Genomic DNA, 458,075 nt, shown 5'->3' on the forward strand with positions numbered 1-458,075 from the left:
CGGCGCCATGGCCAAGGCGCGCTTGGCCTCGATAAAGGTCTTGCTCCAGTAACTGTCATTCAAACTGTCGACGCGAACGCCACCGCTACGACGGCTGCTGGAATGGATGAACTGCGCGTCACCCAGATAAATCGCGGCATGGCTGACCCGGCCGCGGCCTGCGGTGCTGAAGAATAGCAGGTCACCCGGCTTAAGGTTATTGCGCGACACCAGAGGAGCTTTAACGTTGATCATTTCGCGGGTCGAACGCGGCAAGGTCATGCCGGCTTCCTCACGGAACAGATAACCGATAAAGCCGCTACAGTCGAAACCCGAACGCTCGCTGGAACCACCAAAGCGGTAACGGGTGCCGATCAGGGCTTTACCACGTTCCAAAATACTGTCAGCCAAAACCGGCAGGACGTAGGGCTGGCCATTGAACTCATTGAGTTCCTGTTCAGCGGTCATCTGTTCGTCTTCGAATACCAAGGATGCTTTCGAAGGGGACTGATGGGGCTGAATCACAACTGGATTCGAGACCTGCTGCTGGGACACCGGCGATTGCGCGGCGCAACCGACCAACAGGGTCAGGAAAGCGAGTGGCACGAGGGGTGCTAGGCGATTGAGCATGGGCACGACCGTGGAGAAAAGGTTTGAGTGGTGGCAACCTTGCCTTAAATTGCCATCATTTGCAAATTCAATCGAACGAATTGTGACTTATTGGTTCTGATCGCACATCTAACGCGCCCGGATAAATCAGGGCGCATTACAACAAACTAAAAAATCATCTATCTGATTGATTTATCTAGTAAAAAAATCAGCTATAGCGGTATTCGCGATGAGTCGTTGGAACCTGGCGCCACTGCAGTGACTGACGTCCAGGAGCCGCTGGGTGCTGGCCTCGGACGCCGATAGAACTGCTGAATCGCAACCCGCTGTCTGTGGCGCCAAACACCCCAGATACAGCGCGCTGACCCAGCAATACCGGGCTAGCGGGAAAGGAGAATGCAATACTTCGGCCAGCTTTTCCATAGGAAAAGCTCATCATTGACAATAAAACGGCGTCAATTCTCTGAAAAAGTTCTGCAGAGGCTCTATTTGCTGGGTTACAGCCCTAGGCCGTTCGTCGAGTTCTGCCTCAACAGGGCCTGAGTAAGCCTGGGTCAGGGGTGCTTAAAAGCTGGATTGCGAACGTTCTGGGTGCACAGGTGCACCCATTCGGCCCAACTACCAGCCGAGGGTTTCTTTCAGGAAGGGGATGGTCAACTTGCGTTGCGCCTGCAACGAAGCTTGGTCGAGGCGCTCGAGCAACTCGAAGAGCGCGCTCATGCTGCGGGTACCGCGGGTGAGGATAAAGTGCCCTACTTCGTCAGTTAGGTGCAGGCCGCGGCGCGAAGCGCGTAGCTGCAAAGCGCGCAACTTGTCTTCGTCAGACAACGCACGCATTTGAAAAATCAGGGCCAGGGTGAGCCGCGACTTGAGGTCCGCCAGTTTCACAGGCAACTCTCGCGGTGAGTGAGAGGCGGCGATCAATAAGCGCCTGCCGCTATCGCGCAGGCGATTGAACAAGTGGAACAGGGCTTCTTCCCAGTCCGCCCGGCCTGCGACCACTTGCAGATCGTCCAGGCAGACCAGCTCGTATTGCTCAAGGTCATCCAGCAAGCCGACACCACGCTCCATGAGCTCAGCCATGGGCAAGTACACCGCACGCTCGCCCAACTGCTCGAAGCGCAGGCAAGCCGCCTGCAGCAAGTGGGTGCGCCCTACCCCTTGCTTGCCCCATAGGTAAATAAGGCTTTCAGTCCAGCCGGCGTCGGCTTCGCAAAGCCGCTCGACGTAGCCGAGGGCGGCGGCGTTGGCGCCGGGATAATAATTGACAAAGGTGGCGTCATCACGCAAACGCACACCTAAGGGCAGCTGAATCGGTTTCATGCTGGCTGGGCGGTCCATGGAACCGCAGGGGCCTCTGGGTGAAGTGCGCAAAGTCTATACCTGCCACGCCAGGCGCACAATGCGCGGGACTGGAGGGCAAATCAACAGCTTGCAGCGGCCAACCTTTTGCGCAGTTAAAACCGGCTATAGCTCGGGGTCGCCTTTACCGCTGTAAATCTCTGAGTCTTTATACAAGTCTTGCATGTGCCGCACCAACACCATGATTACCGCTGCCAATGGCAGTGCCAGCAGTACCCCGGTGAAGCCGAACAGCTCGCCACCAGCCAGAATGGCAAAAATCACCGCCACCGGATGCAGGCCGATGCGGTCACCGACCAGCAGCGGGGTAAGGACCATGCCTTCCAACGCCTGCCCAATCATGAACACCCCAGCGATCAGAATAAGGTGCATGGGGTCGAGGCCGAACTGGAATAAACCTGCAACCAGCGCGGCACCGATGCCGATGATGAACCCCATATAAGGCACGATCGCTGCCAGGCCCGCCATTACCCCGATCAGTAGGCCAAGCTCCAGCCCCACCAGCATCAAGCCCGCCGCATAGATCACGCCAAGCGCCAGCATCACCAACAGTTGGCCGCGAACGAATGCACCTAACACCTCATGGCACTCACCGGCCAACTTGACGATCTGCTCCTCACGTTGGCGTGGTAGCAGGCTGCGTATCTTCGCCATCATCAGGTCCCAATCCCGCAGCAGATAGAAACCCACGACAGGGATCAGCACCAGATTCGCCAACCAGCCAATCAGCGCCAAGCCCGAAGCTGTTGCCTGGGTCAGCACCATACCGACGATATCGGTGGTTTGCCCCATGTGTTCGGACACCGCTGCTTTGATCTTGTCGAACTTCCAAAAACCTTCGGCCAGGCCCAAGTGCGACTGCACCCATGGCAGCGCCGAGTGTTGTAACCAATCGAGCATCTGCGGTGCCAACTCGTACAGGCGCACAAGCTGTTTAGCCAGCATGGGGATCAACACTAGCAGCATCAGCATGAGGATCAGGGTGAAGATTGCAAACACCAGAACCACGGCGAGCGTGCGTGACAGTTTTAGCTTTTCCAGGCGATCCACCAGCGGATCCGCCAGATACGCCAGCATGACGCCGATCAGAAACGGCGAAAGGATCGGATGCAGCCAATAAACGAAGGCGGCCAGTAACAACACCGCGCTTAGCCAAAACCAACGACGCATATCAGTCATCAAGCGCATCCACTTCAATCATTCGTAAGGTTACTTATGTGCGGGCGGTCGGCCGGATGCGCTCGATGGCGCAACCGGCCGACCCTCTCACCAGGCGAAACGCAGATCGACTGCGGCTTGCGCGGGCGCCTCGGGCGCGGTGGGCGTACCAGGCGTCGCTACGGGGGCAGTGGCCGGGGCCACAGGGGCAGGCGGTAACTCGCGTAACTTGCCCAGGGCCAATTGGGCCCGTAGCTGCTCGGCATTGCCGGTCACGCGATAGATAATTTTGTCCCCATCGACCTGGCTCAGGCGCGGGCCATAGGGTTCAAGCAGGCGGCCCAGTTGCGCATAACGGTCGAGGTCCATGCCCTCGACCTGCAGTGATAATTCAGCACTGGCCCCTGGCTTGACCAGAAAGCGGGAGGCTAGCCGCTGGCTGACCGCCAACATCACGGCATCGGCCAAGGCCGCCTGGTCGATACCTTCGGCGGTGCCTTGCTCGCGTTTGTCGCCAAGCCACAAGCGCCATTTACCCTGCCACTTACCGCCGTCTTCACGGGCATGCACCGCCAGGAGCGCATCGGCGCCATAGCGCTCGGAGGCCTCGCGTAACGGGCCAGCATCGGTGCCTTCAAGGTTTTTCGCGGTGCCGACGATCTGCTCCTGCAGGTCGGCCAATGGCAAGCGCAGTGGCAAGCCACGGTGCTGGGCGGCGCGACGCAGGGGTTCAGCGCTGCTTTGGCCATCCCCCACCAGGCTGGCCCCTTCGACGGCCTCATTCAGCCACCAGGCCAGAATCGACGGCCGATTACTGCCCCAAGTCGCCAGACCCGCCTGGCGCAGCGCGTTGTCGGTACTGCGGGGGTCGAACTCCACCTGCAGCGACTCCGGCGGGCCGGCCTCGTAGCCATACTGGCTGATGATCTGCTGCGGGTCTTTACGAATCGCCGCCAGGCCCCCGCTGTCGACTGCTTTGGGATCGCCAGTAAGGCGCGTCACCAGGGTGCGCAGGGCCTGCTGGGTGGCCTGGGTACGCTCCTCGGCGCTCTGCCCGGCGACCGGCTCGCGCACCTGATACAGGTTGGCAACGGTTTCGGCATGGCTGGCCAGGCTGAACGAAGCGAGGCAGGCGAAGAACAGGTATTTATACAGACGCATGGAGAATTCCCGAAGGCAGTAGGCGGACCGAGCTTACGACAGCGTACATCGACAAAAGCTCAAACAGCCAATCTACTTCAAAACTGGCCGTTACCGTGACGCCGAAGTGGCGGTGCCAGGCACATCCATATTGATATTGCGCCATGCCGCCTCGGCGAAGCTATAGACCGAGAAAGCGATAAGGCCCAAGGCAACCACGCCCATCAATAGCCCGCCCATGGGTAATCGCTCCAGGCCATTGAGCGCATCCTTTATACCGGGGGGGTGCATGGCTTGATAACTGGAGCCGCTGACCACCAACAGCACGGCGATTTCAATGAACGCCACGCCCCGGGCAATCAAACCAAACTGCGATACAGGCCGCACATAATGCATCACTTCGGCGTCGGCCTCGAAGTACTGTTCAAAGCTGGCTTTCCAGCCTTTGATGATGTGGGTAACCCCCACGCCCAACGGCACCAGGGCCGCCAGGTACACCAGCAAGTTGGAGTGGTCCCAGGCCAGAACGCTGGCCAGCAGATCCTGGGCCTGCCCGCCCCCACCGCCACCGGACTGCTGCAAGCCGGACACCAACAACCCCAATGCGAAGAACGCCAAAGCCCCATAGGTCACGCCGCCCACGAATAGACCAGCGCGAATCACCAGGCCCTTGAAGCTATTGCCATGGTCATCCACGTCGCGCAGAGCCTGCAGCACACGCCAAGCGGCAAACGCCGCCAGCCCGACAATCACAATAGCCACGAGAAAATGCCCGAAGGGTTGGCTTAGCAAGCTCTCCAGGCTGCTATGGCTATCGGCGGGTTGGCCACTGCCCAAAGCAGCTAATAAGGCGAAGATACCAATGATCAGATAGACAACGCCGCGAGCGGCGTAGCCACCCCGTGCGAGCAGGACTAAGCCATGGTTGGGCGACATAACAGGCATTCCTTTGAAATAAACAGACACAGCTACTGACACACACCGACCTAGAGCGTTCGCTTGAGCTTGGCGGCGGCAATGTAACGGCTGGCCAATGCACCGTTTATTTCGTCAATATGCCCCTACCCGTCGGCGCAAGGATGGCCGCTGACCGGCAAGCCTGATAAAATCGCGCGCCTTCGCAGACCGACCCTGTCGGTCGATTCCCTGAATCCCTCCCCCAAAGGCCTGGATCATGAGCAAGCAACCCTCCCTGAGCTACAAGGACGCCGGTGTAGACATCGACGCCGGCGAAGCATTGGTCGAACGCATCAAAGGCGTCGCCAAGCGTACCGCGCGCCCCGAAGTCATGGGCGGCCTGGGCGGTTTCGGCGCCCTCTGCGAGATCCCGGCCGGTTACAAGCAGCCTGTACTGGTCTCGGGCACCGACGGCGTCGGCACCAAACTGCGCCTGGCCTTGAACTTGAACCGCCACGACAGCATCGGCATCGACCTGGTGGCCATGTGCGTGAACGACTTGGTGGTATGCGGCGCAGAACCGCTGTTTTTCCTCGACTACTACGCGACCGGCAAACTCAACGTCGACACCGCGGCGGATGTGGTCACGGGCATCGGTGCTGGCTGTGAGCTAGCTGGCTGTTCGCTGGTCGGCGGGGAAACCGCTGAAATGCCCGGCATGTACGAAGGCGAGGACTACGACTTGGCTGGTTTCTGCGTAGGCGTCGTGGAAAAGGCCGAGATCATCGACGGTTCCAAAGTTGCCACGGGTGATGCACTGATCGCCCTGCCATCGTCCGGCCCGCATTCCAACGGTTACTCGCTGATCCGCAAAATCATCGACGTGGCCGGCGCCGACATCGAAACCGTGCAACTCGACGGCAAACCCTTGACCGACCTGCTGATGGCGCCTACGCGCATTTACGTCAAACCGTTGCTCAAGCTGATCAAAGACACCGGCGCCGTCAAAGCCATGGCCCACATCACCGGTGGCGGCCTGCTCGACAATATCCCTCGGGTATTGCCTAAAGGCGCCCAGGCTAAAGTCGACGTCGCCAGCTGGCAGCGCCCGGCCGTGTTCGATTGGTTGCAGCAGCAGGGCAATGTCGACGAACACGAAATGCACCGCGTGCTGAACTGCGGGGTCGGCATGGTAATTTGCGTGGCCCAGGCCGACGTGGAAAAAACCCTGGAAAACTTGCGTGCCAGCGGCGAACAGCCTTGGGTAATCGGGCAAATCGGGGTCGCCGCCGAAGGCGCCGCCCAGGTTGAGCTGCAAAACCTCAAGGCACACTGATGCCTGCGACTTGCAACGTGGTGGTGCTGCTATCCGGCACCGGTAGCAACCTGCAGGCCTTGATCGACAGTACCCGCGCCGGTGACAGCCCGGTGCGTATCCGCGCGGTGATTTCCAACCGCGCAGATGCCCTGGGCCTGCAAAAGGCCCAGGATGCGGGGATCGACACGGCGGTACTCGACCATCGTCAGTTCGACGGCCGCGAAGCGTTCGATCGCGCACTCATGGCGCTGATCGACGACTTCGAGCCGCAGTTGCTGGTGCTGGCCGGGTTCATGCGAATCCTCAGCGCCACGTTCGTGCGCCATTACCATGGCCGTCTGCTGAATATTCACCCATCCCTGTTGCCCAAATACAAAGGCCTGCACACCCATCAGCGGGCGTTGGAGGCTGGCGATAGCGAACACGGCTGCAGCGTGCACTTCGTCACCGAGGAACTCGACGGTGGCCCTCTAGTCGTACAGGCTGTGATTCCGGTACAGTCTGGGGACACCCCGCAAACCCTGGCCCACCGGGTTCATGCTCAAGAACACCAGATTTACCCGCTGGCCGTACGCTGGTTCGCCGAGGGCCGCTTGCGCCTTGGGCAACAAGGTGTTGTTTTCGACGGTCAGCCTCTGGCTGTCGGCGGCCATTCGATTCGATCCTAGGAGACTCTATGCGTCGCGCCCTGCTCTTCGCTTTCGCTTTGCTCGCCCTACCCGCCGCTCATGCGGCAGACCTTTCGCCGTTTTCGGCCAGCTACACCGCAGACTGGAAACAGCTGCCCATGAGCGGCTCCGCCGAGCGCAGCCTGGAGAAAAACGCCAACGGCCAGTGGACCTTGAGCTTCAAGGCATCGATGATGATCGCCAGCTTGACCGAAACCAGCACCCTGACCGTAGACAAAGAAGCGCTTATCCCGCAGAGCTACCATTTCGAACGGGGTGGGCTGGGCAAGGCGCGCACGGTCGATCTGGACTTTGACTGGGACAAAAAGAAAGTCACCGGCAAGGACCGGGGCGACGCGATCAACCTGCCGCTCAACCGAGGCGTGCTGGACAAGTCGACCTACCAACTGGCGCTGCAGCACGACGTGGCCGCTGGCAAAAAAAGCATGAGTTATCAGGTAGTCGATGGTGATGAGATCGAAACTTACGATTTCCGCGTATTGACCACTGAAAAAGTCGACACCAAAGCCGGTCAGGTCGAAGCCACCAAAGTCGAACGCGTCCGCGACCCGACCCAAAGCAAGCGCACCACTGTGCTGTGGTTCGCTAAAGACTGGGACTACCTGCTGGTCAAGCTGCAACAGGTAGAAACCGACGGCAAGGAATACAACATCATGCTGCAAGAAGGCACGGTGAACGGCAAAGCCGTTAAAGGTAGCTAACCATTAAAAGGGCAAGCGCCACCCCGCTTGCCCTTGATTTCCAGTGCAACGCCCCTCGATGAATTTTCTTTCATCAACCGCTCTAGCCTGCGACATTACGCCGCACCCCGCGTCGTTCCAGCCTCTCAGCATTCAGCCAGCTCTGGTAAAACACTCTTGCAAAAAGCGTCGGTTTACTTAGGGAGCTAACAAACCCTATAACAGAAGCCTGCACACGCCTCTTGTGGCTTATCGCAGAATCTTCAGAGATGGGAGCTTTCAGAATGACTGTAAAAGTAACCGAACGCGACGACGCCCATATGTCCCACGAAGGCCTGGCTGCCGGGGTGCGTATCTGGGATGTGTACCAACAAGGTCTACTGGTGGGCATGTTCCACACCGAGCAAGATGCGCAGAACTACCGCGCTGAGCTGGAGGTTTCTGAACGGCAGCGCGATCAGCAGCGTCAGACGCAGATGAGCCACTCCTGATGCAAAAAACCCCGCTTCGGCGGGGTTTCGGTTTACCACATCAGGTCGTCGGGAATCTTGTACGCCGCGTATGGGTCTTCGGCGGATTCCACTTCCTCGGTGACCACATTCAGAACAACAATGCGTTGAGGCGCGCGCTCTTGCACTTTGAGCGCCGCTTCGCGAGGAATCACTTCATAGCCCCCGCCATGTTGGACGATCGCCAGTGAGCCGTTGCTCAACTTGCTGCGCATCAGGTTATTGACCGACAAGCGCTTGACCTTCTTGTCGTCGACAAAATTGTAATAGTCTTCGGTGGTCAGCTTGGGCAAGCGAGTGGCCTCGATCAATTGCTTGACCTGAGCGGCCTTGGCCTTCTGCTCGACCTTTTCCTGCTGCTGTCGGTTGAGCTCCTGGTCGCGCTTGAGCTTCTGGGCAGCGGCCTCTTGCGCCAAGCGTTTCTGGCTGTCATCCACCTCGACCTGGCCTTTGTTCTCCAGGCGCTTCTGCTTTTGCTGCTCTTTGCTGACTTGCTTGACTTGCTTCTGGTTGACCAGCCCGGCTTTCAGCAGCTGGTCACGAAGGGAAAGGCTCATGGTGCTTTGCTCACTTATGCAACGGCTCAGCCACAGCTGGGCAGATTCTTTTCCTGGCGTTTGGCTTCGCCCCACAGGGCGTCCAATTCTTCTAGGGTGCAATCTTCAATCGGACGGTGGGTCTGACGCAATGCCTGTTCGATAAATCGGAAGCGTCTTTCAAACTTCTGGTTGGCCCCGCGCAGTGCGTTTTCGGCGTCGACCTCTAAGTGACGGGCCAGATTGACCACGCTAAACAGCAGGTCGCCCAGCTCGGCCTTGATCGCCTGTAGATCGGCGCTGGCCATGGCTTGGAGGACTTCGTCGAGTTCTTCACGTACTTTATCCACCACCGGCAGCGCCGCAGGCCAGTCGAAGCCCACCTGGGCTGCGCGCTTTTGCAGCTTGCCCGCCCGAGACAGCGCTGGCAATGCGCCTGGAACGTCATCGAGCAACGACAACTGTTCGGGCGCCGTAGCCCGCTCAGCCCGCTCCTCGGCCTTGATGGCTTCCCAGCGAAGCTTCACGGCGGCTTCACTGAGTTTGGGCGTATCGAGCGGGGCGTGCAGGTCGCCGGTGGGAAATACATGGGGATGGCGGCGAATCAACTTGCGGGTAATACCGTCGACCACGTCGTCGAATTCAAAACGGCCTTCTTCGCGACCCAATTGGCTGTAATACACCACCTGGAACAACAGATCGCCCAACTCGCCGGGCAGCTGGGCGAAGTCCCCCTGCTCGATCGCATCGGCGACCTCGTAGGCTTCTTCCAGGGTGTGCGGGACAATGCTTCGGTAGTCTTGCTGCAAGTCCCACGGGCAGCCGTATTGCGGATCGCGCAAACGGGCCATGAGGTGAAGTAAGTCTTGAAGGTTATACATGCCTGGGTTCCGGGGGGCATTGGCGGGACAAACCGGGCTAAGGCGCCCGGTTACGTCGAGTTTCAATGATGTTGGGCAACTGCGAGAGCCGCCCGAGCAAACGCCCCAGAGCGTCCAGACCCGGGATCTCGATGGTCAGGGACATCAAGGCGGTGTTGTCCTCCTTGTTGGAACGCGTATTGACGGCCAGCACGTTGATCCGCTCGTTCAATAGCACTTGGGAAACGTCTCGCAGCAAACCGGAACGGTCGTACGCCCGGATGATAATGTCCACCGGGTAGGTGAGCACCGGGATCGGCCCCCAACTGACCTGAATGATGCGCTCCGGCTCGCGCCCGCCCAACTGCAACACGGAAGCGCAGTCTTGCCGGTGAATGCTCACGCCCCGGCCCTGGGTGATGTAACCGACGATGGCATCGCCCGGCAGCGGCTGGCAGCAGCCAGCCATTTGCGTCATCAGGTTGCCGACGCCTTGAATCTGGATGTCGCCGCGTTTGCCGGGTTTATAGCCGGTGGCCTTACGCGGGATCAGCTCCAGCTGTTCGTTGCCACGCTCGGGCTCGACCAACTGTTGCGCGCCGTTGACCAGCTGCGCCAGGCGCAGATCGCCCGCGCCGAGGGCGGCGAACATGTCTTCGGCGGTCTTGTGGTTGGCTTTTTCAGCCAAATGCTCGAAGTCGACCTGGGGCAAGCCCAAGCGGCTCAATTCGCGCTCCAACAGGGTTTTGCCCGCGGCGACGTTCTGGTCGCGCGCCTGCAACTTGAACCAGTGCACGATCTTCGCCCGCGCCCGTGAGGTGGTCACGTAGCCCAGGTTGGAGTTCAACCAGTCACGGCTTGGAGTGCCGTGCTTGCTGGTGATGATCTCGACTTGCTCGCCGGTATTGAGGCTGTAGTTCAACGGCACGATGCGCCCGTTGATCTTCGCGCCCCGGCAGTTATGGCCAATTTCGGTGTGCACGCGATAGGCGAAGTCCAGCGGTGTCGCGCCCTTGGGCAGGTCGATGGCATGGCCATCGGGGGTGAACACGTAGACCCGATCGGGTTCGATGTCCACCCGCAGCTGTTCGGCCAAGCCGCCGATATCGCCTAGCTCCTCATGCCATTCGAGCACTTGGCGCAGCCAGGAGATTTTTTCTTCGTAGTGGTTGGAGCCGGACTTAACGTCGGTCCCTTTGTAGCGCCAGTGGGCGCAGACCCCCAATTCGGCCTCTTCGTGCATGGCGTGGGTGCGGATCTGTACCTCCAGCACCTTGCCCTCGGGCCCGATCACCGCCGTATGCAATGAGCGATAGCCGTTTTCCTTGGGGTTGGCGATGTAATCGTCGAACTCCTTGGGAATATGCCGCCACAAGGTGTGAACGATGCCCAGCGCGGTATAGCAGTCGCGCATTTCCGGGACCAACACGCGCACAGCGCGAACGTCGTAGATCTGGCTGAATTCCAGACCTTTACGCTGCATTTTGCGCCAGATCGAATAGATATGTTTAGCCCGGCCACTGATATCGGCCTTAACGCCGGTATCCAATAGTTCGTTGTTGAGTTGGCTCATCACATCGCTGATGAACCGCTCGCGGTCCAGGCGCCGCTCGTGCAGCAACTTGGCGATTTGTTTGTACTGTTCAGGCTCCAGATAGCGAAACGAGAGGTCTTCGAGCTCCCACTTGATGTGGCCGATGCCTAGGCGGTGGGCCAGAGGGGCATAAATATCGAATACTTCGCGCGCCACGCGATTGCGTTTTTCGTCGTCGGCGCCTTTAACCGCGCGAATCGCGCAGGTCCGTTCGGCCAGTTTGATCAAGGCCACCCGTACGTCGTCAACCATGGCGACGAGCATCTTACGCAGGTTCTCGACCTGCGCCTGGGAGCCCAGCACCAGGGACTGACGGGGGCTAAGGCTGGCACTGATGGCGGCCATGCGCAACACGCCGTCGATGAGTTTGGAGACCACCGAACCGAAGCGCTGGTCGACGTCCACTAGGCTCACTTTGCCTTCGCGCACGGCTCGGTAAAGGATCGCGGCGGCCAGTGAGTCCTGGTCTAGCTTGAGGTCGGCGAGTATTTCCGCCATCTCCAGGCCTGCCTGAAAACTCGACGTGCCGTCGGCCCACGAATGCTTGGCCGGGTTACCCTGCAACTCGGCCTGTTGTGCATACTCGCACGCCGCCTTGAGGGCGACGCGGTCAACCGCCAGATCGACGCTGACGACATGATCCAGCCATGCATCGAGATTGATACTGCCGTCGGTGTTGACCGGCTGGTGTGCTCTCACCTGTACCATCTTGTTTACCTTCCCTACCGACGCATCCAGGATGCATCAAAAGTCGCTGGCTTAACCCCTGCTGGGCCGGCAGGTGCCGTGCTATCGCACGCCAGTCGGAATTAAACGAGCGTCCTGGCTCGTTCGAATAACGCCATGGCCTCGACATGTGCCGTCTGTGGAAACATATCGAGGATCCCGGCACGTTTTAATCGGTAACCCTGCCGAAGCAACTCGACCGTATCGCGGGCCAAAGTTGCCGGGTTACATGACACGTACAACAAGCGCTCGGCGCCTAATTCACTCACTTTGCGCACTACCTCGAAAGCGCCGTCACGCGGCGGGTCCAAGAGTACCGCAGAAAACCCCTGCGCCGCCCAACCCGAGACGCTCAGGGGTTGGGACAGGTCGCTCTGGAACACGGCAACGTTGTTCAAACCATTGCTAGCGGCATTGGCCGCCGCACGCTCGACCATGCTTGCCACGCCCTCTACCGCTACGACTTCCCGGGCCTGACGTGCCAATGGCAAGGCAAAGTTGCCCAGGCCACAAAAGAGGTCCAGGACACGCTCGTTGGCGGTAGGCGCCAACCATTCGAGCGCTTGCGCGATCATTGCCGTGTTCACTGTTTCATTGACTTGGGCAAAATCGCCCGGCCGGTAGACCAACTCGACGTTCCACGGTTCCAGCCCGAAGCTCAACACCTGCCCGGGCAGATCCGCCGTGGGCAACCCCTCGCCCTGCAACCAAAGCTGGGCCTCGTGCTGTTGGCAAAAGGCCCGTAACGCCGCCAGGTCGGGCTCTGCCAGCGGCGCGGTATGGCGCAGCAACACCGCGGTGGCGGTGCCGCTGAAGAGTTCGACGTGGCCCAGCACCTGCGGTTTGGCAAAGGCCTGCAACAATTGCGGCAGGCCCGTCATGATTGGCTGCAAGGCTTGTACCAAGACGGGGCATTCATGGATGGCGACGATGTCTTGACTGGCCTCGGCGCGAAACCCAACATCCAGGCGCCGAGCCTTGGCATCCCAGCGCAGCGCCACCCGCGCGCGGCGCCGGTAAGCGAACTCAGGGCCGACCAAGGGCAGCGCCCATTGCACAGGTTCAACCCCCGCCACCCGCGCCAACTGCTCGGCCAAATGGCGCTGTTTAAGCGCCAATTGTTCACTATGGGGCAGGTGCTGCACGCTGCATCCGCCACACCGGGCGAAATGCTGGCATGGGGCCGCACGACGGACCGGGTTGGCCTGCAGTACCCGCTCCACGCGGGCCTCGACCACCTTGCCATGGGCGTTGAGCACCCGCGCTTCAACCTCTTCCCCGGCCAAAGCGGCGGAAACGAACCAGGTGCGCCCTTCGAAAAAAGCGATACCCCGGCCGTCACTACTCAGGCGCTCGATGGTCAGGCGCTGCTTCTTGCCCGTTGGCACCTGCACCGCCCGCTGCCCGCCTGTGGGCTGAAAGCGCAGACCCGGGCGGGTTTTAGACATTGTAAATGCCGCTGGACAGGTAACGGTCGCCGCGGTCGCAGATAATCGCCACGATGACCGCGTTCTCCAGCTCTTGGGACAAGCGCAACATCGCTGCCACAGCGCCGCCGGAGGAAACGCCGGCGAAAATGCCTTCTTCACGGGCTAGCCGGCGGGTGACGTCTTCGGCTTCGCGCTGGTCCATGTCGACGATACGGTCGACGCGCTCAGCCTGGTAGATTTTTGGCAGGTACGCCTCGGGCCAACGGCGGATGCCCGGAATGGCTGCGCCTTCCATAGGCTGCAGGCCGACGATCTGGATCGCCGGGTTTTGCTCCTTGAGGTAGCGCGAGGTGCCCATGATGGTACCGGTGGTGCCCATGGAGCTGACGAAGTGGGTGATGCTGCCGCCCGTTTGTTGCCACAGTTCGGGGCCGGTGCTGCGGTAGTGCGCCTCGGGGTTGTCGCCGTTGGCGAATTGATCGAGCACTTTGCCGTGGCCTTCGGATTGCATCCGCTCGGCAAGGTCGCGAGCACCTTCCATGCCCTGCTCGCGGCTGACCAGGATCAGTTGCGCGCCATAGGCGGTCATCGCCGCCTTGCGCTCAGCGGTGGAGTTGTCGGGCATGATCAGGATCATCCGATAACCCTTGATCGCCGCGGCCATGGCCAAGGCGATACCGGTATTGCCAGAAGTCGCCTCGATCAGCGTGTCACCGGGCTGGATCTGCCCACGGCTCTCGGCGCGGGTGATCATCGACAGCGCGGGGCGGTCTTTTACAGAGCCGGCGGGGTTATTGCCTTCGAGCTTGAGCAAAAGGGTATTACTGGTGACCCCGCCTAGGCGCTGCAAGCGCACCAGCGGGGTGTTGCCGACGCAATCGGCGATAGTGGGGTACTGCACGGTCATGATGATTTCGCAATCCGGACTGCGGAGGGTGGCCTATCATACCGACAAACACTGCCGCCCCATATCACGCAAAGTATGCGCGTTATGGCATAAAGGAATAACACCCGCCCCATTGGGCCAGGAATGTACGGCAATGGCCGCTAGCAAGCTTGCTACAATTCGCCCGACAGGGACCTGCACCGGGCCGCTAGCCCTGCCACCCCCATCGATCAGGAGATCCGCGGTGTGCTGAAGAAACTCGGAATCAAAAGCCGCGTGCTGCTGTTGGCACTGGCACCGGCGGGGCTGATGGCGGTATTGCTGGGCGGCTACTTTATCTGGGTACAGCAGAACGAGCTGCAAAGCCAACTGCTGGAGCGCGGCGAACTGCTTTCCGAACAATTGGCGCCGCTGGTGGCCCCTGCCCTGGTACGTGGTGACGAACCACTGCTGGAACGCATCGCTGCTCAAGCACTGGAGCAGAGCGATGTCCGCGCGGTCACGTTTCTCAGCCCGGAACGCGCAATGCTGGCCCATGCCGGGCCGAGCATGCTCAATTCCGTGCCGATCGGTAACAGTTCGCACCTGTTACAACGCACCGGCAGCGACGCCACCCGCTATCTGCTGCCGGTACTGGGCCATCACCGCGACCTAGCCGGTATCAATATTCCGGCCGAGTCCCAGCGCCTGCTGGGCTGGGTCGAGCTGGAGCTGTCGCACAACGAAACTCTGCTGCGCGGCTACCGCAGCTTGTTCGCGAGCCTGATGCTCATTCTGGCAGGCTTGATTATCACCGCATTGTTGGCCGTACGCATGAGCCAGACCATCAGTGTGCCGATTCGTAAAATCAAGCAGACGGTCATCGAACTCAAGGACGGCAATCTGGAAAGCCGCCTGCCCGCACTCGGCAGCCATGAGCTGGACGCTTTGGCCGCCGGCATCAACCGCATGGCCGAAACGCTGCAAGAGTCTCAAGAAGAACTGCAACACAGCATCGACCAGGCCACCGAGGACGTGCGGCAAAACCTGGAAACCATCGAAATCCAAAACATCGAGCTGGACCTGGCGCGCAAAGAAGCCCTGGAGGCGAGCCGAATCAAATCCGAATTTCTGGCCAACATGAGCCACGAAATTCGTACCCCGCTCAACGGCATCCTCGGCTTCACTCACTTACTGCAGAAGAGCGAGCTAACCCCGCGCCAACTCGACTACCTCAACACCATCGAAAAGTCCGCCGACAGCCTGCTGGGCATCATTAACGAGATTCTTGACTTCTCCAAGATCGAGGCCGGCAAACTGGTGCTCGACAGCATCCCCTTCAACCTGCGCGATTTGCTCCAGGACACCCTGACCATCCTCGCTCCAGCAGCCCATGCCAAACAACTCGAGCTGGTCAGCTTGGTCTACCGCGACACGCCGCTGTCGTTGATCGGCGACCCCTTGCGGCTCAAGCAGATCCTCACCAATTTGGTGAGCAACGCGATCAAGTTCACCCGCGAAGGCACCATCGTGGCTCGGGCCATGTTGGAAGAGGAAACCGAGGACAGCGTACAACTGCGCATCAGCGTGCAAGACACCGGGATCGGCCTGTCGACCCAAGACGTGCGAGCGCTGTTCCAAGCCTTCAGCCAGGCCGACAATTCGTTGTCTCGACAACCCGGCGGCACCGGCCTGGGCCTGGTGATTTCCAAGCGGCTGGTGGAACAGATGGGCGGCGAGATTGGGGTCGACAGTACCCCGGGCGAAGGTTCGGACTTCTGGATCAGCCTGAGTTTGCCCAAGACTCGCGATGACGCCGAAGACCTGCCCTCGGCGCCGTTGTTGGGGCGCCGTATCGCGATCGTCGACCGCCATGAAATGGCCTGCCAGGCCCTGCGCCATCAGTTGGAAGACTGTGGTTTGGAAGTCACTGCGTTCAAAGACCTGGACAAACTCACGGCCGGGATCGCGGCAGCCCGCCAGGCTGGTGCCTTCATCGACCTTGCGGTGCTGGGGGTGACCCTGCATGAAGTTGCCGCCGACCGCCTCGGCCAGCAGATTCGTGAGATCGAAGCGCTGGGCTGCCGGGTGCTGGTACTGTGCCCGACCACCGAACTGGCGCTGTTCCACCCCGTGGTGCCGAACGCCCACAGCCAGTTGCAGGCCAAACCCTCCTGCACGCGTAAACTGCGCCGGGGCCTGGCGGACTTGATCAGCCCGCGCCATCAATACCAGCCGTTCAATGATCAAGTGCGTGACCGCGCGCCCAAGGTGCTCTGCGTCGACGACAACCCAGCCAACCTGCTTCTGGTGCAAACCCTGCTCGAAGACCTCGGCGCCGAGGTATGGGCGGCAGACAGCGGCGTGGCGGCGATCAACGCGGTGCAGAGCGAGCATTTCGACCTGTGCTTGATGGACGTGCAGATGCCCGGCATGGACGGCCGCGAAACCACCGAAAAAATCCGCCTCTGGGAGAGTGGCCAGCCGGGCGCGGCCCTGCCGATCGTGGCATTGACTGCCCACGCCATGGCTAACGAAAAACGCGCGCTGTTGCACAGCGGCATGGACGATTACTTGACCAAGCCGATCAGTGACCGCCAATTAGCCCAAGTGGTGCTGAAATGGACCGGCCTGATGCTCCACGCCCAGTCCGGCCAGCGGCCAGACGAATGGCCGGTCGAGGCCGGCAGTGCCAAAGTGCTCGATCTCGACGAAGGGCTGCGCTTGGCGGCTGGCAAGGCCGACCTGGCGGCAGACATGCTGGCCATGCTCCTGGCTTCGCTTGAGGCCGACCGCGAAGCGATCCGTAATGCCCGCCAACAACGCGACTCCACGGCCATGATCGAACGCGTGCACCGCCTGCACGGCGCCACCCGTTACTGCGGCGTGCCGCAACTGCGGGCGGCCTGCCAACGCAGCGAGACCCTGCTCAAACAGGGCGACCCCTCAGCGATGCAGGCGCTGGACGAACTGGATGAGGCCATCACGCGGCTGGCGGCGCAGGCACGGGTAAGCGCCTGAACACGGCCGACATAGCCCCCATGAGCGCGGCTCAGGCTGATCTTGTAAAATCCTTGGCCCGCCAGCCGTGCTAGCATGACGCGCAGATTTGGAGGACCCATGGTCGAACACGATTTTCGCTTTAGCCTGCTCAACCCTCAACATACCCTGATCGAGTGCCGCGCCTTGGCGCCTGGCCGCTATCAGGTCACGGGCAACGGTGGCTCGATCCACAACGATGACGCCCTGCTGGTTACCCTCAAAGGCAGCAAGGACTTATCCATGCGCCTGCAGGTGGAAAAGGTCAGGCACTTGATCAACCCGCCCGGGCAATGGGTCGCGGTGGCCAGTGGGCCGGTGTTTGGTGAACTGGTCATTCATCAATGGCAGGTCAAGTGCGATGCCTGTGCCAAGGTGCTAGACCTCGAGTTCGCCGTCGACAGCAAACTCGGCAGCAAGGCCCAGAAGCCTGCCGCCACGGCGCGCCTGGCCGAACTGGGTTGGGCCAGCGAAGGCGGTAAACACTTGTGCAGGACGTGCAAGGAGGCTGCGTGAACAAGCTCTTTGCCGCAAGCCTGATCGGCGCTACGTTGGCGGGCTGCGCCAGCGAAGCCCCGGTGTTACAGCACGACCGCAGCTACGTGGTGGAATGGATCGGCGAACGGCCGCTAATCGACAACAGCCACCTGACCCTAACCCTGGCCAACGACGGCCGGGCCTATGGTAACGCGGGCTGCAACCACTGGTTCGCCCCCTACACTCTGCAAGGGCAAAGCCTTGCCTTCGGCAAGCCGGGTAACACCCGCAAGCTGTGCGCCCCGGCCGTGATGGAGCAGGAACAGCGCTTTCTCAAGGCACTGGAGACGGTGCAGCGCTGGGACATCTCCGGCACCGAGCAAGTGCGTTTCTGGCCCGCCGAAGGCAAGCCGATCCGGTTGTGGCTAGAGGACCTGTAACGGGCCTTTCAGGGTAGCGCTTGCAATGCCACTAGTTTGGCTTTGATCCCAGCGGCAGTTTGCTCACCCAAAAGCCGCTCGCGGACCTTGCCCTTGCCGTCGATGATAAAAGTGGCAGGCAACGCCTCGCTGCGCTCGAGCGCGAAACGAGCCGCCGGATCGTCGGCCAGCACGGTGAAGGTGATGCCCAGGTCGCTGCTGGCTTTCTTCAGGTCGTCACCGCGCAAGCCATCGTAATTCACCCCGAGCACCCGTACCCCCTGCCCCTTGATGCCTTTCGAGTCGTTGGCGAGCGCATTCAGTTCCGGGATTTCCGTGCGGCACGGCCCGCACCATTCAGCCCAGTAATTAACCACTAACCAGTGGGAGTCCAATTCCCGCGCGGCGACTGTTCGACCGTTTTGGTCTGGGCCGTAATCGGCCGCTCGGCAACCGCCCAATAGGGCAGCGACGAACATCAACGAGGCAATGGCGTAACGTACTGGCATGGTTGGGTCCTGGGTCACGGGCGACGGCAAAAGATCGCGCTCGGGGTTAGAATAGCCGCCCCACCCGGCTGGACGCGAATGCTGATGACTGATCTGACCCTCTATCACAACCCACGCTGCTCGAAATCCCGTGCGGCGCTGGAACTGCTCCAAGCGCGCGGGCTCACACCCACGGTGGTGCGCTACCTGGAAAGCCCACTGGATCACGCCACCCTCAAGGGCCTACTCGCCAAACTGGGCATTGACGCACGGCAACTGTTACGCCGGGGTGAAGACGAGTACCAGGCGTTGAACCTGGCCGACACGACACTGGACGAGAACCAGTTGATCGCCGCCATGGTCGAACACCCGAAGTTGATCGAACGGCCCATCCTGGTCGTCGGCGACAAGGCCGCCATTGGCCGGCCTACGGACAAAATCCTGGAGATCCTGCCGTGACCACCTCTTATATTCTGGTGCTGTACTACAGCCGCCATGGCGCCACTCGCGAAATGGCCCGGCAAGTCGCCCGTGGCGTCGAGTTGGGCGGCCTGGAAGCACGTGTGCGTACCGTACCGGCGGTGTCCAGTGAATGCGAAGCGGTGGCGCCCGCGATTCCCGAAGCCGGTGCCCTATATGCCAGCCTCGACGACCTCAAGGGCTGTGCCGGGCTGGCCTTGGGCAGCCCGACCCGCTTCGGCAACATGGCCGCGCCCCTCAAGTATTTTATCGACGGTACCAGCAGCCTCTGGCTGGGCGGCGAGCTGGTGGGCAAACCGGCTGGGGTGTTCACCTCGACCGCCAGCCTGCACGGCGGCCAGGAAACCACCCTGCTGTCGATGCTGCTGCCCCTGCTGCACCACGGCATGCTGGTGACCGGCCTGCCCTACAGCGAGTCGGCGCTATTGGAAACCCGCGGTGGCGGCACCCCTTACGGCGCCAGCCACCACGCCGGTGCCGATGGCAAGCGCGCGTTGGACGAGCACGAAATCGCCCTGTGCCGCGCCCTCGGCCAGCGCTTGGCAACTACGGCCGCGAAACTGGACATCGCCTGATGCAGGATTACAAATGGCTCCATGAGTACTGCTTGAACCGTTTTGGCTCAGCCAAGGCGCTCGAAGCCCACCTGCCCCACGCCAAGACACCGGCCCAACTGCGCAAGATCAGTGCCGACCGTTATTTATCGACCCTAGCCCTGCGGGTCTTCCGTGCAGGCCTGAAACACAGCCTGGTGGACGCTAAATGGCCGGCCTTCGAACAGGTTTTTTTCGGATTCGACCCGGAGAAAGTCGTGCTCATGGGTGCCGAACACCTGGAACGGCTGATGCAGGACACCCGTATCATCCGTCATCTGGGTAAGCTCAAAAGCGTCCCGCGCAATGCCCAGATGATCCTCGATGTGGCCCATGAACACGGCAGTTTCGGCGAATTCATCGCCGACTGGCCAGTGACTGATATCACCGGGTTGTGGCAGTACCTGAGCAAGCAAGGTAACCAGATGGGCGGGCTATCGGCGCCGCGCTTCCTGCGCATGGTGGGCAAGGACACCTTCATCCCCACCTGGGACGTGGTTGCCGCGCTCAATGCGCAGCAGATCGTCGATAAGGTGCCTAGCAGCAAACGCGACCAGGCCGCCGTTCAGGCTGCCTTCAACCAGTGGCACAGCGAGAGTGGCAGGCCGATGTGCCAGCTCTCGGCGATGCTGGCCTTCACCGTCAACCACTGAACGGATGCCAGCCTAAAGGTTGATCACATTGGGCACCCGCATTGGGGCGCTTTCATCGATCTTCAGGCTGGCAAAATCGAACAGACCGCGGTCGGCCAGTTGCGACGGCACCACATTCTGCAAACTACGGAAAATGCTATCGGTACGCCCTGGGCTTTTGCGTTCCCACTCCACCAGCATCTCCTTGACCACTTGGCGCTGTAGGTTCTCCTGGGAGCCACACAGGTTGCAGGGGATGATCGGAAACTGCTTCATGTCCGCATAAGCCTGAATGTCTTGTTCGGCGCAGTAGGCCAGCGGGCGGATCACCACGTTGCGACCGTCGTCGGCGCGTAGCTTGGGCGGCATGGCCTTGAGCGAGCCGTTGAAAAACATATTGAGGAAAAACGTCTCGACGATATCGTCGCGATGGTGCCCCAGGGCCATTTTTGTGGCCCCGATTTCATCGGCGAAGTTATACAAGGTGCCCCGGCGCAGGCGCGAGCACAGCGAGCAGGTGGTCTTGCCTTCGGGTATCAGCTCTTTGACCACCGAGTAGGTGTCTTTCTCAACGATGTGGTACGCCACACCCAATGCCTCCAGGTAGGCTGGCAAGACATGCTCTGGAAAGCCGGGTTGTTTCTGGTCCATGTTGACCGCGACGATTTCGAACTCGATCGGCGCGACCTTTTGCAGGTGCAGCAGCACATCGAGCAGCGTGTAGCTGTCTTTGCCGCCGGACAAACAGACCATCACCTTGTCGCCGTGCTCGATCATGTTGTAGTCGGCGATCGCTTCACCGGCCTGGCGACGCAGGCGTTTCTGCAGCTTGTTCTGATTGACTGTGAGGGTGCCCATAGCGCTCGAGATCCGCGAGAGGTTGTCAAAAGGCGGCTATTTTACGCACTACCGCCATTACTGTCCTGCCCCCACGGGGCGTTTCTTTATGACGAGTGGTTCAGCATAGCGCCAGGCTTGCGGCATAATTGCCGCCTCTGGAGTGTGTGTAAGAATGCCCGAGCAACTCAATACCCGCGTCGAAAGCTGTTTCCAGCAGGCTGAAAGCTTTTTCAAGCGGCCGTTCAAGCGCCCGCTGGTCAGCTTCAAGCTGCGCGGCCAGAAAGCTGGAGTGGCGCATTTGCAAGAGAACCTCTTGCGCTTCAATCTGCAGCTTTACCGCGACAACAGCGAAGATTTTCTCAAGCAGACCGTGGCCCATGAAGTGGCCCACTTGGTCGCGCACCAGCTGTTCGGCCCGCTTATTCAGCCCCATGGCGAGGAATGGCAACTGATCATGCGTGGGGTCTATGAACTACCGCCCCACCGCTGCCATAGCTACGACGTGCCAAGGCGGCAAGTGCTGCGTTATATCTACAAGTGCCCGTGCGGCACTCACTTTCCATTCACGGCCCAACGCCATCGCCTAGTCCGCCAAGGCCGCCGGTACCTGTGCAAGGGCTGTCGGCAAGGCTTGGTTTTCAGTGGTGAAACCCGAGTCGAGTAAATCCCAGGCAAAAAAAATCGGGGCCCGGCGGTAACCCGCCCTGGCCCCGATTTTCTGTTTTCTTACACCTGTGGCGTGGTTGGCGCAGGACCTTCAGCGACACCCAAGTCATCATCAGGACGACCGTCGACGATGGCACGGCCACCGGAAGCCAGCTCGGCATCCATCTGATTGGTATCCAGCTCACCGACCCACTTGGCAACAACCAAGGTAGCCACGGCGTTACCCACCAGGTTGGTCAGTGCGCGCGCTTCCGACATGAAGCGGTCGATGCCCAGGATCAGCGCCAAGCCGGCGACAGGCAGTTGGCCTACAGCCGACAGCGTGGCAGCCAACACGATAAAACCACTACCGGTCACACCAGCAGCGCCCTTGGAGGACAGCAGCAACACTGCCAGCAAAGTGATCTGGTGAGTGATGTCCATGGTGGTATCGGTCGCTTGGGCGATGAACACTGCAGCCATGGTCAGGTAGATCGACGTGCCATCCAGGTTGAACGAGTAGCCAGTAGGGATCACCAGACCCACTACTGATTTCTTCGCGCCCAGACGCTCCATCTTGATCAGCATACGCGGCAGGGCCGATTCCGAGGAGGAAGTACCCAGCACGATCAACAGTTCCTCACGGATGTAGCGGATCAGCTTGAGGATGCTGAACCCGTGGGCGCGGCCGATGGCGCCCAGCACGATCAGCACGAAGGCAACGCATGTCACGTAGAAGCAGATCATCAACTGACCCAGCTGCACCAGCGACCCTACACCATAGGCACCGATGGTGAACGCCATGGCCCCGAACGCACCGATGGGCGCCAGTTTCATGATCATGTTGATGATGTTGAACATCGCGTGGGCGAAGCGATCGATGATGTCCAACAACGGCTTGCCGTAGGAACCCAGGCGATGCAGGGCAAAACCGAAGATCACCGAGAACATCAGCACTTGCAGGATATCGCCCGTGGCGAACGCACCAACGATAGTGTTAGGAATTACGTTAAGCAGAAAACCGATGATGCTTTGATCCGCACCTTGGCTCACATAGCCGGCGATCTTCGACGCATCCAGGGTGGAGACATCGATGTGCATGCCAGCGCCGGGCTTGACTACGTTGACGACGACCAGGCCGATCACCAACGCCAGGGTAGAAACGATTTCGAAATACAGCAGCGCGTAGCCACCGGTCTTGCCTACCGATTTCATGCTCTGCATGCCAGCGATGCCGCTGACGACCGTACAGAAAATGATAGGGGCGATGACCATTTTGATCAGTTTGATAAACCCATCGCCTAATGGCTTGAGTTTAACCGCCGCTTGCGGATAGAAGTGGCCGATCAGAATACCGATGATGATCGCGACGATCACCTGGAAATACAGCGATTTGTACAGTGGCTGACGAGTCGTCATTGCAAGTTCCTCAATGTATCGCTCGCACCCGTTCCTGGGTACTTGCAACACTTTAAGCACGACCCTCCTAGTGATGGAGGGATTTGTTTTGGGCGAACTGCGCGATGGCAGCTCTGCAGGATGCATTGCAAGGCCCGCGCCAAAATCGAGGAAGTGTCTGTATCCGGGGGGTGTAGCGGTAGGTGCCATCAATATGGCCATCATCGCAGCAGAAATTCTGGCGGGTTTCCGCCCTTATTTCAGCTGGATCCCATGGAGATGGCGGTAATCCGCCGCCCACATTTGTCCTGGTATCGGTTTCAGGTATTTTTAAAACGGATGCGGAAGGCTGCGCCGCCCAGAGAGGATTGTTCGAGGGTAAGTTGCGCGTCGTAACTTTCGATAATGTCTTTGACCACGGCCAGCCCGATGCCTTGGCCAGGGTTTTGCCGGTCAAGGCGTTCTCCCCGTTGCAGAATACGCGCCCGCTGGTCGGCAGGTACGCCTGGGCCGTCGTCTTCCACGCATAACTCCAGGCCATCTTCCGACCAGGCCAGGCTGACGTGCACTTGGCTCAGGCATAAGCGGTAGGCGTTTTCCAACAGATTGCCTAACATCTCCAACAGAGCACCCTGCTCGATCGGCACATAGCTTTGCGCAGGTATGGTGAAGCTCACCGCCACCTGCTTGTCGCGGTAAACCTTGTCCAATGTGCTGCACAAGCTGTCGAGCAAGGGCTGCAACTCGACCCGGTGACGTACCAGGCCACTCTTGCGCAGGCTGGCACGTTGCAATTGGTAGCCAATCTGCTGGCTCATGCGCTCGATTTGGGTTTGCAGGATCCGGGCTTGTTCGATGTCTTGCGGGCGTAAGGCGATGGTCTCGCTGACACTCTGCAACACGGCCAGCGGGGTTTTCAGGCTGTGGGCCAAGTCGTCCAAGGAATGACGATAACGTTCGCGCTGATGACGCTCGTGCCGCAACAGGCGGTTCAACGAGTTGGTCAAGCGCAACAGCTCCCGCGGGTGCTCCTCACTCAAGCCGTCGCGGTTGCCCGCCTCGACTTCGTCCAGCTCGCGGCTGAGCTGGCGTAAGGCGCGCAGCCCCCAGGTCATGCCGATCCAGAGCAAAAACAGCAACGCAATCAGCGCCGCTCCGAATCCCAAGAACAGGTCTTTGCGCAACACACTGATGATTTTCTGATATTCGCGCACCGGCTGCAGGGCGACGATGCTGTAGGCCGCGCTACGCCCACCGAGCAACTTCACCTCCACATCGTAAACGAAGAACTCCTCGCCATCGGCCTGGCGAATATGCGCGAATTCGGTGCCTCGGCCGTCGTAGCGTGGTTGATAGTTGATGTTTTCCTCGGCCGTCGCCCGCGAGCGCCAGACCAGAGCACCGTTGCGGTCATAGATATAGCCGAGCAGGCCGCCATCGGGCAGGTTGAACTGCTCATCCGGCAACACACTGGGCATTTGCAGACGACCATTTTCGATGCGCGCAGCGGAAATCAGCGTGGTCACATCGGAGGCCAGGCGCTGCTCGATGGACTCCTGCAAGGCCAGGCTGAAGGCCTTCTGCAACGCAGGTAGAAGGCCCAACATGAACAACACTGCCAGCAACGCGCCGGCCAACATCAGACGCAGCCGCAGCGAACGGATCACCGGCAGCGCTCGGTGAACAGGTAGCCCATCCCCCGCACCGTATCGATAGGTCGAAACCCGTGCGGGCCCTCGATCTTGCGCCGCAAGCGGCCTACCAGTACTTCGATCACATTGGGATCGCGCTCGTCGTCGTCTGGATATAACTGTTCCATCAGGCGCTCCTTGGGCACCACCTGCTGGTGGTGGCGCATGAGGTATTCGAGGATGCGGTATTCAAAAGCGGTGAGCGCCACTGGCTGCTCGCCGAGGGTCGCCTGCTTGCGGTTGAGGTCGAGGGCCAAGGGCCCTGCGCTGATGGTTGACTGGATGAAGCCACTGCTGCGCCGCAACAAAGCGTTCATCCGCGCTTCCAACTCTTCGAACTGGAAAGGCTTGACCACATAATCGTCGGCCCCCGCCGCCAGGCCTTCTACTTTATCTTGCCAATTACCCCGTGCGGTGAGGATAAGGATGGGAAACACCTGGCCCTGGCTGCGCAACTGCCGGATGAGATCCAGCCCCCCCATGCCCGGCAGACCCAGGTCGATCACTGCCAAATCGTGGTTGAACTGTTCAGCCTGGTATAGCGCCTCTTCGGCGTTCGCCACCGCCTCCACCACGTGGCCACTTTCGCCGAGGCGGGTACGCAAATGATGACGTAACAAGGCTTCGTCTTCGACCACCAGCAGTTTCATAAATGCTTGTCCTCCCTCTGTGACAGCGCTGCTCGCACCTAGCCTGCACACACGAAAACGCCGGGCCCACGATGATCGCGATGGCCCGGCGGTTTGCGTTTAACCTAAAACGCGTAGTTAGCGGATACGTACATTTGGCCAGTACTGCTCAGGTCCATAGAGCCAGCTTTGCGAGCGCCATGGGGGACCATTTCTACGCTAGCGTTGGTACGCAGGTAACGATACCCCAGTTCCATCGACATATTGTCGCTGACTTGTTGCAAAAGACCCGCCTGTACGCCGAAGGCATAACCGTAATTGGTGTCACGGCTATAGCCCTTGGACTCCTGGCTAAGCTTGGTAGTGCCTGCGCTGCCCCCTAGGAAAAGTTTAGTCCCAGTGGCGGCGGGGAAAAACAGATCGTAGCTGCCCAGCAGATTCTCTTGGCGCAAACGGACGCCATTGTGGCTACCGGATACGTTGTCGTAGGTGACATAGTAGCGGCCGACGTCATTCTGCTGGCCGAGGCGCAGACCCCAGGTGCCCTCACTGCCGATCACGCCATTGACGTTGGGGTTATCCAGATTTTTGTCGAGCTGGCTGGACTTGGTGATTTTGTTATCGGTCTTGCCGTAGGTCAGGCCGATGAATGTATCGTCGGCAGCCTGGGCCAGAACACTGCTGCTAGCCAGTGCAGCGGCAGCCATCAATTTTTTGAAGTGGTTCATGGTGTCTCCTTCGCGACAAGGCGCTTTGGTTTGGTGTGGCGCCAGAATAGGGAAGCTTCGCTGAACATCGGCTGAACCCTCTCTGAACCACGCCTGAACCAATTTCAGGCAATGCCTCCCACCTGCCGCGCGCACTCGGTCCGCCAGGGCCTCTCGCTAGCGGCCGGATAATCCGGCAAAATGCGCCCCCATGAATATTGCCCTTCCCCGCTGTTGCAGCCCGCTGCAATTGCATTGGCCATTGCCCACCGCCCTGCCCGGCGCGGTGCTGGCCAGTTTGCATTTCGACCCTACGCAAATGGCACCCGACGATTTCATCAGCGCCGGGATTGCACCGCCGCCGTCCGTGCAACGCTCGGTACCCAAGCGCCAAGCGGAATTTCTCAGCGGCAGGGTGTGTGCCCGGCATGCTCTGCGCCAACTCGATGGTCTGGGTTATACCCCACAAATTGGCGAAGACCGCGCGCCCGTCTGGTCTGCCCAGCACTGTGGTTCGATCACCCATGGCCAGGGTTGGGCCGCTGCAGTGGTCGCCAAGCAAATTGACTATCGCGGCCTCGGGCTGGACGCCGAGCCCCTACTGCCGGTGGAGCGTGCCGAACGCTTGATGGGCGAGATTTTGACCCCCTCCGAGTTGCAGCGCCTGGCGCCCAGCCAGCTGGCAATGAGCGTGACCTTGACGTTTTCACTCAAGGAAAGCCTGTTCAAAGCGCTCTACCCCATTGTCCAGAAGCGGTTTTATTTCGAGCATGCCGAGCTGCTGGAATGGGACGAGCAAGGCCACGCCAGGCTGCGTTTATTGACCGACCTGTCGGCCGAATGGCGCAGCGGGGTGGAACTGGACGGCCAGTTCTGCCTGCACGAAGGGCACTTGCTGAGTTTGGTCAGCGTGGCCGCGTGAGCCTGGCTGCGCATTTACCCTGAGGCGCCCAACGTGCCAATTCGCGGGGGCCATAGAGGCTTCAGGTGGCAACCGGCGCGATAGGCACGTGTTGTGCTAGCCGAACTCAAGCGGTAAAGCGCGAAAGTGAACCCTGACCAACGGTGTATTCGACCCTCAGCCAAGCCAGATGCGGCCTACACGGATGCAAGACCTTTCGCGCACAAAATACTCACACGTTATCCACAGCCGACAATCTTGCAATAGGCCTCAGACCGCTTTATCTTGTATCCCGCGCTTGGGAAAACACTACATGTTGGGTTTTACGCTAAAAACCAAGCACAACTCAAACGCCAAACTCAAGCCCTCATGGCCATGTTTTTATGAGTTTGCCCAAAGAATTTCACGCCATGCCCAATGAACGGCAGGCAACGGGTGCCCTCTTCTTGGAGAGCGGCACATGTATGTACAGAACCTCGGCGGCCGGGCTCAACCTGGCCGCCATCGCTTCGGCCAGGGATCGGCGGCGTACCGCGCTTTCCCCACTGTCCCGAGGCATTCAATGCCGACGGCCCCACCTCGAACCGGTGTGGGCTGACGGAGTTTCATTGTTTCAGGGCAGAACGGCAGGCACCCGAACGGGGCCTCATCCAACATAAAGAACGTGGAGACACCCATGCAGACCGATACAACTCGCGAGAACCCGCAGGCCAAGGCGCCGCAGGCATCGGATTCGAACCAGGATCTAGCCGCCACCGCCCCAGGCCAGCTGCGTGTGATCAAGCGTAACGGCACCGTCGTGCCCTACACCGATGACAAGATCACCGTCGCCATCACCAAAGCGTTTCTCGCAGTTGAAGGCGGTACCGCCGCCGCCTCGTCGCGCATCCACGATACCGTCGCGCGCCTGACCGAACAGGTCTCGGCGACCTTCAAGCGGCGCATGCCCTCTGGCGGCACCATCCACATCGAAGAAATCCAGGACCAGGTCGAACTGGCCCTGATGCGTGCAGGCGAGCAGAAAGTTGCCCGCGACTACGTCATCTACCGCGACGCCCGCTCCAAAGAGCGCGCCACCCGCAGCAACAACGACGGTCCGGCGCAACCGCACCCGAGCATTCGCATCACCCGCGCAGATGGCAACCTCGAGCCCCTCGACATGGGCCGTCTGAACACCATCATCACCGAGGCCTGCGAAGGCCTGGAAGAAGTCGATGGCGAGCTGATCCAGAAAGAAACCCTGAAGAACCTCTACGACGGCGTAGCGTTGACCGACGTCAATACGGCGCTGGTCATGACCGCTCGTACCCTGGTCGAGCGCGAGCCAAACTATTCGTTCGTCACCGCCCGCCTGCTGATGGACACCCTGCGCGCCGAAGGCCTGAGCTTCCTCGAAGTGGCCGATAGCGCCACTCACCACGAGATGGTCGACCTGTACGCCAAGGCCTTGCCTGCGTACATCGCCAAAGGCATCCAGTACGAGCTGCTGAACCCGGTACTGGCCACTTTCGACCTGGAAAAACTGGGCAAGGCGATCAACCACGAGCGCGACCAGCAGTTTACCTACCTGGGCCTACAGACCCTGTATGACCGTTACTTTATCCACAAGGACGGCGTACGTTTCGAACTGCCGCAGATCTTCTTCATGCGCGTGGCCATGGGCCTGGCCATCGAAGAAAAGCACAAAGAAGACCGTGCGATCGAGTTCTACAACCTGCTGTCGTCGTTCGACTACATGGCGTCCACGCCCACTCTGTTCAACGCCGGCACCCTGCGCCCGCAGTTGTCCAGCTGCTATTTGACCACCGTGCCGGACGACCTTTCAGGCATCTACCACGCGATCCACGACAACGCCATGTTGTCCAAATTCGCCGGGGGCCTGGGCAACGACTGGACCCCTGTGCGCGCGCTGGGCTCTTATATCAAGGGCACCAACGGCAAATCCCAGGGTGTCGTGCCGTTCCTCAAAGTGGTCAACGACACGGCCGTGGCCGTCAACCAGGGTGGCAAGCGCAAAGGCGCGGTGTGTGCCTACCTGGAAACCTGGCACATGGACATTGAAGAGTTCATCGAGCTGCGCAAAAACACCGGTGACGATCGCCGCCGTACCCACGACATGAACACCGCGAACTGGATTCCCGACCTGTTCATGAAGCGCGTGTTCGACGATGGCAAATGGACGCTGTTCTCGCCTTCCGAAGTGCCTGACCTGCACGACCTGACCGGCAAAGCCTTCGAAGAGCGCTACGAGTACTACGAAGCACTGACCGAGTACCCAGGCAAGGTCAAGCTGTTCAAGACCATCCAGGCTAAAGACCTGTGGCGTAAAATGCTCTCCATGCTGTTCGAAACCGGCCACCCTTGGTTGACTTTCAAAGACCCGTGCAACCTGCGCAGCCCGCAGCAGCACGTGGGTGTCGTGCACAGCTCGAACCTGTGCACCGAGATCACCTTGAACACCAACAAGGACGAAATCGCCGTTTGCAACTTGGGCTCGATCAATCTGCCTAACCACATCGTGGCCGGCAAGCTCGACACCGCCAAGCTGCAGCGCACGATCAACACCGCCGTGCGCATGCTCGACAACGTGATCGACATCAACTACTACTCGGTGCCCCAGGCCAAGAACTCTAACTTCAAGCACCGCCCAGTGGGCTTGGGCATCATGGGCTTCCAGGACGCGCTGTATTTGCAGCACATCCCCTACGGCTCGGACGCTGCAGTAGAGTTTGCTGACAAGTCCATGGAGGCTGTCAGCTATTACGCGATTCAGGCTTCCTGCGACCTGGCCGACGAGCGTGGCGCTTACGAGACGTTCCAGGGTTCGCTGTGGTCAAAAGGCATCCTGCCGCTGGACTCGCAACAGATTCTGATCGAATCCCGTGGCCAGAAATACATTGATGTCGACCTGAACGAAAGCCTTGACTGGGCGCCGGTCCGTGCCCGCGTACAAAAAGGCATTCGTAACTCCAACATCATGGCCATCGCACCGACTGCCACCATCGCCAACATCACCGGCGTATCGCAGTCGATCGAACCGACCTACCAGAACCTCTATGTGAAATCGAACCTGTCGGGCGAATTCACCGTGATCAACCCGTACCTGGTGCGCGACCTCAAAGCTCGCGGGCTGTGGGACTCGGTCATGATCAACGACCTGAAGTACTACGACGGTTCGGTGCAGCAGATCGAGCGTATTCCGCAAGAACTCAAAGCGCTCTACGCGACCGCGTTCGAAGTGGACACCAAGTGGATCGTTGACGCCGCCAGCCGCCGCCAGAAGTGGATCGATCAGGCCCAGTCGTTGAACCTCTACATTGCCGGTGCTTCGGGCAAGAAGCTCGACGTGACCTACCGCATGGCTTGGTACCGTGGCCTGAAAACCACTTACTACCTCCGTGCCCTGGCCGCGACCAGCACCGAGAAGTCGACCATCAGCACCGGCAAACTTAACGCGGTGTCCAGCGGCGGCGACAGTGCCCCAGTCCAGGCCGCCGGCCCAGCCCCCGTGCCGAAGGCCTGCGCCATCGACGAGCCGGATTGCGAAGCCTGCCAGTAAGCTGAACCTGGGAAGGGCTCGGGGGCAAGACCCCCTCCTACAATTAGCGACCTATTTATATATGAATATGTCGCGAACCGTAGGAGGGGGTCTTGCCCCCGAGCCCTTCCACATCACCGGAACCTTCCACCGCCCCTCAGCGTCAACCCAATACCCCCACCCAACCAGGCCAGCCTTATGAAAACCCTAACCGCCGCCCTGCTCGTGACCTGCCTTAGCGCCCCCGCCTTCGCTGCCGAAATGTCGCCCATGCAGCATGAGTACATGACCTCCATGGACACCATGCAGAAATCCATGCACGACGGCCAAATGGAGAAGGACCCCGACGTCGCGTTCGCCAAAGGCATGCTCGCCCATCACCGAGCGGCCCTGGACATGGCCAAGATCGAGCTGAAATATGGAAAAGACGCCGAAATGCGCAAGCTGGCCGAAGACATCATCAAAGCCCAGCAGGCCGAAATCGACCAGATGGAAACGTGGGTGAAGAATCACAAGAAGTAATGGTCCAACTCCCACGCCAGGGATGCGACTCAGCGCTCTGGCACCTTTTCGGCTATAATTTTCGACTTGGCATTCAGGACAGTCACCCTCATGGCCCCTACCGAACTTCAAGTTAAAAAAGCCTATTGCGAGAAAACCCGCCGATCCAACTACGCGGCGAGCCTGCGCCTGGAAGGTTTCGACACGACCCCGCGCGATGCTGAACGTCCACTGCCTACGCTCGAATCAGTGCTACGCACTTACCGCCAAAAGCATGACTGATGCTGGACAAATACGGTGCTGGGCAAGACCCCTATTGCTACCCAGGCAGCGGAACGCTTCGTAACCGCCTGGGAATCAAGAATGAAAAGGTGCTGGCCGAAGCAGAAACGGAACTGACCCATATTGCTGCAGCAGAGATCGAATTCTCACCACCGCCCTACGATCTTGAGTACTTAAAAAAGATTCACTCGGCGCTTTTTGCCCATCTGTATGAATGGGCAGGAGAAATCCGTCACGTCGATATTTCCAAGGACACCACCCATTTCTGCACGGCCGTGCGCATCGAACCAGAAGCAAAAAAACTATTTGCAAGCTTCGCGCAAGCCAATTGGTTCATCGGCTTGGAGCGCATCCAGCTGTTGAACAAAGTCGCGCAATTGTTCGGCGATTTGAATGTGGTCCATCCTTTTCGGGAAGGCAACGGCAGAGCTCAACGCATTATGTTCGAACACATTATCGTCAACCTAGGCTATGAAATCAGCTGGTGGGCGATAGATCCGGGCGAGTGGACGCAGGCGAACATCGACGCTGTGGTCTGTGATTATCGAGGGTTGATGCAGATTTTTGATCGTTGCATTGGTCCACCTATCGCCGGCTGACTATGAAGATAACGGGCCAATATGCATGAATAGCAGGCTTTCTAACTTCTGTCTGAATGAGTGTCTATCAGCCTGGTTGTGATCGGGGCGATCGCAGCACTCGAAGGCCTTCACACCAACGGAAAAAACCTATATCTTGTGTCCTCGCTAGAAAAAAACACCATATGCGCGATTCAGAGCCAGTGCTATGAGCTTTACGCCCATCTCCGCATTTGCCGTTCCAAACGAGTGAGGCAGAGGTAGAGATTTCTCTCGTAGCAAACACTCAGGCGGGAAACTCAGTATAATTGCCGCATTTCGGGAGGGGCTTGACGCATGACTATCAGCACTCCCAAGTCCGGTGCCGTCAACCTGGTTGCTAGCCTGGTCGATACATCGTCCTGCTTGAGATATGCAGTCTCTACGGCACGTAGCCGTATCCCGAGTTGAACCCAAATTCAAAAAATCGGCGGGCCTAGCCTTCCCGCAAAAGCAATTGCCTGAAGCGTGCACGACACCGCAGGTCGACCACTACTAAATCCAAGCGGCCACACCAAACGTGGCCCTCAAGCAGGAGCATCCTCACCATGCTGAGCTGGGACGAATTCGACAAAGAAGACGGCGAAGTTGCCGTACGCGGCACCAACGCCGGCCACGCCAACGAAGCCGCGATGGACAAGCTCGACAGCGCCGGCGGTGCCGCCGCCCAAGAAGCGCGCGCCGTGACTGCGAGCGACTCCGCCGCCATTGCCAAAGCCAAAGCCGCCCTCGACAAACTTGACGTCGCTGAGGGCCTGGCTGAACTCGAAGGCTCCGCAGCTCGTGTTGCGGTCGACGAAAAGCGCATGATCAACTGCCGCGCCGACCTTAACCAACTGGTGCCATTCAAGTACGACTGGGCCTGGCAGAAGTACCTGGACGGCTGCGCCAACCACTGGATGCCGCAAGAGGTCAACATGACCGCCGACATCGCCGTATGGCGCGACCCGGAAGGCCTGACCGACGACGAGCGTCGTATCGTCATGCGTAACCTGGGCTTCTTCTCCACCGCCGACTCCCTGGTTGCCAACAACCTGGTATTGGCCGTTTACCGCCTGATCACCAACCCGGAGTGCCGCCAGTACATCCTGCGCCAGGCCTTCGAAGAAGCGATCCACACCCACGCCTACCAATACTGCATCGAATCGTTGGGCATGGATGAAGGCGAGATCTTCAACATGTACCACGAGATCCCTTCAGTGGCGAAAAAAGCCGCCTGGGGCCTCAAGTACACCCGCTCTATCTCGGACCCGAAGTTCGAAACCGGCACCGTCGAAACCGACAAAGAGCTACTGCGTAACCTGATCGCCTACTACTGCGTACTGGAAGGTGTGTTCTTCTATTGTGGCTTCACTCAGATCCTTTCCATGGGCCGCCGCAATAAAATGACCGGCGTCGCCGAGCAGTTCCAATACATCCTGCGCGACGAATCCATGCACCTGAACTTCGGTATCGACGTGATCAACCAGATCAAGATCGAAAACCCGCACTTGTGGGATGCCGAGATGAAAGAAGAAGCCACGCAGATGATCCTGCAAGGCACTCAGCTGGAAATCGAATACGCCCGCGACACCATGCCCCGCGGCGTGCTGGGCATGAACGCGGCCATGATGGAAGACTACCTGCGGTTCATCGCCAACCGTCGCTTGTCGCAGATTGGCCTGAAAGAAGAATACCCAGGCACCACCAACCCATTCCCATGGATGAGCGAGATCATGGACTTGAAGAAAGAGAAAAACTTCTTCGAGACCCGCGTGATCGAGTATCAAACTGGCGGGGCTTTGAGCTGGGATTGAGGGTTTGATTCGAGTGAAATATTAAAAGAGGTCGCCGTGAGGCGGCCTTTTTTATTGGGCGTGTTGCGGGTAGAGCTCGGGGGCGAGCCCCCTCCTACGGTTGGCGGCATATTGGAGATCACGTAGGAGGGGGCTCGCCCCCGATCTTTACCCTGGATCAATCATCGCTAACCGTAATACTCGGCATGGCGGTCGTCGTCGCCTCCTGCAATACGATCCGTGCCCCAACATGCCGAGCCAGCTCTTGATACACCATAGCGATCTGGCTTTCCGGCTCTGCCGCGGCGGTGGGCTTGCCGCCGTCTGCCTGTTCGCGAACCAGCATCGACAGGGGCAGCGAAGCGAGCAACTCCACGCCGTATTGCGCCGCCAGTTTCTCCCCACCGCCTTCGCCGAACAGATGCTCGGCATGGCCGCACTGCGAGCAGATGTGCACGGCCATGTTTTCCACGACGCCGAGCACCGGGATATGCACCTTACGGAACATTTCCACGCCTTTTTTCGCGTCGAGCAAGGCCAAGTCTTGGGGGGTGGTCACGATCACGGCGCCAGCCACCGGGACTTTCTGGGCCAGGGTCAGTTGGATGTCACCGGTGCCCGGCGGCATATCAATGACCAGGTAATCCAGGTCATTCCAGGCGGTCTGGGTGATCAGTTGCAAAAGTGCGCCGGACACCATAGGGCCGCGCCAAACCATTGGGGTGTTGTCGTCGGTCAGAAAAGCCATGGACATCACTTCAACGCCATGGGCCTCAATGGGCAAGAACCATTTCTGGTCCTTGACCTTGGGCCGGGTGCCCTCGGCAATCCCGAACATGACGCCCTGGCTGGGGCCATAGATATCGGCATCGAGAATACCCACCTTGGCGCCCTCTCGGGCCAGGGCCAGGGCCAAGTTGGCGGCGGTGGTGGATTTGCCCACCCCGCCTTTGCCGGACGCCACGGCGACGATGTTCTTCACATTGCCCATGGCCGGAATCTGCGCCTGGGATTTATGCGCCGCGATCACGCACTGGATGTCCACCTGAGCTGACGTGACGCCTTCCAGCCCTTCGATGGCCAACTGCAAAACCTGCGCCCAGCCCTTCTTGAACAAACCGGCGGCATAGCCCAGCTCGAGCAGCACACGTACGCGGCTGCCATCGATGTCGATGGCACGCAGGCAGCCTGCGCTGACAGGGTCCTGATTCAGGTATGGGTCGGTGTATTGGCGAAGCACGGCTTCTACCGCTGCGCGATTGACGGCGCTCATGAAGACTCCCGATTAAGACTGAATGAAACAGGCCGCTATCCTACCCCGTCGAGACTTCACTGACACAAAATCTCAGGCTTGACCGCCTCGCCAAGCAAACCCGGGATGAAAAAAAACCGCCAGGCCTTTATAGTGTTCGGTCTTCGTTTGACTTCAAGTAGCCGAGCCCCATGTCCGAGCCACGCCAGATCCTCGTCACCAGCGCCCTGCCCTATGCCAATGGCTCCATTCACCTTGGCCATATGCTCGAGTACATCCAGACCGACATGTGGGTGCGCTTTCAAAAGCACCGCGGCAACCAGTGTATCTATGTCTGTGCAGACGACGCCCATGGCTCGGCCATCATGTTGCGGGCAGAAAAAGAAGGCATCACCCCAGAGCAGTTAATCGCCAATGTGCAGGCTGAACACAGCGCCGACTTCGCCGATTTCCTGGTCGACTTCGACAATTTTCACTCGACCCATGCCGAAGAAAACCGCACGCTGTCCTCGCATATTTACCTCAAGTTACGTGACGCCGGGCACATCGCTACGCGCTCGATCACGCAATATTTCGACCCGGACAAACAAATGTTCCTGGCCGACCGCTTCATCAAGGGCACCTGCCCCAAATGCGCGGCTGAAGACCAGTACGGCGACAACTGCGAAAAATGCGGCGCTACCTACGCCCCTACCGAGCTGAAAGACCCTAAGTCAGCCATCTCTGGCGCCACGCCCGTGCTGAAAGACTCACAGCACTTTTTCTTCAAGCTCCCCGACTTCCAGAAAATGCTCGAAGGCTGGACCCGCAGCGGCAGCCTGCAGGAGGCGGTGGCCAACAAGATCGCCGAGTGGCTGGATGCCGGCCTGCAGGAGTGGGACATCTCCCGCGACGCGCCGTACTTCGGCTTCGAGATCCCTGGCGAGCCCGGCAAATATTTCTATGTCTGGCTGGATGCACCCATCGGTTACATGGCGAGCTTTCAGAACCTCTGCGCGCGCCGCCCGGAGCTCGATTTCGACGCGTTCTGGGGCAAGGACTCGACGGCCGAGCTGTACCATTTCATCGGCAAAGACATCGTCAACTTCCATGCGCTGTTCTGGCCTGCCATGCTCGAAGGCGCAGGCTACCGCAAACCCACAGCTCTGAATGTGCACGGCTACCTCACGGTCAATGGGCAGAAGATGTCCAAGTCGCGTGGCACCTTCATCAAAGCGCGCACCTACCTTGACCATTTGTCACCGGAATACCTGCGCTACTACTACGCATCGAAGCTCGGCCGTGGCGTCGACGACCTGGACCTGAACCTCGAAGATTTCGTGCAGAAGGTCAATTCCGACCTGGTGGGCAAAGTCGTCAACATCGCTAGCCGTTGCGCGGGCTTTATCCATAAAGGCAATGCCGGCGTAATGGCCAGCGAAGACGCGGCCCCGGAGCTGACCGAAGCATTCCTCGCGGCGGCCCCCAGCATCGCCGAGGCCTATGAAGCTCGCGACTTCGCCCGCGCCATGCGTGAAATCATGGCCTTGGCCGACCGCGCCAACGCCTGGATCGCCGACAAGGCCCCATGGGCGCTGGCCAAGCAGGAAGGCAAGCAAGCCGAGGTTCAGGCAATCTGCAGTGTCGGGATCAATCTATTCCGGCAACTGGTGATTTTCCTCAAACCGGTACTGCCGCTGCTGGCCGCCGACGCCGAGGCGTTTCTCAACGTCGCGCCGCTGACCTGGAACGACCATCGCACGCGGCTGGTGGGCCACCCGCTGAATGCCTTCAAAGCACTGATGACCCGCATTGACCCGGTGAAAATTCAGGCCATGAGCGACGCGTCCAAAGAGGATTTGACCGCCACCCAGCCAACCGCAGCGGCGGGCAATGGGGAATTGGCCAAGGACCCACTGTCGCCTGAAATCGATTTCGACGCCTTCGCCGCCATCGATTTGCGCGTGGCGCTGATCGTCAAGGCTGAAGCAGTGGAAGGGGCTGACAAGCTGCTGCGCCTGACCCTCGACATCGGCGACGAACAACGTAATGTGTTTTCGGGGATCAAGAGCGCCTATCCAGACCCGGCCGCGCTCGAAGGTCGCCTGACCATGATGATCGCCAACCTCAAACCGCGCAAAATGCGCTTCGGTGTATCAGAAGGCATGGTCATGGCCGCCGGCCCTGGCGGGACAGAAATCTACCTGCTGAGCCCGGACAGCGGCGCCAAGCCAGGCCAGCGCATCAAATAACCCGACACCGCGCCCGCCCACGAAACCTGCCCCGCGATCGATCGCGGCGGCGGGTTTCCTGCTCTCAGGCCTGCGATATGCCCGACCTGCTGCTCGTACATCGAATCGATGCCCTGCTACCACAGACCCAGTGCGGCAAATGCGGCCACCCTGGCTGCGAGCCCTATGCTCAGGGTATCGCCGCCGGCGAAGCAATCAACAAATGCCCGCCAGGCGGCCAGGAGACCGTACAAGCGCTGTCGGCGCTCCTGGGTAGGCCCACCATGGCTGTGGACACGACGCGCGGGCTGGCACCGCCGCAGACGGCGTTTATTCGGGAGGCTGAGTGCATCGGTTGCACCAAGTGCATCCAGGCCTGCCCAGTGGATGCAATTATGGGCGCGGCCAAACTCATGCACACCGTGATCACCGCCGAGTGCACAGGTTGTGACCTCTGCGTCGCGCCGTGTCCGGTCGACTGTATCGACATGCTGCCACTGCCCAGTGACGTCATGCCGCCCGTGGTAGCGGGCTTCGCCGACAATGATGCGGCCCTGGAGGCCCGCTCGGCCCGCCGTGCCCGGGCCCGTCGACGTTTTGAACAGCGTAACGCGCGGCTTGCCCAGGCCAAGCAAGCGCGGCGCCTGCCCCAAGCACCAGGCCCGGAACCCACGTCCGTCGCAGCGTTACCCACGCCCGAGGCGCGGCAGACCGCTGTGCAAAGGGTCAGAGCACAGAAGGCCGCAGCAGCTGAAAGCGAACTTAAAAAGGCCAGAAGCGCTGTTAGCATGAGCCGTGCCCAACTGTACAAATCGCTAAAGGCTTTCGGTTCGCCACCGACCGCCACCCAACATAGCCGCTTGAGCGCGCTGCAATTGGAACTCGACGCGGCCGAAGCCGCTCTGACACGCCTGATAGCGGGGGCCAACCCGCCAACCGATGAAAGAGGCCGTTGAATTGTGAATGCCGTAAAACGCCTGGAGATATTTCGCAGGTTGAAAGAGGACAACCCAGAGCCGAAAACCGAGCTGGCCTATTCGTCCCCTTTTGAACTACTGATCGCAGTCATTCTCTCGGCCCAATCGACCGACGTAGGGGTCAACAAGGCCACTTCCAAGCTGTTTCCGGTGGCCAATACACCGGCTGCTATCTACGCGCTGGGGGTGGAAGGCTTGTCGCAGTACATCAAGACCATTGGCTTGTACAACAGCAAAGCCAAGAACGTCATTGAAACGTGCCGGCGCTTGATGGAGCTGCATGGCGGCGAAGTACCCGCAGAGCGTGCGGCACTTGAAGCGCTGCCCGGGGTGGGCCGCAAAACCGCCAACGTAGTGCTCAACACCGCCTTCAGGCAACTGACCATGGCGGTCGACACCCATATTTTCCGCGTCAGCAACCGCACGGGCCTGGCCCCGGGCAAGAACGTGCTGGAGGTGGAGCGTAACCTGATGAAGTTCGTCCCCAAGGATTATCTTCTGGACTCTCACCATTGGCTGATCCTTCATGGGCGCTACGTATGCCAGGCACGTAAACCACGCTGTGGCAGTTGCCGAATAGAAGACCTGTGCGATTACAAGCTCAAGACCTCAGACGATTGAGGCGCTATTAACCAAACCGATCAACCGATTGAAAAAAACTTTTTTACCCCGCCGAATATTACCGATATAAGGTGCGCCAACAGCATTCCACTATGGGGAGTTGAACATGAGCGCGGCGACAGAAGAAGAGCTGGAAGCGGACGATGACTTCATCGCAATCGAGCCTGAGGCAGAAGAACCCGAGGCACCGGTTGAGGTGGCCAAGACCAACCTGAACAAGCGGCGAACCATCGACAACCTACTGGAAGAGCGCCGCCTGCAAAAACAACTGGCCGACTACGATTTCGATTTTTAAACCAGGCCGTGACGTTGCGCCAGCTCAATCAGGTCGACCAGCGACCGGGCATTGAGTTTGAGTAACAGGCGGGTTTTGTAGGTGCTCACGGTCTTGTTGCTGAGGAACATGCCGTCGGCTATTTCCTTGTTACTTTTCCCCCGTGCCAACTGCTGCAGGACCATCATTTCGCGCCCTGAAAGGCGCTCTACCATGTCTGTTTCAGTCACTTTGCCCAGGCTGGCTCGCACGGAGTGCAATGCCTGATTGGGAAAGTAACTGTAGCCAGACAATACCGCCTTGATCGCACTCAGCAGCTCGGTGAGGTCCTGCTGTTTGCACACATACCCCGCCGCGCCCGTCTGCATGCAGCGCATGGAAAAATGCCCAGGGGCCTGGGAGGTCAGAACCAGGACGCGGATAGGCTTGGCCGATGCGGTAAGGCGTGCAATGACCTCCAGGCCGTCGAGCTTGGGAATGCAGATGTCCAGAATGACAATGTCGGGCTCTTGCTCACGAGCCAGCTGCAATGCATCCACTCCGTTGTCCGTTTCTCCGATGACCTCGTAGCCGTGGCGTTCCATCAGGATACGCACCGCTAAACGAATGACAGGATGATCATCCACGATCAACACTTTATTCATGAGCAAGTCCAATTTTCGCTGTTCGTTTTTTTAGAGCCAGCACAATAGCCTAGTCCTTGGACGCTTTGCATTGCTGACTCACCGGACACTAAGAGCAGAGACCTGCCCTACATTAGAGAAGGATATTTCCTACAGAAATCCTCGCCAAACAACTAACCATCTAGCTCTTTTGAGCGCTGACACCGAGCTGCTATAACCAGGCAACTTCAGCATTGCATACCCACCGGCAGGCTTCAATTGAGTATTTTCTTACAACTCAGTCAACCTGTTACAACTGAAACATCCGGAACCATAGCTCGATGCTAGCTCTCCCATCGACTGGCGACTAAATGGAAAAAATACATATACAAATGCTACTGATTACGACACTCGCCTAATCTAATGTCCATCGGCCAGCCACCGGCCACCTTCACAGCGAGGACATCGCCATGAGCGAACCCAACCGGAATGTGGGCAGCCCCCTAGCCCTCATCGCTATTTTTGCCGCCATCACCGAAGCGTCGGCGCTGGCATCGCTACCGTTTCTGGACGCCAATAGCCAGGGCATATACACCTGGTTTCTAGTGGGGTTCCCACCGTTCCTGACGTTACTGTTTTTTATCACGTTGAATTTCAACTACAAGGCGCTTTACTCGCCGGCAGACTTTCGCGATGAAGACGGCTTTCTTCAGGCCATCGGCAGTCGCCAAAACCCTGCGCCATCCGCGGTATCTGCCCCGATCCAGGGCCCGGTACAGCCGCTCTGGGAAACCGAGAGCGGCATCAGCAGGGTGCATCTGGACGACCTTTGCGACCTGTTCGTGCTCGATGGCGCGGCGTTGGGCTCAGCACCCCAGGCGACCCAAGCAGTCGAAGCGCTGATCGACGATTGTCTGCATCGGCGCAGCTTCAAAGATATTAGCAAGCATGTCATCTTGTTATTGGTCGATGATCGCCACCCGGCTATCAAGTCGCACTTGGTTAAACTTTTTATGGACAGCACGGCAATGCCAAACACCAATTCATCCAATAACACGATGGCCATACTCGATGTCAACAAGGGAACCGTTAGTTCATTCTCCAACTAGACTAACCCGCGTAAGACCTATAAAAAAAACCCGGCAAAAGCCGGGTTTTTATAATGCTTCAACGGCCAATCAAAACAATTTTCGGCCTTTGTTAGCCGCAATGCGCATACGCAGTGCATTGAGTTTGATAAAACCTGCCGCATCGGCCTGGTTATAAGCGCCGCCGTCCTCCTCGAAGGTGGCAATATTGGCATCGAACAATGACTGGTCAGACTTACGACCGGTCACGATCACATTGCCTTTATACAGCTTCAAGCGCACGACACCGTTCACATGGGCCTGGGAGGCATCGATCATCTGCTGCAACATCACCCGCTCAGGGCTCCACCAGTAACCGGTGTAGATCAGGCTGGCGTACTTAGGCATCAGCTCATCTTTGAGGTGAGCGACTTCACGGTCCAGGGTGATCGACTCGATGGCGCGGTGGGCACGCAGCATGATGGTGCCGCCAGGGGTCTCGTAGCAGCCACGAGACTTCATGCCCACGTAACGGTTCTCGACGATATCCAGCCGGCCGATACCATGCTCGCCGCCGATACGGTTCAAGGTGGCCAGAACCGTCGCCGGGGACATGTCGACGCCGTCCAGGGCAACGATGTCGCCATTGCGGTAAGTCAGCTCCAGGTATTGCGGGGTGTCAGGTGCACGCTCCGGAGAGACGGTCCAGCGCCACATGTCTTCTTCGTGCTCGGTCCAGGTGTCTTCCAGCACACCTCCCTCGTAGGAAATGTGCAGCAGGTTGGCGTCCATCGAGTAAGGCGACTTCTTCTTGCCGTGACGCTCGATTGGGATGTCGTGTTTTTCGGCGTAGTCCATGAGTTTTTCCCGCGACAGCAGGTCCCACTCGCGCCAAGGCGCAATCACTTTAACGCCCGGTTTCAAGGCGTAGGCACCCAGTTCGAAGCGGACTTGATCGTTGCCTTTGCCGGTCGCGCCGTGGGAAATGGCGTCAGCACCGGTTTCGTTGGCGATCTCGATCAAGCGCTTGGCAATCAGCGGCCGCGCGATGGAGGTGCCCAGCAGGTATTCGCCTTCGTAGACCGTGTTGGCACGGAACATGGGGAACACGAAGTCGCGCACGAACTCTTCGCGCAGGTCATCGATGTAGATTTCTTTCACGCCCATGGCTTGCGCCTTGGCGCGTGCGGGCTCGACTTCTTCGCCCTGCCCCAGGTCAGCAGTGAAGGTCACCACTTCGCAGTTGTAAGTATCTTGCAGCCACTTGAGGATCACCGAAGTGTCCAGGCCGCCAGAATACGCCAGAACGACCTTGTTTACGTCCGCCATGCCATCACTCCACGGGGTTCTACTGAAAGCCGTCGATTCTACCGGTCATGGCTACAGATTTACAGCGGCGCGACAGCTTAGGACGTGCAAGCGACAGTTTTTCCCCTACAGACAACGCCTTGCGTCACTCAAGAAACTGCGGCAGGTTTGCTTGGGTCGACCTTACCGGTGGGCGCGGGTACGGCAGCGGGCGCTGCAGGCGTGGCGGCCGGAGCGGGGGCCGCCGTGGGCGCCACGCGGTCGAGTTCGATGTTTACGCGGCGGTTACGCGCGCGGTTGGCTGGGGTGGTATTGCTGGCCAGCGGGTAGCGCTCACCATGGAAACGCACGGTGATCTGCGACTCCGGTATGCCCTTGGCCATCAGGTAGTCTTGTACCGCCAGGGCGCGTCGGCGGGACAAATCGCGATTGGTCAGGCGGTTGCCGCTGTTGTCCGAATGGCCATTGAGCTCGATATGGTTAACCGTGGGGTCTGCCTGAATAAAAGCGATGATCGTATCCAGGCGCTTGCGCCCGGCCGCGTCCAGATCCACCCCGCCGCCGGGAAAACCGACCTGGGTTTCGCGCACCTGATCAAAATTCATTGGCAACAACTTGGCGGTGCACGCCTGGTAGTCGCTATAAGCCTTACCGAATTTCACCGGTAGAACTCTAACCTCCATAGGTCGGCCGACTTCCGAAGAATAATTGCGTACCACGGTGCTACGGCCTTCCAGCAGCCCGCTGAGCAGGCGCGAAGCCTGGCCCTGGGAGCTGTTGAGCAGCACTTCATTGCCGCCGACCCGCACCGACCCCAGGTTGACGTCGCCACGCCCGGGCTGCCAAGCCGGGCCAGCCGAGAGCAGGGTCGCTGAACCATTGCCCAGCACGTTGCTATTGGAGGTCAGGCGGAAAATCGCCTGCTCGCCGGCACGGCGGACGAATTCGCCCGCGCCGAAATCGGCGATCGGTTGGCTCAGCCGACATTCGAAGGCGTCGCCTTCGACCTTCCACTCCACATTCTCCAGACGCGTCTGGAAAGTCATGGCCATGGCAGGCAGGCTGGCAAACATACTGAGCAAGGCTAGATAACGCTGGCGCACGGTCGGCTCCACAGGTTGTTACGGCATACCTCCGGGCTATCGGTCGGCACCGGCGAAACTTGATAGCGGGTGCCTGAATCGGTCTTTTCCGGTAGCATTCCCCCCAGTTCGAACCGCCTGGAATCCCCAATGTCCGACCGCCTGACCCTTCTGCGTCCCGATGACTGGCATATCCACCTGCGTGACGGGGCCGTGCTGCCCCACACCGTGGCCGATGTCGCGCGCACCTTCGCCCGCGCCATCGTCATGCCCAACCTGGTTCCACCGGTGCGCAGCGCCGAAGACGCCGGCGCCTACCGCCAGCGGATCCTGGCCGCACGCCCTGCGGGCAGTGCTTTCGAACCACTGATGACGCTCTACCTGACCGACCGCACCCAGCCCGAAGACATCCGCGCGGCCAAAGCGTGTGGTTTTGTCCACGCCTGCAAAATGTACCCGGCCGGTGCGACGACCAATTCAGACTCTGGCGTGACCCACCTCGATAACATCTCGGCGGCCCTGGAAACCATGGCCGAGGTCGGCCTGCCCCTGCTGATCCACGGTGAAGTCACCCGTGCCGAAGTCGACGTGTTCGACCGCGAGAAACTTTTTATCGACGAACACCTGCGCCGCGTGATCGAACGCTTCCCGGCCCTGAAAGTGGTGTTCGAACACATCACCACCCGTGAGGCCGCGCAATTCGTCGCCGAGGCGGGGGCCAACGTCGCGGCCACCATTACCCCCCAACACCTGCTGTACAACCGCAACCACATGTTGGTGGGCGGGATCCGCCCGCACTTCTACTGCCTGCCGATCCTCAAGCGCAGCACCCATCAGGTTGCCTTGCTGGACGCCGCCACCAGCGGCAGCCCAAAGTTTTTCCTCGGCACCGACTCGGCTCCCCATGCACAACACGCCAAAGAGGCTGCCTGCGGGTGCGCTGGCTGCTACACCGCCTACGCCGGCATCGAGCTCTACGCTGAAGCGTTCGAGCAGCGCAATGCCCTGGACAAGCTCGAAGGTTTTGCCAGCCTGCATGGCCCGGCGTTCTATGGCCTGCCCCATAACACCGACACCATTACGTTGGTCCGCGAAGAGTGGACCGCACCGGCCAGCTTGCCCTTCGGCGAGCGGTCAGTCATTCCGTTGCGCGCGGGTGAAAAACTGCGCTGGCGCCTGCTGGAGAAACACGCGTGAGTGAAGACAACTACGACGACGAGCCCGAAGCCGGTAACGGCGGTGGCCCCAAGCACCCCATGGCCGCGCGCTTTCGCGGCTATCTGCCGGTGGTGGTCGACGTCGAAACCGGTGGCTTCAACTGCGCCACCGATGCCCTACTGGAAATCGCTGCCACCACCATCGCCATGGATGAGAAAGGCTTCGTATTCCCCGACCACACCTATTTCTTCCGTGTCGAGCCCTTCGTTGGGGCCAACATCGAGGCGGCGGCGTTGGAGTTCACCGGGATCAAGCTGGACCACCCGCTGCGCATGGCGGTCAGTGAAGAAAGCGCCCTGACCGATATCTTTCGCGGAGTTCGCAAGGCCCTGAAAGCCAACGGCTGCAAACGCGCCATTCTGGTCGGCCACAACAGCAGCTTCGACCTGGGTTTTCTCAATGCCGCGGTGACCCGCACCGACATGAAGCGCAACCCGTTTCACCCGTTCTCCAGCTTTGACACAGCCACGCTGGCCGGGCTGGCCTATGGGCAGACCGTACTGGCCAAAGCGTGCCAGGCCGCCGATATCGATTTCGACGGCCGTGAAGCCCATTCGGCGCGTTATGACACCGAGAAGACCGCCGAGCTGTTCTGCGGGATCGTCAACCGTTGGAAGGACATGGGCGGTTGGCAGGACTTCAACGACTGACGCTACAAATCCCATAAAAAAACCGGCACTCGTAAGAGCGCCGGTTTTTTTATGCGCCGCAGGCCGTTACAGCTTGCCGGCATTCTCGCTCAGGTAAGCCGCGACGCCCTCTGGCGAGGCGGTCATGCCTTTGTCGCCTTTCTTCCAGTTGGCCGGGCATACTTCGCCGTGCTCTTCGTGGAATTGCAGGGCATCGACCAGACGCAGCAACTCGTCCATGTTCCGGCCCAGGGGCAGGTCGTTGATGATCTGCGAACGTACCACCCCGTTAGTGTCGATCAGGAAGGCGCCACGGAAAGCCACACCGCCTTCGGATTCGACGTCATAGGCTTTGCAGATTTCGTGCTTGGTATCAGCCGCCAGGGTGTATTTCACCTGACCGATACCGCCTGAGTTGATTGGGGTGTTACGCCAGGCGTTGTGGGTGAAATGCGAGTCGATCGACACGCCAATCACTTCGACATTGCGTGCTGCGAAGTCAGGGATGCGGTTGTCCAGGGCGATCAGCTCGGACGGGCAAACGAAAGTGAAGTCCAGTGGGTAGAAAAAAACCAGACCGTATTTACCCTTGATGGCCGAAGACAGGGTGAAGCTGTCAACGATTTCGCCATTGCCCAATACAGCGGCGACGGTGAAGTCCGGGGCCTTCTTGCCGACGAGTACGCTCATTCGATATCTCCTGAAGTCTGTGGAATGAAGCGGCCTATCATACACGGTTGTCCGTGAAAGATCGGCGACAGCCCTGCCGTGCGCCCATGCCGCGCCTATAGCCAAAGCAGCAGTCGTCGAGAGTCAACACAGTTTCACCTTTGAATTGCATTTGGTTGAACAGCGGCGCGAACTTTTCCGGGGTTTGCAGCAAGTGAGTAGCGATGTTGTTCATGTGCTGAATGATCAACGTAAAAAAACGCTCGAACTCTTGTTCGTCCTTCCACACTGGCAAGCACTCCGGCGCGCCCCAAAGCAAGCCGTACCAGTCATCAAATTGCACAGCCTGTGGCCCGGAGACCAGGGCAGTGAAAAAACCGTCGAGTTCGGAAACACTCAATACCGAGGCTTCACTGCTGTATTTATCCAGTACCTCCTCAAGGTAGTTGATTTCGTCTTCGCTGAGCGGTTTGCTGCTGATGGGCTATGCATGACTGTAGGTCACTGAAAGGGCTGGCGATGAGGTATTCAAGCGCGAAGCCCAACCGAGCTCCAGCAAAAACCCTGTCCTAGCAGCCTGTATCCCATAGAGGCGAAGAGCTCGGGGGCAAGACCCCCTCCTACAGTCGGTCGCTGCCCCGTAGGAGGGGGCCTTGCCCCCGAGCTCTTGGTCACAGCCCAGCGCACATCGTCAACGGTAGACGCAGCCCCCGTTTGCTGCTCAAGCCTTGGCCAAGCCAGGCTGCAAAAGCCACTCGGCGCTGTCGTTCCAAACATCCATACGGGTAATTTTGCCGTGGCGTACCTCGAAACGGTCCAGGTAGCGGTTGCCGGAAAAGCTGCGGCCGTCGGGCCACTCCCCGTACAAGGTGCCCATCGAATACACCACCGTGTGGTCGCCACGGTCCATCCAATCGAAATCGCCCAAGGCCTTTTTCACCCAGGCATAGCGCCCGCCATTAAAGGCGGTGATGGTTTGAGGGTCGGGCATGGCCCGGCCGCCGGTAAAGGTGATCGCCACGTCGTCGCTCATAAAGGTCGCCGCAAGAACCGGGTCAGGCGCCATGGAAGCGGCGAGAAAATTGCTAACAATCTCTACAGCGGAATTATCGTATGACATCGGTATAGCTCCTGAAAAAACTTCCTATGGAAGGCGGCGGATGCTTCCGCGCGGTGCGTCATGCCTTAAATTAGCGCATGAAGGCGGGGGTTAACCTTTGAGAACCTAGAGCCATGGGTGCGCACAGCGCTGGCATTGTACTTGCTAGCAATATTTGTGCAAAAGCTAGCAATCAGGAGATTTGACCATGGCTCTTCAGCTTTCAAGGCTCTACCCTTCGCTGCGCCCGTTCATGGCCGCGATGACGCTCAACATCGCCCTGCTGAGCATGGCGCAGGCAGCCGAGCCACCGATCAAGGTCGGCTTGGTCGCCGCATTGTCCGGCCAGTCGGCTAAGTCTGGAGAGGCCCTCACCCGGGGCTTGACCATGGCCATCGATGAGGTCAATGCCAAAGGTGGCGTGCTGGGGCGCCCCTTGGCGCTGGTACGCCGTGACGATGAGAGCAACCCCTCCAAAGGCATGTTGGCGGCCCGCGAGCTGATCCAGCGCGAGAAGGTCGCGATGCTGTTTGGCGGCCTCGACACCCCCGTTTCGCTGGCCATCGTACCGCTGGCCAATCAGTTGAAAGTGCCGTTTATGGGGATATGGGCGGCGGGCACCAAAATCACCGAGAACGGCGCGGCGGACAACTACGTGTTTCGCGTCTCGGCGGTGGATGAGTTGGTCGATGAAGCGCTGGTGAAATATGGCGTGGAACAGGGCATGCAGAAACCCGGGATGATCCTGATCAACAACCCCTGGGGCGAATCCAACGAGGCTGGTTTCAAACGTGCGCTGGAACACCGAGGCCTGGCCAACGCGGGGGTTGAACGTATTCAGGACAGCGACTTGGACGTGGTGCCACAACTCACTCGCTTGAAAAACGCAGGCGCTGACACGCTGCTCCTGGTGGGCAACGTCGGGCCCTCGGCGCAGGTGGTCAAATCCCTCGACCGCATGGGCTGGGACGTGCCCGTGGTATCGCACTGGGGGCCGGCTGGCGGTCGCTTCGGCGAGCTTGCCGGGCCCAACGCGGGGCGGGTGCACTTTATCCAGACTTACGTGTTCACCGAGCATAACAACGCCAAAGGCGATGCCCTGCTAACGGCCCTGAAAAAGGCCTACCCGCAGATCCAGAGCCTGGCGGACGTCACCCCTGCCGTGGGCATTGCCAACGCCTACGACGCCCTGCACCTGAGCGCATTGGCGATGGCCAATGCCGGCAGCACCGAGGGCAAGGCGATCCGCGACGGTTTCTATGGCATCACCCAGTACGACGGCTTGATCAAGCAGTACCAGCAGCCCTTTACCGCGCAGAAACACGACGCTTTGGGTCCGGACGACTATGTCATGAGCCATTTCGTCGGTGACCGCATCGTACCGCTCAAGCCCTGAGGAGGACGCCCTGATGTTTACCGCCGCCATCGTCACCGGCCTCGGTTTGGGCAGTATGTATGCCCTGCTGGCCTTGGGTTTTCACCTGACCTACGTGGTCTCCCGTACGGTCAATTTTGCCCAGGGCAGCGCCATGATGGTGGGCGCGGTGCTGGGTTATAGCCTGTGCATCACCTGGGGCCTACCGCTGTGGCTAGGGGTGCCGTTGACCTTGCTGCTCTGCGCACTCTATGGCCTGGCCATCGAACGCTGGCTGGTGCGGCCGTTTCACAGCCGCGGTTCTCAGGCGTGGTTGATGGCAACGGTGGCGGGCGGCATGTTGGTGGACAACCTGGCGATGTTTACCTTTGGCAAGGAGCCTCGGCAATTCACCAGCGACCTGCTGACCATGCAGGTCGAGGTGCTGGGTAACGCCGTCGGCGCTTTGCAATTGCTGATTCCGCTGGCGGGCGTCGGCATTGCCCTGGGCTTGTGGCTGGTGCGGCGCTATACCCGCTTGGGCAAAGTCCTCGAAGCCTGCGTGCAGAACCCCAGGGCCGCGACACTGATGGGCATCAACGTCAACCGGGTGGTCGCCTCTGCCTTTGCGATTTCCAGCGTACTGGCCGCCGTGGCCGGTCTGCTCATTGCGCCGCTGTTCAGCGTGAGTGCCGAGATGGGCATGCTGTTCGGTTTAAAAGCCTTTGCCGTGGCCATTCTGGGCGGGATCGCCAGTGCCGGCGGAGTGTTCGCCGCAGGCCTATTGTTCGGCCTGACCGAAGCTTTGGTCACCTTATATTTCGGCTCGGCATTCACCCAGATTTTTACCTTCGCTCTAGTGATTCTGGCTTTGGCGATTCGCCCCGACGGTCTGTTTGGCAGCCGCGCATTGGTGAAAGTATGAGCAATTGGAAAAACCGCCTGGGCCCCCTGGCGATCACCGCCCTGGGGCTGGGCAGCTGCGCGGCCGTAGGGTTGCTAGACAGCTATTCACTGTTGGTGCTGACCCTATGTGCCCTGGCAGCGGTGGTCGGGGTGGGCCTGAACCTGCTGATCGGCCTCAGCGGGCAGATTTCCTTTGGCCACATTGCGTTTTATGCCATCGGTGCCTATGTGTCAGCGCTCCTGACACTCGCCGGGGTGCCCCTCTGGTTGGCAATGCCAGCGGCCGGCCTGGTGTCAGCTGTCATCGGCGCCCTGTTGGCGATCCCCGCTTTGCGCGTCAGTGGCCCGTATCTGGCGATGATCACCATTGCTTTTGCCTTTGTGGTGCACCACAGCTTGATCGAGTGGCGTGAGGTCACCGGGGGCTCCAATGGTCTGATGGGCATTCCCACGCCTGACTTCGGCCCTCTCGACCCCAGTCAAGGGCTGGCCCTGACGGCGGTGCTGTTGATGGTCGCGGCGCTGTCGTTCTATCAGCGCCTACGCGACAGCGGTTGGGGCAAGGCGATGCGCGCGGTCAAAGCCTCGGAAATCGCCGCCTGCTCGCTGGGGTTCAACCCGGTGCTGAGCAAAACCCTGGCCTTTATGCTGTCGGCGCTACTGACCGGCCTGGCCGGGGCACTGCTGGCGCCGCTGCTGATGTTTATCAACCCTGAGTCATTTCCGTTTTCCCAGTCGATTCTATTCGTGCTGGCGGTGATCGTTGGCGGCAGTGGGACTTTGTTCGGCCCGGTTCTGGGGGCCTTACTGATCGTGCTGGTGCCGGAACTGCTCTCGGACTTCGCCGAGTACCGCCTACTGATCTTCGCCGTGCTGCTGCTGGTGGTGCTCTGGGTGGCGCCCAATGGGCTGCTCGGGGCGCTGGCCAAGCGTTGGCTGAAGCCCACCGTGCTCTACCCGCCGGCACAGGCCGACACCGCGCTGCTGGCCGCTTACCTGGGCAGCACGCGGGCACCGGACGGCCTGCATATCCGCGACCTGGGCATCCGTTTCGGCGGCGTGCAAGCGGCGCAGCAGGTTAACCTGCACGCCCCCGCCGGCAGCATTACCAGCATCATCGGCCCCAATGGGGCAGGCAAGACCACCGTCCTCAATATGATCAGTGGTTTCTACACCCCCGACACCGGGCAGATCGAACTTGGCCAGCCCCTGGCCGGGCTCGCGGCATGGCGAAGCGCACGGGCTGGCATCGCACGTACTTACCAGACCACGCAACTGTTCGGCGAAATGTCCGTGCTGGAGAACCTGCTGGTGGCCCTGCAAAAAGGCCGCCTGGGCCTTCCGTTCACGCACTCCGGCGTGGCCCAGCACACCCTCGCGCTGAACCTGTTGGCGCTGGTGGGTTATCGCGGTGAGGTCAATATTGCCGCCCAAGCCCTGCCCCATGTGGACCGGCGTCTGGTGGAAATCGCCCGCGCGCTGGCCACCGCGCCCTCGGTGTTGTTGCTTGATGAGCCAGCGGCGGGCCTGAGCCGCAGCGACACTGACGCGCTGGTGCAGGTACTGCGCCAGCTGGCCGCTTTCGGTTTGAGCGTGATTCTGGTGGAGCACGACATGGCCCTGGTAATGGCCGTGTCCGAACGCCTGCTGGTGCTCGACGCTGGCAAACCCATCACCGTCGGGCCACCCGCCGCAGTGCGCCGCGATGAACGGGTCATCGCCGCCTATTTGGGCGGCACCGCTTATCAAGCCAGCGCACGGCCTGCACCTTGGCACGGCAGCCGCGATGCTCGCCTGTTCATCAAGGACCTGGTCATCGACTACGGCGCCGCCCCCGTGGTCAGCGCGGTCAACCTGGTGGTCAACCCTGGGGAACTGGTGGCGATCCTGGGCGCCAACGGGGCTGGCAAGTCGAGTATTTTGCAATGCCTGGCCGGGCTGCATCGGGCGACTGAAGGCAGTATTTTGCTGGACAACGAAGACATCAGCCACACCAGCGCCAGCCGCATCGCGGCACTCGGGCTAGCGCTGGTGCCAGAGGGCCGGCAACTGTTCGGCTACCTGAGCGTACGCGACAACCTGCTCCTGGGGGCCTACGCCCGGGCACCAGGCTTCGATGCCGCCGCCGAGGTGGAGGCCATCTTGTGCCGTTTTCCGCGTCTGCGCGAGCGCATCGACAGCCCCGCCGGGCTGCTCTCCGGCGGCGAACAGCAGATGGTTGCGGTGGGACGCGGGCTGATGGCCAAGCCGAAAATCCTCGTACTGGATGAACCCTCCCTGGGTCTTTCGCCGGCGATGATCGGGGAACTCTATGACGCACTCGCCGCCCTGCGCGACGAAGGCGTGACCCTATTGCTGGTGGACCAAATGGCTAACCTCGCCCTGCAAGTCGCCGACCGCGCTTATGTGCTGGAAAACGGCCGCGTCATCAAGGCCGGTAGCGCGGCGCAACTACGTGAAGACGTGGAATTGGCTGCGGCCTATCTAGGTGAAGGAACCCCAACATGAGCCCGTTGAAAATCATTAACGCGCGGCTGGACGCCCACCAGCCGCCGGCAACGCTGCACGTCGAAAACGGTTTTTTCGTCGAGCCGTTCGCCGCCAGTACACCTGCGCAAACCCTCGACCTGCAGGGCAAATTAGTTTTGCCAGGCCTGATCGAGACCCATATTCACCTGGATAAAGCCTGCATCATGGAGCGTTGTCAGCTGCACGCCGGCACCCTGGCCGAGGCCGTGCAGCAAACCCGCGCCGCCAAAGCCGGGTTCACCGAAGCGGACGTCTACCAACGCGGCAGCCAGGTGCTGGACAAAGCCATCCTGCAAGGCACGACGCACATGCGCACCCACGTCGAACTCGACCCACAAATCGGCCTGGTTGGCTTCAACGCCATCCGCCGCCTGCAAGCCGATTACGCCTGGGCTATAGGTGTGCAAATCTGCGTGTTTCCCCAGGAGGGCCTGCTTAACAACCCAGGCACCGAAGCCCTGCTGTGCGCAGCGTTGGAAGACGGCGCCAGCGTACTCGGCGGCTGCCCCTATATGGACAGCGACCCCCTGGGGCAGATCGAGCGGTTATTCCAACTGGCCGCCCATTACGATTGCGACCTGGATCTGCACCTGGACTTCGACTTGAACCCCGAGGGCATGACTGTCGAAGCGGTGGCGCGCTGCACCGAGCGCTATGGCTGGGGTGGGCGCGTGACCATTGGCCATGTCACCAAACTCTCGACATTACCCAGGGACGCCCTGATGGCCATCGGCAAGCGCTTGGCCGAGGTTGGCGTACAGGTGACCTGCCTGCCCAGCACCGATCTATTTCTGATGGGCCGTGAACAGTTCCACAACAAGCCTCGCGGCCTGGCGCCGCTGGCCCAACTGCACAGTTGTGGGGTGACGTGCTCGGTGTCGACCAACAACCTGGGCAACCCGTTCACCCCCTACGGCGATGCCTCACTGGTGCGCCAAGCCAACCTGTACGCCAACATCAGCCAGATGGGCACGCAAGCCGAGCTGCTGCAGTGCCTGGGATGGATCTCCAGTGAATCGGCGCGCCTGCTGCGTCTGCCCAACTATGGGCTGACCCCAGGCTGCCAGGCTGACTTCATTGTCTTCGATGCGCCTTCCCCAGCCGCCGTGATCGCCGAGATCAGCCCGCCGCTGATGGGTTTCAAACGCGGCCAGCCGACATTCACCCGGCCCCTGGGGCAGTTGTTGAAGCCGCACTGACTCAGTCGCTCAGCGCCTGACGCAAGTTGAATTCAGGCGGCGCCGCTGCATCCAGGGCCAACTGGCTTTCCAGCTCGTCCAAGTGTTCCAGCATCACGGCGACCGCCTTGGCACCATCGCCCTGCTCCAGCGCCTGGATGATTTGCTGGTGCTCATCAGAGGCACAGGACGGCACGTCGTTACGTTGGTACAGAGCGACGATCAGCGAGCTGCGCACCATCAGGTTGCCCAGCATGTCACTGAGCACGCTGTTGCCGCAGATGTCGCCGAGCATCAAGTGGAACTCGCTCAACTGGCGCACGATGGCCCGGCGGTCAGTGTCGCTGGTCGCCTTGCGCTCGCTGTCCATATGCGTGGCGATACGTTGGCGGTGCTTGCGCATGAGCGCCGGTGTGATCGCCTCGACAATACCGCGCTCGATCACCCGCCGCGCGCTGAAGATATCCCGGGCTTCCTTGGCCGTAGGTTGGGCAACCATGGCGCCGCGATTGGCTTCGATGGTCACGACTTTTTGCATCGCCAGGCGCTGCAGCGCGACTTGCACGTGGTTGCGGTTGGCGTGGAGGGTTTCGACGATCTGCGCCTCGATCAAGCGAGTGCCGGGCGGCAAGCGGTGCTGGGCAATGGCCTTGTACAGGGCGTCGACGATGCGCTGTACTTCAAGCTGTTTGGCGGTGACGGTGGTCGAACCCATCCTTTCCTCGTTGTTCATGGCAAACCCCTTGGGCCGGGCCTCTGGGCACGGCTGGCGGGCATTATCCGCCAGCCGCGCGGGGCACCGCAAACACTGGCTGGATTCACTCAACCAAGCCCAGGCCGAGCCCTTCACCCCGGGGGTCGTGCTGGGCACTGCGCAAGCCATGGGCATCGATATGAATGACCCCGGCGTGCCCGGTCATTGGACTGCGCGCGGGGATCAGCTCCACGACATGGCCCAGATTGGCCAGCCCGGCGGCGCTCGCGGGGTCGATATCGGCCTCCAGCTTGAGGTTATCCGTACTGTCGAAGAAGCTGCGACCCAGGAGAAAACGCGGGGTCTCCAGCGCACGGTCGATGGGTTGGCGGTAGTCGATCAGTTGGGTGGCCAGGACCATTTGCGTCTGCGGCTGACCATCGCCGCCCTGGGTCCCGAAAAACCACCGTTGACCGTCGTCGGCCAGGTAGCACGAAGGGTTGAGGGTGTGCGCCGGGCGCTTGCCGGGCGCCCATGCGTTGACATGCTGGGGGTCGCTGCTGAAGCCCGCCGCGCGGTTCTGCCAGAGCACGCCCGTATCACCCAAAATGCAACCGGAGCCAAAGTCATGGAACAGGCTCTGAATCAGGCAAGCGCTACGCCCTTGGCGGTCGGTCGCCGCTAGCCATACGGTGTCGGCGGGGCGCCCGGCTTCAGCCCAGGGGGCGGCGCGTTGTTCGTCGATGGCAGCGGCATAGGCGCAGGTAACGTCGGGGTGCAGGCTGGCGGCGAAGTCCCAGGGACGGGCGGCCGGGTCGCGCAGTTCATCGTTGCGCCGCAGTAAGCCCTGTTTGATGGCTTCCACCAGGCAGTGGTAATACAGGGCGCTGCCATTGGCGACCTCGGATAATTCGCGGTGCTGCAGGGTTGCCAGCGCCTGCAAGGTGTAGAGCCCCTGGCTAGGGGGTGCCACATTGAACAGCCGCCCCTGACGATAGCGAATGGATAACGGAGCCACTTCGGCGGCCCGGGTGGCGCGCAGGTCGGCGCCGCTCAGGCCACAGCCCAAGGCATTGAAGGCGGCGCCGAAGGCTTCAGCCAGTTCACCGTGGTAAAAGTCCTCGACGCCGTGCCGCATTAAATGCCGCAACGTATTGCCCAACTGAGGTTGGCGCAGGGTATCGCCTGTGGTCAGCCAACGGCCCTGGGCTTTACACAAGCGCTGCAGGTCAGGCAATTGTTCGATCAACGGCTGGCGCAAGGTCTGCCAGAACACTTGGGATTCAGACACCGCCACCCCGGTTTCGGCCATGAATGCGGCGTCCTCCAACACGTCCGCCCAGCCCAGCCGCGACCCCCACTGCTGGCGGCTGATATTCGCTGCGGTTTGCCAACTGGCCAGCGCACCGGCGGTGGTTGCCACCGCAGTGGGCCCGCGCAGGCCGATTTGGCCGCCGTCGGGCAAGCGCTGGCCGGCCTGGCCAATGCCCACAATGGTGCGCACCTCGCGGTCATGGAGCAACCACAGGGCGTCGCCGCCCAGGCCGGTCATATGCGGGAACACCGCCGCTAGGGTGGCACTGGCGGCAAGCATCGCGTCGATCGCAGTCCCGCCAGCGTCCAGGATGCGCAGCCCGGCGGCACTGGCGGCGGCATGCGGGGTGGTAATCACAGCGTGGCGAGAGGTGGCGTACATGGTCAAGGCCTCGGGTATTTTTGCTAGCTATCAATTTTATTATTGTTAGCAAAGCAAAAAATATGCCCCGTCTTACCTCAGTTACCCGCCATCACAACCGCGAAATCCCGCCGACCACAAACGCGCAAACATACTCCAGCACTTCCTCGGCGTCGTCAGGGCGACAAATACCCGGGGCCAACTGGTCTAGACGGTGGGTATCAGAGAACGCGAACATATAAGCGCCGAACATTAGGGTCATGCTCCAAAACGCAGCCGCTTCGGACATGTCTGGCTTGGCCCGGCGAAACGCCTGAACGCAGGCGCGGGTAGATTCATCGTTTATCTTCTGACGCAGGCCATAGGACAGCTCTGGCGGTTCGGTGTGGATGCGCGCCTGCAAGCGCATAAAGGCACGCCCGCGAGCGTCCCCCAGCAGGGCTACGGAAGGCTCCATAAATGCCCGCACCACCTCTTCCAGGCCGAAGTCACCCCGCGCGTCCAGAGCGTTTAACCGCAGCATGCGCTCGGCCGACAACGGGCCGCCCTTGCGCAAATAGACCTCTTCGAACAAGCCATACTTGGAGCCGAAATAGTAATTGATCAGCGCCTGGTTCACCGATGCAACCGCGGCGATCTCGCGCAGGCTGGTACCCGCATAGCCCTGGTTGGAAAACATCAACTCGGCGGCGTCGAGCAACTGGTCGCGGTTAAAGCCCGCTGCCCCTTCCGGGCGTCCGGGTTTTTTGCGTTCTTGGGCAACAGTGTGTGTACGGGCCACGACAGCGGGCACTCCTGATACAAATGAACGGCCTAGCCAGCCAACGGCGGCAGCAGACCATGGTACGCGCTGCCTTGCTGAAAATGATGGGCCAGGCGCAATAGACGGTATTCCTTACCCGCCGGCGCCAGCAACTGACAGCCCATGGGCAAGCCCAGTGGGTCCAGGCCCATGGGAAAGCTGATCGCAGGCAAGGCGGCCAGGCTGGGGATACAGGTATAACGCATGTTGCCGGTAAGGGTGCTTTGCAAATGGCCCGCGATCTCGACCTCGTCTTGGCCAACCAGCGGTGCAGTGAAGGGTACCGTCGGGCTGATGATCGCATCGACCCGCTGAAACGCCCGGTCCAATTGTTGGCGCAGGCGCGTACGCCAGCGCTGGGCTTGTAGATAATCCACAGCACTGAACGCCAGGCCTGCTTGCAGCAATACTCGTACGTCTGCGCCATAGCGCTCGGGTTGCTGCTCCAGCCAAGGTAGGTGAATGGCACTGGGCTCGGCTGCATCAACGATGACCTGGGCGTCTACGGCACTCTCCAGATCATCCAAACGCACTGCCTCCACGCTGATGCCCATGGCTTCGAAGGCTTGCACAGTGCCACGTAACGCCTGCTCAATAGCCGGTTGCAGACCCCTGAAGCTGTAGTCCTCCAGGTAGCCCAGGCGTAGCCGATCCACTGGGCGGGCCAGCTGCGCCAACGGATCGCCCGGGGTTTGACTCAGCGCAGCGAAGAGCAACGCACAGTCTTCACTGCTGGCGGCCATGGGGCCAACGGTGTCCATGCTCCAGGCCAGGGGAAACACCCCTTCAGTGCTGATCGCACCTACGGTTGGGCGTAAGCCGGTGATGCCATTCATCGCGGCCGGCAAGCGCACCGAACCGCCGGTGTCCGTACCCAGGGCGGCCAGGGCACTGCGCACCGCCACGGCCACCCCAGAACCACCGCTGGAGCCAGATGGCACCCGGTTGGGGTCCCAGGGGTTGCGGCAGGTGCCGTAATGGGGGTTGTCGCTGGTGCCACCCCAGGCAAACTCGTGCAGGTTGGTGCTGCCCAGAACGATCGCCCCAGCCCGGCGCAACCGCCGCACCACCTCGGCATCGCGAGTGGCACGGTGATCGGCGAGGATCTGGCTGCCGGCGGTCATAGGCTGGCCGAGTATGTCGATGTTGCCTTTGATCGCAATGGGGACGCCCTGCAGCGGGCCCAGGTCGCAGCCGCTGTCGAGCAGCGCTTGGTACGCATGCGCCTGGCGGATGGCCTGGTCGGCGAATACCTCCAGGTAGGCATTCAAGTGGCGGGTGCGCGCCTCTTGGTCCAGGCAGCCCTGGACCGCCTCGGCCATGCCCAGTGTTCCCGCTCGGTAGCGCTGGCCCAGCAACGATAGGCTCATGGCAACGCCTCGCTGCGCGCGCCTGCTGGTGTGATGTACACGGTAATTGGGGGTACCTCGGGTGTCAGTTGCAGTAGGCTGCTAGCGCTCAAGCGCCGCGCCCTTTCGCGCCAGGCCTCCCAGGTGGGTTGCAGCTCGGCCTGCTGCTGGGCGGTCAATGGTCGCTGCCCCGGCCAAATCAAAGTGTGCTCAGGCATGTTCATTCCCCTTGGGCATCGACCAGCGCCTTGGCTTTGCTGGCCAGCGCGGTGTTGACGTTACGTTGATAGCGGGTGGCATCAGAGGGATAGGCCTTGATGTTCTTGGCATACAAGGCGATTTTCATATTGTTGTCCCAAGCTTCCTGACTGACCAAGACGTTTTCCGGGTACCCCTTGGCATCGATCTCGCGCTGGATCGCATCCTTGACCACCTGGGCCGGCAAGTTCGGAAAATAGCGCTTGCCCACTTCCACGGTCTCGTCGAAGTGGGCGTAGATATAGCGCGAGGCTTTTTCAAAGGCGACCAGCACTTTTTGCGCCGTCTCAGGGTGGTCGGCCAGGTATTGGGGCGTGGTGGTCAGGCTGGAAAATGCATAGGGGTACCAGCTTTTATCCGCCGAAAACGAATACACCGAATGCAGGCCATTCTGGGCGATGCTCTGGGTCACCTGGGGTTCAACCGCCAGCGCATAGTCAGCGGCGCCGGCCATTACCGCCGGCAGCTCATTACCGATCCCCACGCTCACCAGCTTGACCTTCTCCAGTTGCTGCTGCTGAATCAGGTAGCTCATGAACGCCCAGGTGGTATCGGGCTGCGGGCTGGTGATGACTTTCTTACCGGACAAACCTTTGAGGTTGCCTTGCAGTGAAGTGGCATCCTTGCCGATGATGAACACCGTCGGGGCATTCTGGATACCCGCCACGACCACTCCGTCGCCACCGTTCTCGATGGTCTTGGGCACGAACACTGGATCCTGAATAGAGAAGTCGGCCGAGCCGCCGATCACCGCCGCCCACGACTGGGCACCCCCGCCCGCCGTGGCGATCTTCACCTCCAGCCCCTGTTCCTTGAAGAAACCGCGCTCTTGCGCCACATAGAGCGGCAGGTACAGCAGCGACTGGAACGCTTGATTGATACGCACCGTTTCGGCCTGCACCGCCCCTGTGTTCAGTATCGCCAGCAGCAGTGTTGAAGCCACGCACAGCCTTTTTGCAATCGCCATTAACGCTCTCCCCTTTCCCATGACAGTGCATAACGTTCCAGCAAGCCCACCAGCTTGACGAAGACCAGGGTCATTACCATCACCACGGCGATGCCCGCCAAGACAATGTTGATGCCGAAGTTAGAGCTGCCCAGCAAGATCATGTGGCCGACCCCGGCTTCGGAGGAGATGTACTCACCCACGATGGCCCCCACCAAGGCGAAACCGGCATTCAGGCGCAGCCCTGCGATCACCCACGCCATGGCCGAGGGCACCACCAATTTGAAAAAAATCGCCCGCCGTGGCGCATTGAATGAGCGCATCAGGTTGAGCAGGTCCGGGTCGGTACGCTGGGCCCCCTGGTAGGCCGTGGTAAGCGAGACCACGACGCACGAGAAGGCGACGATGACCACTTTGGATAGCATCTCGGTGCCGAACCAAATGATCGTGATCGGCGCGATGGCCAACACCGGAATGGAGCCGATGGCGGCAATGAACGGCGCGGTCAGTTCGGCGATGAAGCGTGAGTACCACAGCAACAGGCCAAGCACTGCCCCACCAAAGGCGCCGATGGCAAAGCCGATCAATGTCTCCAGGGTAGTCACGCGAACATCGTTGAGTAATTCCCCTGAACTCCAACGCTGCATCAGCACGTCCCAGACCATGCTGGGGCTGGCGAACAGGAAACGACTGATCAGCCCGGTATGGGCGGCCCACTCCCATAGCATCAAGAGCAGGACGACGATGCCCACTTGCAGGCTGACCAGCAGGTAACGGCGCTGGCGCTCACGCCTTAGCCGCCGGCCACGGGCCTGCTCACGCTGCTCGCGAAGGCTAGCCGAGTGCTCGGCGTGGGCCGGGGTGGTCGGGGATAATAGCGCGCTCATGCAACCTCCTCGGCAGCACTCACCGGGCTGGCGATGCTCTTCCAGATCAACTCGTAGTAGTCGTTGAAGTGCCGTGACATGCGCCGGGTCGGGATGTCACTGCTATCGGTGCCCAGGTCGACGCTAATTTCCCCAACGATCTCGCCCGGACGAGCCTTCATCACATAGACACGGTCGGATAAGGTCACCGCCTCCTCGATGTCATGGGTCACGAACACGATGGTCTTGCGCTCCTCACGGAGCATCTCCAGCAGCTCGCTCTCCAACGTGATCTTCAATGGGTAGTCGAGGGCCTTATAGGCTTCGTCCATCAGAATGACTTCGGGGTCAGTGATCATCGTGCGCATCAGCGCCACACGCTGGCGCATGCCACCGGAAATGCTGCCGGGGTATTTGTTGCCGTAGCCCTGCATGCGGTATTTCTTCAACAGGGCATGGGCCTTATCCAGCGCCTCGGCTTTGTTGCCGCCGCGTACTTCGAGGCCCAGTACGATGTTTTCTAATACCGTGCGCCAAGGGAACAAAAGGTCTTTTTGCAGCACGTAACCGACCTTCTCATTGGAGCGCCCGGTGCGGTCGTCACCGTCGACCAGGATCGAGCCCATGTCGGGTTCCAATAGCCCAGTGATGATGTTGAACAGGGTGGATTTACCACAGCCACTGGGGCCGACGAAGGAGACGAACTCGTCACGGTCAGCGTGGAAGCACAGGCCGTTGAGCACGGTCAGCACGCCATCGCGGGTGTCGTAGAATTTGCAGATATTGCGCGCTTCGAGGGTATGCATGGGCGGCACCTCTATTCGGCCGAAAGCTGGGCATGAAAAGCCGATGCGATGCCGGGCAGCGCCGGCACTTGCATGGGCTGGTAGTCCTTAAGGAAGTTGTAACCTATGTAATCGACACTACGCGCCTGGACGATGGCGCCCAGCACGTCGACGTCGGCATAGGCAATCGCGCAGGCATAGCCGGTGTCGGCGACGATCATGCCGTTGGGGTCAATGATGCGGCTATGACCGTGGTAGTGAAGCTTGCCGTGATGCCCATAGAGGTTGGCTTCGACCATCCAACACTGGTTTTCCAGAGCCCTTACCCGGCCGAACAGGGTGTAGGTGTCGAGCATGGCGTCGGCACTAATGTCCGCCGTCTCGCCGGCAAACGCCCAAGCCGTAGGCATGACCAGAATTTGCGCGCCCTTGAGGGCCAATTCGCGGGTGCTCTCGGGAAACACTTTGTCGTAGCAGATCAACATGCCGATGCGGCCTAACGCCGTATCGAACACCGGAAACCCATCACCCGGGTAATAAACATGTTTCTCATCGCCGGGCTGGTGCACTTTACGGTAGTGACCGATGTAACCGGCCGGGCCACCCAACACACAGGTGTTGAACAAGACGTCGGCACGGGTGCACTCGGTCATGCCAAAGATGACATGCACACCGAGGGCCTGCGCCTCGCTCAGCATACGGCGCACTGAAGGCCCCGACGGCACTGGCTCAGCCGCTGCGAATTGGTGAGCGACGTTGGCGAAATCCAGCTCCGTGGTATTGCTCAGGTAACCCTGCAGAACCTGCTCGGGAAAGACCACCAGGTCTGCACCCTCTGCAGCCGCGAGCTGCAGGTGGGCCAGCATCTTTTCTAGGTTGTACGCCTTGTCATAGGTCGCTTCCATCGCCACCGTCGCGATCTTGATTTTCGCCATGGCCGTGCCCTCCACAGGTTGCTGTTAGCAAGCATGGAGCAGCAAGCGTGCCAGATACGCCCGGCGCGCCTAATTAATTAATCAATTGATTAATTGTTTGTTTTACCAACGAAATTTGCCGGGGCTGACGAAACAACAAGGCTAGAGGATGCATTGCAATGGTGCCTGGACGCCCAAAGCGCACCGCCCCGGCACGCCCTTGGACGCAAAAGCTGGCGCAGGCATGGCCCGCCCGCGCCGAGCGGCGTTTGGGTTTAACGCAAGAAGTTCACCTTGGCCAAATTAACCAATTCCTTCGCCCGGCCATCGAGTACCGCGCGCATCATGAACAAGCCAAAGCCCTTGACGTTTTCGGCGGTGATTTCCGGCGGCATGATCAGCTCCTGGCGCTCACTGACCACATCCACCAGCACTGGCCCGTCGTGGGCAAACGCTTCGGCCAGGGCGGCTTCAAGGTCTTGCGGCTTCTCCACCCGAATGCCCTTGACGCCCATGGCTTGGGCCATGGCGGCGAAGTTGGGGTTTTTCAGGTCGCAACCCACGTCCACCAAGCCGGTGGCCTTCATTTCCATTTCCACAAAACCCAAGGTGCCATTGTTCAACACGATCACTTTGACCGGCAGGTTGGCCTGGCTGAGGGTCAGAAAGTCACCCATCATCATGCTGAAACCACCATCGCCCGACATCGACACCACCTGCCGACCCGGGTAAGCCGCCTGGGCACCGATGGCCTGCAGCATGGCGTTGGCCATCGAGCCATGGTTGAACGAGCCGACCAGGCGGCGCTTGCCGTTCATCTTCAAATACCGCGCGGCCCAGGCCGTGGGCGTGCCGACGTCGCACGTGAATACGGCATCCTCGGCGGCCATCTCGCTGACTAGGCGGCTAACGTATTGCGGGTGAATCAGCGCACTGTTCGGCCCACTTTCGGCCAGGCTGTCGAGGTTTTTGCGGGTTTTGTCGTAATCGGCCAGGGCCTCGTTGAGGTGCCCGGTGTCGCTGCGCTCATGCAGGCGCGGCAACAGTGCCTGCAAGGTGTGCTTCACATCCCCCAGTAGACCGATTTCCAATGGGCAGCGGTTGCCCAGGGCTTCCGGGCTGAGGTCGACCTGGGCGATGCGCGAATGCTCGGGGAAGAACTGCCGATAAGGGAAATTGGTCCCGAGCATCAGCAGCGTGTCGCAGTTTTTCATGGCATTGAAGCCTGAGGCAAAGCCAATCAAGCCGGTCATGCCGACATCGAAAGGGTTATCATACTCCAAATGCTCTTTGCCACGCAGGGCGTGCACGATGGGCGCCTTGAGCAGGTTGGCCAACGCCACGACCTCTGCGTGGGCTCCGGCACAACCGGCTCCGCAAAGCAGGGTGACGCGCTTGCCGGTGTCGAGAAAATCAGCCAACTGCTGAATTTCACTTTCAGCCGGCACCACCACCGGTGGTTTGGGCGCCAGCCAGGTGCTGACTTTGGCGTCCAGCGGCTGCAGGGCAACGTCGCCGGGGATCACCACCACCGCCACGCCCTTGCGCGCCACCGCCACGCGCATGGCGCGTTCGAGGATCTGCGGTAACTGGTCGGCACGGGACACCAGCTCAACGTAGTGGCTGCAGTCTTTGAACAGCGACTCCGGGTGGGTCGCCTGGAAATAGTCGATACCGATTTCGCTGCTGGGGATATGCGCGGCAATTGCCAGCACTGGTACGCCGCTGCGGTGGCAGTCGAACAGGCCATTGATCAAATGCAGATTGCCGGGCCCGCAGCTGCCGGCACACACCGCCAGCTCCCCGGTCAGGTGCGCCTCGGCACCGGCGGCAAAAGCCCCGGACTCTTCGTTGCGCACGTGCAGCCAGTCCAGCCCACCCAGGCGCCGCAGTGAATCGGTAAAACCATTGAGCGAATCGCCGACCACGCCGTAGACGCGTTTGACGCCGGCTTGCTTGAGGGTATTAACCATATAATCGGCGGCAGTACTGGCCATGGGAAAAGCTCCTTGAAGTGGAAAATTGCAATCAAGGAGTGAGAGTCGTGGGTGCTCGAGGGTGTTCCGCCGGATTTGATGAAGAATGCCGCCGGGGGCGGCAAGGCCCGCTTAGAAGACCAGCTTGGCGCCGATCAGCATCAACATCGCCGCCAGGCACGGGCGCAGCACGTTGTCGGACACGCGCCCGGTGAGCTGGCTGCCGATGTAAATGCCCGGCAACGAGCCGATCAGCAAGTAGCCCAGCACCGCCCAGTCCATGTTGCCCATACTGGCATGGCCGAAACCGGCGACCAAAGTGAGGGGCACGGCGTGGGCGATTTCCGTTCCGACCAGACGGCGGGTGGCCAATACCGGGTACAGAATGAACAGCGCTACGGTGCCTAGCGCGCCCGCACCGATGGACGTCAGGGCGACCATGGTGCCGAGAATCAGCCCGGTCACCACCGTCATCACCCGCAGGCTGGCGCCGCTTGGCCGATAATTGCCGCCGGCGCGGGCGTGGGCGAACGCCAGCAAGCGCTGTTTGAAGAATACCGCCAGGGCGGTAAGAATCAGGACCACCCCCAACGCCTGTTTGATCACCGCATTCATTGCATCGGGCGCGGTGTGCAGGGTGCTGAGGAACCATAGCGTCAGCATGACCGCCGGGACACTGCCCAGGGTGAGCCAACCAGTGATGGTCCAGTCGATGTTTTTGTTCTTGCTGTGCACCAACACGCCGCCAGACTTGGTAATGGCCGCGTAGAGCAGGTCAGTGCCCACCGCAGTGGCGGGGTTGATGCCGAACCAGAGCAAGATGGGCGTCATCAGCGAACCGCCCCCTACCCCGGTCATCCCCACGATAAAACCCACTGTCAGACCCGCTACGATAAAACCGAAAATACCGAAATCCATCTAGACGCCCTGAACCTGACCGCTGAAAAACAAGCGCGGCAGCATAGCGATTTTTCCAATCGCTGCTTATATCGTTACGGTCTATCGTTAGAACCTCACCAACTCATGGGCAGGGTTCAGCCCTGTGAATCACTCAGCGGCCAGTGCCTGGAAAGCTGCGGAGCCACGTGCGGGTGGCGGTCGATTCGCTCCAACAACTGCAAGAACGCCGGGCGCGCCACGCGCAGATGATCACGGGTGGCCGACCACTTGGTCACCACAGCAGCCAGAATATCCAGCGCGCCGGGGTTGTCGCCGGCTAAGAAAGGCGTGCCGCTGAACAGGTCGGCGAACAGCTCCCAGTGCCGGTACAGGCGCGCACAGGCCCCCTCGCGCAGGGCCTTTTCAATCAAAGGGTCAGGCAGCGTGAGCCAACGTTCGGGGTAATCCAATAAGCTGATGGCGCTGTAACAGTTGGCAGCGATAAACACCAACCCGCGAATCGCTTGGGCCTGCTGCGGCCCAGCCGCGGGGATCAGGCCAGTGTCCGGAAACGCCAGCCCTAGGTGGATAAGAATAGCCGCGCTTTCCGTCAGCAGGCTGCCATCGGGCAGGCGTAAGGTAGGGACCTGACGCAGCGGATTGCAGCGGGCCAATTCCTCGCTGCCCGGCCCGGGCGCCCAAGAGCAGGCGTCGACCACCTGAAAAGGCACCTGGCAGCGCGCCAATGCCACCTCGATGGCAGCCGAACCCGATTGCGACGTACCGAATAATATGTAGTCAGTCATACACCAGCCCTTCATATTTAAGGTGGCGGATCGATCGCCGCGGCGCCGGCCCGCCAACGTGCCTGTCACCAAAGGATTACAAATGGGCCAGCACAACGTTTGCTTTCCGCCCCCCTCACCGAGAGAATAGCCCTCACGGGCGCCAGCAGTCGGCGCCGTTTGACTTGATGCATAGGCATCGCTTTCAGGGAATCTAGAATGGCTTCAAGACACGTAATCAATGCTTCGGTTAGCCCCAAAGGCAGCCTGGAAACCCTCTCCCAGCGCGAAGTACAGCAACTGAGCGAGGCCGGCTCCGGCACCCTGTATCAATTGTTCCGCCAATGCGCCTTGGCCATCCTCAACACCGGCGCCCATGTCGACAACGCCAAGACCATTCTAGAAGCCTACAAAGACTTCGACGTACGCATTCATCAGCAAGACCGTGGCGTGCGCCTGGAACTGCTGAATGCCCCGGCGGATGCCTTTGTCGACGGTGAAATGATCGCCAGCACCCGGGAGATGCTCTTCAGTGCGCTGCGCGATATCGTCTACACCGAAAGCGAGCTGGCCAGCACGCGCATCGACCTGAGCAACTCTCAGGGCATTACCGACTACGTGTTTCACCTGCTGCGCAACGCGCGCACCCTGCGTTCGGGCGTAGAACCGAAGATGGTGGTGTGCTGGGGTGGCCACTCGATCAATTCTGACGAATACAAATACACCAAAAAAGTGGGCCACGCACTAGGCTTGCGCAAGCTCGATATTTGCACCGGTTGCGGCCCTGGCGTCATGAAAGGCCCTATGAAAGGCGCCACCATCGCCCACGCCAAGCAACGCACCACCGGTGGGCGCTACCTGGGCCTGACCGAGCCGGGCATCATTGCCGCCGAAGCGCCTAACCCGATCGTCAACGAGCTGGTGATCCTGCCAGACATCGAAAAGCGCCTGGAAGCGTTTGTGCGCGTGGGCCATGGCATCATTATCTTCCCAGGGGGCGCCGGCACCGCCGAAGAATTCCTCTACCTGCTGGGCATTCTGATGCACCCCGACAACCGCGGGCTGCCGTTCCCGGTCATCCTCACCGGGCCAAAAAGTGCCGAAGCCTACCTGCAGCAATTGCACGCGTTCGTCGGGGCGACCCTGGGCGAGGCCGCGCAAGACCATTACCAAATCATCATCGACGACCCTGAACAAGTCGCGCAACAGATGACCCAGGGCCTCAAAGAGGTCAAGCAGTTCCGCCGCGAGCGTAACGACGCTTTCCACTTCAACTGGCTGTTGAAAATAGAAGAGGGCTTCCAGCGCCCCTTCGACCCCACCCATGCCAACATGGCCAGCCTGCACCTGAGCCGCGCCCTGCCCCCCCACGAACTGGCCGCCAACCTGCGCCGGGCGTTCTCGGGAATCGTGGCAGGCAACGTCAAAGATAAAGGCATCCGCTTGATCGAAGAGCACGGCCCTTACCAGATTCATGGTGACGCCGAGGTCATGCAGCCCCTGGACCGCCTGCTCAAAGCGTTCGTGGAGCAGCACCGGATGAAACTGCCGGGCGGGGCCGATTACGTGCCCTGCTACCGCGTGGTGACCTGAGTCAGCTGCGTCAGTTAAACCACCCCACAGGGCCAGGCATCACTGGCCCTGCCGGCGGCGGTAGGCTGAGATCATGTCCTGATCGACGTCTGCGGCGTAGCACAAAGGCGCCTCCCCTCCCGGCCGGCTGTAAGCGCTGCGCTTACCGCAGCGGCTACCGTTACGCGTGGTGTTATAAGGGCACGGGCAATTGCCGGAATAGCTGGCAATGGAGGCGTCTATCAGGCGCTGGGTGATGGTTGCGTCCGTCAGGGCCGCCTCTTTCGCCGTGGCGCCGAAGCACCAAAGCAAGGCAAACGCGGCGACGCACTTTAAGGCGGTAGAAGTCATGGCTATTCCCTGGCTCATTGGACAAATCCTGAGACACTTCTAGCACGCTATCAAAAAGCCATCAATTGCTATCGAGGGTGAGCACGGCCCTTGTGCCAGCCGGCTCCAGCTTTCGCCAGACAACAAAAAACCCGCCGAAGCGGGTTTTCCATCTGGCCATTCCAACATCCTGTCAGCAGCGTCCTTGCAATGGCCGGTCTTCCGTGACCCTGAAGCAATTCCTTTGCTTCAGTTCGTAGGGCTAGATTACCGGGCCAGAGGGAAACGCCATAGAGGCGATTGCGGGTAGTGGGTGTAAGTGATTGGCTATACGGTCAATAAGAGCCAACCACGAACGCTTCGGATATCTCATCCGAAAGCGCATCGAAATCCTGATGAAATTGGATACGGCCTTTTAGTCGGCCAGGTTTTCGCTGTTCCAGTACTGGGGCGTAGGAAATAAGTTCGACGTATGGCCTACCCTCCCTCGTAATGACCACCTTCTCACCCTTGCGAACATGCTCCGCCAACTGGGGCAGATGTGATCCTGCTACTTGTATACTGACCTGCAAGACCTTCCTCATATACCCCCCCACCTAGCTAAGCCAGACCAAGCCCAAGCTGCAGGCATTTCTAACCCAGAGATGGTGCTTTAATCTCGGCAGTTAAACACAGGATCTACTCAGTCTTTTCTCGGGAGTGCGTAGGACCAATCTGAGCGCCTCAGCCTTAGGCAACCGCAAACTGACGCCCCTCAACGAAGCATCCTTGCCCGAATCCATGCATATCGAGGCTATACAACCTCAATTGGTCCACCCACCCCCGAACCAATCAGCCTCCCTGCCAGCGAACCATTGACCATTGGCCCGCCACCAGCGGCATTGCCCTTCTAACGCCGAGCTGCGCGCGAACCAATTGTAATTGGCATCACCCTTGCAAATTCACTTCCATCCAGCACGACGCATTACCCAGCGTCCTGCCCTTGGCGAGTGACCTTCATGCACAGGCTCGACCCCGACAGCGCCGTAGATCAATCGGCAAAACTGGCCCTCGACGGGCTGCGCCAAATCGTCAGCCAGCACGCTGCATTTCCCCAGCGGGCGCTGCCTACCGAGCGCATTCTGGCGGTGGATTTCGGCGTCAGTCGGCGCGCGGTACGCCGCGCCCTGGCGGTGCTGGAAGCTGAGGGGCAGGTTTGGCGGCGGCAAGGCAAAGGCACTTTTGTCGGGCCCACGCCCCCCAGCGCTACCTTAAGTTTCAGCCGGTTATCCAGCCGAACCAATTTCAGCGAGGTCATGGAAGCCCGGCTTTATCTAGAGCCGTCGCTAGCATCACTGGCGGCCGTGCGCGCCAGCGGCGAGCAGACTGCCATCCTGCGGCGCCTGGCCGAACGTTTGCAGCACGCCGATGAAAGCGACCCGCAAGGCATCGAACTATGGGACGGCGCGCTGCACCGGGGCATCGCCGAAGCCGCCGGCAACCGCCTGTTGCTCGACCTGTTCGAAATGCTCGACGCCATTCGCCTGGACCCGATGTGGCGCGGCCTGCGCCAACGCGCGCGCACTAGCGAGCGCCTACACACCTACCACCACGAACATGACGACATTGTCGCGGCCATAGAGCAGCGCGACCCGGCACGCGCTGCCAGCGCCATGCGCGGCCACTTGCGTGGTTTGCAGCAGGCGCTGGAACACGTCATCGACCAAGACCTAGAGGCCTGCCTATGAGCGCCGTATTAAGCGTCAGTGACCTGACCGTTCGCTTTGCCGGTGCGCCGGCTAATGTCGTCGACGGCGTGTCATTTACCGTGCAACCGGGGCGCACGCTGGCCATCGTCGGCGAATCGGGTTGCGGTAAGAGCGTCACATCCATGGCCTTGATGGGCTTGCTGCCCGACACCGCCCGGGTCAGCGCCAGTGCTTCCAGCCTGCAAGACGCGGCCTTACTGGGCAGCCCCGACGAGCGCTGGCTGCAGGTACGGGGTAACCGCATGGCGATGATCTTTCAAGAACCCATGACTTCGCTGAACCCAGTGTTCACCATCGGCGAACAAATTGCCGAAAGCGTCATGCGCCACCAAGGCCTGTCAGCAGCCGACGCGCGTCAGCGGGCCCTGCAGATGCTGGAAAAGGTTCGTGTGCCAGATGCCGCGCAGCGGCTCGACAGCTACCCCTTCGAGCTGTCTGGCGGCATGCGCCAGCGCGCCATGATCGCCATGGCCCTGGCCAATGACCCGGCCTTGATCATCGCCGATGAACCGACCACGGCGCTGGACGTGACCATTCAGGCGCAAATTTTGGCTCTGATCGGCAATCTGCAGGCCGACACCGGCACCTCGATGATCTTGATTACCCACGACCTGGGCGTGGTCGCCGAAGTCGCCGATGAAGTGTTGGTCATGTACGCCGGACGGGTGGTCGAAAGCGGCCCGGTCAAGGCCCTGTTCGACGACCCGCAGCACCCCTATACCATTGGCCTGATGGGCTCGATGCCCTCCATGGGCCCGCGCCAGGGCCGCCTGGCAACCATCGAAGGGCGCGTGCCAACCCCCGCGGAAATGCCGGAAGGCTGCCGCTTCGCAGGGCGCTGCCCGTTCGTCCTACCGGCCTGCCGCGATCAGCGCCCGGGCTTACAAGAACTGTCGCCCGGGCACTTCGCCGCCTGCCTGCGCGCGCCCCTGGAGTTGCACGTGGAGGCTCGCCCATGAACGCCCCGCAAGCGAAACCGGCCAACGCCGCCAAACCGATCCTGGAAGGCATTGCGCTGCGCAAACACTTTGCCGTGGAGACCGGCCTATTCCAACCCAAGAAGCCCCCGGTACAGGCAGTGAACGACGTTTCCCTGGCCGTACGCCATGGCGAAACCCTGGCCTTGGTGGGCGAATCCGGCTCCGGCAAATCGACCCTCGGGCGCCTGCTGCTGAATCTGTTGCCGGCAACGTCCGGCGACGTGATCTACGAGGGGCGCAACCTGGGCAACCTGGCCCCGGACAAGTTGCGCCAGGTGCGGCGAGAGTTGCAGATCATTTTTCAAGACCCGTTCGCCTCGTTGAACCCGCGCATGAGTGTGGAGGCCATCGTCGGCGAACCGATTTGGCTACATAGCAGCGCCAGCCGTAGCGAGCGCCAGGACCGTGTGGCCCAGCTATTGCGTACCGTAGGCCTGGCGCCGGAACACGGCCGGCGCCACCCGCACGAATTCTCCGGGGGCCAGCGCCAACGCATCGGCATCGCCAGGGCACTGGCGTCCGACCCGCGGCTGATCCTGGGCGACGAGCCGGTGTCGGCACTGGACGTATCGGTGCAGGCCCAGGTGGTGAACCTGCTCGAAGACCTCAAGCAACAGTACGGCCTGACCCTGCTGATCGTCGCCCATGGCCTGGCGGTGATCCGCCACATGAGCGACCGGGTGGCCGTGATGTACCTGGGGGAGATCGTCGAATTGGCCCCGGTCAACGCGTTGTTCGAAACCCCTTTTCACCCCTATACCCAAGCCCTGATGGCTGCCGTACCGGTGAGCCACCCCGACCAGCGCCAGCCCCGTCCGTTATTGGCCGGTGATATGCCGAGCCCCAGCAGACCGCCGGCGGGTTGCCGCTTCCATACCCGCTGCCCGCACGCCAAGGCGCTGTGCCGCGAGCATAAACCGCTGTTCGAAAGCGTCGCCCCGGAGCGTCAGGTGGCGTGCCATTTTTGGCGCGAAATCGCCAATGCCGGCAGCGGTGCCCTGATTATTCCGACACCCAGCGCGGCCTACCGCCAGCGCTTAGACCTGTTCAAACGCCATCAGGCCCTACCCCTGGAGAGCCAGCCATGAAGTTCGCCCACCTGCTAACCGCAACCCTGCTCCTGCTCGCCACCGAAGCGGCCCTGGCGGAGTCGACCCTGCGCATCGGTATCCAGGACGACCCGGACATGCTTGACCCCCACCGCTCGCGCACCTACTCAGGTCGGCTGGTGTACACCGCGCTGTGCGACAAGTTGGTGGACGTCACCCCGGAACTGACCTTCATCCCGCAATTGGCCACCGCCTGGAACTGGAGCGAAGACGGCAAGACGCTGACCATGACCCTGCGTGAAGGCGTGACCTTTCATAACGGCGAAGCCTTCGACGCTGCCGCGGTGAAGTTCAACCTGGACCGCGCCCGCACCCTGCCCGACTCTTTGCGCAAGAGCGAATTGGCCTCGGTGGAGAACGTCGCCGTAGTCGACTCCAAGACCGTCGCAATTACCCTCAAGCACCCCGACGCCACCCTGGTCTCGCAACTCTCCGACCGCGCCGGGATGATGCTCGCGCCCAAGGCTTCGCAAGGCGACGTAGCGGCCAAGCCCGTCTGCTCCGGCCCCTACCAGTTCGTCCAGCGGGTGCAGCAGGACCGCATCGTGCTGGAGCGCTTCAAACAACATTGGAATGCCCAGGCTTACCATTTCGACAAGCTGGTGTTCCTGCCCATCCCGGATACCTCGGTGCGCCTGGCCAACCTACGCTCGGGCGACCTGGACGTGATCGAGCGGGTCGCCCCCAGCGACGTCAAAACCGTCACCGGCGACCGCAAACTCAAGCTCTATAACACCCCAGGGCTGGGCTACATGCAGTTGATCTACAACGTGGGCAACGGTGAGCGCGCCAACAACCCAGTGGGTCAGGACAAACGCGTACGCAAAGCGTTCGAACTGGCCATCGACCGCGATGCGATCAATCAAGTGGTGTTCGAAGGGCTCTATGCCCCTAGCGCCCAGCCCTTCCCGGCGAGCAGCCCGTACTACGACAAAAGCCTGCCGATCCCAGCCCGCGATGTCGAGAAAAGCAAAGCCTTGCTGAGCGCGGCGGGGGTGAAAACACCGCTCACGGTGGAGCTGAAAGTGGCCAACAACCCGATTGCCCAGCAGGTCGGGCAGATCATTCAGGCCATGGCCGGCGAAGCGGGTTTCGACGTCAAACTGGTCGCCACTGAATACGCCACGATGCTCAGCGAACAGCAGACCGGCAACTTCCAGATTGGCATGAGCGCCTGGTCGGGGCGGCCTGATCCGGACGGCGATATCCATCAGTTCGTCACCTGCAAGGGTGGGCAAAACGATGGTCGCTTCTGCGACGCTAAGCTGGACGAACTGCTGAACAAAGCGCGTACCGTGAACCCTGTCGAGCAACGCCAAGCCCTCTACAACCAGGCCCTGCGCTTGCTGGCCGACGAGGTGCCCACCAGCTATCTGTATTTCGACCCACGCATCATCGCCGCCCGCGCCGACCTCAAAGGCTTCGTGCCGAACCCAGACGGCCTGATTCGCTTGAACGGCGTCAGCGTGCCTTGATGACGGCCCATTTCCCGTCCACCTGCGAGGGCTCAGCATGCTGATGTTCATTGTGCGCCGCCTGCTCAGCGCGATCCCCACGTTGATCCTGGTGTCGTTGTTTGTCTTCACCCTGCAAAAGCTCCTGCCTGGCGATCCAGTTCTGGCCATGGCCGGGGAAGAGCGCGACCCCGCAGTGATGGACTATCTGCGGGAAAAATACCGCCTCAACGACCCGCTGCCGCTGCAGTACCTGCACTGGGTCGGCAATGTGTTCCAAGGGGATTTCGGCACCTCGCTGCGCACCGAACAGCCGGTAACCACCCTGCTCGCCTCCAAGCTGCCAGTTACCCTGGAACTGGCGGTGCTGGCGCTGTTGATCGCGGTGCTGATCGGCATCCCGACGGGCATCATCTCGGCGGTGCGCAAAGGCACCCTGGTGGACTACAGCGCTAACGTGGTGGCCCTGTCAGGCATCTCGATCCCGCATTTTTGGTTGGGCATCCTGCTGATCATGGTGTTCGCGGTGAAACTGCAGTGGCTGCCGGCGTCCGGCTTCGTGCCGTTGGGCGAAGACCTCGGGCAAAACCTCAAGACCCTGCTCTTGCCCGCCTTTGTATTGGGCGCCGGGTTGTCCGGAATCCTTATGCGTCATACCCGCAGCGCGATGCTCGAAGTGCTGCGCGCCGATTATGTGCGCACGGCACGGGCCAAAGGTTTGCTGCCGCGTACGGTGATCCTCAAACATGCTCTGCGTAACGCGCTGATGCCCATCGTCACCCTGACCACGCTGCTGTTCGGCGAGCTACTGGGTGGGGCTGTGCTTACCGAGCAGGTGTTCAGCATCCCCGGCTTCGGCAAGATGATCGTCGACGCCGTGTTCAACCGTGACTATGCCGTGGTGCAAGGCGTGGTGCTGTGCGTGGCCATCGGTTTCGTGCTGCTTAACCTGCTGGCCGACGTGCTTTACCGCTTGATCAACCCGCGCCTGAGGAATGCCCCATGACCAGCCTGGCCTTGCCCACGCACACGCCTGCGCTCGCCCGCAGCCGCTCACCTTTTTGGCGTAAGTTTCTGGCCAACAAGGGCGCGGTGGTGGGTGCCGTGGTGTTATTGATATTTGTCCTGGCCGCTGCCCTGGCCCCATGGATCGCCCCCCATGACCCGCTTAAAGCCAATTTCCTCGCGGTGCGCAAAGCGCCTTCGCTGATCTATTGGCTGGGCACTGACGAACTGGGCCGCGACCTGTTCTCGCGGCTGTTGTGGGGCGCGCGCAGCTCATTGCTAGCCGGTGCGGTGTCGGTGGCTATCGCCATGTTGATCGGCGTGCCATTGGGCTTGCTCGGCGGTTACTTCGGCGGCAAGCTGGACCGGCTGATTTCGCAAGTCATGGAGGCCCTGCTGTCATGCCCATTTCTGGTTCTGGCGATTGCCCTGGGCGCGTTCCTGGGCCCCAGCCTGACCAACGCCATGATCGCCATTGGCTTATCGGCCATGCCGATCTTCGCCCGCCTGACCCGCGGTCAGGTCTTGGCCATCCGCCACGAGGACTACCTGGAAGGCGCACGCGCCATTGGCCTGCCCGACCGCTGGATCATCCTGCGCTATGTCTTGCCCAATGTGATGTCACCGCTGGTGGTGCAGGCCACGCTGACCGTGGCCGCAGCGATTCTGGCCGAAGCCAGCCTGTCGTTCCTGGGCCTGGGCCAACAACCGCCGTCACCGTCCTGGGGCTCCATGCTCAACACGGCGAAGAATTTCATGGAGCAGGCGCCGTGGATGTCGATCGCGCCAGGCGTGGCGATCTACCTCACGGTGCTGTGCTTCAACCTGCTGGGCGATGGCCTGCGCGACGCGCTTGACCCTAAAGGCTAACCCTATTTATTTCCGTAAGAGACCTTGCCTATGTTCGACGATCTGGACTACCGCCAACCCTACGCATCGGCCCGTTCGCCGGTGATGGGCAATAATATGGTGGCCTGCTCTCAGCCCCTGGCCGCCCAGGCTGGGCTGGACATGCTGCGCCGCGGCGGCAATGCGGTGGACGCCGCCATCGCTGCCGCCATGGTGCTGACGGTGGTCGAGCCGACCGGCTGCGGCATTGGCAGTGACGCCTTTGCGATTATTTGGGACGGGCAGCAGTTGCAGGGCCTGAATGCCTCAGGCCGGGCCCCCGAGGCCTGGGCCCCGGAACACTTTGCCGGGCAAACCAGCATGCCGCAGCGCGGCTGGGGCGCAGTGACGGTGCCCGGCGCGGTATCGGCCTGGGTGGCGTTGTCCGAGCGCTACGGCAAGCTGCCGTTCGCCACCCTTGCCGAGCCCGCCATCGGCTATGCCCGCGACGGTTACCAGGTGACGCCGATCATCGCGCAACTGTGGCAGCGCGGCGGCGAATTGCTCAAGGACCAGCCCGGCTTCGCCGAATGCTTTCTGCCCGCCGGCAAGGCGCCCGCCGCCGGAGAGAAGGTGTACCTCAAAGACCACGCGCGCACCCTGGAGCTGATCGCACAGAGCAAGGGCGAAGCGTTCTATCACGGCGAGCTGGCCGAGGCCATGATCGCCCACGGCCAGGCCAACGGCAGCGTCATGACCCGCGAGGACCTGGCCAACCACAGTGTGCAGTGGGTGGACACCCTGGCGGTGCCCTATGCAGGCGCCGTGGTGCATGAACTACCACCCAACGGCCAGGGCATCGCCACCCTCGCCGGGCTGACCCTGCTGGAAGCCCTGCACGTTGGGGAGCACCCGGTCGACAGCGTCGAAACCGTGCATCCGGTCCTTGAGGCCATGAAGCTGGCCCTGGCCGACCTGGATGAGCACGTGGCGGACAGCAGCCACATGCGCGTGCCCGCTGCGCAGTTGCTTGACCCCGCCTATCTGCAAGAACGTGCTGCGCTGGTCAATGAGCAAGCTGCCAACCCTGGGCATGGTACGCCCAAGGCCGGGGGCACCGTGTACCTGTCCGCCGCCGACAGCAGCGGCATGATGGTGTCCTTTATCCAGTCCAACTACATGGGCTTCGGCTCGGGCGTGGTCGTCCCTGGCACCGGCATCAGCTTGCAAAACCGTGGTGCGGGCTTTTCCCTGGACCCTGAACACGTCAACCATGTCGCGCCGGGTAAACGCCCTTTCCACACCATCATCCCGGGCTTCGTCATGAACGCCGACGGCACGCCGTTGATGTCCTTTGGTTTGATGGGCGGGCCGATGCAAGCCCAGGGGCATTTACAGATGATGCTGCGCATTCTGCGCTATCGACAAAACCCCCAAGCTGCCGCCGACGCTCCGCGCTGGCGGATCGAGAAAGGTTTGAAAGTGGCCGTGGAAGAGGCCTTCGACCCAAGCGTCATCGAGGCCCTGCGTGCCAAGGGCCATGACATCGTGGTCGAGGCGCCCAATGGGGTGTTCGCCTTCGGCGGCGCGCAGATCATTCAGCGTACCGCCCACGGCTACGTGGGCGGCACTGATCCGCGCAAGGACGGCTTAGTGGCGGCGTACTAAGAGCCTTCCTACAGACGGAACTTGGCGACCATTGTGTTGAAGGAAATCGCCAGGCGTGACAGCTCATTGCTGGACGCCGCCGTCTGTTGGGCGCCGGTGGCCGTTTGCGCTGATAGGCCTTGAATGTTAACCAAATTACGGTCGACTTCCCGGGCCACCTGCGCCTGCTGCTCCGAGGCACTGGCGATCACCAGGTTGCGCTCGCTGATCTGCGCCACACCATCGGTAATGCTCTCCAGGGCCGTACCCGCCGCCTGCGCCAGGTCCCGGGTACTGGCCGCCAACGTTTGGCTTTTGGCCATGGCCCCCACCACCTGCTCGGCGCTGCTCTGCGCGGCATTGATCATCCCTTCGATTTCGCCGGTAGACGCTTGAGTCCGGTGGGCCAGGGCCCGCACTTCATCTGCGACCACGGCAAAACCACGCCCTTGTTCACCCGCACGGGCCGCTTCGATGGCGGCGTTGAGGGCCAGTAGGTTGGTTTGGTCGGCGATTGCGCGGATCACATCGAGCACTTTACTGATGTCTTGGGTCTGGGCCGCCAGCCCTTTGACCAACTGGGTCGAGCCGTCGATTTCCGTCGCCATGGTTTCGATAGCGACCACCGCCTGGCGCACCTGATCGCGCCCGGCCGAGGCTTCGCTGTTGGTCCGCTGCGACACTTCGGAGGTAGACACCGCATTGCGCGCCACTTCGTCGACAGCAGCGGTCATTTGGTTCACGGCGGTGGCAGCCGACTGGATTTCCTGGTCCTGCTGCACCAGCCCACGGCTGCTTTCATCGGTCACCGCATTGAGTTCTTCGGCCGCCGACGCCAATTGGTCGGAGGCACTGGAGATGTTCTGCAAGGTACTGCGCAAGTTGCCCTGCATGGTCGCCAACGCACGCAGTAGCTGCCCGGTTTCGTCCTGGCCAGCAGGCTCGATGGTGCGGGTCAGATCGCCATCGGCTACACACTGTGCGGCTTGCACGGCGTTGGCGATGGGCCGAGTGATCAACCGAGTGATCACCAAGCCAAGGCCGATGGCCAGGATAAAGGCAACTAGAATCGCCACGCACATGGCGACAAACAGGCTGTCGATCAAGGCTTTGGCGTCACCGCCTGCCACATCGCCCTGCTCCACGTTGGAGGTGATGATGCCTTGCAGTTCGACTTCGACCTTGTGATAAGCCGGCAGGACTTCTTCCTGCAAGACACTGCGCGCCTTGGGGATATCGCCGCTGCTCAGGGTATCGGTAAATTTCTGACTCGCCGCCAGGTAGCTGGGCCAGTCCTTTTCGAATTGATCGCCCAAGGCGAGTTCGTCTGCGCGCAACGGTGTGCTGCGGTAGAGCTTGAATTCCCGATCGACCTTGCCTCGCAGCTCCGTCAGGGAACCCAGGGTTTTCTGCACCATAGCCTCGTCGCCACTGATGGTCTGCAGGTACAGCCGATAAAGGTTACGGTTGTGATAAAGCGCGTTGTATAGCACTTGGTTGGTCGCGCCCACTGAGACCAAGTTGTTCGACAACACCCCGGCCAGGGTCGTACCCAGCCGACTGTTGCCCTGCATGCCGATCACCCCAACCGCGAGGCTGATTAACGCACACAGGAAAAACGCCGAAGTCAGCTTGGCGCCCAACTTCAGATTTACGAACCAACTCATAGGGCAGCTCCAGATCGATAGAGAAAGCCCAAGATCGCAAATCGCGCCCCGAGCCATAAAGCTATCGCCGTAGATGCCGAAACATTGAGCCTCAAATGTAGGCTGGCCGGTGGCAATACGACCAGCGGATGCACCGGCGCCCACCAAGGCTTTCTGTAGGAGCGAGCTTGCTCGCGAAAAACCCCACAGCCACCGCGTTCCTTCAGGCCACACCCGTTATCGTTGACGCTTTTCGCGAGCAAGCTCGCGCCTACATAGGGTGGTGTACGTAGGGGGCGGCCGTTTGAGCACTGTCTAGTCCTGAAATAGGTTTACACCTGTTTCACGCTCAAAACGCCCGATGCACCGCATCGGGCGTTTTGTATTTCAGGGATAAGTGTGGCCGCTCCCTATTGTAGATCTGCACCGATTCATCCACCATTTTCACTGCATCTGCCAAGTCTTTAGGCCGATTGAGTAGAAACTCAGTCTTCAATATCCCGTTTACCCGCTCGGCCATAGCGTTCTGGTAGCAGTCATAGCCATCAGTCATCGAGCACCGGATTCCATACCTGGTATGCAGCCGCTGATAGAGGTCGGAACAGTACTGGGCGCCGCGATCTGAATGATGAATCAGTATCTGATCGGTTTTTCGCTCTCTTACCGCTTTTTCCAGTGCCTTTATCACCGACTGGGTATGCAGGCTTTCATGCACGTGATGGCCAACAATCTTGCGTGAGTACGCATCTGTCACAAGGCTCACGTAGGCCACGCTTTCCTGCGTAGGCAGGTAGGTTATGTCTGCAACCCAGACCTGTTCGGGCCCACTAGCCACAACTTGTTCCGGACCTGCTTTGAGCAGGTTGGAATGCCGGCGAAAGCGATGATGGCTATGAGTGGTCTTGTGATAAGCCCGTTTGCGCGGAACCAGCTCGCGCGCATCACGAAGGATGGTAAACAGACGGTCTCTACCCACGCACAACGACGCAGGAGCTTCGACGCTCATCAAGTAGTGCAGCTTGCGCGTTCCCAGCCTAGGCTGGCGACGCCGCTTTTCCAGGACGAAGTCCATCACCTCTTGGTCTTGGCGGACTCTCGCGTCAAAAGCGCGATTGCGCTTGTAATACGCTTGGCGCGAAATACCCATGAAGAGGCAAGCCCTGCTAATACTCAGGTCTTGGATTTGCCCTTGTGAGAGGACTTGCCGGGTCGCTTTTTTACGACGGAAACACCGTAGTCATTTTTCAAGACGTTCACGACAGCTTCAAAGAACTGGGCCTTCTGATTGCTCAGTGCCAGTTGCTCTTCAAGCTCTTTAATCCGCTGCTCGGGTGACGGCGGGAGGGTTGGCTCGGTCATGGACCTGATCCTCGGCTCTCGAATTGATGCGCCTTGGCTCCAATCCTGTCGACCGTGCTTTCGTAACCAGACCAGCACCGTCGACCGGCCTTGGATGCCATAGCGTCGCTGGGCTTCTTTATAACTCAACTCGCCTTTTTCAACCTGGTCTACGACCGATAATTTAAAGGCTAGCGTGTAATCGCGTTGGCTGCGCCTTTTACCCGAATCCATTAAGTCCTCCTGAGGAAAGGTCAGAAGGTGTAAACCTTATTCAGGACGGGACACACACATAAAAAAAGGCGACCCTTTCGGATCGCCCTTTTTGGCCCGCCCAGCAGAGGCGGAAATGTTTGGTAGGCACGATTGGACTCGAACCAACGACCCCCACCATGTCAAGGTGGTGCTCTAACCAACTGAGCTACGTGCCTGCTGTGGGGCGGCATTTTACGGAGTTGCGCGCGGCTGTCAATCGCCGTAGCTGCAAAGCCCGAAATTTTTCTGTGGCGCATCTGGGGCGGCTAACAACGCCAGTCAAACACCGCCAAAATAGCGCCAAACCCCCGCCCGGCAGGTGACGGCGGCGTCGACACCTGTTACAAAAGCCTCCCGCCACCAGGAGGTCGCCATGTTCTTGTCCCGTCGCCATATCGCTTTGCTTGCCATTCTCGCCGGTAGCCTCGCGGGCGTTCAGGCACATGCACAAACGCCAGCACCGGCCGCGAAGAAGAGCGCCGCGCAAGCGGCCACGCTAAAGGTGTCGACCCTCAAGGGTAAATTCGCCTTTACCCTGCCCGCTGGCTATACCGCCAACCCGTTGCCCGCCGGCAATGCGCAGAACGGCACAGCCGGTGCCAGCGGCGTGATGTACCTCAATGAGGCCCAGCGCCGAGTCGTCATCGCCACTGAAGTACCCGCCAATGGCGCTGCGGCGCCCAGCGACGACGACCGCGAGTTCCTCGACGGCGCTGTGGCGGGTTTTCTTAAGCAGCAGGCCGAGTCCGTACCCGACTTCAAGCAGATCGCCGAAAAACGCCTGAAGCAGAAAAACCTGGGCATCCGCCAGATAGAAAGCACCGCCACCCTGGGCGGCGGCAAAACCCTGTGCACCACGTTCATCGCCGGGTCGGGCGACACCCTTTCGCTGGTGCAGGTGATCTCCAGGGCGGATGACCCCAGCGGTCATGAAGCGATGGTGCGGTCGATTGCCGATAGACGCTAAGCAGCCCATTTTCGACCCTTCGAGCAGGCCTTCGTAATACCCCGCAACAGCACGGGCGCGCGTATCCAGACATACCTGGGGAACGCTGGCCCAGCATTAACTGTCCAGTACAAATAGCTCTGCGACAGGTTGCGCCCTATGCCCTCTGATGCCTCCCCAGCGGCCCGTCGACGCTGGTTGCCCATGTTACTGCTCGCGCTAGTGATCGGCGTGGGGCTGCCCTATGGCTGTTCGAAACTGGCCCAAAAGGAGCGCGAGCTGCTGTTCAACATCGAGCCGGGCACGGCCAGTTGGTTTTCCGGGTTGCCCAACGGGGTGGAAGAATTGAATATCCCGCTGAGCAAAGCCCTGAGCGCCGATCAATACCTGCACGCCTGGTGGTGGCCCGCCGAACAGGCGGGGGCGCCGACGGTTTTATATTTGCACGGGACCCGCTGGAACCTCACGGCCCAGGTGAGACGCATCAGCGAGCTGCGCAGCATGGGGTTCGCGGTGTTGGCCATCGACTACCGCGGCTTCGGCAAAAGCCCAGGCGACCTGCCCTCAGAACGCAGCGTGTATGAAGACGCCGACGCCGCTTGGCAACGCCTGGTGCAATGGCAACCCGATGCGAGCAAGCGCTACATCTACGGCCACTCTCTGGGTGGCGCGATCGCCGTCGACCTGGCCAGGCGCCTGGCCAAGGACGACGATGCGCCCAAGGCCGCCGGCCTGATCATCGAGTCCACCTTTACCGACCTCGGTGACGCCGCCGCAGCGGCTGCCAATACGTCGCTGCCGATTCGCTGGATTATGTCCGAGAAGTTCGACTCCATCGATAAGATCGCCGACGTGCAAGTGCCTTTGCTAATCGTCCATGGGCTGGATGACCGCTATGTGCCGTCGGTTTTCAGCCAGCGCTTGTACGACGCGGCGGCCGCGCCCAAGCGTTTATTGCTGGTGCCCGGCGGTACCCACAACAACAGCATGACGGTGGGTAACCGTGAATACGTAAAAGCCTTGCGCGAAACCTTTGGCTTACCCGCCACCTTGAGCAGGCGGTAACGCAACTTATCGGCATGGGCCATGGTCATTGCTCTGGGGCACCGATCTGACTCCCCATTAAGGACCGCCATGGACAACGCCGAAAAACCCCGAGACCCCGAAGACGAAGCCAAGACCCCCGGCCTATCGGCCGATGAGGAACAGGAAGTCGAGGAAAACCAGCCGCCCCGCGCGGCGGTGTTGCATGAAATCATTCGCACCCAAGGCGACCATGAATTGGAGCGCAGCGTGGCCGCGCTCTGGTGGTCGGCCCTGGCCGCCGGTTTAACCATGGGCCTTTCGTTGATGGCCATGGGGCTGTTCAATTCGCGACTACCCGACGTCGAAGCCAGTAAGGTCATTGCCAGCCTTGGCTACTCGGCAGGCTTTTTGGCCGTGATCCTGGCCCGCCAGCAGTTGTTCACTGAAAACACCCTGACCGCTGTTTTACCGGTGATGACCGCACCTACCCTGAATAACTTTGGCCGGTTGATGCGGTTATGGGGGGTGGTGTTGGTGGGTAATCTGGTAGGGACGGTGTTGGTCTCCTACGTCATGCTGCACTTGCCGATCTTCGACACCAAGACCGATGGCGCTTTCCTCGAAATCGGGCGCAAGATCATGGAAAACGACATCGGCAAGATGTTTTCCAAGGGCATCATCTCAGGTTGGATGATCGCCACCATGGTCTGGATGATCCCCTCCATGGAAAGCGCCAAGATGTGGATCATCATCGTGATCACCTACTTAATGGCCTTGGGCGACTTCACCCACATCGTGGTGGGTTCGGTGGAGGTGTCTTACTTGGTATGGGCCGGTGAAGCCACCTGGCATCAGTTCTGGCTACACTTCGCTGGGCCTACCCTGGCGGGCAATATCGTCGGTGGCAGTTTTATCTTCGCCTTGCTCAGCCATGCGCAAATCCGTAGCGAAACCGGCGGGCCGCCAAAGGACTTGCCGCCGCTGCCAGGGAAATCCAAGAAACGCGAAAAGCGTTAACGAACGGCCTGGGGCGACCACCAGGGTCGCCCCGGTTGCGGTTTCAATGGGTCTACCCGCTCGCCCATCATGGGCGTACTCAAGGGCACCCCGGCCGTGCCGGCCAAAGCGACGATACGTTCGAACGGCTCATGCCAGGCATGGATCGACAGGTCGAAGGTGCCATTGTGAATAGGCAGCATCCAGCGCCCACCGAGGTCGAGGTGGGCCTGTAAGCTTTCCTCTGGCTGCATGTGCACCGCGGGCCAGGCGACATTGTAGGCGCCAGTTTCGATCAGGGTCAGATCGAACGGCCCGAAGCGCTCGCCGATTTGCTTGAACCCGGCCCAATAGCCGCCATCGCCGCTGAAAAACAGCCGCCAATCGGGCTCCAGCATCACCCATGACGCCCATAGAGTGCTGTTGCTGTCGAACAAGCCGCGGCCGGAGAAATGCTGGGCCGGCGTCGCCACCCAGCGGGTGCCATCGACCTCGGTCTCCTGCCACCAGTCCAACTGCCGCACCTGCCGGGCAGGCACGCCCCAACCGATCAATAGGTCGCCTACCCCCAGTGGGGTAATGAACCACTGGGTCTTGCCGGCCAGTTGCAGGATCGCTGCCTGGTCGAGGTGATCGTAGTGGTCGTGGGACAGAATCACCGCTTTGATCGGCGGCAACTCGGCCAAGCTGATGGGCGCGGGATGAAAGCGCTGCGGGCCAGCCCATTGCACGGGCGAAGCGCGCTCGGAAAACACCGGGTCGGTGATAAAGAATGCCCCGCGGACTTTCAACAACACCGTTGAATGCCCTAAACGCCACAGGCTTGGGCTGGGGGCGTCGAGCAACTGCTGACGGGTCAGGCTTTGCAGGGGAATCGGCGCATCCGGCCGAGTGCCTGCGGGCTTGCTGAGCAACAGGTACTTGAAACCGATGCGCAGTTTTTTCAGGAAGCCGTCCTTGGGCCGTTCCACGACGTTCTGAAAACGCCCGTCCTGCTGTATTGAAGCTGCCGGTTCAACGCCGGATTGGCTGGCGCGGGCCGTGTTTGTCTGGGCTGTCATCAGCAAGAACACTCCGAGGATGAGTTGGAACTTCATGCGGCATCAACCCCAAACGCAAAAAAGCCTGCCATTGCTGGCAGGCTTCTCCGTGTACCGTCGTACATCCCTCGGCGAAAATGCAGTCTAGGGACCGCAGCTCCTAACCGAGTGGCTAGTGATTTGACTATATGGCTAAATGACGAGGTCGTCAACAGAGCACTCACCGTATGTCGCCAGATATTGCCAAACAGGCAGCGCTTTCATTTCCCAGGATGGGCACATATCTATCAATGAGTACCACCGAACCCTCACCTCTCTGTGCAGGGATCGCCCTTTACGCGTGGAATGCCCAAGTCGCCGCTGCATTTATGTATCCCCTACACTTTTGTGAGGTTCTTGTTCGCAACGCCGTGGCTGAGGTATTGACGACAACCTATGGGCCTCAGTGGCCTTGGGACAACGGCTTCTTCCTCAGCCTGCCAAATCCGAGTAGCCCCAGTGCGTTCAAGCCTCGCAATGCAGTACTTGCCGCGCGCAAAAAGGCTGAGGACTTCGCAGGTGTAGGTACACCGTCCACTGACAAAGCCATTGCAGAGATGAGCTTCGCATTCTGGCAGTCCATGTTTACGGCAAGATACGATCATGGTCTATGGACCAACCATCTGAAAACAGTATTTCCAAATTCGCCCAGGAATGTCGCAAACCACAAGATCAGAGCGAAAATTCATCAGTCACTGGAGTCAATTCGCAAGCTACGTAACCGGATTGCACACCACGAACCCATTTTTGCTCGACCTCTGGCCCACGACTACTCAAGCATCCTAAGGTTGATTGAGTTTCGCTGTAAACAAACATCCAGGTGGATGGATGAGACGCAAACAGTCACTCAGATCCTCTCGGTAAGGCCTTAAAACTGAATGGCGTGGCTGGATTTAGGCAGTTCGCTAACAAATAGTGAACAGGCTCCTGCCTTGACAGCTTTTTCCGGTCCTAATCAATCCCTGCATCGTCGACCTGCACCGTAACGCTCAGCCTCATCACCGTGCGGCCGTATAGCGATGCAGGCAGATGCCCCGTTATAGATAGCCTCGCCGTCGCCCAACGCGCAAGCCCCAGAGAATGAACTCAGATTGACCACACCTGCTCAAAAGGAACACCTACGTATAAAAAACTATTCATTTGCGCACTTAATGTTGCATTTCGTCCGATAGCACAATAATGAGGCACGCTTTAGCCCATGGGAGATCCATACTCCCCAGGCACGTCGCGACAGAAGGAGCCATGCAGGACAATGGCCCTTCCAGGACCGTCACGACGCCGTACTTCGCTTTAAAAGGATCAGCCTAAATGGATATTTCAGCCGATGCCTATGCTTCCCACCGCACGTTGCATACTCGTCATTTCGTCGTCGTCATCGGACTGCTGTTTGCCCTCGGTGCAATCATTGGCATCGCCACCCTGACCACCGTCGCACGGCAAATGAACAGTGAAGAAGTGGCCCGCAGTGAGTTCTTGGTCAAACGGGCATTGGCCAACCGCACCGAGACCTCCGCTCGCTACCTACGCTCGTTCTCGTCCTGGACCACAGGTTACCAGCACCTCAGCGGGCCGGTGGATGAGCAGTGGGCCTTCGATCAACAAAACCTGGGGGCCTCCCTATACGCGCGCGATGGTTACGAGGGTGTATTTGTCGTTGACCGCCAAGCCACCCGTTACGCGATGCTCAAAGGCGAGTTGAGTCAAGCGCCGGCCAGCGATTCTCTGGCCGCACCTTTGCTACCATTGTTCGATAAAATCCAGGCTCAGCCTGACCTAGCCAACCCCATCACCACCTATGCTTTATTTCGGGGCTGGCCGGCGCAGCTGCACGCCGCCGCGATAGTGCCCGATGGCAACCGCTCACACGTCATCGCCAAAGACACCTCCTTGTTGCTGTTCGTCGACCAGTTCAACCCACAAAAGCTCGTCACCATGGCCCGCAGCTATGGCTTCGAAGGCCTGAGCATGGTGAGTAATACCAGCGTGGCCGACGGCCAGCCCAGCATTATCCTGGGGCAAACAGGCTTCAGCCTGACCTGGCAGGCAGCTGCACCGGGTACCCGCCTACTGTGGTCGGTGCTGCCACCTTTGGCCTTGGCGGTTGGCGTGCTGGCCCTGCTGATGGTGTGGTTCTTCCGCCACGCCTTGCGCAATTCTCGGGCCATCGAGGCCAGCTACCAGAACCTTGAAGCCACCCATCAAGCCCTCGAAGCCAGCGAAGAACGCTTTCGCGCGGTCGCCGAAGCCGCGTCGGACTGGATCTGGGAAACCGACGACCAGGCCAAGCTGACTTACCTCTCGGCGCGCTTCAGCGCCGTGACCGGGTTCGACGACAATCATTGGCTGGGCCGTACCCTGGAGCAATTGCTCGAATGCGAAACCACCCCACTGCTGCCCTGGCTCAGCAGCCTCAATGAGGCTACGCCCCTGCCCAGCTTGCGCTGTGCCTACCGCGATCTGTCCGGCGAGGCCCGCTATTGCCGGGTATCGGCACGGCCTATTCTGCGCGGCGGGCAGATCACCGGGTACCGGGGCACTGCCAGCGATATCACTGACGAAGTGGCTGCCCACGCCCAAATCCAGCACCTTTCTCTGCACGATGCCCTGACCGGCTTGCCCAATCGCAAGTTGTTGCTGCGTTTTTTGGAGGAGAGTCTAGCCAGCCAGGCCCATAGCGCGCCTTTGGCGCTGCTGGTGCTGAACCTGGATGACTTCAAGCGTATCAATGACGACTCCGGCCACCCCGCAGGCGATGCCTTGCTGCAGGAGGTGGCCGCACGCCTGCGTGAGTACACCCGTGACGGCGACCTGGTGGCGCGCCTGGGCGGCGATGAGTTCGCCGTCGTGTTATGCGGCATGGAGCACCGCCACGAGATCGAGCGCTTCTGCACTCGTTTGATCGAAAGCCTGCACCGCCCGGTTCACTATGAGAACCAGCAATTGCACGTAGGCGCCAGTGTCGGCATCGTGCTTAGTCAACATCAGGGGCACCTGCCTGAAGAGTTGATCCGCTACGCCGACATCGCGCTGTATCAAGCCAAGGCTGACGGCAAAAACACCTGGTGCTACTTCGCGGCGCAGATGGGTGAGCAAATTCAGCAGCGGCGCCAAGTCGAAAACGAACTGCGTAGCGCGATAAAACATCAGCAATTGGTGCTGCACTTCCAGCCACGTTACCGCGTCGATGGTCGCGAAATCGTTTCGGTCGAAGCGTTGGTACGTTGGCAGCACCCCGTCGAAGGCCTACTGGGCCCTGATGCTTTCATTCCTCTGGCCGAGCAAAGCGATCTGATCGTGCTGCTCGGGCGCTGGGTCTTGCTGGAAGCCTGCCAGACCGCACGCCACTGGCCGGAACATATTCACGTGTCGGTCAACCTGTCCCCCGCGCAGTTTCTGCGCAGCGACGTGGTCAAGGATGTGCGCGATGCGCTGGTACAGTCGCGCTTCCCGGCGCGACGCCTGGAGCTGGAAATCACCGAAAATGTCATGCTCAACGACATCGACGGCGCCCTGGGCCATATGAATGCCCTGAAAGAACTCGGCGTGCGCCTGAACATGGACGACTTCGGCACCGGCTATTCGTCGCTTGGCTACCTGCGCACTTACCCCTTCGACGGCTTGAAAATCGATAAACGCTTTATCGCCTCTATGGACAACGGCAACAATGACCGCGCCGTGGTGCAGGCGATCATCAATCTGGGCAAGGCGATGAACCTGACCGTCACCGCCGAGGGCGTGGAGACCGAACAGCAGTTGGCCAACCTGGGCATCGACCAGTGCCATGAGGCACAGGGTTACTTCCTTAGCCGGCCCATCGACAAGCACGCTTTTGCCCGCCTGTTGAAGGCTCAAGGCATCAAGCCCCGGCCAACGCCCAATAACGTCACCCAATTCGGCGCTCGAGGCACTAAAAAGTAATTTGTAAAGCGCTACCCCTGGTGGTTAGACTTCGGCCGATGCTCGAGCAGGCGCTCGATTTCGTCGAAGTCTCCATGGGGTAAACATGGTCAAAAGCGTTGCAGCCGATCTCGCCACCATCGCACGTATCAAAGCGGTACCTGCCATTTTGCAGGTTATCTGCGAAATGACCGGAATGCGCTTTGCCGCCGTTGCCCGTGTTACTGAAGAAACCTGGACCGCCTGCGCCGTGCTAGACCGCCTGGGGTTTGGCCTGGATGTCGGTGGGCAGTTGGACATCAGCACCACCCTGTGCCACGAGATTCGCCAGCACCAGTCTACGGTGCTGATCGACCATGCCAGCCAGGACGACGAATACTGCAATCACCACACCCCAGCCCTGTACAAATTCGAAAGCTACATCTCGGTGCCGATTTTCCGCACCGATGGCAGCTTCTTCGGCACCATTTGCGCGCTTGACCCACTGCCGGCCAAGCTGCGCGGCAGCGCCATTGAACCGATGATCGAGTCATTTGCCCGGTTGCTCTCGATCCAGATGGAAAGTGAAGAAGACTACCAACGCACCGAAGAGGCGCTGCTGCAGGAGCGCGAGGTTGCCGAGCTGCGCGAACAATTCATCGCGGTGCTGGGCCACGATTTGCGCAACCCCTTATTCGCCATCACCGCAGGGGCTGAGCTGCTCAAACGCAAAGTCACCGATGAAAAGTGCCTGGGTATCATTAAGCACATACTGGCCAGCGGGGCCCGCGCTGCGCAGTTGGTAGAGGATGTGTTGGACTTCGCGCGGGGGCGTCTGGGGGCCGGTATCACGATCAACATCAAGCCATGCCCTGACCTGGCGGAGAACTTGATGCAAGTGGTCAATGAGATACAACGGGTGCATCCCGAGCGCGTGATCGGCTTGCACGTTGGCAATTTGCAGAGCATGCGCTGTGACCGCGAAAGGCTCGCGCAATTGTTGTCCAACCTGGTGTCCAACGCGATCAGCCATGGCGACCCCCACTCACCCGTGACGGTCAATGCGGAAATCGTCGATAACGTTTTCGAGATGAGCGTGCACAACCTGGGGCAGCCCATCGATGCGGCAGTGCACTCGCAACTGTTCCAGCCGTTCTCCCGGCCCAACTCCAGCTCGCCGCGCAGTGGCTTAGGCCTGGGGTTGTACATCGCCAGCCAGATCGCCAAGGCGCACGGGGGGCACATGGACGTGGTGTCCACCGCCGAAGCTGGCACGCTGTTTACTTTCAGATTGCCTTTGGCATGACCGGAAACCAGATTTCCACCGTTCCGGTTGCAGCCAACGCATCGTAGTCGCCGCTGTAGCGCTCTAGCACGGGGGCACGGGCGGCGGTATAGCCAGACTCGGCCAGCCATTGCTCACGCAGCGCCTCGACCGTTTGCGCCACCCCGGAAAGATGCCCCTGGTATTCGAACACCGCATAGGTGACCGGCGCCAGCTCGAACCAATGCAATTGCTCGTTCAGGCCTGCCTGGGTTTCCACTTCGACACCCGCAATATAGTCGAATGCGCCTTGGCTATCGGGCTCGCCCATCAAGCCGTAGCGGTCACCGCCAACCTGGCCAGGGACTTTACCGGCGAAGGGCGCGAACTCCTGCCATAAGGCAGCGGGGTTGCTGGCAGTGTCGGCGCTGTGGCGTTGGGCGAAACCGGCGATGATCATGGCCCTGCCCTCTTCCATACGGACAGGTTGCAGCGGCGCATCGGAAGCATCAGGCATAGGGCAGCACTCGCAATGAATGGGGCATGGGCAGGACGCGCTTCAATGCCCGAATACCCCAACTTGGGTTTTCTTGGCTTTTTTATCGGCGCGCTTTTCGACGGCGCTTTTCGCCGGTTTTTTCTTCGCGGCTTTCTTTGAGTCCATGCCTTTCATGTCAGTACTCCACCGTGCGTTTGGATAACTACAGGTATAACACCTATTACGCCGCAGCGAGGATGAATTCCCGGTAGCCGGAAGTAATGACATAAACCGCGAAATAGCAAAATATGGCGGCCGAGACCATATAGGAGTATTTCAGCAACCGTTCGCCCAGCCATTTCCCGCCCTGGCTCGCTGCCAGGCACAGACCTGCTGACCACACCACCCCGGCGCAAAGAAAGCCGGCCAAAAACAACCCGGTGGCCAGCGGCCCGTCTTGCCCGGCCCGGGAGATGAGCACCCCGCCCACAGCAGCAAACCAAAGAATCGCGCTGGGCGAAGACATCGCCAGAAAAATACCGCGGCGAAATTCTTTGGCGTTCGAACCGCTGTCGACTTGACCAGGAAGTTCCAACGCCAGGTCCCGGCGAAACGCGGCAAACAGCATCTTCACGGCGAAATACACCAGCAATAACGAGCCGCCGACCCACAGCAGCCAACGTACCCAGCTGTACTGCAACAGCACGGTCATCCCCGCCAGCGCCAGCAAGGCATAGCAGATGTCGCCAACACAGGTGCCTAGGCCCAGCCAGAAACCGCGAGCAAAACCGCGCTGCATGGCCAGGGTCAGCATGGCGATATTGGCGACGCCGATGTCCAGACACAGCGAGAGGCTGAGGAGAAAACCGTTGTAGAACTGCATCGTGGACCTTAGTAATCGGTGCGGGGCTTACACCCGGCCTTGCAGGTAAATCGGTAGCACGGGATCACGTGTCAGCGGTGCCAGGCTGCATAAACGCCTCAGTGCCGCGCTTGCGCACCAGCAAGGTCTGGCCACGGGGGTCGAGGAGCAGCGCCGCGGCAATATAGAGGGTATTTTTCATGGCGCGCAGGATCCCATTTCTCCCCTCGTCGTTCAAGCGCCGACGAACTGCCTTGCAACCGGCGCACCGCGCCCGCATAAAGCCTGAATGAACGCCCCTGCCCCGGCCCAAGCTGCCCTGAACGCCTTTCACCCCGCCGTGCGTGCCTGGTTCGCCGCGCGCTTTGCCAGCGTAACGGCCGCGCAAGCGCAAGCATGGCCGTTGATTAAGGCCCGGCAGTCGACCCTGATCGCCGCGCCCACTGGCTCGGGCAAAACGCTGACGGCGTTTCTCGCTGTACTCGACGACCTGGTGCGCAGCGGCCTGGCCGAGGGTGGGCTGCCAGCGTGCACCCGCGTGCTGTATGTCTCGCCGCTCAAGGCGTTGTCCAACGATATTCAACTCAACTTGCAGGCGCCCTTGGCCGGCATCAATGAACAATTGCTAAGCATGGGCCTGCCCAGCGTGGCCATTCGCACAGCGGTGCGCACCGGCGATACCGCGCAGAAAGAGCGGGCCGCCATGCGCCGGCAGGCGCCACACATTCTGGTCACCACCCCCGAATCGCTCTACGTGCTGCTGGGCTCGACGTCGGGGCGCGCCATGCTGGGGACGGTGCGCACGGTTATCGTCGATGAAATACACGCCGTCGCCGCCAGCAAGCGCGGCAGCCACTTGGCGCTCACCCTGGAACGCTTGCAGGCACTGTGCCCGGAGCCGCTGCAACGCATCGGCCTGTCGGCCACGCAAAAGCCCATCGAGGACGTCTCGCGGTTTCTGGCCGGGCAAGGGCGCCCCTGCGCGATTGTCGATATTGGCCACGCCCGGCCGCGCGACCTGGCTATTGAAGTGCCGCCGGTGCCCCTGGCGGCGGTGATGCCCAACGATGTCTGGGAACTGGTCTACGACCGCCTGGCCGCGCTGGCCCGCGAACACCGCACCACCCTGGTGTTCGTCAACACCCGGCGCATGGCCGAGCGCATGACGCGCCACCTGAGCGGGCGCTTGGGCGAAACGGCGGTGGCCGCGCACCACGGCAGCTTGTCCAAGGAGCAACGCCTGACGGCCGAGCAGCGGCTCAAGGCCGGCCAATTGCAAGTGCTGGTGGCCACCGCCTCGCTGGAGCTGGGGATCGATATTGGCGAGGTCGACCTGGTCTGCCAGATCGCTTCCCCGGGCTCGATTGCGGCGTTTTTACAACGAGTGGGCCGCTCTGGACACCAAGTGGTCGGCACTCCCAAGGGGCGCCTGTTCGCCATCTCTCGCGATGACTTGATCGAATGCGCGGCCCTGCTCGATTGTGTGCGCCAGGGTGAGCTGGAGACCCTGCACATTCCCTCGACCGCCCTGGACGTCTTGGCCCAGCAAATCGTCGCCGAGGTCAGCTGCCAGGAATGGGACGAGCAGGCGCTATTGGCCATGATTCGCGGGGCCATGCCTTATCAGGGGCTGGATGAGCGCCATTACCTGGCCTTGCTGCGCATGCTCGCGCAAGGCCATAGCGGCCGCCAGGGCGTGCGCGGCGCCTACCTGCACCGGGATGCCAGCACCGGGCGCGTACGCGGCCGCCGCGGTAGCCAACTGACCGCATTGACCTGCGGCGGGACCATCCCCGATAACGCCGACTACAGCGTGATGCTCGATCCTCAGGGGCTGAACATTGGCAGCGTCAATGAAGACTTTGCCGTAGAGAGCCTGGCCGGCGACGTCTTTCAACTGGGCAACAGTGCCTACCGTATCCTGCGTATCGAAAGTGGACGGGTGCGGGTCGAAGATGCCAAGGGGGTGCCGCCCAATATCCCCTTCTGGATGGGCGAAGCACCCGGGCGCAGCGCAGAACTGTCCTGGGCCGTGGCCCGCTTGCAGGCGCAGATCGATCAACGCCTGCACAGCAGCGAGCCGGCCGGCGTGGTCAGCTGGCTTGAGACAACGGTGGGCTTGGGCCACGACAGCGCCGAACAACTGGTCGATTACCTGGCCCGCACCCAACGGGCCCTGGGCGCCCTGCCCTCCCAGGACACCTTGATCATGGAGCGTTTTTTCGACGCTTCAGGCGGCACTCAGTTAATCATCCACAGCCCCTTCGGCAGCCGGGTCAACCGCGCCTGGGGCCTGGCACTGCGCAAGCGGTTCTGCCGCACGTTCAACTTTGAGCTACAGGCGGCGGCCAGCGAAGATGCCATCGTGCTGTCGCTTTCCAGCAGCCACAGTTTCGCCCTGGAAGAGGTGTGGCGCTACCTGCATTCCAGCAGCGCCGAGCACATCCTGATTCAGGCGCTGCTCGACTCGCCGCTGTTCGGCGTGCGCTGGCGCTGGAATGCCAGCACCGCCCTGGCCCTGCCGCGGTTCAGCGGCGGGCGCAAAGTGGCGCCGCAGTTACAACGCATGAAAAGTGAAGACCTGATCGCCACGGTGTTCCCAGACCAGATCGCCTGCCTGGAAAACCTCGCGGGCGAACGGGAAATACCCGACCACCCGCTGATCGAGCAAACCCTCGACGACTGCCTCCATGAAGCCATGGACAGCAACGCCTGGTTGGCCCTGCTGGGGCGAATGGAGCGCGGCGAGGTGCGCTTGATCTGCCGCGACCTGCCCGCCCCGTCGCCGCTGGCGGCCGCCATTCTCAACGCCCGCCCCTATGCGTTTCTGGATGACGCGCCCTTGGAAGAACGCCGGACCCAGGCGGTCCTCAACCGGCGCTGGAGCGAGCCAGGCCACGCCGACGAACTGGGCACGCTGGACCCAGACGCTATTGCGGCAGTAGCGGGCGAAGCCTGGCCGCAGCCGCGCAATAGTGACGAAATGCATGAAGCGTTGGTGCAGCTCGGTTGCATCAATGTGGACGAGGCCGAGCGCTTGGCACAGTGGCCGCAATGGTTGCACCAGTTGGCAGAAACCGGGCGAGCCACCTGCCTGAGTTTGGCCTGCGGGCAGCGCTTGTGGGTGGCCCTGGAGCGTTTAAGCCTGGCCCTGGCGATCTACCCAAACGCGTGCCTGTCGCCACCGCTGCAGGCGCTGCAAGGCGCGGAACACACCTGGGCAGCCGATGCTGCGCGGGTGGAGTGGCTGCGTGCGCGCCTGAGTGCCACGGTGGCCCTGACCCCAGCCGCGCTGGCCGAGCCGCTGGGTCTGCCCAGCGCGGCAGTCGCCCAGGCGCTGGCTCACCTTGAAAGCGAAGGTCAGGTGGTACGCGGTGAGTTCAGGCCAGGGTCAGCCACCGAGCAATGGTGCGAGCGCCACCTCTTGGCGCGCATTCATCGCTATACGGTCAAGCGCCTGCGCCGGGAAATCGAGCCCGTGTCGCTACAGGACTTTATGCGCTTTCTGTTCGACTGGCAGCACCTGAGCCCAGGCACGCAACTGCAAGGCCAACAGGCCCTGGACAAATTGCTGGAGCAGTTGGAGGGCTACCCAGCGGCGGCGGGAGCATGGGAAAGCGACCTGCTACCGGCGCGCCTGAAAGACTACCAGCCGCTCTGGCTGGACCACCTGAGCCGGACCGGCAAAACGGTCTGGGCGCGCCTGGGCGGCTCCAGCAAGGCCCTTACCGCGACACTGCGGGCCACGCCGATCGTACTCCTGGCGCGGGCGCATCTGCCCGTCTGGCGCAGCCTGAGCGAACCCTCGCCGCTGGAGTCGCTACCCCTTCGAGCGCAACGCGCCCATACAGCACTCAGCGAACAGGGCGCGTTGTTTTTTGACGAGCTCAGCCACCATGGGCACTTGCTGCGCAGCGAACTGGAGACCGCGCTACAAGAGCTGGTGGCTGCTGGCCGGGTCAACGCCGACAGCTTTGCGGGCCTGCGGGCGTTGATCACCCCGGCCAGCCGGCGCCAGCAGAACAGCAGTCGGCGCGGCCGGGGTGCCTTTATTGGCGGCATGGACGACGCCGGGCGCTGGGCGTTGTTGCAAGGTTCGACCGGCGCTGACGAGCGCGCCGTCGAGCACATCGCCCTGGCCTTGCTGCGGCGTTACGGCGTGCTGTGCTGGCGCCTGCTCGAACGCGAGGCGCAATGGTTGCCCAGTTGGCGCGAACTGCAACGCTGCCTGCAACGCCTCGAGGCACGCGGCGAGATCCGTGGCGGGCGCTTTATCGAGGGCCTGGCCGGCGAGCAATTTGCCTTGCCCGAGGCGATCCCGGTATTGCGCGAGGTGCGCCGGCGCGCACTGGATGGCAGCTTGATTGCGGTCAGTGGCTGCGACCCCTTGAACCTGGTCGGCACACTACTACCCGGTAATAAGGTCGCGGCCCTGCAAGGCAACCGAGTGGTTTACCGTGATGGCCTTCCCGTGGCCGCGATGGTGGCGGGCAAACCCCAATATTGGCAAGCCGAGGACGCGGCGTTGCGAGAACGCTTGATTCGCGGTTAACCGCGGCTGAGACATTCAGTAATAGCCAGGCTTTGCATTTTTCTCGAAAAAAAGACAACCTCCCCCGCCCTGGATCACCCCCCTGTGTGTAGGCGCGAGCTTGCTCGCGAAAAAAAAACCCACAGGCGTCGCGTTCGTTCAGGAAGCAAGCGTTTACGTTGACGTTTTTCGCGAGCAAGCTCGCTCCTACAACCTAATTCTTTCGCAAGGGCCACCGCTATGCTCAACGGACGCGATCACCGGATCGACTTCTATCGAGGGCTGGCGCTGGTCTTTATTTTTTGGGACCACATTCCGCAAAACCCTCTGGCCAAACTGACGGTGCGAAATTTCGGCTTCAGCGATGCCGCGGAGATCTTCGTTTTTCTGGCCGGTTATGCCGCCGTGCTGGCCTACGGCAAAATCGCCGCCCGTGACGGCTACCTGGTCGCTGGCGTGCGTATTCTGCGGCGCACGTGGGTGCTGTATGTAGTGCATATCTTCCTGCTGGCGCTGCTGATGGGGATCATTTTCGTCGCGAACAACCACGTCGAAACCCGCGACATGATCCAGGAGATGAACCTCACCTACTTCCTCGCCAATCCCCAGCAGGCCATGGTCGATGAACTGCTGCTGCGCTTCAAACCCAACCTGATGGACCCGTTACCCCTGTATATCGTGCTGCTGGGCAGTTTACCGTTGGTACTGCCACTGCTGATCAAACGTACCCACCTGGCGATCGGGCTTTCAGTGGCGCTGTACCTGATGACCCAAAGCTATGGCTGGAACATCCCCGCCCACGACAACGGCCTGTGGTACTTCAACCCGCTGGGTTGGCAGGTGCTATTTGTATTGGGCGGTGCGGCGGCGCTCTACAGCGGTCCCCAGCACGCCCGCCCAGCCAGGCCCTGGCAGCGGCAACCGGTGCTGCTGCTCGCCAGTGCCTACGTGGCCTGTTGCGCCTTGGTCGCCCTGGGCTGGCAATGGCCAGCGCTGCATGAGGCCCTGGTGCCGGGTTGGCTGGCTGAACGCCTGTACCCCATCGACAAAACCAACCTGGCACCGGTACGCCTGCTGCATTTTCTGGCGTTGGCCTACTGTGTGGCGCATTGGGTGCCACAAGGGCCGTGGGTCGAGCATTGGGCGGCGCGCAAGGTCGCGATGATGGGCCGCTACTCACTGGAGATCTTCTGCCTGGGGGTGCTGCTTGCGCCTCTGGCAGACATGGCCAACGCGCTGGCCGATGATACCCTGGCCATGCAACTGACCACCGCCCTGGCGGGCGTGGGCGTGATGTTGCTGCTGGGGCAATGGCTGGAGTGGAACCGCCAGCTGAACCGGCCCAACGCAGCCGTGCGAGCGGGGGACCGGCAGGGTTGATCAGGCGTTGCCCGCCACCTTCAACCGGGCAGCCTGGGTGAAATCGAGCATGCGCTTGAGCGGGCGGATGGCGCGAGGTATCACAGCGGGGTCGACGAATATTTCGTTGCTGCCCTCGCGCAGGCAGGCCAACGTGCGCTCCAGTGTGTTCATCGCCATCCACGGGCAATGAGCACAACTGCGGCAAGCCGCACCATTGCCGGCGGTCGGCGCTTCGATAAAGACCTTGTCCGGGCACAGCTGCTGCATTTTGTAAAAAATGCCCCGGTCGGTGGCGACGATAAAAGTCTTGTTCGGCAGGCGTTGCGCAGCGGCAATCAATTGGCTGGTCGAGCCTACGGCGTCGGCCAATGCGATCACCGCCTCCGGCGATTCCGGGTGGACCAGAATCGCCGCGTCGGGGTACAGCGCGCGCATGTCTTCCAATTGCCGCGACTTGAACTCTTCATGAACGATACAGGCACCGTCCCATAGCAGCATGTCGGCGCCGGTATGCTTCTGCACGTACCCGCCCAAGTGCTTGTCGGGCGCCCAGATGATCTGCTCGCCGTTGTCCATCAGGCTTTCGACGATCTCCAGCGCGCAACTGGACGTCACCACCCAGTCAGCCCGCGCCTTCACCGCCGCCGAGGTGTTGGCGTAGACCACCACGGTACGCTCGGGGTGCTGGTCGCAAAACGCCGAGAACTCTTCCACCGGGCAGCCCAGGTCGAGGGAGCAAGTGGCCTCTAGCGTTGGCATAAGGATGCGTTTTTCCGGGTTGAGGATTTTCGCCGTCTCGCCCATGAAGCGCACCCCAGCCACCAGCACGGTACTGGCCGCGTGCTGGTTGCCAAAGCGAGCCATTTCCAGGGAATCAGCAACGCAGCCGCCGCTCTCCTCGGCCAGGGCCTGAATGACCGGGTCACAATAATAGTGGGCGACCAGCACGGCATCGCGGGCCTTGAGCTCAGCGACGATGGCCTGACGATAGTCGGCCTCTTGCTGCGGGCTGAGGGGCACCGGTTGCTTGGCGTCGAGATGAGCCTGAACCAGAAGGCGTTCGGAAATTTGAGTCATAAGGGCAAGACCTACAGGCGCTGCTGCGCGAGCGCCGAGTATACCACTGGCTTTTTCTCAATGGTCTGGGTGACAGCCGCGAAAAAAAACCAAAAAAAAAGCTGGAAATCCGCATTTTCATGGGCCTTCCAGCTTTTAAATACATCGATATGGTGGGTCGTGTGGGATTCGAACCTACGACCAATTGGTTAAAAGCCAACTGCTCTACCAACTGAGCTAACGACCCGATGTGGCGCGTATAATACTGATTTCTAACAGGAATTCAACACCCAATTGGAAAAAAGTCAAAAATAGCGGGTTGGATCGCTGACGCCCGCCGCCGCGAAGCCCTCTGCACGCAGTCGGCAGCTGTCGCACTTGGCACACGCCCGGCCCTGATCGTCCGCCTGGTAGCAGGACACCGTAAGGCTGTAATCAACGCCTCGCGCGACACCCGCACGGACGATATCGGCCTTGCTCAGGCTCTGCAGCGGCGCCTGAATACGAAAGCCATCGCCCTCCACGCCCTCCACGCCCGCCTTGGTCGCCAGGTTAGCCATGCGCTCGAATGCCTCGACGAACTCGGGCCGGCAGTCGGGGTAGCCGGAATAGTCGACGGCATTGACGCCGATAAAAATGTCCCGCGCGCCCAACACTTCAGCCCAACCCAGGGCCAGCGACAGAAATACCGTATTGCGTGCTGGCACGTAGGTGACCGGAATACCTTCGGTAGGGCTTTCGGGCACATCGATGCTGCTGTCGGTCAACGCCGAACCGCCCATGCCGTTGAGGTTCAGGCCAATGACTTTATGCTCGACCACGCCCATCTCCTGGGCGATACGTGCGGCGGCGTTGAGTTCCGAGCGGTGGCGCTGGCCATAGTCGAAGCTCATGGTGTAACAGCGGTAACCCTCGGCCTGGGCCATGGCCACCACGGTTGCCGAATCCAGGCCACCGGACAGCAAGATCACTGCGCGTTTTTCAGTATTCATAGGCTCACCCTTGTCAGTGCCCTGGGGCATCGTTCCAGAGAAATTTATGCAACTGCATTTGCAGGCGCACCGGCAGGTTGTCGTCGATGATCCAATTGGCCAGGTCGGTGGCATTGAGCTGGTGATGACTGGGGGAAAACAGCACTTCGCTAGCGCGCTGGCCCAGGCCGTACTGAATGGTCTTGGAGACTGCCCAGTCGTAGTCCTCGCGGGAACACAGCACGAATTTGACCTGATCGTTGGGCGTCAGCCACTGAATGTTCTCGTAGCGGTTGCGCGCTACTTCACCCGAGCCTGGCGTTTTCAAATCGACCACGCGGCTGACCCGCTCGTCGACCTTGGAAATATCCAATGCACCGCTGGTTTCCAGGGACACCTCATACCCGGCGTCGCACAGCCGCTCCAGCAGCTTCAACGCATTGGGCTGGGCCAATGGCTCGCCGCCGGTCACGCAGATGTAGCGCGGCCGATAGCCAGCCACCTGCTCGAGAATGTCGTCCAGGGTCCGTACAGTCCCGCCCGTAAACGCATAGGCGCTGTCGCAGTACTGGCAACGCAAGGGGCAACCGGTCAGGCGAACGAAAACCGTCGGCAAGCCGGCGGTGCGGGTCTCACCCTGTAACGAGTAAAAGACCTCGGTAATACGTAATGTGTCTTGCATGGCATCCACGGGCGAGACAGCTAAACAGGCTGACCGCCTCCGTTGGGCACTTCGATCAGCCGTGACATCGCACGGCCCAAAGAAGCGTATTTCAATAAAAGGGCGCAAATTCTAACGAAAAAACCCGCGCAAGGCGCGGGTTATTCAAATGCCCCGGTGGGCGCTGCTACATACGTTGCAGATCCCGTTGCGCCAACTGCGCAGCCGAGGTGCCTGGGTATTGGGTCACCACCTGCTGGAGGATCCCCTTGACGCGGTCGGCGTGGCCGAGACGGCGTTCGACGTCGGCCAGTTTGTACAACGAGTCAGGTACTTTAGCGTGCTTGGGGTACTGCTGGCTAACCTTGGCGAATGCCTGGCCAGCGCCTTGCAGATCGCCCTTGGCCAGGTTGACTTCACCCAGCCAATATTGGGCGTTTCCCGCGTATTGACTATTGGGGTACTTGCGCAAAAAAGCTGCGAACGCCTGGCTGGCTTTGTCGAAGTCTTTGGCCTTGATCAGGTCGAAAGCGGCTTCGTAGTACAGCTTTTCTTTGGCCGGATCACCCGGCTCAGTGCCACCGGCGGCCTGACTAGCGGGCGCTGCGGGGGTACCAGCGGCATTGATGCTGCCGCCACTGGCTTGAGAATTATCAGGTTGGCTTGAAGGTGCAGGTGCAACCCCGGTGCCAATCCTACGATCGAGCTCTTGATAACGCTCCAGACCTTCTTGTTTCAGACGCTGGATGTCGTTCTGCTGAACTTCGACCATACCGCGCAACCGCGCGATTTCTTCCTGCATTTGCTGCAGTTGCATGAACAGCTCGCCCTGTGCCGAGACAGGCGCCGAAACGCCTCCCCCGGCATAGGCGCCGCTCGTACCGTAACCCGCCGGCGGATAACTGGTACTACTGCCGCTATTGTTATAGCCAGCATTAGCATTGTTGTCATCCACGACAGGAACCGCGCCCCACGCCACTAGGGGCAGGGCGAAAGCCAGAACAGTTACAGCACGACGGCACGTTCGCATGACGAATTACTTACGCAGTTCGACGCGACGGTTTTGAGCCCACGATTGCTCGTCGTTGCCGGTAGCAACAGGACGCTCTTCACCGTAGGAAACCAGCTCCAGCTGTGCAGGGGAAACGCCTTGCAGAACCAGGTAGCGTTGAACGGCCTTGGCACGACGCTCGCCGAGAGCCATGTTGTACTCACGAGTACCACGCTCGTCGGTGTTGCCTTCCAGAACGACGCGAGCGCCATTGCCTTTCAGGTCTTTGGCGTGAACGTCCAGAGCGCGCATGGCTTCTGGCTTCAGGTCCGAGCTGTCGTATTCGAAGTAGAAAGTGGTGATAGCGCGCAGGGCGGCTTCTTCACTCAGGCTACCGTCGACGGCACCGGTGTTTGCACCGTAACCAGCGTTAGGATCAACAGCTGCGCCTTGACCAGCGTCTTCGCCGCCTTTGGACGAGCAACCTACAGCTACAGCCATGGCCAGAGCCAGCGCAGCAAACTTACCAAACTTCAGCATTTCCATCGTAAAACTCCTAATGAACCCCAGTGTGTTAAGTACAACGTATAGCGCCGCGTCAGTTCAGGTAAGGGGACCAGGACGGTTCTCTGACTTCGCCTTGAGCGGTAGGAAGCGGGAGCCTCACGCGTCCGTTTAAGGACACGAGCATCAAGACTCCCCGGCCCTGCTGGCGGGTGGCGTAGATTACCATGGTGCCGTTGGGCGCAACAGTAGGTGACTCATCAAGAGTCGAGTCGGTGAGAATTTTTACACTCCCACGTTCCAGGTCTTGAGCCGCCACCTTGAAGTTGGTGAAGCCATCTTGACGATGAATCATCACCAGCGTTTTTTCATCCGCCGACAGTTTAGGGTTGGCGTTGTAGTTACCGACAAATGTCACACGTTCAGCGTTGCCGCCACTCGTGCTGGTTTTGTAGATCTGCGGCTTACCGCCACGGTCCGACGTGAAGTACAGCGTCGAGCCATCTTTGCCCCAGAAGGGTTCGGTGTCGATAGCCGGGCTATTGGTCACGCGGGTCAGCTGACGGCTGCCCAGGTTGATGATGTAGATCTCCGGGTTGCCATCTTTGGACAACACAAACGCCAGGCGGCTGCCATCCGGCGAGAACGCCGGCGCGCCATTGAGGCCTTCGAAATTGGTGATCTGCTCACGGCGACCGGTGTCGATATTCTGCACAAAAATACGCGGGCGCTTTTGCTCGAACGACACGTATGCGATGCGTTTACCGTCCGGTGCATAGCGTGGCGAGAGGATCGGTTCGCGCGACTGCAAGAGGGTCACCGCACGGGCGCCGTCGTAGTCTGAGCGCTGCAAAGTGTAGCGCGTGCTGTTGGTAGAAAAGCGCTCAGCGGTCACATAAAGCATACGAGTGGAGAACGCACCCTTGATGCCGGTGAGCTTTTCGAACGATTGGTCGGCGATATAGTGGGACATATCGCGCAATTGATCGGTGCTACCCGAGACGCTGCCGGTCAATACTTGCTGTTCAGTGGCGACATTGAACAACGCATATTGCACTTGCAGACGGCCACCTGCCGGCTGGATGTTACCGACCATGACGTATTGAGCGCCAAGGGCTTTCCAGTCGCGGAAGATCACTTCGCTACCCTGGGTAGGTTGGCTGATCATGTTTTGTTTCGGGATCGGCGCGTAGTAGCCAGAGTTACGCAGGTCATTGCCAACGATCTCCGCCATGTCTTCGGGCAGCACGCTACCGCCCTGCCAGCCGAACGGCACCACAGCGATAGGGGTCGCCCGGTCGCTGCCGCTGGTGACCATAATGTTCTTTTCTTCCGCAACGGCCATTCCCGCAGCGCAACAAAGAACGACAAGCATTCCTCGGAGAAGGTTAATCACAAGGCTAGATCCTCAGGTGTAAATGTCATCTTGAATGAGCGGTACGGGGCGAAATCACTGGGCTTGAGACCCTGCATTTCCGTCAAACGCCCAATATTTTTAACGGCTGCCACTGCAGAGGCGTCAAATGGGCCGTCGCCACTGGAGCGGGAAACGCTCACCGAGGTAACGGTGCCATCGGGCAGCATGTTGATCTGCAGTATCACGGTCATGTTCTTACGTGCCGACGGTGGGCGAGCCCAACCTTCCGCAGCCCTTGCCCGAATCAGGTCATCGAAGTTACCTGCGACTTCGTCACCCTGCTCGTCGGCCAAGGCCTGTTGCCGCTCAGGCTTATCGGACAGCAGGTCAGCCAATGCCTGAGCCTTTTTGTCCTCCGCCGACTTACGCGCGGCATCTTGCGCTTTTTTCTTCTCGGCAGCGTCAGCAGCGGCCTTTTTCTTCGCATCCTCTGCTGCTTTCTTCTTCGCATCATCGGCAGCGGCCGCCTTCTTGGCGTCCTCGGCAGCTTTTTTCTTCGCGTCTTCAGCAGCCTTTTTCTTGGCTTCGTCTGCCGCTTGTTTCTTCGCTTCCTCGGCCGCCTCTTTCTTGGCGTCCTCTTCGGCTTTTTTCTTGGCGATATCGGCCTGCTCGGCTTTTTTGGCTTCGGCGGCCTTTTGCGCGGCGTCAGCTTTTTTCGCTTCGTCGGCTTTTTTGGCCTCTTCGGCCTTGGCCGCAGCGTCTGCTTTTTTAGCTTCGTCGGCAGCCTTGGCGGCTTCTGCTTTTTGAGCAGCGTCGGCTTTCTTTTGTTCCGCCGCCTTCACGGCTTCTTGTTCGACCTTTTTCTGCTCCATCTGCTCGACTTCAGTCTGACGGGCGGCGGATTTCTTCGCCTCACCGGCAAGCTTCTGATTAGTCTGAGTAGTGGCTTGGCTCTTGGACTTGAGCTGATACAGCGTGGCCTGAACGATCGGCTTGGCCGGCGGCAGTTCCGGGGTCATGGCGAAACTGACGAACAGCATGGCGAAAATCAGCACGTGCAAAGCTATGGCCCACACGGTGGGCCAGAAGAAGTTTTCCGAGGCGGAGGGCTCTCGCTGTCGCATCAGGGCGCCTCGGTGATCAAGCCAACGTTACCGACACCCGCCTTCTGCAAGCCGCCCATGGCGCCCATGACGGAGCCGTAATCGACGGTCTTGTCACCGCGAATGAACACTTGGGTACGCTTGCCGTTCTGGTTGCCGTTGTTGATGATCTTGGTCACGGCGTCGGTCATCTGCGGCAGGGTCATGGCGCGGTCTTGTTGCTTCTCGGTGTCGACTTCGCTGCCAAGGTTCCAGTAGTAGGTCTTGTCAGCCTTGATCGATATGGTCAGGACCTGAGTGTTGTTGTCTTGCGGCAAGGCTTCGCTGGAAACCTTGGGCAAGTCGACTTTAACGCCCTGGTTGAGCATCGGTGCGGTGACCATGAAGATGACCAGCAGTACCAACATCACGTCGATGTAAGGCACTACGTTCATTTCGGCGACCGGCTTGCGTTTGGGGCGGCGACTCCGAATCATTGGGTTTTCCTGCTCACTCTTCGCTGGTGTGCACTTTACGGTGCAGGATGGCCTGGAACTCGTCTGCGAACGTGTAGTAGCGGTTGATCAGGGTTTCGCTGCGGGCAGCGAAGCGGTTGTAGGCGATAACAGCCGGGATGGCCGCGAACAAACCAATAGCCGTGGCGATCAGCGCTTCGGCAATACCGGGGGCTACGGTGGCCAGGGTCGCTTGCTGGGCAGAAGCCAAGCCGCGGAAGGAGTTCATGATCCCCCACACGGTACCGAACAGGCCGACATACGGGCTGGTGGAACCAACGGTGGCCAGGAACGGCAGGCTCTGCTCAAGTTTTTCTTCCTCGCGCGAGATCGCTACCCGCATGGCCCGGCCAACGCCTTCCATCACCGCATCTGGGTCGACCCCAGCCTGCTGGCGCAGGCGCGAGAACTCTTTGAAACCGGCGCGAAACACTTGCTCGACGCCGGAGTCGGGGTCTGGGTTGCTACCCGCCTGGCGATAGAGCTTGGACAGGTCGATGCCTGACCAAAAACGTTCCTCGAAGCTGTCCAGGGCACGACGACCGGCACGCAGCATGGCGCTGCGCTGAAAGATCATGATCCATGAGGTGACCGAAGCGGCCACCAGAATCAGCATTACCAACTGTACAACGATGCTGGCATTGCTGACCAAGCTCCACATGGAGGTATGGTCGACGACGTTAGCTTCCACGCTTAATCTCCTGCTCTAAGTAGGTACTCGGGCCGCCCGCGTCGGCAAAGGCCGTACGCAAGGCCGGGGGAATGGCCCGGGGTTTGAAAGTGTCGGCGGCCACACAGGCCACCAAAAATTGCCCTTCGCAGAGCAGCATGTCATCCGTAGCCCGCCTGACCTGCTGGTTGAAGCGCAGGCTGACACGGTTCAATTCAATCACTTCAGCGCTGACCTTCAGTTCGTCGTCCAGCCGCGCCGGCGCGTGATAGCGCGCCTGGGCCGAGTGCACCACGAATACAAGGTTACCTGCCATCAGTTCGGACTGGGCAAACCCCAGCACCCGCAGGCGCTCAGTTCTGGCCCGCTCCATAAACTTGAGGTAGTTGACGTAATACACGACGCCGCCCGCGTCGGTGTCTTCGTAATAAACGCGACAGTGATGGGCGAACGGCGGAACCTGGCTTTGCGCGCGCATACTCTAGTGCTTACTCCTCGGGTTGCCAATCCGCCCAGGCAACTGTTTTTGCATGAAAAACTCAACTTTCATCAATCCGTGCCTCTAGGACCACGCCAGCGCGGAATAAATCTTGGCCACTACGCCTTTTAATCGCCCAACGGGTCGTCGTAGGGGTCGGCCGCGGGTAACTCACCAAGGCGCCCGGGAATGTTCAAACCAAAATGCAGATAAGCGTGGCGGGTCACCACCCTGCCCCGCGGGGTACGCATGATATAGCCCTGCTGGATCAGATAAGGTTCGAGCACGTCTTCGATGGTGTGGCGCTCCTCGCTGATGGCGGCGGCCAGGCTGTCGACCCCCACCGGCCCGCCGTCGAACTTCTCGATCATGGTCAGCAGTAGACGTCGGTCCTGGTGGTCGAAGCCACGCTCATCGACGTCGAGCATGTTCAAGGCAAGGTCGGCGATCGGCTTGGTGATCTCACCCTTGCCCCGCACCTGGGCGAAGTCACGCACCCGGCGCAGCAGACGGTTGGCGATACGCGGCGTGCCGCGGGCGCGCCGGGCGATCTCGAAAGCACCGCCCTCTTCGATGTGCAGGCCGAGAATGCTGGCTGAACGGGTGACGATGGTGGCCAGGTCTGGGGTGCTGTAGAACTCCAGGCGCTGGACGATGCCGAAGCGGTCACGCAAAGGGTTGGTGAGCATGCCCGCTCGAGTGGTGGCGCCCACCAGAGTGAACGGTGGTAGGTCGAGTTTGATCGAGCGGGCTGCCGGGCCTTCGCCGATCATGATGTCGAGCTGGAAGTCTTCCATGGCCGGGTACAGCACTTCCTCGACGATCGGTGACAGCCGATGGATTTCATCGATGAACAGCACGTCGTGGGGCTCGAGGTTGGTCAGCAGCGCGGCGAGGTCGCCCGGCCGCTCCAGCACCGGCCCCGAGGTGCTCTTGATCGACACGCCCATTTCCTGCGCGATGATATTGGCCAGGGTGGTCTTGCCCAAGCCCGGCGGCCCGAAGATCAGGGTGTGGTCAAGGGACTCGTTACGCCCACGGGCAGCCTGGATGAACAGCTCCATTTGCTCGCAGACCGTTGGCTGGCCAATGTACTCGGCCAGGCTCAGCGGCCGGATGGCACGGTCCTGTACCTCTTCACGATCACGGCCCGTGGCGGTGATCAGGCGGTCGGCTTCGATCAATGGATCATTCCTTTCAGGGAGCGGCGGATCAGCTCTTCGCTGCTCAAGCCCTTCGCGTCAATGGCGGCGACGGCCTTGCTGGCTTCCTGGGGTTTATAGCCCAGGGAGATGAGCGCACTGACTGCATCGCTTTCGGCCGTATTGGCCGGGGCGTTAGGCCGGGTGCCATTAGGCCCGGTGGGCACCAGCTCGAACATGCTCGGGGTAGTTTCCCAGGCTTTGAAGCGGTCTTTGAGTTCGACCAACAAGCGCTCTGCGGTCTTTTTGCCAACCCCCGGTACCCGAACCAACGCCGAGGTGTCCTGGGCCTGCACGCAGCGCACCAGTTCATCGACATCCAAGCCGGACATCAAGGCCAGCGCCAACTTGGGCCCAACGCCATTTAGGCGGATGAGTTCGCGAAACAACTCGCGCTCGCGCTTTTCATAAAAGCCATACAGCAGGTGGGCGTCTTCGCGCACCACCAGGTGGGTATGCAGGGTGACCGTTTCGCCGACCGGCGGTAGCCGATAGAGCGTTGTCATAGGCACTTCCAGCTCATAGCCGAGGCCGTTGACATCGATGATCAAGTGCGGCGGCTGCTTCTCAGCCAAGGTACCGCGCAGGCGTCCAATCACATTCGCTTCCTTTAATTCGGGGGCTACAGCATGGGGCAGAGCCGCGCTGCGCAGCAAGCTTGCTCGCCATCTTTGCAGGCCTGGGCAGGCCCGCAAGCAAAAAAGTTTAAAACCATACTACAGGCTATAGACGTAGGCGCCCGCTGCGGCTGCGTGCTGTGCCTAAGCCGTGGGGCATTAGGCTGGAGCGCGTGTGGGCGTGGCACAAAGCGATGGCCAGGGCGTCGGATGCGTCAATCTGCGGCTTTTGGGTCAGTTTCAGCAAGTGCATCACCATCATCTGCACCTGCTCCTTATTGGCCCCACCCGTGCCGACAATGGCCTGCTTGACCTGGGTGGCGGAGTATTCGGCGATCTCCAGCCCTTCCTCGGCGGCCGCCACAATGGCCGCGCCGCGCGCTTGCCCCAGCTTTAGGGCCGAGTCCGCATTGCGGGCCATGAACACCCGCTCGATGCCCATGGTGACCGGCCCGTGAGTCTGAATGACCTCACGCACTCCACGAAAGACGATCTGCAAGCGCTCGTGCAACAAGCCGCTGCCGGTGCGAATGCAACCAGACGCCACATACTCGCAGCCGCGGCCGCTGTCGCGGACCACGCCATAGCCGGTAATGCGCGAGCCGGGGTCGATACCAAGGATTAAAGTCATAGCGCCTGCATTGAAAGGAATAAACAAGAGCCGGGCTCACCCTACCCCGCCGTAGCGAGGCTCAGCGAACCCGGCTCTTATAGACAGCTTGTACGGCTCAGCCCAGCTGTTCCATCACCGCGTCGGGGATCTGCGCATTGGAGTAGACGTTCTGCACGTCGTCCAGGTCTTCAAGCATGTCGATCAGCTTGAGTACCTTTTCGGCGCCTTCCAGATCCAGCTCGGCGCTGGTGGTGGGCAGCATCACGATTTCTGCGTCACCGGCCTTGAAGCCGGCTTCTTCCAACGCTGTGCGCACCGCGTAGAAACCGGCAAATGAGGTAAACACGTCGAACGAACCGTCTTCATTGCTGACCACGTCGTCGGCGTCAGCCTCCATGGCTGCTTCCATCAAGGCATCTTCGTCAACGCCTGCGGCAAAACTCAGCTGCCCTTTACGCTCGAACAAATAGGCCACCGAACCATCGGTACCCAAGTTGCCCCCGCACTTGCTGAACGCGTGGCGCACGGCGGCGGCGGTGCGGTTACGGTTGTCGGTCATGCACTCGACCATCACCGCGACGCCACCGGGGCCGTAACCCTCGTAGCTGAGCTCTTCGACGTCGTCACTGCCCGCCGCGCCTGTCCCGCGCGCCACTGCGCGGTCGATGATGTCACGGCTCATGTTGGCGCCCAAGGCTTTGTCCAGCGCCAGACGCAAACGCGGGTTGGAGCCCGGGTCGCCACCGCCGGCCCGTGCCGCGACCGTCAGCTCACGAATCCACTTGGTAAAGATCTTGCCTCTTTTGGCATCCTGACGCTCTTTGCGGTGCTTGATGTTCGCCCACTTGGAATGACCTGCCATAACGCAACTCCAGAACTGTTTGAAACCCTTACATTTGAACCCGTACAACGCAAAGGCGCATCCGAAGATGCGCCAAGGCGGAACGTATCAAGCCGTATTACTCAGCCTTGGGCTGTTCGCGCAGGCGAATGTGCAATTCGCGCAACGCCTTGGCGTCGACCAGGCCTGGGGCCTGGGTCATGACGCAAGCGGCACTCTGGGTTTTCGGGAAGGCGATCACTTCACGAATCGACTGAGCACCGGTCATCAGCATCACCAGGCGGTCCAGACCAAAAGCCAGGCCACCATGGGGCGGTGCGCCGTACTTCAAGGCGTCGAGCAAGAAGCCGAATTTCTCTTCCTGCTCCGCTTCTTCGATGCCCAGCAGGCGGAATACCGCTTGCTGCATTTCCTTGCGGTGGATACGGATCGAACCGCCACCGAGCTCCGTACCGTTCAACACCATGTCGTAAGCCCGCGACAGCGCGCCGGCCGGGTTGGCCGCGAGCTCTTCAGGGGAGCACTTGGGCGCGGTGAACGGGTGGTGCAGCGCGGTGAAGCTGCCGTCTTCGTTCTGCTCGAACATCGGGAAGTCGACGACCCACAAAGGTGCCCACTCGCTGGTGAGCAGGTTGAAATCGTTGCCGACCTTGATGCGCAGCGCGCCCAGGGCTTCGCTGACGATCTTGGCCTTGTCGGCGCCGAAGAACACGATGTCACCATCGACCGCACCGACGCGGTCGAGGATCACATTGAGGTTGGCTTCAGGAATATTCTTGACGATAGGCGACTGCAAGCCCTCGACACCTTTGGCCCGCTCGTTGACCTTGATATACGCCAGACCCTTGGCACCGTAGATGCCGACGAACTTGGTGTAGTCGTCGATCTTGCTGCGCGGCATGCTCGCCCCACCTGGGACGCGCAAAGCGGCCACACGGCTTTTCGGGTCGTTGGCCGGGCCGCTGAAGACCTTGAATTCGACCGCTTGCAACTGGTCGGCGACGTCCACCAGCTCCAGCGGGATACGCAGGTCGGGCTTGTCGGAGCCGTAGCGGCGCATGGCCTCGTCCCAGGTCATGTGCGGGAATTCGCCGAATTCCAGGCCTAGCACTTCCTTAAACAGGTTGCGGATCATGCCCTCGGTCAGGCCCATGATGTCCGCTTCGTCGAGGAAGCTGGTTTCAATGTCGATCTGGGTGAATTCAGGCTGGCGATCGGCGCGCAGGTCTTCGTCGCGGAAGCACTTGGCGATCTGGTAGTAGCGATCGAAGCCGGCGACCATCAACAGTTGCTTGAACAACTGCGGCGATTGCGGCAAGGCGAAGAAACTACCCGCGTGGGTACGGCTCGGCACCAGGTAGTCGCGGGCGCCTTCGGGGGTGGCGCGGGTGAGGATTGGCGTCTCGACGTCGAGGAAACCGTTGTCATCGAGGTAACGGCGGATGCTGGTGGTCATGCGCGAACGCAGGCGCAGCTTCTCGGCCATTTCAGGGCGACGCAGGTCGATGAAACGATAACGCAAGCGAGTTTCTTCGCCGACATCGGAATATTCATTGAGTGGGAACGGCGGCGTTTCCGCTTCGTTCAGCACTTCCAGTTCATAACCCAGCACTTCAATGGCCCCGGAGGCCATGTTCGGGTTGACTGCACCGGCCGGACGCGCGCGCACCTTGCCGGTCAGCTTGACCACATACTCGCTGCGCACGCGGTCAGCGGCGGCGAAGGTGCTCGCACGATCAGGGTCGAAGACCACTTGGGCCAAGCCTTCACGATCACGGATATCGAGGAAGATCACCCCGCCGTGGTCACGGCGACGGTGAACCCAGCCGCACAGGGTGATTTCCTGACCTTCCAGGGTCTCGTTCAGTTGGCCGCAATAATGGCTGCGCATCATGATGGTGGTTTCTTCTCGCAATTCGGTGTTCGATGGAGGCCTTGCCTAGCCCGGGGGGCTGATAGTGCAGGACCTTGCAGGGCGGTTCAACTCAGTCGGCTTTGTCGCCGCCCGCCAGGTTTTTCTTCGAGCCGGTCTTGAAATCGGTCTCGTACCAACCCGTGCCGCTGAGGCGAAAGCCGGGCATGGAGAGCATTTTCTTCAGCTCCGGCGCCTGGCAGGCGGGGCAGTCGGTCAGAGGCGCGGCGCTGATTTTCTGAATGGCTTCCATTTGGTGGCCACAGGACGCGCATTGATAGTCATACATCGGCATGGAAATGTCTCGGCATTCAGACGCCCCTGACAGCGAAGCGCCAGGCGGCAAAGCGCGAGATTATAGCCGGTTAATGAGGCCTGTGCAGCCTCGCACTTTATCCGGCTGGCGGGCAAGGGTCCAGCAGGTGGACCACGCAGATCACCCGCACCAAGCCACTGAAGTTCTTAACGCCGCCGTGCCGCAGGTGCACTTCGCGGTCTATGTAAGACAGCACAGCATTGACCGAGCAGTCATTGGCCGCGGCAATGCGCTCGAGTATTTTCCAATAGACCTCTTCCAGGCGCAGGCAGGTGGCGAAGCCATTGAGCCTGACGGAACGAGAGCGCGGCTGAGCCAGGCCCATATTAAAGCTGGCGACAAAGGGATCGACGGCAATTTTACCGCCGCGCTCTACACCATTTGCGTGCCTGGCTATTCCTTTAGCCATAACGTTCACCTTTCCCTGTCTGATGTGCGGCCTGACAGCCGTCCACGGGCGTGCCCGATGAACGCTATAAAACCCCATCGGCACGCTAGCCAGCCAGCGGAAAGCAAACTGATAGATGTAAGATAATTCGATGAAACCCTGGCGACACTGGCGCCAGATCGCCCGCCCTGAAAAACCGAAGGCCCGCTGCACAGACTGTGCAGCGGGCCTTGATCAATAACGCCAGCGCGTGCCGATTATTTGCCTTCGAGTAGTGCGCGAAGCATCCATGCGGTCTTTTCGTGAACCTGCATGCGCTGGGTCAACAGGTCGGCGGTCGGCTCATCGCTGACTTTGTCGAGCAGCGGGAAGATGCTGCGCGCGGTACGCGTCACGGCTTCCTGGCCTTCGACCAGTTGCTTGATCATTTCTTCGGCGGCCGGCACGCCCTCTTCTTCCTTGATGGAAGACAGGCGCGCATAAGTGGAGTAAGTGCCCGGCGCCGGGAAACCCAGCGCACGGATACGCTCGGCGATCAGGTCGACCGCAAGCGCCAGCTCGTTGTATTGCTCTTCGAACATCAAGTGCAGGGTGCGGAAAGCCGGGCCCGTGACGTTCCAATGGAAATTGTGGGTCTTGAGGTAAAGCACGTAGGTGTCCGAGAGCAAACGGGAGAGGCCGTCCACGATCGATTTACGATCCTCTTCGCTGATGCCGATATCAATTGCCATGGAAATTCCCTTGTGTGGATAGTGTCGTCACCTAAAGGTGTAAGTGAACTCTACCAAGAGTCGATCGGTAAAAGAACCGCACCGCGCAGGCCTCTTACACAACCACTGATCGTGCCCTAAGCACTTGATTTGAGAAGCCTAGCGCTTTGCTGTTAAATAGCAGAGGTGCCGCCAGGCCCATCTGTCAGGTACTGGCGCATAGGCAGGCCGCCCTACGTGATCACCGCTTCACTTCATAATTTGCAAGCGAACCGTGGGGCACCCGCTCTTCCTTGGTGTTCCGTCTAAACGTGAGTCAATAAAATGTTGAAAATAGTCCATCTGCTAACGGGCGCCGCCGCCCTGCTGCTGTCGTTCATACCTAGCCTGCGGGCCGAAGCCGCCCCTTACCTGCAACAACCCGATGCCATTTACCTGGCATTTTTCGGCTTGCTCAACCTGCTGCTGGCGCCGGTGATCCCGTATTGGAACAAGGGCCCCCGTCACCAGTTGCAAAACCTGGTCAGTGCGTTACTGGTATTGGCCGTTGTGTTGCAAACCCTCACCCTGTTGGCGCCTATGCCGGTGGTCGCCGACCAGCCGGCCGTGTTGCTGGGCTTGAGCTGCGCCCTGCTGGCGGTCGTAGTGCATTTGGCGATTGCCTTCATCAAACTGTCCCCGGCCCCGGCCAGCCAATCCTACGACATGACCAACCGCGATACCGGCACAGTAAAGTGGTTTAACACCTCGAAAGGTTTCGGCTTTATTTCCCGAGACTCGGGCGACGATATCTTCGTACACTTTCGTGCCATTCGGGGTGAAGGCCATCGGGTATTGGTCGAAGGCCAACGGGTTGAGTTTTCGGTGATGAACCGCGACAAAGGCCTGCAAGCCGAAGACGTGATCGCGGCATCCCCCCGCCGCTAAGCCACACGTCATAAAAAACCGCGAGCTGCCTGGCTCGCGGTTTTTTTTGGCCCTTAATAATGGGGCGGTGGGGCTTCTTCTTCGCTGCTTTCAAATTGCCCTAATAATTCCTCGTGGCGTTTGAGCATGGCCGCCATCTGCAATTGCAGGCGGTCTACTACCCGCTGCTGTTGCACCAGCACATCGTTCAAGGCTTGTAAGGTGTCATCCTGAAACGCCAAACGGCTTTCAAGTTCGTTTACGCGGCCTTCAAGCTCCATCACAGCCCCTCCACAAAGGTAAAGTCCGCGCCCAGCCTGCCTTGCAAGCGGGCCCGAATAGCCGCTACTTGCTCGGCAGCATAGGGCACTGCCGCCACTCGCCCCCACACCGGGGCGGGCCAGGCTACATCGGTACGGTGGCGCACGATGACATGCATATGCAGTTGGCTGACCACATTGCCCAGGGTGGCGACGTTCATTTTATCCGCGCTAAACACCTCGGCCAACGCCTGGGCCAGGCCGTGGGTTTCTTGCCAGAGTTGCGCCTGGTCGGCTTCGGCCAGCTGAAATAACTCGCTGATATCGGCGCGTCGCGGCACCAGAATAAACCAAGGGTAATTCGCGTCATTGCTAAGCAATAACCGGCTTAATGGAAAATCACCCATGACCAAGGTGTCGTTTTGAAGACGCGAATCGAGAGAAAACACCAGAGCCCTCCAGCCATGACTTAATGATGGTTTGGCCACACATTGGGCCCCTTGCCAAAGGATACGCCCATGCCAGCCTCGAGGCACCTGCCATGGCGTTGCCCTGACCTAAGCGAATGCACGATTTAGGCACACATTGCATTTTTTCTGCCCGAATTCGGGCAGCTGTGCACCCGGCCACACCCCAAATGCCCCTGAAACGATGTGTATGGCGGGCGTAATCAGACCCGTCGCGGCGAAAATCGCGCAAATTCAAGCGCTACTTTTCGCACCAAAACTGCCGCAAGTGATTGATATCAGTGCGCCACGTATGCAAAAACTACCCAACTTCAAGCTTCTACGGTAACGATTCAGCGGTCTCGGGAATTTTTTGTCGACTCCTCGGTCACCGGCCGCTGCGTGTTTTCAGGCGCTTTAGGCCTAAATTGCGGCGCTCGCGGCGAGCACTGGGTAAAAAGTGAAAATTTTGTGATGACTTGGCACACTTGTGGCATTGATACTCGCCACGCCAGACAGGTCAAGCGGGAGGCGAAACCTGTAGGCAACTAACTAATACGACGCTATCGAGTTCACCGCTTATGTTGCATGGGGTAAGTAAGCGCAGTGGCAGGATGCTCTAGGGATAGCCCGCATACCTTGCTCTTTAGGGCTTTGCCGTAAAGAGTTTGAAAGAAAAATAGCGTAAGTATCACCGTTCAAGGTTGACGTGCTATAAGTTGCGCCGAAACCAAAAAGAAAGAGCCGCCCAGATAAAAAAACCGGTGGGCCGGCAGCAATCTTCCTAAACCAAAGGAGCAAATCACGATGCGCGTGATGAAGTGGAGCATGATCGCACTGGCTGTTACAGCAGGCACCTCGCAACTGGCTATGGCTTCCGCCCAAGACGAATCCAAGGGCTTTATCGACGACAGCAGCCTGAGCCTGAAGCTGCGTGCGCTGTACATGAATCGTGATTTCAAGCATGGCGCTGACAACCCATCCGACGCCCGTAGCGGCTACCGCGAAGAATCCGGCCTCGGCGCGCAGATGTTCTACGAGTCGGGCTTCACCCAAGGCACCGTAGGCTTTGGTGTCGACGCGCTGGCACTGGGCAGCTACCGCTTTGACGGCGGCACCGGCCGCCGCGGCAACGGCCTGTTTGCCGCCGACTCCAATGGCAACCTTGAAACCTCCCAGGCCAAGGGCGGCGCTGCAGTTAAGATGCGCGTTTCCAACACCGTGCTGAAATACGGCAACCAGATCGTTGCCAGCCCGGTTTTCTCGACGGACGACGGTCGTCTCCTTCCAGAAGTTGCAACGGGCTTCTCGGTAGTCAGTAACGAAATTACCGACCTGACCCTGAACGCTGGCCACTTCACCGCGCTGAGTTCTCAGACCGGTATGGGTAACGACAGCATCGGTTATAACGGCAACCAAGGGCTAACCACTGCTGACATCGTCGGCGCAACCTACGCCTTCACGCCTAACCTCTCTGGTACCTTGGCGGCATCCGATATCGAAGACTACTGGAAGCGCCAGTACGCTAACCTGAACTACACGCTCCCGCTGAGCGATGAGCAGGCGCTGAACTTCGACTTCAATGCTTACAAAACCAAAGACCAGGGCAAGAACCTGGGCGGCGAGAACGACAACGTATTCTGGAGCACCGCTGTTGCCTATAGCATCGGCGCTCACAAGTTCACCGCTGGCTATCAGCGCGGCTCAGGTAAAACCGGCTATGGCTATGGCGTAGATGGTAACGCCACCATGTTCCTGAACAACTCCGTTCAGTTCTCCGACTTCGTCGGCGAAGACGAACAGTCGTGGCAGGCTCGCTACGACCTGAACATGAAAACCTATGGCATTCCAGGTCTTAGCTTCATGACCCGTTACGTTTACGGTTATGACATCACCACCACATCGGGCGAGGAAGGCAAAGAGCACGAGTGGGACTTCGAGACCAAATATGTGGTCCAGGAAGGCCCAATCAAAGACATGTCGTTCCGTCTGCGCAGCGCGGTGTGGCGCGCGAGCGGTGGTTATAACACTGACTACGGCTCAGACAACAACGACTTCCGCCTGATCGTAGAATACCCAGTCAGCATCCTCTAACCCGGAATCGCTGTACGGTAGCAAGCCTCGAAAAGCCCGGCCCCGCCGGGCTTTTCTTTACCCGCGCCGCAACCCTCCCGGCAAACCTGTACGTCACCGGAACACCGCCGTACAATGCCCAGCCTCGATAAAATTCAGCAACAGACAACGGTCAACCATGCGCACCAGTCAATATTTGCTCGCCACCCAGAAAGAAATCCCTAACGACGCCGTCGTCATCAGCCATCAACTGATGCTGCGCGCCGGCATGATCCGCAAGCTCGCCTCCGGCCTGTACACCTGGCTGCCGATGGGCCTGCGGGTGATGCGCAAGGTCGAAGCCATCGTGCGCGAGGAAATGGACGCCGCTGGCGCCCTGGAAGTGCTGATGCCGGGCATTCAACCGGCCGAGTTGTGGCAGGAGTCTGGCCGCTGGGAAAAATACGGCCCCGAGTTGTTGCGCCTCAAGGACCGCCACGACCGCGAATTCTGCGCCGGTCCGACCCACGAAGAGGTCATCACCGACCTGGCCCGCAACGAGCTCAACAGCTATAAACAGTTGCCGATCAACCTGTACCAGATTCAAACCAAATTTCGCGATGAAATTCGCCCGCGCTTCGGCTTGATGCGTGGCCGCGAGTTCATCATGAAGGACGCCTACTCCTTCCATGCGACCCAGGCTTCCCTGCAGGAAACCTACGACCGCATGCACCTGGCCTACTGCAATATCTTCACTCGCCTGGGCCTGAACTTTCGCCCGGTAGAAGCCGACAACGGCTCCATCGGTGGCGCCGGGTCCCACGAGTTCCACGTCTTGGCCGAGTCGGGCGAAGACGACATCGCCTTCAGCGATGTGTCCAACTACGCCGCCAATATCGAGAAGGCCGAGGCCATCGCCCGGGAAACCTCGCGCGCCCCAGCCACTGAAGAACTGCGCCTGGTCGACACCCCGAACGCTAAGACCATCGCGCAACTGGTGGAACAGTTCGGCCTGCCGATCGAGAAAACGGTCAAGACCCTCATCGTCCATGCTGCCGAAGCCGGCAAGCTGATTGCCCTGGTTATCCGCGGCGACCACGAACTGAACGAAATCAAGGCGGCCAACCAACCGGCCGTGGCCAACCCGTTGGTTATGGCCAGCGAAGCTGAACTGCGTGACGCCATCGGCGCCGGCGCCGGCTCCCTGGGCCCGCTGAACCTGCCACTGCCGTGCATCATCGACCGCTCCGTGGCGATGATGAGCGACTTCGGCGTAGGCGCCAACATCGACGACAAGCACTACTTCGGCGTGAACTGGGAGCGCGACCTGCCGCTGCCGCAAGTGGCCGACCTGCGTAACGTTGTCGACGGCGACCCAAGCCCCGACGGCCAGGGCACCCTGAGCATCAAGCGCGGCATTGAAGTGGGGCACATCTTCCAGTTGGGCACCCAGTACAGCGAAGCCATGAAGTGCCAGGTGCTGGGCGAAAACGGCAAGCCGGTCACCCTGACCATGGGCTGCTATGGCATTGGCGTGTCCCGCGTGGTGGCTGCGGCCATCGAGCAGAACAACGATGCCGGCGGCATCATCTGGAGCGATGCCCTGGCACCCTTCCAGGTCGCCCTGGTGCCGTTGCGCTATGAAACCGAGCAGGTGCGCGAAGCCACCGATAACCTCTACGCCCAGCTCACCGCCGCCGGTTTTGAAGTGCTGCTGGATGACCGCGACAAGAAAACCAGCCCGGGCATCAAGTTTGCCGACATGGAATTGATCGGCATCCCCCACCGCATCGTGGTCAGCGACCGCGGCCTGGCCGAGGGCAACCTGGAATACAAAGGCCGTACCGAAAGCGACGCTCAGGCGCTGCCGGTGGCTGACGTGCTGTCTTTCCTCCAGGCCCGTATTCGCCGCTGAAATAAAGGTTAGCCAGGGACGATCATGTCGAACCAACGTGTCAAAGGCTCGCGCGGCAAACCGCGCGGGCTTGCTTTAGGCAGCGCCGCCTTGTGCGGCAGCCTGCTGATCAGTGGTTGTGCCAACCACATGTCACAGCGCAGCGAGCATGAAGAGCGGGTAGAACGCAAACTGCTCGACCACAGCCTGCAGATCGATATCGGTGAGCCCAAAGTATTGGAGCTGCCGCAGCGGCGTGTGCGCATCAATGAACAGAAAAACTTCGAAGTGACCGAGTTCGAAGTGACTCGCCACTACGACCGTTACACGCCCTATCAGCCCTGGCGCGAAGTCTACGAGATCCCTCTGGGGCTGGTGGCCATCGTCGGCGGTGTCGGGGCCAATATCGTCAACGTGTTCGCCTTCGGTACCCTGCCCGACAGCGTCACCCGTGACTGGGTCGCGTACGGCTTTGCCGGGGTCAACCCGTTTATGAACGTGCAATCCAACGGCCGCGCTCAGCAAAACCTCGCCGGTATCGACGAGCAACAAAAGGACAAGCGCCTGGAGTACACCAGCTTGCCCTGGAGCGATCGCCCGGTGCAGGTCATGGCCGGGCGCCAGACCCATGAATTGTCCACCGACCGCAATGGCGTGCTGCGGCTTAACCTGCTCGACAGCCCGTTCGCCGAGCAGAACCTGCTCAATGTCGGCACGTTGAAGATCAAAGTCAGCGACGAAGACGCCAATGTCCATGCCGACGCCAGCCTAGCGGTCAGCCGCAGCCTGCGCGGCAAACTAGTGGAAGCCCACAGTTTGATCTTCGACGACCTGGAAGGCGACGAAGTTGGCCAGTGGGTGCATCGCGTCAAACGCCTGTCCGAACTGGGCCTGGAAGAAGAGGCCAGCGAACTGGAACAAAGCTTGATCGAACTCACCCGCAACGACCCCGAGCTGCAAAAGGAATTTCTCAAAGCCCTGGCCAAAGACGCCGGCCGCATCGCCGCCGACCCCTTGTAAAAGGGGCTGGCGCGTGCCACCCATCGGAACACCTGCAGCAATTCACCCGCAGAGCTGGCTAACCGCTACCATGCGTTAACATCACCTTACCGACCGGCTACCCCATGAATTCGTACGACCAGAAACACTTGGAATTGCTGCACGCGATCGAATCGGGCCAATGGCAAGGCATCCCTGAAAGCGACCTGCCCGAACTCAAAGTGTTGGTGGTGTGCCGTTACATCATCATCGGCACCGACGCCGCCGGCCAACCCCAGGTGACACTGCAGCCTGAGGGCGAACAGTACCTGCAACGCCTCTCACAAATCGCCGCCCTGCACCCCGCCTTCGCCCGCGCCAAACCGGCGGCTGCTTTAGCAGAATCTCAAACGTTCAGAAATAACGTAGCTTGAAAGAGATCGGGGGCAAGCCCCCTCCTACGTTCATTGTGATCACGTAGGAGGGGGCTCGCCCCCGAGCTCTATCACCAAAACCGCATTCAATACGTCTCCCCGCAAGGTCTCACCACCAATGTTGGTGCCCTTCCCACGGTCGACATCCAGCCTATTGCCAGCGTGCAGATAAGCCTGCCGATCCCATTGCCAGTGGCCCCTTCAAAGCCTTCCAACTCGCGGCGCGCCCCGCAACACCGCATCCACCAACGCCCTTGCCCCCTCGACCATTTGCAACACCGACCACACCAAACCTGACTACCCATGGCCATTTTCGGTGAGCTCATAGGCGACGTCATACGAACATTTCAGCAATAACGAAGCATGTACCAAAGCGTCTTCGGCATTGATACCGGCCGGGACGGTGAAAAGGGGTTGTTGATTGCTATCGCGCACGCCGAAAGGGATGGCGGCGGTGGTGTTGAGGAAGGGGGTGGTGGGAGGGTCTGGGATAAGTTTGTCCATGGGGTCCATCTCCTTGATTAATGGAGCCAGCACCTCCTGCTGTCAAACGGTAAGGTGGCAGCCATGCGCGGGTTGACAGACCAGGAATCAAGGAACCTGGCGCACCCGAAGATGCCCCGCGCAGAGCTGCCATAAAACGTTTCAAAACGGTCACCTCAGGTGATCGTTATGAAATAGGCAGAGCTAGCGCGCCTCGATGTGTTCGGTCTGTCAAAACCGGCCGCCTTGAGATGGCGACGTCGGCAAAGGTATTCATGGAGTGGCGGTTGCGCAAGAAGATCCTGAGCGCAGAAGACATTTTCAGAATTTTCCTACCGCTGGGTAAATAAATTAACGTTGATAATATAGATAGACAGATAAAGTTATAACTCTACGCTCAAAACAGAAATCAACTCCCTTACCGATAAAAAAGATCTTTTAAACAGCGGTCTCTAAAACCTGGAACTCTAGTCTGATTTTGAAACACCCTGATACTTATACCCCTCAGGAATATCCGGCCATTTCATCGAGTCATCTCCGATCAACTTTTCAAAATCCTCATAAAAATGGTAAAAGAAGTTATACAAATTCATAAACTCAATACGAATCATCATAAGACTCACAAGAACAGCCAACCTGTCACCGTTCTTTTTAGCTTGGATTGCACTTGACAAATGAGCAAAAAGATCAGTTATCATACAAGCATACTCCTCATCCCAATCATAGCTGTAATCGGCATACCAACTACCACCATCAAATTTTTCACCTGACTCCGAAACCATTTCGATTAATAATTTTTTTACTTCTTCAAGTTTATTCATTTAAGCGTACGCCCCTGACCCGATTTAGTTTTCTCTTGGTTTAAAGTGCCATCCAAGTTCAATACCTTTATAAATTTTCCTTGACTATCGAACACCTCCAAATGGTCCTTATGCGCACCATCCAAATAAAACTGATCTCCTTTCCTTAATATCTTACCTATTTTTTCCGTAGCTTGGTAAACGCTCTGACCATGATAGTTTTGAGAGGTTTTCCTCGATGCATCGTACATCTGCTGACCAAATTCCGATCCGCTAAAAAAAAATTTCCATATTTTTCACAGATTCGGAAAAAACAGCCCCAAGAGACGTATCCGCTGTATCCGATGGCGGTAACGTGGTGCTCCATCCACCGGATTCCGTGATCCCACTGCCACCCGTACTCACCGGAGTCAATGGCTGCGAACCCGCGCCAAACCCACCACTTGCCCCATTGACCTGGTCATTAGAGACAACGGGCGTCACCAGCGTCCCATATTTGGGGTCGAGCACGTGAATCGGGAACGTGGTACCAACCAATAAGGTCCACAACTCGGCAGAGAGGCTGCACCGAGTTTGTCGAATTACCGGCGGCTTCCATCAATGAGTTTGCAGCTTGGGAGACAGCCTCTGGGTTGTTACTGGTTGTACCTGCGAGCAGCGCAGCGCCGAGCGCCGAAATTGCAGCGCCGGCACGAACCCTCTGGTAGCCAATTCTGGGTTTTCTTTGCGAGCTGAACGATTTGAGCTTCCGGTGCCTGGCTTTCGACCGTCTCCTGGTGGTTGATCATTTTCCCTAATAGTTTATGTACCAAAGCTTCCCTGGCTTTGTCGTCTCTTTACCCTTCCAACCTGGCTTGGGTCCTGAGTGACCCCGCCGCCGGCCAAGCCCACGCTGCCGCCCACGTTCAGGTAATAACCATGCTCTTTATCTTTACCGACAATATCGCTGTAGCTGAGGGTGCCGGTATCGAGTTTGAGGTTGCCGCTGTCCGACGCAATCACGACGGCGTCAAGTTGGGTATGGTTTTTAGGTGCGGATGTCTAAACGGTCTTTCGCCAAACGACAATAACCTGGGGGAGCATGTTTAGCCTTGAACAGCTCGGGGGCTTGCCCCCGAGCTCTATCGCCAAAACCGCATTCAATACGTCTCCCCGCAAGGTCTCACCACCAATGTAGGTGCCCTTCCCACGGTCGACATCCAGCCTATTGCCAGCGTGCAGATAAGCCTGCCGATCCCATTGCCGGTGGCCCCTTCAAAGCCTTCCAACTCGCGGCGCGCCCCGCAACACCGCATCCACCAACCCCCTCGCCCCCTCGACCATTTGCAACACCGACCACACCAACCAAACCTGACTACCCATGGCCATTTTCGGTGAGCTCATAGGCGACGTCATACGAACATTTCAGCAATAACGAAGCATGCACCAAAGCGTCTTCGGCATTGATATCGGCCGGGACGGTGAAAAGGGGTTGTTGATTGCTATCGCGCACGCCGAAAGGGGTGGCGGCGGTGGTGTTGAGGAAAGGGGGGGGTGGGAGGGTCTGGGATGAGTTTGTCCATGGGGTCCATCTCCTTGATTAATGGAGCCAGCACCTCCTGCTGTCAAACAGTAAGGTGGCAGCCATGCGCGGGTTGACAGACCAGGAATCAAGGAACCTGGCGCACCCGAAGGTGCCCCGCGCAGGGCTGCCATAAAACGTTTCAAAACGGTCACCTCAGGTGATCGTTATGAAATAGGCAGAGCTAGCGCGCCTCGATGTGTTCGGTCTGTCAAAACCGGCCGCCTTGAGATGGCGACGTCGGCAAAGGTATTCATGGAGTGGCGGTTGCGCAAGAAGATCCTGAGCGCAGAAGACACTTTCAGAAATTTCCTACCGCGAACCAAACAAATAAAACGCCTTTGAAAAATACATTTCAAAGAATCAAGACCAGCAGTCTAGTCATATTTGTAATCCTCAGGAATTTCAGGCCACTTCATCGCCTCATCTAGGACTAATCGCTTAAAGTCATCATTCAGATCATAAAAAAAATCGTGCATATCCATAAAGCCAACACAACTTCTAGACAAAGCGACTAGCAACATTAATCGATCACCCCTTTCCTTAGCTTCCGCAGCTCGGGATAAGCTTTCCATCAAAGGTAAAAGTCGGGCAGTATATTCCTCATCCCAGTTTAGTTTGTAGTCAGCATGCCACTCGCCCCCCTTAAACTCCCTACCCGACTCTGAGAAAATCTCGACTAGTAATTTTTTCGCATCTTCTAAACCATTCATTTCAAAATCCTCCCTTCTCCTGCCGCAGTTTTCTTTTCATTAAACGAACCGTCCAAACTTAAAACCTTTACAAACTCCCCTCGCCTATTAAAAACCTCCAAGTGATCCATATGCTGACCATCCAGATAAAATTGATCCCCTTTTCTTAAGCCTGCCACTTTATTCAAAACTTTATAGACTCTCTGCCCTTGAATAATTTGCGACGTTTTCTGGGAAGCATCGTACACCTGTTGACCAAATCCTGGCTTGCCAAAAAACTTCTCCATATTTTCAGCAGATTCGGCGAAAACAGCTCCAAGAGACGTATCCGCTGTATCCGATGGCGTTAACGTGGTGCTCCATCCACCGGATTCCGTGATCCCACTTCCACCCGTACTCACCGGAGTCAATGGCTGCGAACCCGCGCCAAACCCACCACTTGCCCCATTGACCTGGTCATTAGAGACAACGGGCGTCACCAGCGTCCCATATTTGGGGTCGAGCACGTGAATCGGGAACGTGGTACCAACCAATAAAGTCCACAACTCGGCGGAGAGGCTGCACGGAGTTTGTCGATTTACCGGCGGCTTCCATCAACGAGTTTGCAGCTTGGGAGACAGCCTCTGGGTTGTTACTGGTTGTACCTGCGAGTAGCGCAGCGCCGAGCGCCGAAATTGCAGGGCCGGCACGAACCTTTGGGTAGCCAATTCTGGGTTTCCTTTGCGAGCTGAACGATTTGAGCTTCCGGTGCCTGGCTTTCGACCGTCTCCTGGCGGTTGATCATTTTCCCTAATAGTTTATGTACCAAAGCTTCCCTGGCTTTGTCGTCTCTTTACCCTTCCCAACCTGGCTTGGGTCCTGATTGGCCCCGCCACCGGCCAGGCCCACGCTGCCGCCCACGTTCAGGTAATAACCATGCTCTTTATCTTTACCGGCAATATCGCTGTAGCCGAGGGTGCCGGTATCGAGTTTGAGGTTGCCGCTGTCCGACGCAATTACGGCGCCGTCAAGTTGGGTATGGTTTTCGGTGCGGATGTCTAAGCGGTCGTTTCGCTAAACGACGATAACCTGGGGGAGTATGTTTAGCCTTGAACAGCTCGGGGGCAAGACCCCCTCCTACGGGCAGCGACATATCTGATATTTAATTTTGTCGCTGCCCGGAGGGGCCGCCGGGCGGCGCTCCGCTTCAGGCCCCGGTCTTCACAGCCGTCCTCGCCTCAATGCCCCCCAGGATTCCCCCGCAACCACCCCACCTGCCGCTCCAACCCCGGCCACGCCGGCTTATCCGCCGCAAAGCGGGCGCGTAGGTAGGCGGCCAGGTCGCTGATTTGGGTGTCAGACAAGCTGTCTTTGAACGCCGGCATATAGCCGAGGTCGGCCGTGGCCGGGCTGCCGATGCCTTGCAGGATGACCTTGATCAGGTTGTCGGGGCGGTCGCTGTGGACGTTGGTGTTGGTTGCCATCGAAGGGCTCACGCCGAATAGCTCTGGGCCGCCGTCCAGGGCGCTGTGGCAGCCCTGGCAGGCGCCTTCGAAGACGCGGCGGCCGTTGGCCAGGTTGGCTGTGCTGGGGGCTGGCGCTACGGTCGTGCGGGGTGGGGTGTCGCGGGGGGCTTGCAGGCTGCTGAGGTAGTGGGCGATGGCACGGCGATCCGCGTCCGGCAGTGTCGCCAGTTCGCTGACCACCGGGCCCATGGGGCCGGTGGCGACGCCGTGTTCGGCGGAGAAGCCGCGGGTCAGGTAGGTATAGAGCTGATCTTCGCTCCAGGGGTTCGGCCCGCTGGCCAGCCCGGTGAGGGCTGGGGCCTCCCAGCCGTCGACCATGGCGCCGGAGAGGAAGCGGGCACCGCCCTGTTCGGCCCCCAACAGGTTGCGTGGCGAATGGCAGGCGGCGCAGTGGCCGAGGCCGTTGACCAGGTAGCTGCCGCGGTTCCATTGGGCTGTCTGGGCGGGGTCGTCCTGGTACTCGCCCTGTTTGAGAAACAGGCTATTCCAGCCGGCCATCAGTGGGCGCACGTTGTAGGGGAAGTTCATCTGGTTGGCCGGGGGGGTGCTGCGAACCGCCGGTTGCGCCATCAGGTAGGCGTACAGTGCCTGCATGTCGGCGTCTTTGATGTTGCGAAACGCGGTGTAGGGAAAGGCCGGGTACAGGTGTTTGCCGTCGCGGCTGATGCCCTGGCGCATGGCGCGGTCGAACGCGGTGAATGACCAGTTGCCGATGCCGGTCTCGGCGTCGGGGGTGATGTTGGTGCTGTACAGCGTGCCGAACGGCGTTTGCATGGCCAGCCCACCGGCATTGGTGACGCCGTCGGCGGCGGTATGGCAGACCGCACAATCGCCAGCGGCTGCCAATTGGCGGCCACGTTCGAGGGTCGCTTCGCTCCAGGTGCCGGCGGGCGGCGCTGCCACGCGGGCGATCTCCAGGCGCCAGGGCATGGCGGTCAAGCCGATGCCCAGGGCTGCGCCAAACAGGCTGGCCAGGCCGCCGAGCCACCACTTGCGGCGCTTACGCTTGGGCGGTGCGGCGTAGGGCGGGCCGGTGGGGTCGAGGGCGGCCTGGGGTTTAAGGCCTTCGAGGGCAGCGAGAATCCGTTCAGCGGTGATGGGCAGTTCGCGAAAGCGGATGCCGGTGGCGTCGAACACCGCGTTGGCGATGGCCGCCGCACTGGGCACCGCGGCCGACTCGCCCGCGCCCAGCGGCGGCTCGCTTTGGCGCGGCATCAGCATGACGTCCACCTGGGGCACTTCGGGGAACGTGAGGATGGGGTAACCGCCCCACTCCTTGCTGGCCACCCGGGATTCCTCGAAGGTGACCTGCTCTTTGAGCACGCGACTGGTGGACTGCAATACGTTGCCGTGGATCTGGTGCTGCACCCCGGCCGGGTTGATCATCATGCCTGCGTCGTGGCCGACCACCACGCGGGTCACGGCCACCTCGCCGGTTTGCTTGTCGATGGCCACGTCGGCCACCCAGGCGGCCCACGCGGCGCCGAAGCCGGGAAACTTACTGTGGATGTAACGCGCGTAGGCGAAGCCGCGGCCGCGTAGCACGCCCTCCTCGGCGGGGGTCTGGCCGGGCTGCGTGTGGGGCGTCCACTGGGCGCGTTCGGCGGTGGCGCGGACTAATTCGGCGGCACGCTCGTCGGGCAGGTAACGCAAGCGGTACTCCACCGGATCGACGCCCGCGGCATGGGCCAACTCGTCGATATACGACTCATGGGCGAACACGTTGGGCAGCGCCGACACGCCGCGCAGCCAGGAGGCGCGCACGATCGGTGCCATGTCCTCGATGCTGACCCGCAGCTGCGGGTAACTGTAGTGCGGCACCGCCGTGCGGTCGCCCATCTCGAAGGCCACCGGCACCGGCTCGACTCGACCCGTGAGCAGCAAGGCCAGAGTTGGCGCGCCGTTGGACGGGTAACGGGTGCGAAAGTCGTACACGGCCAAATCACCGGCCGCGTCGATGCCGCCGTCGACCTCCATCAACTGCGCGGTGCCCTTGGGCTCCCAAGCGTGCTCCTGTTCGCGGGTCAACTGCACCCGCACCGGCTTGCCCACGGCTCGTGACAACAGCAGCGCATCGGCGCACACGTCATCGGCGCAGTTGCGCCCGTAGCAACCGGCCGCCTCCATGCGAATGATCTCGATAAGCTTCTCATCGCACTCCAGTAGCCAGCCTAAGTCTGCCTGCAGCGCGTGGGGGTTTTGCGTGCCGGACCAGACGCGGCTGCCTGCCGGGTGGTAATCGGCCACTGCGCAGGCCGGGCCGATGGACGCGTGCAGTTGATAGGGCCACAGGTAGCGCCGGGTTAGGCGCACCGGCACAGATACCAGGGCAGCGTCGACGCCGCCGGTGTCGTGCACCACTCGTTCGATGGATGGGTTGTCGCGCAGGGCTTGCTCAATGTCACTCAGGTCCGGCAGGTGCTGTTGCCAGGGCTTCCAGTGCACCACCAGTTCGCGGGCGGCCTTGATCGCCTGCTCTTCGCGCTCGGCCACCACGCCGATAAAATCGCCGAGCACCACCACTTCGACCACGCCGGGGATATGCGCGATGGAGTCGCGTTCTACGCTGATCAGGCTGCTGCCGACGAACGCGCCGGTGTCGTAGCCATCGTAGGGCGGGCGTACCACCCGGCCGTGGAGCATGTCGGGTACGCGCATGTCGTGGACAAAGGTCTGCTCGCCCGTGGCCTTGCCGGGGATGTCGACCCGCGCCGAGCTTTGCCCGACCAACTTGTAGTCGGCGACGTCCTTCAAGGGCGCGGCGCCGCTGATGGTCAGCTCGATGTGCTGGCCGGCGATCAGCTCGGCATAGCTCAATGAACGGCCGTCGCTGCAGCGGATGACCCCGGCCTGAATACTCAACGCCTCGCTGCCCAAGCGCTGCGCCGCTGCGGCCAGCAGCCAACGGCGCGCCTCGGCGGCGGCGTGGCGCAGGGGTACGGCGGAAATCTGCAGCGTGGCACTGGCGATGGTCGCCCCCTGGTTCGGCGCCCGCGCGGTGTCGCCCAACACCACCTGAAGCTGCTCCAGGTGCAGGTCCAGCTCTTCGGCAACGATTTGCCCCAGGGCGGTCTGGATACCGGTGCCTAGGTCGACGTGGCCGTTGAAGGCGTAGTATTCGCCGCTGTCGCACAGGGCGATGAACAGGCCGAGCTCTTTGGGTTTAAGCACCGGCGCTTTGCCCTTGGGCACCAGCCCTGGCGGCGGTTGTACGCTGTCCAGCACCAGCAGCACGCCGTTGCGCGCCAGCAGCTCGGCTTGGGTCGGCCGCGCCGGTGGGGTCGATGAATCATGCATCGCAGGGGCTCTCTCGGCAAAGCTCAACGGCGCGGCGCACCGCCGCGAGGATTTCCAGATGGGTCCCGCAGCGGCACAAATTGGCGGACAAGGCGCGGCGGATCTGCTCTTCGGTCGGGGTCGGGTTGCGGTCGAGCAAAGCCTTGGTGGTCATGATCATGCCGTTCAGGCAATAACCGCATTGGGCCGCCTGGGCCTCGATAAAAGCGCGTTGGACCGGGTGTAGATTGGCGCGACTGCCCAGCCCTTCAAGGGTGGTGATCCGCCGCCCGGCCATGCCACTGAGGGGTAAAACACAGGAGCGCGCGGCCTTGCCATCGACGATGACCGTACAGGCCCCGCATTCGCCCAGGCCGCAGCCGTACTTCGGGCTGTTGAGTTGCAGGTCGTTGCGCAACACCAGCAGCAGCGGGGTGTCTGGCATGGCGGTGCAGGTCACGGCCTGACCGTTGACCGTGCAGGAAATGCTTGCCGCGTCTGGGCTCGCCAGGGGTTTGATCATGTCTTGGCTCTTGAACTCAGGGTCATCGTTACCTGAACAGCAAGAGCGATGCCAGCTTTGTGCGAGGGGCCTATGGCTCAGGGTCGTCGAGCATTTTTCGCAACAGGAAGGTCATGGCCACGCGCTCGCCAGGGTTGAGGTTGCTGAGGGTCAACTCGCTGATCTGCTGGGCTTTGGGCAAGGTCTGCTCGGCGGCTGCACGGCCGCTGGGGGACAGGTGCACGATGACTTTGCGTTTGTCTTGCGGGTCATGCCCTAAGCTCACCAGCTCACGCGCTTTGAGGCGCTCGACGATGCCGCGGATGGTCGCCTGATCCACCGCCGTCACCGCGACCAACTGGGTCAGGGACGAAGGGCCATTGTCGCGCAAGGCGCAGAGGGTGATGAATTGCACCGCCGTCAGCTGCGCCTGGCCGACATTCTGCTGGAAAATTGCCAGGTGCCGTTGATAGGCCTTGCGCAGCAGATGGCCGATTTGATCAGAGAAAACGTAGGGCTCGGGGGGCAGGCTCATGGCGGGTTAGCGGCTCGAATAAGGGTGACGAAAGCTTTAAAGATACCCCAGGCGAGCCCTCGATCCTATGTGCAAGATCGAGGCTCAAGAGCGACGCGCCGGCACTTTACGTACCGCACCTAGCGCACGATCGACGCCTCGGGGGCGACCACATCCCCGGCCAGCACCACGGCCTGATCGTCCAGGTAGATATCGCAGTGACGCAAGGGGATGTCCATGTGGCAAGGGGTTTTGCGCTTACCGCCGACCTCGGTATTGGGGCCGGTGGAAAACAAAAAGTTGCCATAGAAGGCGCGGGCGTCCATGCACATGCCGTCGTTCTTGTCGTGCAGGCCCATGGCGGTCCATTGCGCCCGTGGCTGCAAGCCCCAACCAATGTGGGAGATGCCATACACCTCGGGGTCTTTGAAGTATTTCATGTAGTCGCGCAGGTACTCGGCCTCGAAGCCCCCGTGAATACCGGTGATAAAGCCTTTGTCGATTTCCAGGGTGATGCGCTCGCGGCAGTAGGTCTTGAACGGCAACAGAATATCGCCGACGTCCAGCACCAGCACGCCTTCGGCGGTTTCCTCATTCGGCCAGGTGAACAGAAAGCCGCTGGGCCAGTGATCCCAACGCCCCGGCTGATCGACAAAGCCGTACTCAGTCACCGCCGGATACTGGCCCAGAGCAGCGCGAAAATCGCTGCCGGCGGCTGAGCGGACGCTAAAGGTGCGGGCGCTCTTGAGCAGCGCTTCAGCTGCCATCACGCGCACTTTATCGGCCTCGGTGGGCAGCATGCGGGCCAGCACTTCGGGCGGCTCGACGGCCAACAGGATGCGCGTGCCGGTCTTGAGGATCTGCTCCTGCTCCGGGGAATGCAGCAGCATCATGGTGTCGATGACCAGGTCGGCGGCCTCCAACGCCCGCTGCGCGGCCAGGTTGCCGGTCAGTGCGGTGTCGCCACAGTAGGCGGTCATGTCGTTACCCATGGCCACCTGCGCATTGAACGAGGGTAGCTCCACGGCATACACCTGGGCGCCCAGGCGCTGCGCCGCTTCGGTGGCAGCCCGCACGGTGCGCGGGTTGGAATAATGGGACTTGAGCACTGCCACGCTTTGGCTGGCGTCGACCTTGGACAACTTGAGCACGTGCTCGAACATCTGGGTCAATTCGACATCGCTGACGGCCATGGTGTTTTCCTCTCTGAAGTCATCGGGGAACTGCACCATCAGGGCGCAACAGGCGCCTAAACGGTGCAACAAATAATACGTATACACTACAAAAACGCTAATTACCGAAACGCTAAGGTTGCGCCTGTGACCACCCTTGCAATGCCTAAGCCAACCATAATTACCGCTTCGGCGGCCAATTCAATCGGCTTATATAGGTGCAGACGCGATGTCCGGGCGAGTCATGCGCCGATTCAGGCACGCTCTTCGCATCAGTAATAAATAGCGTATACGCTTTATTATTGCCACGATTCTCGGCTTGCGAGATCGGCCAACCAGGAGAGACCCATGGGTGCAACACAACGAATTGCGGTCGTCGGCAGCGGCCTTGGGGGCGCAGCGGCGGCCACGTCACTGCAACAGGCCGGCTTTGACGTAACGGTCTATGAGCAGACCACACAGTTTTCCCGCCAGGGCGCCGGCATCCACATGGGCCCCAACGTGCTGAAGATCTTTCGCCGCCAGGGCATCGAGAAACAGCTAGAGGCCATGGGCTCGCACCCCGACTTCTGGTTCAGCCGCAATGCCGATGGCGAGTACCTGTCGCGTATTCCACTGGGCGAGTTCGCCCGCAAGGAATATGGCGCAGCCTACCTGACGGTACACCGCGGCGACCTGCATGCCTTGCAGATGTCCGCGCTTGAGCCGGGCACCGTGCAGATGGGCAAGCACCTGGTAAGCCTCGATGACAGCGGCGATGATGTATTGCTGACGTTTGCCGACGGCACTTCAGCCCGCGCCGACATCGTCATCGGTGCCGACGGCATCAATTCGCGAGTGCGCGAGCACCTGCTGGGCGTCGAAGCACCGACCTACAGCGGCTGGGTCGGCCACCGCGCACTGATACCGGCAGAGAAACTCGCCCGCTACGATTTCAATTTCGAAGACTGCGTGAAATGGTGGTCCGCCGACCGCCACCTGATGGTCTACTACACCACGGGCAAGCGCGACGAATACTACTTCGTCAGCGGCGTGCCCCAAGCGCAGTGGGAAGGCGGCGACGCCAGCTTTATCGGCTGCAGCCGCGAGGCCATGTACGAGGCGTTCGATGGCTACCACCCCACCGTGCAGGCACTGATCGCCAACGCCGACACCATCACCAAGTGGCCGCTGCTCAATCGCCAACCGCTACCGGTCTGGAGCACTGGGCGCATGGTGCTGCTGGGCGATGCCTGCCACCCGATGAAGCCGCATATGGCCCAGGGCGCGGCCATGGCCATCGAGGACGGCGCCATGCTCGCCCGTTGCCTGCAGGAAACCGGCCTGAGCGATTACGCCACCGCCTTTGCCCTATACGAAGCCAACCGCAAGGACCGCGCCTCGCGGGTACAGGCGGTGTCCAACGCCAACACCTGGCTGCGCACCCAGGAAGACCCGGCCTGGGTTTACGGTTACGAACTGTTCGAACACCCGCTTAAGTCGGGGGTGCCGGCATGAGCTGCTTCGTTCAGGGCGGCAACGTCCACGCCAATCAGATCCGGCAGCATTACCTGCGCTACGGCGGCAAGGGCCGGCCATTGCTACTGATCCCGGGGATCACCAGCCCGGCGATCACCTGGGGTTTCGTCGCCGAACGGCTCGGCCAGCACTTCGATGTGTACGTGCTCGATGCCCGCGGCCGCGGGCTGTCTTCTGCAGGCGCCGACCTGGACTACGGCACCGATACCTGCGCCGATGACATCATCGCCTTTGCCGAAGCCCTTAAACTGCAGAACTATGCACTGGTCGGCCACTCCATGGGCGCGCGCTTCGTTCTGCGCGCCGCCACCCGCCACCCCACGTCGAGCATCAGCCACTTGGTGCTGATCGACCCACCCGTCTCCGGGCCCGGCCGGCGCGAATACCCCGGCAAGCTGCCGTGGTACGTCGACTCGATTCGCCAGGCCGAGCGCGGCATGGACGCCGAGGCCATGCTCGCGTTCTGCCCCACCTGGACCGAGGCGCAACGCGCCCTGCGCGCCGAATGGCTGCACACCTGTTACGAGCCAGCCATCCTCAGGGCCCACCGCGACTTTCACGAAGTGGACATCCACCAGGACTTCCCAAAAAACCGCGTGCCGACCCTGTTGATGATCGCTGGCAAAGGCGGCGTGATCACGCCGCAAGACGAAGCGGAAATTCGCCAACTGCAGCCGTCGATTCAGACCGTCTGGGTGCCAGACGGCGGGCACATGATCCCCTGGGACGACCTTGAAGGCTTCTTCGGTGCTTTCGGCACCTTCCTCGGCCCGTCGATTGACTGACCTGCGCTGCCCTCTGACTTGAATGGGAGACCACCATGAACCCGCCCTACCGCATCGGCCAGATTGTGCCGAGCTCCAACACCACCATGGAGACCGAGATCCCGGCGATGCTCACCGCGCGCCAGTTGATCCGCCCCGAACGCTTCACTTACCACAGCGCGCGCATGCGCATGAAGCACGTGAAAAAAGAAGAGCTGGCCGCCATGGACGCGCAGTCCGATCGCTGCGCCCTGGAGCTGTCCGATGCGCGCGTGGACGTGCTGGGCTATGCCTGCCTGGTGGCGATCATGGCCATGGGGCGCGGCTACCACCGCGAGTCGCAGCAACGCTTGGGCCAGGTGGTGCGCGACAATGACAGCACGGCGGCGGTGATCACCAGTGCCGGCGCCCTGGTCGACGGGCTCAAGGTCTTGGGCGCGCGCCGTATCGCCTTGGTCGCGCCTTATATGAAGCCGCTGACGGAGCTGGTGGTCGACTACATCGAACACGAGGGCATCGAGGTCAAGGTCTGGCACGCTCTGGAGATCCCGGACAACCTGGCGGTGGCCCGGCACGATCCAAGCAACCTACCGGGCATCGTTGCCGGGCTCGACCTCGACGGCGTCGACGTCATCGTGCTGTCGGCGTGCGTGCAGATGCCCTCGCTGGGCGCGGTGGCCAAGGTCGAAGCACAGACCGGCAAGCCCGTGCTAACCGCCGCCATCGCCACCACCTACGCCATGCTCAAGGCCCTGGGCCTGGAACCCATCGTTCCGGGCGCCGGTGCCTTGCTCTCGGGCGCCTATTGAGGAGTGCACAGCCATGACCACCGCACAAGATAACTACGCAGGCGTATGGGGTAACCGCATCGGCTTTGGCCAGCGCCCTGCCCTGTTGATGATCGATTTCATGCAAGCCTACACCACCCCTGGCGCGCCACTGTATGCCCCCGGTGTAGTGAGTGCGGTCGAGCACAGCGTGGCGCTGCTGCAGGCGGCGCGCAAAGCCGGCATCCCAGTGATCCACAGCAATATCCGCTACCACCCTGGCCACTTTGCCGACGGCGGCCTGTGGGTTAAAAAAGCCCCGGTGATGAAAGACATGGTCGAAGGCAACCCGCTAGCGGCGTTCTGCCCAGAGGTCGAGCCATTGGCCAGTGAAGTGGTGCTAACCAAGCAGTACGCCAGCTCGTTCTTCGGCACCAGCCTGGCGCCCATGCTGGTTGCGCTGGGGGTCGACACCCTGATCATGGCAGGCTGCTCCACCAGCGGCTGCGTCCGCGCCACCGCCGTGGATGCCGTGCAATACGGCTATCGCGGCATCGTGGTACGCGAATGCGTGGGCGACCGCCACGAAGCGCCCCATGAGGCCAACCTGTTCGATATCGACAGCAAATATGGCGACGTGGTGTTGCGTGAGGCTGTGCTGACGTACCTGCGGGGTTGAACATAGAGCAAAAGATCGGGAGCCGTTATTAAGAGCTCGGGGGCAAGCGGAGCGCCGCCCGGACCCCCTCCTACGGTCAGCGGCCGTAGGAGGGGGTCCGGGCGGCGCTCCGCTTGCCCCCGAGCTTTCCACCACCACAACACCCTCACCGATTGACCGTCTTCGCCGGCAATGCCAACACCAACAGCGAACTAAGCAACAAACACCCCGCAAAAATCCACATCGCAATCTGCGGGCTATGAAAATGGTCCATCACCACCCCCATTAGCGAGTTACTCACCAGCCCGGCAATGTTCGCCACTGAACAGGCCAAGGCAAAGCCCGTGGCTGCGGCCGTGCCCTTGAGAAAGGTCGCCGGCAGGCTGAAAAACACCGGCACCGCACCGATGATGGTCAATGACGCCAGGGAAAACAGCAGCACCGTGGCGAACACGTTCTGGGTGAAGTAGGTACTGAGAAACATCGCCGCTGCGCCGACAATAAAGGGCACGACGATGTGCCAGCGGCGCTCGCGATGTCTGTCCGAGCTGGCGCCAATGGCCAACATGCCAAGCAGCCCGGCCAGGCTGGGAATGGCCACCAGCAAGCCGATCTGCTGAGGCGACGCCACCCCGGCATTACGGATAAAGGTGGGCAACCAAAAGCCCATCGCGTAAGCGCTGAGCAGAATAGAGAAATCGATACCACCGAGCATCCACACCTTGATGTTGAAGAACCCATCGCGAAACGAATGGCCGCCCTTGTTCTCGGCCTGATCCTCGGCCAGCACACCCTGCAATTTGGCCTTCTCACTGTCGCTCAGCCACTTAGCCTCGCTGATGCCATTGGGCAACACTGCGAAGCAGAGCACCCCAAGCACCACGGTGGGGATCGCCTCCAACAGAAATAGCCACTGCCAGTTGGCTAATCCTGATACGCCGTGAAAATTGCCCATGATCCACCCCGACAGCGGGCTGCCCACCAGGCTCGACAGCGGCAGGCCAATCATAAACAGGGCGATGATGCGGCTGCGGCGCCAGGACGGAAACCATTGGCTGAGGTAGTACAACACGCCTGGCAAAAAGCCCGCCTCGGCCACGCCCAGGGCAAAACGCAGCACATAGAATTGCCACTCGGTGGTGACAAACATGGTCAGGCCCGACAGCACTCCCCAACTGATCATGATGCGAGCGATCCACAGCCGCGCCCCAAACTTCTCCAGGGCCAGATTGCTCGGCACTTCGAACAGGATGTACCCGACGAAAAACAACCCTGCCCCAAGGCCGAAAGCGGTTTCGCTCATGTTCAAGCTGTCGAGCATTTGCAGCTTGGCAAAGCCCACATTGATGCGGTCCAGATAGGACGCCAAATAGCACAGACACAAAAACGGAATCAGCCGCCAAATCACTTTGCGGTAGATGGCGGTGGTGTCGAGCTCGCCAAGGTCAGCCGTAGCCACACTGCTAATGGACATGATGCATCTCCTGCCCAGCCGCCCTGGTGAGACGACCGGAAATGGTTGATAAGCGGCAGTCAGTTGAGCATCCAGTAAGGGAGGCGGCGCCCCTGTTTATCGAGGATACAGGGTAAGCAGTGCCTAGCGAGCGAGCCGACCCCGGTGAAGAATGGCGGTGAACGCCATTAACCCGCTACACGCTCAATATCTATTTAAAAGCAAACGCCGGGCCAGGCTAATAAATCAGTCCAACAGGAGATCTAAAACAAAAATATATTATTGATTTAGCTTAGATAAATTTGAAGATTGGGGTGTCTACAGGCATCCGATACGGCGAAAAACGCCGAACCTGATAAAAAGCGTATACATAGCTTATCCCAATGATGGTGCAGCCACCTCGAAGCGGGCACTGCCACGGCGCACACTGCAATAATCTGCAAAAACCACTTGCCTTAACGGCAAAATCGGGACTATAAATTGTACATGACTAGACAGGTTCGTTTTGACAAGAAAACTCAGGTGATCAATGAACTGGTGCGCCGTATCAAAAGCGGCCAGATGAGCTCCGGCGCCCTGTTGCCCGGGGAAAATCTCCTGGCCCAGGAATTCAACGTCAGCCGCGGCACGTTGCGCGAAGCGCTGTCCGAACTCAAGCGGCGCAATTTCATCGCCACCCAGACCGGCGTGGGCTCGATCGTCACCTACGACGGCTTTAGCTTGGACCAACGCACCGGCTGGGCCCAAGCCCTGGCCGACAGCGGCGCCAGCGTGCGCACGGAAATCCTGCGCCTGGTGGCGGTGCAGCGGCCCGATCTGGAAGTGCGTTTGGGCACCTCCAGCCTGGTGGCCTTGGACCGCCGGCGTATCGCCGCCGATGGCAGCATCGTGTCCCTGGAGCGTGCGCTGATCCCGGCCGTCGACGGCCTGGAAAACCTGCCGCACAACGGCCTGATTGAACAGTCACTGACCGTCACCATGGCCGCCCACGGCTTCATTGGCGACAAGGGCGACCAATGGATCGGCGCCGAGCCGCTCAACCGCGAAGACGCCGGCCTGTTGGCGCGCGACCCCGGCACGGTGTTTCTCAAGGCCGTGCGCACAACCTTTGACCGCCGTGAACGTTTTATGGAGCACGTAGAGAGCCTTTTGGACCCCGTGCACTTTCGCCTTCATCTTGCCTTCGGATCGTCTACATGAGCGCAGCATTTCTACAAGATCGGGGCCTGGGCGCCTTTTATGGCCTGGCCTTGGGCGACGCCTTGGGCATGCCGACGCAATCGCTGCCGCGCGAGTTGATCCTACAGCGCTATGGCCGTATCAGTACGCTGATCGCAGCCGATGCCGACCAACCGATCGCACCCAATATGCCGGCCGGCGCTATCACCGACGACACCGAGCAGGCCATTTTGGTGGCTCAGTTGTTGGTGGCCGGCAACGGCCGTATCGACCCCACGGCCCTCGCCCACAGCCTGATTGAGTGGGAGGCCGCGATGAAAGCCAAGGGCTCCCATGACCTGCTAGGGCCTTCGACCAAGCGCGCGATTGAAATGATCCTCAACGGCCACAGCCCGGAAGAGGCCGGCCGTTACGGCACCACCAATGGCGCAGCGATGCGCATCACCCCGGTGGGCATCGCCGCCGACGTGAGCAACCGCGAAGCCTTTATCGAGCGCGTGGTGCAGGCCTGCCAGGTGACCCACAACACCACCCTGGGCATTTCCAGCGCGGCGGCGGTCGCAGCCGTGGTATCCGCCGGGATCAATGGTGCGCCCCTGGCCGAGGCCCTGGAGATCGGCGCCGAAGTCGCCCTGAGTGCCGAACGCCATGGCCACTGGGTTGCCGGGGGGCGGATCGCCGCGCGCATTCACTGGGCCAAGGCACTGTGCGCCGACTGCACCGACGAACAGTTGGCCGACCGCGTGCACGATGTCATTGGTACTTCCGTCGCCTCGCAAGAATCGGTAGTCGCCGCCTTCACCCTCGCCCACCGCGTGGCGAGCAGCTCACTTAGCGCTTTCGACGCGGTGTGCATGGCGGCCAGCCTGGGCGGCGACACCGACACCATTGCCGCCATTCTCGGCGCCATGCTGGGCGCCTGTCACGGCATGCAAGCCTGGCCGGCGGCGTTGATCGAGCAAATCGATGCGGTCAACCCGCTCGACCTCGGCCCCTTGGTCGAACAGCTGCTGGTACTGCGCACTGGTTAATGGGCCCAGCTCCCCTGGCCCACTAAAACAAGATCACCCTTGCCCTCGGCCTACCGGGTGGCGAGCAGGCTACGCCGACTTCGGAAAAGCCTATCTGCACTGGATTGCACCTGCTGACGTACTGCCCACAACCAAAATAAAGGCAATAGGAGCAACGCAAATGAGTACATCGTCCCCTTCTCAAGGTGCGGGCCAGTTGGAAACCCGGGGCATCGAACCGGTCCCGGAAAACGAATGCAACGGCCATCCGCTGCAGTTGTTCTGGGTCTGGTTCGCCGCCAACATCAGCATCCTCGGCTTGCCGCTTGGAGCCACCCTGGTCGCGTTCCAGGGGCTGGCCATCTGGCAAGCAGTGATCGTCGCCATCCTCGGTGCCGCAGGCTCATTCGCCGTGGTGGGGGTGATCTCCATTGCTGGGCGCCGCGGCCGGGCGCCCAGCCTGACGCTGTCACGCGCCATCTTCGGGGTGCGCGGCAACATTGGGCCCACCCTGGTTTCGCTGATGTCGCGGCTGGGCTGGGAAACGGTCAACACCACCACCGCCGCGTTCGTCTTGCTGTCCCTGTTCGCGATCCTCTTCGGCACCCCCGTGGAGGCGAAAAACTCGCCCGGCTTGACCCTGCTGTTCATTGCCCTGTTCGTGCTGCTGACCTTGACCGTCTCGGGCCTGGGCCATGCCACCTTGCTGGTCATCCAGAAGTGGGCGACGTACCTGTTTGGCGCGCTGAACCTGGTGGTGGGTGGTTTTCTCCTCACCCACATCGACTGGAACCTGGTCTTCAACGCCCCGGCAGCGCCCCTGAGCGCCATGATCATTGGCGTCGGCACCATGGCCGCGGGCACCGGTATCGGCTGGGCCAACGCGGGCGCCGACATGTCGCGCTACCAGCACGCCAGCGTGAAAGCCACCCGGCTAGTGGCCTCTGCGGCGTTTGGCGCAGGGATCCCCTTGGTGCTGCTGATCACCCTCGGCGGCCTGCTGTCGGTGGGCAACGATCACCTGGCGTCGGCCACCGACCCGATCGTCGCTATTCGCGAAATGCTGCCCACTTGGATGGCGGTGCCCTACTTAATCACGGCATTCGGCGGCCTGCTGCTGTCCAACAACCTATCGGTGTACTCGGCCGGCCTTACCACCCTAACCTTGGGGCTGAAGGTCAAGCGGGTGCATGCGGTGATCGTCGACATCGTGGCGATCTTTATCGGCTCCATCTACTTTATGCTGATCGCCGATAGCTTCTACGGCCCCTTCATCACCTTTATTTCGATGCTGGCAGTGCCCATCACCGCATGGGTCGGCATCTTTGTGGTTGACCTGCTGCACCGCCACGTTTACTCCGCGCAAGACCTGCTGGACCAGACCCCACGCAGCGCCTACTGGTATCGCGGCGGCGTCGAGTGGCGCGCGCTGGGCTCGTGGGCCCTGGCCATCGTGCTCGGCTTCAGCTTCACCACCGTGGCCACCACCCCGGAGCATGTGCTGTTCAAAGGCCTGCTCGCCGATTCCTGGCTGGGCCATAACGGCCTGGGCTGGATCGTCACATTTATCGTTGCCGGTGGCCTGTATGCGCTACTCGGCGGGGCGCGCGACCGCCGCCCCAGCCTTCAGGAAACCGCCCATGCCCGCTAGATTGCTGTACACCGGCCAGGTCGTGATCGACCTGGTGATGCCCATCGAACGCTTGCCGCAGTCCGGCGCCGAAGTGCTGGCCCGCTCCGCCGACTTCGCGGTCGGCGGCGGCTTTAACGTGATGGCCGCTGCGGCCCGCAATGGCTTGCACACCGTCTACCTGGGGCGCCATGGCCAGGGCCGCTTCGGCGACCTGGCGCGCCAGGCCATGCAAGAAGAAGGAGTGGAAATCGCCACCGCCACCTGCGCCGGGCAAGACACCGGCCTGTCGGTGGCACTGGTGGAAGCCTCGGCCGAGCGCTCGTTCATCTCGTATGTGGGGGCCGAAGGTGGGCTGTCCACCGACGACCTGCGCTGCGTGCAGGTGAGCCCCGAGGATTATGTATTCGTCAGCGGTTACAGCCTGGCGCACCCCAATAAAGTGACCGCCCTACTCGCCTGGCTCGGCGCCCTGCCCAGCGCCACCACCGTGGCCTTCGACCCGGGCCCGCTGATCGACTCCCCCGACAGCGCGCCGATGCAAGCCATGTTGCCGTTGATTACCCTCTGGACCAGCAACCGCGAAGAAGCCCTGCGCTTTACCGGCTGCCAGACCCTCGAAGACGCCTTGCACAGCCTGATCGCCAGCCTGCGCGAAGACGCCTTGATTGTGGTCCGCGACGGCCCGGCAGGCTGCTGGGTTCACCATGCTGGGCAGACCCAACACATACCCGGCTTCGCCGTCAGCGCCGTGGACACCAATGGCGCGGGCGACGCCCATGCCGGGGTACTCCTGGCTAACCTGGCCAACGGCCACAGCGTGGCAAACGCGGCCCGCCGCGCCAACGCCGCCGCCGCGATTGCGGTCACGCGCTGGGGCCCGGCGACGGCGCCTGGGTCTGCAGAGGTGGATACATGGGTACAGCTTGTAAGCGAGCCGATTTAGCTCGCCTGCAAGCCCAAGGTATAGAACTGAAAGCATATGTTTCTAAACCAAACAGCCTCTGGCCTTAGCCCTACAACAATATCCCTATATTAAAGCCACCGAAGTTAGCGCTTCCTACAAGTGCGGTTTATCGATAAACGCACAACTAACGCCACTTGCTGAAAGTCCCTACTGCACCCGCCGATCCAGCGGTAAATCTGTCTAAGCTATGGGCGAGCCATTCGCCCACTTGCCTTCCATTGGGGACACACATGGACAGAAGCCACCCTCAACACAATCAACTTAGCCACAGCACTCACCGCGCACTCCGCCAACTCGACAGCTTCCGCGAAGAGTACATACAGAACTGGCAAATCAACGCCGACAGCCATGCTGAACAGGGCCATTACCACTGGATGGCAGACCAAGTGGAAGGCTACACCCATATCCTTGAAATAGGCTGCGGCGTGGGCCACTCCACGCTGGCGTTGCTCAATCGCAAACATACGTTAGTGTGTATTGAGGAAAACCCCCACTGCATAGCCGCTACCCAACAACTGGTCGCCGCCCATGGTTACTCGGTAGAAGTGGTCAAGCGAGCCACCCCGCACGCCGTCGACATCAATGCCTACCGGCTGGACTACGACGATTTGCAGGCTATCGCTGAAGCGGATTGCGTAATCATTGAAGGCGATGCACTGGACGACCCCGCCCTGGAAACCTGGCTGAAAGACAATTGCCAATTCGATGCCGTCACGTGCTGGCTGCTGGGCACCCACAACGCCCGCGGGCACAACGTAGCGGTCGACACCCGGCTAATGCCGACCGCCTATGAACATCGGATTTTCGTGCAAAACAACGTCTACGAACTGGCGGACGATGTATTACGCGGGGGCGGCATCCTGAATGTTATCGACCGCGGCCAAAACCCCGACAGCGACTTCTTGCGTAGCGCGGTTCTGGACGGTCATCGCGATCAGGCTAGCGTCACCTCGTTAGTAGTAGAGAGCCTTACCGCAGTCCCCTACACCGAAACCGAAGCGTCTGGGGCAATGCCCATGCAACTGACGCTGCCTGAAACAGGCGAATTGTCCGACGCGGCCGTAACGCTGGCCCTGATCTCTGTAACGTCTCGCAAGCCGCCAGCAGTGGCTACCGCCTAACGCGGTAGCCAAGTGAAAGGCCGCTTAGGCCTGTTCGTCCTGCTTGTCATCGTCCTGCTTAAGGGCCGGCTTCAAACCCGGCTGAGGCGCGTGCTCAGCATTGGGCGCGATCTCCTCGCCGTGGTTCTTCTTCTCTTGCTGAACTTTCTTGTCGTGGGCAACGTTGCGTGGGTCTGTCATGGGAATTCCTTGGTGGGCAGATGATTCGAAAACCCATCGACGCGATGCGCTGAATGTGAGCGCCGGGGTGAAGATTTGGAGTGAGGGCTGGGTGCAAGCGTTCCTTTTAAATATGGGCGCGCGTGCTGGGGCTGGGTGATTCCCGGCTCGGGAGTGGTGCGCGCTGACTGGATCAGCCTCATGATCGCCGCTGCCAGCTAGATAATGACACCGTCGTGCACAAGCACTTTTATGCGGTTGCTTCGACGGCCTGCAAAGAGGTAGGCGCAGCGAGCTTCGCCGCACACAACACCATGAGGATTCTGCCCAAAGACCCCAGTGTCGATACGCATGCCATGGCCTCGGTGGCAAGCCAAATCGCATAGACGTGAGTCCTTTGGGGTAGGTCAAGAATAAAACAAGCACTGCCGTACGGATCCGAGGCGGGCCATTTAAATCGGTGGCAGATTGTGGATTATGTGGGCTTTGACCAGACGCGACTGCTCAGGGAAAACAGCATACGGCAGATTTATTTACTGCTTTTTTGTGTTCGTTTTCCGGCTGTCAGATCGAGCACTACCACATCAATTTGCGAGCGTCGGATCTCGGGTATTCGTTCAGTTAACAGCACTTTCATCTCATTAGCGGAAACAGGCACCTTGACCCCGGCAGGTGGGGCTCTTAACCTTCTTCCCGAGCTCAATGGCACGTCACCGAACCAAAACACACAGTAGATTCCACGATCGCCCGATCGCCAGTCGATTAGGTATTTTTTATCCAGTTGTCGGGTTGCAGCATCCCAAACGTCCGGATGCCACTGCCCCTTAACTTCCATCGGCAATTGCATTGCGCCACATGCGAATGCTAGATCCACGCGTTTAGTGTTTGGCATGTCGGCTTCAGTTAACTGACGGACCTCATATCGCTCCAACTCAGGTTTGATTAGGGCAGCCAAACGGTCACGACAGCGATTCTCGTCAAAAGGTACCGCACCGGACTGCCAAAAATCACGAACCTGATCGAGTTCGTCACCAAGCAATATTTTCTGAGCAACTGCCAGCTCTTCCATCACTAGCGATTTGAGGTCTTCGGCATTGGAGGGAGGCCCTTCGGTTAGTAGTTCGCCAAGGCTTTGGGGGGCTAACGGGGCAAACTCTTTTTCGCTCTTTGCCTGACTCTGCTGGGCCGCCATGTACCGAATCAAATTGCTGTAACCGTCATTAGGGCCTGCGATCAGAGCATTAAGTGCTTCAATGGCCTGAGGGCTTGTGTCATTGGCAATTCGGTCGATGAGCAGACGTATAAGGCTGGTCGCTTCGTACGGGCTTTCAGTGCCCGTGTCCGCCCCCCGAAACTCCGCGAACGGCCAGCTCAACCGAAACTGCTCTATAATCCATTTCGCTTGCTCAACGCTCACCGGTATTATCGACCCACGACGCCTAAAACTGAAATGCGCTCTCAGCTGCCAAATAAACTCAGGGTGGTTTATGCCAACGTCCGAAAGTTGTGGTGTCACGGAGTCAAATCGAGTCAGTACATCGACTGCCAACCAGGTAAGGAGTTGATCTTGGTCACGGAACGGCTTTTTCTCTCGATGCTGCGCAATTGCCGCCAGAGCGGTCAGGTTGCCAGAGCACGCTAAACAATCAATCAAATCGCCCTCAATGGAGCTATGTATGCTTGTGAAATACATTAACCATTGCTGAGACAAGCTTATCCTGGAGGCACGCCAGCATTCCTCATTGAAAAAATGATGCATTCCATGAATGTGCTCGCTGCCTGCTAAGAGCGCCGGCTGAAGCCAAAGCTTTGCGAATACCTCGTAGCCCTGCTCATCAGAAATAATAGAACGCAGCAGTTTTTCGCGTAGCGATATGACCTCAATCCCGGTTATTAGGAGGCCTTCATCCAGACACAGAAGCAGCCCTATAGTACGTGTATCTATCGCCAAGTCATCGACTGGACGATTTGAGCGGTCCCGCTCTAGCAGCCCGGCCATAATTGCGTAGGAAAAGTTATAAAATTTTCTATCGATAAAGCTTTTCGCGACGTCGGACGGGCTGGGCAGGTCATCCCGATGGAGCACTGCTTCAAAGCCTGCGAGGGCATCGCTAGACAACTGATCTCCCAGCCAGTCCTTCAATGCACCAAGCCCGTTAAGCGGCTTGAGTGAAATACCTTCGAGACCGAGATATCTAATTGCCGGATCAACAATTTGACTGAGTTCTCCGGCCCGCAGAGAAAACCTCTCGCTGGTAAGGCGCAGGCGATCCTCCTGGTACGCTCGGAGCCTGTGCTCTTCTCGCAGCGCTACATCTCGCTCTTGTTCTAGTTGCCAACTGGGCTTTTGAGGGTTTTTAATCCTATCAATAAATGACTGAAGTTCTTCATCGTCACGTAAAAATCCTGAGCATGCTTCGCATAACGCTTCGCTCATTCCCATCCGATGAAATCCGAGCCTTATGAGATCGCACCAATTCTCACGGTTAGAGAAATCCTGGTTGTCCCACTGCCTCATTTCCTCCAGCCGCCACAAAATGTCTTCGCAAGTTAACCCTACCATGCGGTTATCCAGCGCCAAGGAGGTAGACCAAAGGGAGTTTTCTGGGCAGGCCACTAAAAGTGCATACAGCTGAATCGCACGTCGCAGCGGCTCATTTGCGGCAAAACGTTGTCTGAGTGCTTTGGCTTTATTGCTCTCGAAGCCACGAAGGTGGTGCACCGCTCCCAACCAGTTCCAAAGAGCCGGCAGACTGTCGATGTTGATTTTTTTTTCGTCAACTGTACGTATCACTAATTCGATGATGAGCTCAGCTAGATAGCTGGGGCCTCTGTTATCCAATCCTTCTATCGTGATAGCAAAATCGGACAGTAGATCGAGCAAGTTGTGAACACGAGCTATAGGCAAAGCCTTTCCAAAACGTGCGTAATGAAACAGTTCCAGCGTTGTACTAGGCATAGTTCTGGGCAAAGCGCATCGAGTCAGTCCCATACTCGTGAGCAAAATAGTGATAAGCATTTCATCTGTGACATCACACTCAATTTTTTGCATGACATCGCGCGCTAGACGAGCACTATCGTCAGTGCATTGGTCGATCAGAGTGGCGAGGGTGTCCCGCCACCAGAGTCTTTCCCGGTAAGGAATCAGGGCAGCTGCGGCTGCGACTCGCTCCTTGTAACTGTGATCGGTCGAATAGGTTATAGACTCAAGTGTGGATGCGAGTTCGCCTGCTAATTGCGTGCCTTTCAACCCTTCAAGCAACAGAAGGCGCAGGTGCGTGTTGCTGTTTGCGGACACAATCAATGTTTGAATTTTACTTGTCAGCGTTGGGTGCATAAGCCCATCGGCTACACGTTTTCCCCAATCCTGCGTACGAAAGTAAGGGTTATCGCTCGCCAGTTTGTTTAGCGCGTCCCACATGCACTCCACTTGTCCGGTCGTCATTTTGCTAGCATCGCCGTAGCGAAGCACAGCAAAGGGGTCTGCCGTGATGACCGCATTCGCCATCGATGCACTGTGGTATGCGATCCATGCATGCAGGCCGCGCAAGCTGGAGGGAACGTTGCCACTGCCGTTCAGTTGTCTCAATAAACGTCGGTGTGCCCGGCTGGTCTTCGCTTCCTGAGCTAACCAGCGAGCACCCAGAAATTCGGCTATCACCCGATGAATCGGTGCAGCTCGGTCAATATCGATCGTCTGGAACAATTTTGAAGACAAGATTGCCTTTCCTGCCGCTCCTCCCGGTAAAGCAATCAGGTCGACTAAGCGAACGTCGCCTGCGATAAGTTGCAAAGGGCCCGCAAGGCTTACAGCGTCGGCCCCAGCAAGCAGCATCCCCGCAGAAATGGCGCCTGCGGCCGAAAGCGCCTGTTCCTCAGTCATGGCCCCTAGCCCGCGCTCTTGTCTATCTGCGTCGTGCTCAGGCCATAGCAATCTACAGACCCTATCGAACAGCGCTGCGCGAGTCTGCGGCAACTCGTTTTGACCCGACTCTGCCACTCGACCAATCAGCCCAAGCGTCAGTGGGTTCCTGTAGAGATCACTGACACCGTGCGCGTCCAGATGACTAAGCACATTAGAGGCATCAATGCTGGAATGGCGATATTTCAGGAAGTCTTCTGCTTCCATGCGGGAGAGTGCTTCAAGGACCAGCACCTTGGGAGCTATGCTATAGACGTGAAGGATGTTGCTTTCGTGGCGCGATTGCCATTCCCTGGCTCGACAAGACAGTATGAAGTCGGGTGACCCTGCCTCCTCAAGCTTTGAGAGGATCAAATCTACCGCGTCTCCCTCTCGGCGAGCCATGGCCTCGTCCAGCCCGTCGATGAGCAAAGGCTCTCCAGCTCTGACCAATGCTTCTGGACTGGCATGATGCATGAAGCGAGTCGCAGTGATTGGCTTGATTTTTAGGCGACGTCCAATCTCTCGGATTAACTCGGTCTTGCCCATTCCGGGCTCGCCCAAGATGAGCCTTGGGCCTCGCATGTCAATTAACGTCTGCTCATCAATTTTGTGTGCCTGCTGCTCTTCGCTCATGTCACGAAGATGTCTAGGAAAGTAGCTCATGCTCTCCATGCCGCTAAACCTCCATCTAATGCGTGTACCAATTAAAAGCGCTTCCACTACTGGCGTCAAAACAAGCCAACCAAGCCGGTTTGAATCAAGCGCTTTGGACTCTGGTGCCAACCCTCTCGGAGCTCGGTTCTCGGAGCGAACAAGACTTTTTTGAGTTTTGCCTTCATCAGAGATTGGGGCAAGCTAGTTGTAGGTGGGGCATGAACTTAGCCATCTCCCACGAACGCGCTTTTAGTGAGGATCTTGCGTATGAATCGCAACGCAAAAAAAAACCCAGTCCTAAGACTGGGCTTTTTACAGGTGCCGTTGGGGGATCAAACTGAAATCCCATTTCCCGCACCCAAGGGCTTATTCACTATAAACCCTCGATTTGTATGGCGGAGAGATAGGGATTCGAACCCTAGGTACCGGTGAAGGTACAACGGATTTCGAATCCGTCCCATTCGGCCACTCTGGCATCTCTCCAACGGCGCGCATGATAACAGCGCCGAGGCGAAACGCGAAGCTTTTTAAGCAAAAAATGACATGCTTTCAGACGCTTGCGTCTCGCGGTGGGGGTTTAGAGCGGTACGCCCAGGCGTTTGGCTACTTCTTCGTAGGCTTCGATGACGTCACCGAGGCCTTGGCGGAAGCGGTCTTTGTCCATTTTTTTGCGGGTTTCTTTGTCCCACAAGCGGCAGCCGTCGGGGCTGAATTCGTCGCCCAAGACGATTTCGCCGTGGAAGACGCCGAATTCGAGTTTGAAGTCGACCAGCAGCAGGCCAGCGTCGTCGAACAGTTGGGTCAGCACTTCGTTGACCTTGAGCGACAGTTCTTTCATTTTCGCCAATTGCTCAGCGGTGCCCCAACCGAATGCCACGACGTGGGATTCGTTGATGAAGGGGTCGCCCTTGGCGTCGTCCTTGAGGAACAGTTCGAAGGTGTAAGGGTTGAGTTTCATCCCCTCTTCGACGCCCAGGCGCTTGACCAGGCTGCCGGCGGCGTAGTTACGCACGACGCATTCGACCGGGATCATGTCGAGTTTTTTCACCAGGCATTCGTTGTCGCCCAGCAACGCATCGAATTGGGTCGGAATGCCGGCCGCTTCGAGCTTTTGCATGATGAAGGCGTTGAACTTGTTGTTCACCATGCCCTTGCGGTCGAGCTGTTCGATGCGTTTGCCGTCGAATGCCGAGGTGTCGTTGCGAAACAACAGGATCAAGCGGTCAGCGTCGTCGGTCTTGTACACCGACTTGGCTTTGCCGCGGTAGAGTTCTTCACGTTTTTCCATGATGGGCTCCGCTTGCTAAAGGTGTGGGCTAGGCGATTTGGCGCCAGTCGAGCCCTGAATCTTGATCGGCCAGTTGCAGCCAGTCCGGGTCGCACCCCAAGGTGTCGACGAAACATTGCCGGGCCAGCTGCGGCAGGTTGTTCTTACTGCTCAGGTGGGCCAGCACCAGGTGTTGCAAGTGCTGCCAACCCAGGTCGGCCACCAACTCAGCCGCCTGATGGTTATTCAAATGGCCATGGTCGCCACCGACCCGCTGCTTGAGAAAGTACGGGTAATGGCCGCGGGCGAGCATGTCGCGGCAGTGGTTCGACTCGATCACCAGTGCATCCAGGCCTTCGTAGCGCTCGCGTATGCGATTGCAGTAAGACCCCAGGTCGGTGAGCACGCCCAACCGGCGGCGGCCGTCGCCAAACACGTACTGGGTCGGTTCCAGGGCATCGTGGGCCACCGAGGTGACATGGACGCTCAAGGCGCCGAGTTCCAGGACATCACCGCAGGCCACATGCCCTGCCGCTTCCACCGGCTTGCGCAAGCCACGCTGCGTGCCCTGGCTGAGGTACACCGGGACATTGTAGCGGCGTGACAGCAGGCCGACGCCATGCACGTGGTCGGCGTGTTCGTGGGTGACGAGTATGGCACTCAATTGCGCAGCGCTGATGCCCAGCCGTGCGAGCCGACGTTCGGTTTCCCGTAGGGAGAAACCACAGTCGACCAGCACGTAGGTATCAGCGCTGGCGATCAGCGTGCCATTCCCTTGGCTACCGCTTCCAAGAATGGCGAAGCGCACTTAACCCAGGTTGTCCTGAATGACGCTCAACACGCGCCGGGCCACATCGGCCGGGGCGACGGTGTTGATGTTCTTCTCGATGGTCACCTGGACGCTGTCACCCACCTGGCTGAGGCGTACCTGGTAGCGCTCGGCACGGGCCTCGACTTCTTCCTTGCTCGGCGCGCTGCCGAATACGCGGCTGAAGAAGCCCGGTTTGGCAGTCGGCTCGGCTTTTTCGGCGAGGTTGATGTAGTAAAGGCCCAGGCTGCGGTTGATGTCTTCGACGCGCCAGTCGCCGCGCTCCAAGGCACGGCCTACGCTCGACCAGGCGCGGTCGAGGTCGGCGCCCACGCTCAGCACCGGGTTGCCGCTGCCGTCTTCGTTCAGGGCGACGCGGGTTGGTGCGTCAAAGTCGCGAGCGGCCAGCAGCGAGACCGACCCGCCCTTCTCGGCATCGCGGCTCATGCCGGCAAGCATTTGGTCGACCAGCACGGAATCCAGGCCGGCATTGACCGAGCGCTCGGTAAATTCCGTGTTGGCGGTGCTACCGGCACTGCGTTCGGCGCTGACCACGTAGATTTCACTGGTATTGCGCTGTACGCCAGGCTCGATGCGCACGCGCACCCGCACTTCGCTGTCGCCGCTGCTGGAAGCGCCTTTGAGGCGTTCGCCGATGCCGCCGGAGAGTTCATCGAAACGCTGCCAGGTGGTGGTGAATTCGCCGGTTTGCGGGCGATCTTCAGCAATGCGGAAGTTGTTGTCCTCGAAGAACTGGTGGGCCACCGGCCACACTTCTGCAGGTGGGCGTTGGGCCAATACCCAACGGCTCACGCCGCTTTTTTGCAGGGTGAAGTCGCTGGCCTCGGCGGCCACTTGCAAAGGCAAGGGGCGCGGCACTTCGAAGTCGGCCCGGGCGTTGTCTTCAGCGACGTTACGCGGGATCGGCAACAGCGGGTCGAGGCGCTTGTCGGTCTTGACGTCGGGCGGCAGCTGCATGGGAGCAGTCTGCTGCGCTTCGAGGTAGTCGTTGCCGCGGTCGCGGAAGTAGCCTTCATCGCCCCACAGCCAACCACAACCGCTGGTGCTCGAAATGACTAATGCAAGGGCGGACAGGCCAGCCAATCGCTTCATGCGTGTTACTTCCTCAAATTAGACCAGGACGCCGGACTGGCGCAGGGCCTGCCGCAACGGTTCATGAAATTGCTCGCTCAGCCGCGTAAGGGGCAGGCGAATACCCTCGGGCATCATGCCCATCTGCTGCAGGGCCCATTTGACCGGGATCGGGTTGGCCTCAAGGAACAGGTTTTTGTGCAAAGGCATCAGTTTTTCGTTGATCGCACGTGCCAGTGCCGCGTCGCCACGCATGGCGGCGTTGCACAGGTCGCTCATCGCCCGCGGGGCGACGTTGGCGGTGACCGAGATATTACCCTTGCCACCGAGCAGGATCAGCTCGACGGCGGTGGGGTCATCGCCGGAATACAGGAGGAAGTCGTTGCCCACCAGCGCCAGGATGTCTTTAGCCCGTTGTAGGTCGCCTGTGGCTTCCTTGATGCCGATGATATTCGGCACCTTGGCCAGCCGCGCCACGGTCTCAGGCAGCATGTCGCACGCTGTACGGCCTGGCACATTGTAGAGGATCTGCGGGATGGCCACGGCTTCAGCGATGTGCTTGAAGTGCTGGTACAGGCCTTCCTGGGTCGGCTTGTTGTAATACGGTGTGACCAGCAGACAGGCATCGGCGCCCGCGTTCTTGGCGTTGGTGGTCAAGAGCACCGCTTCACGGGTGGAGTTGGCGCCCGTGCCGGCGATGACCGGGATACGCCCGTCAACTTGATCGACCACACGTCGGATGACCTCGATGTGTTCATCGTAGTCCAGAGTCGCCGACTCGCCGGTGGTGCCGACCGCCACGATGGCGTGGGTGCCTTCTTGCAGGTGGAAGTCCACCAGTTTGCCCAGGCTGTCCCAGTCGAGACGACCTTGTGCATCCATGGGTGTGACCAGTGCCACCATACTGCCCGCAATCATGCAACCGCTCCTGCCGGAAAAAGAGAGCGGTAATGGTACTGGCGCCATCAGGCTTGTACAAGCGAAGTACCACGCGCCGAGCATTCCCCTCGGCGACGCTTTTCGCTACCCTTCAGACTTTGATCGGTACGAGTCGGCTGGATCGCTCGGTTTCCCCAGGCCATTTCGTTGCCTGACACCCCCGCTCCTAAGCCCTGCAGCCCGCGCCGCGCCCCGTGCACGACGGCGCCGCACGTTGTAGGCATGGGACAGGCAGGCAGATAAAAGGCCCCCGGCAACCTGGCAATGGCTTCTGGCGCGTACCGACCGCTCATCGCTTTAGGAATGCTGCATGTCCACCCCCACAGTTCGCGAACAATTCCTCGTCATCAGTGCCTTGGGCCCCAATCCGATGGAGCTGACCAACGTGCTGTGCCGTGCCAGCCACGAAAGTCGCTGCTCGGTCGTCACTTCACGCCTCACCCGCCACGGTGAGTGCAGCGCCTTGGTGCTGCAGATTTCCGGCAGTTGGGACGCCCTGGCTCGGCTGGAAACCAGCCTGGCAGGCCTGGCCAAAAAACACGCCTTTACCGTGAACGTGGTACGCAGCGCTTCACTGGAAAACCGCCCCATGGCCCTGCCCTACGTGGCTTACGTGAGCGCGGCCTACCGCGGCGACATCGTCAATGAGCTGTGTCAGTTCTTCATCGACCACAACGTGGAGCTGGAGAACCTCACCTGCGACACCTACCTGGCGCCGCAAACTGGCGGCACCATGCTCAACGCCACGTTCACGGTTACGCTGCCGCCGGGCGTGCAGATCAGTTGGCTACGCGACCAGTTCCTGGACTTCGCCGATGCGCTGAACCTGGATGCACTGATCGAACCGTGGCGCCCACAAAACCCTGCCTAAGGAACCTTGCCAATGGCCGTAGAACTCAATAAGCCGGTTGCCGACTTCACGGCAGCGGCCACCAGCGGGCAAACCGTGACCTTATCGGCCCTGGCCGGTAAGAACGTGGTGCTGTACTTCTACCCCAAGGACAGCACGCCGGGCTGCACCACCCAGGGCGGCGACTTCCGTGATAACCACGAGGCGTTTCTGGCGGCCAACACGCTGGTGTTCGGCGTGTCGCGGGACGGCCTGAAGTCCCATGAGAACTTCAAGGCCAAGCAAGGCTTCCCGTTCGAGTTGATCAGCGACAAAGACGAAGCCGTCTGCCAACTGTTCGACGTGATCAAGCTCAAGAAGCTATATGGCAAAGAGTACCTGGGCGTGGACCGCAGCACTTTCCTGATCGACAGCCAGGGCGTGCTTAAGCGCGAATGGCGTGGGGTGAAAGTGCCGGGTCATGTGGCTGAGGTGTTGGAGGCGGCGCGCAGGATTTAATGTTTTCTGATCTGGTCTGCTATGGGTGAGATAGCCCGCGGCTTTGTTATTACCTTACCAGCGGCTACACGCCTGTGAAAATCATCCAAATTTAGATGCGTGGACTCTGTCGCGCCCTCGATTGGGAGTTTCGGCTTTAGCGTGCGATCAATAATGGGGGGCTTCAGTCCTCGATCAACAGGCGGGGGCGCTAATTCAATAGCGCCTTTAGGCGGCCTCAAAATCGGAACGTTAGCATTATCGACCGGCAGTGTTTGCGCTGCCTGGGCCGCTGCCGTAGTTACTCGCTCAGATCCTTTCACAGAAACAGGACTAACAACACTCCCGCTCGATAACGAATTCGCAGATCCACTGACGCTGACCACCGAGTTGGCCGATGTGCTACTTTTTAAACCCGTGTAACCACTTGCCTGCGCGACAAGGCGGCCTCGTCCCAATTTTTTAAGAATTGTCTTCGTGCCCGGAATCTTAAGTAGGAGTTCTAGTAGCCTCGGCACATTCCCACTAGGATCCACCCAATTAATCGGATCCCCCAGGCAATACGCATAAGCATTCAATCCGCCCTCGCCGAAAGGGCTTAAACTGTCGGGGCTGTAAAAGCGCCGCAACAGCGGACTATAGCCGCGATACCCGTTGCCGAGCATATAAAGCTCGCTTGCCGACTCGCGGTACTGCCCGTTGAACGCGGCGCGCCAAGGCAGGGGAGGCGACGCCCCATAAACCGTGTAGGCCACTGGTAAGCCTGGCGGCGGAGAACCGTGTAGCACGGAGTTGGCAGCATCCGTACTCAATAGCGAAACGTTCCGAGGCATAAGGTTTGACTCCTATAGGCTGACTCCATTCTAAATCAGTTCCGTTGAGCCAAACCCTGGTAGAACTGCCAGTTCTACACGTCAACTAACCCGCGCGAAAAATCAGGTAATCCTCCCAGTCGTCTTCCGCCACGCTCTTTTCGCTGAGCATGCGCCCGGCCTGGGAGATGCGCTGTTTATGCACTTGTTCACGGTCGCCACACACCAGGTGGTGCCACAAGGGCAGGTCCTGGCGTTCGCTGACCAGGCGGTAGCCGCAGGTCGGTGGCAACCATTTGAATTGGTCGGCCTGGCCGGGGGTGAGCTGGATGCAGTCCGGCACATGGGCGCGGCGGTTGGGGTAGTCGCTGCATTGGCAGGTTTGCATGTCCAGCAGCTTGCAGGCGATGCGTGTGTAATAGACGCTGTTGTCCTCTTCGTCTTCAAGCTTTTGCAGGCAGCACAGGCCACAGCCGTCACACAGCGACTCCCATTCGACCGGGTCGAGTTGTTCGAGGGTCTTGCGGATCCAGAAGGGTTCGACTTTTGCAGCCATGGGGCATGGTTCCTGTACGTAAACACCATTCAGCGCGGCAACCCGCGTGAAAAGGCCGCCAGTCTAGTGCCAGGCGCGGTTGCGGCCAAGCCTGGGCGACTGTCGGCACTGTTCACTTGTCAGGGTGGCACCATTCGCAGTAGGTTGCGTGCTGACTATTAGCTAGCTTGCCTTTAGGAGTGCACCATGAGCGAAAACACCCGCGTCGCCGACCATGCTATCGAAGAGCACTTCATTAACCGCTGGTCGCCCCGGGCGTTCACCGACGAGACCATCGATGAAGCGACCTTGCTGACGTTTTTCGAAGCTGCGCGCTGGGCGCCTTCGGCGTATAACTCGCAACCCTGGCGTTTTCTCTATGCGCGCCGTGGCACGCCGAATTGGGAGCGTTACCTGGGCCTGCTGGTGGAATTCAACCGTGGTTGGGCGCAGCATGCCTCGGCCATCGTGATCGTGGTATCGAAGACCACCTTTACTCCGCCTGGCGCCAGCGAAGAAAAACCGGCCTTGTGGCACACCTTTGACACCGGCGCCGCTTGGGCGTACCTGGCGCTGCAGGCCAGCATCAGCGGTTGGCACACCCACGGTATGGCCGGTTTCGATCAGGAGCTGACGCGCAAGGAGCTGAAGATTCCCGAAGGTTACGACATCCACGCGGCCGTGGCGATTGGCCGCGCGGGCGACAAGTCGAGCCTCCCGGATTACCTGCAGGCCCGCGAAGTGCCGAGCCCACGGCAGCCGGTCAGCGAGTTGGCGGCCGAGGGTGATTTTAGCCTGTAGGGCGTCGAGCAAAGATCGGGGCCAAGGCCCCTCCTACGTGCCGGTGTGTCAATACCCGCGGGCGAAATCGACTTCGCCTTGCAGGGCTTGACCCGCCTGCCAGGCGCGCAAGTTTTTCACGAACAGGCCCACCATCGCACTGGGCGAGGTAGGTGCCGAGCTGTGGCCTGTGAGCAACAGCCCCCAAGCCGTCCAGAATGGATGGCGCTGGGGCAATGGCTCCTGCCGGCAGACATCGATGACTGCGCCAGCCAAATGCCCTAGCTTGAGCGCTTCGACCAGGTCGGCATCGACCACGGCCACGCCGCGCCCGGCGTTGATCAGCAGGGCATCAGGGTTAAAACGGGCGAGCAACGCCGCGTCGTAGATATCTTGGGTCGCGGGCGTGTCGGGGAGCAGGTTTAGCACATAGTCCACCTGCCCCACCCATTCGCCCAGACGCTCCATCGGCGCCACTTCCAGAAACGGTGGCTGCACCCTTGCGCTGCTGGCGATGCCATATAACTTGACCCCAAATGGCAACAGGAACTCCGCCACCTGCTGGCCTATCACCCCGGTCCCCACGATCAACACACGACGCCCTGCCAAACCCTGGCTGGCGCGCTCGTCCCACTTGCGTTCGACCTGGCTGACCAGGCGTGCCAGCACCTGGCGCTCGTGGCCAAGCATGTAAGTGAGCATGTACTCGGCCATGACTTGGCCGAAAATGCCCACGGCACGGGTCAGCCGGTAGTCCCGTTGCAGGCCTGGGGCCAACAACGGTTTGATCCCTGCCCAGGTCGACTGCAGCCACTGCGGTGAATGGCCCTGGCGCAATAGCGTCGCCAGCAGGTCGGGTTGCCCCAGCCACACCGGGCATTGGGCGGCCAGCGCCGAGAGCTGGGCCGAGTCACCGCTGGTCAGTACTTCGAGATCCGGGGCCGCCTCGCGCAACAATTGGGCATAGAGGGCATAAGCCTGTTCGGCGATCAGAACGCGCATGCTTGAAAAACCTTAGGAAGTGCACTTGCGGCCACGCCGAGCATTACGCGGGCGCGGCATTGGCAGTCTTGATAATAACGAGTCTTGATAAAAACTAGAGCGGGTCGTTGCGGCGCAACAGCTCCTCGGGCAAATGCTCGATGTATTCGTCTTCAGCGGGCGGCATTTGCAGGTGGTAGCCCTGGGTTTCCAGGTGTTCCAGCACCTGGTGGATGTCTTCGCGGGCCAATGCACGTTCGGGCGACAACACCAGGTCGAAGGCATGCATCGGCTTGCCAAAGATGCCCAGCAGGTTTTCCGGAATCTTTTCCAGGCCGTCGCTTTTCAGCACGTACAAGTACATCTCGTTCTTGCGCGGGCTTTTATAAATTGAGCAGATACGTTTCATTGCGGCTCTCCAGGATTGGCCAGGCAGTCGAGCAGTGCCTGGCCCATCGACTCGCGACGCCAACCGCGTAACGAATCAGGCAATTGATAGGGGCCGTGGGGGTAGCCGGTCTTGAGCAGGGCTTCGAGGGTTTTCTTGCGCAGCATGATCTCCGGCGCGATCCCCAGGCGCTCGCCTTCAGCCTGGCCGATGGCACGCAGGCGTTTGAGCAGGGTGGCGGCGTCGATGGGCAGCGGCTCGGGCAAGGTCGCCGGCCATTGCTCCGACGGCAAGCTGGCGGCCTGCTTGATCAGGGCCAACAGATGCTCACCGTCCTGGCGCACCGTGCGCGGGTGCATGTCCTCGACCTTAGCCAGGGCCGCGAGGTTGTCAGGCTGGTAGCGCGCCAGCGGCCATAAAGCATGTTCACGCAAAATACGGTTGCGCGGCATGTCGCGGGCGCGGGCTTCGCGCTCGCGCCAGGCACACAGCTCGCGTAAGACCGCCAACTGCGCACCGGACAGCTTCCAGGCCAGTTTGGCATCGCGGTACAGCTCGTCCGGGTTCACTTCGCGGCGCAACTGGGCGACGAGCTCAGCGCCGTCTTCCAGCACCCAGGCGTACTTGTCGCCGAGCAGTTTCGGCGCCAACGCTTCATAAACTTCGGCCAAATGCAGGGCATCTTCGGCCGCGTAACTGACTTGGGTCTCGGACAGTGGCCGCTGTAGCCAGTCAGAGCGGGTTTCACCTTTAGGCAGCTCCAGGCCCAGCACTTCCTGGACCAGCCGCGAATAGCCCATGGAAAACCCCAGGTTGAGGTAAGCGGCCGCCAGTTGCGTGTCGAACAACGGCGCCGGCAAGCTGCCGGTCAGGCGCTGCAGCACTTCCAGGTCTTCGCTACAGGCGTGTAGCACTTTGATCACACTAGGATTTTGCAAAAGCTCGGCAAACGGTTGCCACTGCTCGATGGCCAGAGGGTCAATCAAAAAGGCACTGGCACCGTCACCTACCTGAACCAAGCCGGCGATCGGGTAGAACGTATCGACCCGCATGAACTCGGTATCCAGCGCAACGTAAGGCAGGGTCTGCCAATGCGCGCAATGCCGGGCCAAACTGTCGTCGTCGCGAATCCAGTGAATATCGATAGCCACAAGGCGCTCCCTCGAATAATGGCGCGCAGTATATATCGACCCTGCCTGTTACTGGGCATTGAGTGGCAGCAATCTGACTGGTTGCAGGCGATTAACCGCCATTAATGGCTTTGGCACGTGGCAAACAGATCCAAGCCAGGGTTATAGACGCTGGTCTGAACCTGCAGCAGGCCCAGCATGGAATGGAATAAGTTGTCCTGGCTCCAGGGTTGGCTGCGCACTTGGCGCAGGCACTGGGTATCCAGTTTGAATGCCTGCTGATAAGGCTCGGAAAACCACGCGAGCATCCCGATATGCTTTTGCTGGTCAGGGGCGATGGCATACGGAGTTCCATGCAGGAACAAGTTGTACTCGCCCAGGGATTCGCCATGGTCAGAAAGATAGATCATCGCCGTGTCGACCTTTTGCTGATTGGCGCGCAGGGTGTCGATCAACGATGACAAGACATGATCGGTGTACACCAGGGTGTTGTCATACCCATTGACGATGCTCTCGCGGCTGCATTCGTTCAACGCATTGCTTTGGCACACCGGGGTAAAGCGCTCGTAGGCTTTGGGGTAGCGCTTATAGTATTCCGGGCCATGGCTGCCCATCTGGTGCAGGACCAGCACGGTGTCTTGCTGCAAGTTGTCGATAAAGGCTTGCAGGCCCTGCAAGAGGATCTCATCGTGGCACTCGTGGTTGGCACACAGTGTTGGGTCTTGCAGGTTACTAACGTCCTGAAAGATGACGCGGTCGCAGGTGCCTTTACAGCCGGACTGATTGTCCCGCCAGACCACTTCCAACCCAGCGCGCTTGAGCACGTCGAGCAGCCCCTCTTGATTATGCGCTTTGCTAGCGACATAACCCTGGCGGGTCATATTGGAAAACATGCAGGGCACCGACACCGCCGTTTCGGTGCCACAGGAGTGCACGTCGGGAAAACCGATCACGCCTTGCTGCTGGCTGAGTTCAGGATTGGTGTTACGGGCATAACCCAGCAGGCTGAAGTTTTCCGCACGGGCGCTCTCCCCCACCACCAACACGGTCAAGGATTTATGCGCGTGAGTTTGGCCCGCCGCTGTACGCCGTGCGTCCTCGCCCAACTTGACGAACGGCTGCTTGGCCGAGGCTACCTGTTCGTTTACATAGCCGTACGCAGCGCCCATGTAGTTGCTAGGTACCACCAGCAAACGCAACTCATGGTGGTTACGCAGCAACGACGACAAGCCCTGATAATTGGCCAGCGCCAACGCCCCTAACAAGCAGACTGAAGCCAGGCTTACCAGCAGCATGCGCAACAGCGCATGCGGCCAGGGGCGATAACTGATCGGGGTTTTCCACAGCACGACCGAAGGTACGACACCCAGCAGCAACAGCATGCCGAACAGCTTCCACGACAATAGGTCGCGTACTTCCGTCACATTGGTTTCGGCCATGTTGCGCAACATGCCGGCATCGATGAGCACGCCGTATTCCAGCATGAAATAGCTGACCCCAGCACTGACCAATAACAGCGCGATAAGCGCAGGCTTCAATAGCGCCCGAAAAGCCAGCCAGGTCAGCATCAGGTTAAATAGCACGAAGACCATGGCACCGAAGGTCAAGCTGACCCATCGGCTTTTCCAGTCATCGCCTGTGATCCCCGCCAGGTGCCCCCACATCGTCCAGTTGAAAGCCAGCAACATAAAACCGCTCGCAATCAGGGTGATCTGCTCTGGAAGCAGCGCTTTGATTTTCCACATGGCTTTGTACTTCTTAGCGCGGTTGAGGGTACCCACACCGTGACAGTCGGTGCGGCAGGCGTGAAACTAATGCTGCGCCCCTCAATTTTTCGTGAAAAATTTCGCAACGAAAAGCTAGATAGTGGCTTTATGCCGGATGAATGGATTCGGTTCAGCCGGGGTTCAGCTCCGCCACAGGCTGAAAGCCCCAGTTTTTCCGATTTCCTACGTATATATGGGCAGTTTCTGACTGCGGGACCTCGGCCAGTATGCGCAAACTGAGCGACTTCCCATTGAGATCAATGCCCATGCCCTCACCAGCCCCCATTAGCGACTATGTCTACGAACCCTCACTCAAAGCCTGCGCAGTCGCCCGGCAACTCAACATGGCCCTGGCTGGCCGCGACCCTAACCTTTTCCTCCAGGCACTGAGCGAAGCGGCAAGGGACAAGGGCATCGCCAAACTGGCAATGGAAGCAGGCGTTGGCCGCGAAAGCCTGTACAAGACCCTCGCCGACGGCGCCAAGCCGCGCTATGACACGGTGCTGAATTTGCTCCACCATTTGGGGGTGAAGGTGGTGATCGAGGCGCGTTAAGCGCCCTTGGTCAGCAGTTGGCTGCTGAATCGGGTGAATTCATCAAGATGTCGAGTGATGATCGCCACAGTGATCGCCACCTGTAGCTGCTGATAGTCATGCACCGCGATGTTCCGAAACCCCACCATATTCTTCAAACTGGCGGCCAACTCATCGTCGACCCATTTGCCCCGAGCCAGCAGCTCGAAAACGTCCCGCGAGCTCTGTGGAACACCTAGACGTTCCCGACGTATGAGGTGTTGCCCCATGTCCAAAGCGGCCTCACAGGCGCGCTGAATGTTCAGAATGGCTGCATCCTGGCGGGTGAAGTCTGCCGTAAAGGTCGACGGGTCTTTGCCGTACTCCTCGCGCGCGCGTGCCACGCAACGTTCGATCGTCGCGGCTTTATTCACAAGTACATCATCGACCATACACATGCCCATCCTTTGCGATATCTGACAAAAGGCCAGCTCGCGCTTCATCCAAACGGGTTTTTTCGCCCAATATAAAAGCCTCAAATATGCCGACGCGCGCGTCCTTTGCCCACAGCCGCTGGCCGTGCGTAAGCACCTGATATTGCATGACGGTAGACGCCGCTCGTAGGTCCAGCAGGTCGACCTCGCGGCCGGCGAGGTCGGCCAACTCGCCCGCCACCGGCCACAGTTGTAGAGCCGTGGCTTGGCCGTCGAGCAATACGGCAAGGTCGAGATCGCTCTGCGGGCCTGCATGCCCTTGAGCGTGGCTGCCGAACAGATACACCGCCATTAGATTCGGGAAGGTCATGCGTAAATGTTCAACAAAGGGCTGGGTATTCATGAACGCATCCAATCACTTTTCGCTCGCAAAAGCATCCCACTGGCCGAAAAACCATCGAAAAAACCGCCTAGGACGAAAGATCGCTAAACAACTCCAACTGCTCATGGGCACCGCGCAAGTCCAGCAGGCGCACGCCGATGCCCAGCAGCCGCACCGGCTTGCCGCCGCGGGCGAAGGCCTGGCTGAGCAGGTGCTGGTAACTGGCCAAATCACGGGCGGCGCCCGCTTGTTCCAGAGTGGTTTGCGTGAAGTCGTGAAACTTGACCTTAACGAACGGCTTGCCCGGCCGGTAGCTGCTGTCGATGCGCGTCATGCGCTCGGCCAGGGTGTCCATGAGCTCGGGCAGCTTGGCCAGGCAGCTGGGCAAGTCGGGCAGGTCGGTTTCAAAGGTATTTTCCACGCTGATTGACTGCCGGCGGCTGTCATTCTGCACCGCGCGGTCATCGATACCCCGCGCCAGATTCCATAAGCGCTCGCCAAAGCTGCCGAACTCGCGCAATAACGCCAACTTGCTCCAGTCACGCAATTGCAGACAATTGTTGATGCCCATCCGCGTGAGTTTCTCTGTAGTGACCTTGCCCACGCCATGCAGCTTGCTCACAGGCAACGCGGCCACGAACCCTTCGACCTGATCGGGCGTGACCACAAACAAGCCGTTGGGCTTGCGCCAGTCGCTGGCGATCTTGGCGAGAAACTTGTTAGGCGCCACCCCGGCCGACACGGTGATGTGCAAACGTCGGGCAACTTTGCGCCGGATATCCTCGGCGATGCGGGTTGCGCTGCCGGAAAAATGCGGGCAATCGGAGACATCCAGGTAGGCCTCGTCCAGTGACAAGGGCTCGATCAAGTCGGTGTATTCGCGGAAGATGCTCTGGATTTCCCGTGAAGCTTCTTTATAGGCATCCATCCTGGGCTTGACGATGGTCAGGTCCGGGCACAGGGTCAGAGCGTGGCGTGAGGACATGGCCGAGCGCACGCCATAGGCGCGCGCCTCATAGTTGCAGGTCGCGATCACACCCCGGCGCTCGGCCGAGCCGCCCACGGCCAAGGGTTTGCTCGCCAGTTGCGGGTCGTCGCGCATCTCGATGGCGGCATAAAAGCAGTCGCAGTCGACATGAATGATCTTGCGTTGGGTCATGGTCCGCCATTCTTCAAACTGAAAGCCGCCGAGCCGTGGCGGTTTCAAGCATCGATTATCACATTCATGGCGCTTTCTAGCACATAGCCCCCCTACCCAGTGGTCGTATAGATTCATTCACTCAATCGAAACAACAGCCCTAATAGAGCTACAAGCCCCGTCACACTTGGCTTGCAGCCTGATGCACAAGCGCTAAGCGGTTGAACGAGAAGAGTTTTCCCGAATTTAGCGATTGACAGCCCAGCCCCCTACTGTAGAATTCACTCCACAGACGCGGGATGGAGCAGTCTGGTAGCTCGTCGGGCTCATAACCCGAAGGTCGTCGGTTCAAATCCGGCTCCCGCAACCAAACATCAAGAAAGGCTACTCGAAAGAGTGGCCTTTGTTGTGCGCGTCAGGTTTGTGCCTGCATCCGTTATTTTGCACATATTCGTGCAATTACCTTGACAACCAGAACGCTGACTGTAGAATGCGCCCCCACAGACGCGGGATGGAGCAGTCTGGTAGCTCGTCGGGCTCATAACCCGAAGGTCGTCGGTTCAAATCCGGCTCCCGCAACCAAACATCAAAAAAGGCTACTCGAAAGAGTGGCCTTTTTTGTGCGCGCTGCAAAAGTCTGCCCCTGTGCGCTTCATTATTCCCCACGCTGGCCGATGCCTTTAACGTTCAGGACATGAAAATTTCCCGAACGCGGGCCGCCGCCCCTTCCTGAAATGGGCATGGCGACTAAAATTACGTGAAACATTATTCAATAGGGATTGGTAACTTGGCTGGATACCCTCATCCTGTCGCGCACAATCCACGAGGTGATTGATGCGCCCCGACTCGCCCGAACTGCCAGACACCGTGACTGCCCCACTGCCCATTCCAGCCGCGCGCCTGCGCTGGCTCGACCAACTGAGTAAATACCGGCAACCCATCGGCCTGGCCGTTATGTTGCTGCTGTTCACGATTGCCTTGGTCGCTTGCCGTAAGCTGCTTAGTGAGCTGGACATTTACGCCTTGCATGACTCCGTCATGAGCACCCCCCTGCCTGCGCTGGGCGGGGCCGTGGTCGCGACCGTGGCCGGTTTTATCATTTTGCTCGGCTACGAGTTCTCCGCCAGCCGCTATGCCTCGGTCAAATTGGCCCCGCGCACGCTGGCACTCGGGGGCTTTACCTCGTTCGCCATTGGCAACGCCATCGGCCTGTCCCTGCTGTCCGGCGGCTCAGTGCGTTACCGCCTGTACGCCCGCCACGGTGTTGGCCCCATGGAAGTGGCGCGCATGACCTTGTTTGCCAGCCTTTCCCTGGGTTGCGCGCTACCTCCACTGGCCGCACTGGCAACCCTGAGCAACCTGCCCGCCGCCGCCCAGGCGCTGCGCCTGCCAGTTGGCCTGCTGGGCGTCATCGCCGGGGCCGTGTTGCTGTTGTCAGTGCTGCTGGTGCTGGGTATCTACCGTCGGCGCCTGCCGGAACAGCCGATCCCCGACAACCTGCTGGTTAAGGTCGGCCGTCGCACCCTGCGCCTGCCCGGCGCGCGCCTGACTTTCCTGCAGTTGGTGATCACCGCACTGGACGTCATGGCCGCCGCCACCGTGCTTTATCTACTGCTGCCAGAGGCACCACCGTTCGGCGCATTCGTGTTGGTCTACCTGCTGGCCCTGGCCGCCGGCGTGCTCAGCCATGTACCAGGTGGTGTGGGGGTGTTCGAGGCCATTTTGCTCGCCGCGTTCGCCAACCAGCTGGGCGCTGCGCCCCTGGCCGCGGCCTTGCTGTTGTATCGGCTGATCTACGTCATGCTGCCGATGCTGGTGGCCTGCGTGGTGTTGCTGGTGAACGAGGCACGCCGCTTTCTGTTTGCGCGCCAAGCCATTCGCGTGGCTTCCGGGCTGGCCGCGCCGATTCTGGCAGTGTTGGTGTTTCTCTCCGGAGTGGTGCTGTTGTTCTCTGGGGTAACACCGGAAATCGACACCCGCCTGGAGCACATGGGCTTTCTGCTACCCCATAGGCTAATCGACGCTTCGCACTTTATTGCCAGCCTGGTGGGCGTGCTGTGCCTGCTCCTGGCTCAGGGCTTGCGCCGACGTCTATCGGCCGCCTGGATGCTCACTACCATTCTGTTGCTGGTGGGGGCCCTGCTGTCGCTGCTCAAAGGCTTCGATTGGGAAGAAGCCAGCCTGCTGACCCTGACCGCCTGCCTGCTGGCGATCTTCCGGCGCTCGTTCTACCGGCCTAGCCGCTTGATGGAGCTGCCCTTCTCACCCTTCTATTTAATCGCCAGTACCTGCGTGGTCTGCGCAACCATATGGCTACTGCTGTTTGCCTACCAAGACGTGCCCTACAGCAACAAGCTGTGGTGGCAATTCACCCTGGATGCCGACGCCCCCCGTGGCCTGCGCTCGGCCCTGGGTGCTGCAGTGTTGCTGGTGGTGGTGGCGCTGACCTGGCTGCTGCGCACCGCACGCCCGGTGATCCATTTGCCCAACGCGGAAGAGTTGGACAAAGCCGCAAAAATTCTCATGGCTTCCAGCCAACCTGACGGCGGGCTCGCGCTAACTGGCGATAAGGCACTGCTGTTCCACCCCAACGGCGAAGCATTTCTGATGTACGCCCGCCGTGGCCGCAGCCTGGTCGCCCTGTATGACCCCATCGGCCCGGCGCAACAGCGCGCGGAAATGATCTGGCAATTCCGCGACCTGTGCGACTTCCACCATGCCCGGCCGGTGTTCTACCAGGTCCGTGCCGAGAACCTGCCCTTCTATATGGATATTGGCCTGACCGCCATCAAGCTAGGGGAAGAAGCCCGGGTCAACCTGCACAGCTTCGACCTGGACGCCAAGGGCAAAGAGATGAAGGACCTGCGCTATACCTGGAACCGCGGCACGCGCGATGGCCTGGCGCTGGAGATCCACGAGCCGGGTAGCGCCCCTCTGGAGGAGCTCAAGGTCATTTCAGACGCCTGGCTAACAGGCAAGAACGTGCGCGAGAAAGGCTTTTCCCTCGGCCGTTTCAGCGAGGAGTACCTCAAGCATTTCCGCATTGCCATCGTGCGCTTCGAAGGGCGCCCCGTGGCCTTCGCCAACCTGCTTGAGACCCACAGCCATGAACTGGCCAGCCTCGACTTGATGCGCGCCCACCCCGAGGCGCCCAAGTTAACCATGGAATTCCTGATGGTCGGGCTGATCCAACTGTACAAGCAGCACGGCTACGCGCGCTTCAGCTTGGGCATGGTGCCGCTATCGGGCTTACAACCTCGGCGCGGTGCGCCATTGACCCAACGCCTGGGCTCGATGGTGTTTCGCCGCGGCGAGCAGCTTTATAACTTCCAGGGGTTGCGACGCTTCAAAGACAAATTCCAGCCTGACTGGGAACCCCGCTACATGGCAGTGCCAGCCGGGCTCGACCCACTGGTGGCACTGGCCGATACCGCCGCTCTGATCGCAGGCGGCCTGACCGGATTGGTGAAACGCTGATGATTCGTCGCTACTGGCGCCAGACAATGGCCACCTCACTCGTATTGATCGCAGCGGCTGCGGGCAGCTATTGGTGGGTCAACCGCCCTGTCCCGCCCGCCACTGTACAGCCGCTTACCTTGACGGACGGCAGCAGCGCCAGCCAGGCGATGCCCAGCCGCGCCATCAAGGCTCGGGTGGCCCTGGCTGTACCCGCGGAGCAACGCTTGAGCGATGCGCAATTGCGCGACTTGAGCCAGGACGCCTCGGCGCAAATCGTGCAAGTCATCCTGCCCAAAGATGACTGCGTATTGCAAAGCCAAGCCCTGGAGGCTGGCCTCAAGCAGCTCGGCGGCCCAGCGACCCTAGTGGCCGGTATTGGCCCGGGTGCTGCCCAGGCCTGGAACTGGCTGGCCAAACAGACAGACGACAAAGCCCAGGCGGTTTCCGTGGACTTCAGCGTGGAGCCACTACCCGGCTGCAGCACGCCGCTGGCGGCAAAAGCCCCCCACGGCAAATGGATGGTGGCCTGGAACGACAACCCAGACGACCCCAGTGCCGCATTCGTGCGTGACCAGCCCAACGCCGAGACCAGCATCAGCGACTACGACGTAAACCTGCCGCAAGTGCTGAAAAATCAGCTGGCCCATTACTTGGTGGGCGGCGATGGCGCCGGTTTGAACATTCCGGTGGTCGAAGTCCCCGCCGGGCAAGCCAGCGACACCGTGACCCTGTTCCTCTCCGGCGACGGCGGCTGGCGCGACCTTGACCGCGACGTCGCGGGGGAAATGGCCAAACTGGGCGATCCGGTCGTTGGCATCGACACGCTGCGTTATTACTGGCAGCACAAAACCCCGGAGCAAAGCGCAGTCGATCTGGTCGAGCTGATGCACCATTACCGGCAGAAATGGGGCACCAAGCGCTTTATCCTCACGGGCTATTCGTTCGGCGCTGATGTGCTGCCCGCCATCTATAACCGCCTGCCCGCCGATGAGCAAAAACGCATCGACGGGATTGTGCTGCTGGCCTTCGCCCGCAGTGGCAGTTTCGAGATCAAAGTGGACGGCTGGCTAGGCAATGCTGGCACCGAAGCGCCAACGGGCCCGGAGATGGCCAAGCTGCCAGCGGACAAAGTGCTGTGCATCTATGGCGAAGAAGAGCTCGCCGAAAGTGGCTGCACGGCCGACAGCTCGGTGGGTGAACGCCTGCAACTGCCCGGCGGACACCATTTCGACGAGAACTACCCGGCACTGGCCAAGCGCTTGTCCGACTGGATCGACAAACGCCAGGGGCGCCTGGCCGAGAATTGACAGCCCTTTAAGCCGATCGGGGGCCACCGCAACGGCGCCCCCGGACGGGTATGAATTACATCTCTACCTGGGTACCCAACTCGATCACTCGGTTCACCGGCAGCTTGAAAAAGCGCAAGTTGCCGTTGGCGTTCTTCAACATGAAGGCGAATAGGCTTTCCCGCCACAGCGCCATACCGTCCAGTTTGGACGGGATCACCGTCTCACGGCTGAGGAAGTAGGTGGTGCGCATAGGGCTGAAGTCCAGCTCATCCAGATGGCACAACGTCAAGGCCTGGGGTACATCCGGCTCATCCATAAAGCCGTAGTGCAGAATCACCCGGTAGAACCCATCCCCAAATGACTCCACCTCGAACCGTTGGTGAGCGGGCACCCGTGGCGTGTCTTCGTTGAGTACCGTCAGCAGCACCACTTGCTCATGCAGCACTTGGTTGTGCAACAGATTGTGCAACAGCGCATGGGGCACGGCGTCTGGACGCGCAGTAAGGAACACCGCAGTGCCCTGCACACGGTGCGGGGGTTGCACGCGAATGCTGCTGATGAAAATCGGCAATGGCAGGCCGCCTTCATCGATACGCTCGACCAACAGTTGCTTGCCGCGCTTCCACGTGGTCATCAACACGAACAGGACGATGCCGGCCAGGATCGGGAACGCGCCACCCTGAACGATCTTGGGCACGTTGGCCGCGAAGAACAGCCCGTCGACCAGCAGGCAGACCACCAACAGCGGTACAGCAAACACCGGTGGCCATTTCCACAGCAGCAGCATGACCGCCGAGACCAGAATGGTGGTCATCAACATGGTGCCGGTCACGGCCACCCCATAGGCTGAGGCCAGGGCGCCCGAGGATTCGAAACCCAGCACCAGCAGGATCACACCAGCCATCAAGGCCCAGTTGACCGAGCCGATGTAAATTTGCCCACGCTCATTACTGGAGGTGTGCTGAATATGCATGCGCGGGATGTAGCCCAACTGGATTGCCTGCTGGGTCAAGGAAAAGGCCCCGGAAATCACCGCCTGGGAGGCAATAACCGTGGCCAGTGTCGCCAACGCCACCAAGGGGATCAGCGCCCAACTCGGCGCTAGCAGGTAAAAGGGGTTACGCGCCGCTTCCGGGTTCTCCAACAGCAAGCCGCCCTGGCCGAAGTAGTTCAGCACCAGCGCCGGCAGCACCAAACCAAACCAGGCGCGGGCAATGGGCTTGCGGCCGAAGTGGCCCATGTCGGCGTACAACGCCTCGGCCCCGGTAAGAGCCAGCACCACGGCCCCCAGAATGGCAACGCCCAGCCCAGGGTGAACGATAAAGAAATGCGCCGCCCAGTAGGGGTTTAGCGCCTTGATCACCTCCGGGTGCTGAACGATGCCATACACCCCAAGAGCACCCAAAACTAGAAACCAGGCCACCATCACCGGCCCGAACAGCTTACCAATGCGCGCCGTGCCATGCTTTTGCAAGACAAACAGCACTACCAGCACCACCAGCGCCACGGGTATCACCCAGTGCTCGATACCGTCGAACGCCAACTCCAGGCCCTCGACCGCCGACAACACTGAAATGGCCGGGGTGATCATGCTATCGCCGTAAAACAGCGCCGCACCGATCAAGCCGCAGACCACCAGCAGGGTGCGCAACCGCGGATAAGGCGCCGCCGCGCGCCGGGCCAGCGCCGTCAGCGCCATGATGCCGCCCTCGCCCTGGTTGTCGGCGCGCAGCACGAACAGCACATATTTGATGGACACGACCCAGATCAGCGACCAAAAGATCAGCGACAAAATACCCAACACGCTGTCATGGCCAACCTGCAAGCCGTACGCCCCCGAAAACACCTCTTTGAGGGTGTATAACGGGCTGGTGCCAATATCGCCATACACCACACCGATCGCCGCGATCAGCATACCGACCGGTTTGGCTGCCGTATGCTCGGCACCTGCTTGACTGTTTGCCTGACCCATCCACCACCCCTGCAACTAAGACTTTGTAACGCGATATGGCGTGACGCCGCGAAGCATAACGCAGCACTCGTCGTATTTCCCGCCATAACGCTTGTAAAGCCGGTGGGTGGGTTGCGATTTCTGAGCGGGGGCAAGCGGTCCCCGACCGGTCGACTTCCAAGGTCGGCTTGGTTTCGCTGGGCGGTCCGAACGATGATCATACAAAATCCCCCCACTTGCATTTTTTGGCATAAAAAAACCCGCCGATATGCGCGGGTTTATCCAAGCGTGTACGCTTCAGGCGAAGACGACTTCAACTCGCCCTAGTTTGCGGGAGCGAGGAGCTGGCTTTACGACGATTTGTATGTCGCGACCTAAACGCGAAAGACAGTCCATCATCTTGGCTTCGCTTATACCCCGGAATTTGCCACGTAGCATTTCTGAGACTTTCGGCTGAGGTAGCTCCAAGATTTCAGCCGCTTGGAGCTGAGTTAGATGTCGCGCCTTGATTAGGCTGCCGATTTTGGAAGCGAGCTTTGCTTTGACCAACATCTCCTTGGAATCAGCATGACCAAGATCTGAGTAGACGTTCCCACTGCTTACTTCTATATCATTCATTTTTTCTGCCTCTTGGCGTGGTCTTCTGCAGCTTTGAGTCGTGTTTTGATCAAGTCGATCTCATGCTTGGGTGTCTCGATGCCCTTGTTCGATTTCTTTTTGAAGGTATGCAGGGCATATATCACATCTCCAATTTTCACCGTATACATAGCGCGGTAGGTGTCACCGTCAAAATCCTCAACGACTTCGAGCACGCCTGCCGACGTCAAGCCCTTCATTAGCTTCGCTTGAGAATGTTTCCCGCCCTCCTGGGCTTGGTGAAGGGCATATCCAAATACCTGCTGAACCTCGAGCGGCATATCCATGAGGTCTTTTTTGCTGCTACCTACCCAAATCAGTTCCTTCACTAGGCGCTCGCTTTCCCTAAATCCACCAACACAAAATATACCTATTTAGGTATATTTTCAACGGACTTTTGGGGCAACCTTTTAGGCGTCTGATTGCCCTCGGCACAAGATCAGAGCAACAGCCCAGAAACGCAGGCTCCCAGCTCGTTATTACTAGCTCACCACCCATCAGCGCTATATAGCGAGATGTGAAGAAACCTGCATAACGCAGCACTCGTCGTATTTCCCGCCATAAAGCTGGCAAAGCCCGTGCGTGATCGCTAGAATTGCGCACTTTTTGATCAGAGGCGCATGCAGCGCCCGACCGGTCGGCCCATTGAGGCCCCATCGATACCGAGGTTCGTCATGTCCACCACCCCTACCCTATCGGCCCCCAAGGTCGGCTTCGTTTCCCTGGGCTGCCCTAAAGCCTTGGTTGACTCCGAGCGCATCCTGACCCAACTGCGCATGGAAGGTTATGAAGTTGTCGCGACCTACCAGGACGCTGACGTGGTGGTGGTCAACACCTGCGGCTTTATCGATACCGCCAAGGCTGAATCCCTGGAAGTCATCGGCGAAGCGTTGGCCGAAAACGGTAAGGTGATTGTCACCGGCTGCATGGGCGTCGAGGAAAGCGCCATTCGTAACGTGCACCCCAGCGTGCTCTCGGTGACCGGCCCGCAGCAATATGAGCAGGTGGTCAACGCAGTGCACGATGCTGCCCCGCCGCGCCTGGACCACAACCCACTGATCGACCTGGTGCCGCCACAGGGCGTCAAGCTGACCCCTCGGCATTACGCGTACCTGAAGATTTCTGAAGGCTGCAACCACAGCTGCAGCTTCTGCATTATTCCGTCGATGCGCGGCAAGCTGGTCAGCCGCCCGGTGGGTGATGTGCTGGATGAAGCCCAGCGCCTGGTAAAGGCCGGCGTTAAAGAGCTGCTGGTGATCTCCCAAGACACCAGCGCCTACGGCGTCGACACCAAATACCGCACCGGTTTCTGGAACGGCCAGCCGGTCAAGACGCGCATGACCGAACTGTGCCAGGCGCTCTCCAGCCTGGGCGTGTGGGTGCGTTTGCACTACGTCTACCCGTACCCGCACGTGGACGAGCTGATTCCGCTGATGGCCGCCGGGAAGATCCTGCCGTACCTGGACATCCCGTTCCAGCACGCCAGCCCGAAAGTGCTCAAGGCCATGAAGCGCCCCGCGTTCGAAGACAAAACCCTGGCGCGCATCAAGAACTGGCGCGAGCAGTGCCCTGACCTGGTGATTCGTTCGACCTTTATCGTCGGCTTTCCGGGCGAGACCGAAGAAGACTTCCAGTACCTGCTCGACTGGCTCACCGAAGCCCAGCTGGACCGCGTCGGCTGCTTCCAATACTCGCCAGTCGAGGGTGCACCCGCCAACCTGTTGGACGCTGCCATTGTGCCTGACGACGTCAAGCAGTCGCGCTGGGACCGCTTTATGGAGCACCAGCAAGCGATCAGTGCCGCGCGCCTGCAAATGAAGATTGGCCGTGACATCGAAGTACTGATCGATGAAGTGGACGACCAGGGCGCCGTGGGCCGTTGCTTCTTCGACGCGCCGGAAATCGACGGCAATGTCTTTATCGAAGGCGGCACTCACCTAAAGCCGGGCGAAAAAGTCTGGTGCCGGGTGACCGACGCCGACGAGTACGACCTTTGGGCCGAAACCCTCTAAGCCGCTACGCCGCGCAAACTGAGCGGGCTTAACCCGGCCCGCCCGGTTACACTAGCGCCCTTTCCTCTTAGCGGCGCCCTTGTCATGTCTGAACCCATTCGCCTCTCCAAACGCCTCATCGAACAGGTCGGGTGCTCCCGCCGTGAGGCCGAACTGTTTATCGAGGGGGGCTGGGTGAGCGTCGACGGCGTGGTCATCGACGAACCGCAGTTCAAGGTCACCACGCAACAGGTCACACTCGACCCGGACGCCAAAGCCAGCGCACCCGAGCCGATCACCCTGTTGCTGCACCATGACCCGCAGTTGAGCATTGAACAGGCACTGCAGAGCCTGGGCGCACAAACCCTGGCGCAGGAACACAGCTACGGCAAACGCGCCCTCAAGGGCCATTTTCTGCGCCTGAGCTGTGGCGCGCCGTTGGAAGCGGGTGCCAGTGGTTTGCAGGTCTTTACCCAAGACTGGAAAATTCTGCGCAAATTGACCGACGACATGGCCAAGATCGAGCAGGAATACGTGGTGGAAGTGAGCGGCGACATGACTGAGCACGGGCTCAATCGCCTGACCCACGGCGCGACTTATAAAGGCCGCCCGCTCCCGGCAGTCAAGGCCAGCTGGCAAAACGAAACACGCCTGCGCTTTGCCTTGAAAAACCCCACGCCCGGCTTGCTCGGCCAATTGTGCGCCAGTGTTGGGCTGAGTGTGGTGTCGGTACGGCGTATCCGCATTGGCGGTGTATCAATGGGTAAGCTGCCCATGGGCCAGTGGCGCTACATGACGGCCAAAGAAAAATTCTAAGCGACTCCCCCTCTTTCGGCGTGCGTTTCGACGCGCGCCCTTTTCTCAGGATTTCACCATGATTCATAACGATGTACTGCGCAGCGTGCGCTACATGCTCGACATCAGCGACGCCAAGGTCGTTGACATCATGAAATTGGGTGGCCACCACCCCAGCAAAGCCGACGTCGATAGCTGGCTGAAAAAAGAAGAGGAAGAAGGCTTCGTGCACCTGCCGGACGAGGCCATCGCGCATTTTCTCGATGGCTTGGTGATTTTCAAACGGGGCAAGGACGACAGCCGCCCCCCCCAACCCGCGGAGCTGCCGGTCACCAATAACATCATTCTGAAAAAGCTGCGGGTCGCTTTCGAGCTTAAAGAAGATGACATGCATGCCATTCTCAAAGCCGCGGAATTCCCAGTGTCCAAGCCCGAACTCAGCGCCCTGTTCCGCAAGTTTGGCCACACCAACTACCGCACCTGTGGCGACCAGTTGCTGCGCAACTTCCTCAAGGGCTTGACCTTGCGCCTGCGTGCCTGAATTATCCGTTTAACCGCCATAGCCAGGGGGAACCGCCGTGCCAAGCCGTCTTGTCGCCTTGCTGTTTTTGCTGGGCACGTTAGCCTCTGCTACCCAGGCCGCGCCCGCGCCCTGGTATAAATGGCAAAGCTTGACCAAGGCGGGCGTTTACCTGTGTGCCCAGACCTCCCCTGGTGAGGGCTGGGCGCGCCTGGCTGGGCCTTACGACAACGCCGGCTGCCGCGCGCGATGAGCTATACCGTCGAGCCCGTAGGCTACCTGCGCTCCTGCTTCAAAGAAAAGTTCGCCATTCCGCGCCAACCGCAACTGGCCCCCGCCGCGCGAGGGGTGCTTGAACTGGTCGCGCCGTTCGACCAAGGCGACGCGGTACAGGGGTTGGAACAGGTCAGCCATGTGTGGCTGCTGTTTGTGTTTCATCAAGCCCTGGAGGCCAAGCCGCGCTTGAAGGTACGCCCGCCGCGGCTTGGCGGCAATCGCAGCATGGGGGTGTTTGCCACTCGCGCTACCCACCGCCCCAATGGCATCGGCCAATCGGTGGTACGCCTGGACAAAGTCGAACCCGGGCGGCTGTGGCTATCGGGCATCGACCTGCTGGACGGTACGCCGATCCTCGACATCAAGCCCTACGTGCCATACGCCGACCAGGTGGCAAGCGCCAGCAATACCATGGCCAGCGCGGCCCCAGCCTTGATTCAGGTGCAATGGCACGCCGAGGCACTGCAGCAAGCCCACGGGCACGCCAGCCGCCTACAGGAGCCCCTGGTGGCCCTGATCGAACAGTGCCTGGCGCAAGACCCGCGGCCGGCCTACCAAACGCCAACCCCGGAGCGCCAATACGGTGTGCGATTCTGGGATGTGGATGTGCAATGGCACTATCCAGAGCCGGGGACGATCCAGGTGCTGGGGGTGCTGTTGGCGGATTGACGGGCAAAAAAAATCGGCGGTTACCCCCTCGCGACTGACTTAGCGCCGCGAGGGGGTAACCCCGATTTTATCTGCCCGCGCTTACTTCTCGACGAACGCACGCTCGATCAAGTAATCACCCGGCTCACGCATACGCGGCGACACGGTCAGGCCGAAGCTGTTCAGCACTTCGCTGGTTTCGTCGAGCATGCTCGGGCTGCCGCACAGCATCGCACGGTCGTCCTCGGGGTTGATGGGCGGCAGACCGATGTCGCTAAACAACTTGCCGCTGCGCATCAGGTCGGTCAAGCGGCCTTCGTTTTCGAAAGGCTCGCGAGTTACCGTGGGGTAGTAGATCAACTTGTCGCGCAGGGCTTCACCGAAGAACTCGTTCTGCGGCAGGTGCTCGGTGATGAATTCACGGTAGGCGACTTCGTTGACGTAGCGCACGCCGTGGCAAAGGATGACCTTTTCGAAGCGCTCATAGGTCTCTGGGTCTTGAATGACGCTCATAAACGGCGCCAGGCCAGTACCCGTGCTCAGCAGGTAAAGGTGTTTGCCCGGCTTGAGGTCGTCGAGTACTAAGGTGCCGGTAGGTTTCTTGCTGATGATGATCTCATCGCCTTCCTTCAAATGCTGCAACTGCGAGGTCAGCGGGCCGTCGGGCACTTTGATGCTGAAGAACTCCAGGTGCTCTTCCCAGTTTGGGCTGGCGATGGAATAGGCACGCATGAGCGGGCGACCATTGGGCTGCTGCAGGCCGATCATCACGAACTGCCCATTCTCGAAGCGCAGGCCCGGGTCACGGGTGCACTTGAAGCTGAACAGGGTGTCGTTCCAGTGATGCACACTGAGAACGCGTTCGTGGTTCATGTTGCTCATCGAGTGGGGCTCCTGAAGATGGCGAGCGCTGGCCGCAGAGGCGGTACGAGCGCGATTGCGCAATAGTCTAAAGCCAGCAACAATATCTGTTAACTGAATTATTAAGATATGGGTTATCGGTTATATCGATATGCGATTCACTCTACGCCAGCTTCAAGTCTTCGTCGCCGTGGCTCAACAAGAAAGCGTCTCGCGGGCGGCCCATTTGCTCGCCCTGTCGCAGTCGGCTGCCAGCACGTCCATCACCGAGCTGGAGCGCCAATCCAGCTGCCAGCTATTCGACCGGGCCGGGAAACGCCTGGCCCTTAATGCCCTGGGGCGGCAGCTACTCCCGCAGGCGGTGGCCTTGCTGGACCAGGCCAAGGAAATCGAAGACCTGCTCAATGGTAAGTCCGGCTTCGGTTCCCTGGCCGTCGGTGCCACGCTGACCATCGGCAATTACCTGGCGACCTTGCTGATCGGCCGCTTCATGCACCTGCACCCAGAGAGCCAGGTCAAATTGCATGTGCAGAACACGGCTAACATTGTGCAACAAGTGGCGCATTACGAGATCGACCTAGGCTTGATCGAGGGCGACTGCAGCCACCCAGACATCGAGGTGCAGCCCTGGGTGGAAGACGAGCTGGTGGTGTTCTGTGCGCCGAGCCACCCGCTGGCCACGCAGGCCAAGGCCAGTCTCGAAGCACTCACCCGCGAGGCCTGGATCCTGCGCGAGGAAGGCTCTGGCACCCGGCTGACCTTCGACCAAGCCATGCGTCATCACCGCGCCCACCTCAACGTGCGCCTGGAGCTGGAACACACCGAGGCCATCAAACGCGCGGTGGAGTCAGGCCTGGGCATAGGCTGTATATCGCGGCTGGCGCTGCGCGATGCGTTTCGCCGTGGCAGCCTGGTGGCAGTGGCAACACCGGAGCTGGACCTGGCCCGGCAGTTCTACTTCATTTGGCACAAGCAGAAGTACCAGACCTCGGCGATACGAGAGTTTCTCGACCTGTGCCGCGCGCTCACCGCTGGGGTCACGCGCAGTGATGAGATCGTGTTGCCGACGATCGCTTAAAGAAGGATCACCGCCCACACCAAAGCGATCATGGCCAACGCAACGAACTGAGCAGCGCTACCCATGTCTTTGGCATTTTTCGACAAGGGGTGCAGCTCTAGCGAAATGCGGTCGATGGCCGCCTCCACCGCCGAGTTGAGCAATTCGACGATCAGCGCCAACAGGCACACAGCGATAAGCAGCGCGCGCTCAACGCGGCTGACGTGCAACATGAAACTCAGGGGCACCAGAACGGCATTGAGCAGCACCAATTGGCGAAAAGCCGCTTCACCCAGGAAGGCTGCGCGCATCCCGGCCAGGGAGTAACCGGTAGCGTTAAGAATACGTTTTAGGCCAGTCTGGCCCTTGAAAGGCGACATAAAGTTCAAACACCGCAAAGTAGAGGCGGAACAATAGCCCGCCTTCGGTCAAAAAAGGGTGAATCAGTTAGGCGCAATCGACTCAAGTTGTTGCAGCAATAACGCCGCTTGAGTCCGCGTACGCACATTGAGCTTGCGGAAGATCGCCGTCACATGGGCCTTGACCGTCGCTTCGGAGACACTCAGCTCATAAGCGATCTGTTTATTGAGCAAGCCTTCGCAGACCATGGTCAGTACCCGGAACTGCTGGGGCGTCAGGCTGGCCAGGCCCTCGCTGGCGGCCTTGGCCTCGGCTGAGACGCTGACCGCCTCGAAGGCCTGGGGTGGCCAGCAGACGTCCCCTTCCAATACGCTGCGCACCGCTTGCTGGATCGCTTCCAAGGGGCTGGATTTGGGAATGAAGCCACTGGCACCGAACTCCCGCGAGCGCACCATGACCGATGCCTCTTCCTGGGCAGACACCATGACCACGGGGATCTGCGGATACTGCCCGCGCAACAACACCAGGCCCGAGAAACCATAGGCACCGGGCATGTTGAGGTCTAAGAGCACCAGGTCCCAATCGGACTTTTCGTCCAAACGACCTTCCAGCTCGGCGATACTGGCCACTTCGACCAGGCGCGCAGCTGGCCCCAGCCCCATGCTTAACGCTTGGTGCAGGGCACTGCGAAACAGCGGGTGGTCGTCGGCTATCAGGATGTCGTAGGTGGCCATTGATCAAGTGATCCCAGGAATAAACAGCGAAGGCGTCTTGCGCGCCCGAATCGGCGCCAAGCATGACCAGCCTTGCAGGGGTGGTCAAGGGCAACCCCGCAGGCCGCGCCCTGCCTCAAAGGTAGGGCTTGAGTTGAAGATGGGCCGGATCGTTTTCGTCGATTGGCATTTGATACTTGGCGGCCAGGTAATGGGTGCTGAACACGTCGAGGTAAGCATCCAGAGCCTGGGCGGCCAGCGCATCGCCCGCCAGCTCCAGGCACATCGCCGCTACCTCGGCCGTGCAAAAATGATCGTCGCGCTTGGAGCGCCGCAGGGTATAGCGCGACAGCTGCTCAGGGGCCAGGCTGAGCACCGGAAAACGCTCCAGGTAGGGGCTTTTGCGAAACATCTTGCGCGCTTCGGTCCAGGTTGCATCCAGCAGAATAAACAGCGGGCGCTTGCCCGGCGGCAACTCTACGCGCTCGGTGACTCTACTGGGTTCGACGAACTCTCCTGGGAAGACTACATAAGGTTGCCACTGCGGGTCGTCCAGCAAACTCAGCAGCGCAGGGTCTACCTCGACCCGCGACCACGCGAACGCACTGGTGCAAGCCACCACGTCAGCGATCAACCAGCCGGTATTGCTTGGTTTCATTGGCTCCACGTCATGCATCAGCAGGCACACGGCCGCCTGTGAAGGCACCCGCGGGCGCCATTGGCAGAGGCAGTGGCTGGGGATGACCCGGCACCCCTGGCAGCGCGGCGCGCGTGAACCGCGCGCGAGAAATGGCTTGAGACTGCGCGCCAGGCGCTCGGCGCGCAGACGGGAAACGGCATGGTTCATTGCGGGTCAGGGGCTCGATGAGGGGCGGCTACGCCAATACAGACAATGCGCGGCAGTCTATCAGAGCGGCGCGCCTGGCCCTATAATCGGGCCCTCGTGAACGCACAGTGCGGTGGCCGGTCCAACAGGCCAGTCACCGAAATAGGAGTTTTCCATGCTGCGCCTTATTGCCCCATCGCTCGCCCTGCTGCTGACATTGCCTTTTGCAGTGCAGGCCGAGTCACTGAAAGACTTCGACCTGGGCAAGACACTGCAGAAGGTTGCCAAGCAAAGCAGTGTCGGCACTCCGCGGGCGATCAATGAAGACATCCTCGACAACGGCTATACCGTGCAGGGCAAAGAGCTGGTCGACCATCTTAGCGTGCGCCCCAGCCACGCTGCGAAGATGCGCGCCAACCCTGACGTGGTCAGGGCGACCCTGAGCAACAGCGTCTGCGGCAATCCGGGCTACCGCCAACTCATGGCCCAAGGCGCCGTCTTGCGCTATGACTTCACTGAGCTTAAGACCAAAAAGCCGGTAGCCCGGGAGCGTTTTACCGCCTCCGACTGCCCGAGTAATGCCGCCAAGTGATCAATGCGGCGCTGCCGCCCGTACTTGTTCGGCGTCGGCGCGCAGTTCCGCGAGCAAGGCCTGTACATATTGAGAGCGGGCCTCTCGCGGGTCCAAGCGGCGTAAACACTCTTGCTCCACGCTTAAATTCCCGGCCTGCGCCGCTGTCTCCAACAGGCGGTAGAGCTGTGGATCGATTTCCAGGCTGACTCGATGCATGTTGCCTCCCTGAGCCCATACTCCGCACTAGGCGCGTAGCTCACCCTTCCCGAATGATCGCTCTAACTACTGAGTAAATCAGATACCTGAGCGAACTGTATTGAACCAGACCAACGGAAGCCGCCCTACACCGCAGTGCCGGCGGCCGCTTGCGCCATTAAGCGCGACACAGGGTCGCATTAGACCTTGAACTTGCCCACCATCTGATTCAGCTCGACGGCCAGGCGCGAAAGCTCGTGGCTGGCGGCGTTGGTTTGTTGAGCGCCGTCGGCCGATTGCAGAGATAAATCTCGAATGTTAACCAGGTTACGGTCCACTTCGCGGGACACCTGAGCCTGCTCCTCCGCGGCGCTGGCGATCACCAAGTTGCGGTCGGAAATCTCCGCCACGCTGCGGGTGATTTCCTCGAGGGCGCCGCCTGCGCTACGGGCCACGTCCAATGCACTTTGAGCACGGCTACTGCTGGTCTGCATGGACGCCACAGCCTTGCTGCTACCTTGCTGGATGCCGCTAACCATCACCTCAATTTCTTGCGTGGACTGCTGAGTCCGATGGGCCAGCGCCCGCACCTCATCCGCCACCACGGCAAAACCACGGCCGGCTTCCCCGGCGCGAGCCGCCTCAATGGCCGCGTTGAGCGCCAACAGGTTGGTCTGCTCGGCGATAGCGCGGATCACGTCCAGGACCTTACCGATGTCTTGGGTCTGATCGGCCAAGCTGCGGATCTGCTGCGAAGTGACTTCGACATCACTGGTCATTTGCTGGATGGCGTCGACCGTTTCCTGCACCCGCTCACGGCCTTGCAAGGCCGCAGCGCTGGACTGCTGAGAGGCCGTGGAGGTGTTGACGGCGTTGCTGGCCACTTCCTCGACAGCCGCGGTCATCTCGTTGACGGCGGTGGCGGCCTGTTCGATTTCGTTATTTTGCTGCTGCAGTGAGCGCGACCCCTCGTCGGTGACCGCATTGAGTTCTTCGGCCGCCGAAGCGACTTGGGTCGCCGAGCCGGAAATCCGCTGCAGGGTGTCGCGCAGGTTGATCTGCATGGTTTGCAGCGCCTGCTGCAGCCGCGTCACCTCATCATGGCCATTGACCTGAGCGGTGGTGGTCAGGTCGCCGCGCGCGACGTCTTCAGCGGCCTGCAGGGCTTGGCTGAGCGGGCGAACGATGCTACGGGTCAAGACCACGGCTAACAGCACCGTCAATACGGCGGTCAGGACCAGCACTGCAATGATGATCTGCCGCGCGCTTACGTATTCGCTTTCAGCATCCGCAACGGCGGCCTCGGCACCTTGGCGATTAAGCTCCAGCAGGCTGTCGACAAGAGGCGCCATTTGGTCTGAATATTTTTTCAGGTCACCTGTGATCAAACCTGGAATCTCAGCTTCACGCTTAGCCAGAGAAGCTTGGCGCAATTTGTCCTGCGCCACCAGATAGTTGCTCAACGCCTCTTTGAACTGCTGAAATTTGCCTGCTTCTTCCGGGCCCCGCACCAACGACGCGTAGGACGAGACAATGCTATTGGCTTTCTTGGTCAGGACTTCCAGGCGCGCCTCGGCCTTGTCAATGTCGGCCTGACTGCGGTTGATCATGACGAAATAAGACATGGTGCGAAAGCGCGTCGTGGTATCGGCCAACTCTCCCAGCAGCCGAGTGGACGTCAGCCAGCCTTTACCCAGATCGGTGGTGCTCGCATTGAGGCCCGACATTTTGTCGAGGCTCATGATCCCCAGAAACAGCACGAATAGCGCCATTAGAGAGAAACACAGCGTAGCGCGAAGGGCGATGCCAAGATTACGCAGTTTCATGTGGCCGAACCTGATGATTATTGTTAGCTGGTTGTCGGCCACAGGGCGGGGAAATGAAGCTGAACTTGCAGATTTCTCCAATACAGGGCCGCAGACGAAGGCGCACCACTGCCCAAGTGCCTGCGACAATGGTGCCCCCAGGCTCGATGCAGTACCTTTACGGCAGGCTTAGAACGCAGAAGGAGAACGCGCAATGCCCTATCTTCCCAATGACTCACTGGCCGCCCATTTCAACGGTAACGGGCTGAACCTTACTGAGAAAGTCGAGCAACAACTTCGCTTGGTCGCGCCCGATAGCCCGAACATCGCCCTCTATCGCGACATGATGTTGACGGTGTTGCGCATGGCCGAAGAGGACCGCAACCGCTGGAATGCCAAAATCACCCTCCAGGCCCTGCGCGAGCTGGAACAAAGCTTCAGGGTGCTGGAACGCTTCAAGGGTCGGCGCAAAGTGACCGTGTTCGGCTCGGCACGCACGCCCATCGAGCACCCGCTGTATGCACAGGCCCGCGAATTGGGCGCAGCGCTGGCGCGTGCGGACCTGATGGTTATCACGGGAGCGGGTGGCGGCATCATGGCGGCGGCCCATGAAGGTGCAGGCCTGGAGCACAGCCTGGGCTTCAACATTACCCTGCCTTTTGAACAGCACGCGAACGCCACCATGGACGGCACGGATAAGCTGCTGCCGTTCCACTTCTTCTTTATCCGCAAGCTGTTCTTCGTCAAGGAAGCCGACGCGCTGGTGCTCTGCCCTGGAGGCTTCGGCACCTTGGATGAGGCCCTCGAAGTATTGACGCTGATTCAAACCGGCAAAAGCCCATTGGTACCCGTGGTACTGCTCGACACCCCAGGCGGCAGTTTCTGGCAAGACGCGCTGGACTTTATCCGCAAGCAACTGGAAGCCAACCACTACATCTTACCCAACGACCTCAAACTGCTGCGGCTGGTCTACAACCCCGAAGACGCCGTGCAAGAGATCAACCAGTTTTACGCCAACTTTCATTCCAGTCGCTGGCTGCAACACCAGTTCGTCATCCGCATGCGCCACCCCTTGAGCGAGGAAGCACTGGCCCATGCAGCCGATAGCTTTGCCGACCTACGCTTGAATGGCGACTTTCACCAGCATGCCTATGCTGGCACCGAACACGATGGCCCGGAGTTCAGCGAGCTGACGCGCTTGGCTTTTGCGTTCAATGGCCGCAACCAAGGGCGGTTGCGTGAGTTGGTGGACTTTATCAACCGCCCCGAAAACTGGGCCCGCTAGGTTCAGAACGTACGACTTCAGTCGTCCAAACCCCGGCCGCTCAACAAGCGGCCGATCATCTCCAACGAATAGCCGCGATAGCAAAGAAAGCGGGTCTGCTGGGCCCGCTCACGCGGGTCGCTGGGCAACTTACCGGCGTACTTGCGCTGCCACACTTCGGCCAATTGGCTGGGCCAGTGGAAGCCACATTCACGCAAGGCTTGCTCTACGTCGGCGCGTGCCAAGCCGCGCTGGTTCAACTCTTCACGGATACGTGCCGGCCCATAGCCCGAGCGGGCACGGTAGTTGATAAAGCTTTCCAGGTAGCGGGCTTCAGACAACAAACCCTCTTGCGTTAAACGGTCGAGGGCTTCGTCGATCATTTCTGGGGGGGCACCGCGCTGACGCAACTTGCGCGTCAGCTCGACTCGACCATGCTCGCGGCGCGCAAGCAGGTCCATGGCAGACCGTCGCACAGCGACGGGTGTATCAAGGACAACAGGAGGCATGCGAACTACTTAGGCGTCAGCATCGACCAGATCATCTTCGGCCGTCAAAGCAGCCTTACCCTTGGCATCCAGTGCATCCTTGGCTTCAACACCGCCAGTGAGCAACTTGTCGCGGATTTGCTTCTCAAGGACCGCTTTGATTTCTGGGTTGTCCTGCAGGAACTTGGCCGAGTTGGCTTTACCTTGGCCGATTTTGCTGCCTTGGTAGCTGTACCAGGCCCCGGACTTCTCAAGCAGACCGTGGGTCACACCCAGGTCGACGATCTCGCCATTAAGGTAAATACCTTTGCCATAAAGAATCTGGAACTCTGCCTGGCGGAATGGCGGTGCAACTTTGTTCTTGACTACTTTGACACGGGTCTCGCTGCCCACCACCTCATCACCTTCTTTCACTGCACCGGTGCGGCGAATGTCGAGGCGAACCGACGCGTAGAACTTGAGGGCGTTACCACCAGTGGTGGTCTCCGGGCTACCGAACATAACGCCGATCTTCATACGGATCTGGTTAATGAAGATCACCAGGCAGTTGGCGTTTTTGATGTTACCGGTGATTTTGCGCAGTGCCTGAGACATCAAGCGAGCTTGCAGGCCCACGTGCATGTCACCCATTTCGCCTTCGATCTCAGCTTTGGGCACCAGTGCCGCCACGGAGTCGACGATAATGACGTCGACGGCGTTGGAGCGTACCAGCATGTCGGTAATTTCCAGGGCCTGCTCACCGGTATCAGGCTGCGACACCAGCAGGTCATCGACGTTGACGCCCAGCTTACCGGCATATTCCGGGTCCAAGGCGTGTTCGGCATCGACGAACGCACAGGTAGCGCCGGCTTTCTGAGCCTGGGCGATCACCGACAGGGTCAGCGTGGTCTTACCCGAAGACTCAGGGCCGTAGATTTCGACGATACGGCCTTTAGGCAGGCCACCAATGCCCAGCGCGATGTCCAGGCCCAGCGAACCGGTGGAGATGGCCGGGATCGCCTGACGCTCATGGTCACCCATGCGCATCACGGCACCCTTGCCGAATTGACGTTCGATCTGACCCAGGGCCGCAGCCAAGGCACGCTTCTTGTTGTCGTCCATTGAAGTCCTCACGTAATCAATAAGGCCTGTCGGCCTGAACACCTGTATAAGTAGCCAGTATTATTCCACAGGGATCGAGGCGCGCCTACCCCTCTAGGGGACTTTCTCCTGCTGCAACGTGTAACAGCCCCTCTAGGGCGGCCTTTACCGTCTGTCGGCGAACCTCATCACGGCTTCCCGCAAACTGCCGACGCGTGGCGAATACGTGGCTGCCAGCGGCCCAGGCCAGCCAAACGGTGCCGACCGGTTTTTCCGCCGAACCGCCATCTGGCCCCGCGACCCCACTGACTGCCACGGCAAACCTCGCACCGCTGCTAGCCTGCGCCCCGGCAGCCATCGCCTCGACCACCTCACGACTGACGGCGCCAACCTGCTCGAACAGTGCCATCGGCACACCTAGCTGGGCAGCCTTCTGCTTATTCGAATAAGTGATGTACCCTGCTTCGAACCAGGCCGAACTGCCCGGCACCCGGGTGATCGCCTCGGCAATACCGCCGCCCGTACAAGACTCTGCCGTGCTCACTTGTGCGTGCAAGGGTAGTAAACGCTCACCCAGTTGGCGGGCGAGTTCAGTAATCGAGTCCATCAGTTCCCCCACAATGTCTGGTAAGCCCTACCCTACGCCAGGCAGCCTGGCTTGCAAACGGCCGCTTGGGCCTCAGCGACCGCCCCCACCAAACCGCGAACGAATCATAGACAGCAGATCGGCGGCTTTGATTGCACGGATCACCGCAGCGATCAGCGAATCACCGAACGTCCCCAGCAGAAACCCGACACCTGCGACGCTACGCGGCTCGACGACCCCCAGGTAGCTGCTGACCATGCTGGTCAGGTAGTGCGCGCAGGCGGCTCCGGTGCACAGGTAGATCAACCAGGCTTTGCGGTTCTTGAGGTCGTCCTGGTGAAACCAACTGGCAGCGATCGCGCCCATCAGGCCGGCGAAAGCCCAATCGAGCTCGTCGAGCAGGCAGTTGAGGAACTCCATACTTAGCTCCAGGGCGGACACTGAAAACCGCCGTTAACAAAAGTAAGAATGGCAGGAACAATGCAGGCGATTCTCCATCCAACGTTCTTGAATAACGTCCCTTGATGGAGCCTTGGCACATGCCGACCAGTTTCATGATGAGTGACACCAACCTTTACGAAGCTCACTACGTGGTGGGCCACTCGAAAAAGGTGTTGTTGATTGAGAGGAAAAGCATGAACGAGCTGGATTCCTGGCTGTGTGTCATCCTTTACGCCTCGGGCGGCAACATTAATATCAGCACCATCACCGACCTTGATCACGCGAGGCAGGTGGCGATGACTTACGCCATCGAGAAAGTGCGTTGGAACAAGACCGACAGGATCGAAACCCAGAGCACGTCGATCTGTTTTTACGGTGACACCTGGCAGCAGAGTATCTTTACCCTGTCCAAGCCAGAGTCCGTCTAAGCGCCTCCCCTTTTTGACATTCCGCTACCTCAACGAAAGTCGGCTAGCTCACCTCTGTGGGCCGTCGTAGCGACCTGCTACAAAGACTATTACTGGACATATATACAGTCAATGCATCAGTGCATATATTTTCACTGCCTTGCGTTGTCTATATGTATCTCTTTGATTCGTATGTGTTATTAGGAAAAGGCCGGGCACAAAAAAACCCGCAGGCGGCGGGTTTTAGGAAAGAGAGCGATAGCTAACGCGCGTACATACCCCACCAGAATACGTGGCCTAAAATACTGATCTGCTCATCCTGCATCTGCTCAAAAGCGTAGTCCTCATCAGGGTGTTCTTCGCGGTTGAAACTACGTAGGCGTATGCCCGTCGGTAGGCGATACAGCTGTTTGACCCGCAGTTGCCCATTATGGTTGATCGCATAGAGGTCACCGTCGACGATATCAGCAACGGCACTTTTGCCCGCGTTTACCCCCACTGTCGCACCATCACGCAGCACTGGGAGCATGCTATTACCCCGCACTGTCACGCATTTGGCCTGATCGAACTGCACACCATTGTGGCGCAGGCTGCGTTTGCCAAAACGGAGGCTGGCTTTTTCGCTTTCTTCAATGACGAATCTGCCGGAGCCTGCGGAGAGCTCGACTTCTCTAAGAAATGCAATAGACACCTCGTCCTCATCGAGCGGGGTGTCGTCGTCCCATAGGCTGATGTCACTTAATTCGGCATCCACCGGTACGCGCCGCGCCAAGGCCACACGCCCGCGCAACTGGTCGGTGCTGACACGAAAATAGTCGGCGATCTTAGACACGTGCCGGTCGGAGGGGTCGACGATTTTACCCGCCAGAATACGCGAAACAGTAGACTGCGGGACGCCCGTACGCCGGTGCAACTCCGTCGCAGAGATGCCATCGCGTACCAGCAATTCTTTAAGGACCAGAGCAACATTGCGTTTATGCATAGTGCCCATAGTGCCGCGTTTTAAAGGGCCCGACAATGGCGCCAAGGGGCGCAGTGGCCGCAAGGGCCGGAAAATCCCTGTAGTATTAGCCGATTAACCTTCATCAAATAGACGCGCCGAGCTAAGTCCTTGAATGTCTGATCTTTCTAACCACACCCCGATGATGCAACAGTACTGGAAGCTGAAAAATCAGCACCCAGACCAGTTGATGTTCTACCGCATGGGCGACTTCTACGAAATCTTCTACGAAGATGCGAAGAAGGCGGCCAAATTGCTCGATATCACCCTGACCGCCCGCGGGCAGTCGGCGGGGCAGTCGATCCCCATGTGCGGTATTCCTTACCATGCCGCCGAGGGCTACCTGGCCAAATTGGTCAAGTTGGGCGAGTCGGTGGTGATCTGTGAGCAGATCGGCGACCCTGCCACCAGCAAGGGCCCCGTAGACCGCCAAGTGGTGCGTATCATCACCCCCGGGACGGTCAGCGATGAAGCGCTGCTCGATGAGCGCCGTGACAACCTGCTGGCGGCGGTGCTGGGTGATGAGCGGCTGTTCGGGCTGGCGGTGCTGGACATCACCAGCGGTAACTTTAGCGTGATGGAGCTCAAGGGTTGGGAAAGCCTGCTGGCAGAGCTCGAGCGTATCAACCCGGTCGAGCTGTTGATCCCGGACGACTGGCCCCAAGGCCTGCCTGCCGAGAAACGCCGTGGCGCCAGGCGCCGTGCGCCCTGGGACTTCGAGCGTGATAGCGCGCACAAAAGCCTGTGCCAACAGTTCGCCACGCAAGACCTCAAAGGCTTCGGTTGCGAGAAGCTGACCCTGGCGATCGGCGCGGCGGGCTGCCTGCTGGCGTACGCCAAGGAAACCCAGCGTACCGCCCTGCCGCACTTGCGCTCCTTGCGCCATGAACGGCTGGACGACACCGTGGTGTTGGACGGTGCCAGCCGGCGCAACCTCGAATTGGATGTCAACTTGGCCGGCGGCCGTGATAACACCCTGCAATCAGTGATCGACCGCTGCCAGACCGCCATGGGTAGCCGTTTGCTCACCCGTTGGCTGAACCGCCCTCTACGGGACCTGAAAGTATTGCAGGCGCGGCAGAGCTCGATCCGCTGCCTGTTGCAAGGCTATCGTTTCGAGGGCGTGCAGCCGCTGCTCAAGGCTATTGGCGATATCGAACGAATCCTTGCCCGCATCGGCCTGCGCAATGCCCGGCCGCGCGATCTGGCGCGCTTGCGCGATGCGCTGGCGGCGCTGCCCGAGCTGCAATCGGCAATGGCCGATCTGGAAGCGCCCCATCTGGCGCAGTTGGCAACCATCGCGGGTACCTACCCGGAGCTGTCCGAGCTGCTGCACAAAGCCATTATCGACAACCCGCCCGCAGTAATTCGCGATGGCGGCGTGCTTAAAACCGGCTACGACCAAGAGCTGGACGAACTGCTGGGCCTGAGTGAAAACGCCGGGCAGTTCCTGATCGACCTGGAAGCGCGGGAAAAAGCCCGCACCGGCTTGAGCCACTTGAAAGTGGGCTACAACCGGGTCCACGGTTACTTCATCGAATTGCCGAGCAAACAGGCCGAACAGGCGCCTGCCGACTATATCCGACGCCAGACCTTAAAAGGCGCCGAGCGCTTTATCACCCCCGAGCTCAAGACCTTCGAAGACAAGGCGCTGTCGGCCAAAAGCCGTGCCCTGGCAAGGGAAAAAATGCTCTATGAGGCGCTGCTGGAAAACCTCATAGGCCACCTGCCGCCGCTGCAGGACACCGCCGCCGCTTTGGCCGAGCTAGACGTCCTGAGCAACCTGGCTGAGCGCGCGCTGAACCTGGACCTGAACTGCCCAACGTTCGTCGAAGAACCGTGCATGCGCATCGTGCAGGGGCGCCACCCGGTGGTTGAGCAGGTATTGACCAGCCCCTTCGTGGCCAACGACCTTAGCCTGGACGACAACACCCGCATGCTGGTGATTACCGGCCCGAACATGGGCGGTAAGTCCACCTACATGCGCCAGACCGCGCTGATCGTGCTGCTGGCCCATATGGGCAGTTTTGTCCCGGCGGCGCAGTGTGAGCTGTCGCCGGTGGACCGTATCTTCACCCGTATCGGCTCCAGTGACGACCTGGCGGGTGGCCGCTCGACCTTTATGGTAGAGATGAGTGAAACCGCCAACATTCTGCACAATGCCACCGAGCGCAGCCTGGTGTTGATGGACGAAGTAGGCCGCGGCACCAGCACGTTCGATGGCCTGTCATTGGCCTGGGCAGCCGCGGAGCGCTTGGCACAACTGCGCGCCTACACGCTCTTCGCCACCCACTATTTCGAATTGACCGTGCTGCCGGAAAGCGAACCGTTGGTCGCCAATGTGCACCTCAATGCCACCGAGCATAATGAGCGCATCGTATTTTTACACCACGTGCTGCCCGGCCCTGCGAGCCAAAGCTATGGCCTGGCAGTGGCTCAGCTGGCTGGCGTACCAGGCCCGGTCATCAAGCGTGCGCGCGAGCACCTGGGCCGCCTCGAAACCACCAGCCTGCCCCATGCCGTGCCCACGGCCAAGCCGGGCAAGCCTGCCGTACCTCACCAGAGCGACCTGTTTGCCAGCTTGCCCCACCCTGTGCTCGACGAATTGGCCAAGACCGACATTGACGGCCTGACGCCACGCCAAGCATTGGAATTGCTCTATACATTGAAGACACGGGTCTAACGCCGGCGCGTTCAAGCTGTTAGAATCCCGCGCGGTTTGGGAATGCCATGAACTCTTAGCCTGGTTCGTGGCGACCTGCCCCAAACCGAGCGGCCCTGTGATGAGGGCTTGCCGCCGCCTGAGGAGAAAATTTGAAATGACCTTCGTCGTCACCGACAACTGCATCAAGTGCAAGTACACCGATTGCGTGGAAGTCTGTCCGGTGGACTGCTTCTACGAAGGCCCGAACTTTCTGGTGATCCACCCGGACGAATGCATCGACTGCGCCTTGTGCGAGCCGGAGTGCCCAGCGCAAGCGATCTTCTCCGAAGATGAAGTGCCCGAGGACATGCAAGAGTTCATTCAGTTGAATGTGGAGCTGGCGGAAGTGTGGCCGAACATCACTGAGAAAAAAGACGCCCTGCCGGACGCTGAAGAGTTCGATGGCGTGAAAGGCAAGATCAAGGACCTGGAGCGTTAAACGCCCGGTGACTTGCTGAAGGCCCCTTATCGGGCCTTTTTTTATGCCCGAATGGCACCATCACTTTTCTGCAGACGAAAAAAGGGGCGGTATGACCCGCCCACATTTTTTCCGTATATCCCTTTTATCCCTGACATCATCCTGATGAATCGCATCCTGCGATGTCCTTGGCTGCCATCCTGGCGGCCTGTGCTCTAGTCCGTGAGCACAGTTCAGATATTAAGGGTTTCCCCAGCGCAGACAACCCGCTTGAGCGCACAAAAAATGTCTCTTACATAATTATTCCTAAAATAAAAACCATAAAAATCAATGACTTATATTTTATCTACACCGCGAATGGCTAGGTTTTCACAGGTGGTAGTTACCATCTCCTACGCGACGTATAAGAGATCTCTTACGTAGTTTGTCAGCGCTGTAACTCATGCAAAACATCTGAAATTTACCGCACCAATAAAAACGCCTCGATCCAGTCGAGGCGTGCTTGGCGGTTCTATCGGTTACTGGAACAGGGACTCACTGGACAGGCCATTTTTCTCGAGAATCTCACGCAGGCGCTTCAGACCCTCCACCTGGATCTGCCGTACCCGCTCACGGGTCAGGCCGATTTCCAGGCCAACGTCTTCAAGGGTGCTGCTCTCATGCCCACGCAGGCCAAAACGCCGCACCACCACTTCGCGTTGTTTGTCAGTCAGCTCAGACAGCCATTGATCGATGCTTTGCGACAAGTCGTCGTCCTGCAGCAGTTCGCAGGGGTCGGTGGGGCGGTCGTCGGTCAGGGTGTCGAGCAGGGTCTTGTCAGAGTCCGGGCCCAGGGAGACGTCCACTGAAGAAACTCGTTCGTTGAGGCCGAGCATGCGCTTGACCTCACCTACCGGTTTTTCCAGCAGCTTGGCGATCTCCTCGGCAGACGGCTCATGGTCGAGCTTCTGGGTGAGCTCGCGGGCGGCCCGCAGGTACACGTTGAGCTCTTTGACCACATGAATAGGCAGCCGGATAGTCCGGGTCTGGTTCATGATGGCGCGCTCAATGGTCTGGCGGATCCACCAGGTGGCATAGGTGGAAAAGCGGAAGCCGCGCTCCGGGTCGAACTTCTCGACCGCGCGGATCAGGCCCAGATTGCCCTCCTCGATCAGGTCGAGCAGGGACAGGCCTCGGTTAACGTAACGCCGTGCGATCTTGACCACTAGGCGCAGATTACTCTCGATCATACGCTTGCGGCCGGCGGGGTCGCCTTTTTGCGAAAGCCGCGCGTAGTGGACTTCTTCTTCCGGGGAGAGCAAAGGGGAAAAGCCGATTTCATTGAGGTACAACTGCGTGGCGTCGAGGGCACGCGTGTAGTCAATGTACTTGTGTTGCTTGAGGGTGGTGGAGTTCCTTCCCTTGGCGCGAGCTGAAGAAGCTGGAGATTCTTCATCCGACGCCGAGTCCATGACGATGTCGGCTTCCATGAGGAGCACCTCATCGTCGATGTCAAACTCCGGCGCTTCTTTACTGAGAGCCATTGTTATAGTCCTTTGCTGAGTTCGACCTCAAGCTCAAGCATCGCCTTTATCCGTGGCAACGCTGGAGCCCATCCCCACTACGTGAAGGAACAGGCTGGCAGTAAAATCAACGACGTGGCAAGAATTGCAGCGGATCTACAGGTTTGCCCTGGCGGCGAATTTCAAAATGAAGCTTCACCCGGTCGGTACCCGTCGAACCCATTTCGGCAATTGTCTGTCCGACTTTGACCTGCTGCCCCTCCCGAACCAACAGCCTGCGGTTATGACCGTAGGCACTCACGTAGGTATCGCTGTGTTTGATGATCACTAGCTCGCCGTAGCCCCGCAAACCGCTGCCAGCGTAGACCACCGAGCCATCAGACGCGGCAAAAACAGGCTGTCCCAATTCTCCGGCGATATCAATGCCTTTATTCAAACTACCGTTTGAAGCGAATTTCGCGATCAGAACCCCGTTGGCGGGCCAAGCCCAGCCACCCGCCGAACGCTCCCCGGCTGGGACTGGCGTAGGCGTCGGAACGGTATTGGGAACACTCGCAGCGCTGCCGACGGACGGTGCCGTAGTGATAGGCGTGCGGGTAACGGTGGTCTTGCTGGAAGACGAAGGCGATGCAGTGGACTGCGTGGTGACCACCACCGGGCCTGAGCTCGAGCGCCCATCAAAGCGGATATCTTGCCCTACGCGAATGGTATACGGCGGTGGAATACCATTGCGGGCGGCGAGTGCTTTGTAGTCCCAGCCATAGCGGAAGGCGATGGAAAACAGCGTGTCACCGCGTTTCACCCGATACTGGCCAGTGGTAACCGTAGGCCGCTGGGGGGCTGAGCTGACATTGCCATTGCGGTCTACCACCCGCACCCCGCCCTTGGGTGCACTGGAACAGCCTGCTAGCAAGGTAAGGAGGGCAACGCCAATCACCAGAAGCTTGAAGCTCGACCTACTTTTACGCTGCTGAATGATCGTGGGACTCACCCGCCGCTCCCTTTGTGGTGACTAAATATGAACATTATAACCTTAGGCCACTGCCTGACGCGCGGGACCGGCAACAACCGGAGCATTCCTAGGTTCTGTACGTAAAGTCGCCGAGCGGCGATCAGGCAAGGCAAAAACAGGCGAGGAAGCGGAGTTGACTGGTTGTCAATGAGCATTCCGATCGGACTCGCGCCCGAGCCTGTTTTTAACGCAGCATGATCGACGCGCAGGCACTTTACGTACAGAACCTAACACCCCACCCGCCTCTATGACAGAGCCCAGCGGGCAGAATTCAGTCTCGGTACTGGCTTCCCTTTATGCCAGCGGCCCGTTAAGCAGGGGCACGAAACGCACCGACCCTAGCACATGCCGCGCAAAACCATGCTCTTCGCGCACGATCAGCACTAATTGCTGGACTTCGCCAGAACCCACCGGGATGACCAAGCGCCCGCCCGGTGCCAATTGGTCGAGCAGCGCCTGGGGAACATCGCTGGCCACGGCCGTTACGATGATGCCGTTGTAGGGGGCGAGCGCGGGCCAGCCCTCCCAACCGTCACCCCAGCGAAACACCATGTTGCGCAGGTTGAGCTCTTGCAGACGTTCCTTGGCCCGGTCTTGCAGCACCTTGATGCGCTCCACCGAAAACACCCGCTCCACCAGCTGCGCCAACACGGCGGTCTGGTACCCCGAGCCGGTGCCGATCTCCAGCACCTTGTCCAATGGGCCCGCTTCGAGCAGCAACTCACTCATGCGCGCGACCATGTAGGGTTGCGAAATGGTCTGGTTATTGCCAATCGGCAGGGCCGTGTCTTCATAGGCACGGTGGGCCAGGGCTTCATCGACGAACAGGTGCCGCGGCGTGCGGCGTATCACGTCCAGCACCTGGGTGCTGGTGATGCCCTCTTCATACAAGCGCTGGATCAAGCGCTCGCGGGTCCGCTGGGAAGTCATGCCCACCCCACGGCGCATCAGGTCGTCCTGCTCGCGCATCACGTGAGGCCCTCCAACCAGCGCTCCAGGTTGTGGAAAGCCTCGTTGAAAGTGCGGTCTAGCTGCAAAGGGGTGACCGAAACATAACCCTGCATCAGCGCATGGAAGTCGGTGCCTGGCCCGCCATCTTCGGCTTCACCGGCCACGGCGATCCAATAGCCAGGCTTGCCGCGCGGGTCGAGCACGTAGCTCGGTGCAGCCGCCCGCGCACGATGGCCCAGACGGGTCAAGGCGATGCCACGCACGCGGTCCAGCGGTAGATTGGGCACATTGACGTTGAGTACCGTGCGCGGCGGCAGATCGAGCTGATCACGCGCTTCGACCAGCTTGCGGGCATAGAAAGCGGCGGTCGCCAAGTGCTCCGGCTGGCGCGAAGCCAATGAAAAGGCCATGCACGTGCGCTTGATAAAGCGCCCTTCCAACGCCGCGGCCACCGTACCCGAGTAGAGCACATCGTCGCCCAGGTTCGCCCCCAGGTTGATACCTGAGACGACCATGTCCGGCTCGTGCGCCAGCAGCGCATTGAGGCCCAAATGGACGCAGTCGGTGGGGGTACCGTTGAGGCTGATAAACCCGTTCGGTAACGTGTGTGGGTGCAACGGCCGATCGATCGTGAGCGAGCTGCTGGAGCCGCTGCGGTCCTGGTCCGGGGCAATCACCGTGCACTCGGCATAGTCAGCCAGCGCGCCATGGAGCGCGGCGAGGCCGGGTGCGGTGACCCCATCGTCGTTTGAAATCAGAATGCGCATGAGCTGTCCGTCTGCCCTGCCGAAACCAGATCTACGAGTTCGCGCACCACGACGGTGGCGAAGCATCCGGCCGGCAGGACGAATTCTAATTGCAGAGTGTCAGGCTGGGGATAATGCCACGTCAGCCGCCCAATGGGCAGCCGCAGGATGCGTCGTTCGTGAGCCATGCCCGCTTTTACGAGCCAATCGCGCAGTGACGCTTCACGCAAACCGATGGCCTGCTCGAATGTATGGATGGCCGCCAGGCTCGGGGCGTCGCCTTCGCCCCACAGCGGGCCGGTGGGGTGCAGGTCGAGAATTGCCAGGCGTGGGTCGCTGCATTCGGCCTCCCCGGCCGGAAAAAAACTACGGCTGTCGGTAAACGCGAGCAGGTCGCCCACCTGCGCGGTGTTCCAGGTGCCGGCTGCCACGCGGGCGGCCAAGACCTGGTTGAACAGGTAACTGCGTGCGGTGGAGAGCAGCCTGGAGCGTGTGTTGCGCTGTTCAGGCAAGGCCTGGCGTTCAGCATACTGGCGGGCATCGAAAAGGTTACCGCCACCATGGCCGAAACGCTGGGTGCCGAAATAGTTCGGCACGCCGGCCTGGCGCAATTGCTCAAGGCGCGCCTGCAGCGCTTGGGGGTCGGCTTGCAGGGCGGTCAAGCGTAACGTAAAACCGTTGGCCGAATGGGCGCCGCGCTGCAATTTGCGTTTATGCCGTGTGCTTTTCAAGATACGCAGGGTGTCGTCTTGTGCGCTCGACAGGTCCGGGTCAGCCTTGCCAGGCAGCTGTATGCTGAACCATTGCCGGGTCAGCGCCTGGCGATCCTTAAGGCCGGCATAGCTGACCGTTCGCAATGGGACGCCAGCGGCGCGAGCCAGCCGGCGGGCGGCTTCCTCGGTATTGAGGTTGCGCTTCTCGACCCACAGCCACAGGTGTTCGCCATCGCCGCTGAGCGGGATGTCGAGCACTTCATCGACCTGGAAATCTTCAGCCGTGGCCTTGAGTACCGCTTGCCCCAGGGCCGGGCCGTAGGCGCGCGGGCCGAGCAATTCAAGCTCGGTCATGCGGCGAGCAACAAGGCAACGGCGTGCACGGCGATGCCCTCTTCACGCCCGGTGAAACCAAGCTTTTCAGTGGTGGTGGCTTTGACGTTGACCTGGCCGATGTCCACGCCAAGGTCGGCTGCAATAACGCTGCGCATAGCCTCGATATGGGGCGCCATCTTGGGCGCCTGAGCGACGATGGTGGCGTCGACATTAGCCACCTTCCAGCCTTTGGCCAGGACAATGGCGACCACATGGCGCAGCAACACACGGCTGTCCGCCCCTTTGAATTGAGGGTCAGTGTCTGGAAAATGCTTGCCAATATCGCCCAGCGCCGCCGCCCCGAGCAGGGCGTCACTCAACGCATGCAGGAGCACGTCGCCGTCGGAATGCGCCAGCAAACCGGAGGAATGAGCGATACGCACACCGCCCAGGGTAATGAAGTCGCCTTGCGCGAAACGGTGCACATCGTAGCCGTGGCCAATACGCATAAAAAAACGCCCTGATTGATTCAGGGCGTGATTCTACCTACTTTAGCCGGTCTTGGGCTGTTCAAAGCGATGGGTTCGCCTAAGCCAGCCCCAGCGCCTTGGCATGGTGGCGCAAATGGTCCTCAATGAAGCTGGCGATAAAATAGTAGCTGTGGTCGTAACCGGGCTGCAGGCGCAGGGTCAGCGGGTGATCGGCAGCCCTGGCCGCCTTCTCCAGAGCTTCGGGCTTGAGTTGCTCGGCGAGAAAGTCGTCGCGGTCACCTTGATCCACCAGCAGCGGCAGCTTTTCAGTGGCTTCGGCGATCAGGGCGCAGGTATCCCAGGCCTTCCAGCGTGCTCGCTCTTCGCCAAAAAAGCGCGTGAACGCCTTTTGCCCCCACGGGCAGGCCATGGGATTGCTGATGGGCGCCAGTGCCGATACCGAACGATAACGGCCTGGGTTGCGCAGCGCACAAACCAACGCGCCGTGGCCGCCCATGGAGTGACCACTGATACCGCGCTGTTCAGAGGCCGGGAAATGCGCCTCGACCAACGCCGGCAGCTCGTCGACCACATAGTCGTGCATGCGGTAGTGCTGGGCCCAGGGTTGCTGGGTGGCATTGACGTAAAAGCCGGCCCCCAGGCCAAAGTCCCAAGCGCCGTCCGGATCGCCGGGCACGTCGGGGCCACGGGGGCTGGTGTCAGGTGCGACGATGATCAACCCCAGCTCGGCAGCCAGGCGTTGCGCGCCGGCCTTCTGCATAAAGTTTTCATCGGTGCAGGTCAGCCCGGACAACCAATACAGCACCGGCAGCTTGCCGCCCTGCTCAGCCTGGGGCGGCAAAAAAACCCCAAACACCATGTCACAACCCAGCACGCGGGAACGGTGCCGGTAGCGCTTGTGCCAGCCGCCGAAGCTCTTCTGGCAAGAAATGTTTTCAAGTGTCATGGCGCACCTCAGAAATGGATGACAGTGCGGATGCTCTTGCCTTCATGCATCAGGTCGAACGCCTTGTTGATGTCGTCCAAGCCCATGGTGTGGGTTATGAACGTATCCAGCGGGATCTCGCCCTTCTGGGCCATGTCGACGTAGCTCGGCAGCTCGCTGCGGCCGCGTACGCCACCGAATGCCGAACCGCGCCAGACGCGCCCAGTGACCAGCTGGAATGGGCGGGTAGCGATCTCTTGGCCGGCACCGGCAACCCCGATGATCACCGACTCACCCCAACCTTTATGGCAGCTTTCCAGAGCGGCACGCATCAGTTGAACATTACCGATGCACTCGAAGGAAAAGTCCACGCCGCCGTCGGTCAAATCGACAATGACCTCCTGGATGGGGCGGTCATAGTCTTTCGGGTTGATGCAGTCGGTGGCACCCAGCTGGCGGGCGATCTCGAACTTGGACGGGTTGATATCAATGGCAATGATGCGGCTAGCCTTGGCCTTGACCGCGCCGATCAGCGCCGACAAGCCGATGCCGCCGAGGCCGAAGATCGCCACTGTGTCACCTGGCTTGACCTTAGCAGTGTTGATCACCGCACCAATCCCGGTGGTGACGCCACAACCGAGCAGGCAAACCTTTTCCAGAGGGGCTTCTTTCTGGATTTTCGCTACGGAAATCTCTGGCAACACGGTGTATTCGGAAAACGTCGAGGTGCCCATGTAGTGGTACAGGGGCTTACCTTCGTAGGAAAAACGCGTGGTGCCGTCTGGCATCAGGCCCTTGCCTTGGGTCAGACGGATCGCCTGGCACAGGTTGGTCTTGCCCGACAGGCAGAATTTGCACTTACCACACTCTGGGGTATAGAGCGGGATCACATGGTCACCCACGCCGACTGAGGTCACACCCTCGCCAACGGCTTCCACAATGGCACCGCCTTCATGGCCAAGAATCGATGGAAAGATGCCCTCTGGGTCGGCGCCCGACAAGGTGTAGGCATCGGTATGGCAAACACCTGAAGCGACCACCCGCAGTAAAACCTCGCCTGCTTTGGGCATGGCCACATCGACTTCGACGATTTGCAGGGGTTTGTTGGCTTCGAAAGCGACCGCGGCACGGGATTTCATCATCGTGGGTTCTCCATAAAGGATGTGGGAAATGGTTGCCAAGCAGTGTAATTCATAGCCGATTGATGAATAATCCCGCGACAGACAAAACATTAATGCCGTACAGGGATAATCCATGGGTGATGGACGTTGGGACGGTATCGACGAATTCGTCGCGGTAGCCGAGTGCAGCCAGTTCACCGCCGCAGCCGAACGCTTAGGGGTATCGTCCTCCCACATAAGCCGACAGATCGCACGATTGGAAGAGCGCCTGCAAACCCGCTTGCTTTACCGCAGTACCCGACGAGTGTCATTGACTGAGGCGGGGCAGACGTTTCTCCAGCACTGCCAGCGCTTGCAAGATGCCCGCGAAGAAGCCCTGCGTGCGGTCGGCGACCTGGCCAGTGAACCTAAAGGCCTGTTACGCATGACCTGTGCCGTGGCCTACGGCGAACGCTTTATTGTGCCGCTGGTGACCGACTTCATGGCGCAGTATCCGCAATTGCGGGTCGACATCGAATTGAGCAACCGGCCATTGGACCTGCTGCACGAAGGGCTCGACCTGGCCATCCGCCTGGGTCGCCTGCAGGAGTCCAGGCTCGTGGCCGCCAGGCTGGCGCCTCGGCGCATGTTTGTCTGCGCATCGCCAGCCTACCTGGCGCGCTATGGCCGCCCGCACAGCCTCTCTGAATTGGGCCGGCATAACTGCTTAATAGGCAATTCGGACATCTGGCAATTGAGCCACGGCGCCGGCGAATACGCCCAGCGGGTGCAAGGCAATTGGCGCTGTAACAGCGGGCAGGCGGTACTCGAAGCGGCGCTCAAGGGTGTGGGCCTGTGCCAACTGCCGGACTATTACGTGCTGGAACATCTGAACAGCGGTGCGCTGATCTCACTGCTAGAAGCCCATCAACCGCCGAATACGGCGGTGTGGGCCTTGTACCCGCAGCAACGGCATTTATCGCCGAAGGTACGCAAGCTGGTGGATCATCTACGCGAGGGTTTGGCCATACGAGCGGAATATGTGTCGCGATAAACACCCTGGAGGGGGCCGGGCGGGGGCTTCGCTTGCCCCCGATCTTTTGATCTTACATCCGCGGCGCCTTGATCTCAGAGCGGCGGCGTCCGTCACACCGGCCGCTGACGCGGCCTCTCGGGGCCAAGGCCCCTCCTACGTGGGCCAGCGTTGGCGTAGCCATTCCAGGTCTTCGGGGCGGGTGACCTTGATGTTGTCTGCGCGCCCTTCAACCAGGCGCGGGGCCAGGCCGGTCCATTCGATGGCCGAGGCCTCGTCGGTGATACCGACACCCGCTACCAGACTGTCGGCCAGGGCGCGGTGCAATGTTCCCAGGCGGAACATCTGCGGCGTGTAGGCCTGCCATATCTGGTGACGGTCCACCGTCTCGCTGACCCGGCCGCTGGCGTCGGCGCGCTTCAAGGTGTCACGGGCAGGCACGGCCAGCAGCCCGCCCACAGGGTCATCGGCGAGGCTAAACAACAAGCGGTCCAGGTCTTGGCGAGCCAGATTCGGCCGGGCCGCGTCGTGCACCAGCACCCAGTCGTCGTCGCTGGCACCTTGGGCATGTAGGTGCAACAGCGCGTTCAGCACCGAGTCGGCCCGCTCACGGCCGCCCACGGCGCGCTGGATACGCGGGTCGTGGGCACTGGCCAGGGTTGGCCAGAATGGGTCATCCGCTGCCAGGCTAACCACCAGCCCGAGCAACTGTGGGTGCCCGAGAAAACAGTCGAGGCTATGCTCCAGAATCGTGCGTTTGGCCAAGGACAAGTACTGCTTGGGCCGGTCTGCGGCCATACGCGCACCCACCCCCGCAGCGGGGATGACCGCCCAAAAATTTGGTAAGGAAATGGTCATTTTTGTGGCAACAGAAAAAGGGTCTCACCCTCTTTAAGCATGCCCAATTCATGCCGGGCCCGCTCTTCGACGGTTTCAGTGCCTTTTTTCAATTCGAGGACTTCTGCGTCGAGCACACGGTTGCGCTCAAGCAGACGGTCGTTCTCGGCATGCTGGTCGGCGATCTGTTGCTTGAGATCGGCGACTTGGGCCAGGCTGCCATTACCGACCCAGAGGCGGTACTGCAGGCCACCCAACATGAGCAGCAGAACAAGGAACAACCAATAAGGACTGCGCATCAAAATATCCAGAAAAAAAGACAGCCAGGCCTGTGGCTGATGGCAACCCGCCTGGCAATGGCCAGGCGGGAGGCAGTGTATCCATTACATCGGCCGCCCGCTGAATAGCCGCAGCGGCGCCAGGCGTCTTTTTACCATCTCTGGCTCAGCCGCGAAACTCCGCACGGCCATTGTAAAGGGCCTTGCCGCCCAACTGCTCTTCGATACGCAGCAGTTGGTTGTACTTGGAAACGCGATCGGAACGGCACAGAGAGCCGGTTTTGATCTGGCCCGCAGCCGTGCCCACGGCCAGGTCGGCGATGGTCGAGTCTTCGGTTTCACCGGAGCGGTGCGAGATAACTGCGGTGTAGCCCGCCGCCTTGGCCATCTGGATGGCTTCCAGGGTTTCGGTCAGAGTGCCGATCTGGTTGAACTTGATCAGGATCGAGTTGGCGATCTTTTTATCGATGCCTTCCTTGAGGATCTTGGTATTGGTCACGAACAGATCGTCGCCGACCAACTGCACTTTATCGCCGATCTTGTCGGTGAGGATCTTCCAGCCAGCCCAGTCGGATTCGTCCAGGCCGTCTTCGATGGAAATGATCGGGTAGCGGCTCGCCAGCCCGGCCAGGTAGTCAGCGAAACCGGCGGCGTCGAATTTATGCCCTTCGCCGGCCAGATCGTAGGTACCGTCCTTGTAGAATTCGCTCGCGGCGCAGTCCAGGGCCAGGGTTACATCGGTGCCCAACTTGTAGCCGGCTTTCTCGACCGCCTCGGCAATGGCGCCCAGGGCGTCTTCGTTGGAGGCCAGGTCAGGTGCGAAGCCGCCTTCGTCGCCCACGGCAGTGCTCAAGCCACGGGCTTTGAGGACCGCTTTGAGGTGGTGAAAAATCTCGGTGCCCATGCGCAGTGCTTCGCTGAAGCTCTTGGCGCCTACCGGCTGAACCATGAACTCCTGGATGTCGACGTTGTTATCGGCATGCTCGCCGCCATTGATGATGTTCATCATAGGCACCGGCATGGAGTAAACGCCGGGGGTGCCATTGAGGTTGGCGATGTGCGCGTACAGCGGCAGGTCCTGGTCCTGCGCAGCCGCCTTGGCAGCCGCCAGGGACACAGCGAGGATTGCGTTAGCGCCCAGCGAGGCTTTGTTCTCGGTGCCATCGAGGGCAATCATGGCGTGGTCGAGAGCTTTCTGGTCGACCGGGTCTTTGCCCAACAGCGCATCACGGATCGGCCCGTTAATGTTGGCCACGGCCTTGAGTACGCCCTTGCCCAAGTAACGGCTCTTGTCGCCATCACGCAGCTCCAGCGCCTCGCGCGAGCCCGTGGAAGCACCGGACGGCGCGCAAGCGCTGCCGATGATACCGTTATCGAGCAGTACGTCCGCTTCCACAGTAGGGTTGCCGCGGGAGTCGAGAACTTCACGACCTTTGATGTCGACGATTTTTGCCATTGTTATAAACACTCCAAGGTTGACTGGTACACCGCGCCAGGCTGTCGAGCAGGCTGGCGCGGAGGCAAGAGCAAGTGCTGGGCAGCCCGCAGGCCAGAGCGCTATTTGAGCGATACTTTACCGCAAAGATCCCGTTAGGCGGTTTCTATCGTCGGAAAACTTTTGACCAGATCGTCCAACGCTTTGAGCTGCGTCAGGAAAGGTTCGAGCTTATCCAAACGCAGTGCACAAGGGCCATCGCACTTGGCATTGTCCGGGTCTGGGTGGGCTTCCAGAAACAGCCCGGCCAAGCCCTGGCTGAGGCCCGCCTTGGCCAGGTCGGTGACCTGGGCGCGGCGACCACCGGCAGAGTCCGAACGGCCACCTGGCATTTGCAGGCTGTGGGTGACGTCGAAGAACACCGGGTATTCGAACGACTTCATGATGCCGAAGCCCAGCATGTCGACCACCAGGTTGTTATAACCAAAGCTGGAGCCGCGCTCGCACAGGATCAACCGGTCGTTACCCGCTTCTTCGCACTTGTTCAGGATGTGCTTCATTTCCTGAGGCGCGAGAAACTGGGCTTTCTTGATATTGATCACCGCGCCGGTCTTGGCCATGGCCACCACCAGGTCGGTCTGGCGCGAGAGAAACGCGGGCAACTGAATGATGTCACACACCTCGGCCACCGCCGCCGCTTGCGCGGGCTCGTGGACATCGGTGATCAGCGGCACATTGAACGCAGCTTTGACGTCTTCGAAGATGCGCAGGCCTTCTTCCAGACCAGGGCCACGGAAAGACGTCACCGAAGAACGGTTGGCCTTGTCGAAGCTGGCCTTGAAGACATAAGGGATGCCCAGCTTCTCGGTCACGCGAACATACTCTTCGCACACCTTCAGGGCCATGTCGCGCGATTCCAGCACGTTCATGCCACCAAACAGCACGAACGGTTTGTCGTTAGCGATATCGATGGAACCGACGCGAATAATCTTCTGTGCCATGGGGTCAGGCCTTTTTCTGATGTTGAGTCAAAGCGGCTTTGACGAACCCGCTGAACAACGGGTGGCCATCACGCGGCGTCGAGGTGAACTCAGGGTGGAACTGGCACGCCACGAACCATGGGTGATCCTTGGCCTCCACCACTTCGACCAACGCACCGTCGCCGGAGCGGCCGGACACCAGCATGCCTGCGGCCAGCAGCTGCGGCAGCAAGTTGTTGTTGACCTCGTAACGGTGGCGATGGCGCTCGACGATGACGTCTTTGGCGTAGCAGTCGTGAACCTTGGAGCCGCTGTCGATCTGGCACTCCTGGGCGCCCAGGCGCATGGTGCCGCCAAGGTCGGAGGCTTCGGTACGGACTTCCACGGCACCGGTGGCATCGGCCCATTCGGTGATCAGACCCACCACCGGGTGGCCGCTGCTGCGGTCGAACTCGGTGGAGTTGGCGTCTTTCCAGCCCATCACGTTACGGGCGAATTCGATGACGGCCACTTGCATGCCCAGGCAGATACCCAGGTACGGCACTTTGTTTTCGCGGGCATATTGCACAGCGGTGATCTTGCCTTCGACGCCACGCAGGCCAAAGCCACCGGGCACCAAGATGGCGTCAACACCGTCGAGCAGGCCGGTGCCTTGGTTTTCGATGTCTTCGGAGTCGATGTAACGCAGGTTGACCTTGGTGCGGTTCTGGATACCGGCATGGCTCATCGCTTCGATCAACGACTTATAGGCGTCCAGCAGCTCCATGTACTTACCGACCATGGCAATCGTGACTTCGTGCTGCGGGTTGAGCTTGGCGTCTACCACTTTGGCCCATTCGGACAAGTCGGCAACGCCGCATTCCAGGCCGAAACGCTCGACGACGAAATCATCCAGGCCTTGTTCATGCAGCACGGCGGGGATCTTGTAAATGGTGTCGACGTCTTCCAGGGAGATCACCGCACGCTCTTCAACGTTGGTGAACGAGGCGATCTTGCGGCGCGACGAAACATCCACGGGGTGATCGGAGCGGCAGATCAGCACGTCTGGCTGCAAGCCGATGGAGCGCAATTCTTTCACCGAATGCTGCGTCGGCTTGGTCTTGGTCTCGCCCGCGGTGGCAATGTACGGCACCAGGGTGAGGTGCATCAGCATGGCCCGCTTGGCGCCCACTTCGACCCGCAACTGGCGGATGGCTTCGAGGAACGGCTGGGATTCGATATCACCCACGGTACCGCCAATTTCGACCATGGCCACGTCGGCATCGCCAGCGCCCTTGACGATGCGGCGTTTGATTTCGTCGGTAATGTGCGGAATGACCTGGATGGTCGCACCCAGATAATCACCCCGGCGCTCTTTACGCAGCACGTGCTCGTAGACACGCCCGGTGGTGAAGTTGTTGTTCTGGGTCATGGTCGTGCGGATGAACCGCTCGTAGTGGCCCAGGTCCAGGTCGGTTTCGGCGCCGTCATGGGTGACGAACACTTCGCCGTGCTGGAACGGGCTCATGGTGCCCGGGTCGACGTTGATGTAAGGGTCCAACTTGAGCATGGTGACCTTAAGTCCCCGCGCCTCCAGGATGGCCGCCAATGAAGCCGAGGCAATGCCTTTCCCCAATGAAGAAACAACACCGCCCGTGACGAAGATGTAGCGCGTCATGAAAAACCCTAGAAGTCTGCGTTAAAGCGGTCAGAGCCGCCGGGGAAAGCGAAGGAAGGCCGAAGCCTCCGATGGCCAGAACTGCCTGGCAATCGGCAACTGCCGTGAATCCGAGGGGTTCACAGAAGCTCTATCAAGAAGGGAGCGTAGTCTACCGGAATTGCCCTTTCAGCTCAAACACTGCGCGTTGGTCGGCGGCATCCATTTCATTTGCCAGCCGCTTTGGCATAACGAAGGCAGGTTCGCCACCGCTTGCAAGCGCCCGTCGCAGAACAGTAACGGCAGACGCGAGCGGACAAAACTGGGTAAACCGCTTTCATTGAGCAAGCGCTTGAGGTCGCGTTGCCCGCGCCCCGGTACATCGATCGATTCGCCGCCCTGGCGGTAACGCACTTCAGCGGCTTGACTGCCTGGCGGCCCCTGCCACTCGACTTGGCCATTACCGGGCAATAGCCCCCCGCTGGGCGCGCCGGGCACCTGCAACCAGGGCCCGGCCAGCCACCAGATGCGCCCTGCCCCGGCCCGCAGCTCGCCGTCGGTGAGGCGCCACACAGCGTTCGCCGGGTCGGGCGCGTCCCGCAGGGCGTCCCAACCCGCCCAATGACGGCTGTCGGGCAATCGGGTGAAAGCCGCCAGCCAATGTTGCAGCGCATTGCGCTGGCGCGCCGGGGATAACGCGCGCAGCGGCGCCAGCGCCAGGGAAGGCAGCGGCAGCCAGGCAAAAGGCGCAGGCGAGCGAGCGGCCTGAAGGTCTTCCTCGGCCAGGCTGTCAAGCAGCTCCAGGGCTTCACCGAGGTGCCCGGCGCTGCGCGCCAGCGCCGCCGAAGCCTGCGGCCAACGCGCGTGCACGCTGGGCAGCACTGTGTGGCGCAAGTAGTTGCGTGACAGCCCGGTGTCGGCATTGCTGGGGTCTTCGACCCAGTCCAATTGCTGGGCCTGGGCATACTCAAGCAAGGCGCTGCGCGGGCAATCGAGCAGCGGCCGCACCAGCCAGCCGGCACCTAAACGCCGTTGCGCAGGCATGCCCGCCAAACCGCGCACCCCAGCGCCGCGCAGCAAGCGAAACAACAGCGTCTCGGCCTGGTCGTCGCGGTGCTGGGCGGTGAGCAGTAGCTCGTCGGGTTGCAGGCAACGGCTAAAGGCCCCATAGCGGGCGTTACGCGCCCCTTGCTCAAGGCTGGCGCCGGGCTCGACCGTGACCCTGAGAACCTGTAACGGCACGCCAAGGCCATGGCAGATTCGACTGCAATGGGCCGGCCAGGCGTCAGCAGGCATTTGCAGACCATGGTGCACATGCAAGGCGACGAGGCGCGGCAACGCCTGTTCGCGGGCCAGTGAGGCCAGCAAATGTAACAGCACAGTGGAATCGAGGCCGCCAGAGTAGGCGATATACCAGGTTGGTGCGTTGCGCAGGGGGGCAAGGTTGGCTAGCAATCGCGCGGCTAGGGGATGCATGGCGAGCGCCTTGGCAAGTTTAAAAGGCCGGGACCTGAGCCCCGGCCTTTCAGCGTTTTTAGAGGCCGTAGCTCATCAAACGGTCGTAACGGCGTTGCAGTAAGGCATCGTGGTCGAAGCCCTTGAGCATCTCCAACTGGTCGGTCAGCGCTTGGCGAATCGAAGCAGCGGCGCGCGCTGGGTCGCGATGGGCGCCACCCAGGGGCTCGTCGATCACCTGGTCAACGATGCCCAGGCCTTTCAGACGCTCTGCAGTGATGCCCATGGCTTCTGCGGCATCGGAGGCCTTTTCGGCGGTTTTCCACAGGATCGACGCACAACCTTCTGGCGAGATCACCGCGTAGGTAGAGTACTGCAGCATGTTCAACTGGTCGCAAACGCCGATGGCCAGCGCGCCGCCGGAACCACCCTCGCCAATCACCGTGGCGATGATCGGGGTCTTCAGGCGGGCCATGACCCGCAGGTTCCAGGCAATGGCTTCACTTTGGTTGCGCTCTTCAGCGTCAATCCCAGGGTAGGCGCCAGGGGTGTCGATGAAGGTCAGGATCGGCATCTTGAAACGCTCGGCCATTTCCATCAGACGGCACGCCTTGCGATAGCCCTCAGGGCGCGGCATGCCGAAGTTACGCCGAACTTTCTCGCGCACTTCGCGGCCTTTCTGATGGCCGATGATCATGACTGGCTGATCGTTCAGACGCGCGACGCCACCGACGATGGCGGCGTCATCGGAGAAGTGGCGGTCACCGTGCAGCTCATCGAACTCGGTAAAAATGTGCTGGATGTAGTCCAGGGTGTAGGGGCGGCGCGGATGGCGCGCCAGCCGCGCAATCTGCCAGCTGGTCAGATTACCGAAAATACTTTCGGTCAGCGTGCTGCTTTTTTCCTGCAGGCGTGAAATCTCGTCGCCGATGTTCAGCGAGTTATCGTTGCCCACCAGGCGCAACTCTTCGATCTTGGCTTGCAGGTCAGCGATCGGCTGTTCGAAATCAAGAAAATTCGGGTTCATAGGCATCCGTCTTCGGTCGACGGCCAAGGGGCCGGCCGGTTGATCCGTTTGGCGCCCACCTTAAAGGACGGGCGCATTCAGGTCGAGATTAATCATCGATGTTAGCGATATTGCAAAAAGACGTTCTCACGCCCGAACTGGTCACGCAGCGCTTGAATCAACCCGTCACCCGGGTCGATACGCCAGCGCTCGCCAAACTGCAGCATGGCCTTGGCGTCGCTGCCGGTATATTCCATGGTGATCGGGCAAGCGCCGCGGTGACGCTTGCACAGGTCGCCCAACCAACTCAGGCGGTCGCCCTTGAGGGCTTCGACGTTGACCTTCAAACGCAGGCTTTCGGCCAGGTTGGTGCGCGCATCTTCCATGGTCATCACGCGCTTGACCCGCAGGCGCAGGCCACCGGAGAAGTCATCGTTGCTGACTTCACCTTCCACCACCACCATGGCGTCGGTTTGCAGCAGGGCCTGGGCGGCCATGAACGCATCGGCGAACAGGGACGCTTCGATCCGCGCGGAACGGTCATCGAGGGTAATGAAGCCCATCTTGTCGCCTTTTTTGTTTTTCATCACCCGCAGGGCAATCACCATGCCCGCCACTGTCTGGGTTTCGCGCGAGGGTTTCAGGTCAATGATGCGCTGGCGCGCAAAGCGGCGAATCTCGCCTTCGTACTCGTCTATCGGGTGCCCGGTGAGGTACAGCCCCAGGGTGTCTTTTTCCCCGCGCAAACGCTCTTTGAGGGTTAATTCCTTGGCCTTGCGATGGCTGGCGTAGACATCGGCGTCGGCTTCCACGAACAGGCCGCCAAACAAGTCGGCGTGGCCGCTGTCCAGGGTACGGGCGGTTTGTTCGGCCGCGCGAATCGCTTCTTCCATGGCCGCCAACAGCACCGCACGGTTGCGGTCGATATGGGCGTGGTACGCCTTGGTTTCTTCATGAAAGTGCGGGCCCAGGCGGTCCAGGGCGCCACTGCGGATCAGCCCGTCCAGGGTGCGCTTGTTGATGCGCTTGAGGTCAACGCGCTCGCAGAAATCGAACAAGTCCTTGAAGGGGCCCTCGCGGCGCGCTTCGATGATCGCCTCCACCGGCCCCTCCCCGACCCCCTTGATCGCGCCCAGGCCATAGACGATACGGCCTTCGTCATTGACCGTGAACTTGAACTCGGAGTTGTTCACATCCGGCGCGTCCAGGCGCAGCTTCATGGTGCGCACTTCTTCGATCAAGGTCACGACCTTGTCGGTGTTGTGCATATCGGCCGACAGCACCGCAGCCATGAAGGGCGCTGGGTAGTGGGTCTTCAGCCAGGCGGTCTGGTACGAGACCAGGCCATAGGCCGCCGAGTGAGACTTGTTGAAACCGTAGCCGGCGAATTTTTCTACCAGGTCAAAGATGTTGCCCGCCAGGTCCGGGTCGATGTTGTTGGTGGCGCAGCCTTCAATGAAACCGCCGCGCTGCTTGGCCATTTCTTCGGGTTTCTTTTTACCCATGGCCCGGCGCAGCATGTCGGCGCCGCCCAGGGTGTAGCCGGCCATGACCTGGGCGATCTGCATCACCTGTTCCTGATACAGGATGATCCCGTACGTCGGCGCCAACACCGGTTTCAAGCCTTCGTACTGGTAGTCCGAATGCGGGTAGGCCAACTCGGCGCGCCCGTGCTTGCGGTTGATGAAGTCGTCCACCATGCCGGACTGCAGCGGCCCCGGACGAAACAGGGCGACCAGGGCGATCAAGTCTTCCAGGCAGTCGGGCTTGAGCTTTTTGATCAGCTCTTTCATGCCCCGCGACTCCAGCTGGAACACTGCGGTGGTCTCGGCCTTTTGCAGCAACTGGTAGGTCGGTTTGTCGTCCAGGGGGATGAAAGCGATGTCCAGCGGCGCCTCGTTGACCTTGGCGCGCTCGCGGTTGATGGTCTTCAGGGCCCAATCGATGATGGTCAGGGTGCGCAGGCCGAGGAAGTCGAACTTGACCAGGCCGGCGGCTTCCACGTCGTCCTTATCGAACTGGGTGACCAGGCCGTCGCCCTCTTCATCGCAGTAAATCGGCGCGAAGTCAGTGAGCTTGGTTGGCGCGATCACCACCCCGCCCGCGTGCTTGCCGACGTTGCGCACGACACCTTCGAGCTTACGCGCCATCTCCCAGATTTCGGCAGCCTCTTCATCGACCTTGATGAAGTCGCGCAGGATTTCTTCCTGCTCGTAGGCCTTTTCCAGGGTCATGCCGACTTCGAACGGGATCATCTTCGACAGGCGGTCCGCCAGCCCGTAAGACTTGCCCTGCACCCGCGCCACGTCGCGCACCACCGCCTTCGCTGCCATGGAACCGAAGGTGATGATCTGGCTGACCGCGTTGCGGCCGTATTTGTCGGCCACGTAATCGATCACCCGATCACGGCCGTCCATGCAGAAGTCGACGTCGAAGTCGGGCATGGACACCCGTTCGGGGTTGAGGAAACGTTCGAACAGCAGGTCGTATTCCAGCGGGTCGAGGTCAGTGATCTTCTGCACATAGGCCACCAGCGAGCCCGCACCTGACCCACGGCCGGGGCCGACCGGCACGCCGTTGTTTTTGGCCCACTGGATAAAGTCCATCACGATCAGGAAGTAACCGGGGAAGCCCATCTGGATAATGATGTCCAGCTCGAAATTGAGCCGGTCGACATACACCTGGCGCTTGCTCTCGTAGTCCTCGGTGGTGTCTTTGGGCAGCAGCACACTGAGGCGGTCTTCCAAGCCATCGAATGAGACCTTGCGGAAATACTCGTCGATGGTCATGCCATCGGGAATCGGGTAGTCCGGCAGAAAGTGCTTGCCCAGTTTGACTTCGATGTTGCAGCGCTTAGCGATTTCTACCGTGTTTTCCAGGGCCTCGGGCAAGTCGCTGAACAGCTCGGCCATTTCTTCCGGGCTCTTGAGGTATTGCTGGTCACTGTAATTCTTGGAGCGCCGTGGGTCGTCGAGGGCCCGGCCTTCGCCGATGCAAACGCGGGTTTCATGGGCTTCGAAGTCTTCCTGCTTGATGAAGCGCACGTCGTTGGTGGCCACCAGCGGCGCGCCCAGACGGTCGGCCAGGGCTACGGCGGCGTGCAGATATTCCTCGTCGTTGGTGCGGTTGGTACGTTGCACCTCAACGTAGAAACGGTCTGGAAATACCGTCATCCATTCGCGTAGCAGTGCATCCGCTTCACCAGGGTTACCGCCCAGCAAGGCCATGCCGATTTCGCCTTCACGGGCAGCCGACAGGGCGATCACCCCTTCGCTGGCCTCCGCCACCCAATGGCGCTCGATGACGACCTGGCCATTACGCTGGCCATCGATAAAGCCGCGAGAGATCAGCTCGGTAATATTGCGATAGCCCTTGGCGTTCATCGCCAGCAGGCTGATGCGGCTCAACGGCGCCTCGGCGTCGCGCCCGGCCAGCCACAGGTCGGCACCGCAAATAGGCTTGATGCCCGCGCCCATGGCGGCTTTGTAGAATTTGACCAACGAGCACATGTTGTTTTGGTCGGTCACCGCCACCGCCGGCATGTTCATGCTAGCCAGGGCCTTGGCCAAGGGTTTGATCCGCACCAGGCCATCGACCAGCGAGTATTCGGTATGCAGGCGAAGATGAACGAATGAAACCGGCATAGTGATCCTATTAATGCATATAACGACAAAGCCCGGATTGTACCGGGCCTTGGCGCAAACATCAGCCCACCTGTGTGGGTTACTGCTGGGCGAGGCGCTCGACGGCGGCATAAGCCGCGCGCACTGGGCCGAACGAGCGCCGGTGAATCGGCGTCGGGCCCAGGCGCGCCAAGGCTTGCAGATGCACTGGGGTGGGGTAACCCTTGTGGGCGCCAAGGCCATAACCGGGGTAGACCCGTTCGAGGGCAGCCATTTCCCGATCGCGGCTGACCTTGGCCAGAATCGAGGCTGCGGCGATGGCCGGCACCTTGGCGTCACCCTGGATCACCGGCGCGCAGGGTACCGACAGTGCCGGGCAGCGATTGCCGTCGATCAGCGCCATGGACGGGGTAATGTGCAAGCCTTCCACGGCGCGCTGCATGGCGAGCATGGTGGCGTGCAGAATGTTTAGCCGGTCGATCTCTTCGACCTCGGCCCGAGCGATGCACCAGCTCAAGGCTTTTTCGCAGATCTCAGCGTAAAGGGCTTCACGGCGAGCTTCGGTCAGTTTCTTCGAGTCATTGAGGCCACGGATCGGCCGCGAAGGATCAAGGATCACAGCGGCCGTGACCACCGCACCACAAAGTGGCCCACGGCCAACCTCATCGACACCGGCAACGAGTGCTTCGACCAAATCGAAGTCCAGCCCCAGGGGTAATTGGCGCACCGTCATTGTAATGTTCCGTCGACCAAGGCCAGCACCGCTTCGGCCGCCTGATTGGATGCATCTCGGCGCAAGGTGTGGTGGATCTGGGCAAACCCACTGGTTTGCGCTTCGCCCTCTTGCAACAAGGGTAACAGTGCCTGGGCCAGCGCCTCTGGCGTGGCCGCGTCCTGCAGCAACTCAGGCACCAGCATGCGCTGGGCCAACAGGTTGGGCAGGGAAACATAAGGGCTGGAAACCATACGCTTGAGGATCCAGAACGTCAGCCCGGACAACCGGTAAGCAACGACCATTGGCCGCTTGTACAACAAGGCCTCAAGGGTAGCGGTGCCCGAGGCGATCAGGACCGCATCGCACGCGGCCAGGGCCAAGTGTGAGCGGCCATCGAGCAGGGTGACCGGCAGTGGTTGAGGCAGCGCCGCTAGCATGGCTTCGAGCTGCACCCGGCGCTCGGCATTGGCGCAAGGCAGCACGAAGCGCAGTTCAGGGCGCTGCGCCAACAGGCGCTGGGCGGTTTCGAAGAATAAAGCGCCCAAGCGCCCTACTTCACCACCGCGGCTGCCAGGCATCAAGGCGACCACCGCATCACTGGCGGCCAACCCCAACTCGGCACGGGCGCCCTGGCGGTCGGACTGCAACGCGATGGTGTCGGCCAAAGGATGGCCAACGAAACGCACTGGCACGCCCTGTTCTTGGTAAAAGCGCGCTTCAAAGGGGAACAGAGTGAGCATCAGGTCGCAACCCTGGCGAATCTTCAGCACGCGCTTCTGGCGCCAGGCCCACACCGATGGGCTGACGTAGTGCACCGTACGAATGCCTGCCTGGCGCAGTTTGAGCTCAATGTTCAGGGTGAAGTCCGGCGCATCGATCCCGATGAACACATCGGGCCGCTCGGCGATCAGGGTAGCGATGAGGGCTTTGCGCTTGCCCAATAATTCGCGCAGGCGACCCAGCACCTCCACCAGCCCCATGACCGCCAAGCGCTCCATGGGGAAGTAAGACACCATGCCCTCGGCTTCCATCAGCGGGCCACCCACGCCAATGAACTGGATGTCGGGGTGACGGTGCTTCAGTGCCCGCATTAAACCCGAGCCCAGGATATCGCCACTGGCCTCGCCCGCCACCAACGCCACTTTCAGCGGAGCTGCGCGTGACATCAGCGGGTGATACCGCGGGTGGAGCTCTGGATCGAGTGCAGGAACACCGCAACCTCGGGGTGCTGGGCGGCAGGGCCGGCCAAATCGGCCACCGCCTGGTCGATAGTCAGACCTTGGCGATAAACGGTTTTATAAGCGCGGCGCAGGGCTTGAATGGCTTCGTCGCTGAAACCACGGCGGCGCATACCCTCGAAGTTCATGCTGCGGGCTTCGGCTGGGTTGCCGAACACCGTTACGAACGCAGGGACGTCCTTACCAATGGCAGTGCCCATACCGGAAAAACTGTGGGCACCGATACGGCAGAACTGGTGCACCAGGGTAAAGCCGGACAGGATCGCCCAGTCGTCTACATGCACGTGCCCCGCCAGGGCGGTATTGTTGACCAAGATACAGTGGTTGCCGATGACGCTGTCATGGCCGATGTGCGCGTAGGCCATGACCAGGTTGTGGTCGCCCAGGGTGGTTTCGGAGCGGTCTTGCACGGTGCCCCGATGGATTGTCACACCTTCGCGAATCACATTGTGGTCGCCGATCACCAGGCGAGTGTCTTCGCCCTTGTATTTCAAATCGGGGGTGTCTTCACCCACCGAGGCGAATTGGTAGATACGGTTAAATTTGCCGATACGGGTAGGACCCTTGAGGATCACATGTGGCCCGACGACAGTCCCCTCGCCTAATTCAACACCGGCGCCGACGATCGACCAAGGGCCGACCTCGACTCCATCCGCCAATACGGCAGAAGGATCGATGATTGCACGAGGGTCAATCAAACTCATAGCGCGCGTTCCGCACAGACGATTTCCGCTGAGCATACCGCTTTACCATCGACCAGCGCACGGCAGGCGAAACGCCAGATCTGGCCTTTCTTACGCAAGAACTGAGCCTCGAGGATCAATTGGTCGCCGGGCAACACTGGCTGGCGAAAGCGCAATTTGTCGGTACCGACGAAGTAGTAGAGCGTACCGTCCGCAGGCTTGGTGTTGAGTATCTTGAAGCCGAGAATACCCGCAGCCTGGGCCATGGCCTCAATGATCAAAACACCGGGCATAATGGGATGCGCCGGGAAATGACCATTGAAAAATGGTTCATTGATGCTCACGTTCTTGTAAGCACGAATAGTCTGGGCTTCGGTATCCAGCTCGACCACGCGATCAACCAGCAAGAAGGGATAGCGGTGCGGCAGGTATTCGCGAATCTCGTTGATGTCCATCATTTCGTGGGGCAAGCCTGTATTAAAGATAGGGAGCGCACGACCGACGCAGCGCGCTCCTATTGCAAATCAAGGGGCAGTCTAGCGGCTGTTCACGCTTGATATGGAATTGGTATCAGCCATCAGATGAAGCTTTACCGCCTGGGGTCACGCCCTCGACGCGCTTTTCGACCTGCTGCAAGCGTTTGTACATGTCATCGAGCTGGCGGATGCGTGCCGCGCTCTTGCGCCACTCGGCCGCTGGTTGCATAGCCGTGCCAGACGAGTAGCTGCCCGGTTCGGTGATGGAACGCGTCACCATGGTCATCCCGGTGATGAAGACACCGTCGCACACATCGATGTGGCCGACCAGGCCAACGCCACCGGCCAGCATGCAATGCTTACCGATGCGGGTACTGCCGGAAATCCCGACGCACGCGGCCATAGCGGTGTGATCTCCCACCTGAACGTTGTGGGCGATCTGGATCTGGTTGTCGAGCTTAACGCCATTGCCGATACGCGTGTCGGCCAAGGCACCACGGTCGATGGCCGTGTTGACACCGATTTCTACGTCGTCGCCGATACTGACACCACCGACCTGGGCGATCTTTTGCCAGACACCTTTTTCGTTGGCAAAACCAAAGCCTTCCCCCCCTAACACGGCGCCAGACTGAATGACTACGCGCTGCCCGATCCGGACATCGTGATAAAGCGTCACGCGCGGCGCCAACCAACCGCCCTCACCGATTTCACAGCGCGCCCCAATGAAGCAATGCGCGCCAATAGTGACGCCTGCCGCAATGCGTGCGCCGCTTTCGATCACGGCAAATGGGCCGACGCAGGCCGTAGGGTCTACCACGGCATCGGGGGCAACTACCGCACTGGCGTGGATGCCGGCGCTTGCCTTGGGTTTGGGGTCGAACAGGTGCGAAATGCGTGCGTAGGCCAGGTAAGGGTCGGCAACGATCAAGGCGTTCCCAACATAGCCTTGCGCGTCGGCGGCCTTGAGCAGCACCGCCGCAGCCCGGCATTCGCCGAGGAACTTGCGGTACTGGGGGTTGGCGAGAAAGCTCAACTGACCCGGGCCGGCCTCCTGCAAGGTGGCCAGCCCGGTGATGTCAGTTTCCGCGGAGCCACACAGAGTAGCGCCGAGGAAGTCGGCCAGTTGGCCGAGCTTCATAGTGGCCGTCATGATCAACGCAGCTGGTTCATGCGCTCAATGACCTGGCGGGTGATGTCGTACTGAGGCTTGACATCGATTACCGCGCCACGCTCGAAGACCAGGTCGAACCCGCCCTTCTTGATGACTTCTTCCACCGCGCCGTCGAGCTTAGGCTTGAGCTGCTTGAGCATCTCACGGTCGGCTACGGCTTTGGCTTCGTTCAGCTCCTTGGACTGGAACTGGAAATCCCGGGCCTTTTGCTTGAACTCCAGCTCCAGGCGCTCGCGCTCAGGCTGGGCCATTTTGTCGCCACCGCTGACCAAACGGTCTTGGATGCCTTTGGCGCTGCTTTCAAGGGTTTTCAGTTTGGTCAGCTGCGGGCCGAATTTCTTCTCGGCATCCACTGCATATTTTTTCGCCGCGTCGGATTCCAACAGGGCCATTTGATAGTTCAACACGGCGATTTTCATATCGGCGAATGCCGGCGTCGCGCCCAGGGAAGCGGCGAGGGTGGCGGCCAGAACTACCATTTGAGTCAACTTGCGCACGGTACACTCCTACAAAATTCGTTGCTATTAGCTAAAGTCAGACGCTTAGAAAGTCTGGCCCAGAGAGAATTGGAACACCTGCGTTTCGGCGTTGGTCGGTTCCTTGATCGGCATGGCCAGGCTGAAGCTCAGCGGGCCCAATGCAGTGATCCAGGTCACACCCAAACCAGCCGATACCGCCATGTTACCCAACTCGATCTTGGTGCAATCGGCCGAGCCGCTTGGGCAGCTGGTGTCGAACACGTTACCGACGTCCATGAACAGCGACGTACGCAGCGAGCGCTGGTCCTTCACGAAAGGCAGCGGGAACAGCACTTCAGCACCACCGGTGATCTGCACGTTACCACCGAAGGCCAGCGGGTCTTGGTCTGGGTCGCGAGCAGTGCCTGGGCGGTTACCGGTACTCGGGGTACTGCGCGGCCCAAGGGTGCTGTCTTTGAAACCACGGACCGAGTTGAAACCACCGGCGTAGTAGTTCTCATAAAACGGCAAGCCATCGGTGGAACCGTAGCCGTCGCCATAACCCAACTCGCTGTGGAAGCGCAGGGTGTAGTTTTCGTTGATAGGGGTAAACAGTTGGCCACGGTAGTCGATCTTGTAGAACGACAGGTCGCTGCCCGGTACGGTGATTTCACCGGTCAAGCTTTGCGAAGCACCACGGGTTGGCAACACGCCCTTGTTCAAGGTCGACGAAGACCAGCCGGCCGACGCCTTGAAGTTAAGGAACTTGGTACCTTCTTTGTCGATGAAGTCGAAGATCTCGTCAACGGTGTAGGTGCCGGTCTTGATCTCGTCCTGCTGGGCGGTGAGGCCGAAGGTCAGGCGCGAGGTTTCGCTGATCGGGTAACCGAAGTTGATACCGGCGCCCAGGCTGTCTACTGCGTAGCTCGCCACGTCGACGTCGAGGTCGTCGTAGTTGGTGGTGCGGTAGAAAGCGTTGTAGCCCAGGCTCACGCCGTCTGGCGTGTAATACGGATCGACATAGCTGAAGTTGTAGCGGCTCTGGTATTCGCTGCGGGTCAGGCCGACGGACACACGGTTACCGGTACCCAGGAAGTTGTTCTGGGTAATCGAACCACCGAGGATCAGACCTGCGCTCTGGGCGAAGCCAACGCTGGCGGTAATGGAACCGGACGCTTGTTCTTCCACGCTGTAGTTGACGTCGACCTGGTCATCGGTGCCTGGCACCGCTGGGGTTTCGACGCTCACTTCCTTGAAGAAGCCCAGACGCTCGAGGCGAGTCTTGGACTGGTCGATCAGGTACGTCGATGCCCAGCCACCTTCCATCTGGCGCATCTCGCGGCGCAGCACTTCGTCTTCGGACTTGGTGTTGCCGCGGTAGTTGATGCGGTTCACGTAAGCGCGCTTGCCAGGGTCGACGACGAAGGTCACGTCTACGGTACGGTCGGCTTCGTGGGGCTGGGGCACACCGTTGACGTTGGCAAAGGTGTAACCATCGTTACCCAGACGGCGGGTGATCAGTTCGGACGTGGTGGTCATCAGCTTCCGCGAGAACACCTGGCCTTTCTGCACCAGCAGCAACTGCTTGACCTGGTCTTCCGGGACTTTCAGGTCACCGTTGAGCTTAACCTCGCCGACCGTGTATTTCTCACCTTCGTTGACGTTAACGGTGATGTACACGTGCTTCTTGTCAGGGGTCATGGACACCTGGGTCGAGGCGATGTCCATATTGATGTAGCCACGGTCCAAGTAGTAGGAACGCAGGCGTTCGAGGTCACCGGAGAGTTTTTCGCGAGCGTACTTGTCATCGTTGCGGAAGAACGACAGCCAGTTGGTGGTCTTGAGTTCGAACAAGTCGGTGAGGTCTTCTTCGGGGAAGACCGAGTTGCCCACCACGTTGATGTGCTGGATAGCAGCGACGGTGCCCTCGTTGATGTTGATCTTCAACGAAACACGGTTGCGCGGCTGGGGCACCACCTCGGCGTCGACGGTAGCCGAATAACGACCCTGCGCCACATATTGGCGTTGCAGTTCGTTACGCACCCCTTCGAGGGTCGCGCGCTGGAAGATTTCACCTTCAGCGAGCCCGGACTGTTTCAAGCCCTTGAGCAGGTCCTCGGTGGAAATCGCTTTGTTGCCTTCGATCTCGATGGCGGACACCGAAGGCCGCTCGACCACCGTGATGACCAGGACGTTAGCGTCTCGACCCAATTGGATATCTTGGAAAAAGCCGGTTTTGAACAGGGCTCGAGTGGATTCCACCAGGCGACTGTCGTCAGCCTGGTCACCTACGTTCAACGGCAACGCGCCAAAGACGCTGCCAGCGGATACCCGCTGGAGGCCATTGACACGAATATCGGAGATGGTGAAGGACTCGGCGTGAACTTCAGCGATCATCAGTACGGCGAGAACCGCAGTTAGCAGCAGACGTTTCATGAAGTCCTTTCTTATTCCAACTGGCAATAAACAAACTGCCGCAGGTGCGGCAGGTTCGCAATTGAGCGAAGCGTTACAGTCGACCCAAATCGTTGATCAGGGCCAGTAACATCACCCCGACTACCAAACTGATACCGATTTGGATTCCCCAACCTTGAACCCGATCGGAGACCGGGCGACCACGCACCCACTCGATCAGGTAAAACAGCAAATGCCCCCCATCCAATACTGGAATGGGCAGCAGATTAAGAACTCCTAGGCTAATGCTCAGGTAAGCGAGGAAGTTCAAGAAATCCCCCACGCCGGACTGGGCCGAAGCGCCCGCCACTTTAGCAATGGTTATCGGTCCACTCAAGTTTTTTACCGAGAGCTCGCCGAACAACATTTTCTTCAGTGATTCGAGGGTCAGCACACTCATGGTCCAGGTACGATTCGCCGCCTCGGCAATCGCCTCTACCGGGCCATAGCTGACCTCGCGCAGCATCGTTGCTGGCCATTCGACAGGTTTCACCCCTGCGCCCATGTAGCCCGCGGCGGCTTTTCCTTCGCCCTTAGTAGCCAGTTGCACCGGCAGATCGAGCTGCTCGCCGCCACGCTGGACGGTCAAGACGACCCGCGCGCTCGGCTTGACCCGCACGCCATCGACGACCTGCTGCCAATCGGCCAAGGGTACACCATCGAGCGCCAGTAAGCGGTCACCTGTCTGCAGACCCGCCGCATGGGCCGGGCCCTGCGGATCGATCTCGGCCAATACTGGCTCTACCGACGGCCGCCAGGGTCGGATGCCCAGCGAGCGGATGGGGTCTGGGTCGTCCGAGCCTTTGAGCCATTGATCCAGTACCAGGGTATGAGCGGCCTCAGTGCCACCGTCGACGTCACGGGAGACCACTTGCAGCGAGCCGCTTTCGCCGAGTCGGCGCACCAACTGCAGGTTGACGGCCCCCCACCCGGCCACGGGCTTGCCGTCTACCGATACGATTTCCTGGCCAGCCTGCAGCCCCGAGACGGCAGCGATACTGCCCGCTTCGACAGCGCCCACCACTGGCCGCATCTGCTGGCTGCCCATCATCGCCAGCACCCAGAAAAATACCAGGGCCAGAAGGAAGTTGGCGATGGGGCCTGCCGAGACGATGGCGATGCGTTGACGCACCGTTTTACGATTGAACGATTGATCGACCTGGTCGAGGGGCACTTCGCCCTCGCGTTCGTCGAGCATCTTCACGTAGCCGCCCAGCGGGATGGCTGCAACGACGAACTCCGTACCATGCCGGTCGTGCCAACGCACCAGCGGCATGCCAAAGCCCACAGAGAAACGCAGCACTTTCACGCCACAGCGGCGGGCGACCCAGAAATGGCCGAATTCGTGGAACGTGACCAGCACACCCAAGGCGATCAGGGTACCGACGATCATGTAAAGCGCACTCATAATTCTCTCCGTACAGCTTGGCCAGGGGCTTAACAACGTAGCCAGGGCACACTTTCACCTATTGGCCGCGGCGACTCAACCACTGCTCGGCAAGCATTCGTGCCCGCCCGTCGGCGGCAAACACCGCGTCTAGGTCATCGACCGGCACCACCGCCTCGCGCTCCAATACTGCTGCGATCATACGCGCGATCTCAGGGTACCGCAGGCGCCCTTGCAGAAACGCCTCCACCGCCACCTCATTAGCCGCGTTCAACATCGCCGGGGCACTGCCGCCCGCCTGGGCAGCCTCGCGCGCGAGGCGTAGGCACGGAAAACGCTGTTCGTCCGGCGCCTGGAAGTCCAGCCGGGCAATACTGAATAGATCCAGCGGCGCTACGCCGGAATCCAGCCGCTGCGGCCACGCCAGGGCATGGGCGATGGGGGTGCGCATATCGGGGTTGCCCAACTGCGCCAAGACCGACCCGTCGACGTAGTCAACCAGCGAATGGATCACGCTTTGCGGATGCACCACCACTTCGACCTGTTCGGGCCGCGCGTCGAACAGCCAACACGCCTCGATCAGTTCCAGGCCTTTGTTCATCATGGTCGCGGAGTCGACCGAGATCTTGCGCCCCATGGACCAGTTCGGATGGGCGCAAGCCTGCGCCGGGGTAACCTGCTCCAGCTCGGCCAAAGGCGTCTGCCGGAACGGCCCACCGGAGGCGGTCAGGAGGATCCGCCGCACCCCTACCGCCGTTAACCCACGGGCGAAATCCTGGGGCAGGCATTGGAAAATAGCATTGTGCTCGCTGTCGATGGGCAGCAATACGGAACCGCTGCGCTGGACCGCCTGCATAAACAGCGCGCCGCTCATGACCAAGGCTTCTTTGTTGGCCAGCAGGATTTTCTTGCCAGCATGCACTGCGGCCAGCGTGGGTCGCAGCCCTGCCGCACCGACGATGGCAGCCATCACGGCGTCCACTTCGGGCGCCGCCGCCACCTGGCAAAGCCCCTCCTCGCCCACCAATACTTCAGTGGCGCAGCCCGCTGCTTGCAGCGAACGCTGCAGCTCATCGGCGGCTATCGGGTTCGGTACCACACAGTAACGCGGGGTATGCTTTAGGCACAGTGCACGCAGCTCGGTCAGGCGGCTATAACCCGACATTGCGAACACTTGATAACGCTCAGGGTGGCGTGCAATCACATCCAGGGTGCTGAGCCCGATCGAGCCGGTTGCGCCCAGCACGGTAATCCATTGAGGCTGGCTCACAGTACGCCCCAGCCAGCGGCCCAGAGCAATACCGCAAACACCGGAATCGCCGCTGTGAGGCTGTCGATTCGGTCCAGCACACCGCCATGCCCAGGCAACAGGTTGCTGCTGTCCTTGATACCGGCGCTGCGCTTGAACATGCTTTCGGTCAGGTCACCGACCACCGAGATAGCCACCACCACGGCGGCCCCCAGCAGTGTCTGGATGATCTGCCCCACCGCCCAGCCTTCGTACAGGCCGACACCTAGGGTGACGGCCAGGCACAGCAGCATGCCACCGTAAAAGCCTTCCCAGCTTTTACCTGGGCTGACCTTTGGGGCCAACTTGCGCTTGCCCAGGGCCTTGCCGGAGAAATAAGCGCCGATGTCGGCGCCCCACACCAGCAGCATGACGGTCAGGATCAAGCTATTACCCAGAGGCCACTGTTTGATGAGGATCAGCCCCTGCCAGGCCGGTAACAGGATCAACAAGCCGATCAGCAGCTTGCAGGCGACACTGGACCAGTGTGCGCTGGACGCGGGATACGTTATTACCAGGTAAGTGGCCAGCATCCACCACAGCACCGATGCACCCAGCACCCAAGGCGCCAGGTCAGGCGCCAGATACAGGAAGAACAACAGGGCAGCGACCGCCGCCGAGAAGGTGATACGCATGGCCTGAGCTTCGAGCCCGGCCAGCCGTGCCCACTCCCAAGCGCCTAAAGTGACCACGACACCGATGAACAGGGCAAAACCTGCCCCCTTGAGCAGAAAAAACCCGCACAAGGCAATCGGTAGCAGGATCAGTGCTGTAAGGATGCGTTGCTTAAGCATTAGGCACGGGCTCCAGCCTCGACCTGCTCGCTAGTCTTGCCAAAGCGACGCTGCCGTGAGGCGAAATCGGCCAATGCTCGACGCATGGCCTCGTGTTTGAAGTCCGGCCAGAACAGGTCGGAGAAGTACAGCTCGGCATAGGCCAGCTGCCATAACAGGAAGTTGCTGATGCGGTGTTCGCCGCCGGTCCGAATGCAGAGGTCTGGCAGCGGTAGATCCCCGGTGGCCAGACAGGTCTGCAGCAGCTCGGGGGTGATGTCTTCAGGGCGCAAATGGCCCGCCTGGACTTCCCGAGCCAGACGCTGGGAAGCCTGGGCGATATCCCACTGGCCGCCGTAATTAGCCGCAATCTGCAGAATAAAGCGGTTATTGCCAGCGGTTTGCGCCTCGGCTTCGCGCATGGCTGCCTGCAGCTCGGGATGAAAGCGCGAGCGATCGCCGATAATGCGCAAGCTGATGGCATTGTCGTTCAACCGCCGCGCTTCGCGGCGCAAGGCGGTGAAGAACAACTCCATCAGTGCACCGACCTCTTCGGCCGGGCGCTGCCAGTTTTCGCTGGAGAAGGCAAATAGGGTGAGCACTTCGACCTTGGCTTCGGCGCAGACCTCGATGACCGCACGAACCGCGTCCACGCCCGCCTTATGGCCAGCCACACCGGGCAGCAGGCGTTTTTTTGCCCAGCGATTGTTTCCATCCATGATGATCGCAACATGTCGCGGCACAGTGGACGGCAAAGCCAGCTTGGTCTTTTCCATGTGAACGGGCAGTCCCTTAAACGGCCATCAGGTCCGCTTCTTTCTGCTTCACGGCTACTTCGATATCCGCCACGAACTTGTCAGTCAGTTTCTGGATGTCGTCTGCGGCACGGCGCTCTTCGTCTTCGCTGATCTCTTTTTCCTTGACCAGGTCTTTGAGCTGGCTCAAGGCATCGCGACGAATGTTGCGCACGGCAACCCGGCCGTCTTCAGCGGCATCACGGGCCTGCTTGGTGAAGCCCTTACGGGTTTCTTCAGTCAGAGCCGGCATGGAAATCAGCAGCAACTCACCCAGGTTGGTCGGGTTGAAGCCCAGACCGGAACTCTGGATGGCTTTGTCCACAGCGCCCAACATGTTGCGTTCGAACGCAACCACTTGCAGCGTGCGCGAATCTTTCACAGTGACGTTGGCGACTTGGTTCAGCGGGGTGTCGGAGCCGTAGTACGGCACCATCACACCACCCAGCACGCTCGGGTGAGCCTGCCCGGTACGGATGCGGCTGAACGCGTGGAGCAGCGACTCCAGGGATTTCTGCATGCGCACTTGGGCGTCTTTTTTGATTTCGTTGATCATTGCTCGCCTTCCTCGATCAGGGTTCCTTCGGCGCCGCCCACTACGATGTTCAGCAGGGCGCCAGGCTTGTTCATGTTAAATACCCGCAACGGCATCTTGTGGTCGCGGCACAGGCAGATGGCGGTCAGGTCCATCACGCCGAGCTTGCGATCCAATACTTCATCGTACGTCAGGCGGTCGAATTTCTCAGCATGTGGATCCTTGAAAGGATCGGCAGTGTACACGCCGTCGACCTTGGTGGCTTTGAGCACTACGTCAGCATCGATTTCGATGGCACGCAGGCAGGCCGCCGAATCGGTGGTGAAGAAGGGATTACCGGTACCGGCGGCGAAGATCACCACGTCACCGGAATTCAGGTGGCGGATGCCCTTGCGGCGGTCGTAATGGTCGGTCACGCCCACCATGGAGATCGCCGACATGACGATGGCGGCGATGTTCGAACGCTCCAGCGCGTCGCGCATGGCCAATGCGTTCATCACGGTAGCCAGCATCCCCATGTGGTCGCCAGTGACCCGGTCCATGCCCGCCGCGCTCAGCGCAGCGCCGCGGAACAGGTTGCCGCCGCCGATAACCAGACCGACCTGAACACCGATGCCAACCAATTGGCCGACTTCCAGCGCCATGCGATCCAGCACTTTGGGGTCAATCCCAAACTCTTCGGAGCCCATCAGGGCCTCGCCGCTCAATTTGAGCAAAATGCGTTTATAGCGAGGTTGACGACCACTCACCTGCTGAGCCATTGCGAGTTTCTCCTGCGGCGTTGTAGAAAATTCTGTGCGGGCTACCCGTTGCAGCCTGCGCTAACTCTAGATGGAATCACGGCCTCGTGAGCCAAAATTCGTCTCTCACTTTGACAAAGAGGCTGCGCGCGTAAGCGGGCAGCCTCTTTTGTCGACAGTTGGAAAACCGTCTTACTGCTTGCTGGCAGCCGCTACCTGGGCAGCAACTTCGTCAGCGAAGTTGTCGACCGGCTTCTCGATGCCTTCACCTACCGCAAAACGGGTGAAAGAAACGATTTCAGCGCCGGCCTGCTTGGCCAGGGCACCGACGGTCAGCTCAGGGTTCTTGACGAACGCTTGCTCGACCAGGCTGGCTTCAGCCAGGAACTTCTTAATGCGGCCGCCTACCATGTTTTCCACGATATTGGCTGGCTTGCCTTTGATTTTGTCTTCGTTGAGGCTCATGAACACGGCTTTTTCGCGTTCGATGGCATCAGCCGAGACTTCCGAAGGCAACAGGAACTCAGGGTTGCTAGCGGCTACGTGCATGGCGATATCACGGGCCAGCTCGACGCTGCCGCCCTTGAGAACGACTGCCACACCGATTTTGTTGCCGTGCAGGTAAGAACCTACAACGTCACCTTCAACCCGCGCCAAACGGCGAATGTTGACGTTTTCGCCCACTTTGGCCACCAGGTTAACCCGCGAGGTTTCCTGAGCTTCGATCAGCGGAGCCGCGTCGGTCAGCTTGTCGGCGAAGGCTTTTTCCAGGCTTTCGTTTACGAAGGCCTTGAAGTCGTCTTGCAGGGCCAGGAAGTCGGTCTGCGAGTTGACTTCGATCAGAACGGCGACCTTGCCGTCGTCCTTGATGCTGATAGCGCCTTCAGCTGCGACGTTGCCAGCCTTTTTAGCCGCTTTGATGGCGCCGGAGGCGCGCATGTCGTCGATTGCTTTTTCGATGTCGCCGCCGGCCTTGGTGAGGGCCTTCTTGCAGTCCATCATGCCTTCGCCGGTACGCTCGCGCAGTTCTTTGACCAGCGCTGCAGTAATCTCTGCCATTTCAAAATCCTCTTGGATAGGTTATCAACCATTCCACCCGATTCGCACGGGCGATCAAATCTTTGGACCCCGCCAGCTACTGCCGAAAACAATGCAATCAATACACTGGCGATAGGGATCCGAGGTGGCAAAAAGGGGGCCTAGCCCCCTTTTTGCTTGCGTACTGAGTCAACGCCAGGCGTCAGCGACTCAGCCCTCTACCGCAGCGGCAGGTGCGTCCTGGACGTACTCTTCAGTACCGCCAGCGACGTGGTTGCGGCCACGGATGACAGCGTCAGCCATCGAACCCATGTACAGCTGGATAGCGCGGATAGCGTCATCGTTGCCTGGGATGATGTAGTCAACGCCTTCTGGGCTGCTGTTGGTATCGACAACGCCGATGACCGGAATGCCCAACTTGTTGGCTTCGGTGATCGCGATACGCTCGTGATCAACGTCGATAACGAACAATGCGTCAGGCAGGCCGCCCATGTCCTTGATACCGCCCAGGCTACGATCCAGCTTTTCCAGGTCGCGAGTACGCATCAGCGCCTCTTTCTTGGTCAGCTTGGCGAAAGTACCGTCTTCGGCCTGAGTTTCCAGGTCGCGCAGGCGCTTGATCGAGGCACGGATGGTTTTGAAGTTGGTCAGCATGCCGCCCAACCAGCGATGGTCGACGTACGGCGAACCGCAACGTGCTGCTTCTTCAGCAACGATCTTGCCAGCCGAACGCTTGGTGCCGACGAACAGGATCTTGTTTTTGCCCTGGGCCAGACGCTCTACGAAGGTCAGTGCCTCGTTGAACATTGGCAGGGTTTTTTCAAGGTTGATGATGTGGATCTTGTTACGCGCGCCGAAAATGTATTTACCCATTTTCGGGTTCCAGTAACGGGTCTGGTGGCCGAAGTGCACACCGGCCTTCAGCATATCGCGCATATTGACTTGGGACATGATAGTTCCTTGATAAGTCGGGTTAGGCCTCCACGCATCCCAATGACCAACCCGCAGCGGTTCACGCTGTAGGCACCCAGGTCATCGTGTCGACACGTGTGTGGGTTCTTTGGTTTGTTCGCTCCCCAGGCGTACCCGGAAAGCGGCGCATTTTATACCACAGAACCTGGGCCAGAGAAACCTGAAATATCGTTGCGCAACAACGTCTTTTGCGCGGGGCCTTGTTTCGCGCGACAATGGCCCCCATCGTTCCTCTATATAAAGAAGCGTCGGCCCCGCCCCTACCGGTTCATGGGCCTCTGTTAGAATCTGCTTCACTTCCGTATTCCACCACGCCCGCGCGTGCCGAGAGAGCCTGTATGACCGTTACCCTCAAGACCCCCGAAGACATCGCCAAAATGCGCATCGCTGGCCAACTGGCAGCCGACGTACTGGAAATGATCGCCCCCCACGTCAAGGCGGGCACCACCACAGAAGAGCTCGACCGCCTGTGCCATGACTTTATCGTCAATGAACAGAAGGCCATACCGGCGCCGCTCAATTACAAAGGTTACCCCAAGTCGATCTGCACCTCGCTGAACCACGTGGTGTGCCATGGCATCCCCAATGAAAAGCCGCTCAAGGATGGCGATGTCCTGAACATCGACATCACCGTGATCAAAGATGGCTACCATGGCGACACCAGCCGCATGTTCCATGTAGGCACCGTGCCCGAGTGGGCCATTCGCCTATCGAAAATCACCCAGGAATGCCTCTATAAAGGCATCGAGGTAGTGCGCCCCGGCGCGCGCCTGGGCGACATTGGCGAGGTTATCCAGAAGCACGCCGAGAAAAACGGCTTTTCGGTGGTGCGCGAATACTGCGGCCACGGCATCGGTAAGGTGTTCCATGAAGAGCCGCAGATCCTGCACTATGGCCGCGCTGGCGAGGGCATGGAACTGCAAGAAGGCATGACCTTTACCATCGAGCCCATGATCAACCAGGGCAAGGCAGAAACGCGCCTGCTGGGTGATGGCTGGACCGCCATCACCAAAGATCGCAAGCTTTCGGCACAGTGGGAACACACCCTGGTGGTGACCGCCACGGGCTATGAGATCTTCACCCTGCGCAGTGACGACACGATCCCTCGCAGCAACTGAGCCGCCGCTGGCCATCGCCCCTCCAACCTCGCGAGCCTCAAGATGCCCCAAGTAGACCCGGAATTATTCGACCGCGGCCAGTTCCAGGCTGAACTCGCCCTGAAGGCCAGCCCGATCGCGGCCTTCAAGAAGGCCATTCGCCACGCGAGCGAAGTGCTGGACGAGCGTTTTCATAAAGGCCGCGACATTCGCCGCCTGGTAGAAGACCGTGCTTGGTTCGTCGACAACCTTCTGGAGCGCGCCTGGGAGCAGTTCGATTGGAGCGATGACGCCGATATCGCCCTGCTGGCGGTGGGCGGCTATGGGCGTGGCGAGTTACACCCCTATTCCGACATCGACCTGATGATCCTGCTGGAAAGCGCAGATCACGAAGTTTTTCGCGAATCCATCGAGGGTTTTCTCACTCTATTGTGGGACATCGGCCTTGAGGTTGGGCAAAGCGTGCGCTCGGTCGATGAGTGCGCCGAGGAGGCCCAGGCCGACCTCACGGTGATCACCAACCTGATGGAATGCCGCACCATTGCCGGCCCGGAACGCCTGCGTCGGCGCATGCTGGAGGTCACCAGCACGGCCAACATGTGGCCTAGCAAAGAGTTTTTCCTGGCCAAGCGCGCCGAGCAGCGAGCACGCCACCACAAATACAATGACACCGAATACAACCTGGAGCCCAACGTCAAAGGCTCACCGGGTGGCCTGCGGGACATTCAAACCATTCTCTGGGTGGCCCGGCGCCAGTTCGGCACCCTGAACCTGCATGCCCTGGCCGGCGAAGGCTTTCTGGTAGAAAGCGAAAACAACCTGCTCGCCTCCTCCCAGGAGTTCCTGTGGAAGGTGCGCTACGCCCTGCACATGCTGGCGGGCCGCTCCGAGGACCGCCTGCTGTTCGACCATCAGCGCAGTATTGCCGGCTTGCTGGGTTACAAGGACAGCGACGCGAAGCTCGCCATCGAACGCTTCATGCAAAAGTATTATCGGGTGGTCATGAGCATCGCTGAGCTCAGCGACCTGATCATCCAGCATTTCGAAGAAGTGATTCTGGCCGACGATGACGGCAGCGTCACCCAGCCGATCAATTCGCGCTTCCAGTTGCACGACGGCTATATCGAAGCCACCCATGTGAATGTCTTCAAACGCACGCCGTTCGCGATGCTGGAGATCTTCGTGCTGATGGCGCAAAACCCTGAGATTAAAGGGGTGCGCGCCGACACCATTCGCCTGTTGCGCGAACATCGGCACCTGATCGACGATGACTTTCGCAATGACATCCGCAACACCAGCCTGTTTATCGAGCTGTTCAAGTGCGAGTTCGGCATCCACCGCAACCTGCGGCGCATGAACCGCTATGGCATTCTCGGCCGTTACCTGCCCGAGTTTGGCCATATCGTTGGGCAGATGCAGCATGACCTGTTTCATATTTATACAGTCGATGCGCACACCCTGAACTTGATCAAGCACCTGCGTAAACTGCAGTACACCCAGCAAGTGTCAGAGAAATTCCCATTGGCGAGTAAGCTCATGGCGCGCCTACCCAAGGCCGAATTGATTTACCTGGCCGGGCTGTACCACGACATCGGCAAAGGCCGTAACGGCGACCATTCGGAGCTGGGCGCGGTTGACGCAGAGGTGTTCTGCCGGCGCCATCAGTTGCCGATCTGGGACAGCCGGCTGATTGTCTGGCTGGTGCAGAACCACCTGGTGATGTCGACCACCGCCCAACGCAAAGACCTCTCCGACCCCCAGGTCATCCACGACTTTGCCCAGCAGGTGGGCGATGAAATCCATCTGGACTACCTTTACGTGCTGACGGTTGCCGACATCAACGCGACCAACCCCAGCTTGTGGAACTCGTGGCGCGCCAGCCTGCTACGCCAGCTCTACACCGAGACCAAGCGGGCCCTACGCCGGGGCCTGGAGAATCCGTTGGACCGCGAGGAGCAGATCCGCCGCACGCAGCACGCTGCCATCGATATCCTCGTGCGTGGCGGCACCGACCCCGACGACGTCGAGCAGCTCTGGTCGCAGTTGGGCGACGACTATTTCCTGCGCCATACCGCAGGCGACGTGGCGTGGCACACCGATGCGATCTTGCAGCAGCCCGACCACGGCGACCCCTTGGTATTGATCAAAGAGACCACCCAGCGCGAGTTCGAAGGCGGTACGCAGATTTTCATCTACGCCCCTGACCAACACGACTTCTTCGCGGTAACCGTGGCGGCCATGGACCAGCTCAACCTGAACATCCACGATGCGCGCATCATCACCTCGAGCAGCCAGTTCACCCTCGACACCTACATCGTGCTCGACACCGACGGCGGCTCGATTGGCGACAACCCGCAACGTATCGCGCAGATCCGCCAAGGCCTGGCCGAAGCGCTGCACAACCCGGACGACTACCCGACCATCATCCAACGGCGGGTACCGCGTCAGCTCAAGCATTTCGCCTTCGCGCCCCAGGTCACCATCCATAACGATGCCCAGCGCCCCGTCACCGTGCTGGAGCTGAGCGCGCCGGACCGGCCCGGACTGTTGGCACGCATCGGCAAGATTTTCCTGGAGTTCGACCTGTCCCTGCAAAATGCCAAGATCGCGACCCTGGGCGAGCGAGTAGAAGACATCTTCTTTATTACCGACGCCAACAACCAGCCGCTGTCCGACCCGCAGCTGTGCAGCCGCCTACAAAACACCATCGTCGACCAGTTGAGCGTCAGCCAGACGGCCGGCGTGGAACTGAACCGCCTGAGTATTTGATATGAACGACGCCCTGACGCATCTGCAGCCTTACCCTTTCGAGAAACTACGCGCCCTGCTGGGAGCAGTGACACCCAACCCGGAGCTGCGCCCCATCGCCCTCTCCATCGGCGAGCCAAAGCACCCGTCGCCGGCCTTCGTCAAGCAAGCGCTGGCGGAAAACCTCGACCAGATGGCGGTCTACCCCACCACCCAGGGGATCGCCGCGTTGCGCGAGGCCATCGCCCAGTGGGGCGAACGGCGCTTCAACGTACCGGCGGGCTGGCTTGACCCGGCCCGTCATGTGCTACCGGTCAATGGCACCCGTGAGGCGCTGTTCGCCTTCACGCAAACCGTGGCCCAACGCAACGTCGACGGCCTGATCGTCAGCCCTAACCCCTTCTATCAAATCTACGAAGGCGCGGCGATTTTGGCCGGGGCGACCCCGCACTACTTGCCTTGCCTGGACAGCAATGGTTTCAACCCGGACTTCGAGGCGGTATCGGCGCAAGTCTGGCAGCGCTGCCAGATCCTCTTTCTGTGCTCCCCAGGCAACCCCACGGGGGCACTGGTGCCGCTGGAAACCCTGAAAAAGCTCATTGCCCTGGCCGATGAACACGACTTCGTGATTGCCGCCGACGAGTGCTACAGCGAGCTGTACTTCGACGAACAGGCACCACCGCCCGGCTTGTTGAGCGCCTGCGCGGAACTGGGCCGCAGCGATTTCAAGCGCTGCGTAGTGTTCCATAGCCTGTCCAAACGCTCCAACCTGCCAGGCCTGCGTTCAGGCTTTGTGGCAGGGGATGCGGATATTATCAAAGCCTTTCTGCTGTACCGCACCTACCACGGCTGCGCCATGCCCGTACAAACTCAATTGGCCAGCATCGCCGCCTGGCGCGATGAGGCTCACGTGCGCGAAAACCGTGATCTGTATCGGGAAAAGTTCGACGCGGTGCTGGCGATTCTTTCTCCGGTGCTGGACGTCAAGAAACCCGATGGCAGCTTTTATCTGTGGGCCAAGGTGCCGATGGACGACGCACAGTTCAGCAGGCAGTTGTTCGAGCAGGCTCACGTGACGGTGGTGCCCGGCTCCTACCTGTCGCGAGAAGTCGACGGGGTCAACCCGGGCGCCGGACGAGTGCGCATGGCCCTGGTTGCGCCGCTGGCCGAGTGCGTCGAAGCGGCAGAGCGAATTCGCGGCTTCCTGGCCAGCCGCTAACGACCTACCAGTCGATCCGCAATCCGCCTAGCGCCAGGTGTGTTTCAACCCACCTGGCGCTAAGCGGCCTATATAAGTAATGCGCCCGCTGCGGCGCCCTGCTCGACACTCCAGGCTCCTATTCATGAGTCAACGGAGTTAGCCATGAACGACTTCTTTTTTCATTGCGTCCCGCAGAGCCAGGATGATGAGCCTGACTATGGGCAACGCGCTTGCGCCATCGCGATAGCCGAAAACCCCGCCAATGACCGCTCGATCAGCCCAGGCGATGGGCTGCACACTAAATTCTGGAAGCCAGGGCGCACCCTCAGTTTCCGATTCGTACGCGCAAACGGTACGCCGCTCCCCCTTGAACAGGCCCAGGCCATCTTCAGCGCAGGCAGCGGCTGGCTGAGCTACGCCAACCTAAAGTTCGAGCTGTTCAACGCATTAGACGAAGCGCAGCAGCAAGCACGCCTGGACGCCCAGGAGATGGCCGAGGAATCCGGGCTAGCGCCCGCCGAGCTGGCGCAGCTGGACTACCACAGCCCCAGTTGGTGCCTGCTATTTAAAGTGAGTTTTGCCTCCACGAGATGTTCCTCAATAGCGATCGGCACGGACTCACGGCTAGGCGGCTACTGCATGAGCCTGGACCTGGTCCCGCCAGAGCACCCCGACTTCGAAGCCCATGTTCTGCACACCTTCGGCCATCTGCTCGGGTTGCGCTTGGAGCACTTGCACCCCGATGCAGATGTGCCATGGGACGTCGACAAGGCCCTGGAGGCCTTCGCTAAAAGCGGATGGGGCCCGGCGAGTTCGAACGCCTATCTGTTCGACAAACTGCCCTATGGCGAGATTCTGCCCATGCCGTATGACCCGACCTCCATCATGCACTTGGCGATCCCTGGCTTCGTAACCCACAACGGCTGGGAACAGCCGCCGAATAAATGCATCGGCCCCGGAGACATCGCCAGGGCCCGCCTGGCCTACCCGGCCACTCAGTAAGGAGCCCTTGTTTGCAAGACTAAATTTAAGCTCGCGCCATGGCTGTCACCACACAGACATGGCGTTGAAACATTCGATGTCGCATAATTCGTCGATTGATATTTGGGAGAGAACGGGGCCGGTTTGGCGCCCCAGGGCAATCGATGACTTACACCCTCTACGGCATCAAAGCGTGCGACACCATGAAGAAAGCCCGTACCTGGCTGGACCAGAACGGTGTCGAGTACCGCTTTCACGACTACAAGGCTTCGGGCATCGACCCCCAGCTACTGGCCCGCTGGTGCGATGAACACGGCTGGCAAACCGTGCTCAACCGCGCCGGCACGACCTTCCGTAAGCTCTCGGACGAACAGAAAGCCGACCTCGACCAGGCGCGCGCCATCGAGTTGATGGTCGCGCAACCGTCGATGATCAAACGCCCTGTGCTCGATCTCGGCAGCAAAACGCTCGTAGGCTTCGTGCCTGACATCTACGCCGCGGCCCTCCAGTAAGCACTGGCATTACGGCCCGCAACATTTTCAAGAGGTAAGCCCATGTCCACTACCCTGTTCAGCCTGGCCTTCGGTGTCGGCACGCAAAACCGCGAAGGCGTCTGGCTGGAAGTTTTCTACGCCCTGCCCCTGATTAACCCGTCGGCCGAGTTACTGGCCGCCGTGGCACCGATCCTGGGCTACAGCGGTGGCAACCAGGCAATTGCGTTCAATACCGCACAAGCTTCACAATTGGCCGACGCGGTAAAACCGCTGGACGCCGCTCAAGGTGCGCTGCTGACCCGCCTGGCAGAAAGCCACAAGCCGTTGGTTGCCACTCTGCTGGCTGAAGACACCGCCCTGACCTCGACCCCAGAGGCCTACCTGAAACTGCACCTGCTCTCCCATCGTTTGGCCAAGCCCCACGGCCTGAGCCTGGCCGGGATTTTCCCGCTGCTGCCCAACGTGGCCTGGACCAGCCAGGGCGCCGTTGATTTGAACGAACTGGCCGGCCTGCAACTGGAAGCTCGCCTCAAAGGTGAGCTGCTGGAAGTCTTCTCGGTGGATAAATTCCCCAAGATGACCGACTACGTCGTGCCTACCGGCGTACGCATCGCCGACAGCGCCCGGGTCCGCCTGGGCGCTTACATTGGCGAAGGCACGACCATCATGCACGAAGGGTTCGTCAACTTTAACGCGGGCACCGAAGGCCCCGGCATGATCGAAGGCCGCGTCTCGGCTGGGGTGTTCGTGGGCAAAGGCTCGGACTTAGGTGGCGGTTGCTCGACCATGGGCACCCTCTCCGGTGGTGGCAATATCGTGATCAAAGTGGGCGAAGGTTGCCTGATTGGCGCCAACGCCGGCATCGGTATCCCCCTGGGCGACCGTAACACGGTGGAATCGGGGCTGTACGTGACGGCAGGCACCAAGGTGGCCTTGCTCGACGAGCAGAACCAGTTGGTGAAAGTGGTCAAGGCGCGCGACCTGGCCGGCCAGCCCGACCTGTTATTCCGGCGCAACTCGGAAACCGGCGCTGTGGAATGCAAAACCCACAAGTCGGCCATCGAGCTGAACGAAGCCCTGCACGCCCACAACTGAGTGGCACCCCCAGGCCCACTTGCCGTGGGCCTGGACGCCAGAGCCGACCGCCATGTTTCAACCTTCCCCTTGGCGTAGTGATTTTCCGGCTATCGCCGCCCTGCAAGGGCAACAGCAAACCTACCTCGACAGCGCCGCCACGGCGCAGAAACCCCAGGCGATGCTCGATGCCTGGTGCCATTATTACCAGCACGGCGCCGCCAATGTGCACCGTGCGCAGCACCTACCCGGCGCGCTGGCCACCCAGGCGTTCGAAAGCAGCCGCGAGAAAGTCGCCCACTGGCTGAACGCCGCCAGCCCCAGCCAAATTATCTTCACCCACGGTGCGACCAGCGCTTTCAACCTGCTCGCGTACGGTTTGGCCCATACCTTTGCCGCGGGGGATGAAATCGTCATCAGCGCCCTGGAGCACCACGCCAACCTTTTGCCATGGCAGCAACTGGCCCAGCGCCAGGGCCTCAAGCTGGTGGTCCTGCCCTTGGACGCAGATGGCAGCATCGACCTTGCCGCCGCCGCGAACCTGATCGGGCCACGCACTCGGCTATTGGCCGTGAGCCAGTTGTCCAATGTGATTGGCCGCTGGCAGCCCTTGCCCGCACTGCTGGCCATGGCCCGCGCCCAGGGCGCTCTGAGCGTGGTCGACGGTGCCCAGGGCGTGGTCCACGGGCGTCACGATGTGCAGGCGCTGGGTTGCGATTTTTACGTGTTCTCCAGCCATAAACTCTACGGCCCCGACGGCGTTGGCGTGCTCTATGGCCGCAGCGAGGCCTTGGGCCGGCTGCGCCACTGGCAATTCGGTGGCGAAATGGTGCATGACGCGGACTACCACAGCGCCTCGTTCCAACCCGCGCCGCTGGGTTTCGAGGCGGGCACACCGGCCATCGCCGGGGTGATCGGCCTCGGTGCGACCCTGGAATACCTGGGCGGCCTCGATCACCTGGCCATCGAGGCCCACGAAGCTGCTTTGCATGCGCGCTTGCTGCGCGGCCTGCATGATCGGGACGGCATCCGCCTGCTGGGCACGCCACAGCTGGCCCTGGCCAGCTTTGTCGTGGACAACGTGCACAACGCCGACCTGGCCCACCTGCTGACCGAACAAGGGATCGCCGTGCGCGCCGGCCATCATTGCGCAATGCCCCTGCTGAAAACCCTTGGGCTGGGCGGGGCCATCCGTGTTTCGCTGGGGTTTTACAACGACTCCGATGACCTGCAGCGTTTCTTTACGGCCCTGGACAAAGCCTTGGAACTGTTGCGATGAATGACCAAGCCGAGGCCGCATTGGACGAATTTCAACAGGCTGCGAGCTGGGAGCAGCGCGCACGCCTGTTGATGCAATGGGGTGAGCGCTTGCAGCCACTGAGCGCCGCTGAAAAAACCGAAGCCAATCGCGTGACGGGCTGTGAAAGCAACGTTTGGCTGGTGGCTGATTGGCGGGCCCCGCATTGGCATTTCAAAGCGGCCAGCGATGCTCGCCTGATCCGTGGTTTGCTAGCCCTGTTGCTGGTGCGCGTACAAGGGCTGTCACCCAGCGAAATGAGCAGCCTGGACCTGCCAGGCTGGTTCGCGCAGTTGGGGTTGGCGCGGCAATTGTCGCCGTCTCGCAGCAACGGCCTGAATGCGGTATTGCAGCGCATGGCCAGCCTGACCGTGCCCCAGAGCTAAACTCGATCAGCCGGGCGGCGAACGCCGGCGACCACTTTGTCCACCGCCTTGGTGGCGGCCACCATGCCAAAGGTCGCCGTCACCATCATCACCGCGCCAAACCCGCCGGCGCAGTCAAGCTTGACGCCATCGCCCACGAAGCTTTTTTGCAAACAAATGCTGCCATCGGGCTTGGGGTAGCGCAGCTGCTCGGTGGAAAACACACAGGGCACGCTGTAGTGCCGGGTTACCGTGCGGGAAAACCCATAGTCGCGGCGCAGGGTCGAGCGCACCTTTGAAGCCAGTGGGTCGTTGAAGGTGCGGTTCAGGTCACAGACCTGAATCAACGTCGGGTCGATCTGCCCGCCAGCACCGCCCGTGGTGATGATTTGGATCTTGCGCCGCTTGCACCAGGCGATCAGCGCCGCTTTGGCGTTGACGCTGTCGATACAGTCAATCACGCAATCGATATTGGGTGTGATGTAGTCAGCCATGGTCTCGCGGGTGACGAAATCGGCCACCGCGTGCACCACGCCATCGGGGTTGATCCCGCGCAGGCGCTCGGCCATCACCTCGACCTTGGGCCGCCCTACGGTGGAGTCCAGTGCGTGCAACTGCCGGTTGGCATTACTGACGCAAACATCGTCGAGGTCGAACAGGGAAATTTCACCCACACCACAGCGTGCGATCGCCTCCGCCGCCCACGACCCCACCCCGCCTACGCCGACGATAGCCACATGCGCAGCGCGCAGCCGCTGTAGCCCCTCTACACCATACAAACGGGCGATACCGGCAAAACGGGGATCTTCTGTGCTCATGCTCTGGACCTCAAAAACCGGCGCGCATTATAGGGCGCTGCGAGCCGCAGGGCACCTACCGCCGATAAGTGAATGGGATTAAGTCATTCAGCGAAACGCCTTACAAGCTATACCTATAATTTCGTACAACGATGTACGATGCGCCCTACTTAGGAATTGAACTCTCTATGTCATCGCGCAAATTTGGTATCAACCTTGTAATCGTCCTCGCCATCACGGCGCTGTTCACTGGCTTTTGGGCGCTGATCAACCGCCCGGTGAGTGCACCGAACTGGCCTGAACAGATTTCCGGCTTTTCCTACTCGCCGTTCCGGCTGGGGCAAAACCCTCAACGTGACCAATACCCGTCCGATGAAGAGATGCGCCAAGACCTGGAGCAGATGAGCAAGCTCACGGATAACATCCGCATCTACTCGGTGGACGGCAGCCAGGCCAACATTCCCAAACTGGCGGAAGAGTTTGGCCTGCGGGTGACGTTGGGCATCTGGATCAGCCCCGACCTTGAGCGCAATGAACGCGAGATCGCCAAGGGCATTGAACTGGCTAACTCCAGCCGCAGTGTGGTGCGGGTCGTGGTGGGCAACGAAGCGCTGTTCCGTAAAGAGGTCACCGTCAAAGACCTAGGCGCCTACCTGGACCGCGTGCGCGCAGCGGTGAAAGTGCCGGTGACCACTTCCGAGCAGTGGCACATCTGGGAGCACAACCCAGAGCTGGCCAAGCACGTCGACCTGATTGCCGCCCACATCCTGCCTTATTGGGAGTTCATTAAACGCGATGATGCCGAGCAGTTCGTGCTCGACCGTGCCCGTGAACTCAAGCGCTTGTTCCCGAAAAAGCAGCTGCTGCTGTCCGAGGTTGGCTGGCCGAGCAATGGGCGGATGCGCGGCGGTGCCGATGCGACCCAGGCCGACCAGGCCATTTACCTGCGCACCTTGGTCAACCGGCTTAACCGCCAGGGCTACAACTACTTCGTGATCGAAGCCTACGACCAGCCCTGGAAAGCCAGCGACGAAGGCTCGGTAGGCGCCTACTGGGGCGTGTTCAACGCCGCCCGGCAGCAGAAATTCAACTTTGACGGCCCGGTGGTCGCCATTCCGCAATGGCGCGCATTGGCCGTGGGTTCGGTGGTGTTGGCCATGCTTTCGCTGGCCATGTTGCTGATCGATGGCTCGGCCCTGCACCAGCGCGGGCGGACCTTTTTGACCTTTATTGCCTTTCTTTGTGGGTCAGTGCTGGTGTGGATCGGCTACGACTACAGCCAGCAATACAGCACCTGGTTCAGCCTGACCGTTGGCTTCTTGCTGGGGCTGGGCGCGCTGGGGGTGTTTATCGTGCTGCTGACCGAAGCCCACGAGCTGGCAGAGGCCGTGTGGACGCAAAAGCGTCGGCGCGAATTCCTGCCCGTGGACACGGACCACGGCTACCGCCCCAAGGTATCGATCCACGTGCCCTGTTACAACGAGCCACCGGAGATGGTCAAACAGACCCTCAACGCCCTGGCCAACCTCGACTACCCCGACTTCGAAGTGCTGCTGATCGACAACAACACCAAAGACCCGGCGGTGTGGGAACCGGTCAAAGCCCATTGCGAGACCTTGGGCCCGCGCTTCAAGTTCTTCCACGTCGCGCCCCTGGCCGGCTTCAAGGGCGGCGCCCTGAATTACCTGCTGCCCCACACTGCGGCCGATGCCGAAGTGATCGCGGTGATCGACTCGGACTACTGCGTCGACCGCAACTGGCTCAAGCACATGGTGCCGCACTTCGCCGACCCGAAAATTGCGGTGGTGCAGTCGCCCCAGGACTACCGCGACCAGAATGAAAGCGCGTTCAAAAAACTCTGCTATTCAGAGTACAAAGGCTTTTTCCACATTGGCATGGTGACCCGCAACGACCGCGACGCGATCATCCAACACGGCACCATGACCATGACCCGGCGTTCGGTACTCGACGAACTGGGTTGGGCAGACTGGTGCATTTGCGAGGACGCCGAACTGGGCCTGCGCGTATTCGAAAAAGGCCTGAGCGCGGCGTACCACCACAACAGCTATGGCAAGGGCCTGATGCCCGACACCTTTATCGACTTCAAAAAGCAGCGTTTTCGCTGGGCCTACGGCGCCATTCAGATCATCAAGCGCCACACTGCCAGCCTGTTGCGCGGTAAAGACACCGAGCTGACCCGTGGCCAGCGCTATCACTTCCTCGCCGGTTGGCTGCCATGGGTGGCCGATGGCATGAACATCTTCTTTACCGTGGGTGCCTTGCTGTGGTCTGCGGCGATGATCATCGTGCCGCAACGGGTCGACCCGCCGCTGTTGATTTTCGCGATTCCGCCCCTGGCGTTGTTTTTCTTCAAGGTCGGCAAGATCATCTTCCTGTATCGCCGCGCCGTGGGGGTCAACCTCAAAGACGCCTTTGCCGCTGCCCTAGCGGGCTTGGCGCTGTCACACACCATTGCCAAAGCAGTGTTGTATGGCTTCTTCACCCGCAGCATGCCGTTTTTTCGCACACCGAAAAACGCCAACAGCCATGGGCTGTTAGTGGCCCTGTCAGAAGCGCGGGAAGAACTATTCATCATGTTGCTACTGTGGGGCGCGGCGGCGGGGATTTGCCTGGTGCAGGGTCTACCCAGCTCGGACATGCGCTTCTGGGTCGGGATGCTGCTGGTGCAGTCGTTGCCTTACCTGGCTGCGTTGATCATGGCGTTCCTTTCTTCGCTGCCCAGGCCCGTGGTGCAGGTAGTCGAAGTGCAACAGGCCTAAGCACCCCAGGCCCCGACCTGACACATTAGCCAGTTGTTGAAAGATCTGCCGCTCTTAAGCTGGAAGTGCAGGCCACTGCCCTTCCACTTGGAGCCTTTAACCATGAGCTATTCGTTCTCGATCGAACTGGACAGCGATTCGCCTGATAACTTCGCCGTAGAGATCCGCGGCCAAGGCGGCACTGAGCTGACTGAGCGATTCAAAGCCTATCCCTTCAACGTTGAAGAGGGGCATGCCATTCATTTCAGATACCCGGGTGGCGACGCTAACATCATTATTGAAAATACCAGCACCCAGTCCTTTATTTTGGAGGACAGCCAGCCCCGCATACGCCTTAACCTGCAGCGCGGTCAACGTCTGCAGGTGCGTATCCCGGCAGGAACCAACGCCCTCTACCCGTACCCTCAAAAACACAAGGGGGACTGCGACTATTTCAAGACAAAGCAAGCCGGGATGTTCGAGCGCCCGGTGATTTGTTTGTTCTTTGCGGGGAGACGCAGCGAGCCCGTAGATTATGAGAGCCGGCTGTTGAAAATTAAGTTGGACATCGAATATCGCGGGCGTCCCTACTTTGAACACGACGAAAGGCTGCCTTTCATCGCCAAAGGTTTGCCATTGAGCAAAGCCGAATTCTTTGATCGACATTATGCCCCGGCTAAATATCCAATGTGGACATACTATGGAATGCCTGAAAATGTCGAACGGAGCGAGCTCATCCCCAAAGATTCAACCTATGAGGATAATCGGAAGATGACAGATGAGCAGGTCAAGGGCCTGACGATACCCATTCCTGCACAATACTATATAGACAATCGAATTGAACCGCCGGGGTACTTCGTCGGCTATCAATACCTGGTGGTAGGGTCTGACTCTATCTCGCCGAAGGTTGCGCAATTTTACGTGGCAGCACCGCCCGAGCAGTGATAACCCAGGCACCGACCTAACACATCAGCCAGTTGGCGAAAGATTTAGCGCTCTTAAGCTGGAAGGGCAGGCCGCTGCCCTTCCCCTTGGAGCCCTTGACCATGAGTTATTCGTTCTCGATCAAACTGACCAGCGATTCGCCTGATAATCTCGCAATAAGGATCGCCGACCTAAGCCCTCAAGAGCTCACTGAACGATTCAAACCCTATAACTTCGACGTTAGCCAGGGGCATGCCATTCGTTTCGACGACCTGCGCAGCGCCGCTCACATCATTATTGAAAATACCGGTGCCGAGGCCTTTGTCTGGGAAGACAACCAGCCCCGCATACGCCTGCACCTGAAGCCTGGTCAACGTAAGCAGGTGAGTATCGCGGCGACAACAGGAGCCCTCTACCCCTACTCTGAAGCCCGTAAGGAGCGCGCTGACTATTTCGAGGCGAAGGAAGTCGAGATGTTCGAGCACACGGTCATTTGTTTGTTCTTTGCGGGGACTCGCAGGGGCAGCGTAGCGGAGGACAACACGATAGAAAAACTCAAGAAGCACATTTTGGACGTGGCGCGCCGCGACCATAAGGATTACAAACAGCCGGATTCCATCGTCAAAGAATTGCCCATCAATAAAGCAGAATTTTTTGCTTTACATTATGCCCCCGCTCACTATCCCATCCGCAGATACCCATCCATGGGGAGAAATGTCGAGTGGGACAAGCTGACCTACTCACGCCAGAGCGATGGGGAAAATTTCAAGATGACAAATGAGCAGGTCAGTGGCCTGGCGGCGCCCCTACCTGCGCAACACTTTATTGACAACGGAATTGAGCCACCGGGGCACTTTGTCGGCTTTCAATACCTAGTGCTAAAGCCGGGGGGTCGCCCGCTGGAGGATGTCGAATTTTACGTAGCAGCACCGCCCCCGCAGTGATAACCCAGGCATCACTTGGAAGATCAGCAAACAGCTTGTGCAGCAAGTAAAATTACGAACGGTCTGAGGGCTCCAAGGCAAACCTGATAGATCAGCCAGTTGTCGAAAGATCTGGCGCTTTTAAGCTGGAAGTGCAGACCACAGCCCTTCCACCTGGAGCCCTTAACCATGAACTATTCGTTCTCGATCAAACTGACCAAAGATTCGCCTGAAAACCTCTCCATAGAGATCACCGGCCAACCCCGTACCGAGCTCACGGAACGATTCAAAGCCTATGACTTCAACGCTGAAGAGGGGCGTAGCATTCGTGTCACCCCCCTGCGCAGCGACGCTAACATCATTATAGAAAATACCGGCACCGCGCCCTTTATCTGGAAAGACGACGTGTCCGAGATACGCCTTCATCTTCAGTCCGGTCAACGTAAGCAAGTAAGCATCCCGGCAAGAACAGGCCCCCTCTACCCCTACTCTGAAAAAAGCAACGGGCGCATTAACTATTTTGAGACGAAGGAAGGGGAGATGTTCAACCGCTCGGTAATTTGTTTGTTTTTTACGGGGACGCGCACCGAGCCCCTACCTTATAACGGTAATATAGAACGAATTGTGTGGGACATCTTGGACGAGGTGCGTTACGACACTGATGAGCACAAAAAGCTGTATTTCATCGTCAAAGATCTGCCTATCAATAAAGCCGAATTTTTTGATTTCTATTATGTCCCCGCTATGTATCCAATGCGCACATACCGAGATATGGCTTTCAATGCAGAGCAGGGTAAGCTTCTCAGGGCATTTTCAACCCATGCGGGACATGTCGAGATGACAGCTAAGCAGGTCAGCGAACTGGCGGCGCCCATTCCTATTGAACAATTACAAGATGAGCCACTGGGGGAGTTTGTCGGCTTTCAATACCTAGTGGTCAAGCCTGGAAATGAGGCGATGGAGGATGTGCAGTTTTACGTAGCAGCACCGCCCCCGCAGTAATAACTTAGGCACCGCTGAAGGATCACCCCAGCCCTGTTATGCAGGTAAAAGCGCAACCGTCTTGAGCGCCCCAAGGCAGACCTGGCACATCCGCCAGTTGTTGAAAGATTTGGCGCTTATAAGCTGGAAGTGCAGGCCACTGCCCTTCCACCTGGAGCCTCTGACCATGAACTATTCGTTCTCGATAAAACTGACCAACCACTCGCCTGAAAGCCTTACGGTAGATGTCTACGACCAAAGCCCTACCGAGCTCACTGAACAATTCATAGCCTATAACTTCAATGTTGATGAGGGGCATGCCATTCGTTTCGGCGATCTGCCCAGCGGCGCACAGGTTATTATTGAAAATACCGGCACCCAGCCTTTTGTTTGGGAAGACAGCCAGCCCCGCATACGCCTTCACCTGAAGCCCGGTCAACGCAAGCAGGTGAATATCGCAGCGGGAGACTATGCCCTCTACCCCTACCCTGAAACACGCGGGGCGCGCGCTAGCTATTTCGAGACCAAGGAAGTCGAGATATTCGATCGCTCGGTGATTTGTTTGTTCTATGTGGGAACTCGCAGTGAGGCCGTACCTTACAACGCCACGATAGAGACACATTTGCGGCAGATCTTAAAGGCGGTGAATGTGGACTATGAGCCCCACAAAGAACCGAGTTGCATCCTCAAGACGCTGCCTGTCGATAAAGCAGAATTTTTCGCGCTACATTATTCCCCCGCTGAATATCTAATGCGCTTTTACGAAAACATCGCTACCAATGTCGAGCGCGGCAATCTTGTCTTCTCAGGCCCAAGCTTAGCGGGGCATAGTAGGATGACAGGCAAGCAGGTCAGCAGCCTGGCGGCACCCGTTCCTGCGCAACACTTTACTGAAAAGGGGATTGAGCCACCGGGGTACTTCGTCGGCTTTCAATACCTAGTGGTCAAGCCTGGGGATGAGCGAATGAAGGATGTGGACTTTTACGTAGCAGCACCGCCCGAGCAGTGATGACTGTAGCGCGCGGCCGCAAGAGTTAGCTTGGTGTAGGGGTTCCCAAGCACGGACATGCGCCGTGGGGTCGGGATATTGCCGGCGCAGTCGCCGCCCCACCTACCCGCTTTGCTCATGGCATTTCTTTCTTCATTACCCGGGCCCGCTGTACCGGTCGCTGTGCAAATGGCCTGAGCACGGGATGATCCTTAGCGGCAACCTGGCACATTAGCCAGTGGTCGTGAAATTGGCAGCTCTTAGTCTGTAACGGCAGGCCTCTGCCCTTACCACTGGAGTTGATGATCATGCACCACCCTTTCTCGCTTATGCTCATTGATCAGCCGCCAGACCAGCTGGAACTAGACATATATCGCGTCGGCCAGACAGCACTGACTAAATCCCACCTAGCCTATGAATTCACCGTTGAGGGCGGCAGCGCCATTCGCTTCCGGAACCTGCGCACTGATCTCGATGTGATTATCAAAAACACGGGTGCGCAGGCGTTCAATTGGCAAGACTCGACCCCCAGAGAGCGCCTTCGCCTAGAGCCAGGCGAACAAAAAATGGTTCGGATACCGGCTTCCATCGGATCTTTGTATCCCTATCCAGGCACATCGCGGGCTGATGGGAATTATTTCAAGCTAGCGGAAGACGAGATCTCCGATTACGTCGACTTCTTCCATCACCCTGTCGTGTGTCTGTACTTCGTTGACGCCCCCTACCACGCAGACGAGGTTCTACGCGACATCATTGAAAAGGTTAAAACCGATATACAGGACTACTCTAGGTATGGCCCGTATACGAACTTTCCTTACCCCATAGACGAGTACTACAGGGAGCTGTACAGACCCACTACCATCCCTCTGTATGAAGTAGAAGGCTCAATACCCTATGAGTCCGATGACTTGGAAAGCTATCAGGATGGAAGTTATCGCATGTCAGCTGAGCTGGTGAGTAAGTTGGCAAGACCTGTTCCCGCAGACGGCCGCATGGAGCTGTCCGAAGAAAAGCTGGGGCGTTTTATCGGTTACCAATACCTATTGGCTGGCCCTGAGCCCGGCGAGTTGGATGACGTAAGATTCTATGTGGCGTTACCGCTCACTCGACAGTAACCCCGGTTGATAACGTCAACCTGGCACATCCGCCAGTAGTGGGCAAATCAGAAGTTATTAAGCGACGAGGGGCCGGGCGCAACGCCGTCGGCCCTGAGCTTTGCCCCTTATGCCAGCAAACGCGCCTCACCCGACGTTTTGCTTTAATATAGCGACCCCCTTGCCCGCGCAGCCTCGGAGTCGCCTTTTCATGCTCTCGCCTACCCTAGAACTCGCCTGCGAGTTGATCCGCCGCCCTTCCGTCACGCCCCTGGACGCCGACTGCCAGAAGCTGATGATGCAGCGCCTGGGCCAGGCAGGTTTTGCGCTGGAGCCCATGCGGATCGAGGACGTCGATAACTTCTGGGCGACCCACGGCCATGGCGACGGCCCGGTGCTGTGCTTCGCCGGGCATACCGATGTGGTCCCCACCGGCCCTCTGCAAGCGTGGCAGATTGCGCCCTTCGAAGCGCTGATCGACGCCCAGGGCATGCTCCATGGGCGTGGCGCGGCCGATATGAAAGGGAGCCTGGCGGCCATGCTGGTGGCAGCCGAGCGCTTTGTCGGCGACTACCCGAACCATCGCGGCTCGGTCGCGTTTCTGATCACCAGCGACGAAGAAGGCCCCGCGCACCACGGCACTAAAGCGGTGGTCGAGCGCTTGGCCGCGCGCAACGAGCGCCTGGATTGGTGCATCGTCGGTGAGCCCTCGAGCACCAGCCTGGTGGGTGACGTGGTCAAAAATGGCCGCCGTGGCTCCTTGGGCGCCACCCTGACGGTACGCGGCGTACAAGGCCATGTCGCCTACCCGCACTTGGCGAAAAACCCGATCCACCTGTTCGCCGCCGCACTGGCGCAGTTGGCCGCAGAGCATTGGGATGACGGCAACGCGTTTTTTCCGCCGACCAGCTTCCAAGTCTCCAACCTGAATGCCGGAACCGGCGCGACCAATGTCATCCCCGGCGAGCTGGTGGCCGTGTTCAACTTCCGCTTCTCCACCGAATCCACGGTTGAAGGCTTGCAGCAGCGGGTCGCTGCGATCCTCGACCAACATGGGCTGGACTGGCATATCGATTGGGCGCTGTCCGGGCTGCCGTTTCTCACCGAACCCGGCGCCCTGCTCGATGCAGTCGCGGCCAGCATTGTGCAGGTGACCGGCCGGCACACCCAGGCTTCCACCAGTGGCGGCACCTCGGACGGGCGTTTTATCGCCACGTTGGGCACCCAGGTGGTCGAACTGGGCCCGGTCAACGCAACGATCCACCAGGTCAATGAGCGTATCCTGGCCAGCGATCTGGATGTGCTGACCGAGATCTACTACCAGACCCTGGTCAAGTTGCTCGCTTGATGCTCACGTGCCCGATCTGCTCCGCGCCCCTGGCCGCCCTCGACAACGGCGTTGCCTGCCCGGCCGGCCATCGTTTTGACCGCGCCCGCCAGGGTTACCTGAACCTGCTCCCCGTGCAGCATAAGAACAGCCGCGACCCTGGCGATAACCAAGCCATGGTCGAGGCGCGGCGCGACTTTCTCAACCAGGGCCACTATGCCCCTGTGGCGCAACGCCTGGCCGAACTGGCCGCTGAGCGGCGCCCGGCGCGCTGGCTGGACATCGGTTGTGGCGAGGGTTACTACACCGCGCAACTGGCCGCTGCCTTACCCAATGCCGACGGTTATGCCCTGGACATCTCCCGTGAAGCGGTGAAACGTGCGTGCCGTCGCGCGCCTTCGCTGCAATGGCTGGTGGCAAGCATGGCCCGCGTACCGCTGGCCGATGCCAGCTGCGATTTCCTCGCCAGCGTGTTCAGCCCGCTGGACTGGCACGAAGCGACCCGCCTGCTCGCCCCGGGGGGTGGCCTAATGCGGGTCGGGCCCACGCGCGACCACCTGCTGGAATTGCGCGAGCGACTTTACGATGAAGTTCGCGAGTACGTCGATGACAAACACCTGGCGCAGGTCCCTACGGCGCTTACCCACACCCACAGCGAAACCCTGACCTTCAAGCTCAAGCTAATCGACGGCCAGTCCCGCGCCGACCTACTGGCCATGACCCCCCATGGCTGGCGCGCCAGTGCCGACCGTCGCGCCGAGGTCATCGAACAGCCACGGCCGTTCGTAGTGACGGTGTCCATGCGGTACGATTATTTTCAGCGACAAGACTGAGCGAGCCTATTCAATGCGCCAACCCGATATCGAGATCTACCTCAAAGACGCCGAAGTCGACCACAAGGCCATCGCTGGCTGGCTCGGCAACGCGCTAGGGCCGTGCAGCGACTGGACGCAAAAAGGCCAGACCTGGAAATGCCGGGCCGGCAACGTACCGGTCACCTGGCTGCCCAAAGCCGTCGGCAAATGGAACAGCCTGTACCTGGAAAGCGCCGACACCCCCTGGGACGATGACATCGCCTGCGCCCGCGCCGCCTTCCAGGCCTTGCAGGTGGAAGTGCGTTGCGCACCGGGCACCTGGGTCGAAGAAGAAGGTGAAGAAAACGCCGACCGCTGGGTGCGCATCAGCGCCGATGGCGAGGAAGAAATTACCTGGCGCACGGCTTGAACCGCGCCACTTGCCTGGGCCAGCACTTGGCCCTTTTCTAAATTCTGTAGCCATAAGCACCTGCCCATGACCCGCTCGCCTTTTCGCCGCCTTGTGTTCAGCGCCGTGCGCCGCCTGCTTTATTTGTGGGTGCGCTCCGAGACGATCAACCAGTCCTCGTACGGGCTCAACCTGGACCGCGGCCGGCCGATTTTCTACGTGCTGCAATCGCCCTCCATTAGCGACCTGGCGGTGATCGACCACGAGTGCGTCAAGGCCGGCTTGCCCAGGCCTGTATTGTCCGTAGCGGTAGGCAACTTGCTGGAGCCAGCGGCGTTCTTTTACCTGACCCCCGAGCCCGACTGGCTGGGCCGCCAAGACAAACGCGGCGCCCCTCCAACACTTAAACGGCTGGTCAGCAGCCTCAGTGACAGCCCGGAAGAAGACGCGCAGATCATCCCGGTCAGTGTGTTCTGGGGGCAGTCGCCGGCCAGTGAATCGAGCCCCTGGAAACTTCTGTTCGCCGACAGCTGGGCGGTGACCGGGCGCCTGCGGCGGTTGGTGAGTATCTTGATTCTGGGGCGCAAGACCCGCGTGCAGTTCTCGGCGCCGATTCACCTGCGCGAGCTGGTCGACCAACACAAGGGCCATGAGCGCACCGTGCGCATGACCCAACGCATCCTGCGCGTGCACTTCCGTCACCTGAAGACCGCCGTGATCGGCCCGGACATTTCCCATCGCCGGCACTTGGTCAAAGGCCTGGTCCGCGACCCGCAGGTGCGCCAGGCCATCGCCGAAGAAGCCGACCGGCAGAACATCAGCCTGGAAAAAGCCGAAGCCCAAGCGTTGCGCTATGGCAATGAAATCGCCTCGGACTACACCTACACCGCCATTCGTTTTCTCGAAGTCATTCTGAGTTGGTTCTGGAACAAGATCTACGATGGCATCAAGGTCAACCATATCGACGGCGTCAAAGACATCGCCCAAGGCAACGAAATTATTTATGTACCCTGCCACCGCAGCCATATCGATTATCTGTTGCTGTCCTACCTGCTGTTTCGCAACGGCCTGACTCCGCCGCACATCGCCGCCGGGATCAACCTGAACATGCCCGTCATCGGGAGCTTGTTAAGGCGCGGCGGGGCGTTTTTCATGCGCCGCACATTTAAGGGCAACCCCCTGTACACCGCGGTATTCAACGAATACCTGCATACCCTGTTCACCAAGGGCTTTCCGGTGGAGTACTTCGTCGAAGGGGGCCGCTCACGGACCGGGCGCATGCTGCAGCCCAAGACCGGCATGCTGGCCATCACCCTGCGCAGCTACCTACGTTCATCGCGCATGCCGATTGTCTTTGTACCGGTGTATATCGGCTACGAACTGGTGCTCGAAGGCCGCACTTACCTGGGCGAACTGCGCGGAGCAGTGAAGAAAAAAGAATCGATTTTCGATGTATTCAAAGTCATCGGTGCGCTCAAGCAGCGTTTTGGCCAAGTCGCGGTCAACTTCGGCGAACCGATCAAGCTGGCGCAATTCCTCGACCAACAGCAAAGCGGCTGGCGCGAGCAAGCGCTTGCACCGCACTACAAACCCGATTGGTTGCACGAAACGACCCATCGCCTGGGTGCCAAAGTGGCGCGCCACTTGAACGAAGCGGCGGCGGTCAACCCCGTCAACCTGGTGGCCTTGGCCTTGCTCAGCAGCAGTAAACTGGCCCTCGACCAGCGCGCGCTGGAGCGGGTGCTAGACCTATACCTGACCCTGCTGCGCAGCACGCCTTACTCCCCGCACACCACCCTGCCCGATGGCGACGGCAAAGCCCTGATCGAGCATGTTAAGGGTATGAACCTGCTCTCCGAGCAAAATGACGCCTTGGGGCGCATTTTGTATCTGGATGAACAGAATGCCGTGTTGATGACCTACTACCGCAACAACGTGCTGCACATCTTCGCCCTCCCCGGGCTGCTGGCAAGCTTCTTCCAGAGCACGTCGCGCATGAGCCGCGAGCAGATCCTGCGCTTCACCCACGCCCTGTATCCGTATCTACAGGCGGAGCTGTTTATCCGCTGGTCTCTGGAGGAACTCGACGCGGTGGTCGACCAGTGGCTGCAGGCTTTCGTCAGCCAGGGCCTGCTGCGGGTGGAGAACGACCAATATCTGCGCCCGGCGCCCAGCTCGCGCCACTTTGTCTTGCTCACTCTGCTGTCTCGAGCCATCGCCCAGACCCTGCAACGCTTCTATATGGCCATTGCCCTGCTGCTCAATGCCGGGCAGCATGCGCTAAGCGCCGAAGAGCTGGAGAACCTGTGCACCATCATGGCCCAGCGCCTGTCCATTCTGCATGGCCTGAACGCGCCGGAATTCTTCGACAAAAGCCTGTTCCGCCATTTTATCCAGACCCTGCTGGACGAAGGCGTACTGCGACGCGACGCCGCCGGGAAACTCAGTTATCACCCGCAACTGGGCGAGTTGGCCGAGGGTGCGGCGAAGCGGGTCCTGCCTGCGGAAATTCGCTTATCGATCCGCCAGGTCGCGCTGCACCGGGGCGAAGACGCCGCCGAAGACCTCGACCTCGGGGCGCCACCGCCCAGCGAAAAAGCCGAGTGAGCCACGAATAAGGCCTTTCCGAGCGCGCAGAGGGGGAAAATCCGCTAGCTTTACGGTAAGGGGCGCTATCGCAGTGGCAGCGCCCAGCAAGGGGAAGCTTGATGAAACGACTATCGATTGCGCTGTTTTTTGCCTTACTCGCCGCCTGCACCACCGCGCCGGTCCCGACGCCTACGGACAGCCTGGCTGGCGAGGTGTTCTACCTGCAGCGTATTGCTCTGCCACCCAGCGCCAGCCTGAGCGTTGAGTTGCAGGACGTTTCCAGGGCCGACGCCCCGGCGGTAGCCCTGGCCTACTACAAAGGGCCGATTACCGGCCAAGTGCCGATCCCGTTCAGCTTGAAGTACAACCGCCAGCAACTGGCCCCCGGGCACCGTTACGCGATCACTGCGCGGATCGAAGCTGAAGGCCATTTGCTGTTCGTCACCACCGAGCATCATGGCGTACAGTTGGACGGCCAGGATGCCCAGCCGGTTCGGGTCCGGGTCGATCCAGCGCCATGAATTCAATCTGAGAAAGGGATGCCACCATGCTCCGTCGCACTACCCTCATTGCTGGCCTGTGCGCCAGCGTGCTGCTCTCTACCCAGGCATTTGCCTTGTCACTCGGTGACCTGTCGCAAAGTGACGCCAGCGCTGGTCTCAAAGACGCCCTGACCCAGGGCGCCAAAGTCGCGGTCAAGCAATTGGGTGTGCCTGGCGGGTTCGAGAACAACCCCGAGGTGCGCATCGAGCTGCCGGGCCGGCTCGGCCAAGCGGCAAAAAAAATGAAACAGTTCGGCATGGGCGCGCAGGTGGATCAGCTTGAGGCAAGCATGAACAAAGCCGCCGAAGCCGCCGTGCCCCAGGCTCAAGCCTTGCTGGTAGATGCGGTGAAGAAGATGACCGTGACGGACGCCAAAGGCATTCTTAGCGGCGGCAAAGACTCGGCCACCCAATACCTCAGCAAAAGCAGCCGTGAACAAATTCGTTTGAAGTTTTTGCCCATCGTTAAAAAAGCCACCGACCAGGTCGGCTTGGCCCAGCAATACAATGGCTTCGCTGGTAAAGCCGCGGCCCTGGGGGTGGTGGATGCAAAAAGCGCCAATGTCGAGAGTTACGTGACCGAGCAGGCCCTCAACGGCCTGTTCGAAATGATCGCCAAACAGGAAGCCACTATCCGCGCCAACCCGGCGGCAGCGGCCACGAGCCTGGCCAAGAAGGTCTTCGGCGCGCTGTGAAGCCGTGGGCCGGGGGCTGCGCGCCCCTGGCCGTGCACTGCATCAGGCTTGCCGCGACTCCACACCGAGTTCATCCCAAACCGATTCCGCCAGATGGAAGGTGGCATTGGCCGCTGGGATGCCGCAATAAATCGCGCTCTGCATCAGCACTTCTTTGATTTCCTCGCGCGTCACGCCATTGCTTGCCGCTGCCCGCAGGTGCAGTTTGAGTTCTTCGCTACGGTTCATACCGATCAGCATGGCAATGGTGATCAGGCTACGGGTATGCCGAGGCAGGCCCGGCCGGGTCCAAATATCGCCCCACGCATGGCGGGTGATCATCTCCTGAAATTCCGAGTTGAACTCAGTCAGGTTTTGCAGGCTGCGCTCGACATGGGCTTCGCCCAGGACCGCACGGCGTACCTGCATGCCTTGGTTGTAGCGTTCTTTCTCGTCCACGGGCTCGGTCCTTATTGGCTGGTTAGAAAGTCGATAACGCGACGGCTGAACGGCTCGCCCACTTCGACGTTGGACAGGTGGGCTGCGGGAAACTCAGCGTATTGCGCGCCGGCCACTTGGTCTTGGATAAATCGCGCATCCGCGGGCGTGGTCACTGCATCTTCAAGGCCGGCGATCACCAGCACAGGCACCTGGACCGACGCCAACTGCTCGCGGAAATCGGCGTCGCGCACGGCCGCACAGTTGGCGGCGTAGCCTTGCGGCGAGGTGGCGGCGAGCATATCGGTGATGCGCGCGGCCTGGGCCGGGTGCGCCTCGGCAAAGCCTGGGGTAAACCAGCGGGCAATGGAGGCATCGCGCAGGGCCGCCATGGCTGCCGGGCCGTCGCGCAGCACCATTTCGATACGCGGGTTCCAGACGTCCTGGGTGCCGATCTTGGCCGCGGTATTGCACACCACTAACTTGTTCAGGCGCGCCCCGGCATGGATGCCCAACCATTGGCCGATCAAACCGCCCATGGACAGCCCGCAAAAATGCACACGTTCGAGCCCCAGCCCATCGAGCAGCGCGAGCACGTCCTGCCCCAACTGTTCGATGGTGTAGAACCCCTCGGTAACCAGCGATTTACCGTGGCCACGGGTGTCGTAGCGCAATACTTGAAAATGCTCGGTGAATGCCGGTATCTGGGCGTCCCACATGCCCAGGTCGGTGCCCAACGAGTTGGACAACACCAGCACCGGCGCGCCCTGGGGGCCTTGCAGTTGATAATGCAGTTCGCCGTCGGCGAGTTTGAGGTGGGGCACGGCTGTCTCCTTTTAAACCTTGAAATGGTGATGTTCAGCCACGGCACGCTCGACCCACTGGCGTGCCTGGCCGAGGTAATGGGCGGGGTCGAGTAACTGGTCGAGCTGTTCGGCAGACAGCTGCTCGGTCACCTGCGGCTCGTCCGCCAGCACGGCGCGCAGATGGCGTTGCTCGGCGACGGCGCGCTTGCAGCACTGCTCGATCAGGTGGTGTGCGGTGTCTCGCCCCACCCGCTGGGCCAGCACAATACTCACGGCCTCGGCCAGCACCAGGCCTCGGGTCAGGTCGAGGTTGGCGAGCATGCGTTCGGGGTCGACCTGCATGCCTTGGGCGATGGCCACCGCCTGCTGCAGTGCACCGGCCACCAGGCAGCAGATTTCAGGCAAGGTTTCCCACTCGGCATGCCACAGGCCCAGGCTGCGTTCATGCTCCTGGGGCATGGCGCTGAACATGGTGGCAACCAACCCCGGCACGCGCGTGGCGGCGCTGATCAAAACTGCGGCGCCAACCGGGTTGCGCTTGTGCGGCATGGTCGAAGAGCCACCTTTGCCCGGGGCAGACGGTTCGAACACTTCCGCCGCCTCGGTCTGCATCAGCAGGCTGATATCGCGGCCCAGCTTGCCCAGGCTGCCGGCGATCAAGCCCAGCACCGCAGCGGTTTCCACCAGGCGGTCGCGTTGGGTGTGCCAGGGTTGCTCCGGCAGGCTCAAATCGAGCTCTTCGGCCAGCGCCTGGGCGATGGGCAACGCCTGCTCGCCGAGTGCCGCCAAGCTCCCCGAGGCGCCGCCGAATTGCACGCTGAACAGGCGCGGCTTAAGTTGCTGCAGGCGTTCGCGGCTGCGCGTCAGGGCGCCCAGCCAACCGGCGATTTTCATCCCCAAGGTGACCGGGGTGGCATGTTGCAGCCAGGTGCGGCCTGCCATTGGCGTCAGCGCATGGCGTTGCGCCTGTAAGGCCAGGGCATCGCCGAGGGTGGCCAAGTCCTGCTCGATCAGCCCCAGCGCGGCCCGTAATTGCAGGACCAACCCGGTGTCCATGACATCCTGGCTGGTGGCGCCCAGGTGCACATAACGCTCGGCCTCGCGGTCGACGCTGGCGATCTGCTTGCCAAGCAGCTTGACCAATGGGATCGCCGAATTGCCAGCACTGACGATGGCCTCGCCGAGCGTTTGGAAGTCGTACAGCTCAGCTTTGCAGGCAGCCTCGATAGGCGCCACCGCAGCTTGTGGAATCAACCCTACGCGGGCTTCGGCACGGGCCAAGGCTGCTTCGAAGTCCAACATGCCTTGCACACGGCCACGGTCGGAGAAAATCTCGCGCATGTCGCGGCCGGTGAAATAAGCATCGAACAATTGATTGTTCGCTCGTTCGCGCATAACACTCCTCAGGGGCGGCGCGCCGGCGGGCGGCGCGCCTGTCGGTCAATGGTCGGTGTGCAAGTAGGCTGGCTGTTTAGGCAGCCGCAAGCTAAATAGAAACGCGATTGCCATCATCAGCGTGACATACCAATAGAAGGCATTCTCGATGCCCCCCGCCTTCAGGTTCAGGGCAACGAATTCCGCTGAACCACCAAACACGGCATTGGCCACCGCATAGGCCAGGCCAACACCGAGGGCACGCACCTGCGGCGGAAACATCTCGGCCTTCACCAAGCCACTGATCGAGGTGTAAAGGCTGATGATCGCCAGGGCAACGGTGATCAACAAAAACGCTATGAACGGGCTGGTCACGGTCTTGAGCAGCATCAGGATCGGGAAGGTGCACAAAGTGCCCAGCCCAGCGAACCACAGCATGGAATTACGCCGCCCGTATTTATCGGCCAGCATGCCAAACAGCGGCTGCATGCACATAAACAGAAACAAGGCGCCGGTCATGATCAGGCTGGCGGTCTTGGCGTGCATACCGGCGGTGTTCACCAGGTATTTCTGCATGTACGTGGTAAAGGTGTAGAAAATCAGCGAACCACCGGCGGTGTAGCCCAGCACGGTAATAAAAGCTTTGGAGTGATTGCGAAACAGCCCAACGATGCTGCCGGCATCTTTGTCGGCGCGGGTTTCCGCGGTGCTGGTTTCTTCCAGGGTACGGCGCAACAGCAGCGAGATGACCGCCGCTACCGCCCCTACCACGAACGGGATACGCCAGCCCCAGGCCCGCAGCTCCTGCTCGTCGAGAAACTGCTGCAAAATCACCACGGTCAGGACCGCCAGCAGTTGCCCGCCAATCAGGGTCACGTATTGAAACGAAGCGAAAAACCCACGCTGCCCACGCAGGGCGACTTCACTCATGTACGTGGCCGTGGTGCCGTACTCGCCGCCCACCGACAGGCCCTGGAACAGCCGCGCCAACAGCAGGATGATCGGCGCCCACACGCCAATACTGGCGTAGGTCGGGACGCAAGCGATGACCAACGAGCCGAAACACATCATCAGCACCGAGATCATCATGGAGTTTTTGCGGCCGTGCTTATCGGCCACCCGGCCAAACAACCAGCCACCGATGGGGCGCATCAAAAACCCAGCAGCGAATACCCCGGCCGTGTTGACCAGTTGCACCGTGGGATTGTCCGAAGGAAAGAAGGCAGGGGCAAAATAGATGGCGCAGAAGGCATAGACATAGAAGTCGAACCATTCGACCAGATTGCCCGAGGAAGCGCCGACGATGGCGAAAATGCGCTTCTTGCGCTCTTCACCGGTGTAATGAACTGTTGTCATTTTAAATTCCATTGAGGTCGGTAAAGCCTAGACATAACCTGTAACAACCTCTTTAGACAAGACAATTACCCACGATCAACGCCCTGCCGGATGACCTTGCGTGGAGGCCAGCGGGCTGTAGCCGTTGAACGTGGGTAACCGGATTGCTCTTTTATGCCGCGATCACACCCGCTCGATCGCCAGGGCCAGGCCCTGCCCTACCCCGACACACATGGTGGCGAGGCCTTTTTTACCGCCGGTCTTTTCCAACTGATGCAGGGCTGTGAGCACCAACCGCGCGCCGCTCATACCCAACGGGTGCCCCAAAGCGATGGCGCCGCCGTTTGGGTTCACTTGCGCGGCATCGTCGGCCAGACCGAGCTCACGTAATACCGCCAGGCCTTGGCTGGCAAAGGCTTCATTGAGTTCGATCACGTCGAAATCACCCACGGCCAGGCCCAGGCGTTGCACCAGCTTGCGCACCGCTGGCACCGGGCCGATGCCCATGACGCGGGGGGGGACGGCGGCGCTGGCCATGCCCAACACCCGGGCCCGAGCGGTCAAACCGTGTTTTTTCACCGCTTCGGCAGACGCCAGAATCAGCGCCGCTGCCCCGTCATTAACGCCCGAGGCGTTGCCTGCGGTGACGGTCTTATCGGCACCGTTCACAGGTTTGAGCTTGGCCAGGGTCTCCAGCGTAGTGTCGGCACGTGGATGTTCATCGCTGTCCACCACGGTCTCGCCTTTTTTATGGGCGACCCGCACCGGTACGATTTCTTCGGCGAAATAACCCGCTGCTTGCGCCGCCGCCGTGCGTTGCTGGCTGCGCAAAGCAAAGGCGTCCTGATCGGCACGGGAGACCTGGTAGTCGTCGGCCACGTTGTCAGCGGTCTGGGGCATGGCGTCAACGCCGTACTGCGCTTTCATCAACGGGTTGATAAAGCGCCAACCGATGGTGGTGTCTTCCAGTTTCATATTGCGCGAAAAGGCGGCGTCGGCCTTGCCCATCACGAACGGTGCCCGCGACATCGACTCGACACCACCGGCAATGGCCAGCTCCATCTCGCCACTGGCAATGGCCCGAAAGGCCGTGCCGATGGCGTCCATGCCTGATGCGCAGAGCCGGTTCAGCGTGACCCCAGGGACGCTCTCCGGTAAACCGGCGAGCAGTAGCGCCATACGGGCGACGTTGCGGTTGTCCTCGCCCGCCTGATTGGCGCAACCCAGAAACACCTCATCCACCTCGTGCCACTGCACCGATGGGTTGCGCTCCATGAGCGCCTTGATCGGCACGGCGGCCAGGTCGTCAGCGCGTACGTTGGCCAGGCCGCCACCAAAGCGGCCGATGGGGGTGCGTACGGCATCGCAAATAAATACGTCACGCATCATGCTTCTCCTGGTGCTTGGCCATGGGCGCAAGACTCCTTGATTCAGTGAGCCGATATTGGAATAGCCCAAGGTTAAGCGGCTACCGCGAGCCAAACAATTCGATAATCGACTCTATGTTCGATTATCGAACGATATGTTCAGGTGGCGTCAGCGTGGCTGACCCAGCCTTTAACCAACACGGCGGCGGTAGCAACGGCCGCTGGCACCACCAACGCCGTCAAGACTTGCTCGAAACTCCACCCCAACCCGAGCAGGGTGGCGCCCATCCAGGCCCCCAGAATGGCCCCGAAGCGGCCAATACCGAGCATCCATGACACACCGGTGGCACGCCCTTGGGTGGGGTAGAAGCGCGCGGCCAAAGAAGGCATCGCCGACTGCGCACCGTTTACGCACATGCCGGCTGCCAGCACCAGGGTCGCGAGCAAGGCGATGTTGCCCAGGCTCTGCCCCACCGCGTAGGCAAATACCCCGGCCAATAGGTAAAAGGCACCGATGACTTTATGCGGGTTGAATCGGTCCATGGCCCAACCGACACCTACCGCACTGAGGACCCCGCCCAACTGGAATAAACCACCGATAAACGCCGCTTGTTGCAGGCTGGCGCCACTGTCGCGCATCAGCGTGGGCAACCAACTGGTCAACAGGTAAACGATCGCCAGGCCCATAAAGTAAGTGAGCCATAGCAACAAGGTACCGACGCTATAGGCGCCGCTGAAAATCAGCGCGAACACGTTTTGCGCCTTTATGGTTTTTTGCTCTGGCACGCTGAAGCTGCCCGCACGGGCCACTTCGGCCGGCGCAATCGGCGCCAGGGCGCGCCGGATTCGCTCCACCGGGGCGTTGCGTACCACCAAGTAGCGGGCCGACTCCGGCAGCCAGACCAGCAGCACCAGCAAGAGCAGCAGTGGCAGCACCCCGCCGAGCAGTAACAGGCTGTGCCAACCATAAGCGGGGATCAGCCAGGCAGAGATAAACCCACCGCCGGCCATGCCCAGGTTGAACCCGCAGAACATACTGGTCACCAGCAACGACTTATGCCGCTCCGGGGTGTACTCCGACAGCAGCGTGGCGGCATTCGGCATGCCGGCCCCCAGGCCCAACCCGGTGAGAAAGCGCAAGATCATCAATTGCTCGACGTTGTTGCTAAAGGCCGAGGCCAGGCTAAAGCCACCGAACAGCAGCACGGCGCCGACCAGCACCCTCTTGCGCCCAAAGCGGTCGGCCAGCGGGCCAGAGCCGAGGGCGCCAAACACCATACCCACCAGCGCCGCGCTCATCACTGGGCCCAGGCTGGCACGGTCGATCCCCCACTCCTGGGACAGCGCCGGGGCAATAAAGCCCATGGCGGCGGTGTCCAGGCCGTCGAGTAAGACAATAAGAAAACACAGAATAACCACACGCCATTGGTAGCGTGACAACGGTTGGGCGTTAATAAACGCCTGCACATCCAGGCAGGGACCAGCAGAGACTTCGGGACGATTCATTTTATTATTATCCGTAGAAATCAGTTAAAGCCCTGCGTAGCAGCGGGCTCGCCCGCGATCACCAACACCGAGTCCATCCAGTCAAATACGAATCGGCATTAGCCACGGGCTCCGGTATTTAAGGGCCAGCCTTTGACCTCGTCAATTCGCCAAACACATATCTGTGCGGTAATCGAACAGCCGTAAAAACACCCCCTGTAGGAGCGGGCTTGCCCGCGATCTGGCGCATATATCGCATCCACCCAGGACGCATGGTTAGCGCTGGCATTTTTCGCGAGCAAGCTCGCTCCTACAGGTAGCGCAACGCCTGTGTAGGAGCGGGCTTGCCCGCGATCTTCTATCAGGCGAATAATTGCGTACTAAGGTCGCGGCTGGCCGCTAGCATGATGGGCAGAAAACGCTGCTCCAGTTCTGTGCGCGCCACTCGCCCGGCGTGGGTACTCACGTTGATGGCGGCCACCACTTGGCCCGAGGCATCGTAGACCGGTACGGCGATCGAACGCAGGCCCTGCTCCAGTTCCTGATCGACGATGCACCAGCCCTGGCTGCGCACGAGCTGCAGGCAGTCGGCCAGGGCCTGCCGGGTCGCCAGGGTTTTGCTGGTTTTGGGCTGCAATTCGACATGCGCCAAGTAATCGCTGAGGGTCACATCGTCCAGGGCCGCGAGCAAGATGCGCCCCATCGACGTGCAATACGCGGGAAGTCGGCCGCCAACCGAAAGGTCGACTGAGATCAGCCGCTGCGTGGTAGCGGACCGCGCGATATAAAGAATATCGTCACCTTCCAGGGTCGCCATGTTGCACGCTTCATGCAACTGCTCGCTCATACGGTCCAGGTAAGGCTGGGCTGAGACCGCCAAAGGCGTCGACGACAAATAGGCATGCCCAAGGGTCAAGACCTTGGGTAATAACGAATAGGTGCGCCCGTCGGTGGTGGCATAACCCAACTTGATCAAGGTATGTAGGCAGCGACGTACGGCGGCACGGGGGATCTCCGTACGGTGGCTGATTTGCGCGATGGTCAGGTGGCGCTTGCGCTCCTGAAAAGCTTGCACCACTGCCAGGCCGCGGGCCAGGGAGGTCATGAAGTCGGGGTCACCGGTAAACGCCTGAATGCGCTTGGCGGCAGAGGCCACGATCGGTGGGGCAAGGGAAGTGAATGCAGTGCGTAGTTCATCGTTCATGCTTGATCCTCTCAGAGGCAAACCTGCAACACTCAGGCATGGGCGATTATCGAACCTAGCACTGATTATCGCAATCATCTTGCTAGCGCTACCGAATGGCGACGTGGCCTTTATTAGAACCCTGGGAAACTAATGACGCTCAGTGTGCTCAAAGTATTTAGTACAACATACGCTGTGCATCGGCAAAGTTACTCGAAGCCAAGCAAACATTAGCCGTGTTATTGTTGCCGCGCTTCATGGCCCTCGTGCCCGGCCAGGATTGGCCAGCGGTATGCGCCCTGCTTCCAGGTCAAGCATCCCGCCAAACATTGCCCCCATCGGTTTTGCCTATCTTACCCACACCCAAATGCGGGTCTATGGCAAAACTTGAAACATCTAACTTTTAGGTACTCACGTGACCAAAGATGAACTGCGCGCAGAACTCGAGCGCCAGGAACAACGTTACAAGGACGTTTACGGTGGTGAAATCACCACCTATGCCGCTCAACCCGAACCAGAACGCAAGCCATGGCGCAAACGCGCCAGTTTGCTGGATCAGGCGTTCCAGCAAGAACTGCAAAAGATCGAAAAAGACCTTCACGAAGAAAAAGCTTGAAGGTTCCGCACAGCGGCTGAATCGGTCAAATATGCGACACCTCAGCGCCGATTTCATACAGTCGTTTGATCGCTTGTAGCCTAGGCGTTGTTGCGCCATAAGTCCGCAAACAGGCTTTTGCACGCTATAAAGTCTTACCATGCGCTGAGCACAGGGCGAGGTTTCCGGCTGTCCGAAACCGTCAAAAAATGTATTTGCGCGGATGCCTGCACAACGATTGTCGTGATTTTCTGGCATAATCGCGCCCCCTTATGACCGGGTCAGAAAACCTCCATGATCGATTTATTCAGCGGGCTTGATGCTTGGGTACTGGTTAGCCTGCTCCTCGCCCTGGCGTTCGTCCTGACGTTCGAGTTCATCAATGGCTTTCACGACACCGCGAACGCGGTGGCAACGGTCATTTATACGAAAGCCATGCCGCCGCACCTGGCGGTATTTTTCTCCGGTATTTTCAACTTCCTCGGCGTTTTGCTGGGGGGTGTAGGGGTCGCCTATGCGATCGTCCACCTGTTACCGGTGGAACTGCTCATCAACGTCAACACCGGCCACGGCCTGGCCATGGTCTTCTCGTTGCTGGCCGCCGCTATCGCCTGGAACCTGGGCACCTGGTACTTCGGTATCCCGGCGTCGAGTTCCCATACACTGATCGGTTCGATCCTCGGTGTCGGCCTGGCCAACGCCTTGATCAACGATATTCCCCTGGCAGACGGGGTGAATTGGCAGAAGGTCATGGACATCGGCGCCTCGCTGGTGGTCTCGCCAATGGCCGGTTTCCTCATCGCCGCCCTGGTGCTGCTGGCGCTTAAGTGGTGGCGGCCGCTGTCGAAGATGCATAAAACCCCCGAACAGCGGCGCAAGATCGACGACAAAAAGCACCCGCCGTTCTGGAATCGCCTGGTGCTGGTTATCTCGGCCATGGCGGTGAGCTTCGTCCACGGCTCCAACGATGGTCAAAAAGGTATTGGCCTGATCATGTTGGTGCTGATCGGTATTGTCCCTGCGCAGTTCGTGCTCGACGTCAACAGCACCACCTACCAGATCGAACGTACCCGCGACGCGACCCTGCACCTGAGCCAGTTCTACCAGCGTAACGAAGCGACCCTGGGTGAGTTCCTGGCGCTGGGCAAAGCGCAGCAGGGCGACCTGCCGGCTCAGTTCAGCTGCAATCCGAAGCAGACCGAACCGACCATCGATGCGTTGCAGTCCACCCTGCAAGGGGTTGCGGACTACCACTCGTTGCCCGCAGAGAAACGCATTGAAGTCCGCCGTTACCTGCTGTGCCTCGACGACACCGCACGTAAAGTCGCCAAGCTGCCAGGCCTGGATGTACGGGAAAAGGCCGACCTGGACAAACTGCGTAAAGACCTCACCGCCACCACTGAGTACGCGCCTTTCTGGGTCATCCTGGCCGTGGCACTGGCGCTGGGTATCGGCACCATGGTCGGCTGGAAACGCGTGGTCCTGACCATCGGGGAAAAGATCGGCAAGCAAGGCATGACCTACGCCCAAGGTATGTCGGCCCAGATCGTCACAGCCGGTGCCATTGGTATGGCCAACATCCTCAGCCTGCCCGTGTCGACCACCCATATCCTCTCATCCGGCGTGGCGGGCACCATGGTCGCCAACAAAAGCGGCCTGCAAGGCGGCACCGTACGCACCATCCTGCTGGCCTGGGTGCTCACCCTCCCCGCCTCCATGTCCCTGGCTGCCGGGCTGTTCTGGCTGGCGAGCAAAATGTTTGTCTGACCCCCTCACCAAGGCCGAGGTGCACCCTGCATTCTCGGCCTTGGCGTGGCGGCTGAGCGAACATCTCTTCTTGCGCAAGGTCAACGTAGCTACGTTTGACCGAAGAGGGCCACCCAACTTGCACACTATCGTTTGTATCCGGCGCCCCAAGCGCGCTCGCAGACACCACCTATGAAGCGCTGGTTGTGGCTGGCGGTCGGCCTTGCCGTGGCCGTACTGGTGCCGCTGTGGCTCGGTGGCGGTGAGATGCTTGGCCACCTGCGCGGCTTTCCTCTGTGGTTGCTGGCTGTGTTATTCGGCATGATCCTGGTGGGCTGGGTGGTCAACACCCTGCGCTTGCGCCTGTTGTTGGACGACGAAGCGCAAAAGGTCGGGCGCTTGAAGAGCCTGGCGGTGGTCATGGCCACCGAGTTCGCCTACAGCGCCACGCCGGGCGGCAGTGGCGGCCCAGTGACGCTGATCGCCCTGCTCAGCCGATTTGGCGTACGCCCGGCCCGCAGCAGCGCCGCCTTTGCCATGGACCAGTTCAACGACCTGCTGTTCTTCCTGCTGGCCCTGGGCGGCATCCTGCTCTACGCCCTGTTCCATAACCTGAGCAGCAACATGGAATGGCTGCTGGTGGTCAGTGCTTCGTTGATGGCGGCGGGGGTGCTGCTGTGCATCGCGATGGTTCACTACCATCGGCAAATGATCAAACTCAATGGCCGCCTGTTGAGCCGCTGCGGGGTCAGCAATGCCACGCGCCTGCGCTGGGCGCGCAAGTTACTGCACTTTCTCGATGCCTTCGCCGACACCCTACGCCTGCCACGGGCCACCCTGGCCAAGGTGTTCGCCCTGACTTGCATTCACTGGGGGTTACGCTACAGCGTGCTTTACTTGGCGCTGCAGGGCTTGGGGGCGGATTTGCAGTGGGCCTGGACCTTCCTGATCCAGATGATCGCGCTGAGTACCGGCCAGTTCAGCCTATTGCCCGGTGGCGCCGGTGCGGCAGAACTCACCAGCGCCGCCTTGCTGGCGCCGATGGTGGGTAAGTCCACCGCCGGCGCGGCCATTCTGATCTGGCGGGTAGTGACCTACTATTTCTACCTGGTCGCGGGCGGGCCGATCTTCTTCATGATGGTGGGCAAACCGCTGCTGAAGAAGCTCATGGGCTGGCGCCAGACCTGAGCGCTGGTCACTCGGGCCTAACTGTCGCAGCAGGGGCCGGAGCCGGCTCCTGCAGCAGCGTAGGCGCCTCGGAGAAGTCCGCGCCGTCCTCCTCGCTTAATGCCTCTGGGTCGTAACGGCTCAGGCAGCCCTCGCCCAGGACGGGCGGGGCTTTAGCAGTGGCTTTATCGAACGGGTCGCCCATCAATAGCTCCCAAACCGCCGGCCTATCAAAAGACCACGGTCTTGTTGCCGTGTACCAATACACGGTCTTCCAAGTGATAACGCAGGCCCCGGGCCAATACCATTTTTTCTACGTCACGGCCAAAGCGAACCATGTCATCGATGCTGTCGCTATGGCTGACGCGCACGACATCCTGCTCGATGATCGGCCCGGCATCGAGTTCTTCCGTCACGTAGTGACACGTCGCACCAATCAATTTGACGCCGCGCAAAGAGGCCTGGTGGTAAGGCTTGGCGCCGACGAAAGAGGGCAAGAAACTGTGGTGAATATTGATGACCTTTTGCGCGTAGGCCTGACATAACTGCGGCGGCAAAATTTGCATATAACGCGCCAGTACCACCACATCGGCCTGGTGCTGCTCGACCAACCTAGACACTTCGGCAAATGCTGGTTGTTTGTCTTGCGGGTCGACCGGTACATGGTAGTAAGGGATACCGTGCCACTCCACCATGCTGCGCAAATCGTTATGGTTGGAAATGACGCACGGAATATCGCAGTCCAGTTCATCACTGTGCCAGCGATGCAGCAGGTCGGCCAAACAATGGGACTCACGGCTGGCCATTAACACCACGCGTTTCTTCTGGTCGGTGTCGGTCACCCGCCAGACCATCGAAAACTCTTCGGCGATGGGCGCGAAGGCTTCGCGAAATGCCTCGATACCAAACGGCAAAGTGTCGGCACGGATTTCGTGGCGCATGAAGAACCACTGGCTTTGGTGATCCGAATGGTGGCTGGCTTCGGTAATCCAACCATTATGGGATGCTAGAAAATGACTGACTTTGGCAACGATGCCAACGCGATCTGGGCAGGCAATCACCAGCCGAAAAGTGCGCATGAGGTAAAACTCCAATACTTCGCAAAGGCGGCCATTCTAGCGAGTGTGCAGCAAAACTGCATGCTCGATGCAGGTGCATTTTGTCGCGCGGCGGCATTCCCCGCCCGCGCTCAGTCAAGCCTCGACAAACCTGGTAACTTAAATAGTCGGTAAATAATGGCCCAGGGCGAATATGAAATCGTTTTCATCTTGGCGTGCATACCGACTTTTTGTTGTAGCCAAGGGTTTTAATGTTTACTTGATCAAAGCGGGTGTCTATTATTACCAGCACTGTTCCCTGACCTCCTGCACTGTTAAGGTAGACTCATGTCCCTGATCAACGAATACCGCTCCACCGAAGAAGCCATCAAAGAGCTACAAGCTCACCTGAAAAGTTTGGAGCAAGACGGCAAACTGCAAACCGAACTGGAATTCGAAAGCAAATTGCGCACCCTGATGGGCGAGTATCAAAAATCCCTGCGCGACATCATCGCGCTGCTCGACCCTGAGGCTAAAGCCAGCAAGGCCCCACGCAGCACCAGCGCCGCAAAAACCACCGGCACCAAACGTGCTCGTAAAGTTAAGCAGTACAAAAACCCGCACAACGGCGAAATCATCGAAACCAAAGGCGGCAACCACAAAACTCTGAAAGAGTGGAAAGCCAAGTGGGGCGGTGACGTTGTTGAAAGCTGGGCAACACTGCTGGGCTGATTGTTTCTCGGATCCATTAAAAAACGCCAGCTTGCTGGCGTTTTTTATTCGCGGTCTAAACAGCCACGTCCAGGCGCCCTTTTAACGAGCTGACATAATTTTTCCAGGCCTTCAGCACTTCTAGCTCTTGCGGCTTGGCCTGGGCTAGCAAAGGCGCCAACGCCTGATCGAATTGCAGCAGGGTTAATGGCGCACCTTGGGTTTCATCTGTCAGGCGTTGCTTACAGAACGTCAGCCAACGGGCGCTCTCGGATTCTGACAATGTGTCAGGAAAGTTTCGCGCACGATAACGAAACAACAGTTCCCCTAGCCGCCCATCATCGAACATCCAGGTTTCTTGCGCCACGTCGGCCGGATCAAGTGTTCTTGCCCGTTCACATAGGCGCCGGTCGCGATCACCAATAAATCCATCATATAACTGCTGCTCCGGGTCTTGGCTCGCGAGTCGCCCGTCGTCGGCATACAACGCTGGCAACTTTTCCTGCCAGATAGCGCAATGGGCGGTTAATTCGGCTATACGCCGCTCATACAACTGGCTGTCCAATTGCAAACGCCGATAATCCTCGGCGCGTAATACCGACATCGGTGCCAGCACCGGGCAACGGTTTACGTGCACTAACTTAAGCGGCACCGGTAGTTCACCCGGCGCACGGTCTTCGCGGCGCTGATATAACCGGGCGCGCAGTGCCTCGGCCGAACACTCGAATAAAGGCGATGGGTCTTCGTGCAGGTCGCACACGATCAAAGCATTACGATTGCGCGGGTGCCAGGCCAAGGGCAATACCACCCCGAGGTAATGCCGCGCCGCTGAAAAACGCCCAGAGATATGCACCCTGGGTTGCATCAGGCGTACTTGCTCCATGACGTTCTGCTTAATACGCATGTGATACAGCCATTGGTATAACTTGGGCTGGCGCTCGCTCAACAAGCGGGCCAAAGCGATGGTTGCGCGCACATCCGCCAACGCATCGTGGGCTTGCCCATGCTCGATGCCATTGGCCGCCGTCAGCCCTTCAAGCTTCAGGCTGACGTGCCCCTCGTGCTCGGGCCAGACAATCCCCTCGGGCCGCAGAGCGTAGGCCGTGCGCACCCCATCGATCAAATCCCAGCGGCTATTGCCGCCCTGCCACTCCCGGGCATAGGGGTCGAACAGATTGCGGTACAGGCTGTAGCGGGTCACTTCATCGTCAAAACGCAGGCTGTTGTAACCGGCGCCACAGGTCCCCGGCGCGGCCAACTGGGCGTGCACCCGGGCCATGAAATCGGCTTCGGGCAGCCCTTGCTGGTCGAGGGTCTGCGGGGTGATGCCGGTAATCAGGCACGCCGCTGGATGCGGCAGAATATCGTCGCTGAGGCGGCAGTACAGGTTGATTGGCTCGTCGATCTCATTGAGCTGGGCGTCGGTACGAATGCCGGCGAACTGCAAAGCGCGGTCACTGCGCGGGTTGATACCGGTCGTTTCGTAGTCGTGCCAGAAGATACTCGAACTCACGGGCGTATCCTTTGGAAAATCGGGCGAGCCAGCTTACCGCAGCCGCCCGGCAGTTGCCTGTATTGGCTGTCAGGTTGCCTCAGGCGCTGGCGATGGCTAGCATCAGTTTTCGCTGCACCGTCTTCGGGGCCATCATGCCAACCACATTCAGCCAGCCGCCCCCTCTCGACACCTTATGTCGGGTCGAAACGACCCGAAGCATCGTGCGCATTCTGCACCGCGCCGGCCTTCTGCTCAGGGCGCAGGCGTTAGCCATCGTGCTGTTGAGCCTGGGCCTGGTGGCCGCCCCCACACCGAGCTGGGCCGGGCAAGCACCGCCGAGCTTGCCGACCCCACGCCTGACCCAGCAAAGCCTCGACAGCGCGACCGCCCAACGCGACATCCAGGCGCTGCTCCAGCAGCCCCCCGCGGACCGCCTCGCAACGCTGCGCGACCGAGGCTCAGGGAGCACCGGCTTTAGCGCCACGCCCTACCTCGCCGCACTGGCTTTCCTGCAACAACGGGGCCTGGTAGTCAGCCAGACGCAAGGCCTGAACGGGCTCAACAGCCTCGCCCCCCAAGGCCGCAGCCTATTGTTGCTCGATGAACGTGAGGGTATATCGCCGGCCCAGATCGAACGGCTGTTGAGTTGGGTCAGCGCGGGCGGCCGATTAGTCGTCGCCGCCCAAGCGCAATGGAACGACCAGCAAGGCAAAAGTGCCGATTTATTGCTCGACCGCCTGCGACTGCGCCGCTACCTGACCCGCGACCTGCCCCCGGCTCCCGCAGAACTGACCGACCAGCCTTTCGCGCCACTCACCCAAATCTACCTTGAGCACGAGCCGCTCCCGGCGTACGCCAGCTTCAACCCTGCTTTTCACCTGGAAGACCCGTACAACCTGGCGCAATTCTGGGCCAACAGCAGCAGCGCCACCCACCTGATGCAACTGCGGCATGGGCTGGGCCTAGTGACGGTGGTCAGTGATGCGCAACTGTGGCGCGATACGGCCATCGGCGACGCCGACAACGCCTGGCTGCTCTGGTACTTGAACCAGGGCAGCGCGGTGGTGCTGCTGACCGATATCAGCCAGGGCTCAGGGTTCGCGTCACTGCTGCGCAACTTCAGCGAGGCCCTATGCGCCCTCGCCCTGCTCCTGGGCTTCGGGTTGTGGCACTACGCGTGGCGCCCCGGGCCGAAGCAATCGCCACGCCCCCAAGGGCACCCGGCCCGCTTGCAAGCCTTGTACGCCACTGCGCAAGCTCAATACCGGCACGGCGGCCAGGCGACCCTGTTGCGCACCCTACAGCAGGACATCCTGCGCCAGGCGCGCCGCCATCACCCTGGCTTCGAGCGCCTGGCCGTCGCCGAACAATGGCAAGTGCTGGGGCGAGCCAGCGGGCTGCCCACTCGCCAGGTTGGCCAACTGCTTGCCCCTACTGCCAGCAAGCGCCTGTCCGGCCGCCAGTTCAGCGATCGGGTAGGCCATCTGCAAATCCTCAGGCGCGCGTTACGGGCTTAAGGTGCAAACGGCGGCGCTTCGTTGATTTCAATGACCAGCGGCCGATCACCTGGCGCCTCCCGTAACAGCGCCTGCAAGTGCGGATAATCCAGCGCCCGTTCAGCTACACAGCCAAACCCGCGGGCGATCGTCAGGAAGTCCGGGGTGTAGATGTCCACGCCCAAGGGCGTGATGTCGCGGCGCTCCATGTAGCGCTTGATCTCGCCGTAGCCCTGGTTATTCCACAACAACACAACGATGCCGACCCGCGCTTCAACGGCGCTGGCCAGTTCGGCCAGGGTAAATTGCAGACCACCATCGCCCATCAGGCTGATCACCGCCCGCGCAGGCTCGGCCAGCTTGGCCCCGATGGCCGCCGGCAGGCCATAGCCCAGGGTGCCGTAACCGGTCGAGGCGTTGAACCAGCGGCGCGGGCTGTCCAGTTCCACCAGGTGGTTGCCGCTGTAGACAGTCTGCGTCGAGTCGCCGACAAAACGCGCATCCGGCAGCACTTCAAGTACACAGTCGAACAGCTGGCGGTAGTGCGCCCAGCCCCTGAACGTCTGCGCCAGTTGTCGCTGCACCCCAGCCGTGCGCTGGGCGCCCGGGCTCTGGGCATCCAGGGCTCGCGGGGGCAGCTCGGCCAGCAAGGCGCACATCGCCGCCGTCGCATCGCTGAGGATCGCCAGGCTCGGTGGATGGTTACGGCTCAACTGTTCGGCATCGATATCAATGCGAATCAACTCGCCGCCCAGGCGGAAATTGCCGTCGAACACCACGTCGTAATCGGTCTCGCCCAGCTCGGTGCCGATGGCCAGCACCACGTCGGCCTCCAGCGCCAACTGCCGCACGGGCACCAACGATTGATTGCTGCCCAGCAACAACGGATGCCCCGGCGGCAGCAGGCCTTTAGCGTTGATGGTCAGGGCGGTTGGCGCATCCAGTCGGGCCGCCAGCTCGCGCACCTCATCCGCCGCCGCCACGCAGCCGCCACCCACTAACAGCAGAGGGCGCTGGGCCGAACGCAAGCGGGTCGCCGCCTGGGCAATGGCCTCGAGGTTAGGCGCCGCGGGCGCGGTTCGCTGCCGTGGCCGCAATGGCAGGTGCTCGGCGCTGGCGGTGATAACGTCCAATGGCAGCTCGATATGCACAGGCCGTGGCCGCTGGCTGTCAAACACCGCAAAGGCCCGCGCCAGCACACTGGGCAGTTCATCGACGCCCATCAGGGTATGGCTGAAGGCACTGACCCCAACGACCATGGCACGCTGGTTGGGTAATTCGTGCAAGTAACCGTTGCCCAGGCCTAAGCGATGGCGCTCGTTGACGCTGGAAATCACCAGCATCGGCACCGAGTCGGCATAGGCCTGGCCCATGGCGGTCAGAATATTGGTCATGCCCGGCCCGGTGATGATGAAACACACACCCGGTTTGCCGCTGACCCGTGCGTAACCGTCGGCCATAAAGCCCGCGCCCTGCTCGTGGCGCGGTGAGATATGCCGAATGCCGCTAGCGGGTAGGCCGCGATACAGCTCCACCGTGTGCACGCCGGGAATGCCGAACACCGTGTCCACGCCCCAGGCGTGCAATTGCTTGACGAGAAACTCACCACAGGTAGTCATAGTGCGGTCTCCGCTGCCTGCCCAACAACATCCAGCCCGATAAACCGTTGGACCCGCGGATCGCCTGCCTGGCGGATCGCTGCCGGCGAGGCGTCGGTGACCACATGACCGTTTTCCATAAACACGATGCGGTCGGAAATCGACAAGGCGAAGTCCATCTCATGGGTCACGATCAGCAGCGTCATGCCCTCGGCCGCCAGGTCACGAATAACATTAAGCACCTCCCCGACCAGCTCTGGGTCCAGCGCCGAAGTGGGCTCATCGAAGAGCATGATGTCCGGCTCCATCGCCAGCGCACGGGCGATGGCCACCCGCTGCTGCTGACCGCCCGACAACTGATGGGGGTACTTGTGGGCATGGGCCAGCAACCCGACCCGATCGAGCAACCCCAGGCCCTGGCGCCGCAGTTGCGCGGTGCTGGCCACGCCGTGATAACGCGGCGCGAGCATCACGTTGTCGAGGATGGTCCGGTGCGGGAACAGGTTGAAGTTCTGGAACACCATGCCTATGCGCCTGATGCCCTGACGGATAACGTTAGCGTCCGCCCGCTTACCGGCCTGGATGTAATCGACGCCAAATAGCACAATTTCGCCTCGGTCGATGCTTTCCAGGCTGTTGATGGTACGGATCAACGAGGTCTTGCCGGAACCTGACGGGCCGATGATGGAAATCACCTCGCCGGGCTTCACCGCCAGGTCGATGCCCTTGAGCACTTCGTGGCTGCCATAGCGCTTGTGAATATCGCGCAGCCGCAAGGCATCGGGCTGCCCCGCCACAGGCGCGCAACGAGGCTTGCCGGGCGTCGCCGGTGGGCGCAGGGCGTCGGCCTGGGCGGGCTCAAGGGTGCGCGCGGTTTTGCGCGACAGATCCAAATGGCGCTCAGCCCACTGCAACAGCCAGCCGAACAGGGTCACGATCAGCACGTAATACACCGCAACCGCCGCCAAGGTTTCCAGCACTAGAAAGTTTTGCGCGTACAGGCGTTGCCCCACCAGCAGCAACTCGTTGAGAGAAATCACCGACACCAGCGAAGTGAGTTTGACGATGGTGACGTATTCGTTGGTCAGCGTGGGTAGCGAGATCCGAATCGCTTGCGGAATGATCACCAGCCGCTGCTCGCCCACCCCACGAATGCCCAGGGCCTTGGCCGCTTCGCGTTGGCCCTTGAGCACCGACAGCAAGCCGCCCCGATGGATCTCGGCCATATAGGCGGTTTCGGTCAGGACCAGCGCGATCAGGCCAGAATAAAACGGTTGCGAAAGTATGCCACCCGCCGCCGGAAACAGTTGCGGCAGGTTGTAGACGAACACCAGCAACACCAATAAGGGAATACTGCGAAACAGCCAGATGTACAGGCCGGCCGGCAGGCGCAGCCAGGCATGCGGTGACAGCTTGGCGCTGGCCAGCAAGAACCCCAGGACTAAGCCCAACGTCCAGGCCAGGGTACTGAGCTGGACCACCGTCAGGCAGGCTTTCCAGAAAGCCTGCACGGAGAACAGCGAGAAAAAGTAGGCCCATTCGAATGCCATGATGACCTCAGTGCAGCAGATGGAGAGCGAAGGCACTGAGGCGTACCGCGTGGCAGCCTCAGTCGCCCCCGCTCAGCGGGGCGCTAAGGAAGGGTTAGGCCGGGTCTAGGTTGTATTTTTGCAACAGTTCGGTGTACTCGGCGCTTTGCTTGAAGCGCTCGACGGCACCGCGCAATTGCTCGATCAGCTCAGCGTTGCCCTTTTTCACGTAGACCCCCAGCGTCTGCGGGTACAGGGATTTTTCCGAACTGATGACAATGCGGCCGCGGGCTTTATCGACGATCATTTTTGCCGCCGCCGAGATTTCCAAATGCGCCTGGATATTGCCCGAGACCAGCGCTTGCGAGGCCTCGGCGGTGGTCGGGTATTCGCTTATGGCGATCTCGCCCTTGTTCTGCTTGGCGCAGTAATCGGCCGACACGGCTTTGAGCTGGTTGATCCAGTTGGTGCCCTGCTGCAAACCGACTTTCAGCCCGCACAGGTCTTCAGGTGTTTGCGGTTTGCCGGTGCTGTCGCTGCGTACCATGATCGCCGCGCCCACCCGCGCGTAGGCGATGGCTTCGGCCTGCTTGGTACGCTCATCGGTGATGTACATACCGGAAATGATGGTGTCGAAGCGGTTAGCGTTAAGGCCCAGGATCAAATTGGGGAAGCGCGTATCGACGAACTGCACCTGCATATTGCCCAGCTGTTTGGCCAAAGCGCTGGAGACCTCAGGGTCAAAACCCACCACTTTATCGCCGTCGTACGATTCGAACGGCGGGTAGGAAATCTCCATGCCGACCTTCAGCGTACCAGGCGTGGCGGTGGGCGCGGCCTGCACGCCGGCGGCGAACAGGGCCAAGCCCAGCAAGGAGATGGCAAAGCGCGAAAACGTGGTGTTGGGCATAGTGGTCATTCCAGGTTGAGGGAAAAGGCAGGTCACGGAGTCACGCTCTGGTGTTTCAAATGCCCGAAGCTTGAAGGCTTTCTGGCGTGCGCAGGCAGGGCGATCTGCCCGTCAGCGACACGCTGGCGAAGGTATCGATAGGTTTGCAAAGCTTGGGCCCACATGTGTTCGCCGATGGCGATGGGTGCGTAGTCCTGCTCGGCGCTGGCGAATGGCGGCAGCGGTTCGATCAGCGTGTGGTAGTCGCAGGCATAGAACAGGGGAAACGAGTAACGCTCCTGCTTGACCTTGCGCACCCGGTGCGCGGTGGCGACAAACGCGCCGGCGGTCATGACTTCCAACATGTCGCCAATGTTGACGACAAAGGCCCCGTCCAGCGGCGGCGCGTCGATCCACTCGCCCTGCTCGTTCAGCACTTCCAGGCCTGGTTGGTCGGCTAGCAAAATGGTGAAGCACTCGTAGTCGGTATGCGCGCCGATACCGGGGGCGTCCTGGGCATCGCCGTCGTAGGGGTAATGGATCAGGCGCAGCTTGGAGGGCGGGAAGCAGGCCATGTTGTCGAAGGCGTGCTCGTCCAGGCCCAGCGCTAGGGCAAAGCCGCGGAACAGTTGATGCCCCAACGCGAACACCGCCTGGTAATAGGCCTGCACCGCCGCCTGAAAGCCCGGCAACCCAGGCCAGTCGTTGGGGCCCAATAACGGCGTGCCGGCGCGCACTAACGGGTGGTCGGCGGGCACTTCAAAGCCGATATCGAATGCCTCTTTATGGTCGGGCTTACCGGTGCCGTACACCTCCTCGCACTCGGGCACAAAGCCCTTGTGGGTCTGGGAAGCACCGATGTAGTGCTGCATTTTGGCGTCCAGCGGCTGGGCAAAATAGCGCTCGGCGGCGCCGTGTAAGTCGTCGATCAACTTGGGCGCGATGCCGTGGCCTGTGATGTAAAGGAAACCCACCTGCCGCGCGGCCTCGCCGAGGGCTTGGGCCACAGCCTGGCGCTGGTCCAGGCGCGTGCTGAACAGGCCCTGGATATCGACCACGGGGATACGCGTGAAAGCATTGGATTCACTCATGGCGGCAAGCTCTCTGGGGGTGCAAAAAGGCATTGAAGTGTTCGCGCTCGGTGCGGCCCATCCAGGCATTCAGGCCCCACAGATCCGCCACCGGCACGTCGGTGAAGGGTAAGTGGTGCAAGTAGCCATCCGGGCCGAACTCCGGAGTCAGGGTGGTGCCTGGGAAACCACGGGCCTGCTGCGAGCGCCAGATGGCTTCCCAGTGCTGCTGGTGGAAGGCCAGCGCCGCGGCGTATTCCGGCGCGCCGGGGTGCGGCACCTGTGGGCCCTGGTCATAACCCACCCGGGCCTGAATGTGCTGGACCCGCTCAACGAATGCACTGAGGTCATCGGCGGGGTCGTCGAGCAGGCGCTCGCACGTCACCACCCAATGGCTGATGTCACTGGTGAAGCGCAAGTCAGGCACCTGCTCGATCAGTTGCAGGGTCAGCCAGGGGTTGAACAGCGAACGCGCACGGTGGGTTTCGAAGCTGCAGTGCAGGCCGCTGCGGCGGGCAATGTCCAACGCGGCACCGAAGAAGTCCACTTGTTGATCCAGCGGCCAGCGGTCGTTGCCGGCCAGTACATTGACCAAGCGCGGTTCCAGTTCGGCCGCCCATTGCAACTTGCGGGCAAAGTCGGCCAGGTGCTCGGCCGGCGTGGCTGACTGCAACGGCAACACTGGGGTCGAGGTGAACACGATAGCAATGTAAGGCACGTGGTTGTCACGCAGGAACGCCGCAAAAGCCGCGCGTTCGGCCGCAGCCTCAGGCACGCGCGCCTCGAAACCATCGAAGCCTGCGGCGCGCGCCTCCAGTAGGGCTTGCTGCCAGGTGCCACGGTAGCCCCATAGGGTGCGAAAAATTTCCAGTTTCATGGGCAAACCTCGCCGCCTGTGCCCACAGCGGGCACAGCACGGATCACGAACGGACGGTGCTCGATGGCACGATGTGCTTCATGGCCTTGCGCCCCAGCATGGGGTGCGGGCCTCGCGGGCCGTACACCGAGGCGGGCTCGGGGAAGGTGCGCAGCAAGGTCAGGTACAGCAGCGTCGCCAGGCCGAGGGTGATCGGCAGACTGATGTCGATGCCGCCAGCCAGTTCGCCCAGCGGCCCAACGAACTGGCCTGGTAGATTGACAAAGCACAGCCCCACCGCCGCGCTCGGCAGCCAGGCCCCCAGGCCGCGCCAGTTCCAACCATGGTGGAACCAGTAACGCCCGCCGCGCTCGCCCCGGCTGAACACTTGCAGGTCGTCGGCGTGGTAGAAGCCGCGACGGCTGATCAAGCCCAGGATCATCACCACCATCCAGGGGCTGGTGCAGGTGATGATCAGCACGGCGAAAGTCGACACGCTCTGCACTAGGTTGAAGGCAAAGCGGCCGATAAAGATAAAGGCAATCGCCGCCATCCCGATCAACAAGGTCGCCTGGGCCCGGCTCAGCAGGCGCGGGAACAGGCTCGACAGGTCCAGCCCGGTGCCGTACAGCGCGGTGGTGCCGGTGGACAAGCCGCCGATCACGGCGATCAGGCACACCGGCAGAAAGAACCAGCTCGGCGCGATCGCCAGCAAACCGCCCACATAGTTATTGGCTTCGATGTACTGCGGCACGTGGGCGGCTACCAGGGTGGCGGTGCACAGGCCGAACAGGAAAGGAATCAAGGTGCCGGCTTGGGCCGCAAGCACCGCCAGCATGATGCGAGCTTTGGGGGTTTCGCGAGGGATATAGCGGGACCAATCGCCGAGAAAGGCGCCGAACGACACCGGGTTGCTCATCGCCAACAACGCAGCACCCACGAATGCCGCCCAGAACCCCGGTTGGTGCAGATTGACGCTGCCCGCATAGCCCGCGTCGAATGGCCCGGCGAAGGCGAAAATGCCCAGCAGAAACAACAGGCTCGACGCCCACACGGCTACCTTGTTGACCCACAGCATAAAGCGAAAACCGTATAGGCAGACCACCAGCACCAGCACGGCGAACAGCCCGTAAGCCAGCCCCAGGCTCACATCGTTTTCCGCCAACCCCACCAGCCGCCGCGCGCCGCCAACCAAGGCATCACCGGAGCTCCACACCGAGAGGGAAAAAAACGCCACCGCCGTCAGCAATGACAGAAACGAGCCAATGATGCGCCCATGCACCCCGAAATGCGCGCCGGATGACACCGCGTTATTGGTGCCATTGATCGCCCCGAACAGCCCCATTGGCGCCAGGATCAAGGCGCCCAATGTCACCCCCAGGGCGATGGCCCAGGCCCCGGCCTCGAACGACAGCCCGAACAGTACCGGAAAGCTGCCCAGCACGGCCGTGGCAAAGGTATTGGCGCCACCGAAGATCAGGCGAAACAGGTCGATAGGGCGAGCATCGCGGTGTTGATCGGGTATCTGTTCTACGCCAAAGGTTTCGATACGCGTCGAATGGCTCATGGGGTTGCTCCAATGCCTGTCACAGTTGTTATAAGGCCCGCGCAGGCACGCAGACCCTTTATGGTCGCCCGTTGACCCCGGGCGCAGGGTAGTTCCAGCCATCGACGGCCACGTGCCCCTTTAACCAGCGGGCTAGATGGCCGCTCGATCAGCTCACCGGCGTACGACACCCGGCAGCACACACAGCATTTCGTACAACAGGTTGGCGCCCAACAGCGAGGTATTACCGGTGGTGTCGTAGGGCGGCGATACTTCCACCAGATCGCAACCGATCAAGTCCAACCCTTGGCAACCGCGAATGATCTCCAGCGCTTGAATGGTGGTCAGCCCACCGACTTCCGGGGTGCCGGTGCCGGGCGCCCAGGCGGGGTCGATGCCGTCAATGTCAAAAGACAGATACACCGGCCCACCCCCAACCTTCTCCCGCACCTCGGCCATGAGTGGGGTCAGCGACTGGTGCCAACACTCCTCGGCCTGCACCACTCTAAAGCCCTGCTTACGGCTCCAGTTGAAGTCCTCGGCGGTATAACCCTGGGCACGCAAACCGATCTGCACCACCCGTTCGCTGTCCAGCAAGCCTTCTTCCTGGGCGCGGCGGAAGGTGGTGCCGTGGGCGATCTTCTCGCCGAACATGTGATCGTTGACATCAGCGTGGGCATCGATATGCACCAGGCCGACCTTGCCATGTTTTTTATGGATGGCGCGCAAAATAGGCAGGGTGAGGGTGTGATCGCCCCCCAGGGTCAACGGCACGATGCCGTGGCCGAGAATGCGGTCGTACTCCTGTTCGATGATGCGCACCGCATCCAACAGGTTGAAGGTATTGATCGGCACGTCGCCAATGTCCGCCACGTTCAGCGAATCGAACGGCGCGGCCCCGGTGGCCATGTTGTAAGGGCGGATCATCACCGACTCAGCGCGAATCTGCCGGGGCCCGAAGCGGGTGCCGGAGCGCAGCGAGGTACCGATGTCCAACGGAATACCGACAAACGCCGCATCCAGGCGGTCGAGCTCTTGGGCGCTTTGCACATGGGGCAAGCGCAGCATGGTGGCGATGCCGCCAAAACGCGGCATTTCATTACCGCCCAAAGGCTGGTGGAAGGTCGTGTCCACAGGGTGGCCTCATTGGGTTGTCAGGGGAGTGACCCCATTCTGGTGAGGCCCAGGCGCCTGAAGAATCGCTGCCGGCAAATATTTAGTTCAGGAATTTCTAAACTATCTGGGTGAAAATCAATAGATCGGGGCCGAGGCCCCTCCTACAATCCGCTATGCCGGCCGAAGATCGACAATCCGGTGTACCGTTCACAGCCCTGTCACGCCCGGAGCGCCCTCCATGTCCTCTGCCCTGCCGGACCTCAAGCTGCTGCGCATCTTCGCCTGCGTAGTCCGCCATCAGGGCTTTGCCGCCGCTCAGCAGCAGCTCAACCTCTCCACCTCCGCCATCAGCACCTATATGAGCCAGCTGGAAACCCAACTGGGCCTGGTGCTCTGCCATCGAGGCCGTGGCGGCTTCAGCCTGACCAGCAAAGGCGAGCTGTTTCACCAGGAGACCTTGCGCCTGCTCGCCGAACTCGAAGGTTTCGAACGCTACAGCGCCGCCCTCAAGGGTGAATTGCGCGGCACCCTCAACCTGGGCGTGCTCGACTCCACCGTCAGCGACCCAGCCCTGCCGCTGGCCGACGTCATCGGCGCCTACAGCAAAGAACACCCTGCGGTGCACTTGCACCTCAGCGTGCTCAGCCCCGCGCAGCTGCAACTGGGCGTCCAGGAAAACAGCCTGGACCTGGCCATCGGCGCGTTCTCGGTGCGTATGAGCGGCCTGATGTACCAGGCCCTGTACCGCGAACAACACTGGCTGTACTGCAGCGATCGCCATGAGCTGTTCGACCAGCGGCGTATTCCGGCCGAGGTGATTACCCAGCAGCGCATGGTCGGGCGAGGCTACTGGAGCCAGGCCGAACTGGCGCGGCACGGCTTCAAGCACAGCGCCGCGACGGTAGAGTCGATGGAGGCGCAGCTGATTCTGGTGCTATCGGGGGCCTACATCGGCTATCTGCCTGAGCATTACGCGCAGTTCTGGGTCGATCAGCAACGCTTGAAAGTGTTGCTGCCGGCCACCTTTGGGTATCAGGCGCCGTTTTCCCTGGCGTTGCGCCGAGGGCGTTCGCGGGAGCCGTTGATCCAGAGTTTTCGCGACCGGCTGAAGGGCTGGTTTGACGCCGGTTGATCATTGGCCAGCGGTGCAACACACTCCAAGCCTACTTATTCAGGTCAGCGCTCATTTATGGACGACAAAACACCGGTCACGCCGCCACTGTCCGAGGCCGAGGCGCACGAACACCTCGCGCAGCAGCGCCAGCGCGCCGGGCAGTTGGCCCAGGCGCTGCGCCTCGAACTGCAGAAAGCGCTGATTGGCCAGCCCAACGCAATCGACGACGTACTGACAGCGCTGATCGCTGGCGGCCACGTCTTGCTCGAAGGCGTGCCGGGGCTGGGCAAGACCCTACTGGTGCGAGCGCTGGCGCGCTGCTTTGGCGGAGACTTCGCGCGCATTCAGTTCACCCCGGATCTCATGCCCAGCGATGTCACCGGGCACGCGGTGTACGACCTGCCCAGCGAGCAGTTCAAGTGGCGCAAAGGCCCGGTATTCACCCACTTGCTACTGGCCGACGAGATCAACCGCGCCCCGGCGAGAACCCAGGCAGCCTTGCTGGAAGCCATGCAGGAACGCCAGGTCACCCTGGAGGGCCGTGCGCTGCCCATCGCGCAACCCTTCATGGTGCTGGCCACGCAGAATCCAATCGAACAGGAAGGCACCTACCCACTGCCGGAAGCCGAGCTCGACCGTTTTATGCTCAAAGTGCACATGGATTACCCGGACGCCGATCAGGAACTGAACATGGTGCGCCAGGTGACCCGCTCCCCCCGCGCCGACATGCTTGAGGTACAGCCGTTACGGGCCCTTTTGCAGCCCCGCGATGTGCAGGTGATGCAGCGCATCGCCAGCGAGTTGCCGCTGGACGAACAACTGCTCGACTATGCCCTGCGCCTGAGCCGCGCGACCCGCAGTTGGCCTGGGCTGGCCATCGGGGCCGGGCCAAGGGCCTCGATCGCTTTGGTGCGTTGCGCACGTGCTCGCGCCCTGTTGCGTGGCGGGCAAGCGGTGACCGCCGACGACGTTAAAGGCTGCGCCCTGGCGGTGCTGCGCCACCGCGTGCGGTTGTCTGCCGAGCTCGACATGGACGGCGTCAGCGTGGAATACGTGCTGCGCCAACTGCTCGATCAAACAGCGGCGCCGCGCCTGTGATCCGGCCGTGAGCATGCGGCCGACCCGACGCCTGCTGGCCTGGCTCGCGGTGCTGGCACTGGCCCTGTTGGCGCTCGGCAGCACACGCGCCCTGGGGGTCGCGGTGGCGCCGAGCCTGGTGGCCGGCGCCTGGAGCTCGCTGCTGGCCCTGCTGGCCCTGGCCTTGCTGGACTGGCTGTCCCTCAAGCGCATAGCGCTACCCTACGGCCAACGCCAGCTACCCGGCCAACTGGCCCTCGGCCGCTGGGTCGAGGTGACCCTGAGCCTGCGCCAAGACGGGCCACAGGCGTTGCCGGTGCAAGTGTTCGACCTGCTTCCTGACAGCCTGCAAGCCCATGAGACGGGGCAGCATCTACGGCTCGACCCCGGTCAAACCAGCCAACTGGTGTACCGCCTGCGGGCCTTGCGCCGTGGGCATTTTCAAGTGCAGCGTTGCCAAGTCCACTGCCCCAGCCCGCTGCGACTCTGGCAACGCTGCGTTGACCTGGCATGGGTTGACGACACCCACGTCTACCCTGACTTCGCCCGCCTCCCAGGGGCCGAGCGAATGGGCGTCGATGACTGGTTGCAGGGCCTAGGCATCCGCCAGCCGCCACGCCGTGGCCAAGGCCTGGAGTTCCAGCAGCTGCGCGAGTTTCGCGAGGGCGACAGCCTGCGTCATATCGACTGGAAAGCTACCGCCCGGCAGCACAAGCCGATCGCCCGGGCCTACCAGGACGACAGCGATCAGCAGCTTGTTTTGCTGTTGGACTGCGGCCGCAACCAGAGCAGCCAGGATGGCCCTTTGGCTGATTTCGATTACGCCTTGAATGCCTGTTTGCTGCTCAGCTATGCGGCGTTGCGCATGGGCGATGCGGTGGGCCTGAGCACCTTTGCCACAGCGACACCGCGGCACTTGGCGCCCGCCAAAGGGCACGCCCAGATGAAAGCCTTGCTACATGCGCTACACGACCTGAACAGCAGCACCTTGGCAGCCGATTTAAACGCTGCCGCCATTACCCTGCTGAAGCGACAAAGGCGCCGCGCCTGGGTGGTGGTGGTCACTCGCCTGGACGAGGCACAAGCCGACCGCTTAGTGGCGATCACCCAGCGCTTGGGCAGGCATCACCGGGTATTGGTCGCCAGCCTGGGCGAAACGCCGCTGGAGCAAACCCTCGCCGAGCCGGTCGACAGCCCCGCCAGCGCGCTGAGCTATTGCGCCACCGTCGAGTACTTGGGCCAACGCGCCGCGCTGCGCGAGCGCCTGGCCCATCACGGTGTGGCGATGCTGGACGCCGCCCCGGGCAACCTCGGCGTGGCGCTGGTCAATCGCTACCTGAGCCTGAAGAAAGCCGGCAGCCTGTAGCTACGCAGGGGTATTGAGAGGGGAAAAACTAAAGTAATCGCGCAGCGACTTAACCAACTGCCCATACTCGGGCGAGCCGTCCAGCACCTTGAAGCCGGAATCGTAATGCCGCGGGTTCGCGTCTTCACGACACCATTGACAGGTGGCGTCGAGGCGGATCGGGACCATGCAGTTATCCCCTCCCGCATCGCGCCCAGGAATGCGCAGCTCCACGGAAAAGTCGGCCCCCACAATCAAAGGCAGTTCGCTGATCAACATAAAACCTTCCTCCGACACATTGCCCAGGTAGCCCATGAGGCGCTCGGTGTGGCTGTTGAACAGTTTCAGGTGGTAAGGCAACTGTTGCCGTTCGATACGACGTCCGCTGTACATAGGCATAACCGCTTTCTTAGTTTAAGGGCACTGTGCGCAGACTAGCCTACCGCTGCCCAACCTGCGCGGGCATACCTTGGCGCAAATGGCCTAATTGTCCCAACGTTTGCAAACGCGCCTGGGCACGGTAAGCGTATTCGCTATACGGGTATTGGTTGATGATGAACTGGTAAGTCTGCGCTGCATCCACGTAGAGCTTTTGGCGCTCCAGGCACAAGCCGCGCAACATCGACACTTCCGGCTTGACGTACGGCCGCGAGCGGCTGAAACGGTCGACCTGGGACAGTTCGAGCATCACGCTCTCGCAATTGCCCCGGTCGTAAGAACGATAAGCATTATTCAAATGATGGTCCATGGACCACCGGGTGCAGCCGCCGACAATGACGGCCAGGGCTATAACGATCAGAATTCGCATGGGTCTCTCCTGTGCTAAGCAGTATATCGACCCACGGGCGGAAATCTTCAGAGCCCCAGGCGTTATCCGTCGGGCAGTTTTTGCCACGGCCGACCGTCAGGGCCCTTGAGAAAGTGCGCGAGTGGTCTTTCTACAGACCCTTCCCCCTTCAGGTAGTGCAGACGAACAATGACTACAGCGCAATTGAGGAGTAGCCTCTTGCTGCGCTTCCATAAAGGAGTCTGTGAATGACCGTTCGCCGTACCAAAATCGTCGCCACCCTTGGCCCTGCCAGCAACTCGCCGGAAGTGATCGAGCAATTGATCAAAGCCGGCCTGGATGTTGCGCGGCTGAACTTCTCCCACGGCACGCCGGAGGAGCACAAGGCTCGCGCCCGCTTGATCCGTGAAATCGCCGCCGCGCAAGGCCGGCATGTCGGTCTGTTGGGCGACTTGCAAGGGCCCAAGATCCGTATCGCCAAGTTCACCAACAAGCGTATCGAGCTTAAGGTCGGCGACCGCTTCACGTTCTCCACCAGCCACCCGTTGACCGACGGCACCCAGGAAATCGTCGGCATCGATTACCCGGACCTGGTCAAGGATTGCGGAGTCGGTGACGAACTGTTGCTCGATGACGGTCGCGTGGTCATGCGGGTCGAAACCGCTACCGCCGATGCCCTGCATTGCTCGGTGCTGATCGGCGGGCCGCTGTCGGACCATAAAGGCATCAACCGTCGCGGCGGTGGCTTGACCGCGCCAGCCCTGACCGAGAAAGACAAGGCTGACATCAAGCTGGCTGCGGAAATGGACCTGGACTACCTGGCCGTCTCCTTCCCCCGCGACGCCTCCGATATGGAATACGCGCGCAAACTGCGCGACGAGTCCGGTGGTACCGCCTGGCTGGTGGCGAAGATCGAACGCGCCGAAGCCGTCGCCGATGACGAGACCCTGGACGGCCTGATCCGCGCCAGTGACGCCGTCATGGTGGCCCGTGGTGATTTGGGCGTCGAGATCGGCGATGCAGAACTGATCGCCATCCAGAAAAAGATCATCCAGCACGCCCGCCGCAACAACAAAGCGGTGATCGTGGCGACCCAGATGATGGAGTCGATGATCCAGAACCCGATGCCCACCCGCGCTGAAGTTTCCGACGTGGCCAACGCCGTGCTCGACTACACCGATGCGGTGATGCTCTCGGCGGAAAGCGCCGCCGGCGCCTACCCCATCGAAGCCGTTCAAGCCATGGCACGCATCTGCCTGGGGGCTGAAAAGCACCCCATGAGCAAGAAGTCGAGCCATCGCCTGTACACTGAGTTCAGCCGCTGCGACGAAAGCATCGCCCTGGCCGCCATGTACACGGCGAACCACTTCCCGGGCGTCAAAGCGATCATCGCCCTGACAGAAACCGGCTACACGCCGCTGATCATGTCGCGTTTGCGTTCTTCGGTGCCGATCTTCGCGTTTTCGCCGCGACGTGACACCCAGGCCCGTGCCGCCATGTTCCGTGGCGTCTACCCGGTAGCGTTCGACCCGGCGTTGATGCAACCGAGCGAAGTCAGCCAGGCGGCCGTCGACGAGCTGCTCAAGCTCGGCGTTGTCGAGCAAGGCGACTGGGTCATCCTGACCAAAGGTGACAGCTACAACATCACCGGCGGCACCAACGGCATGAAGATCCTGCATGTCGGCGACCCGCTGATCTAACGTCGACCCGCACGGCAAAAGCCCCGGCGCGAAACTGCGCCGGGGCTTTTTTTTGCGCACTAAGGCGAAGCTATTGGCTTGGTGCCGTTTTGGCGACCGGGTCGCTCCCCACGTAGCGTTTGAGCACTGGCCCAGAGGCCAGAGCGCCACCCAAGAGGATATTGCTATCATCTTGCAAGGCCATCGTGGTCATTCTGATGTCGAGCCCGCTGATATAGCCTTGGGGGGTGAATGCTGTGTCTGGAGTGCCGTTGCGCGACAGCCGAAATACCGTTCCCGCGCGCTGCTCTGTGTTGCCAGCAATCACTATTAAGTCATCGAGCTTGACAGCCACGGCCTGGAAGCTGGTCGGCAAGTCATCTGCCTGCAACCGAAGGGCTATCCCTTCGTTGAAGTTGTAATCAATGGCGCCGTCTTTTAAGGTTGCGACTACCAGTCCGGATTCGTGAAGGCCCGAATAACCCACCGCGACCAGCCGTCCATCCGCTCGTGAGGCTAAGCCCGTGAGCCCCGCAAACCCAAGCGGTGCGTAACTTCTTAGGCCATTGTCGGCAAAACTTAGGTCGAGCGCCCCACTGGAGGTAAACCTGGCCAGCACGCCCATTGGGAACATCACCCCCGCCACGACGATTTGCCCACCAGGTTGTACCAACAGAGCATTAATCCGCGTCGGGAGTTCGTCGAATCGAAAGACGCTGTAACCCACACCGGCGAAGCTCTTATCCAGCTCCCCGTCTGACGTTACCCGCACCAATACGCCGTCCTCGGCATAGCCCCCAGTCCCATTGAAACTGAACAGGTAACCGCCCCCGGACGATTGCGCGGCACCCGCGCTCGGCTCGGCTGATTTGCTCAAGGGCAGCCCAGGCTTGTGGGGTCGCTCAGGCTTGTAAGGCAGCGACACCACTACGCTGCCAGCATTACCAAATTGAGTGTCTGGTTCGCCGTTGTCTTGAAACGCGGCCACGGCAGGTTGCACAGCGCCCGAGACTTTGAACTCGACCGTTCCCGTCACCAGAATGCGCCCACCGGGCAAGATGCTCAGACCGGTCGGCGTATGCCGGCCAATAACCTTGTCAAATGTCCCGATGTACACACCGCCGCTGCCAAAACCGAGGTCAAGGCAGCCATCGGCGTGCAAGCGAAACAGCTGAAAACCTTCAGGAACGCTAAATGCACCGATGATTTTCTGGGTGGCCGGGTCTATGGCCAAGACCTCTACAGTCGAGCCTTTGCCGAAAACCACCTGGCCATTTTCGCCAAAGCTGATGTCTTGCTCGCCGGCATACGGAATGTCGTCCCAGTCTGCCTCGGGTTCATTCCCCAAGTAGCGTTTGAGCACAGGCCTGGATACCTGATCGCTACCCAGTAAATCGCCACCTAACAAGATATTGCTGTCATCTTGCAAGGCCATCGTGGTCATTCTGAAGTCGAGCCCGTAGATGTAACCTTCGCGAGCGAACGCGGGGTCTGGACTGCCGTCGGGCTTGAGCCGAAAAACCGTGGCCGCGCGCTGCTCTGTGTTGCCTGCGATCACCACTAGATCATCGAGTTTGACGGCCACAGTCCGAAAGCTCGTTGGCAACAGACCTGCCTGCAGTTCAAGGGGTTTGCCGTCGTTAAAGCCGGGATCATCTGCGCCGCGGTCTGAGGTGGCAACCACCAGTCCGTAAGCGTAATCGCCCGAATGGCCCACCGCGACCAGCCGTCCATGCGCCCGAGCGGTTAAGCTTGTGAGCGCCGAGGACTCGAGCTGCGGGTAACGCTTCAGGCCATTCTCGGCAAACTGCTCGTCGAGCTCACCTTCGCCGGTGAACCTGGCCAGCGCGGCCTGCTGGTCGATAGACCCCGCCGTGACGATATGCCCACCGGTTTGTATCAACAAGGCGTTGATCCGCGTAGCCCCATCGCCCAGTTGATAGGCGCGGTAACCCTCCCCGGCGAAACTGCTATCCAATGCGCCATCTCGGGTCACCCGTACCAGTACGCCCTTATTGGCATAGGCCCCAATCCCGTTGAAACTGAACAAGTAACCGCTAGCGGACACGTGGGCGGGCCCTACGCTCGCCTGCGCCGATTCACCAAGGGGCTGCGCAGAGGTCTCGGGCAGCGGCACCACAAGGCTGCCGGCATGACCAAAATCAGTGTCTGGATCGCCGTTGACTTTGAAAGCGGCCACTGCCGGTTGCAAACTGCTCAGGTCGCTGGCCATGACCATTCCGGTGACCAGTACGCGCCCATCCTCCACGATGCTCACGGCGGTCGGAATATGGCCGCCAATAGCGTCGCCAAATTTCCCGGTGGACATACCGTCGGTGCCAAAACTGCAATCAAAGGTGCCATCGGCATGCAGGCGAAACAGGCGAAAACCATCCTGGATGGCGAATGCACCGGTGATTTTTTTGCTCGCCGGGTCTGTCGTACAGGCCTCTATCGTGAAGCCCTCGGGGAAAAGCACCTGGCCATTTTGACCGAAGTTCATGTCTTGCTCGGCTGTCGTTTGAGCGACGAGGTTACGGCCGAAATAGCGTTTGAGCACAGGCTTAGCGCCCAGGGCGCCACCCACTAAGATATCGCTATCAGACTGCACGACCATCGTAGTCATTTTGAAGTCGAGCCCACTGATGTAGCTCAGGGAGGTGAAATCCGTGTCTGGATCGCCGTTGGGCTTTAGTCGAAATACCGTAGCTGACTCTCGCCGTGTGTTGCCAGCGATGACCAATAAGCCATCGAGTTTGATGGCCACGGCATGGAAGCTCGTGGGCAAGATATCTGCCTGCAACTGAAGGGGTACCCCTGCGTTGAAATCCCGATCAATGTCGCCGTCTTTTGACGTACCGACGACCAGCCCGTACTGGTAAATGCTCGCGTAGCCAACCGCGACCAGCCTTCCGTCTGCCCGAGCGGCCACACCCATGAGCTCTGCAAACCCGCGCGTTGTGTAAAGCCTCAGCCCATTCTCAGCAAAGCTTGTGTCGAGGTAACCGTTGGAGCTGAACCTGGCCAGCACGCCGGTGCTCCCGCCGACAGCCCCCGCCACAACGATTTGTTCACTGGTTTGTACCAGCAAGGCATTGATCCGCGTGGCCTCATCGTTCAACTGAAAGACGCTGTAACCCACCCCGGCGAAAGTGACATCCAGGCGCCCCTCTGCAGTCACCCGCACCAATACGCCCCTATCCGCATAAAACCCGTTGCCCCTGAAGCTAAACACGTAACCGCCAGCGGATGTTTGGGCAGCACTTGCGCTTGGCGCGGCCGATTCGCTTATGGGCTGCGCGGACGTGTCGGGCAGTGGCACCACTAGGCTGCCGGTCTCTGCCACTTGAGTGTCTGCTTGGCCGGCGGGCAGCGGCACTACTAGGCTGCCGCCCTGTGCAAATTGAGTGTCTGCCTGGCCGTTGTCTTTGAACGCTGCAATCGCCGGTAGCATAGTGCTCAGGTCGCTGGCCACGACCGTTCCCGTTACGACGATGCGCCCTTCGCTCGTGATGCTCAGGCCGGTCGGCGTATGGCGGCCAGCACCATTGCCAAAGGCCCCCGGAGCCACACCTTGGTTGCCAAATTCGCGATCGAGGCTGCCATCGGCGTGCAAGCGAAACAGCTTAAAACCACCGCCGAAGCCGAATGCACCGATTATTTTCTTGGTGACTGGGTATGTGGCGCAGGCCTCCATGGCCGAGCCATCGGGGAAAAGCACTTGGCCATTTCCACCAAAATCCATGTCTTGCTCGCCGGCTCTCTCGAATAGGTCAAATATGTCGTTCATCGCATTTCTCCAGTCAACGAAGCGGTAAGCTTTATTAACCGGCGGTTTGCACCCGGCTCACCACTGGCTTAACTACCAGCTTGGCAGCAGCCGGGTTCAGGTTTACGAGCTGGGGGGAAATTATTCGGCTGTTGCCTTTTTAGCGACAGGGCCACCGCCCAGGTAGCGTTTGAGCACAGGCTTGGAGGTCAAAGCGCCACCCAATAAGATATTGCTGTCAGTTTGCAAGGCCATCGTGGTCATTCTGAGGCCGAGCCCGCTGATGTAGCCTTTGGAGGCGAATGCTGTGTCTAGATCGCCGTTGAGTTTCAGTCGAAACACCGTAGCTGCCTCTTGCTGCGTATTGCCAGCGATCACCACTAAGCCATCAAGTTGGACAGCCACCGCATGGAAGCTCGTGAGCGAGCTACCTGCCTGCAATAGGAGGGGGAACCCATCGTTGAAAGCGAAATCAACGGCGCCGTCTTTTGACGTAGCGACGACCAGGCCGTGCTGGTGAGCGCCCAAGTAGCCAACCGCGACCAGCCTTTCATCGGCCCGCGAGGTTAACCCCGTAAGCACCGCATACCCGCGCGGTGCGTAGAGCCTGCGGCCATTTTCGGCGAAGCCTTTGTCGAGCTCACCGCTGGAGGTGAACCTGGCCAGCACGCCGATGATTGCATCGACCGACCCCACCACGACGATTTTGTCACCGGGTTGTACCAACAAGGCATTGACCCGCGTGGGCAGATTATCTATTTGAAAGACTTTGTAACCCGCCCCGGCGAAACTGGTGTCCAAGGCCCCTTTTTCGGTCACCCGTATCAATACGCCCTTATCGCGATAGGCCCCATTGCCATTGAAACTGAACACATAACTGGCACTGGACGGCTGGGCGACCCCCGCGCTCGCCTCGGTCGATTCGCCTTCGGGCTGGGCAAACATATCGGGCAATGGCACCACCAGGCTGCCGTCATTACCAAATTCCTCGTCTGATTTGCCGTCGGCATGGAACGCGGCCATCGCCGGTTGCAAAATGCTCGGGCTGTCGGTTGTGACCGTTCCCGTCACCAGTATGCGGCCATCTTTCAAGACGTTCAGGCCGGTTGGCGTATGGGCGTCACCGCCGCTGCCAAATTTCCCGATGGTCAAACCGGCGGTGCCAAAAGCGGGGTCAAAACTACCATTGGCGAGCAGGCGAAACAGCTGAAAACCAAAGCTGCTGCCTAAGCCGAATGCACCGGTGATTTGCTTGGTGATCGGGTCTGTGAAGACGGCATCCATAGCAAAACCATTGGGGAAAAGCACTTCGCCATTTCCCCCGAAGCTCATATCTTGCTCGCCAGCTTTCTTGGATTATTTAAGAACCTTTGTCATAGCATTTGCCCGGTCAACGAAGTGGTAGGCTTTATTAACGAGCGGTTTGCAGGACGCCCACTACTGGTTTAAGTGCTAGCTTGGCGGCAGTAGTATTTAGGTTTACGAGGTTTGGAGGGCAGTTGGACGTTCAGGTAAGAACCCCGGCGCGAGTCTTCGCCGGGGCTTTTTTTGCGGATTGGGTGGCGTTATTCGCGTGATGCGGTTTTGGTGACGGGGTCACTGCCCAGATAGCGTCTGAGCACAGGCCTGGAGACCAGAGCTCCGCCCAGTAAGATATTGTTGTCAGGTTGCAAAATCATCGTGGTCATCCTGAAGCCAAGCGCACTGATGTAGCCTTGGGGGGCGAATGACGTGTCTGGCTTGCCGTCGGGCAATAGCCGAAATACCGCAGCGAATTGCTGCTGTGCATTACCGGCGATCACCACTAAGTTATCTAGGTTGACGGCCACGGCCCGGAAGCTCGTCTTATAGCTACCTACCCGCAATTCAAGGGGCTCCCCGGCGTTAAAGCTGGCATCGACCGCACCGTTTTCTGATGTTGCGACGACCAGTCCGTACTCGTAAGAAATGCCCGAAAAACCAACTGCGACCAGCCCTCCATCCGCACGGGAGGTCAAGCCTGAGAGCGATGCATAATCACGCAGTGCGATACGCCTCACACCATTCTCGGCAAAGGTGTTGTCCAGTACGCCGCTGGAGGTAAACCTGGCCAGTATGGCGTCAGGTCTGATGAGACCCGCAGCGACGATATGCCCACTCGGTTGTACCAACAAGGCGTTGATCCGCGTTTGCTTAACGCCCTCTTGAAAGACGCGGTAACCTACCTCGTTGAAGCTGGTATCCAACGCGCCTTGGGGGGTTACTCGCAGCAATACGCTCTTATCGTTATAAAACCCATTCCCATTGAAACTGAACAAATAACCATTATCGGACCATTGCGCAGCACTCGCGCTCGCATCGGCGGATTCGCCTGAGGACGGCGCAGACGCGTTGGGCAGCACCACCACCAAACTGCCGGCATCACCAAATTCAGTGTCTGCGTCGCCGTTAGCGTGGAACGCGGCCACCGCCGGTTGCTCAATGCTCACGCTGCTGTCCGTGAACATTCCTGTCACGAGTATGCGGCCATCGTCCAAGACGCTCAGGCCGGTTGGCCTATTGCTGCCACTGCCGGTGCCAAACTTCCCGATGGTCAAACCGGCGGTGCCAAATTCGGTGTCAAACTTACCATCGGTGTTCAAGCGAAACAGTTGAAAACCCTCGCTGCCTAAGCTGAATGCAGCGGTGATTTTCTTGGTGACCGGGTCTACGGAAAAGGCATCAATCTGCAGACCTTTGTCGAAAAGCACTTCACCATTCCCCCCAAAGCTCATATCTTGCTCGCCGGGTTTCTTGGGTTGTTCAAGAGTCTTTGTCATTGCATTTCTCCAGTTAACGAAGCGGTACGCTTTATTAACCAGCTACTTGCATCAGCCTTACCACTGGCTTAACTACCAGCTTGGCGGCAGTCGGGTTCAGGTTTAGCGGGCATTTAACCGAACAGGGCCAAACCGCCAGTGCGCGCAAGCCGGTAGTTTTGTCAGTAGTGGGCCGATGCGGGACGCGCTTGAATGGGCCACCCCTTGCATCGATCGGAGAAGCCCATGGTCAAGCGCAAAAAGCCCCTGCCCAAAACCCAGCTCGAGACCTTGCCGCCAGCCAAGCTCGACGCCTCGGAGCAAGCCAGGCTAGACGCCTTGAAGCAAGCCAGGCTAAAAGCCTTGGCAAAAGCCCGGCAGATCCTGGCCACTCAAGCCGACAGCGAAAAAGACCTGCTCCTGGACATCGACGGTGACTGTCGAACGCTTGCGCAACTGCCCAGCATGGGCGCACCCAGTAGCAATATCGTCGCCATCACCAGCGGTTTGGACTATTGCCTGGTGCGAATTAACGCCAACCTGACCCTCGACCGCCTCTACGGCCCGAACGGCAACGGCTATCTGCTCGACAGTTATGGTGATCAATGGGGCGTCAACTCCGCGACCAGCCTAATGCTGACCCATGGCCAAACCACATTACTGGGCGCGTATTTCAGTTTTTTTGATGGCATCGACCTGCCAGCCGCTGCACGATACAACGACGGTGGATATCTGAATGAGCGATTTGCCGATAAGGGCAAAGCCGTTATCCCCTTGCCGCCGCCCGCCCTCGATGGAGCAACGCAGCAGGCTCCGGCCTCCACCACACTGGCGTATTTTTTCGAGAACATCGATCAGAGTACCGGCCATGGGCCCGCTACGCTGATTCGCCTAACGGACGAAGGCCGCCTGGACCCGCAATTCAATCAGCAAGGCTTTGCCGAGGTGACCTACCGTGGCCTTGCCCTCAAGCCCAGAGGCGTAGTGGTGCAAGCTGACCAGAAGTTGCTGGTTTACGGCGGCACCCGCGACCTTGTTGACGGCAAGGAACTGGCCATCATCGCTCGCTATAACGCGGACGGCACCCAGGACATGCGCTTCAGCGGCAGCGGCTACGTGGCCATTGCGCCCTTCAAGTATTTTGGCGGGCTGGTGGCTACCGATAGCGGTGGCCTATTCGCTGTGGCCCTGAGCTCGAAGGGCCAGATCGGCCTATGGCAGGGCACAGCGCGAGTTCAGCCAGGGAAGCCCAGCCAGGACGCGCCTGAACCTGATTGCTCCGGGATTAATCTGGCGCTGCCGCTGGTGGTCGAGCGAATCTGCGCATTGCACAGCCAAGTGGTTGATGGCCAGACCCGGCTACTGGTGACCGGGGTGTGCCAGAAACCCAACGAAAACAACGTTCAGCAACCCTATGGATTCATCGCCCGCTTTACCCTGGACGGGGGCCTGGATACCAGCTTCAACGGCACCGGGTACCATATTGCTGAGCACAAGTCGTATTACTTCGACTTGATGGTTGAGGCGTACAGCAAGCTCACAGTGGTCGGCAGCCTCTCCATCGATAACGTCGAATTCCCCTGGCTACGCCGTTTCGGCCCCAATGGCGAGGGCGCAGCGCCTAAAAAAGATACCCAGGAGCAAGAGACTAGCCCCGTGCCCGCCCACTGACAAAGCGGTCGGTCAACACCTGGGCTCGGGGCACGCCCGCTAAAAACAGCTTGCGGGCGAACTCGTTGACACTGGCGGGCGAACCGCAGGCCAACGCCACCGTCTGCCGCGAGGCCAGGCGGGGTATCAGCCATTGCTCGGGGGCGCTTAGCAGCACCTGCAGCTCTGGATGCTCGGCCGCTAGCGTGTGCAGGGGCGCGGCCAGGTAATGCTCGGCAGCGGCGTGCAATACGTGGATCGGCCCCTGGTGCTCGAGGCGCAGCGCTTCGCGCAGGATCCCCCAGAGCGGTGCCAGGCCGGTGCCGCTGGCCAGCAGCCAAAGAGGCCGGCCCTGCCATTCGGCGTTGTAGTGCAACGCGCCGCCGTGCAGCTCACCCAAACGCAGGCCGCTGCCCGGCACAAGTTGACGAGCCTGGTCGACAAAGGCGCCGGGGTGGCGGCAGTCGATATGAAACTCCAACCAAGGGTCTTGCGTCGGCAGGCTGGCCAGCGAATACGGGCGTGCTACGCCCTGGGCAAGCCACAACATCAGGTGCTGCCCGGGCTGGTAACGCAAGCGCTGTTCGGGCTGCACACGCAGGCGCAGCACGTTCGGGCTCAGCCAGTCGCTGGCCTGCACCGTGGCGGCCTGGCCGTCGGTCTGGGGGTTGAATAGCTCAATGGACACATCATCGACCACCTGGCACTGACAGGCCAGGCACCAGCCAGCCTGGCGCTGCGCGGGGGTCAAGGCTTCAGGCTGGGCATTGTCCGGCTGGCCATCTACGCAGCGCACCAGGCAGGCATGGCAGCTGCCGGCGCGGCAACTGAAGGGCACCTGCTGGCCGGCCGAGTTCAGCGCGTCCAACAGGTTGCAGCCCGGTGCGACGTGCCAACGTCGTTCGCCTACCCGCAGCTCAGGCATCCACCGGTTCCCACGCCGCCGCACAGCGGTTGCGCCCCTCGCGTTTAGCCGTGTAGAGCGCCTGGTCAGCACGGTTTAACGCTTCGTCGAGGTCTTCGCCGGCCCGCAGCAGGGTCATTCCCGCACACAAGCTAAGGTTGGACAGGTTCAAACCCACCGGCTTAACCGCGCCGAAGGCGGCCCGCAAGCGTTCGCAACAGGCGCTCAGGCGCTCCTCGTCGCTGTCCGGGAGTAACACCACGAACTCCTCACCGCCATAGCGCGCCAGCACATCACCTTCGCGCAAGCAGGCGCTGCCCACCCGGGCAAACGACTGCAACACCTGGTCACCGGCCGCGTGCCCGTGCACGTCGTTGATACGTTTGAAGTGATCGAGGTCAATCAACGCCAGGCCGTGGGTCATGCGCGCGGGCATGGCTTCCAGCTCGCGGCTGGCGAGGCGCAGAAAGTGGCGGCGGTTGAATAAACCGGTCAGTTCGTCGGTGGCGACCAAGTCTTCCAGTTGCCGCATCATGCCGCGTAAGGTGTCTTGGTGCGCCTGCAACGCGTAGCGCCGTTGGCGCATGCGCTGACGCGAAGCTTGAACATAGCTGGCGTAAAAACATACCCACGCCAGCACCACAAACAGTGTGCAGACTTGAATGATCGCCAAACCAGGCTCTGCCAGGCGCTGCTGCCAGCTGTCCCACAGGGTCAAGCCGGCGAAGCTGAAAAACACCAACGACGCACAGCGTACAAATACCCGCCAGGGCAGGTGGAACAGGCCAAACAGTAAGATCAGCGGGTACAACAGCATAAAGGTGCCGCGGGCGCTGTCCAGGTGGGCCATGAACCAGGTTACCCAGACCAGCCCCAGTAATATCTGCAATTCGGTCAGGCTAGGGTCGGCGAAACGCTGGTTGAAACCGCTGACAAACACCCAAAGCAACACCGCCTGGCTGGCCACCACCAGGCCCGTGACCAGGCTGGCGACGCGCACGCTGCCCTCGACAAAGCCGCTGGCAATCGACACCCACGCCAAGAGCAGCGCGAGAGCATAAGTGCCGGCTGCAAAGGTGAATCGCTTTATTAATAGTTTTTGTAAAGCTAGATCGGTCACTCGTTGACTCACCGTGCTCAATGGGGTGTTCCCGGGTTGGCACCAGATGGCAGTATGGCCACAGGCCACTTTAGTGTTGTGCGCTAGAAATGACTATTCAAATTTACGCTTCTGCCGAGCTCAGGTACCGAATCGCAGGTTATTCATATTAGAGTAACCATTCAATCTTCGTCTAACCAAGGTGTATGCCTGCACGATGCGCGTTATACTGCGGCGCTTTTTTTGCGTCGGCAGCAGAGCCGTCGGCGCGCCTTGAAGGGCCCTTCAGCGGCAGGCAATCGCCGCCCCTGCAGCCCCAAACGTAGGTTCCCGTCTCAAGAGGAGCGCGCCGCATGACCGTGATCAAGCAAGACGACCTGATTCAGAGCGTCGCCGATGCCTTACAGTTCATTTCCTACTACCACCCCGTTGATTTCATTCAGGCGATGCACGAAGCCTATCAGCGTGAAGAATCGCCTGCCGCCCGCGATTCCATTGCGCAGATCCTGATCAACTCGCGGATGTGTGCCACCGGCCACCGCCCCATTTGCCAAGACACCGGCATTGTCACTGTGTTTGTCCGTGTTGGCATGGACATCCGTTGGGATGGCGCCACCATGGGCGTGGACGACATGATCAACGAAGGCGTGCGCCGCGCCTACAATCTGCCGGAAAACGTGCTGCGCGCGTCGATCTTGGCCGACCCGGCCGGCAGCCGTAAAAACACCAAAGACAACACCCCGGCCGTGATCCATTACTCGATCGTGCCGGGCAACACCGTAGAAGTCGACGTCGCCGCCAAAGGTGGCGGCTCCGAGAACAAGTCGAAAATGGCCATGCTCAACCCGTCCGACTCCATCGTCGATTGGGTACTCAAGACCGTTCCGACCATGGGCGCCGGCTGGTGCCCGCCCGGCATGCTCGGCATCGGCATCGGTGGCACCGCCGAAAAGGCTGCGGTCATGGCCAAAGAAGTGTTGATGGAGTCCATCGACATTCACGAGCTCAAGGCTCGTGGGCCCGCCAACCGCCTCGAAGAAATGCGCCTGGAGCTGTTCGAAAAGGTCAACCAGCTGGGCATTGGCGCTCAGGGCCTGGGCGGCCTGACCACAGTGCTGGACGTCAAGATCATGGACTACCCCACCCACGCGGCCTCGCTGCCGGTGTGCATGATCCCTAACTGCGCCGCCACCCGCCATGCGCATTTTGTGCTGGACGGCTCCGGCCCTGCCGATTTGCAGGCGCCGCCGCTGGACGCGTACCCAGAGATCGTTTGGGAAGCTGGCCCCTCGGCACGCCGCGTCGACCTCGACACCCTCACCCCCGAAGAGGTGCAAAGCTGGCAGCCAGGCGAAACCGTGCTGCTCAACGGCAAGATGCTGACCGGCCGTGACGCCGCGCACAAGCGCATGGTGGAAATGCTCAACCGCGGTGAAAGCCTGCCAGTCGACCTTAAAGGCCGCTTTATTTACTACGTTGGCCCGGTCGACCCAGTGCGCGAAGAAGTGGTTGGCCCGGCCGGCCCGACAACCGCCACGCGAATGGACAAGTTCACCCGGCAGATCCTCGACCAAACCGGCCTGCTGGGCATGATCGGCAAGTCCGAGCGCGGCCCGGTGGCGATCGACGCCATCAAGGAGTTCAAGGCGGTCTATCTGATGGCCGTCGGCGGCGCGGCGTACCTGGTGGCCCAGGCCATCAAAAAATCACGCGTGGTGGCCTTCGCCGAGTTGGGCATGGAGGCGATCTACGAGTTCGAGGTCAAGGACATGCCGGTGACCGTGGCAGTGGACAGCAACGGCGAGTCGGTGCATATCACCGGCCCGGCCATTTGGCAGAAAAAGATCAGCGACAGCTTAGCGGTTGAAGTGCAATAAGCCTCAACCTCTTACGCAAACGCCCGGCTCAATGCCGGGCGTTTGCGTAACTGAGCTGGCTAATTGCGCCGGTCCAGGGCGTTTACCACCAGGCGATCCAGCCACCCCCAAACCCGCTGCTTGACCCGGCTCCACAGCGGCCGTGCGTGCCAGTCCTGCAGGCTGATGGCGCGGCTTTCGGCGAAGTCGCGGGTGAAGCTCTGCGCCACTTGAGTGCTCAGCGAGGCGTCCAGTGCTTCGAGATTCGCCTCGAGGTTGAAGCGCAGGTTCCAGTGGTCGAAATTGCACGAGCCGAGGCTGACCCAGTCGTCGACCAGCACCATCTTCAGGTGCGAGAAGCACGGCTGGTACTCAAATATCTGCACCCCTGCGCGGAGCAACCGCGGGTAGTAGCGATGCCCGGCGTAGCGCACCGAAGGGTGGTCGGTGCGCGGCCCCGTCAATAACAAGCGCACATCGACCCCACGCCCGGCAGCGCGGCGCAACGCCCGGCGGACTTTCCAGGTGGGCAGAAAATACGGCGTCGCCAGCCAGATACGCTGCTTGCTGCTATTGAGTGCGCGCACCAGCGACTGCACGATGTCTTTATGCTGGCGGGCATCGGCATAGGCGACCCGCCCCAGCCCTGCCCCGCTGGCAGGCACCGGCGGCAAGCGCGGCAGGCCAAAATGGGTCGGTGGCCGCCACGCGGTACGCCGCTGGTTGGCTCGCCATTGGCGGTCGAACAGCATCTGCCAGTCGGCTACCAGGGGGCCGCTAATCGCCACCATTATTTCATGCCATTCGCTGGTGGCGTCGCCCGGCGACCAGAACTGATCGGTGACGCCCGCCCCCCCGACCATCGCCCATTGCTGATCGACCAGGAGTAATTTGCGGTGGTCGCGGTAGAGGTTGCGCAGGCCACGGCGCCAGCGGATCGGGTTATAAAAGCGCAACTGCACACCCGCCGAGGTCAGGCGCTGGCGCAAGGCAGCACCAAAAGCCAGCGAGCCGTAATGGTCGAACAGGCAGCGCACCGCCACCCCGCGCTGGGCTGAACGTTCCAGCGCGCTGACCAGTGCTTCGGCGCACGCGCCGGCTTCGACCAGGTAGAGTTCCAGGTCGATGTGCAGTTGGGCTTGATCGATGGCCTGGAGCAAGCGCGGAAAAAACTGCGGGCCGTCGATCAGCAGTTCGAAGCGGTTGTCAGGGCGCCAGGGGAAAATCGGGCCGGCCATCTCAGCGCCCCCTTGGAGACGGAGCACACGCGGCCAATCGGCAGTGTTGGGAAAACATAGCGCTCCAGGGTGACGTCAGGCGGCAGGTTAGTCTGACCGGCAAAGCGTCGCCAAGTTGCAGCCCAGGCGCTTGCTTAGGGCTCGGAGAGCAGTCGACACCCCTGGCGCAGGCCTAGCCACTGCGCGCTGTTGCGCCGCCCCAGGCCGCTGGCGGTGACACGTCGTTGGGCAGGGTCGTCCAGCAGCGAGCCGAGGGGCAAGTATTGCTTCACATAGCTGCGGCAGTAGGCCTCAGGTTGCTCCATGACGTAGCGGCACGAGCAGTATTCCTTCGCCGAATAAGCGCTGAGGATGTCGGGAAAGGCCACCAGTTGCGTACGTTCCTGCCAGACGAACAGCGCCGCCGCCACGCTGAACACCAGGGCCAGGCTCAGCCAGGGATGGCGACTAGGGTTCATTGCCCGGCCTCTTCGGGGAACGCCGCCAGTACCCGCTCGAGCAAGGCATCATGGGAAAAGCTGCCATCGCGGTCGTCGCCATAGCGCACGATCACCAGCTTTTGCTTAGGCAATATATACAGGCCTTGGCCCCAATGGCCGAGGGCCGCGAAGGTGTCTTCAGGGGCACTGGGCCAGGGCCGTGGCGCAGCGCCGATGGCCCGGTTCAGCCACCAATGGCCACCGGGGGTCGCCTCGCCCGGTTCGGCAGTGGCGTGGGCAAACGGCGTGCGGTTGAACGCCACCCACTCGGGCGGTAGCAGCTGGCGCTGGCGCCAGCGGCCGTCGCGCAGCATCAGCAAACCAACCCGGGCCAGGTCGCGGGCAGTGAGGTAGGCATAAGACGACGCCACGAAGGTACCCGTGGCGTCGGTCTCCCACACCGCATGATGGATACCCAGGGGTTCGAAAAGCGCCCGCCACGGGTAGTTGGGGTAGTCGTGGGCGCCCACCAGGTTTTTCAGCACGGCCGCCAGCACGTTGCTGTCACCACTGGAATAACGAAACTGCCTCCCCGGAGCACTGAAGCGGCCGCACTGCGCGGCGTACGCGGCCATGTCAGTACGGCCGCGGGTATACAACATGGCGACCACTGAGGAATTCAACGGCGCGTACTCGTAATCTTCCTGCCAGTCCAGCCCTGAGGCCCAGTGCAGCAGGTCTTGCAAACGCACATCCGGGTGTTTGCGAAAAGGCTGGTAGTAGTCCACCACGGCATCTTGCAGAGCGAAGCGGCCCTCACTGAACGCCACCCCCAATACCGTGGCCAGCAGGCTCTTGCTGATGGACCACGTGGCATGGGCTGTACTGGCGCTGGTGGGCGCACTGTAGCGTTCGTAAATGACCTGGCCGTCGCGGATCACCAGCAGCCCATCGGTACGCACGCCATTGCGGCTAGCGTCGTCACGTGGCGGGAAGCTATAGCGCTGCAGTTCATCCAGCGCCGGCGAGCGCGGCGCAAGGCGCTCGGGCCATTGCTCGGCGGGCCATTGCTCAGCGTTGCAAAACAGGCTGAAGGTCGCGAGCACAATCAAAAACACTAAAGGCATGGGGTACTGACTAATTTCTCGAAGGGCTAATTCTAACCCGCAAAGATGACACAAAATCGGCCATGAATGCGTCAACGGCTACACAATTTCCAGCCTTGGCCCCCTTGTCAACCGCTCAAAAACGGGCCGTTGCGGCTGTCACACAAGCATCACCGAAGCTTCACAGGCATGACACCCGGCCTACCTAGGCTGACATTGCACAACAAAGTCAATCGGCCCTGACCCAAGGCTGACTTTTGGAGATCTGCAATGAATCGGACCGCCCGCGCTGACGACACCCGCATTGAACGCCGCCTGCAAGCCGAACGCCTGGTCGGGCCCCACGCCCTGCGTGAAGCCCAGGCCCTGCGCTTCGCCGTATTTAGCGGTGAGCTCAAAGCCAAGCTCAAGGGTGCCGAACAGGGCCTGGACATGGATGACTTCGACGCACACTGCCGGCATATCGGCGTGCGTGACCTCAACACCGGGCGCCTGGTGGCCACTACCCGCCTGCTCGATCATCAAGCCGCCCGCGGGCTTGGCCGCTTTTACAGCGAAGAAGAGTTCAGCCTGCATGGCTTGTCTGGCCTGCAGGGGCCGGTGCTGGAGATTGGCCGCACCTGCGTCGACGCCGCTTACCGCAACGGCGGCACCATCGCCGTACTTTGGGCTGAGCTGGCCGAAGTGCTCAACGAAGGCCGTTACAGCTACCTGATGGGGTGCGCCAGCATCTCTATGCAAGACGGCGGCATTCAGGCCCAGGCGGTGATGCAACGGCTGCGCGATCGCTACCTGTGCAACGAACACCTGCGCGCCGAACCGAAGAAGCCATTGCCCAGCCTGGACATCCCCAGCAACGTCATCGCCGAAGTGCCGCCGCTGCTCAAAGCCTACATGCGCCTGGGCGCCAAGGTGTGCGGTGAGCCCTGCTGGGACGAAGAATTCCAAGTGGCCGATGTATTCATCCTGCTTAAACGCGACAACCTCTGCCCGCGCTACGCCCGCCACTTCAAGGCGGCTGTGTAATGCGCCGTGCACGGATTTACGCACGGGTCGCCAGGGTGCTGCTGGTGGTCGCTTTGGGCCTGGCCATGGCCATGGTCTTCAGCCTGCTGGAGCGCCTGCGGGTGAGCCAGTGCGCAGCCCGTCGGCAACGCTGGTCGCGTTTTTTCATGGCTCGCCTGAGCAACGCCCTGCCCTTTCACGTGACGCTACGCGGGGAGTTGCCGCGCCAGCCCATGCTGTGGGTCAGCAACCACGTGTCCTGGACGGATATCGCGCTGCTGGGCAGGTTGCAGCCGCTGGCGTTTTTATCCAAGGCCGAAGTCAGGACCTGGCCGGTGGCCGGCTGGCTGGCGCTCAAGGCCGGCACCCTGTTCATCCGCCGTGGCACGGGTGACAGCCAGCTGACCCGGCGGCAAATGAGCGAACATTTGCGCCAGGGCCACTCGCTGGTGATGTTCCCCGAAGGCACCACCACCGACGGGCGCGCCTTGCGCACCTTCCATGGGCGCCTGCTGGCCAGCGCGATCGACACCGGGGTGGCGCTGCAACCGGTGGCCATTCGTTACCTGCGCAACGGCAGCACCGACGAATTGGCACCGTTCATTGGCGATGACGACCTGCTGTCGCACCTGCTGCGGCTGTTCGCCCAAGACTGTGGCGAGGTGCAAGTGCACCTGCTCAAGCCCATCGCCAGCCAGGGCAAGGAACGCGCAGCGTTAGCCTTCGAAGCGCAGGCGGCGGTACAGCAAGCGCTGTTTGGCAAGGCCCCGGAGGCCCGGCGTGCGCAGGCTCGGCAAGCCGCTTAAGCGCGCTGCGTCTCGACGAAGCCTTGCAACAGGGGGTAAAACTCGCGGAAGTCGTTCAACAGCGGCTCGTACAGCGCTTGCACTTCAGGCAAGGCGCCCCTCAGCGCTTCGGGCCGCGACAGGCGCTGGGAGATGCCATTGAGCACTTGGCCGAGCACCCGGAAGTCCTTGTACGAGCCCAGCCAATCGTCAGCGATCATATAAGGCGCAATGCTCGCCAGGCGCCCCGGCAGGTTGGGCTCTGCGGCGAGGATCCGATAAAAGCGCGCGCAGAACTGCTCCAGCGGCTGCTCGGAGTAATCGCGCCAGTAGCGCGCCAGGCAATGGTCGAAAAACACATCGAGGATGATCCCGGCATAGCGCCGCCGCTCCCGCGGAAAACGCGCGAGCGCCTGCTTGACCAACGGGTGGCCATCCGTGAAGGCATCGATCTGCCGGTGTAGGCGGATCGCGGCTTCCAGCTCATCGCTGAAGCGGCCCTGAAGGCCGCCCTTGACGAAGTCCCCATACAGGCTGCCGAGCAACTGTTCGGGGCGCTGGCCGCCTAAATGAAGGTGCGCGAGATAATTCATCGGGCGAGCTTACATCAACCGGTGGATCCTGCCATGCCCTCTTGAGAACGATAACGTCAGGCTGACGCGCCAATCATATTTGCGTATCGCGAAATACAGATATATATTTCGCCACTTGACGATATATATCGCAGAGCGAAACCATGCCCGTTGACCTCGACGAACAGATAAAAGCCCTGGCTCACCCCGTCCGGCGGGAGATTCTCGCCTGGCTGAAAGACCCTGAAGGGCAGTTCCCTACCCAGCAGCACAGCCTTGCCCATGGTGTTTGCGCCGGTCAAATAGACCAGCGCTGTGGCCTGTCGCAATCGACCGTCTCGGCTCACCTGGCCACTCTGCAACGCGCCGGCCTGATCAGCAGTCGCAAGATCGGCCAATGGCACTTCTTCAAACGCAACGAGGACAGCATCGCAGCGTTCCTCACGCAACTGAGCCAAGAGCTCTGACAAGGATCCACCCATGCCACTCTCTCTTATCATCCTGGCCTTGAGCTCGTTTGCCATTGGCACGACCGAGTTCGTCATCATGGGCCTACTGCCCGACGTTGCCCGCGACCTGGGCGTGTCCATTCCGGGCGCCGGCTGGCTGGTCACCGGTTACGCTCTGGGCGTGGCCATTGGTGCCCCCTTCATGGCCATGGCCACCGCCCGCCTGCCACGCAAAGCCGCGCTGGTGGTGCTGATGGGGGTATTTATCGTAGGTAACCTGCTCTGCGCCCTGGCCAGCGATTACAACGTGCTGATGTTCGCCCGGGTGGTGACCGCCCTGTGTCACGGGGCATTCTTCGGCATTGGCTCGGTGGTGGCAGCCGGTCTGGTCGCCTCCGACAAACGCGCCTCGGCGGTTGCCCTGATGTTCACCGGCCTGACCCTGGCCAACGTCCTGGGCGTGCCATTGGGCACGGCCCTCGGCCAATACGCGGGCTGGCGGTCGACCTTTTGGGCGGTCACGGCGATTGGCGTGGTGGCGTTGATCGGCTTGATCCGCTACCTGCCGACCAAGCGCGATGAGGCGAAACTCGACATGGTCGCCGAACTCTCAGCCCTTAAAGGCCTGGGGATTTGGCTGTCGCTGGGCATGACGGTGTTCTTCGCCGCCTCGATGTTCACTCTGTTCACCTACATCGCACCGCTGCTGGGCGACGTCACAGGGGTCTCGCCACAAGGGGTGACGTGGACCTTGCTGTTGATCGGTTTGGGCCTCACGGTGGGCAATATCATCGGCGGCAAACTGGCGGACCGGCGCCTGGCTGCCACGCTAATTGGAGTGTTCGCCGCGATGGCGGTGGTGTCGACGGCCCTGAGCTGGACCAGCGTTGCCGTCATCCCGACTGAAATTACTCTGTTTCTGTGGGCAAGCGCCGCGTTCGCGGCGGTCCCCGCGCTACAGATCAATGTGGTGACGTTCGGTAAATCGGCGCCCAACCTGGTCTCGACGCTGAATATCAGCGCGTTCAACTTGGGCAATGCCTTGGGGGCCTGGGTCGGCGGCGCGGTGATCGCCCAAGGGCTGGGTTTGACCAGCGTGCCACTGGCCGCCGCGGCCCTGGCGGTGGTGGCGTTGATCCTGACCCTGGTGACCTTTCGCCAGCGGCCGCAGGAGGGGTTAGCGGCGGCTGTTTGAGCTGAAAAGATCGGGGGCAAGCCCCCTCCTACGGTCGGTGCAGGAGGGGGGCTTGCCCCCGATCTTTTACCCCTGCAAACACAATTTTCCCACCCACCCGGCCGCACGTCTTACGGCGTTTGCCGGCCGTTGATCTGTTGCTGCAAGTTCTGCATCTGACTTTGTAGGGTGGTGAGGTTACGGGTGGTCTGGCCGCGGAATGCGTCGAACTCCGCTGTGCTGGGGCTGTTGTTTTGGGTCGGCGCCGGGCGGTTGTCCTGTTCGCTCTTGAGCACGATCAAGTCCTGCTCCAAGCGTTCGATTTGCGCGCTAGGGTTGCCCTGCTTCTTCAGTGCCGCCACATCGCCAGCCAAGCTTTTAAGTTCAGCGTCCAGCTTGCCGCTATCCCCCTGCGCCGCTTTCAACGCCGCCACTTCGCCGACCAGCGATTTAAGCTGCCCCTGGGTTTGCTCATTGAGCGCCTGCTGCTGGGTCACTTGCGCCAGGGCTTGCTCCAAGCGTTTATCCAGCCCACTTTGCTGGCCGGCGACACCCTGCTGTTGGCGGCTCTGTTCGTCGAGTTTGTCCTGAAGCTGCTTGACCTGCAGCTTCAGGGCCTCGGCGTCGCTGCTGCTATTGGACTGGCTAGCGACCACTTTGCCGCTGATCGCCTGCAAACGCCCCGCCGCTTCCTCGCTGATGCGCGCAAAGCTTTCCTGGGTCGCGACCAACTGCTGCTCCATCAGGTTCAATTGCTGAAAACTCCACCAGCCGAGCCCGCCGAAGGCAATCAACAGGGCGCCGATCATGGCCCAGAGTGCGCCGGTACTAGGCGCCTTCACCTTGACCACTGGCGTGGTCCGCGAATACACCGCCGTGTGCTCGCGGCGCCCAGGCGCGTCGTCGAAGTCGTCGTCATCATTGGCATCGGCCCGCAGGCTGGGTAGATCGTCATCGATGTCGTCGTGGGGCTGCTTGCGCATAGGGTGCACCTTCATGAATCAGTATTAAGGTAATGGCTGGATTTTAACCCTGATCAGCGCTGGGCTTGCCACCACCCGCAGAACTCGTCCAAGGCAGTCCATAGACTCACCCCGGGCTGATAGTTCAACAGTTGGCGAGCGCGGCTGATGTCCAAGGTAAAGTCGTGACTGCTCACCTGCGCATCGAGGCGCGAGGCCGTGGGTTCTGGCCGCCCAGGCCAGAGCAGGCAGAGCGCTTCATTGGCTGCACCGGCCAGGTAAGCGAGGCGCCGCGAGCGATAGCGACGCACTTGGGGTTGCTGTAATTGGCGCAGTGCATAGTTGATAACGTCCCAAAACGGCAAGGGCGTGCCATTGCTCAGGTTATAGGCGCGCCCAAGGGCACCCTCGCCCACGGTCAGCGCACTGAACAGGGCCTGGTTGAGGTTTTGCACGCTGGTGAAATCGACCTTGTTCAAGCCGTTGCCGACAATGCTCAGCCGCCCGTTGCGCTGGCGTTCGAGCAGGCGCGGCAGAAAATAGGTATCGCCTGCGCCGATCACCCGGGCGGGCCGCAAGGCGATGGTTTGCAGGCCAAACTCTGCAGCGCCGAAAACTTTTTGCTCGGCCAGGTGCCGTGTGGCCGCGAAGGTGTCGTGAAAACGCCGTGGTAGCGCCGGCTCGCGAATGTCCAAGCACCCACGCCCATCGAAGTAGATCGCCGCAGACGACAGGTGCACCAGGCGCGCTACCTGTTCTTTCAGGCAAGCCTCAACGATGTTTTCTGTGGCTTGCACATGGTCACGCTGGAAATCCGCGGCCCGCCCCCAGTGGCTTGCCGGCCCGGCACAGTGCACGACAGCGTCGACGCTCTGGCATAGGCGCCGGGCGAACTCCGGATCGCTGAGATCACCCGGCAAATATTGCGCGCCGCGCTTGAGCAAATGGCCAACAGCCTCGGGTCGGCGACCGCTGACACGCACCTGCAGCCCCTGCTCAAGGGCGTGCCGGGCGAACCGTGCGCCGATGAACCCGCTTGCCCCGGTGACCAAAATTCTCATGTAGCGCTCCGTGTCGCGTGCCAGTCGCCCATTGTCACTGATTCACCCCATCGGATGACAGACCCGGCAATGCAACCAGCCAGCGCCCCTGACGCAAGTGCTCGGTCAAGGCGCCAAGCAATAGCCCACCATTGCGCCAGTGATGCCAGTACAACGGCACGTCGATGGGCCTGTCCGCCACCAACTCCTGCAGGCGTCCATTGGCCAATTGTTCACGCGCTTGCAGCTCCGGCACCATACCCCAACCGAGCCCCACCTCCGCGAGGCGCAAAAACCCATCCGACGAGGGGCACAAGTGATGCTGGAAGCTACCCGCCAGGCCATGGCCGGCCAGATAACGATGCTGTAACTGGTCATCGGGGCCGAACACCAGCGCCGGCGCTTTGGCCAACAGCGCTGGGGTCAGGCCGCCGGGAAAGTGCTGCGCGATAAAGCCCGGGCTGGCCACAGCGCGATAGCGCATCGCCCCCAACGGTACGCTGCGGGCACCGGCCACCGGCCGCTCACTGGCACACAGGCTCGCAGCCACTTCGCCAGCGCGCATGCGCTTAAGGCCTACGTCTTGGTCTTCCACCACCAAGTCCAGCAGCAGCCCGTGCTTGACACAGAACTCGCCCACTGCTGAGCCCCACCAAGTCGCCAAACTGTCGGCGTTGATCGCGATACGCAGGCGTTCCGGCAGGCCGTCTTCATCGAGCTGCGGCACCTGGGCCTGCAAGTCACGCTCAAGCAAACGCACCTGCTGCACATGGTTGAGCAGGCGCCGGCCGAGCTCGGTGGGTTGCGGTGGCGTGGCTCGCACCAAGACGGGTTGGCCGACCCGTGCTTCGAGCAGCTTGATGCGCTGGGAAATCGCTGACTGCGACAGGCCTAAGCGTTGCGCTGCCCGCTCGAACCCAGCCTGCTCGACCACCGCAGCCAGCGCCGCGAGTAGTTTGTAATCGAACATCTATTTACCTAATGGGGAGTGAGCATTATTGATTTTTCTTATACATGCTTAGCCTCCAAAATGGCCAGCATTCAAAGGGCGAGAGCAATATTATGTGGCAAAGTTACCTTAACGGGCTGCTGGTAGCCTTGGGCTTGATCATGGCCATCGGCACGCAGAATGCCTTTGTTCTGGCACAAAGCCTGCGCCGCGAACACCACGTGCCCGTGGCGGCTCTGTGCATTATGTGTGACGTCATACTGGTGGCGGCAGGGGTTTTCGGCCTAGCCAGCCTGTTGGCCCAACACCCCGCTTTGCTAGCGGTTGCGCGCTGGGGCGGCGCGCTATTTCTGCTTTGGTATGGGTGCCAGGCCTTGCGCCGGGCTTGGGCACCGCAGCGTTTGGATCATCCGGCCAACGGCTTGCGCTCACGCCGCGCCGTGCTCCTCAGTGCCCTGGCCGTGACCCTGCTCAACCCCCATGTGTACTTGGATACCGTCCTGCTCATCGGCTCGCTGGGGGCCCAGCAGAGCATGCCCGGTGCCTATGTGGCGGGGGCCGCGAGCGCCTCGGCCCTGTGGTTTTTCAGCCTGGCGCTGGCGGCTGCCTGGTTAGCGCCCTGGTTGGCACGGCCGAACACCTGGCGAATACTGGACTTACTGGTAGCGCTGATGATGTTTGCCGTGGCCGCGCAACTGCTGCTGGGTTAGCGCCGTTTATCAAACGCCGTGAAGGCTCTGGAACCTCTATCCCACACAGTTGTTGCGTGGTTAAGCCCCGGTGCCGGTGCTATGATCCAATGCTTGCGCCGAAAAGAGTACAAACTCTGAGGCGCACAACGGGCCGCCCGTGATCGGCCCAGCGCTCCCCGCAACAGACCTGATTAGGAGAACAACCATGGCTTTTGAATTGCCGCCGCTGCCCTACGCACACGATGCCCTGCAGCCGCATATCTCCAAGGAAACTCTGGAGTTTCACCACGACAAGCACCACAACACCTACGTCGTGAACCTGAACAACCTGGTGCCTGGCACCGAGTTCGAAGGCAAGACCCTGGAAGAAATCGTCAAGTCGTCGTCTGGCGGTATCTTCAACAACGCCGCTCAAGTGTGGAACCACACTTTCTACTGGAACTGCCTGACGCCTAACGGTGGCGGCGAACCTACTGGCGCACTGGCCGAGGCCATCACCGCGGCATTCGGCTCGTTCGACAAGTTCAAAGAAGAGTTCACTAAAACGTCGGTCGGCACCTTTGGTTCCGGCTGGGGTTGGTTGGTCAAAAAAGCCGACGGCTCCCTGGCCCTGGCCAGCACCATCGGTGCCGGCAACCCGCTGACCAGCGGTGACACCCCACTGCTGACCTGCGACGTGTGGGAACATGCTTACTACATCGACTACCGCAATGTTCGTCCTAAGTATGTTGAAGCATTCTGGAACTTGGTGAACTGGGATTTCGTGGCACAGCAGTTCGAAGGCAAGACCTTCACTGCTTAACATGATGGATCCAGAAAAACCCGCTTCGGCGGGTTTTTTTATGAACGGGGTAATATCGGCCGGGCACGCCAAGCTCAAGTTTAAAGCGCTTAGCCCGATACCCTGGCACAGATGTAACAGTCTGGTTATCCCTGTAGCTCTTGTGTTTAATTGACACTTTACTGTTAAGACCGGATTGCCCAATACTGATGGCAACTTGATGTTATGCGCATGGAAAAGGAAAATCCCTTTGAAGCTGGAACTCAAGAACAGCTTGTCGGTGAAATTACTCCGCATGGTGCTGCTCGCTGCCTTCGCGGTCGGCGTGGTGCTGAGCTGCGCGCAAATTGTTTTTGACGCCTATAAGACCCGCCAGGCGATCACCAATGACGCCGAACGGATCCTCGACATGTTCCGCGACCCCTCAACCCAGGCGGTCTATAGCCTCGACCGAGAAATGGGCATGCAGGTCATCGAAGGCCTGTTCCAAGACCAGGCCGTGCGCATGGCCTCCATTGGCCACCCCAATGAACCCATGCTGGCCGAACGCTCAAGGCCGCTGCAACCTTTGCCGACCCGCTGGCTGACCGACCCTATCCTGGGCCAGGAACAGCACTACTCCATCAGACTGGTGGGGCGCGGTGCCTACAGCGAATACTATGGCGACCTGAGCATCACCCTCGACACCGCCCCCTATGGCGAAGATTTCATCACCAGTTCGGTCATCATTTTCATCTCTGGCGTACTCCGTGCACTGGCCATGGGCCTGGTGCTATACCTGATCTACCATTGGCTGCTGACCAAGCCCCTGTCACGCCTGATCGAACACCTGACCCTGATCAACCCCGACCGCCCCAGCCAGTATCAGATCCCCCAACTCAAAGGCCATGAGCGCAACGAACTGGGGATCTGGGTCAACACCGCCAACCAACTGCTGGTGTCCATCGAGCGCAATACCCACCTGCGCCGTGAGGCGGAAAACAGCCTGCTGCGCATGGCTGAGTATGACTTCCTCACCGGCCTGCCCAACCGCCAGCAGTTGCAACGGCAACTGGGCAAGATCCTCGTCGACGCGGGCCGCCTGCAGCGCCGTGTGGCGGTGATTTGCGTAGGGTTGGATGACTTCAAAGGCGTCAACGAGCAATTCAGCTACCAGACCGGCGACCAGTTGCTCCTGGCCCTGGCCGACCGCCTGCGCGCCCACGGCGGCCACCTCGGTTCACTAGCGCGCCTGGGGGGTGACCAGTTCGCTCTGGTGCAGGCTGACATCGAACAGCCCTACGAAGCGGCAGAACTGGCGCAGAACATTCTCGACGACCTGGAAGCGCCTTTCGCTATCGACGATCAGGAAATCCGCCTGCGGGCCACCATTGGTATCACCTTGTTCCCTGAAGACGGCGACAGCACGGAGAAACTCCTGCAAAAGGCCGAGCAAACCATGACCCTGGCCAAGAGCCGCTCACGCAACCGCTACCAGTTTTATATCGCCAGCGTCGACAGCGAAATGCGCCGCCGCCGCGAGTTGGAAAAAGACCTGCGCGAAGCCCTTGCTCGGCAACAACTGCACTTGGTGTACCAACCGCAAATCAGCTACCGCGACCAACGCGTAGTCGGCGTCGAAGCTTTGTTGCGCTGGCAGCACCCGGAGCACGGTTTCGTACCGCCCGACCAGTTCATTCCGCTGGCCGAGCAGAATGGCAGCATCATCGCCATCGGCGAATGGGTGCTCGACCAGGCCTGCCGACAACTGCGCGAATGGCACGACATGGGCTTCAGTGAACTGCGCATGGCGGTCAACCTGTCGACCGTGCAACTGCATCACAACGAACTGCCGCGGGTGGTCAACAACCTGATGCAGGTCTACCGGCTGCCGCCGCGCAGTCTGGAGTTGGAGGTGACCGAAACGGGCTTGATGGAAGACATCAGCACCGCCGCCCAGCACTTGCTGAGCCTGCGCCGCTCCGGGGCGCTGATTGCCATCGACGACTTCGGCACCGGCTACTCGTCGCTCAGCTATCTGAAATCGCTACCTTTGGACAAGATCAAGATCGACAAGAGTTTCGTTCAGGACATCATGGATGACGACGACGACGCCACCATCGTGCGGGCGATCATCCAACTGGGCAAAAGCCTGAACATGCAAGTGATCGCCGAAGGCGTGGAAACCCTGGAGCAAGAGGCCTATATCATTGCCGAGGGCTGCCACGAAGGCCAAGGCTACCTGTACAGCAAACCGCTGCCGACCAGGGAGCTGACCACCTTTCTCAAGCAAAGCCAATGGCCCCCTTCCGGTACGGTCGCGGTGGATCTGCCGCGCCGTTGAAAAGAATTTTGTCTTAACCCTTTACAGAAAATGCAAATCTTTCGCATTATGGCGCAGTTTTGCGTGCGCAAGCGCGCCTGTTCCACACCCTTGACGCAGGATTCCGCCATGATTCGTATGCCTCTGGCCACCGCCAGTCTGCTAGCCATTGCTATCACGCTCGCCGGTTGCGGCGATAGCAAGGATAAGGAAAAAACCGCTGCCGCGACGCCAACTCCGGCCGCCAGCAGCGCCTCGGCGACCCCGGCCAGCAGCACGCTGGACGAAACCGCCGCCAAAGCGGTAGTCGCGCACTACGCCGACATGGTCCATGCCGTATTCAGCGACGCGCTGAGCACCGCGCAGAACCTGCAGAAAGCGGTTGACGCTTTCCTCGCCAAACCCAGCGACGCCACCCTCAAGGCGGCCCGTGAAGCCTGGATCGCCTCGCGTCCTTCTTACCTGCAAAGTGAAACCTTCCGATTCGGTAACACCATCATCGACGACTGGGAGGGCCAAGTGAATGCGTGGCCCCTGGACGAAGGCCTGATCGACTACACCGACAAGAGCTACGAGCACGCCCTGGGCAACCCTGGCGCCACGGCTAACATCATCGCCAACAGCGAAATCCAGGTGGGCGAAGATAAAGTCGACGTCAAAGACATCACCCCGGAAAAACTCGCCAGCCTGAATGAGCTGGGCGGTTCCGAGGCCAACGTCGCCACCGGCTACCACGCCATCGAATTCTTGCTATGGGGCCAAGACCTCAACGGCACCGGCCCTGGCGCGGGCAACCGCCCGGCATCGGACTACCTGCAAGGCGCAGGCGCCACCGGTGGGCATAACGACCGTCGCCGCGCGTACCTGAAAGCGGCCACCGACCTGCTGGTCAGTGACCTCGAAGAAATGGTGGGCAACTGGAAGCCCAATGTCGCCGACAACTACCGCGCCACCCTGGAAAAAGAGCCTGTCGACAGCGGCCTGCGCAAAATGCTCTTCGGCATGGGCAGCCTGTCGCTCGGCGAACTGGCTGGCGAGCGTTTGAAAGTCGCCCTGGAAGCCAACTCGCCAGAAGACGAGCATGACTGCTTCAGCGATAACACCCATAACTCGGCGTTCTACAACGCCAAGGGTATTCGTAACGTCTACCTGGGCGAGTACACCCGTACCGACGGTACCAAGATGACCGGTGCAAGCCTGTCATCGCTGGTGGCCAAGGCCGACCCCGCCGCTGACGCTGCGCTGAAGGCCGACCTGGCCGACACCGAAGCAAAAATGCAGGTCATCGTCGATCACGCCAACAAGGGTGAGCACTTCGACCAGCTGATCGGTGCTGAAAACACCGCTGGGCACAAGATCGTCAGCGACGCCATCGGCGCACTGGTCAAGCAGACCGGCGCAATCGAACAGGCTGCGGGCAAACTGGGCATCACGGACCTGAACCCAGACAACGCTGATCACGAATTCTGATCACAGCCGCTCCACCGGCCCACGCCAAGGCTTGGCGTGGGCCATTGCTACCCTATTCGAAGCCTGGCGGCCTGGTAAACTGGCCGCCCGGTTTTTTCGCGTTTTGCAGGCCCCCCGATGCGCGTGCCACTTTTTCGTCTGCTGCCCTGGCTATTAGCCCTGGGCCTTGTTGCCTGTGACGATGCACCGCGATTCACCCAGGCAGAGCCCGGGGAAGCCTTGGGTGGCGGCACCGCGACCGTCAACAAGCGTGACAGCAACGCCTTCTCCATGCCCTCCGCCAACTTGTCGGCCGTGCGCCGGCTGGACTTCAGCGTGGGTAACAGTTTCTTTCGCAACCCGTGGGTGATCGCCCCGTCGAGCACCACTGCCCGCGACGGCCTGGGCCCCTTGTTCAACACCAATGGCTGCCAAAACTGCCATATCAAAGACGGCCGGGGCCATCCGCCGGAGCCCTCCGACGACAACGCGGTGTCCATGCTGGTGCGCTTGTCGATACCCGACGCGCCGGCCTACGTAAGAGAGATCGAACGCCTGGGTGTCGTGCCCGAGCCGGTCTATGGCGGCCAGTTGCAAGACATGGCCGTCCCTGGGGTGGCTCCGGAAGGCAAGGTGCGGGTCGACTATACGCCGGTGACCGTAAGCTTCGCCGATGGCACCCGGGTAGAACTGCGCCAGCCCACCTTGCAGATCACCCGTTTGGGCTACGGCCCGATGCACCCTGACACGCGCTTCTCGGCGCGCGTGGCGCCGCCCATGATCGGCCTGGGGCTGCTGGAGGCCATTCCCGAGCAAGCCATACTCGACAACGCCCGAAACCAGGCGCTGAGCACAGGCGCGGTCAAGGGCCGGCCTAACCTGGTCTGGGACGATGCCGCTGGGCGAACAGTGCTTGGGCGCTTCGGCTGGAAAGCCGGGCAACCCAACCTCAACCAGCAAAATGTGCATGCCTTTTCTGGCGACATGGGCCTGACGACCCGCCTGCGCCCATTCGACGATTGCACCGCTGCGCAAACCGACTGCAAGCAGGCACCCAACGGCGAAGGCCCGCAGGGCGAGCCGGAAGTCAGTGATAACATCCTGCGCCTGGTGCTGTTCTACAGCCGCAACCTGGCCGTACCGGTGCGTCGCGACGTCGATTCCAGCCAGGTGCTGGCCGGCAAGAACCTGTTTTTCCAGGCCGGTTGCCAAGCATGCCATGTGCCCAGCTACACCACCCGAGCCGACAGCGCCGAGCCGGAACAGGCCAACCAGACGATCCGCCCCTATACCGATCTATTGCTGCATGACATGGGCCCCGGCCTGGCCGACAATCGCACCGAGTTCAAAGCCGGTGGGCAAGACTGGCGCACCCCGCCCCTGTGGGGTATTGGCCTGACCGAAACGGTCAACGGCCACAGCCAGTTTCTCCACGATGGCCGTGCCCGTAACCTGCTCGAAGCGGTACTCTGGCACGGCGGCGAAGCTGAGGCCGCCCAGCGTCAGGTTTTGACGTTCAATGCGCAACAACGCCAAGCGCTGTTGGCGTTTCTGAACTCACTCTAAATTAGCCATGCTCCAGGAGCCTTGAATGTTTCGTCCCAAGCTGTTGTTCACCAGCCTCGCCGCCCTGGCCCTGGGTGCCTGTTCGCCACAGGACCCGCAGGCGGTGACCAGCGCCGCGATTGCCAAACAAGTGATCTTGCCGACCTACAGCCGTTGGGTCGAGGCAGACCGCCAACTGGCCGTCAGTGCCATGGCGTTCTGTGAAGGCAAGCAAGACCTCGACACCGCCCGTGCCGACTTCCTCCACGCGCAACGGGCCTGGGCCGAACTCCAGCCGTTGCTGATCGGCCCACTGGCCGAGGGCAATCGCGCCTGGTCGGTGCAGTTCTGGCCAGACAAGAAAAACCTGGTCGGGCGCCAGGTGGAACAACTGGTCAACGCCGACAAACCGGTGGATGCCGCCTCCCTGGCCAAGGCCAGCGTGGTGGTGCAAGGGTTGTCGGCCTATGAGTACATCCTGTTCGACAGCAAGCCGGAAATCGCCAACGCCGAACAGAAAGCCCGTTATTGCCCATTGCTGGTGGCCATCAGTGCCCACCAGAAAGCCCTGGCTGAGGACATCCTCAAAGGCTGGAATAGCAAAGAGGGCATGCTGGCCCAGATGAGCGAGTTCCCTAACCAACGCTATGCCGACTCCCATGAGGCCATTGCCGACTTGCTGCGGGCCCAGGTGACGGCGCTGGACACCCTGAAGAAAAAGCTCGGCACCCCCATGGGCCGGCAAAGCAAAGGCATCGCCCAACCGTTTCAGGCTGAGGCCTGGCGTAGTAATGCTTCACTGAAAAGCCTGGAAGGCAGCCTGAAGGCGGCGCAGACGGTCTGGACCGGGGTCGACAACAAAGGCTTGCGCGGCTTGCTGCCCAGCGAGCAGAAGCCCTTGATCGAGAAAATCGACGCGGCTTATGCCGATTCGGTCCGGCGCCTGGACGCCCTCACTCAGCCCCTCAGTGCCCTACTCACGGACGACAGCGGCCGCCAGCAGCTCAATGCCCTGTATGACAGCTTGAACGTGATCCACCGCCTGCACGAAGGCGAGCTGGCGCGCGCGCTGAATATCCAGCTGGGCTTCAATGCCAACGACGGTGACTGACCATGCTCAGAAGGCAAGCTTTGACCCTCGGTAGCCTCCTGCGCAGCACGCTGAGCCTGGGCGGCTGGACCCTGTTCAAAGGGAAAAACGCCGGCCCGCTGCTATTGTCCGCCCGTGACGACGCCGATGGCCGCCATTACGCAGTGGGTTATCGACTGGACGGCAGCCAGGTATTCGCCACCGAGGTCAAGCAGCGCTGCCACGACATCATCAACCATCCACAGTACCCCATTGCCCTATTCGTGGCTCGGCGCCCCGGCACCGAATGCTACCTGGTCGACCTGCGCGATGGGCGGCTGCTGCAAACCCTAGCCTCCCCGGCTGACCGGCATTTTTATGGGCATGCGGTGATCCACCGCAGCGGCGACTGGCTTTACACCACGGAGAACGATACCCGTGACCCTGGCCGTGGGTTATTGGGGGTATACCGCTTCGAACAACAACGCCTGACCCGCCAGGGCGAAATTCCCACCCACGGGGTCGGCCCGCACCAGGTGTCTTGGCTGCCAGACGGCGAAACCCTGGTGGTAGCCAATGGCGGCATCCGTACCGAAGCCGAGAGCCGCGTGGAGATGAACCTGGACGCCATGGAACCGAGTCTGGTGCTTATGGCTCGTGATGGCAGCCTGTTGAGTAAAGAGTGCCTGAGCCAGACCATGAACAGCGTCCGGCACCTGGCCATCGCCCGCGACGGCACTGTCCTGGCCTGCCAGCAGTACATGGGCCCTGCCGAGGACACCGCCGAGCTGTTGGCGATTAAACGCCCAGGCCAAGCCTTTACCCCATTCCCGGTGGCAGCCACGCAGTTGCGCTCGATGAACCATTACACCGCCAGCGTCGCGGTGCACGACGAACTCCGCCTGGTTGCCCTGACGGCGCCCCGGGCCAATCGCTTTTTTATCTGGGACCTCGACAGCGCGGCCGTTCGGCTGGACGCACCCATGCCAGACTGTGCCGGCGTCGGTGCGGTCAAGGATGGCTTCGTGGTGACTTCTGGCCAGGGGCGCTGCCGCTACTACGACTGCCGCCAAGCCGAACTGCTGGCCAAGCCCATGGACCTGCCCTCCGGGCTGTGGGACAACCACTTGCATTTGCTGCAGGCTTAAACGCGACAGGCCCCATGAGGGGCCTGCAAGCGCAACAGCTTCGCGTCGATCTAACCCTGAGAACGCACGCCCTGGCTCAAACCCAGCATCAGCAGCATGAATTCGCGGTCTGGGTGCGCGCTAATGGGCGGCCGAGCGGGCTTAGGCAATGCGCAATTGCCCTCGCCGTGCTCGGTACCGATCACCCCCGAGCGCGGTTGCTCCCAGGCTGCGGCCGCGACAGTCGCCACGCCCAGCGCTGCCAAGAAGAATAAACCTCGTGCAACTTGTAAGTTCATCGCTATAAACCCTTGATAGCGCTGCCAAACGCCGTCTGGTAAAAGTAGAGCAACTTGCTCCACTCTGCATCACTCCACGACGAATGGCGCCTCAATTGCTTGAGATCGTGGGCTGAAGCCTTTGAAGCTGACAAGCGTTGGCGGCATTTCTCCAGGTCCAGTAAGGCCACATCGACGTCCGCTGTAGCGCCCTCGCCCCTCACCCGCACGAAGATATGCTTCATGTATAAGCAGCCATGCTGCCAGCGCGCCCTGTGCATGCGCGCCAGGTTACCCGCCAGTTTGGCCAGCACCTGATCATGGGCCACTTCGCCCACCCGCTCGCGTTGCCCGTCCAGGTACCATTGGTCAATCTCCAGGTAGCCGTCCAGCGCCTCGGTCACCAGCAAAGCGCGCCACTGGGATTGCGCATCCCGGGTGGTACCGCAAAAAACCAGACGCGGCACATTCACCTCAAGCTCCTGAAGAGCCACGATAGCATCGCGTTCACGTAGCACGGTCGGCCTGCCCAATGGGTGCAACCAGCTACGGTAAAGGTGCCCCACCTGCCGTTTGACGTACATCAACTGCCCGGCCGCCGACCGCAAACGCTGTACCCCACTTTCGCCACCCCGGCGCTGGTTGGGAGCTTCAACCCACTCGCCGTCCTGTCGCCAGAACTCGTCAAAACGGGAAGATGCCGTTACTGAATACTCGACCGTCACGGCTATTACCCTTTTCTTAAAATATAAACGCGCCACATGGAATACAGCGGGATGAAATCGAGGCGCTCTTGGATACGAAAACCAGCCTGTACGAATTCGGCTTCTGCGGTAACAGCCGGTAAGACGAACCGGTTTTGATAGCGATCGCGCATCTTTTCGGTGCGGCGGCGCTCCATACGTGCGCGGCGCCAAGCTTTGACGTTGCCGTCGACCCACAGCGAAACGATCACACTGTCACGGCTGACCCTTTGAAACTCTTTGAGAATTTCCATTCTATGGGCCGCCTCACCGATGTGGTGTAACAGCCGCATACAGAAAATGTTGTCCACAGAATTATCAGGAAGGTCTATTTTGAAAGCAGATGTTTGCAAGGGCCGTACCCGTTTGACGATTTCTGCCGGTTGCCCTGCACAGGCGGTCGCCAACATCTCAGCCGAGTTGTCAGCTCCGATCACCACACGGTTCTGTTTTTCCGCCAGTAATGGCCAGAAGCGCCCGGCACCACAGGGCAGGTCCAACACCAGCCCCGGCTCACCGGCCAATGCCAGCGCCTTGCGCGCGAGCTGTTCGTCACGCTTATGGGAAAGCCGACGGGCCAGGCCGTCATGGTGTTTGAGCAAATACTGGCGCGCATGCTCGCGCGTGTATTTGCTGGAAAACTCCAGCTTGGTGGGCTCAGACATAGCGAAGATTCCTGTTCGATGATGATCGCCACAGTAAGGGGGTGACTGTCATCGACAGGTCATGCGTTTGTGAAAAAAATGTCAGAAATGTCCTACATGAGCATTCCGTATGACGAAGTCGACACGGTCACAGCGCCAGCTGTACGCGAAACCGGCAACCATTGGGCTCCATGGCGCTCAGGGTGACCCTCCAACCCTGGTTCTCGCAGATCCGCTGCACCAGGGATAGCCCCAGCCCCAGGCCTTCACCTCGATTTTCACTGCCGCGCACGAACGGCTGGAAGATGCTCTCGCGCTGTTCTTCCGGGATCCCGACACCACTGTCCTCCACCGTGAAACCATCGGGCTCCAGGGTCAGGCGGATAAACCCCCGGTCGGTGTAGTGCAGGGCGTTGCGTAGTAAATTGCCCATGACCGCGTGCAAGAAGGTTGCGTTGTAACGCTCACCGGCGTCGGCGCTTGGTAGGTACTCCAACGTCAGCCCTTTCAATTGGATCGGGTCGCGCCAGAGGTTTACCAAGTCTTCAGCCACTTGGGGCAACGTGGCCTGGGCCGCCACGTCGTTTTCATCGCGCTGGGTGCGGGCCAACATCAAGAAGGTCTGCACCAGTTCGCGCATTTCTTCACACGCGCGGGCGATACGTTCCACCTGGCGGCGCCCCCGCTCGTCGATCCCGGGGTTTTCCAGAAGCAATTCACAGGAGCTGGCGAGCACCATCAGCGGGGTGCGCAATTCGTGGCTGACGTCGCTGGTAAACAAACGCTCGCGGTTCAACGCATCACGCAATCGACCCAAGGTCGCGTCGAATGCCACCGCCAGCTCGCCCACTTCGTCTTTGGGGTAGTCAGGCGCCAACGGCGGCGCCAACCCCAGCAGTTGGTCACGGTGGCGCACCTGCCGGGCCAGCCTGACCACCGGCGCCATCACCCGCCTTGCCAATAGCCAGCCCAGTAACACGGCCAGGGTTAAGCTCAATACAAAGCCGACTACGACCACGGCGAACAGCACGCGCTCACGCTCTTCGAATTCACTCTGGTCTTGCAACAGTACATAGCGCCGCCCATCCACCACTTCGACCATTGCGTGGTAGGACAAATCACCGCGAAAGACCTCATGAAAGCCGGGGTCCAAGTGGCGCAGGTCCTTGGGCAAGGCAAAATCGCCATGGCCACCGCTGACGTAAAACAGCTGATCGGGCTCGGGCCGATGGGTCCAGTCACTGACGCTGTCCATCAACAGTAGGCGCTGCAAGTCGCCACCGAGGCCCGCTGAAATCAGTTTTTCCTCGACCAAGTGAACGGTGGCAACGATCCCCACCGCGAACGCTCCCGCGACCAGCGCGCTCATTAACGCGAACGCGATGATGATGCGATGAGCAAGGCTTTGCTTAAACTCCATCACGCCCCTCAGCCAAGCGGTAGCCCACCCCATGCACAGTTTGCAACAGCGGTTTGCCGAAGGGTTTGTCGATCACCTGACGCAACTGGTGCACATGGCTGCGCAGGCTGTCGCTATCGGGGCAGTCGTCGCCCCACAGAGCTTCCTCCAGCACCTCACGGCGCAGCACGTGGGGACTTTTCTGCATCAGTACGGCTAGCAGCTTGAGCCCGACCGGGTTGAGTTTAAGCAGGCGATCCTCGCGGGTGACCTCCAAGGTGTCGAGGTCGTAGATCAAGTCGCTGACTTGCAAGGTGCGCCGCCCGCCCCCCTGAGCCCGGCGTAATACCGCCTCGATACGGGCGGCGAGTTCAGATAGCGCGAAGGGCTTGAGCAGGTAGTCATCGGCGCCGGAGCGGAAGCCCTGCAGGCGGTCGTCCAACTGGTCGCGGGCGGTGAGCATGATCACCGGCGTATCGCGCCGGGCATCTTCGCGTAGCCGCTTGCACAGGGTATAACCGTCGATGCCAGGCAGCATGATGTCGAGGACGATCAAATCGTAATGCTCAGTCGCGGCCAGGTGCAGCCCGGACAAGCCGTCTTGCGCACAATCGACCGTGTAGCCCTTCATACCGAGGTAATCGGCAAGGTTGGCGAGAATATCGCGATTGTCTTCTACTAGCAGAATTCGCATGGAACCGCTCTCCCGTGGGTGGTGCGCTGGCCGCAGCTTAAGGCCAAGTGCCGCCTGGGGCCAGGGGATGACCCGGGTTATTTAACTTAATGTTTTTTTCACGGGAGATTCACGCACCTCCCATGCACTGCTGTCCACAATCGCGCCGCACCTTATAGGCCTCTTAGGTTTAGCCCATGCCCGCCCACCCTGCCCGTGCCTTTTCCCGCCCCCTGAACCTGCGCCTGTGCCTGGCCATTCCGGCGCTGACCGCCGTTACTCTGGTCCTGCTGGAGCTGACCTCCCTCGACATGCGCCTGGCCCAGTGGGTATACGACCCCACAGCCGGGGGGTTCATTGGCCGGCATAGCTACTTCCTGGAAAACGTCTTGCACGATCAAGCCAAGAACCTGGTGATCGCCCTGGCGCTGTTGGCCATGGCGGCCTGGCTCGGCGCTTTTTTCGTCGAGCGCCTGCGCGGCTACAAGCGCGAACTCGGCTGCCTGGTGCTGTCCATGGCGTTGTCCACGGCTTTCGTCACGCCGCTCAAAGCGGTTACCGCGGTGCAGTGCCCCTGGAGCCTCAGCCAGTTTGGCGGCAAGGAAACCTACAGCGAACTGCTCAGCCCGCGCCCGGCCTCGGAAAACCCTGGACGCTGCTGGCCCGGTGGGCATGCGGCCACCGGCTTTAGCCTGTTCGCGCTGTTCTTCGCCCTGCGTGATCGCAAGCCGCGCCTGGCACGTGCAGCGTGGGTGATGGCGTTCGCCTTGGGCAGCGTCTTTTCCATCGGGCGAATGCTGCAAGGGGCCCACTTCTTTTCCCACAATGTGTGGACCGCGGTATTTTGCTGGCTGATTTGCCTGGGTACTTACTATGGCGTGCTTTATCACCGGCCGCGCGAATCGTTGGATTGCGCGGGGTAGCCGAAAGATCGGGGGCAAGCCTCCTCCTACAGTCGGGCGACATATTTAACATCGAATATAACCCCGGCCGTAGGAGGGGGCTCGCCCCCGATCTTTTTGCCTCTGCATAAAAAAAACCCGCCGAAGCGGGTTTTTTTATGCGGGTGAAGCTGGGTTACATCATGCCGCCCATGCCACCCATACCGCCCATGTCTGGCATGCCGCCACCAGCAGGCTTGTCTTCAGCGATTTCAGCGATCATCGCCTCAGTGGTGATCATCAGGCTGGCAATCGACGAAGCCGCTTGCAGAGCCGAACGGGTCACTTTGGCTGGGTCCAAAATACCCATTTCGATCATGTCGCCGTATTCGCCAGACGCCGCGTTGTAACCGTAGTTACCGGAGCCTTGCTTCACCTTGTCCACCACCACGCTTGGCTCGTCACCGGAGTTGGCGACGATCTGACGCAGCGGGGCTTCAACAGCACGACGCAGCAGAGCGATACCTACGTCTTGGTCGGCGTTGTCGCCTTTCAGGTCGGCGATAGCTTGCAGTGCACGCACCAGCGCAACACCACCGCCAGGTACCACGCCTTCTTCGACGGCTGCGCGAGTAGCGTGCAGGGCATCTTCAACGCGGGCTTTCTTCTCTTTCATTTCAACTTCGGAACCGGCACCGACTTTGATGACCGCAACACCGCCGGACAGCTTGGCCAGGCGCTCTTGCAGTTTTTCACGGTCGTAGTCGGACGAAGTGTCGCTGACCTGCTGACGGATCTGAGTCACGCGGGACTGGATTTCGTCATCTTTGCCAGCACCGTCAATGATGGTGCTGTTTTCTTTGGAGAGGATCACGCGCTTGGCGTTACCCAGGTGCTCCAGGGTGGTGCTTTCCAGGCTCAGGCCAATCTCTTCGGAGATAACGGTACCGCCGGTCAATACGGCGATGTCCTGCAGCATGGCTTTACGACGGTCACCGAAGCCAGGTGCCTTGACGGCAGCGACCTTGACGATGCCGCGCATGTTGTTCACGACCAGAGTGGCCAAGGCTTCGCCTTCGACGTCTTCGGCAACGATCAACAGTGGGCGGCCAGCTTTAGCGACCGCTTCCAGCACCGGCAGCATTTCGCGGATGTTGGAGATCTTTTTGTCCACCAGCAGGATCAGCGGGCTATCGAGCTCGGCAACCATGGTGTCTGGTTTGTTGACGAAGTACGGGGACAGGTAGCCACGGTCGAACTGCATGCCTTCTACAACCGACAGTTCGTTTTCCAGGCCCGAGCCTTCTTCAACGGTGATCACGCCTTCTTTACCGACTTTTTCCATGGCTTCGGCAATGATGTCGCCGATGGAGTTGTCGGAGTTGGCCGAGATGGTGCCGACCTGAGCGATGGCGCGCGAGTCAGCGCAAGGCTTGGACAGCGACTTCAGCTCTTTAACGATAGCGATGGTGGCTTTGTCGATACCACGCTTGAGGTCCATCGGGTTCATGCCAGCAGCGACGGCTTTGAGGCCTTCGTTGACAATAGACTGAGCCAGAACGGTTGCGGTGGTGGTGCCATCGCCTGCGTCATCGTTAGCACGGGAGGCAACGTCTTTGACCAGCTGCGCGCCCATGTTTTCGAAACGATCTTTGAGTTCGATTTCTTTAGCGACGGACACGCCGTCTTTAGTGATGGTCGGAGCGCCGAAGCTCTTCTCGATGATCACGTTACGGCCTTTCGGGCCGAGGGTCGCTTTTACCGCGTCAGCCAGTACGTTGACGCCAGTGAGCATTTTTTTGCGGGCGGAGTCGCCGAATTTAACTTCTTTAGCAGCCATGATCGATTTTCCTTGAATACTGGGTAGTAAGGGGAGCGCGTGCGAATCAGCCTTCGACGACCGCGAGAATTTCGTTCTCGCTCATCACCAGCAGGTCTTCGCCGTCCACTTTCACAGTGTTGCTACCGGAGTAAGGGCCAAATACAACCTTGTCACCCACTTTCACGGCCAGCGCACGTACTTCGCCGTTTTCCAGAATCTTGCCGGTGCCAACAGCGACGATTTCGCCACGGTTTGGTTTTTCAGCGGCCGAACCTGGCAGGACGATGCCGCCAGCGGTCTTGGATTCTTCTTCACTGCGACGGATTACGACGCGGTCATGCAGAGGACGAAGCTTCATTGTCGATCTCTCCTAATTATGGTTTTCAGCGGCCGGAATGGCTCCGGCAATCAGTACATCCGGCGGTGCCGGTCGCGGTTCGCCATGCGAATCGCGGGAACTTGTCTGGCAACCGTGCCAGAAACCTTGCGGTGACCCATACATAAGGTCGTTCAACGTGATTACAAGAGTAGGCAGCAAAAAAATTTAATCTGCACTGGAACGAAAACGGCTCCACAGGAGCCGTTGGGTGAGGATAAGAATACGCGGGCGATCAGGAGTCGCGGTGCTCGTATTCACCCTCGATGACATTGGGCTGGCGCCCCGAGGCAGGGCCATTAGGCGCCGCCGGCCCGCCACGGGCCTGTAGGTCATCGGCAAAGGCACGCTGGCGCATGGCCTGGGCCTCGGCGCGCTCGCGAATCTTGCGCGCTACCCATTTGCGGGTGAATGGCAGCAGTAAGAACACCCCCACCACGTCACTGATAAAGCCCGGCAGAATCAGCAAACCGCCCGCAATGGCGATGATCAGACCGTCGAACATCTGCTCCGCAGGCAATTCGCCACGTTGCAGGCTGGCGCGGGTTCGCAGCACCGTGGCCAACCCGGCCAGGCGCATGACCAACACGCCGATACCGGCCCCGACAATGATCAGCAACAGCGCGGGGAAGAACCCGATGGCCGTGCTCACCTTAAAGAATAGGTAGAGTTCCAATACCGGGAACAGGAGAAACAACAATAGAAAGACGCGCATCAATGGTTTCCTCGACGCAAGAGTGCCCTGCAGTAGACCTTAAATGACGTCGATAAGTCGTGAAATCAAGCGCGAGGGTGTGAGAAGGGCTTAAAAACCCTCTGCAGGCCAGGCAAAAGCGGGCTTTGCGGGTCAGGGCTATGTATTTCCAAATGCAAAAACCAGGGCAGCGGGCCATTGCCTGGCACTGCGCTGCCCCCGATCATTCGGACGTTTACCAGGCCACACCAAAGCCGATGGTGTAGCGGGTTTTGTCCAGGTCGCTGTCGTCGGTGCCGCTGATCAAGTCCTTCTCGGCTTTCACGTTAAGCGAAGCCCATTCGGTGACTTTGTAGCGCAAACCCAATTCGGCATCCAGGCTGTAGTCAGCTACGTTGTTGAGCGGCCGCCCCAGTTCGCCGCTGCTGAAAAGCTCCACCGTTCTGCCGATCAGGTAGCGGTTGTAGTCCCACTTCATAGCCAGCGAGTAGAAGCTGTCTTTGCCGCCGTTGGAGTACTCATAGTCACTGCGGTTGAGCAAGCCACCCAGCGAGAACGCGCCCAACTCATCGTCCCAGAACTGATAGCCAGGGCCGGTACCAACCACGCGCTGGCGGGACAAGTCTTCGATTTTGTCACGTTTGTAATCGATGCGGCCTTGCCAGTACCATTTGTCCGTCAAGAAACGGTCCAGGGAGTATTCGGCCGCCCAGTTATCGGTGGTGACCACGTCTTCCTGAGACTCGCGGTTGTACTCGCCGCTACCAATGTGGCGCCATTTGCCATGGCGTGCAGTGGTCTTGAAAGCGACGTTGTAGTCATCGGTATCCGTTTCGGCACGCTGGTAATCCAGGGCTGTATCGATATTGCCTTTCCACACCAAGTCTTCGATCACAGGCTTGGGCTTGATGATCTGTTGAATGCTGGCCAGCTCGACGGTCTGTGGCGCTTCGCCGTTGGCCAGGATCACCTTGCCGTCTTCGGCCGGCTTGATCGACTTGGCCTTCTCACCGGTGTAGGCGTCTTGCTTGACCAACAGTTCGTTATCGCTTTCCAGGGTCTTGACCTGTTTCCAATCGATCGGAATAGAGCCACCGTAGGGCGTGTCAATCATCAGCTTGCCACCATCAAACACTTTGATGGTGCCAGTCAAACGGTCTCCGTTCTTCATCCAGACCGTATCTGCGAAGACTGAAGAGGAAGATGTAGCGATCGCAACGCAAAAAAGAGTTCTGGAAAACATAGGCGGCTATGGGCTCGTATCGATGGTAATCGGAATCATCCTATAGGACAGACCGAAATGAATGACAAAAAAATCAGAGATGAGTTCCATTCTTATTTTGTAGCTGAACCGTTACACGACCCCGTAAACGCTAGGCATAGCGCCCTGTACGCCGCGTTAGCCACGGTCCCAGAGGGCAAAGTGATCACCTACGGCGAGCTGGCTCAGCTGGCCGGCCTCGGACGCGCGGCACGCTGGGTTGGCCGCACCCTCAGCCAATTACCCGACGGCAGTCGCCTGCCCTGGCACCGCGTCGTAGCGGCAGGCGGGCGTATCAGCCTGGCCGTCGGCAGCCCGAGTGGCGACGAGCAGCGGGCGCGACTGCGCAGCGAAGGCATCGTCTTGATGAATAATCGTGTGGATATCCGGCGCCATGGCTGGCGCCCGGAGTAGGCATGCGGTTAGAGTGCGCGCTTTGTTTTCGTAAACTGAGGCAGATTCCAGCCCATGCCCCGTAAAACCTGGCGCGCCGCGCTCGCCGCATATGCCAGCCCTTCGACCCTCGTGCTCCTGCTACTAGGTTTCGCCGCGGGCCTGCCGTACATGTTGGTGTTTTCAACGCTTTCCGTTTGGCTTCGCGAGGCCGGTGTCGCCCGTGAAACCATTGGCTATGCCAGCCTGATTGGCCTGGCCTACGCATTCAAGTGGGTGTGGTCGCCCCTGCTCGATCAGTGGCGCCTGCCATTGCTCGGCGGGCTCGGCCGCCGCCGCTCATGGCTGGTATTGGCCCAGTCCTTGGTGATCCTGGGGCTGGTCGGCATGAGTTTTTGTGACCCTCAGAAGCACTTGTCTTGGCTGATCGCCATTGCCGTGGTGGTTGCTTTTGCCTCCGCCACCCAGGACATCGCGGTGGACGCCTACCGCCTGGAAATCGCCGACGACAACCGCCAGGCGGCTTTGGCGGCCAGTTACATGGCGGGCTATCGGGTCGCCGCGCTGCTGGCCACCGCCGGTGCGCTGTTCTTCGCCGAAGGCTTCGGTTCGACCGGCTATGCCTACCTGCACCAAGCCTGGGCCGGCACCTACTTGCTGTTCGGGGTCTTGATGGTGCCCGCGCTGGTGACCACCCTCATCATGCGCGAGCCCCCCGTGCCACTGCGCACGCAGTTGTCGGCGGCGCGCTACGGGTTCACCCACCAGTTGGTCTCGGTCTTCGTGCTGATCGTGCTGCTGGTGTCGGTACCGGCCATGTTCACCCAGCTCTATAACACTGACTTCGCCAGCGTGCTGTTTGGCGACACCAGCCTGCTGGACCTGTTGGTGGAAGACCGCGCCTTTTTGCGCGCCATTCTTTACATCATCCTCACCGGCCTGTGCCTGTCCGCCGTGGGCCGCCGCGGGCTGGCGCCGGTGCTGACGCCGGTCAATGACTTTATCTTGCGTTACCGCTGGCAGGCATTGCTGCTGCTGGGGTTGATCGCCACGTATCGCATGTCCGACACCGTCATGGGGGTGATGGCTAACGTTTTTTATATCGACCAGGGTTTTACCAAAGATCAGATTGCCAGCGTGAGCAAGATCTTCGGCCTGATTATGACATTGGTGGGCGCGGGTATTGGCGGGCTGCTGATCGTACGTTTCAGCATCTTGCCGATCCTGTTCATCGGCGGCGTGTTTTCGGCGGGGACCAACCTGCTGTTCCTGATGCTGGCCGACATGGGCCCGAACTTGCAAATGCTGGTGCTGACCATCTCGCTGGATAACTTCAGTTCAGGCCTGGCCACTTCGGCGTTTGTCGCTTACCTGTCGAGCCTGACCAACCTGAAATTCTCGGCCACCCAGTATGCATTGCTCAGTTCGATCATGTTGCTGCTGCCGCGCTTGATCGGCGGCTACTCCGGGGTAATGGTAGAGAAGTTCGGTTACCACGAGTTTTTCCTGATCACCGCCCTGCTGGGCTTACCGACCCTGGTGCTGATCGCCTTGCAGTGGAAACAACAGAACCGGCTGCTCGCCAAGGAACCTGGCGAGCAGCCCTGACCTCAGGCTTTTGCTGGGGCCTGTTCCTGTACCACACGCACCACCCGTTGCGGGAAGGGGATGTCGATACCTTCGGCGCGCAAGCGGTCGCGAATGGCGCCGTTAAGCATGTTGGTCACACCGCCGAAATCGGAGGTATTGACCCACAGACGCAGCGATAGGGTGATTGCGTTTTCACCCAAAGCCGCCACCACCGCCTCTGGCGCAGGCTCTTTCAACACCCGCGGGTCGTTGGCCAAGTCCAGCAGAATGGCCAGGGCCTTCTGCAGGTCGGCGTCATAGTCCACGCCGATGTCGTAGATGATCTTGCGGGTGGGCTGACGGTTGGTGTTGGTGATGATCCCGTTGGACAAGTTGCCATTGGGGATAATCACGGTGCGGTTGTCACCCGTGCGCAATACCGTGTGAAAGATCTGGATCGCGTCGACCGTACCGCTGACACCCTGGGCTTCGATCCAGTCGCCAATGCGGAATGGCCGAAACAGCAGAATCAGCACGCCACCGGCGAAATTCGCCAGGCTGCCTTGCAAGGCCAGGCCAATGGCCAAACTCGCTGCACCGATGGCGGCCACGAACGAGGTGGTTTCCACGCCAATCATCGAGGCAACGCTAATGGCCAACAGAATCTTCAGGACGATGTTGGCGATACTGCTGATAAAGCCCTGCAACGCCAAATCGACGTGCCGCAGCGCGAGCAATTTGCGCAGGTTGGCCGAGACCTTGTTGATCAGCCACCAGCCGATAGACAAGGTGACAATGGCCAGCAATACGCGGCTGCCGTATTGCATGATCATGGGGATCCAGGCCTGGGAGGCCGTTAACAGGTGATCCACTTCGGCGTTCAAATCCATGTATAGCTCCTATGCCTTTGTTTACTGAACCTACCGCGTCCGACGCCGATGGGCGCTAAAAGGTTCACATCGGCGTAGGCACTGGCTTAGTCGCGGAAGTTGTTGAACTGCAAAGGCATCTCGAATTCTTTGGCCCGCAGCGCGGCGATAGCCTCTTGCAGGTCGTCGCGTTTTTTGCCGGTCACCCGTACCTGTTCGCCTTGAATTGCGGCCTGCACCTTAAGCTTGGCGTCCTTGATATGGGCGACGATCTTTTTCGCCAATTCCTTGTCAATACCTTCGCGCAGAACGGCCTCCTGCTTCATTTCTTTGCCAGAAGCGTAGGCCTCCTTGACCTCGAGGCACTGAACGTCGATCTTGCGCTTAACCAACGCGCCCTTGAGGATCTCCACCATAGCTTCCAGCTGGAACTCGGCTTCAGCGGTTAGGTTGACGGTCAGATCCTTGAACGCGAACGAGCCTTTGCCTTTAAGGTCATAACGGCGATCCAGTTCTTTGATAGCGTTATCGACGGCGTTGGTGACTTCGTGCTTGTCCAACTCGGACACTACGTCGAACGAGGGCATGGGGTTTCTCCAGAAATAAAGGCGCTGCCCACTCTGCATCACGGGCGCGCCTGGCTTGACGATTAAAATGCTGGGTGATTATAACGGTTGCCAGCGCTGCGACACGCCCCTCATGCTCGAATTCATGCCGAGGGCTTCAGCCTCTTCACTTCAGTGAGCGAAACATGCCTAACCCGAACTTGAGCATTTTGCTGGCCAACGATGATCCACAGGCCAATCAAGCGATCAGCGCACTGCTGGTTCAGGCAGGCTACCGCAATATCCGCCACAGTGGCCTGGACCAGGCACTGGGGCTACTCCAGCAACAGCCTGCCAGCCTATTGCTGGTCGGCGGCCCCTCCAGCCTGGCGGTAGCCTCACAGGTTCGCCAACACGACGAACTCACCGATCACTACACCTATGTGCTGTTGCTCAGCACGTGCGCTGCGGCCGAGGTGCTGGATGAAACGGCCGACAACGGTATCGACGATATCGTCGACCCCAACCACCTCGGCACAGCGCTGTTGCCGCGTGCCTACGCGGCTGACCGGCTGTGCAGCACCCTGCAGCGCGCGCGCCAGGAAAACCGCTTGTTGCGCCAGAACATCGCGCAGTTGCAGCGGCGCAATCAGGTCGACGCCCTGACCGGGCTGGGCAATGCCCGCTACTTGCGGCAGAAGCTCGGCGAAAGCCTGCGTCAGGTGCAGGCCCGCGGCGGTGCCATTTGCTACTTGCTGATCGGCATCGAGGCCATCGACACCTTGCAGGACAACTACGAGCCTGAAATTTACGACCAGGTGCTGCAAGGGGTTGCCCGCCGTCTACAGCAGATGGTCCGCCCCCTCGATGTACTGGCGCGCCTGGATGACGAACACTTCGTGTTGCTCACCTTGCCCGCCGACCTGCAGGAATGCGCCCCCAGCAGTTTCAAGCGCTTGCACGACGGGCTCAACCTCAAGGGCTTTATGACCGACGAAGGTGTGCTGGAAGTGAGCGTCGGTATCAGCCTGATCGGCCTCGACAGCCGCAGCCTGCCCATTGAGCCGAAAGTGTTGCTCGACGAAGCATCCCGCTTACTCAAAGATGCCTACGCCTCTGGGCTGGTGACCGCCAAACGGATGCCGGCCAAACGCGCATGAACACTGCGTGGCATGTACTCGGCGCCGGCAGCCTGGGCACCCTCTGGGCCTGCCGGCTGGCCCGCGCAGGGCAGCCGGTGCAATTGTTGCTGCGCGACCGCGAGCACCTGGCCAGCTATCGGGCAGCGGGCGGCTTGAGTTTAAGCGAGCCAGGGCATACTCAGACTTACTCAATCGATGCGCAGACCCTGATTGATGATGGCCCAATCCAGCGCCTATTACTGGCCTGCAAAGCCTACGACGCCGAGGCAGCGATCCGCAGCGTGCTGCCGCGACTGGCCGCCAACGCCGAGCTGGTACTGCTGCAGAACGGCCTGGGCAGTCAGCAGGCGGTGGCAGCGCTCGCCCCCCATGCCCGCTGTATTTTCGCCTCCAGCACCGAGGGCGCGTTTCGCCACGGCCCCTGGCAGGCCACCTTTGCCGGGCATGGCCACACCTGGCTGGGTGACAGCCTAGACCTGACGCCGGCGCCGTGGCTGAACGAGTTACAGGCTGCGGGTATCTCCCACGAGTGGAGCGTGGATATCCTGTCGAGGTTATGGCGCAAGCTGGCCCTCAACTGCGCGATCAACCCACTGACCGTGCTCTACGATTGCCGCAACGGTGGCTTGACTGCCCACCCATGCGAAGTGGCCACACTGTGCGCCGAGCTAAGCGACCTCTTGCACTGCTGCGGCCAGCCTGAAGCCGCGTATCAGTTGCACGAGGACGTCCTTAAGGTCATCGCCGCCACCGCTGCAAACTATTCCTCCATGCACCAAGACGTCACCCAGCGACGCCGCACCGAAATCGACTACCTGTTGGGCTATGCCTGCGCCGCCGCCACTCGCCACGCCTGCCCCACCCCTCATCTACATGCCCTGCATGCCGGCTTACGCCAGTGCTTGCAGGCCCACGGCCTACCCGCCGGGCGGGTTTGATACACTGCTGTCCGCCCCCTGTGACAGACGGACCCACTATGCGATTGCGCCAACGCCTCGAAAACCTCCCGGTCGGGCAAAAGCTGCTAGCCGCGCTACTGGTGCTGCTCACTACGGTACTGGTGGTGGCCAACCTGACGTTCATCAGCGCCGCTTATTGGATCTCCCAAGAAAGCATGGCCCCCCAGGCGTTGCAGACCATTGGCCGACTGGCTGGCAACCCCGGCTTGGCCCAGCGCGCGCTCACCTCCGCCGAACATGCCCAAGCGCTGCTGAGCGAACTCAACAGTTACTCACCGCTGCGCGCGGCGGCCGTCTATGACCGCAACGGCAGCCTGCTGGCGCAATTGCAGCACGGCGACCAACTGCGCCTGCCCAGCCGCTTTCAGCACCTGGAAAGCTGGCGCAGTAGCGAGTTCCGCAGCACTCAACTGGTTGATCTGCCCGGGGACGGCCATCTGCTGTTGGTGGCCAGCAGCGAACTACCGGTGGCGTTCTATACCGGCACCCTAACCGCCAGTTTGGCCATTCTGGTGTTCAGCGTGCTGCTTTGGCTGGTGGTGGCACGGCAGATCAAGCGCCTGATCACTCGCCCCATCGACGAACTGGAGCAACTGTCGCGGCAAGTCACCCGTGAAGAAAACTACGCGCTGCGCGCCAAGCCGGGCAACCATGACGAGATCGGCAGCCTGGCCGAGGCGTTCAACACCATGTTGTCGCGCATCGAAGCTCGGGAACAGCAGCTCAAGCGCGCCCGTGATGACTCCCAGGCCGCCTATGACCAAGCCCAGGGGCTGGCCGAGGAAACCCGCCACAGCAACCGCAAACTGGAACTCGAAGTCCAGGTCCGCAGCAAGATCGAGAAAAAGCTCACGGGTTTCCAGAACTACCTCAACAGCATTATCGATTCCATGCCGTCCGCACTGATCGCCCTGGACGAGCAGCTTTACGTCACTCAGTGGAACCAAGAGGCCAGCGCCCTCTCCGGCACCCCCCTGGATGAAGCGCTGAACCAGCCGATCTTCCTCGCCTTTACGCCACTCAAACCTTTTTTGCCGCAGCTCAAAGCCACCGTCGAGCAGCACACCGTGGCCAAGATCGAGCGAGTCACTTGGAACCGCGGCGACACGTCCTACCATTACGCCCTGACCTTTTACCCGCTGATGGGCGGCGCCGGGCGTGGTGTGGTGATTCGTATCGACGACATCACCCAGCGCCTGTCCCTGGAAGAAATGATGGTGCAGTCGGAGAAAATGCTCTCGGTGGGGGGCCTGGCGGCGGGCATGGCCCATGAGATCAACAATCCACTGGGGGCCATTTTGCATAATGTGCAGAACATCCGCCGGCGTCTGTCGCCGGATTTGGCAAAGAATCTCGAACAAGCCAATGCAACTGGTGTTGACCTGGATACGGTCAACCGCTACCTGCAGGGCCGGGAGATACCCCAGTTGCTAGACGGCATTGCCCAGGCGGGCGCGCGTGCAGCCAAAATCGTCACCCATATGCTCAGTTTCAGCCGCCGCAGCACCCGGCAAATGGCGCCGTGTGACCTGCCGGCACTGATCGACCAGGCAGTAGAGATCGCAGGCAACGACTTCGACCTGGCCATCGGCTTTGACTTCAAAGGGCAGAACATCATCCGCCAATTCGACCCGGCCCTTGGCCCGGTCCCCGGCACCGCCAACGAACTGGAGCAAGTACTGCTGAACCTGCTGAAAAACGCGGCTCAAGCTATCCATCAACGCGAGGATGATAGCGAACCCGGGCGCATCACCCTCAGAACCCGCTTGAACCCACCTTGGGCGGAAATTCAGGTGGAGGACAACGGTGTGGGGATGCCGGAGAAAGTGCGCAAACGTACGTTTGAGCCGTTTTTCACCACCAAGGAAATCGGCCAGGGCACCGGGCTCGGCCTTTCGGTGTCTTACTTCATCATCACCAATAACCATAAGGGCCAAATGGAAGTTCATTCCACGCTGGGCCAAGGCACTTGTTTCACGTTGCGCCTGCCCTTGGAAAACAGCGGCCTGCCCTTATCCGAAAGCACATCGATGGAGCTCTGAACATGGGTTTTCGCCTTTCCAAAATTTACACCCGCACCGGCGATCAGGGCGAAACCGGCCTGGGCGACGGCCGCCGCGTTCCTAAAGACCACCCCCGGGTAGAAGCCATCGGCGAGGTCGACTCGCTCAACAGCCAATTGGGCGTGCTACTGGCAGGCTTGGCCGAGCAGCCTGCCTTGGCAGCGCTGGTTGAGGTATTGGGGCCCTGCCAACATCGCCTGTTCGACCTGGGTGGGGAGTTGGCGATGCCGGCGTACGAGGCGCTGAACGACGCTGAAGTGGCGCGCCTGGAGGCATTGATTGACGAGTGGAATGACGAGGTGGGGCCGCTGGAAAATTTCATCATGCCCGGCGGCTCTGCCCTGATTGCCCAGGCCCACGTGTGCCGCAGCCTGGCCCGTACGGCAGAACGGCGATGCCAGCAGCTCAATGCGATAGAACCTCTACGGCCAGTGAGCCTGGCGTATATCAATCGGTTATCGGATCTGCTGTTCGTGGCCGCGCGGATCATCGCCCGTCGTCAGGGTGTGGCAGAGATTTTGTGGGCGCCAGCTCCCCCCCCACACCCGTAGGAGGGGCCTTGGCCCCGAGCTCTTGATCTTTTGCCTGCACATCAAAAGATCGGGGGCAAGCCCCCTCCTACGGCCCCCGATCTTTTTGAAGTTAATCCGCCGGCCAAAACCCACGAATGCCGGCCACCCCTTGAGCCCCCGCCGCCCACGCCCGTTGCCGCTGCTCCGGGCCTAGCCCGCCAAGCAGAAACACCGGCCGGTTGAAGCCCTCGACCCACTGCTGCGCCTGCTCCCACCCCAGCGGCACCGCATCAGGATGGGTCTGGGTGGGCTGAACCGGCGACAGCGTGACGAAATCCACGCCCATTTGCTCAGCCAACGCCAGCTCCTCGGGGTTGTGGCACGACGCCGCCAGCCAGCGCTCCTTGGGGAAGGGCCGGCCGTTACTGGCGTATTTGCGCAACTGGGCGGCGGTCAGGTGCCAACCTGCTGCGGGGAAGTCGCCCAGCCACTCCAGGGGGCCTTTGAGCATCAACTGAGCCTTGCCCGCACAGAGCCCGATGGCGTCCACCGCCAGGTCGCGGTACTGCGGGTCATAGCCATTGGGTGCACGCAGTTGGAGCAATTGAGCACCCGCAGCGATGGCCTTCTGCATACCCCGCAGCAACGCCGGGTTTTCCAGGCCTTCGGGGGTAATCAAGTATTCGGCGGGCAACCCGGCGGCGGCCACGATCGGTCGATTGGCGGCAGGGAACTCATGCAAGGCCAATTCCCGCGCGCTGACCCATTTCAAAGGTTGGCCCTCCACGCCTTGGGGTTCCCCGGTGAACCCGGTGACTTCCCAGACATCCAGCAGCACATGTTTGTCGGGGTAATCATGGCGCACCTTGATCAGCGGCCGGGCCGCCGTCAGGGTAATCCCTAGCTCTTCGTGGAGTTCACGCGCCAGGGCGGTCTGCACGGCTTCACCGGGCTCGACCTTGCCACCTGGAAACTCCCAGAGCCCGCCTTGGTGCTGGTTGTCAGCGCGGCGGGCGATGAGGATGCGCTTATCGGCACCGCGTATTACCGCGGCCGCCACGTGCACTCGTTTCACTGCTCCTCCAGACCCCATCAGGTGCGGTATTCGGCGTTGATCTTGACGTACTCGTGGGACAGGTCAGTGGTCCAGATGGTTTCACTGCACGCGCCTCGGCCCAGCTCGATACGAATGGTGATTTCCGCCCGCGCCATCACCGCTGCACCCTGCTCCTCCGTGTAACTGGCCGAACGCCCACCGCGGCTGGCGATACACACTTCACCCAAGTAAACGTCGATTTTGCTGACGTCCAATTGCTCCACGCCGGCGCGGCCCACTGCGGCGAGAATGCGCCCCCAGTTGGGGTCTGAAGCGAACAACGCGGTCTTGATCAGCGGCGAATGAGCCACAGCGTAGCCTACATCCAGGCATTCTTGGTGCGTGCCGCCGCCATTGACTTCAACGGTGACAAACTTGGTCGCCCCTTCGCCGTCTCGCACGATGGCCTGGGCCACCTCCATGCACACCTCGAACACCGCCTGCTTCAGCGCCGCGAACAGGCTGCCGCTGGCCTCGGTGATTTCCGGCAGCGCGGCCTGGCCGGTTGCGATCAACATGCAGCAGTCGTTGGTCGACGTGTCGCCATCGATGGTGATGCGGTTGAAGGACTTGTTGGCGCCATCGCGCAGCAGGTCCTGCAACACCTGGGGTGCCACTTTGGCGTCGGTGGCGATGTAGCCCAACATGGTCGCCATGTTCGGCCGGATCATCCCGGCGCCCTTGCTGATACCGGTCACGGTGACCGTGACGCCATCATGCTGGAACTGGCGGCTAGCGCCTTTGGGCAGGGTATCGGTGGTCATGATGCCGGTGGCTGCTGCCGCCCAGTTGTCCACGGACAAATCATCCAGGGCGGCTTGCAGCGCGCCTTCGATTTTTTCTACGGGCAAGGGCTCGCCAATGACCCCGGTGGAAAAAGGCATGACGGCGCTGGCGTCTACCCCGGTCAGGGCAGCCAGGGCACTGCAGGTGCGCTCAGCGGCGGCCAGGCCTGGCTCACCGGTGCCAGCGTTGGCATTGCCGGTGTTGGTCAGCAGGTAGCGCACAGGCCCACCCAAGCGTTGCTTGGAGAGAATGACCGGCGCGGCGCAGAAAGCGTTAAGGGTAAAAACCCCTGCCACGTTGGACCCTTCGGCGCAGCGCATGACCACCACATCCTTGCGCCCCGGGCGCTTGATACCGGCAGAAGCGATACCCAGCTCGAAACCGGCAACCGGGTGCAGTGTAGGCAAAGGACCAAGACCAACAGCCATGGGGGCGCTCCTGAAAAAGTGAGGCGCAGCGCCTTGAGCGCTGCCAATTATCGTAAAACGCCGCGACGGCAGGGCCAGTCGCGGCGCAAAGGGTGCTTCAATTAGCCAGCCGGGGCTCGATCAGTTGATCTGGCCGTGGCAGTGCTTGTATTTCTTACCGGAACCACACCAGCACAATTCGTTACGGCCCAGTTTCTGGTCGTTACGCACCGGAGCGGTTGCCACGGCCACATCGCCCGCCTCTTCCAAGGCAATCGGTTGCTCCAGGCCAGGGGCTTCGGCGTGTTCGAACTTCATGCGCTGGGCCAATTCCTCGGCATCGCGGCGCAGGCGTGCTTCTTCTTCGGCGGGGTCCTCGCGGCGCACTTGCACGTGGGACAGCACGCGAATGGCATCGCGCTTGATCGAATCCAAAAGCTCCTGGAACAGGGTAAACGACTCGCGCTTGTATTCCTGCTTCGGGTTCTTCTGCGCATAGCCACGCAGGTGAATACCGTGGCGCAAGTGGTCCATGGTCGACAGATGGTCTTTCCACAGGTCGTCGAGCACGCGCAGGACGATTTGCTTCTCGAAGGTGCGCAGCGCTTCGGCGCTGGCCTGGTCTTCTTTCTCGGTGTAAGCCGCCAAGAGTTCGACCATGACCTTTTCACGCAAGGTTTCTTCGTAGAGCTTGTCGTCTTCGTCGAGCCATTGCTGGATCGGTAACGTCACCCCGAAGTCGCTTTGCAGCGCAGCCTCGAGCCCGGCCACATCCCATTGCTCGGGCAACGACTGTGGTGGAATGTGTTGGGCGAACAGCGTAGCCAGGACTTCCTGACGGAAGTCAGCGATGGTGTCGCCAATGTTGTCGGCGGCCAGCAGGCTGTTACGCATGTGGTAGATAACTTTACGCTGCTCGTTGGCCACGTCATCGAACTCCAGCAATTGCTTGCGGATATCGAAGTTGCGCCCTTCTACCTTGCGCTGGGCCTTCTCGATGGCATTGGTCACCATGCGGTGTTCGATCGCTTCACCGGACTGCATGCCCAGTGCCTTCATGAAGTTCTTCACCCGGTCCGAGGCGAAGATACGCATGAGGCTGTCTTCCAGCGACAGGTAGAACCGGCTCGAACCGGTATCGCCCTGGCGCCCGGCACGGCCGCGCAATTGGTTGTCAATGCGGCGCGATTCATGGCGTTCGGACGCGATCACATGCAGCCCGCCGGACTCGATGACCTGCTGGTGACGCTTCTGCCAGTCGGCTTTGATCTGGGCGATCTGCTCGGCGCTGGGGTTGTCCAGGTTGGCCACTTCGACCTCCCAGTTACCACCCAGCAGAATGTCGGTACCACGGCCCGCCATGTTGGTGGCGATGGTCAGAGCACCTGGGCGACCGGCCTGGGCAATGATCTCGGCTTCCTTTTCGTGGAACTTGGCGTTGAGCACCTTGTGCTCGATGCCTTCCTGATTCAACAGGGCCGACATGTGCTCGGAGGTCTCGATGGTCGCCGTACCCACCAACACTGGGCGGCCCAGGGCCATGCTTTCTTTGATGTCGGCGACAATGGCGGCGTACTTTTCTTCGGCCGTCAGGTAGACCAGGTCGTTGAAGTCTTTACGCGCTAAAGGCTTGTTCGGCGGGATGACCATCACCGATAGGCTGTAGATCTGATGAAATTCGAACGCTTCGGTATCAGCCGTACCGGTCATGCCGGACAGTTTGTTGTACAAGCGGAAGTAGTTCTGGAACGTGGTCGAGGCCAGGGTCTGGCTCTCAGCCTGGATGTTGAGGTTTTCCTTGGCTTCGATGGCCTGGTGCAGGCCCTCGGACAAGCGACGGCCCGGCATGGTGCGGCCGGTGTGCTCGTCGACCAGCAGAATCTGACCGTCCTGAACGATGTACTCGACGTTGCGATGGAACAGCTTGTGCGCGCGCAGGCCGGCATAAACGTGGGTCAGCAGGCCGAGGTTGTGCGCCGAATATAGGCTCTCGCCCTCAGCCAGCAAGCCGGCGCGGGTGAGCATTTCTTCGATGTACTGGTGGCCGTTTTCATTGAGTTCGACCTGGCGGGTCTTCTCGTCAATGCTGAAATGGCCTTCCTGGGTGACTTGGCCTTCGACTTCCTCGATATGTTGCTTGAGCTGAGGAATCAGCCGGTTGATCTCGGTGTACAGCTTGGAGCTGTCTTCGGCCTGGCCGGAGATGATCAGCGGCGTACGGGCTTCGTCGATGAGGATGGAGTCGACTTCGTCGATCACGGCGAAATTCAGCTCGCGCTGGAATTTTTCTTCAACGCTGAACGCCATGTTGTCGCGCAGGTAGTCGAAGCCGAATTCGTTGTTGGTGCCGTAGGTGATGTCCGACGCATAGGCAATACGCTTCTCATCAGGCGGCGCGAATGGCGTGACAACGCCCACGCTCAGGCCGAGGAACTCGTAAAGCGGGCGCATCCAGTTGGCGTCACGACGAGCCAGGTAATCGTTGACCGTCACCACGTGCACGCCCTTGCCGGACAGCGCATTGAGGTAAACGGCCAGGGTAGCGACCAGGGTTTTACCCTCACCGGTGCGCATCTCGGCGATCATGCCTTCGTGCAGGGTCATGCCACCGATCAACTGAACGTCGAAGTGGCGCATGCCCATGACGCGCTTACCGGCTTCGCGGGCAACCGCGAAGGCTTCAGGCAGAAGCTTGTCGAGGGTCTCACCCTTTGCCAGGCGGGCCTTGAACTCTGCGGTCTTGGCGCGCAATTGCTCGTCAGAGAGGGCCACCATTTGCTCTTCGAAGGCATTGACGATCTGTACCGTCTTGAGCATGCGTCTGACTTCACGCTCGTTCTTGCTTCCAAAAAGTTTCTTTAACAAAGGCGCAAACATATCGGCAGGATCTTCCACACGTAGGGATGGAGGGCGGCCCCGTGAGTCGCCCGTGCAGCCCTGATGGCCGCATGCGAACGAGTATTCTACCCGGAAACGATGGAGAGGAAAGTGGCGTTATTCCACAATGCTGGCACAGCGCTGTAACGGGGCAGCTCTACAATAAGGGCTTTTTCCACGACTTCAACCCGCTATGGGCAATGTTTAATCTTTGATTTGCTTTGTTTTCCCGGATAAATAGCGGATTCAGGCGCGCCTGCACGATTCTGTTACCATAAGCGCTCTGTAACCTCAGGTGTCTCTGGAATGGCATTTCGGCCCCTCAATGCCCGCGCCCCCGCCGCGCTGCTGCGCGAAGCCAAGCCGTTGAAAGCTTTGTTCAGCCAGGCGCAACGCCTTTCGCACCTGCAGCGGCTGCTCGAAAGCCAACTGCAACCGGCTGCGCGCGAGCACTGCTATGTGGCGTCCTGGCGTGAAGGCACCCTGCTGCTGGTGGTTACTGACGGACACTGGGCAACGCGCTTGCGCTATCAACAAAAGCGCCTGCAGCGTGACCTGCAGGCCCTCGATGAATTCAACAGCCTCACCCGTGTGCTATTCAAGGTCCAGCCCAGCGTCACCCAGAGCAAGGCCGCTGAGCGCAACATCGACCTGTCCAGCCGCTCGGCCGAGCACATTCAGGCCACCGCCGACGGCATCAGCGACCCTAAACTGCGCGCTGCATTGGAGCGTTTGGCCAGCCACGGGCGGCCGGCGGTTTAATCAGACGTTTGGCGGGGGGCCGCGGATCGAGGGTGCAGAAGCCGCATTGCGTCTTTTTCATCCGCGCTGAACCCATACCATTCGTGCCCGGCACTGGCCATGACCGCACGCGGGTCCTTGAACGGGCTGGTATGGGCCAAATGCCGGTCAGGCAAACCGAACGAAGGGTCCTCCCCGCCCGCGTGAGCAAAGCCGAGCGCATGGCCCATCTCATGCACAATCGTATTGGTGTAAACACTGTCTGAGTAAAGCGACCCATAGTGTCGATTGATATTCACTGATCGCCCTACTGCACTGAAGGCCGGCATATCGGCCCAGCCCAGCAAGCCATCTTCGATGTCGTAACTGCGCACCAGGGTGTCGGCATCGCTTTGCTGCGACACAAAACGCAGGGAGATACTGGACTGCAAGCTGTCCGCATTCCAGTGGCTAAGGGCGCGATAGATGAGCAACTGCCAGGCATCCGGAATGGCGGTGTCGATCCACACTTTGATATCACTGACGGCCGCCGTTGAAGCCACGTAGTACTTATCGGGAAACACATAAGCGCGCCCCTGAACGTCCCTAAGACCTTCGCGCAACTCGGCGAGCTGTTCTGTGCTGATCCGCAAGGCACATTGGCAATCACCGTGGGCGAACAAATAGCCTGAACCGACTTTGTGTAAGCGGTCGATGCGGTGCCCAGTGCGCCGCAAGACCTGGCGAGCGTCTTCGAGTTCATCCGCGGAGCCTGAATGTCCGGGGCCAACTGACGGGATATGGCTCATAAGAAAACCTCAACGTTGCATCACACCCATTGGGGGTGCGCTGACGTCGGAATCCTAGCGCTGCCCCGCGCCCGGGGCCATCTAGCAGAACGATTAGGTCGCCCATAAAAAAGCCACCGATTAAGGTGGCTTTTAAACTAGAGAGAAGCAGTTCGAACTCAGCCTGCCGCAACAGGACGCATGTACGAGATAGGTGCCAAACTGGCATCTTCGAACGTAACCACTTCCCAGGCGTCTTTCTCGGACAGCAACTTGCGCAACAACTGATTGTTCAGCCCGTGGCCCGACTTGAAGCCACGAAATTCGCCGATCAGACTGTTACCCAATTGGTAGAGATCGCCAATGGCATCGAGGATCTTGTGTTTGACGAATTCGTCCTCGTACCGCAGGCCGTCTTCGTTAAGCACGCCGTCTTTGTCCACCACGATGGCGTTATCTACGCTACCGCCCAGTGCCCGGTTATGCTTGCGCAGGTATTCCAGGTCGCTCATAAAGCCAAATGTACGGGCGCGGCTGACTTCTTTCACGAAGGACGTGCTGGAAAAGTCGACGCTCGCGATCTGGGTGCGATCCTTGAATACCGGGTGATCGAAATCGATCTCGAAACTCACTTTGAAACCTTCGAAAGGCAGGAAAGTAGCGCGCTTGTCGCCGTCTTCCACTGTCACTTCACGCAGGATACGAATGAATTTCTTCGGCGCGTCCTGTTCTTCCAGGCCGGCAGATTGAATCAGGAATACAAAGGGCCCGGCACTACCATCCATGATTGGCACTTCGGACGCGGAGAGCTCGACGTAGGCGTTATCGATACCCAAACCGGCCATGGCCGAGAGCAGGTGCTCCACCGTGTCCACCTTGGTGTCGCCATTGACGAGCGTGGTGGACATCGTGGTGGCGCCGACATTTTCCGCACGGGCAGGGATCTGCACGATCGGATCAAGGTCGACGCGACAGAACACGATGCCGGTATCCACAGGTGCAGGCTTGAGGGTCAGGTAAACCTTCTCCCCAGAATGCAGGCCAACGCCTGTGGCACGGATAATATTCTTCAGGGTGCGTTGTTTAATCATGGCATGGCCGCTTCAGCGCAAATTGCGAACTGGTATCAACAAAGGCTGGCGATAATAGCAGACCGAGCCTTTGCTGAACACCAATCACCTTTATATGCCTGATAAATTCCATCAATCAGCCTGACGACGCAGGAAGGCTGGAATGTCCAGGTAATCCAAGTCATCTTGCGGGTTGGCCTTGGCCGCTGCTGCTGCACCGGCGTGAGCCTGGTTGCGCATAACGGTCGGGCGGTCCAGGTCACGGTAGTTCACCGATGGCTGGTCTTGACGGGCCGGCTGCTGCGACGGTGGGGGTGTCTGGGCAGCGGTTTGCATGGTGTTGTCGATCACCTTGGTAGGCTTCTCGATTTTCGCACCCAGGCCGGTGGCAACCACGGTCACGTGCAGCTCGTCACGCATATCTGGGTCGATAACGGTGCCGACCTTGACCATGGCGTGATCGGACGCGAACGCTTCGATGATGCTACCCACGTCGGAGTACTCACCCAGGGACAGGTCAGGACCGGCGGTGATGTTCACCAGGATGCCGCGCGCACCTTGCAGGTTGACGTCTTCGAGCAGTGGGTTGCGAATGGCCGCTTCAGTGGCTTCGCGCGCACGGTTCGGGCCGCTGGCGCAGCCAGTACCCATCATGGCCATGCCCATTTCGCTCATCACGGTACGTACGTCGGCAAAGTCGACGTTGATCATGCCCGGGCGCTTGATGATGTCGGAAATACCGCGAACGGCACCGGCCAACACGTCATCGGCCTTGGCGAAAGCCGACAGCAGGCTGGCGTCTTTACCCAGGATGGTCAGCAGTTTTTCGTTGGGAATGGTGATCAACGAGTCAACGCTTTCGGACAGCGCGCGGATGCCTTCATCGGCGATCTGCATGCGTTTGCGACCTTCGAACGGGAACGGACGCGTCACGACTGCAACGGTCAAAATCCCCATTTCCTTGGCCACTTCGGCGATGATCGGCGCAGCACCGGTACCGGTACCGCCGCCCATGCCGGTGGTGATGAACACCATGTTGGTGCCCTGCAGCACTTCGGCGATGCGCTCACGGTCTTCCATGGCGGCTTGGCGGCCAACCTCGGGATTGGCGCCAGCGCCCAGGCCCTTGGTCACCCCAGTGCCCAGTTGCAGGATGGTGCGAGCACCGATGTTTTTCAGGGCCTGGGCGTCAGTGTTGGCGCAGATGAATTCCACGCCTTCAATGTTGCTTTTGACCATATGGTTGACGGCGTTGCCGCCACCACCGCCTACACCGATAACCTTGATGACCGGGCTTTGCGGGACGTTGTCTACGAGTTCGAACATTTTCCCTCTCCTTACAGTTCTCTAGTTTTTTTGCGCCTACTGCCTACTGCTTTTTGAATCTATTGCCCACCGAACTCAGAAGTTACCCTGAACCCAGCGCTTGAAACGTTCCAGCACCGGCGCCTTGGGTTCATCGCCGTAATTGCCGCTATTGCTCATACCGGAAAGCGATACGCCATCGGACTGCTTTTGCAGCCCGTACATCAGCAAGCCGACGCCGGTGGAGTAAATCGGGTTGCGCACTACATCAGCCAGGCCGCGCACGCTGTGGGGCACGCCGAGGCGCACTGGCATGTGGAAAATTTCCTCGGCCAATTCGACCGCGCCTTCCATCTTCGAAGTACCACCGGTCAACACGATGCCGGCCGGGATCAGATCTTCATAGCCGCTGCGGCGCAGTTCGCCCTGGATCAGGGTAAACAGCTCGTCATAACGCGGCTCGACCACTTCGGCCAGGGCCTGGCGCGACAGCTCGCGCGGTGGCCGGTCGCCGACACTTGGCACCTTGATGGTTTCGCCAGCGCCCGCCAGTTTGGCCAAAGCACAGGCATAGCGGATTTTGATTTCTTCGGCGTACTGAGTGGGCGTACGCAATGCCATGGCGATGTCGTTGGTGACTTGATCACCGGCAATGGGGATGACCGCAGTGTGGCGAATGGCGCCTTCGGTGAAGATGGCGATGTCGGTGGTGCCGCCACCGATGTCCACCAGGCACACACCCAACTCTTTCTCGTCGTCAGTCAGCACCGAGTACGCCGAGGCCAACTGCTCGAGGATGATGTCGTCGATTTCCAGGCCACAGCGGCGCACGCACTTCTCGATGTTCTGCGCCGCGTTGACCGCGCAGGTCACCACATGCACCTTGGCTTCCAGGCGCACACCAGACATGCCCAAAGGCTCACGTACACCTTCCTGGTTGTCGATCACGTAGTCCTGCGGCAGGGTGTGCAGCACCCGCTGGTCCGCCGGGATCGCCACCGCCTGGGCTGCGTCGAGGACGCGCTCGAGGTCGGCCATGCTCACTTCACGGTCGCGAATGGCGACGATGCCGTGGGAATTCAGGCTGCGAATATGGTTGCCCGCGACGCCCACGAACGCCGAGTGGATCCGGCAGCCGGCCATCAACTGGGCCTCCTCGACCGCACGCTGAATCGATTGCACGGTGGACTCGATGTTCACCACCACGCCTTTCTTCAGACCGCGTGAGGGGTGCGTGCCGATGCCAACGATGTCGAGCGTACCGTCGGCTGCGACTTCACCGACCAGCGCCACCACCTTGGAGGTGCCGATATCCAGACCGACGATCATTTTCCCGCTTTGCACGTTTGCCATGGTCCTGCCTCTTCTTAATTCTTCGCGACGGCGGGTTTGTCCGTCGTCGGGGCGATCTGTTCACGCCAGCCAACGGCCAGGCCGTTGGCGTAGCGCAGGTCGACTCGCGCGATATTCGTGATCTGGTCTTTCAGCGTCTTGTCATAAATGGCGATAAAGCGGCGCATTTTTTCCAGCAAGTGGTCACGTCCCAGCAACAACTCGATACCTGGGCCGGCGCTTCCCGCGCCTGTCGTCAAAAACCAGCTGCCACGCTCACGTAGCTCCAGGCGAGCCACGGAAAAACCCAGCGGGCGAAGCATCTGGCTCAATACCTGATACTGCTGCATGACCTGCTGCTGAGCCCGTTGCGGGCCGTACAACTGCGGCAGGTGTTCATAGTTGGCCAGCTCGCGAGGCGCGAACGCCTCGCCCTGGTTGTTCAAGAGCGCCTCGTTGCCCCAACGTGCGACTGGCAGCTGTTCTTCCAGGCGGATGACCACCTGGTCAGGCCATACCCGGCGCACTTCGGCGTGGGCAATCCACGGCATTTTCTCCAGCTCCAGGCGCATGCTCGCCAGGTCAATGGTGAAGAAGCTGCCGCTGACATACGGTGCGATGCGCTGCTGCACGGCTTGCTGGCTGATGTAGCTCAGGTCACCTTGCACAGCAATCTTGGAAATAGGCCGATCCGCATAAGGCAGCAGGCGCTGGGCCCCTTCGTACGTGCCGAAGCCCAACGCCACCAGCATGACGGGCCACATCAGTTTCTTGAAAACACTGAAGTTGGCTTTGGGCAATCGCACCGACAGCGGCTCTTTGGCCACCATGCGGCTGGCACCCCGAGGCACCGGCTTGTTACGGCCGATGGCGGGGGGCTGCTGCTGACGAATCGACGGGCCTCGCATCACTTAACCTCGCGCCTCAACGCTTGCGGCCAGAATCGCCAGCACCAACTGCTGGAAATCCAAACCGGCGGCCTTCGCGGCCATGGGCACCAGGCTATGATCGGTCATGCCAGGCGCCGTGTTGACCTCGAGCAGCCAGAAACGCCCTTGGTCGTCTTGCATCACATCCAGGCGGCCCCAACCGGAAATACCGATGGCGGCACAAGCGCGGGCGGTCAGGTCGATGAGCTCCTGTTCCTTACCGGCGTCCAGGCCACAGGGGATGCGGTATTGGGTGTCATTGGCCACGTACTTGGCGTCGTAGTCGTAGAACGTGTGCGGGGTGCCCAGGGCAATGGGGGGCAGCACTTGATCGCGCAGAATGGCAATGGTGAACTCGGGGCCTTGAATCCACTGTTCGACCATCACTTGCGAATCGTAGGTGCTGGCGGTTTTCCAGGCGGCGGTCAGTTCCGCGACGCTGCTCACCTTGGCCATACCGATACTCGAACCTTCATGGGCCGGTTTGACGATTAAAGGGAAGCCCAGTTCCGTGCCTGCCAAAATACAATCAGCTTCGCTGGCCAGCACAGCGTGCCGAGGTGTCGGGATACCCAGGCTCTGCCAGACTTGCTTGGTGCGCAGCTTGTCCATGGCCAGCGCCGAGGCGAGTATGCCGCTGCCGGTGTAGGGGATGCCCAGGCATTCGAGCAAGCCTTGCATGCTGCCGTCTTCACCGCCGCGGCCATGCAGAATAATAAAGGCTCGGTCGATCTTTTCCTTGAGCAATACCTGCAGCAGGTCGTCGCCTACATCGATCCCGAAGGCGTCAACGCCAGCACTGAGCAACGCGTCGAGGCACGCTGCACCGGATTTCAGCGAGACTTCGCGCTCTGCACTCTTGCCGCCGTACAACACGGCGACCCGGCCGAAGTCGGCGGGTGCGATGGTTGACTGCAAGGTGGATGAACTCACTGCGCTCATTTCGATTTCCCCTGACCGGCGACGATGGCACCGGCGAACAACGGACTTTTCAGTAATTGCGGCGCAAGGCCACCAATGTCACCCGCGCCCTGGCACAACAGGATGTCGCCGGGACGCAGCAGTGGCTTGACCAGTGGCGCCAGCTCGACACCGCGGTCGATATAGATAGGGTCGAGTTGGCCGCGTTGGCGGATGCTGTGGCACAGCTGGCGGCTGTCGGCCCCAGGGATCGGCTCTTCGCCCGCTGGGTAGACTTCCATCAGCAGCAACACGTTGGCATCGGCCAGGACCTGGACGAAGTCGTCGTAGAGGTCGCGGGTACGGCTGAACCGGTGTGGCTGATACACCATGACCAGGCGCTTGCCAGGCCAGCCGCCGCGCACGGCACTGATGACCGCCGCGACTTCACGCGGATGGTGGCCGTAGTCGTCCACCAGCATCACGCTGCCGCCTTCGACGGGTAGCTCGCCGTACACCTGAAAGCGCCGGCCGACGCCCTGGAAGCCCGACAGGCCCTGGACGATGGCTGCATCGCTGATGCCCTCGTCGGTGGCGATGGCAATGGTGGCCAGCGCGTTCAGTACGTTGTGGTTGCCCGGCATGTTCACCGAGACATCCAAAGGTTCGCGGTCGCGGCGCAGCACGGTGAAATGGGTCAGCATGCCCTGCTGGCGAATGTTGATCGCGCGGATGTCGGCCTCTTCGCTGACACCGTAGGTCAAAGTCGGACGGGCGATCTGCGGAAGAATCTCGCGTACCACCGGATCGTCGAGACATACCACGGCCAGGCCGTAAAACGGCAGGTTGTGGAGGAATTCGACAAAGGTTTTCTTCAGTTTATTGAAGTCACCTTCGTAGGTGTCCATGTGGTCGGCGTCGATGTTGGTGACCACGGCCACCAGCGGCTGCAAGTGCAGGAAGCTGGCGTCGCTTTCATCGGCTTCGGCGATCAGATAGCGGCTGGTGCCCAACTGCGCGTTGGTACCCGCCGCGTTCAGTCGGCCCCCGATCACGAAGGTGGGGTCCAGGCCGCCCGCCGCGAACACCGAGGCGATCAGGCTGGTAGTAGTGGTTTTGCCATGGGTGCCCGCCACGGCAATGCCGTGCCGGTAGCGCATCAACTCGGCGAGCATTTCGGCGCGCGGTACGACTGGAATACGCCGCTCCAGGGCCGTGGCGACCTCGGGGTTGGACGTGTTCACCGCGCTGGACACCACCAGCACGTCGGCGCTCGCCGAGTTTTCCGCACGGTGGCCGATGAAGATCTGCGCACCGAACGATTGCAGGCGTTCGGTCACTGGCGAAGCCTTGAGGTCGGAGCCCGACACCTCGTAGCCGAGGTTGAGCAACACCTCGGCGATACCGCACATGCCCACGCCGCCAATGCCGACGAAGTGGATACGACGGATCCGGCGCATTTCAGGCTGGGGCATCGCGCGCTGGTGTTCAACCATGGGCCACCTCCAGGCACACGTCGACCACGGTACGCGTCGCATCAGGCTTGGCCAGGCGGCGTGCGGTGCTCGCCATGGTGTTGAGTTTTTCCGGTTGCATCAAAACCTCATTCAGGCGTTCGGCCAGTTCGGCCGCGCCGGTTGTCGCTTGTGGCATCAGGAAGGCAGCGCCTTCACGGGCCAGATAATCGGCATTGCGGGTCTGGTGGTCATCGATGGCGTGGGGCAATGGCACCAGCATCGAGGGCAGGCCGGCAGCGGCCAGCTCACTGATGGTCAGCGCACCCGCGCGACAGATCACCAGGTCGGCCCAGGCATAGGCCTGGGCCATGTCTTTGATGAAAGGCGCGACTTGCGCCTCGATGCCCGCAGCGCGATAGCGCTCGGCGGTCACTTGATCGTGTTGCTTACCGGCCTGATGAAAAACTTCAGGGCGCAGCTGGGCAGCAATTCGCGCCAGCGCCTCGGGTAATAATTTGTTCAGGGGTTCGGCCCCCAGGCTGCCGCCGAGCACCAACAGGCGCGGCTGGCGCCCCAACAGAGATTGCCGTGGGGTTTCCAGAAACAGCTCAGTGCGCACGGGGTTGCCCGTGGTACGGCGCTTGCCCGACGCGGCAAAGGTGTCTGGGAACGCCTCGCACACGCGGCTGGCAAATGGCACCAGCAGGCGATTGGCGGTGCCGGCCACAGCGTTTTGCTCGTGAACGATCACAGGCACGCCGGCCAACCTGGCGGCCACGCCACCGGGGCCGGTCAGGTAACCGCCAAAACCCACCACGCAGACCGGCTTGAGCTGCTTGATGATGCGGCGCGCCTGAAGCATCGCCTGCACGATCGCGAACGGCGCCTTGAGCAATGAAGCCAGGCCCTTGCCGCGCACGCCAGTTACTTGAATCAGGTGCAGAGGCAAACCGGCCTGGGGCACCAGCTCGTTTTCAATGCCGCGGGGCGTGCCCAGCCAGTGCACGCTGAAGCCACGGTTCTGGAACTCGCGGGCGCAGGCCAGCGCCGGGAACACATGGCCACCGGTGCCACCGGCCATGATCAGCACGTTACCGGCCATGGTTGGGCTCCTCGGCGAAATCGCTTTCGCTGAACTCGGTTTCTTCGCTGCCCAAGTGCATGCGGCTTTCCCACTCGATACGCAGCAGCAGGCCCAGGCAAGCACAGCAGATCACCAACGAACTGCCGCCGTAGCTGAGGAACGGCAAGGTCAGGCCTTTGGTCGGCAGCAAGCCGACGTTTACCCCGATGTTGATCAGGAACTGGCCGATCCACAGGAAGGACAAGCCATAAGCCATGTACGCCGCGAAGTATTGCTTGGCACGCTCGGCCCACAAGCCGATGTACATGCCGCGCACGCAAACGAACGCGAACAGGGCCAAGGTGCACAGCGAGCCGATCACGCCCAGCTCTTCGGCCAGCACCGAGAATACGAAGTCAGTGTGCGCTTCGGGCAGGTAGAACTGCTTTTGCACACTGTTGCCCAGGCCGACGCCCAGCCATTGACCACGGCCAAAGGCAATCAGGGCTTGAGTCAGCTGGTAGCCCGAGCCGAACTGATCGGACCAAGGGTCGGTGAAGGTGATCAAACGAGCCATCCGGTAAGGTTGCGCCTGGACCAGCACGAACACCGCGCCCACGGCCAGGGCCACCATCAGGGCGAAGCGGAACAGCCCAACGCCGCCGAGAAACAGCATGGCGGCCGCCGCACCCATCATGACCACGGTGGCGCCGAAGTCAGGCTCCATCAGCAGCAGCCCGGCCATGGGCAGCAACACCACGAACGGTTTGAAGAAGCCCATCCAGCTCTCGCGCACTTCCTGCTGGCGCCGCACCAAGTAACCCGCGAGGAAGATCACGACGAAGACTTTGGCAATTTCCGAAGGCTGCACGTTGAAGGCGCCAAACCCGATCCAGCGCATCGAACCGTTGACCTCACGCCCGATACCCGGCAGCAGTACCAGGATCAGCAGACCAAAGGCCCCCACCAGCATCAGCCAACCCAGGCGCTGCCAGGTCGCGATAGGGATCATCATGGTGACGATGCAGGTAGCCAAGCCGAGCACCACATAGACGAGGTGGCGGATCATCATGTAAAGCGGGTTGCCCGACTGCACCGCTGCCACTTCCGAGGAAGCCGAGGTGATCATCACCAAGCCCAGGCCGAGCAAGGTCAGACAACCGGCAAGCATGGCGAAGTCGACATCAATGCCACGGCCGCTGATCAGCGGCGACGGGAACGGCTTGATCATGCCAAAAATCATGACAAGCCCCCCACAGCCTGGGCAAACAATTGCCCGCGTTCTTCGTAGTTCTTGAACATGTCCAGGCTCGCGCAGGCCGGTGACAACAGCACCGCATCGCCAGCCTGGGCGAGTTCGGCGCTGTGTTGCACCACCTCGTCAAGGTTGGCGGCATTGAACAAGGGCACACTGCCCTGCAAGACTTCGGCGATCCGCGGGGCGTCGCGCCCCAGCAACACAACGGCCCGGCAGTGCTTAGCCACCGGCCCACGCAGGGCGCTGAAATCGGCACCTTTGCCGTCGCCGCCGGCGATCAGCACGAGCTTGCCAGCGATGTCGCTGCCCAAGCCTTCGATGGCGGCAATCGCGGCACCTACGTTGGTTGCCTTGGAATCGTCATACCAGGCCACGCCATTACGTTCGCGCAACCATTGGCAACGGTGCTTGAGACCCTTGAAGGCCCGCAGGCTGGTGAGCATGGCGTCCATCGGCAAGCCGACTGCATGCCCCAGGGCCAGCGCCGCCAGGGCATTGGCCTGGTTGTGCGCACCGCGTACTTTCAGCTCGCTGACCGGCATCAGGTTGTCGAACTCGAATGCCAGGTATTTCTCGCCCTGCTCTTCGCGCAGGCCGAAGCCTTTGAAGTCGGGTTTGTTCAAACCGAAGGTCCAGGCGGGCAAGCCTTCGCCGATCAGCGGACGGCTCAAGGCATCCTGGCGGTTGACCACCACCTGGCGGGCACCGCGGAAAATCCGATGCTTGGCCAAGTGATAAGCCGGCAGGCCGCTGTAACGGTCCATATGATCTTCGCTGACGTTCAACACGGTGGCCACTTCAGCGTTGAGCTGGTCGGTGGTCTCCAATTGGAAGCTGGACAGCTCCAGCACGTACAGCTCGACGTCGTCAGCCAACAGGTCGAGTGCCGGTGTGCCCAGGTTGCCGCCGACGGCGACGCGTTTACCCGCCGCTGCAGCCATTTCGCCAACCAGAGTGGTCACGGTGCTTTTTGCATTGGAGCCACTGATGGCAACGATGGGCGCCTGGGCGTAACGCGCGAACAACTCGATATCCCCTGCCAGCTTCACACCGCGCGCGGCCGCCTGCTGCAGGGCGGGCGTGGCCAAGGCCAGACCGGGGCTGACGTACAGCTCGTCGGCGCGGCACAAGAAGTCCACTTCGAGTTCACCGCAACGCACTTCAACCTGCGGGTAGTCGCGGCGCAAGGTCGCAAGCTCCGGCGGGTTCTCCCGCGTATCGGCCACGGCAAAGGCAATGCCCCGGCGCGCAAGGAAGCGCACCAGGGACATGCCGCTCTTGCCGAGGCCGACAACGATGCGGAAGTGGTCAGAAGCGATCAGGCTCACTCGTTCTACCTCAACTTCAGCGTGGCAAGGCCGATCAACACGAGAATCACGGTGATGATCCAGAATCGGACGATCACGCGTGGCTCGGGCCAGCCCTTGAGTTCAAAGTGGTGATGGATAGGCGCCATGCGAAACACACGCCGCCCGGTCAATTTGAAGGAGGCGACCTGGATGACTACCGACAAGGTCTCCATGACGAAAATACCGCCCATGATGAACAGCACGATCTCCTGGCGCACGATAACGGCAATGGTGCCGAGCGCTGCGCCCAGCGCCAACGCGCCGACATCGCCCATGAAGACTTGCGCGGGGTACGTGTTGAACCAGAGAAACCCTAGGCCAGCGCCGATCAATGCGCCGCAGAACACAATCAGCTCGCCAGCACCTGGCACGTAGGGGATCAGCAGGTACTCGGCGAATTTGAAGTTACCCGATAGGTAACAGAAAATCCCCAGCGCGCCGCCAACCATCACCGTCGGCAAGATGGCCAGGCCGTCCAGGCCATCGGTCAGGTTCACCGCGTTACTGGAGCCGACGATCACGAAATAGGTCAGCACCACGAACCCAATACCTAACGGGACGCTGACGTCTTTGAGCATGGGCACGATCAAGGTGGTTTCTACCGCGCTGGGCGCCGTGGCATACAGAAACAGCGCTGCACCCAGACCAAACACCGACTGCCAGAAATACTTCCAGCGGCTAGGCAAGCCGCGAGAGTTTTTTTCGATGACCTTGCGGTAGTCGTCCACCCAACCAATGCCGCCGAACAGCAGCGTGACGATCAACACCACCCACACATAACGGTTGCCCAGGTCGGCCCAGAGCAGCGTGCTGATAGCGATGGCGGAAAGAATCAACGCGCCACCCATGGTCGGCGTGCCAGATTTGGACAAATGGGACTGTGGCCCATCATTACGTACCGATTGGCCGATTTGACGGATTTGCAGGGTGCGGATCATCCAGGGGCCCAGCCACAGCGACAGCGACAACGCGGTCAAAACACCCAGAATCCCGCGCAGGGTCAGGTATTGAAAGACCGCGAAGCCTTTGTAGAACTGTTGCAGAAATTCAGCCAACAGCAGCAACATTAATGTTTCTCCCCGCTGGAACCGCACAAAGCCGCGACGACGTTTTCCATCGCTGCGCTGCGCGAGCCCTTAATCAAAATAGTGGTGGTGTTGCCCTGTTCATTGCCCAGGGCTGCAATCAATTCGGCCTGGCTGATGAAATGCAGCGCGCCAGGGCCGAAGGCGTCCACCGCGTGAGTCATCAGCGGGCCTACGGCATACAGTGCCGAGACCTTGCCAGCGGCATAGGCACCGACGTCGCGGTGGCCCTGCTCGGCCCATTCGCCCAGCTCACCGATGTCGCCCAACACCAATACGGTGCGCCCGCTAAACCCGGCCAGAATGTCGACAGCCGCGCAGATGGAGCTGGGGTTGGCGTTGTAGGTGTCGTCGATGACCCGAGCGCCATTGCTGGCGATCTGTGCGACGGTACGCCCCTTGACCGGCTGCACCGCATTCAAGCCAGCTTGGATATCGCCCAGCGATACCCCCAAGGCATGGGCGGCCGCAGCTGCCGCCAGGGCATTGAGCACGTTATGGGTGCCCAACAAATTCAGTTGCACCGGCACACTGGCACCGGCGCCGTGCAGTAAGAAAGCAGGGCAACCGCGGGCATCGAGGCTACGGCCCGAGGAGTGAAAATCCGCCTGAACGTTGTCCAGCGCGAAGCTCAGCACCCGATGCTGCCCAGCACGCACTTGCCAGATGGCAAAGGCTTTATCGTCCAGGTTGAGCACCGCAGTACCGCCCTCGCCCAGGCCTTCGAGGATTTCCCCCTTAGCCTCGACGATTTTTTCCGGGCCACCAAATTCGCCGACATGGGCGGTGCCCGCATTATTGATAAGTGCGACGTGGGGCTGAGTGAGGCCGACCGTATAAGCAATTTCGCCAACGCGCGAAGCGCCCAGCTCTATCACCGCCGCCCAGTGCTGCGGCGCCAGTTCGAGCAGGGTCAGCGGTGCGCCGAGGTCATTGTTCAGGTTGCCCCGCGTGGCCAGTACCGGCCCACGGGTGCGCAAGATGCTCGCGAGCATTTCCTTGACCGTGGTTTTGCCGCTGGAGCCGGTGATGGCTGCCACCTGACCGGCGAATGCCTGGCGATTCAGCGCACCCAACTGCCCCAAGGCCAGGCGGGTATCGGCCACGACCAGTTGTGGCAGGTCAACGCCGGCGACTTCACGCTCGACCAACGCGGCCACTGCCCCTTTGCCAGCCACTTCGGCCAGGTAGTCGTGGCCGTCGAAACGCGGGCCGGCCAAGGCTACGAACAGCTGCCCTGGGGTAATCGCTCGGCTGTCGATGGAGACGCCGGTGAAGCGTACGTCTTCACCCACCAGACGCCCCTGCAATGGGCCGTTCACGCGCAGCAGGTTCAAGGCTTCAAGCATGTTGATCCCCCCAGGCCGCGAGGGCTTTCTGTGCTTCTTCGAGGTCAGAGAAGGGCTGGCGCTGACCATTGATTTCCTGGTAATCCTCATGCCCTTTGCCGGCCAGGACGATAACGTCGTCGGCATTGGCGGTGGCGATCATGCGGGCAATGGCTTGGGCCCGACCGGAGACGAACTCAACGATCGACGGCGCCTCGAAACCTGGCCGGATATCGGCGAAGATCGCCGCAGGCTCTTCGGTGCGGGGGTTGTCGTCGGTCACCAGCACATGGTCGGCCAACCGCTCGGCCACTTGGGCCATCAACGGTCGCTTGCCCCGATCGCGGTCGCCGCCACAACCGAACAGGCACAACAACTGCCCCTTGACGTGGGGGCGTAAGGCTTCCAGTACTTTTTCCAGGGCATCGGGCGTGTGGGCGTAGTCGACCACCACCAGCGGCTGGGTACCGCCACCGAGGCGTTGCATGCGGCCCTGCGGCCCTTCCAGGCTAGGCAGCACTTTGAGAATGTCGTCCAGGGGGTAGTCCATGCCCAACAGCACGCCCACCGCCGCCAACACATTACTTAAATTGAAACGCCCCAGCAGACGGCTGCGTAAACCATGCTCGCCCTGGGCAGTCACCAAGGTGGCACGCACACCGGTATCGTCGAAACGGGCGTCGCGGCAGTACAGCGTGGCTTGTTTGTCGACCAGGCTGTAGGTGATCAGGCGTGACTCTTCAGCATTGCCAGCCAATTGCCGGCCGAACGCGTCATCCAGGTTCAACACCCGGCACCGCAAGTTAGGCCAGGCGAACAGCCGCGCCTTGGCGGCCGCATAGGCTTGCATGCTGCCGTGGTAGTCGAGGTGATCGCGGGACAGGTTGGTCAGCACGGCCACGTCGAACGCCAGCGCCGCCACCCGGCCTTGGTCGAGAGCGTGGGACGAGACTTCCATGGCCACCGCCTTGGCGCCGGTCTTTTTCAAGTCATACAGGGTGGCCTGTACGGCGATAGGGTCTGGCGTGGTCAGCCGGCCACTGACCAGCGCCCCATGGAAACCGGTACCCAAGGTGCCGATCAAACCACAGTGTTCACCCAGTTGATCGAGGGCCTGGGCCACTAACTGGGTGACGCTGGTTTTGCCGTTGGTTCCGGTGACCCCGACCAGATTGAGCAAACGGCTCGGCTCACCGTAGAAGCGCCCTGCCAACCCGGACAACTGTGCAGCCAGGCCCTTGACGGGAATTAGCGGCACGTCGGTGAGCGGCAGCACGGTAGCGCCTTCTACCTCGTAGGCCACCGCTGCGGCGCCACGCTTGAGCGCATCGGCGATGTGCGCACGGCCATCGACCTTCGCTCCGGGCACCGCCAGAAACAAGTCGCCAGGGCGTACCGCACGGCTGTCCAACGCCAATTCACGGATCAACGGATCACGCCCCGCCTGAGGGAAAATCTTGCTAAGAGGCATCATTAACCGCGCCCTCCTTTTACCGGCACTGGGTTGGCATCCGCCTGTTGAGGCGGTGCCGCCGGCGGCAGGTTGTCAGGCTGGACGTTGAGCAGGCGCAACGTACCGGACATCACCTTGCTGAACACCGGGGCCGAAACCAGGCCGCCGTAGTAACCGCCCTTGCTGGGCTCATCGATAACCACGACGATGGCGTAGCGCGGGTCGCTCATGGGGCCGAAACCTGCAAACAGTGAGCGGTAAGCATTTTCGGTATAGCCACGCGAACCTACTGTGGCCTTACGGGCAGTGCCTGACTTGCCGGCCACATGGTACGAAGGCACTTTGGCCCGGTACACGCCGCGTGGGTCTTCGATGACCTGCTGCAGCATGCCCTGGAGGGTTTTGGCGACTTTTTCCGGTATGACCTGGTTAGCCTCTGGCGGCTCGTCGGTCTTGAGGATGGTCAACGGCAGGATCCGCCCGTTGTTGGCCAGCGCCGCGTAGGCGTGGACCAATTGCAGCGCGGTCACCGACAGGCCGTAGCCGTAAGACAGCGTAGCCGTCTCGGCCTTTTTCCATTCGCGGTGATTGGGCAGGTTTCCGACCCGCTCGCCCGGGAAGCCCAGGCCGGTGTATTGGCCCAGGCCTACGGCTGCCATGACGCGGTAGATGCTTTCGCCGCCGATGTCGAAGGCGACCTTGCTCATACCCACGTTACTGGAATTGATGAGGATGCCGGTGAGGTCGAGGATTGGCCCTTCGGTCTTGGTCACGTCTTTAATGGTGTAACGACCGATCTGCAGGGTGCCAGGATAAACCTCGACCTTGTCGGTGGGTTTCCAGCGGCCAGACTCCAGCGCGGCGCTCATAGAGATTGGCTTCATGGTGGAGCCAGGCTCGAACACGTCGATGATGGCCCGGTTACGCATGGCGGCCGGGAACATGCTGCGGCGGTTGTTCGGGTTGTAAGTCGGCTGGTTGACCATCGCCAGCACTTCGCCGGTTTTTACGTCCATGATCACCAGGCTGCCGGCCTTGGCTTCGTTTTCGGTGATGGCGTTGCGCAGCTCGCGGCTGGCCAGATACTGCAGACGCAGGTCAATAGACAAAGCCAAGGCCTTACCGGCCTTGGCGTTCTTGGTCACCTGAACATCCTTGATCAGCCTGCCGCGCCGGTCCTTGATGACCTGACGCTTGCCCGGCACCCCGGCGAGCCATTCGTCGTAGGCCAGTTCGACCCCTTCGCGGCCGTGGTCATCGAGGTCGGTAAAGCCCACCATATGCGCGGCGACATCACCTGCCGGATAGAACCGGCGAAATTCTTCGATGCCATAAACGCCTGGCACTTTCAGATCGAGGATCGACTGGCCGGTTTCCGGAGTCAGGCCCCGCACCAGATAGATGAATTCTTTGCTGGCTTGGGCTTCCAGGCGTTCGGCCAAGGCTTTCGGGTCCTGGCCCAGCGCCCGCGCCAGTTGCGGCCACTGATCCTTGGCCAGTTGCATTTCTTTAGGGTTGGCCCACAAGGTGGTCACGGGCGTACTGACCGCCAACGGTTCGCCGTTGCGATCGGTAATCAGGCCACGGTGCGCGGGGATAGCGATGTGCCGCATGCTGCGGGCATCACCCTGGCCGATCAGAAAGTCGCGGTCGACCACTTGCAAGGCGAAGATCCGCCAAGCGATAGCCCCCACCATCAGTGCCAGCAATGCCAGCATCAGGCGGAAACGCCAAGGGTAGAGTGCGCCTTCCAGCTTGATCATGGCGCCACCATCCGAATTTCAGCGGCATCCGGGATGCGCATCTTCAATTGCTCGGTGGCCAGTGTTTCGATGCGGCTGTGGGCGGTCCAGGTGCTCTGTTCCAGGATCAGGCGGCCCCATTCAGCCTGCACCTTATCGCGCTCGCTCAGTTCCCCGTACAGGGTATTGAGCAACTGCCGATTCAAGTGAGCACTGTAAGAAACGCCAATCGCCGAGATCAACACGGCAACGAATAGCATCAGCATCAGAAAGCTGCCGCCGGGCAGTGGCTTGAATAGCGTGCGGCTCATCGCAACTTCTCCGCTACGCGCATGACAGCGCTGCGCGAACGCGGGTTGGCTTTGAGTTCGGCTTCGCTGGCGAACTGAGCCTTGCCGTGAACTTTGATCACCGGCTCGAACGCCTGGTGCCGCACGGGCAGGTTGCGCGGCAGGTTGTCCGCCTCGCCCTTGACCAATTTACGCATGAATAATTTGACGATGCGGTCTTCCAGGGAGTGGAAGCTGATCACCACCAGGCGCCCACCGATTTGCAGCGCGTCCAGGGCAGCCTGCAGGCCAGCCTCGAGGTCGGCCAGCTCGTTATTGACGTGAATACGCAGGCCCTGAAAGGCGCGAGTGGCTGGGTTCTTGCCTTTTTCCCAGGCGGGGTTGGCCACTTTCAGCACTTCAGCCAGATCTGCAGTGCGCTCGAACGGCTGTACCTCACGGCGCTCTACCACTGCACGTGCCATGCGCTTGGCGAAACGTTCCTCACCGTATTCCTTGAATACCCTGGCAATCTCATCGACCGAAGCCGTGGCGATGAACTGCGCGGCACTGACCCCACGGGTCGGGTCCATACGCATATCCAGCGGCCCGTCGTTGAGGAAACTGAAGCCGCGCTCGGCGTCGTCCAATTGCGGCGAGGACACGCCCAGGTCCAGCAGGATGCCATTGACCTGACCCGCCAGCCCGCGGCCAGCAAGTTCTGCGCCCAGCTCGGCAAAGCTGCGCTGCACAATGACAAAGCGGCCGTCTTCGGCCGCCAGCGTTTGCCCCGTGGCAATCGCTTGAGGGTCCTTATCGAACCCTAGCAGCCGGCCGTCCGGCCCGAGCTGCTGAAGAATATGCCGGCTGTGCCCACCACGGCCGAAGGTGCCATCCAGGTAGCAGCCATCGGCGCGCACGGCGAGAGCCTCGACGGCTTCGTCGAGCAGCACGGTGATGTGTTTGTAGCTGCTATGTATAGTCACAGAATCAGGTCACGCAGTTCGGCGGGCATCGCACCCGGTTGTTGTATGGCTGCCAGGTCCGCTTCAGCAACAGCGTTCCAAGCATCCTCATCCCACAGCTGAAACTTGTTGAGCTGGCCTACCAACATCGCCTTTTTGTCGAGCTTGGCGTACTCGCGTAGGCGTGGCGGCACCAGGAAACGGCCACTGCCGTCAAGCTCGAGATCCACCGCATTGCCGATCAGCAAACGCTGAAGGCGGCGGTTCTCATCGACCAAAGACGGCAGGGTGCGCAGCTTGGCTTCGATGATTTCCCATTCATCGAGCGGGTAAACACATAAACAAGGGTCAACGGTGTCGATGGTGATGATCAACTGCCCGGAGCAACGCGAATCGAGCTCGTCGCGATACCGACTCGGCATGGCGAGGCGGCCTTTCGCATCAAGACTGATGGCATTTGCTCCACGAAACACAGGCGCGCTTCCCCAAATTCGGTATTTTGTTCCAAAAAACCCACTTTATGCCACTTCTCGCCACTCGCGCACACTATAGGAACGCGCCTACCACACCGTCAAGGCGCGCTGACGAGGAAAAGCCTTACAGAACCGAGATTTAGAATACGAAAAGGAGGCTAGGGAAGAATTTACCTGAGGTTTTGGCGAAAATTGCGCCAGGGGGTCAAGCGGTTGGGCGCTAAACTTAAAGTAGTTTATTAAGTTTAAGAATTTTTTGGTATTACGAGGGGGTTCTGCCGGCGATTTCCAGCAGGGAATAAAAAGGTGGAGAGCCGATCTGTAAGCCGGGTTCTGTCGAGGACAGTCATTCCTCTACGATGGCCATCACTGGACACCTTTAGCAACCTACCCGGTTCCAACGCGGGCCGCGCCATATGGAACCCTATTTGGTCTTGCTCCGAGTGGGGTTTACCTAGCCACGAACTGTTACCAGCCGCGCGGTGCGCTCTTACCGCACCTTTTCACCCTTACCGGCACTTGCGTGCTTAGGCGGTTATTTTCTGTGGCACTTTCCGTAGGCTCGCGCCCCCCAGGCATTACCTGGCACTCTGCCCTATGGAGCCCGGACTTTCCTCCCCCCTCTCTTGCGGAACAAAAGAAGGCAGCGACTGTCCAATCGACTCTCCGCCGCGAAGGTTAACGCCCGCAACGCGCAAGGACAAGCTTTATCAACCTTTCTGGCGTTCCAGCGCAACCTGATACAGCACATTCTTGCGCGCCCCAGTAATCTCTGCAGCAAGCGCAGCAGCGCGCTTAAGGGGCATTTCGGCGAGCAGCAGGTCAAGCACTCGCAGCACTTGCGCGGGCACCGCATCGGCCTCCTCTGGCTCACTCCATCCGGCCACGAGCACCACGCACTCACCGCGCTGCTGGTTACTGTCAGCCTCCACGAACTCGCGTAATTGTGACAACGGCAGCCCTTTGAGCGTTTCAAATGTTTTTGTCAGCTCGCGAGCCAGCAACGCGGGCCTCTCACCGCCGAAGACGCTTTCGAGGTCTTGCAGGCACTCGAGGATACGGTGGGGCGCCTCGTAGAAGATCAGCGTGCGCGGCTCCTCCTTGAGCAATTCCAGGCGAGTGCGTCGGCCGACCGCCTTGGCCGGCAAGAAACCTTCGAAAATGAACCGGTCAGACGGTAACCCCGCTGCCGACAGCGCAGCGATCAAAGCGCAAGGCCCCGGCACCGGCACCACCGCGATACCCGCTGCGCGCACTTGGCGAACCAGATGGTAGCCCGGGTCGGATATCAACGGCGTGCCGGCGTCGGAGATCAACGCGACATCGTCGCCGGCTTGCAAGCGCGCGAGAAAACGCCCGCCTTCGTCACGCTCGTTATGCTCATGGCAGGCCGCCAACGGGGTGCTGATACCAAAGTGTTGCAGTAGACGTATGGAGTGGCGAGTGTCCTCAGCCGCTATCAACTTGACCTCGCTCAGCACCTTCAGCGCACGCATGCTCATGTCATCGAGGTTACCGATGGGCGTCGCCACCACATAAAGTGTGCCCCCGGTGGAATTCGAAACGCCTGTAGCAGTCACAGCACACACCTTAATCGTTCGGCCAAACACGTATTGTAAGCGCAAGCGCCCGCTCGAGTGTAAGCCGCGCTGCGCGGCGACACATTTGCATGCCATGCGGCAAGTACATTGATGCCAGCAAGATCGCGCCATGGCCGGCGCTTGGGTACAATTGACCGTCAATTCGACCGAGTAATCAGGAAGATATAAATGATAGCTTGCCTGCGGCTGTTCTCTGCCCTCTGCCTGGCCGCCCTTTTGGCTGCCTGCGCCAGTTCCCCGTCGTCCAACCTGGGTGAACTGCCACGCATGCCGAACGCCAGCATCGAGCAGTTGCTCGAGCAGGCCAACGCCTCGAAAAAACCTGATGAAGCCGCGCTTTTGCGCCTAAGCGCAGCAGACCAAGCCTACCGTCAACAAGACAACGCGCGTGCCGCGCAAATCCTTGACCAGGTCTCACTAGACGCTCTGAAGCCCGGTCAGCAGGTGATCGCCAGCACCCTGGCAGCTGAACTGGCCATGGCGCGCAATCAGCCCAAGGCCGCCCTCACTGCCCTTGAGCACCCCAGCTTACAACGCCTGGCCGAGCTGCCGGTCGAGCAGCAAATACGTACCCATAATGTTAAAGCACGCGCACTGGAAGCCGACGGCCAAACCCTGGCAGCCGCCCGCGAGCGCATCTTTGTCGGGCCATTGCTCAGCGGCGAGCCTGCTACCGCCAACAACGAAGCCATATGGACACTGGTCAGCTCGCTGCCCGCCGACCAGCTGCAAAGCGGCGCCAGCGGCACCGACGACCTGGCCGGCTGGCTCAGCCTGGCGCAGATCACCAAGACCGCTGGCACCTTGGAACAGCAACAGCAGGCCATCGATAATTGGGTTGCGCAGCACCCAGAGCACCCCGCTGCCAAACAACTGCCAGACGCCCTGACCAAGCTCAAACAGCTGGCCAGCCAGCCACTCACCAAGATCGCCCTACTCCTGCCCCAAGACGGCCCGCTGGCCAGCGTTGCCCGCGCCTTGCGCGAAGGCTTTATGGCCGCGCACTACCAAGCGCAACAGGCCGGGCAGAAGCCACCCGTGGTGCAGGTCTACGACAGCGCCCGCCTCACCTCTATGGACGACTTTTATCGCCAGGCCCAGGCCGATGGCGTGCAACTGGTCATCGGCCCATTGGAGAAGCCCCTGGTCAAACAGCTAAGCACTCGCCCACAGCTGCCAATCACCACCCTGGCCCTGAACTACAGCGACAGCACCCAAACTGGCCCGGCTCAGCTGTTCCAGTTCGGCCTTGCCGCCGAAGACGAAGCTCGCGAAGTATCCCGTCGCGCCAGCGCCGACGGCCTGCACCGCGCTGTCGCCCTGGTGCCCCGCGGCGAATGGGGTGACCGCGTGCTCGCGGCCTTCCGCCAGGACTGGGAGGCTAAAGGCAACACCTTGATCGCCGCCGAGCATGTCGATCAGCCGGTACAGCTGGCGCAGCAGATCGCCGACTTGTTCCAGCTGCGCGACAGCGAAAGCCGGGCCAAAAGCCTGCAGAGCACTGTGGGCGGCCAAGTAGCCGCGCAACCATCGCGCCGCCAGGACGTTGACTTCATCTTCCTCGCCGCCACCCCACAGCAGGCGCAGCAGATCAAGCCCACGCTGAACTTCCAATACGCAGGCGACGTGCCGGTCTATGCCACGTCTCACCTCTACAGCGCCACCGGCGACCGCAACCAGTACAACGACATGAACGGTATTCGCTTCTGCGAAACCCCATGGCTGCTCGACACCAGCAACCCCCTGCGCCAGCAAGTCACCCGTCAGTGGCCGCAAGCGGCCGGCAGCCTCGGCCGCCTCTATGCCATGGGTGTCGACGCTTACACCCTGGCACCGCGTTTGGGGCAACTCAAAGCACTCCCGGACAACCGCGTCGAAGGGCTGTCTGGCAGCCTCAGCGTGAATGCCGGGCAACGCATCGAGCGGCAACTGCCATGGGCTGAGTTCGCCGGCGGCGAAGTCAAACGCCTGCCTAATACACCTAACTGATGACCAAAGGCGCGACCCGCCAGGCCGGCCAGCAGGCCGAGCAACAGGCCCTGGATTATCTCCAGGGCCAAGGCCTGAGCTGCATAACTCGCAATTGGTCGTGCAAAGGCGGTGAACTGGATCTGGTCATGCTGGACAGCGATACAGTAGTATTCGCCGAGGTTCGCTACCGCATGCATGCAGGATGGGGCGGCGCGTTGGCGAGCGTCGATGAGCGCAAGCGGGCTAAGTTGGTGATCGCCGCCCAGTCGTTTCTCCAGGCGCACGAACGCTGGGCAGCGCACCCGTGCCGCTTCGATATCATCGCCCTGGAAGGCAGCGCCTCGCCGTCTGCTCGAATCAACTGGCTGAAGAACGCCTTCGACAGTTAAAATCGGCCTTACACCTTCATACAACTCATTTTGCTTTTCGCTTTGCGGGCTGCACACTCATGTGCCGGGGAGATCCCTGACCAGCCGCCCCACTTAAGGTCACATTGATGGACATGCAATCCCGAATTCGCCAGCTATTCCAGGCCAGTATCGACACCAAGCAACAGGCGATGGAAGTCCTTGCACCGTACATCGAGCAAGCCAGCCAAGTGATGGTCGGCGCCCTCCTCAGCGACGGCAAAATGCTCTCTTGCGGCAACGGTGGCTCGGCCGGCGATGCCCAGCATTTTTCCTCAGAACTGCTCAACCGCTTCGAGCGCGAGCGGCCCAGCCTGCCGGCCATCGCCTTGACCACCGACAGCTCGACGATCACCTCGATCGCCAACGATTACAGCTACAACGAAATATTCTCCAAACAGATCCGCGCGCTGGGCCAACCAGGCGATGTATTGCTGGCTATTTCGACCAGCGGCAACTCCGCCAACATCATTCAAGCGATCCAGGCCGCACATGACCGCGAAATGATTGTCGTAGCCCTGACCGGCCGCGATGGCGGCGGCATGGCTTCACTGCTGCTGCCCGAGGACGTGGAAATTCGCGTCCCAGCCAACGTCACCGCACGTATCCAGGAAGTCCACCTGCTGGCGATCCACTGCCTTTGTGATCTGATCGACAGCCAATTGTTCGGGAGTGAAGAATGACCCCTAATCGCCTTGGCCTGATGGCCTTGACCCTATGCCTGAGCATCAGCGGTTGCAGCTCGGTACTCACCGCCACCCGAGAAAAGCCGATCGAGGACGACCGCGGCACTCGCACTTTGGGCAGTAAAATCGACGACTCGCTGATCGAAACCAAAGTGGCCGTCAACGTTGCCAAGGCCGATCCAGACCTCGACCAGGCTTCGCACATCGTGGTGACCAGCTTCAACGGCATCGTCCTGCTCGCAGGGCAGACACCACGGGCCGACCTCAAGGCCAAAGCCGAGCAAGCCGCCGCCGCTGTACAGCGGGTCAAGAAGGTCAACAACGAGCTGCAGGTGCTGCAACCCTCGTCATTGCTCGCGCGCAACAACGACGCCTGGCTAACCACCAAGATCAAAGCGCAGATGCTGACCGATGGCACAATCCCCGGCTCACGCATCAAGGTGGTGACTGAGAACGGCATCGTCTACCTGCTTGGCCTGGTCACCCAGGCTGAAGCCACCCGCGCCACCAATCTGGTGCAGGGCGTTTCGGGCGTACAGAAGATCGTCAAGCTGTTCGAATACATCGATTGAATGCAAAAAAAAATCGGGGCCAAGGCCCCGATTTTGTTTGTAACGATCACTTCACCACTTTCAAACTCGGCCGCCCGGTTGGTCGCGGCGGCTGCCCACCGTCGGGCGGGCCGTCATCATCCGGCGTTTCTTCGAGCTCTTCATCTTCAACCGAGGGTGCTTCCAGGTCGAAGACCATGCCCTGGCCATTTTCCCGGGCGTAAATCCCCAGGATAGCGCCGATAGGCACGAACAGCGTGTGGGAAACCCCACCAAAGCGCCCCTCGAAGCTCACAGCCTCGTTATCCATATGCAGGTGACGCACCGCACTGGGTGAGATATTCAAAACGATCTGACCGTCACTGGCGAACCCCTGGGGGATCTGCACCGCGCGGTACTCTGCATTGACCAACATGTGCGGCGTGCAATCGTTATCCACAATCCACTCGTAGAGTGCTCGTACGAGATAGGGACGACTGGAGTTCATCAACAGCTCCTCAAAACCTAACGCATTTCACGCTCAGCGTCCGACAGGCTGGCCTGGAAAGCCTCCCGTGCGAACTGGCGCTCCATATAATCAAGCAGCGGCTTAGCCGGCCGCGGCAGTTCGATACCCATGATTGGCAAGCGCCAGAGTATCGGCAGTAGACAGCAGTCGACCAGACTTTGATCCTCACTGAGGAAATAAGGCTTATCGGCGAACAACGGCGATACCCCGGTCAGACTTTCGCGCAGCTCTTTGCGGGCCTGGACGCGGGCCGGCTCTTTGCTGCGAGGGTCGAGGATCAGGTCCACCAAGCCGCACCAGTCGCGCTGAATGCGATGGATCAGCAACCGGCTGTTAGCCCTGGCCACAGGGTAGACGGGCAACAGCGGGGGGTGCGGGTAGCGCTCGTCCAGGTACTCCATGATGACGGTGGACTCGTACAGAGCCAGATCACGATCGACCAGGGTCGGCAGGCTGCCGTAGGGGTTCACTTCGATCAGCCTGGGCGGGTGACGCCCCGCTTCGACAGTGATGATATCGGCGCTGACACCTTTCTCGGCGAGAACGATGCGAACCCGATGAGAATAGTGGTCGGCGGGGTCGGAGTAACAGGCCAACCGATTGGTCACGCCCATGGCGGTCCTCCTCGCGTATAGAAATTATGAACACACATAAAGCAAGCGCGCCCCGGAGGACGCGCACAGTAAGCTGCGAATCTTACAACATTTCGGCGCTCGACCCTTCAGTATTCGTAGGGCAGCCACGCCATCGAGCCCGAATACACGGGCGATCAGGCAAAAAAAACCCGATTCCAGGGAATCGGGTTTTTTTTCGAACGCAGTAGCGAATTAACGCTTGGAGTACTGAGGACGCTTACGCGCTTTACGCAGACCCACTTTCTTACGTTCAACTTCACGAGCATCGCGAGTCACGAAGCCAGCTTTGCGCAGAGCGCCACGCAGGGTTTCGTCGTACTGCATCAGTGCACGGGTGATACCGTGACGGATGGCACCTGCTTGACCGCTGACACCACCACCGAGAACGGTGACGTAGATGTCGAACTTCTCGGTGGTTTCGGTCAGCTCCAGCGGCTGACGTACGACCATGCGAGCAGTTTCGCGACCGAAGAAGTTGTCGAGGGTACGATTGTTGATCGAGATGTTACCAGTGCCCGGACGCAGGAAAACGCGTGCGGTTGCAGTCTTGCGACGGCCAGTGCCGTAATTTTGAGTCGCCGACATAATGAACTATTCCGTTAAAACTTCAGTTCTTGGGGCTGCTGAGCAGTATGAGGGTGAGCAGCGCCCGCATAGACTTTCAGCTTACGGTACATGTCGCGACCCAGCGGGTTCTTAGGCAACATGCCTTTAACCGCGGTCTCGATCACGCGCTCAGGGGCCTTGGCGATCAGCTTTTCAAAGTTGATCGACTTGATGCCGCCCGGGAAACCGGAGTGGGAGTAGTACATTTTGTCAGTGGTCTTGGCACCAGTAACACGTACCTGCTCGGCGTTGATCACGACGATGTAGTCGCCGGTGTCAACGTGAGGGGTGTACTCAGGCTTGTGCTTGCCACGCAGACGGCTCGCGATTTCTGTAGCCAGACGACCCAGGGTCTGACCAGCAGCATCAACGATGAACCAGTCGCGCTTTACTGTTTCCGGTTTAGCGGTAAAAGTTTTCATTCTTTATAGCCTCAGGGGCCGCCCAGCAAAAATAGACGGCGGATCTTACTGAATAGTGCTTACTTTGACAAGTCAAAGGCAGCCGCACACCAGACGCTTTTGGGGGCTCGGGTCATCACGTCACATGTACGGCAAGATTCTTCCGCGAGGCGGGGCATCACTTCCACTCCACAGAGAGGTGCAGAATTATCCAGATTGCGAAAAAAATATCAACCTGCTTTTATGATTCCTTTTAACCATCGAGGAGTGACGCATGGATTATCGTCAATTGGGCCGTACCGATCTGAAGGTCAGCGCACTGTGCCTGGGCACCATGACCTGGGGTGAGCAGAACACCGCTGCCCAGGCCTTCGAGCAGATCGACCGGGCCAAAGCCGCCGGGGTCAACTTCATCGACACAGCAGAAATGTACCCTGTGCCGCCCCGCCCGGAGACCTACGCCAGCACTGAGCAGATCATCGGGCAGTACTTTCGTGAGCGCGGCGACCGTGCCGATTGGATACTGGCCAGCAAAATCGCAGGCCCCGGCAACGGGATCAGCCATATCCGTGATGCCAACCTGAAGTTCAACCGCTCGCATATTGTCGCTGCATTGGACGCCAGCCTGGCGCGCCTGCAAACCGACTGGATCGACTTGTACCAGTTGCACTGGCCGGAGCGCAGCACCAATTTCTTCGGCAAGCTTGGCTATCAGCACACCCAGGACCAGCTCGACACCCCCTTGGAAGAAACCCTGCAGGTGCTGGACGAACAGGTCAAGGCCGGCAAGATCCGCCATATCGGCCTGTCCAACGAAACGCCGTGGGGCACCATGAAATTCCTGCAGTTGGCCGAAAGCCGCGGCTGGCCCCGCGCTGTGTCGATTCAAAACCCGTACAACCTGCTCAACCGCAGCTTCGAGGTCGGCCTGGCCGAAATCGCGATCCGCGAGCAATGTGGTTTATTGGCCTATTCACCGCTGGCGTTCGGCATGCTGTCGGGCAAATTCGAGAACGGAGCACGCCCGGCCAACGCGCGCCTGACGCTGTTCAGCCGATTTGCCCGCTACAACGCGCCGCAGACCGTCGCCGCCTGCAGCCGCTATGTGGCCCTGGCGCGTGAACACCGCCTGGACCCGGCCCAGATGGCCCTGGCCTATGTGACCGCGCAACCGTTCGTGAGCAGCAATATCATCGGGGCGACTTCGTTGGAGCAGCTAGACAGCAACCTCGCCAGCATCGACGTCAAGCTCTCTGAAGAGGTGCTCAGCGGTATCGAGGCTATCCACAAGGACCAACCCAACCCCGCACCTTAAGCTTTGTAGGGGCAGCACCTGAGCTGTGCTCACCGTGGCGCTTGAAGCCACGGTGAATCAGCCATACCCTGTCGGCTTCAGCCTACAAGAATAAAGCAATGATTCTTACCCCCAATAGCCCTTCCCTTCGCCGGGTCAGCATTCTGGCGATCGACCAGGTCATGGCCTCAACGCTTATGCAGGCCAAGGACTTCTTCCACATGGCCAGCCTACGCTACGGAAAACAGATGGGGCTCGGCCTACAGCCGCTGTTCGAAACCCGTCTGGTGAGCCCCGATGGGCTGCCCGTGAGCAGTTTCAGCGAGACCACCCTGGCGGTGGACGGCCCTCTGGAGCAGGCGGACATCATTGTATTGCCGGCCTTCTGGGATGATTTCGACGCGCAAAGCCAACGCTACCCGCAGGTGATGCCCTGGCTGCGCGAGCAGCACGCCCGCGGCGCCGTGCTGTGCGGTGAAGCCAGCGGGGTGTTCTGGCTGGCGGCAGCGGGCCTGCTGGATGGCAAAGAAGCCACCACCTACTGGCGCTTGTTCGAAGAATTCAAGCAACGCTTTCCCGCCGTCACCCTGACCCAAGACAAGCACCTGACCGACGCTGACAACCTCTATTGCGCCGGCGGCCCAGTATCGGCCTGTGACCTGTACATTTACTTGATCGAACGCTTTTGCGGCGCCCACGTGGCCCAAGCTGTGTCCCGCGACATTCTCTACGAAGTACAGCGCAGCTACACCCCAGGGCGCATGGGGTTTGGCGGACAGAAATTGCACCAGGACTTATTGATCCTGCAGATCCAACGCTGGCTGGAAGAGCACTTCAGCGATAAGTTTCGCTTCGAGGATGTGGCCCGCGAACACGGCATGAGCATCCGTAACTTTATGCGCCGCTTCCAGGCCGCCACCGGCGACAAACCGCTGCATTACCTGCAGCGTTTGCGGATCGAAACGGCCAAAGGCCTGCTGTCCGGCTCGCGCAAAAGCATCAAGGCCATCAGCTATGAAGTGGGCTACGACGACGCCAGTTTTTTTGCCCGGCTATTTCGCCAGCACACTGGATTGTCGCCGAACGCCTATCGCCAACAGTTTGCCCAGGAAGCCTGATGCCAAGCTCACGCGCAGCACTTAAGGCTTATGGGCGCGCGACAGGAACTCCTGGGACTGCATTTCCAGCAAACGGCTAAGGGTGCGCTGGAACTCGAAGTTCAAACGCCCACCGGTGTAGAGGTCCTTGAGGTCAACCTCAGCTGAGATAATCAGCTTGACGTTGCGATCGTAGAACTCGTCGACCATGTTGATAAAGCGCCGGGCGATGTCGTCGGTGGTGACGCTCATCTGCTCGACACCGCTGAGCAGGACCGTGTTGAAAATTTTCCCCAGTTCGATGTAGTCGTTCTGGCTGCGGGGGCCGTCGCACAGCTCACGAAAATCGAACCACGCCACGTCGTCACAGGTGCGCAACGCGCGGATCTCGCGGTTCTCGATTTTCAGTGGGTCGTTTTCCACCACCTTGGTGCTGTTGTGGGTCAGCGCTTTGAAGCTCTCGCGCATGCTCGCCTCGGCCGCCTGGTTCAGCGGAAAGTGGAACAGCTCCGCTTGTTCGAGGTGGCGCAGGCGATAGTCGACACCGCTGTCGACGTTGACGATTTCGGTGTTCTCTTTGATCAACGCGATAGCAGGCAAGAACCGCGCGCGCTGCAGACCATCTTTATACAAACCGTCCGGGACGATGTTGGAGGTGGCCACCAGGGTCACGCCGTTCTTGAACAGCTCCTCCATCAGCGTGCCGAGGATCATCGCGTCGGTAATGTCCGACACGAAGAACTCATCGAAACAAATCACCCGAGCTTCATCGGAGAAACGCTTGGCGATCACCGTGAGCGGGTTTTTCTGGTCCTTGAGGGTTTTCAGCTCTTCGTGCACGCGCTTCATGAAGCGGTGAAAGTGCGTGCGAACCTTCTGCTCGAACGGCAGGGCGTCGAAGAAGGTATCGACCAGGTAGGTCTTGCCGCGGCCAACCCCGCCCCAGAAATACAAGCCCTTGACCGGCGCCTGTTCTTTTTTGCCGAAGAGCTTGCCGAACACGCCCGGCTTGCTCGGCATGGCGATCAGGTCGTCGTACAGGCGCTGCAGGTGCCGCACAGCATTTTCCTGAGCCGCATCATGGAAGAAGTCGGGGCGCTGCAGATCAGCTTGATATCGTTCTAGGGGCGTCATATTCGTTAGCAAGGCAACAAAAACGGGCGGTCACTGTAGCGACGGCCCTGGATAATGGCAATGAGGCTTGCGACAGCTCGTCGCATTATTGCGCCTCAGGCTGTAATGCCAGGCGCAACGCCTCTACGGCGGCATCCCTGGCGGCGGCATCGGCGAACGCCGGGCCATCGGCGACACAGTCCCCGGCTAGCCAGACGCTGAACCCCTGCCCTTCGACCCTCACGTCCAATTCGCCGCCCTGTTGCAGTTGCTTGCTCACGGCACCCGCTGCCTTGCCGTCGGCGAAGCCGCGAGACAGCAACAACTGCTCACCGTCGGCGGCCAGCAGGCGAAAACGGAAGCTGCCGTCGGTTTCACGGAAGCTGACGAAGCGCGGCCCTTTGCTGGCCTTTTTCTGGCTGCCGGACGCCACCTGCACCTGAGTGCGGAACGAGCGCAGCCCTACCGCTTCACGCAGTTGCTCAAGGAACGGCGAGGCGACCTTGCGCGCTTTGACGGCCCCGGCCAAGAGGATGTCTTCGAGGTCGGCCGGGCGCTCGACCAGGCCGTGGTAACGCTCGCGGGCCTCGCCTAGCTCGGCGTCGAGGAGGGTGAACAGGCGTTGCTTGGCTTCGCCCCAGCCCAGGCCCTGGAGCAGTTGCTCGCGGAACTCGGCGGCCTGGCCGGGCGTGGCGAAGGCCTGGAACAGCGTGAACAGGTGGGAGTCGTCAGGGTCTTTGGCTTCACCGGGGGCGCGCGAGTCGGTAACGATGCGCGAGATGGCGCTTTTCATGTCCTTGGCACTGGTGAACAACGGGATGGTGTTGTCGTAGCTCTTGGACATTTTGCGCCCATCGAGGCCCGGTAAGGTGGCGACGCTTTCTTCGATCAGCGCTTCGGGCATGACAAAGAATTCCTTGCCCTGACCAAACAAATGGTTGAACCGCTGGCCAATGTCACGGGCCATTTCCACGTGCTGGATCTGGTCACGCCCCACCGGCACTTTGTGCGCGTTGAACATCAAAATGTCGGCGGCCATCAGCACCGGGTAGCTGTACAGGCCCATGCTGATGCCGGCGTCTGGGTCTTCACCGGTTTCGACGTTTTTATCGACCGACGCTTTGTAGGCATGGGCGCGGTTCAGCAGGCCCTTGGCGGCGACGCAGGTCAGTAGCCAGGTCAGCTCAGGAATTTCCGGGATATCGGACTGGCGATAGAAGGTCACCCGCTCGACGTCGAGGCCGGAGGCCAACCAAGTGGCCGCGATTTCCAGGCGCGAGCGTTGAATGCGCAGGGGGTCGTCGCATTTGATCAGCGCATGGTAGTCGGCCAGAAAATAAAACGAGTCGGCATCGCTCTGGCGGCTGGCAACGATGGCCGGGCGAATCGCGCCGGCATAGTTGCCCAGGTGCGGCGTGCCAGTAGTGGTGATGCCGGTAAGGATACGAGTGGTCATGGCGGAATTCTTATCAGGCTGCAATCAGTTCGAGAGGCGCGGCAACAGCAGATCCTTGAGATCGGTCAGCTTGCCATGGAAAAAGTGCCCACATTCTGCCACTTTCAGCAGCTCATGGGGGCGCGCCAACGCGTCGGACCATTCATAAACCAGTGTGGGGTCGATCACCTCGTCGGCTTCGGGCTGAATTACCGTGAGTTCGCCCCGCTCGGGCAGGCGCTCGGGTTCTTTGATGCGCATGACGGCAGGCGCCACCATGAATAAGCGCGCCAGGGCCTCGCCCTGGGCTTCCAGGCGCCCCCCCAGGCTGCCGGCGACAAACCCACCAAAGGAGAACCCCAGCAGCGTCAGCGGCAGCCCAGGGTGCTTGGCCCGCAGCCAGGCGAAGGCCGCCTGGGCATCGTCGACCTCGCCGCTGCCCATGTCATGGCTACCTTCGCTCTGGCCGGCGCCGCGATAGTTGAAACGTAAGGTCACAAAGCCCGCATCGCGCACGGTGCGTTGCAGGGTCGAGACCACTTTGTTCAGCATCGTGCCCCCCTGCACCGGATTGGGGTGGCACAGCAGCGCAATGCCTTGAGCATCGGCCACATCAAGGTAAAGGGCTTCCAAGCGGCCGACTGGCCCGTCGATGAAAAGCGCGGTTTCGCGGTTGAGCAAGGGATGAACTCCGTGACCAAAAAAAAGCTCGAATCGTCTAGGCTGTGCAAGATAGGCGCGTGCTCGCGGTATACAGCGCACGCCCGAGCCGTTAACGTAAAGCAAAGCCGTTTATAGAGGAAGGACTCGTGGAACTCTCGCTCTTAGTTTGGTTATTACCAACCCTGGCCCTGATCGTTGGCGTGGGTATCGGTTTCGCGATCGCTCGCCTGGTCCCTAGCGCCGTGCCTGACAGCACCCAGCGCCAGCTGGACAACGTTCAAGAACGTTTCGACACTTACCAGAACGAGGTGGTCACCCACTTCAACAGCACCGCTACGCTGGTCAAGAAAATGACCCAGAGCTACCAGGAAGTCCAAGACCACCTGGCCGATGGCGCCAACCGCCTGGCCCTCGACGAGCTGACCCGCCAGCGCCTGCTCGCCGCCTTGCACTCCGATGCCCACCATGCCCCGCGCAAACACCTGACCCCGCCCCAGGGCAATGAGCCTCCCCGCGACTACGCACCCAAGGCGCCAGACTCCCCCGGCATGCTCGACGAGCATTATGGGCTCAAGCGTTAAACCGGGTTGAAGATCGGGGCTTGGCCCCGATTTTTTTAGCGTTCGCGCAGGCTTTCGCCCGTGTACTGTTGCAACGGCGAGAGGAAATAGCTGATCACCGAACGCCGATCCGTCTTCACTTCGGCCTGCACGGCCATGCCTGGCGACAGGACGAGCTCTTCATCACCCACGCGCACGCTGCTCTGGTCCAGGCGAATTCGCGCACTGTAGACCAACCCGCGCCGCTCATCATCGATAGCGTCGCCCGACACGCTCATCACCTGGCCGTGAACCACGCCGTAACGGGTGAAATTGAACGTCTCGATTTTGAGTTCCACCGGCTGGCCTTTGCGCACGAAGCCGACGTCTTTGTTTTCCAGCAAAGCCTCGACTTCCACCGGCTGTTGCTCAGGCACGATAATCATCAGCGCCTGAGCTTCGGTGACGACCCCACCCAAAGTGTGCACCGCCAACTGCTGTACCACGCCGTCAACGGGCGCTCGCAGTTGGCGCAAGCGATGGCGGCGTTCAGCCTTGCCCAGTTCTTGGGCCAAGGCATCAGCACGCTGCACCGACTCATTGAGCAAATCGAGCATCTCCCGGCGAGCTTGGGCCAGCACACTGGCATGGCGCGATTGCGCCGCCGCGAGCGCAGCGCTAAGTTCATTGATACGCAAACGCTGCACGGCCAAGTCGCGCACTTGGCCGAGGCGCAGTTGCTCTTTTTCGAGATAGGCATGGCGCGGCACCGCCCGTATCTGCTCAAGCTCCTGATAGTCCTGGGCAACCCGCGTGGTCAGCGGCAGCAGTTCGAGCAACGACGCCACCGCCACGCGAGCGGCACGGATTTCGCTCTCCAATTGGGTTATTTCTGCCCGTGCCTGCTCCAAATGAGCGCGCATTTCCAAGTATTGCCCCACCACCCACCGCTGAGCAGCTTTGAGCTGTTGGGTACTGGCATGGTCGATCCATCGGGCAACCGATTCAGGCGCCTTACCGCTGGCGATAGCCCCCAGCATCGCCCTGGCCCGTGCGCTATCGGTACGCGCTGCTAACAGGTCGACGTTCAAACGATTGATGTCAGCCTGGGTGCCCTGATCATCCAGTTGGATCAAAACATCACCCATCCGAACGGCTTGGCCGTCCTCGACATTAATTGCTTTGACGCGCCCTAGCTCACTGGCTTGAATGACCTTACTGCGGCCGCTGGGTACCACTTTGCCGGAAGCGCTCGCCACCACATCGATCTTGCCGAAACAGGCCCACAACAAGGTGGTTACCGCGCCAATCAATAAGGCGCCTTGCAGCAACCCTGGCAGCGGATGCGGCGGCGCCTGTTGCAACGCCAACGCAGCGGGCAGAAAAGCCTGTTGCCGGTCATAGCATTCGGCTTGGCGTTGGCGGCCTTGCCAGGCCTTGCGCGCGACCTGCAAGTAACGCCCCGCCAGCCAGTTGATACGGCTCATGCCAACTCCCCCTGCGCCCGATAAGCTTGGGCGTAGAAGGAAGCGGGGTCGCTGAGCAACTGGGCATGGCTACCCATTTCAACGACTTGCCCGCGATCCATGACGACAATACGGTCGGCATGGCGCACGCTGGACAACCGATGGGCAATGATCAACACCGTACGTCCGTGGCAGATCTGCGCCATATGCCCCTGAATAAGCGCTTCGGACTCATAGTCGAGGGCGCTGGTGGCTTCGTCGAAAATCAATAGGCGGGGGTCGCTCAACAGGGCCCTGGCAATTGCCAGACGCTGGCGCTGCCCGCCGGACAACGACCGGCCCTGCTCACTGACGAGGGTGTCGTAGCCATGGGGCAAGCGCTCGACAAACTCATGGGCACCAGCCAATCGCGCCGCCTGCATAACCTGAGCCATCGATGCGTGGGGGCAGGCAATGGCGATGTTGTCGCGGATACTGCGTTGCAGCAGCACGCTATCTTGCAGTACCACACCAATCTGGCGACGCAGCGAAGCAACGTTGGCTAGGGCGATGTCTTGCCCGTCGAGTAATACCCGACCGTGCTCCGGGCGATGCAGTTTGAGTAACAAACGCGTCAGGGTGCTTTTACCGCAACCGGAACGCCCGACGATGCCGATCACTTCGCCAGGCTCGATCAGCAGGTCGACCCCTCTCAACACTTCACTGCCGTTGCGCTGGTAGCGGAAACGAACCTGGTCGAACTCGATGCGCCCACCTAACCGGCTCAACACGCCCTGCCCGGCACTGGCGTGTTCGGCCGGTGCTTCGAGCACAGTGCCGACTCGCCCCAGCGATACCGCCAATTGCTGGAACTGGCCCCACAATTGCGCCAACCGTAGGACCGGCTGAGCAATGCGCCCGGCGAACATATTGAACGCTATCAGTTGGCCAACGCTTAGTTGACCCTCCATCACGAGTGTCGCGCCTAGCCAGAGGGTCGCGGCCGTCGCCCATTTGCCGATCAGACCGATGCATTCCTGCCCCACGGCGGCTAACTGCTGGGCGCGCAAATGGCCCTTCACGTACGCTGCCAGGTGCTCGTTCCAGCGCTGCACCAGCCAGGGCTCCAAGCCCAGGCTTTTAAGGGTGGCGATGCCATTAACGCTCTCCACCAAAAATGCCTGGCCACTGGCCGAATACTTGACGTTCTGCTCTAGGCGCACGCGTAAGATCGGCGTGATGAGCAGCGAAATAAGCAGATAAAAAGGCAGCGACAGCAGCACCACGGCCGTTAATAAAGGGCTGTAAGCGTACATTACGGCTATAAACAAAACCGTACAGCAAACATCCAACACTGCCGTGATGCCACCGCCGGTGATGAACGCGCGGATATTGTCCAGCTCCCGTATCCGCGCCTGGGTGTCCCCGACCCGATGAGCCTGGAACCAGGTCAACGGCAATTGCAGCAGGTGGCGAAATAATCCCGCGCTCAGTTCAGCATCCAAGCGGCTAGTAGTGTGGCCCAGCAAGTAATTGCGCAGCAGGCTGAATGCACTCTCCAATAGCATGACTGCAAGCAAGCCAATGGCGATAACATCCAGGGTAGAAAGCCCCCGATGCACCAGCACCTTATCCATGACCACCTGGAACAACAGCGGAGTGAGCAGCGCGAAACCCTGCAGCAGCATTGAGATGAACAACACTTGCCCCAGCAGCTTGCGGTACTTCAATAACGTTGGCATAAACCGCCGCAGCGTCGTTCGCGGGGCGCCCTCGACCCGCTCAGGCAACGGCCGAGCGAGAATCAATGGGCCGCCCCAGCGACAGGCGAACGCGCTGAGCGATAAACGCTGGTTGGCCCCCGAGCGCGGGTCGTGGAACTCGACATGAGTGTCATCGACGTGCAGCAGGAGCAGGTAAAAACCTTCACGGCTCAACGCGATAGCCGGCAGCGGTGCCAGCGCCAAACGCCTGCAGTCACTGCTCAAGGCCTGCGCCTCCAGGCCCAGGTAAGCCGCTGCAGTCAGTAGGGTGGAGTCGTCGAATACCCGACCCTCTTCAGCGAATGCATGGCGCAGTTGTTCGCTACAAGCTGATATCCGATGGTGCCGGGCAAGCAGCACCAGGCAAGTTAGGCCGCAATCCAGCATCGGCGCAGAAAGGGGTTGCGGTTCAACAGAAAACGACATGAATCGTCCTTGATGAGAAAAAAATAAAAGCCGGACTGGCTCGCCAGCCCGGCGCAGTGGCTCAGGCCGCGCTAACGGCCAGCATCGGAGAATGCAGCGAAGGGTCCGCCGTGCGGAAATTCAATGGGGCGGGCCCCTGTGGGTTGAACCCCGCCATGGCCTGAAGCAATGGTTCAGCGCTAGGCAACGGTGTAGGTACGCCAGTCGCCACCGGTGGCGGCACGATCGTGCCCCCTGGTTCACTCGCAACGGGTGCTGGCTGAGCCACTGCCGCTGTGGCAAAGATAAAATCAGCCGCGCTCAATTGCGCGACGTCGAGCGTATCGATGTACAGCAAGTTAACGCCTGGCGAATCCGCCGTGCCCACGGTGTGGATGGATGCCCCGTGAATGGTCGCCACACCATTGATCACGGCACGTTGGGCCTTGGTCAGGCTCAAGTCTGAAAACCCGGTCACCGTGGTCTGGCTCAGGTCGATCTTGTCCAGGCCAGGGCGGAAGCCACGCAGGGCATTTTTATAGTCCAGTACGCCTTCCTGTTTGGTCACCACGAAGCGGTTGGCCTCAATGCCATCGCGCTGGTAGACCGTTCCCGTCAACGCGCCGATCATTCCCCCTTGAGGGCTTGAAACCAGCGAGATCCCCTGTGCCCCACCGTTCAACGTGACCGTCCCCGGCGCTATGGGTGCAGGCGGTGCTGCGCCTTCGAAGTAACCGGCTGGCGCATCGATATGGCGAGAAAATGCAAACTGTGCCGCCCCCATTTTGGCGACGGTTTGGCCCGCCACGATCAAGCTTTGCCCTGCTGGCAACTCGACGTGCACATTGGCCGCCTGCTGGGTGAGCTTGAGATCGGCGAAGCTCTTGCCGTGAAAGCCCACCAGGCCGATGACTTCCCCCGCGCTGGCGTCGAATTGCTCCACCGTATCGCTGCCACCGGCTCGCTGACGAACGGCAAAAAAATCCTTGGCGGTGCCACCGACTAAACGGTTCTGCCCACGGCCTGCGTACAACGAGGTGGGCTGATCGGCGGCGATCAAGGTGTCATTACCGTCCCCGGTCAGCACGTTGGCGATGGACTTAGCGGAAACCAAGCTTAGCGCTGTCGCACCGAGCGTTGCCTTGCCCTCGCGCAGATCGACGCCGACATCGCTGCGCATGGCCGCCGCATTGAGCGTGTCCTTGCCACCGGGCGTACCCTTTAGCGCATCATTGATCAGCGCACGTTGCGGTTGCGCTGCAGCCAAGGCGGCGAATTCATCGGTGAACACATAGCGGTCGTCTGCCGACGCAGGCGCACCGAATGCACGCAGCGCCCAGCGCTGCAGATTCACCGGCAGGCCCGTTGCGACATTGCTCACTTGCAGTGTCCAATCGCCCTGGGAGCGTTCACCCCAATGCTGAGTCGACATGAACGTATAGTTGAAAGCGCCGCTGTAAGGGCTACCCATATCCGTATCGGCCGACCCAGGGGCCTTGCCAGGGCGCGCCAATAACTCACTGCGCGTGCCATCCGGTGCAATCAGCGCCACCGTCAGATCGCCTAAACGGCCCACATCGGCCACCAGGTCCACTTCCACATGTTCGATGGCCACACCCTCGGCCAGGGTGAGCTTGGCATCGACCGTAGTCGCCGCAGCCACTGCCTGGGCCAGAGGGGCACTGGCCGCGCCGACCGACGCCTCATTGGCCGCCGTTTTCCCCACGCTCCAACTTTCTGCCAAACGCACTGCCGCGCGGGCATCGACTGCGCCAAAGCCGTAATCATCGCTGACGTGCATGGCCCCGCCATTCCAATGCTGGGCGTGGTTATCGCGCCAAACGCTGGCACTGTCGCTGACCTTGCGCGCCGACAGCGCGAGAATCTCCTGCACATCGCGGTAACCCAGCGCCGGGTTGGCTTCAAGCATCAACGCCACCACCCCCGAGACGATCGGCGCCGCAAAACTGGTGCCTTGTTGGGTGCTGTAATCGCTGCCGAAGATGGAGCCGCGCTCAGTCTGCAACTGGCGGCTGGAAGACAGCACATTGCTGCCGGGTGCCGACAGCAACAAGCTGCTACCTGGGTTGGAGAACGGCGCCGAACCTATCTGCAGGGTCGACAAATCACCCTTGGCGTTGATGGCCCCTACTTGAATAGCATAACGATGGTTGTTGGTCAGCGACCCCTGGGTGCTGCCGCCTTTGGCCCTTTGGTTACCGCCTGAGGTCACCGACACCGTGCCTAACCCGCCGCGGCCATTGGCGGCGGCGTACTGGGCTGCCGTCATCAGCGCACTGGCGGTGGTGACCGAGCTTCCAGTATGGTTGCTCAGGGCGAAATCGTTGCTAAAGCTCCAGCTGTGGTTGGCGACATCATAGTTGACGACATGGCCAAAACCGGAAAGGTCGGCGCCCTTATTGGCCAGGTAATGCCCGCCCAGGGTCGCCTTGGGTGCAACGCCCACCCCACCGACCTCATTGCGCGCCGCCACCATGACCCCCGCCACTTGGGTGGCGTGGTTGGAAAAGGTGTCCGGCAGAGTGCCGGCCTGTTGCTGGGTCTTTAACCAGGCAGGATCGACATTGGCCAGCAGGTCCGGGTGCTGATAGTCGAACACCTCCGGCCCGACCGAAAACTCACCGCCCGGCTCGAACTGACCGATGCGTACACCGCTGCCGCTGTAGTCCTGCCAGACCGGTAGCACGTCGATGTCATTGAGGTACCACTGCCGCGCCGCGAGCGGGTCGGTAGGCACTTCAGCCGTCAGCAAGCTGGCCGTGGCACGCATCGGCGCCAGCTCGGCGTTATCCAGGTTGACGATCGACATGGCCGGGTTGCCGGCCTGGTCCACCACTGTGTACTTGAAGCTCATGATGCCGGTCCCGGCCGGGTCCGGCGTGAACAGCACATCCCCTTGCGCGTCCAACACCGCGGTGCCACCTAATGCATCGCTGACCGATGCCAGCTTCAAAGGCCCCGTGCTGCCCATGGCCTGATCGTTCGCCAACAGGGCCGCCGCTGCAATCACTTGGGCATGCCCTCGCTCGATGGGCGTACCGCCGGCATTGGCGCGTAGGACGTCGGCGACCGGCATGGCGTTCGGGCCACCCAAGGTAACCGCCGAAATATCGGAAAAATTGAGTTTTTGAATCTTTCGCAGGGTGACGGCCCCGTCACGTCCACTGACCTGGTCGGCGACGGTATAGCCCTCGGCGGTAGCGCTGATGGTGTATTCACCGTGGCTGCCGTGCAGGGTGACCACGTTGGTACCACCGCCGCCGTCGATGCTTGCCGCACCTTTACCCACTTCAATCACATCGTCGCCATCGCGCCCCTGGATCACATCGGCACCACCACCGGCAAAGATGATACTGCCCCGGGCCGAAGCGAGAATCCTATCCCCACTGGGCCCGGCGTAGATCACCGCTTTACCGGTACCGCCGACGATCATATTGCTGCCACTGCCGCCCACCAGTACATCGTTGCCAGCGCCACCGACCAGCACTGCGCCGCCGCTGCCGCCCTTCATAAACACTCCGTCTTTACCGCCACTGACCAGATAATCGCGCCCTCGCCCGCCTTGGGCCATGGCCAGCCCTGCTTTGGCCAGGTTAAGAGAAACGCCCTCGTGACCCACGATCAACGCGCTGTCGCGCCCACCGTTGCCCTGGATGTCAGCCGGGCTGTCGCTGGCGCTGATCACAAACACGTCGTTACCCGCACCACCGATGTACTTATTGCGCCCCCCACCGCCGACCAACCAGCTGCCGCTGGGCGCTGCGGTCAAAGTGTCATTACCCTCGCCGCCATATAGGTTCTGTACCTTCAACGCCTGGGCATCGAGCACCGCGTCAGCGGGTCCACTCGCCGCATAAGCGGTGGCGGTAACCCCCTCGCCAGTGGAGCTCAACTGGATCCCTGCCTCAAGCCGCTCAACGGTGCTGCCGACCGGATCCGCGAGAAAGTCCACGGCCAGGGCTTCGCGACTTTCCCCGTTCATCACGAAACTGCCACGGCCCAGCACAGTATTGCCCTGACGGATATCCCCACTCACCGGTTCGAAGGCCAGGTTGAACTGGGTGATACCCAGGGATTCCAGGGTTCTCAATTCACCGGCCTGGGACTGGCCGTCCTGGGACACATCGATCCACACCCGCAACTGGCTCCAAATCGGGTCTGCCGCGGTGATCAAACCATCCTTGCTGGTATCCTCACTGGCCAGCGCAGCGAACCCATTGGCGAACCGCCGCTCCCCGGCCGCGCCGTCCTTACCCATCGCACCGGCGTAGTACTCGGAAAACAACTGACGCACCCCGGTGATCTGCCCGCTGCCGTCGTCCACTACTAAAATGCCCGTCGTCGCATCGGCCCAGCCCGTGCGTTTAAGAGTGCCGCTGTTATCGGTATCGAACAGCACACCGTTACCGATGGCGGTCATTTGCACGCCTGGGCCAGTCACATTGAGCAACAGGGGATCGATAAAGACATTATTCGTGGCCTGCACCGACAAGCCGTTCAGCAACACCGCATTGCGCAAACTGAAATCGGCTTGGCCATCGGGTTTATCCAGGTAGAACTGCGACAAATGCTCGGTAGGCCGCACGTTCCGATCCAGTTGGGTTTCGCCAGGGCGCAAGCCACCGGTGGCCAGGCTGCCGGTTTGCACGGAGAAGAAATCGGTCTTGTTGAGGGTATCGTCGGAAAAGGCAATTTTATGGGTGGCTTTGTTAATGACGAAGCCGTTGGAGACGTCGTCGCGGGCTTGGTCTTCGTCGGAGATGACAGGTTTGGGAGTCGGGCTAGGGTCGGTAGCGATGTCAACGGAACCGCTGTTAGATAACTCGACGAATGAATTGCCCTCATCTTGAAATGGTATAAATGGAGCTTCGAGAAGACTATGATAAATCACACCAGCAATCTCAACTTTGCGCTCGGGGGTATCAGATGCACTCCAGCCAATATAGCGAGCTAGCCCTGCGCCATTTTGCAATAAAGCTATGCTTAGATTTTTTAGATAGCTCACACTATCTTCACCCTGGATCTGCATATAGTCTTTCCCAAGGCCTAGAGGCGGTGGGAAGACATCTCCAATCGTACCGGCCCAATTCCAGGGTTTTAAATTTAACTTTTCAACAGCTGATGCAACGTCTTTGTCTATTATCGATTCAATAGCAGGAATTCCTCCGCGGTCACTTACCAATTTTATGACATCAATGGCTAGAAGATTAGATGCATACTGAAACTTCTCCTCACTCAAAACGACCCCGTTCGCACTTGAAGCGAACCTCATGGACCCCCTCACCATCTCACTGCTAAAGCTTTTGTCATTGCTATTAATAGATTTTGCCGCAGATAACCACACCGCTGTCTGCTCCAATCGTTCTTTCATAGAGTCATCGCTAACGACACCATGTTGATCGACGACGTCTTTCAACAATTGGTATGCTTCAGGGTAGCGACCCTCTGAACCTAACTTTCTTAGCTCAGCAAGCTGCTCATTGCTCATTTTTATCGTCGACATCTCTGACTTCCTTTATTTCTAGTTTTTGAAAAAACCTTGCTGCAAAATCATCCATATCGATCATGCCGGCGATGTCAGCATCATATTGATACGTCGCACTAATCTGACCCACCCACCAACTCCCTTGATTTTTTCCAGTGGAGGGATACACAGAGACGTTCTCTCCTGTGGCCCTTACAATTCTCCAAAGCACCCTGTGAGTGTTTCCATATTCGTACACCCCATCGCGCACAGACCTCAAAGGGAGGCCCTGTGAATTGAAACCAATAAAAACCGGCGGTTCGCTTTCATTAACAAACCAAAAACTAACGGACTTACCCTCAATATCTTTTCTATAATCCAAAACCTCCATATCTGGATAGCTCACCGTCATAAAAATCACACTACCGCCCCTATAACTCACTAGATGGCACTGTTTTTTCGGCAATTTCAAATCGAACGCCTTACTGCCGTCAGCCACCCGATGAAACTTGCACCTGCCAAATTCACTTACTGCCACCTCAGCTTGACTCTGCCGATAAAGGACACAGATCCAAAGAGCCAAGCACAATAAAAAAAACAACATCAAGCCCAAGTAAAAAACCGAGCCTGATAGCCTCACCACCCGCCCCGCTAGATAGATCTTCATTTCAAGCCTCACGCTTAGGAAAGGATTTGCATACTTAAATAGATAGCTTTATCCAAGCCGCGGATGTGCAGCTGTTTAGGTTATTGAAGTTACACGTCACATTCATAACTGTTGCCGGGCTTTCAATAAACTTTTGTAAACTCCCGCCTCGAACCCCACTAATACGTCATGGTTGTCCGGTTTCACCATACGCCTTCGTCCCAGCACAACGACACTCTGTTGAGTGACGAAAAATATTTTAATGAATGACATACTTCAAAATTTCGAGCCTCTGACCCTAAATTCTTTAGCTCAGGAAGCTACTCATTGTTCTTTTTATCATTGACATCTCCAACTTCCTTTATTTCTAGTTTTTGAAAAAACTGTGCTGCAAAATCGTCCATTTCAATCATGCCTGCCGCATGGGCATCATATTGATACCTTGCGCTGATGATACCTACCCACCAAGTCGCTTGAGTTCTTGTAGTCGAGGGCTGCACAGAGACGTTTTCTCCCGTAGCCCCACAATTCTCCAAAGCACCCTATGAGTATTTCCATATTCGTACACCCCACCGCGCACAGACTTCAAAGGAAGGCCTTGCGAGTTGAAACCAATATAAGCCGACGGTTCTTTTCTATTGACAAACCAAAAGCTTACGGATGGATCACTATAAGTTTCGTTTATACTCAACACCTGCATACCCGGATAACTAACCTTCATAAAAATCACGCTATCACCGCTATAATCCACTCGATGACACTCTTCTTTCGACAACTTCAAATCGAACGCCTTACTACCGTCAGCCACCCGATAAAACTTACACCTGGCAAATTCACTCACTGCCACCTCAGCTAGACTCTGCCGATAAAGGACATAGATCCAAAGAGCCAAGCACAATAAAAAAAACAATATTAACCCTAAGTAAAAAACCGGACCTGACAGCCTCACCACCCGCCTCGCTAGATAGATCTTCATTCCAAGCCTCACGCCTAATTACCAATCTTCATACTTAAATTAATAGCTTTTTTACATACCGGCGATGGCCAGCTTTTTAAGTTATTTAAGCTACACGTGACATTGGTTACTGTTGCTGGGCCTTCAACAACCGTGCATAAACTCCCGCCTCCAACCCCACTAACGTGTCATGGGTGCCCTGTTCCACCACGCGCCCGTGTTCCAGTACAACGATGCGGTCAGCGTCACGCACGGTGTTCAAGCGGTGGGCGATGACAATGACCGTGCGGCCGGCGCCGATGGCTTTCATGTTTTGTTGAATGACGCGTTCGGACTCGAAGTCGAGGGCGCTGGTGGCTTCGTCGAGGATCAGCAGGCGTGGGTTACTCATCAATGCGCGGGCGATTGCCAGGCGCTGGCGCTGGCCGCCGGACAGTGTGGTGCCGTGTTCGCCCACTGGGGTGTCGTAGCCTTGGGGCAGCGCCAGGATAAACTCGTGGGCACCGGCGACTTTGGCCACGGCGACCACTTCTTCGAGCGACGCGCCAAGGTCGGTCAGAGCGATGTTGTCGCGCACGCTGCGCTGGAACAGCAGGCTGTCTTGGCTGACCACGCCGATTTGCCGGCGCAGGGAGCTGACCTCAATGGTGTTGAGGTCGTGACCATCGATAAATACCTGACCGCCCAGCGGGGCATACAGGCGTTGCAGCAGCAGGGCCAAGGTGCTTTTACCGGAACCGGAGGGGCCTACGATGCCGACGGTTTGCCCAGGCTGAATGGCCAGGTCGAGGCCGTCGAGTACCCAGGGCTCGCCGGGGCGGTAGGCGAAGCGCACGCCTTGGAACTGGATATGCCCGGCCAGCGTCGGCAGGCTAGGCAGGCCGTGCTGGGTATTTTCCGCACGGGTGTCGAGCACATCGGCCAGGCGTTCCATGGACACGGCGGTCTGCTGGAACTCGCTCCACATCTGCGCCAATCGCTGAATAGGCTCGGCGGCACGCCCGGCGAGCATGTTGAAGGCGATAAGTTGGCCCACGGTCATGGCGCCGTCGATCACCATGCGCGCACCGAACCACAGGGTGGCCACGGTGACCAGTTTGCCGATCAGGCCAATGCCCTCACTGGCCAGCATCGACAACACCTGGGTGCGGAAGCTGGCCGCGACGTTCGCAGCCAACAGCCGATCCCAACGCTGGGTTGTCTTGGGTTCCAGCGCCATGCTTTTGAGGGTGTCGATGGCGTTGATCGACTCCAGCAAAAACGCTTGTTGCTCAGCACCACAGGTCACGCTGTGGGCCAGGCGCTCGCGCAGTGCCGGCGTTACGCGCCAGGCCAGGAGCAGGTAGGCTGGCAGCGATAGCAGCACAATCAGCGTTAGCAGCCCGCTGAAACTGGCCATCACGCTCAGGAATACGCCGCAGAAGAGCAGGTCGAGCACCAGCAGCAAACCTGAGCCGGTTAGAAAGCCACGAATGTTTTCCAGCTCGCGCACCCGCGCGACAGAGTCACCCACCCGCCGCGCCTGGAAATACGCCAGCGGCAAGTTCACCAGGTGCTGGAACAACTGCGCCCCCAACTCCACATCGATGCGAGCGGTGGTGTGAGCCAGTAGGTAGTGGCGGATAGCGCTTAGCACACTCTCGAACAGCATGATGACCACCAGGCACACCATCAGTACCTTGAGGGTGGTGAGGCTTTGATGGACCAGCACTTTGTCCATGACCACTTGGAAGAACAAAGGTGTGACCAGCGCGAAAACCTGTAGAAAAAACGCGGCGAGCAGTGTTTGCCCCAATAGGCGTCGGTACTTGATAACGGCGGGAATAAACCAGGTGAAATCAAACCCAGCCCACTGGCCCAATAACGATGCGCGCGAATGCACCGAAATCAACTCACCCGTGCAGAGCCGCTGCAGATCCGCCAGCGTCAGCACCTGGGAACAGCCCTGCACCGCGTCATGGACCAATGCCTGGCCTTGTTCTACACGGGCGACGATCAGATAACCGTCGCTGCTGCGCACCATGGCGGGCAATAGCCGTGGCGGTAGCTCGCCGGATGGCAGGCGCCGACACTGGCCAACGAGCCCCAATTGCGCCAGTTCAGCGAGCACCTGCGCGGTACTTGGCTCGGCGCCGCCACTGCGGCCCTGCCAATGCGCTGGGCCAATGCCCACCTGGTGGAATTGCGCCAGTACCGCCATGCAGGCCTGGGCGCTGTTCAATCTGTAGCTGGCCGACATGGCTGCGCTCCTGTTTCAGTACGCAGCTCAAACTAATGACAGAAAAAAGACAGGCATAGCCGTACCTTCCGACACAGATGTAGGGCAAGTCCTAAAGGCCGACTATTGCTGTAGGAATCTAGCCAAATGAATGGCTGAAGACGGGGGATGTGGTCGTAGGGGGGTATGGGAGAGAGGGTAGATCGGGGGGTCGGCGGCAAGCCGCCTCGCTACCGGAGCGAGGTGGCTGGCCGTCGATTGGGCGCTTAGATTGCGCCGCGGCTGCGCAGCAGGTCGAGCACCTGCTTGACGCTTTGCTCCAGGGACAACGCCTGGGTGTCGATCACCAAGTCAGCGCCTTGGGGCACGTCGTAGGGGAAGGACTCGCCGGGGATGTTGTCTTGGTCGGCCGCGTACAGCCCTTGTGGGTCGCGTTCGCGGCAAACTTGGGGCGACGCCTGCACATAGACGGTGAGCAGCCGGTCGCGGCCGATCAGGTCCTTGGCCTGTTCACGCCCTTCGGCGTTGGGGGCGACGAAGGCAGCCAGGGTCAACAGGCCGGCCTCGTTGAACTGCCGGGCCACGTGGGCGGCGCGGCGCCAGTTCTCGGTGCGCCCGGCGCGGTCCTGGGGCAGGCCTTTGTTGAGGTCGTGGCGCAGGTTCTGGCCGTCCAGCACGAATACCGCGCGGCCTTGGTCGAACAGTTTGCGCTCGACCGCATAGGCCAGGGTGCTCTTGCCAGCGCCCGACAGGCCGGTAAATAGCACCGTGGCAGGCTGCTGGCCAAAGCGTTGGGCGCGCTCGGCGGTGGCAACGTGGGCGAGTTCGCCGTGGTGGCCGCTACCGCCGACCGAGGTCACCGCCGGGGCGATGATCATGCCAGCGCCGACGGTGCCATTGGTCAGGCGGTCGATGATGATAAAGGCACCGGTGGTGCGATTGCTGTCATAGCCGTCCAGGGCGATGGGGGCGTCCAACGCCACCCGCACCTTGCCGATTTCGTTCAACTGCAAGGCGCTGCCCGGGCCTTCGGCCAAGGTGTTCACATCGACCTTGTGGATCAGGCTGGCAACCGTACCCGGTACGTAGCTGGTGGCGCGCTTGATGTCGTACTTTTTACCCGGCAGCATCGGCTCTTCAGCCATCCACACCAACATGGCGTCGAAGTGGTCAGCGACGGTGGGGACGTTGTTGGCATGCACCAGCAGATCGCCACGGGAGATGTCGATTTCATCTTCCATGGTCAGGGTCACAGCTTGGCCGGGGCCAGCTTGTTCCAATTCGCCATCGAAGGTGACGATGGATTTCACCCGGCTGCTTTTGCCCGACGGCAGCACCACGACTTCATCGCCCTTGTGCACGATGCCGCTGGCCAAGGTGCCGGCGAAGCCACGGAAGTTCAGGTTCGGCCGGTTGACGTACTGCACAGGGAAACGCAGGTCGTCGAAGTTACGGTCGCCCGCGACTTCCACGGTTTCGAGAATTTCCATCAGGGTTTGGCCGCTGTACCACGGCGACTGCTCGCTATGGTTGACCACGTTGTCGCCTTTGAGGGCCGACATCGGCACGAAATGCAGGCTGGTCGGCTTGAGCGCGATGCCTTCGGCAAACTTCAGGTAGTCGGCTTTGATGGCTTCGAACACGCCTTCATCGAAGCCCTTGAGGTCCATCTTATTGATGGCCACTACGATGTGCTTGATGCCCAGCAGCGAAGCGATATAGCTGTGCCGACGGGTTTGGGTCTGCACGCCATAGCGCGCGTCCACCAGAATGATCGCCAAGTCACAGGTGGACGCACCCGTGGCCATGTTGCGGGTGTACTGCTCGTGGCCTGGGGTATCGGCAATGATGAACTTGCGCTTGGCCGTGGAGAAGTAGCGGTAGGCGACATCGATGGTGATGCCCTGCTCCCGCTCGGCCTGCAGGCCATCGACGAGCAAGGCCAGGTCGATGTCTTCACCCGTGGTGCCGCTCTTTTTCGAGTCGCGGGTGATGGCTTCCAAGTGATCTTCGTAGATCATTTTGGAGTCGTGCAGCAGGCGCCCGATCAGGGTGCTTTTGCCATCGTCGACGTTGCCGCAGGTAAGGAAACGCAAGAGTTCTTTGCGTTCATGCTGGGCCAGGTAGGCGAGGATGTCCTCGCTGATCAATTCGGATTGGTGCGACATAATCTGACCCTAGTTAGAAATAACCCTGACGTTTCTTATCTTCCATCGAGCCGGCCCCATCGTGGTCGATGACCCGGCCTTGGCGTTCGGAAGTACGGGTCAGGAGCATTTCCTGAATGATGTCCGTGAGGCTGTCGGCCTCGGACTCCACCGCGCCCGTCAACGGGTAGCAGCCAAGGGTGCGGAAGCGCACTTTCTTTTTGACGATCCGGGCTTTTTCTTCCTCGCTGAGGTGCTCGAGGATGCGGTCGTCGTCGATCATGATCAAGGTGCCGTTCTTCTCGATGACTTCCCGCTCGGCGGCGAAGTACAGCGGCACGATCGGGATGCCTTCTAGGTAGATGTACTGCCAGATGTCCAGCTCGGTCCAGTTCGACAACGGGAAAACGCGAATCGATTCGCCCTTGTTGACCTTGCCGTTGTACACGTTCCACAACTCGGGGCGCTGGTTTTTCGGGTCCCAACGGTGCTTGCTGTCGCGGAACGAATACACCCGCTCCTTGGCCCGGGACTTTTCTTCGTCGCGGCGGGCACCACCGAAAGCGGCATCGAAACCGTACTTGTCCAGGGCCTGTTTCAAGCCCTGGGTCTTCATGATATCGGTATGTTTGGAGCTGCCGTGGGTGAACGGGTTGATACCCTGCGCCACGCCGTCGGGGTTAACGTGCACCAGCAGGTCCAGGCCCATTTCTTCGACCATGCGGTCGCGGAACTTGTACATCTCCTGGAACTTCCACCGGGTGTCGACGTGCATCACCGGGAAGGGCAACTTGCCCGGGAAAAACGCTTTGCGGGCCAGATGCAGCATAACGGCAGAGTCTTTGCCGATGGAGTACAGCATCACCGGGTTGTCGAATTCGGCGGCCACTTCACGGATGATGTGGATGCTTTCCGCCTCCAACTCTTTCAAGTGTGTCAGTTTGTCGACCATGGCTACTCACGGGGGGTGACTGTGTGGGTCGGCCTTCGGGCCGTATTCGAGCCGGGCATGCTAGCACGGCGGCCTCTTCTATTGATTAACTGGGTTAGATCGAAGAGGTATAACAATATACCCCCGAGTTTGGCTGGCCGCTTGGCGGTCAAATGGGATTGGGGCAATCGATGAACAGATGTTCCAGGGCAAAGCGGCGCGCCAGGTAGTCGCCCAACGCCTGCACCCCATAGCGCTCGGTGGCGTGGTGGCCGGCGGCAATAAAGCTAATGCCGTTTTCGCGGGCACTGTGAAAGGTTTGCTCGGACGCCTCGCCGCTGATGAACAGATCGACCCCGGCAGCGACCGCCTGGTCGATATAGCCTTGGCCACCGCCCGTGCACCAACCCACGCGGCGGATCATCTCGTTGCCTTCGACCAACAACGGCTCACGCCCCATGACTTCCCACACGCGGCGGGCGAAATCCCTGGGGGTCACAGGCTCGGCGAGTGAGCCCACCAACCCGACGACTTTGCTGTCTGCGGGATCCAGCGGCCCCTCGACGGTGATCTCCAATTGCCGGGCCAGTTGCACGTTGTTGCCGACTTCGGGGTGCAGGTCCAACGGCAGGTGGTAGGCCAGTACGCTGATATCGTGCTTGAGCAAGGCCTTGAGGCGGCGCTGTTTCATGCCCACCACGCAGGGGTTTTCGCCTTTCCAGAAATAGCCATGGTGGACCAGGATCAGGTCGGCACCTGCCTCGATCGCCGCGTCGATCAGCGCCTGACTGGCCGTGACCCCGCTGACGATACGCAACACTTGCGGGCGCCCTTCCACCTGCAGGCCATTGGGGCAGTAGTCGGGTATTTTTCCGGCGCCCAGGTAGCGATCAGCTTCTTCAACGAGCGTACTAAGAGCCACAGCCATAAAAGTCTCCACAAAGGCAGTTCAGAGCGGCGCAAGCGCTCGTATAATGACGCCCATTATGGGCTGCCCCAACCTTATGTGGAAATGCCCAAGCCGCCGTCACTTGCCCGGGACTCATTCATGTTCAACGCATTGCGTTATTTTGGCTGGCCATTGCTCACAGGCGTGCTGATTGCCTTGCTGGTCATCCTGCGTTTTCCGGAGTGGGTCGGCCTGCCTAGCCAGGACGTCAACCTGCAGCAGGCGCCGCAATCGGCCAGTGTCATTCAGGGGCCGGTGTCCTACGCCGATGCGGTCACCATCGCCGCCCCGGCGGTGGCGAACCTGTACACCACCAAAGCGGTTAATAAAGCCGGCCACCCGCTGTTCGAAGACCCGCAATTTCGCCGCTTTTTCGGGGATAACCTGCCCTCACAACGGCGCTGGGAGTCCAGCCTGGGGTCGGCGGTAATCATGAGCCCTGAAGGCTATCTGCTGACCAACAACCACGTCACCTCTGGGGCGGACCAGATCGTCGTCGCCCTCAAGGACGGCCGCGAAACTCTCGCAAGGGTGATCGGCAGCGACCCGGAAACCGATCTGGCCGTGCTCAAGATCGACCTGAAAAACCTGCCCTCGATTACCATCGGGCGCTCCGACACCCTGCGGATCGGCGATGTCGCCCTGGCCATCGGCAACCCCTTTGGCGTGGGGCAAACCGTGACCATGGGCATCATCAGCGCCACCGGGCGCAACCAGTTGGGGCTCAATACCTACGAAGACTTCATCCAGACCGACGCGGCGATCAACCCCGGCAACTCGGGCGGTGCGCTGGTGGACGCCAATGGCAACCTGACGGGCATCAACACGGCCATCTTTTCCAAATCCGGCGGCTCCCAGGGGATCGGTTTCGCTATTCCCACCAAGCTCGCGCTGGAGGTCATGAAATCGATCATCGAGCACGGCCAGGTGATTCGCGGCTGGCTCGGCATCGAGGTGCAACCCTTGACCCAAGAGCTGGCGGAGTCTTTCGGGCTTAAAGACAGCCCGGCGATCGTTGTGGCGGGGGTGTTCCGCGATGGCCCCGCGCAGAAGGCCGGCCTGCAACTGGGTGACGTGATCCTCAGCATTAATGGCGAACCGGCCAGTGACGGCCGCCGCTCGATGAACCAGGTGGCGCGCACCAAGCCCCACGACCGGGTCATGATCGAGGTGATGCGTAACGGCAAACGCCTCAAGCTTAATGCTGAAGTGGGCGTCAGGCCGCCACCGGCGCCGGCGGCGACCAAAGAAGAGGAGTGACGCGCCGAGCGTGTGCCCCCTCTGCCAGGGCTTAAAGCGCCTCGATCAACGCCTGGTTCTGCGCCTCGGTGCCCACCGAAATACGCAAGAACTGGGCGATTCGCGGCTGTTTGAAGTGACGCACGATCACCCCCTGCTCACGCAGTCGCGCCGCCAGTTGCGCGCCGTCCTGTTGCGGATGGCGAGCAAAGATGAAGTTGGCCGCCGACGGCAGCACTTCGAAGCCACGCTGCTGCAATTGCGCGACTAGCTTCTCGCGACTCTCAATCACTGCCCCGCAGGTCTGCTGGAAGTAGTCGCGGTCGGCAAACGCCGCCGCCGCGCCAGCGACGGCCACACGGTCGATGGGGTAAGAGTTGAAACTGTTCTTGATGCGTTCCAGGGCCTCGATCAGGTCCGGGTGGCCCACGGCCAGGCCGACACGCAGCCCCGCCAAGGAGCGCGACTTGGAAAGGGTCTGGGTGACCAAGAGATTGGGGTAACGGTCAACCAAGGCAATTGCGCTCTGGCCGCCGAAATCGATGTAGGCCTCGTCTACCACCACCACTGAATCCGGGCTGCCTTGCAGCAAGCGCTCTACCGCGTCCAGGCCCAACAGGCAGCCGGTCGGTGCATTGGGGTTGGGGAAAATGATTCCGGCGTTGGCCCGCGCGTAATCATCGACGTTGATCTGAAACGCGTCATCCAGGGGCACGGCGTCGAAATCAATGCCGTACAAACCGCAATAGACCGGGTAAAAGCTGTAGCTGATGTCTGGAAACAACAGCGGTTTGTCGTGCTGGAACAACCCATGAAAAATGTGCGCCAGCACTTCGTCCGAACCATTGCCCAGAAAGACTTGGCGGGTATCGACACCGTAGTAGTCGGCTACCGCCTGCTTGAGCAGGTCGCTGTTGGGGTCGGGGTACAAGCGCAGATCGTCGCTGATGGCCGCGCGCATGGCTGCCAGCGCCTTAGGCGACGGCCCGTAGGGGTTTTCATTGGTGTTGAGTTTGACCAGGTTGGCCAGCTTCGGCTGCTCGCCAGGCACGTATGGCACTAGGTCTTTAACGAAAGGGCTCCAGAATCGGCTCATTTTATTCCCCCTGCTTGATGCGATATTCGGCACTGCGCGCGTGGGCGCTCAGGGACTCTCCGCGCGCCAGCACGGAAGCGGTCTTGCCCAGCTCCGACGCACCGGCCTCGGAACAGAAGATGATCGATGAGCGCTTCTGGAAGTCATAGACCCCCAATGGCGATGAAAACCGCGCCGTACCGGAAGTTGGCAAGACGTGGTTGGGGCCAGCGCAGTAGTCTCCCAACGCCTCGGAGGTATGCCGCCCCATGAAAATTGCGCCGGCGTGGCGTATCTGCGGCAACCAGGCTTCGGGGTCGGCCACCGACAACTCCAAGTGTTCCGGTGCAATGCGGTTGGCCACCTCAATGGCCTGTTGCATGTCGCGCACCTGAATGAGCGCGCCACGGCCGTTGATGGAGGTCTTGATGATCTCGGCGCGCTCCAGGGTCGGCAGCAATTTGTCGATACTGGCCGCGACCTTGTCCAGGAACTCGGCGTCGGGGCTGACCAGAATAGCCTGGGCGTCCTCGTCGTGTTCGGCTTGGGAGAACAGGTCCATAGCGATCCAGTCGGGGTCGGTGGCGCCGTCGCAGACCACGAGGATCTCCGAAGGCCCGGCGATCATGTCGATGCCCACCTGGCCGAAGACGTGGCGCTTGGCGGTGGCCACATAGATGTTGCCCGGCCCGACCACTTTATCCACCCTCGGTACGCTCTCGGTGCCATAGGCCAGGGCCGCGACCGCCTGCGCCCCACCAATGGTGAAGACCCGGTCGACCCCAGCAATGCACGCCGCCGCCAGCACCAGCTCGTTGATTTCACCGCGAGGGGTGGGGACCACCATGACCACCTCAGCCACCCCGGCCACCTTGGCAGGAATAGCGTTCATCAGCACGGACGAGGGGTAGGACGCCTTGCCGCCCGGCACATAGAGGCCGGCGCGGTCCAGCGGGGTGACTTTCTGGCCAAGCACGGTGCCATCGGCTTCGGTATAGCTCCAGGAATCCTGCTTCTGTTTTTCGTGGTAACTGCGCACCCGCGTGGCGGCAGTTTCCAGTGCAGCACGCTGGGCTTCGGTGATGCGGGTCAGGGCCAACTCCAGACGCTCGCGGGGCAGGATCAGGTCGGCCATGGAGGCGACCTGCAGGCCATCGAAGCGCTGAGTGAATTCGACCAGGGCCGCGTCGCCGCGCTCACGCACGGCTTTGATGATGTCGAGCACGCGCTGGTTGACCGAGTCGTCAGACACGCTTTCCCAGCTCAGCAAATGGTCCAGATGGCCAGCGAAGCCCGGATCAGCGGCATTGAGTCGGCGAATAGCAGTAGAAGCGGTCATAGCTGGCCTCGAATGATGGGCAATGGCTCAAGCACCGATAGATTAGCAATCGATCCGCGTCGGCACTTGAGAAATTTGGCTATGGCGCGGATAGACGGCGCGGCAGATAGCCGCGCCAGTGAATCAACCGCGGTGTCGCGATTGCACGGCAGTGCGCAGCGTGTCGATCAGCGCCTGAATACGCGCGTGCTGCATTTTCATGGACGCTTTGTTGACCACCAGCCGGGAACTGATCGTAGCGATCAGCTCTTGGGGCTCCAGGCCATTGGCGCGCAAGGTGTTGCCGGTGTCTACCACGTCGATGATCTTGTCCGCCAGGTTGATCAACGGCGCCAGCTCCATCGAGCCATACAGCTTGATGATATCGACCTGCCGACCCTGCTCGGCGTAGTAACGCTTGGCAACGTTGACGAACTTGGTGGCGACTCGCAAACGGCCCTTGGGCTCCGGCGCGCCAATGGCCCCGGCGGTCATCAAGCGACATTTGGCGATCTGCAGGTCGAGCGGCTCGTACAAGCCCTGGCCGGCATACTCCATCAGCACGTCTTTACCTGCTACACCGAGGTCGGCCGCACCGTGCTCGACATAGGTCGGCACGTCGGTGGCGCGCACGATCAGCAGCCGGACGTCTTCCTGGGTCGTGGGGATGATCAGCTTGCGGCTTTTATCCGGGTTCTCGGTCGGCACGATGCCCGCCTCTGCCAGCAACGGCAGGGTGTCATCGAGAATGCGGCCCTTGGACAGCGCGATGGTCAGCATGGAAAGCATTAGCCCTTATAGAAGGAAAATTCGTAACTACGGCGCGGTCCCTGCGCCGTCCAACAGCTAGCCCGGTACGCGACGGATCTTCGCGCCCAACATCTGCAGTTTTTCTTCGATGCACTCGTAACCACGGTCAATGTGGTAGATGCGGTCGATAAGGGTGTCGCCCTCGGCCGTCAGTGCGGAAATGACCAGGCTGGCCGAAGCCCGCAGGTCAGTGGCCATCACTGGAGCGCCTTTAAGCGAAGGCACGCCAGTCACGATCGCCGTATTGCCTTCGACCTGAATGTGAGCGCCCATGCGGTGCATCTCATAAACGTGCATGAAACGGTTTTCAAACACGGTTTCGATGACCGCGCCCGTGCCTTCGGCAATCGCGTTCAGGGAGATGAACTGCGCTTGCATGTCGGTGGGGAACGCTGGATAAGGCGCGGTGCGCAGGTTAACGGCTTTGGGCCGCTTGCCATGCATGTTCAGCTCGATCCAGTCTTCGCCGGTTGTGATCTCGGCACCGGCTTCCTTGAGCTTCTCAAGGACCGCTTCCAGGATGGTGGGGTCGGTGTCTTTGAGCTTGACCCGGCCACCGGTCGCTGCCGCCGCCACCAGATAAGTGCCGGTTTCGATACGGTCGGGCATCACCTTATAGGTGGTGGAACCCAGGCGTTTGACGCCGTCGATGGTGATGGTGTCGGTACCAGCGCCCTGGATGTTGGCACCCATGGCAATAAGGAAATTGGCCAGGTCGACCACTTCCGGCTCACGGGCGGCGTTTTGCAACACGCTGCGGCCGTTGGCCAGGGCCGCGGCCATCATGATGTTCTCGGTACCGGTCACGCTGACCGTGTCGAAGAAAAAGTTGGCGCCGCGCAAGCCGCCTTCTGGGGCCTTGGCCTTGATGTAGCCACCCACGACTTCGATCTGCGCGCCCATGGCTTCAAGGCCACGGATGTGCAAGTCAACAGGACGCGAGCCAATAGCGCAGCCGCCCGGCAGGGCCACTTCGGCTTCGCCGAAACGCGCGACCATGGGGCCGAGCACGAGAATGGAAGCGCGCATGGTCTTGACCAGCTCGTACGGCGCAACAAGTGTCTTGATGGTGCGGGCGTCGATCTCCACCGCCAGCTTTTCGTCGATCACAGGCTCGATGCCCATGCGCCCGAACAGCTCGATCATGGTGGTGATGTCGTGCAAGTGCGGCAGGTTGGCGACGGTCACAGGACCATCAGCCAGCAAGGTGGCCGCCAGAATCGGCAGAGCGGAGTTTTTGGCCCCGGAGATGCGGATTTCGCCATCAAGGCGAACGCCGCCGGTAATTATCAGTTTGTCCATTGGGATCTCGACGCGGATTGGCTCAGGAACGCTCAGCCCAGGCTGCGTTGCTGAAGAATTTCATGGTGACCGCATGGATACTGCCATCGGCGATCCATGGGTTCAGATGGGCGTATATCTGCTGCTGACGCTTGACCGGGCTGAGGGCCGCCAGCTCGTCGCTGATGACATTCAACTGGAAGTTGCAGCCTGCGCCTTCAACTTCTACCTGGACTTGTGGCAGCTTCCCTTCCAGAAAGCTCTTAACTTCTTCGGCCTGCATGCTCAACCTCGATCGGCGCCCAGTGCGCGCGGGTCGGCTATGATACAAAAAAAGCCCCTCGCCTGCGAATACTGTGCGCAGGGTGTCTGACGGAGGGGCATGGGCATCAGGGCTGGGCCAGCAGTTCGCTCACCCCATTGACCTGGGCGATTTGCTGCATATCGGCTGGCATGCCACGAATGGCCATAGGCTTGCCAGCGGCTTGGGCGTCACGCAGGAAACACAGCAACAGGGACACCCCCACGCTGCTGGAATGCTCCACCGCCGAGCAATCGAGGATCAGCGGCTCGTGCCCGGCGCTGGCGATCAGGGCCTTGCCCTCCTGCCTAAGTACCGCTCCAGTGCTGTAGTCCAATGTCCCGGCGAGGCTCAGGACACCCGGCTCGGCCAGCCGCACCGAGGCCTGGCTCATTGCGCTGGCTGCGCAGTGGCTTTGTCGGTCTCGGCTTTGGCCTTGGCCACCGCGCCAGCCCAACCGTCGATGGTTTTGTCCAAGTTGTTGCCGTTACGCTGCATGGCGTCGGCGAACTGATCGCGGAACAGCTTGCCAATGTTGATGCCGTTGATCACAACGTTGCGCACTTTCCACTGATTATTAAGCTTTTCCAGGGTATAGGACACGGGGTAGACCGCGCCATTGCTGCCTTTGACCTGCATGTCGACGCTGGTGCGGTCGCCGCTTTCATCCTTGGCCGGGTTCACCGTGATGCCCTGATTGTTGTATTCCAGCAAGGCATTACCGTAGAACTGCATCAGGCTGCGCTTGAAGTTTTCCTGGAAGCGCTGCATTTGCGCCGGGGTCGCCCGGCCCGAATACTTGACGGTCATGATGCTGCGCGAAATACCGTCGGCATCGACCACCGGCCCCACGATGTTGTTGAGGGCCTCGTAAAAGGCACTAGGGTCTTGGCGATATTTATCGCGGTTGGCCTCTAGATCACTGAGCAGTCGCTTGGTGGTGTCTTCAATTAGATCATGAGCGGAGACTGCAGGCGCCGCCGCGTGGCTGACCAAAGGAAACAAGGCCACCAGGATCAGCAGGCTACGTCGCAGGATCGAAAGCATGTGTTACTCCTTATTTGGCGTCTTTGCTGACTGTATTGAGCAGGAATTTCCCGATCAGGTCCTCAAGCACCAGCGATGACTGGGTGTCATGGATGGTCCCGCCATCCTTGAGCAAGGCCGAGTCGCCACCAACGCTGATACCAATGTACTTTTCCCCCAGCAGGCCGGCGGTGAGGATCGACGCAGTGGAATCGGTTGGCAGGTTGTCAACGCTTTTGTCCAGTTGCACGGTCACACGGCCAGTGAACGTATCACGGTCCAGATCGATGGCCGTGACCTTGCCGATGGTTACACCGGCCATGGTCACCTTGGCCCTTACAGTCAGACCGGCAATATTGTCGAAATACGCATAAAGTTTGTAACTGTCGGTGTTAGCGCTCGGCGACAAGCCGCTGACGCGCAATGCCAGCAGGAGCAAAGCCAGGATTCCGGCCAGAAGAAACAGGCCGACACCGACTTCAAGGGTGCGGTTTTGCATCAGAAATCTCCAAACATCAGGGCAGTCAGAATAAAGTCCAGGCCAAGTACGGCCAGCGAGGCGTAAACCACGGTCTTGGTGGTAGCACGGCTGATACCTTCGGAGGTCGGCTCACAGTCATACCCCTGAAACACCGCGATCCAAGTCACCACGAACGCGAACACCAGGCTTTTGATGACCCCATTGAGGACATCTTCGGTAAAACTCACACTGTTCTGCATATTGGCCCAGAACGAGCCCTCGTACACACCGAGCCAGTTGACCGCCACCCATGACCCACCCCAAATGCCCACCACGCTGAAAATCATCGCCAGCAGCGGCAGGGATATGAAGCCGGCCCACAGGCGCGGCGCCACGATATATTTGAGCGGGTCGACGCCGATCATCTCCAGGCTAGACAGCTGCTCGGTGGATTTCATGTTGCCGATTTCCGCGGTCAGGGCTGAGCCGGCACGGCCGGCGAACAACAAGGCGGTGACCACGGGGCCCAACTCGCGCAGCAGGGTCAAGGCAATCATCTGCCCTACCGCCTGCTCCGAGCCGTACTTGGCGAGAATGCTGAAACCCTGCAGCGAGAGCACCATACCGATGAAGATGCCCGACACAACGATGATCAGCAGGGACATCACCCCCACGGAATACAACTGTTTGATCAGTAGCTGAAAGCCGCCGCCGATGCCTCCACGCCCGACCAGCGCATGCATCAGGAAAATACCCGAGCGGCCCAGCACCGCGACCATGTCGATGGCCGAGCGGCCAAACAGCGCCACACGGTCAAATAGCGTTTTCTTGCGCATCAACGCGTCCCCAGCAAATCGGCGCGGTAGTCTGGCGCAGAAAAATGGAAAGGCACCGGACCGTCCGGGTCGCCCTTCATGAATTGGCGAATACGTGGGTTGTCAGACCCCATCAACTCCGCAGGAGTGCCCTGCCCCAGCACCTGACCGTCGCCGACGACATAAAGGTAGTCAGCGATGCTGGCCGTTTCGGCGAGGTCGTGGGACACCACTACACTGGTGATCCCCAGCGCGTCGTTGAGCAGGCGAATCAGGCGTACCAGAACGCCCATGGCGATGGGGTCCTGCCCCACGAAAGGCTCGTCGTACATGAGGATCTGTGGGTCCATGGCAATCGCCCTGGCCAACGCGACCCGACGCTTCATGCCACCGGACAGCTCATCGGGCATCAATTCGATTGCCCCGCGCAGGCCCACGGCCTGCAGCTTCATGAGCACGATGTCGCGGATCATTTCTTCAGGCAGGTCGGTATGCACGCGCAATGGGAAGGCAACGTTCTCGAAAACGTCGAGGTCGGTAAACAACGCGCCACTCTGAAACAGCACGCCCATGTGCTTACGCGCATCGAACAAATCGCTGCGCGATAGCCCAGGAAGGTTCTGCCCGTTGACCCATACTTCGCCAGCACTAGGGCGCAGCTGCGCGCCCATCAACCGCAACAGGGTGGTCTTGCCGCAACCGGAAGGCCCCATGATGCCGGTGACCTTGCCACGGGGGATGCGGATGTCGACATTATTGAAGATGCTGCGCGAACCCCGCTTGAAAGACACACCTTTCAAATCAATCGCGTAAGCGTTATCGGCACTCATCTTTACTCCTTTCGATGCAGCCACACCTCGGACGCTCGCCACCTAGATGGAGGCACGCGTTCCGTGCGGGCCGAGCAAGCGGCGAACTATATCACCGACGAGACACTCGCCCAAATCCCCGAACCGCCTGCGGTACGCTTTCTAGTCAAATTTCAGACAAGTCCTACAAGCGATCCTCCCCCACTTGGACATCTTTATTATGTAAGAGAACGCGGCACGTGAGGGAATCACGCAATAGGGCTATAATCGCCGCCTTTTCACCAGGCACTTCGATTTTGCTATGACCCTGACCAGCGAGCTGATCCAATCCGCACACCGCACCATCCGCCTTGAAATCGAAGCGGTTGAAGGCCTGCTTGCCCATATCGGCGCCGACTTCGTGCGCGCCTGTGAAATGATCCTGGGCAGTAAAGGCCGTGTTGTAGTGGTGGGAATGGGTAAATCCGGGCACATCGGCAAGAAAATTGCGGCCACCCTGGCGAGCACTGGCACCACCGCTTTTTTTGTTCATCCTGCCGAAGCCAGCCATGGCGACATGGGCATGATCACCCGGGATGACATCATCCTGGCGCTCTCCAATTCTGGCTCCACTGCCGAAATCGTCACCCTGTTGCCCCTGATCAAACGCCTGGGCATTCAGCTGATCACCATCACCGGCAACCCTGACTCGCTGCTGGCCAAGGCCGGCGAGGTCAACCTGGACGCCCGTGTCGCCCACGAAGCCTGCCCGCTGAACCTGGCTCCGACCTCGTCCACCACCGCCGCCCTGGTGCTCGGCGACGCGTTGGCCATCGCCCTGTTGGAGGCACGCGGATTCACCGCCGAAGACTTCGCGTTCTCCCACCCAGGCGGCGCCCTGGGCCGGCGCCTGCTGCTCAAGGTCGAGCATGTGATGCACACCGGCACCGAACTACCCTGCGTACCCCGAGGCACACTGCTGCGCGATGCCTTGATGGAAATGACGCGAAAAGGCTTGGGCATGACCGTGGTTCTAGAAGAAGATGGGCGCCTGGCGGGGGTTTTCACCGACGGCGACTTGCGCCGCACGCTAGACCGCAGCATCGATATACACAGCGCTCGCATCGACGACGTCATGACACCCAATGCCAAGACCGCGAGGGCCGAGATGCTGGCCGCCGAGGCGTTGAAGATCATGGAAGATCACAAGATCGGTGCACTGGTCGTGGTGGACACCGCAGGGCACCCGCTGGGTGCGCTGAACATGCACGATCTTTTGCGCGCAGGAGTGATGTAAATGGACACGCAATTGTTGCAGCGGGGCGAAACCATCAAGCTGGCGGTGTTTGACGTCGATGGCGTACTGACCGACGGCCGCCTTTATTTCCTCGAGGACGGCAGCGAATTCAAGTCCTTCAGCACGCTGGACGGCCAGGGCATCAAAATGTTGATCGCTTCCGGGGTCGCCACCGCTATCATTAGCGGGCGCAAATCCCCCGTTGTCGAGCGGCGCGCGAACAACCTTGGTATTGCCCATCTTTTCCAGGGGCGTGAAGACAAATTGGTGGTACTCGACGGTCTTCTTGCCGAACTGGGCCTAAGCTATGAACAGGTCGCTTATTTAGGCGACGACTTGCCCGATTTGCCAGTGATCCGTCGGGTTGGCCTGGGCATGGCGGTGGCTAACGCGGCCCCGTTCGTGCGCGAGCATGCCCATGGTGTGACCCAAGCCCGTGGTGGCGAAGGTGCCGCCCGTGAATTCTGCGAGCTGATTCTGCGCGCCCAAGGCAATCTGGATACCGCCTTGGCGGCCTATCTGTAGAGCGATTACATGCTGAACAAAAAAATTCGTAACACCCTGATATTTGCTATCGTCGCCGCGCTATTCGCGGCTGTCGGTTACTGGAATATCAGCCCGGAGAGCTTTCTCGACCGCCCCACCGTGAGCGTCGACGACGCGGCCATCGACTATTACGCAATCAACGCGCGCAGCAAGCAGTTCCTGCCCGACGGCGGTTTGCAATACGAGATGACCGCCGACAAGGTGGAACACCTGAAGGCCAGCGAAGTGACCCAGTTGACCAAACCCGATATGCAACTGTATCGCGGCAGCGTTTACCCCTGGCATGTGCAAAGCGAACGCGGCGAAGTCAACCCGGACGGTACAGAAGTAGAATTGATCGACTCGGTGCGTGTTGCCCGCACCGACCAGAAACAACGCGCGACGGTTATCACCACCTCGCGCATGACCGTATTCCCGCAGAAGCAATATGCGCAGACCGAGCAAAACGTTAGAATCGACGGCGCTGGCGGTGTCTCCACGGCCAAGGGAATGAAAGCGTACCTGAACGACAGCAGGATCAACCTGTTGTCCAACGTAAGAGGACAGTATGAGGCTCGTTAAAACCCTCCCATTTTTGCTCGGCCTGGGCGCAGTACTGGGAAGCGCGAGCGCCTGGGCACTGCCTACCGACCGTGACCAGCCTATCCATATTCAGTCCGACGACGCTCAGCTTGACGACAAGCAAGGCGTGGCGACTTACAAGGGTAACGTGATCATCACCCAGGGCTCGATGAAGATCACCGGCAATACCGTCACCATCACCCGTAATGCTACGGGCGATGTCGATGTGTTCACGGCAGTCGGTAACCTGGCCTACTACGAGCAAAAGCCCGCGGCAGACAAGCCCATCGTGCAGGCCTACGGTGTGACTATCCAATACTTTGCGGCCCAAGACCGCATTGTGCTGATCGACCGCGCCAAGGTCATCAACGATAACAACACCTCCGAAGGCGAGAAAATCGTCTACGACACCGTCAAGCAGGTGGTGAATGCCGGCCGTGCGAATGGCTCGAAAGTGACCGCTCCGCGGCCACGCATCGACATGGTGATCCAGCCGAAAAAGAAACCCGACGCGCAGAAGGCCCAGTAATGGCAATTCTGAAAGCCCAACACCTGGCCAAGAGCTACAAGAGCCGCCAGGTTGTCCGCGATGTCAGCCTGTCCATCGAGAGCGGCCAGATCGTCGGCCTGCTCGGCCCTAACGGCGCTGGCAAAACCACCTGTTTCTATATGATCGTTGGCCTGGTACAGGCCGACCAAGGTCGCGTACTGATCGACGACCTCGACGTCAGCCATCAGCCCATGCATGGCCGCGCACGCTCGGGTATCGGCTACCTGCCCCAGGAAGCCTCGATCTTTCGCAAGCTGTCGGTGGCCGACAACATCATGGCGATTCTTGAAACGCGCAAAGAACTCGACAGCGCTGCGCGTCGCCAAGAGCTCGAAAGCCTGCTACAGGAATTCCATATCACCCATATTCGTGACAACCTCGGCATGAGCCTGTCCGGGGGTGAGCGCCGCCGTGTGGAAATCGCCCGGGCTTTGGCCACCGCGCCCAAGTTCATCCTGCTCGATGAGCCGTTTGCCGGTGTCGACCCTATCTCGGTGGGCGATATCAAGCAGATTATCCAGCACCTTAAAAGCAAGGGCATTGGGGTTCTGATCACCGACCACAACGTTCGCGAAACCCTTGATATCTGTGAAACCGCCTACATCGTCAACGACGGCCAGCTGATCGCTGAAGGTGATTCCCAGGCGATTCTGGCCAACGAACTGGTGAAGGAAGTCTATCTGGGCCACGAGTTCCGGCTCTAGACTTGGCTGTCACTGGTCACCAATGATCGCGTTTTGGCATTAATTGAGCTTACGCCCTAGGCAAACACGGGGTGTTCAGGCATATAATTTGCTTACGACATAAAACTGGGCACCCCGGTGCCCTGTAGTGGATGGCGCGTTGCGCCGGCGAATAAGGTGTTAAGCCCCTGCCATGAAACCATCGCTCGTCCTACGAATGGGCCAGCAACTGACGATGACACCGCAGTTGCAACAGGCTATCCGGCTTCTCCAGCTTTCGACCCTTGACCTCCAACAGGAGATTCAGGAAGCGCTGGAGTCCAATCCAATGCTCGAACGCCAGGAAGAAGGCGATGATTTCGACAACAGTGACCCGCTTGCCGATCACGTCGAACAGAAAGTCACCCCAGAGGTGCAGGAGCCGAGCTTCCAGGAAAGTGCGCCGACCGTAGACAACCTGGAAGAAGGCGACTGGAGCGAACGCATCCCCAATGACCTGCCGGTCGATACCGCCTGGGAAGACGTTTACCAGACCAGCGCCAGTAGCCTGCCGAGCAACGACGACGATGAATGGGACTTCACCACCCGCACCTCGGTTGGCGAGAGCTTGCAGAGCCATCTGCTGTGGCAGCTGAACCTGGCCCCGATGTCCGATACCGACCGGTTGATCGCGGTGACGCTGATCGACTGCATTAACAACCAAGGCTATCTCGACGAGACGCTGGAAGAGGTGTGCGGGTCGTTCGACCCCGAACTGGACATCGAACTGGATGAAGTCGAGGCCGTACTTCACCGTATTCAACAATTCGAGCCTGCGGGCATTGGCGCGCGCAGCCTAAGCGAGTGCCTGCTGCTGCAATTGCGCCAACTGCCCGCCAATACCCGCTGGCTGGCCGAAGCCCAACGTCTGGTCCGCGACTTTATCGACATGTTGGGCAGCCGCGATTACAGCCAGTTGATGCGGCGCATGAAGCTCAAAGAAGACGAGCTGCGCCAGGTGATCGAGCTGGTGCAGAGCCTCAACCCACGCCCAGGCTCGCAAATTGAGTCTAGCGAGCCGGAATACGTAGTCCCTGACGTCATCGTGCGCAAAGACAACGAACGCTGGCTGGTGGAGCTCAATCAGGAGTCAGTACCGCGCCTACGGGTGAACCCGCAATATGCCGGTTTCGTACGGCGTGCGGACACCAGTGCCGACAACACCTTCATGCGTAATCAGTTGCAGGAGGCCCGTTGGTTCATCAAGAGCCTACAGAGCCGCAACGAAACCCTCATGAAGGTGGCGAGCCAGATCGTCGAGCACCAGCGTGGTTTCCTCGACTACGGCGATGAGGCCATGAAGCCACTGGTACTGCACGACATCGCCGAAGCGGTTGGCATGCACGAATCGACTATTTCCCGGGTCACTACCCAGAAATACATGCATACCCCACGGGGTATCTACGAACTGAAATACTTTTTCTCCAGCCACGTGAGCACCTCTGAAGGCGGTGAATGCTCGTCCACCGCCATTCGCGCAATCATCAAGAAACTGGTCGCTGCGGAAAATCAGAAAAAGCCGTTGAGTGACAGCAAGATCGCTGGTTTACTGGAAGCACAAGGCATTCAGGTGGCCCGTCGCACTGTTGCCAAGTACCGCGAGTCATTGGGCATCGCACCGTCCAGTGAGCGCAAGCGTCTAATGTAGTAAGTGCACCTAGGCCGGCCACCTGACGATGTGCCACAGCGTTCCAGCGGCAAACATCAACGTTTGCCTCTTTATGCACTGGCAATAAGGAGAAGCGGTATGCAAGTCAACATCAGTGGGCACCAACTGGATGTGACCGGCCCGATGCGCGACTACGTGAGCGAAAAACTCGCCCGGCTCGAACGCCATTTCGACAAGATCACCAATGTGCAAGTCATTATGGAGGTCGAGAAGCTCAAGCAAAAAATCGAAGCCACCCTGCATATTCCTGGTGGTGAAGTGGTCGCCAACGCAGAGCATGACGACATGTATGCCGCCATCGACCTCCTCACCGACAAGCTAGACCGCCAACTCAAGAAACATAAGGAAAAACAGCAAAGCCTGCTGCAAGGTGCGGCGGCCCGCTGATACTCCCCCATGATCCGACTTGAAACTATCCTGACCCCCGGCCGTTCCCTGGTGAACGTGCCGGGCGGCAGTAAAAAACGTGTACTCGAACAAATTGGCAACCTGATCGGCGAACAAGTGCCCGACATGGAAGCGCAAGAAGTGTTCGAAAGCCTGGTCGCTCGCGAAAAACTCGGCTCCACGGGCTTTGGCAATGGCATAGCCATTCCACACTGCCGCCTGAAGGGTTGTCACACCCCTATCAGCGCCCTGCTTCACCTGAAATCCCCGGTTGACTTCGACGCCATCGACGGCGAGCCGGTCGACCTGTTATTCGTGCTATTGGTGCCTGAAGCGGCCACCGATGCTCACCTCGAACTGCTCCGGCAGATCGCTGAAATGCTGGATAAGAAAGACATCCGAGAAAAACTACGTTCAGCCGAAAGCAACGAAGCCCTGTATAAAGTTGTATTGGACTTCCAGAACGGTTCCTAACCATGCGTTTAATTGTCGTCAGCGGCCGCTCAGGCTCAGGAAAGAGTACTGCCCTCGCGGTGTTGGAGGACAACGGCTTCTATTGCATCGATAACCTGCCTGCCGGCCTATTGCCAGAGCTGGCTGAACGCTCGCTTATCCATACCGAGCTGTCGCAGCCTTTGGTGGCGGTGTCCATCGATGCACGTAACTTGCCAAGCCATCTTTCGCGCTTTCCGCAGCTGCTTGAAGAGGTGCGGGCAAAGCACATTCAGTGCGATGTGCTTTACCTCGATGCCGACGAAGAAACCCTGCTCAAGCGCTTCTCCGAGACGCGCCGACGCCACCCCTTGAGCAGTGCCAACCGCTCGCTGGCTGAGGCGATCCGTGATGAGACCACGTTACTAGGGCCCATCATTGACCTGGCCGATCTGAAGATCGACACCACCAACTTGAATCTTTACCAACTGCGCGATTCGATCAAATTGCGCCTGTTGAACAAGCCCGAGCCTGGCACTGCGTTTCTGGTGGAATCATTCGGTTTCAAGCGCGGTATGCCGGTGGACGCCGACGTAGTTTTCGATGTGCGCTGCCTGCCCAACCCCTACTGGAAACCCGAACTGCGCGAGCAGTCCGGTCTGGATGCGCCAGTAGCCGAGTACCTGGCGGCACAGCCGGATGTCGAAGAAATGTACCAGGACATCTCTAGCTACCTGCTCAAGTGGCTGCCACGGTTCGCGGCCAGTAACCGCGCCTATGTCACTATCGCCATTGGCTGCACTGGCGGTCACCACCGTTCGGTCTACCTGACCGAGCGGCTGGGCCAACTGCTGCTGCAATCGTTAAAAAATGTCCAGGTACGCCACCGCGACCTCTAGCCTACAGGACCCCCTGCGCGATGCCCGCTCGTGAAATCACCATTATCAACAAGCTTGGCCTGCATGCCCGTGCCGCCGCTAAATTCGTCGGCGTGGCCGGTCGCTATGGCTGCTCAGTGAGGGTTGGCCGTACACCGCAAAGCCTGGTGGACGGTAAGAGCATCATGGGGGTCATGATGCTGGCTGCCGGTCAGGGCACCACAGTTCATCTGGAAACAGAAGGTGAACAGGCTGAGGAAGCTCTGGCCGCCTTGGTCGAGCTGATCGACAACCGTTTCGACGAGGGCGAGTGAGTCGCGCGCCAGAGGGCTCACCACTCACCAACCACACAGCCTCCCAGGGCCTTCAGCCCAGCCAGGACAACGCTTGCGACACTAGCAGGGCCATCCCTGCCAGTGTCAGCACCCACCCTGCAGCCAGACGCATCAGTCGCCGTCGTGGCATGTAAGCTCCAGCGCCCATAGGGGCCTCATTCAACCGATCGCAGCCTGGTAGCGCCGCTCTACTTCATCCCAATTGACGACGTTATAGAAGGCGCCGATGTATTCCGGCCGGCGATTCTGGTAGCGCAGGTAATAGGCGTGTTCCCAAACGTCCAGGCCGAGAATCGGCGTACTGCCGTTCATCAACGGGCTGTCCTGGTTGCCCGTGTTCTGCACCGCCAGTTTCTTATCCGAAGTAACGCACAGCCAGGCCCAACCGCTACCGAAACGGGTTAAAGCGGCTTTGGTGAACGCCTCTTTGAACGCCTCGAAACCACCCAGTTGCTCATCGATGGCCTTGGCCACGGCACCTTTGGGCAAGCCACCACCTTGAGGCGACATCACTTCCCAGAACAGCGAATGGTTAGCATGGCCGCCGCCCTGATTGATCACCGCCGCCTGCAGTTTTTCAGGCAGTTGCGCCACGCTGGCCACCAGCTTCTCAACGGGCCACTGCGCCCACTCAGTACCTTCAATGGCGGCGTTGAGGTTATTGATGTAGGTCTGGTGGTGCTTGGTGTGGTGAATTTCCATGGTCTGGGTATCGATGTGCGGCTCCAGCGCATCGTAGGCATAAGAAAGGGCAGGCAAGGTATGCGACATATCAATGAACTCCATGGTGATGGGTTGGCACGGCCGCAGGGCCTGCCGGGATATCGGTCGGCGCAACGCCGCCGCTGAGCAACTGCTGAGTCCTTGGGTAATGGCCGTGCTGGCCAATGAACTCGAGCAGTTGCCGATAAGTTTTACCGCTATGGCGCAGGGCCGCAGCGCGCAGGGCGTCGGGTAAGCGCTGGGTTTGGGCCGCCTGCAGCAAACGCTCGTGGATCGCGCATAGGTACTGGGCGCCCTCCTCCGGCTGGCCTAACCGGACATGCAAGTCCGCCAGGTTATGGTGGGAGATGACACAAGCAGCGACCGCCTCATCGACGTCCGCCCAACGCTCGAACAGCACCTGAGCCAGGGCCAGGGCATGCAGATAGTGCTCGCGGGCCTCGACCCACTGACCGTCATCGAAACAGCGGTTGGCCGTTTCGGTGATACGTTTCCAATGCTGCATGCCGACCTCCAAAGCAACCTGGGCGGTTACACACCGCCAGCCGTGAGTTTTTCTGGGTTTAGCAAGATTTCCAATTGCTCGCGGGACAGGTCGGTGTGTTCGACCGCCACATCGATAATCGGCCGCCCGTCCTGGTAGGCCTTTTTGGCAATCTCGGCGGCTTTCTGATAACCAATGATCGGGTTCAGCGCTGTCACCAGAATCGGATTGCGCGCCAAGGCTTCCTTGAGTTTGTGATCATTGACCTTGAAGCTGGCAATGGCCTTGTCCGCCAGCAGGCGGCTGACATTGCCAAGCAATTCCAAGCTGCCCAGCAGGTTGTGGGCGATCACCGGTAGCATCACATTCAATTCGAAATTGCCCGATTGCCCGGCCACGGTGATGGCCGCGTCATTGCCGATCACCTGCGCCGCCACCATCGCCGCTGCTTCTGGAATGACCGGGTTAACTTTGCCGGGCATGATCGAAGAGCCCGGCTGCAGCGCTTGCAGCTCGATCTCCCCCAGGCCTGCCAAGGGCCCGGAGTTCATCCAGCGCAGGTCGTTGGCGATCTTCATCAGGGTCACGGCCACGCCTTTAAGCTGCCCGGACAGCGCCACCGCCGTGTCTTGGGAGCCAATGAGGGCGAACAGGTCACTGCCTGGAGTGAACGCCACCTGGGTCATCTGGCTCAGCTGGGCGCTGAACTGCTTGGCGAACTGCGGGTGAGCATTGATGCCGGTGCCCACTGCTGTGCCGCCTTGGGCCAGCGCCTGCAGACTGGGCTGCACGGCCTGCAGATGGCCAATGTTGGCCCTGACCTGAGCGGCCCAGCCGTTGAGCACCTGGCTCATGCGCACCGGCATGGCGTCCATCAGGTGAGTGCGCCCGGTCTTGATATAGCCGTGTACCTGCTCGGCCTTGCGCTCGATCACCTGGCCCAGGTGTTCCAGGGCCGGAAGAAGCTGCTCGTGCAGGGCTAACGCCGCACTGACGTGAATAGTGGTCGGGATGATGTCATTGCTGCTCTGGCCACAATTGACGTGGTCGTTCGGGTTAACAGCGGTGCCCGACGCACGACTGGCGAGCGTGGCGATCACTTCATTGGCGTTCATATTTGAACTGGTGCCAGAACCCGTCTGGTAGATGTCCACCGGGAAGTGCTGCATGTAATCGCCCGCCAGCAGCTCATCGCACGCCTTGACGATCGCCTCGCCCTGGGCCGCGCTGAGTTGCTCCAGCTCGACGTTGGCGCGGGCGGCGGCCGCTTTGGCCAATATCAATGCGCGGATAAATTGCGCCGGCATCCGCAGCCCGCTGACCGGAAAGTTGTCGACCGCACGCTGGGTCTGGGCGCCATACAGCGCCGCGAGGGGCACCTGGAGCTCGCCCATGCTGTCACGTTCGATACGGGTATCACTCATCGGAATATCCTTGGGGCAGGTCGTAAAGAGGGGTGGACGGCAACAATTCGCTGCGCGCCAGTTGGGCGGCGTAGGCTTGCCAGGTCACCCGTTGTTCAGCGGTGTGCGCGGCATTGCGCAGGTCCCTTAACGGGCGCCAGGCCTGATCCAGACACAAGCAGCGCCAGTGCCAGGGCAGTTGGGTATCTGTGGCCGTGTCGAGCATCAGCCGCAGAGATGTCTGGGCGATGTTCCAGGCTGGGGTGGCCGTGCAGCGCGCCAGGTAGCGGCCTTCGGCGAGGTAGTGTTCGATCAGGCGCGGTTCGTCCGGCGCCATCGCACAGCGAATCTGGTGGCTGAGCCAGCGCCAGTTTTCAAGATGCGGTAATTCTTGCAGGGCAGGTTTCATCGGCCACTCTCAATGCCGGAATGATATTTATTATTAAATGATATTAAGAATCAAAACAAGGGCGGGATTGAGCTGGGCGTTATTGCCAGACCTAATCGGGGCCGCCGGGCCTCGATTAGGTCTGAGCGAAGTGTGTCGGCGACTGCTTAGCTACCGGCGACGGTCATACGTTCGATCAATACTGACCCCGTACGAATATTACTGCGCAGCTCCAGGTCATTCCCTACCGCGACAATCTGTTTGAACATGTCGCGCATGTTGCCGGCAATGGTCACCTCTTGGACGGCGAACTGAATCTCGCCATTTTCTACCCAAAAGCCAGCAGCGCCGCGGGAGTAGTCGCCGGTGACCATATTCAGGCCATGCCCCATCAGCTCGGTGACCAACAACCCGCGGCCCATGCGCCGCAGTAAGGCGGCCTGGTCCTCCTCGCCATGGGTGACGAACAGGTTATGCACGCCGCCGGCGTTGGCAGTGCTGGGCAGGCCGAGTTTGCGGCCCGAATAAGTGCTGAGGATGTAAGACACCAATTCACCGTTTTCGACGAACGGCTTGGCATAGGTCGCCAGGCCATCGCCGTCGAAAGAGGCACTGCCCATGGCGCGCTGCAGATGGGGACGCTCATCGATGGTCAGCCACTCAGGGAACAAGCGCTGGCCCAGGGCACCTTCGAGAAATGACGACTTGCGGTAAAGATTGCCACCCGACACCGCCCCCATGAAGCTGCCAAACAGGCCACCGGCCAACTCAGCCGAGAACAGCACCGGCACTTCACAGGTCGGCACCGGCCGCGCGCCCAAGCGGCTGGCGGCGCGTTGCGCGGCGCGCACACCAATACTGGCGGCGTCGGCCAGCAGCTCACCCTGGCGGCTCACGTCGTACCAGTAATCACGCTGCATTTGCCCGGCGCTTTCGGCGATCATCACGCAGCTCAAGCTGTGCCGGGTGGATGCGTAACCGCCGACGAAGCCATGGCTGTTGCCGTATACGCGGCAGCCCTGATGGGTATTGAGGGTGGTGCCATCGGCATTCTTGATGCGCGGGTCGGCATCGAAGGCCGCCGCTTCGCAAATCAGCGCTTTTTCGATGGCCTGCTCTGGAGTGATGTCCCAGGCATGGTACAGGTCGAAATCCTGCTGCTCCCGGGCCATTAGCGCGACATCGGCGAGGCCCGAGGCTTCATCCTCAGAGGTGTGCTTAGCAATAGCCAGGGCAGCGGCCACGGTCTCGCGAATGGCGTCAGCGCCACTGGCCGAGGTGCTGGCCGAGCCTTTACGTTGGCCCACGTAGAGGGTGATACCAAAGCCCTGGTCGCGGTTGAATTCCACGGTTTCCACTTCGCGCTGACGTACCGAGGTCGACAACCCCTGTTCGAGCGAAACGGCCACTTCACAGGCACTGGCACCCTGGCGACGTGCTTCGGCAATGATCTGCTCGACTTGCTCCTGCAAGGCTGGCAAAGCCTCTGGGCCTACGCTCCGGACTGCATTCATAGTGCTCTCCACTCAAATTCTGCGGCTCGGCGAGGGTCTATCTACGACCGGGCCGGACAATTGGCCCCCGACTGGTTATCATGGCGACGTTTATTTGCGGACTGTCCCCATGGTTGATTCTTACGACGACTCCCTCGACGAGGGAAAAAGCAAAACCCAGGTCAAACGCGAGCTGCATGCGCTGGTAGACCTCGGTGAGCGCCTCACTACCTTAAAACCCGACGTGCTGGCGCGCCTGCCACTCAGCGACCCGCTGCGACGAGCGCTGGCCGATGCGCCAAAACATACCTCGAACATCGCGCGCAAACGGCACATCCAGTTCATCGGCAAGCTGATGCGCGACCAGGACCTGGACGCCATTCTGGTCTTGCTTGACCAACTCGATGCCTCGACCCGGCAATACAACGAGCGCTTCCACAACCTCGAACGCTGGCGTGATCGGCTGCTCGCAGGGGACGACGGCGTGCTCGAGAGCTTTGTCAACGAATACCCTGAAACGGACCGCCAGCACTTGCGCCAGCTGATCCGCCAGGCTCAGCACGAACTGGCCCACAACAAGCCTCCGGCCACTAGCCGCAAGGTGTTCAAATACATTCGCGACCTGGACGAAAGCCAACGCGGCTTGCGTTAAGCCCAGGTGCGAATCCCCCGGCGCGGCTCACGCGCCGGTACCACCTACCGTGATCGCGTCGATCTTCAAGGTTGGCTGGCCTACGCCGACCGGCACGGACTGGCCGTCCTTGCCACACGTGCCTACGCCGCTGTCCAGGGACAGGTCGTTGCCCACCATCGACACCCGGCTCATGGCCTCCGGGCCATTGCCGATCAATGTCGCCCCCTTGACCGGGGCCGTGATCTTGCCGTCTTCGATCAAGTACGCCTCGCTCGTAGAGAAGACGAATTTGCCGCTGGTGATATCCACCTGGCCGCCCCCAAGGTTGGCGCAGTAGATACCGCGCTTGACCGAGGCGATGATTTCTTCAGGCTCGCTTTGCCCGCCTAGCATGTAGGTATTGGTCATGCGCGGCATGGGTAAGCTGGAATAGGATTCACGGCGACCATTGCCGGTGCGGGCCACGCCCATCAGGCGCGCATTGAGCTTGTCCTGCATATAGCCCTTGAGCACGCCATTTTCGATCAGCGTTGTGCATTCGGTGGGGGTGCCTTCATCGTCGACACTCAGCGAACCACGGCGCCCACTCAAGGTGCCATCATCGACGATGGTACACAGGCTGGAAGCGACCATTTCACCCATGCGGCCGCTGTAGGCGGAGCTGCCTTTGCGGTTGAAATCCCCTTCCAGGCCGTGCCCGACCGCCTCATGCAGCAACACGCCGGACCACCCTGAACCCAGCACCACGGGCAAGGTGCCGGCAGGCGCTGGAACGGCTTCAAGGTTGACCAGGGCTTGGCGCAAGGCCTCACGGGCATAGCCCATGGCGCGATCTTCAGCGAGGAAATAGCGGTAGTCGGTACGTGCTCCGCCGCCATGACCACCGCGCTCACGCCGGCCATTGTGCTCGACGATGACACTGACATTGAAGCGCACCAACGGCCTGACATCGGCCGCCAGGCTGCCATCTACGGCAGCCACCAGAATGCGCTCCCATACCCCGGCCATGCTCACCGAGACTTGCTGAATGCGTGAATCCAATGCCCGGGTCGCGACATCGATGCGCTTGAGCAGGTCGACTTTTTCCGCGCGAGTCATGACGTCCAATGGGTTGTCCGGGCCATACAGCCGCGCCACATCCTGTGTCGAGAATGCCTGCACCTGACCATTCTGGCCTGCGCGGGAGATCGAGCGGGCGGCACGAGCGGCCTGAACCAGGGCGTCCTGGGTGATCGCGTTACTATAAGCGAAGCCGGTTTTTTCGCCCGACTGCGCCCGCACCCCTACCCCTTGGTCAAGGTTGAAACTGCCTTCCTTGACGATGCCGTCTTCCAGCGCCCAGGACTCAGAGATGATGCCTTGAAAGTACAGGTCGGCGGCATCGATGCCGGGGCCGGCCAACTCCCCAAGCACCGATTGCAGGCTGTCGAGTGTCAGCCCGCCGGGGGCCAGGAGGTGTTCGCTGACGGTGGATAACATCTCGCTCATAGTCACTCCGCGATAGGCGCAGGCCGCAAAGCGTCCTGCGAAAAAAAGCGCCGGTGACTCTGCACCGGCATGCGCGCCCGAATCGACGCTTGTTCTGCGGTATCACGCTGGGCCAGCAATACACCCTCGCCCTGCGCTTGTTGCGCGACGATCTGCCCCCAGGGGTCGACGATCGCCGCATGGCCGTAGGTTTCCCTGGGCCCTGGATGCAGCCCGCCCTGTGCGGCCGCCAGCAGGTAACACTGGGTCTCGATGGCCCGTGCGCGGATCAACACCTCCCAGTGCGCGGCGCCGGTCACCGCCGTGAAGGCCGAAGGTGCCGTGATCAACTCGGCCCCGGCGGCCCGCAACGCGCTGTACAGTTCTGGAAAACGCAAGTCGTAGCACACACTCAAGCCTAGCCGACCCACAGGCGTATCTGCGACCACCACGGCCTGCCCATGGGCATAGTCGTCGGATTCACGGTAACGACCGCGGCTGTCCGCGACATCGACGTCGAACAAATGCAATTTGTCATAACGTGCAACCGTATCGCCGTGCTCGTCCAGCAGCAACGAACAGGCTCTGACTTTGCCATGGGGTTGCCCCTCGGGCGGCAAGGCTAGGGTGCCCGCTACTATCCATAACTTGAGGTCGCGGGCGGCCTGTTTCAAGCTCGGCAGTATAGGCCCCTGCCCCAGCGCCTCGGCCAGACCAATGGCGGCAGCATCGCGGCGGCCCATGGCAGCGAAGTTTTCCGGCAAGACGGCAAGCTTGGCACCGGCCTCGGCAGCGCGCTCCAACAGGTGGCGCGCCCGTTCGAGATTAGCCTGCACGTCGCTCTGGCTGACCATTTGAATCACCGCTGAAGTCATTGCCACCCTCCCGCAACCGTGGGTACTACGCCACCACTGCTACTTGTCAAAAGGCTTGTCCAGACTGATTTTAGGCTCTTTCCACGGCCCTTCGACACGATATTGCACGCTAGCGAACTTCGCCACGCGGTCACCGAGCAGTTTATCGACGAGAAACAAGGCGCCACCCACGGCCGGAAAGCCAACGATCAAGGCGGCGATGGGCAGGTTGGAGGCGATCGGCAGGCTTACCTGCAAACGGGCGTCGACCTGGTCTTTAACCATGTCCAAGGTACCGTTGAGTTCGAAATTGCTCGAAGGCCCGGTCAGGCTAATCGGCCTCTGGGTGACATACACGCCATTCTTGGCGGCCAACAAACCTTTGACCCGGTCGTAACTCAAGCCTTTGCCGAACAGGTCGGTGAAGTCCAGACGCAAGCGGCGCCCGATCGAGTTGAAGTTGAGCAGCCCGAAGACCCGCAGCGCCTGGGCGCCCCCTTCGACCTCAACGAAGCGGCCATTGTGCAGGGAGGCGTCGAGTAGGCCTGAATAGCGCTTGACCCCCACCCAAGCTGGCGAGCCTGGCCAGCGGCCATCAGCATCGAGGGTAAAGGACTCGCTGGTCACCGTGGGCGCAAACCCCCAGGCTTGCAGGACATCGGCCAGGTTGCCGCCTTCCATACGCCCGCTGTACCAACTGTTGCTGGCCCCCGGCGCGCCTTCCCAACCGGCACGCCCCTTGAGCTTGAGACCTTTGAGGCCCAGGTCGAGGTCATTCAGCGCCAGGCCATTGGCAGAAGGCCGAGCCTTGACCGACCAGGCACCGACCAACTGATCACCCAGCAGCAAGCGCTGTATCTTCAGGTCTACGGCAGGCACTTTGCGTGGGTCGACCGAAGCCAGCGGGTCTTCACCATCGCCGGCCTCGGCGGTTGGCGGTGCGGGTTCAGGGGCCGGCAAGCGCACGGTTTGCAAGTCGACCACGATGGCAGCCCCGGCTTGGTCGGGTAGCGAGACGTTGCCCACTACTTGCTGGCTTTCGACCTGCAAATTCCAGGCAGTGGCTGCTCGTTTGAGCTGCAGGTCGGCCTGGTCAAGGGTCACGCCAAACCCCTTGAGCTGGTCAGCCTGCAAATCGACTTCTTTGAGCATGGCCGGTGGCTGCGTGACAGGGCCCGCACTGGTGTTGCCGCCAGCGCCAGTGCCAGTGCCAGTGCCAGTGCCAGTGCCGGAATATTGATCGAGCCAGGTTTTCCACGGGTCCAGTTCCAGCCGGTCAAGCACCGCCCGCACGCGCAAACCTGGCACGGTGGGTAATTGCGCACTGCCCTGGCCGAGAAATAGCTCACCGCGGCCCTCGGCGAGCTTATTAGCCGGTGCCAGATAGGTAAAGTTGGCCAACCCTGCGTAACTGAAATCGAATTGCCGCTCGGCGCCTTGCAGCGTCATGCGGAACTGGCTCGGCCGTATATCGTCCGCCGCCTTGCCGTAGGGCGCCGGCAGGTCGACCGCCGCCCCCTGCAGATTGGAGTCGATCATCAGCTGGTTATCGGCGCCCAACAGCAACTGCAGCCGGTACGGCAGGTCGCCGGACACCGGCAGTTTCTGACTGACGCTGAGCCAATCGGCCAAGCGTTTCACCCCGATTTGGCCCTGGGCATTGACCCGCGTCAGCGGGCTGCCAGGCTTGCCTTCAGCAGCGATCTGCGCGGTGACGGGCCGGTCGAAGGCTTGGGCAACGATACCCGTACCGCTCAAGCCTTTATCCAGATCGAAACGGAAATCGCCCTTGAGCTGGGTCAGCTCCAAGGCCGGATCCTTAATTTTCAAACGCGCATCGTTGGTCTTGAAATCCACCAGCACCTTCGCCGCCTGGCCCTTGACCAGCGGAATATCCAGCTTTAAGCCACCGCTCAGTGGCCCCTCGCCTTGCCAACCGGCGAAGATCGATTCGGTGCCAATGGGCGCCTGCTGGAGAAACTTCAAGCCATCGCCCAGGCTGCCCGCAAAGTCGCCATTAATGTATAGATGGCTGGGTTCGCCGTCCGGGGCGTGGGGCACCGAGACCTTGACGTTTTTCAGCTGAGTATCGAGCATCTGCCCCTTGCTGGCCTCCACTCGCACATTGCCGTCTTGCACCCAAACACTGCCGTCGACCTTGGACAGCTCAGGCCAGCCGGGCTGAAAGGCCAACTGCGCGTCATGCACTTTGAAGTACAGGCTAATACTGCGCGAATGCTCACCGGCACTTTTCGCCAGCGAGCCTTGGTACTGAAAGTACCCCTGCTCGACTTCGCCTTGCTTGATCGATTCGCGTAACCACTCGTCGAGGGCGGGGCTCAGCTCTGTAGGGAGGTATTTGGCGGTATAGCGCCCATCCCCATCGACCATGCCAACCCGCAGGTCCATATAGCCCTCTTTGGCAGGGTCCAGAGGCAGGCGGATGAGGAAATCGGCAGCGATTTTACCCTCATCGCCCAATACCTTGATGTAGGGCGCATTCAAGGTGAATTGGTCGCCATCGAGCCGCCAGTTCAAGCGCGCATTGGCGTGGCGGTAACGCCAGGGTTTGTCGAAGATAGGCCACAAGTGCAGCATGAAATCCTCGCTGTCCAGGCGCAGCTCGCCTTGGCCCAGGTCGCCGCTGATACTGCCGCTGACGTTCCCTGCGGCAGGCGCACCGTGGTAAGCATTGAAACCGACCTTGTCCAGATTGGCCGCAAAAGTCAGCCGCTGATCGCCCTCGGCGTCGGGGCGGTAGGCAAGTGTCAGGTTGCGCAGCCCACCACTAAGCTTAAGGCCATCGACCACCGCTGCCGCCGTTTTGGGCAACGGCACCAGCGCGTCGATCACCGCTGTCAGTGGGTTGAGGTCAACCCGATTGGCCTGCAACTGCCAGGTTGTGCCCAATTTGTCGCTGGCGGGGATTTGCCGGACCTGCGCCTGGGATTCCCAACGGGTTTTGCCCAGGGTCATCGCGAGGCTGTCGACTGTGGCCTCCAAGCCATCACCGCTGCGGTTGACCCATAGATTCAGCGCCAGGTCTTCAATTTTCATTGGTTTGCGATCGGCATAGCCGGCCCGCACCAGCGGCGCGTTGAGCCGCGCCACCGCCCGTTGCACTTTGCCCTCGGCCCAGTCGAGCCACAGCTCACCACCGCCTTGCACTTGCTGGAGCTTCCAGCCCGCGGCCCACTGGGGCGGCAACCAACGCTGCCAGTCGGTTTGCGGCAGGCTGAGGTACGACTGCGCCTCTAGTGCGCGCCAGTCGTTGCCAGGCACTCGCCCCTGGACACTCAGGGCCACCGGCTGGCCGTCGGGCAAGGTCAGGCGCGCGTCCAGGCCTTGCTGCGAAGGCCCGGTGCGCAGGGTCGCCGCCACATAGGTCAAGGTCATAGGGCTGCGCCCCTGGGGCTCCAGGGTCAGCTGAGAGTCCAATAGGGAAAGGCTAGCCACCCGCTGTAGCTGCTCGATGACCTTCTGTAGGTCAGGCGGGGAAGACGTGGTGTCGGCAAAGCCTTTCAGATGCCACTGGCCATCACTGCCTTCGAGCAGATTGATCTGCAGACCGCTGAGCTGCACGCTGCGCAAGCGCAGTTGTGCGTGGCGCAGGCTGGCCCAGAAATCGGCGACCACTTGCACCTGGTCCAGGCGCAAGGCGGTAGCCCCCTCGCCAATCATCACGTCGCGCGCCAGCACCACCGGCGCCAAGCCACTCCAATGCCCCTCCAGGCCGCCAATGCTGACCGGCATACCCAACGCCTGGCTAGCCTCGGCTTGGGCTTCGCTGCGGTATTCAGCCACCAACGGCAGCAGTTGCCGGCCCAGGCTGACGTACAACGCCAGCAACACCAGGAAAAACGCGCAGAACACCAACCCAGCCCGGGTCAGGCGCGACAACAACGGCGCTAGCCCAGACATGTCGACGTGCCTCGCAGCAGCAAGGCACCGGCTGACAGTGCAGCCGCGCGACGGGGTGGCAGGCGACGATCAAGGCAATTCAGAGCAGCACCACATCATATTGTTCCTGGGAATACATGGACTCAACCTGGAAGCGAATGGTTCGCCCAATAAAGGCTTCCAGTTCGGCGACATTGCCAGACTCTTCGTCCAGCAAACGGTCCACCACTTTCTGATTGGCCAGCACTCGATACCCTTCGGCCTGGTAGGCACGGGCCTCGCGCAGGATTTCTCGGAAAATCTCATAGCAGATGGTTTCAGGCGTCTTTAGTTTGCCGCGCCCCTGACAGCACAGGCAGGGCTCGCACAGCACCTGTTCCAGGCTTTCGCGGGTGCGCTTGCGGGTCATCTGCACCAGGCCCAGCTCGGTAATGCCAATGATGTTGGTTTTGGCGTGGTCACGCTCGAGCTGTTTTTCCAGGGTTCGGATCACCTGGCGCTGGTGCTCGGCATCTTCCATGTCGATGAAATCGATGATGATGATGCCGCCGATGTTACGCAGGCGCAGCTGCCGGGCGATGGCAGTGGCGGCCTCCAGATTAGTCTTGAAGATGGTCTCTTCGAGGTTGCGATGGCCTACGAACGCACCGGTGTTGACGTCGATGGTGGTCATCGCTTCGGCCGGGTCGACCACCAAGTAACCACCTGACTTGAGCATGACCTTGCGGTCCAGGGCTCGCTGAATTTCGTCTTCGACACCGTACAGGTCGAAGATGGGCCGCTCGCCGGGGTAATGCTCCAGGCGGTCGGCAATCTCGGGCATCAGCTCGGCCACGAACTGCGTGGTTTTTTGGAAGGTCTCCCGGGAATCGATGCGGATCTTTTCGATTTTCGGGCTGACCAGGTCGCGCAGGGTGCGCAGCGCCAGGCCCAAGTCTTCGTAAATGACCGTGGGCGCGCCTACGGTTTGAATCTGCGCGGCGATCTGGTCCCACAGGCGCCGTAGGTAGCGGATGTCCATGAGAATCTCGTCGGCACCGGCGCCTTCGGCGGCCGTTCGCAAGATAAACCCACCCGCCTCCTGTATGCCCTCTTGGGCTACGCAGTCGCTGACCACCCCTTTGAGGCGCTCGCGCTCGGCTTCGTCTTCGATCTTCAGGGAAATCCCGACATGCCGGGTACGCGGCATGTAGACCAGGTAGCGCGAGGGGATCGACAGCTGAGTGGTCAACCGGGCCCCTTTGGAGCCAATCGGGTCTTTGGTGACCTGCACCACCAGGCTCTGGCCTTCGTGCACCAGGGCACTGATGGTCTCGATGGCCGAGCCCTCACGCAGGGATATCTCGGATGCATGAATAAACGCAGCACGGTCCAGACCGATGTCGATGAACGCCGCCTGCATGCCAGGCAGCACCCTGACCACTTTGCCCTTGTAGATATTACCGACGATCCCGCGGCGTTGGGTCCGCTCGACGTGTACTTCCTGTAGCACACCGTTCTCCACCACCGCCACACGTGACTCCATCGGGGTGATGTTGATCAGGATCTCTTCACTCATGGCCAGGTCTCGTCAAAGGGTTCACTAAGTTAGCGTAAGCACTGGCCGTTAGGGGGCCCTCTTTTGCCAACAAGGTATGTGCATACGTGCCAACAGCTCTGCGGTTTCGCACAGGGGTAGGCCAACGACTGCCGAGTAGCTGCCGTTCAGCGCCATCACGAACACTGCACCCAGGCCTTGAATAGCATAGCTGCCAGCTTTGTCCTGGGGCTCGCCGCTAGCCCAGTAGGCATGGGCCTCGGCCTCGCTGATGGGACGAAACCTGACCTGGCTGCGCACCAGGCATGCTTCGACCCTGGCGTTTGCGTACAGGGCCACCGCCGTCAGCACCTGGTGTTCGCGCCCTGACAGCCGCGCCAGTGTGGCTAAGGCCTCGGCCTTATCGGCAGGTTTGCCGAGGATCTGGCCATCGATCACCACGACCGTATCGGCACCTAGCACCACCGCATCGGTGGCCCTCGCCTCGACCGTCAGATTGACCCAGCCCGCTTCGGCCTTGGCTCGCGCCAGGCGGCGCACGTAGTCGTCGGGTTGTTCGTTCGGCAACGGGGTTTCATCGATACCGGCATTGATCTGCGTGAACGGCACACCAATCTGGGCCAGCAGCTCACGGCGCCGAGGCGAGGCGGAAGCCAGGTAAAGCGCAGTCATCAGGCTTCTCCGGGTGCAGGGTCAGGGGCCGGGCCCCTGGCGGGATCAATTGATGCCCAGGCGGCGGCGCAGCCCTCTCAGGCCATAGCTGACCCATGGCCAAAGCAGCGCGCTCATTAGCGCAGGGAACAACAACGCCAGGGTCGGCTGGCGATTGCCGGTCAGCGCACTGAGCCACAGTTGGACCAACTGCGCCAGGCCAAAAATCACCAGCATGACCAGGCACTGCTGCCACATGGGAAACATGCGCAAGCGTTGCTGCAGGGACAGCACCAAAAATGTAATCAGGCTCAGGACCAAAGCATTCTGGCCCAGCAAGGTGCCGTATAGCACGTCTTCAGCCAGGCCCAGCACCCACGCGGTGGTCATGCCGACTTTATGCGGCAGTGCCAGAGTCCAGAAAGTCATGAGCAAACCCAACCAAAGGGGGCGTAGGATCTCCATGAACTGGGGCATGGGTGAAATACTTAGCAACAAACCGACTGCAAAGGTCAGCCAGACCACCCAGCCATTTCTGGGGCGTGCGCTTACCATTATTGCCTCTCCCGATTAGTCGCTGGCGCTGCCCGAGGTGTGCTGGCCGGGGCTGCGCGCGTAGGTGCCGCAGCCGGTGCGGGGGCAGTGCTGGAGCGCGTCGGGGGGTGCGAGCCGCCGTTATGGGTGGGTGCGGCCGCCGCCGGTTGCGCCGGGGTCGGCGCTGCATTGGCTGGCGCGGGCGCCGCAGCAGCCGGGGCCGCAGGCGCCGCTTGGCGGTCCGCCGCTTCCTGGGCTTGCGCCGCTTCGCTGGCACGCTCTTCCGGCGTGCGGCTGTCGCTGAACACCAGCAGCAAGTAACGGCTGCGGTTCAGCGCAGCAGTAGGCACCGCACGGACAATCGCGAACGGCTGGCCGGAATCGTGAATCACTTCCTTGACCGTCGCCACCGGGTACCCCGCCGGGAAGCGTTGGCCCAGGCCGGAGCTGACCAGCAGGTCGCCTTCTTTGATATCAGCCGTATCGGCGACATGGCGCAGCTCCAGGCGCTCCGGGTTACCGGTGCCGCTGGCGATAGCGCGCAGGCCATTGCGGTTGACCTGCACTGGAATGCTATGGGTGGTGTCGGTCAACAACAGCACCCGTGAGGTGTACGGCATCAATTCGACCACTTGGCCCATCAAGCCGCGGGCATCGAGCACCGGCTGGCCCAGCACGACGCCGTCACGCTCGCCTTTGTTGATGAGGATTCGATGGGTGAAGGGGTTAGGATCCATGCCGATCAGTTCGGCGACCTCGACCTTTTCATTGACCAGCGCCGAGGAATTGAGCAACTCGCGCAGGCGCACGTTCTGCTCGGTCAAGGCAGCGAGCTTTTGCAGGCGGCCCTGCAACAGCAGGCCTTCGGTCTTGAGTTTTTCGTTCTCGGCGATCAGCTCGGTGCGGCTGCCAAACTGGCTGGCAACGCCTTGCCACAAGCGCTGTGGCAGGTCGGTGATCCAGTAGGCCTCCATCAGCACCAGCGACATTTGACTGCGCACAGGCTTGAGCAGCGTGAAGCGGGCATCGACAACCATCAATGCCACCGACAGCACGGCCAGCACCAACAGGCGCACGCCCAACGAAGGGCCCTTGGCGAAAAGCGGTTTAATAGGCCGCCCCTCCCAGGCAAATGTTCATGAGGTCATTCATACGGCGTCAAACCAGCCCGGACAAGACAAGACGCATACAGGTAGCACCGATGGTGCTACCTGTAAACTGGACAACGGCTGCTGCGTATCCGCGAATCACTCGCTGGAGAGCAGGTCCATGGTGTGCTTGTCCATCATTTCCAGAGCGCGACCGCCACCACGGGCGACGCAGGTCAGCGGGTCTTCCGCGACGATCACTGGCAGGCCGGTTTCCTGGGCGAGCAGTTTGTCGAGGTCGCGCAGCAAGGCGCCACCACCGGTCAACACCAGGCCACGCTCGGCGATGTCCGAGGCCAGCTCCGGCGGAGACTGCTCCAGGGCGCTCTTGACCGCTTGCACGATGGTCGCCAGAGATTCCTGCAGCGCTTCCAGTACTTCATTGGAGTTCAGGGTGAACGCCCGTGGCACACCTTCGGCCAGGTTACGGCCGCGTACGTCGACTTCACGCACTTCGCCACCTGGGTAGGCGGTGCCGATTTCCTGCTTGATGCGCTCAGCGGTGGATTCACCGATGAGGCTGCCGTAGTTGCGCCGCACATAGGTGACGATGGCTTCGTCGAAACGGTCGCCACCGACCCGTACGGATTCGGCATACACCACACCGTTAAGGGAGATCAGGGCGATCTCAGTGGTACCACCACCGATGTCGACCACCATCGAACCGCGTGCTTCTTCGACCGGCAAGCCGGCGCCGATGGCAGCGGCCATGGGTTCTTCGATCAGAAACACTTCGCGTGCGCCGGCACCCAGTGCCGATTCACGAATGGCACGGCGCTCGACCTGAGTCGACTTGCAAGGCACACAGATCAGCACCCGAGGGCTAGGCTGCAGGAAGCTGTTTTCGTGAACCTTGTTGATAAAATACTGGAGCATCTTTTCGCAGACGCTGAAATCGGCGATAACGCCGTCTTTCATCGGGCGGATGGCCGCGATGTTGCCTGGCGTACGGCCGAGCATGCGCTTGGCCTCGGTGCCGACAGCCACGACACTTTTCTGATTTCCGTGGGTCCGAATGGCGACAACTGAAGGCTCATTCAGGACGATACCGCGCTCACGCACGTAAATAAGGGTGTTGGCAGTGCCCAGGTCGATGGAAAGATCGCTGGAAAACATGCCACGCAGTTTCTTGAACATGGGAAAAGGACCCTAGGCAACGCGTGGGTAAAAAAGTGCGGCAAACTCTAACAACGGCGGGGATTTTGGGCAAGGCGCCAATATGTTAAATTGGCTGTTTTTCCAAGCAGGCCCACCCCTGATTGCGGCAATGTGACCGTACAATAGGGTCAGTGTTCCATAATCTGCGGATTCCGTCCGTTTTGTTTTCCACTGGAGACCCCCATGGCGCTTGAACGCTCCGAGGTGGAAAAAATCGCTCACCTGGCCCGACTCGGCCTGGTTGAAGCCGATCTTCCACGCACCACCGACGCTCTGAACAGTATTCTCGGCCTGGTCGACCTGATGCAAGCGGTCGACACCGACGGCATCGAGCCTTTGGCCCACCCCCTGGAAGCCAGCCAGCGCCTGCGCGCCGACCGGGTGACTGAGCACAATAACCGCGACGCTTATCAGGCGGTCGCCCCTGCGGTAGAAAACGGCCTGTACCTGGTCCCCAAAGTCATCGAGTAAGGGAAAGAGCCTGCCATGCACCATCTGACACTGGCCGAGATCGCCCGCGGACTCGCCGAAAAACAATTTTCTTCGCAAGAGCTGACCCGCACGCTGCTGGCGCGCATCGCTCAGCTCGACCCGCAAATCAACAGTTTCATCAGCGTCACTGCCGATAACGCCGAGCAACAAGCCCTGGCCGCCGATGCGCGCCGGGCCAAAGGGGACACAAACCCGCTGCTGGGCGTCCCGCTGGCCCACAAAGATCTATTCTGCACCCAGGGCGTACGCACCAGTTGCGGCTCGAAGATGCTCGACAACTTCAAAGCCCCCTACGACGCTACCGTCGTGGCCAAATTGGCCGAAGCCGGCGCGGTGACGCTGGGCAAGACCAACATGGACGAATTCGCCATGGGCTCGGGCAACGAGTCCAGCTACTACGGCGCGGTGAAAAACCCCTGGCAGCTGGAACACGTGCCGGGTGGTTCTTCTGGCGGTTCAGCGGCGGCAGTTGCCGCCCGCCTGCTGCCGGTGGCCACCGGCACCGACACCGGCGGCTCGATTCGCCAGCCGGCGGCGCTGACCAACCTCACAGGCCTCAAGCCCACCTACGGGCGGGTATCGCGCTGGGGCATGATCGCCTACGCCTCGAGCCTCGACCAAGCCGGCCCTCTGGCCCGTACCGCCGAAGACTGCGCCTTGCTGTTGCAGGGCATGGCCGGCTTCGACCCGCAAGACTCCACCAGCATCAACGAACCGGTCCCGGACTACAGCGCCAACCTCAATGCACCGCTCGACGGCCTGCGCATTGGCCTGCCCAATGAATATTTCGGCGCCGGCCTCGACCCACGCATCGCCACCTTGGTGGAAGACAGCGTCAAAGCGTTGGAAAAACTCGGCGCTGTGATCAAGCGCATCAGTTTGCCGAATGTCCAGCACGCTATCCCGGCCTACTACGTGATCGCCCCGGCTGAGGCGTCCTCGAACCTGTCGCGCTTCGACGGCGTGCGTTTCGGCCACCGCTGCGAAAACCCGGCCGACCTCACCGACCTGTACAAACGCTCACGGGGCGAGGGCTTCGGCGCTGAAGTGCAACGGCGTATTCTGGTCGGCGCCTACGCGCTGTCGGCCGGCTACTACGACGCTTATTACCTGAAAGCGCAGAAAATCCGCCGCCTGATCAAAAACGACTTTATGGCCGCGTTTCACGACGTCGACGTAATCCTGGGGCCTACCACGCCGAATCCGGCGTGGAAAATTGGCGAGAAAAACGCCGACCCGGTGGCCGCCTACCTTGAAGACGTCTACACCATCACCGCCAACCTGGCCGGCCTGCCAGGGCTGTCGATGCCTGCTGGCTTCGTCGATGGGCTGCCAGTGGGTGTACAACTGCTCGCTCCGTATTTCCAAGAAGGCCGCCTGCTCAATGTGGCGCATCGTTATCAGCAAGTCACCGACTGGCACACCCGCGCCCCCGCCGGCTTCTAAGGAGAACACTACATGCAATGGGAAGTCGTGATCGGGCTGGAGATTCATACCCAGCTCGCCACCCAGTCGAAGATTTTCTCCGGCAGCGCTACCACCTTTGGCTCACAGCCCAACACCCAGGCCAGCCTGGTCGACCTCGGCATGCCTGGCGTTTTGCCAGTGCTGAACGAGGAAGCCGTGCGCATGGCTGTGATGTTTGGCCTGGCCATCGACGCGCAAATCGGCCAGCACAACGTGTTCGCGCGTAAGAACTACTTCTACCCGGACCTGCCCAAGGGCTACCAGATCAGCCAGATGGAGCTGCCGATCGTTGGCAAGGGCCACCTGGACATCACCCTGGAAGACGGCACCGTCAAACGCATCGGGGTCACCCGCGCGCACCTGGAAGAAGACGCCGGCAAGAGCCTGCACGAAGACTTCAGCGGTAGTACCGGCATCGACCTCAACCGTGCCGGCACGCCGCTGCTGGAGATCGTCTCCGAGCCCGACATGCGCAGCGCCAAAGAGGCAGTCGCCTACGTCAAAGCCATGCACTCGCTGGTGCGCTACCTGGGCATCTGCGACGGCAACATGGCCGAGGGCTCGCTGCGCTGCGACTGCAACGTGTCGATCAGGCCCAAGGGCCAGGTGGAATTCGGCACCCGTTGCGAGATCAAGAACGTCAACTCGTTCCGCTTTATCGAAAAGGCGATCAACAGCGAAATCGCCCGGCAGATCGAACTGATCGAAGACGGCGGCAAGGTGATCCAGCAAACGCGCCTGTACGACCCGAACAAAGACGAAACCCGCGCCATGCGCAGCAAGGAAGAAGCGAACGACTACCGTTACTTCCCCGACCCTGACCTGCTGCCGGTGGTCATCGAGGATGCTTTCCTGGAAAGCACCCGCGCGACTCTGCCTGAGCTGCCGCCACAAAAGCGCGAACGCTTTCAGGCGCAGTTTGGCCTTTCGAGCTACGACGCCAGTGTCTTGGCTTCCAGCCGGGAGCAGGCAGATTATTTCGAAAAGGTCGCCAGCCTCAGTGGCGACGCCAAGCTGGCTGCCAACTGGGTGATGGTCGAATTGGGCAGCCTGCTGAACAAGCAGGGGCTGGAAATCGACCAGGCGCCGGTCAGTGCCGAGCAGTTGGGCAACATGCTGCTGCGCATCAAGGACAACACTATCTCCGGCAAGATCGCCAAGATGGTCTTCGAAGGCATGGCGGCGGGTGAAGGCGATGCAGACCAGATCATCGAAGCCCGCGGCCTGAAGCAAGTGACCGACAGCGGCGCCATCGAAAAAGTATTGGACGAAGTGCTGGCGGCCAACGCCGAGCAGGTCGAGCAGTACCGTAGCGCCGACGAAGCCAAGCGCGGCAAGATGTTTGGTTTCTTTGTCGGCCAGGCCATGAAGGCCTCCAAAGGCAAGGCCAACCCGCAGCAGGTCAACGAACTGCTGAAAAGCAAACTCGAAGGCTGACCCGGCCAGTGCCTGCCCATTTTTCCACCAGCGAAATTGGGCAGGCCCGCCACCGGTCTCTGGAGCCCCCATGCGCTACCTAATCGCGGCCGCTGCCCTGCTGTTGCTGGCCGGTTGTGCCAGCCAACGCGGGGAGAGCCTGATCGACCCCCATGGCTATGATGAACAAGGCGTCGCCTCCTACTACGGGGCTCGCCATCACGGCAAACGCACTGCCAGCGGCGAACGCTTCGACCAAAATGAGCTGACCGCGGCACACCGCCGGTTACCTTTCGGTAGCCGAGTGCTGGTCACCAACCAAGCCAATGGCCGCAGTGTGACCGTGCGCATCAACGACCGTGGCCCACACACCCGTGGGCGGTTGATCGATGTGTCCCACGCGGCGGCCGAACAGCTTGGCATGCTCGGCAGCGGCACCGCCCGGGTGCGCGTGCAAGACCTGGAAGACTGACGGAGCCCGCCCCTATTTTCGAACTCGCTAACCTGCCTACCCAAAGCCTGCTGTATTGGCTGGTCGGCCTGCTATTGCTAATCGTCGGCGCAGAATGCCTAGTGCGAGGCGCCGTACGCCTGGCCGTAGGGCTGCGGGTCAGGCCACTGATCGTCGGGTTGAGCGTGGTCGCGCTGGGCAGCAGTGCCCCACAACTGGCGGTCAGCCTGCAAGCCACCTACGCCGGCACCCCTGACATGGCCCTGGGCAGCGTGATGGGCGGCAACACCTTCAGCTTGCTGGTCACCCTCGGGCTATGCGCCTTGGTGATCCCCCTACGGGTATCGCGTTTGCTGGTGCGCCTGGACATCCCGCTGATGGTCGGCGCCAGCCTGCTGGTGTTTGTCCTGGCGCTCAATGGCCACCTGGAGCGGCTGGACGGCCTGATATTGCTGGCCGCCCTGGGCGTCTACGTCACCCTGCTGTGGCGGCAATCCCGGGACCATGGGCGGACTTGGCCTACCCATAGCCAGCCCATGGCCTGGCCTGCCTGCGTGGCCTTGATGGGGGTGGGCGTGGCGCTGTTGGCCTGCGGCGGGAATTTACTGCTGGAAGCCGCCGTCGAGGTCGCCCTGGATCTGGGCCTCTCAGACCGGGTGATCGGCCTGAGCATCATTGCCGCCAGCGCCTCGCTGCCGGCCCTGGCCACCTCACTCATGGCGGCGGTGCGCGGTGAGCGCGACATCGCGGCGGGTAATGTGATTGGTAGCACCTTGTTCAACCTGCTGGGCGTGCTCGGTTTGACCGCCCTGCTCGCGCCCGCCCCGCTGTCGGTCTCACCCAACGCCTTGGCGTTCGACCTGCCGGTGATGCTGGGGGCGGCCGCGCTGTGCCTGCCGCTGTTCTATTCAGGCAATCGCCTGACCCGCGTGGAAGGCCTGATACTGCTGGGGCTGTACCTGGCCTACGGGCTGCACGTGGTGACTTTCGCCACCGGCCAGCCATTGGCCGATACCGTAGAACAGGGGGTGTTGTTCTACGTGCTGCCCCCCTTGTTGTTGTTCGTGCTGTTCAATAGCTGGCGCACTTGGCGCCGCCAGCATTAGCCGGCTGCGCGCTTGCGTTCGCGTAGCCACCAGGCCAAACCCAGCACACCCATCCAAACCGGCATCAACAGTACCGAAATACGAATGCCCGGGGTCATGTACATGATGACCAGAATGCCTGCGAGAAAAACCAGGCAGACCCAATTGGTCAGCGGGTAGCCCCAGCTTTTGAAAAAGGTTTCAGTGCCGGCCAAGCGCTTGGCATTGCGAAATTTCAGGTGGGTGATGCTGATGATGCACCAGTTCAGCACCAATGCCGACACCACCAACGCCATCAATAAACCGAAGGCTTCGCCCGGCATCAGGTAATTGAGCACGACGCACAAGCCAGTGGCCGTGGCAGACACGCCCAGCGCTTTAAGGGGCACGCCCCGGCGATTCACCCTCAGCAGCGACTTAGGCGCATCGCCCTGGGTGGCCAGGCCGAACAGCATGCGGCTGTTGCAATAAACGCAGCTGTTGTAGACCGACAAGGCCGCCGTCAGTACGACAATGTTGAGCACGGTGGCGACCAGGGTGCTGTCCATGTCGTGGAAAATCATCACGAACGGGCTGCCGCCTTCCACCACATTTTGCCAAGGGTGCAGCGCCAACAGCACAGTCAAAGAGCCAACGTAAAACAGCAGAATACGGTAGATCACCTGGTTGGTGGCTTTGGGGATGCTGCGCTTGGGGTCGTCGGCTTCGGCTGCCGTGATGCCCACCAATTCGAGGCCGCCGAAAGAGAACATGATCACCGCCATGGCCATGACCAGCCCAGTCGCGCCGTTGGGGAAGAACCCGCCGTGCTGCCAAAGGTTGGCGATACTGGCTTGCGCGCCACCGTGGCCGGTAGCCAGTAACCAACTGCCGAACACGATCATGGCGATGATGGCCGTCACTTTGATCAGCGAGAACCAGAACTCCATTTCGCCGTAGACTTTGACCTGAGATAAATTGATCAGGTTGATCAATATGAAAAACACGCCCGCAGAAGCCCAAGTCGGAATCTCCGGCCACCAGTACTGAACGTAGATACCCACCGCGGTCAACTCGGCCATGCCCACCAGCACGTACAGCACCCAGTAGTTCCAGCCCGACATAAAGCCGGCAAAGCTGCCCCAATACCGATGGGCGAAATGGCTGAAACTGCCGCTCACGGGCTCTTCCACGACCATTTCACCGAGCTGGCGCATGATGAAAAAAGCGATCAGGCCGGCGATGGCGTAGCCGAGGATCACCGAAGGGCCGGCCATACTGATGGTTTGGGCAATGCCCAGGAACAAGCCCGTACCGATGGCGCCGCCCAGGGCGATCAACTGGATATGGCGGTTTTTCAGGCCCCTTTGTAGACGCTCAGGGCTAGCTTCTGAATCCATGGTATTTCCTTAGAGCGGGCTGGCGCGCCGTGGTTAAGCGCGCCATCTTCTAGATGAGGCCGCCCCACTGCAACAGGAATATCCCGATATTGGTGGTGACGGCGGCCGCCAGGGTAGTCATCACGATAATCGCCGCAGCCAACTGGTAGTTGCCGCCGCTGGCGCGGACCATCACGTAGCTGACCGACGCTGATGGCGCGCCAATATACAGGAATAGGATGCCCAATTCCGCCCCACGGAACCCCACCAGTATCGCCCCCAGCGTACCGATGACCGGCAGCCACACCACTTTCACGAGGCTAGCACTTAGCGCCATCCGCCCACTGCTACGCAGCGCGACCAGCGACAGGCTGCCACCTATGCCAATCAGCGCCAGCGGCAAGGTCATTTGCGCCAGATAGTCAGCCGAGGTCAGCGCCCAGTTGGGCAAGGGCACTTGCAGCCAGGTGATGGGGGTGGCCAGCAACACGCTGAGGATCAGTGGGTTGGCAATTACGCTTTTGCAGATGCTCCACGGATCGGACTTGATGTTAGGGCTATAGATGGCCAGCACCACCACCGACAGCGAGTTGTACATGACGATCACCAGGCCGGCGAGAATCGACCCCAGGGAGATACCATAATCGCCGTACATGCTGCCGGCCAAGGCGAGACCGATGATGCCATTATTGCCGCGAAACGCCCCTTGGGTGTAAACACCGCGGTCGGCCTCCGGGCAACGCCAGATGGCCATACCCCAAGCCATCGCGAACCCCAGCAAAGTAGCCACTATGAAATAGATCAGCAGCCCGGGTTTGAGCGCGGCGTGTAGATCAGCGTGATAGATGCCAAGAAACAGCAACGATGGCATGCACACGTTGAAGACCAGCGCCGAGGCGGTGCGGATGAAGTTGTCGTCGATCCAACCCACACGTTTTAACAGCGCCCCAAGAAACAGCATCGCGAATACCGGCGCTGTTATGTTCAGGGTTTGCAGAAAGATGGCGAGCATGCCGGATGGACCTATGGCCTTGAGTCAATTGCGCAATGATAGGCCAGGCGGGGGGCGGAGGGTTAAAAGATCGGGGGCGAACAGAGCGCCCCCGCCCTTTCCAAGCTTTATTGCGGGCCCATTTTGTCCATCAAGGCCGCCAGCATTTCGTATTCTTCACCGGTCAGGTCGGTCAACGGGGTGCGAACCGGCCCAGCGTCGAAGCCTGCGATTTTGGCACCCGCTTTGACGATGCTCACGGCATAGCCCGACTTGCGGTTGCGAATATCCAGGTAAGGCAGGAAGAAGTCGTCGATCAACTTGCCCACGGTGGCGTGATCTTCCCGAGCAATGGCGTGGTAAAAGTCCATCGCGGTCTTAGGAATGAAGTTGAACACGGCCGACGAATAAACCGGTACGCCCAAGGCTTTGTAGGCGGCGGCGTAGACTTCAGCAGTCGGCAGCCCGCCCAGGTAGCTGAAGCGATCGCCCAAACGGCGGCGGATCGACACCATCAGCTCGATATCGCCCAGGCCATCCTTGTAGCCAATCAGATTCGGGCAACGCTCGGCCAGTTGCTCCAATAGGGGAGCATTCAGTCGGCATACATTACGGTTGTAAACGATCACGCCAATCTTGACCGATTTGCACACGGCTTCAACGTGAGCGGCTACGCCGTCTTGGCTGGCTTCGGTGAGGTAGTGCGGCAGCAACAGCAGGCCCTTGGCCCCCAAGCGCTCGGCTTCTTGAGCGTACTCAATGGCTTGGCGAGTGGAACCGCCGACACCGGCCAGGATCGGCACGCTGCTGGCACAGGTATCGACTGCGGTTTTGATCACTTCGGAATATTCGCTGGCCGCCAAGGAGAAAAACTCCCCAGTACCGCCGGCGGCGAACAGCGCGCTCGCGCCGTAGGGGGCCAGCCATTCCAGACGCTTGATGTAACCCTGGCGGTTGAAATCGCCCTGGGCATTGAAGTCGGTCACCGGGAAAGACAGCAGGCCGGCGCTAAGGATGGACTTAAGTTCTTGTGGATTCATTATTCGAACACCCTGGGTCGCATGATAAGAAACAAGAACGGCGGTGATTGCCGTTGTCGTACGTCATCGTACAACTACATTTAGCGACGCTCAAGGGGGTGAACGTAAATTTAAAAAACCCTACCCCGTAGGAGGGGGCTTGCCCCCGATCTTTTGATCTTCTGGCACAACCTTTAAAGATCAAAAGATCGGGGCCAAGCGGAACGCCGCCCGGGCCCCTCCTACCCTCAGCCGCGGGCGGCTTCGGCTTCTTCGTGGGCGTGGCGTAGGCGTTCCCGGCTGTGGGTCAGGTGCAGGCGCATGGCCGCGCGTGCCGCGTCGGCATCCTGGCGGGCAATGGCGTCGAAGATTTCCTCATGCTCGCGGCTCAACCGGCTCATGTAATGCTGCTGGTCGTCATGGGCCAACCGCGCCGAGTTCAGCCGGGTACGGGGAATCAGGCTGGTACCCAGGTGGGTCATGATATCGGTGAAATAGCGGTTACCGGTGGACAAGGCGATCTGCAGGTGGAACTGAAAGTCCGAGGCCACCGCATCGTGGGCGTGTGCCGCGCTGTCGTTGATGGCGTCGAGGGCAGCCCGCATGGCTGCCAACTGCTCATCGGACCGACGTTGTGCGGCCAGCCCTGCCGATTCGACTTCAAGGCTGATGCGCAGCTCCAGCAACGCGAGCACATCACGCAAGGTGACAATGGTCGCCGGGTCGATGCGAAAACCGCTGGGGCTGGGGGTGTCCAGTACGAAGGTACCGATCCCATGGCGAGTTTCTACCTGGCCTGCCGCCTGCAGGCGAGAAATCGCCTCGCGCACCACCGTGCGGCTAACGCCCTGCTCTTCCATGATGGCCGATTCGGTGGGCAGTTTATCGCCACGCTTGAGCTCGCCATCGAGGATTCGCTGGGTAAGCACAGCCACCAATTCCTGGGCAAGGCTGCGAGGCTTTCGGCGAACGCGGGGCGCAGCACTCTGATTATCCATGGTGAAGGTCTATCTCAATACGGCCAGTTATGCGCCCATCATAGCGCAACGCAGTTGTACGATCACGGCTCATCATGCCCCGCTTTCACTGGGTTGCACTTTCAATTGCCCGCCCTCGATACGCACATGGCGCCGGTGGAAGCGCTTAAGGCTACTGCGGTGGCCCACGCTGACCACGCTAACGCCCGGCAGGCTGTCGAGTACCGTCTGGTACATCAACGCTTCGTCTTCTTCGTCCATGGCCGCCGTGGCTTCATCGAGGTACAACCATTTGGGCGCATACAACAACGCCCGAGCGAACGCCAAACGTTGCTGCTCGCCCGGCGACAGCTGGCGCTGCCAGTGATTGCTTTCGTCGAGACGCTCCACCAAGTGCGGCAGGCGGCAACTGTGCAAGACCTCGGCGTAGCGTGCTGCGGGGTAAGCCTGCACGGCTTGGGGGTAACTCAGCGCTTCACGCAGGGTACCGATAGGCAAATACGGCTTCTGCGGCAAGAACAGCGAGCGCTCGGCCGGCAAACGGATCTGCCCTGCCCCGCTCGGCCACAAACCACCCATGGCCCGCAGCAGCGTACTCTTGCCGCTGCCGGAGCGGCCACTAAGCATCACTTGCTCGCCCGCTGCCACACTCAACGCGGCGCCCGCCAGCAAGCTGCGGCCGCCGGGTACGTCGAGGGACAGATCGTCGATAGCCAACTGTTCGCCCTGGCGCTGTACGTCGATCGCGACTGGCCGTGCTTCGTTGTCGTCCAGCGCCTGGCGGAAACTCAGCAAACGGTCGCTGGTGGCTTTCCAACTGGCCAGGGTGACGTAGGCATCGATAAACCAGCTGAAATTTTCCTGCACATTGCCAAACGCCGAGTTGATCTGCATCAGCTCACCGAGCTGGATCTTGCCGGAAAAATAGCGCGGCGCGGCCACCACGAACGGGAAGATAATCGCAATCTGGCCATAGCCGGTGGTGAAGAATTTAAGGCGTTTCTGCACATTCATGATGGTCCAGAAGTTACTCCAGACGCTGCCGAAGCGGTTGTTCAGGCGCTCGTTTTCATTGGGCTCGCCGTTGTACAAGGCAATGCTTTCGGCGTTTTCGCGGATGCGCACCATGGCAAACCGCAGGTCCGCTTCATAGCGCTGCTGGCGGTTGCTCAGGCCGATCAAGCGCCGCCCGATCAAATGCGCCAGCCAGCTGCCGACCCCGGCGTAGAGCAACGCGCACCAGAACATGTAGCCGGGGATCTCGATGCCGAACACTTCGATACTGCCGGACACCCCCCACAGGATGATCGAAAACGACACCAAGCTGACCACGGTACTGATCAAGCCCAAGGCCAGGCTCAGGGTATCGCTGGTAAAGCTGTTGAGGTCTTCGCTCAGGCGTTGGTCCGGGTTATCGGTGTAGCCGCCCTGTTCGAGAAAATAGTAGTTTTTCTGCGAAAGCCAGCGGGCGAAGTGTTTTTCGGTCAGCCAGCGCCGCCAGCGGATGGTCAGCATCTGGGTCAGATACAGCCGGTAAACGGCCGCCAGGATGGCAACCGCGGCGATCCCGCAAAAGAACAGCATCAACTGGGTAAAGGCAGCCAGGTCCTTTTTTTCCAGCGCGTTGTAGAAGTCGCGATACCAGCGATTGATGATCACCGAGACGGCGACGTTGAACAGCGACAGGGCAATCACCGACAGCAACAATAGCCACGCCTTGCCCTTCTCTTCGCTGCGCCAGTAAGGCACTACCAGGTGCCAGACACGGCTCCAGAACTGCCCAGGCACGGCATCGTTCACTGCAGAATATTCAGCGTTCTTGGTCATGGTTCAGGCTCTATATCAGGGGGCCCGGAGCCGGCGGCGCTGCATGCGCCGCTGCGGGGCAAACGTGGTTCGGCACTCAGCGCCGCACTGGGCGCTTCTGCAATTTGCGCTGCAAGGTGCGCCGGTGCATGCCCAGGGCCCGCGCGGTGGCGGAGATATTGCCCTCGTGCTCATTGAGCACCCGCTGGATATGCTCCCACTGCAAGCGATCCACCGACATGGGGTTTTCCGGTACCAGGGTGTCGAGGTCCGAGTGCTGGGACAGCAAGGCCGCCAGTACGTCGTCGGCGTCGGCTGGCTTGCACAGGTAATTGCAGGCACCGCGCTTGATCGCTTCGACCGCCGTGGCGATGCTGGAATAGCCAGTGAGAATAACCACGCGCATGTCCGGGTCGAGCTCCAGCAGCTTGGGCAGCAGTACCAGGCCGGAATCGCCGTCCATTTTCAGGTCCACCGCGGCGAACTCGGGAATGTCCTGTTGGGCCAGGCTCAGCCCTTCTTCGGCCGAGCCAGCGGTGCTGACCCGAAAGCCACGGCGGGCCATGGCGCGGGCCATGACACGGGTAAAGGTGGCGTCGTCGTCCACCAGCAACAGGTGCGGCAGTTCTTCGCCTTCCACCAGGGGTTCGTCAGTCATTCAAGTCTCCTCGGGCGTCACGGGGCAGGCGCAGCTCGGTGAGCGTGCCGCCTTCTTCATGACTATAGAGTTTTACCGAGCCACCAGCGCGAGTCACGCTGGCCTTGCTCAAAAACAGGCCCAGGCCGAAGCCTTTGCCTTTTGTAGTGAAGAAAGGTTTGCCGATTTGTTCGGCAATTGCCAGGGGTACACCCGGGCCGTGGTCGCGAATCACGATGAAGATATCTTCATCGTCCCAGCTCACACGCACTTGGAGGTCATCAGGGCAGGCGTCGGCGGCGTTGTTGATCAGGTTCAACAGGGCCTGGGTAAGGTCTGGCGCAGGTGCCAGGCGCGGTGCAGGCCCGTCGCTGCCCAGGTGAAAACGGTAGCTGGCTTCGGGGCGCATCAGGTGCCAACGGTCCAGGGCCTCGCGCAGCCAGGCCGTCACGTCCTGCTCGACGACGGCCATGCGGCGATTGGCTTCGGCCGCACGCACCAGTTGCTGCAGGGTTTCCTTGCACAGCTTGACCTGGTCCTGGAGCACCGAGAGGTCATCCTGCAGGGCCGGGTCGGGGTGGTCGCGGCGCATCTCTTTAAGCAGCACGCTCATGGTCGACAGCGGGGTGCCCAGCTCATGGGCGGCGCCGGCGGCCTCGGTGGCCACGGCCAACAGTTGCTGATCACGCAGCCCTTCTTCGCGGCGCTGAGCGCGCATTTGGTCCTGGCGGCGTAATTCTTCGGCCATTTTTGCCGCGAAAAAGGTGATCACCCCCGCAGCCAGGGCGAAGCTCAGCCACATGCCGTAGATCTGCATGCTTTCGCGGGCAATGGGAAAGGTGGCTAACGCAAATGAGTGCACCAGCAATAACGTGTAGCACGCCAAGGCAATCCCGGTGAGGATCAGCGAATACAACCAGGGCAAGGTCACGGCTGCGATGGTCAAAGGCACCAGGTAATACGACACGAACGGGTTGGTCGAACCGCCGGAGTAATACAGCAACACGCTGTGGATCAACAGATCGCAGGCCAACTGCACCGCGTATTCCAGTTCGGTGACCGGCAGCGACGTGCGCAACCGCACAGCGGTAATGGCGCACAGCACACTGGAAAATACCAAGGTCACGGCCAACTGCAGCCAAGGCAATGGCAGCAGATGCGTCAGGTAGGCGAACCCCACCGAGCCGGCCTGGGCGGCCAGCACCAAAATGCGGATACAGGTGAGCCGCCAAAGGTTTTGGCGGGTCGCGGAAAGGGGCATGGCAGTAGCGAGCATGGGCTCTCCAGATGAGCGCTGCAGGCGGACCGGCGAGAGTATACCAATACAGGGTTTTACAGCGAAAACTGCGGCAAACCACCACACCCACGCAGCCCCTGGCACTCTGCGGGTTTATGAACCGCACCATGGGGTTTACAGTCCTACAACCATGCGCGCAAAGGCCTAATCAGAACGCGCGCCACAACAAGGAGTTTTGCATGTTCTTACCTCTTCGTAGCGCCACCTTGCTTGGGCTGGGCTTACTCGCCAGCCTGCCTGCCCTGGCCGACGATGCGCCGCGCTATAACCAAGTGTCCTTACGCGCCGAGGCCAGCCAGGAAGTCGCTCGCGACTTGATGAGCGTTACCCTCTACAGCGAAGAACAAAACGCTGACCCGGCCAAACTGGCCGCGCAGGTCAGCACTACCTTGAATAAAGCCCTGGGCCAGGCCCGCGAAGTCAAGGGCGTGACCGTGCGCCAAGGCAGCCGCAACAGCTACCCCATCTATGACGAGAAAGGCCAAAAAATCACCGGCTGGCGTGAGCGTGCCGAGGTGCGCCTGGAAAGCGCCGATTTCGCCGCGCTGTCGAAACTGACCGGGGAACTGCTGCAAGACCTGAAAATGGCGGGCATGGACTTCAGCATCTCCGGCAAAACCCGCAAAGACAGCGAAGACGCCCTGATCAAGCAAGCCGTGGACGCTTTCAAGGCCCGCGCGCAAATCGCCACCCAAGCCCTGGGCGGCAGCACCTATAAAATCGTCAGCCTGAACCTCAACAGCGCGGGCTACCCGCAGCCCTATGCGCGGCCTGCGGCAATGATGATGAAAGCCAGCCGCGACGCCGCCCCGGTCACTCCAGAAGTCGAAGCAGGCACCAGCGAAGTCAGTGTGAGTGCCGATGGCAGCATTGAAGTGCAGATGCCTTGATTCGTTGATATAGCGCCAGCCCATGCCGGGCTGGCGTCTTCCTTCCTGTTCAGCCCAAGAGAATTCAATGGAACGATTCCCGCTAAAGCCCGTGTTGCTCGCTGTCGGCCTACTGGCCAGTGCGCCGTTTGCCCAGGCTGCCAGTACCCTGGTGTACTGCTCTGAAGCCAGCCCAGCGGGGTTCGACCCCAGCCAGTTCACCAGTGGCACCGACTTCGATGCCTCCGCCGAAACCGTGTTCAACCGCCTGACCCAGTTCAAGCGTGGCGGAACCGAAGTCGAAGCGGGCCTGGCGAAATCGTGGGAAGTGTCCGACGACGGCCTCACCTACACCTTCCACCTGCGCCCGGGGGTGAAATTTCACACCACCGATTACTTCAAGCCGACCCGCGACTTCAATGCCGACGACGTGCTCTTCACCTTTGAGCGCCTGCTCGACCCCGAGCATCCGTTTCGCAAGGCCTACCCATCGGAGTCGCCCTATTTCACCGACATGGGCCTGAACGAGAGCATCAAGTCCATCAGCAAGACCGATGAGCACACAGTGGTGTTCGCGCTGAATAAGGTCGATGCCGCCTTCGTGCAAAACCTCGCCATGAGCTTTGCCTCGGTGCAGTCCGCCGAATATGCCGCGCAGTTGCTCAAAGAGGGCAAGGCCGGGGATATCAACCAAAAACCGATCGGCACCGGCCCATTCGTATTCAAGCGTTATCAGAAAGATTCGCAGATCCGCTATGACGCCAACCGGGCCTACTGGAAGCCCGAAGACGTCAAGCTGGACCACCTGATCTTCTCGATCAACACCGACGCCGCAGTGCGCTTGCAGAAGCTAAAAGCCGGCGAATGTCAGGTCAGTGGCTACCCGCGCCCCGCCGACATCGATCTGATGAAACAAGACCCGAACCTCAAGGTCATGAGCCAGCCGGGTTTCAACCTGGGCTACCTGGCCTACAACACCACCCACGCGCCGCTTGACCAGTTGAAGGTGCGCCAGGCGTTGGATATGGCCATCGACAAACCGGCCATCATCAAAGCGGTGTATCAGGGCGCCGGGCAACTGGCGCAAAACGCTCTGCCGCCGGGGCAGTGGTCCTACGATGCAAAGATCAAGGATGCCCCCTACGACCCCGCCAAAGCTCGAGCGTTACTCAAGGAAGCGGGCATCAAGGAAGGCACCACGATCAACCTGTGGGCCATGACGGTCCAGCGCGCCTCCAACCCCAATGCGCGCCTTTCCGCGCAAATGATCCAAAGCGACTGGGGCAAGATCGGCATCAAAGCCAATATCGTCAGCTATGAGTGGGGCGAGTACATGAAGCGCGCTCGGGCCGGCGAACACGATGTGATGATCTATGGCTGGACCGGGGACAACGGTGACCCCGACAACTGGCTCGGGGTGTTGTACAGCTGCGCGGCGGTCAAAGGCAGCAACTTTGCCAAATGGTGTGACCCGGCCTACGACAAGTTGGTCCAGCAAGCCAAATTGAGCAGCGACCGCGACGAGCGGGTGCGCTTGTACCAGCAGGCGCAGGTGATCCTCAAGCAACAGGTACCGATCACGCCGATTGCCAACTCCACGGTCTTCCAGCCGATGCGTAAGGAAGTACAAGACTTCAAAATCAGCCCGTTTGGCCTCACGCCGTTCTACGGGGTCAGCCTGGCAAAGTGATACTAAATGCCCCAATTGAGCGCACTACTGCGCTCAATTGGCGCAATTTATGCCGGGGAACGCACCAAAATGAGCGTGCGCAAACGTTCAACTGCGTAACTTATTACATTCATGCGACATTCTTGTACGTTCGTACCGCACTTTATCGATTGACCCCACCTAAAGTCTTGATTTGGGTATGCGGCCTGCATAAGTATCCGCAGGTCGACCCACAAGGTCGCCCTCAACTTAAAAATGACAACAACTGAGGCCACCATGCTCAAACACGCGGTCATTCCGTTTCTGCTCGGCGCCGGCTTGCTGGCCAGCGCTCCTTTCGCCCATGCTGCGACTAACTTGGTTTTTTGCTCCGAGGGCAGCCCGGCGGGTTTCGATCCAGGCCAATACACCACCGGTACGGATTTCGACGCTTCGGCGGAAACCATGTTTAACCGTCTCAGCCAATTCGAGCGTGGCGGCACTTCGGTCATTCCGGGCCTGGCTACCCGCTGGGACATTTCGCCAGACGGCTTGACCTACACCTTCCACCTACGCGAAGGGGTAAAGTTCCACACCACCGACTACTTCAAGCCTAGCCGCGAATTCAACGCAGACGACGTGCTGTTCACCTTCAACCGTATGCTCGATAAAGACATGCCGTTTCGCAAGGCCTACCCCACCGAGTTTCCGTACTTCACCGACATGGGCATGGATACCAATATTACCCAGGTCGAGAAGCTCGACGAGCACACCGTCAAGTTCACCCTGAAAACAGTCGACGCGGCGTTCATCCAGAACCTGGCCATGAGCTTCGCGTCTATCCAGTCTGCCGAATATGCGGCCAAACTGCTGAAGGAAGGCAAGCCTGCCGACCTCAACCAGAAGCCCATCGGCACCGGCCCCTTCGTGTTCCAGCGCTACCAGAAAGACGCGCAGATCCGCTTCAAAGGCAACCCGGACTACTGGAACCCTGAAGATGTGAAGATCGACAACCTGATCTTCGCCATCACCACCGATGCCTCTGTGCGTATGCAGAAGCTCAAGAAAAACGAATGCCAGGTCTCCACCTTCCCGCGCCCGGCCGACATCAAGCCGTTGAGCGAAGACAAGAGCCTGGCGATGCCTAACCAGGCAGGCTTCAACCTGGGCTACATCGCCTACAACGTCACCCACAAGCCGTTGGACAACCTCAAGGTTCGCCAGGCGCTGGACATGGCGGTGAACAAACAGCAGATCATCGACGCCGTGTACCAGGGTGCCGGCCAGCTGGCTGTGAATGCCATGCCCCCGACCCAGTGGTCCTACGACACCACCATCAAAGACGCCGCCTACGACCCTGAAAAAGCCAAAGCCCTGCTCAAGGAAGCCGGGGTCAAGGAAGGTACGGAAATCCAGTTGTGGGCCATGCCGGTCCAGCGCCCCTACAACCCGAACGCCAAGCTCATGGCTGAGATGCTGCAGTCGGACTGGGCCAAAGTGGGTATCAAGGCCAAGATCGTCAGCTACGAGTGGGGCGAGTACATCAAGCGCGCCAAAGCCGGCGAAACCGATGCAATGCTGATCGGTTGGAGTGGTGACAACGGTGACCCGGACAACTGGCTCGGCACCTTGTTTGGCTGCGACGCGGTGCAAGGCAACAACTTCGCCAAATGGTGCAACGCCGACTACGACAAGTTGATCAAAAGCGCCAAAGCAACCCCCGACCAGGCCAAGCGTACCGAGCTGTATAAGCAGGCCCAACAGTTGCTCAAGCAACAAGTGCCGATGACCCCCATCGCCCACTCCACGGTCTACCAACCCATGCGTGCCAATGTAAAAGATTTCAAGATCAGCCCCTTTGGCTTGAACTCCTTCTACGGCGTGAGCGTAGGCAAGTAGCACAGCGCCGCGCGGCCTGAAGGTCGCGCGGCGGTCTCGTACGAATCTTCCTGATGAACGCGGGCCAGCCCCAGCGGCAGCGCGTCCGTGTTTTTTCGGAATATTCCTACTTGAACTTGGGAAATTGCGGCTTTGATTCGCGGCCTCTGCGCACTAGTTTCAACGCCGCTCATCCGCTATGGAAACGCTGCCTAACGGTAAGCCTCCAGGCCTGCGAAACCAACACCGGCACCTTGCCGGGCCATTGCTTCCGGACACCACAGCATAGGGAATGACATGCGTCTCAATCACCTCTCCGCCGCCCTGCTCAGCGCAGGGCTGCTAGCCGCCGCATCGCCAAGTCACGCCGCCAATAGCCTGGTTTTCTGCTCAGAAGGCAGCCCGGCCGGCTTCGATAACGCGCAATACACCGCCTCGACCGACAATGACGCCGGCCAGGCGATCTACAACCGCCTGACCGAATTCGAACAAGGCGGCACGGCGGTCATCCCCGCCCTGGCTACCCGCTGGGACATTTCCGAAGACGGCCTGACCTACACCTTCCACCTACGTGAAGGGGTGAAGTTCCACAGCAACAAGACCTTCACCCCCAGCCGTGATTTCAACGCCGATGACGTGTTGTTCACCTACAACCGCATGCTCGACAAGGACATGCCGTTCCGTAAGGCCTACCCCACCGAGTTCCCCTATTTCGTCGGCATGAGCCTGGACAAAAACATCGCCAGCGTCGAGAAAACCGGGCCGCTGACGGTGGTCTTCAAGCTGCGTTCGGTGGATGCGGCGTTCGTGCAGAACATCGCCATGAACTTCGCCGCGATTCTCTCGGCCGAGTACGCCGAGCAACTGCTCAAAGCCGGCAAAGCGAGCGATATCAACCAGCAGCCGATCGGCACTGGGCCATTCGTGTTCCAGCGTTACCAGAAAGATTCGCAGATCCGCTACAAGGCCAACCCACAGTATTGGGCACCTGAGCAGGTGAAGATCGACCAGTTGATCTTCTCCATCAATACCGACGCTTCGGTACGCCTGCAAAAACTCAAAAAAGGCGAGTGCCAGGTCACCATCAACCCGCGCCCCGCCGACCTCGAAGGCCTGAAGAAAGACCCTACCCTGCAGGTGATCGAGAAACCGGGCTACAACCTGGGTTACATCTCCTACAACATCCGCCACAAGCCGTTCGACCAGCTTGAAGTGCGTCAGGCCATGGACATGGCAGTCAACAAGCAGGCCATCATCAAGGCGGTGTACCAAGAGTCCGGGCAATTGGCCGTGAACGCCATGCCGCCCAGCCAGTGGTCCTACGACGACACCATCAAAGACGCACCCTACGACCCGGAAAAAGCCAAGGCCCTGTTGGCCAAAGCTGGAGTCAAACCAGGCACTGAAATCACCCTGTGGGCCATGCCGGTGCAGCGCCCCTATAACCCCAACGCCAAATTGATGGCCGAAATGCTTCAGGCAGACTGGGCCAAGATTGGCTTCAACGTGAAAATCGTCAGCTACGAGTGGGGCGAGTACCTCAAGCGCACCAAAAACGGCGAACACGACATTTCCCTGATCGGCTGGACCGGCGACAACGGTGACCCCGACAACTGGCTGGGCACCCTCTACGGTTGCGATGCCATCGGTAGCAACAACTACTCCATGTGGTGCGACCCGGCCTACGACGCGCTGATCAAAAAAGCCAAGACCCTCAACGACCGCGAGCAGCGCAGCGTGCTGTACAAGCAGGCGCAACAGCTGCTCAAGGCGCAGGTGCCGATTACGCCGATCGCCCACTCCACGGTCAATCAGCCCCTGAGCGTCAAGGTGCAAGGCTTCCAGGTCAGCCCATTTGGCCGCAACCAGTTTACCAACGTCAGCGTAAAAGACTGACCGCGCCACCCAGTGCCGCGGGTCACCGCGGCCTACCAAGGATCTGCAGAGCAGACATAAGCCGGCCCTGAAAAAAAACCGGCCAACACTAAAACCAAGGAGCTTCCCGTGACCCCAAGTAAATTTGCCGCCCTCGCGCTGGCCATCAGTAGCGTATCGGCCGTGGCCCAAGCCGAAGAAGCCAGCCAGGACTTCTTCCCGATCAGCCTCAAAACCGTCAGCGCCCAAAGCGAAGCCACAGGCTTTCTGGAAGGCCAGAGCCTGGCCGGGACCACCCGCAACTGGTTTTCCAACGAAGACCAAAAGCGTGATGGGGCATTTCGCTATCGTAAAAGCGATGGCAGCATTGCCACCAAAAGCAGCCGCGACACCTGGGTGCAGGGCACCATCCTGAACTACAGCTCCGGTTTTACCCAAGGCACGGTGGGCATCGCCACCGAAGTGGCCGCGTACAACGTGGTTGCTTTGCAACAGGGTCGTGCCCGCACGGCCGCACCGAACAACCGCACCCTGGGCGACAGCAACGGCAACGTGGTCGGCCAGTGGAGCAAGCTAGGCCTGGCCAACATCAAGGCGCGGGTCTCCAACACGGTGTTCACCGCCGGGCGCATGAACATGGACACGCCGATGGTCGCGACCATCGGTAACCGCGCACTGCCTTCGAGCTTCGAGGGCTTCAACGTCACCAGCGAAGAGTTCGACAACCTGACCTTCCAGGCCGCCGGGTTCGACCGCGTGTCACCTCGGACCGAACAGGGCTTGAGCAAATTCCGCTCAGAATACGGTGACCTGGGCACCGAGACCGATAACGTGGTGCTGGCCGGGGTCGGCTACAAACCGTTTAAAAGCCTCACCACCAGCCTGTATGCTTCGCGCGTCAAGGACTTCTGGAACCAGTACTACTTCGGCGCCGTGCACGAGTGGGGCGACAGCAATGTGTTCGGCCTGACCACAGGTTTGAACTACTACAAGACTGTCGATACCGGCCAGAAGAAAATGGGCAACATCGACAACGACACCTACAGCCTGTCGCTCACCGGTACTCACAAGGCCCACAGCCTGACCCTGGCTTACCAGCAGGTCAACGGCAACGAGTACTTCGACTACCTGCATGAAACCAACGGCATCTTCCTGGCCAACTCGCTGTTCTCGGACTTCAACGGCCCGAACGAGAAGTCCGCGCAGATCGCCTACGGTCTGAATATGGCCGAATACGGCGTACCTGGCTTGAAATTCAACGTTTACACGGCACGTGGCTGGGGCATCGACGGTACGCACTACCGTGACACCGCTTACGCGGTGAATAACCAAGATGGCGAGCACCATTACGAATACGGCATCGGCACCACCTACACGCTGCAGAGCGGCCCATTGAAGAGCACCAGCGTGCGCGCTACCTACAGCACCCACCGGGCCAGCGAGAACCAGGCCGACGGCAACCTCAACGAGCTGCGCATCGTCACCACCATTCCATTCACCATTCTATAAACCTGAACCCGGGCGGTGGCAACGTCGCCCGGGTTCCTCCGCCATTGATAGCTGAGGACTCCGATGAACAAGCTTTCCCTACGAGCTGCCATTACCGCGGCGCTGCTGAGCACCGCCCTGGGCGTATCGGCCAAGCCATTGGTGGTCTGCACCGAAGCCAGCCCTGAAGGCTTCGACATTGTCCAATACACGGCAGCGACCACCGCTGACGCCGCCTCCGAAACGGTGTTCAACCGCTTAGTTGACTTCAAACCGGGCACCACCGACACCCAGCCGGGCCTGGCCGAAAGCTGGGATGTCAGCCCAGACGGCACCACCTACACCTTTCACCTACGCCAAGGCGTAAAATTCCAGACCACCGACTATTTCAAACCGTCCCGGCCGATGAACGCCGATGACGTGGTGTGGAGTTTCCAGCGCCAGTTCGATGCCAAACACCCTTGGCACGACAAAGCGCCCATGGGTTTCCCGTATTTCGAAGCCATGGGCATGCAAGACCTGATCAAAAGTATCGAAAAAGTCGACGACGCCACCGTGCGCTTCGTCCTCAAACGCCCTGAATCGCCGTTCCTGCGGGACATGGCCATGGGCTTTGCCTCGATCTACTCGGCTGAATACGCCGATCAGTTGCTCAAAGCCAACAAGACCGGCGACATGAACACCAAGCCGATCGGCACCGGCCCGTTCATTCTGGTGCGCTATAACAAAGACGCGCAGATCCGCTACAAGGCCAACCCGGACTACTACAAAGGCAAACCACCGGCCGACCCGTTGGTGTTCGCCATCACCACCGACAACAATGTACGGGTACAGAAGCTCAAGGCCAACGAGTGCCAGATCGCGGTCTACCCAAAACCTGACGACATCCCACAGATTCGCAAGGACCCAAATATTCGGGTCGAAGAAATGGAAGCGTTGATGACCGCCTATGTGGCCATGAACACCTCCCACAAATACTTGAGCGACGTACGCGTTCGCCAAGCCATCGCCCTGGCCTTCGACAAGCCTGGCCTGGTCAAGACGCTGTTTGGCGATGGCAATGCCGTGATTGGCGTCGGCCCCTATCCACCGACGTTGCTCGGCTACAATCATGATGTACCCGACGTGGTGCAGAACATTCCCAAGGCCCGCGAACTGCTCAAAGACGCCGGCGTGCCGGAAGGCACCACCCTCACTGTCTATGCCCGCAACAGTGGCGGCCCGACCAACCCCAACCCGGCGCTGGCCGCGCAACTGTTGCAGGCCGACCTGGCCAAGGTGGGCATCAAGCTCGACATCCGCATTCTCGAATGGGGCGAAATGGTCAAGCGCATCAAGCAAGGTGAACACGACCTGGCGTTCTATGGCTGGGCGGGCGATAACGGTGACCCAGACAACTTTGTTGGCAACAATTTGAGTTGCGCGGCGGCAAAAAGTGGCGAAAATGCCGCGCGCTGGTGTGACAAGGACTTCGACGCCCTGATCACTCAGGCCCGTGGCGAGACTGAACCGGCCAAGCGTGCCGCGCTCTATGAGAAAGCCCAGGTGATTTTCCAACAGGAGCAACCCTGGTTGAGCCTGGCCTACCCGAAACTGTTCACCGTGGTACGTAAGAACGTCGAGGGCTTTCACGTCAGCCCGCTGACCAACAATAACTTCGCCACCACCCAGGTGAAGTAAATAAAGAATCGCTTATAAGCGGTTCACCGGCCAACACCGGCCAGGCGTACCCCGCCTGGCCGGGGTTGGCGCCTAACCGGCTGATTGAGGTAGCACAAAGATGTTTAGTTTTATTGCCCGACGTGTGGGACTGCTGATCCCCACTTTCTTCGGTATCACGCTGTTGACCTTTGCGCTCATCCGCCTGATACCCGGAGACCCCGTTGAAGTCATGATGGGCGAGCGCCGGGTCGATCCGGAAATGCACGCCCAGGCCATGGAACGCCTGGGCCTGAACAAACCGCTGTACGCGCAGTACCTCGACTACATCGGCAACCTGGCCCAGGGCGACCTTGGGCAGTCGTTGCGCACCCGTGAAAGCGTGTGGACCGAATTCACCGCCCTGTTCCCCGCCACCTTGGAACTGTCCCTCGCCGCGCTGATTTTCGCCGGCATTCTGGGCTTGTTGGCGGGGGTGATCGCCGCACTCAAGCGCGGCTCACTGTTCGACCACGGGGTGATGGGCATCTCCCTGGCGGGCTACTCGATGCCGATCTTCTGGTGGGGCCTGATCCTCATCATGTTTTTCTCGGTCAGCCTGGGCTGGACCCCGGTTTCCGGGCGTATTGACCTGCTGTACGACATCGAACCGAAGACCGGCTTCATGCTGATCGACACCCTGTTCAGCGAAGACGAAGGCGCCTGGCTCGACGCCTTGCATCACTTGATCCTGCCAGCCATCGTGCTGGGCACCATTCCCCTGGCGGTGATCGCGCGGATGACCCGCTCGTCGATGCTCGAAGTGCTGCGCGAGGACTACGTGCGTACCGCCCGCGCCAAGGGCCTGTCGCCCGCCCGCGTGGTGTTCGTGCACGGCCTGCGCAACGCGTTGATCCCGGTCCTGACCGTGTTTGGCCTGCAAGTCGGCGCGTTGCTCGCCGGTGCTGTGCTGACCGAGACCATCTTCTCTTGGCCGGGCATCGGCAAATGGCTGATCGAAGCCATCGGCGCCCGTGACTACCCTGTCGTGCAAAACGGCATCCTGTTGATCGCCTGCCTGGTGATCCTGGTCAACTTCGTGGTGGATATCCTCTACGGCCTGGCCAACCCACGCATCCGCCACCAGCGCTAAGAGGCCCCCATGAGCATTTCTCCTACCCCGGCGACGGAAATCGACCAGAGCCTGCTGTACCCGTCACCCTACAAAGAATTCTGGCAGGCTTTTTCCCGCAACAAAGGCGCGGTGGCTGGCCTGGGCTTTATGTTGCTGATCGTGTTCTGCGCCTTGTTCGCGCCCTGGGTCGCCCCGCATAACCCGAGCGAGCAATACCGCGACTTCTTGCTGACTCCACCGGTGTGGCTCGAAGGTGGCCAATGGCAATTTATCCTGGGCACCGATGAACTCGGCCGCGACTTGCTGTCGCGTTTGATTCAGGGCTCGCGCCTGTCGCTGCTGATCGGCCTGGCCTCGGTGGTGATGTCGTTGATCCCCGGGATCTTCCTCGGCCTGTTGGCCGGCTTCTTCCCGCGTATCCTGGGCCCGGTGGTGATGCGCCTGATGGACGTGATGCTGGCCCTGCCCTCGCTGCTGCTGGCTGTGGCGATCGTCGCCATCCTCGGCCCTGGTTTGATCAACACCGTGATCGCCATCGCCATCGTATCGCTGCCCTCCTACGTGCGCCTGACCCGCGCGGCTGTGATGGGTGAACTGAACCGCGATTACGTGACCGCCGCGCGCCTGGCCGGTGCCAGCTTGCCACGGTTGATGTTCGTCACCGTGCTGCCCAACTGCATGGCGCCGCTGATCGTACAAGCCACCTTAAGCTTCAGCTCGGCCATTCTCGATGCTGCGGCGCTGGGCTTCCTGGGCCTGGGCGTACAGCCGCCCACCCCTGAGTGGGGCACCATGCTGGCTTCGGCCCGTGACTACATTGAACGTGCCTGGTGGGTCGTGAGCCTGCCAGGTCTGACCATTTTGCTCAGCGTGCTGGCAATCAACCTGATGGGCGACGGGCTGCGCGATGCGCTGGACCCGAAACTCAAGAATGCCGCCTGAGGAGATTCCCATGTCACTGCTACAGATCAAGAATCTCAACGTACGCTTTGGCGATGCCAAGGCAGTCCCGGTCGTCGACGGCCTGGATGTCAATGTCAACGAAGGCGAAGTTCTGGCCATCGTCGGTGAGTCCGGCTCGGGCAAATCCGTAACCATGATGGCCTTGATGGGCTTGGTCGATGCCCCGGGTGTGGTGACTGCCGACACCCTGCGTTTCGACGGCAACGACATGCTCAAGCTGAGCAGCCGCCAACGGCGCAAAGTGGTGGGCAAAGACCTGGCGATGATTTTCCAAGACCCCATGACCGCCCTAAACCCCAGCTACACCGTGGGTTTCCAGATCGAAGAGGTGCTGCGCCAGCATCTAGGCCTATCCGGTAAAGCGGCGCGCCAACGGGCTTTGGAATTACTCAAAAAAGTCGAGATCCCAGCCGCCGAAAGCCGCCTGGACGCTTACCCCCATCAATTGTCTGGCGGCATGAGCCAACGGGTGGCCATCGCCATGGCCATCGCCGGCGAGCCGAAACTGCTGATCGCCGACGAACCCACCACCGCCCTTGATGTGACCATTCAGGCGCAAATCATGGAGTTGCTGCTCAGCCTGCAACAAGAGCGCAACATGGCCCTGATCCTGATCACCCACGACCTCGCCGTAGTCGCCGAAACCGCTCAGCGCGTGTGCGTGATGTACGCGGGCCAAGCCGTAGAGGTGGGCCACGTGCCGCAATTGTTCGACATCCCGGCACACCCCTACAGCGAGGCGCTGCTGGCAGCGATCCCCGAACACAGCGAAGGCGCCGAACGCCTGGCCACTCTGCCGGGCATCGTCCCAGGCCGCTATGACCGGCCCCAGGGCTGCCTGCTGTCGCCGCGTTGCCCTTACGTGCAAGACAACTGCCGTACCCAGCGTCCGGCCCTGGACCCTAAAGCCCAGAGCCTGGCCCGCTGCTTCTACCCATTGAACCAGGAGGTGGCGTGATGAGCGTCGTACTGACCGCCCGCGACCTTACCCGCCATTACGAAGTCTCTCGCGGCCTGTTCAAAGGCCACGCGACCGTACGTGCGTTGAACGGCGTTTCATTTGAACTGGAGGCCGGCAAAACCCTCGCCGTGGTCGGCGAGTCCGGCTGCGGCAAGTCGACGCTGGCCCGCGCGCTGACCCTGATCGAGGAGCCTTCCTCAGGCTCGCTGAAAATCGCCGGCCAGGAAGTGCACGGCGCCAGCAAAGCCGAGCGCAAACAATTGCGCAAAGACGTGCAGATGGTCTTCCAGAGCCCCTATGCCTCGCTCAACCCGCGGCAGAAGGTAGGCGACCAGTTGGGCGAGCCGTTGCTGATCAACACCGAGCTGTCGCGTAGCGAACGCCGGGAAAAGGTCCAGGCAATGATGCAACAGGTGGGCCTGCGCCCTGAGCACTACCAGCGCTACCCGCACATGTTCTCCGGTGGCCAACGCCAGCGCATCGCCCTGGCCCGCGCTATGATGCTGCAACCCAAGGTGTTAGTGGCGGATGAACCGACCTCGGCCCTGGACGTGTCGATTCAGGCCCAGGTGCTCAACCTGTTCATGGATCTGCAGCAGGAATTCAACACCGCCTACGTGTTCATTTCCCATAACCTGGCGGTGGTGCGCCACGTGGCCGACGATGTGCTGGTGATGTACCTCGGCCGCCCTGCCGAAATGGGCCCCAAGGAAGACCTTTACACCCGCCCGCTGCATCCTTACACCCAAGCCTTGCTGTCCGCCACCCCGACCATCAAGCCCGACCCACTGAAACCGAAGATCAAGATCATCGGCGAACTGCCCAACCCCCTCAACCCACCGTCAGGCTGCGCATTCCACAAACGCTGCCCATATGCCACCGAGCGCTGCAGCACCGAAGTGCCAGAGTTTCGGCCAGTGGATACACGCAAAGTCGCCTGCCATTACGCGGAACAGTTCCTCTAACCACAACGCTGGCCCCCTCCTACGGCCCGATTTTCCCGGGCATTCCCGCACGCAGGCTCTATAAACGCTGGTAGGAGGGGGCTTGCCCCCGATCTTTTCACAGGTCCAGATCAAAAGATCGGGGGCTAGCGGAGCGCCGCCCGGCCCCCTCCTACCTAGAACAACGTTTGGCTTAACAACGAGAGCATCTCACCGGCATCCCGCACGCGGCTGTAGCCGTCTTCGGGCAGGCACGCGTAGTCGCTGTGGGCGTAGCTGCCGCTGGCGTGCACGGTGCAACTGTCCACGCCCACCACCAAATTGCGATCCAGGGCATTCAGGCAGCCGGTCAGGGCCATGACCAGCGACCACTCCCCCAACTCCCGAGGGTCATTGGGCAGCCTGACGGGTGTGTCGGCCAGCAGCCGGGCGCACTCGCCGTAGCGCTGCAGGCATTCATGCAACGACACGACAATGCCCGACCCGCCATTGCTGCGCACCCGCGCAGTCATTTCCGCCGCAGTCGGCGGCACGTGGCTGTAGAGGCTGGGCTCCAGAGTTTCATGGGGGTTCCAGGTGCTCGCCGGAAAGTGTGCGCAACGCCCCTGCACCCACAAGCCCTGATCGGTAGGCGCGTACAACGGCGTTTGCTGCTCGCCGAATTGCCCACCGAGCAGGTGTTTGACCAAGTCACTGCCGGCCAGGTGCTGGACCAGCAGAAATTCCGGGGTGGCAACGCGCCGACCATCGCGCTGTAGGGCATCGATACCGGAGCAGTAGCCCAGCAGGCCGCAGGCGCTGGATACCGCTTGAACGTGCAGCGTGCGACGATCCAGGTCCCAGGCATCACCGTATTCGAAATCGAAAAAAGCCCGGGCCTGGTCGGCGAAGCGGTAATTGTCTACGCACTTGGCGTGCCACAGGCGCAGTGCGGTGGAGGCACGTAGGTGATAGAGCACCTTAAACTCCTCTGCCACCCGTTTAACCCACTCGGCAGTGGGGTGTTCCAGTACAAACACCGGGTTGAGAAAACGCAGCTCGGGGCATTCATACAGCTCGCTGCGGCGCAGCTTGTTGACGGTTTGTTGCGGAGTGAGGGTGATTATCCGGAGGTGATGGCGCTCTGCCAAACCAGCCTGGAGCGCCCGCAGTACGGCATCGCGCAGGGCCACTGCCTGGTTGCCAGAGGACGGCGAGAACAGCAGCACCGGCTCACCGGTGTCTTGAATATGCCGCACCGCGCGGGCCACGATCAGGGTCGCGGCGAAGGTCTTGCTGGTTTGGGTCGCGGGGTTTTGCCGCAGGTCGAGCAAGCGCAGCGGCACATCGTGATAATGGCCCAGAGAGAAGAACTGCGCAGAGGCCGGGGCGAGAAACTGACGCATGGGCACGTCGAGGTCCGGCAGCGCCATGACCGGCTCGAACTCGGCGCTCGCCTGGGTGAACTGGCCAGCGCTGGCGCTGATCAGGTCGTAGTAGCGCTCAAGCAAACTAATGGGTGGGGCGTCATGCATGGTAAGTTCCTCCTTGGCCTTTTTGCAGACGGTAGACAGCCTGTTCGGGGCTGTCGCGGCTAGGCGGGAAGGACCTACAAAAGAGGAAACTGCCTACATCAAAAGGTAAAAAAACCTACAACAATCGCTGATAACGGATCGGGGATTGCCCCCGATCCGTTGCCCATCAATGGTGCTCGCGGGTGGCGCGGAATTTCACGTCGGGCCAGCGCTCTTCCATCAACGCCAGATTGACCCGGGTGGGGGCCAAGTAGGTCAAGTGGCCGCCGCCGTCCAACGCCAGGTTTTCCACGGCCTTGATGCGAAACTCTTCGAGCTTCTTCTTATCGGCGCATTCAATCCAGCGGGCCGACCACACCGTGATTGGCTCATACGCACACTCGACCTTGTACTCGCCCTTCAAGCGGCTAGCCACCACGTCGAACTGCAAGACCCCCACGGCCCCCAGAATGATGTCGTTGCTGCGCTCCGGGAAGAACACCTGGGTGGCGCCCTCCTCGGCCAGCTGCTGCAGCCCCTGGCGCAATTGCTTGGATTTGAGTGGGTCTTTCAAGCGTACCCGGCGGAACAGTTCTGGGGCGAAGTGCGGAATACCGGTGAAACTGAGGCTTTCACCTTCGCTGAAGGTGTCGCCGATCTGGATCGTGCCATGGTTGTGCAAACCGATGATGTCGCCGGCATAGGCCTCTTCGAGCTGCTCACGCTCGGAGGAGAAGAAGGTCAGCGCATCGCCGATACGCAGCTCTTTGCCCGTGCGCACGTGGTGCATCTTCATGCCCTTCTCGTAACGCCCGGAGCAGATGCGCATAAAGGCAATACGGTCACGGTGTTTAGGGTCCATGTTCGCTTGAATCTTGAACACAAAACCGCTGAACTTTTCTTCCACAGGTTCCACGGTGCGCTCATTGGCCACCCGGGCCAGCGGCCGTGGCGCCCAATTGACGACCGCATCGAGCACATGGTCGACGCCGAAGTTACCCAGCGCGGTGCCGAAGAACACCGGGGTGAGTTGCCCATTGATGAACTCTTCCTGGTTGAACTCGTGGCAAGCCCCTTGCACCAGCTCCAGTTGCTCGACGAAGCGATCGTACTCGTCGCCCAAGTGCGCACGGGCTTCGTCAGAGTCGAGCTTTTCGATGATCCTGACATCGGTGCGTTCGTGGCCGTGGCCGGCGGTGTAGACGATGATGTAGTCATCGGCCAAGTGGTAAACGCCTTTGAAATCGCGGTAGCAACCAATCGGCCAGGTGATCGGGGCGGCTTTGATTTTCAGGACCGCTTCGATTTCATCCAGCAACTCGATGGGGTCGCGGATGTCCCGGTCGAGCTTGTTGATGAAGCTGACGATCGGCGTATCGCGCAACCGGCAAACATCCATCAACGCGATGGTGCGCGGCTCGACGCCCTTACCGCCGTCGAGCACCATCAACGCCGAGTCCACCGCTGTGAGGGTACGGTAGGTGTCTTCGGAGAAGTCTTCGTGGCCTGGGGTGTCGAGCAGGTTGACCATATGGTCGCGGTAGGGGAATTGCATCACCGAGGTGGTGATGGAAATGCCCCGTTGCTTTTCCATTTCCATCCAGTCGGAAGTGGCGTGGCGGTCGGACTTGCGCGACTTCACGGTACCGGCGATTGCAATAGCCTTACCCATCAACAAGAGTTTCTCGGTGATGGTGGTTTTGCCCGCATCGGGGTGGGAAATAATGGCGAAAGTGCGGCGCTTCGCGACTTCGGCGGCCTGTTGGGTCATGGGAGATCGCCTGGAGGGAGATTCAAAAAAAGGGCGGCGAGTATAGCTCAAATCCGCCCATGGCTGAAACCGGGGATCGTCGCCCATGGGGCCGCTTACCCCGGGGAGCGGAACGGCAATCAGCCCCCTACGCTGGTGACATACAGGTCAGCCGTGAAGCGCGGATCGCCCTCGCCGCCCGAGGCTTTTAAAAAGGCATTCCAATATTTTCCCGAATCGTAACGGCCTTGGGGCGACAGGCAACGCTCGGCGGCCTTGCTGGGCAAGGCTGCACAGTTGCCGTAATCGCCCTCGCTTTGGCCATCGTAGCGCAGCAGGGTGATACCAGGAAATTTACCGGTTTGGGTAGGGGCAAGTTTGCCGTTGGGGCAAGACAAGCACCACAAACGTGTCGGCGGCCCATCCAATGGGTTCAGGCTCAGCCACCCCGTCAGCGGGCTTAGCCCCACTTCGCACTCCAGCCCGCCAGCCGTGGCTCGCACGTTAATGCTATAGAGCAGGCGCCCATTAAAAGCGCGCACACAGACAAAGCGAAATTGGCAACGCTCGGCACGATCTACATCTTTGTAATTGTAGAAATTGTTCACAGTGAGGTAATTGGAGGTCTGCCGCGCGCCGACGGCCCCCTCGGCAGTGTCGAAGCTTTGCACCTCATGAACGTCGAGGAACCCTTCAAAACCTGGGGTCTGGCACTTCACGGTGGCGGTAAAGGAAAACGGTGTATAGATACTCATAACGACTCCATTCGGCTAACGATGAGCGAGCTACCTTGCAGGGCACTGCCTGCGCCGGGCACTTGGAAATGCACACCGCCGCTATGGCTCTTTGTCGACCCTTTTCACGTACAGGTCCGCCACGAACACGGGGTCGCAAGCTCTACCGTCGGCTTTGAGAAAGGCATTCCAATAGGCTCCGGCCTCGTAGCGCGCCCTGGGTGTGATGAAGTCTTCGCTGCTGACGGCGCCGGGGTCGACATTGCCGGGCTCTTCATAAAAGAGCGGGTCTTCATCGCCGCTGTAACGCTGCAGGGTCATGCCGGGGTACTTGCCAGGCTCGGTGGGGTCGTTCATGACGCCGTTGAAGCGGATATGCCAGTAGGTCGGCGCGTGCCCTGCGCAGGGTCTGAGGGTCAAAAAGCAGCCCGTCGACTCCAAGCACACTTCACAATCCTGGCCATCGTGGCGGGTCAGAATCCGGTAGACGGCCGGCCCCCCGACCAACTGGATGCCGAGAAAATAAAAATCGCAGCGCTCTGCTCGGCGCTCCGACCCGTTGCAGACATTGTTCAGGGTGAGGTAGCTCGAAGAGCGTGAGGCCAATACGCCGGAAAGACTGGAGTAGCTGAACTCGCAAGCATCCAAAAAGCCTTCGAAGCCGTCCACCTGACATTTGATGTTGGCCGTAAAACTGGTGCGTGGGGTTATTTTCATGGTCGCTGCCCTGTGCTGTTAGAGAGCGCCTACGGTGGCGAAGTCTGCGCGCGACGGGCACCGGGAAGTAGACACCGGCGCTCCCCTGCGTGAATGGCCAAATAATGTCGCAGGAGGGAACCTTTTCCGTCCAAGGGGCGTCCACTCCCTGATTCGATAGAGCGCCAGGTACTGCAAAATCAACACCTTAGCCTGGCGCAACTGCGTTTATGGCTGGCTTTTATCAGCGAGCTGCTTCTCGCGAACCCACCGTAGGCCGCCAGCCACGGTAGGGGTCGCCGACTGAAATAAAGGAGTCCGCCTGTGGCTAATCGCTATGGCAAAGGGTTAATGGGGTGCGTGGTCGTTATCGCGCTCGTCGCCCTGCTGGTCCATTGGATCGGCATCAGTACCATTGAGCACTACCAAGACGATCTGCTGTTCTACCTGCAAGCCCACATCATGCTGGTGTTTGTTTCAATGATCGCCGCCTTGGTCGTCGGCCTGCCGGCGGGGATCTTTCTGAGCCGCCCGAGTATGGAAGGGCGTGCCGAGCGCTTTATGCAGTTCTTCAACATCGGCAACACCATCCCGCCGCTTGCCGTACTGGCAATTGCCTTGAGTATTCTGGGGATCGGTAGCGGGCCGGCGATTTTCGCGTTGTTTCTGGCCTCGCTGTTGCCGATCGTGCGCAACACCTATGAGGGCCTGCGTAACGTCCAGGGCTCGCTGAAAGAGGCCGCCGTGGGCATCGGCATGACGCCACGCCAGGTGCTGTTCAAAGTGGAGTTGCCCAACGCCGTGCCGATCATCGTCGGTGGCGTGCGCGTTGCCCTGGCGATAAACGTCGGCACCGCACCGCTGGCCTTTCTGATCGGCGCCAACAGCCTTGGCAGCCTGATCTTCCCCGGCATCGCCTTGAACAATCAGCCGCAATTGCTGCTGGGCGCAGCCTGCACCGCCCTGCTCGCGCTACTGCTCGATGCCGCCGTCAGCCTGATCAGCCGTGTCTGGCTGGAACGTGGCCTGACCCACTGAGCGAAGGAATTCCTATGATGAAGAAATCACTATTGGCACTGGGCTTGGCCCTGTTGTGCTCGGGCGTGGCTCAGGCCGCTGAAAAACCCGTGATCCGCCTTGGCGCACGGGTCTTCACGGAACAAACCGTACTCGCCGCCCTGACCGCGCAGTACCTGGACAGCAAAGGTTACGAGGTGAAAGTCACCGGCGGCCTGGGCAGTAACCTGGCGCGTAGCGCCCACGAAACCGGGCAACTGGACATGCTGTGGGAATACACCGGCGTGTCGCTGGTGTCTTACAACCATATCGACGAAAAGCTCGACAGCGCGGCCACCTATGCCCGTGTCAAAGAGCTGGACGCCAAGAAAGGCCTGGTCTGGTTGGCCCCGTCCAGGTTCAGCAACACCTACGCCCTGGCGCTGCCGCAGGAAATCGCCGACAAATACCCACAGGTGAACACCATCAGCCAGTTGAATAAAGTGCTAATGGACGAACCGGACAAAGACCACATCCTGGCGCTGGACACCGAGTTCGCCAACCGCTCTGACGGTCTGGTGGGCCTGACTAAAAAATACGACCTGAAGTTTACCCGCAAGGATATTCGCCAGATGGACAGCGGGTTGGTCTACACCGCCCTGCGCAATGGCCAGGTCTTTACCGGATTGGTGTACACCACGGACGGGCGTCTTAACGCGTTTCACTTGAAGCTGCTGGCCGACGACCTGGGCTACTTCCCCGACTACACCGCGGCGCCCGTGGTACGTCAGGACTTTCTGGCCAAGCATCCGGACCTCGAGGCGCAACTCAAGCCCCTGGCCGAGCTACTGGACGACGCCACCATGCGTGAGCTGAATGCCAAGGTCGATGTCGAACACCAGAGCCCCAATGCCGTGGCTGCCGAGTTCCTCAAGGCCCACCCGATCAACGCTGAAAACACCCCGGAGAAGCCATGAACTTCCTAGATACCTTCTCCCATCTCGACTGGCCATTGGTGCTGCAACTGACCTGGGAGCACATCATGCTCGTGGGCGTGGCCGTGACCCTGGCCATTCTCGCTGGCGTGCCGCTGGGCATTTTCATGACCCGCTTCCCAGCCCTGGCCGGGCCGTTGCAAGCCAGCGCCACTGTGCTGCTGACGATCCCGTCGATTGCCCTGTTCGGCCTGCTCCTGCCCTTCTATTCCAAGTTTGGCCAGGGCCTTGGCCCACTGCCGGCCATCACCGCGGTATTCCTCTATTCCTTGTTACCCATCATGCGTAACACCTACTTGGCGCTGACTGGCGTCGAAGCAGGTATTCGCGAAGCCGCCAAGGGTATCGGCATGACCTTCGGCCAGCGCCTGCGCATGGTCGAGCTGCCCATTGCCGTGCCGGTGATTCTGGCCGGGGTGCGCACCGCCGTCGTGATGAACATCGGCGTGATGACCATCGCCGCCACCATCGGTGCCGGTGGCCTGGGCGTTCTTATCCTCACTTCCATCAGCCGTAGCGACATGTCGATGCTCGTCGTCGGCGCCGTGCTGGTCAGCCTGTTGGCAATCATCGCCGACCTGCTCCTGCAATGGCTGCAACGCTCGCTGACTCCAAAAGGACTACTCAAATGATCGAACTTCAGAACCTGACCAAGACTTTTCACACCAACGGTAAGACCACCACCGCCGTGGACGCCGTGAACCTGACCGTCAATGAAGGCGAAATTTGCGTATTCCTCGGCCCGTCGGGTTGCGGTAAGAGCACCACCTTGAAAATGATCAACCGCTTGATCATGCCAACCTCTGGCAAGGTGTTGATCAACGGCGAAGACACCACCGGCCTGGACGAAGTGACTCTGCGCCGCAACATCGGCTACGTGATCCAGCAGATCGGTTTGTTTCCGAACATGACCATCGAAGAAAACATCACGGTGGTCCCGCGCCTGCTCGGCTGGGACAAACAGAAATGCCACGACCGCGCCCGCGAGTTGATGAGCATGATCAAGCTGGAACCCAAGCAGTACCTCAATCGCTACCCCCGCGAGTTGTCCGGTGGCCAACAGCAACGGATCGGCGTAATTCGCGCCTTGGCGGCCGATGCGCCGCTGTTGTTGATGGACGAACCGTTCGGTGCGGTCGACCCGATCAACCGGGAAATGATCCAGAACGAGTTCTTCGAGATGCAGCGCGCGCTGAACAAGACCGTGATCATGGTCAGCCACGACATCGACGAAGCGATCAAACTGGGCGACAAGATTGCGATCTTCCGCGCCGGTAAGCTGATTCAGGTCGACCACCCCGACACCCTGCTGGCCCACCCCGCCGATGACTTCGTCAGCAACTTCGTCGGCCAGGACAGCACCCTCAAGCGCCTGCTGCTGGTACGCGCCGAGGACGCCGCCGACAACGCCCCGGCGGTCAGCCCGGAAACCCCGGTGGCCGAGGCCCTGGACTTGATGGACGAGCACGACCGCCGCTATATCGTGGTGACCGACAGCGAGAACAAAGCCATGGGCTATGTGCGCCGCCGCGACTTGCACCGCCAGCAAGGCAGCTGCGCCGACTTCCTGCGCGCCTTCAACGCCACGGCGGCCTACGACGAGCACTTGCGCATCCTGCTGTCGCGCATGTACGAGTTCAACCGCTCATGGCTGCCAGTGCTGGACGCCGAGAATGTCTTCCTCGGCGAAGTGACCCAGGAATCGATTGCCGCCTACCTAAGCTCGGGCCGCTCCCGTGGTGGCAAAACCAGCATCGTTTCGCCGGCCGAAACGGCCTAAGCGCGGCGAGGGACCAAGGGGCAGGTCGGCGCCTGCCCTTGATCGTCTAAAAACCGATCAGGGGAACATCACCCTGTCATACAGGTCGGTTAAATAAGAGGGCCTGCTGCAGGCCACGACGAACTCGTGCAAAAACACGACTTTTTTAGTTGATCTGAAGCGTCCCACGCCCTACAGTTCGCGCCGAACGTCCATGCTGGAAACGATCCATCCGGCTCAAGTACTGACGACGAGACAGCAAGGCCATGGGGAAGTCACCTTCCACTGGCCTTTTTGCTTTCGGCGGACATGCCTTGGGAAGTAGGCGAACCAAAGTGGGGATACGGAGGGCGTTCATTTGAACCCATTGATTACAACGTTTGCCAGTAGGAGTCCCTAGCATGTCGATTCAGGTCGAAGACTATTTCGCACGCGATACCTTCCAAAAGATGAAGGCGTTCGCCGACAAGCAAGAAACCCCCTTCGTGGTCATCGACACCCAGATGATCAGCAAGGCCTATGACGACCTGCGCGCCGGTTTTGAATTCGCCCAGGTGTACTACGCCGTCAAGGCCAACCCGGCCGTCGAAATCATTGACCTGCTGCGCGACAAAGGCTCGAACTTCGACATCGCCTCCATCTATGAGCTGGATAAGGTGATGAACCAAGGCGTGGGCCCTGAGCGCATCAGCTACGGCAACACCATCAAGAAATCGAAGGACATCCGCTACTTCTACGACAAAGGCGTGCGCCTGTACGCCACCGACTCCGAAGCCGACCTGCGCAATATCGCCAAGGCAGCTCCGGGCTCGAAAGTTTACGTGCGTATCCTGACCGAAGGCTCGACCACCGCCGACTGGCCGCTGTCGCGTAAATTCGGCTGCCAGACCGACATGGCCATGGACCTGCTGATCCTTGCCCGTGACCTGGGCCTGGTGCCCTACGGTATTTCCTTCCACGTGGGTTCGCAGCAGCGCGACATCAGCGTGTGGGACGCCGCTATCGCCAAGGTCAAGGTCATCTTCGAACGCCTTAAAGAAGAAGACGGCATCGTGCTCAAGCTGATCAACATGGGCGGTGGCTTCCCAGCCAACTACATCACCCGCACCAACAGCCTGGAAACCTACGCCGAAGAAATCATCCGTTTCCTCAAGGAAGATTTCGGTGATGACTTGCCAGAAATCATCCTCGAACCGGGCCGTTCGCTGATCGCCAACGCCGGTATTCTGGTCAGCGAAGTGGTCTTGGTCGCGCGTAAGTCGCGCACCGCCGTAGAGCGTTGGGTATACACCGATGTGGGCAAATTCTCCGGCCTGATCGAAACCATGGACGAGGCGATCAAGTTTCCTATCTGGACCGAGAAAAAAGGCGAAGTGGAAGAAGTGGTCATCGCCGGGCCTACCTGCGACAGCGCCGACATCATGTACGAAAACTACAAGTACGGCTTGCCGCTGAACCTGGCCATTGGTGACCGCCTGTACTGGTTGTCGACCGGGGCTTACACCACCAGCTACAGCGCCATCGAGTTCAATGGCTTCCCGCCGCTGAAGTCGTTCTACCTGTAATGGCTGCAATACCGGGGGCTGCATAACGCAGCCCCGGTTCTTCACGTATCTGCGACTCATTCGCAAAAGTTACGGCATAATACGCCGCATCGCCTCCGCCGAATGAACAGCACGGTACGCCAGTGTTCAAGAAATCCCTCTTTCAATTGCACTGGTTCTTCGGTATCAGCGCCGGCTTGGTGCTCGCCCTGATGGGGCTCACCGGCGCGCTGGTGTCTTTCGAAGACGAAATCCTACGCGCCATCGCTCCGCAAACCCTGACAGTCGAAGCCCCGCCGACGGCGATTCTGCCGCCCGCTGAACTGGTGCGGCGCCTGGAGGCCAGCCAGGGGGAGCAGGTCAGTGGGCTATGGCTGGAGCTTAAAACCGGCTATGCCTCACGGGTCATCTTCGCGCCCCCGCCGGGTGAGCGGCGCGGCACGCAAGCCTACTTCAACCCGTTCACCGGCGAGCGCCACGCGCCGGTGGCCGCCGAAGCTGCGTTCGACTTCGTGCTCGACCTGCATCGCTTCCTCGCGGCAGGCGAAGTCGGGCGCCAGGTGACGGGAGCCTGCACCCTGGCGCTGATCTTTTTCTGCCTGTCCGGGCTGTACCTGCGCTGGCCGCGCCAGCCGCTGAAGTGGCGCGCCTGGCTGACCCTCGACTGGGCACGCAAGGGCCGCAGCTTTAACTGGGACCTGCACGCGGTGTTCGGCACCTGGTGCCTGCTGTTCTACCTGTTGGCGGCCCTGACCGGCCTGTATTGGTCCTACGACTGGTACCGCGACGGGCTTAGCCGATGGCTAACCGATAGCCCAACTGTGGAAAAACGCCAGCCACGCCCCGTTGGCAAGGCGGGTGCCGTGCTGCCCCAAGCCGATTTCGACGCCATCTGGCGCAGCGTGCAGAGCGCCGCCGGGCCGGGCCTGAGCGCGTTCAACGTGCGCCTGGCGCCGAACCCTGGGGAGCCGGCACGGGTGCTCTACCTGCTGCAAGACTCACCCCACGACCGCGCCCTCAACCAGATCAACCTGGACCCGGCCACGGGTGTCATTCGCCGCCACCAACGCTACGCCGACAAGCCCCTGGGCGCGCAGTTGCTGGCAAGCGTCTATGCCTTGCACGTGGGCAGCTATTTCGGCCTGCCGGGGCGAATACTGATGACCGTTGCCAGCCTGACCATGCCGCTGTTTTTTGTCACCGGCTGGCTGCTGTACCTGGACCGGCGGCGCAAAAAACAGCAAGTTCGCCTGGCCCGCGCTGCGCTAAAAGGCACAGCCGGTGGTGACTGGCTGATTGGTTTCGCCAGCCAGAGCGGCTTCGCCGAGCAACTGGCCTGGCAAACGGCGGCGCAATTGCAAAAAGCCGGGCTGAGCGCCGATGTGCGGCCGTTGGGTGAACTAAGCCTGGGGGATCTTAGCCAGGCACGCCGGGCGATTTTCCTGGTGAGCACGTTTGGCGACGGCCAGGCGCCCGATAGCGCCCGGGCCTTCGAGCGTAAGGTGATGGGTAGCGGCTGCCCGCTGGAGCACCTTGATTACGCCCTACTGGCCCTGGGCGACCGCCAATACCCGCACTTCTGCGGCTTCGCCCAGCGCCTGCATGCATGGCTAGAACAGCAGGGTGCGCATGCCGCAGGCGCGCCCATTGAAGTGGACCGCGCCGACCCAGAGGCCTTGAGCGCGTGGCAAGAAACCCTTAGCCGGTTCGGTGGAGTGGCGCCGGTGGACGTCTGGCAGGCGCCCGGCTTCGCTGACTGGACCTTACACGCCCGGCACTTGCTCAACCCCGGCAGTGCCGGCGCCCCGGTCTACCGAATCGACCTGTGCCCGCCCGTGGGCTGCCAGTGGCAAGCCGGTGACCTGCTCGACGTGTTGCCCGCCCATAGCGAGGCACGGGAATACTCGATCGCCTCGATCCCTGCCGACGGCATGCTGCAACTGATCGTACGCCAACACCGCCGCCCCGATGGCAGCCTGGGTGGGGCGTCCGGCTGGCTGACGGCGCAGGCGCCAGTGGGCGGCGCTATCAAAGCACGGCTGCGGGAAAACCGCAGTTTTCATGGGCCTGCGGGCCCTGTGCCGATGATTCTGCTGGGTAACGGTACAGGCATCGCGGGGCTGCGCAGCTTACTCAAACAACGTATTGCCGCGGGTCATCAGCGTAATTGGTTGCTGTTCGGCGAACGCAACGCGGCCCACGACAGCCTGTGCGGGCAGGAGCTTGAGCAATGGTTGGCCGAAGGCAACCTGGCCCGGCTGGACCTGGCGTTTTCCCGCGACCAGCCCAACAGGGTCTATGTGCAAGAGCGCCTGCGCGAAGCGGCCGAGCCCCTGCGCACTTGGGTGGCCGAGGGCGCGGTGATCTACGTGTGCGGCAGCCTGCAGGGCATGGCCAGCGGTGTGGATGCGGTGCTGGCCGAGGTACTGGGCCCTGATGCGGTGGAGCAACTGGTGGAACAGGGCCGGTATCGGCGGGATGTGTATTGAGGTGGGTTCCGCGCAAATACCGTAGGAGGGGGCTCGCCCCCGATCTTTTGATCTTAAAGCGGCGCCGGCCGCCACACCGGCCGCTGGCGCGGCCTCTCGGGGCCAAGGCCCCTCCTACAAGCCAGGGCCCCGCCTACGGCTGGGTTCTCACACCGGCTGCAATTTTTGCTGAAACACCGACACCCCGTCTAGGTCACGCAGGCTGACGGTCATTTCGCCGCTCTGCCCTTCTATCTCCACCTCGCCAAAAAACTGAAAACCGGCCAGTGGCGAAGTGTTCTGCGCGGGTGGGGCTTTTTGGAAGACCACTTCGGGGCCGAAGGTCTTGTCCAGGGCATTGGGCCCGAAACTGCCGGCGTTGAGCGGCCCGGCGACGAATTCCCAGAACGGCTGGAAGTCCTGAAAGGCCGCGCGTTCGGGGTGGTAGTGGTGAGCGGCGCAGTAATGCACATCCGCGGTCAGCCATACGGTATTGCGTACCTGCTGTTGATCGACAAAATGCAGCAGCTCGGCGATCTCCAGTTCGCGCCCTTTGGCCGCGCCATCGTCGCCGTTGGCAATCGCCTCCCAGCGAGGCACCCCCGGGCCGACTTCGCCATCCGGCACGCAGAGGCCAATGGGCATGTCCGCCGCAATAACCTTCCATTGCGCCTTCGAGCCTTGCAGCTCGCCCTTGAGCCAGTCCAACTGGGCGCGGCCGAGAAACGCGGTGGTGGCACCGGGTTCGCTGGCAAGGTTGGCGTCGTTGCCCGCACGATAGCTGCGCATGTCCAGCACGAACACATCCAGGAGCGGGCCATAGGCAATGCGGCGATACACCCGGCCGCCGTTGTCGGCGCGTTGCAAGCGCATCGGCGCATACTCCAGCCAGGCTTGCCGCGCGTTAGCCGCCAGTCGGTCGATGGATTTGACCGTGTAGCGATCGTCGAGCTGCTTGGTGGGGGACCAGTTGTTGGTCACTTCATGGTCATCCCATTGCCAGATCTGCGGCACCTCGGCGTTAAAGCGGCGTACGTTTTCGTCCAGCAGGTTGTAGCGGTAGTTACCCCGGTACTCGTCCAGGGTCTCGGCCACTTTGCTCTTGGCCGGGGTGGTGATGTTGCGCCACACCTGGCCGTTTTCCACGGTCACTTTGTCGACGATCGGCCCGTCGGCATAGATGGTGTCGCCACTGTGGATAAAAAAGTCCGGCAAGCGCAGGCGCATGGCTTCGTAGATACGCATGCCGCCGATATCCGGGTTGATGCCGAAGCCCTGCCCTACCGTATCGCCACTCCATACGAAGCGGATGTTGCGGCGGCCCTCGGGCACCGTGCGCAGGTGCCCGAACCACGGCTCGCTGGCGACCCCGGTGCTGGCGTCCTCAAAGCGCACGCGGTAGAAAATCGTCTGGCCAGCGGGCAACCCCTGCAGGTCAACCCGCGCGGTGAAGTCACTGCGGGTGTCGGCTACGGGCGAGACCAGCTTGCGCGGCTGGCTGAACACGCTGCGGGTGTCCCACTCCACCACCATCTTGGCCGGGCGGTCGCAACGGCTCCACAGTATGGCGCGGCCGTCGAGCACATCCCCGGACTGCACCCCGCCGGTGATGACCGGGCGATCTTTGCTGGCGGCGATCACAGCCGGGGCCAGGCCCGGTAACAGCATGCCGGCGCCGGCCACTTGCAGAATACGGCGGCGGTGGAGGTCGAATGGGGGCATCGGGGCTCTTCCTTCAGTCAACGGAGAAGACATGTAACCCCAAGGGCATGACGCCGATATGACAAAAAAAGCCTGGGGCACACCGCGGTTACACGGTGCGCCCCAGGCCCTGGGCAGTGCGATCAGGCCTTGGCGGGTTCAACCGCCAGGTCGACCGCTTCCGGACGCTTGAGCACGGCGTACAACACAGCCGTCACCGCACTGCCCGCGACAATGGCCAACAGGTAGAGCAACGCGTGGTTGATTGCATTGGGGATCAGCAGCACGAACAAGCCACCGTGGGGGGCCATCAGCTTGCAGCCGAAGTACATCGACAACGCGCCGGTCAGCGCACCGCCGGCGATGCTGGCCGGGATCACCCGCAGCGGGTCCTTGGCAGCAAACGGAATGGCCCCTTCGGAGATGAAGCACAACCCCAGGACCATCGCGGCCTTGCCCGCTTCGCGCTCGCTTTGGGCGAACTTGCGCCGCGCCAGCAACGTCGCGATGCCCAGGCCAATCGGCGGAACCATGCCCGCAGCCATCGTCGCCGCCATGGGCGCGTAGCTTTGCGAGGCCAGCAGGCCAACCGAAAAGGCGTAGGCCGCTTTGTTGATGGGGCCACCGAGGTCAACGCACATCATTCCGCCGAGCAACACACCAAGCAGAATCGCGTTGGTGGTGCCCATGCTGTCGAGGAAATGGGTCAGCCCTTCGAGCATGCCCCGCACCGGCGTACCGACCACGTAGATCATCACCAGGCCGGTGAACAGGCTGGCCAGTAGCGGGATGATCAGGATCGGTTTGAGGGCTTCCAGGCTCGCCGGTAAACGCGCATAACGGTTGATCAGCTTGGCGCTGTAGCCAGCCAGGAAACCGGCAATGATGCCGCCGATAAAGCCGGCGCCCATGGTGCTCGCCAGCAGCCCGCCGATCATGCCGGGGGCCAGCCCCGGGCGGTCGGCGATGGAGTAAGCGATGTAACCGGCCAGCAACGGCACCATCAGTTTAAAAGCGGTCTCACCGCCGATCTGCATCAGCGCAGCCGGCAAGGTGCCCGGCTCTTTAAAGGCCTCGATACCGAACACGAATGACAAAGCGATCAACAAACCGCCCGCTACCACCATCGGCAACATGAACGACACACCGGTCAGCAAATGCTTGTAGACCCCGGTCTTTTCCTGCTTGGCTGGCGCCCCGGCGGTGGAGCCGGAAGACTCCGGTTTGCCTTCGGCCAGGGCCTTTTTCAGGGTGGCCTGGGCTTGCTTGAGGGCGATCCCGGTGCCACAGCGGTAGATGCGTTTACCGGCGAAGCGCTCAGTGGCCACTTCGATATCGGCGGCCAACAGCACCACGTCGGCGGCATCGATAGCTTCGGCCGACAGCGGGTCACGCGCGCCGACCGAGCCCTGGGTCTCGACCTGCAGCTCGTAGCCCAATTGCTTGGCTGCCTGCTGCAAAGCCTCGGCCGCCATAAAGGTGTGCGCCACCCCGGTCGGGCAAGCGGTGATCGCGACCAGGCGCGGCGCACGGTCGCTGGCGCCGGTGTCTAGCTTGGCTGCGGTAGCCGTAGGGGTGGCAGTGTATTCGCGGGCGTCCTGGGCGGCCTGGGCGAGAAACCCATCGACGTCCTGCAGGGCGTGGGCCGGGGTGCTTTGGAAGACCCGCTTGCCGACAAAACGGCTAAGGTCCAAGGCCCCGGTGTTGACCACCAACACCCAATCGGCGTCGGCGATTTCAGCGCCGCTAAGGCGTTTTTCCGGATGCTGCGGGTCGTGCACTTCAACGCTGGTGCTCCAGCCCTGGCGCTGCGCCGCGGCGTCCAGCAAGCGTGCGCTCAACACGCTGGAAACCCGCCCGTTGGGGCAGGCTGTGACAATGGCTAATTTCATGTCCTACCCTCTTATTGTTCTGTCAGCGCGCGAACACTCACGCCACTTTCCAAGCGCTGCAGCGCGTCTGCGTCATTGATGCCGAAACCGATCTGGGTAACCGCCATGGCGGCAATCGCCGTAGCCGTGCGCAAGCTCTGCTCGGGCGCATGCCCACTGAGCAGGCCATGCACCATCCCGGCCAGCAGGGAATCCCCGGCCCCTACGGTGCTGGCCACGTCGACCGTGGGCGGCATGGCGTGCAAACCGTTGCCACCAAAGAACCAGCTGACCCCCTGGGCGCCCTGGGAGATCACCACGTTCTCGATACCCTGGGCGTGCAGCCGCTTGGCCACCGCCACTTGCTGCTCAGGGGTGTCGAGGGGGATTTCCAGCACTTCACCGAGTTCCTCGGTGTTGGGCTTGACCAACCATGGACGGGTCGCCAAGCCGGAGCGCAGGGCGGCGCCGCTGGTGTCCAGGGCGACTTTCAGGCCCAGCTCGAACAGGCGCTCGAGCAGTGCTTGCAACCATTGGGCGTTGACGCCGCGCGGCAGGCTGCCGGCCACCACCACCGCATCGTGGCCAGGGGCGATGCGCTCCAGGCGCGCCAGCAAGGCTTCCTGGGCCGCTGCGTCGACGTAGGTGCCCGGGCCGTTGATGTCCGTGACCCGCCCGCCGCGCTCGGCCAGCTTGATATTGCTGCGGGTTTCCCCGGCGACGCGAATGAACTGGTCATCGAACTGGCGGGCGGCGAACAAGGCTTCGAACGGCTGCAGGTTGTCTTCGCCGAGGAAGCCGCTGACCGTCAGGCTGTGCCCCAGATCGGCCAGCACCTGCGCTACGTTCAGGCCTTTGCCCGCCGCATGGCTGTGCATGGCTTCACTGCGGTTGACTTCACCCAGGTGCAACGCGTGCGTTTCAACCGTGAGGTCGAGCGCCGGGTTCAGGGTGAGGGTTAGAATTCTAGCCATCAGAGGTTCTCCACCAAGGCCCGCACTTGTGTCGCGGAACCCAGCTCCAGCGCACGTTGCGCCAGGCGTTGTGCATCGCTGAGGGTCAGTTCACGCACCCCAGCCTTGACCTCGGCAATGCTGCGCGCCGAGACACTCAGTTCATCTACGCCCAGCCCGACCAGCAGCGGTACGGCGGCTGGGTCGGCGGCCAATTCACCGCAGATACCCACCCACTTGCCGTGGGCATGGGCCGCCCGCACGGTGATGTCGATCAGTTGCAGCACCGCCGGGTGCAAGCCATCGGCCTGGGCCGACAAGGTCGGGTGGCCGCGGTCGATGGCCAGGGTGTACTGGGTCAGGTCGTTGGTGCCGACGCTGAAGAAGTCCACTTCCTTGGCCAGCACTGGCGCCAACAACGCGGCCGAGGGCACCTCGATCATGATGCCCAGTTGCAGGTCGGCCACTGGAATTTCCAGGCGCAGGCGCTCTGTCATATCGCGGGCCTGGCGCCATTCTTCGACGCTGCCGACCATGGGGAACATAATGCGCAGCGGGCGCTGGTCAGCGGCGCGCAACAGGGCGCGCAACTGGCCTTCCATGACGTCTGGCCGTTGCAGGGTCAGGCGAATGCCGCGCACGCCGAGGAAGGGGTTTTCTTCCTTGGCGATCGGCCAGTAAGGCAGCGGTTTGTCCCCGCCTACGTCCAGGGTGCGCACCACCAGGGGCCGCCCCGCCAGGCCGTCGAGGACACGCCGGTACTCGGCTTCCTGGACGGCTTCGTCCGGCGCCTGGGAATGGGCCATAAAGATCAGCTCGGTGCGCAACAGGCCAACGCCCTCCGCACCCTGCTCCACCGCCGCAGCTACACCGGCGCTTTCGCCAATGTTGGCGAACACCTCCACGGCATGGCCATCACGGGTCACGGCGGTCTCCATACGACGCGCGGCAGCGGCTTGCAGGCGCTGCTCACGCTGATCGCGCTCAGCAATCGCGCGTTCCAGGGCGTCGGCCGCTGGGGCGACAATCAGGCGTCCACGTTGGCCATCGAGCAGCAACGGTGTGCCGGCTTCGAGCAACAGCACGGCGGCGCCGGCCCCGACGATCGCGGGAATGCCCAGGGCGCGGGCGACAATGGCGCTATGGGCGGTCGCGCCGCCACGGGCAGTGAGAATGCCGGCGACGCGCGCCGGGTCGAGCCGGGCGACGTCGGACGGGCCGACTTCGTCCATCACCAGAATGTAGGGTTCGCTCGGCTCTTGCGCCGTCTCAACCCCACACAGGTGGGCGAGTACGCGACGGCCGATGTCACGCAAATCGGCGGCGCGTTCGGCCAGCAGCGCATCCTTGAGCGAGGCCTGCTGCGCCGCGGCGGCTTCGATCACCGACATCCAGGCGGCCTCGGCGCTTTCACCCTGCTTGAGCCGGGCCTGGACGTCATCGGTCAAGGCTGGGTCTTCGAGCATTTCCTGGTGGGTTACGAAGATCTCGCGAATGGCCTTGGCCGGGCTGCGCTGGATCAAGCCTTCGATGTCTTCGCGTACCGCAGCCAAGGCGGCGTCTAAGCGTTGGCGTTCTTGGGCCTGGGATTCACCGCGCAGCGGGTAGTCGAAATCGTGCAGCACCTGAATATGGGCAGGGCCAATGGCGATCCCAGGCGCGGCCGGTACGCCCTGCACTTCGCTACCCGGCAAGGGTGCCACCGCCGGTGCCGGCTGGCTGGCGGCAGGCTTGGCCGTGGCGGTGGCCACGGGTGGGGCTGCAGGGGCTTCTTTGGGCAGCGCTTCGACCTCTTCCCCGAGGCCCTGCTCGATGGCCGCCAACAGCGCTGGCAGGGCTTGTTCGGCAATGCTCGGCTCGGCGATCAGTTCCAGCACTTGGCCGCGGCGCACGCCCAGGCTCAGCAGCTTGCTGAGGCTTTTGGCCGAGACCGGCAGCTCGTCGCTGTCGACCACGCGCAGGCGCACCTCGCCCTCGTAGCCTTTGGCTAACTGGGCAAGGATTTTCGCCGGCCGCGCGTGCAAGCCATGGGCGTTGGCCAGGGTGATGCGCGCGCTGGGCCAGTCGGCCGGCACTTCGCCCCCCAGGGCTTCAAGCACGGCTCGAGTGCTGGTGGCGCGGCCCAATTCCTGGCCGCGACCTTCAATCAACAGCGCACACAGGCGCTCCAGCAGGGCCTGGTGAGCCTCACCGAGGCTGGCCAGGCAGAACAGCCCAGTGAGCGGCTGGCCAAGGTAGCGCAAGGGTTTGTCTGGGGTGACGAAGGCCAGGCCAGGACGCTTGACCGTCTGCTCACTGTGCAGCCACCACAGGCCATCGCCCAGTGGCAGCGCTTCAACCTGTTGCAAGATGGCGGCGAAACCGTTGCTCACGCAATCAGCCTGGCGCAACAAGCGAGCGCCGCGCCATACCAGCTCTTCGAAGTCTTCAGCGGCGACCGCGAGCCCGATCATCTGGGCATCCAGGGCGAGCTCTTGTGGCGCGCCCTGCAGCAGCTTCAGCAAGGCTTCCGGGCTGCTGGCACGGCGCAGCGCTTCGCCCAGGTCGGTCTCGCCGAGGGCGCGGGTGAGCAGTTGCAGCAGGCGCAAGTGCTCGTCGGATTTAGCGGCGATACCAATGGCCAGGTAGATGATCTGGCCATCGCCCCAATCCACGCCCTCGGGAAACTGCAACAGACGCACGCCCGTGGCGTGCACCAGGTCGCGGGTTTGCGGGGTTCCGTGGGGGATCGCGATGCCTTGGCCGAGAAAAGTCGAGCCTTGAGCTTCACGCGCTTGCAAACCTGCGAGGTATCCGTCGGCCACCAGGCCATCGGCTTGCAGGTTGTCTGCGAGCAACTGCAGGGCGGCAGATTTACTCTCGGCCGTCTGGCCCATGGATATCTGCTCTATAGTGAGCTCAAGCATGCCTGACTCCTTTTGACAGCGGCCAGGTAGCCGCTGAGGTATTGTTGTGAAGGTTCAGCATAGAGCCTGTATCGCATGAAAAGCAGGCTCTATGCTGTATTGCGCCCTCAGCTGGTGTTTCGGGTCAGCCTCTGACCACGAAAAACCGGGTTTTACGGCAGAAAAACCTCAAGCTGAATCGTTTAATCTAGAATGACAGGCACGTTACTCGATTATCCCTGATCATTGAAGCCCAACCTGTCGCCTTTGCGGCGGCAATTTTCCACGGATACTGCGTGGCCAGGCGGGGAAAACAGCCTGCAGCACCACCCGACATTAAGGAATACTCGGTTGAAACTAAGCGATATCGCCCGCCTGGCGGGAGTGTCCGTGACCACGGCCAGCTACGTCATCAATGGCAAAGCGCAACAACAACGTATTAGCCAGACTACCGTGGAACGGGTACAGGCGGTGGTCGAGCAGCATGGCTTTACCCCTAACCCACAAGCCGCCGGCCTGCGCAGCCGGCATACGCGCACGCTGGGTTTTATCCTGCCCGACCTGGACAACCCCAGTTACGCGCGCCTGGCCAAGCTGTTGGAGCAGCGCGCACGAGCCAGCGGCTACCAATTGCTGATCGCCAGCTCGGACGACGAGCCCGACAGTGAACGGCAACTGCAGCAGCTGTTCCGCGCCCGCCGTTGCGATGCCTTGTTCGTTGCCAGTTGTTTGCCGGCCGATGACACCAGCTACCTTGATTTGCAGGAAAAAGGCACTCCGGTCATCGCTATCGACCGGCTAATGGACCCGCGCCACTTCTGCTCGGTGGTCAGCGATGACCACCATGCAGCCGAGCAACTGACCCACAGCTTGGTCAGCCCCGGCCTGCGCAATATCGCCCTGATCGGCGCTCGCGCGGAGCTGAGCATCAGCCAGGCCCGCGCTGGCGGTTTCCAAAAGGCACTGGCCGGCTTCAACGGCCAGGTGCTGATCGAGCAAAGTGAGGCCTTCAGCCGTGAGTGTGGGCGCCAGTCCATGGCCCGCTTGCTCGACACCCTGGGCGAACTGCCCGAGGCTTTGCTGACCACTTCCTACGTACTGCTGCAAGGTGTATTCGACCTGCTGCAAGAGCGCCCCCAAGCGTCGCGCTCGTTGCGCCTGGGTACCTTTGGCGATACGCAACTGCTCGACTTCCTGCCGCTGCCCGTCAATGCCATGGCGCAGCAGCACGACCTGATCGCCAGCCAGGCCCTGCAACTGGCATTGGACGCCATCGAACGCAAGCAATACGCACCCGGCGTCCAAGCCTTTGCCCGGACCTTCAAGCAGCGCCTGTTCGACCAATGAACCTTCGCCTGGTCGACACCCACACGCACCTGGACTTCCCAGAGTTCGCGGCGGACCGTTCAGCCGTATTGGCCAATGCCCGCGCCCAGGGGGTCGAGCGCGTGGTGGTGCTGGGCGTCCACCAGGCCAATTGGCAGCGCACTTGGGACCTGGTGTGCCAAACGCCAGGCCTGTATGCCGCTCTAGGCCTGCACCCGGTGTACCTTGAGCAACACCAGCCTGAACACTTGGCGCAGCTAAGGGAGTGGCTGCAGCGCCTGCACGGGCATGCGCAGCTGTGCGCCGTGGGCGAGTTCGGCCTGGACTACTACATCCCCAGCCTGGACCGCGAACGTCAGCAACACTGGTTCGAGGCCCAATTACAAATCGCCGCCGACTTCAACTTGCCCGCCTTGCTGCATGTACGCCGCAGCCACGCCCAGGTGATCGCCAGCCTCAAGCGCTATCGCTTGCCCCGCGCCGGGGTCATCCACGCGTTCGCGGGCAGCTATGAGGAGGCTAAGGAATATTTGAAACTGGGCTTCAAACTGGGGTTGGGCGGCGCCGCGACCTGGCCGCAGGCGTTGAAACTGCGCCGAGTGCTGGCGCAGCTACCGCTGGAGGGGGTGGTATTGGAAACGGATGCGCCTGACATGGCCCCGGCGATGTTCCCGGGCATTCGCAATAGCCCCGAACACCTGCCCGCCATCGCCGACGAGCTGGCCCTGGTGATGGGGGTCGACACCCCCACCCTCGCCGCCGCCAGCTACCGCAATAGCCTGGAGCTGTTTGGCTGGGCCCCGTTAGAAGAGTAACGTCCACAAGGCGAACGCGGCATACCAGAGCACCGCTGCACGCAGCAGCAACTCCCACAGGTGATCCAGGCTAGCGACGCCCTCTGGCCCTGCCATGGCCGGCCCGGTGTCAGCCGCCACGCGCCCGACGCGGTCGATCAGGGTGGCCGCGCTAATCTCCCAACTCAACAACTCGTTGAGCATGATGCGGCTTACAGCGACGAAATTGCCCACCAGGGCGAAGCTGGCCGCCAGTATGCGCACGGGCAGCCAATCGAATGCGTGACGCATCTGGCTGGCCTGCTCGGCCAGGGCGGGGTTGGCCGAATGCTCGGCCACCAGTGCCAGCAGGCGGTACACCAGCGCCGCCACCGGCCCCAGCAGGAAGTACCAGAAGATCACCACGAAAAAACTCTGAAACGCTTGCCACAGCAGATGCCGTTGCACCTGCCCTAGCAATTCAGCCGGGGTTTGCGCGTCGAGGGCCAGGTCACGCCGGGCCACTAGCAGGGCGCCCTCGCTGTCTTCG

General features: G+C 60.5%; 418 protein-coding genes, 5 tRNA genes, 1 other RNA gene and 7 pseudogenes (2 of these 431 cut by a window edge). 171 read left to right on the top strand and 260 right to left on the bottom strand.

Annotated elements, in window-relative coordinates:
- From QCL65_RS19215 to QCL65_RS19235, 5 genes are all read right to left on the bottom strand, one after another.
- Positions 1-609: the 5' portion of a C40 family peptidase gene (locus tag QCL65_RS19215; protein WP_407311535.1), read on the bottom strand. It extends 24 nt beyond the left edge of the window; the window shows 609 of its 633 coding nt (coding positions 1-609); its start codon is at positions 607-609; its stop codon lies beyond the left edge, outside the window.
- A gap of 597 nt (positions 610-1,206) precedes the next feature.
- The gene (gene hda / locus QCL65_RS19220) at positions 1,207-1,911 is read right to left on the bottom strand and encodes a DnaA regulatory inactivator Hda (RefSeq protein ID WP_407311537.1); all 705 of its coding nucleotides are present in this window, start codon (positions 1,909-1,911) and stop codon (positions 1,207-1,209) included.
- 144 nt (positions 1,912-2,055) lie between these two features.
- Positions 2,056-3,129: an AI-2E family transporter gene (locus tag QCL65_RS19225; RefSeq protein ID WP_407311539.1), complete on the bottom strand. Its 1,074-nt coding sequence runs from the start codon at positions 3,127-3,129 to the stop codon at positions 2,056-2,058.
- Between the two features lie 87 nt (positions 3,130-3,216).
- Positions 3,217-4,269, bottom strand: a complete 1,053-nt coding sequence (locus QCL65_RS19230; RefSeq protein WP_407311541.1) for a DUF2066 domain-containing protein — start codon at positions 4,267-4,269, stop codon at positions 3,217-3,219.
- A gap of 90 nt (positions 4,270-4,359) precedes the next feature.
- Positions 4,360-5,184, bottom strand: a complete 825-nt coding sequence (locus tag QCL65_RS19235) for a DUF1206 domain-containing protein (protein ID WP_407311543.1) — start codon at positions 5,182-5,184, stop codon at positions 4,360-4,362.
- A gap of 238 nt (positions 5,185-5,422) precedes the next feature.
- Here QCL65_RS19235 and purM point away from each other — a divergent pair, with 238 nt between their 5' ends.
- The 4 genes from purM to QCL65_RS19255 all read left to right on the top strand — a co-directional run bounded on the left by purM (position 5,423) and on the right by QCL65_RS19255 (position 8,323).
- Entirely contained in the window at positions 5,423-6,481 is a 1,059-nt protein-coding gene (gene purM, locus QCL65_RS19240) for a phosphoribosylformylglycinamidine cyclo-ligase (protein WP_407311545.1), read from the top strand.
- Positions 6,481-7,131: a phosphoribosylglycinamide formyltransferase gene (purN, locus tag QCL65_RS19245; protein WP_407311548.1), complete on the top strand. Its 651-nt coding sequence runs from the start codon at positions 6,481-6,483 to the stop codon at positions 7,129-7,131. Before purM ends, purN begins: the two co-directional genes overlap by 1 nt.
- An 8-nt stretch (positions 7,132-7,139) precedes the next feature.
- Positions 7,140-7,853 (top strand): DUF3108 domain-containing protein, encoded by a 714-nt coding sequence (locus tag QCL65_RS19250; protein ID WP_407311550.1) that lies wholly within the window; start codon positions 7,140-7,142, stop codon positions 7,851-7,853.
- Positions 7,854-8,116: 263 nt separating this feature from the next.
- Positions 8,117-8,323, top strand: a complete 207-nt coding sequence (locus QCL65_RS19255) for a hypothetical protein (RefSeq protein ID WP_407311552.1) — start codon at positions 8,117-8,119, stop codon at positions 8,321-8,323.
- 32 nt (positions 8,324-8,355) lie between these two features.
- Here the strand turns inward: QCL65_RS19255 and QCL65_RS19260 are convergent, their stop codons facing one another.
- From QCL65_RS19260 to cysM, 5 genes are all read right to left on the bottom strand, one after another.
- Complete coding sequence (locus QCL65_RS19260) at positions 8,356-8,898, bottom strand: DUF2058 domain-containing protein (protein ID WP_407311554.1); 543 nt, start codon at positions 8,896-8,898, stop codon at positions 8,356-8,358.
- Between the two features lie 26 nt (positions 8,899-8,924).
- Positions 8,925-9,758 carry a nucleoside triphosphate pyrophosphohydrolase gene (gene mazG / locus QCL65_RS19265; RefSeq protein WP_407311556.1) on the bottom strand — a complete coding sequence of 278 codons (834 nt, stop codon included), beginning with the start codon at positions 9,756-9,758 and terminating at the stop codon, positions 8,925-8,927.
- A 37-nt stretch (positions 9,759-9,795) separates the two neighbouring features.
- Complete coding sequence (relA, locus tag QCL65_RS19270; RefSeq protein ID WP_407311558.1) at positions 9,796-12,039, bottom strand: GTP diphosphokinase; 2,244 nt, start codon at positions 12,037-12,039, stop codon at positions 9,796-9,798.
- 101 nt (positions 12,040-12,140) lie between these two features.
- Positions 12,141-13,505 (bottom strand): 23S rRNA (uracil(1939)-C(5))-methyltransferase RlmD, encoded by a 1,365-nt coding sequence (gene rlmD, locus QCL65_RS19275; protein ID WP_407311560.1) that lies wholly within the window; start codon positions 13,503-13,505, stop codon positions 12,141-12,143.
- Entirely contained in the window at positions 13,498-14,394 is an 897-nt protein-coding gene (cysM, locus tag QCL65_RS19280) for a cysteine synthase CysM (RefSeq protein ID WP_407311562.1), read from the bottom strand. The genes rlmD and cysM overlap by 8 nt, the downstream gene beginning before the upstream one ends.
- Before the next feature lie 225 nt (positions 14,395-14,619).
- Between cysM and QCL65_RS19285 the strand changes: the two genes are divergently transcribed.
- The 3 genes from QCL65_RS19285 (at position 14,620) to QCL65_RS19295 (ending at position 18,308) form a co-directional block, all read left to right on the top strand.
- The gene (locus QCL65_RS19285; protein ID WP_407311564.1) at positions 14,620-17,373 is read left to right on the top strand and encodes a response regulator; all 2,754 of its coding nucleotides are present in this window, start codon (positions 14,620-14,622) and stop codon (positions 17,371-17,373) included.
- Positions 17,374-17,472: 99 nt separating this feature from the next.
- A complete protein-coding gene (locus QCL65_RS19290; RefSeq protein WP_407311566.1) occupies positions 17,473-17,907 on the top strand; it encodes a hypothetical protein in 435 nt (144 codons plus the stop codon).
- Positions 17,904-18,308 carry an META domain-containing protein gene (locus tag QCL65_RS19295; RefSeq protein WP_407311568.1) on the top strand — a complete coding sequence of 135 codons (405 nt, stop codon included), beginning with the start codon at positions 17,904-17,906 and terminating at the stop codon, positions 18,306-18,308. The genes QCL65_RS19290 and QCL65_RS19295 overlap by 4 nt, the downstream gene beginning before the upstream one ends.
- A gap of 8 nt (positions 18,309-18,316) precedes the next feature.
- Here the strand turns inward: QCL65_RS19295 and QCL65_RS19300 are convergent, their stop codons facing one another.
- Positions 18,317-18,796, bottom strand: coding sequence for a TlpA disulfide reductase family protein (locus tag QCL65_RS19300; RefSeq protein WP_407311570.1), 480 nt, complete (start codon positions 18,794-18,796; stop codon positions 18,317-18,319).
- 84 nt (positions 18,797-18,880) lie between these two features.
- Here QCL65_RS19300 and arsC point away from each other — a divergent pair, with 84 nt between their 5' ends.
- Genes arsC through QCL65_RS19315 form a run of 3 tightly spaced genes read left to right on the top strand, consistent with a single transcriptional unit; the run spans position 18,881 to position 20,501 of the window.
- Positions 18,881-19,234: an arsenate reductase (glutaredoxin) gene (arsC, locus tag QCL65_RS19305; protein WP_407311572.1), complete on the top strand. Its 354-nt coding sequence runs from the start codon at positions 18,881-18,883 to the stop codon at positions 19,232-19,234.
- Positions 19,231-19,830, top strand: a complete 600-nt coding sequence (wrbA, locus tag QCL65_RS19310; RefSeq protein WP_407311574.1) for an NAD(P)H:quinone oxidoreductase — start codon at positions 19,231-19,233, stop codon at positions 19,828-19,830. Before arsC ends, wrbA begins: the two co-directional genes overlap by 4 nt.
- The gene (locus tag QCL65_RS19315; protein ID WP_407311576.1) at positions 19,830-20,501 is read left to right on the top strand and encodes a DNA-3-methyladenine glycosylase I; all 672 of its coding nucleotides are present in this window, start codon (positions 19,830-19,832) and stop codon (positions 20,499-20,501) included. The genes wrbA and QCL65_RS19315 overlap by 1 nt, the downstream gene beginning before the upstream one ends.
- A 12-nt stretch (positions 20,502-20,513) precedes the next feature.
- Here QCL65_RS19315 and ttcA read toward each other — a convergent pair whose 3' ends face one another.
- A complete protein-coding gene (gene ttcA, locus QCL65_RS19320) occupies positions 20,514-21,338 on the bottom strand; it encodes a tRNA 2-thiocytidine(32) synthetase TtcA (protein ID WP_407311578.1) in 825 nt (274 codons plus the stop codon).
- A gap of 154 nt (positions 21,339-21,492) precedes the next feature.
- Between ttcA and QCL65_RS19325 the strand changes: the two genes are divergently transcribed.
- The gene (locus tag QCL65_RS19325; protein ID WP_407311580.1) at positions 21,493-21,984 is read left to right on the top strand and encodes a SprT family zinc-dependent metalloprotease; all 492 of its coding nucleotides are present in this window, start codon (positions 21,493-21,495) and stop codon (positions 21,982-21,984) included.
- Positions 21,985-22,046: 62 nt separating this feature from the next.
- Here the strand turns inward: QCL65_RS19325 and QCL65_RS19330 are convergent, their stop codons facing one another.
- The 4 genes from QCL65_RS19330 to QCL65_RS19345 form a co-directional block, all read right to left on the bottom strand.
- Entirely contained in the window at positions 22,047-23,384 is a 1,338-nt protein-coding gene (locus tag QCL65_RS19330) for a dicarboxylate/amino acid:cation symporter (protein ID WP_407311582.1), read from the bottom strand.
- A 299-nt stretch (positions 23,385-23,683) separates the two neighbouring features.
- Entirely contained in the window at positions 23,684-25,030 is a 1,347-nt protein-coding gene (locus tag QCL65_RS19335; RefSeq protein WP_407311584.1) for an ATP-binding protein, read from the bottom strand.
- Positions 25,027-25,704 carry a response regulator gene (locus tag QCL65_RS19340; RefSeq protein WP_407311586.1) on the bottom strand — a complete coding sequence of 226 codons (678 nt, stop codon included), beginning with the start codon at positions 25,702-25,704 and terminating at the stop codon, positions 25,027-25,029. The genes QCL65_RS19335 and QCL65_RS19340 overlap by 4 nt, the downstream gene beginning before the upstream one ends.
- Positions 25,705-25,808: 104 nt before the next feature.
- Entirely contained in the window at positions 25,809-26,411 is a 603-nt protein-coding gene (locus QCL65_RS19345) for a hypothetical protein (RefSeq protein WP_407311588.1), read from the bottom strand.
- A 190-nt stretch (positions 26,412-26,601) separates the two neighbouring features.
- Here QCL65_RS19345 and QCL65_RS19350 point away from each other — a divergent pair, with 190 nt between their 5' ends.
- From QCL65_RS19350 to QCL65_RS19375, 6 genes are all read left to right on the top strand, one after another.
- Positions 26,602-27,312: a 4'-phosphopantetheinyl transferase gene (locus tag QCL65_RS19350; RefSeq protein ID WP_407311590.1), complete on the top strand. Its 711-nt coding sequence runs from the start codon at positions 26,602-26,604 to the stop codon at positions 27,310-27,312.
- Positions 27,313-27,967: 655 nt separating this feature from the next.
- The gene (locus QCL65_RS19355) at positions 27,968-30,850 is read left to right on the top strand and encodes a ribonucleoside-diphosphate reductase subunit alpha (RefSeq protein ID WP_407311592.1); all 2,883 of its coding nucleotides are present in this window, start codon (positions 27,968-27,970) and stop codon (positions 30,848-30,850) included.
- Between the two features lie 177 nt (positions 30,851-31,027).
- Positions 31,028-31,351 (top strand): DUF305 domain-containing protein, encoded by a 324-nt coding sequence (locus QCL65_RS19360; RefSeq protein ID WP_407311594.1) that lies wholly within the window; start codon positions 31,028-31,030, stop codon positions 31,349-31,351.
- Positions 31,352-31,441: 90 nt separating this feature from the next.
- Positions 31,442-31,612 carry a YhfG family protein gene (locus QCL65_RS19365; RefSeq protein WP_407311596.1) on the top strand — a complete coding sequence of 57 codons (171 nt, stop codon included), beginning with the start codon at positions 31,442-31,444 and terminating at the stop codon, positions 31,610-31,612.
- The gene (locus tag QCL65_RS19370; protein ID WP_407311598.1) at positions 31,612-32,211 is read left to right on the top strand and encodes a putative adenosine monophosphate-protein transferase Fic; all 600 of its coding nucleotides are present in this window, start codon (positions 31,612-31,614) and stop codon (positions 32,209-32,211) included. The genes QCL65_RS19365 and QCL65_RS19370 overlap by 1 nt, the downstream gene beginning before the upstream one ends.
- Before the next feature lie 566 nt (positions 32,212-32,777).
- Entirely contained in the window at positions 32,778-34,025 is a 1,248-nt protein-coding gene (locus QCL65_RS19375) for a ribonucleotide-diphosphate reductase subunit beta (protein WP_407311600.1), read from the top strand.
- 157 nt (positions 34,026-34,182) lie between these two features.
- Here the strand turns inward: QCL65_RS19375 and apbC are convergent, their stop codons facing one another.
- Positions 34,183-35,277 (bottom strand): iron-sulfur cluster carrier protein ApbC, encoded by a 1,095-nt coding sequence (gene apbC, locus QCL65_RS19380; RefSeq protein WP_407311602.1) that lies wholly within the window; start codon positions 35,275-35,277, stop codon positions 34,183-34,185.
- A gap of 170 nt (positions 35,278-35,447) precedes the next feature.
- Between apbC and metG the strand changes: the two genes are divergently transcribed.
- From metG to QCL65_RS19400, 4 genes and pseudogenes are all read left to right on the top strand, one after another.
- On the top strand, positions 35,448-37,487 hold the full coding sequence (gene metG, locus QCL65_RS19385) for a methionine--tRNA ligase (RefSeq protein ID WP_407311604.1): 2,040 nt from the start codon (positions 35,448-35,450) through the stop codon (positions 37,485-37,487).
- A gap of 86 nt (positions 37,488-37,573) precedes the next feature.
- Positions 37,574-38,404 (top strand): annotated as a pseudogene (locus QCL65_RS19390) (RnfABCDGE type electron transport complex subunit B); the annotation flags it as partial.
- 21 nt (positions 38,405-38,425) lie between these two features.
- A complete protein-coding gene (gene nth / locus QCL65_RS19395) occupies positions 38,426-39,064 on the top strand; it encodes an endonuclease III (RefSeq protein ID WP_407311605.1) in 639 nt (212 codons plus the stop codon).
- Positions 39,065-39,170: 106 nt separating this feature from the next.
- On the top strand, positions 39,171-39,359 hold the full coding sequence (locus QCL65_RS19400; protein WP_407311607.1) for a PA3496 family putative envelope integrity protein: 189 nt from the start codon (positions 39,171-39,173) through the stop codon (positions 39,357-39,359).
- On the opposite strand, the gene QCL65_RS19405 is transcribed toward QCL65_RS19400, so the two are convergent.
- Positions 39,356-39,982, bottom strand: coding sequence for a response regulator (locus tag QCL65_RS19405; protein ID WP_407311610.1), 627 nt, complete (start codon positions 39,980-39,982; stop codon positions 39,356-39,358). The two genes, QCL65_RS19400 and QCL65_RS19405, sit on opposite strands and share 4 nt — an antisense overlap.
- Positions 39,983-40,410: 428 nt before the next feature.
- Here QCL65_RS19405 and QCL65_RS19410 point away from each other — a divergent pair, with 428 nt between their 5' ends.
- On the top strand, positions 40,411-41,049 hold the full coding sequence (locus QCL65_RS19410; protein WP_407311612.1) for a hypothetical protein: 639 nt from the start codon (positions 40,411-40,413) through the stop codon (positions 41,047-41,049).
- Between the two features lie 69 nt (positions 41,050-41,118).
- Here the strand turns inward: QCL65_RS19410 and QCL65_RS19415 are convergent, their stop codons facing one another.
- Positions 41,119-42,336, bottom strand: coding sequence for an argininosuccinate synthase (locus QCL65_RS19415; RefSeq protein WP_407311614.1), 1,218 nt, complete (start codon positions 42,334-42,336; stop codon positions 41,119-41,121).
- A 128-nt stretch (positions 42,337-42,464) separates the two neighbouring features.
- A complete protein-coding gene (locus tag QCL65_RS19420; RefSeq protein ID WP_407311616.1) occupies positions 42,465-43,418 on the bottom strand; it encodes a flagellar protein MotY in 954 nt (317 codons plus the stop codon).
- A gap of 129 nt (positions 43,419-43,547) precedes the next feature.
- Here QCL65_RS19420 and pyrC point away from each other — a divergent pair, with 129 nt between their 5' ends.
- Positions 43,548-44,594: a dihydroorotase gene (gene pyrC, locus QCL65_RS19425; protein WP_407311618.1), complete on the top strand. Its 1,047-nt coding sequence runs from the start codon at positions 43,548-43,550 to the stop codon at positions 44,592-44,594.
- Positions 44,591-45,265: a ribonuclease T gene (gene rnt / locus QCL65_RS19430; RefSeq protein ID WP_407311620.1), complete on the top strand. Its 675-nt coding sequence runs from the start codon at positions 44,591-44,593 to the stop codon at positions 45,263-45,265. The genes pyrC and rnt overlap by 4 nt, the downstream gene beginning before the upstream one ends.
- Positions 45,266-45,331: 66 nt before the next feature.
- Here rnt and QCL65_RS19435 read toward each other — a convergent pair whose 3' ends face one another.
- The 3 genes from QCL65_RS19435 to QCL65_RS19445 form a co-directional block, all read right to left on the bottom strand.
- Positions 45,332-45,934, bottom strand: coding sequence for a peroxiredoxin (locus QCL65_RS19435; protein WP_407311622.1), 603 nt, complete (start codon positions 45,932-45,934; stop codon positions 45,332-45,334).
- A gap of 37 nt (positions 45,935-45,971) precedes the next feature.
- The gene (locus tag QCL65_RS19440; RefSeq protein WP_407316937.1) at positions 45,972-46,394 is read right to left on the bottom strand and encodes a UPF0149 family protein; all 423 of its coding nucleotides are present in this window, start codon (positions 46,392-46,394) and stop codon (positions 45,972-45,974) included.
- 240 nt (positions 46,395-46,634) lie between these two features.
- The gene (locus tag QCL65_RS19445) at positions 46,635-47,033 is read right to left on the bottom strand and encodes a nuclear transport factor 2 family protein (RefSeq protein WP_407311624.1); all 399 of its coding nucleotides are present in this window, start codon (positions 47,031-47,033) and stop codon (positions 46,635-46,637) included.
- A 187-nt stretch (positions 47,034-47,220) separates the two neighbouring features.
- Here QCL65_RS19445 and QCL65_RS19450 point away from each other — a divergent pair, with 187 nt between their 5' ends.
- Genes QCL65_RS19450 through QCL65_RS19465 form a run of 4 tightly spaced genes read left to right on the top strand, consistent with a single transcriptional unit; the run spans position 47,221 to position 53,000 of the window.
- On the top strand, positions 47,221-48,408 hold the full coding sequence (locus QCL65_RS19450; protein ID WP_407311626.1) for an ABC transporter substrate-binding protein: 1,188 nt from the start codon (positions 47,221-47,223) through the stop codon (positions 48,406-48,408).
- 13 nt (positions 48,409-48,421) lie between these two features.
- Positions 48,422-49,291 (top strand): branched-chain amino acid ABC transporter permease, encoded by an 870-nt coding sequence (locus QCL65_RS19455; protein ID WP_407311628.1) that lies wholly within the window; start codon positions 48,422-48,424, stop codon positions 49,289-49,291.
- Positions 49,288-51,780, top strand: a complete 2,493-nt coding sequence (locus QCL65_RS19460; protein ID WP_407311630.1) for an ATP-binding cassette domain-containing protein — start codon at positions 49,288-49,290, stop codon at positions 51,778-51,780. Before QCL65_RS19455 ends, QCL65_RS19460 begins: the two co-directional genes overlap by 4 nt.
- Positions 51,777-53,000, top strand: coding sequence for an amidohydrolase family protein (locus QCL65_RS19465; protein ID WP_407311632.1), 1,224 nt, complete (start codon positions 51,777-51,779; stop codon positions 52,998-53,000). The genes QCL65_RS19460 and QCL65_RS19465 overlap by 4 nt, the downstream gene beginning before the upstream one ends.
- A gap of 1 nt (position 53,001) precedes the next feature.
- Here QCL65_RS19465 and QCL65_RS19470 read toward each other — a convergent pair whose 3' ends face one another.
- The 12 genes from QCL65_RS19470 to QCL65_RS19525 all read right to left on the bottom strand — a co-directional run bounded on the left by QCL65_RS19470 (position 53,002) and on the right by QCL65_RS19525 (position 64,929).
- Positions 53,002-53,694: a GntR family transcriptional regulator gene (locus QCL65_RS19470; RefSeq protein WP_407316939.1), complete on the bottom strand. Its 693-nt coding sequence runs from the start codon at positions 53,692-53,694 to the stop codon at positions 53,002-53,004.
- Between the two features lie 103 nt (positions 53,695-53,797).
- Positions 53,798-55,369 (bottom strand): gamma-glutamyltransferase family protein, encoded by a 1,572-nt coding sequence (locus QCL65_RS19475; protein WP_407311634.1) that lies wholly within the window; start codon positions 55,367-55,369, stop codon positions 53,798-53,800.
- A 91-nt stretch (positions 55,370-55,460) separates the two neighbouring features.
- Positions 55,461-56,129: a TetR family transcriptional regulator gene (locus tag QCL65_RS19480; protein WP_407311636.1), complete on the bottom strand. Its 669-nt coding sequence runs from the start codon at positions 56,127-56,129 to the stop codon at positions 55,461-55,463.
- Between the two features lie 32 nt (positions 56,130-56,161).
- A complete protein-coding gene (locus tag QCL65_RS19485) occupies positions 56,162-57,520 on the bottom strand; it encodes an amidase (protein WP_407311638.1) in 1,359 nt (452 codons plus the stop codon).
- Positions 57,517-57,717: a hypothetical protein gene (locus QCL65_RS19490; protein ID WP_407311640.1), complete on the bottom strand. Its 201-nt coding sequence runs from the start codon at positions 57,715-57,717 to the stop codon at positions 57,517-57,519. Before QCL65_RS19490 ends, QCL65_RS19485 begins: the two co-directional genes overlap by 4 nt.
- Positions 57,718-57,719: 2 nt before the next feature.
- The gene (locus QCL65_RS19495; RefSeq protein WP_407311642.1) at positions 57,720-58,724 is read right to left on the bottom strand and encodes an ABC transporter substrate-binding protein; all 1,005 of its coding nucleotides are present in this window, start codon (positions 58,722-58,724) and stop codon (positions 57,720-57,722) included.
- A complete protein-coding gene (locus tag QCL65_RS19500; protein WP_407311644.1) occupies positions 58,724-59,590 on the bottom strand; it encodes an ABC transporter permease in 867 nt (288 codons plus the stop codon). Before QCL65_RS19500 ends, QCL65_RS19495 begins: the two co-directional genes overlap by 1 nt.
- The gene (locus tag QCL65_RS19505) at positions 59,587-60,375 is read right to left on the bottom strand and encodes an ABC transporter ATP-binding protein (protein WP_407311646.1); all 789 of its coding nucleotides are present in this window, start codon (positions 60,373-60,375) and stop codon (positions 59,587-59,589) included. Before QCL65_RS19505 ends, QCL65_RS19500 begins: the two co-directional genes overlap by 4 nt.
- A gap of 11 nt (positions 60,376-60,386) precedes the next feature.
- Entirely contained in the window at positions 60,387-61,289 is a 903-nt protein-coding gene (locus QCL65_RS19510; RefSeq protein ID WP_407311648.1) for a carbon-nitrogen hydrolase family protein, read from the bottom strand.
- Between the two features lie 254 nt (positions 61,290-61,543).
- Positions 61,544-63,265 (bottom strand): ubiquinone-dependent pyruvate dehydrogenase, encoded by a 1,722-nt coding sequence (gene poxB, locus QCL65_RS19515; protein ID WP_407311650.1) that lies wholly within the window; start codon positions 63,263-63,265, stop codon positions 61,544-61,546.
- Positions 63,266-63,376: 111 nt separating this feature from the next.
- Complete coding sequence (locus QCL65_RS19520; RefSeq protein ID WP_407311652.1) at positions 63,377-64,162, bottom strand: sulfite exporter TauE/SafE family protein; 786 nt, start codon at positions 64,160-64,162, stop codon at positions 63,377-63,379.
- Between the two features lie 116 nt (positions 64,163-64,278).
- Positions 64,279-64,929, bottom strand: coding sequence for a glutathione S-transferase family protein (locus QCL65_RS19525; RefSeq protein ID WP_407311654.1), 651 nt, complete (start codon positions 64,927-64,929; stop codon positions 64,279-64,281).
- 198 nt (positions 64,930-65,127) lie between these two features.
- Here QCL65_RS19525 and ppnN point away from each other — a divergent pair, with 198 nt between their 5' ends.
- Positions 65,128-66,501 (top strand): nucleotide 5'-monophosphate nucleosidase PpnN, encoded by a 1,374-nt coding sequence (gene ppnN, locus QCL65_RS19530; RefSeq protein ID WP_407311656.1) that lies wholly within the window; start codon positions 65,128-65,130, stop codon positions 66,499-66,501.
- A gap of 39 nt (positions 66,502-66,540) precedes the next feature.
- Here the strand turns inward: ppnN and QCL65_RS19535 are convergent, their stop codons facing one another.
- Both QCL65_RS19535 and QCL65_RS19540 read right to left on the bottom strand, forming a co-directional pair.
- Positions 66,541-66,831, bottom strand: a complete 291-nt coding sequence (locus QCL65_RS19535; protein ID WP_407311658.1) for a hypothetical protein — start codon at positions 66,829-66,831, stop codon at positions 66,541-66,543.
- A gap of 314 nt (positions 66,832-67,145) precedes the next feature.
- Positions 67,146-67,394 (bottom strand): type II toxin-antitoxin system Phd/YefM family antitoxin, encoded by a 249-nt coding sequence (locus QCL65_RS19540; RefSeq protein ID WP_407311660.1) that lies wholly within the window; start codon positions 67,392-67,394, stop codon positions 67,146-67,148.
- 414 nt (positions 67,395-67,808) lie between these two features.
- Here QCL65_RS19540 and QCL65_RS19545 point away from each other — a divergent pair, with 414 nt between their 5' ends.
- From QCL65_RS19545 to QCL65_RS19575, 7 genes are read left to right on the top strand one after another with little or no spacing between them, the layout of a single operon-like run.
- A complete protein-coding gene (locus QCL65_RS19545) occupies positions 67,809-68,537 on the top strand; it encodes a FadR/GntR family transcriptional regulator (protein ID WP_407311662.1) in 729 nt (242 codons plus the stop codon).
- Positions 68,534-69,517: an ABC transporter ATP-binding protein gene (locus QCL65_RS19550; protein WP_407311664.1), complete on the top strand. Its 984-nt coding sequence runs from the start codon at positions 68,534-68,536 to the stop codon at positions 69,515-69,517. The genes QCL65_RS19545 and QCL65_RS19550 overlap by 4 nt, the downstream gene beginning before the upstream one ends.
- Positions 69,514-70,626 carry an ABC transporter ATP-binding protein gene (locus QCL65_RS19555; RefSeq protein ID WP_407311666.1) on the top strand — a complete coding sequence of 371 codons (1,113 nt, stop codon included), beginning with the start codon at positions 69,514-69,516 and terminating at the stop codon, positions 70,624-70,626. The genes QCL65_RS19550 and QCL65_RS19555 overlap by 4 nt, the downstream gene beginning before the upstream one ends.
- Positions 70,623-72,122: an ABC transporter substrate-binding protein gene (locus QCL65_RS19560; protein WP_407311668.1), complete on the top strand. Its 1,500-nt coding sequence runs from the start codon at positions 70,623-70,625 to the stop codon at positions 72,120-72,122. The genes QCL65_RS19555 and QCL65_RS19560 overlap by 4 nt, the downstream gene beginning before the upstream one ends.
- Positions 72,123-72,159: 37 nt before the next feature.
- Complete coding sequence (locus QCL65_RS19565; RefSeq protein ID WP_407311670.1) at positions 72,160-73,107, top strand: ABC transporter permease; 948 nt, start codon at positions 72,160-72,162, stop codon at positions 73,105-73,107.
- A complete protein-coding gene (locus QCL65_RS19570; protein ID WP_407311672.1) occupies positions 73,104-73,976 on the top strand; it encodes an ABC transporter permease in 873 nt (290 codons plus the stop codon). The genes QCL65_RS19565 and QCL65_RS19570 overlap by 4 nt, the downstream gene beginning before the upstream one ends.
- Positions 73,977-74,006: 30 nt before the next feature.
- A complete protein-coding gene (locus QCL65_RS19575) occupies positions 74,007-75,602 on the top strand; it encodes a gamma-glutamyltransferase family protein (RefSeq protein WP_407311674.1) in 1,596 nt (531 codons plus the stop codon).
- An 8-nt stretch (positions 75,603-75,610) separates the two neighbouring features.
- On the opposite strand, the gene QCL65_RS19580 is transcribed toward QCL65_RS19575, so the two are convergent.
- From QCL65_RS19580 to QCL65_RS19595, 4 genes and pseudogenes are all read right to left on the bottom strand, one after another.
- On the bottom strand, positions 75,611-76,474 hold the full coding sequence (locus tag QCL65_RS19580; RefSeq protein WP_407316941.1) for a methyl-accepting chemotaxis protein: 864 nt from the start codon (positions 76,472-76,474) through the stop codon (positions 75,611-75,613).
- Positions 76,469-77,305, bottom strand: a pseudogene (locus QCL65_RS19585) (MCP four helix bundle domain-containing protein); the annotation flags it as partial. The pseudogene QCL65_RS19585 and the gene QCL65_RS19580, both read right to left, overlap by 6 nt.
- 271 nt (positions 77,306-77,576) lie before the next feature.
- Positions 77,577-78,799, bottom strand: a protein-coding gene (locus QCL65_RS19590; protein ID WP_407311676.1) for an IS3 family transposase whose coding sequence is annotated in 2 segments (ribosomal slippage) — positions 77,577-78,448 and positions 78,448-78,799 — 1,224 coding nt in all. Because the reading frame shifts where the segments join, the coding sequence is not laid out codon by codon here.
- Positions 78,800-78,919: 120 nt separating this feature from the next.
- A tRNA-Val gene (locus QCL65_RS19595) sits at positions 78,920-78,996 on the bottom strand.
- A 197-nt stretch (positions 78,997-79,193) separates the two neighbouring features.
- On the opposite strand from QCL65_RS19595, the gene QCL65_RS19600 reads away from it, so the two are divergent.
- From QCL65_RS19600 to QCL65_RS19610, 3 genes are all read left to right on the top strand, one after another.
- A complete protein-coding gene (locus QCL65_RS19600; RefSeq protein WP_407311678.1) occupies positions 79,194-79,787 on the top strand; it encodes a hypothetical protein in 594 nt (197 codons plus the stop codon).
- Positions 79,788-79,925: 138 nt separating this feature from the next.
- The gene (locus tag QCL65_RS19605; protein WP_407311680.1) at positions 79,926-80,831 is read left to right on the top strand and encodes an alpha/beta hydrolase; all 906 of its coding nucleotides are present in this window, start codon (positions 79,926-79,928) and stop codon (positions 80,829-80,831) included.
- 69 nt (positions 80,832-80,900) lie between these two features.
- Positions 80,901-81,809 (top strand): formate/nitrite transporter family protein, encoded by a 909-nt coding sequence (locus tag QCL65_RS19610; protein WP_407311682.1) that lies wholly within the window; start codon positions 80,901-80,903, stop codon positions 81,807-81,809.
- Here the strand turns inward: QCL65_RS19610 and QCL65_RS19615 are convergent.
- Positions 81,806-82,885, bottom strand: coding sequence for an MBL fold metallo-hydrolase (locus tag QCL65_RS19615; protein ID WP_407311684.1), 1,080 nt, complete (start codon positions 82,883-82,885; stop codon positions 81,806-81,808). The two genes, QCL65_RS19610 and QCL65_RS19615, sit on opposite strands and share 4 nt — an antisense overlap.
- Before the next feature lie 170 nt (positions 82,886-83,055).
- Here QCL65_RS19615 and QCL65_RS19620 point away from each other — a divergent pair, with 170 nt between their 5' ends.
- The 3 genes from QCL65_RS19620 (at position 83,056) to QCL65_RS19630 (ending at position 88,049) form a co-directional block, all read left to right on the top strand.
- Complete coding sequence (locus tag QCL65_RS19620; protein ID WP_407311686.1) at positions 83,056-83,739, top strand: Abi family protein; 684 nt, start codon at positions 83,056-83,058, stop codon at positions 83,737-83,739.
- Positions 83,740-84,175: 436 nt separating this feature from the next.
- Complete coding sequence (locus tag QCL65_RS19625) at positions 84,176-86,785, top strand: EAL domain-containing protein (RefSeq protein WP_407311688.1); 2,610 nt, start codon at positions 84,176-84,178, stop codon at positions 86,783-86,785.
- An 85-nt stretch (positions 86,786-86,870) separates the two neighbouring features.
- A complete protein-coding gene (locus tag QCL65_RS19630) occupies positions 86,871-88,049 on the top strand; it encodes an ATP-binding protein (protein WP_407311690.1) in 1,179 nt (392 codons plus the stop codon).
- On the opposite strand, the gene QCL65_RS19635 is transcribed toward QCL65_RS19630, so the two are convergent.
- The 3 genes and pseudogenes from QCL65_RS19635 to QCL65_RS19645 all read right to left on the bottom strand — a co-directional run.
- Positions 88,030-88,524 (bottom strand): GyrI-like domain-containing protein, encoded by a 495-nt coding sequence (locus tag QCL65_RS19635; protein WP_407311692.1) that lies wholly within the window; start codon positions 88,522-88,524, stop codon positions 88,030-88,032. The genes QCL65_RS19630 and QCL65_RS19635 overlap by 20 nt on opposite strands.
- A 202-nt stretch (positions 88,525-88,726) precedes the next feature.
- A complete protein-coding gene (locus QCL65_RS19640; RefSeq protein WP_407311694.1) occupies positions 88,727-89,368 on the bottom strand; it encodes a LysE family translocator in 642 nt (213 codons plus the stop codon).
- A gap of 79 nt (positions 89,369-89,447) precedes the next feature.
- Positions 89,448-89,549 (bottom strand): annotated as a pseudogene (locus QCL65_RS19645) (NUDIX domain-containing protein); the annotation flags it as partial.
- An 87-nt stretch (positions 89,550-89,636) separates the two neighbouring features.
- Between QCL65_RS19645 and QCL65_RS19650 the strand changes: the two are divergent.
- Together QCL65_RS19650 and QCL65_RS19655 are read left to right on the top strand one after the other, a co-directional pair.
- A complete protein-coding gene (locus QCL65_RS19650) occupies positions 89,637-93,899 on the top strand; it encodes a DEAD/DEAH box helicase (protein ID WP_407311696.1) in 4,263 nt (1,420 codons plus the stop codon).
- Between the two features lie 219 nt (positions 93,900-94,118).
- Complete coding sequence (locus tag QCL65_RS19655) at positions 94,119-95,258, top strand: OpgC family protein (RefSeq protein WP_407311698.1); 1,140 nt, start codon at positions 94,119-94,121, stop codon at positions 95,256-95,258.
- Here QCL65_RS19655 and nadA read toward each other — a convergent pair whose 3' ends face one another.
- The 19 genes from nadA to QCL65_RS19750 all read right to left on the bottom strand — a co-directional run bounded on the left by nadA (position 95,259) and on the right by QCL65_RS19750 (position 110,145).
- Positions 95,259-96,317 carry a quinolinate synthase NadA gene (gene nadA, locus QCL65_RS19660; protein ID WP_407311700.1) on the bottom strand — a complete coding sequence of 353 codons (1,059 nt, stop codon included), beginning with the start codon at positions 96,315-96,317 and terminating at the stop codon, positions 95,259-95,261.
- A gap of 150 nt (positions 96,318-96,467) precedes the next feature.
- Positions 96,468-96,543 (bottom strand) — tRNA-Lys (locus QCL65_RS19665).
- A gap of 58 nt (positions 96,544-96,601) precedes the next feature.
- Entirely contained in the window at positions 96,602-97,288 is a 687-nt protein-coding gene (gene queC, locus QCL65_RS19670) for a 7-cyano-7-deazaguanine synthase QueC (RefSeq protein ID WP_407311702.1), read from the bottom strand.
- A 13-nt stretch (positions 97,289-97,301) separates the two neighbouring features.
- Positions 97,302-97,949, bottom strand: a complete 648-nt coding sequence (queE, locus tag QCL65_RS19675) for a 7-carboxy-7-deazaguanine synthase QueE (protein WP_407311704.1) — start codon at positions 97,947-97,949, stop codon at positions 97,302-97,304.
- A 166-nt stretch (positions 97,950-98,115) separates the two neighbouring features.
- Complete coding sequence (gene ybgF, locus QCL65_RS19680; RefSeq protein WP_407311706.1) at positions 98,116-98,958, bottom strand: tol-pal system protein YbgF; 843 nt, start codon at positions 98,956-98,958, stop codon at positions 98,116-98,118.
- A gap of 6 nt (positions 98,959-98,964) precedes the next feature.
- Entirely contained in the window at positions 98,965-99,465 is a 501-nt protein-coding gene (gene pal / locus QCL65_RS19685; protein WP_407311708.1) for a peptidoglycan-associated lipoprotein Pal, read from the bottom strand.
- Between the two features lie 52 nt (positions 99,466-99,517).
- Positions 99,518-100,798: a Tol-Pal system beta propeller repeat protein TolB gene (gene tolB, locus QCL65_RS19690; RefSeq protein WP_407316943.1), complete on the bottom strand. Its 1,281-nt coding sequence runs from the start codon at positions 100,796-100,798 to the stop codon at positions 99,518-99,520.
- Between the two features lie 17 nt (positions 100,799-100,815).
- On the bottom strand, positions 100,816-101,907 hold the full coding sequence (gene tolA, locus QCL65_RS19695; protein WP_407316945.1) for a cell envelope integrity protein TolA: 1,092 nt from the start codon (positions 101,905-101,907) through the stop codon (positions 100,816-100,818).
- Positions 101,904-102,359 (bottom strand): protein TolR, encoded by a 456-nt coding sequence (gene tolR, locus QCL65_RS19700; protein ID WP_407311710.1) that lies wholly within the window; start codon positions 102,357-102,359, stop codon positions 101,904-101,906. The genes tolA and tolR overlap by 4 nt, the downstream gene beginning before the upstream one ends.
- A gap of 13 nt (positions 102,360-102,372) precedes the next feature.
- Positions 102,373-103,068 (bottom strand): protein TolQ, encoded by a 696-nt coding sequence (gene tolQ / locus QCL65_RS19705; protein WP_407311712.1) that lies wholly within the window; start codon positions 103,066-103,068, stop codon positions 102,373-102,375.
- Positions 103,058-103,525 carry a tol-pal system-associated acyl-CoA thioesterase gene (gene ybgC, locus QCL65_RS19710; protein ID WP_407311714.1) on the bottom strand — a complete coding sequence of 156 codons (468 nt, stop codon included), beginning with the start codon at positions 103,523-103,525 and terminating at the stop codon, positions 103,058-103,060. The genes tolQ and ybgC overlap by 11 nt, the downstream gene beginning before the upstream one ends.
- 128 nt (positions 103,526-103,653) lie before the next feature.
- Positions 103,654-104,709: a Holliday junction branch migration DNA helicase RuvB gene (ruvB, locus tag QCL65_RS19715; RefSeq protein ID WP_407311717.1), complete on the bottom strand. Its 1,056-nt coding sequence runs from the start codon at positions 104,707-104,709 to the stop codon at positions 103,654-103,656.
- Positions 104,706-105,326, bottom strand: a complete 621-nt coding sequence (ruvA, locus tag QCL65_RS19720; RefSeq protein ID WP_407311719.1) for a Holliday junction branch migration protein RuvA — start codon at positions 105,324-105,326, stop codon at positions 104,706-104,708. The genes ruvB and ruvA overlap by 4 nt, the downstream gene beginning before the upstream one ends.
- 124 nt (positions 105,327-105,450) lie before the next feature.
- Positions 105,451-105,975, bottom strand: coding sequence for a crossover junction endodeoxyribonuclease RuvC (gene ruvC, locus QCL65_RS19725; RefSeq protein ID WP_407311721.1), 525 nt, complete (start codon positions 105,973-105,975; stop codon positions 105,451-105,453).
- 97 nt (positions 105,976-106,072) lie between these two features.
- Entirely contained in the window at positions 106,073-106,819 is a 747-nt protein-coding gene (locus QCL65_RS19730; RefSeq protein ID WP_407311723.1) for a YebC/PmpR family DNA-binding transcriptional regulator, read from the bottom strand.
- A gap of 97 nt (positions 106,820-106,916) precedes the next feature.
- Positions 106,917-108,692 carry an aspartate--tRNA ligase gene (gene aspS / locus QCL65_RS19735; protein ID WP_407311725.1) on the bottom strand — a complete coding sequence of 592 codons (1,776 nt, stop codon included), beginning with the start codon at positions 108,690-108,692 and terminating at the stop codon, positions 106,917-106,919.
- 91 nt (positions 108,693-108,783) lie between these two features.
- Positions 108,784-109,005, bottom strand: a complete 222-nt coding sequence (locus QCL65_RS19740; RefSeq protein WP_407311727.1) for an FmdB family zinc ribbon protein — start codon at positions 109,003-109,005, stop codon at positions 108,784-108,786.
- A 97-nt stretch (positions 109,006-109,102) separates the two neighbouring features.
- Complete coding sequence (locus QCL65_RS19745; protein ID WP_407311729.1) at positions 109,103-109,435, bottom strand: ribbon-helix-helix domain-containing protein; 333 nt, start codon at positions 109,433-109,435, stop codon at positions 109,103-109,105.
- A gap of 236 nt (positions 109,436-109,671) precedes the next feature.
- On the bottom strand, positions 109,672-110,145 hold the full coding sequence (locus QCL65_RS19750) for a Dps family protein (protein WP_407311731.1): 474 nt from the start codon (positions 110,143-110,145) through the stop codon (positions 109,672-109,674).
- Between the two features lie 303 nt (positions 110,146-110,448).
- Between QCL65_RS19750 and QCL65_RS19755 the strand changes: the two genes are divergently transcribed.
- On the top strand, positions 110,449-111,051 hold the full coding sequence (locus tag QCL65_RS19755; RefSeq protein WP_407311733.1) for a cold shock domain-containing protein membrane protein: 603 nt from the start codon (positions 110,449-110,451) through the stop codon (positions 111,049-111,051).
- Between the two features lie 53 nt (positions 111,052-111,104).
- On the opposite strand, the gene QCL65_RS19760 is transcribed toward QCL65_RS19755, so the two are convergent.
- Positions 111,105-111,311, bottom strand: a complete 207-nt coding sequence (locus QCL65_RS19760) for a SlyX family protein (RefSeq protein WP_407311735.1) — start codon at positions 111,309-111,311, stop codon at positions 111,105-111,107.
- Positions 111,311-111,739 carry an HIT domain-containing protein gene (locus tag QCL65_RS19765; RefSeq protein WP_407311737.1) on the bottom strand — a complete coding sequence of 143 codons (429 nt, stop codon included), beginning with the start codon at positions 111,737-111,739 and terminating at the stop codon, positions 111,311-111,313. Before QCL65_RS19765 ends, QCL65_RS19760 begins: the two co-directional genes overlap by 1 nt.
- 804 nt (positions 111,740-112,543) lie before the next feature.
- Between QCL65_RS19765 and QCL65_RS19770 the strand changes: the two genes are divergently transcribed.
- The 4 genes from QCL65_RS19770 to QCL65_RS19785 all read left to right on the top strand — a co-directional run bounded on the left by QCL65_RS19770 (position 112,544) and on the right by QCL65_RS19785 (position 117,094).
- Positions 112,544-113,830 (top strand): OprD family porin, encoded by a 1,287-nt coding sequence (locus QCL65_RS19770; RefSeq protein WP_407311739.1) that lies wholly within the window; start codon positions 112,544-112,546, stop codon positions 113,828-113,830.
- Between the two features lie 157 nt (positions 113,831-113,987).
- A complete protein-coding gene (locus QCL65_RS19775) occupies positions 113,988-115,703 on the top strand; it encodes a proline--tRNA ligase (RefSeq protein WP_407311741.1) in 1,716 nt (571 codons plus the stop codon).
- Between the two features lie 24 nt (positions 115,704-115,727).
- Entirely contained in the window at positions 115,728-116,702 is a 975-nt protein-coding gene (locus QCL65_RS19780) for a hypothetical protein (RefSeq protein ID WP_407311743.1), read from the top strand.
- A 104-nt stretch (positions 116,703-116,806) separates the two neighbouring features.
- Positions 116,807-117,094 carry a hypothetical protein gene (locus tag QCL65_RS19785; RefSeq protein WP_407311745.1) on the top strand — a complete coding sequence of 96 codons (288 nt, stop codon included), beginning with the start codon at positions 116,807-116,809 and terminating at the stop codon, positions 117,092-117,094.
- Positions 117,095-117,391: 297 nt separating this feature from the next.
- Here the strand turns inward: QCL65_RS19785 and QCL65_RS19790 are convergent, their stop codons facing one another.
- The 11 genes and pseudogenes from QCL65_RS19790 to QCL65_RS19840 all read right to left on the bottom strand — a co-directional run bounded on the left by QCL65_RS19790 (position 117,392) and on the right by QCL65_RS19840 (position 127,620).
- The gene (locus tag QCL65_RS19790; RefSeq protein ID WP_407311747.1) at positions 117,392-117,598 is read right to left on the bottom strand and encodes a DUF3077 domain-containing protein; all 207 of its coding nucleotides are present in this window, start codon (positions 117,596-117,598) and stop codon (positions 117,392-117,394) included.
- Positions 117,599-118,044: 446 nt separating this feature from the next.
- Positions 118,045-118,398 carry a hypothetical protein gene (locus QCL65_RS19795; RefSeq protein WP_407311749.1) on the bottom strand — a complete coding sequence of 118 codons (354 nt, stop codon included), beginning with the start codon at positions 118,396-118,398 and terminating at the stop codon, positions 118,045-118,047.
- A 780-nt stretch (positions 118,399-119,178) separates the two neighbouring features.
- On the bottom strand, positions 119,179-119,379 hold the full coding sequence (locus tag QCL65_RS19800) for a hypothetical protein (protein WP_407311751.1): 201 nt from the start codon (positions 119,377-119,379) through the stop codon (positions 119,179-119,181).
- 352 nt (positions 119,380-119,731) lie between these two features.
- Positions 119,732-119,878 (bottom strand): annotated as a pseudogene (locus QCL65_RS19805) (DUF3077 domain-containing protein); the annotation flags it as partial.
- Positions 119,879-120,315: 437 nt separating this feature from the next.
- Entirely contained in the window at positions 120,316-120,651 is a 336-nt protein-coding gene (locus QCL65_RS19810) for a hypothetical protein (protein WP_407311753.1), read from the bottom strand.
- On the bottom strand, positions 120,648-121,136 hold the full coding sequence (locus QCL65_RS19815) for a hypothetical protein (protein WP_407311755.1): 489 nt from the start codon (positions 121,134-121,136) through the stop codon (positions 120,648-120,650). The genes QCL65_RS19810 and QCL65_RS19815 overlap by 4 nt, the downstream gene beginning before the upstream one ends.
- 322 nt (positions 121,137-121,458) lie before the next feature.
- Positions 121,459-121,677 (bottom strand): annotated as a pseudogene (locus QCL65_RS19820) (hypothetical protein); the annotation flags it as partial.
- Positions 121,678-121,847: 170 nt separating this feature from the next.
- On the bottom strand, positions 121,848-125,432 hold the full coding sequence (locus QCL65_RS19825; protein WP_407311757.1) for a molybdopterin cofactor-binding domain-containing protein: 3,585 nt from the start codon (positions 125,430-125,432) through the stop codon (positions 121,848-121,850).
- Positions 125,425-125,934: a (2Fe-2S)-binding protein gene (locus QCL65_RS19830; protein WP_407311759.1), complete on the bottom strand. Its 510-nt coding sequence runs from the start codon at positions 125,932-125,934 to the stop codon at positions 125,425-125,427. Before QCL65_RS19830 ends, QCL65_RS19825 begins: the two co-directional genes overlap by 8 nt.
- 70 nt (positions 125,935-126,004) lie before the next feature.
- Positions 126,005-126,448 carry a MarR family winged helix-turn-helix transcriptional regulator gene (locus QCL65_RS19835; RefSeq protein WP_407311761.1) on the bottom strand — a complete coding sequence of 148 codons (444 nt, stop codon included), beginning with the start codon at positions 126,446-126,448 and terminating at the stop codon, positions 126,005-126,007.
- 119 nt (positions 126,449-126,567) lie between these two features.
- Positions 126,568-127,620 (bottom strand): 2,5-dihydroxypyridine 5,6-dioxygenase, encoded by a 1,053-nt coding sequence (locus tag QCL65_RS19840; protein ID WP_407311763.1) that lies wholly within the window; start codon positions 127,618-127,620, stop codon positions 126,568-126,570.
- 327 nt (positions 127,621-127,947) lie between these two features.
- Between QCL65_RS19840 and QCL65_RS19845 the strand changes: the two genes are divergently transcribed.
- The 4 genes from QCL65_RS19845 to QCL65_RS19860 are packed head-to-tail and all read left to right on the top strand — an operon-like array spanning position 127,948 to position 131,327.
- Positions 127,948-129,096: an FAD-dependent monooxygenase gene (locus QCL65_RS19845; protein ID WP_407311765.1), complete on the top strand. Its 1,149-nt coding sequence runs from the start codon at positions 127,948-127,950 to the stop codon at positions 129,094-129,096.
- Complete coding sequence (locus tag QCL65_RS19850; RefSeq protein ID WP_407311767.1) at positions 129,093-129,902, top strand: alpha/beta fold hydrolase; 810 nt, start codon at positions 129,093-129,095, stop codon at positions 129,900-129,902. Before QCL65_RS19845 ends, QCL65_RS19850 begins: the two co-directional genes overlap by 4 nt.
- Before the next feature lie 35 nt (positions 129,903-129,937).
- Positions 129,938-130,690 carry an Asp/Glu racemase gene (locus QCL65_RS19855; protein ID WP_407311769.1) on the top strand — a complete coding sequence of 251 codons (753 nt, stop codon included), beginning with the start codon at positions 129,938-129,940 and terminating at the stop codon, positions 130,688-130,690.
- Between the two features lie 13 nt (positions 130,691-130,703).
- Entirely contained in the window at positions 130,704-131,327 is a 624-nt protein-coding gene (locus QCL65_RS19860; protein WP_407311771.1) for an N-carbamoylsarcosine amidohydrolase, read from the top strand.
- A gap of 145 nt (positions 131,328-131,472) precedes the next feature.
- On the opposite strand, the gene QCL65_RS19865 is transcribed toward QCL65_RS19860, so the two are convergent.
- Positions 131,473-132,780, bottom strand: coding sequence for an MFS transporter (locus tag QCL65_RS19865; RefSeq protein ID WP_407311773.1), 1,308 nt, complete (start codon positions 132,778-132,780; stop codon positions 131,473-131,475).
- A 465-nt stretch (positions 132,781-133,245) separates the two neighbouring features.
- On the opposite strand from QCL65_RS19865, the gene QCL65_RS19870 reads away from it, so the two are divergent.
- From QCL65_RS19870 to QCL65_RS19890, 5 genes are all read left to right on the top strand, one after another.
- Positions 133,246-133,959: a GntR family transcriptional regulator gene (locus tag QCL65_RS19870; protein WP_407311775.1), complete on the top strand. Its 714-nt coding sequence runs from the start codon at positions 133,246-133,248 to the stop codon at positions 133,957-133,959.
- The gene (locus tag QCL65_RS19875) at positions 133,956-134,969 is read left to right on the top strand and encodes an ADP-ribosylglycohydrolase family protein (protein WP_407311777.1); all 1,014 of its coding nucleotides are present in this window, start codon (positions 133,956-133,958) and stop codon (positions 134,967-134,969) included. The genes QCL65_RS19870 and QCL65_RS19875 overlap by 4 nt, the downstream gene beginning before the upstream one ends.
- A gap of 160 nt (positions 134,970-135,129) precedes the next feature.
- Positions 135,130-136,599 (top strand): purine-cytosine permease family protein, encoded by a 1,470-nt coding sequence (locus tag QCL65_RS19880; protein ID WP_407311779.1) that lies wholly within the window; start codon positions 135,130-135,132, stop codon positions 136,597-136,599.
- Positions 136,589-137,524: a PfkB family carbohydrate kinase gene (locus QCL65_RS19885; RefSeq protein WP_407311781.1), complete on the top strand. Its 936-nt coding sequence runs from the start codon at positions 136,589-136,591 to the stop codon at positions 137,522-137,524. The genes QCL65_RS19880 and QCL65_RS19885 overlap by 11 nt, the downstream gene beginning before the upstream one ends.
- Positions 137,525-137,775: 251 nt before the next feature.
- Positions 137,776-138,666, top strand: a complete 891-nt coding sequence (locus tag QCL65_RS19890; protein ID WP_407311783.1) for a hypothetical protein — start codon at positions 137,776-137,778, stop codon at positions 138,664-138,666.
- Positions 138,667-138,690: 24 nt separating this feature from the next.
- Here the strand turns inward: QCL65_RS19890 and QCL65_RS19895 are convergent, their stop codons facing one another.
- The 7 genes from QCL65_RS19895 to dapA form a co-directional block, all read right to left on the bottom strand.
- A complete protein-coding gene (locus QCL65_RS19895; protein WP_407311785.1) occupies positions 138,691-138,846 on the bottom strand; it encodes a hypothetical protein in 156 nt (51 codons plus the stop codon).
- Positions 138,847-139,354: 508 nt separating this feature from the next.
- Positions 139,355-143,362 (bottom strand): NACHT domain-containing protein, encoded by a 4,008-nt coding sequence (locus QCL65_RS19900; protein WP_407311787.1) that lies wholly within the window; start codon positions 143,360-143,362, stop codon positions 139,355-139,357.
- A 414-nt stretch (positions 143,363-143,776) separates the two neighbouring features.
- A tRNA-Ser gene (locus QCL65_RS19905) sits at positions 143,777-143,866 on the bottom strand.
- A gap of 94 nt (positions 143,867-143,960) precedes the next feature.
- Complete coding sequence (gene purC / locus QCL65_RS19910; protein ID WP_407311790.1) at positions 143,961-144,671, bottom strand: phosphoribosylaminoimidazolesuccinocarboxamide synthase; 711 nt, start codon at positions 144,669-144,671, stop codon at positions 143,961-143,963.
- Between the two features lie 28 nt (positions 144,672-144,699).
- Positions 144,700-145,458: an MBL fold metallo-hydrolase gene (locus QCL65_RS19915; RefSeq protein ID WP_407311792.1), complete on the bottom strand. Its 759-nt coding sequence runs from the start codon at positions 145,456-145,458 to the stop codon at positions 144,700-144,702.
- Positions 145,459-146,571: an outer membrane protein assembly factor BamC gene (gene bamC, locus QCL65_RS19920; RefSeq protein ID WP_407311794.1), complete on the bottom strand. Its 1,113-nt coding sequence runs from the start codon at positions 146,569-146,571 to the stop codon at positions 145,459-145,461.
- Positions 146,572-146,589: 18 nt separating this feature from the next.
- Complete coding sequence (gene dapA / locus QCL65_RS19925; protein ID WP_407311796.1) at positions 146,590-147,468, bottom strand: 4-hydroxy-tetrahydrodipicolinate synthase; 879 nt, start codon at positions 147,466-147,468, stop codon at positions 146,590-146,592.
- 331 nt (positions 147,469-147,799) lie between these two features.
- On the opposite strand from dapA, the gene QCL65_RS19930 reads away from it, so the two are divergent.
- Both QCL65_RS19930 and QCL65_RS19935 read left to right on the top strand, forming a co-directional pair.
- Entirely contained in the window at positions 147,800-148,360 is a 561-nt protein-coding gene (locus QCL65_RS19930) for a glycine cleavage system protein R (RefSeq protein ID WP_407311798.1), read from the top strand.
- 12 nt (positions 148,361-148,372) lie between these two features.
- Positions 148,373-148,837, top strand: a complete 465-nt coding sequence (locus QCL65_RS19935) for a peroxiredoxin (RefSeq protein WP_407311800.1) — start codon at positions 148,373-148,375, stop codon at positions 148,835-148,837.
- Here the strand turns inward: QCL65_RS19935 and QCL65_RS19940 are convergent.
- Positions 148,834-149,649 carry an RHS repeat-associated core domain-containing protein gene (locus QCL65_RS19940; protein WP_407311803.1) on the bottom strand — a complete coding sequence of 272 codons (816 nt, stop codon included), beginning with the start codon at positions 149,647-149,649 and terminating at the stop codon, positions 148,834-148,836. The two genes, QCL65_RS19935 and QCL65_RS19940, sit on opposite strands and share 4 nt — an antisense overlap.
- A gap of 85 nt (positions 149,650-149,734) precedes the next feature.
- Positions 149,735-150,184: a YcgN family cysteine cluster protein gene (locus QCL65_RS19945; protein WP_407311805.1), complete on the bottom strand. Its 450-nt coding sequence runs from the start codon at positions 150,182-150,184 to the stop codon at positions 149,735-149,737.
- Between the two features lie 186 nt (positions 150,185-150,370).
- Here QCL65_RS19945 and QCL65_RS19950 point away from each other — a divergent pair, with 186 nt between their 5' ends.
- Positions 150,371-150,964: a nitroreductase family protein gene (locus QCL65_RS19950; RefSeq protein WP_407311807.1), complete on the top strand. Its 594-nt coding sequence runs from the start codon at positions 150,371-150,373 to the stop codon at positions 150,962-150,964.
- A gap of 48 nt (positions 150,965-151,012) precedes the next feature.
- Here the strand turns inward: QCL65_RS19950 and QCL65_RS19955 are convergent, their stop codons facing one another.
- The 4 genes from QCL65_RS19955 to QCL65_RS19970 all read right to left on the bottom strand — a co-directional run bounded on the left by QCL65_RS19955 (position 151,013) and on the right by QCL65_RS19970 (position 155,187).
- On the bottom strand, positions 151,013-151,945 hold the full coding sequence (locus QCL65_RS19955) for a D-2-hydroxyacid dehydrogenase (protein ID WP_407311809.1): 933 nt from the start codon (positions 151,943-151,945) through the stop codon (positions 151,013-151,015).
- A gap of 94 nt (positions 151,946-152,039) precedes the next feature.
- A complete protein-coding gene (locus tag QCL65_RS19960; protein WP_407311811.1) occupies positions 152,040-152,333 on the bottom strand; it encodes a YcgL domain-containing protein in 294 nt (97 codons plus the stop codon).
- Complete coding sequence (rnd, locus tag QCL65_RS19965; RefSeq protein ID WP_407311813.1) at positions 152,330-153,463, bottom strand: ribonuclease D; 1,134 nt, start codon at positions 153,461-153,463, stop codon at positions 152,330-152,332. Before rnd ends, QCL65_RS19960 begins: the two co-directional genes overlap by 4 nt.
- A 101-nt stretch (positions 153,464-153,564) precedes the next feature.
- Complete coding sequence (locus QCL65_RS19970) at positions 153,565-155,187, bottom strand: phosphoethanolamine transferase (RefSeq protein ID WP_407316947.1); 1,623 nt, start codon at positions 155,185-155,187, stop codon at positions 153,565-153,567.
- Positions 155,188-155,474: 287 nt separating this feature from the next.
- Here QCL65_RS19970 and QCL65_RS19975 point away from each other — a divergent pair, with 287 nt between their 5' ends.
- Positions 155,475-155,762 carry an addiction module antidote protein gene (locus tag QCL65_RS19975; RefSeq protein ID WP_407311815.1) on the top strand — a complete coding sequence of 96 codons (288 nt, stop codon included), beginning with the start codon at positions 155,475-155,477 and terminating at the stop codon, positions 155,760-155,762.
- On the opposite strand, the gene hepT is transcribed toward QCL65_RS19975, so the two are convergent.
- The 3 genes from hepT to dinB all read right to left on the bottom strand — a co-directional run bounded on the left by hepT (position 155,759) and on the right by dinB (position 157,695).
- Positions 155,759-156,172 (bottom strand): type VII toxin-antitoxin system HepT family RNase toxin, encoded by a 414-nt coding sequence (gene hepT / locus QCL65_RS19980; RefSeq protein ID WP_407311817.1) that lies wholly within the window; start codon positions 156,170-156,172, stop codon positions 155,759-155,761. The two genes, QCL65_RS19975 and hepT, sit on opposite strands and share 4 nt — an antisense overlap.
- Positions 156,162-156,557, bottom strand: a complete 396-nt coding sequence (mntA, locus tag QCL65_RS19985) for a type VII toxin-antitoxin system MntA family adenylyltransferase antitoxin (RefSeq protein ID WP_407311819.1) — start codon at positions 156,555-156,557, stop codon at positions 156,162-156,164. Before mntA ends, hepT begins: the two co-directional genes overlap by 11 nt.
- A 67-nt stretch (positions 156,558-156,624) precedes the next feature.
- Entirely contained in the window at positions 156,625-157,695 is a 1,071-nt protein-coding gene (gene dinB, locus QCL65_RS19990) for a DNA polymerase IV (protein WP_407311821.1), read from the bottom strand.
- Positions 157,696-157,967: 272 nt separating this feature from the next.
- Here dinB and QCL65_RS19995 point away from each other — a divergent pair.
- The 4 genes from QCL65_RS19995 (at position 157,968) to QCL65_RS20010 (ending at position 162,440) form a co-directional block, all read left to right on the top strand.
- Positions 157,968-158,044, top strand: a tRNA-Met gene (locus QCL65_RS19995).
- A 135-nt stretch (positions 158,045-158,179) separates the two neighbouring features.
- Positions 158,180-158,256 (top strand) — tRNA-Met (locus QCL65_RS20000).
- 252 nt (positions 158,257-158,508) lie between these two features.
- Entirely contained in the window at positions 158,509-161,151 is a 2,643-nt protein-coding gene (gene mprF, locus QCL65_RS20005) for a bifunctional lysylphosphatidylglycerol flippase/synthetase MprF (protein ID WP_407311823.1), read from the top strand.
- Positions 161,151-162,440, top strand: coding sequence for a virulence factor family protein (locus tag QCL65_RS20010; RefSeq protein WP_407311825.1), 1,290 nt, complete (start codon positions 161,151-161,153; stop codon positions 162,438-162,440). Before mprF ends, QCL65_RS20010 begins: the two co-directional genes overlap by 1 nt.
- Before the next feature lie 55 nt (positions 162,441-162,495).
- Here QCL65_RS20010 and QCL65_RS20015 read toward each other — a convergent pair whose 3' ends face one another.
- The 3 genes from QCL65_RS20015 to QCL65_RS20025 all read right to left on the bottom strand — a co-directional run bounded on the left by QCL65_RS20015 (position 162,496) and on the right by QCL65_RS20025 (position 165,296).
- On the bottom strand, positions 162,496-164,337 hold the full coding sequence (locus QCL65_RS20015) for a potassium transporter Kup (protein ID WP_407316949.1): 1,842 nt from the start codon (positions 164,335-164,337) through the stop codon (positions 162,496-162,498).
- Positions 164,338-164,670: 333 nt separating this feature from the next.
- Positions 164,671-164,991, bottom strand: a complete 321-nt coding sequence (locus tag QCL65_RS20020) for a helix-turn-helix domain-containing protein (RefSeq protein WP_407311827.1) — start codon at positions 164,989-164,991, stop codon at positions 164,671-164,673.
- Positions 164,988-165,296, bottom strand: coding sequence for a type II toxin-antitoxin system RelE/ParE family toxin (locus QCL65_RS20025; RefSeq protein WP_407316951.1), 309 nt, complete (start codon positions 165,294-165,296; stop codon positions 164,988-164,990). Before QCL65_RS20025 ends, QCL65_RS20020 begins: the two co-directional genes overlap by 4 nt.
- A 387-nt stretch (positions 165,297-165,683) precedes the next feature.
- On the opposite strand from QCL65_RS20025, the gene rimO reads away from it, so the two are divergent.
- From rimO to tsaA, 5 genes are all read left to right on the top strand, one after another.
- On the top strand, positions 165,684-167,021 hold the full coding sequence (rimO, locus tag QCL65_RS20030; RefSeq protein WP_407311829.1) for a 30S ribosomal protein S12 methylthiotransferase RimO: 1,338 nt from the start codon (positions 165,684-165,686) through the stop codon (positions 167,019-167,021).
- A gap of 84 nt (positions 167,022-167,105) precedes the next feature.
- The gene (locus QCL65_RS20035; RefSeq protein ID WP_407311831.1) at positions 167,106-167,816 is read left to right on the top strand and encodes an rRNA pseudouridine synthase; all 711 of its coding nucleotides are present in this window, start codon (positions 167,106-167,108) and stop codon (positions 167,814-167,816) included.
- Between the two features lie 58 nt (positions 167,817-167,874).
- Positions 167,875-168,336 carry a DUF1456 family protein gene (locus QCL65_RS20040; RefSeq protein ID WP_407311833.1) on the top strand — a complete coding sequence of 154 codons (462 nt, stop codon included), beginning with the start codon at positions 167,875-167,877 and terminating at the stop codon, positions 168,334-168,336.
- Between the two features lie 37 nt (positions 168,337-168,373).
- Complete coding sequence (locus QCL65_RS20045; protein ID WP_407311835.1) at positions 168,374-168,568, top strand: hypothetical protein; 195 nt, start codon at positions 168,374-168,376, stop codon at positions 168,566-168,568.
- Positions 168,565-169,260 carry a tRNA (N6-threonylcarbamoyladenosine(37)-N6)-methyltransferase TrmO gene (tsaA, locus tag QCL65_RS20050; protein ID WP_407311837.1) on the top strand — a complete coding sequence of 232 codons (696 nt, stop codon included), beginning with the start codon at positions 168,565-168,567 and terminating at the stop codon, positions 169,258-169,260. The genes QCL65_RS20045 and tsaA overlap by 4 nt, the downstream gene beginning before the upstream one ends.
- An 81-nt stretch (positions 169,261-169,341) precedes the next feature.
- Here the strand turns inward: tsaA and QCL65_RS20055 are convergent, their stop codons facing one another.
- Positions 169,342-170,121 (bottom strand): ferredoxin--NADP reductase, encoded by a 780-nt coding sequence (locus tag QCL65_RS20055; protein WP_407311839.1) that lies wholly within the window; start codon positions 170,119-170,121, stop codon positions 169,342-169,344.
- Positions 170,122-170,251: 130 nt separating this feature from the next.
- Here QCL65_RS20055 and QCL65_RS20060 point away from each other — a divergent pair, with 130 nt between their 5' ends.
- Entirely contained in the window at positions 170,252-171,178 is a 927-nt protein-coding gene (locus QCL65_RS20060) for a LysR family transcriptional regulator (protein WP_407311841.1), read from the top strand.
- Here the strand turns inward: QCL65_RS20060 and QCL65_RS20065 are convergent.
- The 3 genes from QCL65_RS20065 to QCL65_RS20075 all read right to left on the bottom strand — a co-directional run bounded on the left by QCL65_RS20065 (position 171,175) and on the right by QCL65_RS20075 (position 173,077).
- The gene (locus tag QCL65_RS20065) at positions 171,175-171,537 is read right to left on the bottom strand and encodes a diacylglycerol kinase (protein ID WP_407311843.1); all 363 of its coding nucleotides are present in this window, start codon (positions 171,535-171,537) and stop codon (positions 171,175-171,177) included. The two genes, QCL65_RS20060 and QCL65_RS20065, sit on opposite strands and share 4 nt — an antisense overlap.
- A 63-nt stretch (positions 171,538-171,600) precedes the next feature.
- Entirely contained in the window at positions 171,601-172,251 is a 651-nt protein-coding gene (gene erdR, locus QCL65_RS20070; RefSeq protein WP_407311846.1) for a response regulator transcription factor ErdR, read from the bottom strand.
- A gap of 115 nt (positions 172,252-172,366) precedes the next feature.
- The gene (locus QCL65_RS20075; RefSeq protein WP_407311848.1) at positions 172,367-173,077 is read right to left on the bottom strand and encodes a tRNA-uridine aminocarboxypropyltransferase; all 711 of its coding nucleotides are present in this window, start codon (positions 173,075-173,077) and stop codon (positions 172,367-172,369) included.
- Between the two features lie 154 nt (positions 173,078-173,231).
- Between QCL65_RS20075 and QCL65_RS20080 the strand changes: the two genes are divergently transcribed.
- Complete coding sequence (locus QCL65_RS20080; protein ID WP_407311850.1) at positions 173,232-173,648, top strand: quorum-sensing-regulated virulence factor family protein; 417 nt, start codon at positions 173,232-173,234, stop codon at positions 173,646-173,648.
- Here the strand turns inward: QCL65_RS20080 and QCL65_RS20085 are convergent, their stop codons facing one another.
- From QCL65_RS20085 to QCL65_RS20095, 3 genes and pseudogenes are all read right to left on the bottom strand, one after another.
- A complete protein-coding gene (locus QCL65_RS20085) occupies positions 173,649-173,846 on the bottom strand; it encodes a hypothetical protein (RefSeq protein WP_407311852.1) in 198 nt (65 codons plus the stop codon).
- Positions 173,847-174,025: 179 nt separating this feature from the next.
- On the bottom strand, positions 174,026-174,889 hold the full coding sequence (locus QCL65_RS20090) for a methyl-accepting chemotaxis protein (RefSeq protein WP_407316953.1): 864 nt from the start codon (positions 174,887-174,889) through the stop codon (positions 174,026-174,028).
- A pseudogene (locus QCL65_RS20095) lies at positions 174,881-175,651 on the bottom strand (MCP four helix bundle domain-containing protein); the annotation flags it as partial. The gene QCL65_RS20090 and the pseudogene QCL65_RS20095, both read right to left, overlap by 9 nt.
- A gap of 193 nt (positions 175,652-175,844) precedes the next feature.
- Between QCL65_RS20095 and QCL65_RS20100 the strand changes: the two are divergent.
- The gene (locus QCL65_RS20100) at positions 175,845-176,915 is read left to right on the top strand and encodes an LOG family protein (RefSeq protein ID WP_407311854.1); all 1,071 of its coding nucleotides are present in this window, start codon (positions 175,845-175,847) and stop codon (positions 176,913-176,915) included.
- A 17-nt stretch (positions 176,916-176,932) separates the two neighbouring features.
- Here the strand turns inward: QCL65_RS20100 and recX are convergent, their stop codons facing one another.
- The 4 genes from recX to QCL65_RS20120 all read right to left on the bottom strand — a co-directional run bounded on the left by recX (position 176,933) and on the right by QCL65_RS20120 (position 179,468).
- The gene (recX, locus tag QCL65_RS20105) at positions 176,933-177,403 is read right to left on the bottom strand and encodes a recombination regulator RecX (protein ID WP_407311856.1); all 471 of its coding nucleotides are present in this window, start codon (positions 177,401-177,403) and stop codon (positions 176,933-176,935) included.
- Positions 177,404-177,412: 9 nt separating this feature from the next.
- Complete coding sequence (gene recA / locus QCL65_RS20110; RefSeq protein ID WP_407311858.1) at positions 177,413-178,483, bottom strand: recombinase RecA; 1,071 nt, start codon at positions 178,481-178,483, stop codon at positions 177,413-177,415.
- 85 nt (positions 178,484-178,568) lie between these two features.
- A complete protein-coding gene (locus QCL65_RS20115; RefSeq protein ID WP_407311860.1) occupies positions 178,569-179,069 on the bottom strand; it encodes a CinA family protein in 501 nt (166 codons plus the stop codon).
- A gap of 72 nt (positions 179,070-179,141) precedes the next feature.
- Positions 179,142-179,468 (bottom strand): MFS transporter, encoded by a 327-nt coding sequence (locus QCL65_RS20120; RefSeq protein ID WP_407311862.1) that lies wholly within the window; start codon positions 179,466-179,468, stop codon positions 179,142-179,144.
- Between the two features lie 119 nt (positions 179,469-179,587).
- On the opposite strand from QCL65_RS20120, the gene QCL65_RS20125 reads away from it, so the two are divergent.
- Positions 179,588-179,917 (top strand): hypothetical protein, encoded by a 330-nt coding sequence (locus QCL65_RS20125; RefSeq protein WP_407311864.1) that lies wholly within the window; start codon positions 179,588-179,590, stop codon positions 179,915-179,917.
- A 241-nt stretch (positions 179,918-180,158) separates the two neighbouring features.
- Here the strand turns inward: QCL65_RS20125 and QCL65_RS20130 are convergent, their stop codons facing one another.
- Complete coding sequence (locus QCL65_RS20130; RefSeq protein WP_407316955.1) at positions 180,159-180,878, bottom strand: helix-turn-helix transcriptional regulator; 720 nt, start codon at positions 180,876-180,878, stop codon at positions 180,159-180,161.
- Positions 180,879-181,011: 133 nt separating this feature from the next.
- Between QCL65_RS20130 and mutS the strand changes: the two genes are divergently transcribed.
- Both mutS and fdxA read left to right on the top strand, forming a co-directional pair.
- Positions 181,012-183,579 (top strand): DNA mismatch repair protein MutS, encoded by a 2,568-nt coding sequence (gene mutS, locus QCL65_RS20135; protein ID WP_407311866.1) that lies wholly within the window; start codon positions 181,012-181,014, stop codon positions 183,577-183,579.
- 136 nt (positions 183,580-183,715) lie between these two features.
- A complete protein-coding gene (gene fdxA, locus QCL65_RS20140; protein ID WP_310792589.1) occupies positions 183,716-184,039 on the top strand; it encodes a ferredoxin FdxA in 324 nt (107 codons plus the stop codon).
- Between the two features lie 497 nt (positions 184,040-184,536).
- Here fdxA and rpoS read toward each other — a convergent pair whose 3' ends face one another.
- From rpoS to QCL65_RS20180, 8 genes are all read right to left on the bottom strand, one after another.
- Positions 184,537-185,541 (bottom strand): RNA polymerase sigma factor RpoS, encoded by a 1,005-nt coding sequence (rpoS, locus tag QCL65_RS20145; protein ID WP_407311868.1) that lies wholly within the window; start codon positions 185,539-185,541, stop codon positions 184,537-184,539.
- Positions 185,542-185,647: 106 nt separating this feature from the next.
- Complete coding sequence (locus QCL65_RS20150) at positions 185,648-186,511, bottom strand: peptidoglycan DD-metalloendopeptidase family protein (RefSeq protein WP_407311871.1); 864 nt, start codon at positions 186,509-186,511, stop codon at positions 185,648-185,650.
- A 315-nt stretch (positions 186,512-186,826) separates the two neighbouring features.
- Positions 186,827-187,462 carry a protein-L-isoaspartate(D-aspartate) O-methyltransferase gene (locus tag QCL65_RS20155; RefSeq protein WP_407316957.1) on the bottom strand — a complete coding sequence of 212 codons (636 nt, stop codon included), beginning with the start codon at positions 187,460-187,462 and terminating at the stop codon, positions 186,827-186,829.
- A gap of 38 nt (positions 187,463-187,500) precedes the next feature.
- The gene (gene surE / locus QCL65_RS20160; protein WP_407311873.1) at positions 187,501-188,250 is read right to left on the bottom strand and encodes a 5'/3'-nucleotidase SurE; all 750 of its coding nucleotides are present in this window, start codon (positions 188,248-188,250) and stop codon (positions 187,501-187,503) included.
- Complete coding sequence (truD, locus tag QCL65_RS20165) at positions 188,238-189,296, bottom strand: tRNA pseudouridine(13) synthase TruD (protein WP_407311875.1); 1,059 nt, start codon at positions 189,294-189,296, stop codon at positions 188,238-188,240. The genes surE and truD overlap by 13 nt, the downstream gene beginning before the upstream one ends.
- Positions 189,293-189,766 carry a 2-C-methyl-D-erythritol 2,4-cyclodiphosphate synthase gene (gene ispF / locus QCL65_RS20170; protein ID WP_407311877.1) on the bottom strand — a complete coding sequence of 158 codons (474 nt, stop codon included), beginning with the start codon at positions 189,764-189,766 and terminating at the stop codon, positions 189,293-189,295. Before ispF ends, truD begins: the two co-directional genes overlap by 4 nt.
- Before the next feature lie 79 nt (positions 189,767-189,845).
- Complete coding sequence (gene fghA, locus QCL65_RS20175; protein WP_407311879.1) at positions 189,846-190,694, bottom strand: S-formylglutathione hydrolase; 849 nt, start codon at positions 190,692-190,694, stop codon at positions 189,846-189,848.
- 8 nt (positions 190,695-190,702) lie between these two features.
- On the bottom strand, positions 190,703-191,815 hold the full coding sequence (locus QCL65_RS20180) for an S-(hydroxymethyl)glutathione dehydrogenase/class III alcohol dehydrogenase (RefSeq protein ID WP_407311881.1): 1,113 nt from the start codon (positions 191,813-191,815) through the stop codon (positions 190,703-190,705).
- 112 nt (positions 191,816-191,927) lie between these two features.
- Here QCL65_RS20180 and QCL65_RS20185 point away from each other — a divergent pair, with 112 nt between their 5' ends.
- Positions 191,928-192,827 (top strand): LysR family transcriptional regulator, encoded by a 900-nt coding sequence (locus tag QCL65_RS20185; RefSeq protein ID WP_407311883.1) that lies wholly within the window; start codon positions 191,928-191,930, stop codon positions 192,825-192,827.
- A gap of 135 nt (positions 192,828-192,962) precedes the next feature.
- Here the strand turns inward: QCL65_RS20185 and ispD are convergent, their stop codons facing one another.
- The 23 genes from ispD to rpsB form a co-directional block, all read right to left on the bottom strand.
- On the bottom strand, positions 192,963-193,664 hold the full coding sequence (gene ispD, locus QCL65_RS20190; protein WP_407311885.1) for a 2-C-methyl-D-erythritol 4-phosphate cytidylyltransferase: 702 nt from the start codon (positions 193,662-193,664) through the stop codon (positions 192,963-192,965).
- Positions 193,661-193,942: a cell division protein FtsB gene (ftsB, locus tag QCL65_RS20195; RefSeq protein ID WP_407311888.1), complete on the bottom strand. Its 282-nt coding sequence runs from the start codon at positions 193,940-193,942 to the stop codon at positions 193,661-193,663. The genes ispD and ftsB overlap by 4 nt, the downstream gene beginning before the upstream one ends.
- Positions 193,943-194,087: 145 nt before the next feature.
- Positions 194,088-195,377 carry a phosphopyruvate hydratase gene (gene eno / locus QCL65_RS20200; RefSeq protein WP_407311890.1) on the bottom strand — a complete coding sequence of 430 codons (1,290 nt, stop codon included), beginning with the start codon at positions 195,375-195,377 and terminating at the stop codon, positions 194,088-194,090.
- Between the two features lie 134 nt (positions 195,378-195,511).
- Complete coding sequence (gene kdsA, locus QCL65_RS20205) at positions 195,512-196,357, bottom strand: 3-deoxy-8-phosphooctulonate synthase (RefSeq protein WP_407311892.1); 846 nt, start codon at positions 196,355-196,357, stop codon at positions 195,512-195,514.
- Positions 196,358-196,361: 4 nt separating this feature from the next.
- A complete protein-coding gene (locus QCL65_RS20210) occupies positions 196,362-197,993 on the bottom strand; it encodes a CTP synthase (protein WP_407311894.1) in 1,632 nt (543 codons plus the stop codon).
- A gap of 168 nt (positions 197,994-198,161) precedes the next feature.
- On the bottom strand, positions 198,162-199,448 hold the full coding sequence (gene tilS / locus QCL65_RS20215) for a tRNA lysidine(34) synthetase TilS (RefSeq protein WP_407311896.1): 1,287 nt from the start codon (positions 199,446-199,448) through the stop codon (positions 198,162-198,164).
- A 58-nt stretch (positions 199,449-199,506) separates the two neighbouring features.
- On the bottom strand, positions 199,507-200,454 hold the full coding sequence (locus QCL65_RS20220; protein ID WP_407311898.1) for an acetyl-CoA carboxylase carboxyltransferase subunit alpha: 948 nt from the start codon (positions 200,452-200,454) through the stop codon (positions 199,507-199,509).
- 101 nt (positions 200,455-200,555) lie between these two features.
- The gene (gene dnaE, locus QCL65_RS20225) at positions 200,556-204,077 is read right to left on the bottom strand and encodes a DNA polymerase III subunit alpha (protein WP_407311900.1); all 3,522 of its coding nucleotides are present in this window, start codon (positions 204,075-204,077) and stop codon (positions 200,556-200,558) included.
- Between the two features lie 79 nt (positions 204,078-204,156).
- On the bottom strand, positions 204,157-204,789 hold the full coding sequence (rnhB, locus tag QCL65_RS20230; protein ID WP_407311902.1) for a ribonuclease HII: 633 nt from the start codon (positions 204,787-204,789) through the stop codon (positions 204,157-204,159).
- Complete coding sequence (gene lpxB / locus QCL65_RS20235; protein ID WP_407311904.1) at positions 204,786-205,937, bottom strand: lipid-A-disaccharide synthase; 1,152 nt, start codon at positions 205,935-205,937, stop codon at positions 204,786-204,788. Before lpxB ends, rnhB begins: the two co-directional genes overlap by 4 nt.
- Positions 205,937-206,713, bottom strand: a complete 777-nt coding sequence (lpxA, locus tag QCL65_RS20240) for an acyl-ACP--UDP-N-acetylglucosamine O-acyltransferase (protein ID WP_407311906.1) — start codon at positions 206,711-206,713, stop codon at positions 205,937-205,939. Before lpxA ends, lpxB begins: the two co-directional genes overlap by 1 nt.
- Positions 206,710-207,150 (bottom strand): 3-hydroxyacyl-ACP dehydratase FabZ, encoded by a 441-nt coding sequence (gene fabZ / locus QCL65_RS20245; protein WP_407311908.1) that lies wholly within the window; start codon positions 207,148-207,150, stop codon positions 206,710-206,712. Before fabZ ends, lpxA begins: the two co-directional genes overlap by 4 nt.
- A gap of 112 nt (positions 207,151-207,262) precedes the next feature.
- Positions 207,263-208,318 (bottom strand): UDP-3-O-(3-hydroxymyristoyl)glucosamine N-acyltransferase, encoded by a 1,056-nt coding sequence (gene lpxD / locus QCL65_RS20250; RefSeq protein ID WP_407311910.1) that lies wholly within the window; start codon positions 208,316-208,318, stop codon positions 207,263-207,265.
- 2 nt (positions 208,319-208,320) lie between these two features.
- Positions 208,321-208,836, bottom strand: a complete 516-nt coding sequence (locus QCL65_RS20255) for an OmpH family outer membrane protein (protein WP_407311912.1) — start codon at positions 208,834-208,836, stop codon at positions 208,321-208,323.
- A 45-nt stretch (positions 208,837-208,881) separates the two neighbouring features.
- Positions 208,882-211,233 carry an outer membrane protein assembly factor BamA gene (gene bamA, locus QCL65_RS20260; RefSeq protein ID WP_407311914.1) on the bottom strand — a complete coding sequence of 784 codons (2,352 nt, stop codon included), beginning with the start codon at positions 211,231-211,233 and terminating at the stop codon, positions 208,882-208,884.
- A gap of 73 nt (positions 211,234-211,306) precedes the next feature.
- On the bottom strand, positions 211,307-212,659 hold the full coding sequence (gene rseP / locus QCL65_RS20265; RefSeq protein WP_407311916.1) for an RIP metalloprotease RseP: 1,353 nt from the start codon (positions 212,657-212,659) through the stop codon (positions 211,307-211,309).
- A 58-nt stretch (positions 212,660-212,717) separates the two neighbouring features.
- Entirely contained in the window at positions 212,718-213,908 is a 1,191-nt protein-coding gene (gene ispC, locus QCL65_RS20270) for a 1-deoxy-D-xylulose-5-phosphate reductoisomerase (protein ID WP_407311918.1), read from the bottom strand.
- Entirely contained in the window at positions 213,905-214,720 is an 816-nt protein-coding gene (locus tag QCL65_RS20275; RefSeq protein WP_407311920.1) for a phosphatidate cytidylyltransferase, read from the bottom strand. Before QCL65_RS20275 ends, ispC begins: the two co-directional genes overlap by 4 nt.
- Entirely contained in the window at positions 214,720-215,475 is a 756-nt protein-coding gene (gene uppS, locus QCL65_RS20280; protein WP_407311922.1) for a polyprenyl diphosphate synthase, read from the bottom strand. The genes QCL65_RS20275 and uppS overlap by 1 nt, the downstream gene beginning before the upstream one ends.
- Positions 215,476-215,491: 16 nt before the next feature.
- Positions 215,492-216,049 carry a ribosome recycling factor gene (gene frr / locus QCL65_RS20285; RefSeq protein ID WP_407311924.1) on the bottom strand — a complete coding sequence of 186 codons (558 nt, stop codon included), beginning with the start codon at positions 216,047-216,049 and terminating at the stop codon, positions 215,492-215,494.
- Positions 216,046-216,789 (bottom strand): UMP kinase, encoded by a 744-nt coding sequence (gene pyrH / locus QCL65_RS20290; protein ID WP_407311926.1) that lies wholly within the window; start codon positions 216,787-216,789, stop codon positions 216,046-216,048. Before pyrH ends, frr begins: the two co-directional genes overlap by 4 nt.
- 171 nt (positions 216,790-216,960) lie before the next feature.
- Positions 216,961-217,827 carry a translation elongation factor Ts gene (gene tsf, locus QCL65_RS20295; RefSeq protein ID WP_407311928.1) on the bottom strand — a complete coding sequence of 289 codons (867 nt, stop codon included), beginning with the start codon at positions 217,825-217,827 and terminating at the stop codon, positions 216,961-216,963.
- 189 nt (positions 217,828-218,016) lie between these two features.
- A complete protein-coding gene (rpsB, locus tag QCL65_RS20300) occupies positions 218,017-218,757 on the bottom strand; it encodes a 30S ribosomal protein S2 (RefSeq protein ID WP_249672328.1) in 741 nt (246 codons plus the stop codon).
- A gap of 359 nt (positions 218,758-219,116) precedes the next feature.
- Here rpsB and map point away from each other — a divergent pair, with 359 nt between their 5' ends.
- From map to QCL65_RS20340, 8 genes are all read left to right on the top strand, one after another.
- On the top strand, positions 219,117-219,896 hold the full coding sequence (gene map / locus QCL65_RS20305; RefSeq protein WP_407311931.1) for a type I methionyl aminopeptidase: 780 nt from the start codon (positions 219,117-219,119) through the stop codon (positions 219,894-219,896).
- Positions 219,897-219,938: 42 nt separating this feature from the next.
- Positions 219,939-222,644: a [protein-PII] uridylyltransferase gene (locus tag QCL65_RS20310; protein WP_407311933.1), complete on the top strand. Its 2,706-nt coding sequence runs from the start codon at positions 219,939-219,941 to the stop codon at positions 222,642-222,644.
- Position 222,645: 1 nt separating this feature from the next.
- Complete coding sequence (gene dapC / locus QCL65_RS20315) at positions 222,646-223,842, top strand: succinyldiaminopimelate transaminase (protein ID WP_407311935.1); 1,197 nt, start codon at positions 222,646-222,648, stop codon at positions 223,840-223,842.
- Positions 223,843-223,986: 144 nt separating this feature from the next.
- On the top strand, positions 223,987-224,826 hold the full coding sequence (locus tag QCL65_RS20320) for a hypothetical protein (protein WP_407311937.1): 840 nt from the start codon (positions 223,987-223,989) through the stop codon (positions 224,824-224,826).
- Between the two features lie 143 nt (positions 224,827-224,969).
- Complete coding sequence (locus QCL65_RS20325) at positions 224,970-225,317, top strand: ArsC family reductase (protein WP_407311939.1); 348 nt, start codon at positions 224,970-224,972, stop codon at positions 225,315-225,317.
- A gap of 42 nt (positions 225,318-225,359) precedes the next feature.
- A complete protein-coding gene (gene dapD, locus QCL65_RS20330) occupies positions 225,360-226,394 on the top strand; it encodes a 2,3,4,5-tetrahydropyridine-2,6-dicarboxylate N-succinyltransferase (protein WP_407311941.1) in 1,035 nt (344 codons plus the stop codon).
- A gap of 52 nt (positions 226,395-226,446) precedes the next feature.
- The gene (locus tag QCL65_RS20335) at positions 226,447-227,652 is read left to right on the top strand and encodes an aminotransferase class V-fold PLP-dependent enzyme (RefSeq protein ID WP_407311943.1); all 1,206 of its coding nucleotides are present in this window, start codon (positions 226,447-226,449) and stop codon (positions 227,650-227,652) included.
- The gene (locus QCL65_RS20340) at positions 227,649-228,056 is read left to right on the top strand and encodes a SufE family protein (RefSeq protein WP_407311945.1); all 408 of its coding nucleotides are present in this window, start codon (positions 227,649-227,651) and stop codon (positions 228,054-228,056) included. The genes QCL65_RS20335 and QCL65_RS20340 overlap by 4 nt, the downstream gene beginning before the upstream one ends.
- Here the strand turns inward: QCL65_RS20340 and tcdA are convergent.
- The gene (gene tcdA / locus QCL65_RS20345; RefSeq protein ID WP_407311947.1) at positions 228,053-228,853 is read right to left on the bottom strand and encodes a tRNA cyclic N6-threonylcarbamoyladenosine(37) synthase TcdA; all 801 of its coding nucleotides are present in this window, start codon (positions 228,851-228,853) and stop codon (positions 228,053-228,055) included. The two genes, QCL65_RS20340 and tcdA, sit on opposite strands and share 4 nt — an antisense overlap.
- A gap of 167 nt (positions 228,854-229,020) precedes the next feature.
- On the opposite strand from tcdA, the gene QCL65_RS20350 reads away from it, so the two are divergent.
- The 12 genes from QCL65_RS20350 (at position 229,021) to QCL65_RS20405 (ending at position 242,857) form a co-directional block, all read left to right on the top strand.
- Entirely contained in the window at positions 229,021-231,612 is a 2,592-nt protein-coding gene (locus tag QCL65_RS20350) for a glycosyltransferase (protein WP_407311949.1), read from the top strand.
- A gap of 102 nt (positions 231,613-231,714) precedes the next feature.
- Positions 231,715-232,536: a hypothetical protein gene (locus QCL65_RS20355; protein WP_407311951.1), complete on the top strand. Its 822-nt coding sequence runs from the start codon at positions 231,715-231,717 to the stop codon at positions 232,534-232,536.
- A gap of 101 nt (positions 232,537-232,637) precedes the next feature.
- Positions 232,638-233,459 (top strand): hypothetical protein, encoded by an 822-nt coding sequence (locus tag QCL65_RS20360; RefSeq protein ID WP_407311953.1) that lies wholly within the window; start codon positions 232,638-232,640, stop codon positions 233,457-233,459.
- 168 nt (positions 233,460-233,627) lie between these two features.
- A complete protein-coding gene (locus QCL65_RS20365) occupies positions 233,628-234,440 on the top strand; it encodes a hypothetical protein (protein WP_407311955.1) in 813 nt (270 codons plus the stop codon).
- 166 nt (positions 234,441-234,606) lie between these two features.
- Positions 234,607-235,428: a hypothetical protein gene (locus QCL65_RS20370; protein WP_407311957.1), complete on the top strand. Its 822-nt coding sequence runs from the start codon at positions 234,607-234,609 to the stop codon at positions 235,426-235,428.
- A 287-nt stretch (positions 235,429-235,715) separates the two neighbouring features.
- Positions 235,716-236,522, top strand: a complete 807-nt coding sequence (locus QCL65_RS20375; RefSeq protein ID WP_407311959.1) for a hypothetical protein — start codon at positions 235,716-235,718, stop codon at positions 236,520-236,522.
- 190 nt (positions 236,523-236,712) lie between these two features.
- Positions 236,713-237,849, top strand: coding sequence for a succinyl-diaminopimelate desuccinylase (dapE, locus tag QCL65_RS20380; protein WP_407311961.1), 1,137 nt, complete (start codon positions 236,713-236,715; stop codon positions 237,847-237,849).
- Positions 237,849-238,661 (top strand): putative RNA methyltransferase, encoded by an 813-nt coding sequence (locus QCL65_RS20385; protein ID WP_407311963.1) that lies wholly within the window; start codon positions 237,849-237,851, stop codon positions 238,659-238,661. The genes dapE and QCL65_RS20385 overlap by 1 nt, the downstream gene beginning before the upstream one ends.
- Positions 238,662-238,674: 13 nt before the next feature.
- A complete protein-coding gene (locus QCL65_RS20390) occupies positions 238,675-239,052 on the top strand; it encodes a hypothetical protein (RefSeq protein WP_407311965.1) in 378 nt (125 codons plus the stop codon).
- A 66-nt stretch (positions 239,053-239,118) separates the two neighbouring features.
- Complete coding sequence (plsB, locus tag QCL65_RS20395; protein ID WP_407311967.1) at positions 239,119-241,638, top strand: glycerol-3-phosphate 1-O-acyltransferase PlsB; 2,520 nt, start codon at positions 239,119-239,121, stop codon at positions 241,636-241,638.
- 101 nt (positions 241,639-241,739) lie between these two features.
- A complete protein-coding gene (locus QCL65_RS20400; RefSeq protein WP_407311969.1) occupies positions 241,740-242,141 on the top strand; it encodes a YbaY family lipoprotein in 402 nt (133 codons plus the stop codon).
- A gap of 26 nt (positions 242,142-242,167) precedes the next feature.
- On the top strand, positions 242,168-242,857 hold the full coding sequence (locus QCL65_RS20405; protein ID WP_407311971.1) for a DUF4197 domain-containing protein: 690 nt from the start codon (positions 242,168-242,170) through the stop codon (positions 242,855-242,857).
- A 42-nt stretch (positions 242,858-242,899) separates the two neighbouring features.
- Here QCL65_RS20405 and pcaC read toward each other — a convergent pair whose 3' ends face one another.
- From pcaC to pcaR, 7 genes are all read right to left on the bottom strand, one after another.
- Positions 242,900-243,295 (bottom strand): 4-carboxymuconolactone decarboxylase, encoded by a 396-nt coding sequence (pcaC, locus tag QCL65_RS20410; RefSeq protein ID WP_407311973.1) that lies wholly within the window; start codon positions 243,293-243,295, stop codon positions 242,900-242,902.
- A gap of 11 nt (positions 243,296-243,306) precedes the next feature.
- Positions 243,307-244,098 (bottom strand): 3-oxoadipate enol-lactonase, encoded by a 792-nt coding sequence (gene pcaD, locus QCL65_RS20415; RefSeq protein WP_407311975.1) that lies wholly within the window; start codon positions 244,096-244,098, stop codon positions 243,307-243,309.
- A gap of 12 nt (positions 244,099-244,110) precedes the next feature.
- Positions 244,111-245,475 carry a 3-carboxy-cis,cis-muconate cycloisomerase gene (locus QCL65_RS20420; RefSeq protein WP_407311977.1) on the bottom strand — a complete coding sequence of 455 codons (1,365 nt, stop codon included), beginning with the start codon at positions 245,473-245,475 and terminating at the stop codon, positions 244,111-244,113.
- Between the two features lie 45 nt (positions 245,476-245,520).
- Positions 245,521-246,810 carry an MFS family transporter gene (locus tag QCL65_RS20425; RefSeq protein WP_407311980.1) on the bottom strand — a complete coding sequence of 430 codons (1,290 nt, stop codon included), beginning with the start codon at positions 246,808-246,810 and terminating at the stop codon, positions 245,521-245,523.
- A 162-nt stretch (positions 246,811-246,972) separates the two neighbouring features.
- On the bottom strand, positions 246,973-248,178 hold the full coding sequence (gene pcaF / locus QCL65_RS20430) for a 3-oxoadipyl-CoA thiolase (RefSeq protein ID WP_407311982.1): 1,206 nt from the start codon (positions 248,176-248,178) through the stop codon (positions 246,973-246,975).
- A gap of 137 nt (positions 248,179-248,315) precedes the next feature.
- Entirely contained in the window at positions 248,316-249,662 is a 1,347-nt protein-coding gene (locus QCL65_RS20435; RefSeq protein WP_407311984.1) for an MFS transporter, read from the bottom strand.
- Positions 249,663-250,002: 340 nt separating this feature from the next.
- Positions 250,003-250,845, bottom strand: a complete 843-nt coding sequence (gene pcaR, locus QCL65_RS20440; protein ID WP_407311986.1) for a pca regulon transcriptional regulator PcaR — start codon at positions 250,843-250,845, stop codon at positions 250,003-250,005.
- Between the two features lie 394 nt (positions 250,846-251,239).
- Between pcaR and QCL65_RS20445 the strand changes: the two genes are divergently transcribed.
- From QCL65_RS20445 to QCL65_RS20455, 3 genes are all read left to right on the top strand, one after another.
- Positions 251,240-251,440 (top strand): hypothetical protein, encoded by a 201-nt coding sequence (locus tag QCL65_RS20445; protein ID WP_407311988.1) that lies wholly within the window; start codon positions 251,240-251,242, stop codon positions 251,438-251,440.
- A 273-nt stretch (positions 251,441-251,713) separates the two neighbouring features.
- Positions 251,714-253,186 carry an inorganic phosphate transporter gene (locus QCL65_RS20450; protein ID WP_407311990.1) on the top strand — a complete coding sequence of 491 codons (1,473 nt, stop codon included), beginning with the start codon at positions 251,714-251,716 and terminating at the stop codon, positions 253,184-253,186.
- A gap of 171 nt (positions 253,187-253,357) precedes the next feature.
- A complete protein-coding gene (locus QCL65_RS20455) occupies positions 253,358-254,353 on the top strand; it encodes a lysylphosphatidylglycerol synthase transmembrane domain-containing protein (RefSeq protein ID WP_407311992.1) in 996 nt (331 codons plus the stop codon).
- A 209-nt stretch (positions 254,354-254,562) separates the two neighbouring features.
- Here the strand turns inward: QCL65_RS20455 and purU are convergent, their stop codons facing one another.
- Positions 254,563-255,411 carry a formyltetrahydrofolate deformylase gene (gene purU, locus QCL65_RS20460; protein WP_407311994.1) on the bottom strand — a complete coding sequence of 283 codons (849 nt, stop codon included), beginning with the start codon at positions 255,409-255,411 and terminating at the stop codon, positions 254,563-254,565.
- Positions 255,412-255,717: 306 nt separating this feature from the next.
- Between purU and mvaT the strand changes: the two genes are divergently transcribed.
- Positions 255,718-256,101 (top strand): histone-like nucleoid-structuring protein MvaT, encoded by a 384-nt coding sequence (gene mvaT / locus QCL65_RS20465; protein WP_407311996.1) that lies wholly within the window; start codon positions 255,718-255,720, stop codon positions 256,099-256,101.
- 55 nt (positions 256,102-256,156) lie between these two features.
- Here mvaT and sbcB read toward each other — a convergent pair whose 3' ends face one another.
- The gene (gene sbcB / locus QCL65_RS20470; protein ID WP_407311998.1) at positions 256,157-257,593 is read right to left on the bottom strand and encodes an exodeoxyribonuclease I; all 1,437 of its coding nucleotides are present in this window, start codon (positions 257,591-257,593) and stop codon (positions 256,157-256,159) included.
- Positions 257,594-257,727: 134 nt separating this feature from the next.
- Between sbcB and QCL65_RS20475 the strand changes: the two genes are divergently transcribed.
- Positions 257,728-259,092, top strand: coding sequence for a DUF4350 domain-containing protein (locus QCL65_RS20475; RefSeq protein WP_407312000.1), 1,365 nt, complete (start codon positions 257,728-257,730; stop codon positions 259,090-259,092).
- Here the strand turns inward: QCL65_RS20475 and QCL65_RS20480 are convergent.
- The 7 genes from QCL65_RS20480 to speB all read right to left on the bottom strand — a co-directional run bounded on the left by QCL65_RS20480 (position 259,089) and on the right by speB (position 267,693).
- The gene (locus tag QCL65_RS20480) at positions 259,089-260,690 is read right to left on the bottom strand and encodes a 5-guanidino-2-oxopentanoate decarboxylase (RefSeq protein ID WP_407312002.1); all 1,602 of its coding nucleotides are present in this window, start codon (positions 260,688-260,690) and stop codon (positions 259,089-259,091) included. The two genes, QCL65_RS20475 and QCL65_RS20480, sit on opposite strands and share 4 nt — an antisense overlap.
- Positions 260,687-262,219 (bottom strand): amino acid ABC transporter permease/ATP-binding protein, encoded by a 1,533-nt coding sequence (locus QCL65_RS20485; RefSeq protein ID WP_407312005.1) that lies wholly within the window; start codon positions 262,217-262,219, stop codon positions 260,687-260,689. The genes QCL65_RS20480 and QCL65_RS20485 overlap by 4 nt, the downstream gene beginning before the upstream one ends.
- A 94-nt stretch (positions 262,220-262,313) precedes the next feature.
- The gene (locus QCL65_RS20490; RefSeq protein ID WP_407312007.1) at positions 262,314-263,108 is read right to left on the bottom strand and encodes a transporter substrate-binding domain-containing protein; all 795 of its coding nucleotides are present in this window, start codon (positions 263,106-263,108) and stop codon (positions 262,314-262,316) included.
- 32 nt (positions 263,109-263,140) lie between these two features.
- On the bottom strand, positions 263,141-264,178 hold the full coding sequence (locus QCL65_RS20495; RefSeq protein ID WP_407312009.1) for an isopenicillin N synthase family dioxygenase: 1,038 nt from the start codon (positions 264,176-264,178) through the stop codon (positions 263,141-263,143).
- On the bottom strand, positions 264,171-265,034 hold the full coding sequence (locus QCL65_RS20500; RefSeq protein ID WP_407312011.1) for a sugar phosphate isomerase/epimerase family protein: 864 nt from the start codon (positions 265,032-265,034) through the stop codon (positions 264,171-264,173). Before QCL65_RS20500 ends, QCL65_RS20495 begins: the two co-directional genes overlap by 8 nt.
- Positions 265,035-265,077: 43 nt before the next feature.
- Positions 265,078-266,580 carry a purine-cytosine permease family protein gene (locus QCL65_RS20505; protein WP_407312013.1) on the bottom strand — a complete coding sequence of 501 codons (1,503 nt, stop codon included), beginning with the start codon at positions 266,578-266,580 and terminating at the stop codon, positions 265,078-265,080.
- A 153-nt stretch (positions 266,581-266,733) separates the two neighbouring features.
- Positions 266,734-267,693, bottom strand: coding sequence for an agmatinase (gene speB / locus QCL65_RS20510; protein WP_407312015.1), 960 nt, complete (start codon positions 267,691-267,693; stop codon positions 266,734-266,736).
- Positions 267,694-267,913: 220 nt separating this feature from the next.
- Between speB and QCL65_RS20515 the strand changes: the two genes are divergently transcribed.
- From QCL65_RS20515 to QCL65_RS20525, 3 genes are read left to right on the top strand one after another with little or no spacing between them, the layout of a single operon-like run.
- On the top strand, positions 267,914-268,807 hold the full coding sequence (locus QCL65_RS20515) for a LysR family transcriptional regulator (protein ID WP_407312017.1): 894 nt from the start codon (positions 267,914-267,916) through the stop codon (positions 268,805-268,807).
- Between the two features lie 57 nt (positions 268,808-268,864).
- Positions 268,865-269,887 (top strand): AAA family ATPase, encoded by a 1,023-nt coding sequence (locus QCL65_RS20520; protein WP_407312019.1) that lies wholly within the window; start codon positions 268,865-268,867, stop codon positions 269,885-269,887.
- 13 nt (positions 269,888-269,900) lie between these two features.
- A complete protein-coding gene (locus tag QCL65_RS20525; protein ID WP_407312021.1) occupies positions 269,901-271,232 on the top strand; it encodes a DUF58 domain-containing protein in 1,332 nt (443 codons plus the stop codon).
- Here QCL65_RS20525 and QCL65_RS20530 read toward each other — a convergent pair whose 3' ends face one another.
- Both QCL65_RS20530 and QCL65_RS20535 read right to left on the bottom strand, forming a co-directional pair.
- Positions 271,233-271,610: a PilZ domain-containing protein gene (locus QCL65_RS20530; RefSeq protein WP_407312023.1), complete on the bottom strand. Its 378-nt coding sequence runs from the start codon at positions 271,608-271,610 to the stop codon at positions 271,233-271,235. It lies immediately after the preceding gene.
- A gap of 40 nt (positions 271,611-271,650) precedes the next feature.
- Complete coding sequence (locus QCL65_RS20535) at positions 271,651-272,019, bottom strand: tetratricopeptide repeat protein (protein WP_407312025.1); 369 nt, start codon at positions 272,017-272,019, stop codon at positions 271,651-271,653.
- Between the two features lie 227 nt (positions 272,020-272,246).
- Between QCL65_RS20535 and pyk the strand changes: the two genes are divergently transcribed.
- Entirely contained in the window at positions 272,247-273,698 is a 1,452-nt protein-coding gene (pyk, locus tag QCL65_RS20540) for a pyruvate kinase (RefSeq protein ID WP_407312027.1), read from the top strand.
- A gap of 70 nt (positions 273,699-273,768) precedes the next feature.
- Here the strand turns inward: pyk and QCL65_RS20545 are convergent, their stop codons facing one another.
- A complete protein-coding gene (locus tag QCL65_RS20545; protein ID WP_407316959.1) occupies positions 273,769-277,056 on the bottom strand; it encodes a hypothetical protein in 3,288 nt (1,095 codons plus the stop codon).
- 6 nt (positions 277,057-277,062) lie between these two features.
- Positions 277,063-277,248 (bottom strand): annotated as a pseudogene (locus QCL65_RS20550) (hypothetical protein); the annotation flags it as partial.
- 3 nt (positions 277,249-277,251) lie between these two features.
- Here QCL65_RS20550 and QCL65_RS20555 point away from each other — a divergent pair.
- Positions 277,252-277,449, top strand: coding sequence for a hypothetical protein (locus QCL65_RS20555; protein ID WP_407317024.1), 198 nt, complete (start codon positions 277,252-277,254; stop codon positions 277,447-277,449).
- Positions 277,450-277,587: 138 nt separating this feature from the next.
- Here the strand turns inward: QCL65_RS20555 and QCL65_RS20560 are convergent, their stop codons facing one another.
- The gene (locus QCL65_RS20560; RefSeq protein WP_407312029.1) at positions 277,588-278,730 is read right to left on the bottom strand and encodes a hypothetical protein; all 1,143 of its coding nucleotides are present in this window, start codon (positions 278,728-278,730) and stop codon (positions 277,588-277,590) included.
- A 281-nt stretch (positions 278,731-279,011) separates the two neighbouring features.
- Positions 279,012-280,244, bottom strand: coding sequence for a hypothetical protein (locus tag QCL65_RS20565; protein ID WP_407312031.1), 1,233 nt, complete (start codon positions 280,242-280,244; stop codon positions 279,012-279,014).
- Between the two features lie 225 nt (positions 280,245-280,469).
- Between QCL65_RS20565 and QCL65_RS20570 the strand changes: the two genes are divergently transcribed.
- Positions 280,470-281,894 carry a hypothetical protein gene (locus QCL65_RS20570; protein WP_407312033.1) on the top strand — a complete coding sequence of 475 codons (1,425 nt, stop codon included), beginning with the start codon at positions 280,470-280,472 and terminating at the stop codon, positions 281,892-281,894.
- Here the strand turns inward: QCL65_RS20570 and QCL65_RS20575 are convergent.
- Together QCL65_RS20575 and QCL65_RS20580 are read right to left on the bottom strand one after the other, a co-directional pair.
- Positions 281,872-282,798 (bottom strand): iron-sulfur-binding ferredoxin reductase, encoded by a 927-nt coding sequence (locus QCL65_RS20575; RefSeq protein WP_407312035.1) that lies wholly within the window; start codon positions 282,796-282,798, stop codon positions 281,872-281,874. The two genes, QCL65_RS20570 and QCL65_RS20575, sit on opposite strands and share 23 nt — an antisense overlap.
- Positions 282,791-283,897 (bottom strand): diguanylate cyclase domain-containing protein, encoded by a 1,107-nt coding sequence (locus QCL65_RS20580; RefSeq protein ID WP_407312037.1) that lies wholly within the window; start codon positions 283,895-283,897, stop codon positions 282,791-282,793. The genes QCL65_RS20575 and QCL65_RS20580 overlap by 8 nt, the downstream gene beginning before the upstream one ends.
- A 332-nt stretch (positions 283,898-284,229) precedes the next feature.
- Between QCL65_RS20580 and QCL65_RS20585 the strand changes: the two genes are divergently transcribed.
- A complete protein-coding gene (locus QCL65_RS20585; protein WP_407312039.1) occupies positions 284,230-285,753 on the top strand; it encodes a fumarate hydratase in 1,524 nt (507 codons plus the stop codon).
- 59 nt (positions 285,754-285,812) lie between these two features.
- Here QCL65_RS20585 and QCL65_RS20590 read toward each other — a convergent pair whose 3' ends face one another.
- The 3 genes from QCL65_RS20590 to QCL65_RS20600 form a co-directional block, all read right to left on the bottom strand.
- Complete coding sequence (locus tag QCL65_RS20590) at positions 285,813-286,970, bottom strand: phospholipase D-like domain-containing protein (protein WP_407312041.1); 1,158 nt, start codon at positions 286,968-286,970, stop codon at positions 285,813-285,815.
- Positions 286,971-287,104: 134 nt separating this feature from the next.
- Entirely contained in the window at positions 287,105-287,428 is a 324-nt protein-coding gene (locus QCL65_RS20595; protein ID WP_407312043.1) for an amidase, read from the bottom strand.
- Positions 287,425-288,516, bottom strand: coding sequence for a serine hydrolase domain-containing protein (locus QCL65_RS20600; RefSeq protein WP_407312045.1), 1,092 nt, complete (start codon positions 288,514-288,516; stop codon positions 287,425-287,427). The genes QCL65_RS20595 and QCL65_RS20600 overlap by 4 nt, the downstream gene beginning before the upstream one ends.
- 249 nt (positions 288,517-288,765) lie before the next feature.
- On the opposite strand from QCL65_RS20600, the gene olsB reads away from it, so the two are divergent.
- The gene (olsB, locus tag QCL65_RS20605) at positions 288,766-289,521 is read left to right on the top strand and encodes an L-ornithine N(alpha)-acyltransferase (RefSeq protein WP_407312047.1); all 756 of its coding nucleotides are present in this window, start codon (positions 288,766-288,768) and stop codon (positions 289,519-289,521) included.
- Positions 289,521-290,306, top strand: coding sequence for a lysophospholipid acyltransferase family protein (locus QCL65_RS20610; RefSeq protein WP_407312049.1), 786 nt, complete (start codon positions 289,521-289,523; stop codon positions 290,304-290,306). The genes olsB and QCL65_RS20610 overlap by 1 nt, the downstream gene beginning before the upstream one ends.
- On the opposite strand, the gene QCL65_RS20615 is transcribed toward QCL65_RS20610, so the two are convergent.
- Positions 290,303-290,878: an ACP phosphodiesterase gene (locus QCL65_RS20615; RefSeq protein WP_407312051.1), complete on the bottom strand. Its 576-nt coding sequence runs from the start codon at positions 290,876-290,878 to the stop codon at positions 290,303-290,305. The genes QCL65_RS20610 and QCL65_RS20615 overlap by 4 nt on opposite strands.
- 143 nt (positions 290,879-291,021) lie before the next feature.
- Here QCL65_RS20615 and QCL65_RS20620 point away from each other — a divergent pair, with 143 nt between their 5' ends.
- Both QCL65_RS20620 and QCL65_RS20625 read left to right on the top strand, forming a co-directional pair.
- Complete coding sequence (locus tag QCL65_RS20620; protein ID WP_407312053.1) at positions 291,022-291,324, top strand: ArsR/SmtB family transcription factor; 303 nt, start codon at positions 291,022-291,024, stop codon at positions 291,322-291,324.
- A gap of 13 nt (positions 291,325-291,337) precedes the next feature.
- Positions 291,338-292,501: an MFS transporter gene (locus tag QCL65_RS20625; protein WP_407312055.1), complete on the top strand. Its 1,164-nt coding sequence runs from the start codon at positions 291,338-291,340 to the stop codon at positions 292,499-292,501.
- 110 nt (positions 292,502-292,611) lie between these two features.
- Here the strand turns inward: QCL65_RS20625 and QCL65_RS20630 are convergent, their stop codons facing one another.
- From QCL65_RS20630 to QCL65_RS20640, 3 genes are read right to left on the bottom strand one after another with little or no spacing between them, the layout of a single operon-like run.
- Entirely contained in the window at positions 292,612-293,463 is an 852-nt protein-coding gene (locus QCL65_RS20630; protein ID WP_407312058.1) for an ATPase, read from the bottom strand.
- A gap of 53 nt (positions 293,464-293,516) precedes the next feature.
- A complete protein-coding gene (locus QCL65_RS20635; protein WP_407312060.1) occupies positions 293,517-294,503 on the bottom strand; it encodes an NAD-dependent epimerase/dehydratase family protein in 987 nt (328 codons plus the stop codon).
- Positions 294,504-294,537: 34 nt separating this feature from the next.
- The gene (locus tag QCL65_RS20640; RefSeq protein WP_407312062.1) at positions 294,538-295,452 is read right to left on the bottom strand and encodes a LysR family transcriptional regulator ArgP; all 915 of its coding nucleotides are present in this window, start codon (positions 295,450-295,452) and stop codon (positions 294,538-294,540) included.
- A 92-nt stretch (positions 295,453-295,544) separates the two neighbouring features.
- On the opposite strand from QCL65_RS20640, the gene QCL65_RS20645 reads away from it, so the two are divergent.
- The 7 genes from QCL65_RS20645 to QCL65_RS20675 all read left to right on the top strand — a co-directional run bounded on the left by QCL65_RS20645 (position 295,545) and on the right by QCL65_RS20675 (position 304,417).
- On the top strand, positions 295,545-296,141 hold the full coding sequence (locus QCL65_RS20645; protein ID WP_407312064.1) for a LysE/ArgO family amino acid transporter: 597 nt from the start codon (positions 295,545-295,547) through the stop codon (positions 296,139-296,141).
- 187 nt (positions 296,142-296,328) lie between these two features.
- Complete coding sequence (locus QCL65_RS20650) at positions 296,329-296,925, top strand: superoxide dismutase (protein ID WP_407312066.1); 597 nt, start codon at positions 296,329-296,331, stop codon at positions 296,923-296,925.
- A 199-nt stretch (positions 296,926-297,124) separates the two neighbouring features.
- A complete protein-coding gene (locus QCL65_RS20655; RefSeq protein ID WP_407312068.1) occupies positions 297,125-299,227 on the top strand; it encodes a putative bifunctional diguanylate cyclase/phosphodiesterase in 2,103 nt (700 codons plus the stop codon).
- 108 nt (positions 299,228-299,335) lie between these two features.
- On the top strand, positions 299,336-300,676 hold the full coding sequence (locus QCL65_RS20660) for an imelysin family protein (RefSeq protein ID WP_407312070.1): 1,341 nt from the start codon (positions 299,336-299,338) through the stop codon (positions 300,674-300,676).
- A 117-nt stretch (positions 300,677-300,793) separates the two neighbouring features.
- A complete protein-coding gene (locus tag QCL65_RS20665) occupies positions 300,794-302,221 on the top strand; it encodes a di-heme oxidoredictase family protein (protein WP_407312072.1) in 1,428 nt (475 codons plus the stop codon).
- A 25-nt stretch (positions 302,222-302,246) separates the two neighbouring features.
- On the top strand, positions 302,247-303,311 hold the full coding sequence (locus QCL65_RS20670; protein WP_407312074.1) for an imelysin family protein: 1,065 nt from the start codon (positions 302,247-302,249) through the stop codon (positions 303,309-303,311).
- A gap of 2 nt (positions 303,312-303,313) precedes the next feature.
- On the top strand, positions 303,314-304,417 hold the full coding sequence (locus tag QCL65_RS20675; protein ID WP_407312076.1) for a DUF1513 domain-containing protein: 1,104 nt from the start codon (positions 303,314-303,316) through the stop codon (positions 304,415-304,417).
- Positions 304,418-304,467: 50 nt separating this feature from the next.
- Here QCL65_RS20675 and QCL65_RS20680 read toward each other — a convergent pair whose 3' ends face one another.
- The 5 genes from QCL65_RS20680 to colR form a co-directional block, all read right to left on the bottom strand.
- The gene (locus QCL65_RS20680) at positions 304,468-304,695 is read right to left on the bottom strand and encodes a hypothetical protein (RefSeq protein ID WP_407312078.1); all 228 of its coding nucleotides are present in this window, start codon (positions 304,693-304,695) and stop codon (positions 304,468-304,470) included.
- Positions 304,696-304,697: 2 nt separating this feature from the next.
- A complete protein-coding gene (locus QCL65_RS20685; RefSeq protein ID WP_407312080.1) occupies positions 304,698-305,399 on the bottom strand; it encodes a lipopolysaccharide kinase InaA family protein in 702 nt (233 codons plus the stop codon).
- A 5-nt stretch (positions 305,400-305,404) separates the two neighbouring features.
- Entirely contained in the window at positions 305,405-306,082 is a 678-nt protein-coding gene (locus QCL65_RS20690) for a class I SAM-dependent methyltransferase (protein WP_407312082.1), read from the bottom strand.
- 127 nt (positions 306,083-306,209) lie between these two features.
- Positions 306,210-307,481, bottom strand: coding sequence for a sensor histidine kinase (locus QCL65_RS20695; protein ID WP_407312084.1), 1,272 nt, complete (start codon positions 307,479-307,481; stop codon positions 306,210-306,212).
- Positions 307,471-308,154 (bottom strand): two-component system response regulator ColR, encoded by a 684-nt coding sequence (colR, locus tag QCL65_RS20700; RefSeq protein ID WP_407312086.1) that lies wholly within the window; start codon positions 308,152-308,154, stop codon positions 307,471-307,473. Before colR ends, QCL65_RS20695 begins: the two co-directional genes overlap by 11 nt.
- Positions 308,155-308,330: 176 nt before the next feature.
- Between colR and QCL65_RS20705 the strand changes: the two genes are divergently transcribed.
- Complete coding sequence (locus QCL65_RS20705; protein WP_407312088.1) at positions 308,331-309,056, top strand: phosphatase PAP2 family protein; 726 nt, start codon at positions 308,331-308,333, stop codon at positions 309,054-309,056.
- 154 nt (positions 309,057-309,210) lie between these two features.
- Here QCL65_RS20705 and groL read toward each other — a convergent pair whose 3' ends face one another.
- From groL to QCL65_RS20725, 4 genes are all read right to left on the bottom strand, one after another.
- A complete protein-coding gene (gene groL, locus QCL65_RS20710) occupies positions 309,211-310,854 on the bottom strand; it encodes a chaperonin GroEL (RefSeq protein ID WP_407312090.1) in 1,644 nt (547 codons plus the stop codon).
- 46 nt (positions 310,855-310,900) lie between these two features.
- On the bottom strand, positions 310,901-311,194 hold the full coding sequence (locus tag QCL65_RS20715; protein WP_407312092.1) for a co-chaperone GroES: 294 nt from the start codon (positions 311,192-311,194) through the stop codon (positions 310,901-310,903).
- 253 nt (positions 311,195-311,447) lie between these two features.
- Positions 311,448-311,927: an FxsA family protein gene (locus tag QCL65_RS20720; RefSeq protein WP_407312094.1), complete on the bottom strand. Its 480-nt coding sequence runs from the start codon at positions 311,925-311,927 to the stop codon at positions 311,448-311,450.
- A gap of 214 nt (positions 311,928-312,141) precedes the next feature.
- Complete coding sequence (locus QCL65_RS20725; RefSeq protein WP_407312096.1) at positions 312,142-313,149, bottom strand: DUF481 domain-containing protein; 1,008 nt, start codon at positions 313,147-313,149, stop codon at positions 312,142-312,144.
- Positions 313,150-313,206: 57 nt separating this feature from the next.
- Between QCL65_RS20725 and QCL65_RS20730 the strand changes: the two genes are divergently transcribed.
- Both QCL65_RS20730 and QCL65_RS20735 read left to right on the top strand, forming a co-directional pair.
- Entirely contained in the window at positions 313,207-313,581 is a 375-nt protein-coding gene (locus QCL65_RS20730; RefSeq protein WP_407312098.1) for an MGMT family protein, read from the top strand.
- A 54-nt stretch (positions 313,582-313,635) separates the two neighbouring features.
- Entirely contained in the window at positions 313,636-315,168 is a 1,533-nt protein-coding gene (locus QCL65_RS20735) for an AmpG family muropeptide MFS transporter (protein WP_407312100.1), read from the top strand.
- A gap of 2 nt (positions 315,169-315,170) precedes the next feature.
- On the opposite strand, the gene QCL65_RS20740 is transcribed toward QCL65_RS20735, so the two are convergent.
- Positions 315,171-316,019, bottom strand: coding sequence for a mechanosensitive ion channel family protein (locus tag QCL65_RS20740; RefSeq protein WP_407312102.1), 849 nt, complete (start codon positions 316,017-316,019; stop codon positions 315,171-315,173).
- A gap of 86 nt (positions 316,020-316,105) precedes the next feature.
- A complete protein-coding gene (locus QCL65_RS20745) occupies positions 316,106-316,585 on the bottom strand; it encodes a YajQ family cyclic di-GMP-binding protein (RefSeq protein ID WP_407312104.1) in 480 nt (159 codons plus the stop codon).
- A 164-nt stretch (positions 316,586-316,749) separates the two neighbouring features.
- Between QCL65_RS20745 and QCL65_RS20750 the strand changes: the two genes are divergently transcribed.
- The 4 genes from QCL65_RS20750 to QCL65_RS20765 are packed head-to-tail and all read left to right on the top strand — an operon-like array spanning position 316,750 to position 321,258.
- Positions 316,750-317,703, top strand: a complete 954-nt coding sequence (locus tag QCL65_RS20750; protein WP_407312106.1) for a GGDEF domain-containing protein — start codon at positions 316,750-316,752, stop codon at positions 317,701-317,703.
- On the top strand, positions 317,700-318,623 hold the full coding sequence (locus QCL65_RS20755; protein WP_407312108.1) for a putative 2-dehydropantoate 2-reductase: 924 nt from the start codon (positions 317,700-317,702) through the stop codon (positions 318,621-318,623). Before QCL65_RS20750 ends, QCL65_RS20755 begins: the two co-directional genes overlap by 4 nt.
- A 38-nt stretch (positions 318,624-318,661) precedes the next feature.
- Entirely contained in the window at positions 318,662-320,686 is a 2,025-nt protein-coding gene (locus QCL65_RS20760; RefSeq protein ID WP_407312110.1) for an ATP-binding protein, read from the top strand.
- 2 nt (positions 320,687-320,688) lie between these two features.
- On the top strand, positions 320,689-321,258 hold the full coding sequence (locus tag QCL65_RS20765) for a cob(I)yrinic acid a,c-diamide adenosyltransferase (protein ID WP_407312112.1): 570 nt from the start codon (positions 320,689-320,691) through the stop codon (positions 321,256-321,258).
- Positions 321,259-321,349: 91 nt separating this feature from the next.
- On the opposite strand, the gene QCL65_RS20770 is transcribed toward QCL65_RS20765, so the two are convergent.
- The 3 genes from QCL65_RS20770 to secA all read right to left on the bottom strand — a co-directional run bounded on the left by QCL65_RS20770 (position 321,350) and on the right by secA (position 326,385).
- Positions 321,350-322,294 carry a Nudix family hydrolase gene (locus QCL65_RS20770; protein ID WP_407312114.1) on the bottom strand — a complete coding sequence of 315 codons (945 nt, stop codon included), beginning with the start codon at positions 322,292-322,294 and terminating at the stop codon, positions 321,350-321,352.
- 17 nt (positions 322,295-322,311) lie between these two features.
- Complete coding sequence (argJ, locus tag QCL65_RS20775; protein WP_407312116.1) at positions 322,312-323,529, bottom strand: bifunctional glutamate N-acetyltransferase/amino-acid acetyltransferase ArgJ; 1,218 nt, start codon at positions 323,527-323,529, stop codon at positions 322,312-322,314.
- Positions 323,530-323,649: 120 nt separating this feature from the next.
- Positions 323,650-326,385, bottom strand: coding sequence for a preprotein translocase subunit SecA (gene secA, locus QCL65_RS20780; protein ID WP_407312118.1), 2,736 nt, complete (start codon positions 326,383-326,385; stop codon positions 323,650-323,652).
- Between the two features lie 306 nt (positions 326,386-326,691).
- Between secA and QCL65_RS20785 the strand changes: the two genes are divergently transcribed.
- Positions 326,692-327,147, top strand: a complete 456-nt coding sequence (locus QCL65_RS20785) for a DUF721 domain-containing protein (protein ID WP_407312120.1) — start codon at positions 326,692-326,694, stop codon at positions 327,145-327,147.
- On the opposite strand, the gene QCL65_RS20790 is transcribed toward QCL65_RS20785, so the two are convergent.
- The 19 genes from QCL65_RS20790 to rsmI all read right to left on the bottom strand — a co-directional run bounded on the left by QCL65_RS20790 (position 327,144) and on the right by rsmI (position 347,451).
- The gene (locus QCL65_RS20790; RefSeq protein ID WP_407312122.1) at positions 327,144-327,914 is read right to left on the bottom strand and encodes a hypothetical protein; all 771 of its coding nucleotides are present in this window, start codon (positions 327,912-327,914) and stop codon (positions 327,144-327,146) included. The genes QCL65_RS20785 and QCL65_RS20790 overlap by 4 nt on opposite strands.
- A gap of 158 nt (positions 327,915-328,072) precedes the next feature.
- Positions 328,073-328,984, bottom strand: coding sequence for a UDP-3-O-acyl-N-acetylglucosamine deacetylase (lpxC, locus tag QCL65_RS20795; RefSeq protein WP_407312124.1), 912 nt, complete (start codon positions 328,982-328,984; stop codon positions 328,073-328,075).
- Positions 328,985-329,095: 111 nt separating this feature from the next.
- Positions 329,096-330,289 (bottom strand): cell division protein FtsZ, encoded by a 1,194-nt coding sequence (ftsZ, locus tag QCL65_RS20800; protein ID WP_407312126.1) that lies wholly within the window; start codon positions 330,287-330,289, stop codon positions 329,096-329,098.
- A 75-nt stretch (positions 330,290-330,364) separates the two neighbouring features.
- Positions 330,365-331,621, bottom strand: coding sequence for a cell division protein FtsA (gene ftsA, locus QCL65_RS20805; protein ID WP_407312128.1), 1,257 nt, complete (start codon positions 331,619-331,621; stop codon positions 330,365-330,367).
- 14 nt (positions 331,622-331,635) lie between these two features.
- The gene (locus QCL65_RS20810) at positions 331,636-332,508 is read right to left on the bottom strand and encodes a cell division protein FtsQ/DivIB (RefSeq protein ID WP_407312130.1); all 873 of its coding nucleotides are present in this window, start codon (positions 332,506-332,508) and stop codon (positions 331,636-331,638) included.
- A 3-nt stretch (positions 332,509-332,511) separates the two neighbouring features.
- Complete coding sequence (locus tag QCL65_RS20815) at positions 332,512-333,471, bottom strand: D-alanine--D-alanine ligase (protein ID WP_407312132.1); 960 nt, start codon at positions 333,469-333,471, stop codon at positions 332,512-332,514.
- On the bottom strand, positions 333,468-334,925 hold the full coding sequence (gene murC / locus QCL65_RS20820; protein WP_407312134.1) for a UDP-N-acetylmuramate--L-alanine ligase: 1,458 nt from the start codon (positions 334,923-334,925) through the stop codon (positions 333,468-333,470). Before murC ends, QCL65_RS20815 begins: the two co-directional genes overlap by 4 nt.
- The gene (murG, locus tag QCL65_RS20825) at positions 334,918-335,988 is read right to left on the bottom strand and encodes an undecaprenyldiphospho-muramoylpentapeptide beta-N-acetylglucosaminyltransferase (RefSeq protein WP_407312136.1); all 1,071 of its coding nucleotides are present in this window, start codon (positions 335,986-335,988) and stop codon (positions 334,918-334,920) included. The genes murC and murG overlap by 8 nt, the downstream gene beginning before the upstream one ends.
- On the bottom strand, positions 335,978-337,192 hold the full coding sequence (gene ftsW, locus QCL65_RS20830) for a putative lipid II flippase FtsW (RefSeq protein WP_407312138.1): 1,215 nt from the start codon (positions 337,190-337,192) through the stop codon (positions 335,978-335,980). The genes murG and ftsW overlap by 11 nt, the downstream gene beginning before the upstream one ends.
- Positions 337,189-338,535, bottom strand: coding sequence for a UDP-N-acetylmuramoyl-L-alanine--D-glutamate ligase (gene murD, locus QCL65_RS20835; RefSeq protein ID WP_407312140.1), 1,347 nt, complete (start codon positions 338,533-338,535; stop codon positions 337,189-337,191). Before murD ends, ftsW begins: the two co-directional genes overlap by 4 nt.
- Positions 338,536-338,540: 5 nt before the next feature.
- The gene (gene mraY / locus QCL65_RS20840) at positions 338,541-339,623 is read right to left on the bottom strand and encodes a phospho-N-acetylmuramoyl-pentapeptide-transferase (RefSeq protein ID WP_407312142.1); all 1,083 of its coding nucleotides are present in this window, start codon (positions 339,621-339,623) and stop codon (positions 338,541-338,543) included.
- Complete coding sequence (gene murF / locus QCL65_RS20845; RefSeq protein ID WP_407312144.1) at positions 339,623-340,990, bottom strand: UDP-N-acetylmuramoyl-tripeptide--D-alanyl-D-alanine ligase; 1,368 nt, start codon at positions 340,988-340,990, stop codon at positions 339,623-339,625. Before murF ends, mraY begins: the two co-directional genes overlap by 1 nt.
- Complete coding sequence (locus tag QCL65_RS20850) at positions 340,983-342,443, bottom strand: UDP-N-acetylmuramoyl-L-alanyl-D-glutamate--2,6-diaminopimelate ligase (protein WP_407312146.1); 1,461 nt, start codon at positions 342,441-342,443, stop codon at positions 340,983-340,985. The genes murF and QCL65_RS20850 overlap by 8 nt, the downstream gene beginning before the upstream one ends.
- The gene (locus QCL65_RS20855; RefSeq protein ID WP_407312149.1) at positions 342,443-344,185 is read right to left on the bottom strand and encodes a peptidoglycan D,D-transpeptidase FtsI family protein; all 1,743 of its coding nucleotides are present in this window, start codon (positions 344,183-344,185) and stop codon (positions 342,443-342,445) included. Before QCL65_RS20855 ends, QCL65_RS20850 begins: the two co-directional genes overlap by 1 nt.
- Positions 344,182-344,475, bottom strand: coding sequence for a cell division protein FtsL (gene ftsL / locus QCL65_RS20860; protein WP_407312151.1), 294 nt, complete (start codon positions 344,473-344,475; stop codon positions 344,182-344,184). Before ftsL ends, QCL65_RS20855 begins: the two co-directional genes overlap by 4 nt.
- Complete coding sequence (rsmH, locus tag QCL65_RS20865) at positions 344,472-345,419, bottom strand: 16S rRNA (cytosine(1402)-N(4))-methyltransferase RsmH (protein WP_407312153.1); 948 nt, start codon at positions 345,417-345,419, stop codon at positions 344,472-344,474. Before rsmH ends, ftsL begins: the two co-directional genes overlap by 4 nt.
- Positions 345,416-345,871, bottom strand: a complete 456-nt coding sequence (gene mraZ, locus QCL65_RS20870; RefSeq protein WP_407312155.1) for a division/cell wall cluster transcriptional repressor MraZ — start codon at positions 345,869-345,871, stop codon at positions 345,416-345,418. Before mraZ ends, rsmH begins: the two co-directional genes overlap by 4 nt.
- A gap of 306 nt (positions 345,872-346,177) precedes the next feature.
- Positions 346,178-346,537, bottom strand: an RNA gene (gene rnpB, locus QCL65_RS20875) — RNase P RNA component class A.
- 44 nt (positions 346,538-346,581) lie between these two features.
- Positions 346,582-347,451, bottom strand: coding sequence for a 16S rRNA (cytidine(1402)-2'-O)-methyltransferase (gene rsmI, locus QCL65_RS20880; protein WP_407312157.1), 870 nt, complete (start codon positions 347,449-347,451; stop codon positions 346,582-346,584).
- Between the two features lie 189 nt (positions 347,452-347,640).
- On the opposite strand from rsmI, the gene QCL65_RS20885 reads away from it, so the two are divergent.
- The 4 genes from QCL65_RS20885 (at position 347,641) to QCL65_RS20900 (ending at position 351,108) form a co-directional block, all read left to right on the top strand.
- Positions 347,641-349,461, top strand: coding sequence for a penicillin-binding protein activator (locus tag QCL65_RS20885; RefSeq protein WP_407312159.1), 1,821 nt, complete (start codon positions 347,641-347,643; stop codon positions 349,459-349,461).
- A complete protein-coding gene (locus tag QCL65_RS20890) occupies positions 349,461-349,832 on the top strand; it encodes a YraN family protein (protein WP_407312161.1) in 372 nt (123 codons plus the stop codon). Before QCL65_RS20885 ends, QCL65_RS20890 begins: the two co-directional genes overlap by 1 nt.
- A gap of 107 nt (positions 349,833-349,939) precedes the next feature.
- Positions 349,940-350,533: a phosphoheptose isomerase gene (locus QCL65_RS20895; protein WP_407312163.1), complete on the top strand. Its 594-nt coding sequence runs from the start codon at positions 349,940-349,942 to the stop codon at positions 350,531-350,533.
- The gene (locus QCL65_RS20900) at positions 350,530-351,108 is read left to right on the top strand and encodes a BON domain-containing protein (protein WP_407312165.1); all 579 of its coding nucleotides are present in this window, start codon (positions 350,530-350,532) and stop codon (positions 351,106-351,108) included. Before QCL65_RS20895 ends, QCL65_RS20900 begins: the two co-directional genes overlap by 4 nt.
- Positions 351,109-351,154: 46 nt before the next feature.
- Here QCL65_RS20900 and QCL65_RS20905 read toward each other — a convergent pair whose 3' ends face one another.
- The 4 genes from QCL65_RS20905 to rplM all read right to left on the bottom strand — a co-directional run bounded on the left by QCL65_RS20905 (position 351,155) and on the right by rplM (position 353,258).
- Positions 351,155-351,574 (bottom strand): ClpXP protease specificity-enhancing factor, encoded by a 420-nt coding sequence (locus QCL65_RS20905; protein ID WP_407312167.1) that lies wholly within the window; start codon positions 351,572-351,574, stop codon positions 351,155-351,157.
- Between the two features lie 17 nt (positions 351,575-351,591).
- Positions 351,592-352,209: a glutathione S-transferase N-terminal domain-containing protein gene (locus tag QCL65_RS20910; protein WP_407312169.1), complete on the bottom strand. Its 618-nt coding sequence runs from the start codon at positions 352,207-352,209 to the stop codon at positions 351,592-351,594.
- Between the two features lie 213 nt (positions 352,210-352,422).
- Positions 352,423-352,815 carry a 30S ribosomal protein S9 gene (gene rpsI, locus QCL65_RS20915; protein WP_407312171.1) on the bottom strand — a complete coding sequence of 131 codons (393 nt, stop codon included), beginning with the start codon at positions 352,813-352,815 and terminating at the stop codon, positions 352,423-352,425.
- 14 nt (positions 352,816-352,829) lie between these two features.
- The gene (rplM, locus tag QCL65_RS20920) at positions 352,830-353,258 is read right to left on the bottom strand and encodes a 50S ribosomal protein L13 (RefSeq protein WP_407312173.1); all 429 of its coding nucleotides are present in this window, start codon (positions 353,256-353,258) and stop codon (positions 352,830-352,832) included.
- 253 nt (positions 353,259-353,511) lie between these two features.
- On the opposite strand from rplM, the gene QCL65_RS20925 reads away from it, so the two are divergent.
- Together QCL65_RS20925 and QCL65_RS20930 are read left to right on the top strand one after the other, a co-directional pair.
- A complete protein-coding gene (locus QCL65_RS20925; RefSeq protein WP_407312175.1) occupies positions 353,512-354,552 on the top strand; it encodes an NADP(H)-dependent aldo-keto reductase in 1,041 nt (346 codons plus the stop codon).
- A gap of 200 nt (positions 354,553-354,752) precedes the next feature.
- Positions 354,753-355,649, top strand: a complete 897-nt coding sequence (locus QCL65_RS20930; RefSeq protein ID WP_407316961.1) for a GlxA family transcriptional regulator — start codon at positions 354,753-354,755, stop codon at positions 355,647-355,649.
- Positions 355,650-355,670: 21 nt separating this feature from the next.
- Here the strand turns inward: QCL65_RS20930 and zapE are convergent, their stop codons facing one another.
- From zapE to QCL65_RS20945, 3 genes are all read right to left on the bottom strand, one after another.
- Entirely contained in the window at positions 355,671-356,762 is a 1,092-nt protein-coding gene (zapE, locus tag QCL65_RS20935) for a cell division protein ZapE (RefSeq protein WP_407312177.1), read from the bottom strand.
- Between the two features lie 85 nt (positions 356,763-356,847).
- On the bottom strand, positions 356,848-358,197 hold the full coding sequence (locus QCL65_RS20940) for a tryptophan--tRNA ligase (protein WP_407312179.1): 1,350 nt from the start codon (positions 358,195-358,197) through the stop codon (positions 356,848-356,850).
- Between the two features lie 24 nt (positions 358,198-358,221).
- A complete protein-coding gene (locus QCL65_RS20945; protein ID WP_407312181.1) occupies positions 358,222-358,857 on the bottom strand; it encodes an alpha/beta hydrolase in 636 nt (211 codons plus the stop codon).
- A 128-nt stretch (positions 358,858-358,985) separates the two neighbouring features.
- Here QCL65_RS20945 and QCL65_RS20950 point away from each other — a divergent pair, with 128 nt between their 5' ends.
- Positions 358,986-359,420, top strand: a complete 435-nt coding sequence (locus tag QCL65_RS20950; RefSeq protein ID WP_407312183.1) for a YhcB family protein — start codon at positions 358,986-358,988, stop codon at positions 359,418-359,420.
- Positions 359,421-359,455: 35 nt separating this feature from the next.
- On the opposite strand, the gene QCL65_RS20955 is transcribed toward QCL65_RS20950, so the two are convergent.
- The 9 genes from QCL65_RS20955 to QCL65_RS20995 form a co-directional block, all read right to left on the bottom strand.
- Positions 359,456-360,865, bottom strand: a complete 1,410-nt coding sequence (locus QCL65_RS20955; RefSeq protein ID WP_407312185.1) for an HlyD family type I secretion periplasmic adaptor subunit — start codon at positions 360,863-360,865, stop codon at positions 359,456-359,458.
- Complete coding sequence (locus QCL65_RS20960) at positions 360,862-363,012, bottom strand: type I secretion system permease/ATPase (protein ID WP_407312187.1); 2,151 nt, start codon at positions 363,010-363,012, stop codon at positions 360,862-360,864. The genes QCL65_RS20955 and QCL65_RS20960 overlap by 4 nt, the downstream gene beginning before the upstream one ends.
- 61 nt (positions 363,013-363,073) lie before the next feature.
- The gene (locus QCL65_RS20965; RefSeq protein ID WP_407312189.1) at positions 363,074-367,903 is read right to left on the bottom strand and encodes a S8 family serine peptidase; all 4,830 of its coding nucleotides are present in this window, start codon (positions 367,901-367,903) and stop codon (positions 363,074-363,076) included.
- Between the two features lie 586 nt (positions 367,904-368,489).
- Entirely contained in the window at positions 368,490-369,143 is a 654-nt protein-coding gene (locus QCL65_RS20970) for a hypothetical protein (protein ID WP_407312191.1), read from the bottom strand.
- Positions 369,144-369,442: 299 nt separating this feature from the next.
- Entirely contained in the window at positions 369,443-369,622 is a 180-nt protein-coding gene (locus tag QCL65_RS20975) for a hypothetical protein (RefSeq protein ID WP_407312193.1), read from the bottom strand.
- A gap of 582 nt (positions 369,623-370,204) precedes the next feature.
- Positions 370,205-372,316 (bottom strand): type I secretion system permease/ATPase, encoded by a 2,112-nt coding sequence (locus QCL65_RS20980; protein ID WP_407312195.1) that lies wholly within the window; start codon positions 372,314-372,316, stop codon positions 370,205-370,207.
- A gap of 245 nt (positions 372,317-372,561) precedes the next feature.
- Positions 372,562-374,463, bottom strand: coding sequence for a sulfate adenylyltransferase subunit CysN (gene cysN, locus QCL65_RS20985; RefSeq protein WP_407312197.1), 1,902 nt, complete (start codon positions 374,461-374,463; stop codon positions 372,562-372,564).
- Between the two features lie 13 nt (positions 374,464-374,476).
- Positions 374,477-375,394, bottom strand: coding sequence for a sulfate adenylyltransferase subunit CysD (gene cysD / locus QCL65_RS20990; RefSeq protein ID WP_407312199.1), 918 nt, complete (start codon positions 375,392-375,394; stop codon positions 374,477-374,479).
- 148 nt (positions 375,395-375,542) lie between these two features.
- Entirely contained in the window at positions 375,543-376,301 is a 759-nt protein-coding gene (locus tag QCL65_RS20995; RefSeq protein ID WP_407312201.1) for a Nif3-like dinuclear metal center hexameric protein, read from the bottom strand.
- A 120-nt stretch (positions 376,302-376,421) separates the two neighbouring features.
- On the opposite strand from QCL65_RS20995, the gene algW reads away from it, so the two are divergent.
- Positions 376,422-377,582 carry a Do family serine endopeptidase AlgW gene (gene algW, locus QCL65_RS21000; protein WP_407312203.1) on the top strand — a complete coding sequence of 387 codons (1,161 nt, stop codon included), beginning with the start codon at positions 376,422-376,424 and terminating at the stop codon, positions 377,580-377,582.
- Positions 377,583-377,613: 31 nt separating this feature from the next.
- Here algW and hisC read toward each other — a convergent pair whose 3' ends face one another.
- From hisC to QCL65_RS21050, 10 genes are all read right to left on the bottom strand, one after another.
- Positions 377,614-378,657, bottom strand: a complete 1,044-nt coding sequence (hisC, locus tag QCL65_RS21005; protein WP_407312205.1) for a histidinol-phosphate transaminase — start codon at positions 378,655-378,657, stop codon at positions 377,614-377,616.
- Position 378,658: 1 nt separating this feature from the next.
- Positions 378,659-379,975 (bottom strand): histidinol dehydrogenase, encoded by a 1,317-nt coding sequence (gene hisD / locus QCL65_RS21010; protein WP_407312207.1) that lies wholly within the window; start codon positions 379,973-379,975, stop codon positions 378,659-378,661.
- A 123-nt stretch (positions 379,976-380,098) separates the two neighbouring features.
- Positions 380,099-380,734 (bottom strand): ATP phosphoribosyltransferase, encoded by a 636-nt coding sequence (hisG, locus tag QCL65_RS21015; RefSeq protein ID WP_407312209.1) that lies wholly within the window; start codon positions 380,732-380,734, stop codon positions 380,099-380,101.
- A 66-nt stretch (positions 380,735-380,800) separates the two neighbouring features.
- Positions 380,801-382,066 carry a UDP-N-acetylglucosamine 1-carboxyvinyltransferase gene (gene murA, locus QCL65_RS21020; RefSeq protein ID WP_407312211.1) on the bottom strand — a complete coding sequence of 422 codons (1,266 nt, stop codon included), beginning with the start codon at positions 382,064-382,066 and terminating at the stop codon, positions 380,801-380,803.
- 22 nt (positions 382,067-382,088) lie between these two features.
- Entirely contained in the window at positions 382,089-382,328 is a 240-nt protein-coding gene (locus QCL65_RS21025) for a BolA family protein (protein ID WP_407312213.1), read from the bottom strand.
- Positions 382,329-382,434: 106 nt separating this feature from the next.
- A complete protein-coding gene (locus tag QCL65_RS21030) occupies positions 382,435-382,740 on the bottom strand; it encodes a lipid asymmetry maintenance protein MlaB (RefSeq protein WP_407312215.1) in 306 nt (101 codons plus the stop codon).
- Complete coding sequence (locus QCL65_RS21035) at positions 382,737-383,393, bottom strand: phospholipid-binding protein MlaC (RefSeq protein ID WP_407312218.1); 657 nt, start codon at positions 383,391-383,393, stop codon at positions 382,737-382,739. Before QCL65_RS21035 ends, QCL65_RS21030 begins: the two co-directional genes overlap by 4 nt.
- Positions 383,394-383,403: 10 nt before the next feature.
- Positions 383,404-383,871 carry an outer membrane lipid asymmetry maintenance protein MlaD gene (gene mlaD / locus QCL65_RS21040; protein ID WP_407312220.1) on the bottom strand — a complete coding sequence of 156 codons (468 nt, stop codon included), beginning with the start codon at positions 383,869-383,871 and terminating at the stop codon, positions 383,404-383,406.
- Entirely contained in the window at positions 383,871-384,668 is a 798-nt protein-coding gene (gene mlaE / locus QCL65_RS21045) for a lipid asymmetry maintenance ABC transporter permease subunit MlaE (protein ID WP_407312222.1), read from the bottom strand. The genes mlaD and mlaE overlap by 1 nt, the downstream gene beginning before the upstream one ends.
- Positions 384,668-385,477 carry an ATP-binding cassette domain-containing protein gene (locus tag QCL65_RS21050; RefSeq protein ID WP_407312224.1) on the bottom strand — a complete coding sequence of 270 codons (810 nt, stop codon included), beginning with the start codon at positions 385,475-385,477 and terminating at the stop codon, positions 384,668-384,670. Before QCL65_RS21050 ends, mlaE begins: the two co-directional genes overlap by 1 nt.
- A 280-nt stretch (positions 385,478-385,757) precedes the next feature.
- Between QCL65_RS21050 and QCL65_RS21055 the strand changes: the two genes are divergently transcribed.
- The 10 genes from QCL65_RS21055 to QCL65_RS21100 all read left to right on the top strand — a co-directional run bounded on the left by QCL65_RS21055 (position 385,758) and on the right by QCL65_RS21100 (position 392,791).
- Positions 385,758-386,732 (top strand): KpsF/GutQ family sugar-phosphate isomerase, encoded by a 975-nt coding sequence (locus QCL65_RS21055; protein ID WP_407312226.1) that lies wholly within the window; start codon positions 385,758-385,760, stop codon positions 386,730-386,732.
- Positions 386,733-387,257 (top strand): KdsC family phosphatase, encoded by a 525-nt coding sequence (locus tag QCL65_RS21060; protein WP_407312228.1) that lies wholly within the window; start codon positions 386,733-386,735, stop codon positions 387,255-387,257. It begins immediately after the preceding gene.
- Positions 387,258-387,266: 9 nt separating this feature from the next.
- A complete protein-coding gene (lptC, locus tag QCL65_RS21065; protein ID WP_407312230.1) occupies positions 387,267-387,839 on the top strand; it encodes an LPS export ABC transporter periplasmic protein LptC in 573 nt (190 codons plus the stop codon).
- Entirely contained in the window at positions 387,826-388,368 is a 543-nt protein-coding gene (gene lptA, locus QCL65_RS21070) for a lipopolysaccharide transport periplasmic protein LptA (RefSeq protein ID WP_407312232.1), read from the top strand. Before lptC ends, lptA begins: the two co-directional genes overlap by 14 nt.
- Positions 388,368-389,093 (top strand): LPS export ABC transporter ATP-binding protein, encoded by a 726-nt coding sequence (gene lptB, locus QCL65_RS21075; protein WP_407312234.1) that lies wholly within the window; start codon positions 388,368-388,370, stop codon positions 389,091-389,093. Before lptA ends, lptB begins: the two co-directional genes overlap by 1 nt.
- Before the next feature lie 172 nt (positions 389,094-389,265).
- Positions 389,266-390,759 carry an RNA polymerase factor sigma-54 gene (locus tag QCL65_RS21080; protein WP_407312236.1) on the top strand — a complete coding sequence of 498 codons (1,494 nt, stop codon included), beginning with the start codon at positions 389,266-389,268 and terminating at the stop codon, positions 390,757-390,759.
- Positions 390,760-390,858: 99 nt separating this feature from the next.
- Positions 390,859-391,167, top strand: coding sequence for a ribosome hibernation-promoting factor, HPF/YfiA family (gene hpf, locus QCL65_RS21085; RefSeq protein ID WP_407312238.1), 309 nt, complete (start codon positions 390,859-390,861; stop codon positions 391,165-391,167).
- Between the two features lie 9 nt (positions 391,168-391,176).
- Entirely contained in the window at positions 391,177-391,641 is a 465-nt protein-coding gene (gene ptsN / locus QCL65_RS21090) for a PTS IIA-like nitrogen regulatory protein PtsN (RefSeq protein WP_407312240.1), read from the top strand.
- Between the two features lie 2 nt (positions 391,642-391,643).
- Positions 391,644-392,498, top strand: coding sequence for an RNase adapter RapZ (gene rapZ, locus QCL65_RS21095; RefSeq protein WP_407312242.1), 855 nt, complete (start codon positions 391,644-391,646; stop codon positions 392,496-392,498).
- 20 nt (positions 392,499-392,518) lie between these two features.
- Positions 392,519-392,791: an HPr family phosphocarrier protein gene (locus tag QCL65_RS21100; protein WP_407312244.1), complete on the top strand. Its 273-nt coding sequence runs from the start codon at positions 392,519-392,521 to the stop codon at positions 392,789-392,791.
- Between the two features lie 180 nt (positions 392,792-392,971).
- Here the strand turns inward: QCL65_RS21100 and QCL65_RS21105 are convergent, their stop codons facing one another.
- From QCL65_RS21105 to pmbA, 5 genes are all read right to left on the bottom strand, one after another.
- Positions 392,972-393,583 (bottom strand): superoxide dismutase, encoded by a 612-nt coding sequence (locus tag QCL65_RS21105; RefSeq protein ID WP_407312246.1) that lies wholly within the window; start codon positions 393,581-393,583, stop codon positions 392,972-392,974.
- Position 393,584: 1 nt separating this feature from the next.
- Positions 393,585-394,040, bottom strand: coding sequence for a hypothetical protein (locus QCL65_RS21110; RefSeq protein WP_407312248.1), 456 nt, complete (start codon positions 394,038-394,040; stop codon positions 393,585-393,587).
- A gap of 26 nt (positions 394,041-394,066) precedes the next feature.
- On the bottom strand, positions 394,067-395,443 hold the full coding sequence (locus tag QCL65_RS21115) for a class II fumarate hydratase (RefSeq protein ID WP_407312250.1): 1,377 nt from the start codon (positions 395,441-395,443) through the stop codon (positions 394,067-394,069).
- Positions 395,436-395,831 carry a FagA protein gene (locus QCL65_RS21120; protein ID WP_407312252.1) on the bottom strand — a complete coding sequence of 132 codons (396 nt, stop codon included), beginning with the start codon at positions 395,829-395,831 and terminating at the stop codon, positions 395,436-395,438. The genes QCL65_RS21115 and QCL65_RS21120 overlap by 8 nt, the downstream gene beginning before the upstream one ends.
- Positions 395,832-395,977: 146 nt before the next feature.
- Positions 395,978-397,324: a metalloprotease PmbA gene (pmbA, locus tag QCL65_RS21125; RefSeq protein ID WP_407312254.1), complete on the bottom strand. Its 1,347-nt coding sequence runs from the start codon at positions 397,322-397,324 to the stop codon at positions 395,978-395,980.
- Positions 397,325-397,433: 109 nt separating this feature from the next.
- On the opposite strand from pmbA, the gene yjgA reads away from it, so the two are divergent.
- The gene (gene yjgA / locus QCL65_RS21130) at positions 397,434-397,955 is read left to right on the top strand and encodes a ribosome biogenesis factor YjgA (protein ID WP_407312256.1); all 522 of its coding nucleotides are present in this window, start codon (positions 397,434-397,436) and stop codon (positions 397,953-397,955) included.
- Between the two features lie 27 nt (positions 397,956-397,982).
- Here the strand turns inward: yjgA and tldD are convergent, their stop codons facing one another.
- From tldD to mreB, 8 genes are all read right to left on the bottom strand, one after another.
- Positions 397,983-399,425 carry a metalloprotease TldD gene (gene tldD / locus QCL65_RS21135; RefSeq protein ID WP_407312258.1) on the bottom strand — a complete coding sequence of 481 codons (1,443 nt, stop codon included), beginning with the start codon at positions 399,423-399,425 and terminating at the stop codon, positions 397,983-397,985.
- 2 nt (positions 399,426-399,427) lie between these two features.
- On the bottom strand, positions 399,428-400,279 hold the full coding sequence (locus tag QCL65_RS21140; protein WP_407312260.1) for a carbon-nitrogen hydrolase family protein: 852 nt from the start codon (positions 400,277-400,279) through the stop codon (positions 399,428-399,430).
- Between the two features lie 39 nt (positions 400,280-400,318).
- Positions 400,319-404,179: a YhdP family protein gene (locus QCL65_RS21145; protein ID WP_407312262.1), complete on the bottom strand. Its 3,861-nt coding sequence runs from the start codon at positions 404,177-404,179 to the stop codon at positions 400,319-400,321.
- 79 nt (positions 404,180-404,258) lie between these two features.
- The gene (gene rng, locus QCL65_RS21150; protein ID WP_407312264.1) at positions 404,259-405,716 is read right to left on the bottom strand and encodes a ribonuclease G; all 1,458 of its coding nucleotides are present in this window, start codon (positions 405,714-405,716) and stop codon (positions 404,259-404,261) included.
- 48 nt (positions 405,717-405,764) lie between these two features.
- Positions 405,765-406,367: a Maf family protein gene (locus tag QCL65_RS21155; protein ID WP_407312266.1), complete on the bottom strand. Its 603-nt coding sequence runs from the start codon at positions 406,365-406,367 to the stop codon at positions 405,765-405,767.
- A 45-nt stretch (positions 406,368-406,412) separates the two neighbouring features.
- Positions 406,413-406,901, bottom strand: coding sequence for a rod shape-determining protein MreD (mreD, locus tag QCL65_RS21160; protein ID WP_407312268.1), 489 nt, complete (start codon positions 406,899-406,901; stop codon positions 406,413-406,415).
- Positions 406,901-407,992, bottom strand: a complete 1,092-nt coding sequence (gene mreC, locus QCL65_RS21165) for a rod shape-determining protein MreC (RefSeq protein WP_407316963.1) — start codon at positions 407,990-407,992, stop codon at positions 406,901-406,903. Before mreC ends, mreD begins: the two co-directional genes overlap by 1 nt.
- Positions 407,993-408,127: 135 nt before the next feature.
- Complete coding sequence (gene mreB / locus QCL65_RS21170) at positions 408,128-409,165, bottom strand: rod shape-determining protein MreB (protein WP_008371426.1); 1,038 nt, start codon at positions 409,163-409,165, stop codon at positions 408,128-408,130.
- A gap of 204 nt (positions 409,166-409,369) precedes the next feature.
- Between mreB and gatC the strand changes: the two genes are divergently transcribed.
- The 5 genes from gatC to QCL65_RS21195 all read left to right on the top strand — a co-directional run bounded on the left by gatC (position 409,370) and on the right by QCL65_RS21195 (position 414,118).
- A complete protein-coding gene (gene gatC / locus QCL65_RS21175) occupies positions 409,370-409,657 on the top strand; it encodes an Asp-tRNA(Asn)/Glu-tRNA(Gln) amidotransferase subunit GatC (RefSeq protein ID WP_407312271.1) in 288 nt (95 codons plus the stop codon).
- Between the two features lie 15 nt (positions 409,658-409,672).
- Entirely contained in the window at positions 409,673-411,124 is a 1,452-nt protein-coding gene (gatA, locus tag QCL65_RS21180; RefSeq protein WP_407312274.1) for an Asp-tRNA(Asn)/Glu-tRNA(Gln) amidotransferase subunit GatA, read from the top strand.
- A 12-nt stretch (positions 411,125-411,136) separates the two neighbouring features.
- Positions 411,137-412,582, top strand: a complete 1,446-nt coding sequence (gene gatB / locus QCL65_RS21185; RefSeq protein ID WP_407312276.1) for an Asp-tRNA(Asn)/Glu-tRNA(Gln) amidotransferase subunit GatB — start codon at positions 411,137-411,139, stop codon at positions 412,580-412,582.
- A 70-nt stretch (positions 412,583-412,652) separates the two neighbouring features.
- Entirely contained in the window at positions 412,653-413,033 is a 381-nt protein-coding gene (locus QCL65_RS21190; RefSeq protein ID WP_407312278.1) for a septal ring lytic transglycosylase RlpA family protein, read from the top strand.
- Between the two features lie 74 nt (positions 413,034-413,107).
- Positions 413,108-414,118, top strand: a complete 1,011-nt coding sequence (locus tag QCL65_RS21195; protein WP_407312280.1) for a calcium/sodium antiporter — start codon at positions 413,108-413,110, stop codon at positions 414,116-414,118.
- Here QCL65_RS21195 and QCL65_RS21200 read toward each other — a convergent pair.
- From QCL65_RS21200 to QCL65_RS21230, 7 genes are all read right to left on the bottom strand, one after another.
- A complete protein-coding gene (locus tag QCL65_RS21200; RefSeq protein ID WP_407312282.1) occupies positions 414,115-415,476 on the bottom strand; it encodes an amino acid permease in 1,362 nt (453 codons plus the stop codon). The two genes, QCL65_RS21195 and QCL65_RS21200, sit on opposite strands and share 4 nt — an antisense overlap.
- A gap of 49 nt (positions 415,477-415,525) precedes the next feature.
- Entirely contained in the window at positions 415,526-416,467 is a 942-nt protein-coding gene (locus tag QCL65_RS21205; protein WP_407312284.1) for an AEC family transporter, read from the bottom strand.
- Positions 416,468-416,574: 107 nt separating this feature from the next.
- The gene (gene kdgD, locus QCL65_RS21210; RefSeq protein WP_407312286.1) at positions 416,575-417,486 is read right to left on the bottom strand and encodes a 5-dehydro-4-deoxyglucarate dehydratase; all 912 of its coding nucleotides are present in this window, start codon (positions 417,484-417,486) and stop codon (positions 416,575-416,577) included.
- A 227-nt stretch (positions 417,487-417,713) separates the two neighbouring features.
- Positions 417,714-418,463 carry a FadR/GntR family transcriptional regulator gene (locus QCL65_RS21215; RefSeq protein ID WP_407312288.1) on the bottom strand — a complete coding sequence of 250 codons (750 nt, stop codon included), beginning with the start codon at positions 418,461-418,463 and terminating at the stop codon, positions 417,714-417,716.
- Positions 418,464-418,535: 72 nt separating this feature from the next.
- Positions 418,536-420,269, bottom strand: coding sequence for an ABC transporter ATP-binding protein/permease (locus QCL65_RS21220; protein WP_407312290.1), 1,734 nt, complete (start codon positions 420,267-420,269; stop codon positions 418,536-418,538).
- Between the two features lie 76 nt (positions 420,270-420,345).
- Positions 420,346-420,906 (bottom strand): response regulator transcription factor, encoded by a 561-nt coding sequence (locus QCL65_RS21225; protein ID WP_407312292.1) that lies wholly within the window; start codon positions 420,904-420,906, stop codon positions 420,346-420,348.
- A complete protein-coding gene (locus QCL65_RS21230; protein WP_407312295.1) occupies positions 420,899-422,161 on the bottom strand; it encodes an ATP-binding protein in 1,263 nt (420 codons plus the stop codon). The genes QCL65_RS21225 and QCL65_RS21230 overlap by 8 nt, the downstream gene beginning before the upstream one ends.
- Positions 422,162-422,361: 200 nt before the next feature.
- On the opposite strand from QCL65_RS21230, the gene QCL65_RS21235 reads away from it, so the two are divergent.
- The 10 genes from QCL65_RS21235 to QCL65_RS21280 all read left to right on the top strand — a co-directional run bounded on the left by QCL65_RS21235 (position 422,362) and on the right by QCL65_RS21280 (position 435,602).
- Positions 422,362-423,072, top strand: coding sequence for an SIMPL domain-containing protein (locus QCL65_RS21235; protein ID WP_407312297.1), 711 nt, complete (start codon positions 422,362-422,364; stop codon positions 423,070-423,072).
- Positions 423,073-423,139: 67 nt separating this feature from the next.
- Positions 423,140-424,741 carry an ABC transporter substrate-binding protein gene (locus QCL65_RS21240; protein WP_407312299.1) on the top strand — a complete coding sequence of 534 codons (1,602 nt, stop codon included), beginning with the start codon at positions 423,140-423,142 and terminating at the stop codon, positions 424,739-424,741.
- A 255-nt stretch (positions 424,742-424,996) separates the two neighbouring features.
- A complete protein-coding gene (locus QCL65_RS21245) occupies positions 424,997-426,598 on the top strand; it encodes an ABC transporter substrate-binding protein (protein ID WP_407312301.1) in 1,602 nt (533 codons plus the stop codon).
- A gap of 276 nt (positions 426,599-426,874) precedes the next feature.
- A complete protein-coding gene (locus QCL65_RS21250; protein ID WP_407312303.1) occupies positions 426,875-428,473 on the top strand; it encodes an ABC transporter substrate-binding protein in 1,599 nt (532 codons plus the stop codon).
- A gap of 108 nt (positions 428,474-428,581) precedes the next feature.
- On the top strand, positions 428,582-429,961 hold the full coding sequence (locus QCL65_RS21255) for an OprD family porin (protein WP_407312305.1): 1,380 nt from the start codon (positions 428,582-428,584) through the stop codon (positions 429,959-429,961).
- A 63-nt stretch (positions 429,962-430,024) separates the two neighbouring features.
- Positions 430,025-431,620 carry an ABC transporter substrate-binding protein gene (locus QCL65_RS21260; protein WP_407312307.1) on the top strand — a complete coding sequence of 532 codons (1,596 nt, stop codon included), beginning with the start codon at positions 430,025-430,027 and terminating at the stop codon, positions 431,618-431,620.
- 100 nt (positions 431,621-431,720) lie between these two features.
- Positions 431,721-432,731, top strand: coding sequence for an ABC transporter permease subunit (locus QCL65_RS21265; protein WP_407312309.1), 1,011 nt, complete (start codon positions 431,721-431,723; stop codon positions 432,729-432,731).
- Between the two features lie 9 nt (positions 432,732-432,740).
- Entirely contained in the window at positions 432,741-433,655 is a 915-nt protein-coding gene (locus QCL65_RS21270; protein ID WP_407312311.1) for an ABC transporter permease subunit, read from the top strand.
- Positions 433,656-433,665: 10 nt separating this feature from the next.
- Entirely contained in the window at positions 433,666-434,634 is a 969-nt protein-coding gene (locus QCL65_RS21275) for an ABC transporter ATP-binding protein (protein WP_407312313.1), read from the top strand.
- Positions 434,634-435,602 (top strand): peptide ABC transporter ATP-binding protein, encoded by a 969-nt coding sequence (locus QCL65_RS21280; RefSeq protein ID WP_407312315.1) that lies wholly within the window; start codon positions 434,634-434,636, stop codon positions 435,600-435,602. The genes QCL65_RS21275 and QCL65_RS21280 overlap by 1 nt, the downstream gene beginning before the upstream one ends.
- Before the next feature lie 155 nt (positions 435,603-435,757).
- Here QCL65_RS21280 and QCL65_RS21285 read toward each other — a convergent pair whose 3' ends face one another.
- The 4 genes from QCL65_RS21285 to QCL65_RS21300 all read right to left on the bottom strand — a co-directional run bounded on the left by QCL65_RS21285 (position 435,758) and on the right by QCL65_RS21300 (position 440,275).
- A complete protein-coding gene (locus QCL65_RS21285; protein WP_407312317.1) occupies positions 435,758-437,095 on the bottom strand; it encodes a DUF6002 family protein in 1,338 nt (445 codons plus the stop codon).
- Positions 437,096-437,261: 166 nt separating this feature from the next.
- Positions 437,262-438,845 (bottom strand): peptide chain release factor 3, encoded by a 1,584-nt coding sequence (locus tag QCL65_RS21290; RefSeq protein WP_407312319.1) that lies wholly within the window; start codon positions 438,843-438,845, stop codon positions 437,262-437,264.
- A gap of 119 nt (positions 438,846-438,964) precedes the next feature.
- Complete coding sequence (locus QCL65_RS21295; protein WP_407312321.1) at positions 438,965-439,579, bottom strand: hypothetical protein; 615 nt, start codon at positions 439,577-439,579, stop codon at positions 438,965-438,967.
- Between the two features lie 81 nt (positions 439,580-439,660).
- The gene (locus tag QCL65_RS21300; RefSeq protein ID WP_407312323.1) at positions 439,661-440,275 is read right to left on the bottom strand and encodes a hypothetical protein; all 615 of its coding nucleotides are present in this window, start codon (positions 440,273-440,275) and stop codon (positions 439,661-439,663) included.
- A 330-nt stretch (positions 440,276-440,605) separates the two neighbouring features.
- Here QCL65_RS21300 and QCL65_RS21305 point away from each other — a divergent pair, with 330 nt between their 5' ends.
- The 6 genes from QCL65_RS21305 (at position 440,606) to QCL65_RS21330 (ending at position 448,037) form a co-directional block, all read left to right on the top strand.
- Positions 440,606-441,292 (top strand): ABC transporter permease, encoded by a 687-nt coding sequence (locus tag QCL65_RS21305; protein WP_407316965.1) that lies wholly within the window; start codon positions 440,606-440,608, stop codon positions 441,290-441,292.
- A 17-nt stretch (positions 441,293-441,309) separates the two neighbouring features.
- Positions 441,310-442,227 (top strand): glycine betaine ABC transporter substrate-binding protein, encoded by a 918-nt coding sequence (locus QCL65_RS21310; protein WP_407316967.1) that lies wholly within the window; start codon positions 441,310-441,312, stop codon positions 442,225-442,227.
- Entirely contained in the window at positions 442,224-442,877 is a 654-nt protein-coding gene (locus QCL65_RS21315; RefSeq protein WP_407312325.1) for an ABC transporter permease, read from the top strand. Before QCL65_RS21310 ends, QCL65_RS21315 begins: the two co-directional genes overlap by 4 nt.
- Positions 442,874-444,025: a betaine/proline/choline family ABC transporter ATP-binding protein gene (locus tag QCL65_RS21320; RefSeq protein ID WP_407312327.1), complete on the top strand. Its 1,152-nt coding sequence runs from the start codon at positions 442,874-442,876 to the stop codon at positions 444,023-444,025. The genes QCL65_RS21315 and QCL65_RS21320 overlap by 4 nt, the downstream gene beginning before the upstream one ends.
- Positions 444,026-444,405: 380 nt before the next feature.
- On the top strand, positions 444,406-445,569 hold the full coding sequence (locus QCL65_RS21325; RefSeq protein WP_407312329.1) for a type III PLP-dependent enzyme: 1,164 nt from the start codon (positions 444,406-444,408) through the stop codon (positions 445,567-445,569).
- Positions 445,570-445,691: 122 nt separating this feature from the next.
- Positions 445,692-448,037: a PepSY domain-containing protein gene (locus QCL65_RS21330; protein ID WP_407312331.1), complete on the top strand. Its 2,346-nt coding sequence runs from the start codon at positions 445,692-445,694 to the stop codon at positions 448,035-448,037.
- Between the two features lie 147 nt (positions 448,038-448,184).
- Here QCL65_RS21330 and QCL65_RS21335 read toward each other — a convergent pair whose 3' ends face one another.
- From QCL65_RS21335 to ptsP, 4 genes are all read right to left on the bottom strand, one after another.
- On the bottom strand, positions 448,185-449,738 hold the full coding sequence (locus QCL65_RS21335; RefSeq protein ID WP_407312333.1) for an alkaline phosphatase D family protein: 1,554 nt from the start codon (positions 449,736-449,738) through the stop codon (positions 448,185-448,187).
- A 122-nt stretch (positions 449,739-449,860) separates the two neighbouring features.
- Positions 449,861-451,609: a PTS fructose-like transporter subunit IIB gene (locus QCL65_RS21340; protein ID WP_407312335.1), complete on the bottom strand. Its 1,749-nt coding sequence runs from the start codon at positions 451,607-451,609 to the stop codon at positions 449,861-449,863.
- 11 nt (positions 451,610-451,620) lie between these two features.
- Positions 451,621-452,562 (bottom strand): 1-phosphofructokinase, encoded by a 942-nt coding sequence (gene pfkB / locus QCL65_RS21345; RefSeq protein WP_407312337.1) that lies wholly within the window; start codon positions 452,560-452,562, stop codon positions 451,621-451,623.
- Entirely contained in the window at positions 452,562-455,447 is a 2,886-nt protein-coding gene (ptsP, locus tag QCL65_RS21350; RefSeq protein WP_407312339.1) for a phosphoenolpyruvate--protein phosphotransferase, read from the bottom strand. Before ptsP ends, pfkB begins: the two co-directional genes overlap by 1 nt.
- A gap of 330 nt (positions 455,448-455,777) precedes the next feature.
- Between ptsP and cra the strand changes: the two genes are divergently transcribed.
- Positions 455,778-456,773, top strand: a complete 996-nt coding sequence (cra, locus tag QCL65_RS21355) for a catabolite repressor/activator (RefSeq protein WP_407312341.1) — start codon at positions 455,778-455,780, stop codon at positions 456,771-456,773.
- Positions 456,770-457,567 carry a TatD family hydrolase gene (locus tag QCL65_RS21360; protein WP_407312343.1) on the top strand — a complete coding sequence of 266 codons (798 nt, stop codon included), beginning with the start codon at positions 456,770-456,772 and terminating at the stop codon, positions 457,565-457,567. The genes cra and QCL65_RS21360 overlap by 4 nt, the downstream gene beginning before the upstream one ends.
- On the opposite strand, the gene ampE is transcribed toward QCL65_RS21360, so the two are convergent.
- Positions 457,556-458,075, bottom strand: the 3' portion of a protein-coding gene (gene ampE / locus QCL65_RS21365; RefSeq protein ID WP_407312345.1) for a regulatory signaling modulator protein AmpE. It continues 317 nt past the right edge of the window; 520 of the gene's 837 nt are visible here — the last part of the coding sequence; its start codon lies beyond the right edge, outside the window — the gene reads right to left on this strand; it ends in the stop codon at positions 457,556-457,558. The genes QCL65_RS21360 and ampE overlap by 12 nt on opposite strands.

Source organism: Pseudomonas sp. nanlin1 (assembly GCF_045571515.1).
Classification (GTDB): Bacteria; Pseudomonadota; Gammaproteobacteria; order Pseudomonadales; family Pseudomonadaceae; genus Aquipseudomonas.

What these genes read in the sequence shown, in the direction of transcription:
- hda (WP_407311537.1), bottom strand. Translation starts at nt 1,911, where the DNA reads ATGAAACCGATTCAGCTGCCCTTAGGTGTGCGTTTGCGTGATGACGCC.
- QCL65_RS19225 (WP_407311539.1), bottom strand. Translation starts at nt 3,129, where the DNA reads ATGACTGATATGCGTCGTTGGTTTTGGCTAAGCGCGGTGTTGTTACTG.
- QCL65_RS19230 (WP_407311541.1), bottom strand. Translation starts at nt 4,269, where the DNA reads ATGCGTCTGTATAAATACCTGTTCTTCGCCTGCCTCGCTTCGTTCAGC.
- QCL65_RS19235 (WP_407311543.1), bottom strand. Translation starts at nt 5,184, where the DNA reads ATGTCGCCCAACCATGGCTTAGTCCTGCTCGCACGGGGTGGCTACGCC.
- purM (WP_407311545.1), top strand. Translation starts at nt 5,423, where the DNA reads ATGAGCAAGCAACCCTCCCTGAGCTACAAGGACGCCGGTGTAGACATC.
- purN (WP_407311548.1), top strand. Translation starts at nt 6,481, where the DNA reads ATGCCTGCGACTTGCAACGTGGTGGTGCTGCTATCCGGCACCGGTAGC.
- QCL65_RS19250 (WP_407311550.1), top strand. Translation starts at nt 7,140, where the DNA reads ATGCGTCGCGCCCTGCTCTTCGCTTTCGCTTTGCTCGCCCTACCCGCC.
- QCL65_RS19255 (WP_407311552.1), top strand. Translation starts at nt 8,117, where the DNA reads ATGACTGTAAAAGTAACCGAACGCGACGACGCCCATATGTCCCACGAA.
- QCL65_RS19260 (WP_407311554.1), bottom strand. Translation starts at nt 8,898, where the DNA reads ATGAGCCTTTCCCTTCGTGACCAGCTGCTGAAAGCCGGGCTGGTCAAC.
- mazG (WP_407311556.1), bottom strand. Translation starts at nt 9,758, where the DNA reads ATGTATAACCTTCAAGACTTACTTCACCTCATGGCCCGTTTGCGCGAT.
- relA (WP_407311558.1), bottom strand. Translation starts at nt 12,039, where the DNA reads ATGGTACAGGTGAGAGCACACCAGCCGGTCAACACCGACGGCAGTATC.
- rlmD (WP_407311560.1), bottom strand. Translation starts at nt 13,505, where the DNA reads ATGTCTAAAACCCGCCCGGGTCTGCGCTTTCAGCCCACAGGCGGGCAG.
- cysM (WP_407311562.1), bottom strand. Translation starts at nt 14,394, where the DNA reads ATGACCGTGCAGTACCCCACTATCGCCGATTGCGTCGGCAACACCCCG.
- QCL65_RS19290 (WP_407311566.1), top strand. Translation starts at nt 17,473, where the DNA reads ATGGTCGAACACGATTTTCGCTTTAGCCTGCTCAACCCTCAACATACC.
- QCL65_RS19300 (WP_407311570.1), bottom strand. Translation starts at nt 18,796, where the DNA reads ATGCCAGTACGTTACGCCATTGCCTCGTTGATGTTCGTCGCTGCCCTA.
- arsC (WP_407311572.1), top strand. Translation starts at nt 18,881, where the DNA reads ATGACTGATCTGACCCTCTATCACAACCCACGCTGCTCGAAATCCCGT.
- QCL65_RS19315 (WP_407311576.1), top strand. Translation starts at nt 19,830, where the DNA reads ATGCAGGATTACAAATGGCTCCATGAGTACTGCTTGAACCGTTTTGGC.
- ttcA (WP_407311578.1), bottom strand. Translation starts at nt 21,338, where the DNA reads ATGGGCACCCTCACAGTCAATCAGAACAAGCTGCAGAAACGCCTGCGT.
- QCL65_RS19325 (WP_407311580.1), top strand. Translation starts at nt 21,493, where the DNA reads ATGCCCGAGCAACTCAATACCCGCGTCGAAAGCTGTTTCCAGCAGGCT.
- QCL65_RS19330 (WP_407311582.1), bottom strand. Translation starts at nt 23,384, where the DNA reads ATGACGACTCGTCAGCCACTGTACAAATCGCTGTATTTCCAGGTGATC.
- QCL65_RS19340 (WP_407311586.1), bottom strand. Translation starts at nt 25,704, where the DNA reads ATGAAACTGCTGGTGGTCGAAGACGAAGCCTTGTTACGTCATCATTTG.
- QCL65_RS19345 (WP_407311588.1), bottom strand. Translation starts at nt 26,411, where the DNA reads ATGAACCACTTCAAAAAATTGATGGCTGCCGCTGCACTGGCTAGCAGC.
- QCL65_RS19350 (WP_407311590.1), top strand. Translation starts at nt 26,602, where the DNA reads ATGAATATTGCCCTTCCCCGCTGTTGCAGCCCGCTGCAATTGCATTGG.
- QCL65_RS19355 (WP_407311592.1), top strand. Translation starts at nt 27,968, where the DNA reads ATGCAGACCGATACAACTCGCGAGAACCCGCAGGCCAAGGCGCCGCAG.
- QCL65_RS19360 (WP_407311594.1), top strand. Translation starts at nt 31,028, where the DNA reads ATGAAAACCCTAACCGCCGCCCTGCTCGTGACCTGCCTTAGCGCCCCC.
- QCL65_RS19365 (WP_407311596.1), top strand. Translation starts at nt 31,442, where the DNA reads ATGGCCCCTACCGAACTTCAAGTTAAAAAAGCCTATTGCGAGAAAACC.
- QCL65_RS19370 (WP_407311598.1), top strand. Translation starts at nt 31,612, where the DNA reads ATGCTGGACAAATACGGTGCTGGGCAAGACCCCTATTGCTACCCAGGC.
- QCL65_RS19375 (WP_407311600.1), top strand. Translation starts at nt 32,778, where the DNA reads ATGCTGAGCTGGGACGAATTCGACAAAGAAGACGGCGAAGTTGCCGTA.
- apbC (WP_407311602.1), bottom strand. Translation starts at nt 35,277, where the DNA reads ATGAGCGCCGTCAATCGCGCAGCGGTAGAAGCCGTGCTTCGCCAATAC.
- metG (WP_407311604.1), top strand. Translation starts at nt 35,448, where the DNA reads ATGTCCGAGCCACGCCAGATCCTCGTCACCAGCGCCCTGCCCTATGCC.
- QCL65_RS19400 (WP_407311607.1), top strand. Translation starts at nt 39,171, where the DNA reads ATGAGCGCGGCGACAGAAGAAGAGCTGGAAGCGGACGATGACTTCATC.
- QCL65_RS19405 (WP_407311610.1), bottom strand. Translation starts at nt 39,982, where the DNA reads ATGAATAAAGTGTTGATCGTGGATGATCATCCTGTCATTCGTTTAGCG.
- QCL65_RS19410 (WP_407311612.1), top strand. Translation starts at nt 40,411, where the DNA reads ATGAGCGAACCCAACCGGAATGTGGGCAGCCCCCTAGCCCTCATCGCT.
- QCL65_RS19415 (WP_407311614.1), bottom strand. Translation starts at nt 42,336, where the DNA reads ATGGCGGACGTAAACAAGGTCGTTCTGGCGTATTCTGGCGGCCTGGAC.
- pyrC (WP_407311618.1), top strand. Translation starts at nt 43,548, where the DNA reads ATGTCCGACCGCCTGACCCTTCTGCGTCCCGATGACTGGCATATCCAC.
- QCL65_RS19435 (WP_407311622.1), bottom strand. Translation starts at nt 45,934, where the DNA reads ATGAGCGTACTCGTCGGCAAGAAGGCCCCGGACTTCACCGTCGCCGCT.
- QCL65_RS19445 (WP_407311624.1), bottom strand. Translation starts at nt 47,033, where the DNA reads ATGTCATACGATAATTCCGCTGTAGAGATTGTTAGCAATTTTCTCGCC.
- QCL65_RS19450 (WP_407311626.1), top strand. Translation starts at nt 47,221, where the DNA reads ATGGCTCTTCAGCTTTCAAGGCTCTACCCTTCGCTGCGCCCGTTCATG.
- QCL65_RS19455 (WP_407311628.1), top strand. Translation starts at nt 48,422, where the DNA reads ATGTTTACCGCCGCCATCGTCACCGGCCTCGGTTTGGGCAGTATGTAT.
- QCL65_RS19460 (WP_407311630.1), top strand. Translation starts at nt 49,288, where the DNA reads ATGAGCAATTGGAAAAACCGCCTGGGCCCCCTGGCGATCACCGCCCTG.
- QCL65_RS19465 (WP_407311632.1), top strand. Translation starts at nt 51,777, where the DNA reads ATGAGCCCGTTGAAAATCATTAACGCGCGGCTGGACGCCCACCAGCCG.
- QCL65_RS19470 (WP_407316939.1), bottom strand. Translation starts at nt 53,694, where the DNA reads ATGGGTTCGACCACCGTCACCGCCAAACAGCTTGAAGTACAGCGCATC.
- QCL65_RS19475 (WP_407311634.1), bottom strand. Translation starts at nt 55,369, where the DNA reads ATGTACGCCACCTCTCGCCACGCTGTGATTACCACCCCGCATGCCGCC.
- QCL65_RS19485 (WP_407311638.1), bottom strand. Translation starts at nt 57,520, where the DNA reads ATGAGCCTATCGTTGCTGGGCCAGCGCTACCGAGCGGGAACACTGGGC.
- QCL65_RS19490 (WP_407311640.1), bottom strand. Translation starts at nt 57,717, where the DNA reads ATGCCTGAGCACACTTTGATTTGGCCGGGGCAGCGACCATTGACCGCC.
- QCL65_RS19495 (WP_407311642.1), bottom strand. Translation starts at nt 58,724, where the DNA reads ATGGCGATTGCAAAAAGGCTGTGCGTGGCTTCAACACTGCTGCTGGCG.
- QCL65_RS19500 (WP_407311644.1), bottom strand. Translation starts at nt 59,590, where the DNA reads ATGAGCGCGCTATTATCCCCGACCACCCCGGCCCACGCCGAGCACTCG.
- QCL65_RS19505 (WP_407311646.1), bottom strand. Translation starts at nt 60,375, where the DNA reads ATGCATACCCTCGAAGCGCGCAATATCTGCAAATTCTACGACACCCGC.
- QCL65_RS19510 (WP_407311648.1), bottom strand. Translation starts at nt 61,289, where the DNA reads ATGGCGAAAATCAAGATCGCGACGGTGGCGATGGAAGCGACCTATGAC.
- poxB (WP_407311650.1), bottom strand. Translation starts at nt 63,265, where the DNA reads ATGGCCAGTACTGCCGCCGATTATATGGTTAATACCCTCAAGCAAGCC.
- QCL65_RS19520 (WP_407311652.1), bottom strand. Translation starts at nt 64,162, where the DNA reads ATGGATTTCGGTATTTTCGGTTTTATCGTAGCGGGTCTGACAGTGGGT.
- QCL65_RS19525 (WP_407311654.1), bottom strand. Translation starts at nt 64,929, where the DNA reads ATGACTGACTACATATTATTCGGTACGTCGCAATCGGGTTCGGCTGCC.
- ppnN (WP_407311656.1), top strand. Translation starts at nt 65,128, where the DNA reads ATGGCTTCAAGACACGTAATCAATGCTTCGGTTAGCCCCAAAGGCAGC.
- QCL65_RS19535 (WP_407311658.1), bottom strand. Translation starts at nt 66,831, where the DNA reads ATGACTTCTACCGCCTTAAAGTGCGTCGCCGCGTTTGCCTTGCTTTGG.
- QCL65_RS19540 (WP_407311660.1), bottom strand. Translation starts at nt 67,394, where the DNA reads ATGAGGAAGGTCTTGCAGGTCAGTATACAAGTAGCAGGATCACATCTG.
- QCL65_RS19545 (WP_407311662.1), top strand. Translation starts at nt 67,809, where the DNA reads ATGCACAGGCTCGACCCCGACAGCGCCGTAGATCAATCGGCAAAACTG.
- QCL65_RS19550 (WP_407311664.1), top strand. Translation starts at nt 68,534, where the DNA reads ATGAGCGCCGTATTAAGCGTCAGTGACCTGACCGTTCGCTTTGCCGGT.
- QCL65_RS19555 (WP_407311666.1), top strand. Translation starts at nt 69,514, where the DNA reads ATGAACGCCCCGCAAGCGAAACCGGCCAACGCCGCCAAACCGATCCTG.
- QCL65_RS19560 (WP_407311668.1), top strand. Translation starts at nt 70,623, where the DNA reads ATGAAGTTCGCCCACCTGCTAACCGCAACCCTGCTCCTGCTCGCCACC.
- QCL65_RS19565 (WP_407311670.1), top strand. Translation starts at nt 72,160, where the DNA reads ATGCTGATGTTCATTGTGCGCCGCCTGCTCAGCGCGATCCCCACGTTG.
- QCL65_RS19570 (WP_407311672.1), top strand. Translation starts at nt 73,104, where the DNA reads ATGACCAGCCTGGCCTTGCCCACGCACACGCCTGCGCTCGCCCGCAGC.
- QCL65_RS19575 (WP_407311674.1), top strand. Translation starts at nt 74,007, where the DNA reads ATGTTCGACGATCTGGACTACCGCCAACCCTACGCATCGGCCCGTTCG.
- QCL65_RS19580 (WP_407316941.1), bottom strand. Translation starts at nt 76,474, where the DNA reads ATGCAGGGCAACTTGCGCAGTACCTTGCAGAACATCTCCAGTGCCTCC.
- QCL65_RS19600 (WP_407311678.1), top strand. Translation starts at nt 79,194, where the DNA reads ATGTTCTTGTCCCGTCGCCATATCGCTTTGCTTGCCATTCTCGCCGGT.
- QCL65_RS19605 (WP_407311680.1), top strand. Translation starts at nt 79,926, where the DNA reads ATGCCCTCTGATGCCTCCCCAGCGGCCCGTCGACGCTGGTTGCCCATG.
- QCL65_RS19610 (WP_407311682.1), top strand. Translation starts at nt 80,901, where the DNA reads ATGGACAACGCCGAAAAACCCCGAGACCCCGAAGACGAAGCCAAGACC.
- QCL65_RS19615 (WP_407311684.1), bottom strand. Translation starts at nt 82,885, where the DNA reads ATGAAGTTCCAACTCATCCTCGGAGTGTTCTTGCTGATGACAGCCCAG.
- QCL65_RS19620 (WP_407311686.1), top strand. Translation starts at nt 83,056, where the DNA reads ATGTCGCCAGATATTGCCAAACAGGCAGCGCTTTCATTTCCCAGGATG.
- QCL65_RS19625 (WP_407311688.1), top strand. Translation starts at nt 84,176, where the DNA reads ATGGATATTTCAGCCGATGCCTATGCTTCCCACCGCACGTTGCATACT.
- QCL65_RS19630 (WP_407311690.1), top strand. Translation starts at nt 86,871, where the DNA reads ATGGTCAAAAGCGTTGCAGCCGATCTCGCCACCATCGCACGTATCAAA.
- QCL65_RS19635 (WP_407311692.1), bottom strand. Translation starts at nt 88,524, where the DNA reads ATGCCTGATGCTTCCGATGCGCCGCTGCAACCTGTCCGTATGGAAGAG.
- QCL65_RS19640 (WP_407311694.1), bottom strand. Translation starts at nt 89,368, where the DNA reads ATGCAGTTCTACAACGGTTTTCTCCTCAGCCTCTCGCTGTGTCTGGAC.
- QCL65_RS19650 (WP_407311696.1), top strand. Translation starts at nt 89,637, where the DNA reads ATGAACGCCCCTGCCCCGGCCCAAGCTGCCCTGAACGCCTTTCACCCC.
- QCL65_RS19655 (WP_407311698.1), top strand. Translation starts at nt 94,119, where the DNA reads ATGCTCAACGGACGCGATCACCGGATCGACTTCTATCGAGGGCTGGCG.
- nadA (WP_407311700.1), bottom strand. Translation starts at nt 96,317, where the DNA reads ATGACTCAAATTTCCGAACGCCTTCTGGTTCAGGCTCATCTCGACGCC.
- queC (WP_407311702.1), bottom strand. Translation starts at nt 97,288, where the DNA reads ATGAATACTGAAAAACGCGCAGTGATCTTGCTGTCCGGTGGCCTGGAT.
- queE (WP_407311704.1), bottom strand. Translation starts at nt 97,949, where the DNA reads ATGCAAGACACATTACGTATTACCGAGGTCTTTTACTCGTTACAGGGT.
- ybgF (WP_407311706.1), bottom strand. Translation starts at nt 98,958, where the DNA reads ATGCGAACGTGCCGTCGTGCTGTAACTGTTCTGGCTTTCGCCCTGCCC.
- pal (WP_407311708.1), bottom strand. Translation starts at nt 99,465, where the DNA reads ATGGAAATGCTGAAGTTTGGTAAGTTTGCTGCGCTGGCTCTGGCCATG.
- tolB (WP_407316943.1), bottom strand. Translation starts at nt 100,798, where the DNA reads ATGCTTGTCGTTCTTTGTTGCGCTGCGGGAATGGCCGTTGCGGAAGAA.
- tolR (WP_407311710.1), bottom strand. Translation starts at nt 102,359, where the DNA reads ATGATTCGGAGTCGCCGCCCCAAACGCAAGCCGGTCGCCGAAATGAAC.
- ybgC (WP_407311714.1), bottom strand. Translation starts at nt 103,525, where the DNA reads ATGCGCGCGCAAAGCCAGGTTCCGCCGTTCGCCCATCACTGTCGCGTT.
- ruvC (WP_407311721.1), bottom strand. Translation starts at nt 105,975, where the DNA reads ATGACTTTAATCCTTGGTATCGACCCCGGCTCGCGCATTACCGGCTAT.
- QCL65_RS19730 (WP_407311723.1), bottom strand. Translation starts at nt 106,819, where the DNA reads ATGGCAGGTCATTCCAAGTGGGCGAACATCAAGCACCGCAAAGAGCGT.
- aspS (WP_407311725.1), bottom strand. Translation starts at nt 108,692, where the DNA reads ATGATGCGCAGCCATTATTGCGGCCAACTGAACGAGACCCTGGAAGGT.
- QCL65_RS19740 (WP_407311727.1), bottom strand. Translation starts at nt 109,005, where the DNA reads ATGCCGATGTATGACTATCAATGCGCGTCCTGTGGCCACCAAATGGAA.
- QCL65_RS19745 (WP_407311729.1), bottom strand. Translation starts at nt 109,435, where the DNA reads ATGGCTAAAGGAATAGCCAGGCACGCAAATGGTGTAGAGCGCGGCGGT.
- QCL65_RS19750 (WP_407311731.1), bottom strand. Translation starts at nt 110,145, where the DNA reads ATGGCAATTGATATCGGCATCAGCGAAGAGGATCGTAAATCGATCGTG.
- QCL65_RS19755 (WP_407311733.1), top strand. Translation starts at nt 110,449, where the DNA reads ATGTTGAAAATAGTCCATCTGCTAACGGGCGCCGCCGCCCTGCTGCTG.
- QCL65_RS19760 (WP_407311735.1), bottom strand. Translation starts at nt 111,311, where the DNA reads ATGGAGCTTGAAGGCCGCGTAAACGAACTTGAAAGCCGTTTGGCGTTT.
- QCL65_RS19770 (WP_407311739.1), top strand. Translation starts at nt 112,544, where the DNA reads ATGCGCGTGATGAAGTGGAGCATGATCGCACTGGCTGTTACAGCAGGC.
- QCL65_RS19775 (WP_407311741.1), top strand. Translation starts at nt 113,988, where the DNA reads ATGCGCACCAGTCAATATTTGCTCGCCACCCAGAAAGAAATCCCTAAC.
- QCL65_RS19780 (WP_407311743.1), top strand. Translation starts at nt 115,728, where the DNA reads ATGTCGAACCAACGTGTCAAAGGCTCGCGCGGCAAACCGCGCGGGCTT.
- QCL65_RS19785 (WP_407311745.1), top strand. Translation starts at nt 116,807, where the DNA reads ATGAATTCGTACGACCAGAAACACTTGGAATTGCTGCACGCGATCGAA.
- QCL65_RS19790 (WP_407311747.1), bottom strand. Translation starts at nt 117,598, where the DNA reads ATGGACAAACTTATCCCAGACCCTCCCACCACCCCCTTCCTCAACACC.
- QCL65_RS19795 (WP_407311749.1), bottom strand. Translation starts at nt 118,398, where the DNA reads ATGAATAAACTTGAAGAAGTAAAAAAATTATTAATCGAAATGGTTTCG.
- QCL65_RS19810 (WP_407311753.1), bottom strand. Translation starts at nt 120,651, where the DNA reads ATGAATGGTTTAGAAGATGCGAAAAAATTACTAGTCGAGATTTTCTCA.
- QCL65_RS19825 (WP_407311757.1), bottom strand. Translation starts at nt 125,432, where the DNA reads ATGCATGATTCATCGACCCCACCGGCGCGGCCGACCCAAGCCGAGCTG.
- QCL65_RS19830 (WP_407311759.1), bottom strand. Translation starts at nt 125,934, where the DNA reads ATGATCAAACCCCTGGCGAGCCCAGACGCGGCAAGCATTTCCTGCACG.
- QCL65_RS19835 (WP_407311761.1), bottom strand. Translation starts at nt 126,448, where the DNA reads ATGAGCCTGCCCCCCGAGCCCTACGTTTTCTCTGATCAAATCGGCCAT.
- QCL65_RS19840 (WP_407311763.1), bottom strand. Translation starts at nt 127,620, where the DNA reads ATGGCCGTCAGCGATGTCGAATTGACCCAGATGTTCGAGCACGTGCTC.
- QCL65_RS19845 (WP_407311765.1), top strand. Translation starts at nt 127,948, where the DNA reads ATGGGTGCAACACAACGAATTGCGGTCGTCGGCAGCGGCCTTGGGGGC.
- QCL65_RS19850 (WP_407311767.1), top strand. Translation starts at nt 129,093, where the DNA reads ATGAGCTGCTTCGTTCAGGGCGGCAACGTCCACGCCAATCAGATCCGG.
- QCL65_RS19855 (WP_407311769.1), top strand. Translation starts at nt 129,938, where the DNA reads ATGAACCCGCCCTACCGCATCGGCCAGATTGTGCCGAGCTCCAACACC.
- QCL65_RS19860 (WP_407311771.1), top strand. Translation starts at nt 130,704, where the DNA reads ATGACCACCGCACAAGATAACTACGCAGGCGTATGGGGTAACCGCATC.
- QCL65_RS19865 (WP_407311773.1), bottom strand. Translation starts at nt 132,780, where the DNA reads ATGTCCATTAGCAGTGTGGCTACGGCTGACCTTGGCGAGCTCGACACC.
- QCL65_RS19870 (WP_407311775.1), top strand. Translation starts at nt 133,246, where the DNA reads ATGACTAGACAGGTTCGTTTTGACAAGAAAACTCAGGTGATCAATGAA.
- QCL65_RS19875 (WP_407311777.1), top strand. Translation starts at nt 133,956, where the DNA reads ATGAGCGCAGCATTTCTACAAGATCGGGGCCTGGGCGCCTTTTATGGC.
- QCL65_RS19880 (WP_407311779.1), top strand. Translation starts at nt 135,130, where the DNA reads ATGAGTACATCGTCCCCTTCTCAAGGTGCGGGCCAGTTGGAAACCCGG.
- QCL65_RS19885 (WP_407311781.1), top strand. Translation starts at nt 136,589, where the DNA reads ATGCCCGCTAGATTGCTGTACACCGGCCAGGTCGTGATCGACCTGGTG.
- QCL65_RS19890 (WP_407311783.1), top strand. Translation starts at nt 137,776, where the DNA reads ATGGACAGAAGCCACCCTCAACACAATCAACTTAGCCACAGCACTCAC.
- QCL65_RS19895 (WP_407311785.1), bottom strand. Translation starts at nt 138,846, where the DNA reads ATGACAGACCCACGCAACGTTGCCCACGACAAGAAAGTTCAGCAAGAG.
- QCL65_RS19900 (WP_407311787.1), bottom strand. Translation starts at nt 143,362, where the DNA reads ATGAGCGAAGAGCAGCAGGCACACAAAATTGATGAGCAGACGTTAATT.
- purC (WP_407311790.1), bottom strand. Translation starts at nt 144,671, where the DNA reads ATGGAAAAACGTGAAGAACTCTACCGCGGCAAAGCCAAGTCGGTGTAC.
- bamC (WP_407311794.1), bottom strand. Translation starts at nt 146,571, where the DNA reads ATGAAGCGATTGGCTGGCCTGTCCGCCCTTGCATTAGTCATTTCGAGC.
- dapA (WP_407311796.1), bottom strand. Translation starts at nt 147,468, where the DNA reads ATGATTGCGGGCAGTATGGTGGCACTGGTCACACCCATGGATGCACAA.
- QCL65_RS19930 (WP_407311798.1), top strand. Translation starts at nt 147,800, where the DNA reads ATGTCCACCCCCACAGTTCGCGAACAATTCCTCGTCATCAGTGCCTTG.
- QCL65_RS19935 (WP_407311800.1), top strand. Translation starts at nt 148,373, where the DNA reads ATGGCCGTAGAACTCAATAAGCCGGTTGCCGACTTCACGGCAGCGGCC.
- QCL65_RS19940 (WP_407311803.1), bottom strand. Translation starts at nt 149,649, where the DNA reads ATGCCTCGGAACGTTTCGCTATTGAGTACGGATGCTGCCAACTCCGTG.
- QCL65_RS19945 (WP_407311805.1), bottom strand. Translation starts at nt 150,184, where the DNA reads ATGGCTGCAAAAGTCGAACCCTTCTGGATCCGCAAGACCCTCGAACAA.
- QCL65_RS19950 (WP_407311807.1), top strand. Translation starts at nt 150,371, where the DNA reads ATGAGCGAAAACACCCGCGTCGCCGACCATGCTATCGAAGAGCACTTC.
- QCL65_RS19955 (WP_407311809.1), bottom strand. Translation starts at nt 151,945, where the DNA reads ATGCGCGTTCTGATCGCCGAACAGGCTTATGCCCTCTATGCCCAATTG.
- QCL65_RS19960 (WP_407311811.1), bottom strand. Translation starts at nt 152,333, where the DNA reads ATGAAACGTATCTGCTCAATTTATAAAAGCCCGCGCAAGAACGAGATG.
- QCL65_RS19970 (WP_407316947.1), bottom strand. Translation starts at nt 155,187, where the DNA reads ATGTGGAAAATCAAAGCGCTGCTTCCAGAGCAGATCACCCTGATTGCG.
- QCL65_RS19975 (WP_407311815.1), top strand. Translation starts at nt 155,475, where the DNA reads ATGCCCTCACCAGCCCCCATTAGCGACTATGTCTACGAACCCTCACTC.
- hepT (WP_407311817.1), bottom strand. Translation starts at nt 156,172, where the DNA reads ATGGTCGATGATGTACTTGTGAATAAAGCCGCGACGATCGAACGTTGC.
- mntA (WP_407311819.1), bottom strand. Translation starts at nt 156,557, where the DNA reads ATGAATACCCAGCCCTTTGTTGAACATTTACGCATGACCTTCCCGAAT.
- dinB (WP_407311821.1), bottom strand. Translation starts at nt 157,695, where the DNA reads ATGACCCAACGCAAGATCATTCATGTCGACTGCGACTGCTTTTATGCC.
- mprF (WP_407311823.1), top strand. Translation starts at nt 158,509, where the DNA reads ATGCGCCCCGACTCGCCCGAACTGCCAGACACCGTGACTGCCCCACTG.
- QCL65_RS20010 (WP_407311825.1), top strand. Translation starts at nt 161,151, where the DNA reads ATGATTCGTCGCTACTGGCGCCAGACAATGGCCACCTCACTCGTATTG.
- QCL65_RS20015 (WP_407316949.1), bottom strand. Translation starts at nt 164,337, where the DNA reads ATGCTGATCGCGGCGATCGGTGTGGTGTATGGCGATATTGGCACCAGC.
- QCL65_RS20020 (WP_407311827.1), bottom strand. Translation starts at nt 164,991, where the DNA reads ATGAATGATATAGAAGTAAGCAGTGGGAACGTCTACTCAGATCTTGGT.
- QCL65_RS20025 (WP_407316951.1), bottom strand. Translation starts at nt 165,296, where the DNA reads ATGGATATGCCGCTCGAGGTTCAGCAGGTATTTGGATATGCCCTTCAC.
- rimO (WP_407311829.1), top strand. Translation starts at nt 165,684, where the DNA reads ATGTCCACCACCCCTACCCTATCGGCCCCCAAGGTCGGCTTCGTTTCC.
- QCL65_RS20035 (WP_407311831.1), top strand. Translation starts at nt 167,106, where the DNA reads ATGTCTGAACCCATTCGCCTCTCCAAACGCCTCATCGAACAGGTCGGG.
- QCL65_RS20040 (WP_407311833.1), top strand. Translation starts at nt 167,875, where the DNA reads ATGATTCATAACGATGTACTGCGCAGCGTGCGCTACATGCTCGACATC.
- tsaA (WP_407311837.1), top strand. Translation starts at nt 168,565, where the DNA reads ATGAGCTATACCGTCGAGCCCGTAGGCTACCTGCGCTCCTGCTTCAAA.
- QCL65_RS20055 (WP_407311839.1), bottom strand. Translation starts at nt 170,121, where the DNA reads ATGAGCAACATGAACCACGAACGCGTTCTCAGTGTGCATCACTGGAAC.
- QCL65_RS20060 (WP_407311841.1), top strand. Translation starts at nt 170,252, where the DNA reads ATGCGATTCACTCTACGCCAGCTTCAAGTCTTCGTCGCCGTGGCTCAA.
- QCL65_RS20065 (WP_407311843.1), bottom strand. Translation starts at nt 171,537, where the DNA reads ATGTCGCCTTTCAAGGGCCAGACTGGCCTAAAACGTATTCTTAACGCT.
- erdR (WP_407311846.1), bottom strand. Translation starts at nt 172,251, where the DNA reads ATGGCCACCTACGACATCCTGATAGCCGACGACCACCCGCTGTTTCGC.
- QCL65_RS20075 (WP_407311848.1), bottom strand. Translation starts at nt 173,077, where the DNA reads ATGAACCATGCCGTTTCCCGTCTGCGCGCCGAGCGCCTGGCGCGCAGT.
- QCL65_RS20080 (WP_407311850.1), top strand. Translation starts at nt 173,232, where the DNA reads ATGCTGCGCCTTATTGCCCCATCGCTCGCCCTGCTGCTGACATTGCCT.
- QCL65_RS20085 (WP_407311852.1), bottom strand. Translation starts at nt 173,846, where the DNA reads ATGCATCGAGTCAGCCTGGAAATCGATCCACAGCTCTACCGCCTGTTG.
- QCL65_RS20090 (WP_407316953.1), bottom strand. Translation starts at nt 174,889, where the DNA reads ATGCAGATCAACCTGCGCGACACCCTGCAGCGGATTTCCGGCTCGGCG.
- QCL65_RS20100 (WP_407311854.1), top strand. Translation starts at nt 175,845, where the DNA reads ATGCCCTATCTTCCCAATGACTCACTGGCCGCCCATTTCAACGGTAAC.
- recX (WP_407311856.1), bottom strand. Translation starts at nt 177,403, where the DNA reads ATGCCTCCTGTTGTCCTTGATACACCCGTCGCTGTGCGACGGTCTGCC.
- recA (WP_407311858.1), bottom strand. Translation starts at nt 178,483, where the DNA reads ATGGACGACAACAAGAAGCGTGCCTTGGCTGCGGCCCTGGGTCAGATC.
- QCL65_RS20115 (WP_407311860.1), bottom strand. Translation starts at nt 179,069, where the DNA reads ATGGACTCGATTACTGAACTCGCCCGCCAACTGGGTGAGCGTTTACTA.
- QCL65_RS20120 (WP_407311862.1), bottom strand. Translation starts at nt 179,468, where the DNA reads ATGGAGTTCCTCAACTGCCTGCTCGACGAGCTCGATTGGGCTTTCGCC.
- QCL65_RS20125 (WP_407311864.1), top strand. Translation starts at nt 179,588, where the DNA reads ATGCCGACCAGTTTCATGATGAGTGACACCAACCTTTACGAAGCTCAC.
- QCL65_RS20130 (WP_407316955.1), bottom strand. Translation starts at nt 180,878, where the DNA reads ATGCATAAACGCAATGTTGCTCTGGTCCTTAAAGAATTGCTGGTACGC.
- mutS (WP_407311866.1), top strand. Translation starts at nt 181,012, where the DNA reads ATGTCTGATCTTTCTAACCACACCCCGATGATGCAACAGTACTGGAAG.
- fdxA (WP_310792589.1), top strand. Translation starts at nt 183,716, where the DNA reads ATGACCTTCGTCGTCACCGACAACTGCATCAAGTGCAAGTACACCGAT.
- rpoS (WP_407311868.1), bottom strand. Translation starts at nt 185,541, where the DNA reads ATGGCTCTCAGTAAAGAAGCGCCGGAGTTTGACATCGACGATGAGGTG.
- QCL65_RS20155 (WP_407316957.1), bottom strand. Translation starts at nt 187,462, where the DNA reads ATGACTTCCCAGCGGACCCGCGAGCGCTTGATCCAGCGCTTGTATGAA.
- surE (WP_407311873.1), bottom strand. Translation starts at nt 188,250, where the DNA reads ATGCGCATTCTGATTTCAAACGACGATGGGGTCACCGCACCCGGCCTC.
- truD (WP_407311875.1), bottom strand. Translation starts at nt 189,296, where the DNA reads ATGACCGAGCTTGAATTGCTCGGCCCGCGCGCCTACGGCCCGGCCCTG.
- ispF (WP_407311877.1), bottom strand. Translation starts at nt 189,766, where the DNA reads ATGCGTATTGGCCACGGCTACGATGTGCACCGTTTCGCGCAAGGCGAC.
- fghA (WP_407311879.1), bottom strand. Translation starts at nt 190,694, where the DNA reads ATGACACTTGAAAACATTTCTTGCCAGAAGAGCTTCGGCGGCTGGCAC.
- QCL65_RS20180 (WP_407311881.1), bottom strand. Translation starts at nt 191,815, where the DNA reads ATGATGAAATCCCGTGCCGCGGTCGCTTTCGAAGCCAACAAACCCCTG.
- QCL65_RS20185 (WP_407311883.1), top strand. Translation starts at nt 191,928, where the DNA reads ATGGGTGATGGACGTTGGGACGGTATCGACGAATTCGTCGCGGTAGCC.
- ispD (WP_407311885.1), bottom strand. Translation starts at nt 193,664, where the DNA reads ATGACCATTTCCTTACCAAATTTTTGGGCGGTCATCCCCGCTGCGGGG.
- ftsB (WP_407311888.1), bottom strand. Translation starts at nt 193,942, where the DNA reads ATGCGCAGTCCTTATTGGTTGTTCCTTGTTCTGCTGCTCATGTTGGGT.
- eno (WP_407311890.1), bottom strand. Translation starts at nt 195,377, where the DNA reads ATGGCAAAAATCGTCGACATCAAAGGTCGTGAAGTTCTCGACTCCCGC.
- kdsA (WP_407311892.1), bottom strand. Translation starts at nt 196,357, where the DNA reads ATGGCACAGAAGATTATTCGCGTCGGTTCCATCGATATCGCTAACGAC.
- QCL65_RS20210 (WP_407311894.1), bottom strand. Translation starts at nt 197,993, where the DNA reads ATGACGCGCTACATCTTCGTCACGGGCGGTGTTGTTTCTTCATTGGGG.
- tilS (WP_407311896.1), bottom strand. Translation starts at nt 199,448, where the DNA reads ATGCATCCCCTAGCCGCGCGATTGCTAGCCAACCTTGCCCCCCTGCGC.
- QCL65_RS20220 (WP_407311898.1), bottom strand. Translation starts at nt 200,454, where the DNA reads ATGAACCCGAATTTTCTTGATTTCGAACAGCCGATCGCTGACCTGCAA.
- dnaE (WP_407311900.1), bottom strand. Translation starts at nt 204,077, where the DNA reads ATGCCGGTTTCATTCGTTCATCTTCGCCTGCATACCGAATACTCGCTG.
- rnhB (WP_407311902.1), bottom strand. Translation starts at nt 204,789, where the DNA reads ATGACGGTGCGCCAATTACCCCTGGGGCTGGACTTCGATTTGGTCGAA.
- lpxB (WP_407311904.1), bottom strand. Translation starts at nt 205,937, where the DNA reads ATGTCACGCGCAGCTCCGCTGAAAGTGGCGTTGGTGGCGGGCGAGGCC.
- lpxA (WP_407311906.1), bottom strand. Translation starts at nt 206,713, where the DNA reads ATGAGTTTGATTGACCCTCGTGCAATCATCGATCCTTCTGCCGTATTG.
- fabZ (WP_407311908.1), bottom strand. Translation starts at nt 207,150, where the DNA reads ATGATGGACATCAACGAGATTCGCGAATACCTGCCGCACCGCTATCCC.
- lpxD (WP_407311910.1), bottom strand. Translation starts at nt 208,318, where the DNA reads ATGACGGCCACTATGAAGCTCGGCCAACTGGCCGACTTCCTCGGCGCT.
- bamA (WP_407311914.1), bottom strand. Translation starts at nt 211,233, where the DNA reads ATGAAACGTCTGCTGCTAACTGCGGTTCTCGCCGTACTGATGATCGCT.
- rseP (WP_407311916.1), bottom strand. Translation starts at nt 212,659, where the DNA reads ATGAGTGCGCTTTACATGATCGTCGGTACCCTGATCGCCTTGGGTGTG.
- QCL65_RS20275 (WP_407311920.1), bottom strand. Translation starts at nt 214,720, where the DNA reads ATGCTTAAGCAACGCATCCTTACAGCACTGATCCTGCTACCGATTGCC.
- uppS (WP_407311922.1), bottom strand. Translation starts at nt 215,475, where the DNA reads ATGGAAAAGACCAAGCTGGCTTTGCCGTCCACTGTGCCGCGACATGTT.
- frr (WP_407311924.1), bottom strand. Translation starts at nt 216,049, where the DNA reads ATGATCAACGAAATCAAAAAAGACGCCCAAGTGCGCATGCAGAAATCC.
- pyrH (WP_407311926.1), bottom strand. Translation starts at nt 216,789, where the DNA reads ATGGCTCAGCAGGTGAGTGGTCGTCAACCTCGCTATAAACGCATTTTG.
- tsf (WP_407311928.1), bottom strand. Translation starts at nt 217,827, where the DNA reads ATGGCAGAGATTACTGCAGCGCTGGTCAAAGAACTGCGCGAGCGTACC.
- rpsB (WP_249672328.1), bottom strand. Translation starts at nt 218,757, where the DNA reads ATGTCCCAAGTCAATATGCGCGATATGCTGAAGGCCGGTGTGCACTTC.
- map (WP_407311931.1), top strand. Translation starts at nt 219,117, where the DNA reads ATGACCGTTACCCTCAAGACCCCCGAAGACATCGCCAAAATGCGCATC.
- QCL65_RS20310 (WP_407311933.1), top strand. Translation starts at nt 219,939, where the DNA reads ATGCCCCAAGTAGACCCGGAATTATTCGACCGCGGCCAGTTCCAGGCT.
- dapC (WP_407311935.1), top strand. Translation starts at nt 222,646, where the DNA reads ATGAACGACGCCCTGACGCATCTGCAGCCTTACCCTTTCGAGAAACTA.
- QCL65_RS20320 (WP_407311937.1), top strand. Translation starts at nt 223,987, where the DNA reads ATGAACGACTTCTTTTTTCATTGCGTCCCGCAGAGCCAGGATGATGAG.
- QCL65_RS20325 (WP_407311939.1), top strand. Translation starts at nt 224,970, where the DNA reads ATGACTTACACCCTCTACGGCATCAAAGCGTGCGACACCATGAAGAAA.
- dapD (WP_407311941.1), top strand. Translation starts at nt 225,360, where the DNA reads ATGTCCACTACCCTGTTCAGCCTGGCCTTCGGTGTCGGCACGCAAAAC.
- QCL65_RS20335 (WP_407311943.1), top strand. Translation starts at nt 226,447, where the DNA reads ATGTTTCAACCTTCCCCTTGGCGTAGTGATTTTCCGGCTATCGCCGCC.
- QCL65_RS20340 (WP_407311945.1), top strand. Translation starts at nt 227,649, where the DNA reads ATGAATGACCAAGCCGAGGCCGCATTGGACGAATTTCAACAGGCTGCG.
- tcdA (WP_407311947.1), bottom strand. Translation starts at nt 228,853, where the DNA reads ATGAGCACAGAAGATCCCCGTTTTGCCGGTATCGCCCGTTTGTATGGT.
- QCL65_RS20350 (WP_407311949.1), top strand. Translation starts at nt 229,021, where the DNA reads ATGTCATCGCGCAAATTTGGTATCAACCTTGTAATCGTCCTCGCCATC.
- QCL65_RS20355 (WP_407311951.1), top strand. Translation starts at nt 231,715, where the DNA reads ATGAGCTATTCGTTCTCGATCGAACTGGACAGCGATTCGCCTGATAAC.
- QCL65_RS20360 (WP_407311953.1), top strand. Translation starts at nt 232,638, where the DNA reads ATGAGTTATTCGTTCTCGATCAAACTGACCAGCGATTCGCCTGATAAT.
- QCL65_RS20365 (WP_407311955.1), top strand. Translation starts at nt 233,628, where the DNA reads ATGAACTATTCGTTCTCGATCAAACTGACCAAAGATTCGCCTGAAAAC.
- QCL65_RS20370 (WP_407311957.1), top strand. Translation starts at nt 234,607, where the DNA reads ATGAACTATTCGTTCTCGATAAAACTGACCAACCACTCGCCTGAAAGC.
- QCL65_RS20375 (WP_407311959.1), top strand. Translation starts at nt 235,716, where the DNA reads ATGCACCACCCTTTCTCGCTTATGCTCATTGATCAGCCGCCAGACCAG.
- dapE (WP_407311961.1), top strand. Translation starts at nt 236,713, where the DNA reads ATGCTCTCGCCTACCCTAGAACTCGCCTGCGAGTTGATCCGCCGCCCT.
- QCL65_RS20385 (WP_407311963.1), top strand. Translation starts at nt 237,849, where the DNA reads ATGCTCACGTGCCCGATCTGCTCCGCGCCCCTGGCCGCCCTCGACAAC.
- QCL65_RS20390 (WP_407311965.1), top strand. Translation starts at nt 238,675, where the DNA reads ATGCGCCAACCCGATATCGAGATCTACCTCAAAGACGCCGAAGTCGAC.
- plsB (WP_407311967.1), top strand. Translation starts at nt 239,119, where the DNA reads ATGACCCGCTCGCCTTTTCGCCGCCTTGTGTTCAGCGCCGTGCGCCGC.
- QCL65_RS20400 (WP_407311969.1), top strand. Translation starts at nt 241,740, where the DNA reads ATGAAACGACTATCGATTGCGCTGTTTTTTGCCTTACTCGCCGCCTGC.
- QCL65_RS20405 (WP_407311971.1), top strand. Translation starts at nt 242,168, where the DNA reads ATGCTCCGTCGCACTACCCTCATTGCTGGCCTGTGCGCCAGCGTGCTG.
- QCL65_RS20420 (WP_407311977.1), bottom strand. Translation starts at nt 245,475, where the DNA reads ATGCGCGAACGAGCGAACAATCAATTGTTCGATGCTTATTTCACCGGC.
- QCL65_RS20425 (WP_407311980.1), bottom strand. Translation starts at nt 246,810, where the DNA reads ATGACAACAGTTCATTACACCGGTGAAGAGCGCAAGAAGCGCATTTTC.
- pcaF (WP_407311982.1), bottom strand. Translation starts at nt 248,178, where the DNA reads ATGATGCGTGACGTATTTATTTGCGATGCCGTACGCACCCCCATCGGC.
- QCL65_RS20435 (WP_407311984.1), bottom strand. Translation starts at nt 249,662, where the DNA reads ATGAATCGTCCCGAAGTCTCTGCTGGTCCCTGCCTGGATGTGCAGGCG.
- pcaR (WP_407311986.1), bottom strand. Translation starts at nt 250,845, where the DNA reads ATGAACGATGAACTACGCACTGCATTCACTTCCCTTGCCCCACCGATC.
- QCL65_RS20450 (WP_407311990.1), top strand. Translation starts at nt 251,714, where the DNA reads ATGATCGATTTATTCAGCGGGCTTGATGCTTGGGTACTGGTTAGCCTG.
- QCL65_RS20455 (WP_407311992.1), top strand. Translation starts at nt 253,358, where the DNA reads ATGAAGCGCTGGTTGTGGCTGGCGGTCGGCCTTGCCGTGGCCGTACTG.
- purU (WP_407311994.1), bottom strand. Translation starts at nt 255,411, where the DNA reads ATGCGCACTTTTCGGCTGGTGATTGCCTGCCCAGATCGCGTTGGCATC.
- mvaT (WP_407311996.1), top strand. Translation starts at nt 255,718, where the DNA reads ATGTCCCTGATCAACGAATACCGCTCCACCGAAGAAGCCATCAAAGAG.
- QCL65_RS20475 (WP_407312000.1), top strand. Translation starts at nt 257,728, where the DNA reads ATGCCAACCACATTCAGCCAGCCGCCCCCTCTCGACACCTTATGTCGG.
- QCL65_RS20480 (WP_407312002.1), bottom strand. Translation starts at nt 260,690, where the DNA reads ATGACTACCTGTGGTGAGTTTCTCGTCAAGCAATTGCACGCCTGGGGC.
- QCL65_RS20485 (WP_407312005.1), bottom strand. Translation starts at nt 262,219, where the DNA reads ATGGCATTCGAATGGGCCTACTTTTTCTCGCTGTTCTCCGTGCAGGCT.
- QCL65_RS20490 (WP_407312007.1), bottom strand. Translation starts at nt 263,108, where the DNA reads ATGCCCAACACCACGTTTTCGCGCTTTGCCATCTCCTTGCTGGGCTTG.
- QCL65_RS20495 (WP_407312009.1), bottom strand. Translation starts at nt 264,178, where the DNA reads ATGAGTGAATCCAATGCTTTCACGCGTATCCCCGTGGTCGATATCCAG.
- QCL65_RS20500 (WP_407312011.1), bottom strand. Translation starts at nt 265,034, where the DNA reads ATGAAACTGGAAATTTTTCGCACCCTATGGGGCTACCGTGGCACCTGG.
- QCL65_RS20505 (WP_407312013.1), bottom strand. Translation starts at nt 266,580, where the DNA reads ATGAGCCATTCGACGCGTATCGAAACCTTTGGCGTAGAACAGATACCC.
- QCL65_RS20515 (WP_407312017.1), top strand. Translation starts at nt 267,914, where the DNA reads ATGTCCTCTGCCCTGCCGGACCTCAAGCTGCTGCGCATCTTCGCCTGC.
- QCL65_RS20520 (WP_407312019.1), top strand. Translation starts at nt 268,865, where the DNA reads ATGGACGACAAAACACCGGTCACGCCGCCACTGTCCGAGGCCGAGGCG.
- QCL65_RS20525 (WP_407312021.1), top strand. Translation starts at nt 269,901, where the DNA reads ATGCGGCCGACCCGACGCCTGCTGGCCTGGCTCGCGGTGCTGGCACTG.
- QCL65_RS20530 (WP_407312023.1), bottom strand. Translation starts at nt 271,610, where the DNA reads ATGCCTATGTACAGCGGACGTCGTATCGAACGGCAACAGTTGCCTTAC.
- QCL65_RS20535 (WP_407312025.1), bottom strand. Translation starts at nt 272,019, where the DNA reads ATGCGAATTCTGATCGTTATAGCCCTGGCCGTCATTGTCGGCGGCTGC.
- pyk (WP_407312027.1), top strand. Translation starts at nt 272,247, where the DNA reads ATGACCGTTCGCCGTACCAAAATCGTCGCCACCCTTGGCCCTGCCAGC.
- QCL65_RS20560 (WP_407312029.1), bottom strand. Translation starts at nt 278,730, where the DNA reads ATGGATGCCGTCTTCACAGACCCGATCACCAAGCAAATCACCGGTGCA.
- QCL65_RS20565 (WP_407312031.1), bottom strand. Translation starts at nt 280,244, where the DNA reads ATGACAAAGACTCTTGAACAACCCAAGAAACCCGGCGAGCAAGATATG.
- QCL65_RS20570 (WP_407312033.1), top strand. Translation starts at nt 280,470, where the DNA reads ATGGTCAAGCGCAAAAAGCCCCTGCCCAAAACCCAGCTCGAGACCTTG.
- QCL65_RS20575 (WP_407312035.1), bottom strand. Translation starts at nt 282,798, where the DNA reads ATGCCTGAGCTGCGGGTAGGCGAACGACGTTGGCACGTCGCACCGGGC.
- QCL65_RS20585 (WP_407312039.1), top strand. Translation starts at nt 284,230, where the DNA reads ATGACCGTGATCAAGCAAGACGACCTGATTCAGAGCGTCGCCGATGCC.
- QCL65_RS20590 (WP_407312041.1), bottom strand. Translation starts at nt 286,970, where the DNA reads ATGGCCGGCCCGATTTTCCCCTGGCGCCCTGACAACCGCTTCGAACTG.
- QCL65_RS20595 (WP_407312043.1), bottom strand. Translation starts at nt 287,428, where the DNA reads ATGAACCCTAGTCGCCATCCCTGGCTGAGCCTGGCCCTGGTGTTCAGC.
- QCL65_RS20600 (WP_407312045.1), bottom strand. Translation starts at nt 288,516, where the DNA reads ATGCCTTTAGTGTTTTTGATTGTGCTCGCGACCTTCAGCCTGTTTTGC.
- olsB (WP_407312047.1), top strand. Translation starts at nt 288,766, where the DNA reads ATGAATCGGACCGCCCGCGCTGACGACACCCGCATTGAACGCCGCCTG.
- QCL65_RS20610 (WP_407312049.1), top strand. Translation starts at nt 289,521, where the DNA reads ATGCGCCGTGCACGGATTTACGCACGGGTCGCCAGGGTGCTGCTGGTG.
- QCL65_RS20615 (WP_407312051.1), bottom strand. Translation starts at nt 290,878, where the DNA reads ATGAATTATCTCGCGCACCTTCATTTAGGCGGCCAGCGCCCCGAACAG.
- QCL65_RS20620 (WP_407312053.1), top strand. Translation starts at nt 291,022, where the DNA reads ATGCCCGTTGACCTCGACGAACAGATAAAAGCCCTGGCTCACCCCGTC.
- QCL65_RS20625 (WP_407312055.1), top strand. Translation starts at nt 291,338, where the DNA reads ATGCCACTCTCTCTTATCATCCTGGCCTTGAGCTCGTTTGCCATTGGC.
- QCL65_RS20630 (WP_407312058.1), bottom strand. Translation starts at nt 293,463, where the DNA reads ATGCGCAAGCAGCCCCACGACGACATCGATGACGATCTACCCAGCCTG.
- QCL65_RS20635 (WP_407312060.1), bottom strand. Translation starts at nt 294,503, where the DNA reads ATGAGAATTTTGGTCACCGGGGCAAGCGGGTTCATCGGCGCACGGTTC.
- QCL65_RS20640 (WP_407312062.1), bottom strand. Translation starts at nt 295,452, where the DNA reads ATGTTCGATTACAAACTACTCGCGGCGCTGGCTGCGGTGGTCGAGCAG.
- QCL65_RS20645 (WP_407312064.1), top strand. Translation starts at nt 295,545, where the DNA reads ATGTGGCAAAGTTACCTTAACGGGCTGCTGGTAGCCTTGGGCTTGATC.
- QCL65_RS20650 (WP_407312066.1), top strand. Translation starts at nt 296,329, where the DNA reads ATGGCTTTTGAATTGCCGCCGCTGCCCTACGCACACGATGCCCTGCAG.
- QCL65_RS20655 (WP_407312068.1), top strand. Translation starts at nt 297,125, where the DNA reads ATGTTATGCGCATGGAAAAGGAAAATCCCTTTGAAGCTGGAACTCAAG.
- QCL65_RS20660 (WP_407312070.1), top strand. Translation starts at nt 299,336, where the DNA reads ATGATTCGTATGCCTCTGGCCACCGCCAGTCTGCTAGCCATTGCTATC.
- QCL65_RS20665 (WP_407312072.1), top strand. Translation starts at nt 300,794, where the DNA reads ATGCGCGTGCCACTTTTTCGTCTGCTGCCCTGGCTATTAGCCCTGGGC.
- QCL65_RS20670 (WP_407312074.1), top strand. Translation starts at nt 302,247, where the DNA reads ATGTTTCGTCCCAAGCTGTTGTTCACCAGCCTCGCCGCCCTGGCCCTG.
- QCL65_RS20675 (WP_407312076.1), top strand. Translation starts at nt 303,314, where the DNA reads ATGCTCAGAAGGCAAGCTTTGACCCTCGGTAGCCTCCTGCGCAGCACG.
- QCL65_RS20680 (WP_407312078.1), bottom strand. Translation starts at nt 304,695, where the DNA reads ATGAACTTACAAGTTGCACGAGGTTTATTCTTCTTGGCAGCGCTGGGC.
- QCL65_RS20690 (WP_407312082.1), bottom strand. Translation starts at nt 306,082, where the DNA reads ATGTCTGAGCCCACCAAGCTGGAGTTTTCCAGCAAATACACGCGCGAG.
- QCL65_RS20695 (WP_407312084.1), bottom strand. Translation starts at nt 307,481, where the DNA reads ATGGAGTTTAAGCAAAGCCTTGCTCATCGCATCATCATCGCGTTCGCG.
- colR (WP_407312086.1), bottom strand. Translation starts at nt 308,154, where the DNA reads ATGCGAATTCTGCTAGTAGAAGACAATCGCGATATTCTCGCCAACCTT.
- QCL65_RS20705 (WP_407312088.1), top strand. Translation starts at nt 308,331, where the DNA reads ATGCCCGCCCACCCTGCCCGTGCCTTTTCCCGCCCCCTGAACCTGCGC.
- groL (WP_407312090.1), bottom strand. Translation starts at nt 310,854, where the DNA reads ATGGCTGCTAAAGAAGTTAAATTCGGCGACTCCGCCCGCAAAAAAATG.
- QCL65_RS20715 (WP_407312092.1), bottom strand. Translation starts at nt 311,194, where the DNA reads ATGAAGCTTCGTCCTCTGCATGACCGCGTCGTAATCCGTCGCAGTGAA.
- QCL65_RS20720 (WP_407312094.1), bottom strand. Translation starts at nt 311,927, where the DNA reads ATGCGCGTCTTTCTATTGTTGTTTCTCCTGTTCCCGGTATTGGAACTC.
- QCL65_RS20725 (WP_407312096.1), bottom strand. Translation starts at nt 313,149, where the DNA reads ATGTTTTCCAGAACTCTTTTTTGCGTTGCGATCGCTACATCTTCCTCT.
- QCL65_RS20730 (WP_407312098.1), top strand. Translation starts at nt 313,207, where the DNA reads ATGAATGACAAAAAAATCAGAGATGAGTTCCATTCTTATTTTGTAGCT.
- QCL65_RS20735 (WP_407312100.1), top strand. Translation starts at nt 313,636, where the DNA reads ATGCCCCGTAAAACCTGGCGCGCCGCGCTCGCCGCATATGCCAGCCCT.
- QCL65_RS20740 (WP_407312102.1), bottom strand. Translation starts at nt 316,019, where the DNA reads ATGGATTTGAACGCCGAAGTGGATCACCTGTTAACGGCCTCCCAGGCC.
- QCL65_RS20745 (WP_407312104.1), bottom strand. Translation starts at nt 316,585, where the DNA reads ATGCCCTCGTTCGACGTAGTGTCCGAGTTGGACAAGCACGAAGTCACC.
- QCL65_RS20750 (WP_407312106.1), top strand. Translation starts at nt 316,750, where the DNA reads ATGCCTAACCCGAACTTGAGCATTTTGCTGGCCAACGATGATCCACAG.
- QCL65_RS20755 (WP_407312108.1), top strand. Translation starts at nt 317,700, where the DNA reads ATGAACACTGCGTGGCATGTACTCGGCGCCGGCAGCCTGGGCACCCTC.
- QCL65_RS20760 (WP_407312110.1), top strand. Translation starts at nt 318,662, where the DNA reads ATGCGATTGCGCCAACGCCTCGAAAACCTCCCGGTCGGGCAAAAGCTG.
- QCL65_RS20765 (WP_407312112.1), top strand. Translation starts at nt 320,689, where the DNA reads ATGGGTTTTCGCCTTTCCAAAATTTACACCCGCACCGGCGATCAGGGC.
- argJ (WP_407312116.1), bottom strand. Translation starts at nt 323,529, where the DNA reads ATGGCTGTTGGTCTTGGTCCTTTGCCTACACTGCACCCGGTTGCCGGT.
- secA (WP_407312118.1), bottom strand. Translation starts at nt 326,385, where the DNA reads ATGTTTGCGCCTTTGTTAAAGAAACTTTTTGGAAGCAAGAACGAGCGT.
- QCL65_RS20785 (WP_407312120.1), top strand. Translation starts at nt 326,692, where the DNA reads ATGGCATTTCGGCCCCTCAATGCCCGCGCCCCCGCCGCGCTGCTGCGC.
- QCL65_RS20790 (WP_407312122.1), bottom strand. Translation starts at nt 327,914, where the DNA reads ATGAGCCATATCCCGTCAGTTGGCCCCGGACATTCAGGCTCCGCGGAT.
- lpxC (WP_407312124.1), bottom strand. Translation starts at nt 328,984, where the DNA reads ATGATTAAACAACGCACCCTGAAGAATATTATCCGTGCCACAGGCGTT.
- ftsZ (WP_407312126.1), bottom strand. Translation starts at nt 330,289, where the DNA reads ATGTTCGAACTCGTAGACAACGTCCCGCAAAGCCCGGTCATCAAGGTT.
- ftsA (WP_407312128.1), bottom strand. Translation starts at nt 331,621, where the DNA reads ATGGCAAACGTGCAAAGCGGGAAAATGATCGTCGGTCTGGATATCGGC.
- QCL65_RS20810 (WP_407312130.1), bottom strand. Translation starts at nt 332,508, where the DNA reads ATGCGAGGCCCGTCGATTCGTCAGCAGCAGCCCCCCGCCATCGGCCGT.
- QCL65_RS20815 (WP_407312132.1), bottom strand. Translation starts at nt 333,471, where the DNA reads ATGAGCGCAGTGAGTTCATCCACCTTGCAGTCAACCATCGCACCCGCC.
- murC (WP_407312134.1), bottom strand. Translation starts at nt 334,925, where the DNA reads ATGGTTGAACACCAGCGCGCGATGCCCCAGCCTGAAATGCGCCGGATC.
- murG (WP_407312136.1), bottom strand. Translation starts at nt 335,988, where the DNA reads ATGGCCGGTAACGTGCTGATCATGGCCGGTGGCACCGGTGGCCATGTG.
- ftsW (WP_407312138.1), bottom strand. Translation starts at nt 337,192, where the DNA reads ATGATTTTTGGCATGATCAAGCCGTTCCCGTCGCCGCTGATCAGCGGC.
- mraY (WP_407312142.1), bottom strand. Translation starts at nt 339,623, where the DNA reads ATGTTGCTGCTGTTGGCTGAATTTCTGCAACAGTTCTACAAAGGCTTC.
- murF (WP_407312144.1), bottom strand. Translation starts at nt 340,990, where the DNA reads ATGCTTGAAGCCTTGAACCTGCTGCGCGTGAACGGCCCATTGCAGGGG.
- QCL65_RS20850 (WP_407312146.1), bottom strand. Translation starts at nt 342,443, where the DNA reads ATGATGCCTCTTAGCAAGATTTTCCCTCAGGCGGGGCGTGATCCGTTG.
- QCL65_RS20855 (WP_407312149.1), bottom strand. Translation starts at nt 344,185, where the DNA reads ATGATCAAGCTGGAAGGCGCACTCTACCCTTGGCGTTTCCGCCTGATG.
- ftsL (WP_407312151.1), bottom strand. Translation starts at nt 344,475, where the DNA reads ATGAGCCGCACGCTATTCAAGCCACTGCCCGGCGGCAGCTTTCTGATG.
- QCL65_RS20885 (WP_407312159.1), top strand. Translation starts at nt 347,641, where the DNA reads ATGATAGCTTGCCTGCGGCTGTTCTCTGCCCTCTGCCTGGCCGCCCTT.
- QCL65_RS20890 (WP_407312161.1), top strand. Translation starts at nt 349,461, where the DNA reads ATGACCAAAGGCGCGACCCGCCAGGCCGGCCAGCAGGCCGAGCAACAG.
- QCL65_RS20895 (WP_407312163.1), top strand. Translation starts at nt 349,940, where the DNA reads ATGGACATGCAATCCCGAATTCGCCAGCTATTCCAGGCCAGTATCGAC.
- QCL65_RS20900 (WP_407312165.1), top strand. Translation starts at nt 350,530, where the DNA reads ATGACCCCTAATCGCCTTGGCCTGATGGCCTTGACCCTATGCCTGAGC.
- QCL65_RS20905 (WP_407312167.1), bottom strand. Translation starts at nt 351,574, where the DNA reads ATGAACTCCAGTCGTCCCTATCTCGTACGAGCACTCTACGAGTGGATT.
- QCL65_RS20910 (WP_407312169.1), bottom strand. Translation starts at nt 352,209, where the DNA reads ATGGGCGTGACCAATCGGTTGGCCTGTTACTCCGACCCCGCCGACCAC.
- rpsI (WP_407312171.1), bottom strand. Translation starts at nt 352,815, where the DNA reads ATGTCGGCGACTCAAAATTACGGCACTGGCCGTCGCAAGACTGCAACC.
- rplM (WP_407312173.1), bottom strand. Translation starts at nt 353,258, where the DNA reads ATGAAAACTTTTACCGCTAAACCGGAAACAGTAAAGCGCGACTGGTTC.
- QCL65_RS20925 (WP_407312175.1), top strand. Translation starts at nt 353,512, where the DNA reads ATGGATTATCGTCAATTGGGCCGTACCGATCTGAAGGTCAGCGCACTG.
- QCL65_RS20930 (WP_407316961.1), top strand. Translation starts at nt 354,753, where the DNA reads ATGGCCAGCCTACGCTACGGAAAACAGATGGGGCTCGGCCTACAGCCG.
- zapE (WP_407312177.1), bottom strand. Translation starts at nt 356,762, where the DNA reads ATGACGCCCCTAGAACGATATCAAGCTGATCTGCAGCGCCCCGACTTC.
- QCL65_RS20940 (WP_407312179.1), bottom strand. Translation starts at nt 358,197, where the DNA reads ATGACCACTCGTATCCTTACCGGCATCACCACTACTGGCACGCCGCAC.
- QCL65_RS20955 (WP_407312185.1), bottom strand. Translation starts at nt 360,865, where the DNA reads ATGAGCCGTATCAACTGGCTGGCGGGGCGTTACTTGCAGGTCGCGCGC.
- QCL65_RS20960 (WP_407312187.1), bottom strand. Translation starts at nt 363,012, where the DNA reads ATGTCGTTTTCTGTTGAACCGCAACCCCTTTCTGCGCCGATGCTGGAT.
- QCL65_RS20970 (WP_407312191.1), bottom strand. Translation starts at nt 369,143, where the DNA reads ATGAAGATCTATCTAGCGGGGCGGGTGGTGAGGCTATCAGGCTCGGTT.
- QCL65_RS20980 (WP_407312195.1), bottom strand. Translation starts at nt 372,316, where the DNA reads ATGTCGGCCAGCTACAGATTGAACAGCGCCCAGGCCTGCATGGCGGTA.
- cysN (WP_407312197.1), bottom strand. Translation starts at nt 374,463, where the DNA reads ATGTCGCACCAATCCGAATTGATCAGCGAGGACATCCTCGCCTACCTG.
- cysD (WP_407312199.1), bottom strand. Translation starts at nt 375,394, where the DNA reads ATGGTCGACAAACTGACACACTTGAAAGAGTTGGAGGCGGAAAGCATC.
- QCL65_RS20995 (WP_407312201.1), bottom strand. Translation starts at nt 376,301, where the DNA reads ATGGCTGTGGCTCTTAGTACGCTCGTTGAAGAAGCTGATCGCTACCTG.
- algW (WP_407312203.1), top strand. Translation starts at nt 376,422, where the DNA reads ATGTTCAACGCATTGCGTTATTTTGGCTGGCCATTGCTCACAGGCGTG.
- hisC (WP_407312205.1), bottom strand. Translation starts at nt 378,657, where the DNA reads ATGAGCCGATTCTGGAGCCCTTTCGTTAAAGACCTAGTGCCATACGTG.
- hisD (WP_407312207.1), bottom strand. Translation starts at nt 379,975, where the DNA reads ATGACCGCTTCTACTGCTATTCGCCGACTCAATGCCGCTGATCCGGGC.
- hisG (WP_407312209.1), bottom strand. Translation starts at nt 380,734, where the DNA reads ATGCTGACCATCGCGCTGTCCAAGGGCCGCATTCTCGATGACACCCTG.
- murA (WP_407312211.1), bottom strand. Translation starts at nt 382,066, where the DNA reads ATGGACAAACTGATAATTACCGGCGGCGTTCGCCTTGATGGCGAAATC.
- QCL65_RS21025 (WP_407312213.1), bottom strand. Translation starts at nt 382,328, where the DNA reads ATGCAGGCCGAAGAAGTTAAGAGCTTTCTGGAAGGGAAGCTGCCACAA.
- QCL65_RS21030 (WP_407312215.1), bottom strand. Translation starts at nt 382,740, where the DNA reads ATGAGCCAGGCCTCGGTGCGGCTGGCCGAGCCGGGTGTCCTGAGCCTC.
- QCL65_RS21035 (WP_407312218.1), bottom strand. Translation starts at nt 383,393, where the DNA reads ATGCTTTCGATCCTGCGACGTAGCCTGCTGATCCTGGTGGCCTTGTTT.
- mlaD (WP_407312220.1), bottom strand. Translation starts at nt 383,871, where the DNA reads ATGCAAAACCGCACCCTTGAAGTCGGTGTCGGCCTGTTTCTTCTGGCC.
- mlaE (WP_407312222.1), bottom strand. Translation starts at nt 384,668, where the DNA reads ATGCGCAAGAAAACGCTATTTGACCGTGTGGCGCTGTTTGGCCGCTCG.
- QCL65_RS21050 (WP_407312224.1), bottom strand. Translation starts at nt 385,477, where the DNA reads ATGAGTGCCGATAACGCTTACGCGATTGATTTGAAAGGTGTGTCTTTC.
- QCL65_RS21055 (WP_407312226.1), top strand. Translation starts at nt 385,758, where the DNA reads ATGACCCTGACCAGCGAGCTGATCCAATCCGCACACCGCACCATCCGC.
- QCL65_RS21060 (WP_407312228.1), top strand. Translation starts at nt 386,733, where the DNA reads ATGGACACGCAATTGTTGCAGCGGGGCGAAACCATCAAGCTGGCGGTG.
- lptC (WP_407312230.1), top strand. Translation starts at nt 387,267, where the DNA reads ATGCTGAACAAAAAAATTCGTAACACCCTGATATTTGCTATCGTCGCC.
- lptA (WP_407312232.1), top strand. Translation starts at nt 387,826, where the DNA reads ATGAGGCTCGTTAAAACCCTCCCATTTTTGCTCGGCCTGGGCGCAGTA.
- lptB (WP_407312234.1), top strand. Translation starts at nt 388,368, where the DNA reads ATGGCAATTCTGAAAGCCCAACACCTGGCCAAGAGCTACAAGAGCCGC.
- QCL65_RS21080 (WP_407312236.1), top strand. Translation starts at nt 389,266, where the DNA reads ATGAAACCATCGCTCGTCCTACGAATGGGCCAGCAACTGACGATGACA.
- hpf (WP_407312238.1), top strand. Translation starts at nt 390,859, where the DNA reads ATGCAAGTCAACATCAGTGGGCACCAACTGGATGTGACCGGCCCGATG.
- ptsN (WP_407312240.1), top strand. Translation starts at nt 391,177, where the DNA reads ATGATCCGACTTGAAACTATCCTGACCCCCGGCCGTTCCCTGGTGAAC.
- rapZ (WP_407312242.1), top strand. Translation starts at nt 391,644, where the DNA reads ATGCGTTTAATTGTCGTCAGCGGCCGCTCAGGCTCAGGAAAGAGTACT.
- QCL65_RS21100 (WP_407312244.1), top strand. Translation starts at nt 392,519, where the DNA reads ATGCCCGCTCGTGAAATCACCATTATCAACAAGCTTGGCCTGCATGCC.
- QCL65_RS21105 (WP_407312246.1), bottom strand. Translation starts at nt 393,583, where the DNA reads ATGTCGCATACCTTGCCTGCCCTTTCTTATGCCTACGATGCGCTGGAG.
- QCL65_RS21110 (WP_407312248.1), bottom strand. Translation starts at nt 394,040, where the DNA reads ATGCAGCATTGGAAACGTATCACCGAAACGGCCAACCGCTGTTTCGAT.
- QCL65_RS21115 (WP_407312250.1), bottom strand. Translation starts at nt 395,443, where the DNA reads ATGAGTGATACCCGTATCGAACGTGACAGCATGGGCGAGCTCCAGGTG.
- QCL65_RS21120 (WP_407312252.1), bottom strand. Translation starts at nt 395,831, where the DNA reads ATGAAACCTGCCCTGCAAGAATTACCGCATCTTGAAAACTGGCGCTGG.
- pmbA (WP_407312254.1), bottom strand. Translation starts at nt 397,324, where the DNA reads ATGAATGCAGTCCGGAGCGTAGGCCCAGAGGCTTTGCCAGCCTTGCAG.
- yjgA (WP_407312256.1), top strand. Translation starts at nt 397,434, where the DNA reads ATGGTTGATTCTTACGACGACTCCCTCGACGAGGGAAAAAGCAAAACC.
- tldD (WP_407312258.1), bottom strand. Translation starts at nt 399,425, where the DNA reads ATGAGCGAGATGTTATCCACCGTCAGCGAACACCTCCTGGCCCCCGGC.
- QCL65_RS21140 (WP_407312260.1), bottom strand. Translation starts at nt 400,279, where the DNA reads ATGACTTCAGCGGTGATTCAAATGGTCAGCCAGAGCGACGTGCAGGCT.
- QCL65_RS21145 (WP_407312262.1), bottom strand. Translation starts at nt 404,179, where the DNA reads ATGTCTGGGCTAGCGCCGTTGTTGTCGCGCCTGACCCGGGCTGGGTTG.
- rng (WP_407312264.1), bottom strand. Translation starts at nt 405,716, where the DNA reads ATGAGTGAAGAGATCCTGATCAACATCACCCCGATGGAGTCACGTGTG.
- QCL65_RS21155 (WP_407312266.1), bottom strand. Translation starts at nt 406,367, where the DNA reads ATGACTGCGCTTTACCTGGCTTCCGCCTCGCCTCGGCGCCGTGAGCTG.
- mreD (WP_407312268.1), bottom strand. Translation starts at nt 406,901, where the DNA reads ATGGTAAGCGCACGCCCCAGAAATGGCTGGGTGGTCTGGCTGACCTTT.
- mreB (WP_008371426.1), bottom strand. Translation starts at nt 409,165, where the DNA reads ATGTTCAAGAAACTGCGTGGCATGTTTTCCAGCGATCTTTCCATCGAC.
- gatC (WP_407312271.1), top strand. Translation starts at nt 409,370, where the DNA reads ATGGCGCTTGAACGCTCCGAGGTGGAAAAAATCGCTCACCTGGCCCGA.
- gatA (WP_407312274.1), top strand. Translation starts at nt 409,673, where the DNA reads ATGCACCATCTGACACTGGCCGAGATCGCCCGCGGACTCGCCGAAAAA.
- gatB (WP_407312276.1), top strand. Translation starts at nt 411,137, where the DNA reads ATGCAATGGGAAGTCGTGATCGGGCTGGAGATTCATACCCAGCTCGCC.
- QCL65_RS21190 (WP_407312278.1), top strand. Translation starts at nt 412,653, where the DNA reads ATGCGCTACCTAATCGCGGCCGCTGCCCTGCTGTTGCTGGCCGGTTGT.
- QCL65_RS21200 (WP_407312282.1), bottom strand. Translation starts at nt 415,476, where the DNA reads ATGGATTCAGAAGCTAGCCCTGAGCGTCTACAAAGGGGCCTGAAAAAC.
- QCL65_RS21205 (WP_407312284.1), bottom strand. Translation starts at nt 416,467, where the DNA reads ATGCTCGCCATCTTTCTGCAAACCCTGAACATAACAGCGCCGGTATTC.
- kdgD (WP_407312286.1), bottom strand. Translation starts at nt 417,486, where the DNA reads ATGAATCCACAAGAACTTAAGTCCATCCTTAGCGCCGGCCTGCTGTCT.
- QCL65_RS21215 (WP_407312288.1), bottom strand. Translation starts at nt 418,463, where the DNA reads ATGGATAATCAGAGTGCTGCGCCCCGCGTTCGCCGAAAGCCTCGCAGC.
- QCL65_RS21220 (WP_407312290.1), bottom strand. Translation starts at nt 420,269, where the DNA reads ATGACCAAGAACGCTGAATATTCTGCAGTGAACGATGCCGTGCCTGGG.
- QCL65_RS21225 (WP_407312292.1), bottom strand. Translation starts at nt 420,906, where the DNA reads ATGACTGACGAACCCCTGGTGGAAGGCGAAGAACTGCCGCACCTGTTG.
- QCL65_RS21230 (WP_407312295.1), bottom strand. Translation starts at nt 422,161, where the DNA reads ATGCTCGCTACTGCCATGCCCCTTTCCGCGACCCGCCAAAACCTTTGG.
- QCL65_RS21235 (WP_407312297.1), top strand. Translation starts at nt 422,362, where the DNA reads ATGTTCTTACCTCTTCGTAGCGCCACCTTGCTTGGGCTGGGCTTACTC.
- QCL65_RS21240 (WP_407312299.1), top strand. Translation starts at nt 423,140, where the DNA reads ATGGAACGATTCCCGCTAAAGCCCGTGTTGCTCGCTGTCGGCCTACTG.
- QCL65_RS21245 (WP_407312301.1), top strand. Translation starts at nt 424,997, where the DNA reads ATGCTCAAACACGCGGTCATTCCGTTTCTGCTCGGCGCCGGCTTGCTG.
- QCL65_RS21250 (WP_407312303.1), top strand. Translation starts at nt 426,875, where the DNA reads ATGCGTCTCAATCACCTCTCCGCCGCCCTGCTCAGCGCAGGGCTGCTA.
- QCL65_RS21260 (WP_407312307.1), top strand. Translation starts at nt 430,025, where the DNA reads ATGAACAAGCTTTCCCTACGAGCTGCCATTACCGCGGCGCTGCTGAGC.
- QCL65_RS21265 (WP_407312309.1), top strand. Translation starts at nt 431,721, where the DNA reads ATGTTTAGTTTTATTGCCCGACGTGTGGGACTGCTGATCCCCACTTTC.
- QCL65_RS21270 (WP_407312311.1), top strand. Translation starts at nt 432,741, where the DNA reads ATGAGCATTTCTCCTACCCCGGCGACGGAAATCGACCAGAGCCTGCTG.
- QCL65_RS21275 (WP_407312313.1), top strand. Translation starts at nt 433,666, where the DNA reads ATGTCACTGCTACAGATCAAGAATCTCAACGTACGCTTTGGCGATGCC.
- QCL65_RS21280 (WP_407312315.1), top strand. Translation starts at nt 434,634, where the DNA reads ATGAGCGTCGTACTGACCGCCCGCGACCTTACCCGCCATTACGAAGTC.
- QCL65_RS21285 (WP_407312317.1), bottom strand. Translation starts at nt 437,095, where the DNA reads ATGCATGACGCCCCACCCATTAGTTTGCTTGAGCGCTACTACGACCTG.
- QCL65_RS21290 (WP_407312319.1), bottom strand. Translation starts at nt 438,845, where the DNA reads ATGACCCAACAGGCCGCCGAAGTCGCGAAGCGCCGCACTTTCGCCATT.
- QCL65_RS21295 (WP_407312321.1), bottom strand. Translation starts at nt 439,579, where the DNA reads ATGAGTATCTATACACCGTTTTCCTTTACCGCCACCGTGAAGTGCCAG.
- QCL65_RS21300 (WP_407312323.1), bottom strand. Translation starts at nt 440,275, where the DNA reads ATGAAAATAACCCCACGCACCAGTTTTACGGCCAACATCAAATGTCAG.
- QCL65_RS21305 (WP_407316965.1), top strand. Translation starts at nt 440,606, where the DNA reads ATGGGGTGCGTGGTCGTTATCGCGCTCGTCGCCCTGCTGGTCCATTGG.
- QCL65_RS21310 (WP_407316967.1), top strand. Translation starts at nt 441,310, where the DNA reads ATGAAGAAATCACTATTGGCACTGGGCTTGGCCCTGTTGTGCTCGGGC.
- QCL65_RS21315 (WP_407312325.1), top strand. Translation starts at nt 442,224, where the DNA reads ATGAACTTCCTAGATACCTTCTCCCATCTCGACTGGCCATTGGTGCTG.
- QCL65_RS21320 (WP_407312327.1), top strand. Translation starts at nt 442,874, where the DNA reads ATGATCGAACTTCAGAACCTGACCAAGACTTTTCACACCAACGGTAAG.
- QCL65_RS21325 (WP_407312329.1), top strand. Translation starts at nt 444,406, where the DNA reads ATGTCGATTCAGGTCGAAGACTATTTCGCACGCGATACCTTCCAAAAG.
- QCL65_RS21335 (WP_407312333.1), bottom strand. Translation starts at nt 449,738, where the DNA reads ATGCCCCCATTCGACCTCCACCGCCGCCGTATTCTGCAAGTGGCCGGC.
- QCL65_RS21340 (WP_407312335.1), bottom strand. Translation starts at nt 451,609, where the DNA reads ATGAAATTAGCCATTGTCACAGCCTGCCCCAACGGGCGGGTTTCCAGC.
- pfkB (WP_407312337.1), bottom strand. Translation starts at nt 452,562, where the DNA reads ATGGCTAGAATTCTAACCCTCACCCTGAACCCGGCGCTCGACCTCACG.
- ptsP (WP_407312339.1), bottom strand. Translation starts at nt 455,447, where the DNA reads ATGCTTGAGCTCACTATAGAGCAGATATCCATGGGCCAGACGGCCGAG.
- QCL65_RS21360 (WP_407312343.1), top strand. Translation starts at nt 456,770, where the DNA reads ATGAACCTTCGCCTGGTCGACACCCACACGCACCTGGACTTCCCAGAG.